The sequence below is a fragment of the Glaciimonas sp. PCH181 genome, assembly GCF_003056055.1.
Taxonomy (GTDB): Bacteria; Pseudomonadota; Gammaproteobacteria; order Burkholderiales; family Burkholderiaceae_D; genus Glaciimonas.
Genome location: NZ_PYFP01000003.1, coordinates 1 through 461,373, shown reverse-complemented (window position 1 = coordinate 461,373; position 461,373 = coordinate 1). Strand labels below are relative to the sequence as shown.

Sequence of the window (461,373 nt, the reverse complement as noted above, 5' to 3'; positions counted from 1 at the left end):
AACCGGCATTGTCCAGTGGTCAGCTGAAATGTATCGGTGCGACTACTTACACAGAGTTTCGTGGCGTGTTCGAGAAAGATCACGCGTTGTCACGGCGTTTTCAGAAGATCGATGTTAACGAGCCGACAGTTGAGCAAACCGTGCAGATTTTACGTGGTTTGAAATCGCGTTTCGAAGAGCATCACGGTGTCAAGTATTCTGCGATTGCGTTGACGACTGCTGCGGAGTTGGCAGCCCGCTTTATCAATGATCGACATCTTCCTGACAAGGCGATCGATGTGATCGACGAGGCTGGGGCTGCGCAACGCGTATTGCCGAAGTCGAAGCAAAAGAAAACAATTGGCAAAACCGAAATTGAAGACATTATTTCGAAAATTGCGCGGATTCCGCCACAAACTGTTAATCAGGACGATCGTAGCAAGTTGAAAACGATCGACCGCGATTTGCGTAATGTCGTATTTGGTCAAGACCCGGCGATTGATGCATTGGCGTCAGCGATCAAGATGGCGCGTGCGGGACTCGGCAAGACTGATCGGCCGATTGGTTCTTTCTTGTTCTCTGGCCCAACTGGGGTTGGTAAAACCGAGGTTGCAAAACAGCTCGCGTTTATTTTGGGTATTGAATTAATTCGCTTCGATATGTCCGAATACATGGAGCGTCATGCTGTCAGTCGCTTAATCGGTGCGCCGCCGGGGTATGTCGGGTTTGACCAAGGTGGATTATTGACTGAGGCCGTGACCAAGAAACCGCATGCAGTGCTGCTGCTGGATGAAATCGAAAAAGCGCATCCGGATATTTTTAATATCCTGTTGCAGGTGATGGATCATGGGACGCTGACAGACAACAATGGACGTAAAGCAGACTTCCGCAATGTGATCATTATCATGACCACAAATGCAGGGGCGGAAAGCTTGCAAAAACGGACCATCGGCTTTACCGAGAAGAAGGAAGCTGGCGATGAAATGGCGGATATCAAACGGATGTTCACGCCGGAGTTCCGTAACCGCATCGACTCGATCATCAGCTTCCGTGCTCTGGATGAAGAAGTCATTCTGCGGGTTGTCGATAAATTCCTGATGCAATTGGAAGAGCAATTGCATGAGAAGAAAGTGGAAGCTGTCTTTTCTGAGAATTTGCGTAAATTCCTGGCCCGAAAAGGCTTTGATCCGTTAATGGGTGCGCGACCGATGTCACGTCTGATTCAAGACATGATTCGGAAGGCGCTGGCTGATGAGTTGTTGTTTGGCAAGCTGGTGGCTGGCGGTCGTGTAACAGTGGATCTGGACGAAAAAGATCAGATCAAACTGGAGTTTCCGGCAAAAAACCCGGCAAAACCTGCCGCGTCGCAAGAAACTGTTGAAGTTGAATAGTCACTAGCAAAGTTTGCGTATCGTCAGTTGCTGATGCTATAAAAAAGCCCGAATCACATAAGTGATTCGGGCTTTTTAACAACCAATGTGCTGTTTGTGATGCAGCGGTAATGAAATCTTACGGTGAATAACTGTATGACTTACCTAAAACTGCATCGGTACTGCTAAAGGATGCTAAGGAATCCACAGATCGTTACCTTCTCTCAATGCTGCCAAGGATTGGCTTGTAGTTACACGAGCCAACCCGATTCCGAAGCAGTTTTGCACACCCTCCAGTAGAATAAGAGCAAACACAACGCACCACACCACATCCAAGTGCGTTGTCAGCAAAAACATTAAGGCGTCAATGCTGATCCAACTGCCTGCTTGGCAGTAATGTCGGCAACCGTTTTCTGGATGATATCCAATCGAGCCGTTGTAGATGGATGAATGGCGGTATAGCCATTTGCTACGGTGACTGGATAGGCTGCTGCCAGACGTTGCCAAAATGCGGCGGCGTTATCAACCTTATAGCCAGCGCGTGCGACCATATACAGCGCAAGTTTGTCCGCTGCGACATCTAATTGCTGCGTATAAGGTTTGACGCCAGCGCCGCCTGATAGTGAAGTAGTATCAGGTCGCAGACGTATCAAGTTGTCGATAATCCCACTCATCGTGGCGGTCATGCGTAGTCGGACGATGTGCATCAATGAGTTATGTGCCATTTCACGTGCGATTACGTAAGCCAGTTCGTCATCAGTTTGGGTAAATTTCACCATGCCGGCGGTAATGAGGACGCGGCGGCCATCGGCAAAACTATTAACGTTATCGGTATTTCCCAGCTCGATACCAAATGCGCAGGCACGCGTTAGCGGCACGTTCAGATTAATGTTCTGACGGTTCCGTGTTAATCCCAAGTTAATCGTCGTGCTTCGACTGACCAATGGTCCAAGCATTAATGCTGCCTGGCGCTCGGCATTTGGGCCGGATGGCACAGGTTTGCCCTGTATCGTCGCCAGTAAATCGCCAGGTTTAACGCCTGCCTCAGCAGCGCCACTTCCGGCCAATACACCCGTGACTTGAAGTTCGTCTGACAGGCCGAGAGAAGCCTGTGCTGCCTCAATGAATTCACTTGAATAAGAATATTTTGTTTTTGCAGTAAAGCCAAGCAGATTGCGCGCATTGTTGCGGCAAAGGTCTGCGTTATTGACCAGCAGTGGTGCTGCTACAGCATATAAGCGGTCTTGTTGCGTCACTAGCGCGCGTAATTCAGCCTCTTGAGGATTTTTCGGCGGTTTTATCGGTGGTAATACTGGTTTGGTTATCGCAACCGCAGGTGGTAACGAGGGTGATACGGGGAGAGGTTCTTGCGTGGCGCAAGCGGTAAGTAGGATCAGGGGTAACGTCACGGCGTAACGCTTTACATCTAGCCATTGTCGATAATTGTTTACCTTCATTGGATTTCCCATCAGTGTTTACCTGTGCTGCCGAAGCCGCCAGTCCCGCGTTCGCTGCTGTCGAATTCGGCAACGACGTTAAAACCGACGCGCATTACCGGCACGATGATTAGCTGCGCCAGCCGTTCCATCGGATTAATAACGAATGTCGTGTCGCCGCGATTCCAGGTGGAGACCATCAGTTGCCCTTGATAGTCGGAGTCAATCAGACCGACCAGATTGCCCAGCACAATACCGTGCTTATGACCCAGACCACTACGCGGCAAAATCATGGCGGCGTAGGCAGGATCGCCGAGATGAATCGCCAGCCCGGTGGGGATCAAATGCGTTTCACCGGGATTGATCGTCAATGGTGCATCGAGGCAGGCCCGTAAATCCAGTCCGGCACTGCCTTCGGTAGCGTACATCGGTAATTGATCTTGCATGCGTGGATCGAGAATTTTTACGTCTATTGTTTTCATGGAATAAATTTATCTATTCAATATCTGGTTAAAAGGTGCGTAAGTTCAGCTACAGAATACGGCTGCAATACGCATCGACCAACTCACCATCGCACAGTTGCATCACGAAGGATCACCACGGATCACCACGGATCACGATAATAGCGACGTCTGCCATGCCATCAGCAAAACTAGGTAAGACGTTTTGCAATTTCCGCAATTAGCTGACGTGCCAGTTGCAGCTTGTCCGCGCGAGGAAAACTGGTATGACCTTCGACGTCGAACAGCACGAGTTGGTTCTCGTCTTTTCCAAATGTATCGTGGCCGATGTTGCCAACCAGCAGGGGAATGTTTTTCTTTTGGCGCTTTGCTTCTGCATATTCCAGCAGATTTTCAGATTCTGCGGCAAAGCCGACACAGTAAGGCCTTTGCGTTAAAGGCAGCGCGGCGACTTCGGCAAGAATATCCGGGTTCTGCGCGAATACTAATTCCGGCGTACTTCCCGAAGCATCTTTTTTAAGTTTCTGGTCGCTGGAGTTGGCGACATGCCAATCAGCTACTGCCGCCACGGCGATAAAAATATCCTGCCCCTTTACGTGTGCCAGCACAGCATCGTGCATTTGGCGCGCACTGAGAACGTTTACACGTTGCACGCCAAATGGCGCCGGTAATGCAGTGGGGCCGGAGATCAGCAAGACTTCAGCGCCAGCTTCTCGGGCCGCGCGTGCCAGTGCATAGCCCATTTTTCCGGAAGAAAGATTGGTGATGCCACGCACCGGATCAATGGCTTCAAACGTTGGCCCGGCGGTCAGTAGCAGGCGTTTGCTTTTTAAGGTTTTAGGCTGAAATGCGGCGATCACTTCTGCTAGCAATTGATCGGCTTCCAGCATGCGCCCCAAACCAACTTCACCGCAGGCTTGTTCACCAGCTGCCGGGCCGAGTAATTGAATGCCGTCTTCTGCTAACTGCCTGGCGTTGCGACGGGTGGCTGGGTTTTGCCACATTTCTACGTTCATCGCAGGTGCTATTAATAGAGGTAATGAGGCTGGTCGCGCCACGCACAGCGTGGACAGTAAATCATCGCAGACGCCATGGGCCAGCTTAGCCATAAAGTCAGCGGAGCAGGGGGCGATGACGATGACATCGGCATCTCGGGTGAGATCGATATGCGGCATGTTGTTGCCGATACGTGCGTCCCATTGATCGGTAAATATCGGTTGTCCTGACAAGCCCTGCATCGTGACTGAAGTGATGAATTGTAGCGCGCCTTTGGTCATGACGACTTGGACCGATGCGCCTGCTTTGATGAAAGCACGTGAAAGTTCTGCCGCTTTATAGCAAGCAATGCCCCCGGTCAGGCCGAGTACAATTTTTTTACCAGCGAGATCCATGATTACTCCTGGAGTAAAACGATCTAAAACAAGGCGACGTCAATCGCCTATTAATTTGCCAATATACGCGTCTATTTACAGACTTATTTATTCACGCGGCGCAGCTCGTCAATGATGAACAATACCGCGCCTATACAAATAGCGCTATCGGCGATATTAAAAGCCGGCCAATGCCAGCGACCGATATAAATATCGACAAAATCGATGACGTGACCATAAGCGATGCGGTCAGTGACGTTGCCAATCGCGCCGCCCAGTATCAAAGCCAGTGCGGTACAAAACATGCGTTGACCGGCATGCCGCTTGAGCAAAAATATAATGAAAATCGCGGCAGCAATGCCGACCGCTGTGAATAAATAACGTTGCCAACCGGAAGCAGAGCCGAGAAAACTAAAGGCGGCACCGGGGTTGTACACCAATACCAGATTGAAAAAAGAGGTTACCGGATGCGATTCACCGTAAGTAAACAGGCGCGTAATGGTGACTTTGGATAACTGATCTAGCAGAATCACGATCCCTGCTATTCCCATCCACGGCAGTAATCCTGCGCTTAATTTGGTGGGGGAGCCGGATCTGGTCGGGGAAGAACGTTTTTTAGTGGCCATAAATGGTTGTTTCAATATGCAAAAAGTTGTACCGGACGCTAAGTAATCGTAATGAATGGTGGTAAAGAGCGACCTGAAATCACCGCAAAGCTGATTTCAGGTCTGCACCGAGACTAAGCTAAGCGAAATGACGATTTTCGCCTTTGCCGAACAGATTGGAAACACAACGGCCGCATAGACCCGTATGTTCAGCATGGCTGCCAACGTCAGCCCGATAATGCCAGCAACGCTCGCATTTTTGTTGTGTCGACGGCGTGACGAGGATCGTTTCTTCCGCCTCTGAGGTGACTTCTGTGGCAGTGGCCGCAGAGGTGATCAGGATAAATTTCAGATCGTCGCCAACGCTGCTCAATAATGCGTATTTGGCAGCCGTCACCTTCAGTTCTACTTCCGCTTGCAACGATGAACCGATCCCGCCAGCAGCACGTACTTCTTCGAGTTGCTTGGTCACTTCGGCCCGCAAAGTACGCAACGCATTGAATTTCTCAATCAATGCCGCGGCATTTTCAATGACTGGTAGCGTGTAGTAGGTTTGCGTGAAAATCGTTTCGTCACTTTCTGCATAGACCTCTTTGCTGGCGAAGAACGACCATGCTTCTTCAGCAGTAAACGACAGCGTTGGGGCGATCAAGCGCAATAGTGCTTGCGTGATATGCCAGATCGCAGTTTGCGCTGAGCGTCGGGCATGCGAGGCGACGCCACCGGTGTACAGGCGATCTTTCAGAATATCGAGGTAGAAGCCACCCAAATCCTCCGAGCAGTACATCTGTAATTTTGAGATGACCGGATGGAATTCGTAGCCTTCGTAGTGTTGCAGAATGTCTGCTTGCAATTGCGTCATGCTAGCGATTGCATAGCGGTCGATTTCCAGTAACTCGCCGATTGGCACCGCATCTGTCAACGGATTGAAATCGGACGTATTGGCTAGCAAGAAGCGCAGCGTGTTGCGGATACGGCGATAGGATTCGGTGACACGTTTCAGGATCTCGTCAGAGATAGTGATCTCGCCCGAATAGTCACTCGACGCAACCCACAACCGCAGGATTTCTGCACCCAGCGTATCGGATACTTTCTGTGGTTCGATACCGTTCTTTAGCGATTTCGACATCTTTTTGCCTTCGCCATCGACGACAAAGCCATGCGTCAACAACGCCTTGTATGGCGCACGGCCATTCAACATCGATGAGGTCAGCAACGAAGAGTGGAACCAACCGCGATGCTGATCCGAGCCTTCCAGATACAGATCGGCCGGAAATTGCGATTGCAAATGATGCGATCCACGCAATACGGTTTGATGTGTCAGCCCGGAATCAAACCAGACATCCAACGTGTCCCGGTTCTTCATGTACAGATCAGCTTCGTCGCCGAGTAGCTCTTTAGGATCAAGTGCTTGCCATGCTTCGATGCCGCTTTTTTCGATGCGCTGCGCGATTTGTTCTAGCAATTCTGCTGTGCGAGGATGCAATTCACCTGTTTCTTTGTGAACGAAAAATGCCATCGGCACGCCCCATTGGCGTTGACGTGACAAGGTCCAGTCGGGACGGTTAGCGATCATTCCGTGCAAACGGGCTTTGCCCCACGCCGGGAAAAAGGAGGTGTCTTCAATCGCTTGAATAGCCGTTTTGCGCAAGCTGTCGCCGCCGTCTTTTGGCGTGTTATCCATGCTGGCAAACCATTGCGAGGTTGCGCGATAGATGATCGGCGTTTTATGCCGCCAGCAATGCATGTAGCTGTGATCAAACATTTCCAGTTTGAACAGCGAGCCGACTTCTTCCAAAGCAGCGCAAATCGGCTTGGATGCTTCCCAGATTGTCAGTCCATTGAACAGCGGTAAAGTAGACGCATAACGGCCATCGCCCATCACTGGACTAAGAATGTCGTCGTCTTTCAGGCCGTGTGCTTTGCAGGAAATAAAGTCTTCGATACCGTACGCTGGCGCCGAGTGAACGATACCGGTGCCGCTATCGGTGGTGACGTAGTCGCCCAAATACACGGGTGACAAACGGTCATAGCCCGGATGTGCGCTGGCTAATGGATGTTTAAAGTTGATGAGTGACAGAGCCTCACCTTTGCAGGTGGCGATGATCTTGCCTTCAAGACCGAAACGTTCGAGCGAGGCGGCGACCAGATCTTGCGCCAACAGCAACAATAGCGGTTCGCCCTTACGCTCGGTTTGCACCAATGCGTAATCGACTTCTGGATGCACATTCAGCGCTTGATTCGACGGGATGGTCCACGGCGTGGTGGTCCAGATAACAACATAGCCTTTCTCAACCGGCAATGTCGCTAGTCCGAATGCTGCAGCCAGTTTTTCTGGTTCTGCAAAGGGAAAGCCAACATCGATCGATGGATCGCGCTTGTCTTGATATTCGACTTCAGCCTCCGCCAGCGCAGAGCCGCAATCGAAACACCAGTTGACCGGCTTCAGGCCGCGATATACATAGCCTTTTTCCAGTATCGTGCCAAGTGCGCGCAGTTCATCGGCTTCGTTGCTGAAGTTCATGGTTTTGTACGGATTGTCCCATTCACCCAGAACGCCTAGACGGATAAAGTCTTTACGTTGCAAATCGATTTGCTCGTTAGCGTAGGCGCGGGCTTTGGCCTGCACTTCTGCTACTGGCAGATTTTTGCCGTATTTCTTTTCGATCTGGATTTCAATCGGCATACCGTGGCAATCCCAACCGGGAACGTATTGCGCATCGAAGCCAGCCATATTGCGGGCTTTGACGATCATGTCTTTCAGGATTTTGTTGACTGCGTGGCCCAGATGAATTTCGCCGTTGGCGTACGGAGGGCCGTCATGCAGAATAAATTTTGGACGTGCTTTGGAGGCTTTCCGAATCCGCTCGTAGACCTTTTTTTCTTGCCATTGTTTGACCCATTGCGGCTCACGTTTAGCGAGATCACCACGCATCGGGAAAGCAGTTTCGGTCATGTTGACCGGATATTTGCTTTGCACTTTAGCCGCTTTTGCGGTCTTGTTATTTTCTGGCTTAGGTGTTTGAGTTGGCTGGTCGGACATAATTTTTCTTCAATGAAATTCAGTGGATGTCTGCGACAAATTGGCACTTGCGGTGAGCAATGCTACGACAGCGGTAACACTACTATAAGTCAGTCAAGATGCGCAGACATAATGCGAACAATGCGATGGGCTGTAACGGGACAGCGTCAAATTCGGTCGGTCGCTGAAATCGCGGCGCTGTCATGCTGACGGAAGTAATCGCGCGTATTTTGAACATCGCGCTCGATTGCCGCAGTTAATGTCGGCAAATCGATGTATTTCTCTTCATCGCGCAGTTTCTGCAGAAACTCAATTTTTACGACTTTACCGTAACAGTCACCGCTGTAATCAAGGATAAAGGCCTCAAGCAAAACATGTCCGCTTTTATCCACTGTGGGGCGGGTGCCGATGCTGGCTACCGCAGGCAGCGGTTGTGGCGTCAAACCATGCACGCGCACCACGAAGATCCCCGAAAGTGCCGGTTGTTTGTGGTGGACACGCAAATTTAGCGTGGGAAAGCCGATTTCACGCCCCAGTTTTTTGCCGTGAACGACGTGTCCGGAGATGGAATAAGCATGACCGAGTAAAGTTCTCGCCGAGGTAAAGTCACCCGTTGCCAGCGCAGCCCGTACCGCAGACGAGGATACGCGGGCACCGTCGTTCATGACGTTCGGCAAAGTAACTACTTGAAAACCGTATTTTTTACCCGCTTCGATCAGGGTGGCGATATTGCCGGCACGACGTGCGCCAAAACAAAAATCTTCACCGACCATCAACCAACGGACGTGTAAGCCTTGAACCAGCACTTTTTCGATAAAGTCTTGTGGTGACAGGGAGGAAAAATGGGCATTGAAATGTTCGACAATCACGCGGTCGATACCGGCCTGCGCCAATGATTGCAGCTTGTCGCGCAAATTGGCAACGCGGGTGGGTAGTGTGACGGGATGATTCGATTGCTGTGCAAAAAATTCGCGCGGATGTGGCTCAAATGTCATCACGGCGGCATCGATGCCTAATTCTGTCGCTGCTTTACGCACATACGCGAGCAAAACCTGATGGCCGCGATGTACGCCGTCAAAGTTGCCGATAGTTAACGCGCAAGGTGCACGCGATTCAGCGTTGGGAAGTCCGCGAAATACCTTCATGGAAATGGCCGGGATAGATGTTGCAAAACGGTAGATTATAAATGCTTTCGTGCCGCAACTTGCGCCTAGTGGCGGAATGGTTGATTGTTCTCTATTAATATTTGCTTTAATAACGTGGAAATCAACTGAAAAATCGCCCAAAAGGGCGATTTTCGTAGAAGATTGCCTCGAAATAGCAGAGGCGCACTAACAAAAAGATAATTAGGCCGGTTTATTGCCTAACAAATTTCCCAACATCCCGGCAAGCTCTCCTAAACCGCCACTGACTTCCTGTGCCTGGCCATTTGGTGTTAATTTATTAATTAATTCCGGTAGGATTTCCGACAAATGACCAGCGGTTTCTTCTTTAGACAGACCGGTAGCTTGCGCTAATTCGTCCAATTGACCACTACTGCCCAATGCCTGCTGCACCTGATCCGGGGAAACCGGCTGATTCTCACCATGACCTACCCAAGAGCTGACCACATCGCCTAACCCTGCATTCTGAAATTGACTTAGCAAACCACCTAAGCCGCCCGAATTTGCACCGCCAGCACCCGATTGATTGGTCAGCATGCTCAGGGCAGCTTGAATCAGCATTGCTTTCGGATCGTTGGTTTGCGCTTGCTGTCCTTGCGCATTGCTGACCGCGCCAAGTAAGCTATCTAATAGTCCCATCATTTTCTCCTGAGTAAAAAGATCGCCAAATTAAGGCGGATGAAAAACGATTTACGCCGCTATTGCATTCCATTGTAATTGGCGGCAACTCAAAAACCAGCCTCTATCCTCGCATAGTTTTATTACATCTCACCCCAAATGGCATTTAACGCTGCCAGCGCTGCAAGGCCGGCGGTTTCAGTACGCAAAATTCTGCTGCCCATAGACAGCATCAAAGCACCTTGCGCGCAGGCGGTATTTTCTTCCGCCTCGGTGAATCCACCTTCTGGCCCAATCAGCAACGCGACCGATTGCGGCGGTTGGTGACGGGCCCAGTTTGATAGCGATTCTTCGCCACGCGGCGATAGGAGGATCCGTTTATGCAAGTCCTGCTGCCCCAGCCAGTCGTTCAGTGATGTTAATGTAGCAAGATTTGGCAAGCGATTGCGACCGCTTTGCTCGGATGCTGCAACAATCACGGCTTGCCAATGCGCTTGTTTTTTCTCAACACGATCTGCCGAAAGTCGCACTACGCAGCGCTGTGCGGAGATCGGTTGGATCGCCGCCGCCCCTAGTTCGACGGCTTTTTCGATAATCCAGTCTAGTTTTGACGCTTCAGGCAATGCTTGCGCCAGCGTCACGGCGTAGGGCAATTCGACTTCTCGCGGTGAAAAAGTTTTAATTTCTACACTTACGCGCTTTTTTTCAATACTAGCGATGGTCGCCGTGAATTCGCCGCCGCCGCCATTAAATAGGGTAATTGGCGTACCCAGCGCCAATCGCAGCACTTGAATATGGTGGGCAACGGAGTCCGGCAACGCCAAAGTGGCGCCGATTTCAAGTTGGGTGGGGATATAAAAACGCGGCATAGGCAAAAAAAGTGCAATAGTATTAACAGGCAGTCGCCGCCCGGCTTGGACCAGATGCCGCAGCATTGGATAGCATCGGGCAGGGCTAAAAGCGGTCAGTATGAAGGAATATGCGCCAATCCGCCATTTCGATCTGGCTGTGATTAGTCCGAATCCGTTCACTCTCCGTGAGGCCCGGCAATCTAAAAAGGGGCGTTTTACTAGCTGCAAATGCCGATCGGTGCGGAAATGCAGCGTTAGGGGCAGCATTTTGGTAAAATATTGCGCTTTGGCGCCTTCTGTGTAAATAACACTCAGCAGCACTAGTAATACTATTTATTTAATATTATTTATCTGCGCCGCTTGCTGCATCCCGCCCAATCATTGCCTAACTGTAAAAACCATGACCTCCACACTCCCGACCTCGAAGATGGCCAACGCGATTCGCGCCTTGGCAATGGATGCAGTACAAAAAGCCAACTCCGGCCATCCAGGCATGCCTATGGGCATGGCGGAAATCGCAGTAGCGCTATGGGCCAAGCACTATCGCCACAATCCTGCTAATCCAAAATGGATTAATCGTGATCGTTTTGTGTTGTCGAATGGTCATGGTTCAATGTTGCAATACGCGTTGTTGCATCTCACCGGCTACGATTTGCCGATGGACGAGCTGCGCAATTTCCGCCAAATGCATTCGAAGACACCAGGCCATCCTGAAGTAGACGTGACGCCCGGTATTGAAACCACGACAGGCCCATTGGGTCAGGGTTTGACAAATGCCGTCGGTATGGCATTGGCAGAGAAATTGTTGGCAGCAGAATTTAATCGGCCAAATTTCCCTGTTGTTGATCACTACACTTACACTTTTGTCGGCGACGGCTGTCTGATGGAAGGCATTTCGCATGAAGCCTGTTCGTTAGCAGGTACGTTGCGTTTGTCGAAATTGATCGTGCTGTATGACGATAACGGCATTTCGATTGACGGGCACGTTGAAGGCTGGTTCAAAGACGACACCCCAAAACGTTTCGAAGCCTATGGCTGGCATGTTATCCGCAGCGTTGACGGACATGACGTGGAAGCGGTTAACGCGGCCATTCATCAAGCCAAGCTGGCTGACAAACCAACTCTGATTTGCTGCAAAACAGTCATCGGCAAAGGCTCGCCAAATCTGGCTGGCACCGATAAAGTCCATGGCGCAGCATTGGGCGATAAAGAAATCGCCGCCGTTCGCGAAGCATTAGGCTGGACCTCTGCACCGTTTGAAATTCCTGAAGATGTTTATGCCGCATGGGATGCAAAAGCCCACGGTCAGCGTTTTGAAGCGCACTGGAACACACTATTTGCCGCCTATAGCGCAGAATTCCCGACTCAAGCCGCTGAGTTGACGCGTCGGATGAAGGGCGAATTGCCGGGCAATTTTGACGAGACGTTAAGCGCTTATGTTGCTACCTGCGTCGAAAAGCAAGAAACGATTGCCACCCGTAAGGCTAGCCAGAACGCGATTCAGGCATTCGCGCCGGTATTGCCAGAGTTTCTTGGTGGTTCCGCCGATTTGACCAGTTCGAATCTGACCAACTGGAAAGAATGCGTCGCGGTCCGGGCAGATCAGGCCGGTAACCATATTAACTATGGCGTGCGTGAGTTTGGTATGAGCGCGATGATGAACGGGATCACGTTGCACGGCGGTTATTTGCCGTTTGGCGCAACCTTTCTGACCTTCTCCGATTACAGCCGGAATGCCTTGCGCATGGCGGCATTGATGAAAATTCGTTCGATTTTCGTCTTTACGCATGACTCTATCGGCCTTGGTGAAGACGGTCCGACCCATCAATCGGTTGAGCATGTCTCCAGCCTGCGCCTGATTCCTAACCTGGATAACTGGCGTCCTTGCGACACGGTTGAATCGGCAGTGGCATGGGGCCACGCGGTCAAGCGTCATGATGGCCCGAGCACATTAATCTTTACCCGTCAGAATTTGCCATATCAACAACGTGACGCCGCCCAAATCGCGAATATCCAACGCGGCGGCTATGTATTGAGAGATGCAAAAGACGCAAAAGGTATCATCATTGCCACCGGTTCCGAAGTCGAACTGGCGATTAAGGCGGCAGATGCATTGGCGGCGGAAGGCATCGCCGTGCGCGTGGTCTCCATGCCAAGCACCGACGTATTTGACCGTCAGGAAGCCTCCTACAAAGCCAGCGTGCTTGAGCGCGGCTTGCCACGGGTTGCGGTCGAAGCTGGCGTGACGTCGACCTGGTATAAATATGTTGGCTTGGAAGGTGCAGTTGTCGGTATCGATACTTTTGGCGAATCGGCACCGGCGAATGTGCTGTTCAAACATTTCGGTTTCACGGTTGAAAATGTCGTTGCCAAAGTCAAGCTGACGTTGGCATGAGCGTAAAAACAGATAAAGCAAAAAATGTGGTTGATGGCGTCACCGATGACATCATAGATGACATCACTGAAGTCACCACTTTCACCAATGTTGTTGGTGATTTCTCCGTACGCCGCGCTACCGTTGCCGATGCAGCGGACATTGCGGTAGTCCGGATCGACAGCTGGCGCGCAACTTATCGCGGCATACTTCCGGTGGACTATCTCGACGCCATGAAAGTTGACGAGAGTACGGCGTTGTGGGCGCGCATAATCGGCGCCGCATCGGATGCTGCATGTGTGTTTGTTGCTGAAATTGGCGGCGAGATTGTCGGGTTTGCTGCCGGGATGACGTTAAGCGAGGCCAAGCTTGGCTTCGACAGTGAATTAACCGCTATTTATTTGCTTCCGTCAGTCCAGCGCGCTGGCATTGGCCGTCGACTGGTGGCGCACGTTGCGGCGACGTTGGCTAGCGCTGGTGCAAATAACATGTTGGTATGGGTGTTGTCGCAGAATGATATTGCGCGGCAGTTTTATACCAAGCTGGGCGCTGAGTTGCTGAAGGAACAGGCATTTAGCTGGGACGAAGGTCTGGATTTGCAAGAGACTGGTTACGGCTGGCGTACCATACGCGTTAAATAATAAACGTGTAAAAGACGGCGACAAAACAGTGGGATTAGTGAAAGTTAAATGATGATGATTGTTCGCAATCATCTGAATTGAATTATTGTTCATACCTTAGGAGAGAAGCATGACTATTCGCGTTGCAATCAATGGCTATGGCCGCATCGGCCGCAACATCCTCCGTGCGCATTACGAAGGCGGTAAAAAGCATGACATCGAAATCGTTGCGATCAATGATCTGGGCGATCCAAAAACGAATGCCCATCTGACCCAATACGATACTGCGCACGGTAAATTTCCAGGCACAGTCACAGTCGATGGCGACGCGATTGTCGTCAACGGCGACCGCATCAAAGTGCTGGCGCAGCGTAATCCAGCTGAACTGCCATGGGGCGAGTTAAAAGTTGACGTCGTACTGGAATGCACCGGCTTCTTCACTACCAAAGAGAAAGCCAGCGCCCATATCCACGGCGGCGCCAAGAAAGTCATTATTTCTGCACCGGGTGGTAAAGATGTCGATGCAACGATTGTGTTTGGCGTCAATCACGATGTCCTGAAAGCCACCGACACTGTCATTTCTAACGCTTCATGCACGACTAACTGTCTGGCACCGCTGGTCAAGCCACTGAACGACACTATCGGCGTGGTTAATGGCTTGATGACAACGATTCACTCGTACACCAACGATCAAGTACTGACGGACGTGTATCACGAAGATTTGCGTCGGGCGCGTTCGGCCACGATGAGCATGATCCCGACTAAAACCGGCGCAGCTGCCGCCGTTGGTCTGGTCTTGCCAGAGCTGAACGGCAAGCTGGATGGTTTCGCGATTCGCGTACCGACCATCAATGTGTCGCTGGTCGATTTATCGTTCGTTGCTGCCCGTGAAACTACCGTTGAAGAAGTCAACGCGATCCTGAAAGAAGCATCGGAAGGTGCATTGCAAGGCGTCCTGACCTACAACGTAGAACCTTTAGTATCGGTCGATTTCAACCACAATCCCGCATCGTCGAATTTCGATGCAACGCTGACTAAAGTGTCGGGCAATCTGGTGAAAGTATCGAGCTGGTATGACAACGAGTGGGGTTTCTCAAACCGCATGTTGGATACCACTGTTGCACTGATGTCGGCTAAGTAAGCTGTAAAAGGTTTGCTACGACAGTAAAATTAAAGCCTCGCGAGTCGGGGCTTTTTTTTGAACAGCAATTCACGTTTTCAAGTTGTTTCTACGTTGCCGGCGTCGCAAATACTGTCGCCAATAATGCCGTTACCGCCGTTACCTCTGATGTCACCCATTCTGGCGATATGCGCGCACGTTCATCGCCTTGCAGGCGGCGTTGATGCTGTAATTTGCGATAGTGGCGATATGCGTTTGCCACCTCGTTGGCAAGCGTTGTGTCGATCAATCCCAGATCGCCACATAATTTTAGCAACGCAATATTGCCGATATCAGCGGTCAGTTCTGGATGTGTTGCAGAGTATCGCAAGATCAAAAACTGCACTAAAAATTCGATATCGATCATGCCCCCGGCATCGTGTTTCAGATCAAACAGCGTGCTGCGATTGCGGTTGGCGTCGCGCATTTTTTGTCGCATATCGCTTACTTCCTGCTGCAACTTTAGCGGATCGCGGACTTGCCGCAATACGTCTACGCGCAAAGCCTCAAAGCGCTCGCCAATCTGACTATCGCCGGAACAGAAGCGGGCGCGAGTTAGTGCCTGATGCTCCCACAGCCACGCTGAATTGCGTTGATATCTTTCGAAGGTGGCAAATGACGATACCAACAAGCCGCTGGCACCATCTGGGCGTAAGGCGATATCGATGTCAAACAAGATCCCGGCGGAAGTATGGCTCGTCATCCAGGTGATAAAACGTTGGGCCAGCTTGGCGTAGAGCGCTGGCGCATCCTGATCGTCATCGTCGTACAGAAAAACGATATCCAGATCGGATGCGTAGCTAAGTTCTTTGCCGCCTAATTTTCCATACGCAATGACGGCGAATTTCGGTACTTCGCGATGGCGATTAGGAAAGGTTTTCCAGACCGACTGGATCGTCGTGTCGACCAAAATATCGGCCAGTAACGACAGATAATCAGCCAGAGTTTCTACGCTTAATTTACCTTCCAGATCTTGCGCCAACAGGCGGAATAACTGAACATGGTGCAGTTCGCGCAGCAGATCGAGTTGGCGCTCGGTATCGCCCGCAACAGCGTCCATCTGGCGTTGACAGTCTTGCGCAAAAACCGGCCAGTCGGGCACCGTGTTGAGATGGCGATTATCCAGCAATTCATCCAGCAGGATAGGGTGACGTGTCAGGAATTTAGCGGCCCAGTCGCTGGCCCCGATCATGCGGATAACGCGGGTCAGCGTATGCGGATATTCAGTCAAAAGCGCCAGATAAGCGGCGCGGCGCGCGATGGTTTCCAGAAAATCCAGCAAGCGGCCTAATGTGTTTAGATGCGAAGTCGATTCGGCGCTATTTTTCGACTCCGGCAGCGCGCCAATGATCGGCAATGCCACGTTAATCAATGCGGTGAAACGATTGCGGCTAATTTCCGGCAAGCTTTGTATGCGCGGCGATTGCCAGATCGATGCCAGACGACGAGCGGCCTCTTCGGCATCGCTAAAACCCAACGACGTGAGTGTGCTGGCGATGGCCTCCGGGCTATCTCTGTCGCTCAAGCCGCATAGTGGGCAGTCGCCATCGCTATCGTTTTTGCCGCCATCGGCATTCGCGGTCTGGCCGTTTTGTTTATCGCTAAAGATGGCGTCAAACTGGGCGGCAACTAACACTCTACGCTTTTCCAATTCGTGCAAAAGGGTGGGCACATCCTCAAATCCCATGGCTTGCGCGATGATCAGACGTTGCTCTTCGCTTGTCGGCAATGTATGGGTCTGGGCATCTTCGAGGTATTGCAGGCGATGTTCCAGATTGCGTAAAAAATCGTAGGCTTCTAATAACTGGTCAACGTCAGTGGCCGTGAGTAAATTCTTTTTAACCAGTGTCCGCAAAGTAGAACGGGTAGAGCGATCGCGCAGATCGAGATCGCGTCCGCCGCGTATCAACTGAAAAACCTGCGCCAGAAACTCAATTTCACGGATGCCGCCGCGTCCCAGCTTGACGTTATTATTCCGATCCGGGTGCAAAGTCTCCTGCCGCCGTACCTCGGCGCGGATTTGTCCGTGCATCAAACGCATCGCATCGATGGTGCCGTAATCCAGATAACGTCGGAACACAAAAGGCCGGGAGATGTTTTCCAGCAGCGCGATATCTTCCGGTTTGCCGGTCATTGCCCGTGCTTTGCACCAGGCATAGCGCTCCCATTCGCGCCCTTGCGTCACCAGATAAGTTTCCACCATATTTAAGCTGGCGACCAATGGACCGGACGCACCATTCGGCCGCAGCGCCATATCCACGCGGAAAGTGAAGCCGTCTTCGGTGATGTCGGCAATCGCAGCTATCAGTTTTTTGCCAAGACGCACAAAGAATTCGTGATTGGAGAGAGTGCGTTGTTCAGGATGTTCGATCAGGGTATCGCCGTCTTCGGCATACACAAAAATCAAATCGATATCCGACGATACATTCAGTTCGCCGCCACCGAGTTTGCCCATGCCCAGAACGATTAACTCTTGCGCCAGGCCTGATTCTTCCCCGATAGGCGTACCGTGCAGCGCGACCATTTCGGTCATGAGGCTGCTCAAATGGGTTTGCACCACAAAATCAGCAAAGTCCGTCATCGTACTGACGACCTCTTCCAAATCGGCCACGCCGCTCAGGTCACGCGCAATTAGCGTACAAATAATCAGGTTACGCAGCCGCCGCATCGCACGCGGCAATGGCATGCCAGCATCCATTTCCTTTTGTAACAGTTGCGCAAAGGGCGCATTGCTTAAGGATAATTGCGCCAGATCGGCAATTTTTTCTGAGCGGCCAGTTTCCGCATTGACCCAGCGGGTATAAAAATGGGAGGCAGAGGCAATGCTAATGAGAGATGTAGTCACAGCTTTTTATCGTGAAATAGATGATGGAGTAGGGCTTTGATAGACGTAGCGCGTTTTGCAGCAACTTATGTGACTATTTGGTGACAGTCCGGTGACGACGCGTTGACTACCAGATGACAGCGCATGAAAGGCGCGGTAAGGATCGATGAAGGCATCGATGAGATGAGTTTGAAAATACGTTTCCCCCGGTTTTAATTGCGATTTATAGGTGTTTTAACGGGTTTTAATATTTATCCCCAACGATCCATGCGAACATAGTGACAAATCCTTGGTCTGATTAATTCGGTAGCGCGCAATAGATTTATTTTACCTTGCGTTATCGGCATTATTCATCGATTTTTCTGCTTTGTTTTCAGTTTTTCCTTAGCTTAATATTAATAAATAAAACATCTTTATATTGATTTAATGTCTCAAGAGCAACAAAAAAACCCTCCTGCCGAGTCGCGTTTTCCACGTCAGCACCTCAGACTTTTGTGGCGTCAAATTGTGGGCGGATACAATCACATCAATCGGATAACCCACCATGTGGCCGGGTTTGTCCTGAAGACCCTGATTGTTGCGTATTTTTTGTTTTGTGGCGTATTTCTGACTTTGCGCTACGTGGTGCTGCCGAACATTAATCTATACAAAAGTAACGTCGAACAGATCGCCAGTAACACTATCGGCAGTCCAATCACCATCGGTGAGATTGCAGCCTCCTGGGATGGATTTCAGCCCAAGCTGACGTTGACTAATCTGCTTGTTCACGACAAGAAAAATGCGCCAGCCTTAAGTTTGCCTGAGGTCGTGGCCACGCTGTCATGGCGCTCCGTATTGCTTGGAAGATTGCGTCTGGATGCGCTTGAGATTAATCGGCCTGATCTACAAATTGCGCGTGACGCGCAGGGCAATCTGTTTGTCGCTGGCATGCCAATTACTAAAACAGAGAATGGCGGCGGCGGTGCCGAATGGGTGCTTGAGCAGCATCAAATTGTGATCCGGCAAGGTAGCATCCGCTGGAACGATAAACAGCGGGCGGCGCCTGAATTGACATTGACAAATGTTAATTTAGTGTTGCGTAATCGCTGGCGTCATCATTTTCTATCGGTACAGGCGACTCCTCCAGCTACTTTCGCTGCACCAATCGACGTGCGCGCCGATTTTGCCCATCCTGCATTTGTCCGAAAAAGGGCCGATATCAGCCGCTGGAAAGGGACGCTGTACGCCAATCTGCGCGACACAGATCTAACCATCTGGAAGGCCTATATCGACTATCCGGTAGAGCTGAATCAAGGCAAAGGATCGGTACGGGCATGGCTGGATCTGGATCAAGCCAAAGTACGCAATTTCACCGCAGATCTTGAGTTGTCAGATTTGTCCGTGCGCTTGCGTAAGGATCTGGCATTGTTGGCATTACGCAAAGTGCACGGCAGGATTTCAGCACGGGAAGAAATTGGACCGACGCCGGTAGATGGCACTCCGACCTTTGGTGCCAATGGGCATCATGTTTCGCTGATCGATTTTTCGTTAGAAAACAGTGACGGTCTGACTTTGCCGCGCACGACTATTAACGAATCTTATCTCCCCGCAAAGGGAAAACTGCTGGAGCGCTACACATTAACGGCTGACCATCTCGATCTGGCAACAGTCGCAGATTTTGCGCAACGTTTGCCGTTGACGACCTCACAGATTCAGATGTTGAGCGATTTCTCGCCGCGTGGTCAGTTGCAGGATTTCTCTGCGCAGTGGCAGGGTGCTTATCCTTCGCTGGTTTCCTATCAAGCGAAAGGGCAGTTTAAGGGCTTGCATCTCAACGCCCAGCTTGCGCATGTGGCCCAGCCTAAAACAGCGTCGATGCCAGCCCAACCTGCCATGCCCGCGATTCCGGGTGTCGATAATCTGACGGGTAGTATCAACGCCAGCGAGGTCGGCGGCACGTTGCAACTGGCATCGGAAAAAATGTCCTTCACGTTGCCTGGCTATTTTGCCCAACCGATCATGCCGTTTGATCTGCTGAATGTGCAGGCGAGCTGGCATTTTCAGAATGCCGCGCCAGAGAAGGCCGCTGCAACTCACGCAAAAATAGATGCAAAAGCGCCGCTTCCCGCGCATGGAAAAAATCTGCTTTTACAAATTGCCAGCATGAATTTTGTGCAGGATGGCTTGGTTGGTTCATTATCCGGCAGTCATTTGTTGCCGCTGGATGATCATCCCGGTGCTGGACTTGGCATGATTGATATGACCGGAAAAATCAGCGAATTTCAAATAAACAAGATCGGTACTTATTTACCGTTGCATACGCCGCAACATCTGCGTGATTGGCTGGTCGGTGCATTAAAGGATGGTAAAGCACGCGATGTCACGATTAAATTGAAAGGCGATCTGGCGCATTTTCCGTTCAACCTGCCAGCGAATGACCCCACCGCGAAAGCGAAGGGCGAGTTCAGTGTTTTTGGCAAAATCGAAAACGGCAAGATGGAATACGATCCCGGCCATTTTGGACAAGACGGCAAGCAGCCGTTGTGGCCGTTGTTAGAGCAAATTAACGGCACCATTGCGGTGGATCGCAGCCGATTGCAGATCAAGGCCGATAGCGCCAAAACGTCGAATGTCGCGCTGACCGAAGTGGTCGCCACCGTACCGGATTTGTTGTCGCATGACAGTATGCTGAATATCGATGGAAAGGGCGCGGGTTTGCTCAACGACTTCCTGTCGTTCACTAACAATAGTCCGGTCGATCACTGGATCGGCAATTTTACGAATGAGTCAGAGGGCAAGGGCAACGCGCAATTGCAACTCGGCTTGAACATTCCGCTAGCGCACGCGATGGATGCCAAAGTGACCGGCGTTTTACAGTTTATGAATAACGATATGGTCTTGCAAAAGATAATTCCCCCACTGCAAAGCGTCAGCGGAAAGCTTGAATTTAATCAAAAAGGATTCAATCTGAACGGCCTAAAAGGAAATTTTCTAGGCGGTCCGGTACAAGCCAGCGGCGGCACGCAAGCTGACGGTATCAGCAAAATCAAAATTGACGGTAATGCCTCACTGGATGGTATCAGAGCCGCTTATCCGATGGCGAATGCGCAAAGTATTTTAAGTCATGCCAACGGTGGCAGCCGTTACAGCGCTACCGTGACGATCCACGATCATCACACCGAACTACTGATCGATTCGAGCTTGCAAGGGGTCGCGCTAAATTTCCCTGCGCCCTTACGCAAAGCGGCTAATGATAGTTTGCCGCTGAAATTTGAATGGGTTGGCATGCCGTCCGACGATGCATTACACCTGCGCGACGAAATCCGTGTAGCGCTGGGAACCGCGATTACGGTGCGTTATCAGCGCCAGAAAACTATTGAAAAAGACGCTGAATGGAAAGTGCTGCGCGGCGGTATCGGCGTGAATACCCCAACGCCGGATCCGGACAGCGGTGTGGTTGTCAATTTGAATACAAAGTCGTTGAATCTGGATGAATGGAGCCGTCTGGCCAATGCCGCCAATGACGCCGTAAGTCCTAAAACTGGCGCAGCGGAGTCCAGTCAGTTCAACGGCATTGCGCAGTATGTTGAGCCGGAAGTGGTGGCGGTACGCGCCAACGAGCTTATCCTGATGGGTAAGAAACTGAATAATGTCGTGGTCGGTGCTTCCCATCAAAAAAATGTCTGGCAAGCAAATATCGACTCGGCGCAGGCGGCGGGTTATGTGACCTGGAATACTGTGGCGGTCGGCCATGGCATCGGCAAGGTGACAGCACGGCTCTCCTCATTAATCATCCCGGAAAATGCGGCGACGGACGTTAAGGAAATATTGGAAAGTAAAGATGCATCGACCCAGATACCAGGCCTCGACATCGTTGCGGAAGATTTTCAATTGTTGGGCAAAAAACTGGGACGATTAGAGTTGGTCGCCAACAATGAGCGCGCCGAGGTCGGCAGCGAATGGCGCATACGGCAATTGTCGATTCGTAACCCTGATGCAGAGCTAAAAGCCGCTGGGAAATGGACCACCATCAATGACAACAATGTCACTAATCTGACCTACGCCTTGGACGTCAATGATGCGGGCAAACTGCTGGAACGCTTCGGTTTTGCGCATGTGCTGCGCGGTGCCAAAGGCCGCATGGACGGTGATATCACCTGGAAGGGCTTGCCATTTTCAATCGATATTCCGTCGTTGTCAGGCCAAATTAATCTGGATATGAAAGAGGGCCAGTTTCTGAAAGTTGATGCCGGTGCAGCCAAATTGCTCGGAGTACTCAGCTTGCAGTCTTTACCGCGCCGCCTGACGTTAGATTTTCGTGATGTATTTTCAGCGGGCTTTGCGTTTGACAGCGTTGTTGCGACGGCTGCCATCGCCCAAGGAAAAGTTACTACGGACGACTTTAAAATGCGCAGCGTTGCCGCGACCGTATTGATGGCTGGCAGTGCCGATATTGCTAAGGAAACGCAGAATTTGCATGTTGCGGTGCTGCCTGAAATCAATGCCGGAGCCGCTTCGTTGGCTGTGCTGGCGATTAATCCGGTGGTCGGTATAGGTACTTTCCTCGCACAGTTATTTTTGCGTGATCCGTTGATGCGCGCTTTTACTTTTGAGTATGATATTACCGGCCCCTGGAGCGATCCCGTGGTGAAAAAGCTCGCACATAAAGATGCGCCAAGCGGCAGCAAGAACAGCAACGCCACGGCTGTCGGTCATGACTGAATTGTGAATGATTGCGTTACCGCATATTGTGAATCATCGCGCTAGCCTGTGAAGTCTGTTGGCGCTGCTGCAACCATTTCAAGAAGACGTAAATACAACTAACCTGACAGTCGGAGTATGAACATCATGAATGAAGCAAAGACATTCAATATCGCAGCCATCCAAATGATATCGACACCCCACGTCGAAGAAAATATCGCCACCGCCCGCAGACTAGTCGCCGAGGCGGTGCAGCAAGGTGCTCAACTAGTATTACTTCCCGAATACTGGCCGATTATGGGACGGCATGATAGCGATAAGGTGGCGATTGCCGAAGCCGTCGGAAAGGGCCCGATTCAACACTTCATGGCCGGTCTGGCAAAAGAACATAAGATTTATTTGATCGGTGGTACGTTGCCGCTGATTTCACCAGAAGCTGGCAAGGTGCTCAACGCTACGCTGGTGTATGGTCCGGATGGTGAGCAAGTCAGCCATTACGACAAAATCCATCTTTTTAACTTTACCAAAGGTGAAGAATCGTACGACGAAGCGCGGACCATTTCTTACGGTAAAGACGTCACCACTTTCGATGCGCCATGCGGCAAAGTCGGTCTGTCAGTTTGCTATGACCTGCGCTTTCCCGAGTTGTATCGCGCCATGGGCAATTGCAGTCTGATCGTGATGCCAGCCGCGTTCACCTATACCACCGGCCAGGCCCATTGGGAAATCCTGCTGCGTGCACGTGCCATAGAAAATCAATGCTACGTTTTGGCCGCCGCCCAAGGTGGCAAACATCCCAACGGTCGTCGTACATGGGGCCACAGTATGTTGATTGATCCTTGGGGTGAAATCAAAGCGGTGCTGCCAGAAGGTGAGGGCGTTATCAGTGGTGCTATCGATCCGGAATTTATGCGCAGCGTGCGGGAGAGTTTGCCAGCGTTACGCCATCGGAAATTGTAGTCGTGCCTGATCACACTAAGTAAGCAATCAACTAGATACGCTGGCGCTAACTGATGAAATCGGCATTTGGCCGCGTTCTTTTATCCGGCTTTGGCGCTGTCGTTAATACCCGAATCTACTGCTCGCTTTATGTTGCTGCATCAGGAACATTCCCGCCTAAGAAAAGTCTGAATAAGGTATTTCTGTAAATTGCTTGCATCGAAAAGGGCAATATTGCCCGTAGTGTTTACTCATCAGGAAACTATATGACTGAAGACGATATCCGCCGTAATGCGTTTGCCATGCCGTTTCATAATCCTGCTTTTCCTCCCGGTCCTTACCGTTTCGTAAACCGCGAATTTTTGATTATTACTTATCGCACCGATCCGGAAGCGCTTAAAAAAATCATTCCCGCCCCGCTGCAATTTGTAGAGCCGATCGTTAAATTTGAATTCATCAGAATGCCGGATTCAACCGGATTTGGTCACTATTGCGAATCAGGCCAAGTGATTCCAGTGAGGCTGAATGGCGTGGCTGGCGGTTATGTCCACAGCATGTATTTAAATGATCAACCGCCAATTGCCGGTGGTCGCGAGTTGTGGGGATTTCCCAAAAAAATGGGCGAGCCGCAACTCAGAGTGCATAAAGATACGATGGTCGGCACGTTATCTTATAGCGACATTCAGATTGCAGTGGGCACGATGGGATATAAGCATAGCCCGCTGGACAACGACACCATCAAAAAATCGCTCGAAGCGCCGACCTTTTTACTCAAAATTATTCCTCACGTTGACGGCACGCCGCGGATTTGTGAGTTGGTGCAGTACAGCTTGACCGACGTTACCGTCAAGGGTGCATGGACTGGCCCCGGAGCGCTTGATCTGCGTCCGCATGCGTTAGCGCCGATAGCGGATTTGCCAGTGCTTGAGGTGTTGTCAGCGGTGCATATTATGTCCGATCTGACTTTGCCGCACGGCACTGTTGCGTATGATTATCTGGCGAATGAAAAATAAAGGAGTGCGCCATTCTGATGCAGAATGGCGCTTTATTCCGGTCAAAAAATGTCGCTAACATGGAGCATTTATCCGGCTAATTTCTACGTCAGGTTACAGAGAACATCATCACCACGACAACGCAGGTTGCCGATGGTGATTTTTTTTTGGCGCGACAAAACGTAATGCCGGATTGTCGAACATGGAAATCACGCGCCCGCGCAGCATGCCGGATGGGCAAAGTTCGTCTTGTGTGTATTGTGTCAGCCGGATAGCGTTCGGTACGTTCGGTGTGCAATTGACGCCAACAAACTCAGGTTCAAGAGTGCTGCCCTTAAATGCGTAGTTTTCTTTGTATTCGTCAGTTGGCTTAAAAACCTTAAAAAGGTCTGCTGGATTTTTGAGGCCATCGTAATTGAAGCTCATCCCTTGTGAGACTAATGACGATATCTGTGCAGGATTAATCCCGACTTTATCGACGCGATAATTGCCGCCAAAACCCGATGCACCGCCGATCAATTGCGATAGATTGCCATAGCTGCCATTGTTGATCACCATCCCGACATGATTGGTTGGCTCCAGTGGATTGAGTTCTTCATAGATACGCTTGATCGCCACGCTTCCCGGGGCGGCCCAAGAATTGGTCACCATGGTCAACGTCCCCAATCTGGTGGTGAGGGTGGTGCCAGTGCTTGTCGCGTTAGCCGGTGGCGCGATCCCAAAGCGTTGTTGCATGAAAGTGGTAATGAAATCACTCAATCCAATCGCGCCATTAACCTGCACTGTTTGATACGGTTGCACGTCCAGCTTCAGACTGGTTAAGGTGTTATGCGTGGGATCGAATCCCATCGGTCCGCCGGGCGTTTTATCGGCGCTGGTGGTGACAGTTAAGGCGCTATTGGCGACGCCGCCGAAGGTTGCGCTGGCAAACGCGTTGGTAAAAAATCGGGCTGCGGTCGTCATCCAGTCAGGATGGTCTTGCAGCAACGCGCTGCTGCTAGCGGTTTGGGACTGGCGTGCGCCGCGTGGGGTTAAGTACGTGCTGCGAAATACTTTGGGCGCCAGATCGGTATCGCTGCTGTATAACGATTGTGGGTCGGCTGCGCCGTTGGTGTTGTAGGCGGTCCGTTCCCAGATCGCAAAGCGTGTTGCTTCAGCATTGAGTTGTTTCAGCTCGCCAAATCGCCAGACCCATTGCATCGCAAATAAAAAAATTATCAGCAGGCTGCACGAAACAAGTGATTCAACCAATGCCTGACCGCTTTGAGGATCAGGGCGTGAAGAAATATGGGAAGTAAGGAATAGTTGCATGGCCGTTAGTCGAGCAGGAAGAACAACGATTTTTCCGGATAGTTCAGACCTTCAAGCCTTGCGTTCCAGTACGGCAGCATCAAATTTGCGTGCGATACCAGCTGCCCGCGTGTAGTCCAGCGCTCCAGCGGCGCGCGGTAATACACCCGCGCTTTGCCAATCGCCTTCAGATAACTTTGTTTGGTCTGGGTGTCATAATCGTTTAACGCAGTGCGACCTAGATTGAATTTATTTTCTGGCCGCAAAGGCAATTTGTCAGCGGTTTCCTGCAATGCCACGACGAACGACGGACCAATATCTTTTAACGCATTGTTTTGAATTTCTTTGCTGGCCAAAAATATATTGCTCTTGTCGGCGTTGGCCTGATCGGCGGCATGCACGCGATAGTTGCCGATATTTGCATCGCGCATTTCCCATAGCCCGAAGCGTTCGGCTGGTAGCCCCATATCGGCCGCGACGGTGCTACCCAGACCGGGCTTTTGAAATAGTGTTTCGGTGCCCCGTGAAGTACGCATCCCCAGAACATCGATCAAATCGCCTAAATCTAATGCATTGAGAAGAAATTTAAGAAAGGCGCTTGGCGCATTCACTGGATCGGTAAAGGACATATTCGGCAGCGTAAAGCCGTTGCCCAGCACATTAGAAATCGCGGTGGAGACATTGCCGCCCTGACCCGACAGATTGGTGAAATTGGCGGCCTGCTGGGCTAATCCGCTAGCCAGTTCGACTTCTGGATCGCCGATGCCGGGCGCTGGGGCGTCCAGTGCTGTACCTGAAGCCGGCAGTCCGGCAGGCGCACCGCCCAACACGCCAGTCAGATTGCCAGCGTTGGCATCAGGCATATTCACGATCGATGCTGCTGAGCCGGTGCCGTTGATGGCGCCGCCGACCGTTTCCAATACTGGCTCTAAGGTCGCCATGGCGGCATTGCTGATCGCCTCGGTCGCGTTGGCGATCTGCGGCTGGCCTTTCATGGCCCGATCCGCAGAGGCACCGGCAATATTCATCACACCGCGTTCATAATATTTTTTGGCCGCACCGGCAGCCAGCGAAGCGCAGGCACCGCCCACCCGCGGCGCATACACGCCGCCGGTGGGTAAGGTGAAATACAGGCAATCGTCAATACTGGTGGATTCGCCCCATGAAGACTCTTTCCATTTTTTATTCGCAGCGACAACATCTACAAATTTTTTCAGATCATCGGGAATTTCCTGATTTTTGTTCAGTCCCTGACGACCGACTTTGGACATGGTGACCGCGCCCGCCATCGGGATATGAATATTGAATAGATGCGGATTGATTTCCATGATGTCGATATTGCTCCACGCATAAGTGCCGTCTTGCATTTGGACCATCCGGGTGCCGCCGGTGCGTTCGTATAAACACATAATCGGGCTGGCGATGATGCCGACGGTATTCATGAACGCTTCGATGACGGGACCGATCACGTCCGCAGCGACATTACCCTTTAATGCCGGAACAATCTGCTCCAATCCATTGACCGAGAGGCCGCTTAATATGCCGTTGATAGCGCTGAGGTTGCAGCCATCGACTGTCCATAAACCGACCGCATTCGGGAACAGGCGGCGGCCGCCTATCCCGCCATTTAATTTGACCATGTCATCCATCATCAGACGATGGACCAGATTGAAATCTACCGACCCTTTATTATTTGGTACGGCAGTTTTCATTTCCGTACTCCCCAAAAACTTGCGCGGCGGCTGATGCAGTTTGATCATGCTGCCGAAATCGACCATGCTCTTGCCGATCTGATACGCGATGGTTTGCGGTATGTATTCAGCTTGTGGCGCGTTCGCTGCCAGCAAGTCCCTTTGCATCGAAATCATGGCCGATGCAGTGGTCGCCAAATGGATTTGCTGCGAGGCGAAAATCGCGTAATTGGTCAGCGAGGTGGTTGCCGTGCCGGTATTCGCCAATACCTGACTGGTCACGCGCACGCCATCGACGATTTTTTCCCAATAGCCGCTAAATGTGCTGACGGCCTTCAAAATACCGGATAAGCCGGTGCCGATGTACGGTATAAATTTAGTCAGCGCAGCGACCGCCTTCATGACGGCGGTGTTATTGCGCCAGTACTCATCGGACATTGTCATGCTGGACCACATCGCCGTCATTTGACCGACTGCCTGATAGTTGGCGATCATCGCGCGATTGGTGTACGAGGTGTAATTCAGACCTTCTGCAGCGACGTTGGCCGTGCTGTAAGCAATCGCATCGGCGGCATTGGTAAGCTGGCGTTTTTCACTGGTGACCTGCGCCAGGTTATAAAGGGAAAACAGGCCGATGCATAACACTGCAAGAAAAAATATCGTTATTGGTAATACCGCGCCGCGCTGAGTGCGCACGGTTGGGTGACCGCTGTGATATCGAGGATTAGCGGATCGGGATTGCTGAAAAAAATGCGAGATAACGTCCGCACTATGCGGGGTGCAAAGCGATGCGTGAAAATCAAAAGGATATAAACAGAATGAAGTAAATGCCAGCGTCAAGGGTTTGACCATACCGGGCACCTTCATGTGAAATTACATTAGTGCGAATGGATGGCGTCTACGATTCCTGAAGCGAAAGGAGTCATCGAAATGAGGCTTGATAGTAGCGGGGGTTTGTTACCTGCTGATGACGTTAGGCCGAATCTTCATAAAAATTTTCGTATAACGGCAGGCGATTTTTGTCGAAATTGGGGACATAAAATCGACATGATTTTTTGATGCAATGCGAGCGTGAAATATCGGCTGATTGGCCTGTTTTTAATCTGCGAAAACTCTCTGATGACAACGCTAAACCGCATCCATTACGAGGTCGATGCGGATCATTTTTCCCGAGTGCGGTTTTGCCAGTTGCGGCAAAGATTGGCCCACCTTTAACTGAAGACGGGCCGCACTACCAGCGCTAAGTTCAAGGCAAGAATATGCTTTCGCTTTCGCTTTCGCCAAGCGCCATGGTTGCACGTGCTCAACGATGCTCGTGATATTGCCAGCAGTGTCGATAAATACGACATCAATGGCAAAGCGCATGAAGTAAGTATGGATGCTATTGCAAGGCACAATCAATAAACCTTGCTGATCGTCTAATGAGCGCCTGCCAAGCAAACCGACAGCGCGCTGCCAAAAAAAACGGGCGACTAGAATATCAATTTGCATGAGATGATGATTATGAGTAGTGGGAGGCGGAAGAAGGTTCGGGCAATCGAACGCGGCAACTGCGCCAGATGAACCGAACAACGCGTGCTGAATGATGGAAAATATTTACAGGTCGAATGGCTTCACTTCAAGAAAACTTGCCATCTCCAGATTGGCACGCGGACTAAAAAGCAGGCGTACAGTCTGTTCAACGCCTTGGTTCAACGCAAAGAATTCCATTTCTGAATTGCCGTGTTTATGCAGCGATGGCTGACATTTTTCGCCGTTGCGCGCAGTCGATTTTTCCCATTGATCACCGAATAGTTTTTCCATGTTGCGGTAACTGACGCGTTCATCCTCGTTACGCAGCCATAGATTGAGACGGCCCTCAACATCACCACCAACCTGATCTTCTTTGCGGCATAGGATCGCGATGCCGTCGTCATCGCGACGACCATCCCAGGACGATTTAACGATGGCACCAAATCGGGTGATTTCAACACGTTTGACGTTTTCTCGATTCTCCCCGACGCGGCTAATCTGCGTACCCCCGGTAACAAGTTTCAAATTTTCGTCAGTATAAAAATCGTCAACCAGCAATAAATTTTTGTTTAGCACGTGCTTGATGTTTTCTAATAAGGAAAGGGTAGTTGTTGGTATTTTTATCATCCTGAATTCCTCCATCCCAACGCCAAAACCAGCTTTTGGGGCGCTAATGTTTATAATTTTTGCCTTCGCGGTAATAATTTTTTGGTGTCCATAAGTAACCATGCGTGCCGGTGAGATGCCATTTATTTGAAAATAAAATAGATGACTACTTTGCGTCGGATTGCTAATGTGCTGCATCCGCCATCAACCAGCTTTTTTTAGACAAATCGCCTTAGCCAGATTAAGTCGTTTTTCCATGTTCGCTTCCAGCGATGGCGACTTGCCGCTTGCTGTCAGCAGATTATATTCAGCCTGAGGCACGCTATCCCAGTAGGTATCCGTAACACAGTTGCAGAACGCCGGCATCTTCGCTTCGTTCTTCGGCGCACCCTGCGCGCTACGCCCCATTTTGATACAAATTTCGGTATTGGCCTTCTTTAGCTCCGGCATGACGGTTGCTCCCCAGGCGGTATTACTGCAAGAGAGTATCAGCGTCAGGATAAGCCCATCGAGATTTTTTTTCATGTTGTAGTCGTTCGAGTTGTGTGTATAAAAATGGTTCATTAGTAATATTAAATAGCAATCAATTATGTAATTCACATGTTAACGGCGCCATGGATTGCTTGAATGATCGACTTATGACAGAAGACGATAACCTGCAGTGTCGCGACTATTTGAAATTCATCAGAATAGTCAGGACGATAGGGAAGGCGATAATAATGAAGGTGATGGGGAAAATGAACATGATCAATGGTGCGATCATTTTCATGGGTGCTTCCATCGCGAGTTTTTCGGCGCGCTGAAAGCGTTCGGTACGTTTTTGTTCAGAGAATTTGCGTAAAGTTGGTCCTAACGGTACACCTAATTTGTCGCATTGCAGAACGATGCCAACGAAGCGTTTGATATCGAGGTTGCCGGTGCGGCTGGCAAATTTTTCTAATGCATCGGCTCGCCCGGCACCGGTTTTCATATCCCGTACGACGCGTTCGATTTCTTGCCGCAAAATGCAGGCTGGTCCGCGTTCGCAAAAATTGATAATAGCGGTATTCAGCGTCAGACCGCATTCGCAGCAGAGTGTCACAATATCGACAAAGGAGGGAAAGTAACGAGAGATTTCCAGATTGCGACGCTTCTTCTGATCTTTGATCCACAGCAGCGGATAGAACCATCCAATCAACGCCAGAACGCTCACTACATATAACACTTTATAGTCGATCCCAAACGCGCCCAGACTGACTAATACGCCAAGAAACAGCGACACCGCCAGCGAAAAGAATTGCACCGCAAAAGTTTCGTTGGGTGTCATGAAATATTCAAGACCAGCGGCGTTTAGCATCTGCTTGCGTCTTAGCAAACGGGCGTCGGATAGATAAGCACCGAAATAGAAATCGAAAAATAATACGCCGCTCCAGACCCTTTTCAATAGAGGGGGTAGAGGGTCCATATTCGGACGAAATTTATTGATCTTCGCGTTCGCCAGCAGTTTAAAGATGTAAAACAAAAATACGCTGAGGCTGCCGAAGGCCAATATGATTGCGCTGTAAAGATACACTGAACTGTTCATATTTCCCCTCCTTTAGTGATATTTAATTGCCTGAATATCGATTGGCCGACTACACATCAATGGCGAGAATTTTTTGAATAACCTTGTGACCGATATAAGCCATGGTTAAGCAAATAAACAATACGATTTTTCCGTAGAAGGTGGTGACCAACTGGCTCATTTCTTCTGGCTGAATGAAATACAGCGCAATCCCCACCAATGCAGGAAGACAGATCATGACCCATCCCTGCATCTTTCCCTGTGCGGTCAATGACTTGATTTTTCCCTCGATAGAAAGCTTTTGCTGAATCGTATTCGACAAGCTCATCAAGGTCTCCGATAGATTGCCGCCGACGGATTTAGAGATGCGGAATGTCATCACCAGTAATTGAAAATCGATCAGATCGATACGCTTGCCGACTTCTTCAATCGCAGTCTCAAAATCGACACCGACTTTCTGTAGACGTATCACGTGCGCAAACTCGTTCGCCAGCGGTGAACTGATTTCTTTAGCGTAGGATTGCAGTGCGATACTCAGTGAAACCCCCGCCGTCAGGCTAGAGGCAATCACGGTTAATGCTGTCGGTAATTCATACTCAATACTGTTGAGACGACGCTTGCGTTTATGATCGCTAATCCACAACGGTGCTTTAAAAATGAAGTAGCCGATCAACAAGATCAGCAAGATATTTCGGACCACGAAATAGATCACTATTGCCAGCACTGCTGTCGCCGCAATCTGGGCGAACAGAACTAAATAGACGCGGCCATCGTTCAGGCCGGTCCATTCTTTTATCCGCTCCAGATAGCGCACATGCATGTCATACGCCGCTTTGAGGAAGTAGCTTTTTGAGTTCAGCAACGACCACGCCACAAATACGACCAGCACAAACACGATGATTGAAAATAGGAAGATCAATCTATTCATTATTCATCCTCTCGATGAACGCGGGCATCATTCCCGAATAGCGGAATTCGCCGCATGTCTTACCATTGCGATCGAGTCCTTCCCGATGAAATTTAAAGATATCCTGAAGCTGTACGGTTTCTGATTCAATCCCCACGACTTCCGTGATTGCGGTGACTTTACGCGCTCCGCAAGAATAACGGGTTAGCTGAATAATCAGGTGTACCGCAGAAGAAATCTGTTCGCGAATCGCACGCACCGGCAGGTTCATCCCTGCCATCAGTACCAGTACTTCCATCCGCGCCAACGCATCACGCGGGGAGTTAGCATGGAGCGTGGTCATCGATCCGTCATGGCCGGTATTCATTGCCTGCAACATATCCAGCGCCTCACCGCCGCGACACTCACCGACGATGATTCGGTCCGGTCGCATCCGCAGCGAATTGCGCACCAGATCGCGAATCGCAACGTGGCCCTTACCTTCGACATTAGGCGGCCGACTTTCCAGAGATACCAAATTGGGTTGTGACAGCTGTAACTCCGCCGCATCTTCGATGGTCACAATTCGCTCATCGTTAGGCACGAAGGCTGACATCATATTTAGAAAAGTTGTTTTGCCCGAGCCAGTCCCGCCGGAGACGACGATGTTAAGGCGTTGTTCTACCGCGCTGCGCAAGATGTGCAGCATATCCTCAGTCATCGATCCGTACTTGATCAGATCCTCAGCAATCATCTTGCGGCGTGAGAATTTACGAATAGTCAGGGTCGGTCCACGCAACGATAGTGGCGACACAATTGCATTCACCCGCGAACCGTCTTTCAGCCGCGCATCGACCATCGGCGAGCTTTCATCGATACGTCGACCCAGCGGCGTGACGATGCGTTCGATGGCGCCCATCACCGCCAGATCGCTGGTAAATGTGGCGGTCGATAGTTCGAGCCGACCACCGCGCTCAACCCAAATTTCATCGAAGCGATTGACCATGATTTCGGTTACGCTTTCATCGGCGATCAACGGCTCCAATGGCCCCAATCCGACCGCTTCATCCAGCACTTCTCTGGTCAGCCGCTCGGTATCGATATTGTCCGGTAACGTGAAAGTGGAGGTTAACAACTCCTTGATCAGTGTCTTGACGTTGGCCTTAAGATCGTCTTCCGACATCTTGTTGGCATCGATCCGGCGTAGATCGATTTCATACAGTACGGCCTCATGCAACGTTTTACGCCAGTGCGAAAATTCATGATCGATCACGCGTGCTTGCACAGCAGGCGCTTGCCTGCCGACGGCGGTGGGACGCGAGGATGGCGCTTTTACAGTCGGTGCGGATTGCTCTGCGGATGCTGTCGGAGTGGAATTGAGAGCAACAGCAGGTGCTAATCTCACCGAAAGCGGCGGCGCGACAAATACCGGTGGGGGCGCAGGTTTAGCCTGTGTTGAAGATTGCTGCGGCGGTGTCGCGCCATTGGTTAAAAATGCCCCGGAAGTGACAGTTTGCGCTGGCGCACGATGCAACGATTCAGACAGTAAAACGTCGTCATCGAAACTGATATCCTCAACCGAAGTTAGCGTTGCAGTCGGCATCGCCCGAGGCGCGGGTGGTGGGATATGAGCAGATGCTGCGATCCGCTCCGGCTCGTTTTCATTGGCGTCTTTCCTTGCTGAGGTTGGCGCACATTCGCTGCCTTGCTTATTCACGTGCAGGGTTAAGGTATAGCTGCCGATTCGCATCTCTGTACCAGCATTCAGCGGGCCAAGGCGATTGATTCGTTCGCCTTCGATCCAGGTGCCGAAAATACTGCCGCTGTCTTCGATAAAAATACTGCCTTCATTGATCAGAAACGTCGCGTGTAGTTTACTGACGCTCCACCCTTTCAGGCGCAGATCGCTGCTTTCCGCCTTGCCAATGACGAAACGATCTTTGGTAATGGCGACTTCATCCAGCGTGTCATAGCCGTCGGATGCCACCGTCAGCAAAAAACTTCCATGGTTTTCAGACATGAGTGGGTCTTTCATACTCTTTTTCCATTATCTTTTTCGCGCCATTTCGAAGAATAAGCATCGTCGAAATGGCGTTCCTTTTTTTGTAGATATTAATGCCCGCTAGTGTCGCTAGGACGAGTCGGAACTGGTGCCGGTGCAGCTGGCACCGGAGCCGGTTCAGCCGGTGCTGGATTTTCCAGATTGCGCATGGATGGCAACTCGGCTTGTTCCGGCATACCGACGGCTTTGCGTGTCGCGTTAATACGATTATTCAGATTGCGTAGCGCGTTCGAGGTTTCAGCATTTTCACCTTCATGCAAATGCGGTATCGCAACCAAAAACACTTCGGTCTGATTCCGCATGGTGCCGGTTGCCTTAAACAGATTGCCGAGTACCGGTACGTCGCCCAATCCCGGTACTTTCTGGATATCGGTGCTGCCGTCCTGGCTGTAAAGACCGGACAAAATAATGGCGTCGCCCGTCTTGACCGAAAAATCGGTTTCGGTACGGCGTGTCGTAAAGCCGGGAATACCGCCAACGCTGACGCTTGGATCGATCTTGCTGACTTCCGCTTTGAGCAGGCCGGTGACATTGCCGAATTGATCGAGCTTTGGTGCGATTTCAATCAAGATGCCGTAGGGCTTAAAGGTGACGTTAGTACCATTTTGGCTGACCGTCGGAATGGGTACTTCGCCACCAGCGACGAACTTGGCCTGACCGCCGTTACGGGTTGCAATACTCGGTGAAGCCAGTACGAAGGCGTTGCCGCTATCAACCGCTAACTGGATAATTGATGGGATCGCAATCGATGCATTGACCGCCGCGCTGACACCGCGCAATTTCTGATCCGGCAACGTGAAGTTGCCGCCAGTGGTACTGGTGTCTTGCGGTAACGGTCGCAGATTGGTGCTGCCGCGTGTGGCTTCGCCAAAAATACCGATATTGAAACCGTTGAAGCTTTTGGCCCAGTTGACGCCCAGATTCTCCAGATAACCCTTTTTAAATTCAACGAAATACAAATCAAAAACCAGCATTTGCGATTCTTGTTTATAGGCGGGGACTGTGTCGATATCCAGCCTGGTGGAGTTGATAAGGTTGGCGTATTGCTCGGTCAATGCGGTGATCTTAGCCAGGTCTTCGCGCGACGAAATATGGCCTTCTACATACAGCCTTTCACCACGCCGCACGACATCGACGCCGGGTAAATCGGCCAGCGTTGCTTTGACATCGCGCTGTTGTTTCAATACATTCAGGGCCGTTACACGCAGCCGTATTTCACGCGAAAAATTCGGTTTTTTCCATAGCAGAATATTGGTCAGGCCGACTTCCTGCGCAATGATCAGCAGCTTGGTTTTTTCAATCACGGCGGTGGAGGCAATCTTGCCATTACCGATGGCGATTCGATTCACTGCCCCGACCTCAATTACCCGCGCTTCACCTGCATACATCAGGATTTCATCGTCGACCGCAGCGCCTTTAGTCGTCCCATTTTTGACACTCGATGTGCGTGGCGCACCAAGTTCGCTAGCGATTTTACTGGCACGTGATGGCTGGCCGTCTTGCCCGTTAGCATTCGTCACCATGCTGCCGTCATGGTCCAGTGCGTTCCCATCCAGATATTCGACCGCGTTCCCGGCGGCAAAAGAGCGGCTGCCGATGAGTACCGACAAAAGTAGGCCGACGCGTAAAGTTTTTTGATTATTCATAAGGGGGCGTGGTCTTTTGGAGAAAGTCATTGTGGGTTACCTACTGTGCCAAGGAAGCGCTTGAGTGCTTCGATTTTTTTTGCCTGATCGTCGCCGCCATCGATATATTCGCCGGTTTTGAAACGGCCACCGATGATGTAGTCAACCTGCGGACCTTGCGGAATTTTGTAACGTGCGCGTGCGCCCGGATCGATGACATCTGATAGGAAGGTTTTTTTCTGTACGCCGTCCTGATCGTCAGGACGTCGTAATACGGCGACAATACGGGCACCGGTCTGGATCAGGATGACTTTTTGCGCATCGGCAGCCGGTACAGAAATAGTCACCGTGCTGTAGGTGGTTCTGCCTGCTTGCCCCTGTTTGTCGCCGAAACCGCTGGCCTTGGCGCGGTCAGCGGCCAGAACCTCACGCTCGGTAGTCTGCCCGGTTGCGCGGATTTCAACATTTTCCAATAACGGCGCCAGCATCGTATCTTCTTGCGCAGGACCGGGCGTTGGCGCTTGCGGCACATCTTGCGGGCGCTTCATCATGTAAAACAAATCGATGTGATCCCCGGCGCGCAACAACCCGGAGAATGAATTAATCTCATCGACCGGAATCGTGATGGCGCGGCTGCCGGCTTCGATGGATTTGGAGAAGGGGACCGATTCATAGAGCAGAAAATACGACTCTAGCAACGGCGTCCCTTTGCGCACCGGTCGAATGATTTTTTTGCCGATAAAGGCATCAATCTGATCGGGATTAATCACATCAAAGTTCATGTATTCCTTGGGTACGGTGCGCGATGCCAATTGGTCCATCGTTAGCACATCACCGGGAACCAGATCGATGCGCGGCACGGTGACCGTGGTGCGCACTTTACTGGCCTCGTCGCTGAGACTTTTTTCGATTTCGCTGGAACGACTTCGTAGATAACTGTTCGCCAGAAAAACCGCCAGCGCTGCGATCAGGACAATAATAATTAGCGGTAGCGCCTTTTTGATTTTGTCAGGATTGATGTAACGTTTTATATTCATAAGGGTCGTGTTGAAGTTATGGTTTGCTATGGTTTCCGTGCGCCGATCCATCTGCTCCCGGCGTTACGATGACCCGGAAAAATCTGCGCTGCTATCCTAATGTGAGCGGTCGTAGCTCTCACCCCACCAATGTTCTTTCACGTCATTCGGTTCGCCTGCCGCCCACGCACCCATATCCAGTGCGCCGAGACAAAAGCCGATCTGTGGTTCTGCCGGGTCAAATTTTCCTTCTAGTCGAGAGACGACGCTATTCCACAACAACACCACAATGTCGAAGGCTTCATAGCCACCGCTGCCACCAGCGGGCGGCGCCATCGTGCCTAAGGGGTAAAACAGGTGCCAGGCCAGCGCATTTTGGGCGCGATAGCTGGCGGATGAGGAGAATGGATAGCGCCCGCGCGATAACGCTTTGGCTTGAAATGCGGCAGTGAGGCCGGAGTCAGGATTTAAGGTGCCCATCATTCTGGTGATGCCGATGATGATGCTGTTGGCAATCGGCACTTTGAGCGGATAACTCCACAAGATCTCGATCGACAGGATGGTGTTGTCCTGAATGCTTTTGCCACTCAGATTGCCTTGCAGATTGGCATTGCCGACGTCATCGCCACCAGGGTCTGCGGTGATCCCAAGCGGCGTGCGAAACCGCATGTAATCGGCGGGAAGTTTCAGTATGCCGTAATCCAGCCCTTGCAATTCGATCGTTCCGGATTCTAAAAATGCTGCTTGCGTCGGATTGTGATACAGGATGCAAGAGTTAAACATGGCATCTTTATACGCCGCGACCTGGGCCTGGACGACGGCAAGTTTGCCTGTGCCATTGCCCATATACATCGGCGTGATACCGTTAATAAAGCCTTGCAAGACAGAACTGTCGCCGTAGCGCATCAGGCCCTGAATGAAGGACCAGACAGCGGGAGTAACCGCGGTTTTGGCTGTTCCCAGAAAGCCTGAGATACCGCCCGGTTTGCTGGCTGCTTCGCCGCTATCGCCGCCCGATGCGCCGACATCGCTGTCAGCGGCAGGACCGTCCATCAGACCGCCAGCCTGACTTGCGCCGCCTAATTCATTGCCGGAGGTAGTGACTGCCGAGACCACATCTTTACCCTCGGCATTGGTGGTATGCACTAGCTTTCCTACCGCTGCATAGCCAAGGTTGCCAAGTTGGGCGGTCAGCGGATCGGTCACGAAGCGGGGCACAACCCGACCATTACTCATCGCACCGATACGGGCGGCTTCCTGCACGGCAAAATTGTGCGCCAACTTGGCGCGGTACATCAACATTAATTGCAGGCAAAGCAGGGCGAAAATCAGCACGACGGGAATCGCGATGACAAATTCGGTGAGACTGGCCCCTCTTAAAAATTTTCGTGTGCGGCTATTTTTTTTCAGCATAGTATGTCGCCTACGATGTAAAACAGAGTGGCTAAATCGGTGTGGAAACCACGCCTAGACCCTGGATGTAACTAAAGTTCAGATGCCGTATCGCATCCAGTAACAAGCTCAGCACCGAAACCCCATCTACGGATACAAACAGGACCAGGGCCACAAACACCAGCAGGATCGAATATTCGACCGCGATCTGGCCTTGCGCCGTGCGCTTGTGTGGGCGGCTTTTCATGACAATGTGATTGCAGAAAAATGGTGCATTGTTAATGTGTCCTCGACGTTTTTGAGGCGTATGGCATCTCATCGCGTAACCCAGTTCACGACAATAAAAGTCTGTCCTGCGCGGCGAGTAAATGTATATGTTGCTTCGTGGTTAGCACCGGAGACGAACTTGACGACGGTGCCACCGTCCTCTTGCGAGACTCTGCGATACGATAATTTCCAAGCTTCGGCGGCGCGATCTTCTTCATAGAAGGCGATGTTTTGCTCGAGATCGAAATTATTCGTCATCGTTGTCAAAATCGATTCGCCAGCTTTATCCACGGTGCGCACCTCATTCAAAATCACTGTGCCGGAAGGCTTGCGTAAATGCTTTGCCAGGACCGGGGCCTTGGTATCGATATCGGCTTTCATGCGCGCCGGAAGATCAGACAGGCTGAGATAGCCTTGCGTCGCTTTGCCACCGTTATCGCTCACACCGCTGCTAAGATTTGCCTGCTTTAACCAGCCATCTCTGACGCCGATAACCTGGACCTCGTGACCGGCTGCTTTTGAAGTGACTTTCCAGCTGTCGCTGGCCCACGCGGTGGCGATTACTACAGCTGCCTCGCGCAATGTTTGTGGCCCCTCGACTTGAAAGATCAGTATCGGCAAACCGTTCACCTCGATTTCGTCGGCTACCCGCGTTGTTCCCCAATTTTTCGGTATCCCTTCTAGCAGCAGCTTTTCGCCGCCTGCCCATTTATCGAATGCATGGGCGCTGGTGACGACGAGAAGACAACACCAGCAGCATGTCAGGATAAAATTTTTCAACCAGCGCTTTCCTTAAAGAGTGACATCGTTAAAGTGCAGATGTTTGTGTTCATGGGACGGCCTAAGGCGAGACAAAACGTAAGGCTGGGTTATCGAACATCGAGATCGTGCGCGCACGCAAAATACCGGCCGGGCAGAGTTCATCTTGCGTGTATTGCGTCAGCCGAATAGCACGGCCAGGGTCAGAGGTGCAGGCAACGGCGACATAATCCGGTTCGAATGGCGGCCCGCCTTTAAACGTAAAATTTTCTTTGTAATCGTCGGTGGGTTTGAAAATCTTGAAAAGGTCGCCCGGATTTTTGAGGCCGTCGTAATTGAAGCTCATCCCTTGTGAGACTAATGACGAAATCTGCGCCGGATTAATCCCGACTTTGTCGACGCGATAATTGCCGCCAAAACCTGATGCACCGCCGATTAATTGCGACAAATTGCCGTAGCTGCCATTGTTAATCACCATGCCGACATGGTTGTTAGGGCCGAGCGGATTGAGTTCGTCAAACATGCGTTTGCTTGCCACAGCGACCGGCGCAGCCCATGAATTGGTGACCATGGTCAGGCTGCCCAGTTTTGTGGCGGTGATGGATCCGGGATTGGTCGGATTGACTGGCGGTGCGATCCCAAAACGCTGCTGCATAAAAGCGGTAATAAAATCACTCAGCCCGATCGATCCATTGACTTGCACCGTTTGGTACGGTTGCACGTCCAGTTTCAGACTGGTCAAGGTGTTGTGCGTGGGATCGAATCCCATCGGTCCGCCGGGTGTTTTATCGGCGCTGGTGGTGACGGTTAAGGCGCTATTGGTGACGCCGCCGAAGGTCGCGCTATCAAATGCGTTGGTGAAAAATCGGGCGGCGGTGGTCATCCAGTCAGGATGGTCTTCCATCAATGCTGTGCCGCCGGTAGTTTGGGACTGGCGTGCGCCGCGTGGGGTTAAGTACGTGCTGCGAAATACTTTGGGCGCTAAATCGGCATCGCTGCTGTATAACGATTGCGGGTCGGCTGTGCCATTGGTGTTGTAGGCGGTCCGTTCCCAGATCGCAAAGCGTGTTGCTTCAGTATTGAGTTGTTTCAGCTCGCCGAAACGCCAGACCCAATGCAACGCGAACAGCAAGACCATAAATACACTACACGCCAAAATCGATTCCACCAACGCCTGACCGAGCTGACGACGTGGCAATAGGCTGGATCGGGCTGGCTTGGTAAGGCGATTTAGGAGTAGACGCATAGTGTTTGGCAGGTTTGGTCGGGTTTAGTCGATCAGGAAGAACAACGATTTTTCCGGATAGTTCAGACCTTCAAGCCTTGCGTTCCAGTACGGCAGCATCAGATTTGCGTGCGATACCACTTGCATGCGTGAAGTCCAGCGTTCCAGTGGCGCGCGGTAATACACGCGGGCTTTGCCAATTGCCTTCAGATAACTTTGATTGGTCTGGGTGTCATAATCGTTTAACGCAGTGCGACCCAGATTGAATTTATTCTCTGGGCGCAAAGGCAATTTGTCAGCGGTTTCCTGCAATGCCACGACGAACGACGGACCAATATCTTTTAACGCATTGTTTTGAATTTCTTTGCTGGCCAAAAATATATTGCTCTTGTCGGCGTTGGCCTGATCGGCAGCATGAACGCGATAGTTGCCAACATTCGCATCGCGCATTTCCCATAGCCCGAAGCGTTCGGCTGGCAGCCCCATGTCAGCCGCGACAACCCCGCCTAAACCGGGCTTCTGAAATAATGTTTCGGTGCCCCGTGAAGTACGCATCCCGAGAACATCGATCAAATCGCCTAAACCTAATGCATTGAGAAGAAATTTAAGAAAGGCGCTTGGCGCATTCACCGGATCGGTAAAGGACATATTCGGCAGCGTAAAGCCGTTGCCCAGCACATTAGAAATCGCTGTGGAGACATTGCCGCCCTGACCGGACAGATTGGTGAAATTGGCGGCCTGCTGGGCTAATCCGCTAGCCAATTCGACTTCTGGATCGCCGCTGCCGGGCGCTGGGGCGTCCAGTGCTGTACCTGAAGCCGGCAGTCCGGCAGGCGCGCCGCCCAACACGCCAGTCAGATTGCCAGCGTTGGCATCAGGCATATTCACGATCGATGCTGCTGAGCCGGTGCCGTTGATGGCGCCGCCGACCGTTTCCAATACTGGCGCTAAGGTGGCCATGGCGGCATTGCTGATCGCCTCGGTTGCGTTGGCGATCTGCGGTTGGCCTTTCATGGCCCGATCCGCAGAGGCACCGGCAATATTCATCACACCGCGTTCATAATATTTTTTGGCCGCACCGGCAGCCAGCGAGGCGCAGGCACCGCCCACCCGCGGCGCATACACGCCGCCGGTGGGTAAGGTGAAATACAGGCAATCATCCAGACCCGTAGCCTCACCCCAATACGATTTCTTCCAGTCTTCGTTGCCATTTACCACGTCCACAAACTTCTTCAGATCATTCGGGATTTCCTGATTTTTGTTCAATCCTTGCCGACCGACTTTAGACATGGTGACCGCGCCTGCCATCGGGATATGAATATTGAATAGATGCGGGTTGATTTCCATGATGTCGATATTGCTCCACGCATAAGTGCCGTCCTGCATCTGAATCATCCGTGTGCCGCCAGTGCGCTCATACAGACACATAATCGGGCTGGCGATGATGCCGACGGTATTCATGAACGCTTCGATGACGGGACCGATCACGTCCGCAGCGACATTGCCTGCTAGCGCAGGGACGATTTGTTCCAGACCGTTGACTGATAAACCGCTCAAAATGCCGTTGATGGCGCTGAGGTTGCAGCCATCGACTGTCCATAAACCGACCGCATTCGGAAACAGGCGGCGGCCAGCCATACCGCTGGTGAAGTTAAACATTTCGTTCATCATCAATCGATGGACCAAATTGAATTCGATGCCCGTACTGTTAGGCATATCGGTTTTCATTTTGGTATCGCCCAAAAATTTCCGCGGCGGCTGATGCAGTTTGATCATGCTGCCGAAATCGACCATGCTCTTGCCGATCTGATACGCGATGGTTTGCGGTATGTATTCAGCTTGCGGCGCGTTCGCTGCCAGCAAGTCCCTTTGCATCGAAATCATGGCCGATGCAGTGGTCGCCAAATGGATTTGCTGCGAGGCGAAAATCGCGTAATTGGTCAGTGAGGTGGTTGCTGTGCCGGTATTCGCCAATACCTGACTGGTCACGCGTACGCCATCGACGATTTTTTCCCAATAGCCGCTAAATGTGCTGACGGCCTTCAAAATACCGGATAAGCCGGTGCCGATGTACGGTATAAATTTAGTCAGCGCAGCGACCGCCTTCATGACGGTGGTGTTATTGCGCCAGTATTCGTCGGACATCGTCATGTTGGACCACATCGCCGTCATTTGACCGACTGCCTGATAGTTGGCGATCATCGCGCGATTGGTGTACGAGGTGTAGTTCAGACCTTCTGCAGCGACGTTGGCCGTACTGTAAGCAATCGCATCGGCAGCATTGGTAAGCTGGCGTTTTTCACTAGTGACCTGCGCCATGTTGTAGACGGAAAAGATACCGACGCATAGCACCGCGGCAAAGAAGATAGCAATAGGAAGTACCGCACCGCGCTGGAATTGGCGGACTGCGCGCGATTGGTGCGGCGCTGCAATTGCGCACCAAACGGGGCTTTGGGTCTTTCCTCGCGCGCGGGCGGTAGCGTGTTTCAAAGTGCCTCCCGTATTTGAACAAAATTTTTCGATGATTGATTTCGTATGGTCAAACACAAACGCGTTCTGCTGGGTTTATTGCGATTTGAAGCCGGTGTCCTTCTTAAATAATGGATTACAAAACTGATGACCCCTCGTGCCGGGGCGCGTTCCGGCACAAGGTTCGACTGTTATGACAGCTACAGCTACAGCAATTGCGAATTAACGGTTAGCGATTGTCGGTGCCATAGTCCTTCATCGTGCGTTGGGTTGCGGCCTTAGTGGAGGCCAGCGTTGCTGAAGTACCCGCTGCGGTGATTTCTGTAGCGCTATCATTTCCGGATAGTTCTGCCGCCATACCTGCAACTTGATGACGGATGGTGCTACCGAAGGCCGCAAATACGCCGATACTCACGACGGCAATCAGCGCCACGATAATGATGTACTCAGACATCCCCTGACCACGTTGACGTAGGGCGGTTTTAGCACGTTGAAATCTCGAGATGGAAAGCGTAGCCATTTGAATTCTCCTAAAAGCGCAGTGTTGTGGGACGATTCCCAATTGCAAGCAAAGCAGTCACAAAAATTTCCCGCGGCGAAACGACCAACATCCAACAACAGATGCGTTTGGTCTTTACATCAAATGCGTTATAACGGAGCGAAGATTATTTTTGAGATTGCTTTGTAGTGCTCATGCCGAACGGCATTAGCAAATTCTATTAATTTTCATTACTGCTGAAGCGCCGGGCGGCATCAATTCAGAAGCGCAGAAACTACGGTTTTATCTCAGAATGATGAAGAACTGTCTTAGGTTTTATTTGGTGTTTGAAAAAATTATACGCGGCGGATTTTTTATATTCTTTAACGCAATTGTTGTGCCAGGGCAAAATAAAACTTAATAATAGCTATGGGATTTGCGTTATTTTTTATAGAAAAAATAAATTAAAAATGGGAATATTTCACGCAAAAAAAACACTATTTTTATAATAAAAGGGGATTATCCCGTTCTATTTTTATGTAAATATTGTTGCGTACGAGCGTTCTTATTTTGATTATATTTTTTGCTGCTGTTTTAATTTGAATTGTCATAAAACGCGATTTTTTTATCCTCCCAAAAGAGCGTTCGACGAAATAGGTGTGCATCATTTTGGCGCGTTCGTTGAGTGAATCTTGTCTATCAGTGTGAAAAACAGGCATTTGTCGTTGCCATTTGAACAGCCGTTGCGGCTTGTCTGCAATGCGGCCTTCCGAGTGTTATCCTCGTTCTGCCAATCCATCATTGGCGACATAAACGATCTCTATTTCCACGATACTTACGAAAATCCTATGCGCCGCTCGCTATTTCTTTTAACGCCTTGTTTACTCTTGGCCTCGATACTGTCCATTGGTTTAGCGCAGGCAGCGCCGACGTATGGTCCTGAGCTTGAAGGATTTACCTATCCTTATCCGCGACAACACTACAATTTCGAATCGCAAAAAACGCAGTTGCAGATGACGTATATGGATGTTGCCGCGCTTGGCAAACCGAATGGACATACCGTCGTATTAATGCACGGAAAAAATTTCTGCGGTGCGACTTGGGAGGCGAGCATCAAGACGTTGAGCGCAGCGGGATATCGCGTCGTGGCACCGGATCAGATTGGCTTTTGCGCATCGTCCAAGCCCGAAAATTACCAGTACAGTTTTCAGCAATTGGCGATTAATACCCACGGCTTGTTAGAGAAATTAGGTATTCAGCAGGCGACTATCATCGGGCATTCCACCGGCGGCATGCTGGCGACGCGGTATGCGCTGTTATATCCCGATCAGGTAGATAAGTTGGTGTTGGTGAACCCAATTGGATTGGAAGACTGGAAGGCACTTGGGGTGCCGTATCGCACGGTAGATCAATGGTACCAACGAGAATTGCAGCTTTCTGCGGAAGGCGTGCGTAAATATGAGCAATCGACCTATTATGCCGGCCACTGGAAGCCGGAATATACGCGTTGGGTAGAGATGCTGGCGGGACTTAATCAGGGACCGGGGAAGAAAAGTGTGGCCTGGAACTCGGCACTGATTTATGACATGATTTTTACGCAGCCGGTTGTCTATGAATTCAAGGACTTAACCATGCCGACGCTATTGATGATCGGCGACGCGGATACTACCGCGATTGGCAGCGATGTTGCGCAGCCTGCGGTGAAGGCCAAAATCGGTCAATATCGGTTACTTGGCAAACAAGTCGCTAAAATGATTCCGCATTCGACGCTGGTTGAGTTTCCGGATTTCGGTCATGCTCCGCAGATGGAAGATCCGGAACAATTTCATAAGATGTTGCTCGAATGGCTTGCAGGGCATTGAGTCTGCATCGCAAATGCGATCTGAAACATATAATGGTGAGATATTTTGGTTTCCATATCATCGATAAAATTTTTTGCCACCTCAAAGTAAAGGAATGCTATGTCTCTTAAAGATAAAGTCGCACTAATTACGGGTTCAGCCAGCGGTATTGGCAAAGAAATTGCTATCGAATACGCGCGCGCCGGGGCAAAAGTCGTGATCGCCGATTTGGCGTTGGACGCTGCCACTGCCACTGCCAATGAAATCAATCAGTCAGGCGGCATCGCAATGGCGGTCGCGATGAATGTTACTGATGAAGCACAGGTTGACAAAGGTATTGCCGATACGGTTGCTGCCTTTGGCAGTATCGACGTGCTGATCAGCAATGCAGGGATTCAGATTATTGCGCCTATCGTCGATTCCACGCTGGATAACTGGAAGAAAATGCTGGCTATTCACCTTGATGGCGCGTATCTGACCACACGGGCAGCGATGCGTGAAATGATCAAGGCTGGCACGGGCGGTTCTATCATTTATATGGGATCGGTTCATTCGCATGAAGCCTCGCCATTAAAAGCGCCGTATGTGACGGCTAAGCATGGCTTGATCGGACTGGCAAAAGTTGTCGCAAAAGAAGGCGCTAAAAACAAAATTCGCGCAAACGTGATTTGTCCGGGTTTTGTCCGCACACCACTGGTGGAAAAGCAAATTCCAGAGCAAGCCAAGGAATTGGGCATCACCGAAGATCAGGTAATCAAGACAGTGATGCTGAAAGACACCGTTGATGGTGAGTTTACGACTGTGCATGACGTCGCTCAAACAGCGATATTTCTCGGCGGTTTTGAGTCAAATGCGTTGACCGGGCAATCGATTGTGGTCAGCCACGGCTGGTTTATGCAATAACGTTTAAGTTCGACAAACACGGAAATTGCAGGGTAATCCTGCGATTTCCGTTTAATAATGCTGGTTTGCAGTCTTCCCAATACCACTTGCTGGTCTCAGTTTTACAGTTTCCTTTGAAATTCATCAGTATTCCGCATTTTTAGGCCGGTAGTGCCGACTTTTCATGCTGCCGGAGTTTGAATAGTTGATGGGATGTCGCCGTTTCGCGCCATTTACTGCATCCCGCAATCGGATGCTCTACAATCCTTCCTAATCAGTCCACTTTGCAAGGTTTCCACGATATGTCTCCATTTGAACCCAACCTCCATGCGCTGGCCGTTGCGCGTGATGTCCTGCTGACTCCCTTTGGACTCGATGAATCCAGCCTTCAGAAAGCATTGGCGACAATGTTTACGCATAAGGTGGATTACGCCGATTTGTATTTCCAATTCACCAAGAGCGAAGGCTGGAGCCTGGAAGAGGGCATCGTTAAGACCGGTAGCTTTTCCATCGATCAGGGCGTTGGCGTGCGGGCGGTGTCAGGCGATAAAACGGCGTTTTCCTACTCCGACGAGATCTCTGAGCAAGCATTGCGCGATGCCGCGATTGCTACTCGCACGATTGCGCGTCAGGGCGCGGGAAAAATCAAAATTGCCAGCGTGATGCAGGAAAAGGGCGGCCGCTCACTGTATCTGCCAAACGATCCGCTGACGTCACTGGATGCGACTGAAAAGGTAAAGCTGCTGGAACGCATTGAACGCATCGCCCGCGCCAAAGATCCGCGCGTGGTGCAAGTCATGGCCGGTCTGGCTGGTGAGTACGACGTTGTGCTAGTCGCCCGTAGCGACGGCGTTATCGCCGCCGATATCCGTCCGTTGGTGCGTTTGTCCGTCACCGTGATCGCAGAAAAAGACGGGCGCCGCGAAATGGGCAGCAGCGGTGGTGGCGGTCGTTATAACTACGCCTATTTCACCGACGAATTGTTAGAGAAATATGCTGCTGAAGCCGTTGCATCGGCATTGGTTAATCTGGATGCACGTCCTGCCCCGGCTGGTCCGATGACTGTGGTGCTGGGTAATGGCTGGCCGGGTATTTTGTTGCACGAAGCGATTGGGCACGGACTTGAAGGCGATTTCAATCGTAAGGGATCGAGCACGTTTTCCGGTCGTATCGGCGAACGGGTCGCAGCCAAAGGCGTGACCGTGGTGGATGACGGCACGCTGGCAGATCGTCGCGGATCGCTGAATATTGATGATGAAGGCAATCCGACACAGTGCACAACGCTGATTGAAGACGGCATTCTGAAAGGCTATATTCAGGACACCATGAATGCGCGGTTGATGAAGATGCCGGTAACCGGCAACGCACGGCGCGAGTCGTTTGCGCATCTGCCTATGCCGCGGATGACGAATACTTATATGCTGGCAGGCGACAAAGATCCGGCTGAAATTTTGGCATCGGTCAAAAATGGCTTGTATGCGGTGAATTTTGGTGGCGGTCAGGTCGATATCACGAACGGAAAATTCGTATTTTCGGCCAGTGAAGCCTACATGATTGAAAACGGCAAAGTGACCTATCCGGTCAAGGGTGCAACGTTGATTGGTAACGGACCTGATGTGCTGCATCGGGTATCGATGATTGGTAACGACATGCGTCTCGATCCGGGCGTGGGGGTTTGTGGCAAAGAAGGTCAAAGCGTGCCGGTCGGTGTAGGGCAGCCGACATTGCGTATTGATGGCGTGACGGTTGGCGGTACTGCTTAAGCGCCGTTTCAAGCAATTGCATTTAACGTATCAGGCAGTGTCGGAACGGTCTTTCGTTGCCCAATAAAAAACGTCGATTTCTATAGAGATCGACGTTTTTTTTGCTTTTGATTACGGCATCCCGGCAGCGGTTCTGAATACTGTTATTCCCGGGATGCACTACAACTTTTTAGCCAGCTTAGCCAAATACCGTTATTTTTCTACGGAACCAGACATTGTCCATGCGCGACTGCTGAGCGCTTTGCCTGGGGCATACGGCGGCGATCCACACAAACTTGGCCGCTTGCATTGAAATAGCAGGCCGTTTTGTAAGACTATGTCGGCCATTGCATACTTGGCCCGATTTTTGTAGTTCGGAATGGATGGCTCAGGCCCCAGTTTTAAAGGTGTCATTTTGGCCCGGCTGCCATAGTAAGACTGATCGTTACAATGTGTTAAACGGGCTGCATGGCGTATTGATGCCCTCCGAAAATACGCGTAAAGAACGCAAAATTACCTATTTTTGTATTACGCGATGAGATTAATTTATAAATGTCAGGGATATGCGTAAGCACTTAGGCTGAGTAGTGTTCGTTAGCGAAGTTGTTGCAAAGGTTGCAGTGATTTTTATAGCATCTAGTTGCGTGCCTATGCCCGACTTAGGAACAATCTATTGCAAAATGTTGAAAAGTACTGCATTATCTCGAACACAGTTTTAAGTAATCACCCAAAAAAATGTCATTTACACACGCTTACTTTTATTTTTACTTTAGCTATTCCAGCCCCACGGCGGTGAAAAGCGGTAAGCGTTCGTAATAACAGAACAAACCCACATTTCAAAAAAACCGCCCACGATGGCGGTTTTTTTTTATCCGATCACTTTTAAGCCAGGAGAAAAACATGCCACGCACCGACGACTTGCGCATACGAGAAATGAAAGAATTAACACCACCATCCCATTTGATCCGTGAATTCGGATGCACTGAAAAAGGTGCTACAACTGCCGCCGATTCACGTATCGCGCTGCATCGTATTTTGCACGGTCAGGACGATCGCTTAATGGTGGTGATCGGACCTTGTTCGATTCACGATACCAAGGCGGCAATGGAATACGCGCATCTGTTGGTCGCAGCACGGGATCGCTTGAAGGGTGAGTTGGAAATCGTCATGCGCGTGTATTTCGAAAAACCACGGACCACGGTTGGCTGGAAAGGTCTGATCAATGACCCGTACATGGATAACAGTTTCCGTATCAACGACGGTCTGCGTATGGCCCGTGAATTGTTGTTGAATATCAATGAGCTGGGTTTGCCTGCCGGTACGGAATTCCTTGATGTTATCAGCCCGCAGTACATTGCTGACCTGATCAGCTGGGGCGCGATTGGTGCACGGACTACGGAATCGCAAGTGCATCGTGAGCTGGCTTCCGGTTTGTCTTGCCCGGTTGGCTTCAAAAACGGCACGGACGGCAACGTCAAAATTGCAGTAGACGCCATGAAGGCAGCATCGCAGCCGCATCACTTTTTGTCGGTCACTAAAGGCGGTCATTCTGCGATTGTGTCGACTAACGGAAATGAAGATTGCCACATCATTCTGCGCGGTGGTAAAGCGCCGAATTATGATGCTGCCAGTGTGGATGCTGCTTGCAAAGACATCTCCGCGAACGGTTTGGCACAACGCCTGATGATTGATGCTTCCCACGCGAATAGCTCTAAGAAGCCAGAAAATCAAATTCCGGTATGCGCTGATATCGCTAGTCAAATCGCTGCTGGCGATGACCGCATCGTCGGCGTGATGATTGAATCCCATTTGGTCGCAGGTCGTCAAGATCTGGTGCCGGGCAAGGAATTAACCTATGGCCAATCGGTCACCGACGGCTGCATTAGCTGGGATCAAAGTATTGCCGTGCTGGATGGCTTGGCCGAAGCAGTGAAGCAACGCCGTATTTTGAAAAGCGTGGCATAGCTGTCGCAATCGGGCGGCATTTTATATCGTCCATTGTCATAAAAAGGGCCTGTTCAGTTATCTGAGCAGGCCCTTTTTTGTGATTTGATATTCGTATCGCGCTGCTGATTTTATCCGTCAATTAGTGCTGAAAAATCTCGCGTTTTGGCTTCGCTTAATAGTTGATAAGAACTGCCGAAGACTTAGCTAAGATTAAGCGTCAAAGATATCAAAAACGTTTGGTTAGCACCATCATGTCGCCTTCGCGCTTCATCTCCGTACGATTCAGAAATGACATGCCTAGCAATATCATTGGCAAGCCAGTTTCCAGTACAGATGCATCGACTTGCGATAATTCGATGTCGCCGACTTTAACCGAATTGAGGCGGACAGTGTAAGCAGTGGTCACACCATTGGCGGTGCTCATACTTGTTTTTTGCCCTTTTTTATAGTCGATGCCGAGCCGGATCGCATCGTCTGCCGGCAATGCAATCACGGTTGCGCCGGTGTCGACCATCATCGTCACTATGCCGCCGTTGATTTGACCTTGCGCGATGAAATGACCTGCGCCATTGACCTTTAACGTTGCACTGGCGTTGGCACTGGGTGCACTGCGGCTGACGAACTCGCCAATACGGATTACCTGGACTTTGCCTTTTACGACCAGGGTTGCAGTCTCATTGGTGGCCCCGGTTAGGCGGACTTCTCCACCGATTTTGTCACCGACGGAATAGGTCTTGGGTTGTGCGCCATCAATGACCAACACCGCTTTGCCGGGAAACAGTCCAACTACGCCGATATCGATGGCGAACGCGGCAGTGGTTGTGCCAAATAATGTCGCGGCGATACAGATAGTCAGAGGGCGTAGGCGCATTGCGGTTAAGGCTTTACAGAAATGGGGTTAGCTAACAAAAATACCTAGAAAAGGAGGGCGCCAAATTTTCCTCCATCAAGAATAGTCAAACTGCGGCTATTTTTTTTACTAGTCGCGAAAGTTATTGAATTCTAGTGGTAAGTCAGCTGCTTCCTTGCGCAGTAGCGCTATTGCATCTTGCAGAATGTCGCGTTTAGCGCCGGTAATGCGCACCGCATCGCCCTGAATGCTGGCCTGGACTTTCATTTTGCTGTCTTTAATGATGCGAACGATTTTTTTTGCATCGTCAGAGTCGATGCCGTTTTTGATTTTAATGACTTGCTTGACCTTGTCGCCGCCAATTTTTTCGATCTTGCCGATGTCCAGAAAGCGGATATCGACATTGCGTTTAACCAATTTATTGGTCAGCACATCGCGCACTTGCGCCAATTGGAAGTCGGAATCGGCAAACGCGGTCAGATCGCGCTCTTTTAGTTCTACGCGGGCGTCGCTGCCTTTGAAGTCGAAGCGTGTGGCAATCTCTTTGCTGGCTTGATCGACAGCATTTTTGACTTCGTTAAGATTGGCTTCTGAGACGGTATCAAATGAGGGCATTTGTGGTATTTCCTTAATGTTTTCGGGCTGAATATTCTTTTTGAGTGCTATCGATTTCAGATGCGGGGCGGGTATTCAACGAGCGCGCCGCACATAGTATCGTGCATTCTATCGAACAAAAATACCAGTGGCTATTTCCTTGGGCATTTCCTTACGTTGTCGCCATTTTTTCATTGATTGCGGGGTTGATTTTGCTGAGTAATGGCGATTTCCGTATAATCCCGAAGCTACGCCCTCAACCATTCAGTTTCCTATTTTGCCAACGGCCAATTTCCCCCTACAAACCGATTTTTCATTGCGCCGACACAACACGTTGGGGATCGATGCGATGGCACGCGCGTATTTGCCGATTTCTTCTTTGGCTGAGCTGAAGGAGATCGGGGCTGATCCGCAGTTATCGCAATGGCCCCGCTTGATTTTAGGGGGAGGGAGCAATCTGGTGCTGACCCAGAATTTCGATGGCCTGGTGTTGCATATTTGCAATCAAGGTATCGAAATCGTCGGTGAGGACGCCGATGCAACTTATGTCCGTGCAGCGGCGGGAGAAAGTTGGCACAGTCTGGTGGCGTGGACATTGGCGCAAGGACTTGGCGGTCTGGAGAATCTGTCACTCATTCCCGGTAATGTCGGTGCTGCCCCGATTCAAAATATCGGTGCCTATGGCGTCGAGATGCAGGATCGCTTTCATGCGCTGACGGCCTTCGATTTTGTTAGCGGTGAGTTGCTGACATTGGGCCATGAAGACTGCGCCTTTGCCTATCGCGACAGCATATTCAAGCATCGTTTGCGTGGCCGTGCAGTGGTGATAGATGTCACGTTCTCGCTACCTAAGCGCTGGCAAGCCAATGTGCGCTATGGCGATATTGCGCAAGAATTGAAGGAGAGGGGCATCGCTGTGCCGAATGCGCTGGACGTCAGCAATGCTGTGATCGCGATTCGAACGCGCAAACTACCCGATCCGGCGGTGATAGGAAATGCAGGTAGTTTCTTTAAAAATCCGATAGTTCCTATCGCACAGCGGGACGCATTACTGACGCAATATCCTGAGTTGGTCAGCTATCCGCAAGGCGATGGGGGTTTTAAATTGGCTGCGGGCTGGTTGATTGATCAATGCGGCTGGAAGGGAAGATCCCTCGGAGCGGTCGGGATGTATCAGAAGCAAGCGTTGGTGCTGGTCAATCTGGGTGGTGCGACAGGACAGGATGTTGTGCGGTTATCGCAAGCGGTACAGGCTGATGTGATGGCGCGTTTTGGGGTGTTATTGGAGCCTGAGCCGATTTTTGTGTGAGCGCTGATGGCATTAATTATAAAAAAGGCATTCAATTTCTTGAATGCCTTTTTTGTTTTTGCAAGAAATTACGCGTAATGACAAACGTAATTCAATGTCTCAATGGTTTCAATGTCGAAACTTGAATTTGCGGGGACAGCAAAACTATCGCCGTCAGTATATGTAGTCCAGGTTTCTTGATCTTTTTGACGCACCTTGCAAACTCCGCTGGTGACATCCATGATTTCTGCGACGCCGGTATTGAATGTCAGGATTGACGGCAAGATCACGCCAAGGGTTTTTTTAACGCCGTTTTCAAGAATGATGGTGTGTGAAACACATTTGCCATCAAAGTAGACGCTGGCTTGTTTCAGGACGGTTACGTGATCGAATTGCGCGCTCATAAAGGAAGCCTTGGAGTGATAAATGCATGGTTGGAAGAATAAAGCCCGCCCAATTATGCCAAATTTCCAGCCCAGTGTGCCTGCTTTTACGGCAGAATTTTTCTGTTAATCCAATAAAAAAGTCCCTAAAAATAGGGACTTTTTATGTTGCTTAATGGCGATCAGGCCACGTCGGTTTTACTGCCCGCGTTGATTACGTGCATTCGCTGCAATCCGCAAACGTAATGCGTTGAGCTTGATGAAACCGCCTGCATCGGCTTGATTGTATGCGCCGCCGTCTTCGTCAAAAGTAGCAATTTTCATGTCGAACAGTGAATCGGTTTTGGAATCGCGTGATACCACGATGACATTGCCTTTGTACAGTTTCAGGCGTACCCAGCCGTTGACGTTGAGTTGGGTTTGGTCGATCAGAGTTTGTAGTGCCAGGCGCTCTGGTGCCCACCAGAAACCGTTATAAATCATCGATGCGTAACGTGGCATCAAATCATCTTTCAGATGCGCGACTTCACGGTCTAGCGTGATCGACTCGATGGCGCGATGTGCGCGCAGCATGATGGTGCCGCCCGGTGTTTCATAGCAGCCACGGGATTTCATGCCGACGAAACGGTTCTCGACCAGATCCAGACGACCGATACCGTGTTTGCCGCCTAGACGGTTCAATTCTGTCAGTACGGCTGCTGGCGACAAACGCGTGCCGTTCAGTGCAACGATATCGCCTTTTTCGTATTCGATATCGAGGTATTCAGCTTGATCCGGCGCAGCTTCAGGGCTGACGGTCCAGCGCCACATGCTTTCTTCGGCTTCAGCACTTGGGTTTTCCAGATGACGGCCTTCAAAGCTGATGTGCAGCAAGTTGGCGTCCATTGAGTACGGTGCGCCGCCGTTTTTGTGTTTCATGTCGATTTCGATACCGGCATCTTGTGCGTATTGCAGCAATTTTTCACGCGACAGCAAATCCCATTCGCGCCATGGAGCGATCACTTTGACGTTTGGCATCAGCGCATAAGCGCCAAGTTCGAAACGGACTTGATCGTTGCCTTTGCCGGTTGCGCCGTGCGAGATAGTATCTGCACCGGTTTCGCGGGCGATCTCGATCAGGCGTTTTGCGATCAATGGACGCGCAATCGATGTGCCCAACAAGTATTCGCCTTCGTACACGGTATTCGCACGGAACATCGGGAAAACGAAGTCGCGCACAAATTCTTCACGGACGTCGTCGATGTAAATATTCTCTGGCTTGATGCCGAATTTCAACGCTTTTTGACGCGCCGGTTCAACTTCTTCGCCTTGGCCTAAATCGGCTGTAAAGGTGACGATTTCACATTGATAGTTATCTTGCAGCCATTTCAAAATGACTGAAGTATCCAGACCGCCGGAGTAGGCGAGAACTACTTTTTTTACGTCGCTCATGATTCGCTTTCTAATATTTCAGTGTTGTTCAGTATGCTTTTTGTATTTTCCCGGCATGACGTTTCGTTTTGCCGGTTGATAAGCCATTAAAGAATCGACTTATCTTTAACGATCTCAAGAATCGAGTTTTCCTACGACCAGGTATTCCAGCAATGCCTTCTGCACATGTAGTCGATTTTCTGCTTCGTCCCACACGACAGATTGCGGTCCATCCATGACCTCGGCGGAAACTTCTTCACCGCGGTGGGCTGGCAGGCAGTGCATGAAAAGGGCATCTGGCTGTGCGCGTGCCATTTTGGCTTGATCGACAATCCAGCCGTCGAATGCTTTCAGGCGTGCGGTGTTTTCATCTTCGTAACCCATGCTGGTCCAGACGTCTGTCGTGACCAAATGCGCGCCTTCGCAAGCGTCTGATGGGTTGGCAAATACCGTGTAATGTTTGCTATCTGCAGTGACCAATGAGTGATCGAGGTCGTAGCCTTTTGGCGTGGATATATTGACGTGAAAGCCAAATACCTGCGCAGCTTGCAACCACGAGTACAACATATTATTAGCGTCGCCGATCCAGGCCACGGTCTTGCCAGCGATGGAGCCGCGCTGTTCAATGAAGGTGAAAACATCGGCCAATACCTGGCATGGATGATATTCGTTCGTCAGACCATTGATAACAGGGACGCGGGAGTTGGCAGCAAAGCGCTCGATCACATCCTGACCGAAGGTGCGGATCATGATGACGTCGCACATGCGGGACATGACCTGTCCGGCGTCTTCTACAGGTTCACCGCGGCCAAGCTGGCTATCGCGTGTATTGAGATAAATCGCTGCGCCGCCGAGCTGATGCATACCGGCTTCGAACGACAATCGGGTACGTGTCGAGTTCTTTTCGAACACCATCACCAGCGTGCGGTCTAGCAGCGGGTGATGTGGCTCATAATTCTTAAATTTGCGTTTGATAATGCGGGTACGTTCAATCACGTACTCGTACTCATCCAGCGTAAAGTCGGAAAACTGCAGGTAGTGTTTGATTGCCATAAATGAAAACGGCGGTCAGTGTTGACCTGCCGCCGAAGTTTCTAACCCGTTCAATTATAAGGGATATTGCCCGGAAAGATACCCCGCAAAGGGGCATAATCCCTACCTTTAGACGTTTTGCTTACGCATTTTTGGCCGTAAACCCGCCGCCATCAGGGTTTACCTGACGCTGCTAATGCCGCCGTGGGGCGACCTAAGCAACAGTTTATTGACGGCTTTTTAATATAATGTTTGCGAAGATTCATGCAAGAGTTGTTTGTAAAGCTGATGGCGCATAGGCGCAATTTTTCCTTCTTGTACCGCCTCAAGAACGGCACAGCTAGGCTCGATCAGATGATGACAGTTGTAAAATTTGCATTTTCCAAGGAACGGTTCAAATTCTCGAAACGCCCGTTCCAGCATGCCTTCACTGAGTTGATACAAGCCAAATTCCTGAAATCCCGGCGAGTCGATGATGTAGGTTTCATCGTCTGTGTTCGGATTGACTTCATACAGTCTGGTGAAAGTCGTGGTGTGTTTGCCGGTATCTAACGCGGCAGAAATTTCCCGTGTGGCAATATCTGCATCCGGCACGATCAAGTTAATCAGCGATGATTTCCCCATCCCCGACTGGCCAATCAGGATGGTCGATTGGCCTTCCAGCAACGGCATCAAGGTGGCGACGGTCTGCTCAGGCAAGCCAATTGCAGATACTTCATGCACCGGATAACCAAGGCTGGCATACGGCAGCAATCGCTCCCGCGTTCTAGGAAGCGAGGCGACGATGTCGGTCTTGTTTAAGATGATATGGGCATGCACGCCAGCCGCTTCAGCTGCCACCAGCGCACGCGAAATCAGATCGTCAGAAAATCCCGGTTCGGTCGCCACCACAATAAACAATTGCGAAACGTTGGCTGCCAGCAACTTTGATTTGTACTGATCCGAGCGATATAACAGGCTACGACGCTCACCGATAGACTCAATTACGGCTTGATTTTGCGAGGTCATATTCAGATTGACCTTGTCGCCGACCGCGACATCGCTCTTCTTGCCACGGGTGACGCAATGCAGTTTTAACGATGCGCCATCGACCGTTGCCTGCACCAGATAATGGCGTCCGTGGGCGGCAATGACGACGCCGATAGCCGTCGCGTGACCGGTTTTTGCTGCTTTGCCCGGCTTCGGTTTGTAATGATCAACCATGTGCTGCGATCAATTTTGTTTCCATTAATCTTTTGATGCGGACTGCGGCGGGCGGATGCGAATCATAAAACGCCGAATGCAACGGGTCCGGGGTCAGCGTCGATGCGTTGTCCTCGTACAATTTCACCAGCGCGGCGACCAAGTCATCGGCATTGGTATATTTCGCTGCAAATGCATCTGCTTCAAATTCATGTTTGCGCGACGTGATAGAGGACAGCGGTGACAACAAAAACGTAAAAATCGGCAGTACCAGCATAAACAGAATGAGCGCCATCGCATTGTTATTCGACAAGTCAGTCAACAGCAGTGGATTAACGCCAAGGCCGGTAAAAAACCATATTTGGTGTTTCAAAAAGCCCAGCACGGCTAAAAACACCAGTGATACTGCGAAAATCACGACAATACGTTTGACGATATGTTTCAGCTTGAAATGGCCCAATTCGTGCGCCAAAACAGCTTCGATTTCATGCGGAGCCAGGCGAGCTAGCAGAGTGTCGAAAAAAACGATGCGTTTGCTGGCACCAAAACCGGAGAAATAAGCATTGCCGTGGGCGCTGCGTTTTGAGCCGTCCATGACGAACAAACCTTTAGAAGCAAAGCCGACGCGCTGCATCAAGCCTTCAATCCGTGCGCGTAAACTGTCATCCGTCAATGGCGTAAATTTATTGAACAGTGGCGCAATAACGGTAGGGAACAGTACCAGCATCAATAATTGAAAACCGCTCCAGACTAGCCACGCGTAAAACCACCATAAGTCGCCTGCTTTATCCATCAGCGTCAGGACTACCCAAACAAGTGGCAGGCCGATCACCGCGCCGATGGCGCTACTTTTTAATAAATCGAGGAAAAACAGTTTCCGGGTCATTTTATTGAAGCCATAACGGGCTTCAAGGACGAACTGTTTATAGTATTCAATTGGCAAGTCGATCGCGCCTGAGATCAGCACAAATGCCAGTAGCAAACTTAATTGATAGATCATGCCGGGGCCAGCCCAGCCAAATAACTTGGCGGAAAGCCATTGCAGGCCGCCCAGTAAAGTAAAGCCGATGAGTACTGCCGCGTTCACAAACAGGCCAAAAAGACTAAATTTAGTCTTGGCAACGGTGTAGTCTGCGGCTTTTTGATGCGCCGATAGCAGGATCTTTTCAGCGAATTCTGCCGGTACTGCGCTACGATGCTGTATTACATGGCGAATCTGACGTGAACTAAGCCAGAAGCGCACGGACAAGCTAATTGCCAAAAAAACTACAAATAATACTGAGAATGCAAGTGAAGACATGTGGGCCCTATGTGAGAAAATACGCGACTGACGACGTGAGTAAGTCGGCATAACTATTTATACGTCTTCGCCCCTCGTACAGTCGATCTGTCTGCGTCGGGGCGTCTAGTCTAAATAGTGATGCGGACTTATTTGTAACCCAAGCGCGTTTCCCAATAAATAGTAAAGAGAACAATTATGTCACAAGCTATCGACGCAACTACGCCATCCTTTACCGCCGCCGCTGTTGAAGCGCCAGTCCGCCCAAATGAGTTCAATTTGATCTGGGTCGATATGGAGATGACCGGCCTGGATCCTGACGCCGAGCGCATCATTGAAGTCGCCGTTGTTGTCACCGACCCGCAATTAAACATTTTAGCTGAGGGGCCGGTTTTTGCCATTCATCAGTCGAATGAATTTTTGGATGGCATGGATGCCTGGAACAAAGGTACGCATGGCCGCTCGGGTTTGATCGAACGCGTAAAAAACTCGACAGTAACCGAAGCCGACGCAGAAGGAGAGCTGATCGCTTTCCTGCGTAAATACGTGCCGAGCGGTAAATCACCGATGTGCGGCAATACGATCTGTCAAGATCGTCGCTTCATGGCACGTGGCATGCCTAAGCTGGAAGCATTCTTCCATTATCGTAATCTGGATGTATCGACGCTGAAAGAATTATGCCGTCGTTGGAAGCCTGAACTGGCCAGCGGTTTCAAGAAGCATCAAAAACATACTGCGTTGGCGGATATTCTGGAATCGATTGAAGAGCTGAAATACTACCGCGAGCATTTTATTAAGGAATAAACGCCGTAATTTCGATGGCCTGAATCTGCGTGCATGAAAAAAGGACGAAGTATTCTTCGTCCTTTTTTACGATATCTCAAAATAAGATGGCCGAAACCCGGCTTGCCCGATTAGTCCTCAGCAGTCCCTGCACCACAACACTTTTTGAATTTCTTACCGCTACCGCAGCCACATAAATCGTTACGACCGACTTTTGGCGTTTCGCGCTGGAGTGTTTTTACCGCAGATTTACGATTTGGCAGCCAGTAGCGATAAATTTCGGGAATCGCCGCTTCAACTTCCACCGTCAATTTGTGGCGCTGCACGGGATCTTCGCGCAACTGCATTTCTTCTTCTTCCAGCTCTTCCGCGCCTAGCAAATAAAGTGGGCGAACTACAGTCGCCAGATTTGACGTCCAGATCGGCTCCCACGCTTTAGCCCGTAGATTAATGCCTTCCCAGAAGCCCCAGGCCCACGCCTCGCCATCCAGCAGCGGCTTTCCTTCGTGCTCGAATTCGCAAAATAGCGGTTCGTATTCTTGCAGCGCGACTTCCATCGTCACGGCGATTTCGTTCATATAACGCGCGATCAGGCCGACAGTCCGCTCAAACTCTTTGTCGGATTTGAACTTCGGCGCATCTTTGAGCGATGGCCCCCACACATGCGGCAACCATTCACCCAATAAAATTTGTTCCGGGCCGACAACCAGCGCGGTCAGATAGCCGTGCAAGGTATCCATCGTCATGCTCTCTTCGCGGCAGCGATCGGAGAGCAAAAAATCGTCTAATTCATCAAATTCTTTATCTGATAGCGGTTCGTCAAGTTCCATTGTGATGCCTATTTAAAGTGTAAATGTACGTTTGAGGAGGCGGATTTTACGTTGAATGCCATCCAGCCCCGAAATAACATTAAAAATAATTGTGACTATGAAATCCTCTGCATGGCGTAAATGCAGCGTTACGCCAGCTATGCTGCGAAATTTAACTCGATACCGTTACCGGCCGGATCGCGAAAGAAAAATTGCGTTTGTCCTGTTAGGGGCACTTGCACAACCCGGTATTGCACCTGATGCGCTGCCAGTCGCGCCGCCATTTCTTCCTGATCGATGCAAGTAAAGGCAACATGATCAAAAGTGGTGGGCGCATTATTTCTGACATCGCCAGCTAATGCTTCGCTCAAATGCAAAATAGGCTGACCGCCTGCGTATAACCAATATCCGACGCTAGTGAAAGCAGGGCGCTCGCCTTGTTCTAGTCCGACAACGTCGCAATAAAAATCCCTGAGATGCCGCATCAAGGCGTGCGGCGCGCGCAGATTGTAGTGATTGAGAGCAGTGACGGGCATGAGGCAACATCCTTGTAAAAAAACAAATAGCGTGCAGCGGCAACTGATTGGTCGTTAGTTTAACGCTTTGGTGGCAAGGTCTTGCTCCGACCAGTAATTTGCATACGTCACCAAGCGCGACGGCGGATTGCGGCGGCGCAGTGTCATTCCATAATTCCATATTCCATTTTTACAGCGCCATAGTTTTAATGAGTGTAGTCCTTTCTTTAACTTCATCAGCCCACGCACCTCGGTATGTTCGTCAAAACTAAGATCGGCGCGACGATATTGCGGCTTACAATAGCTGACATGAACCTACTCACACCTGCATCATTTTCGACCCTGACGCCAGATACGGTACTGGATGCGCTTGACAGCATAGGCTTGCATGGCGATGGCCGTTTGCTGGCATTGAACAGTTATGAAAATCGCGTTTATCAGATTGGGATGGAAGACGGACCGCCGCTGGTCGCCAAGTTTTATCGACCGCAACGCTGGAGTGATGCCGCGATTTTAGAAGAGCATGCCTTTGTAGAAGAGCTGGTTGAGCGCGAAATTCCGGTCGTGTCTGCGTCTGCCAGCGCCGATGGCAGCACTTTGCATCAGTTTAATGGTTTTAGATTCGCGGTTTTCCCGCGCCATGGTGGCCGTTCGCCAGAGCTGGAAGATAGCGCAACACTGGAATGGCTAGGCCGCTTTATGGGGCGGATTCATGCGGTAGGGCAGCTCAAGAATTTTCAGCGTCGACCCACGTTGGATATCATGACTTTCGGCACCGAGCCAAGTAATTATTTGCTCGAAAGCGGCTTCGTACCAGAGGATTTGCTGGCGGCCTATCGCAGTACGGTAACGCAGGCGCTGGAAGGCGTGCGGCGCTGTTTTGATCGCGCTGGCGATGTTCGCGCATTGCGTTTGCATGGCGATTGCCATGGCAGCAACGTGCTCTGGACCGATGCGGGGCCGCATTTTGTGGATTTTGACGATAGCCGCATGGGACCGGCGGTGCAGGATTTATGGATGCTGTTGTCAGGCGAGCGCCAGGATATGGTGCGGCAATTGGCGGACCTGTTGGCTGGCTATGAGGATTTCTGTGATTTCGATCCGCGTGAACTACATCTGATTGAAGCGTTGCGGACTTTGCGCCTGATTCATTATTCTGCCTGGATAGCACGGCGCTGGGATGATCCCGCGTTTTTAGTCGCTTTTCCATGGTTTAACACGCAGCGTTATTGGCAGGATCGGGTGTTGGAATTGCGCGAACAGATTGCGCTGATGGATGAGCCGCCATTGTGGCCGTCTTAAACTGATCTCCTTTTTTGCATCAAGGCACAATATCGAAAGAAAAATAATGACTCAAATAATGCAGAAAACCCATCAATTAACGCCGGAGCTGGCCTCAAGCTTCGCCAATATGGTGCTTGGTCATTTGACGCAAGAGTATCCAAACAAGCTCACGCATTCGCTCAACAGCGCCGCAGATGTGCAAAGCCCGCGTGCGTTATATCCGATTTTTTACGGCAGTTACGACTGGCATTCTTGCGTGCATGGTTATTGGTTGCTGGTGCGCTTGTTGGATCGCTATCCTGATTTGCCAGAAGCAGCGGCGATTCGTGCGGTATTTGATCGCCAGTTGACTGAGGCAAATGTCAAAGGCGAACTAGCCTATCTGGCAGCACCGTCACGCGCTGGCTTTGAACGTCCTTATGGCTGGGGCTGGTTGCTGGCTTTGCAGTCAGCATTGGCAAAATTGGATAGCGCTGATGGTCAACGTTGGGCTAAAACTCTGGCGCCATTGGCCGATGCTTTTGCCGCGCTGTTCGTCAATTTTTTACCGAAAGCGACTTATCCGGTGCGGGTCGGCACGCATTTCAATACCGCCTTTGCGATGACGCTGGCGCTGGAATATGCGCGTACGAATGATGATCCCACTTTGGAGGCATTAATCTGCGCATCGGCGCGACGCTGGCATACGCAGGACGTGGATTGTCAGGCATGGGAACCAAGCGGCGACGAATTTCTATCGCCAGCGTTAATGGTGGCAGAACTGATGCGACAGGTTTTATCTGTGGAGGAATTTAAAGGGTGGTTCACGGCGTTCCTGCCAAGGCTGGCCCAGCGTCAACCCGCTACTTTATTCATCCCGGCGACCGTCACTGACCGCAGTGATGGCAAAATCGCCCACCTGGATGGCCTTAACTTCAGCCGCGCATGGTGCCAGCGTTCAATAGCGCGGGCGTTGCCTGCTGACGACGCCCGCACTGCAATCTTGATGGCCGCTGCCGACGATCATTTTGCCAGCGCCATTGCCCATATTTCGGGCGATTACATGGGCGAACATTGGCTAGGGACATTCGCCTTATTAGCATTAGAAGCTTAAGCCGACGTCACCATTTTTTGCGTCATTAGCTGCCAGACCCCACTGCCAGACCACGGCGCAGGTCTGGCAGTAAAGCGCTGCTAAAGGGCATAGACAAATTATCCTGTTCGACCATCTCAGCCAGTCGGAGGTGTGTTCTCAATGCGCTGACGATTTAGAAAACACATTGAGTACCACCACGCCAGCCACGATCAGTCCGATTCCTATCAGCGCCGGTGTATCCAGTGTTTGCTTGAACACGAACCAGCCTATCAGCGCAATCAGTGCAATCCCAATCCCCGACCACATCGCATACACCACCGCGACCGGCAACGTGCGTAGCGTCAACGACAAAAAGTAAAATGCAATCAGATAACCGATGACAACAAGGATGGAGGGCATCAATCGGGTGAACTCGTTACTCGCTTTTAAGGCGCTGGTAGCGATAACTTCTGCAACGATAGCAATACCTAAATATAACCAATGCATTTTTTTCCTTTTATGCCACTGCTGACATTGTTGGTATAAAACTTTACAAGCATTAAAAATCTTCTCAGCTGACCTCAACAGCATGTCGAGGACAATCATAGGCGATCGATCAGCATCTCCCCTGTAATCGTCGTCAGAGTGCACCATAGCAAAAAAATCAAACATTTGTGTTGCCGTAATGCACTTAATGGCTGAAGCAAAGGAAATTGACAGCGCACAACACAGCAGCGGAAGATAGGTATCGACCATGATGCTATTGGGAATCATTCGTATTTGAGATATAGTTCTTCAATCTCGTCCGCGTCGTTATGTTTAGGCGCGCCTATTTTTGGAGCTGTCTGAAATGCAAATTCAAGCAATTGAAACGATGGGCCTCCATATCGAGGCGGGCTTCCCCCTCCGCGTCCGTGCAGTGGTGCCCGGCATTAATGTCGCTGACCTTTTACCGCAGCTGCACGCGTTAGTAGAGACGCATCTGCTAGAGGCCGGTGCGATTTTATTTACCGGATTCAGCATCGGCGGGGCCGCAGGGTTTAAAGACTTTGCGCGCTCGTTTGGTCATCCTCTGCTGAATTATGAATGTGGTGCCACGCCGCGCAGCAAGGTCGGTGGCGGCATTTATACTTTTACTGAATATCCGGCGCATCAGCCTATCCCGCTGCACAACGCGCAAGCTTATACACGCGAATGGCCAATGAAACTATGGCTGTATTGCGACCTTGCTGCACGCGCTGGCGGTGATGCAGCAATTGCTGATAGCCGTGCCGTGTATCGCGATATTGCCCCTGAAATCCGCCAGCGCTTTATCGAAAAAGGTCTGATGTACGTGCGGAATTACGGCAACGGGCTGGATTTGCCATGGCAGCGCGTATTCAATACCGATAGCCAGGCAGAAGTAGAGGCTTATTGCCAGCAGCAGGGTATTGCGTTTGAGTGGATAGACGATGGTGAATTGCGAACCTGCCAACGCTGCAAAGCAGTCGCACAGCATCCGGTCACAGGCGAAGCAGTCTGGTTTAATCAGGCGCATTTATTTCATCTTTCTACGCTGGATGCGGAGGCACGCGCATTATTACTCGACAGTGTTGGTCAGCAAAATTTGCCGCGCAATGTCTATTACGGCGATGGCAGCCAGATTGCCGATGCGGAACTGGACCATGTCCGCGCCATTCTGGACAAGCACAAAGTAGTGTTGCCGTGGCAGCAGGGTGACGTACTGATGCTCGATAACATGCTAGCCGCGCATGCCCGTGCACCCTTTAAAGGCCCGCGTAAAGTGATTGTGGCGATGGCCGATTCTATGTCGGTGCATGATGGCGGTTCAATCGGCTAAATCGATTTCAGCAAACAATTCCGTCACAAAATCGACAAACACACGGATCTTGGCGGACAACTGATGGCTGTGGTGATACAGCACTGATACCGGTGGCCCGGCCGTACTCCAGTCTGTCAGCACCGGCGTCAGCAAGCCGCTACGAATCGCCGGGTTGAGCGACAGCGACAACAATTGCACAATCCCGGCACCACTACTGGCAGCATGGATCAATGATTCTGCGTGATTGATTGAAATGCTGGTTTGCGGCGTCCATTCAATTTGCTGCTTACCTTTACTGAAAGTCCACGGCACATTTTGACCAGTACTGGGATGGATAAAGGACAGGCACTGAAAGCGCGTCAAATCCTGCGGCGTGGCCGGGATGCCATGACGCCGCAGGAAGTCCGGCGCAGCACAGCAAATATTTTTGGTTTGATATACCCGCCGCGCCACCATGCTGGAATCTTTTAGTTCACCGATACGCATCCAGACATCGCCCCGCCCCTCTACCATATCCACCATCCGATCACTGACATTCACCCGCAATGTCAGGTCAGGATAACGGGCGGTAAAACGCGATAATGCCGGTGCAAGATAAATCCGACTGATCACGGTCGGAACATCAATCCGCAAAACGCCTTGTGGCGTTGCGCGTGAACCCTGCAATGTATCTTCCAATTCAATCATGTCGCCCAGTAACCGCTGCGCCCGTTGATAACAGCGATGGCCGTCATCGGTCAGCGACAATTTACGCGTCGTCCGATTTAAAAGACGGACGCCAAAATGTCTTTCCAAACTAGCGATATGATTGGTAATCGATGCATTCGATAGTTCCAATTGTTCGGCAGCGCGGCTAAAGCTATTCAGCTCAACGACCTGACAAAATACACGTAATGATTCGAGGCGATCCATAGATTGACGCGCTATTCGCTATTATTTAGTAATGTTAAAAAATGATTTTAATTATTATCTATTTTTCTGTAAATGAAAAATGTGCATAATGCGTAAAAGCCATGCGGATGATGCCGCAAAACAACCTACGGTTTTCCTCGAATAACGCATCAGGAGACGAAGAATGTCCGAATCAAAGCCCGCGTCCGCCCAGAACGATCTTGAGCGCTATCAATATCAATCGGGATTTTGCAATGACTTCGCCACTGAAGCGTTGCCCGGTGCGCTGCCAGCTGGCCAGAATTCGCCTCAAAAAGTCGCCTATGGCCTGTATGCCGAGCAACTTTCCGGCACCGCCTTTACCGCGCCGCGCGCCCACAATCGTCGGTCATGGCTATACCGTATACGTCCCGGTGCCATGCATCACGCCTTTCAGCCACTTGCGCATGGCGTGCAGGGCTTATTCCGCAGCGCACCCTTTAATGAAGTTGCCGCTTCGCCTAACCAACTACGCTGGGATCCGTTGCCGTTGCTTGCCTCGGCGCAAGCGACCGATTTTGTCGATGGTTTAACCACCATTGCAGGGAATGGCGACGCGGCAGGGCAGGTCGGCATAGGGATACATTTGTATGTCGCCAATCGCTCGATGCAGGACCGTTTTTTTTATGATGCTGATGGTGAGTTGCTGATTGTGCCGCAGCAAGGGCGCTTGCTGGCGCATACCGAATTCGGCGTACTGGCGGTTAAACCGGGTGAAATTTTAATCATCCCGCGCGGTGTGCGCTTTAGGATGGTGCTGCCGGATGGCGAAGCCCGTGGGTATATCTGCGAAAATTACGGCGCACAATTCGAGTTGCCGGAACTGGGGCCGATTGGCTCCAACGGCCTGGCGAATGCACGTGATTTTTTAGCACCGATCGCTGCTTTTGAGGATCGCGAAGGCGATTTTGAATTGGTAGCAAAGTTTGGCGGTCAGTTATGGTCGGCGGCGATTGGCCATTCACCGCTGGACGTGGTCGCGTGGCATGGTAATTACACGCCTTACAAGTATGATTTAAGTCATTTCAATACGATTAACACGGTCAGTTTCGATCATCCCGATCCGTCCATTTTTACGGTACTGACATCGCCGTCCGGCTTGGCAGGCACCGCCAATGTTGATTTTGTGATTTTTCCGCCGCGCTGGATGGTCGCTGAAAACACCTTCAGACCACCATGGTTTCACCGCAATATCATGAGTGAATACATGGGCCTGATTCATGGTGCGTATGATGCCAAAGCAGAAGGTTTCGCGCCCGGCGGGGGCAGTCTGCATAATTGCATGACAGGTCATGGTCCCGATGCTGCAACTTTTGAAAAAGCCAGCGCTGCAACATTAGCGCCGCACCGCATCGACAATACTTTAGCCTTCATGTTTGAAAGCCGTTACGTGATTCACCCGACGCGTTTTGCGCTCGATACACCACTGCTGCAAAAGGACTATCTGACTTGCTGGCACGGACTAAAAAAGAATTTTACCGGGCAACCGTAAGTGTCACTCAAACGCAAAGCGCATTTATCAAGATAATCATGCAGGCAACACTTTTACCCGATAACGGAGTCCCCCATGCAAGCGAACGATCCTAAGCTGAAGTCTTTTATAGCAACGACGCCAGAATCCCATTTCCCGATTCAAAATCTGCCCTACGGTATCTTCAGCACCGGCGCAGACCCGACGCTGCGGGCAGGGATTGCCATCGGCGATAGCGTCTTGGATTTGGCGATTTTGGCTGATGCTGATTTGCTGCCGGTGCCGTCAGAAATATTCCGGAGTGGCAGTCTGAACCAATTTGTCGCGCTAGGTCACGCGACCTGGCGCGCTACGCGTGATGCGGTCAGCCAATTGCTGCGCGATGATAACCCGGTGTTACGCGATAATCGGGCGCTGCGTGCCAACGCGCTGTTGCCGCAAGATCACGTCACGCTGCATTTGCCAATAGACATCGCGGGTTATACCGATTTTTACTCGTCCAAAGAACACGCCACCAATGTCGGATCAATGTTTCGCGATCCAGAAAACGCATTGCTACCAAACTGGTTGCACATCCCGATAGGCTATAACGGCCGCGCTAGTTCTGTCGTGGTCAGCGGTACCGACTTGCATCGACCAAAAGGGCAGTTAAAATTGCCTGACGCCGACGCGCCCATTTTTGCCTCATCCCGTAAGCTTGATTTCGAGTTGGAAACGGGATTTTTTGTCGGTCAGCCAAATGCGTTGGGTGAGCCGATTGATATTGACGTGGCGGAGCAGCATATTTTTGGCATGGTCCTGCTCAACGATTGGAGTGCACGCGATTTGCAGCAATGGGAATATGTTCCGCTCGGACCATTTAACAGTAAGTCTTTCGGCACATCGATCTCACCTTGGGTCGTAACGATGGAAGCACTGGAACCGTTTCGCGTTGCCAGTCCGGCGCAGCAACCCGCGCCGCTGCCGTACTTGCAGCAGCACACCGATAATGGTTATGACATTGCGCTGGAAGTGACCTTGACCGCGGCTGAAGATAAGTCGGGGTTGCCACAGACAATTTGCAAGACCAATTTCAAGGCGATGTACTGGACCATGGCGCAACAACTCGCCCATCACACCGTCTCTGGCTGTAATACGAAAGTAGGCGATTTGATGGGCTCCGGCACGATCAGCGGCAGCACCCCGGACGCATTTGGCAGCTTGCTAGAGTTGACCAAAAATGGGCAGAAACCCTTAACGCTGGCGGACGGCGTGCAACGTGGCTTTATTCAGGACGGCGATGAAATTGCGATGACAGGCTGGTGTCAGGGCGATGGCTATCGGGTAGGGTTTGGCAGCGTCAGCGGAAAGATTTTGCCATCGCGTTAATGGCCTAAGCCTTTGGCCGGGATGATATAGGGGCAGATGCATGCCCCTATTTTTTTGGTCAGAATGTTAAAGTATGAGGATTGTAAAGTTGAGAAAATGGCGGAAATTTCTTAGCCCAGGATTGTCGGAAGTTGCGGCGATTGTTGCGTGTCCCTTACTTTACTTTTTGATCAAAAGCCGCAGAGCGATTCGCCCATGCCAAAAATAACAGCATCATCAGTTAGTTCGTTTACCTTACGAACTATGCCATTTCCAAAGCACATGCCGAGCAGCACGCTTGCCGACAATTTATATTCAGCTTCCAATGTATCTATCAGTCAAATGTCACCTGCATCGGTTGAAGCCCCCGTCATGCCGTTATCAGAACAGGCAAACTCGTCTCTAAGCATTGCCGATTTACTGCGTCTCCCTCATTCTGTTGGCAAAATACCAATCAAAAATACTGTTTTTGAGGAGCGAACGCCACACTCTAACGTGTTCGCAAGACTCTTGGCAGCGGACAGTTTTTCAACGGAAGAAGCAGATGCGGTAGTAGGACATTTATCAACATGTTTTACAGCATCGGTAATGGGAAATTTTTTTGATTCTTTGGGATATACAACGGACACAGCGGATATTCAGACACGCATTGTGGAAATAGAGACGGCTGCCTGGCAATTTACTTTGCCTGAGAAACTCAAAGCACACAGTCAAATCAGGGCACCTGCGTTGTTGACTTCTTATCAACTGAGGCAACTGGTTACGTTAATGAGGGAAACCATCGAAGCGCCGGACTTTCTCTCCAATATGAGTCCTTATCAAATGTATTTTGGACGTACTAAACAAATGATTAACGACGGTCACAAAGTGATTATCGTCATACTCGCATTGGTGCATTTTGTTTGCAGAGACGATGCTAAGCCTCTCCATTTTTCTATGGCTTTATTATCAAAGCGGACTGGTCAGGGGCGTGATTCGTCAACCCTTAAGCGGCTCTATTTCGACTATCGGCGTAGCAAGCCCAAACTTGAGGCGTTATTGCATGGGCACCAAGATAAATTTGATACGAATGCGGTACGTAACTGGGTAAATTTTATGCAGTCCCATAATCACCAGCAAACGAAAACTGCTAAGCTTATGCGGCATTACGATCAGGAGTTTGACGCCTTAGCAGCCTCACGGGTTTAATAGGTCTATGCCAAAAGTATGCGCGTCATCCGTTATCCCCACTAGCCCAAGATATGCGCCGCTAGAAATACATCGTAGCGCCATTGCAGATAATCTTCATCTTGCCCGTCATGAAAATTTCAATCAACTCGCCAGGCCATCCACGCCGTTCATGTCAATTTCGCCAACTGGATTGGACGCGAATCCATCAACGTTTTGTATAGTTATCTTGACAGTAAGTCGCAACCTGAAGAAAAAATTGCTGAGGGGGACTTCGATTTACCAAAGATACGCGCTTGGGCAAAAATGATAAATAAACAGAATTGCCGTATGGAAGTATCCGCTCTCGGATGGGAGAACTGGAACAACAATTTAAAATCTTAGCGCCTTGGAGCGTGCGCCCACCAACTCAGTACGACGCCTTCACAATCATAGTGGCATCCTTCCCGCCTTTGGTCAAAAAGTCTGATGGGTTTGGATGCCGCTGCTTGCTTACAACCAGATTACCGCCGCAACAACGCCGACGATCAATCCAAATTTAATGACGTAATACAACGGTTTGCTGAATTTTTTCAGCGCTCTGCGGTATTGGCCAGCGGCCCAGACAAAGCGGAATAATTTGTTAATCCCCCCGGTCTGGTCGCCGGTCTCATTCGGCGATGCGGCGGCGCTCATCATATGACGGCCAAGCCAGCGATTCACCGCTTGCGCCCAGCGATAGCGCATCGGACGTTCAATATCGCAGAAAATAATGATGCGATTTATGTCAGTGCCGTTGTGAGCCCAATGCATATAAGTTTCATCAAATACCACGCCCTGACCATCGCGCCAGCTATAGCGCTCGCCATTGACTTCGATGAAACAACGATCATCGTTGGGCGTGATCAGTCCCAAGTGATAACGCATCGATCCGGCAAAAGGATCACGATGCAAATTTAGTTTTCCACCCGGTGCCAGTTCAGCAAACATCGCCGCTTTTACGCTAGGCGTGCGGCGCAAAAGCGCCACCGTTTTCGGACAAAATTGTTCTGCCGATGGATGGCTCGCGTCATACCATTTGAGATAAAAGCGTTTCCAACCGGCTTTGAAAAACGAGTTGAAACCGGCGTCGTCATTCTTTTCAGCGGCTCGGATTTTTTCCATTCCAGTCAGCGCTTGCGCCTCGTCGCGGATGGTCTCCCAATTGTCTTCCAGTATTTTCAAATCGTTGAAAGTGCTGGTCGGCAAATAGGCCGTATTCGTCGGTACTTTGGAAAAGATATACATCAAAATATTCAGCGGCGCCATGATCGACGAATGGTCGAACAACTGGCGGAAAAACGGCATCCGTACTTTGCCGCGAAAGTGCACGTAGATAACTGATAAAAGAAAAATGCAAATCACTGTCCATTTCATGACAATGCGCTCCAATCTAAAAATGTTGCATTAGGATGGTCTGACGTTGCTTGCGCCGGACGGGTGGCGTAACGTCAAATATCTATGGGCAAAAAAACAATGAAAAATAAGCCTGAAATTCGTGCTGCCGCCATTTTAGCTGTTTGTGACGACTTTTCCCTGAATCACCCCATTTGGCGAGTGGTAAATATCGATACCAAGCGCCGAGCAGTGAAATTAGCAAGGATACTGGTGAATAAAAATTATTTTCACGATTGCCAGTCGCAATATTTTAATGCTAATATCGGCGCTTCCTTAGGGGAGTAGCCTTCTTGCAGCCATTCATCAGTTGCAATGAGCGTATGTCAACATACTTGACGCTTATCGTCATGGCATACGCGACCGTCAGGTTTGGCCAGACCTTTGGTACATTGTCTTTACCCGGCCGGGCAAAGATATTGTGCCATTTGTCAGCGCCCGGCCCTCAGGATGTCTCGTTATGTTTAAGCCTTGTTGTTCGCCAGTAATATCCTCCGCTGTATTTCCGCTTGTCTCTTTAACGCAGTCCTTGTTTGTTCGCGCTGTTTGTCGTCCACAGGTGTCGGCATGACATTGACCATCGCATTGCTGTTGGGCTCGGCGATTGTCATTTATCTGTCTTGTGAGTATTTCGTCAACAGTATCGAGTGGGTAGGGCGGCGTCTCGGCGTGGCCCAAAGCGCAGTCGGCACGGTGCTAGCGGCCTTCGGTACGGCGTTGCCGGAAACGGTCGTCACGTTTGTAGCTGTGGTGTTTGGTCGTGATGCTGCGCATAAAGACATCGGCGTCGGCGCCGCGTTGGGCGGCCCTTTGGCGCTCAGCACGATTGCCTACGCGGTAGTTGGTCTGATGTTTATTCTGAATCGCAAAAAACTCGGCAATATTCTGTTATCCGCCGCTGACGGCGCGCGTTTAAGTCGCGATCAGGCATGGTTCATGGGGATTTTTGTCCTCAAAATATCTCTCGGATTGATCGCCTTTGCGTTCAAACCATGGCTAGGACTGGTGTTCTTGCTGGCTTACGGTGTTTATATCTGGGGCGAGATCAGCAAAGAAGATGGTGCCGATGTTGAGGTGCACGATCTTGAACCACTGAAATTCCGTCCGCACGATCCACAACCCGCGCTCGGCTGGGCGGCTTTGCAAACGTTGGTGGCGCTAGTCGTGATTTTTCTCAGCTCACAATTATTTGTGGCGCAACTCGAAGCGATGGCACCGTGGCTAGGCATTTCGCCGCATTTGGTCGCTTTATTGCTCAGCCCGATTGCGACAGAACTGCCGGAAATTCTGAATGCGGTTATCTGGGTACGTCAAGGCAAGCAAACGCTGGCGCTCAGCAACATCAGCGGCGCGATGATGATACAGGCCACAATCCCGACCGCATTGGTACTGATCTTCACGCCTTGGATGTTGGATGGCGCGTTGATTTGGGCCGGCGCAATCACGATGATTTCTATCGCAGGCTTGTATATATTGTTGCGCAAACAGATGCTGACTGGCGGTCGTCTGGCATTGTTCGGGGTGTTGTACCTGGTGTTTGCTGCGGGATTGGCGATGATCGGCATACGTTAAGCTGTATTAGTTAAGCCGAGGTGTGTTGCTGAATGTCCTATTAAAGCGAGGAACCTTAAGCTGTCAGGGTTCCTCGGTTTATCGATCCGTTCGATCCGCTATTTACAAGGAGGTTGAGGCGTTCTCAACCTCTGAGGTGGTAAATTCAATTCCACCGATGCGGGGTGCCACCTTGTTATAGACCCAGGCACCGAACAGCGTAAAGAGGAAGCCGAATACCGCATACATTATCGGCGTCAAGAGAAACCAAATTGAAAATCCTCCGGTGCCGGGCATTGCCAGCATTATCAAGCTCGAAAGAATGATGAACGGTAGCGAGATAGAAAAATACAGAACCGCCAGAACTTTAGTAGTTTGTAGCGGCGCGATACGGGTAATTTGTTTTCTCACTCATACTCCCTGATGGTGAAATAACCGCTGATAAACCCAATAACCAAGCAACAACTAAACAATACTGAATAGATAAAAACGTTATGCCCGCGATCCCATTGCGATGACTGCGGCACCGCTTAATGCCAACCCTGCGCCTAGCAGATCAGTCCAGCGTGGCGTAACGCCATCGACGCTCCATAACCATAGAATCGCCACCGCAATATAGACCGCGCCATACGCAGCATAAACCCGACCACTGGCAAATGGATGCAACGTCAGCAGCCACACAAACGCGGTCAGGCTAAGCGCAGCAGGTAATAGCAGCCAGACCGAGCCTTTACCGCTTAGCCACAACATCGGCAGATAACAACCAAGTATCTCAGCGACCGCCGTCAACAGGAATAATCCAAAGGTTTTTGCAAACGAAAGCCAAAGCATATGGCTGAACTCCTTGAGAGCGATGATAAGTGTTGTCTGTATGTTAGGGGATGTTGATGTCGGATGGCAATTTTTATTCACTTTTTGCCACTTTTTAGCATCAAAATTCAACTATGCTAGTGCGTTATCGGAAAAATCCTGCAAGTAAATGGCGATGACCTTTACGACTATTCCGCCCCTATTTTTAGTTAACTCAAGGAAGCACGATGCTTGAACTCAGACCTACCTGTGAGCACTGCAATAAAGCGCTATTGCCTGCGTCACTGGAAGCTCGTATTTGCTCTTACGAATGCACGTTTTGTGCGACTTGCGTCGATGAAGTCATACAGAATGTCTGCCCCAACTGCGGCGGCGGTTTTACCCCGCGACCAATCAGACCGGCCAAAAATCTGAAGGGCGATAATTATCTGGAAAAAGATCCTGCCAGTACCACTATCAAACACCGGCCAGTTGATCCCGTTGCGCATGCGCTTTTTGCGGCAGCGATTAAGGTCATACCGCCTGAACAACGCTAACCGCTTGCATCCTCCGCAAAAAAGCCGCATCGGCAGGCTGTGCGAAAGCGTTTTTTTATTGATGGCCGAGCATTCATCATTGGCATGACGGATTCGTGGGCACATTCATTACCCTTATGTCATTGGTTCGTCACAAAGCCCCACTACAATTTGCCCGATTATTCTGTGGAATGTCGTCAGGATAGTTTTCTCCGCCATTTTTTTTCCACGATGACCATTTACTGAAAAATATGACTTTTCCTTTGCTCAATCGCGAACTCGGTGTCCTGGCCTTCAATGAGCGGGTACTGGCCCAAGCGGAGGATTCCTCCGTACCGTTGCTAGAGCGCTTGCGCTTTGTCTGCATCACCAGTAGCAATCTGGACGAATTTTCTGAAATTCGGATGTCTGGTTTACAGCAGCAAATGCGCGATTCTATCGATGGCGTCACGCCCGATGGCATGTCGCTGCAACACGCTTACGCGGTCATCAGCGAGCGCGCTCAGCAACTGGTTGCGCGCCAATACGCGCTGTTTAATGAGGTATTGTTGCCAGCATTAAACGCTGAAGGAATTGCCTTCTATAACGAGTCCGATTGGGACGAAAAACAAAGTGCCTGGGCCTACGAATTTTTTAAATCGGAGTTGCTGCCGGTCCTGACGCCGATAGGCTTAGACCCGGCTCATCCGTTTCCTAAAGTACTGAATAAGAGTTTAAATTTTGCCGTCAAGTTAAGCGGAAAAGATGCTTTCGGGCGCGAGCCGGAACTGGCGATCGTGCAAGCGCCACGCGCTTTGCCGCGATTGGTACGGATGCCGGATGAACTGTCGCCGCATCCTTATGGCTTCGTTTTGTTAAGCAGTTTCATGCAGCGCTTTGTTGGTGAGTTGTTTCCGGGATTAGTGATCGGTGGTTGCTATCAATTTCGTGTTACGCGCAACAGCGATTTGTTTGTCGATGAAGATGAAGTCACGGATTTACGATTAGCGTTACAGGGCGAACTACCGACGCGTCAACTCGGCAATGCAGTACGTTTAGAAGTCGCAGAAGACACGCCCGCGTCGCTGGTGTTGCGATTGCTGAAGCAAAATGGTTTGCAGCAAGCCGATTGTTATCGCGTGAATGGATCAGTGAATTTGGTGCGCTTGATGCCGTTGCCGGATTTGGTCGACAGGCCTGATTTGAAGTTTGTGCCGCATACGCCGGTACTGCCAAAGTCGTTTTTTACCGGTTCATCGGTGTTTGATGTAATCGATCAGGATGATGTTTTATTGCATCATCCGTATGAGAGTTTTCAGCCGGTGTTGGAGCTGTTGCAGCAGGCTGCGATTGATCCTGATGTATTGGCGATCAAGCAGACTATTTATCGTACCGGTAATGAGTCGGCGTTGATGAATGCGTTGATGCAGGCTGCTAAAAATGGTAAAGAAGTGACGGTTGTTTTAGAGTTGATGGCGCGCTTTGATGAAGAAACCAATATCGGCTGGGCCGCCAAGCTGGAGGCGGTTGGGGCGCATGTTGTGTATGGCGTGTTCGGTTTTAAAACGCATGCCAAAATGCTGTTGATTGTGCGGCGCAAACGTCATGCTAAACATACCAAGCTGAAGCGTTATGTGCATCTTGGCACGGGTAATTATCATTCCCGCACGGCGCGGTTGTATACCGACTTTGGGTTGATGACGAGCGACGATAAAATTTGTGAAGATGTACATAATGTTTTTCAACAGCTGACCGGATTTGGCAAGCAAGTGCCGCTTAAGCGCTTGTGGCAATCGCCATTTACGTTGCACGCGAATATTCTGAAATCAATTCAGAAGGAAGTTGATGCTGCTAAAGCAGGGCGGCAGGGTTATATCATCGCGAAGATGAATGCGTTGCTGGAGCCGACGGTTATTGCTGCGTTGTATGAGGCATCGCAAGCTGGCGTCAAAATTCAGCTGATTATTCGGGGCGTTTGTGCGTTGCAGGCGGGTGTTGAGGGCTTGTCGGAGAATATTAAAGTACGGTCTGTGATCGGACGTTTTCTTGAGCATCATCGGGTGTTTTATTTTTACGCCGATGGTGAGGAGAATGTGACATTGTCCAGTGCCGATTGGATGGATCGGAATTTATTTAGACGGATTGAGACGGCGTTTCCAATTTTGGATAGTAAATTGAAGCGGCGTGTGATTGAGGAAAGTTTGTTGATTCATTTGCAGGACAATGCATCTGCATGGGATATGACTAGCGACGGGAGTTATGAGCGGGTTAGTCCGGGTGATGCGGAGCCATTGATTAGTCAGGTAGATTTGTTGTCGAGGTTTTAAGTTGTAGTTGAAACGAATTTTTCTCCGTAGAGGCAAGCCGGGGGCGGCCCCCGGCAAGAGGGTGTATTAAGCTTTGTGTAAACGGTCATTTGGCAGGACACTGCCACCATAGAGGAAAAAAATGGCCTACATAAAACGAAGCGAGCGGGTTAAGCCCGATCCTGAACTGGTGAAGCTGGCGGATAGCCTGCTTGCCAATTACAAGAAACCTGAAGACCTGATTGGCGAAAACGGTTTGCTCAAACAGCTCACCAAGATGCTCGTTGAACGTGCTTTGGAAGTCGAAATGACTGATCATCTGGGTCACGACAAAAGTAGTTCAGTCACGAACGACACGTCCAACACCCGTAATGGTCACAGCCTCAAGACGCTCAAAGGCGATTTTGGTGCGCTCTCCCTGGATATTCCCCGGGACCGCCAAGGTGCCTTTGCCCCGCAAATCGTCAGCAAGCATCAGACCCGATGGACTGGCTTTGACGACAAGATCATCTCGCTTTACGCCCGTGGTCTGACGGTCAGAGAGATTCAGAGCCACCTGGAAGAAATTTATGGTGCCGAAGTATCGCCCAGTCTGATCTCGTCAGTGACCGATGCGGTAAGCGAAGAGGTCAAGATCTGGCAGGCCAGACCGCTCGATGCCTTGTATCCGATTCTGTATCTCGACTGTATTCACGTCAAAGTGCGCGACACCGGCACGGTACGTACCAAGGCCGTCTACCTTGCCATCGGCGTGAATAGAGAAGGCAACAAGGAAGTTCTGGGACTGTGGATTGCGCAGACGGAAGGTGCCAAGTTCTGGCTTAGTGTCGTGACGGAACTGAAGAATCGCGGCGTGCAGGATATTTTTATTGCGTGTGTCGATGGATTAAAAGGTTTCCCTGAAGCCATCGAAGTGGTGTATCCAAAGGCGACCGTTCAATTATGCATTGTGCATATGGTGCGCAACAGTTTGAATTTCGTCTCCTGGAAAATGCGCAAGGAAGTCGCTGCCGATCTCAAGCGTATTTACACCGCAGCGACCATCGATGAGGCCGACATCATGCTCACCGAATTTGAATCCAAATGGGATAAGGACTACCAGGCGATCAGTTTGTCATGGCGCCGTAACTGGGCGCGGATTACGCCGTTCTTCGACTACCCACCTGAAATCCGCAAGGTCATTTACACCACCAACGCCATCGAATCGATTAATATGAGTCTGCGCAAAATCATCAAAACCCGCAGTTCATTTCCCACTGATGAGGCCGTCAGCAAACTTTTTTATCTGGCGCTCAACAACATCAGCAAGAAATGGACGATGCCATTACGGGACTGGAAAGGGGCACTCAACCGCTTCACAATCCAGTTTGAAGAACGGATGACACCGATTTAAACAAAATTCCGTTTACACAAAATCCGGCACACCCTCCCCGGCAAGCATCCACGGAGCGCTAACCGTGTTAAATACCCACCTGACTAAACTAACTCACCAGCCTCACCCAAGCACCCTCATAACCACAGAATTAATAACCGCTCCCCCCACAATCAACCACCCAAACAGCACCGCAGCAAACAACAACGGCCGAACACCAGCCTGCCGCAAGGCTGAAAAATGCGTAGTCAATCCTAATGCCGCCATCGCCATCGCCAATAAAACAGAATCAAAATCCGTAATAACCGCCGTAACGTGCATCGGCACCCATGCCATCGAATTCAACCCCACCACCGCAACAAAACCGAACGCAAACCAAGGCACAGCCAAAGCAGCCTTACCGCCGTTGATAGGCGCAGAACCAGACGACTCCTTAGTCGAATCTTTAGCCGCTGCCGTCGGCCGACGCGAAATATACGCCGACAACAACATCAAAAACGGTGCCAACATCATCACCCGCACCATCTTCGCAATCACTGCCGTATTTGCCGCCTCCGGACTAATCGCCCGCGCCGCAGCCACAACCTGCGCCACTTCATGCACAGTCGACCCCGTATAAACCCCAAACGCCAATGCCGAATTCGCCAAAAAGTGATACTGCTCATTTAACCGATACAACATTGGATACAAAAAAATCGCCAACGACCCAAACACCACCACCGTCGCCACCGCCACAGTCACCTGCGCAGGATGCGCCTTCACCACCGGCTCAGTCGCCATCACCGCCGCAGCACCGCAAATAGAACTCCCTGCACCAATCAACAAAACAGTATTTCTATCCAACTTGAAAACCTTCGTTCCCAGCAAAACCGCCATCCCAAATGTCGACGTCAACACCAACGCATCAATCACCACGCCGCTCATGCCAACGTTCCCGATATCCTGAAAAGTCAGTCGGAAACCATACAAAATAATCCCCAACCGCAGCAGGTTTTTTTTAGAAAAATCAACACCCACCGCGCAACCCGGTGCCAACCGTCCATAGACGGTATTCCCGATCACCATCCCCAAAACAATCGCAATCGTCAGCGCACTAAAACCACTATTCTGAAGCCACTGAATCTTCGCAGCCAGCGTCGACACGCCCGCAATCACAATACTCAAAATCAGCCCTAGTACAAGGCTAGATTTGTTTGCTGGCAAGCGCCCGGCACGCGGCGCGGCGCTCGATGTAGCATTCAAAGTAGGTAAATTAGTCGCGCTAGTCACAGATGTTCCAATCCAGAAAAGACCCTTCGATCAGGTATGGCATCACTATATCGAGCGCTGATTTAAAAGAAAAACCGATTATTTTTGTATAATCAACCTGTTTTATAGGTTAATTGCCTATCGCTGATGAAGTGCGTAGTAGAGTAAGCAACGCTCGACAGCGATTTTCTCCACCATACACAGCCACCCCATGCGCCTTACGTTCAGACAATTACAAATATTCCTCGCGGTGGCGCACTCCGGCAGCACGACTGCCGCCTCAGAATTAGTCGCATTGTCCCAATCAGCCACCAGCGCCGCCCTGAACGAACTAGAAAACTTGCTGGATTGCCGCCTGTTTGATCGCGTCGGCAAGCGACTTATCCTGAACGACAATGGCCGCCTGTTATTGCCACAGGCCGCGCAGGTAGTCGACGCCGCCAACACCATCGAGCAACAATTCCTGTCGCCAGAGATGGCGCAGGGCGGCGGCATCCGCATCGGCGCCAGCACTACCATTGGGAGCTATCTGTTGCCAGCGCTGGTCGCCGCCTATCGCCAGCAATACAGCGCGCTGCAAGTACGCGTCACGATTGCCAATACTGCCGACATCGTTGCGGCAGTCGGTAACTACGAGGTCGATGTCGGTCTGATCGAAGGACCGTGCCACGCGGCAGACATGCTGGTAGAACCGTGGCTGCTAGACGACTTGCTCATTGTCTGCGCACCGCATCATCCGATTCTGGAAGGGCGCTCACTGCAAGAGCAAGCCGAGAAAAAAGTCAGCGTAAAAGCCCTGCGTGACGCCGAATGGTTATTGCGTGAGCCGGGTTCCGGCACGCGAGAAGCGGTCGAGCAAGCGCTATTGCCGCATCTGCATCATTTGCGCCAAAATTGTGAATTTGGTAATTCGGAAGCGATAAAACACGCCACAGCCGCCGGGCTTGGCCTGAGTTGTTTATCGCGGGCGGTAGTGAATGATTTTCTGGAAAGCGGACGTTTGGTAGAAATGAATACGACTTTACCAAGACTACATCGTCATTTTTATCTGATCCATAGCCGCCAAAAAATCTTGTCCCTGCGCTTAATGCAATTTCTGGCCTTCTGTCGTGGATGGTCGGGCGAAAGGTAAGCCCAGATCGGGCAAGATAAAGTGCGTTGTCATTTTAGTGGCAAGTATGGCTGCGCATTCAAATAATAATGCTCTGCTTAGTTTGGTCAGCGCCGCAGCTTATATGGTCGAGCTAGCTTTCCGCAGTATTGCCTCTAATTGCCCAAACTGCATCCTCACTCATATCTAAATGAATATCACTTTCGCAAAAAAAGTGATTAGTCAGCACGCCCAACAATTTTTACACTGGAATCGCGTTTCACCGACATTATTCAAATATGATGCGTAGGTGTATTTAAACTACATTTATGATTTGTGTGATTGATACCGAAATGAGTATTAATTTCGCAAAAAAATTCATTTGTTTGATATCAGTAAAATTCGTATTATGGATGTCAAATAGGTGGCAAAAAATACGGTCAGAACGCGGTCAGAGGCAACTTAATCGCTAAAAAGCGACGCAATAAAATAAAAAGAGTACATAAAAAGAGTACGAACACTCGCAGCACCACAAAAACTAAGGAGATAAGTTGTGAAGATGATTAAATCCACGATTCTGGGATTGATGATAGGTCTGATTGGCGTCGCATCACAGGTAAGCGCACAGGAAAAAGGGCTGGTAGGTATTTCAATGCCGACAAAGTCTTCCGCACGCTGGATTGCCGATGGCGACAATATGGTCAAAGTCTTTAAAGAAAAAGGGTACAAAACCGACTTGCAATACGCTGAAGATGACATTCCAAATCAGTTGGCGCAGATTGAAAACATGGTAACCAAGGGCGCAAAAGTACTGGTTATCGCCTCAATTGATGGCACCACGCTGTCCGATGTATTGCAAAAAGCCGCTGACAAAGGCGTGAAGATCATTGCGTATGATCGTTTGATCCGCAATTCAAAAAACGTCAATTACTACGCTACTTTCGATAACTTCCAAGTCGGTGTCCTGCAAGCTGGATACATCGAAAAAGCACTAGGTTTGAAGAGCGGCAAAGGCCCATTCAATATCGAACTTTTTGGCGGTTCGGCAGATGATAACAACGCGTTCTTTTTCTACAATGGTGCGATGTCGGTGTTGAAGCCGTATATCGACAGCGGCAAGCTGGTCGTTCGCAGCAAGCAAATGGGTATGGACAAAGTTTCTACGCTGCGCTGGGATGGTGCTGTGGCACAAGCGCGGATGGATAATTTGTTGAGTGCGTATTACACCAATGCTCGTGTAGATGCGGTTTTGTCGCCATATGATGGTTTGAGTATCGGTATTCTTTCGTCGCTAAAAGGCGTCGGTTACGGCACACCAAAACTGCCAATGCCAGTCGTGACTGGGCAAGATGCTGAAGTCCCATCGGTAAAATCGATTATCCGTGGCGAGCAGCGTTCAACCGTCTTCAAAGACACGCGTGAGTTGGCTAAAGTAACGGTCGGTATGGTCGATGCCGTCTTAAGCAACAAGACTCCTGAAATTAACGATACCAAGACTTATAACAATGGCGTGAAAGTTGTGCCTGCTTATCTGTTGAAACCGGTCATCGTAGATGCATCTAACTGGAAACAAGTGCTAGTCACTGGTAGCGGCTATTACACCGAAGCGCAAATTAAATAATACATGGTGTGAGGCAGCGTGGGCCGCAGGAATCGATTGCCGGATGTTTCATCCGTGCGCGGATTCTGCGGCCCTTCATCCACAATCCACCGGAATCCGTCAGATGGAAATGGTCTAATCGTCCAGACGATCATCGATGGGGAATGTTGGTTAACTAGTCGGTTGAAATTTAATCGTTGATCAAGTCAGGGTGCGCCAATCTGCATCTGACACTTTGATGGCGATAAGGGTTAAAAGATGGAAACTATCCTTGAGATGCGGGGAATCCAGAAAACATTTCCGGGCGTCAAGGCGCTGGATAATGTCAATCTGAAAGTTCGTAGCGGCGAAATCCACGCGCTGGTTGGCGAAAACGGCGCAGGTAAATCAACCTTGATGAAAGTGCTGAGTGGTGTGTTTCCCCACGGTACTTATACCGGCGAAATTCATTTTCAAGGCCAGGAACGCCAATTCAAAGGGATCGCCGATAGCGAAAAAATCGGCATTATCATCATCCATCAAGAATTGGCCTTAGTACCGTTGTTATCCATCACCGAAAATATTTTTCTCGGCAATGAGCAGGCTACAAATGGCGTCATTGACGATGCTTTGTCGTACAACAAAGCCAAAGAATTACTCAAAAAAGTCGGACTGAAAGAATCGCCTGCCACGTTGATCACCAATCTGGGTGTGGGTAAACAACAGTTGATTGAGATCGCCAAGGCGCTCTCCAAGAAAGTGAAATTGCTGATTTTGGATGAGCCGACGGCCAGTCTGAATGAAAGCGATAGCGATGCGCTGCTGGAGTTGCTGCTTGAACTGAAGGCAGAGGGAATTTCTTCTATCCTGATTTCGCACAAACTCAACGAAATTTCCAAAGTCGCCGATTCGATCACGATTCTGCGAGATGGTTCGACCGTGGATACGCTGGATTGCCACAAAGAAGTCATCAGCGAAGATCGCATTATCCAGAATATGGTCGGCCGTGAAATGGCGGATCGTTATCCTAAACGCACCCCCGATATCGGCGAGACCATTTTTGAAGTCAAGCAGTGGCGTGTACATCATCCGCTGCATCCTGATCGCGAAGTGATCAAAGGCGTTAATTTTCATGTAAAAAAAGGCGAAATCGTCGGCATTGCCGGATTGATGGGCGCTGGCCGTACCGAACTGGCGATGAGTATTTTTGGGCGCACTTACGGCAAACGTATCAGCGGACAGGTTTTTTTACGCGGTAAAGAAATTGACGTCGGCACGGTCCAAAAAGCTATTAATCACGGCATCGCCTATGTCACTGAAGACAGAAAGGGCTACGGCCTGATTCTGGACGAAGACATCAAGAAAAATATCACGCTGGCAAATCTCGGCGGTATTTCGAACATGATGGTGATCGATGAAGGCCAGGAATTTAAGGTCGCGGCGGACTATCGCGGCAAGCTGCGTATCCGTTGCGCCAATGTGTTTCAAAAAGTGCTGAATTTGTCAGGCGGCAACCAACAAAAAGTCGTACTCAGTAAATGGCTGTTTTCCAATCCGGACGTACTAATTCTGGATGAACCGACACGCGGTATCGACGTCGGTGCCAAGTACGAAATTTATAACATCATCAGCCAACTGGCGGCTGAGGGCAAATGCATCATCATGATCTCGTCGGAAATGCCGGAATTGCTGGGCATGTGCGATCGTACTTATGTGATGAACGAAGGTAACTTCGTTGGAGAATTTTTGGCCGCAGAAGCCTCACAAGAAAAAATTATGCGTGCGATAGTCAAAAACGCAAAGATTGGAGATAACTAATATGAACCAAAAAATTGCTACCAGCGACACTCAGTTGGACGGACCGATTCCAATAGCCGAATCCAAGGATTACGCCGGTTTTCTGAAAAAGAACATGCGCGAATACGGCATGTTGCTGTCCCTGATCGCAATCATGGCGTTCTTTCAGTACATGACCGATGGCACTTTGATGCGGCCGTTGAACCTGACCAATCTGGTCCTCCAAAACAGCTACATCGTCATCATGGCGCTGGGTATGTTGATGGTGATTGTGGCGGGGCACATCGATTTGTCTGTGGGTTCTGTAGTAGGTTTTGTCGGCGCATTGGCTGCCGTATTGATGGTGAATTTTCATCTGAACTTTATCGTCACGATCATCATTTGCCTGATCGCCGGTGCGCTCATTGGCGCGGCGCAAGGCTATTTTGTCGCGTTTTTCAGAATCCCGTCTTTCATCGTTACCTTGGCAGGCATGCTGGTATTTAAAGGATTGACGCTGGCATTGTTAGACGGTCAATCAGTGGGACCTTTTCCTGATGCTTTTCAACGACTAAGCTCCGGCTTTATTCCGGACCCGATTGGCGGCGTTGATTTACGGATTACATCCTTGGTGGTGGGCATAGTGGTGGCGGTGACGTTGATTGTCGTCAAATGGCGCGGTCGGATTAGTCAAACCAAGCACGGAATGGAAGACGAGCCGTTCACCTTTTTTGTCTTGAAAAATATTGTTTTCGTTGCAATCGTCATATTTTTCAGTTACTTGCTGGCGTCTTATAAAGGTATGCCGAATGTCTTGATCATCATGTTTATGTTGATGGTGGTGTACACCTTTATCGCCAATCGTACGACCATCGGACGTCGCGTTTATGCCGTCGGTGGTAACGAAAAAGCCGCAAAACTTTCCGGTATCAAAACCGCCCGAGTATCGTTTTACACCTTCGTCAATATGGGCATGCTGGCGGCGTTGGCCGGATTGATTTTTGCAGCACGTCTGAATACGGCGACACCTAAAGCGGGTACTGGATTTGAACTGGATGTAATTGCGGCCTGTTTCATCGGCGGCGCTTCGGCATCCGGCGGCGTCGGCAAAGTCATGGGCGCAGTAATCGGTGCGTTTGTGATGGGCGTGATGAATAACGGTATGTCGATCATGGGTATCGGCATCGATTATCAGCAGGTAATTAAAGGGTTGGTGTTATTGGCTGCGGTGTGTGTAGACGTTTATAACAAGAATAAATAAGCACAGCCGCTTTCGTACTTTTTCGCATTTTTTTCTATTCAGTATTTGCAGCACCAATCCGGGATCAATGAACCCGGAGGATGCTGCTCACCTTTCAAAAGAAAGCCAACGATGACAATCGATAAAACACGTCCTTTACGTTCTGCTGAATGGTTTGGCAGCAATGATAAAAACGGTTTCATGTATCGCAGCTGGATGAAAAATCAGGGCATTCCTGATCATGAATTTCACGGTAAGCCGATTATCGGGATTTGCAATACCTGGTCTGAACTGACGCCGTGTAACGCGCACTTTCGCAAAATTGCAGAGCACGTAAAAAACGGCATTCTGGAGGCGGGCGGTTTTCCGGTTGAGTTCCCGGTTTTCTCTAACGGTGAATCAAATCTGCGCCCGACGGCGATGCTGACACGCAATCTCGCCAGTATCGACGTCGAAGAATCCATCCGAGGTAATCCAATGGATGCTGTAGTGCTGCTGGTCGGTTGCGATAAGACCACGCCTGCACTGCTGATGGGCGCTGCCAGTTGCGATATTCCCGCGATTGTCGTTACCGGCGGACCAATGTTGAACGGTAAGCATAACGGCAAAGATATCGGCTCTGGCACTGCGGTTTGGCAACTGAGCGAAGCGGTCAAGGCTGGCAAAATTTCGATGCATGAATTCATGTCGGCTGAAGGCGGAATGTCGCGCTCGGCGGGTACTTGTAATACGATGGGAACCGCCTCTACCATGGCTTGCATGGCTGAAGCGCTGGGTACATCGTTACCGCACAATGCAGCAATTCCCGCAGTCGATTCGCGCCGTTATGTATTGGCGCATATGTCCGGCATGCGGATTGTTGATATGGTGTGGGAAGACTTGCGTCTATCCAAAATTCTGACACGTGAAGCGTTTGAAAACGCGATCCGCGTCAATGCTGCGATTGGCGGCTCGACCAATGCTGTGATCCATCTGAAAGCGATCGCTGGTCGTATCGGCGTCAATCTTGATTTGGAAGACTGGACCACAGTGGGACGCGGTACGCCGACGATCGTTGATCTGCAACCTTCCGGTCGTTTCCTGATGGAAGAGTTCTATTACGCCGGTGGTTTGCCAGGCGTATTGCGTCGTCTGGGAGACGGTAATTTGTTGCCGCACAAAGATGCGCTGACCGTTAACGGCAAGAGTATTTGGGAAAATACCCTGGACGCGCCAGTCTATAACGACGAAGTGATTCGCACACTCGATAATCCGCTCATTGCAGACGGCGGCATTTGTATCTTGCGCGGCAATCTCGCACCACGCGGTGCGGTATTGAAGCCATCCGCCGCCTCGCCGGAATTGATGCAGCATCGCGGTCGCGCAGTGGTATTCGAAGATTTCAGCCATTACAAAATCCGTATCAATGACCCTGAATTAGAAGTCGATGCCAGCTCCGTATTGGTGATGAAAAATTGCGGTCCAAAGGGCTATCCGGGCATGGCAGAAGTCGGCAATATGGGCTTGCCACCTAAGTTGTTAGCGCAAGGCGTCAAGGATATGGTGCGTATTTCCGATGCAAGAATGAGCGGCACTGCCTATGGCACCGTGGTATTACACGTCGCACCGGAAGCCGCTGCCGGCGGACCGCTGGGCATCGTTCAAGATGGCGATTGGATTGAGCTAGATTGTCACGCAGGGCGCTTGCATCTGGATATCAGCGACGCAGAAATGGCGACGCGCCAGACTGCACGCGCGGCTGCCGCAGACACCAATCCGCCAGCTATGAAGGGCGGCTATCAACAACTTTACATCGACCGCGTATTGCAAGCGGACGAAGGTTGCGACTTCGACTTTTTGGTGGGCTGTCGCGGCTCAGCCGTGCCGAAGCATTCGCACTAACGCATTCTAAAATCGGATCTGCCATGTTATTAGTTCAGTTAAAACAACCTGACAACAGCCGCCGTATCGGTGTGTTGGAGAACGACAATCTTTCAATTCGCCTAATCGATGGTTACGCGTCGGTGTACGCGCTGGCACAGGCAGCGATTGCCAATAACGTGTCTTTAAAAGAGTTGGCAAGTGATGCGCTGGGCGCGGACTCTGTGGCATATGCAACGGTGGCTAGCGAAGGGCGATTACTGCCGCCGCTGGATCATGCCGATGATGCGCATTGTTTTGTCACGGGCACCGGCCTGACGCATTTGGGCAGCGCCGATGGGCGCGATGCGATGCATAAAAAAGTCAGCGATATTGATACGCTGACTGACAGCATGAAGATGTTCCGGATGGGGCTGGACGGTGGCAAGCCCGCCGCCGGAGATATCGGCGTTCAGCCAGAATGGTTCTACAAAGGCGATGGTTCTATCGTGCGGGCAAATGGGCAAACGTTGACGATGCCGCATTTTGCGCTGGATGGTGGCGAAGAGCCGGAAATCGCCGCGTTGTATATGATCGGTGCGAATGGTGCGCCGTATCGCCTCGGTTTTGCGATTGGCAATGAATTTTCCGATCACGTCACAGAGCGCCAGAATTACCTGTATCTGGCACATTCCAAGTTGCGTCAATGTTCACTTGGGCCAGCGTTGCTGCTGGGAGAACTGCCTTCGCATGTCGAAGGAATGTCCCGGATTTTGGACACAGCCGGTGTGGTGCGTTGGGAAAAGCCATTTCTCAGCGGTGAGGATAATATGTCGCACACCATTGCCAATCTGGAATATCACCATTTCAAATATCCGTTGTTTTGTCGCCCCGGCGATGTGCACGTGCATTTCTTTGGCACGGCTACACTAAGCTGCGTTGATGGAATTACGGTTGCAGAGGGCGAAACTTTTGAGATTGACGTAGCCGCCTTCGGCCCACCATTACGAAATTGTCTTGCGATAGAAAAATTGCAGCAGCCGGTCATTCACGCGCTCTAAGTGTGGTTTGCCGTTATATTGCCGTACGTTAAAAAATCATTTAAAACGCTGCTCATAGCAGCGAAGGAAAAACATGAATATCACAGGCCAGGCGCTTATCGGCGCGAATAGCATTACCGGCGACGGCGCAATTTTTTCGGCATTTAGTCCTCCTGTCGGCAAAGAAATCGCACCGGTTTTTCATACCGTCAACAGCGCTCAAATAGATCAGGCTTGCCGCCTCGCTCAGCAAGCCTTCGATGCTTATCGCGCTACCGATCCAGAAACACGTGCACGCTTTCTCGAAACTATCGCGCAAAAAATTATTGATCTGGGCGAACCATTGATCATCCGTGCGATGGCCGAAAGTGGTTTGCCACAAGCAAGGTTAGAAGGCGAGCGCGGTCGTACTGTCGGACAATTGAAATTGTTCGCCGAGGTGCTGCGTGAAGGTTCTTGGTTAGATGCCCGCATCGATCCGGCTCTGCCAGAACGCAAGCCAATGGCGCGTGTCGATCTGCGCCTGCGCATGATCGCTCTGGGCCCGGTTGCGGTATTTGGTGCTAGCAATTTTCCGTTGGCATTTTCGGTCGCCGGTGGTGATACGGCATCGGCATTGGCTGCCGGTTGTCCGGTCGTCGTCAAGGCGCATCCTGCTCATCCCGGTACTTCTGAATTAGTAGGCCGTGCGATTCAGCAAGCGGTGGCAGAATGCAATTTGCCAGAAGGCGTATTTTCTCTGCTAACAGGGATCGGCAATGAATTGGGGACAGAGCTGGTGCGTCACCCTGCGATTCAAGCGGTTGGCTTTACCGGCTCGCGTCAGGGCGGACTAGCGCTGATGGCGGTTGCCGCTGCGCGCCCACATCCGATTCCGGTCTATGCAGAAATGAGCAGTATCAATCCCGTATTCATGCTGCCGCACGCGTTGGCAGCACGCTCGGAAACACTGGCAACCGGCTTCGTCGATTCGCTGGTGATGGGCGTGGGTCAATTTTGTACGAATCCGGGCTTGGTACTAGGATTGGCTGGGGCTGATTTTGAGCGCTTTACCAGCCTCGCTACAGAACAACTCACACAACGCGCCGCAGCCACCATGCTCACCGCCGGAATACACGACGCCTATCAAAAAGGCGTCAGCCGTCTGGCCGCCAATGCCAGTGTGCGCCAGCTTAGCCAAGGCGTCGCCGTGGATGGCGCATACAAGGGCACGCCGGCGCTGTTCGCAACGACTGCGGCTGATTTTTTGGCAGATGCACATTTATCGGAAGAGATATTCGGCCCGGCATCCCTGTTGATCGCATGCGCCGATAATGCCGAAATGCAGAAGGTGGCAGAACATCTTGAAGGCCAGTTAACCGCGACGCTACAAATGGATGACGGCGATCACGATGCGGTACGTGCGTTGTTGCCGATACTGGAACGGAAAGTTGGTCGGATTCTGGCGAACGGCTTCCCGACGGGCGTTGAAGTGTCGTATTCCATGGTCCATGGCGGACCGTTCCCATCGACTTCGGATGGGCGCAGCACTTCGGTAGGTAGTGCGGCTATACAGCGGTTTTTGCGGCCAGTGTCGTATCAGAATTTGCCGCAATCATTGTTGCCAGCGGCTGTGCAGGATAGTAATCCGCTGGGAATTTGGCAGCGTGTGGATGGCCAGCTGGTGCGATAAATTTCTATTCGCCGTAATCAGCGTAATACCGCGACTGGCAGAGGATTCGTTCTTTGCGGCAGTCGTTAATTAGCCCTGTCACAACTCTGTAGGTGCTTGCCGAACACTATTGGCAAGCATCCGAAGACGTCATAATTCCGTCAGTTAGCGCCAACTTACCGTTGCCCGCACGCTGATTTAGAACGCAATGATCACCACTGATCCTGCGACTATCAACGACCCGCCGATAGCGATCGGCCACGTCAACTGCTCTCCTGCAAATATCAATCCCAACACAATCGCAAAAGCCACGCTCAGTTTATCGATGGGCGCGACTTTTGATACTGGTCCAATTTGCAGTGCGTGATAATAGCAAAGCCACGAAAGCCCGGTGGCAATGGCGGATAGCACTAAAAATAGCCAATTGGAGCCACCGATCAATGCTGGCTTCTGCCACTCGTCACGCAACGTAACGATCCCGGCAATCACGAACAGAATAACGACAGTACGAATAAAAGTAGCAAAATTCGAATTGATCCCAACCACGCCAAACTTCCCAAATATCGCCGTCAGCCCTGCAAAAAAGGCCGATCCAAGTGCGTACAGTTCCCAACTGGGGCGCAGATTCATTGTTTAATTCTCCGAAATGTCGAAAATTGTGATGAGGAGTACTTTCTCATATTTAGCAATTCTGGTGAAGTTCTAGTAATTCCTTAGACTTTGGAAAGATCGGAACCGCCTACACTATATCTCTGTAAACGAATGCCTATTATTACGATTTAGCGAGGACCACCAGGCAGAGATCGTCGCAGGAATTTACTTTCCGCATGTTTGAATCGATCTTAATCGATCTTAATTGTTCATCGCTGTTCTTGGTTTATCTGAAAGAGGCGCTATCGCTCCGATCATTACCTCAAAAAGCAAAAAATTGGCAGGCTAGCGACAGTAGGGAGGCGGGGGGGCTGTCTGAGTCAGGGTGACGGATTTTTGCTAAGCGCGGCAGTGCGCCATACGCAAAGCCTTATTCTGAAAAAGCTTTTTTAAAAGACTTTGCTTTCATTAAAGTTGATCCTGAAAGCTTGAATAAAAATTTCTTCGGTCATTTGTACCGCTATTAGAGTCAGCATTTATTCTATGACCCGATGTCAATTTACGCCAAGCTAGATATTTCCATCGTCAGTGCGATGGGGGTAAATGACGAGTCTGAGCCAATTGAATCAGGTCTAGCATTGCAAAAGTATTTCTCCATGCATCTCGAGAAAATTTTTTAATTCCTTCTTTATCCCAACGCTAATCAATGCTTCAAACAGCACAAAAGGATTCCTCGAAATCTTTTATACAAGCTTGGCCAAATGGTTTAAAGGCGATTCAGAGGCTTTCAACAATCTCTGAATACGCCATCATATTCAGAAGTTGCAGGTTCATTTTGCAGTCGCAACCGCGTTCGGACTGGCCGAGGTTGCGGCTTTATTTATCGCTTTGCCATCCGGCAGTTCCCCTTGACTCCATCCGCCGCCCAGTGCGGCAATTAATTGCACGCTAGCCGCCATGCGCCGGTTAAGAATACTCAGCGCAGAATTCTCGGCGCTGAGTGCGGTGGCTTGTACCGTCGCCACGCTGGTGTAATTGACTAAACCGGCTTTGTATTGATTCAGAATCAGTGTTACGGCTAAGCGGGCTGATTGGACTGTTTCATCTTGCACTGACGCTTCTTCTTCCAATATTCTGAGCGAGGCCAAATTGTCTTCTACCTCTTGGAAGCTGGTCAACACCGCTTGCTTATAGGCTGCGACCGTGCCGTCATAGGCGGCGATGGCTTGCTCGGTTTGGGCTTTGCGTGCGCCGCCATCGAAAATCGTTTGCGCCAGTGCCGGGCCGAGTGACCATACTCTGCTTGGGAAGGTCAGCCAGTTGGCGAAGCTATTGCTTTCAAAACCGCCTGATGCAGACAAGGTCAACGCAGGAAAATAGGCTGCCTTAGCGACGCCGATCTGGGCGTTCGCTGCTGCGGCTAAGCGTTCTGCGGAACTGATATCGGGACGACGCTCTAGCAGCGTGGACGGAATACCTACCGGGATAGCTGGCACTACGGCAACCAATGGGGCTGGCGCGATGGAAAAAGTCGATGCCGGTTGGCCCACTAATAACGCAATCGCATGCTCGGTTTGTGCGCGTTGTACGCCCAGATCGATCATTTGCGCTTGCGCTGACTTCAACTGCGTTTGTGCCTGTATGACATCAGAGCGGGCAACGATACCGGCGGCGTATTGGTTTTGGGTTAGTTGGAAGGATTTTTGGTAAGCGGCAACGGTGTCCGTCAGCAACGTTTTTTGCGCATCGAGTGTCCGTAGTAACCAATAATCTTGCGCCAAGGCCGACTGCGCACTAAGTCTTGCCGCTTGTAAATCGGCGGCGCTGGCTTGCGCGCTGGCCTGATTCGATTCCACCGTGCGTCGCACGCGGCCCCACAGGTCGGGTTCCCAACTGGCGCTAAGCGCTAGCGAATTTGTTGTGCTGACTGATCCATTGCTGCTGGCTGCCGTATTGCTAGAATTTTTGCTGGCGGAGCCACTGCCAGAGCGGGTCGCCGATACGTTGGCGCCGACCGTCGGAGAATACGCCGCGCGCGCCGATTGCACCAATGCGCTGGCCTGACGATATTTTGCTTCGGCCTGGGCAAGATTTTGGTTGGAGATGTCGATTTGGGTAATCAGCGAATTGAGCAGGGCGTCGTTATAGCTTTCCCACCAATGGTCGCTCAGTTCGTGATCACGCGGCTCGGCGACTTTCCAGTCTTTCGATTCTTTGAAGGCGCTCGGCGTGTCCATTACCGGGCGTACGTAACCAGGCCCTACAGCGCAGGCGCTTAATAAGAGAGTCACTGAGGCGGCTAAAGCCAATACATTGCGATGTTTCATTTCAATTCCATCCACTGATTACTGATAGGCAAATAAGCCCTCAAACACAAGACCGAAAAACGCTGCCAATGACGGTTTACGCAGCTGAGATACAGTTATTTTGCGCGCAAATATCGTCGTTGTATTGTTAGCTATTCGATTGCCATCATCGTTAAACCTTTGCTTCTTCAAGATCGGTATCGTGGTCGCCACGGTTGAATTTTTGTTTCCACCAATGACTAAAACGATCCAGATACAGATACACCACAGGCGTTGTATAGAGCGTTAAGAGTTGACTCACAATCAGTCCGCCGACGATTGAAATACCTAGCGGCGTCCGCAATTCTGCGCCATCGCCGCGACCGAGTGCCAGCGGCACCGCGCCCAGCAGCGCAGCCATCGTGGTCATCAGAATCGGGCGGAAGCGCAGTAAGCAGGCTTCAAAAATAGCGTCGCGTGGGGACATCCCTTTGTTGCGCTCTGCGTCGAGTGCGAAGTCGATCATCATGATCGCGTTTTTCTTGACGATACCAATCAGCAGGATGACGCCGATCAGGGCAATCAGGCTGAAATCGGTTTTAGTCAACAATAACGCCAGCAACGCGCCAACGCCAGCAGAGGGCAGCGTCGATAGAATCGTCAGCGGATGAATATAGCTTTCATACAATATTCCCAGGACGATATATACCGCCAGTAATGCCGTCAAAATCAACATCGGCTGGCTCGATAGCGAGGACTGAAAAACGTTCGCAGTTCCGGCAAAAGTGCCGTGCACCGACGTTGGAACACCTAGACGGCTCATCGCGTTATTGATGGCGATGGTGGCGTCCGACAAAGACTTGTCAGGCGGCAAATTGAACGAAATGGTGGAGGCAATAAACTGGTTTTGATGATTCACCGATAACGCCGTGGTGGTGGCTTCAAAGCGCGCGAACGAGGACAATGGAATTTGTGCTTCAACCGCCGTCGAGAGCGTTTGCGCCAGCGACGAGTTGGATGCCTGCTGGCCATTTGCTGTCAGCGCCGGTGGCGTTCCCAATGCTGACGTGGTGGGCGAAAGGTTGGCATTTTGCGGCGTAATACTGACAAACGTTTTGTTAAGAATTTCCGGACTTTGCCAGTATTCGGGAGCAGCTTCCATCACGACGTGATATTGATTCATGCCGCTATAGATCGTCGATATCTGACGTTGCCCAAATAAATCGCTGAGGGAAGAGTCAATCAACTGTGGTGTTACACCGCTGCGGATTGCGGTTTCGCGGTCGATGACTAGAGAGGTTTGCAGGCCCTTGTCGTTCTGGTCGGTATTGACGTCGGCCAACTCTGGCAATGCGTCCAGCGCGGCGCGTATTTTGGGTTCCCAGAGGCGTAATTGGGTGAGATCATCGGATTGCAAGGTGTATTGATACTGGGCATCGCTGGAGCGACCGCCAACGCGGATATCCTGTACCGATTGCAGAAACAGATTTGCGCCGGGGACATTGCTGAGTTTGCCACGCAGTCGCGCAATCACCAGATCGGCAGATAATTTACGTTCGGATAATGGCTTGAGAGTAATAAACATCGATCCGCTGTTCCGTCGTGCGCCGCCGGTGAAGGCAATCACATTTTCGACAGCAGGATCTTTTTGGACGATGGCGACGAAAGTCTTTAGTTTGGTCTGCATCGCTTGAAACGAGATCGACTGATCACCTTGAATACCGCCGATTAATCGACCTGTATCCTGTTGCGGGAAAAAGCCTTTCGGGATGATCTTATATAGATGGATATTTAACGCCACAGTTGCCACCAGAATCAAGATCATCAGTGGCGAGAAACGCAATGCCCACGTCAGCGAGCGTTTATAGCCGTTCAGCATGCTATCGAAAATGCGTTCGGTGGCGTTAAAGAATCGCCCTTGTTTGCGATGGGGATTGTGCTTCAATAGCCGGGCGCACATCATTGGCGTAGTTGTCAGCGACACGACCAGTGAAACCAGAATCGCCGCCGACAGTGTCACCGCAAATTCACGGAACAAGCGTCCGACAATGCCGCCCATCAACAGAATCGGGATGAAAACCGCGATCAGCGAAATGCTCATCGACAGTACGGTGAAGCCAACTTCACGTGCACCTTTGATGGCGGCGTCGTAGGGTTTCATGCCTTCTTCGACGTGACGCGAGACGTTTTCCAGGACGACAATTGCATCGTCGACGACAAAGCCGGTGGCAATTGTCAGCGCCATTAATGACAAATTATCCAGGCTATAGCCTAGTAAATACATGATCCCAAAGGTGCCGATCAGTGAGATCGGTACGGCGACGGTGGGGATCAGCGCAGCACGGGCATTCCGCAAAAACATGAATACCACCATGATGACCAGCGCAATGGACATCAGCAGCGTGTGTTCGGTATCCCGTAACGAGGCACGAATGGTCGGGGTGCGGTCCAGCGCCACATTCAGATTGATGGCGGCGGGGATTGAGGCTTGCAATTCCGGCAGCAGGGCGCGGACGTTGTCCACCGTCTGAATAATGTTCGCACCCGGTTGCCGACTCAAAATTACCAGAACCGATGGTTTGCCATTGGCGGAACCCGCATTGCGCAAATCGGCGACTGAATCGACGACGGTGGCAACGTCCTGCACGCGGATCGGTGCGCCGTTGCGATACGACACTACCAGCGGCATGTATTCTTTGGCAGTTTTGGCCTGATCGTTGGCATAAATTTGCCAGTTTCTGTCGCCGTCTTCGAGGATTCCTTTAGGACGATTGGCGTTGGTCGCGGCGACCGCTGTGCGCACGTCGGCGCTGCCGATACCGTATTTATTCAGCGCCGTGGGATTTAATTCAATCCGTACCGCCGGTTGCGAACTGCCGCCTACGCTGACGCTACCGATGCCTTCAACCTGCGATAATTTTTGCGCCAGAATCGTGTCAGCAGCATCGTAAATCTGTCCTTGCGTCATGCTGTCCGAGGTCAAGGACAAAATCATCACCGGTGCATCGGCGGGATTGACTTTGCGGTAGGTCGGACTGCTAGGCATGCCGCTGGGCAATAAATTACGGGCTGCATTTAACGCCGCCTGCACATCCCGTGCTGCGCCATCGATATCACGACTTAAATCGAATTGCAGGGTGATGCGGGTTGAATTGAGCGAGCTTGAGGAGGTCATTTCCGTGACCCCCGCGATGGAACCTAAGGCGCGTTCCAGCGGCGTGGCAATGGTGGCCGCCATCGTTTCCGGACTCGCACCGGGCATCGATGCAGAGATTGAAATCGTCGGAAAATCAACTTGCGGTAGTGGCGACACCGGCAGCAGCCGGAACGCCACGATACCCGCCAGCGCGATGCCGATCGTCAGCAGAGTGGTGGCGATTGGGCGCTGAATAAAGGGAAGCGAAATATTCATAAAGTCAGCTCAGATCAAGGCCGCACCGGATCGGTGCTGATGCGGGTGTCATGATCGCCGTCATCTTCATGATCGTCGTCAGTTTTGCCAAAACGCGCTTTGAAACGGCGCGACAAACGGTCGAACGCCAGATAAATAACCGGTGTTGTGAACAGCGTCAATACTTGCGACACCAGCAAACCGCCGACCATCGTGATACCCAGCGGTTGGCGTAATTCTGCACCGACACCGGTACCCAGCATCAACGGTAACGCGCCCAACAGCGCTGCCATCGTCGTCATCAAAATCGGCCGGAAACGCAGCAAGCACGCTTGGAAAATCGCTTCGCGTGGCGCTAAACCTTCATTGCGTTCCGCATCCAACGCAAAGTCGATCATCATAATCGCGTTCTTTTTAACGATACCGATCAGCAAGATGATCCCGATGATCCCAATAATGCCCAGATCGTTGCCGGAAATCATCAACGACAATAACGCGCCAACGCCTGCCGAGGGCAGCGTTGAGAGAATCGTAATCGGATGAATATAGCTTTCATACAAGACGCCCAGCACGATATACATCGTGATGATGGCCGCCAGAATCAGCCACAGTGTATTGCTCAGCGAAGCCTGAAAAGCCAACGCCGCGCCCTGGAAGCGGGTTTGGATGCTGGCAGGTACGCCGATTTCTTGCTCGGCGGCGCGAATAGCATTCACGGCAGCACCCAGCGATGCGCCGGGGGCAAGATTGAATGAAATGGTGGTTGCCGGGAATTGCCCGATATGGTTGACGACCAATGGCGCTGTACGCTCGCTAACAGTGGCAATGCTGGAGAGCGGGACCTGGTTGCCGTTGGAGGCGACTAAATAGATACTGTCGAGCGCTGCCGGACCTTTTTGAAATTCGGGCTGGACTTCCATCACAACGCGATATTGATTCGATTGAGTATAGATCGTGGAAATCAGGCGTTGGCCAAACGCGTTATACAGCGCGTTGTCAATCGCGGCAGTGGTCAGGCCGAGGCGTGAGGCGGCGTTACGGTCAATCTCGATATACGCCTGCAAGCCTTGATTTTGCTGGTTGCTGGCAACGTCAACCAAGTCCGGCAATTGCTGTAGTTTGGCGATCAGTTTAGGCACCCATTTTGCCAGTTCGACGCCATCAGCGTCGCCGATACTGAATTGATATTGGGTACGGCTGACGCTGTCTTCAATCGTCAAATCTTGCACCGGCTGCATGTATAAGGTGATGCCGGGCACGTCTCGCGTTAACTTCGGTTGCAAGCGCCGAATCACGTCGGTGGCGCTGACATCGCGAGTATCGTGGGCTTTCAGATTGATCAGAATGCGGCCGCTGTTAAGTGTGGTGTTGACACCATCGACACCGATGAACGACGACAGGCTTTCGACCGCAGGATCTTCTAATACGACTTTGGCCAGCGCTTGCTGACGCTCCGACATCGCGGCGAAAGAGGTGGATTGCGTGGCTTCTGAAATTCCTTGAATCACGCCGGTATCCTGGATCGGAAAGAAGCCTTTTGGGATGAAGATATAGAGTACGACGGTCAATGCCAGCGTGCCCAGCGCCACCACCAACGTGGCATTTTGATGTTCTAGCACCCATTCCAGCGCTTTGCCGTAACGCGCAATGATATTGTCAAAAAACGCGCCGCTTTTGCGATAGAACCAGCTTTGCTTTTCTTCTGGCGTATGGCGCAACAACTTGGCGCACATCATCGGTGTCAGGGTCAGCGAAATAAAGGCTGAAATCAGAATCGCAACCGCTAACGTAATCGCAAATTCCCGAAACAGCCGACCAACGACATCGCCCATAAACAGCAGTGGGATCAATACTGCAATTAGCGAAAACGTCAGCGAAATAATGGTGAAGCCGATTTGCTCTGCACCCTTTAACGCAGCTTGCAATGGCTTCATGCCTTGCTCGATATAGCGCGAAATATTCTCGATCATCACAATCGCGTCATCGACCACAAAACCGGTCGCGATGGTAAGTGCCATTAACGTCAGATTGTTGATCGAAAATCCGGCCATATACATAATTCCGAAAGTGCCAACCAGCGATAAAGGCACGGCAACACTTGGAATAATGGTGGCGGGAACGTTGCGCAGAAAGATAAAAATGACCATTACGACCAGAATCACCGCGAGGATTAACTCGAACTCAACGTCTCTGACAGAGGCGCGAATGGTAGTGGTGCGGTCGGTCAGAATTTTGACATCAATTGCGCCGGGTAAAGTGTCTTGCAACGACGGCAGGATTTTTTTGATGCTATCAACGACGCCGATCACGTTGGCGCCCGGCTGGCGCTGGATATTGAGGATGACGGCGGGAGCGTGATTGGCCCATGCGGCCAGACGAATATTTTCTGCACCATCGACGACATTGCCGATATCGGAAACCCTGATCGGTGCCCCGTTTTTATAGGCAATGATCAGGTTGCGGTATTCGTCGGCGGATTTTAGCTGGTCGTTGGCATCGATGGTGGAGGCGCGGCTCGGACCATCAAAGCTGCCCTTGGCCTGATTCACGTTGGCGTTGCCGATGGCGGTGCGAATATCATCCAGATTCAGGCTGAGCGCAGCAATGGCACGCGGATTCAATTGCATCCGGACCGCAGGGCGTTGACCGCCGGACAAACTGACTAAACCGACGCCGGGCACTTGCGAGATTTTCTGCGCCAGACGGGTGTCGATCAGATCTTGTACTTTAGGTAACGGTAGCGTTGTGGAAGTGATAGCCAGCGACAAAATCGGGGTGTCAGCCGGATTGACCTTGTTGTAGATCGGTGGCGTCGGCAGGTCTGACGGCAGCAAATTGCCAGCGGCGTTGATCGCAGCCTGTACTTCTTGCTCGGCGATATCCAGACTCAGATCGAGGCTGAACTGCAGTGTGATGACCGATGCGCCGCCTGAACTGGTGGAGGACATTTGATTCAGCCCTGGCATCTGCCCGAACTGACGTTCCAGCGGTGCTGTGACGGATGAGGTCATGACGTCCGGGCTGGCACCCGGATAGAGGGTGACGACTTGAATCGTTGGGTAGTCTACTTCCGGCAAAGCCGATAACGGTAGCTGTTTGTAAGCGACGATACCGGCTAAAAAGATGGCGACCATCATTAAAGTGGTGGCTATCGGCCGGAGAATAAACTGACGTGATGGATTCATGCGCTGGGGGTCGTGTTTATGCGTTCGTTATGGTCGGTACTGTATCGTCGTGAAACGATGGTCTTTAAGCATTTATCTTAAGGCAGTAACTTAATGCGGTATTCGTCAAACGATCACGGCGAAACGTCGCCGTGATCGAGGTTTTATGGGCGACAGGGTCAGGGTTGCGTACCGCTTTGTGTCGGTTGTCCGGATGTGCCGGAACGCTGACGCCTTGGTCGGTCGGCGGCGTCGGCGTCGGCGCTGGAACTGGCGCTGGTGCTACTAGCGCTAGCCGCGGCTGGCGTCGATGTCGCTGCTGCCGATGCCGATGCATCTGCACCGTCTTGACGGCGATGGCGTTTTGGCTTCGTGGTCGGATTGGCTGCATCAGCGAGTGCGCCGCCTGCGCCACGTTTGACCGGCTCTACTTTGGCACCTTCGCGTAACTTATCAACACCGTCAACGACGACGACGTCGCCCGCTGCTATTCCCTTATCGATGGCAGTGTTTTCACCTTCAACCGGACCTGCAGTAATCGGACGAATAGTGACGGTTTTATCTTCCTTGACGACATATACAAACAAACCGTTGCTGCCGCGCTGAATCGCCGCGCTTGGGATGACGATGGCGCCTTGGCGCGTGTCAAGCAACAGGCGGACGTTGACGAACTGGCTGGGGAACAGGGCGTAATCGTTGTTGGGGAATACGGCTTTTAACTTGACGGTGCCGGTGGTGCTGTCGACCTGATTGTCTATCGTAACTAGTTGGCCGGAAGCCAGTTTATTAGCCTGAGCGCGATCCCATGCGTCGGCTGTCAATGTTTTTCCTGCTTGAATTTGCTTCATCACACCCGGAATATTATCTTCAGGAATGCTGAAAATGGCCGTAATCGGTTGCAGTTGCGTAATGATGACCACGCCGGTAGCGTCTGACGCATGCACAATATTACCTAAATCGACCTGCCGCAAACCGAGGCGACCGCTAATCGGTGCCGTGACGCGGGAATAGGCCAGTTGCAAACGGGCATTATCCAGCGTGCCCTGATCTGACTTGACCGTGCCTTCGTATTGTTTGACCAATGCCGCTTGTGTATCCACCAATTGGCTGGCGATAGAATCTTGCGCCAATAGCGTCTGATAACGTTTTAAATCGATTTGCGCTGCTTTGAGCAGGGCGGTGTCATGTGCAGTCTGACCTTCTGCCTGCGTGACTAATACTTGATAAGGGCGTGGATCAAGCTCAGCCAGCAACGCACCGGCTTTCACTGTCTGGCCTTCCTGGAAATGGATCTTCATGAGCTGACCATCGACCCGGCTTTTGACGGTGGCGGTGGCCTCCGGCGTCACGCTGCCCAGTCCTGACAGATAGATATGTACATCGGCAACTTGCGCTGTGGCGACGCCGACTGGCATGGGCATATTTGCGCCACCGCCGGGCATGCCGCCACGACGACCTTTACCACCACTCTGACTGGCAGAAGGCGCACCTTGACCGTCCGCAGGCGGACTATTTCGTCCCCACAGAAAATAGGCTCCCGCGCCTAATACCACCACCACTAATAATACCCAACGCCAGATATGGGATGATCCGGGACGCTTATCTTGCATGTCGGTGTGAGTTGGCGGCAGGGGATTTTGATCGTTCGGTGGGGTTGTGTTCATCGCGGGCCGGAAGTCAGTCAATGTTGTGTGAAGGTGTGAATTGAAGCAGTGTAACGAGTAATTTTTACCCGCGTAATGATTCATGCAAAGTATTACATAGTGATGAAACAAGGCTCGGGTAAATCTACCCTGGCGGCATTACTCTTCTTGCAATTGGTGCTTTGCCGCTGACATGCGTGATGCCCGTCCGTGCGCGACAATTCTCAGAAAAATTTGATCGCGCATTATACGAATCTTCACAACTTACGCTAAGTTGTTTTAGCTTATATGCAATTTACGTTATCTTATTCATGGCGTTTATTGTTTTAAAAGCCCCCAGGTTATATCGCCGGGGGCTTTTGCACTTTTTGGAGTGTTTAATCTGGTTGCCAGAGTATCAAACTTTCGTTTTCCATTGCAACCAAGATAACATTTAAGCGCTATTTCCTAGTTAACTTTTAAGGCCAACCAAAGCGTTCATTTTACATTCCGTGATGACCACCCCAGCCGCCATGACCACGATGTCCACGATGGCCGTGGCTAAAGTGTGCATCGAGGATTTTTTGTTGTGCCGGTGTCAGCGTTGCATAAAACGTTTTCAATGCCGCTGCACGTTCGGTCATGTGCGCTTCCATTTTTTTCATGAATTCGATCCGATGATCCATGCGTTCAGGCGCGGTTTGCTTAGCCCATTCTTCCTTGCTTGGGCGATGCATCGGCATATCGCCGCGTGGTGGCTGCATTTGACTGATATAGGTTTTCCAGGCGCCTTCTTGCGCAGGGGTGATTTTCAGCTCGTCATGCAGCTTAGCCTGACGTTTTGCGATTTTTTCGGCAAATTTGGCGCGTTGCTCAGCGCTTGGCGGTTGATGCATTTGTTTCCCGGCGGTGCCGGCTTGCGCCATAGCAGGTGCGTTGTCGGTAGTTGGCGCGTTTTGGGCATAGGCACTCATCCCCATGGCACTAATGCCAATAGCGGTGACGACTATGGAAAGTTGTTTGCGGAGTTGGAACATGATAAATCCTTTCAGGGAGAGTTGAGCAGTTGACTGCACAGGACCCATTAAACCGCAGCCGTGTATCAACGATCTTTCCTCATGCCATCGGTTTGTAACCCTCTGTGTTGGGTCGCGGCTGCTTTGTATCGCTTTGTATCAAGAGCGCGTCTAGATATGCAAATATACAAAATTAGCTTCGCCATTGTGTTCAACCGTTGCCATAATCGTCCCCATGGATACTACTGCACACATATTGGTGGTCGACGACGACCGCGAAATCCGCACTTTGCTGGCCGAATATCTCGACGCCAACGGGTTGCGCACATTAACGGCTAATAATGGCGCTGAAATGCGTCGGGTATTAGAAGAGGCGCGGGTCGATCTGATCGTGCTGGATCTGACTTTGCCGGGGGAAGACGGCCTGACGCTTTGTCGCACTTTACGCGCGCATCCGGTCCATTTTGGGATTCCCGTGATTATGCTGACGGCACGCGGCGAACCGCTGGATCGTATTTTGGGTCTGGAGATGGGGGCCGACGATTATCTATCCAAGCCATTTGAACCGCGTGAGTTGTTTGCACGTATTCGTAGCGTGTTACGACGTACGCAGGCTTTGCCGCCAAATATGGCGACGCCAGAAGCGCAGCAGATACAGTTTGCCGGTATGACGCTGGATTTAATTGCCCGTCATCTGGTGAATCGCGAGGGTGTAGTGATTGCGCTGTCGGGTGCTGAATACCGGATTTTGAAGGTTTTTCTGGATCATCCGAACCGGATTTTGAACCGCGATCAATTGCTTGAACTGACGCAGGGTCGGGAAGCTGATCCATTTGATCGCTCAGTGGATATTCAAATTAGCCGCCTGCGCCAGAAATTGGGCGACGATGCGCGGACCCCGGTGATTATCAAAACCGTGCGTAACGAGGGTTATGTACTGGCGACTTCGGTCTCGATAGATGGATGAACGTCTATAAAATACTCTGCCGGAGTTATTTTTCTTAGCCATTCCAAAAAGTATCGTCTGTTTCGGCAGACGTAAATCCTCGATGTGAGTATTAAATGTGGCTAAAAATGTGAAGAATTTTTTCGATTCAGTGGCTAATCGGGTATTCCTGATTTTGCTCGCCGGGATACTGGTGGCGGCTGGCACGACTAGCTGGCTGGCTGAGAATGAGCGCCGCAATGCTTTTCGTGAGCTGTACGATTTTCGGGTAGCCGAACGCGTCGAACAAATCGTTCTGTCGCTGGATGAGATCAATACCGACATGCGGCAGGCAGTGCTGCAAGCCAGTGAAAATTTTGGGATGGAAGCAAGTCTGGCAACGGATACAGAAAATGTTGTATCTGAAAACGCTTCTCTTGCAGCCATATTAAAAGCGCGTTTGGGCAATACCCGACAGATCGTGGTCGCGAAGGAAGTGGGTTGCAATTTGCGCTTTGGCAGACCACCCGGTCCGCAAGGCGGTGGTAATTACGGACCACGGCGGAGCGATGAATGTCAGGTGGTGTATGTCAGTCTGAAAGATGGCGCATTGCTGAAGTTGAAACTGAGGATGATGCGCGATCCCGGCGGTTTGCGCGGTCGTCCACCGGGTTTCCCTTCTTTGTCGCCTTATTTTGCCTTGTTTTTAGGCCTGATTGGGGTGCTCGCTTATGTTGTGGCAAGGATGACGGCGAGACCGATTAAGAATTTGGCAGAGGCAGCGTCGGCGTTGGGTCGGGATATCGATCGACCGCCTCTGAAAGAACAGGGGCCGACTGAAATCCGTCAGGCGGCCAGTGCATTCAATGCAATGCAGGCCCGCATCAAGCGCCAGATTCAGCATCGCACGCATATGCTGGCGGCGATTACGCATGATTTGCAAACGCCGCTGACGCGATTGCGGTTGCGTTTTGAGAAGGTCAGCGATCTTGATTTGCGCCATAAGTTGGTGGAGGATTTGGCGGTGATGCAGGGCATGGTGCGTGAGGGGTTGGATTTGGCGCGGAGTATGGATTCGGCCGAGGCCATGCAGCTGATGGATATTGATTCGCTTTTGGATAGTGTGTGCGCGGATGCGGCTGATGCGGGGCAGGATGTGACGTTGAGTGGGCAGACGCGGGCGTCGATTATGGCGCAGCCAAATACGTTGCGGCGGTGTTTGACTAATCTTGTGGATAACGCTGTTAAATATGGTCGTTTTGCGCGCTTGCAGATTGTGCGTGAAGGGATTGGGGATCAGAGTTTTATTGTTATTCGGATACGGGATGGGGGAAGTGGGATTCCTGAGGATCAGTTGACGGCGGTGTTTGAGCCGTTTTTTAGATTGGAGACGTCGCGGTCCCGGGATACTGGTGGGACGGGGCTAGGGCTCACCATTGCGCGCAATATCGCTGAGAATCATCGGGCTACTTTGGTGTTGAGGAATCATCCTGAGGGTGGGTTGGAGGTGGTTTTGCGGTTGCCGGTGAAGGGATAAGGGGGCGGTTTTGTTTTGTTTAATTTAGTTATGGCTGACATGGTTTGAGCTCCGTGGAGGCAAGCCGGGGGCACCTGGCCGAAGCAAGAAAAAGTAACTAGCTGCCGAGCTTTCCCCGACGAACTAACCACGGAGAAAAACCCATTTAAATACAACCAATCCCAAGCCAATCCAAGCTCTTAAAATCCCCCACAAACACCCCAACTCCAAGACCAAAGAGGCCGAAAAAAATCTCCATCCAAATCGCAGAGCCAAAAAAAAACCTGCTTCTGAATCCAGAAACAGGTTTGTACGCAGCGCAGAAAATAACTTAAAACAACTTAACTTAATTTAAATTAATAAGGCACATAGTCCGGCGGCGTATCATAGCCACGCCGTTGCGGTGGATAGTAATCCTGTGGCACAGCTGCCGGCGCATACTGCTGACGACGATTATCATCATAGCCAGCCGGCACAGGAACCCGATTACCCTTGGCATACATACATTGGGTATAAACATTATTATATTGCCGCTGCATCCCGGCACCACTTCGATTAGCATTATTGCTAGCAGCCGAGCTACCAACCAACAGCCCGCCACCCGCACCAATAGCAGCACCAGCACCAGCACGTCCACTTGCAGCACCAATCAGCGCACCAACCGTCGCGCCGATTAAAGTACCGGCAACCGCGGTCCCAGTCGCGTTATCAGCCGTAGCCTGCGCTGCACCTGGCCCAACACGATCCTGCGCATACTGATGACAAGAAGCATCGTCATTTCTAAACTGATCATAACTTTTACCCGCGCCAGGCATCGCCATCACGTTCGGGCCAGTCGGCACACCAACACAACCACCCAACATCACCACCGCCGCAGCAGCGAGAACTTTTAATGGCTTGTTCAAAAATGGATTATTCACAATGACACCCTTATATTTTGCTTTTATAACGCTTAATTATCTTGGTTGAGAGTTGTCTGGTACCACCTTCAGCCACCCTTTAGGGCAACGCGGAACCTGTGGGTAGTAACCTTGTGGATTCGAGCAGTAAAATCTGTAATCCGCCGCAACAGCAGCAGAATCACTACGCTCAATATAAGTTTGACGTTCCGGCTCGATATAAACCGGCTGCGGCGCGTAATATACTGGCGGTGGCGCGTAATAAACCGGTGGTGGTCCGTAATAATAAGGATCGCCTATGCTGATGCCAACACTCGGCCCATAAAAGCCGCCATGTCCGTAATAGCCACCCCGACCCCAAGCATAACTGGCGCTGCTGGCTGCCAATAAGCTCATCGCAGTTAATATTAATAAGATAATTTTTTTCATGATCCGTGTCTCAATATTTGCATGGTAACTTAATCATAATTCGGCTTTTTAACTATTACCAAGCTAAGTTACTTTCGGTTGCAAATCCCGTGGTTGAAGTCAGAAATTGATACAATTTTTCTGGAAGATTCTCGCGCGCTTATCGTTAATTCTGTGACAACGGCGCAACGCCGATGCATAAATCGCAAAAACGGTAAGATGTTACCTCGTTTGCATCTTAAATCACACAGAGTAAGCAAATCGTTCTCGATCCGGCAACCGGGCAACTGCGGCGCCAAAGTCGTTATAAATGAAACAAGGATAACTACTACATGACTTATCACGCCTCCAATACGCGTTACGAACAAATGCAATACCGCTTTTGCGGTCGCAGTGGATTAAAACTCCCTTTGTTGTCGATGGGTTTATGGCATAACTTTGGCGACACCACCTCGTTCGCATTGCAACGTGAAATGGTGCATACCGCTTTTGATTCGGGTATTACACACTTTGATCTGGCGAATAACTACGGCCCACCTTACGGCAGTGCAGAAACTAATTTCGGTCGGATTTTGAAAGAGGATTTAAAGCCCTATCGCGATGAACTGATTATCTCCACCAAAGCGGGCTGGGATATGTGGCCGGGTCCTTACGGGCAGGGCGGCGGTTCGCGTAAATATGTGTTGGCCAGTCTTGATCAGAGTTTGCAGCGTTTAGGGTTGGATTACGTCGATATCTTTTATTCGCACCGTTTCGATCCAGAAACGCCACTGGAAGAAACCATGGGCGCTTTGGCGACGGCTGTGCAGCAGGGCAAGGCGCTGTATGTCGGCGTATCCTCTTACTCGCCAGAGAAAACCCAGGAAGCGGCGCGTTTGCTGCGTGAGTGGAAAGTACCTTGCCTGATTCATCAGCCCTCTTACAATATGTTCAATCGGTGGATTGAAAAGGGATTACTGGACGCGCTGGAAGCCGAGGGCATGGGCTGCATCACTTTTACCGCGCTGGCGCAAGGCTTGTTAACCGACAAGTATCTGAAAGGCATTCCAGATGATGCACGGGTCAATCGGGCGGGTGGAGGATCGCTACAAAAATCCCATTTGAGTCCAGAAAATCTGGCCCGGGTCAAAGCATTAAATGCGATCGCGGAATCACGTGGACAAAGTCTGGCGCAGATGGCGCTGGCCTGGGTTTTGCGCGATCCCCGCGTGACGACCACGTTAATTGGTGCTAGCAGCCCGGCACAGATTATCGAAAATGTCGCTGCATTAAAACGATTGGATTTTACGGCTCAAGAGTTGGTTGCGATAGATGTACAGGCGCAAGAAGGCGGTATTAATTTGTGGGAAAAATCCTCCAACGGATAATCACATTTGTCGTCCAGTAAGTGGAATTAAATGAAAAAGGCCTGCATTATTGCAGGCCTTTTGCTTTTCAAGTCTCCTCTTTTTACATATAGGAGGAGACCTGTTGAAATGCCGGATTTGCAGGCGGCGTCAACATCGGAATCGGCATTGCTGCCTGTTTGCGCCGCTCCGAACTCGGGGCTACATTAAATACTTCGCGATAGGTTTTACTGAAATGGCAAGCCGACTGAAAGCCGCAGGCCATCGTAATACTCAGAATCGACATATCGGTTTGACGTAATAATTCACGCGCTTTGCGCAAGCGCAACGTCAAATAATAATGCGTCGGCGACATGCCCATATGTTCTTTAAACATGCGCTGTAATTGTCGTGGAGAAGAGTTGGATAGTTGTGCTAAATCTTCCAGCGATAACGGCTCTTCAATATTAGCTTCCATCAGCGACACAACTTCCACCATCGCAGGCCGTGCAGAATTCATCCGCACCGTTAGCGGCACGCGCTGCTGATCTTTATCGTCGCGCACGTGCTCCAGAATGAATTGATCGGCGATGGCGGCGATAGTCGTTTTGCCGACTTGCCAGGAAATCAGATTCAGCATCATATCCAGCGGTGCAATGCCGCCCGTGCATGTCAGGCGATCGCGATCGATGACGAACAGATCGCGGGAGAATGAGACCGATGGAAATGACTTGCGCAACGCCGACATGTTTTCCCAATGCGTGGCGCAGGTATAACCATCCAGCAAGCCGGCTTTTGCCAGCGCAAAGGTGCCAGTGCATAAACTGCCCATGGCAATGCCCTGACTGGCAAAGCTATGTATCAATGCCAGCGATTCGGCGTTAATCGCCGTTTCGATGTCTGTGCCGCCACAGACAAAGACCACGTCAGGACAATCTTCTGGGTCCGGGCGGGAGGCGTTTACGGCCAAGCCGTTGCTGGCCGTCACAAGTCCACCTTCCGGGCTGATCACAGACCAGCGATAGAGCTGTTTTCCCTCCAGATAATTGGCCATCCGTAATACTTCAATCGCGTTTGAGAACGCAATCATCGTAAAACTATTCAGAGGAAGAAACGCAAAATGGGAGAAAGAGGAAATCTCATTTTTAGACATGACCGGACTCCGTTGGCAAACATCAGCGACGGACAATGTACCGTCCATCTATGGAAATAAACAAATGCTTTCGGTTGTGCACTGCAATAACCGTGCCATTGTTGTGCTCATAAATTACGCTGTGTACTATGCGCCGTTTGCACGAGCCTGCGAACTTTTTAATGCCACGCCATAGAGCTAGACGCGTCAGTTTTGGCCTGATAAAAGGTAAAAAACTCGGCTATGAATGATGGTTTATTTGCCGTTCTGCGAGGTTGATTTCTGTTGTTATTTTGCGCTATGACAGTGCTTGATGCCCATATTTTGGGCAAGCGAGCCATTTTGGGTCGTTTTAATGGATCTCTGCGGCAATGCCGTGTTGCAGCACAAAAATAATAATATTTTTCTCTTGAATATTCTTAATGCACTGATTGCCCCGCGCTTGCCAAAAAGTGACGGCATTGTCGTAATTTGAAAGGTTCCCGTCCGCTTTAGGAAATAGCGCAGCAAGGCTTAGGACAAGAATGTTGTCAACAGAGAGAGTCAGAAAAATCCGGTTTCATGCCACTGAATTCTCTTTTAAACGTTGCTTAACGATTACCGCGTTTTTTCTTAATTGCTTCTTGGTTACTGCTCACTACGGACCTGCCACATGACCTCTAAAAATGCATTTTTTTCCCAGTCACTTGCTCAGCGCGATGCGCCGGTAATGCAAGCCATTGCGCTTGAACTGGGGCGCCAGCAAGACCAGATTGAAATGATCGCCTCTGAAAATATCGTCTCGCGCGCGGTGCTCGAAGCGCAGGGATCGGTATTGACTAACAAGTATGCCGAGGGCTATCCCGGCAAGCGCTATTATGGCGGTTGCGAATTTGTCGATCAGATTGAAGTACTTGCGCTGGATCGGGTAAAGCAACTGTTCGGTGCCACTTACGCCAACGTGCAGCCGCATTCGGGCGCACAGGCCAACGGCGCAGTCATGCTGGCGCTGGTGAAGCCGGGCGATACGGTGCTCGGGATGTCGCTGGATGCCGGTGGTCATTTAACCCACGGTGCGCGTCCGGCGATGTCGGGAAAATGGTTTAACGCGGTGCAATACGGCGTGCGTCCCGATACATTGCTGATCGATTATGATCAAGTTGAGGCGCTGGCCAAAGAACATCAGCCACGCTTGATTATTGCCGGTTATTCCGCTTATCCACGGCAACTCGACTTTGCCCGTTTCCGTGCCATTGCCGATAGCGTCGGCGCGCTGCTGATGGTGGATATGGCGCATATCGCTGGCTTGGTGGCGACCGGGCATCATCCAAATCCTATTGAACACGCCCACGTCGTCACCTCGACTACGCATAAAACCTTGCGCGGCCCGCGTGGCGGCTTCATCCTCACTAATCACGAAGATATCGCCAAGAAAATCAATTCAGCAGTTTTCCCTGGCCTGCAAGGCGGTCCGCTGATGCATGTCATCGCGGGTAAAGCCGTGGCGTTTGGCGAGGCGCTACAACCTGAGTTTAAAGAATATATCGGCAACGTCGTTGCCAATGCCAGCGCATTGGGCGAAGTGCTGAAAAAAGGTGGCGTCGATCTGGTCACAGGCGGCACCGAAAATCATTTACTGCTAGTCGATTTACGCCCAAAAGGCCTTAAAGGAACCGACGTAGAACACGCGTTGGAACGCGCCGGTATTACCTGCAACAAAAACGGTATTCCATTCGATACCGAAAAACCGACCATTACCTCCGGCATTCGTCTAGGCACGCCAGCGGGCACCGCACGTGGATTTGGCGTCGAAGAATTTCGCACTATCGGCGGCCTGATTGTAGAAGTGCTGGACGGTCTGGCACGCAAGCCAGAAGGCTGCACCGAGACCGAACAGAGCGTGCGGCTGCGGGTTGCTGCGATGTGCAAACTTTTCCCTATTTATTAAAAATTTGCGATTAGTCGATGAATGATTTTTATCCATCAATGGTCGCCCACTTTCTTCGTTTTTCCGGTCATCACGGAGTACGTCATGAATGCATTGCATCAACAAAGTCTGGTCATCGATGGTTTGAATATCTCCAAGTGGGAGCGGCCTGTTTTTGAAGACATGAAAAAGGGTGGCTTAAGCGCCGTCAATTGCACGATTTCGGTCTGGGAAAATTTTCAGGCGACCGTTGGCAATATCGTCGATATGAAAACCCTGATCCGTGATAACGCCGATTTGCTGACTTTGGTGCGGGGCGTCGATGACATACACCGCGCCAAGAAAGAAGGTCGCACCGGCGTCATTCTCGGCTTTCAAAATGCTCACGCATTTGAAGACAATCTGGGTTACATCGAAGTCTTCGCCGAACTGGGCGTGCGCGTGGTGCAGCTCTGCTATAACACTCAAAATCTGGTCGGCACCGGTTGCTATGAAAGAGATGGCGGCCTGTCTGGATTTGGGCGCGAAGTGATCGCTGAAATGAATCGGGTTGGGATCATGGTCGATCTTTCACACGTCGGCGGCAATACCTCGACCGAGGCGATTCTGGCGTCGTCAAAACCGGTCTGCTATTCGCATTGTCTGCCGTCCGGACTGAAGGAGCATCCTCGTAATAAGAGTGATGAACAACTCAAATTCATCGCTGACCATAATGGTTTTATTGGCGTCACCATGTTTCCGCCTTTCCTAAAGCGCGGCAGCAACGCGGACGTAAATGACTATGTTGAAGCGTTCGATTATGTGATCAATCTGGTGGGCGATGATTGCGTCGGCATCGGCACCGACTTTACCCAAGGTTACGGCAAACCTTTCTTCGAATGGTTAACCCACGACAAAGGTCGTCATCGTCGTCTGACCGACTTTGGCACCGTCGCCAATCCGGAAGGCTTCCGCACTATTGGCGATTTTCCCAACCTGACTGCGGCGATGGAGCGCGCAGGCTGGAAAGAAAACCGTATTCGTAAAGTATTAGGTGAAAACTGGATGCGCGTATTTGGTGAAGTCTGGGTTAGCTGATGCTGGGCAGAGCCTGCAAAAACAACCACGCCATGCGCCGCCTGTTTCCGATTTATAAATAAATGAGGAGTACCCGATGAAACCCCAATTGCCTATCGAAGTAGATGCGGATACCGGCGTCTGGACGACTGATAATTTGCCGATGTTGTACGTGCCGCGTCATTTTTTCACCAATAACCATACCGCTGTAGAAGCCGCATTAGGACGTGAAAAATATGCGCAAATTCTATACGAAGCCGGTCATAAGTCGGCCTACTTCTGGTGCGAAAAAGAAGCCGCGCAACATGGCATGAGCGGTTTGGAAGTCTATCAACATTATCTGAATCGTCTGTCCCAGCGCGGTTGGGGTTTGTTTAGCTTTTCTGAGGTGGATGCGCCGGCAGCCACGGCAAAAATCAAGCTGGTGAATTCATCCTTCGTTCTGCAACAAGTGAAAGCGCAAGGCAAACTTTGCTACATGTTTGCAGGCTGGTTTTCGGGCGCAATGGATTGGGTTTCGGACACCACCGGTGAAAAAATAAAAGCTACTTGCGTCGAAACCCAATGCGCAGGCGAAGGCCATACGCATTGCGAATTCACGGTCACGCCTGTAGCAGCCTAATTGATAGTGTGCATTTTTTAGAACTAGAGAACTCACCATGCGTTACCCTCATCTTTTTTCACCGCTGACACTTAATAAAGTAACGCTACGTAATCGCGTTGTCAGTACCGCGCATGCGGAAGTGTATGCCGACGCCGGTGGTTTGCCGGGTGAACGTTATATCCGTTATTACGAAGAAAAAGCCAAGGGCGGTCTGGGTCTGGCGATTTGCGGTGGATCTAGTGTGGTGTCCATCGACAGCCCACAAGGTTGGTGGAAATCGGTCAATCTGACCACCGATAAAGTGATCGAGCCATTGTCGCGGCTGGCAGAAGCGATGCATCGGCACGGCGCAAAAATCATGATTCAGGCGACGCACATGGGCCGTCGTAGTTCATGGCACGGAGAGAATTGGCCGCATTTGCTGACGCCATCAGGGATTCGTGAGCCGGTTCATCGCGGTAACGCCAAAATGATCGAGATTGAGGAAATTCGTCGCGTCATTGCCGACTTTGCCGCTGCCGCCAAACGTGTCAAAGCGGCAGGCATGGACGGTATCGAAATTTCCGCCGCGCATCAGCAATTGATCGATCAGTTCTGGAGTCCACGTGTGAATCATCGCACTGACGAATACGGTGGTAGTCTGGAAAATCGCATGCGTTTCGGCGTAGAAGTATTGACCGCGGTGCGCGCCGCAGTCGGCCCGGATTTTTGCGTCGGCATGCGCATGTGCGGTGACGAATTTCATGAAGACGGCATCGATCACGAAACCGCAAAACAGATAGCCAAAGCCATGTCGGAGACCGGCTTAATCGATTTTCTGAGCGTCGTCGGTTCCGGCGCGGATACCCACAATACGCTGGTCAATTGCATGCCGCCGATGGCATTGCCGCCAGAGCCTTTCGTGCATTTGGCGGCAGGGATTAAAACGGTGTCGAAAGTCCCGGTAATGCACGCCCAAAGCATTCGTGATGCAGGTCAGGCCGAGCGGATTCTGGCGACGGGCATGGTCGATCTGGTCGGGATGACACGGGGTCAGATTGCCGATCCGCATATGGTCATTAAAATTCGTGATGGCCGCGAAGATGAAATCAAACAATGCGTTGGTGCGAATTATTGCATCGACCGCCAATACAACGGTTTAGATGTTTTATGCATTCAGAACGCGGCAACCTCGCGTGAAGAAACCATGCCGCACATCATCGCCAAAAGCCATGGTCCAAAGCGTAAGGTTGTGGTTGTCGGCGCTGGCCCGGCCGGTCTGGAAGCCGCCCGCGTTGCACGGGAGCGTGGGCACGATGTTGTGTTATTTGAGCGCAGCGACGCAGTCGGCGGTCAAATCAATCTGGCCGCGAAGGCCCCGCAACGCGAACAAATGGCAGGGATTGTGCGTTGGTTTGATATGGAAACCAAACGACTTGGCGTAGATCGCCGGCTTGGCGTGGATGCCGATGAAGCCATGATTCTGGCAGAACAACCGGACATCATCGTGCTGGCAACGGGCGGTAGTAATTTCACCAGCCAAGTCCCAGCCTGGGGTGTAGCCGAAGGATTGGCAGTCAGTTCGTGGGATATTTTAAGCGGCCGCGTCGCACCGGGAAAAAACGTTCTTGTCTACGATGGGATTAGTACCCATGCCGGATTTGGCGTCGCAGATTTTCTGGCAAGTCGTGGCAGCCAGGTCGAAATCGTCACCCCCGATGTCAAGATTGCCGACGACACCGGCGGCACGACTTTCCCGATTTTCTATCGCCGCATGTATGCGCAAGGCATTATTCCTACGCCGAATTATTGGCTGGATCGAGTCTATGCCGAAGACGATAAAAAAATCGCCGTTCTGCGCAATGAATATACCGAAATACAGGAAGAGCGCGTAGTCGATCAGGTCGTCATCGAAAACGGCATTATGCCCAACGATAGTTTGTATTGGGCGCTTAAACCGCAATCGGCCAACCACGGGCAGACCGATATCAAAAAACTCTACGCGGCGCAGCCACAACCGGCGCTGGCAGAGCCGTTCGGCAACGGACGTTTTCTGCTATTCCGGGTGGGCGACTGTATCTCGATGCATAACATCCATGCCGCGATTTTTGATTCGCTGCGTTTGTGTAAAGACTTTTAACCATGTCGCTCGCGTACTTTAATTTGAATCCCATCATCACCGCGCTGTTCTGGTTGGCCGTTGTCGGCCTGCTGTCCGGCCTGATGCGGCGCGCCACACTCTGGCGTGCGGGTCGTACCGGAGCGGTGGCGCCGGTGCAATGGATCGCGCTGCTAGCGGTTCCGAAGCGTTATTTTGTCGATTTGCATCACGTCGTCGCACGTGATCCCTACATCGCGCGCACCCATATCGCGACAGCGGGCGGGGCGATTGCGGCGATGGCGCTGGTCGCTATTAATTACGGTTTTATGCTGTATTGGCCAGCACTGAACGCCGCGATTGCCTTGTTTGCGATTGTCATGCTGATTGGCGTCCTGTTCGTCTGGCATCGTCGCCGCACACCGCCTGCACGGTTATCGTTAGGTGCGTGGAATCGCTTGCCGTGGGTGCTAGGCGCATTGGCGCTGGGATTGTTGCTGATGGGCATTTTGCCAGTCGGCGTGTTGTCTGGATTGACGGCTGCGCTCACGGTGCTGCTGCTAGGCTTCGGCGCCTGGAATATGACAATCGGCATCGGTCGCGGCGGCCCGATGAAACATGCTTTAGCCGGGCTGCTACATCTGGCGTTCCATCCACGTCCAGAGCGTTTTAATAAAGCCGGGCCAGTAAAATCAGGTACGCCAACTACAGCACTTAAACCGCTGATATTGGAACAGGGCGAGCTTGGTGTCAGCAAGCCGGTGGAGTTTCGCTGGAACCAATTACTCAGTTTTGACGCCTGCGTGCAATGCGGAAAGTGCGAGGCAGCTTGTCCGGCGTTTGCCGCAGGCCAGCCGTTAAATCCTAAAAAACTGATCCAAGACATGGTGGTCGGCATGGCCGGTGGCAGCGATGCCAATTTTGCCGGTAGCCCTTATCCCGGGATTCCGTTAGGCAAACATCAGGGCGGCCCGCAAAAGGCGATTTTCCCCGGTCTGATCACACCAGATACACTTTGGTCCTGTACTACTTGCCGCGCTTGTGTTGAAGAATGTCCGATGTTGATCGAGCACGTTGATGCGATTGTCGACATGCGCCGCCATCAGACATTGGCGCATGGCGCGGTGCCGGGTAAAGGCCCCGAGGTGCTTGCTAACTTGCGGGAGACTGGGTCCGCCGGCGGTTTCGATTTGAATGTTCGCTACAACTGGTCCATTGATTTGAATGTCCCGCAAGTCGTTCCGGGTAGGTCTGTGGACGTTCTGTTGGTGGTGGGCGAGGGTGGTTTTGATATGCGTTATCAGCGCACGCTTAGAGCATTGGTCAAAGTCTTGCAAGCTGGTAGTGTTGACTTTGCAATATTGGGTGCGCTGGAAAGTGACACTGGCGACGTTGCTCGTCGTCTTGGTGATGAGGCAACTTTCCAGTCCTTAGCCGGGCGCTTGATCGCCACTTTATCGACACTGTCGTTTAACCGCATCGTCACCGCCGATCCGCATGTCATGCATAGTTTGCGCAATGAATATCCGGCGTTTGGCGGTCGTTATGAAGTATTGCATCACACGACGTTTATGGCCGCGTTGGCAAAGCAGGGCAAGATTGTGCCTCGCGTCGCGGTCGATAATGATCAGCGCTTTACGTATCACGATCCTTGCTACTTGGGGCGTTATAACGGTGAGATAGAGGCGCCGCGCGATTTGCTAAAACTGCTCGGTTTGCCATTGCATGAAATGGCGCGTAATGGCATGCGTGGACGTTGTTGTGGTGGTGGCGGCGGTGCGCCGTTAACTGATATTCCCGGTAAGCAGCGCATCCCTGATATCCGGATTCACGATGCCCGTGCTGTGCGTGCCGACACTGTCGTGGTAGGTTGTCCAAATTGCACTGCAATGCTGGAAGGTGTCGTCGGGCCGCGCCCTGATGTGCGTGATATTGCAGAGCTGGTTGCTGCAGCGCTGGAGGCTTAAATGGAGTTGAATATTCATTCAATTAGTGGTGGCGTCCACATAGATAAAAACCGCATCAATCCACGTCGCCCTTTTAGCGTGACTGCCGACGGTATAAAGCGTTTTGTACTAGGCGAAACCGCCATCGGCGAGGCGTCTGAAGTGCACGCGCAAGTAGCAGGGCACAATCATCAGCAAGCAAAACCTTTGCGCACGATACAAGCCACGGTCAAGTCTGTTTTAGCCGTAGCCCACACCGATCGCGGTACGTTGGATGAGCATTCCCGCCAAGTCATCGCAGCGGCGGTTTTGTTGGCCGATGCAGTGACGGAAGTCGTCTTGCTGGTATTCGGCGAATTGAGCGATGACAGTGCTGCGTTGGGCGCTGATCGGGTGGTGGTCTTGCCGCAATACGGCAGCCACGCATTTGCGCCGGAACAAGAATTGGCAGCGTTACGCAATCTGATCGAGGCTTTGCAGCCAGAGCATATTTACATTCCCGACTGCGCCATAGCTGGCGGAGATTTGGGGCGACGTCTGGGAGCCTCTATGGCAGATGTCAGCATCGCCACGCACGTCGTCGAGATCAATGCAGCAGGATTGGCAACCTATCGTCAGCAACGCGCAGTGATGGCACGTCGCAGTTTATCGCGCATCATTTTGCTGGCAGCGGATGTTGTCGACACACGTTTGCCCTTTTTAGGACGCGGCGAAATAGACGAGAAATTGGTCGCCACGGTCAGCGCAGCCGCTGAAGTCGGCGCAGTACATAAAGTCCTCTATCGCGACCTCGGCATCAGCGTTTTAGCCGCGTCGCAAATGGCATTGGATGAGGCAGATTTTATTGTGTCGGCTGGCAATGGTGTCGACAACGTCAGCACTTTCAACGCGCTGGCAAATGCGTTGGAGGCCGCCGTCGGCGCAAGTCGGGTTGCCGTCGATGATGGAAAATTCAGCCGCGATCAGCAAATCGGTGCAACCGGGAAAACCGTCAGCGCCAGTACTTATCTGGCGTTTGGCATTTCTGGCGCGGTCCAGCATTTGCAGGGAATCAAGGATTGTCGTCATGTTATTACCGTCAATCTGGATGCCAGCGCACCGATGATCAAACGCGCCGACCTCAGCATCATTGACGATGCGCACGCAGTGATGGAAGCATTGCTGGTGCAAGTAAAGCAGGCGCGCAATGAGAACGGCACTGATGATGTCGCTACAGTAGGGAGCGCAGCATGAACACACTCTTACAACGCATCGCAGTGCTGGTGTCAGTCGGCCGCCATCCCGTTAGCGGCGTTGCCCGCTATAGCCGAAATGATGCCGCTGCACTCAGCATGGCGGATGCGCTGGCGGCGGCAAGTGTCGGTATCAGTATTGACATCATCCACGCTGGCAATCCCGACAATCCTGCGCTATCGGATTATCTGGCCCTTGGCGCAAAAAACCTTAAAGTCATCAATACCGCAGCCGATCAAGACATCCTTCCCGGCTTGAAACCGCCGCTGGAAAACTACGATCTGGTGCTATGCGGCAGCCGTGCCGAAGGCGGCGAGGAAAGCGGTCTGGTGCCCTATTTATTGGCAAGCCAATTAGGTTGGCCGTTGATTGCCGGGGTGATTGCGGTCACGCCTGAAACGGACGGCGGCGGCAATGGGGTGTTGCTGAAACAATTTTTGCCTAAAGGCCGTCGTCGTGAGATTGCTGTCTCGTTGCCAGCGATTTTGGTGGTGCATCCATTGGCCCCCTCAACGGTACGCTATGCCTACGCCAATTTGCGGGCCGGTACGATTCATCGGCAGGCGGCGCAAAACGCATCGCCTGCGATGGCGCAACAAGACTGGATACTAGCCCCTGCCAAAGCCAGGCCGATCAAGCTCGTGGCGCAAGAAAAGCGTTCCGGCCACGCCCGCATGTTATCGGCAACGGTCACAGAAAGTCGCGGTGGAAAAGTGATTCAGCAAGGCAGTCCGGGTGACAAAGCACAGGCAGTGCTGGCCTATCTGCGCGAACATCGATTGATCGATTATTAGCACGCGAGTTTAAAGCAGCAAGTTCTGAACAGGATGTTGATCAATGCACCACATGGAGAAGAATGTGAAAGTATCCAAACAGATTCAAGACCTGATCGCTAATCGTCTGCAAGGGCATAGTCTGGATGCACCTTTTTATCTGAGTCAGGAAATCTTTGATTTGGATATGCAGGAGATTTTTGGCAAGCACTGGATTCAGGTCGCCATCGATCCGGATATCCCCGAGCCGGGCGATTACGTGACGGTGGAGATTGGCAAGAATTCAATCGTGATTGTGCGCGATGACGACATGTCGGTGCGTGCGCATCACAACGTCTGCCGCCATCGCGGTGCACGGCTATGTTCCGAGCATAAAGGCTCAGTCGGCAATCTGGTCTGTCCTTATCACCAATGGACTTATAACCTGACCGGCGAGCTGCTATTTGCTGAGCACATGGGCGATCAGTTCAAGCACAGTGACCACAATCTGAAATCGGTCCATGTTGAAAATCTGGCCGGTTTGATTTTTATTTGTCTGGCTGAGACGCCGCCGCAAGATTTTTCGGTCATGCGAGATGCGATGACGCCTTATCTTGCCCCGCATTTTTTGCAAGATTGCAAGATCGCTAAACAAGTCGATCTGATTGAAGAAGGCAATTGGAAGCTGACGATGGAGAACAATCGTGAGTGTTATCACTGCGCGACCAATCATCCAGAACTGACCGCATCGTTATTTGAATATGGTTTCGGCTATCAACCATCGCCCAATAATACCGAGCAGGTCGAAGAGTTTACGCGCTTGGCCGCCGAGCGCAGTGCGCAGTGGGAAAGCGCGAACTTGCCATCCAAAGAAATCGACCGCCTAGACGATTTGATCACCGGCTTTCGTACGCAGCGCCTGCCGCTAGACCGGGGCGGCGAATCTCAAACACTGGATGGCTGCGTTGCTTCCGGCAAATTGCTCGGTGAGTTTGATCGTGCAGATCTGGGCGGCTTGTCGTTCTGGACTCAGCCCAATTCCTGGCATCATTTTATGAGCGATCACATTGTCAGTTTTTCAGTACTGCCGATAGCGCCGGGAAAAACCCTGGTCCGCACCAAATGGCTGGTGCATAAAGATGCGCGTGAGGGGATCGATTATCAACTCGATAATCTGACGGCGGTATGGAACGCGACCAATGATCAGGACAAAATGTTGGTCGAGCTGTCGCAACAGGGGGCAAATAGCCCGGCTTATCAGCCGGGTCCTTACTCTCCCTTTACTGAAGGGTTGGTAGAGAAATTTTGCAAATGGTATATCGATCGCTTGAGCGATGCGATTGCATCTTAAAATGTTGCTGGAGCAGACTATGGAAATGTGCGTGGATATGGTGAATAATGTCACGTCTGTGCAGCAAAAACCTCCTGAGGCCGTTGTGCATAAAATCAATCAGGAAAAGTTTTGGGATGCGCTGCCGCCGCTGTGGAATAGCGACATTCAGGAGACGCTGAACTGTGTACAAGTACGGGCCGAGACGCACGATGTAAAAAGTTTTATCTTTGCGACCCCGGATAACCGCAGCTTTACGTTTCAACCGGGTCAGTTTATAACGCTGGAACTGGAGATTAATGGTGAGGCGATCAATCGTTGCTACACGATCTCATCGTCGCCTGCTCGCCCGCATACACTCTCGATTACGGTTAAGCGCGTGCCTGGCGGTCCGGTTTCGAACTGGCTGCACGATAATCTAAAAGCAGGCGATAGCGTGCGCGTATTGGGTGCCGCCGGCGAGTTCACTTGCGCCACTTTTCAGGCTGCCAAATATCTATTTTTGTCGGCGGGTTCTGGTGTCACGCCATTGATGTCTATGACGCGCGCGCATTACGATCTGGCCGATGATCGCGATATTACGTTCATCCACAGCGCCCGCACTCCAGACGATATTATTTTCGAGCGCGAACTGGCGCTGATCGCCAGCAATCAACAACATTTTCGTGCTCGTTTTATCTGTGAACGTTTGGGGGCGCGGCGTGACTGGCATGGCCCGACCGGGATGTTGTCATTACCAGCACTGGTGTTAATGGCGCCCGATTTTATGGAACGCGAAATTTTTGTCTGCGGCCCTGCGCCGTATATGAAGGCGGTGCGCACCATGTTGGATCAGGCCGGATTTGATCGACAGCACTATCACGAAGAAAGTTTTTCTTTCGAGAGTTTGCCCGATGAAGTCCGGGAAGAAGTGCAGGAAGCTGTTACAGTCGCGCATGCTGAAACGGTCGCAGAAACCGCTGCCAGCACACCCGCGATAGCAAGTATCCCTTATGAACCCCTCGCTACGACAGTATTACTTGCCGCTGACAGTTTCAAAGTCATGTTTCAGAAAAGTGCGCGCGAAATTGTGTGTGGTGCGCAGCAGCATGTTTTGGAGGCCGCCCGCGCTACCGGGGTGCGATTGGCGTCATCCTGCGCGCAAGGAATGTGCGGTACGTGCAAAGTCAAATTGATTTCAGGCAAGGTTGCCATGCAGCACAAAGGTGGTATTCGCCAGCGTGAAATCGATCAGGGGATGGTGTTGCTGTGCTGTAGTAAGCCGTTGACCGATTTGGTAGTGGATAAATAAAGGCAAAAGCCGATTGCCATTTTTTTCAGCGTTATTTTTACTGTTATTCAGGTCAGGACCGCTAGTAATTTAGTGATGATTTCAGGATCAGGTGTAGCCGTCGTAATTGTGCCAATTTCAGTCGTAAATGGCGAACTTTCAGCGCTGCTGATAGACGATGATGAAAGCGGTGGAAGGTAAATGTCATTGACTACTTGTTCCTCCATTAAAGCGCCATCCAATACCCCATTAGTCATTTCACATTTAAGAGGTTTTCAATGAAATTGAATCCATATTCTCTGGTCACTAAGTTGTGTTGGCTTAGTCTCGCATTTGGCGTGTCTGCTGCATCGAGTTTAGCGGTTGCAGAAACTAAACCCGGCATCAGCATCGGCTATGTGGAGGGTTGGTCCGACAGCGTCGCTACCACTTACGTTGCCGCGCAGATAATGCGTAAAAATCTTGGTTACGACGTTAAGTTGGTGCCGGTGGCTGCCGGTTTGATGTGGCAAGGCGTGGCGCGTGGCGATCTGGATGCGACGATGTCGGCATGGTTGCCCGCTACGCATGGCGCTTATTACGATAAGTTAAAGGACAAAGTGGTTGATCTGGGCGTGAATTTTCATGGCGCCAAGATCGGGCTGATTGTGCCGGAATACGTTACGGCAAAAACGGTCGGTGATTTGCAGGCGCAAAAGGCCGCATTTGATGGGCGCATCGTGGGTATTGACGCCGGTGCCGGTGTGATGACCAAGACCGAACAGGCTATCAAGGATTATGGTCTGGATTACAAGTTAATGCCAAGTTCAGGAAGCGGCATGACAGCCGAACTGGATCGCTCTATCCGTGCACATAAATCGATCGCCGTCACCGGCTGGATTCCGCATTGGATGTTTGCCAAATACAAGCTGAAATTCCTTGATGATCCAAAGAATGTTTACGGTGATGCCGAACACGTTGACAGCGTTGCCAATCCTGGCCTTGCAGCCAAGGCTAAACCCATCAATGATTTGCTAAAGAATTTTTCCTGGAAACCGGGTGAGATCGATAGCGTGATGCTGGCTGTGCAAAATGGAGAAAAACCGGACGTTGCCGCCGAAAAGTGGGTGAATGCGCATCCTGATCGCGTCAAAGAATGGTTGGCCGTGGCGCAATGACGGTTGGTTGCGACAAGGATCGATGATTATTTGATTTTTACATAAATAAACGGCGCAGATTGCGCCGTTTGTGCATTTTGCTGCGCTGCATGGTGGATCATCGGTTGTCTTAAGACGACAATGAGGCGTCGTTTTCGGCATAAGAATGACGACTCGAAAGTGGCTAATTGCGACAACTTTGGGATGGCCAGTGACCAGAAAAGGGCATTAAAGCGCACGCTAGCCCTATTAGTCATGGCACGACAGTTGCATCGTCGTTTTTGAGTAAGTGGTTGTCGTAAATTTTCATCCGGTATAAAACCTTTCTCGCGACTATGTTACTGGCTTATAAAAATAACGATGGCGGGTAAACGCGGTAAAAATCAAGCGCAAAACGTTCCGCTAAGGCAATACAACGCAACACAACGCAATACCACGCAACCTAATGCACCAACGCAATGCATCACCGCATCAGAAAATAAGTGATGTACTCCACATCTACCGTCGACGGTGATAGCAGCACGGTAACAGCACATGATCGATCAGGAGGCAGTGAATGAAATCGGGAAAAGTGGTCGTTGACCATCTATACAAAGTCTTTGGCGATAGCCCGGAGACAGCTTTGGCAATGCTTAAAAAAGGCGCTTCAAAGGATAAGATTTTTGCTGAAACCGGGCAAATTGTCGGTGTTCAGAATGTGTCATTTGAAGTCCAGGAAGGTGAAATATTTGTGCTGATGGGGTTGTCCGGCTCGGGTAAATCCACGCTGATCCGCCTTATTAATCGTTTGGTTGATCCCAGCGCGGGCAGCGTCTGGGTCGATGGGCAGGACGTTGCCGCGATGACCAGGGCCGAACTGATCAAATTGCGCCGTCGCGATATGAGCATGGTGTTTCAGTCGTTCGCGTTGATGCCGCATCGCACCGTGTTGTCGAATGCCGCGTTTGGGCTGGAAGTCGCGGGCGTCGGTAAAAAAGAACGTGAACGTCAGGCCATGACGGTGTTGGAGCAAGTCGGTCTGGCACCCTTTGCCAACAAATTGCCATGCGAATTGTCGGGCGGGATGCAGCAACGCGTCGGTTTGGCGCGTGCCTTGTCGGTGAATCCCTCGCTGATGATTATGGATGAGGCATTTTCGGCGCTCGATCCGCTCAAGCGTAAAGAAATGCAAGACGTCTTGCTGGAACTGCAAAAAGAACAACGCCGCACGATTATCTTTGTGTCGCACGATCTGGAAGAAGCGCTGCGTATCGGCAGCAGGATTGCGATCATGGAAGGCGGCCGCTTGGTGCAAGTCGGCACGGCGCAAGAAATTATCGATAACCCGGCTGAGGAATATGTTCGGGCCTTCTTTGACGGCGTCGATACCAATCGTTATCTGACCGCCAGCGATTTGATGCAAACCAACTTCGTTCCGCTGCTGACATCCGCCGATGCGCTAAAAGCCAATCCGCAGTTACACGCCGCTAGTCGTTCGGATTACGCCTTTGTGGTCGATGGCGCACGCAAGGTGCAAGGCATCATGCCGACGCGCTGCTTTGCCGATGCCAATGGCGTGGTGCAACCGCTGACCATGCAACAAGTTGAATTGATCCACCATCGCACCACACTGGATGTGGTGATGTGCAAGCTGATTGCCAGCCCGATTCCGCTGCCGGTGGTAGACGCCGACGGCTGTTATTGCGGCGCGATCAGTCAAGCCATGGTGCTGCAAGCATTATCAAAAACCGGAGGCGCACATGTCTGAAATGATTCCGCTCGGACGCTGGGTTGATCAGGGCGTTCACACTTTTCTCGATAAACATGGCAGCAGTTTTGATGCCTTTGGCAGCGCCATCAGCTGGTTTGCCGAAGTCATTGAGCATGGCTTGCAAATCCTGCCGATTTGGGCGTTGGTCGGCTTCTTTATTATCATGGGGGTCTGGCGCGTCGGCTTTAAGTTTGCGTTGTTTACGCTGGTCGCTTTTCTACTGATTCTGGGTACCGGATTTTGGGATCAGACGGTTGTCACGCTGGGGCTGACAATCTCGGCCACGATCATTAGTCTGGCGTTGGGGATTCCGATGGGGATCTGGGCGGCCAAGAGTAAACGGGTCGCGATGATTGTGCGGCCTATTCTGGATTTGATGCAAACCATGCCAGCGTTCGTGTATTTGATTCCTGCCGCGATGATGTTTGGTCTGGGCCGAGTGCCAGGGATTATTTCGACCGTGATTTTTGCGATGCCGCCAGCGGTGCGCCTGACCGCGCTGGGGATACGCCACGTGAATAATGAGATCGTCGAAGCAGGACAGGCGTTTGGCTGCACCTCCTGGCAATTGCTCTACAAAGTACAATTTCCCAACGCGTTGCCGTCCATCATGGCCGGGATAAATCAGACCATTATGATGGCCTTGTCGATGGTGATTATTGCGTCGATGGTCGGCGCAGGTGGGTTGGGAAATGACGTACTTGCCAGCATTCAGCGACTGGATATCGGGCTTGGATTTGAGAGCGGATTAAGCGTAGTATTACTGGCAATTATTCTGGATCGGATTACCGAGAGTTTTGGTACGACGCCAGAAGCTGGCAAGGTGCAGCGCTTCTTCAAATTACGCAAAATGTTTAGCAAGCGCCGGGCAGCATTGGCCACCAGCGGGGCTGCCTGAGTCGCTTGCATTAGTGGATTATTTTAGTGGGTGTGGAATAGCGTAAATGAGTGAGGGGTTTCCCTCATCCATGGATCGGATGCATAGATCGGATGGAGATAGCATGTCGCCACAATCAGTATCCACAATAGCGCACCAACCTGGCACCGCGCAGCCGGACGAAGCTTCACCACTTGGCGTCACCCATTTTGGTTTTCTGACGCTGCCCAACTTCTCAATGATCGCGTTTTCCAGTGCCATCGAAGTGTTGCGCATGGCTAACTATATTAGCCGCCAGACGCTGTATCGCTGGTCTGTCATCAGTCTGGATGGTCAGCCGGTTCCGGCCAGCAATGGTTTGCCGATTTCACCGACGATGACGTTGGAACAGGCCGGGATTCCCGACGTGTTATTCGTCTGCGGCGGTGTGAATATCCGCGAAGCCGTAAGCCCGAAGGTATTCGAATTTTTAGCGAAACTGGCGCGCAGCAATGTCAAATTAGGCGGCATTTGCACCGGCAGTTATGCATTGGTCAAAGCCGGATTGATGAACGGCTATCAATGCGCGATTCATTGGGAAAATCTCTCTGCATTGCGCGAAGAATTTCCCAAAGTCCAGTTTTCTGAAGGTCTGTTCGCCATCGACCGCGATCGCCTGAGTTGTTCCGGCGGGACTGCGCCGATAGACCTGATGTTGCATCTGACCGCTAATCGTTACGGCAGAACTTTATCGGCCGAAATCTCAGAGCAGTTTATTCTGGAACGCATCCGCGATAGTAACTATCAGCAGCATATTCCGATCGCGGCGCGACTGGGATTCAGTCGCAAGGAATTGATCGAAGTAGCGCGACTGATGGAAACCCATATCGAAGAAACCTTATCCTTCGATGAGATCGCCAGACTGGTCGGTTTGTCGCAACGCCAGTTGCAGCGCATGTTTAAATATTATCTGGACGTCACACCCACGCATTACTACTTGCAATTACGTTTGCGGCGCGCCCGCGAATTGCTGCTGCAAACGACGATGTCGATCATGAGCGTGACAGTCGCTTGCGGTTTTCAATCATCCTGTCACTTCAGCAAAGCCTATCGTAATCAGTTTGGCCGATCCCCCAGCAGCGAACGCCATCTGCATCATCCTTTTCTGGCTGCCGGTGGATTATCGCTGTCGGCGATCTCGGTCGAGGAAGTAATTACTGCCGATAGCGCTGCCAATATCACTGCCGACAACGTTGACGCAGACAGACAATAGAACGTCGCAATCTATCCACGTTAGGCCTCTGACCACGTGTAATTTGAGGGTGTAGTTTCAGCTGAATGCAGCCTGGAAACACCCGCTGGATTTTTTCGTTTTTTTCGATTGAATGATGAAATTATCTAGCGGTAAATACACACTCTGATGCACTCAGGAGGAGATCATATGTCAGAAAATCGTGGTGTCGTTTATGTCGGTGACGGCAAAGTCGAAGTACATTCCATTCCTTTTCCCAAGCTGGATAATCCGCAAGGCCAGCGGATTCAGCATGGCGTTATTCTGAAAGTTGTTTCAACTAATATTTGCGGTTCCGATCAGCATATGGTGCGCGGTCGGACCACTGCGCCAACTGGTTTGGTGTTGGGGCATGAAATTACCGGCGAGGTGATTGAGTGCGGTTCGGATGTCGAGACCTTGAAGAAGGGGGATTTGGTATCGGTGCCATTTAATGTTGCCTGCGGTCGTTGCCGTACTTGTAAAGAGCAGCATACCGGCGTGTGCGAAACGGTGAATCCGGCGCGGGCCGGTGGTGCTTATGGTTATGTGGATATGGGCGGATGGATCGGTGGGCAATCAGAATATGTGATGGTGCCGTATGCGGATTTTAATTTGTTGCGGTTTCCGGACAAAGATCAGGCGATGGCGAAGATTCGGGATTTGACGTGTTTGTCGGATATTTTGCCGACTGGCTATCATGGCGCGGTGACGGCGGGTGTTGGTCCGGGGACGACGGTGTATGTGGCTGGCGCGGGGCCGGTTGGGTTGGCGGCGGCTGCGTCGGCCCGGTTACTTGGTGCTGCGGTGGTGATTGTCGGAGATGTGAATCCGTTGCGGTTGGTGCACGCGCGCAAGGTTGGGTTTGAGACGGTTGATTTGTCGTTGGATGCCACGTTGAGTGATCAGATTGAAAAAATTCTGGGCACGCCGGAGGTGGATTGCGCGATTGATTGCGTTGGGTTTGAGGCGCGTGGGCATGGTCATGCGGGGGCGCAGGCTGAGGCGCCAGCGACGGTGTTGAATTCGTTGATGGAGATTACACGGGTGGCGGGGAAGATTGGGATTCCGGGGTTGTATGTGACGGAGGATCCGGGTGCGTCGGATAGTGCGGCCAGAAAAGGTAGTTTGAGTATTCGGTTGGGATTAGGGTGGGCGAAATCGCATAGTTTTCATACTGGGCAGACACCGGTGATGAAATATAACCGTCAGTTGATGCAGGCGATTTTGTGGGATCGGATTCGTATCGCGGATATTGTGGGGGTGGAGGTGATTTCGTTGGATCGTGCGCCGCAGGGGTATGAGGAGTTTGATGCAGGTGTGCCGAAGAAGTTTGTGATTGATCCACATCAGTTGATTGGGCGGGCTGCTTAGTTAGTGAGCTAGCCAGCACTCGCTTGGTTAGGGAGGAGTAATTGATAGCCTGATGACCAATTTGGTGATCAGGCTTTTTGGTCCGCTGATCGGCGCCCCGATGTATCTCCGGCCTGACCTCCTGCAGCCTCAGCTTGATCTGGCGCTGCCAAACTTGTTTGCAAACCGATGTCTATTTCGCAGATTTCCGATCGGTTTATTGGGCTTGTCGGGGATGCGGGCGCGCTGGACACTGCCAGCATGCGGTGTGCGGACGATAGGCGGCATTGGAGTAATCCTCTAGAGTGAGATTGCAAAGGTGCTTTTGCACGATCGCGGTTATTCCGTGGCGAAGCGGTAATGCGCCTAAAGTTGATCGCTCAGCGCGGCATTTTCGTCACGCGTGCGGCGGCAAGCGGACAGAACATTTTTTTGCATGTTCATGGTTGCGACCAGATCAGCCGGATCGGTAATCGCCGCGCTGGTCGCACTCGGCGATTTATAGTTCGCCTCCTTCAATACCCAATCCACGAACGGGACGATTTCGCCACGGCTTTCGCAGGCGTTCTCGCCCTTCAATACCGGTACGTCTAGTAACATTTCTAAACCGATTTGTACGACCAGCCGCATAAAGGATAGCGGCGCAGGGCCGTTTGTCGTTAAATACATGGATGGAGATAGCGTCGGATCGGTGAAATACACGGTGCGGGTCTGCTGATCAACGCGATGACTTGCGACAAAGCGATCGAGGATATCGGGACTTGTTTGACGGTCCACATAGACTAGTCGCCATGGATTGGCCGCTGAAATACTATCGCCGTATTTGGTCATCAGTTGCGCCCACATACCGTTATTCTCAAATAGCTGACTGAAAATTCTGAGAAAGTTGTCGCGGTATTGCTGGTTAATTTCTCCGTCGGCGATGCTAATCGTACTGAATAACGGTTCAGAATACGGTGGCCGTGGCAGTTCTGCCATACGCGCCAGCATGGGCTTGACGGTCATGTTTTGCTCCGCGTTTGATGAAAAAACCGCTAAGCGTAATGACGGCGGCACCAGTTGCGCCAAGACCTTCATCGACACCCGATTTTCCCAGGCTGTTAAACGGGCTTGGTGAAGGCGCACGCGCAGTTCTGGCGGGCTGGTAGGCTGGTGGTGAGACCAGCGTTCATAGGTTAGCAAGCCGACTTGATCCAGAATGATATTTGCTAGCATGACCGTCGGGCCTTGCGTATAGTCGTCTGCATACGCTGGTTCTTTTTGTCGTAAAAATATGTCTAGCCAGAGCTGCAAATAGAGCCGTTCCGGAGAGGGTTTCTGGGGTGCCCCGGTCATATCGAAATCTTGCCGCAGATGCGGAAGTTGATCAATCACGGGCATGCAAAGTAGTTTTGATCTGACCTTCAGATGCGGTGCTTGTCCATAAATGATGGTCCATTTTCCACGATCCATCTTGTCGGCATTTATAATCACTCGATAAGTCCAGCTATTTTCATAGAGGAACGTAAATAGCGCGCGCGGATCGGGGTGCGGTTGCAGGTTGATATCGGTTACGCTGACGTTAAAAGTTTTATCGAAGATTGCGCTGCCATTGTGGTTAGAAAAATCGGTCAGATCATCCTTCATCTTCAACAGCAACGCTAGAGAAGGCGCCGCGCTTATCAGACGCCCGCCGATGGTTAACTTCGCACCCTGTAACCCCTTGGGAAATTTGTTCGAATAGAATGCGCCAGTGAAGCTGTCTCTGGCCAGCAACTGTCCGAAAAGAAAATTCTGGTCAGCTAAAAAATTGTCGTTGTAGTCCGCGCCATGCATTTTATAGGCGGTAGTCACACTGCCTTCGATGGCTATCCGGATAACGTTGAATGAGGCGTTGCCCAGCGTTATGTTGAGATTGCGGAACTTACTGCGCGCTAATACGCCGTCATCTTCCAGCAACCGTTGTTCAGGCCGGTTAAAACGCGCTGTAATGTTTGTGGATGGTGTTGCTGACAATTCCGGTAATGTCGGCATCGCTGTTGCCGATGTGCTCATCCATTCCACCGCGTAATCGCGCACGGCATTAATGTATTTTTGATGCGGCGGCCCGTTGGAGGTGGCTTCCGGGTATACCTGTTTGGCTGCGCGTATTGTCAGCCATACTGCCCAGTCTTGAATGGAGGTGGGTGCAGGCGTATCGCCCAGGTAGCGTTCCAGAAACGTGTGCATTAATGCTGCTATGCTCGCTGGTGAACTTCCGCCCAATACCTGCGTACGTATCTCGCTACGCACTAGCCTTTTTGCAAAACTACGCAGCGTTGGCGATATGGGGGGATGCGCGTCCGCAGCAAGGTTGGATTGGTTCTTGGCAATATCGTACAAACCATTCGAGGCCGCTATCAGGCGGTCGAGTGTTGCCACCGGATATGTTTGCGTCAAATGCTGCATCCACGTCGCCAGTCCCGGAACTGAGAGGCGCTGCGCCAGTAAGCTGTCCCACAGTATTTCCAGTTTTTTCGGGTCTGCTCGGGATACGCCGTTTTCCAATGCAAGCTGCAACGTAATGAGCTGATTAAAAAACGTGTCGACATCGCCGGCATGCGCGGCGGCTATCAAGTCTTTTCCATCTGGAAAAAGGGTCAGCATCTTATCCACGGCAGCTTCTGGCGTACCGATGGGATAATGTTGGGAAAACCCGGTCTGGCTGCGGACTTCTTCTAGCAATGCGTGTTTTTCGCGGTAGCTAAAAACGTTCATGCCGATCACTTGCAGCAGCTCGGGGCGACTGCCGAAGTCCCGTAAATTTAGTCCATATGAACCGGCAAGTGTCATGCCGTTGAACCTTAGTGAGCGCAGCACCGCAGAAACCAGTTTTGGCTTGGCTTGTTCAAAGCCCAGTGCCCGGATTAATGTGTCGCGTTTTTGTACAAGGCTATTTTCAATATCGTAGGTGTTGGGCATTCCGGCATCTTGTTGTTTCAGGTGATCATAGGACCAAGCTACCTGATCGAAACAGCCAGGAAACAGCAGGGTATTTAGTTCGAAATCATGCAAGAAAATAGTTGCCTGTTGGACGGAGTAAGGCAAGAGGCTATTAATGATCGGCGGCGTTAGATGACTAATGGTAGTGTCAACCGCATCCGTGCCATTAAGGTACTGAAAGTTACTGAGGAAGACGCGAATTTTTTCCGGCGAGTTGATCAGCAAAGCTTTTAGTAAGATGGTTGATGGACTTGTGCGCATGATGTGGCGCGTTGCCGTGTCTTGCGTGCGCTCTGCCATCAAATTTTTTTGCAGCTCGTAATAAATACGATCAAAGGTGGCTGGGTCCGGTGGCTGCAGGTAACACTCGTGGGCCAGTTTAAGTCTCTCAGTCGGGGGAATATTCTGACCCTCATCGCGCAGTTTAAATTTTACATCGATCATTTTCCGCGCAGCAACCGACAAATTTTCCCATTCGATTTCGGGCTTATATAAGCTTATTTTTGTGAGCGTCTTGTTGACGGTGCTGTCAAAGTGATCTCTTAGTGCAATGGCACTTTCGAGAGATAAATTAAATACTTTCGCCAAAAGAACACTGCGAGTGCCTTCTATCTTTTCCTCTATGCACCGGGCCTGACAATGAAGGTCGGGCGTTTCAACAATCCTGCCAAAATTGATATCATCATCCGGGGTTTGATTGGTTGCGGGATTAAAGTCGATTTCGGCTGTGGCAATATCATCCGGTATTGAGGACATCGGATTTTGGACTGAACCGGACGTACCATTCGTCGTCATGATTCTTACCCATAAGGCACCGTTGAAACGATTGATGTAGTGCGGCTTTTCCAGATGCATGGGGGGATGTTTTTCATCATAGGTCCACACTGGCGCAGGTTTTGCCATAATGATAAATTGCTCTTCACCTCCTGCAATATGTGCACAACCATCCGCACCCAACTTGAGTGCATCGACAAGGTCGAACGCTTCGATCGCGTTCCGGTCTGCGCCAATAAATTCATTTCTATAGCCGACAACGACGCCTTGATCCAGCTTTACCAACGTATGTTTGAGTTCTTTTTGTTGGCTGATAAGCGCTATTCTGGAACCTCGCGGAAGTTCAATAATTTGTGCCTGACTGCTAATGACGATCGGGGCGGTACCAAGAAAGGCAGAAAAATTCAGCTTGTTTGTATTTGCTGACAATTCGTCAAGTTCCATTTTTGTAATCAGTCCGGCGCGATATTCCAGCCGTCCGACTACATCCCAACTCATCGCCTTATGCATCAGTCTTTTGGCGAGACCTCCCTCGGGTTCTGCTACGGCATTTTGGGCTAGATAAATAAATTTTTCATGGGCTGGCAGGTTCATGAAGTTTTTGTAATTGGTGGCCCATTCTGCCAGAGCGGTCTCTTCAGCCTGTTTTGCGTCAGATGTGGATTTAAACCTGTGGATGATCTTGGCTGCCTGCTTATGGATGATCGTTTTATGTCCTAAAAAGAAGCTCATCCCCACTATTTCAATGGCTAATCCCATAAGAAAATTGCTTCGGTACTCTTCTGCTGCGATAGGGTTATCGGCAACCAGCGCCATTCCTGCATCGGGCAGTGTGACCATTATTCCGGCGATAAACAAGATCAGGGAATTTGCCTGTGGTGCGCCTATCACCAGCATGGCTTTCATTAATGTCTGAGCCATCCCCAGCCCGAGCATTGTCCATTTTTCAGCATTGGAAAGAATCGCCAAATCCATATCGTTGGCGAATTTTTGGACGGCTGCATTCCATATGATATTGACAGCGGTATCTCGTTTGGCGAATGCTAAAGAGGGGGGCCACATGTCTCGTAACGGCGGATTGCTCCAATGTTTGGCAAATAATTGATCGCCTTTCTCAATTACCGTTTTTGTCGGTAACCCCCTTTTGACGGCTTCCCGGATACGCGGGTCATCCAGCCGGAAAGTTGCCTCCTTGACGACGACCGGCATCAGATCGCTATCCATAAAGTAGAGAACGCCGTTGGTATTCTTTTGGGTCGGAGGCGTCATGATCATGCCGGCCACCGTTATTCCCTTGTATTTAACTTCTCTGCAATTGTTGAGAAATTCATTTAGTTGTGTATCGCTATCCGCTGGTACCTTAGAGAAGGTGCGCGAAAATTGCTCTGACAGGCTTGCCTTAATCCCTCTTCTTGCAGCGTCATAAATAGGCCCTGAGGCTAAACGCAGCGTCATAAATTTCGTAAACGTGCGCCACAGCCAACCATTCGTCAGCAAGTTTTGTAGGTGCGGTGGAATATTGTCCGGCCAGTCGTATTTTATATCCGCGTTATGGGCTGTTATATGGCCAGCTTTTTCTGCAATCAAATAAAAGGGTAATCCGGCCGCAATCTCTTTTATGTTCCAGCTATTGGTATATTTAGTCCCGTGTTCTTGCGTGGGGAGCAACTGGGCATAGGGGGCGTTGACGTTGCGCACATCGAAAAATACGCCATGGATCACCTGGTAGATATCTTTCTTTTCCAAGCCCGCATCTTCAAATAAAATTCCCAGCGCCTCATCTATGAATGTTGTGAACGTATCAGAAAATGGATTAAATGTGAAACGGGCATAAAACGCTCTTTCTAATCGATGGCGTTCTATTTCAACTCTTCTTTGTTCCCTTCTGCCATCGATAATTATTTTCCAGGATTTACCCAAAAAGGCAGTATTTTGCGCTGCTTGCACACCCGACATCAGAAAACATCCGCTGGTTTGTTCTTGCTGGATTGTTGGGGCAGCCGGGGCATGCTGCAACATCTGCGTCAAATCCGTGAAGAAGTTTTTTTCCGCTGGTGCCTGATCTTCGCTTGGTAGAAGTTGTTGTTCTGCACAGTGGGTTGCGCTAGGAACGACAATCGGGTTGATCACTTCGGTGGACTTTTGCGGCAGGACTATCGCTGCGCTATGGCGAGATTTATCCACCTGATTGCCTGAGCGCGGCAAGGGTGAATGATGATTTTCCCGGTCTGCTGTATTCATCGATAGTGGCGGCGCAATATTGTGCGCACCATTAAATGTAAGAGCAAGTGCGTGATTGTTTTTTGTCGCCTCCTCCTGTGTGCTCGCCGCGACAGCGCTCAGCAGAAGCAGGGGAAACAACGGCAACAAACTGACATGGTTAGTCGTGCGCCTGTTGTTCCGCATACAAAGGTCGGGTCGGCTCTCTCGAAGCCGGAGTGAACAGGATCGACTGCTTGCATAGTTGTTTGAGAACCGGGCATCTTTCCTGATATCCCCGACTGGTTTACTGAGCGGTTGTGGACGGTAGCTACGGCCAAAATCGGATTTTTGGGAGATACGGTTCATCTTCGTCGTTCCTTAGCTTGGATGCTGATCGTGTAAATCGGTGGAGAGGGGCGACGCCATGATGGGTCAGAGGGCCACGCAGAGATGGCATAGTATGCGAGGGCAGGTAAATTATCTGAGTGATATTTCTGTAAATGATCATTTTTTGAACGTTGCATTTCTTGTTAATTGGCTCCGCATTACATTATTTTTTAGCAATGAATACTGCGCAGAGTCTGTTTGCAGGTTCTTGCTTACTCAAGGCCGCAATCACCGCAAAAGCGACAAGCTGTCGGAAAAATACAAGCGCCCGTCATTTATGGAAAATAGTTGCAGCTCTCTTAGATCAAGAATGAGGTCACGCAGCAGCGCACAGATAAATAGCGGTCATCCTCTATCGGCGCGACGGAAGTCGTGATGCGCGTTCCGGCGTTTTTCTCTTTCTGTAAAGCACACAATGAGCCTCAGTACATTTGATCTTTTTAAAGTAGGTATCGGTCCTTCTAGTTCGCATACGGTCGGTCCGATGATTGCGGCGGCACGTTTTGCGCGCTATTTGCAGGAAGCAGGATTACTGGGCAACGTCCATTCTGTGCGGGCGGAGTTATATGGCTCGTTAGGCGCGACCGGCAAAGGGCATGGCACGGATAAGGCGGTATTGCTGGGATTGGAAGGATATTTGCCAGATCAGATCGATCCCGATTTTGTCGAGCCGAGACTGATGGAAATTCGTCGCAGCAAACAAACATTGCTCAATGGAACTCATGCCGTTGCATTGAACGAAAAAGAACATCTACTATTTTTCCGCAGAGAATCATTGCCGCAGCATCCGAACGGCATGCGTTTTCTGGCGATGGATGCCAACGGTGGATTGCTGGCGCAGAAAGAATATTACTCAGTTGGTGGCGGCTTTGTCGTCAGTCATGAAGGCTTGCGTGTGAATGGCGCACCTGCCCAAGGGCTGACCGACGCGGTTGACGTGCCATATCCATTTCATTGCGGTGACGATTTGTTACGCGTCAGTGCCGATAGCGGTCTGAGCATCGCGCAATTGATGCTGGAAAACGAAAAGCATTGGCGCACTGCCGAAGAAGTCCGGGCAAAGTTGCTGGGTATTTGGGATGTAATGGCGACGACCATCAAACGCGGTTGTGCGACCGACGGCGAATTGCCGGGGCCGATGCGGGTCAAACGCCGCGCCCATGAGCTGACGCAGCAGCTGCGGAATCGCTCTGAAGAATCGCTGAACGATCCGTTGTCGATGCTGGATTGGGTCAATCTGTATGCGATGGCCGTGAACGAAGAAAACGCCGCCGGTGGCCGCATCGTGACCGCACCGACCAATGGCGCTGCGGGTGTGATCCCGGCGGTCTTGCAGTACTACATCAAGTTTGTGCCGGGCGCTAATCTTGACGGCGTGATGACGTTTTTATTGACCGCCGCCGCGATTGGTTTGATCTATAAAGAAAACGCCTCAATTTCCGGTGCGGAAGTTGGCTGTCAGGGCGAGGTTGGCGTGGCTTGTTCAATGGCCGCCGGTGCATTGGCGGCAGTGCAGGGCGGGACCACGGAACAGATCGAAAACGCCGCTGAAATCGGCATGGAACATAACCTTGGGATGACTTGCGATCCGGTCGGCGGCCTGGTGCAAATTCCATGTATCGAACGCAATGCGATGGGGGCGGTAAAGGCGATTAACGCCGCTCGCATGGCGCTGCGTGGGAACGGGAAACATTATGTCTCACTGGATAAAGTGATTAAAACCATGATGCAAACCGGTGCCGATATGAAGACTAAATACAAAGAAACATCGCGTGGTGGTTTAGCTGTGAACGTCATTGAATGTTGATTCGCCGCGGTTGTATTAAAGCACAAAATTCATTACACCCAATGTCATGGCCACCGTTGTGGCTTACCAATATTGCCCGTCCATCTTTAGGAAAATCATGCGCAATTATTCGATATTCAGTCTGATCCGTAATGGACTTTCTTACCATGAAAACTGGCAGCGGGCCTGGAAAAGCCCTGAGCCAAAAACCGAGTACGACATCGTCATTATCGGCGGCGGCGGGCATGGTCTGGCGACCGCCTACTATCTGGCGAAGGTACACGGTTTGCGGAATATTGCTGTGATCGAAAAAGGCTGGATAGGCGGCGGCAATACCGCCCGTAATACGACGATTGTGCGCTCGAATTATCTATGGGATGAGTCTGCTGGTTTGTACGAAAAAGCGATGCAGCTATGGGAAGGATTGTCGGAAGATTTGAATTACAACGTGATGTTTAGTCAGCGCGGCGTGATGAATCTGGCGCATACCTTGCAAGACGTGCGCGACACCGACCGCCGGATTAACGCCAATCGCCTGAATGGCGTCGATGCCGAATGGCTGACCCCGGCGCAGGTGAAAGAGATCGTCCCGATTATCAATTTGAATAGTCATTATCCAGTCTTGGGCGCGTCCTTCCAACGGCGCGGCGGCGTCGCCCGTCATGATGCGGTCGCCTGGGGCTATGCCCGTGGTGCAGATGCGCGTGGCGTGGATATTTTGCAGAATTGTGGTGTCACCGGCATCCGCCGCGAAAATGGTGCCGTAACTGGCGTTGAGACGGTCAAGGGTTTTATCAAGGCTAAAAAAGTAGCGGTCGTCGCGGCTGGCAGTTCCAGCCTGATTGCCAGCATGGCCGGGATTCGGTTGCCGCTGGAAAGTCATCCATTGCAAGCACTGGTGTCTGAGCCGATTAAACCGGTGATTGATACCGTCGTGATGTCTAACGCGGTCCACGCGTATTTAAGTCAATCCGATAAAGGCGATCTGGTGATCGGTGCGGGTGTTGATCAATATACCGGCTATGGCCAACGCGGCAGCTACCAAACTATCGAGGGGACTTTGCAGGCGATTGTGGAAATGTTTCCGGTGCTCAGCCGGGTACGGATGAACCGGCAGTGGGGCGGGATTGTGGATGTGTCGCCGGATGCTTGCCCGATTATTTCGAAGACCGATGTGAAGGGTTTGTACTTTAACTGCGGTTGGGGGACGGGCGGCTTTAAGGCAACGCCGGGCTCGGGCTGGGTCTTTGCGCACACGATCGCGCACGACAGCCCGCATCCGTTGAATGCGCCGTTTTCGCTGGACCGGTTCTATACCGGTCACTTGATTGACGAGCATGGCGCTGCAGCGGTTGCGCACTAATTCGACAATGCTTATCTGATCTCAATTGCAAGACTGATTCCGGAGAAATACCATGTTATTGATTACCTGCCCCTGGTGCGGGCCACGTGCAGAAAGTGAATTTCACTGCGGTGGCGAAGCTGATATCGCGCGCCCGCTAGAGACTGAAAAACTCACCGATGAAGAGTGGGGCGATTACCTGTTCATGCGCAAAAACCCACGCGGCGTGCATCGCGAACAATGGCATCACAATCAAGGTTGCCGCCGCTGGTTTATGGCTGAGCGGGATACGGTCAGCTATGAATTTCTTGGCTATAGCAAGTTTGGTGACGAAAAAGGGAGCACAACATGAGCACAAATTTAAAAGAGTCCCTGCAAAGCCACCGTCTGACAGAGGGCGGCCGGATTAATCGTCACCGACCGCTGACATTTACCTTTAATGGCAAAGTCTATCAAGGCTTTCAAGGCGATACGCTGGCATCGGCGTTGCTGGCAAACGGCGTCCATTTTGTGGCGCGTAGCTGGAAATACCATCGTCCACGTGGCATCGTCACGGCTGGCGTAGAAGAACCGAATGCGTTGGTGCAATTGGAAACCGGCGCGCATACCGTGCCGAATGCACGCGCGACCGAACTAGAGCTGTATCAGGATTTGACCGCCACCAGCGTCAACGCCAAGCCGAATATTGAGAATGACCGGCTCGCGGTCAATCAATTAATTGCACGCTTTATTCCGGCGGGATTTTATTACAAAACCTTCAAATGGCCGCGTAGTTGGTGGGGCAAGTATGAAGAGGTAATCCGTGCCGCCGCCGGTTTAGGCAAAGCGCCAACCGAACTCGACCCTGACCGTTACGAAAAAACCTACGCTCATTGCGACGTATTGATTGCCGGTGGCGGCCCTGCTGGATTGGCTGCAGCGTGGGTGGCGGGCAAGTCCGGCGCCCGCGTGATATTGGTCGATGATCAGGCTGAGTTGGGCGGCAGTTTGTTGTCCGGGCCGGCGATTATCGATGGCAAACCTGCGACCGTCTGGGCAGCGCATATCGCCGCAGAATTACGCAATATGCCAGAGGTCACGATATTGACGCGGAGCACGGTATTTGGCTATCAGGATCACAATTTGTTAACGGTGGCAGAACGGCTGACTGAGCACTTGCCTTTGGTGTCACGCGGAAAATGGCGTGAGCGTCTCTGGAAAGTCCGCGCTAAACACGTCATTCTGGCGACGGGCGCACACGAGCGTCCTATTGTCTTTGGTAACAACGATTTGCCGGGCATTATGCTGGCATCGGCGGTATCGACTTATATCCATCGGTTTGGCGTATTGCCAGGCCGCAACGCGATCATTTTTACGAATAATGATGATGGTTATCAGGCTGCGCTGGATTTGAAAAACGCCGGGGCGCAAGTCATGATCGTCGATCCTCGCGCTGCAAATAATAGTAGTTTGCCAGCGCTGGCAAAACGGCAGGGCATCACTATTGTGAGTAATGCGGTAGTAGTGTCTGCCAAAGGCGGCCGTCATGTTAAATCGGTCGAGGTCGCGTCGCACGTTGATGGCGTTCCCGGTCCGACTATTAATACTTTTTCTTGTGATCTGATCGGCATGTCGGGCGGTTGGAATCCGGTATTACACCTGTTTGCGCAATCCGGCGGTAAAGCACAATGGGATAAAGCAAAGGCTTGTTTTGTGCCGGGTTCAGCAATGCAAAAGGAAACCAGCGTTGGTGCTGCAAATGGCGATTTCAGACTCGGCGGTGCATTGCGCGATGGTGCGCTGGCAGCACAACACGCAGTCAATTCCTTAGGTTTTGTATCGGCTACGGTGCCAGGCTGGAAAGTCGCCGATATCGCCGAAGCCGCGATTTTGCCGCTTTGGTTGGTGGGCGACCGTAAATTGGTCGGTCGCGGGCCGAAGCAATTTGTCGATTATCAAAATGATGTTTCGGCAGCGGATATCTATCTGGCAGCGCGTGAAGGTTATCACTCGGTCGAGCATGTCAAGCGCTACACTGCGCTGGGTTTTGGCACTGATCAGGGCAAGCTGGGCAATATTAACGGCATGGCGATTCTGGCGGAAGTGCTGGGCAAGACGATCCCCGAGACTGGCACCACGACTTTCCGGCCGAACTATACGCCGGTAACATTCGGTACTATCGCAGGCCGTGAGTTAGGCGATTTTCTGACGCCGATACGCAAGACCTGCATCCATACCTGGCACGAAGAAAAGGGCGCGTTGTTTGAAGATGTCGGCAACTGGAAACGCCCGTGGTATTACCCACGCGGTAACGAGGATTTACACGCCGCAGTCGCCCGCGAATGTTTATCGGCGCGCAATAGCGTGGGGATACTCGATGCGTCTACGTTGGGGAAAATCGACGTGCAAGGGCCAGATGCGGTGACGTTGCTGAACTGGATGTATACCAATCCCTGGAACAAGTTAGAAGTGGGTAAATGCCGCTATGGCTTGATGCTGGATGAGAACGGTATGGTGTTCGACGATGGCGTCACAGTGCGTCTGGCCGACGAACATTTTCTGATGAGCACCACCACTGGCGGCGCGGCGCGTGTGCTGGATTGGATGGAGCGCTGGCTGCAAACTGAATGGCCAAACTTAAAAGTTAATTTGACCTCCGTCACCGACCATTTCGCCACCTTCGCCGTGGTGGGACCAAAGGGGCGGCAGGTGCTGCAAAAGGTCTGCAAGGACATTGATTTCTCGAATGCCGCGTTCCCATTTATGTCGTTCCGCGAAGGCACTATTCAGGATGTATTTACCCGGATTATGCGGATCAGCTTTTCGGGCGAATTGTCGTACGAAGTGAACGTTCCTGCGAATATGGGGCGCGCAATTTGGGATGCGATTATCGCGGCCGGTAAGGAGTTCGATATCACGCCCTACGGTACCGAAACCATGCACGTCTTGCGTGCAGAAAAGGGCTACATCATCGTTGGTCAGGATACTGATGGTTCGGTTACACCGTTCGATCTGGGTATGGGCGGCTTGTGTGCAAAGTCCAAGGATTTCCTCGGCAAGCGCTCGTTGACGCGGTCGGATACGGCGAAGGAGGGACGCAAGCAATTGGTCGGTTTATTGACTGATGATCCGACGTTTGTATTGCCGGAAGGCGGCCAGATTCTGGCGGCCCCGAAGCCAGCCGACGAAGCGCTAGCCAAGATGATCGGCCACGTTACATCTAGTTATTTCAGTCCGATTTTGCAGCGCTCGATTGCGTTTGCGCTGGTCAAAGGCGGCTTGAGCAAGATGGGCGAAAGCGTGTCCATTCCCACAGCGTCGGGTGGTTATACCAACGCCAAGATTAATAGTCTGGTTTTTTATGATGTCGAAGGAGTCCGTCAACATGTTGAATGATGCTAAGGTTTTTATGTCGCCATCGACAACCACCAGCCTTTTAGGTGGCGTGATAATGGAATCGCCGCTAGCAAGCGCCGCAGTGGTGATGGCGCCGCTTTCGTCTGGCGCGCATCAGGCATTTCATGTGCGCGAACGGCCTTTTCTGGAAATGATTAATGTTAAGGGCGATGCTGCGTCGGATGTTTTTTTGGCGGCCATCAAGAGCGCAACCGGTGCCGCATTACCGCTTATACCGAATACGGTCTCGGAAAGTGATGATTACGTCATTTACTGGCTGGCGCCGAATGAGTGGCTGATCCAATCGACGCAGCCGCGTGTGCCGGTGGTAGATGCGGCGCTGCGACAATTGCTGACTGGTCAGTTTGTGGCGGTGGTAGATGTCAGCAGCGGCAATACTACGCTGGTGATGTCGGGTCAAAAAGTTCGCGCTGTGCTGAAAAAAGGCTGTCCACTGGATTTTCATCCCAAGGTTTTCACGCCCGGGCAATGTGCGCAAAGTCATTATTTTAAGACCGGCGTGGTATTACGGTCGCTTGCTAATGGCGACGTCGAAGTGATTATCCGCCGCAGTTTTGCCGATTATTTCGGTCGGATTCTGGCCGATGCGGCAGAGGAATATCTGGGGGAGTCAATCCGATGAAAAATGAGCATATTGGCAATAGCGTCGGCAGTGGCGTACGTTGGCAAATTTTCATCGAAGGCCTGACATCGACAACATTTGTGGGCTTGCATCCGCATGAGCATTTGCAGCCGCAGCCGGTGGAACTGGATATCGAGATGTCGTATCGGCCGGGTAAAAATAGCGGGGGACAATTGAATGGTGCAGATGCCGAAGCCGGATCGATCATCGACTATGACAAATATTGCACTTTGCTAACCACGTTCATGCAGCAAAAACCGCATACCCGCTTGCTGGAAACGCTGGCGTTTGAGATCGCCAGCTTATCTTTCCGCGATTATCCGATGCTGGAAGAAATCAAAGTGGCGATTCACAAACCGAAGATCAGAAGCAACGCTGCCCGGCTGGGCGTATCGGCTTGCTGGACGCGCTGGAGTTATGAAACCTCCCTGTTACAGCAGTCGCAAGAAGTTGCTTTAAATCAATAAAATAGAACATTTCAGCGGTCAGCGTGCAGGTGCTTGTTCTGCCCGCAGACGCGCGATATTTTTGTTAATATGCAGCATGTCCACAAGGCATGCTTTTATACAAGGCCTGCAAATTTGCAGGCTTTTTTGTTTTTAGCGGCAGTTTTCTTACCCCGATTATTTACCACTTTATTTTTTACCGCATCCCGCTAACTCTTATCAATCTGACTAATTTGCTTCGTTTTACGCATCAATTACCGCTACCTTTATTGCCGGCGACTGATCGATACTCTCCGCGTAGATTTGCATAGCATTGAGAAACTCATTTAGAAATTCTGGAGACCCATCATGAGCAAAGATAATTTGTCCCCCGCCGAACAAGCATTGCGCGAAGCCGCGCTTGAATACCACCGCAGCCCGACGCGCGGCAAGATTAAAGTTGTACCAACCAAGCCCTTATCCAATCAGCGCGATTTGTCCTTGGCGTATTCGCCCGGTGTTGCTTACGCTTGCCTGGCAATTGAAGAAAACCCTGATTTGGCAGTTGACTTTACCTCCCGCGCAAATCTGGTGGGCGTGATTACCAACGGTACTGCTGTGCTGGGATTGGGCGATATCGGTCCGCTGGCAAGTAAGCCGGTGATGGAAGGTAAAGGCTGCTTGTTCCAGACGTTTGCCGGTATTGACGTATTTGATATCGAGTTGGCCGAACGCGATCCAGATAAATTGGTTGATATGATCGCCGCACTGGAACCGACTTTGGGCGGGATTAATCTGGAAGATATTAAAGCGCCGGAATGTTTTTATATCGAAAAGAAACTACGCGAACGGATGAATATTCCGGTCTTCCATGACGATCAGCACGGTACGGCGATTATTTCGGCTGCGGCATTGTTGAACGGTTTAGAGTTGGTCAAGAAGGCCATTGGTGATATCAAACTAGTTGCTTCCGGTGCTGGCGCGGCTGCCATCGCCTGTCTGGATTTGATGGTTGAGCTGGGCGTAAAACGCGAGAATATGTTCGTCTGCGATTCGCGTGGCGTGATTCACGATGCGCGTGAAGACAAGCTGGATGAATCCAAGCAGCGTTATATTCAAAAAACCGATGCACGTACGTTGGCCGACGCGATCAAAGGCGCTGACGTGTTTCTTGGCTGTTCCGCTGCGGGTGTCTTAACGCCGGAAATGGTCAAGTCGATGGGCACCCAGCCGATCATTTTGGCGCTGGCAAATCCCGAGCCGGAAATCCGTCCTGAACTGGCGCTGGAAGCCCGTCCTGATTGCATTATCGCCACCGGTCGTTCGGATTATCCAAACCAGGTGAACAACGTTTTATGCTTCCCGTATATTTTCCGCGGCGCGTTGGATTGCGGTGCAACCCGGATTACCGAAGCGATGAAAATTGCTTGCGTGCGCGAGATTGCCGATCTGGCAAAAGCCGAAATTAGCGAAGAAGTTGCAACCGCCTACGCCGGGCAGGAACTGCGTTTTGGTCCTGAATATATTATTCCTAAGCCATTTGATTCGCGTTTGATTCTGCGCATCGCGCCAGCGGTAGCGCGCGCTGCGGAAGAGTCGGGCGTAGCCACCCGGCCGATCAAAGACATGGAAGCGTATCGCCAATCATTGACGCGCTTTGTCAGTCATACCGGTATGTTCATGCGGCCTGTATTTGAGGCTGCACGTTCCGATCCACAGCGAATTGTCTATGCCGAAGGCGAAGATGAGCGCGTATTGCGGGCGGTGCAAATTGCGTTGGAAGAAAAGTTGGTCCGGCCTATTTTGATCGGCCGTCCAGCGGTGATTGAGGCGCGGATTGAGCGTGCTGGTTTGCGGTTAAAAGCCGGGCAAGATTTTGAGCTGGTCAATCCTGAGGACGATGCACGCTTCCGCCAATATTGGGAGGCTTATCACGAGATCAAAGCACGTGATGGCGTCACGCCGGAAATGGCAAAGTCGATCTTGCGTCGTTCAAATACGATCATCGCGGCAATGCTGGTGAAATTGGGAGACGCAGACGGTATGTTGTGCGGTCTGGTGGGACGTTTCGATAGTCATCTTGAACATGTCCGTGACGTCATTGGCTTGCGTGAAGGCGCGCAAGGCTTTGCGACTATAAACGGTCTGGTACTGGATCAACACACGCTGTTTATCGCCGATACGTTTGTCAACGATGATCCTGGCGCTGAGCAGTTGGCCGATATTGCGGCGATGGCGGTTGAGGAAGTGCGGCGCTTTGGTGTGCCACCGAAGGTTGCCTTTCTGTCGCATTCGATGTTTGGGTCCAGCACGCGCCCATCGGCTAAAAAAATGCGCGCAGCAAGCGGCTTATTTGCCAAGCGCATGCCGGATGTTGAGTCAGATGGCGAGATGCACGGCGATGCGGCTTTAAGCGCCGATATCCGGGCGCAATACTTGCCAAAATCAACGTTGACCGGTAACGCCAACGTGCTGATTATGCCGAATCTGGATTCTGCGAATATTCTTTTCAATGTCTTGAAGATGACTGGCGGTCAGGGTGTGACTGTCGGCCCGGTATTGCTGGGTGCCGCCGCAGCCGTGCATATTCTGACGCCTTCCGCGACCGTGCGGCGGGTGGTGAATATGACGGCGTTGGTGGTGGCGAATGCTATTTCCAAAAAGCAGGGATCGCTGATTAAGTAAATTCAGGGAAACATCCTGATGTAAAAATGCCGTCCATCGAGACTCGTCGATGGGCGGTTTTTTTTATGACGTTATCCGACTATTTGCTCGATAAGGTCCGACGATGCTCGCCAGGGCTGTTGCCGGTCCATTTTTTAAATGCGCGATGGAAGGCGCTGGGGTCGGCGAAGCCTAGCTGGACAGCAATGTCTTCGATGCTTTTGCGCGAGCCGCTGAGGTGATTGATTGCCAGATCGCGTCGCAGATTATCCTTGATCGATTGATAGGATTGTCCTTCCTGATGCAGCTTACGGCGCAGCGTGGAGGAGGTTGAGTGAAGTTGCCGCGACAACGTATCAAAGTCCGGCCATTCAGTTAATGCGGTGCGGCGTAAGTGGTGACGGATTTTGGCGTTAAGACTATCCCGATTACTATATTTGACCAGTAAATTGGCGGGCGCTTCAGCCAGAAAATTCACCAGCGTGCGTTGGTTCTGAACAATCGGAAGGTCCAGATAGCTAGCATTAAAAGTGATGCAAGTGCTGGCCTGACCAAAACGCGCTTGTTCGCTAAAACGTATTTTATAGTCAGCGCCGCAGCGTGGTTCTTCGCATCGAAAATCGGCCGTCAGTAACGGAATACGCCGACCAATCAGCCAACTGCCCAAGCCGTGCACAATAATCAAAAAAGTCGCATAGGTGAATGCGCGTGAAGGCGCTGGGGATACTTCGTGCAGCGTCATCTGTGCAAACTTGTCGTTAATCGTCAGCGTGCCGTGGATATCGTCGAGCACTAGCCGCATAAACTTTAATACCTGTTTTAGGGCGCTGCCCAAGGTTTCACACTGGATCACACTTTGGCACAGCAACAAAAAGCTGCCAACTCTCATCGGATGGCTATCCATGCCGAAAAATTCATCATCCAGCTGTTTGGCAATCAAGGACCAGAGTTGGCCGTAATTAGCTGCCGAGACCCTTGCTTGCGGTGCTTTCAGCAACATCGGTGAGATTCCTGCTGCATTCAGCAAACTCTCGGCGTCAAAGCCGCGTTCGAGCAGAACTGCTAATGCTTCGTGGACGAAGTCGATGCCGATGGTGTCTTTTTCCCAATCTTTCATGCGATTTTCTTGAGGTGTAGAGGGCTGGAAAAGGTTGCCGAAGCTGCTGCGTATTGCAAATTCAACCGCCCAGCTTGAATGGATATGGCATGGCTAGTCGGCGATGGATATCCTAGACTGAGGCTTGGCGATGATCAGCTATTGTTTAATTGTTATTAAGCAGCGTAAATAGTTTATCTCACCAGCAACATCAGAGAGCAGCTTAAATGCGCCATTTTAGGTTATAGGAGAACAAATATGTCAGCTGACGTGCTAACAGGTGAAATCGCGATTCGGGATGTTGCGCAAGCAACTAGTCAAAATCCGGACTATCAACAATTTTATGCAGATTTCGATGTCGAAAAGATCGCCGCCGTGCTGTCCGGCGACCTAAAAACAGGCATCAACGCTTGCGTCGAATGTTGCGATCGTCATGCGCAACCGGGTCGCGTTGCGCTGTTTTATGAGAATAAAGATGGCAGCAGCACGCAGTACACATTTGAACAGTTGCGTGATCTTTCCGCTAAATTTGCCAATTTGTTGACGCAGCAAGGCGTTCAGCCCGGCGATCGCGTAGCCGGATTGTTGCCAAGAACACCGGAACTGCTTATCACTATTTTAGGCACCTGGCGCGCTGGCGCGGTGTATCAGCCGCTGTTCACCGCCTTCGGATCGAAGTCGATTGAACACCGTGTTATCAGCAGCGAAGCTAAATTGGTCGTGACCGATGCTGACAACCGGCATAAGTTAAACGATATTCCGGGTTGCCCGAACGCGTTGACGATTGCGGACAAGAATGGCCAAGGCGTTATTGCTGGCGATCTGAATTTTTGGGAGCAATTGGATCAGCAATCGACAGACTTTGCGCCAGTGATGCGCTCTGGCGATGATGCTTTCATGATGATGTTTACGTCGGGCACGACAGGACCAGCTAAAGGCGTCGTCGTGCCGCTGCGGGCGATGCTGGCGTTTTATGTCTATGCCCGCTATGCAATGGATATCCGGCCGGAAGACGCGTTCTGGAACATCGCCGATGCGGGTTGGGCTTATGGTTTGTATTATTGCGTCACCGGTCCGTTGTTGTTAGGGCATGCAATTACGTTGTATGACGGGGCGTTCACGGTTGAGAATTGTTATCGGGTTATTGAGAAGTATGGAATCACTAATCTGGCCGGTTCACCGACTGCATATCGGATGTTGATTGCTTCGGGGGAGGCGCTGGCGGGTTCTATTAAAGGTCAGTTACGGGTGGTCAGCAGCGCTGGCGAGCCGTTGAATCCTGAGGTGATTCGCTGGTTTAAAGAATATCTGGATTGTCCGATTTATGACCATTATGGGCAGACCGAAAACGGCATGATGCTGTGCAATCATCATGGTTTGGCGCATTCGTTTCTTCCCGGCTCTGCGGGATTTGCGATGCCGGGGTATCGGTTGGCGGTGTTGAATGAGGAGGGTCTGGAGCTGGGGGTCGGTGAGCCGGGGGTGTTGGCTGCTGACCGGGCGCGGTCGCCTTTGTTTTGGTTTCAGGGGTATTGGCCGCAATCGGGTTCGACGCCGCGGGATAATTATTATCTGACTGGCGATACGGTTGAGAATAATGCTGATGGGAGTATTAGTTTTGTTGGGCGGGATGACGATATTATTACTTCGGCGGGATATCGGATTGGGCCGTTTGATGTTGAGAGTGCGCTGTTGGAGCACGATGCTGTTGCGGAGGCTGCTGTGGTTGGGAAGCCTGATCCTGAGCGGACGGAATTGGTGAAGGCTTTTGTTGTGCTGCGGGCGGGATATGAAGCGTCTGAGTTGTTGGCGGTTGAGTTACAGCAGTATGTTAAGAAGCGCTTGGCGGCGCATTCTTATCCTCGGGAGATTGCGTTTTTGGAGGAGTTACCTAAGACGCCTAGTGGGAAGTTGCAAAGGTTTATTTTGCGGAATCAGGAGATTGCGAAAGGTAAGTTGTAGTGGGGAGGGTTGGCTTTGGTTCGTCGGTATTTAAAACGGTTTGTGTTCCGTTGATGCAAGCCGGGGGTGCCTAGCCGAAGCAAGAAAAAGTGACTAGCTGCCGGGCGACCCCCGGTGGACTCTCCACTGTGAACAAACCGTTTAAATTACCGACTAACGCTATGATCCTCCTGAACAGCAACACAGAATTAGACGCACCGAATAACCAAAATTTCACACCAATAATTAACCACATCCAAAATAGAGGTTCACATGCAAATTAAAGATAAATGTTTTCTGATTAGCGGCGGCGGCTCCGGCCTGGGCGCTGCCACCGCCCGCATGATTATCCAACAGGGCGGCCAGGTCATCCTAGCCGATCTAAATCAGGAAGCCGGTACAGCGCTAGCCAAAGAACTCGGCGACCGCGCACAATTCATCACCACCGACGTCAGCAACGAATCCAGCGCAAAAGCCGCAGTCGATGCAGCTGTAGCGACCTTTGGCGGCCTCCACGGACTAATCAACTGCGCCGGCGTTGCACCAGCCCAAAAAGTCCTCGGCAAAACCGGCCCCCACAACTTCGACGATTTCGCTCGCGTAATCCAAATCAACCTAATCGGCACCTTTAACATGCTGCGGCTGGCAGCAGACGCCATCAGCAAAACCGAGCCGAACGCAGACGGCGAACGCGGCGTCATCATCAACACCGCCTCCGTCGCCGCCTACGATGGACAAATCGGACAAGCCGCCTACTCCGCATCAAAAGGCGGCGTAGTCGCACTAACTCTCCCGGTTGCACGCGAATTAGCACGCTTTGGCATCCGCGTAATGACAATCGCCCCCGGCCTTATGGAAACACCAATGCTGCTAGGCATGCCAGCCGAAGTCCAGGAAGCATTAGGCAAAACCGTCCCATTCCCACCCCGCATGGGCAAGCCAGCTGAGTTCGCATCAATGGTAAAAACAATCATCGAAAACGCCTACCTGAATGGCGAGGTCATCCGTCTCGATGGCGCAATCAGAATGACCGCGAAGTAATAGTGCAAAGCGGCCGCTAGTCGACACTCGCTACCAACATATCCGGACGAATTACTTCTTCTGAAAACTCGTCCGATATTCATTGGGTGCGACTCCCAAGCGCTTATTAAATACAATTCGCATCCGATCAGCGGTGCCAAATCCACAATCATAGGCGATAGCCTTCAACGCCGCATCCGTACTTTCAAGCAGGTTCCGCGCCGTATCGACTCGCGCACGCTCTACAAATTCATGCGGCGTAACGTTCATTAACTGAACAAAAATCCGCGCAAAATTCCGCGTGCTCATGCCCGCAACTTCCGCCAGCTTCTCCACTGTAAAACGTTCACTGATATGTTCCATCACATACGCCTGCACTTTGGCAACCGGTGACGTCGCATCAGTCGGGGTGCTGAGATACGGGCTAAACTGCGATTGACCGCCGCGACGCTGCGCAAAGACAACCAACCGCTTCGCCACCGCAAGTGCGATTTGTGAGCCATGATCTTCCGCCACCAACGCCAGCGATACATCGATCCCTGCGGTTACGCCAGCCGACGTCACCAGAGCGCCATCCCGACTATAAATATGATCCAGCTCAACCTGCGCCCGCGGAAATTGTTGCGCTAATTGCGGCGCATTTTGCCAATGCGTCGTCACGCGGCGATCATCAATCAAGCCCGCGTGGCCGAGTGCAAACGCACCCGTACAGATTGATCCATAACGCTCGCAACGGGAAGCAACGTTAATCAGCCATGCGGTTAAACGTGGATCTGGCGCGCCATCGGGCAGGCCAGGGCCGCCGGCGACCAACGCCGTGTTGTAGTGCTGATTTGTATCGGCAAACGTCCTATCCGCCAACAAGCGCATACCGTTCGAGGCGCGTACTGCATCCTCGGTTGCGCTCACCACTGTAATCTCATAGCCATCGTCAGCCGCGAGGAAATTGTTTGCCTCGGCGAAAACATCGACCGGACCAGCCACATCAAGTGCCTGAACACCCGGAAAAATCGCAATGGCAATTGTGCGCATCGAATTACCTTTAAATGGGCCAACATCGCCGTTACGGAAATTATCGGGATATCGAAGGGTTGACCGTCATGGCCGGATTTGGCGTGCGTCTGGCAGTGTTGAACGCACGCTTTGCATTGTACCCAACAGCGCCAACAATTAAAGTGAACAGGGTTGCAGGCAAGCATAGACCTGCAAGCATCGGCCCCTTAATTCATGAATTTTATCTGGAGAATGACATGAGCAATACGATCGCCGGAATCCGTCTCCCCGACAGCAAATTGGCGCGGGACGCAACCCAACTTGTTCGTGACACGGAATCGGACTTGTTATTTAACCATTCGACGCGCGTGTTTTTGTTTGGCGCACTGACCGGAGAGCGTCAAAAATTGCAGTACGATCCTGAGCTGCTGTATATCGGCGCGATGTTTCATGACATGGGACTGGTCCCGGCATATAGCAGCAAAAATGATCGTTTTGAAGTAGATGGCGCCAATGCGGCGCGCATTTTTTTGACTGGCTATGGGATAGTTGAGAATGAAATCGAGCAGGTGTGGGACGCGATCGCGCTGCACACCACGCCCGGGATTGCGCAGCATAAAAAGCCGGTGGTGGCGTTGGTTACTGCGGGTGTCGAAATGGACGTGTTGGGCTTGGCGTATAGTGACTTTACCGACGAGCAGCGCAATCAAGTCGTGCTGGCACATCCGCGTGAAGCAAATTTTAAAGAAGGTATTATCGACGCGTTTGCACAGGGCACGATGCACAAGCCAGACTCAACTTTTGGCAACGTCAAGGCGGATGTGCTGGCGCTGAAACACCCGGACTATAAACGCGTCAATTTTTGCAGTCTGATTCTAAATTCAGCCTGGACTGATGGTAATCCGGGCGGCGTGCGGTGTGGCAATCCGAATCACAATCATGGCTGAACGACGGCTAATGACAGCTCAATGATAGCCAATTTCCGCGCCTAGTTTGGTGGGCCGTCGATGATCGTCGTCATGGCATCGGCATCGGCGTTAGTGTGCGCAGCGGTGCGGATCTCTAGCGGGTCCAGTGTCGAACGCAGGCGCGGTAATGCTTGTGGATAGTTCTTGGCAATGAAGGCAATCATTTCCTCCCGGATGGCGCAGCGTAACGCAAAGGCGATCCCTGAATCCTGCGCACTGGTCAGCAACCGGATTTGCATGGCGCGGTCGGTTGCGTCGGTGACATGCAAAACGCACACGCGCTTATCCCAAAGCGATGACGCTTTACAGATGCGTTCGAATTCTTCACGCAATGCGGCTACCGGCACAGCGAAATCCAGCCATAGAAAAACTGTTCCCAGAATCGTGGATGAGCTATGTGTCCAGTTTTCAAATGGATTTTCAATGAACCATTGCAGCGGCACGATCATTCTGCGTTCATCCCAAATCCGAACGACGACAAAAGTGCCGGTAATTTCTTCTACGCGGCCCCATTCGCCCTGGACGATCAGAACATCATCAATCCGTATCGGTTGTGAAAATGCAATCTGTAATCCTGCAATAAAATTTCCCAGGACGGGGCGAGCTGCCATACCGGCGACCAGCCCGGCGACGCCTGCTGAGGCCAGCAAACTTGCGCCAAATTGTTTTGCGCCCGGTAAAGTCAGTAGTACAAAACCTAGTCCAAGTAACCCGACAATAAAATGGGCGCTACGTGCAAGTACTCGGGTTTGCGTCAATACCCGACGTGCCTTGAGATTGTCGATCACGTCGGACGGATGGCGGTTGATGACTGTGACGCTGACCGACTCGATACAGCGCATGGCGAGCCAGGTCAGCGCTAGAATCAGCGCGACAGAGGTGATATAAGACAGCGGAATCAGCCAAGGCGTGTTGTCCGGCGCACCCGTCAGCACGACCCGAGTGGCAAATAACACCATGCAGGTTCGACTGGCGCGAAACGCGATAAAGCTGGCATTGGTGGTGAAGGGACGGTTCCGTGCCAGTCGGCGCAATAGCAAAATGCCTACACGATGCAGGATAACGGCGATCAAGCCGAAAATAATGATAGTGAGCAGAACGATGAGGCCCGAGCGCAGCGGTCCCTCATGTAAGGTAGATAAAAAATTGAAATCCATCGGCAGCTACTCCTTTCGATCATCAAGGGTTTAGGATACAGCAATGATCATTTCTGTCGATTTTGGCGTCTGTCCGGGGCTTTGGAAGGAGTGCAATGGGATGCTTAGCAGGGAGCTGCAAAGGCGTTGTTTACCGTGATCGCCGGGCGATCAGGAAAATTGCGTTGCTGCATTAGGGGAAAGTAAGCGGATACTAAAAAGCCGACTCGAAAGTCGGCTTTTGTTTAACTGTGCAACGCTTGCTAAATTTAATTAAGCAAAATTCTCTGCAGCGAAGTCCCAGTTTGCCAATGCCCAGAATGCTTCCAGATATTTAGGACGTGCATTGCGATAATCGATGTAATAAGCGTGTTCCCAAACGTCAACTGTCAGCAGTGGTTTTGCATCAGTTGTCAGTGGCGTTGCTGCGTTAGAAGTCGAGACCAGATCCAAAGTGCCATCGGTCTTTTTTACTAACCAAGCCCAGCCCGAACCGAATGTGCCAACTGCGCATTTAGTCAGTTCTACTTTGAAATTATCGAACGTGCCCCATTTTGCGTTGATCGCATCGGCCAGAGCGCCAGTAGGTGCGCCACCGCCATCTGGTGACAAGCTGTTCCAATAAAACGTGTGGTTCCAGATTTGTGCTGCGTTGTTGAAGACGCCGCCGGATGATTTCTTGACGATCTCTTCCAATGATGCGTTTTCGAATTCTGTGCCCGGAACGAGATTGTTCAGATTGGTCACATAGGTCTGGTGATGTTTACCGTAATGGAATTCCAGTGTCTCTTGCGAGATATGTGGAGCCAATGCATCGATCGCGTACGGGAGGGGAGGAAGTGTATATGCCATGGTGTGTCCTTTCTAAGTTTTATTGGGCTACTAAGAACGTGTATTAACTAGGTAAAACTTTTAAAAATTGTCGTTAATCTGACTTAAAGCCATCCTAAAGCCGCTTGTTACGGCTGATTAATGCAATCCCGGCTGATGCTGTTCCGTATTTGCATACGGCTCCATGTTTCCAGCATCGTGTTGCAGACCGCTATCGACTTAACCATTATTAGGTCGCTTAATGACAGACTAATGACAGGTCTACTGGTATTTAACAGGTTCAAGCGCGTTATTGTAAAGCGCTTATCTATTCCATGCAGCAATCGGACGAATTCAACAGCGCCCGTTGTTAGTCTTTATTAATCTTTGCTTATATCTCAGGCGTGAGTCCGGCACTAATCGAAGGTCGGTTGCACGCTATCAATCCCTACTTTCGCGCTACCTTCAGCTAGTTGTATTGTGACGAGCTGACGTGGCTGGAGTTCCTTTGGCGCTCGTAAGACCGCGCCCTTGGCATTAGTCACGATGGCGTAGCCACGTTCCAGCGTGCGTTGCGGATTGAGTAGTTCCAATTGGGCATTGAGCGCACTGAGCGCCAACCGGCTTTGTTTGTTTTGTAATGTCAGCGCATTGCCCAGACGTCGTGCCCGGTCTGCTACAAGACTGCGTGCAGGGCGCGTATCCGGCAGTTGCGCCGACAAGCGGGTGCGCAGATGCAACATTGCATAGCGCGACTGTCTCAGCGGAATAGTGGTGGCGTGCATCAAACGCGTTTGCAGGCTTTGTAACTTCAGGCGTTCGTGGCTGATCGTCGTCGCTGGGCTGACCAGACGACGCGTGAACCAGTCAAGGGTCTGACTTGCCTCGCCGAATTGTCGCCGCACGGCGCGGGTCATATCCGCTGCGTGGCCTTCTAGTACGGATAGCCAGTCGAGTCGGGGAATCGCGGCTAATTCGGCGGCGGCGGTGGGCGTTGCTGCGCGCATATCGGCGATGAAGTCGGCAATCGTGACATCGGTTTCATGGCCGACACCGGAAATCACTGGCATGGTCGCCGCAGCGATGGCACGGGCAACGCCTTCGTCATTAAACGACCATAAATCCTCAATGCTGCCGCCACCGCGACAGACTAGCAATACATCGCATTCAGCGCGAGCCGAGGCGGTATTGATGGCGCGGGAAATTTTTTCTGCTGCGCCTTCGCCTTGCACGGGCGTTGGATATAACACGACGCGCACGTGCGGCACGCGGCGCGCCAGTGCGGTCAGAATGTCGCGCAGTGCCGCTGCTTGCAAGCTGGTAACGACCCCGATACAGGTAACAAATTGCGGAATAGGGCGCTTGCGGGCAGAGTCGAAAAGGCCCTCTGCCGTTAATTTTTCTTTGAGGCGCAAAAATGCTTCATATAAATTGCCTGCGCCGGCGCGCCGAATCGCCTCCACATTTAGCTGATAGTCGCCACGGGGCGCATAGAGCGTCACTAGCGCCCGTACTTCAACTTTGTCGCCTTCACGAGGGGTAAAGCCAGCGTGTTGGGCACGGCCCTTGAACATTACCGAGCGGACTTGTGCGCCATCATCCTTTAGCGTGAAATACCAATGTCCGGAGGCGGCACGCGTAAAGTTGGATATTTCGCCGGACACCCACGTCAGCGGGAAGCTTCGCTCCAGCATGCGCGCCACGGCCTGATTCAGAGCGGTAACGGAGAGCACTGGCGCTGTGCCAGCGCGGCTGTCGGCAGGAGTGGGAAATAACATCGTGGGCGTCGGGCTTTCTGTGAAGAGACAGGGCAGAGGCTTATTGCAGGCATTGCGCGTTGTTAAGCGGTATTACAGCAGCGGTCTTGCAGCGCCGTATTGTAAATCGTAATGGGAAGAAAGCGTGTTCTCGGGTTGTTTGATTCTTCTATGGAAACATTTTTTTCTTGCTTGGCATTGCTTCATTGCACTGCATGTGTAGAAAGTCGTTCTGAATCAATGGCTTAATTTGTTTCTAATCTATTTGCGCACAAAGTTATCCACAGAAACTGTGGAAAAGTTTTTTTTATCTCATAAATTAACTGTACTTAATCAACTAAATAAGGGTCGCATCTGCGAAATAGCAGTTTTGCGGCACGGCTATACACAAGCTAAAAACTCCTTTTAATCAAGCGCTTAAGTTGATTTCAGCAGTCTTGTACACAAAGTTATCCACAATTTCTGTGGATAAGTAACGGGCGATGATGGCTTTATTTTGGCAACTTCATTGCTAATATTTCTCTTATTTTTGCATTATTTAACTGAGCGATCCGTCAAATATGCAACATTGCTAACGGCTGCATTTGTTTCTAGACTTATTTGTCAGTTCTGCTTGTTTCGTATTCTGAATGGGATGGTTCGTTGCTTTATTTGCCTCACCTCAAGGAGGAGCGATCATGAAAAAAATAGGCCCCTGTTTGTGGTTCGACGGCAAAGCCGAAGAGGCTGCGAATTTTTATGTTTCTATCTTTAAGAACGCAAGTATTGTCGACATGAGTCGTTACCCGGATGCCGCGCCCCAGCCCAAAGGGACGGTGATGACGGTGCAGTTTATTCTTGACGGGCAGGAATTCCTGGCCTTGAATGGCGGTTCGCAATTTACCTTTTCTCCGGCGATTTCGTTTGTTGTGCCTTGTGAGACGCAAGAAGATGTGGATCACTTATGGGAGAGTTTGCTAGAAGGCGGGCAAGCGCAGCAGTGCGGTTGGTTGACGGATAAGTTTGGCGTGTCTTGGCAAATCGTGCCGAATGCATTGATGAGGATGATCAGCAGTACGGATACGGCGGCTGCGCAAAGAGCGTTTAATGCAATGGTGCATATGATTAAACTCGACATTGCGGTGCTGGAGCGGGCTTATAACAACGCTTGATGCATCGGAATTGTGACGTTATTGCCTCAGCCGCGCACAGTAAGGGAAAACCGTTTTGAATCAATGGCTTAACTTCTTTGTTGTGTGCTTACACACAAAGTTATCCACATAAACTGTGGAAAACTTTGATATTGCTGCACATCACTATAAAAAGCGCATCGGTGGAATTTTTGTTGCGGCACTGCTGACTTCTAAAAAAACCATTTAAATCAAGCGTTTAATCTCATCCCAGCATCCTTGTACACAAATTTATCCACAATTTCTGTGGATAAGTTCCCCCTTCGCCTTGGCACTTCTGATCGCGTCAATTGCCGGGATGGGTCGCATCATTGCGTCAGTCAATATTTGCCCCCAGTTGTAGTATCTGTGCACACGAAATGAAAGTGCATTTAAATCAATGACTTAGTATCATTTCAGTCATGATGTGCACAAAGTTATCCACAAAATCTGTGGATAACTGAGATCAATTCCAGGGTTACCTAAGCGTCGCCGGAGAATGAGCGTTCTTTGCCACAATATGGGGATAAATGGGGTGATTGGGCGCGATCTGAACAGTTATAAAAAAGTGAACAAAATCAAGGGCATAGGTTTTCGTAAGGCAAGTTGTTCACAAAGTTGTCCACAAAAACTGTGGAGAACTTTTGGAGGACGCTTGCTGGAAGCAACCATCTGATGCTGCACGTTTTTGATGCAGCATAAAAATCTCGTTTGAAATCAATTGCTTAACTTCATGAGAAGAGACTTATCCACAATCTTGTTCACATAAAATGTGAGGAAGTTTTTTGGCTAGTGGGCCAGGTCGTTTGCAAGTTAAGAGTTTCCCTCGGTTTTCGTATAGCGCGCCGTCTGGATTCGCTGCTGACGCCCTTGCGAATGGGAAGTAATGTGACAATAAACGGCTGAAATCGCCCGGTAATTAGCCCGTATCTGGCATACAAAGCTGTAATCAGCCGCTGAGGTACTTGCTCACATGGCTTCAACAGTTTACATTCTGCAATCCATTAGATAAACCTATCCGCATTTGCCTCAAGGAGGTTTTTTTGTTTGCCATTATTCAAGCTGCAGGCTGGCCGATCTGGTTGTTATTAATTGCCTCGGTGATTGCGACCGCGTTAATCATTGAACGCTTAATGTATTTACGCCGTCCGCGCATTTTGCCGCCGCAGTTATTGCAAGAGGTTATTCGGGTTTATCACAATGGCCGTGCCAAGGCCGAAGTGCTTACTAATCTGGAAAATAATTCACCGCTGGGACGTGTATTGGCGGCTGGCCTGCGTAATGTCGATGCGCCGCGGGACATCATGAAAGAAGCGATCGAAGAAGCCGGTCAGGCAACGGCACATGATTTAGAGCGCTTTCTGACTACACTAGGCACGATTGCTACGCTGGCACCGTTGATGGGTTTGTTTGGCACGGTAGTCGGCATGATTGAGATTTTTGGCGCAACCAATGGCGCGGGTACTGATCCTGCTCAGTTGGGACACGGGATTTCGGTGGCGCTGTACAACACTGGGTTTGGTCTGGCGATTGCGATGCCGGCATTGGTTTTTTATCGCCATTTCCGGGCCACGATAGACAGCTTTATCGTCGATATGGAACAGCAGGCGATCAAGTTTGTGGATATCGTCCACGGCGCGCGAAAATAAGGTTGAATAAGTACTAAATATGGTGCAAGAGGCTCGAATATGAATTTTCGCAAAGGCAGGGCGCGTGAAGCGCCTGAAATTAATTTGATTCCGTTCATTGACGTTTTGTTGGTGATCGTCATTTTTTTGATGGTCACGACGACGTATAGCAAAGTTACCGCGCTGAAGATTACGCTACCGAGTGCCGATGCCGCGAAGGTTGAGGCTGGGCCATTCCCGATTTATGTTGCGGTGACGGCGCAGGGCCAATATGCGGTGAATAAGCTACAGGTATCGTCCAGAAGCGCAGATGATCTGGCGCAGGATTTGAAGACTGCGGCGCAAAGTGACCCGAATAAGTCTAAGGAAACCCCGTTGATCATCATCAACGCGGATGCAATGTCGCCGCATCAAACCGTCATTAATGTGCTGGAGGCTGCGCGTTTGGCGGGTTTTGAAAAGGTTACTTTTGCTGCGCAGGCAAATAGTAAGAAGTAAGTCCTCGTAAAGACTGCGTAATAAAGATTAAGTACGAAAGATTAAGTACGTCCAAATATGTTCGGGGCGATAGTTGATGTCATGCCTACCGTGGCCGCTGATTGGGTTAGCTGCAACGATCTCGACGGTTTTGGTTTACTGGTTTCCTTTAGCAAATGCCTGATGAATGTCTGGTAAGGGCGATTGCAGGTCCCCTTGCTAGCGTTTTCGGCTGAATTTTGATTGATAGGTTGTTCCGTTTGACACGAAAATTTTCCACGACTGAAGCGAGATTCATTGCGGCCTGGCAGCATCGCGGGTTGCTGGCGTGCGTGCTATGGCCTTTATCGCTAGTATTTCGATTGGTCGTCGGTGTGCGTCGTGGCTTGTATTTGGTTGGATGGCGCACGCGGACTCGTTTGCCTGTGCCAGTGATTGTGGTGGGAAACATTTACATAGGCGGGACTGGCAAGACGCCGCTGACCATTTGGCTCGTTCAGGCGTTGCGCCTGGCAGGTTATACTCCCGGCGTTATTTCGCGTGGCTATGGGGCAAATCCAGAATCAACGGCCCGGTTGGTGACCGCAACATCGCTCGCCGCTGATGTTGGCGACGAGCCGCTGCTGATTACGCGGCGGGTTCAATGTCCGCTAGTCGTAGGCCGAAATCGGGTGGCGGCGGGGCAACTATTGTTACAGACGCATCCCGAAGTAGACGTGATTTTGTCGGATGACGGTTTGCAGCACTATCCGCTGCAACGCGATATTGAAATCGTCTTATGCGATAGCCGTGGCAATGGCAATGGCTGGTTGCTGCCTGCGGGGCCTTTGCGCGAACCGGCTACGCGTCGCCGTGATTTTACGGTGGTGAATCTGGGGCCGACAGCGGTCTTGCCAGCGTCGTTACCCCCTGATGCGATGCGTATGAATCTGTTGGGCGAGATTGCCGAGCGTCTTGGGGATCGTACTGAGACACGAGATTTGTTATCATTCATGCATTTTCCGACTGCATCAGAGGATAAATTGGCGCAGCCGACAGCGTTAACACGAGCCGCAGCGCCATCAGTGAGGTTAGCGCCCCGACTATTGGCGGCAGCTGGAATTGGCAATCCGCAGCGATTTTTTACGATGCTGTCTGGTTTGGGCCTGGTATTTGAATCGCTTGCATTGCCCGATCACTATGATTTTTCTGCAAATCCTTTTGCTGCGCTAGACGCAGAGATCATTCTGATCACCGAAAAGGATGCAGTAAAATGCAGTCAAATCGAAACACTTAAAAACGACCCGCGTGTGTGGGTCGTCCCCGTGACAGCGCAGATTGACGGCGCGCTGGCACATCAAATTGTGGAGAAACTCCGTGGACACCCAACTGCTTGATATTTTAGTTTGCCCAATCTGTAAAGGGCCGTTGCAGCATGATAAAAAAGCGCAGGAACTGATTTGTAACGCCGACCGACTTGCTTTTCCGATTCGTGACGGCATTCCGATTATGTGGGCTGATCAAGCGCGGGAGCTGAACGGTGCGGCGGATGTCGCTGACAGCGAGAATATTCCTCCTTCGTCCGTTGCCTGAGGCCGATATTGCCTTTTATCTCTGAGTTTCAATAGTCTATAAAGATCGTCAATGTCCTTTACTGTCATTATTCCTGCGCGACTGGCGTCGACCCGATTGCCCAATAAGCCTTTGGCGGATCTTGGCGGCAAGCCGATGATCGTCCGGGTTGCCGAGCGGGCGGCCTTATCCGGCGCGGCGCAAGTGATCGTGGCGACTGATCATGCTGATATTTTGCGCGCTTGCGAACAACACGGTGTGGCTGTGCGTCTTACCCGCGGCGATCATCCTTCTGGCACTGATCGGATCGCGGAAGTTGCTGCTGTGCTGGGATTGGCCGCAGATGCAGTGGTCGTGAATGTGCAAGGTGATGAACCCTTAATTGACCCTGCATTGATTGCTGCCACCGCAGCGCAAATCGTTGACGGAGTGCCAATGGCGACGGCGGCGCATGCTATCGACAGTGCAGCCGACGCGTTTAATCCGAATGTGGTCAAAGTAGTGGTGAACAAGCTTGGCCGTGCGTTGTATTTTTCGCGCGCGACGATTCCGTGGGATCGCGATGGTTTTATGCAATCGCAACAGCAATTGCCGAACGGTTATGTGCCTTTGCGGCATATCGGGCTGTATGCCTACAGTTATGGCTTTTTACAAACTTATCCTACTCTGGCGGTATCGCCATTGGAACAGATTGAAGCGCTGGAGCAGTTGCGCGTGTTGTGGCATGGCTATCCGATTGCCGTCCATATTGCGCAGGCGGCACCGGCTGCCGGTGTTGACACGCCAGAGGATCTGGAACGCGTCAGACGTTTTTTTACGGCCTAATTTGCCGAATTAGTGTCACTTAAATGTGCTATCGACCAATGCAGTGGTTCGCCATGATGCTGTTTGGTAAAATTGTGTGGTAAGTTTCATGCAAAGTTAGCGTGTTATAAGAATGCATGCATACGCGATGACGCCGCTGCAATTTCCAAAAAAGCCTGAAAAACAGCCTGAGTAGCAAGCTGAGCAGTAATGTTGGGCGTTGGAAATGCAAAAACAGGCGTCGCTACAAAAATTTTCAAACTAACCTTAGGACTTCACAGTATGCGTCTTATCCTTTTAGGAGCGCCCGGTGCCGGAAAGGGCACGCAAGCCACCTTTATTAAAGAAAAATTCAACATTCCGCAAATTTCTACCGGCGACATGTTGCGTGCAGCCGTCAAAGCTGGCACCCCGCTTGGCATCGAAGCAAAGAAAGTAATGGATGCGGGTGGTTTGGTATCGGATGACATCATCATTGGTCTGGTCAAAGATCGTTTGCAGCAAGCAGATTGCGCCAATGGTTATTTGTTCGATGGTTTTCCACGGACAGTGCCGCAAGCTGACGCGATGAAGGATGCTGGCGTAAGTATCGATTACGTACTGGAAATCGATGTGCCGGATGAAGCAATCGTTGAACGCATGAGCGGTCGTCGTGTTCATCCGGCTTCGGGCCGCACCTATCATGTCAAATTCAATCCGCCAAAAGCGGAAGGCATTGATGATGTCACTGGTGAAGAATTGATTTTGCGTGATGACGACAAGGTTGAAACGGTTAAGAAGCGTCTGTTTGTGTATCACGAGCAGACTGAAATTCTTGTCAAGTATTACGGTGACTGGGCTAAGGCAGGTAATCCTGGTGCGCCGAAATATCGCAAAATTGTAGGTGTAGGACCGGTAGAACAAATTCGTGACAGCGCTTTCAAGGCACTGGAAGGATAAAAAGAAAGCGGACACTGGTCCGCTTTTTTTTATTTGTGAAGTATCCTCAATCTGATTAGTATGACAATTATTACTTTGTAATCTGGATGGGCCAGCCCAGGCTACCTCTAAAAAATAAACGGGCAACGAAAAGTCTTTCAGTACACATGGCTTGTAGATTGAAGCGTTCTGTCACATTTTGGCAGGCAGTCATTTACGCAGTGTGGTTGGTTACTTTGGGTGTTGTCATTATAAAAACAGGAGGAGTCAACATGGCATCTGGTCTATGGTTTGCGATTGCTTGCGGCATTATTGCCGTTGTCTATGGGATGGTTTCACGCAGCTGGATTTTGAAATTAGACCCAGGAAATCCGCGTATGCAGGAGATCGCTGCTGCGATTCAGCAAGGTGCTGCGGCCTATCTGGCGCGCCAGTACCGCACCATTGCCATTGTCGGTGTGGTTTTGTTCATCATTATTGCGATAATTCCCGGTCTCGGCCTGATTACGGCGCTCGGCTTTCTAGTCGGTGCTTTGCTTTCTGGCGCGTGTGGTTTTATTGGGATGAATGTTTCGGTGCGTGCCAATGTGCGGACGGCGCAGGCGGCTACCAAAGGGTTGAATCAAGCGCTGGATGTGGCATTTCGCGGCGGCGCGATCACCGGCATGCTGGTCGTCGGCCTTGGTCTGCTTGGGGTAACGATCTTTTATTATCTATTAATGACATTTTTCAGCCGTGCTGACATGTCGTTGCATGACATTCTGAAGCCGCTGATCGGTCTGGCTTTCGGGGCCTCATTGATCTCGATCTTTGCGCGTCTTGGTGGTGGTATTTTCACCAAGGGCGCTGATGTCGGGGCTGATCTGGTGGGCAAAGTCGAGGCAGGCATCCCCGAAGATGATCCGCGTAATCCGGCCGTAATCGCCGATAACGTGGGCGATAACGTTGGCGACTGCGCTGGCATGGCGGCTGATCTGTTTGAAACCTACGTCGTGACCTTGATTGCGACGATGCTGCTTGGGTCATTGTTGATCAAGGGCTTTGAATTACAAGCTGTGCTATATCCGCTGCTGTTGGGCAGTGTCTCGATTTTGGCCTCGATTGTGGGTTGTTCCATGGTGAAGGCCAAGCCCGGCAAGAAAATTATGTCGGCTTTATATACCGGCCTGTGGTGGGCCGCCATTCTCAGTCTGATCGGTTTTGCAATCGTTAGCTGGCTGGTATTGCCGGACTTTATGGTGCTGCCGATGATGGGCTCGGCGCTGATCGGAATCGTTCTGACCGGATTGATGGTCTATATCACTGAGTATTACACTGGCACCGATTTCAAACCGGTGCGGCATATTGCAGAAGCCTCGACCACCGGTCATGGCACTAATATCATTGCTGGTCTTGGTGTGTCGATGAAATCGACTGCTTATCCGGTATTGGCTGTGTGTGTTGCGATTTTGGCCTCGTATTGGTTGGCAGGGTTATACGGGATTGCAATTGCTGCGACGGCGATGTTGTCGATGGCAGGCATTATTGTGGCGCTCGACGCCTATGGGCCAATTACCGATAATGCAGGCGGTATTGCAGAAATGGCGGGTTTGCCCGAATCGGTGCGCGCCATCACCGATCCGCTAGACGCCGTGGGGAACACCACCAAGGCAGTCACCAAAGGTTATGCGATTGGATCGGCCGGACTGGCGGCGTTAGTATTGTTTGCCGATTACACCCACGCGCTTGATTCGGTTGGGAACAGCACTGCGTTTGAGTTGTCGAATCCACTGGTGATCGTGGGTCTTTTCATCGGCGGTCTGATTCCCTATTTGTTTGGGGCGATGGCGATGGAAGCAGTCGGTCGCGCAGCCGGGGCGGTGGTGGTCGAGGTGCGGCGGCAGTTCCGCGATATCAAGGGCATCATGGATGGCACTGGTAAGCCAGAGTACGATAAAGCGGTTGATATGCTGACTTCATCGGCGATCAAGGAAATGATCGTGCCGTCGCTGTTGCCGGTAGTGGTGCCAATTTTGGTTGGTCTATTATTAGGTCCAGCAGCGCTTGGTGGTTTATTGATGGGGACGATTGTGACCGGATTATTTGTCGCTATTTCGATGACGACAGGCGGCGGCGCATGGGATAACGCCAAAAAATATATCGAGGACGGCAATCATGGCGGCAAAGGCTCTGAGGCACATAAAGCGGCGGTGACAGGCGACACCGTCGGCGATCCTTATAAGGACACGGCGGGACCGGCGATTAATCCGCTGATCAAGATCATCAATATCGTGGCCTTATTATTGGTGCCGATTTTGCCAACCGGCAGCGCAAATCTAATGAGTAGCACCAGCCATTTTGGACCGGAAGTCGCGGTAGTGGCGGTCGTGCCGGTGTTGGTCGCGCCCAAGGTGAAGGACGATGTTGTCATTGTAGTGCCTGCTAAATAACGGCCTGGCGTAGCGATGATGCGGAGACGTCGCCGCAACGCCGACAACATTGTGTGATAGCGCCTGCTTTTACGAGGCGCGAGGTGGCGCAGGAATATTCTTAAAAAATGCGACACCCCTGTTAAGATTTACATCATGACGATCAGAAAACAAGTAGGCCTTATTTTGACTGGAGGCGGTGCACGCGCCGCTTATCAGGTTGGTGTTCTCGATGCCGTCGCGGAAATTTTGCGCGGGGAAGGCTGGGCGCCAAAGCGTAATCCCTTCGATATTATTTGCGGCACCTCTGCAGGCGCAATCAATGCCACGGCATTGGCTTGCCGGGCTGATAATTTTGGTGAGGGCGTGCAAAAATTGATGCAGGTCTGGCAGCATTTCACTGTAGAACACGTGTACCGCGCCGATTCACTCGGCATCTTGCGGACCGGGGCACGTTGGCTTTCTTTGTTATCGTTTGGCTGGTTATTGCGTCAATGGCATGCACATCCGCCCAGTTCGCTGCTCGACAATACGCCGCTGGTAACGATGTTGCATCGGTTGCTTGATTTAACCGCTCTGGACGCGGCGTTGTCGAACGGCAGTTTGCAGGCATTGGCGGTGACTGCCTCATCCTATAGCGCCGGGGAGCACATCACGTTCTACCAAAGTGCCCATGAAATTAAGTCGTGGACACGCAGCCAGCGGCGCGCAGTCAAGGATCAAATTGGTGTTGAACACTTGCTGGCATCATCGGCAATTCCTTTTATTTTTCCTGCCATTCCGATTTATTGCGAGGGGCGCCGTGAATATTTTGGCGATGGCTCTATGCGGCAACTTGCTCCGATTTCCCCGGCTATTCATCTCGGCGCAAGCAAAGTGCTGGTGGTCGGCGCGGGCAGAATGATGGCACCGCCGACCGATGTGCCTGCTTTCGATCATTACCCCAGTTTGGCGCAAATTGCCGGTCATGCGTTGTCGAGCATTTTTCTTGATGGTCTGGCGGTGGATATTGAACGGCTGGAGCGCATCAATCACACGTTATCGTTCTTGACTGAGCAACAGCGGCAGGAAACGCCGCTGAAACCGATAGAGATGCTGATTATTTCGCCATCTAAGCAAATTGATGAGATTGCTGGTCAGCATATAAATAGTTTGCCGAAGCCGGTCAGAGCATTACTTGGCGGTTTGGGCGGAACCGAACTACGTGGGGCGGCTTTGGCCTCGTATTTATTGTTTGAATCCGGTTATACCCGTGAGTTGATCGAAATGGGGCAGAGAGATACTTACGCTCGTCGGCAGGATGTGGTGAATTTTTTTGCGGATCAGGGGTCTGAACTGGAACCTGCATTAAATGAGGGCACAGGGGCGCAGGTCAGTCTGGCGGGGTGATTTGATTTTTATCGATCGCATTTCATGGATCTGATCGCTTGCACTTATTTCGTAGCGTCATTGTATTCGTGTCCTTTGTCAAATCTTGTAAAAATGGACAGAACATACACAAACCTGGATTAATTCGTATTGATTCGTTTTCTACAACACGTTACCCTACGGTATCAAATTCTTTCAGATTTGTTAAATACATGGTAAATAAAGCAACGCTAGTCAAGGGGTACGGTCCTTCTTCAAACATTCGTTCTTGGGCCATGCCAGCCTTTTTTCGACAAGGAGCATTGTTATTACTCGGGTTGTTGCTTTCGTTTCAGGTGTTTGCGGGCGCCATCGCAGTATCGCAGCTTCCTGGAGAAGCCCAGCAAACGCTGGCATTGATTAAGCAGGGTGGTCCATTTCCGTATCCCAAAGATGGTGTAGTTTTTGGAAACTATGAACGGCTTTTGCCTGAACAAAGGCGCGGCTATTATCACGAGTTCACTGTCAAAACACCACGTTCCCGCAACCGCGGTGCGCGTCGCATCATTGCAGGTGGCAAGGCGCAATCGTCGGGCGAATACTATTACACCGACGATCATTACGCTTCCTTTAGACGTATACAGGAGTGACTGCGAGTGACCTTTCCAACGATTCCACTATCAGAGCAACCGCCCTCCATCACTGCTTTAGATGAGGAGAAAACGAGTTTGTTTGAAACCGTGCCGCCAAACGTCGTGCAGTCTATACGCGCATTTCGCGTGGCCGACCTGCAGGCAGAGGCCGCTCATCTCGGACAACACTTTCTTTATGCCTATTGCGCAGAGGCAATGACTAAACAGCAAGTATTATCAAAAATTGCTCAGGCATTTTATTTTCCTAAGCATTTTGGTAAGAACTTCGATGCTTTAGCTGATTGCCTGACCGACTTGGCGCTGAAGGCTGGGCCGCAACCGGGATTTATTGTGGTGCTTGAGCAATTGCCGAACACTCAGAAATTCGACAAGGAAGCACGCGAAATTCTGCTGGACGTATTCCGAGATAGTGCAGATTTCTGGGCTGAGAAAAAAGTCCCTTTTCGCGTGTTTTATTCCTTCCAGTGATATAAACCAAATAGTACAAACGTGAGTCGCATCGATTAGTTGCAACAACATTATGTTGTGTTTTAGGTGCGTTCTAACCCCCAATTTATAGATCAACGTGCCCTAAGCTGCCGCGCAGCAGGTACAATGCGCGCCATGAGAAGCATCGTAATCCTTATTTCTGGACGAGGTAGCAACATGGAAGCCATCGTCCGGGCAGCACAAACCGAACAATGGCCTGCCAAAATTGCCGCCGTCATCAGCAATCGCGCCGATGCCGGAGGTTTGTCCTTTGCCGCCGCGCATGGTATTCCAACAGCGGTAGTTTCCAATAAAGACTTTCCAGATCGCGCGCAATTTGATGCTGCTTTGCAACTGGAAATAGACCGTTTTGCACCCGATTTGGTCGTTCTTGCCGGGTTTATGCGAATATTGACCGCGCCGTTTGTTCAGCACTACGCTGGTCGAATGTTAAATATCCATCCATCGTTACTGCCAAGTTTTACTGGACTGGCTACGCACTTGCAGGCGTTGACAATGGGTGTCAAAGTCCATGGCGCTACAGTCCACTTTGTGACTGCCGATCTTGATCATGGTCCGATAGTTTCGCAAGAAGTGGTGGCGGTAACGGATGGTGATACGGTTGAATCGTTACAAGCACGGGTATTGGTAATCGAGCATCAAATGTATCCTTGCGCAGTTCGCTGGTTTGTTGAGGGACGACTGACCATTAAAGATGGTCGCGTCTATAAAGACATCGGCGCGCAATAGGGCGTTGCTATCTCGGCTGAATAACGGCCGCACAGTGAAGCGAACCGCTTCAAACAAAATATAGTGTTTTTAATGAAAGAGTTAACATGAGATTGCCTCCAGCGATCATCGGTCTTACCGAAGAAGTATTGCGCGAAGTTTTACGATTTACCGGCCCTGCAGATGTCACTTTATCGCGATACTTTCGCGATCACCCGAAGCTAGGTTCCCGCGAACGCGGTGTAATTGCCGAAGCAGTATATGGTCTATTGCGCAACAAATTGGTGTATACCAGCTTCGCTGAATCCGGCAACGGACCAACGATGCGCCGTATGACCTTGCTCGGTCTGGCCGACGCGGTTGGTGCCGATTCTTTGGGTGGCTTATCCGAGGAAGAAGCGGAATGGTTAGCACGTGTCGCTGAAATTGACCGCCGCCTTTTGCCAGCCTCCATGCGCGCTAATCTGCCAGCATGGTTGTTTGAAAAACTGGTCGCGCGTGATGGTGAAGAAAATACGCTGCTGTTAGCCGAGGCATTGAACACGCCCGCACCGCTGGATTTGCGCGTTAATTCGCTTAAGGCTGCACGCGAAGAGGTCATTGCGACATTGGCTGAAGCGCCGATTTTATGCGAACCGACGCCATATGCGCCATTAGGTTTGCGTGTCATCAAAAAACCATCGGTCCAAAACTTACCTTTATTTAAGAGCGGTGCGATTGAGGTGCAGGACGAAGGTAGTCAATTACTGGCCCAAATCGTTGGCGCAAAGCGCGGCGAAATGGTAGTCGATTTCTGTGCCGGTGCTGGTGGCAAGACGTTGGCGTTGGGCGCAACCATGCGTAATACAGGTCGTTTGTACGCTTTCGATGTTTCAGAAAAACGTCTGGCAAAACTTAAACCGCGCATGGCTCGTAGTGGTTTATCGAATATTCACCCGGTATTAATTGCGCATGAAAATGATGCCAAAGTAAAACGTCTGGCAGGCAAAATCGACCGCGTTCTGGTGGATGCGCCTTGTAGCGGTTTGGGTACTTTGCGTCGTAATCCCGATGTGAAATGGCGTCAGACGCCAGAAGCTATCGTCGAAATGAACGCTAAGCAAACTGCGATTTTATCGAGCGCAGCCCGTTTGGTAAAGTCTGGCGGACGACTGGTCTATGGTACTTGCAGTCTGTTAGATGAAGAGAACGAAGCGATTGCAACGCAATTTCTGGCCAGCCATGAGGATTTCGCGTTAGTGCCAATGAAGGAAGTATTGGCTGAGCAAAAGATCGCGCTGGAGATGGAAGACTACTTGAAATTGTTGCCTCATTTGCATCACACAGATGGTTTTTTCGCGGTGGTATTCGTCCGTAAATGAAGCTAGGCTCCGCCATATCGGAACGCCTGCGCCGAGGTTTGGTGCTTGCCGGTGTCATTGCAATGATGACGCTTGCGGCAGCGCAGGTTCAGGCTTTCGATTCTGCGCCTGCGCCAGAGGTGGCAAGCGGTACGTTACAAGCGGCGTTTTCGCCTTGGGATGATATCGAAAGTTTGATCACGCACGCCATCGACGGTGCTAAAAGTCAGATATTGGTTCAAGCCTATCTTTTGACGAACGGCAAAATAGCTTCGGCGTTAATTGCCGCAAAACAGCGCGGCATAGATGTGCAAATATTGGTCGATGCGCGGCAACTAAAAACAAATGATGCCTCCAAGGTAGGGGTTTTGGTTAATGCGAATATTCCGGTCTGGGTTGAGACTAAATATCGCAGCGCACACAACAAGGTGATTGTGATCGACGCAGAGGCTACAGCTTCCACAGTGATTACCGGCAGCTTTAACTTTACCTGGAGCGCGCAGCATAAAAATGCTGAGAACGTGCTCATCGTTCGCAATAATCCCACACTGGCAACGCGCTATGCCCTCAATTGGCAGCGCCACCGTCAGGACGCTACCTCTTACCGACAATAATGTTCGATTCGTTCTCTGATATGGCCGACAGCCTTGCGCGCAATTTAGCCGCGCCGGGCTTATTGATGCAGATCGGCGTAACGCTGCTCTGTATCGCGCTCAGCTGGTTCTTTGCGCGCTTGTTACGGCGTATTTTTGTGGTGGACGATCTCACGCAACCAGTGATGCAGATCGGCTTGCGCAGCTTTTCTCAGGTATTGACGCCGCTATTGACCGTATTGTTGCTAGTGCTGGCCAAGTTGGTTGTCGCAAAATGGCATCAACCGATCAGTTTTTTACGGCTGGTGATTCCGTTAATGGTTTCGCTTGGTTTGATGCGATTTGTTTTTTATGTGTTGCGCAGGGTATTTGTACGCGATAGTGGTGTCAGTACTTTTCTACTCCTGTTTGAAAAGATCTTTGGTGCAATGGTATGGATCGGTGTTTTGCTCTACCTGACTGGACTATGGCCTGATTTAGTGGCTTATCTGGAAAGTACGGTACTGCCGATTGGCCGCCATCAGGTCTCCCTTCTTGCCATTTTTCAGGCATTAATTTCGGTCCTTATCACCCTGATCATAGCTTTGTGGGCTGGTGCGACGCTGGAACAGCGCCTGATGCGCTTGAATACCATGCATTCGTCATTACGCACTGTCGTGGCTCGCATGGGCCGCGCTTTTTTGGTGTTGGTGGCGGTATTGCTCAGTCTGTCACTGGTCGGCATCGATTTGACCGTGTTGTCCGTCTTCGGTGGTGCGCTCGGTGTGGCGCTTGGTCTCGGCCTGCAAAAAATAGCCAGCAGCTATGTTTCCGGCTTTGTCATTTTATTGGAGCGCAGTCTTTCCATCGGGGATATGGTGGGGGTGGGCACCTATTATGGCAAAGTGACGCAGATCAACAGCCGTTTTACTATTTTAGAAGGACTGGATGGCGTTGAGTCAATTGTGCCGAATGATGTTTTTATGACCAATTCGGTTCAAAACTATTCATTGCATCATCGTATTTTGCGCTTGTCCACCCAGCTAACGGTGGTTTATCAGGAAGACATTGAGCAGGTCCTCACCTTGTTGGAAGAGGCCGTAAGTGTTGTCGAACGGGTAACGCATGAGATTTTGCCGCAAGCAATTTTGACAAAGATTGGTCGCGACGGATTAGAACTAGAGGTCGGATTCTGGATTCTCGATCCGGAGAACGGTCGGCTTAATGTGTTGTCTGATGTTAACAGGGCCATTTGGCGCGTCCTGCAGGCCCACAATATTAAAGTGGCGCAACCGCGACAGGATTTACGAATGCTCACAGAGGGCGAAGCGGGTGCGGATTCGCAACAAGTTGCGAAGATAGATAGACAGGGAATATTCCCAAATTCTAAAAACGTCCTTTAAAGGTAGTACAATAGCGCGTTAATTTCGGTTAAGTGACTGGTAACTGTCCTTGAACTTACCCTAACTTTAAACGAAAAAAGCGCCAAGTTTTGCTGCTGCGCTGTCATTTACTTCTGGAGGACACATAGTGTTCAATGCAATTATTGATTTTCTGTCGAATGGTTTGACGGGCGCGACTGCATGGCAGGTTGTTATTTTTACGCTCGTCGTCACGCATATTACTATCGCGGGCGTCACCATTTATCTGCATCGCTGTCAGGCCCATCGTGCCCTTGATTTGCATGCTATCCCTAGCCATTTCTTTCGTTTCTGGCTGTGGTTAAGTACCGGTATGGTCACGAAAGAATGGGCGGCTATTCATCGCAAGCATCATGCTAAATGCGAGACCGAAGAAGATCCACATAGCCCAGTAACACGCGGCATTAAAAAAGTTCTGCTAGAAGGCGCTGAGTTGTATCGTGCTGAATCCAAAGTACCTGAAACCATGGAAAAATATGGTCACGGCACGCCGGATGACTGGATCGAACGCAATCTTTACACCAAGCATAGTGCGATGGGTATTGTCTTGATGCTGGTTATCGATCTCGCCTTGTTCGGTGTGATCGGTCTGACGGTCTGGGCTGTACAAATGTTGTGGATTCCGATTACTGCTGCGGGCATCATTAACGGCATCGGCCACTATTGGGGCTACCGTAACTACGATTGTAATGATGCCGCTACCAACATCATCCCATTTGGTATTTTAATTGGCGGTGAAGAACTGCATAACAATCACCATACTTTTGGTACTTCCGCTAAATTGTCGTCGAAGTGGTACGAGTTCGATATTGGCTGGATGTACATCCGTATGTTGGAAATGGTTGGTCTTGCCAAGGTTAAGAAAATTGCGCCAGCACCGAAGTTTAATAGCGCCAAGTTGGTGCCAGATTTGGATACCTTGCAATCTGTGATCGCCAATCGCTACGATGTCATGGCGAAGTATGCCAAGTCATTGAAAAGTACCTGGCACGAAGAGCGTGCGCATCTGGCTGGCAAAGCCGCGCTGGAATCAGGATTTCTGAAATCTGTGAAGAAGTTATTGCAACGTGAACCGACCAAATTGGAAGCGCCGCAAAAGCAACAGCTCACAGAGTTATTCCTGCATAGCAAAGCGCTGCAAACCATGCATGAGATGCGCATTGAGTTGGGTGCTATTTGGGAGCGTTCGCATTTCACGCGCGATCAGTTGTTGCATCAATTGCAAGACTGGTGTGCCCGCGCTGAGGCGTCCAAGATTAAAGCTTTGCAGGAGTTTTCTTTGCGCCTGCGTAGTTACTCATGATGTTTTACCTCTGACGTTTGAATAAATAAATGAAAACGGCCTTTATAAGGCCGTTTTTTTTCGTCTTACCGATCGGGATTGTTGCGGCTGTTAATGTGGGTGATTATTGCCGAACAGCTTAAAGCACCAATATTTAGTGGTCTATGACTTTAGGCCGGGGAATTTTTGTGTTGCGCCAGATTATTTGTGGTGTTCGATAGGCGTGATCTGATTTCGAATAGAATTATTGCGTGCATACTGTGTATCACTCCACATCCTGTTTTTAAGAGAAAAATATGACGCATTCTTTACTCATCAAAAAATTCTGGCCTTCTGTTATTTTGGCAACTGGTGTGATGCTGTGTCATGGTCCGGCTTTTGCACAGACCGTATCCCTAGATTCAGCGTTGACTGCCGCGACTCAGTGGGCGATGTTGGCTGATGCGAATCAAGCCGAGCGAATGTGGACAGCAAGTGGTGCGGTGATGCAGAAAAGTATCACTAAAGAAGACTGGACCAAATACCTCGCCAATCTGCGTAATGATCTGGGGTCTTTGAATGGACGGGAGTGGGCGGAAATCGTGCGCGTGGGTCAGCCGGCGAATTTGCCTAAGGGGGAATATGTCAATGTTGTTTTTTCCTCCCGCTTTGCTAACTCACCCACTGGCGAAGCCGTATCGCTGATGTTGAGTGGTGGTCATTGGGTTCCGGTTGGCTACGTTGTCCGTAAAATTCAACCAGCCGTACCAAATGCGGCAGTGCCAGCAAAATAATTTCGGCTGATATTCGTCGTCGTGAACATCGCGCTCCAGGCATAAGATTCAAGGCACGGCGCATTGTAGCGACAAAATAAAAAAGCCCCGCCAGATATGATCTGGCGGGGCTTTGAGATTCCTAATCAATTATTTGATTTTGGTTTCTTTGTATTCAACGTGCTTACGAACTTTTGGATCAAATTTCATGATTGACATTTTTTCCGGAGTCGTACGTTTGTTTTTTGTAGTCGTGTAGAAATGACCTGTACCTGCAGTCGATTCTAACTTAATTTTGTCGCGGCCTGATTTCGCCATGATGGTTCCTTTATTCTGCTAGTTAGACTTTTTCGCCACGAGCACGCATATCGACTAACACGGCATCAATGCCTAGTTTATCAATAACGCGCAGACCGGCGTTTGAAAGGCGCAGGGAGACCCAGCGGTTTTCTGACTCAACAAAAATACGGCGATTTTGCAGGTTAGGCAAAAAGCGACGTTTAGTTTTGTTGTTTGCATGGGAAACATTGTTGCCGACCATCGGCTTCTTCCCGGTGACTTGGCAGACACGTGCCATGTTTTACTCCTCGATGATTTCCGAAATTGGAAAAAATGAGAGTATATATAAAAAACTGATGTTTTTCAATAACTTGGCGAAAACAAGTGTGTCTTTTTCAATTTAATATATTTAACAATTGGAATGTTAGCCTGTTTTTGCCCACATCGGTTTGCTTTCTATAACTCACCATGTTCCATAAACGAATAAATGTCCTTCCGGGCCACAACGAAGTGATCGAGAGTGCGGATATCGACCAATCCTAATGCCTGTTTCAAGACCGAGGTCAGATGATGGTCGGCCGCGCTTGGCTCAGAGGTCCCTGATGGGTGGTTATGCGCCAGAATGACGCTGGCGGCATTATGCGCGAGTGCTGCCTTCACTACTTCGCGTGGGTAGACGCTGGCATGGGTTAATGTGCCTCTGAATAGTTCGTCAGTTGCAATCAGGCGGTTTCTTACGTCGAGAAAAAGCATGACAAATGATTCATACGGTCTGTTGGACAGTAGCAACTGCAAATAGTGTTTTACTGCCTCGGGCGAGCTAAGGCTACTTTTTTCGCGTAATTCCTCTGCCAGCGACCGGCGTGCCAGTTCCAACACGGCCTGCAATTGGGCGAACTTGGCAGGACCTACACCGTTAATGGCAGAGAAGTCTTTTAATGAGGCTGCAAACAGTTGGTTTAGCGAGCCAAAGTGGCTTTGCATGTCGCGACCGAGATCCACCGCGCTTTTTCCGGCAACGCCTACTCTTAAAAACACCGCCAGCAGTTCGGCATCTGTGAGGGCGGTTGGTCCCAGGCGGATTAAACGTTCGCGTGGTCGCTGGTCACTTGGCCAGTCTGTAATTGCCATATTTTTCTTTTCTCATCTGGGATGTTGTTGATTTATGTCGAGTAAGGTTTCCGAGTTGCGCACTAAAGGGAGGCAAAATCTCCGCAATAGAGACCTTTTTTCCTAACGTGACTTACAATACGAGGTTCCGACGCTTAGCTGTCATTTCGCACTTTCTTTCATGTCTAATTCATCATTACCTCTCGTTACCGAAGCCTCTTATTTGACGTTGCACTATCGGTTGGCTTCTCAGGCTGGCGACGATATCGTCAGTACGTTTAAAGACTCTCCTGCAACTTTGCAGTTTGGTATGGGGCAATTGGCCCCATTTCTGGAAACCTGCTTGTTAGGTTTGCCAGAGGGGACCCATAAGACGTTTGAATTGCCGCCAGAACAGGCTTTCGGTCCACGTAATCCGGATTTAGTGCAACGTGTTTCACGCGCTACGCTCAGACAAAACTCTCAATTGGGGCATGAATATCACATCGGCGATCTAGTTGAGTTTGCAGCGCCAGGCGGTGGACAGTTTGCTGGCGTATTGCGTGAAATAGATGATCAAAGCGCGTTGTTCGACTTCAATCATCCATTAGCCGGTCAAAAAGTACAGTTTGAAGTAAAAATCATCGGTATTTTGTAATTGGCTCCAGATTTAAGCTTTTGGCGCAATATTGTTAAAATTGCATGTGGTTAAAAATAGATGCGGATCAGATGATGGATAAAGAAATTTTGTTGGCGCAACCGCGCGGATTTTGCGCTGGTGTTGATCGGGCGATTGAAATTGTTGAGCGTGCACTCATTCAATTTGGCGCACCGATTTATGTTCGCCATGAAATCGTGCATAACGCTTACGTAGTCGCCGATTTGCGCCAAAAAGGGGCGGTGTTCATCGAAGAATTGGCAGACGTTCCGCCGGGAAATACGGTTATTTTTTCAGCACATGGCGTCTCAAAGGCCGTGCAAGCGGAAGCGGAGCAACGCGGTCTGAAAGTATTCGATGCCACTTGTCCGCTAGTCACCAAGGTGCATATCGAGGTTGCCAAAATGCGTCGGGAAGGCCGCGAAATCATCATGATCGGTCACGATGGTCATCCTGAAGTCGAGGGCACCATGGGGCAGACGGAGCAGGGCATGCATTTGGTTGAGACCGTTGCTGATGTTGAAAAGCTGCAGGTAATTGATCCGGAAATGCTTTCCTACGTTTCCCAGACGACTTTATCAGTGGATGATACCGCCGATGTGATCGCGGCATTGAAGCGTAAATACCCGCTTATTACCGAGCCGAAAAAGGGCGATATCTGTTACGCCACGACTAATCGGCAGCAAGCGGTGAAATTTATGGCACCGCAAGTGGATGTGGTGATCGTGGTGGGAAGTCCCAATAGCTCAAACTCTAATCGCCTGCGTGAGGTGGCAGAAAAAATGGGTACGGTTGCCTACATGATCGACAATGCCTCGCAAATCGATCCTGCATGGTTGGTGGATAAGCCGCGTATTGGTTTAACGGCGGGCGCATCGGCACCTGAAATACTGGTACAGGCGGTAATTGATCGGCTGAAGGAGTATGGCGCTAAAAGCGTGCGGCCTCTCGATGGCGTTGAAGAGAACGTGACTTTCCCGATGCCTAAAGGCCTGGCGCGGGTCTAAATACAATAAATGTCCTAGATATTCAGACGCGGTGCCGATGGTTTGTTTCACAAAAATTTACTAGTTTGACATCAGCTTTTTGGTCCTCGCCATGATAAGACGCGATTCCTCGTGATTTATTCACGAGGTTTTTTTTCGCCCGCGTATTCTGCCTTACTGTGTGGACGAAATTAAATTCAGGTTAGGTGGATGTTTTCCGTGGATAGTTTTTTCTTTTCCTCGTTATTATGACGGCGGTCTAAAGAAGAGCGTTTAGTCATCCAACGGCTATACGAAGATGTGGAAAATACCAAGGTTACGGATGTTTTGAATATCGTTATAATCCGCTCGATTTTGGTAAATAGGCAGTGTTCGGAAGTCATGCTGTTTTAGAGTTTGCTAGAAACGTTTGTTAGTTTTACAGCAAATTGAGACCTAAATTGCACGATCCGGCACATACTACACATGTAAAAAGCGGCGAACTTTGCTGACAGGCTACCGGTTAGCCAAGCGTCGTGCTCATCGTTATAATTTGCACTGTTGCGGTGCTGATTTGTTGCTGGCAGCTCGCAATAGATAACGTGCATAAAGTGGGTAGAGCAAGTAAAAAAAGTCCCTTAAAAAAATGAAATCGGAGACAACTATCATGCGCATTTTTACAATTCCCAACATTCCTGCCATGCAAACTTTCCTTTTGGGTTGCTTTAGTTAATCGCTCCCACGACTTCAACGGCACGCCGATTTTCTGGGTGCCGTTTTTGTATCGGGAATGATTTTTGCTATGCAGCACCCTATATGCCTTCATACCGAGTTCGATGGTATGGGCTGATTTGAACCGAATCACATTAAGAACAAGGAAATCATGGATACCTTTATCCAACAAATTATCAATGGCTTAGTGCTAGGAAGCATGTATGCATTGATCGCGCTGGGTTACACGATGGTGTATGGCGTGTTGAATTTGATCAATTTCGCCCATGGCGATATCTTGATGATAGGCGCGATGGTGGGCCTTTCTATCCTCAAATTAGTGCAAGCGTATGCACCGGATTTGCCGGGCATCGTCAAACTCATGATCGCGATTGCAGGGGCGGTTCCGGTCTGCGTGATCGTCAATCTGGTCATTGAACGGATCGCTTATCGACCGTTGCGCAATGCGCCGCGGCTGGCACCGTTGATCACCGCGATTGGCGTCTCGATCCTGTTGCAAACTTTTGCCATGATGATCTGGGGCCGCAGTCCGTTGCCGGTGCCGCAAGTCATGCCCTCGGAACCGGTGCATATTCTGGGTGCGTTGATTTCACCGACCCAGATCATGTTGCTGATTCTGGCGACTGCCGCGATGGTCGGACTGGTATTGTTGGTTGAAAAAACTAAAATGGGCCGTGCCATGCGTGCCACGGCAGAAAACCCCCGCGTGGCAGGTTTGATGGGCGTCGATTCGAATCGGGTGATTGTGATGACGTTTGCCATCGGGGCCGCACTGGCCGCAGTGGCGGGTGTGATGTGGGGCGCGAACTATTCGTCGGCACAATTTGCAATGGGCTTTGTCCCAGGCCTGAAAGCCTTTTCGGCCGCGGTGCTGGGCGGGATCGGCAATATTTATGGCGCGATGCTGGGCGGCGTGTTGCTGGGGCTGATCGAAAGTCTGGGGGCTGGCTATATCGGTGACCTGACCGGGAATTTCCTGGGGAGTAACTATCAGGATATTTTCGCGTTCATCGTCCTGATCATCGTTCTGACACTGCGCCCGTCCGGCATCATGGGCGAACGAGTGGCCGATCGTGCGTAACCGCGCTTAACCCAGACTGGAGAGACTTATGGCTAACTATTTCGATACGCAAAAAAATCCGACCAAAGCCTATGGCAGTCTGGCCGTTCTGATGATTCTGCTGGTGGCGTTTCCGTTCATCGCCGCCAATTTTGGTAACTCGTGGGTCCGTATCATGGACTTCGCGTTGCTCTACATCATGCTGGCGCTGGGCCTCAATATTGTGGTCGGCTTCGCCGGTCTGCTCGATTTGGGCTATATCGCGTTTTATGCCATTGGCGCTTACATGACCGGCTTGCTGGCCTCGCCGCAATTCGCTTCGGTGCTGGAATCCTTCGTCAATACCTATCCGGTCGTCGGCGATTTTCTGGTGCGGATATGCGGCCCGGACATTCTCCAGAATGGTATTCATTTATCGTTGTGGGTCATCGTACCGCTGGGCGCGGCGCTGGCCGGTCTGTTCGGGGCGATTCTCGGTGCGCCAACACTCAAGCTGCGCGGTGACTATCTGGCCATTGTGACGTTGGGTTTTGGTGAAATCATTCGGATTTTCATGAACAACCTGAATGCGCCGGTGAATATCACCAACGGCCCGCAAGGGATCAACCTGATCGATCCGATTCGTATCTTTGGGGTCTCGCTGGCGGGTGAACGTGGCTCGAATGCGACCGTGTATTTCGGTGGTTTTGGGATGCCTTCGGTCAATGCGTACTACTTTTTATTCCTGGGTTTATGTATTGCGATCATCTTTATTACGGTGCGCTTGCAACATTCGCGTCTGGGCCGTGCCTGGGTGGCGATTCGCGAGGATGAAATTGCGGCTAAGGCGATGGGGATTAATACCCGTAACGTCAAGTTGCTGGCGTTTGCTATGGGGGCTTCGTTTGCCGGCGTGGCCGGCGCGATGTTTGCATCGTTCCAGGGCTTTGTGTCACCGGAGTCTTTCTCTCTGACCGAGTCGATTGCGGTGCTGGCGATGGTGGTGCTGGGCGGGATGGGCCATATTCCTGGCGTGGTACTGGGGGCGGTCTTGCTGGCGGCGTTGCCGGAAGTCCTGCGGCATACGGTCGAGCCGGTGCAGATGGCGATTTTCGGCAAGGTCTTGATCGACGCCGAAGTCTTGCGCCAATTGCTGTACGGTCTGGCCATGGTGGTCATTATGCTGACCCGTCCGTCTGGTTTGTGGCCTGCGCCGAAACACGAAGACCGGCCTGATGCCGATGTCGATAAACCGGCGAAGTCAGTTGACGTCGTCGCAGCTTAAGGAGGCACCATGAGCGCACAAATTATTCTTCAGATCTCCGGCGTCAATAAGCGGTTTGGTGGCTTGCAGGCATTGTCCGAAGTCAGTATCAAGATTTTGAAGGGCCAGATTTATGGCCTGATCGGTCCAAACGGTGCGGGTAAGACGACTTTCTTTAACGTCATTACCGGTTTGTACCAACCGGACACCGGTTCGTTTGAGTTGGCCGGTAAGCCGTATTCACCATCAGCCCCGCATGAAGTGGCCAAGGCTGGGATTGCCCGTACTTTCCAGAATATTCGTCTGTTCGGTGAAATGACCGCGCTGGAGAATGTCATGGTCGGTTGTCATGTCCGTAGTCATCAGGGTGTCTTCGGTGCGGTGTTCCGTCATCCTGCTGCCAAGCGCGAGGAAGCGGGCATCCGTGCCCGTTCGATGGCGCTGCTGGACTTTGTCGGGATTGCCCGTTTTGCGGAGCGTACGGCGCGTCACTTATCGTATGGCGATCAACGCCGTCTGGAAATTGCGCGGGCATTGGCGACGGAGCCGCAGTTGCTGGCACTGGATGAGCCGGCAGCGGGGATGAACGCGACCGAAAAACTCGGTTTGCGCGAATTGCTGGTCAAAATCAAGAATGAAGGAAAAACCATTTTGCTGATTGAACATGACGTCAAATTGATGATGGGCCTGTGTGACCGCATGACGGTATTGGACTATGGCAAACCGATTGCGGAAGGCTTGCCTGCCGAAATCCAGAAGAATCCGGCCGTGATTGAAGCTTACTTGGGAGGTGGCCACTAATGACTGAGCTCAACGCTGAAGTAAGAGCAGAACCAAAAGCCGTCGTGAAGGCGGAGAATGTTCTACGTATCGAAGGCCTGAAAGTTGCCTACGGGGGGATTCAGGCGGTTAAAGGGATTGATCTGGAAGTCAATCAGGGCGAATTGGTGACGTTGATCGGGGCCAATGGCGCGGGTAAAACTACTACGCTCAAGGCGATCACCGGCACATTGCCGAATTGTAAGGTCGAAGGATCGTTGCATTACATGGGCGAGGCGATCAAAGGCAGCCGTTCGTTTGATCTGGTCAAGCAAAATCTGGCGATGGTGCCGGAAGGGCGCGGGGTATTTACCCGTATGAGCATCCATGAGAATTTACTGATGGGCGCGTATATCCGCGACGATAAAGCCGGTGTCGATGCTGATATCGAGAAATGGTTTGGCGTGTTTCCGCGTTTGAAAGAACGTGCGGCGCAGATGGCGGGAACGCTGTCGGGCGGTGAGCAGCAGATGCTGGCGATGGCACGCGCCTTGATGAGTCATCCGAAACTGTTGTTGCTGGATGAGCCATCGATGGGGCTATCCCCGATCATGGTCGAGAAAATCTTTGAAGTGATCCGGACCGTCTCGGCGCAAGGCATCACGATTTTGCTAGTCGAGCAGAACGCGAAACTGGCACTGGAAGCAGCCCATCGCGGTTATGTGATGGATTCAGGTCTGGTGACGATGAGTGGTCATGCCAAGGATATGTTGAATGATCCGAAGGTCAAGGCGGCTTATCTGGGCGAAGGCTAAGCTAGCGTCTTTTACCTTGTTGTGATGCCTGGAACGGGTTGGACCTGATTCAGGCTGATGCAACAAGGGAGTTAGCGGAACAAGATTGGATTAAAGAAGCATAAAAAAAGGAGCCTCAGGCTCCTTTTTTATTACTCATACCGATACGCATCAAAATAGACAGATACACCTCAAAATGTATTCGGTTTTATTTTTAAACGATTTAGATAATAGACAATTGATCAACCGAGGCTGATTGTTGCAGAGGCTGATCTTTCATCCCTATCGCTGCTTCCGCTGGCACTATCGCATCGCTAGGAATAACAGGCGCTTGCGTGGCTACCGGTGTCTGGCGCTGTTTTGGCACGGCAATTGGAGCCATGCTGCCGCCGGATGGTACGTTCTTTCCGGTAGCGACATCTTGCAGGCGGCGATATTCAGCAAGTACACGATTTCCGTAACCGCCATCGGTGGCAAATGCAGCCGCGCCGACATAGCGTTTCAGACCTGCTTCAATCGATCCGCCTTGCGTCACGTAATCTTTCAGGATTTGCGAGCCGACTTTGATGTTAGCAGCTGGATTGAGCGCGGCCTTCACGCCACCAAAATTTTCAAACTTTTCTTGATGAATCTTCGACATTACCTGCATCAGGCCTTGTGCGCCGACCGGGCTTTCGGCAAATGGGTTAAAGCCGGATTCGATTGCCATTACTGCCAAAATAAGCAGCGGGTCGAGTTTGGTTTCTTTCGCAGTTTTATAGGCAGTGCTAACAAACATATTCGTTGCATCGCCTGCTACGCGATAACGCTTCGATAGCCAGTTGGTAACCCATTGCTGTTGATGCGCATCGGCTACTCGCACCGTTTTGAGGCCCGCTTTATCCGTGTGAAGTTGCGTAGACTTATTGATGGCCTCGGCCATTGCGGTCAAATTGTTGGCTTTGCGGGCTTCCATATCGACTGTATCAACGGCTTCACGCGATGCGATAGCATTTGGTGCTGCTGATGCGGTATTGCCATTAGCGTCTTGATGGCCAAATATCGGCAATCCTTTGATCTGTACAGCTAACTCCGGTTTAACGGTCAGGGCGGTGGCACCCATGATGGAAATCAGACTGACAATCAGGACGACCATTCCAGCATTGCTGCTGTTGCTAATGAAATCACCTAAAGTGCCGCGTACAGCCAATAATGCATTTGATGTTGCGTGGGCAGATTGATTGCCGATTTGCTTAAGTGCTTCTAGTGGTGTCTGACTAGGGCCGACTCTGACCCGAGTAGTTCCTACTTTTATTGAACGAGCTAACAAACTGAACCTCCTGATCGTTGCGGTGCATACAGTGGCCTCAGAGAGACACGAAAGCTAAAACAACAGCTATATCCTGCATGCAACGTAATCAATATCGCTTGGCGCTTACTACATTTTTACATTGCGCAAAACGTCGTGATGTTTGCAGTCGACTGGTGGTTCGGAGCCGATGAGTCGTTAATGCGACGGGCTCCTGGAAAATATTCAACATTTAATTAAATGTGCCGACCAGTTGCAAACAAATTTTTTGGGGAGAAGGCTGACGCCTTTTGAAAATCATCCTTAAAATAATGTCATGTGGGACCCCAATCCCGTGGGTGTTGAGAGCCTGGAAAAGGGTTTTTGACCCTTCCAAGGTTCATCAAGGTTGCCGCGCATTGTAGGGGGCGGTTTATATCAAGTCAACACTATAAAAAAGAAATTACATTACTTTTATGTCTAATGATTGTGGCGATAAGAAAGTAAAAGTCAATAAAATCAATGGCTTGGCTCTAATGCTTAAATTGTAGGCTTCACAAATAGAAACATTCAAAACCCATGAAATATACAGATTTACGTGATTTTATTGTCAAATTAGAACAGTTGGGAGAGTTGAAACAGGTGTCTGTGCCTGTTTCGCCAAATTTGGAGATGACAGAAATATGCGATCGGACCCTGCGCGCCGCCGGTCCTGCTTTGTTATTTCAAAAGCCAACGGGCCATACAATACCGGTTCTGGGCAATCTTTTCGGGACCCCAAGACGGGTGGCATTGGGTATGGGAGTCGACGACGTCAGCGAGTTGCGCCGCATCGGCCATGTTTTGGCGCGTTTGAAAGAACCCGAGCCGCCTAAAGACTTCAAAGATTTGCTTGGGCTGGGTTCGTTGGTGAAGTCGCTGTGGGATATGGCACCGAAAGAGCGCCGTTCGGCACCTTGTCAGGAGATCGTCTGGGAAGGCAATGATGTCGATCTGGCCCGTTTGCCGATTCAGCATTGCTGGCCGGGTGATGTCGCGCCATTGATTACCTGGGGTTTAGTGATCACTAAAGGTCCGCACAAAAAGCGTCAGAACCTTGGCATTTACAGGCAGCAGGTGCTGTCTCGCAATAAGGTCATTATGCGCTGGCTGGCGCATCGTGGCGGCGCGCTGGATTTTCGTGAGCATGCAATCGCCACTGGCGGAAAACCTTATCCGGTCGCCGTAGCGCTGGGCGCGGATCCGGCTACTATATTAGGTGCAGTGACGCCGGTGCCGGATAGTTTGTCCGAATATCAATTTGCCGGATTGTTGCGCGGCAGTCGGACCGAGTTGGTGAAGGCAATTGGCAGTGAATTGCGCGTGCCAGCCTCGGCAGAAATTGTGCTGGAAGGGCATATTAATCCTGATCCTAATCATCCTTCCGGCTATGAGATGGCATTAGAAGGTCCCTTTGGCGACCATACTGGCTATTACAACGAGCAAGATTATTTTCCGGTGTTTACCATCGACCGGATTACGATGCGCCCATCGCCGATTTATCACTCTACCTATACCGGGAAACCGCCGGATGAACCGGCTGTTCTTGGTGTGGCGCTGAATGAGGTTTTTATCCCTTTATTGCAAAAGCAGTTTTCAGAAATCATCGATTTCTATTTGCCTCCAGAAGGCTGTAGCTATCGCATGGCCGTCGTGCAAATTAAGAAAGCCTATGCCGGACATGCCAAGCGAGTGATGTTTGGTGTGTGGAGTTTTTTGCGGCAATTTATGTACACCAAATTTATTATCGTGGTGGATGAGGATGTCAATATTCGTGACTGGAATGAAGTCATTTGGGCGATTACGACAAGGGTTGATCCACTGCGTGACACTACGCTGGTTGACAATACGCCGATAGATTATCTGGACTTTGCTTCGCCGGTGAGCGGTCTGGGTAGCAAGATGGGCATCGATGCGACGAATAAATGGCCGGGTGAAACTACGCGGGAATGGGGCACGACCATAAAGATGTCGGATGCGGTCAAAACAAGAGTGGATCAGATTTGGCAGGAATTAGGGTTATAAGCAATTTTTATCGGGGCTTGAGGTCAAGCTCCGATCCATTTCTTCGCCATCTGGCGCTGGCAATACAAAAAAGCGCTGTCAGGCTTGCTTTGATGCGGTACAATTCTGGCTGGCGGGCCCCTGCGCATTGTGGCATGGTGAATCTGGTCAGGTCGGGAACGAAGCAGCCACAGCTATTTCCCGCAAGTGCCGCAGACAAGGCTCGCCTCTTTAATTTCTCTCAGTTTTTCTTTATTCTTCCCCGGTTCTCCATTTAGCGTATAGATGTTGTTCTAGCAGTGCTTGAACTTGCCAGATTATTGCGCGTTTATTAGCAAAAGCCAGGCTTTAAGCTAGCAGAAAAATAATTGTAAAAGCACTGAGAAGTTGTCAATACTCGCTGGTGTACTCCACGCTTCAAATAATAATGTCTATCATTCGGCTGGTTAGGGACAAAAATCTCCTGTCCCGGGAATTTCGCTGCCTGTTTTGCGTTATATTTTGTGTCAACATTTCCGTACGACCTCATGTAAAGCTTCCAGAATTTTTCCTATGCGCGTTTCCTATAAGTATTCTCTTATTTTTGCGGCCCTTGTGATCCTCGGATTGGCCGGTTATTTTGGCTTTGGAGGGAAGTTTGGCAAATCTGCTTCAATCAACGAACAAATCGCCCAAATAGTCAGAACCAGTCGGGCAGAGCAAAAAACTGTTCCGATTACCGTCTCTGCGAATGGCTACGTTACTGCTATTAATACCGTGGATGTGCGCCCACAGATTCAAAACGTGGTGCAGCAGGTGCATGTGCGGGAAGGTCAGGACGTAAAGGCGAATCAACTCTTATTTACGCTTGATGCACGGACAGATAATTCTGGCGTGGATAAGGCGAGGGCGCAGTTGGCAACCGACAAAGCCATGCTGGTCGATGCTGAAATGGCCTTGAAACGGAATCAGGAGTTACTCGCGCAAAAATTTGTTTCGCAAGCCGTGGTGGATAGCGCACAAAACAAGGTCAACTCATTACTTAGTGTCGTCGTAGCCGATCAGGCCGTCGTCCAGTCCAGCAGTATTGCGCTGAGTTTTAATAAAATTAATGCCAGCATTAGTGGTCGTATCGGCGCGATCAGTGTGCACCCAGGCAGTCTGGCGCAGCCAAGCGGGGTGCCAATGGTAACGATATCGCAACTCGATCCGATTGCAGTCAGTTTTTCGCTGCCGGAAAAAGAACTACAGTCGATACGCGCCAGTTATCCAGATGGAAATGCCCCTGTTGCTGTCCAATTGTCGCCTACGCAGCAATTAGTCGGAAAATTGATTTTTATCGACAATACTGCCGATACGCAAAGCGGCACTATTCGTATGAAGGCCCAGTTTGAGAATGACAAACGCGTGATGTGGCCCGGAACGTACGTAAATATCAGCCTGGTTTCCAGAACGCTTAACGATGCGGTGGTGATCCCGGCGCAGTCTATCGTGACCGGTCCTACTAATAAGTTCGTGTATCTGGTGAATCAGGACGAGACCGTGACGATGCAGCCCTTGGTAGTCGTGGAAACGACTAGCGGTCAAGCGGTCGTGACCGGGCTGAAAGTCGGTAGCCGCGTCGTGATTGAGGGAATGCAAAATCTGCGGCCGGGCGCTTCGATAAAAGAGGCCAAGACAAAACCAGCTAACCCTGCCAAGGAAGTTGCCATCTAAGGGCGCTGGCTTGCAATGACTTGCACTGACCTTCATTTCGCCGTGCAGTGGCAATTGCGTATAAACGCGCCACTGCGCAAACTCAGCATGGTGCGTGCAGCCTGACGAGCCTGACCTAATCAGCAGAAAAAATAACGTGAATATTTCCGAACTGTGTATCCGCCGTCCGATCATGACTGTATTGCTATCGGTAGCGATTGTGGTCTTGGGGATTTTCTCCTATTCCAAATTACCTATCGCGGCGCTGCCGAGTTACAACACCCCCGTCATTAACGTTAGTGGATCATTGCCGGGTGCCAGTCCGGAAATCATGGCCGCATCGGTCGCCACGCCGCTAGAAAAGCAGTTTTCAACGATTCCCGGACTGGCAACGATCAGCTCCACCAATACCCTCGGTAGCACCTCAATTACCCTAGAATTTAATTCAGACCGCGATATCGACGCAGCAGCCGTTGATGTGCAAGCCGCGCTATTGCGTGCGCAGCGCAATTTGCCGATCGAAATGACGTCCTTGCCCGCCTATCGCAAAGTTAATCCGGCGGATGCGCCGGTACTCTTGTTAGGACTGACTTCGCCATCCATATCATTAGCTGAGCTGGATGACTATGCCGAGAATTTGATCTCGCCATCGCTGTCGACGATTGCTGGTGTCGCGCAGGTGGCCGTCTACGGTCAGCGTCGTTATGCAGTGCGCGTGAAGGCAAGACCCGATCAATTAGCAGCACGTAATATGACCATGGATGAGTTGGCGGCAGCGATCAAAGCGGCCAATGCGAATAGTCCGGTTGGCGTATTGGATGGGCCGCGTCAAAGTTTGACGATACAGGCGAATAAACAACTCGCTAACGCCGCAGCATTCTCCAATCTGGTGATCAAAAGTCAGGATGGCTCCAGCATGCGCCTGAAGGATGTGGCGGATGTAGAAGATAGCGTCGAAACTACCAAGAGCGGCAGTTGGGTGAATGGCGAGCCTTCTATTATTTTGGCAGTCCAGCGCCAGCCGGATGCGAATACGGTTGCGGTCGTTGATGCGGTAAAAGCGACTTTACCGCAATTTAAGTCGCAAATGCCAGCCTCGATCAACGTGCATGTGTTGAACGACAGATCAGTCTCGATTCGAGATGCAATTGCCGACGTCAAGCACACATTGGTGCTGACGGTGGTGTTGGTGATTATGGTTATCTTTTTGTTTCTCAAGCGTTTATCGGCCACTGCGATACCGGTTTTATCTTTACCTATTTCATTGATTGGCTGTTGCGCATTGATGCTGTGGCTGGGATACAGCCTGGACAATATTTCATTGCTGGCGATTACGATTGCGGTCGGTTTGGTGGTGGATGACGCGATTGTGATGCTGGAAAATATTGTGCGTTACGTCGAGCAGGGTATGGAGCCGATGGCGGCAGCGCTGAAGGGATCGAAGGAAGTTGGCTTCACGATCATGTCGATTTCTATCTCGCTAGTCGCTGTTTTTATTCCGATATTTTTTATGCCGGGCGTGATTGGCTTAATGTTTCATGAGTTCGCCGCAGTCGTTTCGCTGGCGATTATGGTCTCGGCGCTGGTGTCGTTGACGTTGGTGCCTATGCTGTGCAGCCGCTATTTAAAACACGAAAATCATGTGGAAGATGGCTGGCTAAGCCGGAAATTCGAACAAGGTTTTCATGCTGTTTTGAATACATATACGCGCGGTCTTGATTGGTGCCTGGATCATCGGCGCTGGATATTGGCCGGTGCGGCTGCAACATTCATGTTGACGGGCGTGCTATTCGCGACTAGTCCCAAAGGTTTTTTTCCGACCGAAGACATCGGACAAATCAGCGCGACAGTGGAAGGGCCGCAAGATATCTCGTACCCGGCGATGGTTACCATGGTGCGTAACGCTGCTGAAATTGTTGGAAAAGATCCGAATGTCGAGAGCGTTACGTCCCGCGTCAGCGGCAGCAACAGTAATAGCGGCTCGATGTTCATTGGTTTAAAGGCGCGCAAGGACCGCCAGACGATGGATCAGGTACTAGAAGGCTTGCGCGGAAAATTGCGTGGCGTGGCCGGTATGTCGGCTTATCTGACGCCAGTACAAAATTTACGTCTGGGTGGACGCTCAAGCAAAAGTCGCTATCAATACACCTTGCAAAGCGTGCGTGCTGATGAGTTGAACAGTTGGGCGGATCGGATACAAGAAAAAATGCGCGCCGATACGATGTTTCGCGATGTGACCAGCGACTCGCAAATGAATGGATTGCAGGCCAGCATTGATATTGATCGCGATCGCGCCAATGACGCTGGCGTGCAGATTGATGACATCCGCACTGCGCTCTACAGTGCTTATGGTGACCGTCAGGTCTCTACTATTTTTACGAGTAGCAATAGTTATCAGGTCATTTTGCAGAGTAATAATTCCGGTCACCAGGATGAGGAAGACCTAAATAAAATTTACCTCCGCAGTAAAACCGGTGCGCTGGTGCCGTTGCTGAGTGTCGCGACGGTGAAACGTGAACCAACGGCTATCTCGGTGAATCATCAGGGGCAATTGCAGGCGATAACGATTTCGTTCAATCTGGCACCCGACGTGCCGCTTGGTAACGCGAGTCAAAAAATCGATCAGATTAAAGCGGAACTTGATTTACCCGCTAGCATCATTGCGAGTTACGGTGGCGATGCCGCAGTATTTCAATCTTCCCAAAGTAGTCAGGTAGCTTTGCTGGTATTGGCGGTGGCGGTGATTTATATTTTGCTTGGCGTGTTATACGAAAGTTATATTCATCCGTTGACGATTTTGGCGGGCTTGCCATCTGCGGCGATTGGGGCGTTACTGGCGTTACGGATTTTTGGTTTTGAGTTGACATTGATTGCGACGATTGGGATTTTGATGCTGATCGGGATCGTCAAGAAAAACGCGATTATGATGATCGATTTCGCGCTTGATGCGCAGCGTAATCAGGGGATGACACCGGTAGAAGCGATTCGTACTGCGTGTATTTTACGTTTCCGCCCGATCATGATGACTACGCTGGCAGCCTTGATGGGCGCGATTCCGATTGCATTGGGGTTGGGGGCCGGGGCAGAATTGCGGCAGCCGTTGGGTGTGGCAATCGTTGGTGGTTTGCTGGTATCGCAGGTAATAACTTTATTCATTACTCCGGTAATTTATTTGTTATTGGATCGCTATAGTGGTACTGGGCCATTGGTGTTTGCTGGCGATAGTATTCCGGTTGGAGAGTTGGGAATATCGCGGGAAGCGCAGCCGGTAGTATCACAAACACGTTAATTTGGAGAGGCAAATATGTCCGCTACTTTTACTTTAGATCCTACGCGTAGTGCTTTGTTGGTAATGGATTTTCAGACACCGATTTTAGGACTATTGGAGGATGCCGCCCCCCCCCGGCTTGCTTCAACGGGGCACAACCCGTGTCAATTACAACCGAACTGAACTGAACTGAACTGAACTCACGCCACCTTCACACTAAATCCAATAGTAGTCATTCCATCCTCACAAGAAGCAAACACTCCCCCGCCATGCATATTGGCGACTGCTCTCACAATAGCCAATCCCAACCCATACCCATGCTGCAACCCCTGATCGTGGCGCGCAGCATCAACCCGATAAAACCGGTCAAATAATCGATTTAAATGCGCTTCAGGAATCGGCTCGCCGGGATTAGACACCGCAATCTGAATCGCATTTTCCTGCCGCGTAATAGTCACAATAATCTCCGCACCAACACCCGAATGTTGAATCGCATTCTGCAAAAGATTACTGATAGCCCGGCGAAACAACGCAGTTTCGATAGGCGCTTCAACGCCAACATCCCCCCCAATGCTGACAGTCATACCGCCATCATCAAGAATGAACTCAAAAAATTCCACAGTCTTACTGACCTGTAACGCAATTGACGCCACAATCAATCCAGTGGCCGGTTCGCCCTGATCCGCGCGCGCCAGAAACAACATGTCGTTAATGATCGAGCGCACCCGCTCCAGATCCTCAAGATTCGATTGCAGAACCTCCTGAAACTCCCCCGCATTGCGTTCTCGCGATAACGCAACCTGCGTCGTCCCGATGATATTTGCCAACGGCGTGCGCAGTTCGTGCGCCACGTCCGCATTAAATCCTTCGAGTTGTTTGTACGCGTTTTCTATCCGATCCAACGCCCCGTTGAAAGTCGTCGCCAAATCAGACAACTCATCCGGCAGGCGCGCAACTTGCAAACGTTGCGAAAGCGCTTTCGGACTAAATCCCTGTGCCTCAATAGAAAGCTGTTTCAATGGCCGTAAACCAACCCGCGCAATCCAATAACCCAGCAGCATGACCAAGGCAATGCCGACCAACGATAAACTAAGCAACGCAATTACAAACGCGTGCAGCGTATGAAAATACGGCTCCAAATCGATACCGACGATCAATCGTACCGGCGGCCTTTCATCCAGGGCCGCGATAGTTTTCGTCATCGTTCGCAATGGATATTCGCGTTTGCGTAACAGAATAGTTCCCGAGCCATCGGGATCGCGCTCCAGATTATCAATTTCGGCAAGCCCCTGCCCAAACTGAAAGCGTGAATCATCGCTGAGTATCCAGAAGTGTTTACTGCCATCGGTTGGCGTCAAGGCATCCAGTTTTGCTCGCACTCGTGGCCAGCGCTCGGCGCTGCCGTTATGCTGAATCATGTATTGAATATCCTGAAACAGGGTATGCAATTCTTCCTGTTGATGTCGTTCCAGTTCTCTTTGGACAACGCTATACAGCGACATACCGATCATCGAAAAAATCAATAAAGCGGCCGCTGCAAACATCGTCACCAAACGCACTGTGATGGAACGCTTCATTCGGTTTTCTCATCCTTGCGCAGTTCCAACACGTAACCCATACCGCGTATGGTATGCAGTAATTTCGGCGTGAATGGAATATCCATCTTGGTCCGCAACCGTTTAATGGCAACTTCGACGACATTCGTATTACTGTCGAAATTCATATCCCAGACCAACTCGGCAATCGCTGTCTTTGACAGAATTTCACCTTGCCGCCGCGCTAACACCACCAATAAAGAAAATTCTTTGGCTGTCAGATCGATGCGGGTATTGCTGCCATCCTCGCTATTCGTGCGATAAGCCTTGCGGCTGAGCAGATCGATTTGCAGATTGCCGATCCGGAGTTGACTGGGTTCTTGCGTTCTGCCGCGGCGCGCCAATGCTTGCAAGCGTGCCAGAAGTTCGAGAAACGAAAATGGCTTGATCAGATAATCGTCCGCGCCATCATGCAAACCCTTGATGCGATCTTCGATGCTATCGCGGGCGGTCAGCATGATGACCGGTGTGTGTTTAATGGCGCGCAATGCGCGTAATACAGAAAATCCGTCAATCCCGGGCAGCATGACATCGAGCACGATCACATCGTAATCATGCTGCAATCCCAAGTGCTGACCGTCGATACCGTTATGTGCCAGGTCAACTGTGCAGCCTTGCTCAGTCAAGCCTTTATAAAGGTACTCGGCGGTCTTCAATTCATCTTCGACTATCAGGATTTTCATTCTTGGGGCATTCTCCGCTATATCTTATCGGCCAGACATCGGCGCATCTTTGTATCGACGCAACCGAAGTCTTATCGCCAACGATTGCATCATTTTCACTCTAGCACGGGGACTGTTTCCTTCGCAGTTTCCTTGCGTTCTTTGCGCGTTTTTTTGCGACCTTCGTACCAGAAATGGGCGCGATCCAGATACAAATAAACGACCGGGGTGGTGAATAGTGTCAGTATTTGCGACAGAATCAATCCGCCTACCATCGCATAACCTAGCGGTCGGCGCAATTCTGATCCCGCACCGTGGCCCAACATCAATGGCAACCCGCTGAGCAATGCGCACATAGTCGTCATCATGATGGGGCGGAACCGTAACAAGCATGCCTGAAAAATTGCTTCCTCTGGTTTCATGCCCTTTTCACGCTCGGCAGTGAGCGCGAAATCGACCATCATGATGCCATTTTTCTTCACAATCCCGATCAATAATATGATCCCGATCAAGGCAATCACGCTGAGATCATAGCCGCCCAGCATCAGGATCAGCAAGGCCCCGACCCCCGCCGACGGCAACGTAGACAGAATAGTCAATGGATGGATGTAACTCTCGTACAGCAAACCTAGCACGATATATACGGCTACCAACGCCGCTGCGATCAGATATGGCTGTGACGATAACGAATCGCCGAACGCCTTTGCCGCGCCCTGGAAAGCACCGGTTAAGGTATGCGGTACGCCCATTTCATCCTGTGCTTTTTGGATCGCGGTGACCGCATCCCCAAGCGCCACGCCGGGGGCCAGGTTGAATGAGATCGTTACAGCTGGGAACTGACTTTGATGACTGATCGACAAATAACCTGTTTTGGTCGTATCCACTTTGATAAACGTGGAAACAGGGATTTGTTGCCCCGTCAGTGGCGATGTCACATACAACTTGTCAAACAATGCCGGATCGGTTTGCAGCTTTGGCGTTACTTCCAACACGACGTGATAGCTGTTTACTTGCGTGAAGTATTGCGCGACCTGACGCTGACCAATCGCGTCATAAATGGTGGAGTCGATTAGTGCTGGCGAAATACCAAAACTGGATGCACGCGCCCGGTCGATAGTCAGTGTGGCAGTTGCCGCCGCATTTTGTTGATCGGAGGCGAGGTCAGTTAATGCTGGCAATTGTTTGAAGCGCGCTAGTAATTTCGGTGCCCAGACGTCCAGCTCACTCAATGAAGAGTCGGTAATCGTGTATTGATATTGCGTCCGCGCCAGACGGCCGCCGACGTTGATATCTTGTCCGGCTTGCAAGAACAGATTGACGCCCTGAATTTTGGCGACTTGAGTACGCAAACGGGTAATCACTTCATCCGCGGTTGCTGTACGTCCCTCGTCTTTTGGCTTCAGGCTGATAAAGAAGTTACCGGTGTTAAACGTCGCCTGACCGCCGCTCATCCCGAATCCGGTGACATCCGGATCTTGTCGAATCACATCGGCTAGTTTCAACATTCTGTCATTCATCGAAGAAAAGGAAGCGTCCTGCGCCGATTCGGCAAAACCGAAAACGAAGCCAGTGTCTTGCTGCGGGAAAAAGCCTTTGGGAATGATAATAAACAGCACGACGGTTGCCGCCAATGTGCAGAAAAATACGCACAAAGTAATGAATTGATGGCGTAACACGACCATCAATCCACGTTTATAGCCGTTCAGCATTGCATCGAATGCATGTTCAAACCACAGCGCCAGACGGCCATGTTTTTCGTCGTGATGGTTGCGCAGAAAGCGCGAACACAACATCGGCGTCAGGGTTAATGAAATGATCACCGATACGGCGATGGTGAGCGTGACGGTGATCGCAAATTCACGGAAAAGACGTCCGACGATGCCGCCCATCAACAGCAATGGGATGAACACAGCGACTAGCGAAACAGAAATCGAAATAATCGTGAAACCGATTTCGCCTGCGCCCTTGTAGGCGGCTTCCATCGGCGTCATGCCTTCTTCGACATAGCGATAAATATTTTCCAACATCACAATCGCATCATCGACCACAAAACCGACTGCGATCGTGAGTGCCATCAACGACAAATTATCCAGACTAAAACCGACCAGATACATGATCGCGGCGGTTCCCATCAGGGCCAATGGCACGGTAACGCTGGGGATTAATGTCGCTGGAACGTTGCGCAGGAACATAAAAATAACCATCACGACCAAGGCAATTGTCAGCATCAGTGTGAGTTCTACATCCAGTACGGAAGCGCGGATAGTCTGGGTACGGTCGATCAGTGTATTGACGCGCACCGATGGCGGAATCGCAGCCTGAAGGCGCGGCAGGGCGGCCTTAATCCGGTCTACCGTTTCAATCACGTTAGCGCCCGGTTGTTTCGTAATCGCCAGCACGATTGAGCGGCCATTGATCACGGTACTGTCAGCAGGCGCTGCTTTACCGGCATAGGCCCATCCGGCCACTTTGACGTTTTCTGGGGCATCTATGGCTATACCGATATCGCGGACCCGCACCGGGGCACCATTTTTGTACGCCAACACCATGTCATTCCACGGTTTGGCTTTTAGCAACTGGTCATTGGTGTAGACGGTAAAACTTTGCCGGTCGCCATCGATCGTCCCTTTCGGCTGATTGACCGTGGTGCTGGCGATGACGCCGCGGATATCTTCAAGATTCATTCCCAACGCGGAAAGTTTGGTGGGATCAACCTGAATCCGTATCGCAGGCTTTTGCGCACCGCCGATATTTACCAGTCCGACGCCGGTAATCTGTGAAATCTGTTGCGCCAAAATATTATCGGCGTAGTCGTTGACTTCAATCAATGGCAACGTCGACGATTGCACCGCCATCACCAAAATCGGTGAGTCAGCAGGATTGATTTTTCGGAACGTAGGCGGGTTTGGCAAGTTAGCCGGAAGTTGGCCGCTGGATGCGTTAATCGCGGCCTGTACATCCAGCGCAGCGGCATCGATATTCCGGTTCAAATCGAATTGCAGCGTAATTTGAGATGAGCCAAGCGCGCTGGTCGAGGTCATTTGCGACAGACCTGCGATTAACGAAAATTGTCGTTCTAGCGGTTGGGCAACATTCGATGCCATCGTTTCTGGATTAGCACCAGGCAGATTCGCCGATACCTGGATGGTTGGAAAATCGACCTGCGGCAACGGTGCGACTGGCAGCAAAGGCCAGACCGCGATGCCGACTAGCATAATAGCAATTGCGAGAAGCGTGGTCCCGATGGGTCGCTTGATAAAGGCAGCCGAGATACTCAATTGGCCGCTCCTTTTGGCGGTGCGCTGGCAGGCGTATTTTCAATAATTTTCACGCCCGGCTTGAGTTTATATTGGCCGTCGATGACGACCTTTTGACCCGTTTTCAGACCTTTGTCGATAACAGCGATGCCGTCCTGACTTTGTAACACATGAACGGGCTGCGGTTGCGCTACCTCATTGGCGTCGACGGCATAGACGTAAGTACCGGTCTGACCACGTTGCACAGCTGCGGCCGGGATAGTTAATGCTTGCGATAAATCAGCCAGATATAGACGCACATTGATATATTGACCGGGCCACAAGACATGCGTCGGATTATCAAAAGTTGCTTTTAATTGGACGGTGCCAGAAGTGGTATCGATCTGATTATTAAGCAACGTGAGGTGACCGTTGGCTAGCGCTTCATTGCTGTTGCGATCAAAGGCTGACACTTTTAATTGCTGGTGATTTCCTTGTAGCGTTTTATTGATTTGCTGGAAGTTATCCTCAGGCAAAGTGAATATAGTCGTGATCGGATCGATCTGATTAATCACCACCAGCCCATTGGCATCGGCGGCGTGCACAATATTGCCAGCATCGACCAGACGCGCACCGACGCGACCGCTAATCGGCGCGTTGATAGTGGTGTAACTGAGCTGAACTTTGGCGAAGCTGATTTGCGCATCGTCTGTTTTCAATGCGGCGTCAAGTTGGCTCACCAACGCTTTTTGCGTATCCAGCGTTTGCTGCGTCGCGGCGTCTTGCTGGCGCAACACTGTATAGCGTTGCAAATCCAGTTTGGCGTTGCTTAACTGTGCCTGATCTTTGGTTTTTTGTGCTTGCGCTTGTTCAAGTTGCGCTTGCACGGCACGTGGATCAATCTGGGCCAGCAGCTGACCTGCTTTGACATCTTGGCCTTCAGTAAATCCGACTTTGTCGAGTTGCCCGTCAATCCGCGTTCTGACGATGACACTGGCATTGGCGGTGACCGTGCCGACGCCTGTCAGATAGATCGGCACATCTTGCTGCTTAACTAGTGCAGTCGTTGCTTCTACCGGCGGATTTTCTTCTACTGGCGCAGCGGTGTTGGCTTTGTGTCGCTCGCTCCAGATACCGGCAGCAATGACTAGCAACAGTACAGCGCCGATGATATGCGTCGAGCGTCGGCGGAAAAATGGTGTGGACATGTTTTACTCGCGAAAATGAATTGGATTTAATGTGTTTTTGTCTGCGTGGCATTGTTCAATGCAGTCTTTTCGAGTGCATCTTTAGTCAATGCCGTCGCGTCCCAGCCGCCGCCGATGGCTTTGATCAGCCCAACACTGGCAACCAATTGACGGCCACGTATCTGCACCGCCGTACGCGCATTGCTCAGCGCGGTTGTCTGGGCAATCACGACGCTTAAATAGGTAGTAGTGCCAGCGCGGTATTGGCTCAACGCCAGTCTTTCGGCAAGTTCCGATGCCGCGACAGCCTGATCCTGCACCACGCCTTCGCGATCCAGAACGTTCAAGGTGGTCAGATTGTCTTCAACATCCTGAAAACCGTTTAATACCGTTTGTTTGTATTGGGCGACGGCGACGTCATAGGCGGCCACCGCTTGCGCACTGTGAGCCCGACGCAAGCCGCCATCGAAAATGGTTTCTGCCAACGCGGAGCCGAGCGACCAGACACGGCTAGGGGCATTAAACCAATTTGCCAGACTATTCCCATTGAAGCCGCCATTTGCACTGAGTAGTAAGTTGGGGAAGAAGGCGGCTTTGGCGACGCCGATATTTGCGTTTGCCAGTGCAGCGCGACGTTCGGCAGCAGCAATATCGGGACGACGTTCAAGCAGATCGGAGGGCAAGCCGGGCGGAACTAGCGGCAAATGCGCCACCAGCGGCACGGTTGAGGCGGATGTGACCGGTGTCAGCGAAAAGGCGGCGGGCGACTTACCCTGCAAAATCGCAATCGCATGTTCTAACTGGCCGCGTTGTGCATCCAGATCAATTGCTTGCGCCTCGGCGGTTTTTAGTTGCGCTTCGGCTTGCGCTACATCAGAACGCAACGCTACACCGGCGTTGTATTGGCTTTGCGTCAGTTGCAGCGAACGGGCATAGGCTGCGGTGGTGCGCGCATATAAATCCTTGAGTTGATCGGTCACCCGCAACTGTAAATAATCTTGCGCCAGCGTCGTTTGGATACTGAGACGCGCCGCTGCCAGATCGGCGGCGCTGGCTTGCGTACCGGCTTCTCCTGACTCCACTGAACGACGTACCGCGCCCCAGATATCCGGCTCCCAACTAGCGTTGATGGAAGCACTGTATTCATTGCCGGTATTAATCACGCCACTGGTATTCGTGCGTGCCCTGCCTACACCGGTGTTCACGCCCAGCGTTGGCCAAAATCCAGCACGTGCAGCATCGGCGGTAGCGTGTGCCTGTCGATACTGGGCTTCCGCCTGGCGAATATTTTGATTGGCTTGATTGGCTTGGGTTATCAGCGCGTTCAGCGTGCTGTCGCCATAAATTTCCCACCAGTTATGGTTGGCGTCGATGCTCTGCGGCGTCGCCGTTTTCCATGCCGTATTTTCTTTATAGGCACTGGGAGTATCGATTTGCGGGCGCACGTAATCGGGGCCGACGGCGCAGCCACCAAGTAAGGTGGCTAAGGCGGTGACGACTGCCGCTGCAAGTGCAGTGGCGGTCGGGCGCTTGCTGAGGTGGTGCAAAAATGGGATCGGGGTCATGGCCTGCAGTGAGCGGTAGGGCAATCGGATGATATGCCGGTCCGACAATGCAAGTAGCTGCCGGACTGGCATGCTTACCGTTGTACTTTAAGCGCTACTAAGGGACCGCAGGCTGTCGTGAATATGACAAATTTGTCAGTTTGGCGGCGAGTATTTTCCTATGGCAACTACGGCGAGCGGGCAATTACTCGGCGGTGCAGTATGCTCCTCCAACTGCAGCTTATATAAGCTGGCGGACAAAGTGTCGGTCATACCGACTTATGCCGTTTCCATGCCGACTCAGCTTGCTGTTTGTCGCCCATGACGAATCCGCAACGCACTAATCGTTGTCGCCAGCAACGTTGACGCGGCAGCAATCCATAGCGATAAGTGCACGGCGCTGGCATCGATTGATGCGGTATCTGCGGTTGAAGCGAGATGCGTGCCGGTTGCCGCCAGCGCAAAAGCCACCAGCGCTGCGCCTAATGACTGCCCGAACGTGCGGGCGATTGCCAGTACGCCAGAAGCCGCGCCACTGCGCGAGCGTGGGGCATTCGTCATCAGTTCTCGATTATTTGGACTTTGGAAAAATCCAAAACCTAATCCGCAAATAAATGCACGCCATAGAATATCTAGCACTGAAGGATGTTTCCCCAGCAAGGTCAGTAAGACCAGGCCGAGCGTGTACACGGCCAGCCCGCACGTCGATAGCAACGCTGCCGAATAACGATCGGCTAGTCGCCCGGCGATGGGGGCGGTAATCATGATCGCCACCGGCCACGGCGTAAATAATGCGGCTGACATCAGAGGGCTGAAACCGTAAGCACCTTGAAATAGAAAGGGGAGGGCGATAAATGCAATCCCTTGTCCGATAAATGAGCAAACCGAAGTGGCGACCGCCATCGAAAAACGGATCGATGAAAAGATATCCAATGGTAATAAAGGTGCGGCTGCACGTTTTTGGCGAATAATAAACAACACTATCGACAGGATTGCCACCGCGGCGAAAATCAATTCATTGCCGATGCTGTCATGGCGGGATAAACCATCGACCCCAAGAACAATCGCCGCCAAAGCCAGCCCCGATAAAAGTGCACCGGCGACATCAAATTTTCCGCCGCGGCCATGATCGGTCGGCAATACACGTCGCGCCAATATCAATGTGACGATACCGATGGGCACGTTGACGGCAAATAACCAGGGCCAGCTCAGTACCGATAGCATTGCGCCGCCGATAGCCGGGCCCGCTGCCAGCGAAGAGGCAACCACCATTGCGTTAATGCCGAGGGCGGTTCCGAGTAAACGTGTGGGGAAAATATTTCGATAGAGCGCGGGGCCGATGCTCATGGCCGCAGCCGCACCGATGCCCTGTATAAAACGCAATATATTCAGCGACATTAGCGAGTGCGACAAAGCGCAGCCAAGCGAACTAATCGTAAATAACAGAATGCCGCCCATATACAGGCGTCGAAAACCAATCACATCGCCAAGCGAGGCAAACGCCACCATTGTCATGGCCCCGGCCAGAATATAGGCGTTGGCGATCCAGACCGCCGCCGCGGGAAGGACATTCAAATCGCGGGCAATGATCGGTAGTGCCACGTTGACGATGGAGCCATCCAGTACCGTCATGCCGGTAACTAATATCATCACAATAATGGCGACGCGTCGTTGGGCGGCGGGGATGCCATCATCTCCTGCGAGATCGGTAAAAAGTCTGCTCATGGAATTTGGTATTGACGCTTAAGTCGTCGTGGATGTGGCTGATGGCGCTGCGATAAAGTAAAAAGCACGGGCAGTCCAGGTTGGCGGGCAGGTAAGGGAACGCGGGAGTAGCATGTGCTGCGATAGTGCAGAATTATTGCATGACGCACAATTTTTTGCCGACAACCCTCGTTGTGTTGTGATTTTATCGCTATAAACGTGCTTTTTTTAGGCCCATACGGAAAATATGCGCACACGTCAAGACGACAATCGCGTGCTTTTTTCAAGAAGACGAATGGTTGATTGAGGTATAATTCGAATTTCCCGCATGTGCCGTTCGGCACCTTCCGCAATGACCAAGTTTGTATTTGTTACTGGCGGCGTCGTGTCTTCCCTAGGTAAAGGGATTGCCGCCGCTTCCCTCGCCGCGATCCTCGAATCGCGTGGCCTAAAAGTCACCCTCATTAAACTCGATCCGTATATCAACGTTGACCCAGGGACGATGAGTCCGCTCCAACACGGCGAAGTATTTGTTACCGATGATGGGGCAGAAACTGACCTCGATCTCGGCCACTATGAGCGTTTTATTACAACGCGCATGAAGAAGGTGAATAACTTTACGACCGGGCAAGTTTACGAATCCGTGATCCGCAAGGAACGCCGTGGTGAATACCTCGGGAAAACCGTGCAAGTGATTCCGCACATTACCAATGAAATCCAGGATTACATCTATCGCGGCGCCGAAGGGTTTGACGTGGCGTTGGTAGAAATCGGCGGCACAGTTGGTGATATTGAGTCGTTGCCCTTCCTTGAAGCAGCACGTCAATTGAGTTTGCGCGCCGGTCGTAAAGCGGCGGCATTTGTGCATTTGACATTGGTGCCTTACTTACCATCAGCAGGTGAACTAAAAACCAAGCCAACCCAGCATAGCGTACAAAAATTGCGTGAAATCGGTATTTTGCCTGATGCATTGCTGTGCCGCGCCGATCGTCCTATTCCTGACGAAGAGCGGGCGAAGATTTCGCTGTTCTCGAACGTCGAGATGGCTGCCGTCATTTCGGTCTGGGACGTGGATACTATTTATAAAATTCCACAAATGCTGCACGACCAGGGTTTGGACGCAATTATTTGCGAAAAACTCGGCCTGTCGCCGCAGCCAGCCGATTTGACGATGTGGACTAATTTGGTGAGTGCGCTGGAAAATCCAGAGCACGAACTGACGATAGGTATGGTCGGCAAGTACGTCGATCTGACTGAATCGTATAAATCGCTGACTGAGGCTTTGCGTCATGCCGGGATTCATACTGGTTCCCGCGTCAATATTGAATATCTGGATTCAGAAGAAATTGAAGCCAAGGGTACGCAATCGTTATCGAAGTATGACGCGATTCTGGTGCCGGGCGGCTTCGGCAAGCGCGGCGTAGAAGGCAAGATCAACGCTGCACGTTATGCACGGGAAAATAAAATACCTTACCTCGGTATTTGTCTCGGTATGCAAGTCGCCTTGCTTGAATATGCCCGTAACGTTGCTGGTCTGACGTTGGCAAACTCGACTGAATTTGATGAGCAAACCGAACAGCCGGTCGTGGCGCTGATTAACGAATGGCAAAATCACGACGGTAAAGTCGAATTGCGCGATGCTAATTCCGATTTGGGCGGCACCATGCGTTTAGGCGCACAAACCTGCGATATCAAACCGGGCACTCTGGCTTCTGAAATCTACGGCTCGACGGTGACTGAGCGTCATCGTCACCGCTATGAAGCGAACAATCACTATCTGGATCGGATCGAAGCAGCCGGGCTGGTCGTCTCGGCACGCACGCCTACCGAAGAACTATGCGAAGTAATGGAATTGCCGCGCACTGGTGAGCATGCGCATCCCTGGTATGTCGGCGTCCAATATCATCCAGAATTTAAATCGACTCCACGTGATGGACATCCGCTGTTTATCTCGTTTATCTCGGCAGCGTTGGCGCATCAGCAAGCCCTCGCTAAAAATCCTAAGGTATAAGGAAAGAACATGAAACTGTGCGGCTTTGATATTGGCTTGGATCAGCCATTTTTTCTGATTGCAGGTCCTTGCGTGATTGAATCACGTCAAATGGCACTCGATACCGCCGGTCAATTGAAAGAGATCACCAGCGCGCTGGGTATCAACTTCATTTACAAGTCGTCGTTTGACAAGGCTAACCGTTCTTCAGGCACGTCATTTCGTGGTCTGGGAATGGAAAAAGGTCTTGAGATTTTGGCTGATGTAAAGAAACAAATTGGTGTGCCGGTATTGACTGATATACATGAAATTGACGAGATCAAGCCAGTTTCTGCCGTGGTAGACGTATTGCAAACACCGGCGTTTTTATGTCGTCAAACCGACTTCATCAATGCGTGCGCACAGTCGGGAAGACCGGTAAATATTAAAAAAGGCCAATTTCTGGGGCCGCATGATATGACCAATGTGATCGACAAAGCGCGTGCAGCTGCCCGTGAAGCCGGTTTGCCAGAAGATAACTTTATGGCATGCGAACGCGGCGCGTCGTTTGGATATAACAATCTGGTATCCGATATGCGCTCGCTGGCGATCATGCGCGAAACCGGTTGTCCGGTTGTGTTCGATGCGACGCATTCTGTGCAATTGCCGGGTGGACAGGGCAGTACTTCCGGTGGTCAGCGCGAGTTTGTGCCAGTGCTGGCGCGGGCGGCGATTGCCGTTGGGATTTCTGGCATTTTTATGGAAACCCATCCTGATCCGTCTAAAGCGATGTCGGACGGTCCAAACGCGGTGCCATTGGGCCGGATGAAAGAATTGCTGGCGACTTTGATCGAGTTGGATCGTGTCGTTAAAAAGAATGGTTTTCTGGAAACCCATTTCGCTTGAGATTACAATACGCGCCATCATTGATAAATGATGGCGCGTATCTTTTGTTGGCCTACATTATTGGCTTCTAAGCAGTATCGCGTATTAATTAACGTTATTTACGGTTAATTCAGGTATTAATAAGAAGTAATCATTATGGATAGAGGAAATAAATGAGTGCAATTGTTGACATCATCGGCCGCGAAATTATTGATTCACGCGGTAACCCTACAGTCGAGTGCGACGTCCTGCTGGAATCCGGCGTCATGGGCCGTGCATCGGTGCCATCCGGAGCATCGACTGGCTCGCGTGAAGCAATCGAACTGCGCGACGGCGACAAAAGCCGTTACGGCGGCAAGGGTGTTTTAACTGCTTGTGAGCATATTAATACCGAAATTTCCGAAGCCATCATGGGCTTGGACGCCAACGAGCAAGCATTCCTGGATCGCACGCTGATTGATCTGGATGGCACTGAAAACAAAGGGCGTTTAGGCGCGAACGCAATGTTGGCCGTGTCGATGGCGGTGGCTAAAGCTGCTGCTGAAGAAGCTGGCTTGCCGCTTTACCGCTATTTCGGCGGTAGCGGCGCAATGCAAATGCCAGTACCGATGATGAACGTAATCAACGGTGGCGCGCACGCTGACAATAACCTCGATATTCAAGAGTTCATGATTATCCCGGTCGGCGCACCAAGTTTCCGCGAAGCGCTTCGTTACGGCGCTGAAGTATTCCATGCGCTGAAAAAGATCCTGCTAGACAAAGGCCTGGCAACTTCAGTTGGCGATGAAGGTGGTTTTGCACCATCCGTAGCTAACCATGAAGAAGCGCTGAAGCTGATTATTCAAGCGATTGAAGCAGCTGGCTATGAGCCTGGGACACAAATTGCACTGGGTCTGGATTGCGCTGCAAGCGAATTCTACAAAGACGGTAATTACGTCCTTGCCGGTGAAAACATGACGTTGACAGGTGCGCAATTCACCGGATTACTGGCATCGTGGTGTGACAAATATCCGATCATCAGCATCGAAGACGGTATGGCTGAAAACGATTGGGATGGCTGGAAGCTGCTGACCGAAACGCTGGGTAAGAAAATTCAATTGGTTGGTGACGATCTGTTCGTGACCAATACCAAGATTTTGCGTGAAGGTATTGAAAAAAATATCGCTAACTCAATCCTGATCAAGATCAATCAGATTGGTACACTGACCGAAACTTTTGCTGCAATTGAAATGGCAAAACGTGCTGGTTACACCGCTGTGATTTCGCATCGCTCAGGCGAGACAGAAGATTCAACTATTGCGGATATCGCGGTCGGTACAAATGCACTGCAGATCAAGACCGGCTCAATGTCGCGTTCGGATCGTATGGCGAAGTACAACCAACTATTGCGCATTGAAGAAGATTTGGGCGATATCGCTAGTTATCCTGGCCGTTCCGCCTTTTATAACCTGAAGTAATTTGTTATAAATAGCATGTAATGCAATGATCCCGGCCAGCGAGTTAATTTAATCGCTGGCCGGATTTGCATATATTTAATTGGATTGTTAATGCGTTTAATCGCCATTTGTCTGACCGTGTTGTTGCTATTAATCCAGTATCCCCTGTGGCTGGGCAAAGGTGGCTGGCTACGCGTCTGGGATATGGGGCAACAAGTTGTGGCTGCGCATGACAAAGTCGATTATCTGAAGGCGCGCAATGCCAAACTAGATTCAGAAGTACATGATTTGAAAGAAGGTACAGGCGCAGTTGAAGAGCGCGCACGTACTGAGCTGGGAATGATCAAGCAAGACGAGATTTTTGTGCAGATATTGGACCCGAGCAATACTGAAGTGGTCTCGACCCTGAAGGAGGCACAACAATTATCCGATAGCGTTGGCGCTGCGATTCCTTCCAAACCGCCTGCGGCTAAGCCCGGCGAAAAAACACCGGCAACGACCGCCGCTAAGTCGACTAAATTAGGATCAAAAACGGCGGCTAAGCCAACACGGGCACAATCGTTTGAAGCAGCGACCGCGCTCATCAAAGATTGATAGAGCACGGTACTTTGGTGCGAGAAGCAACTATTAGCCTTCACCAATAGTTGATATCCTTGATGCCTGCTATCTAGCCGCACCAGTTTTGCCTAGGGCAAAAATTAATGCTTGATGTTACCCGTTGTCAGTAAAGTCTCGACAGGGGCGCTGGTTGCAAACAGATGGGCGCAATCGACTTTATCAAAAGCATAATGCTGGCCGCAAAAATCACAGTCAACCGACAGTTTTCCCATTTCCGCGATGGCTTCATCGACTTCTTTTTGTCCTAACATTTGCAGCATATTGCCCACTTTTTCGCGTGAGCAGTTGCAGACAAAGCTGGGATGCTGCGGTTCGAAAACCCGTACAGTTTCTTCCCAAAACAGGCGTCGCAATAGTGTTTGAATATCGGTCGACAGCATTTCTGCCGGACGCAAGGTTGCGCCCAACATAGAAATACGATTCCAGTTTTCAAGCGGGTCTTCTATGCTAATTCCAGTGCCGCCATGATTCGGCAATTTTTGCAGTAATAAGCCTCGGGAGACATTAGCATCAGCGGCTAACCATAGCTTGGTATCTAGCTGTTCCGAGCGCAACATATAGTTTTCGATAACTTCGGCGACATTGTTACCATCTAGCGGCACGATTCCTTGATAGGGTTGCTGCCCCGGCATTTTGTCTTGCGGGTCCAAAGTGATGGCAAATCGACCATGGCCATTAACGTTGACTAATTCGGTCAGGGTAGCGCCATCTTCCACTACTGCATCTGGTACCAGCTTTGCCGTAGCGCGCATCTGCAATTTAGCATCGCATTCCACTACTAATAGGCGCACCGGGCCGTCGCCATGTATTTGCATCACAATCACGCCATTAAATTTTAAATTTGCCGTGAGTAGTGCGGCTGCGGCTAGCATTTCGCCTAGCAGCGTCGTCACCGCAGTCGGATAGTTGCGGCGTGCCAATACTTGTTGCCAGGTATGGGAAAGCTCAACCAATTCGCCCCGAACTGCGGCATCTTCGAGCATAAATTTTTGCAGATTGTCGTTACTTATATTCATCGCGTTATTTCTACCTTCGCCGATCATGTCAATTATTGTTTATTCAGTCGATTTTCTTTAGCTGCGTTTTATATTCCTGACCGCGCTCTATATAGTGCTGCGCACCGCCAGCCAGCTTCACGAGATCTTCTGCGGATAAGATACGCGCCACTTTGGCGGGAGAGCCAATGATCAACGCATTATCAGGAAATTCTTTGCCTTCGGTGACCAATGCGCCTGCACCCACTAGGCTATTTTTGCCGATTTTGGCACCGTTTAGCACGACGGCCTGGATGCCGATCAGTGCGCCATCGCCTATCGTGCAACCATGCAACATGACCTGATGACCGATTGTGACGTTCTCACCGATCGTCAGCGGAAAGCCCATATCGGTATGTAAAACCGAATTTTCCTGAACATTGCTGCCACGGCCGATGGTAATGAGTTCGTTATCGCCACGAATGGTGACGCCAAACCAGATACTGGCGTTGGCTTCAACTTTAACTTTACCGATGAGCGTTGCATTTTCGGCGACGTAAGCGGATGGATCAATTTCGGGGATATGTTCACCCAGTTGGTAGATACTCATAATTCTCCGTAGAATGTGCGCTTGTTTGTTACATCCAGCAGCAGGATGGGTAAGAGATTATCTATTTGAGGCAAATACGGGTGTTAATGAAATTGTTTTCCAACTTATGCGCAATTGCGCACGAATACCCTTTTAGGTCGCTATTTTACCGCTGCTAGCATGAAGAGTTTATCTGATCCTATTTTTGTTGTTTCTACGACCGCGCTGCCTGAGTTGCGCAGCGCCGCCTTACGCCAGCTACTGACGTGCGATCCAATCGGTAAAGTAGCAGGCATCGCCCATTTAGTTGCCGATGTTAAGCGTGGCGCATTCACGCTAGATACCTCCGCTATTTTGATTAACGCTGCAGAAGCCAGGGCTATTCCAGGGCGGCCATTGCAGCCAGAACTGGTTTTACCTAAGACGCTGAAACATCGCTCGATGCGTACAGAGGAGGGGCGGGCTGCGTTAATTCACGCGCTTGCACATATCGAATTCAACGCTATGAATCTGGCATTGGATGCAGTTTGCCGTTTTGTGGACATGCCTGATGAGTATTACACCGACTGGCTGAGTGTGGCAGGCGAAGAGGCGCAGCATTTTGACATGCTGTCGCGGCATTTGCAGACTTTAGGTTTTGCGTATGGCGCATTCCCGGCGCACGGCAGCATGTGGGAAATGGCTGAAAAAACGCAGCATGATGTTTTGGCGCGGATGGCGCTCGTACCGCGCACATTGGAAGCGCGGGGACTGGATGCTACTCCGGCAGTGAGGGCCAAAATTGCGCAAGCAGGTGACATGGCCGCAGCGCACATTCTCGACATTATTTTGCGGGAGGAGGTGGGCCATGTTGCGATAGGGAATCATTGGTATAACTGGCTATGCATGGCGCGCGAGTTAGAGCCAATTGCCGCCTTTGCAGACTTGGTACGCGAATATGAGGCACCGGTATTGCGTGGTCCGTTTAATATCGCGGCTCGCCGGGCAGCCGGATTTACCGAAGAAGAGCTAACAGTGTTGCAATCAGGATGGATTGTGCGTCCAACGGCTGATACTGATGTGCCGACCGCTGGTCAATGAGGACGTTGTTCGCGTCCTGCTGATCGCTAAATGACCGTTTTATTGAAAGTGTCTGCTGCAACCAGGCCTTAGTGATACCAACGCCTTTTTCCTTCGGGTTTCGCAATTTCGGCCATATTGATAAGCTTGGTGCCGGCTAAGCGGTCGTGCAAAAACTGACGTTGCGGATCAAGATAGATGGTCATTGACCACAAAACAAAATTGACGACCGGAATGATCGCCAGCATCCAGGTATGCGCGCCCAAAGCCCATGCCACGACTAAACCGGGAAGAAACCATAGCCACGCCAATAAATAGCGTATTAATGCATTTTTGACGGTAATCGCGCTGTCATCCTTATTGACTAACTGTAAGCGCCAGGTCTTCATGGCCAGTGTTTGGCCGCCGTGGCTCCAGCACCAGACAAAATAAGCGGTCAGAACAAGAAATAGCCATGCCTGCTGCCCGTGGCGCAAATATAAGGCATTGCGTTGCTGCAGCAACATCGAAAAGATCAGACCCGATACGAATAGAATGCCAAACAGCAGCATTGCCTCATACATCATGCTGCCAAAGCGTCGTTTTAAAGACGGCGTTGCTGAGCTGGGGGAGACGATCGTATCGATGGAGGGGATGGAGGATATCAAGGATGCGATTGTTTCGTGATGAGGTTTGATGAGCGAAGTAGGGCGTAAATAGACCGCGCAAATTAAACGAGACTGCAAGCGTTAGCTCGCAGTCTCGCGAATGACAATTTAATGGGTAGACGGCTCGCCCGGCAGCACCGGTTGTGGTGCTGGCACCGCCACCGGTGGTGGTAATGGTCGTGGCGGCTGCGGTGTTAACTGAATTGGCTTAGCTGGTTTGGTCTTGGCGGGCGGCGACAGAATTTGTGCAGTAACCCGCTTGCGATTATTTGCTGTAGCCGCTTCTGCGGCAAGTTTTTGTTTTTCTTCTTCCGGCAGTTGCTGGTATTGCGCCCAGCGTTTTGCGCGTTCTTCAGTATCAAGTTTTCTGGTGCGAGCATAGTTTTCGCGTACCTCACGGCGCTGTTCCGGTGTCAGATTACCCCAGTCATGCATGCGTTCCTGCACCCTTGCTTGTTCAGTCGCGCTCATGCTGTTAAAGCGTTTGCTGATCTCAATCCACTTTTTTCTTGTAGATAGCTTTAATTTATCCCAGCCTGTGGCGAGCGGCGCAAGTGTTAGCTTTTGGGCAGCAGTAAGATCGCTCCAGTCGCTTTTATTGTCGATTACTTTACTGGCTTTGCTCGGATTAGCAGGATTAATGGGTTTTGGTTTGACTGCCAGCTCACCGGTCATAGCCGGCGGAGGAATCGACACCCCGGCAGCATGCGAAGAGCGCATGATGATTGAGATCGACACCAGAATGACGCCCAATAGCGCCGCTAAAGTCACCGCAATTGCACGAAAGCGGTTGCCTTGGATAGACCATGCACGACGTGACGATGTGTTATCTGTCCGCGGCTGGCTATTTTTTTTAAATGTCGGTACTAGCGCCATTCTGGGTTGTCGTGCTTGGCAAGATAGGTGTCAAAGCCACGGTCAAGATAGGCTGAGGGCGGTACTTCATCTGCCAATACGGCGGCGTCAATCGCCGCAATTTCGGTGATGTGATGTTGTTGCTCGTACTGATACAGCCCAAAAAATAACACCACGCCAGCCAGAATCGGGGCAGCAACACCAAGCGGCTTCAGCCAGAAAAATGTCTTAGGGAAGAAATGGTTGGCAGTACCAGCCAGCACGTTTTGGTGGGCGATGACCCGTACAGGCGCATCTTTTTTCTTGCGCGATAATGCCATTTGGCGCGCAGCCGCCAGCCGATCAACCGTGGCAACTGGCATGTCATCAATACGCTCATTTAGCGCGTGGCGCACCTTGTACGCAAAATTAATATCTTTGTTACTCATAAAGTAATTCCTTTGGCCCTGAGCGCCTGCGCCAGGGTATGTGTTGCGCGAGAGCAATGTGTTTTTACACTGCCTTCGGAGCAGCCCATTGCGGCGGCAGTCTCGGCAACATCCATGTCCTCCCAATAACGCATCAGGAAGGCTTCTCGTTGACGACCAGGTAGTTTTTGTACCTCTTGATCGATGATATCGAGAATTTGCTCGCGTTCGAGCTGGGATGAGCTGGACTCAGCTGCCTGCGTTCCTTCTTCCGATTCGTAGGTTTCCAGGACGTCGTAATCTTCTTCGTTACTCTTGTCGCGGCCTATGCTGGAAAATAAGCTGACCCAGGTATTGCGTACTTTTTCTCGGCGGAAATAGTCGAGAATCGTGTTTTGCAATATTCGCTGAAACAGCATCGGTAATTCGGCCGACGGCTTATCGCCATATTTTTCCGCAAGCTTAATCATTGCGTCCTGGACGATATCCAGCGCTGATTCGTCTTTACGGACGGCGTAAACCGCTTGCTTGAAGGCGCGTCGCTCTACGTTCTCGAGAAAATCTGAAAGTTCTTTATCAGTTGCCATGCATTGTGGCGCGTCGTGTTATACGCGGCCAGCCATTGAAAGTTGTTCAGAATCCTGCTGCGTCGCTGGCGCATGGGTAAATGCGACAGACTAGTTAATAACGGAACCTATGAAATCAGGATACGTTAATTGGCTTAGCGCTAACTTAGCTAGCTAAAGTTATCTTGATATGTTGTTTTGGATCACGTTAAATGAGGACTTTTCAGGCTGTTCGAATGCTATCAAAAAATACAGGTGTTGTGGGGCATTCGTGCCAAATTATGTTCAAATGTGGTCGTTTTCGTGCGAATTGTGACGAATTTGGCTTGACCTAAATGAAAGTACGCATTATGGTATCACTCCACTTCAGAATCCTGACGTGGATCCATGGTCTTCCCAAAGGCAGCGCAAGATGCTGATCGATGGTAAGACGCGCTTCACATTTGAAAGCTGTTTGTTCTATCCCGTGCCACAAGCGCGAGAAAATGGCTGTGATGCAGCAAGGTAATTGGCTGAACGAGTCGCGCTAAGCGCTATTTTGAATCGTGCCCTACGGGTATGCAACGAAATGACGTGAACGCACAAAAAAGGAATGCCAAAAATCCAGGTTGTGTACCACCGTTATCGTCAGGAAAGAACATCCGATCAATTTCCAATGGACCTTGAAAGGACTAAGTAATATGAATCAAGATACAAATTTGCCCATCAGCGGCGCAGAAATTTTAGTGCGTTGTCTGGCTGAAGAGGGTGTCGAGCACGTTTTCGGTTATCCCGGCGGTTCGGTGTTGTATATCTATGACGCCATCTTCCAGCAAGATAAATTTCAACACATTTTAGTACGTCACGAGCAGGCTGCGATTCACGCGGCAGACGCTTATTCGCGTAGCTCAAACAAAGTCGGTGTAGCAATTGTCACTTCCGGACCTGGCGTTACTAACGCAGTCACTGGTTTGGCAACAGCCTATATGGACTCAATCCCGATGGTGGTCATTTCAGGTCAGGTGCCATCCTATGCAATCGGGGAAGACGCGTTTCAGGAGTGCGATACCGTCGGTATCACCCGCCCTTGCGTGAAGCATAATTTCCTTGTCAAAGACGTTAAGGATTTGGCTGAAACAGTCAAAAAGGCATTTTATATTGCCACTACGGGCCGTCCTGGCCCTGTATTAATCGATATTCCTAAAGACATCACCATGCATCGGCATGTGTTCGCTTATCCAAAAGAAGTGGAGATGCGTTCGTACAAGCCGATCGATAAAGGTCATACCGGACAGATTCGTAAGGCATTGCAATTATTGCTGAACGCCGAACGTCCGATGATTTATACCGGCGGTGGTGTAATTCTGGCAAACGCTTCGCCTGAATTGAATCGTCTGGTGGATCGTCTGGGCTTCCCTTGCACCAATACGCTGATGGGACTAGGTGGCTATAAAGCTTCTAGCGACAAGTTTGTCGGTATGCCGGGTATGCACGGTACTTATGAAGCCAATATGGCGATGCAAAATTGTGACGTGCTGATTGCCATTGGCGCGCGTTTCGATGACCGCGTGATCGGTAATCCTAAGCATTTCGCCAGCAACGCGCGCAAAATTATCCATATTGATATCGATCCTTCATCAATCTCGAAGCGCGTCAAAGTAGATATTCCGATCGTCGGTAACGTCAAGGATGTGCTGCAAGAACTGCTGTCGCAACTGGATGCCGCCGAAACCAAGCCAAATCCGGTTGCTTTAGCTGCCTGGTGGAAGCAAGTCAATCAATGGCGTTCGCGTGATTGCCTGAAATTTGCAGAATCGTCAGAGTTCATCAAACCGCAGTCGGTGGTGGAAAAGGTTTGCCAAATCACGAATGGCGATGCGTTCATTACGTCCGATGTCGGACAGCATCAAATGTGGGCCGCGCAATACTATCGTTTTGATAAACCGCGTCGCTGGATCAATTCCGGTGGGCTGGGTACGATGGGCGTTGGTTTGCCGTATGCGATGGGCGTGCAAATGGCGAATCCGGGCGCGACGGTTGCCTGTATTACAGGTGAAGGATCGATTCAGATGTGTATTCAGGAACTCGCGACCTGCAAACAATATCATCTGACCCCAAAAATCATTCTGCTGAACAACCGTTTTCTGGGAATGGTGCGTCAGTGGCAACAAATCGATTACGGTTCGCGTTATTCCGAATCGTATATGGATTCACTGCCTGACTTTACCAAACTGGTTGAGTCGTACGGTCACGTTGGGATGAAAATTGAAAATCCAGCGGACGTTGACGGCGCATTGAAGGAAGCGTTTGGCATGAAAGACCGTTTGGTATTTATGAATTTCATTACGGATCAAACCGAGAATGTCTGGCCGATGGTGAAGGCGGGTCAGGGATTGACTGAAATGCTGCTCGGCTCGGAGGATCTGTAATGCAACATATTATTTCTGTACTACTTGAAAACGAAGCCGGTGCACTCTCACGGGTAGTGGGTTTATTCTCCGCTCGCGGTTACAACATTGAAACATTAACGGTCGCACCGACCGAAGATCCTACCTTGTCGCGGATGACCATCGTGACGAGGGGTTCTGATGACGTGATCGAACAGATCACCAAGCATTTGAATCGTCTGATTGAAGTTGTAAAAGTGGTCGACCTTACCGAAGGTGCGCACATTGAACGTGAATTGATGTTAATTAAAGTGCGTGCGGTCGGCAAGGAACGTGAAGAGATGAAACGTACTGCGGATATATTCCGGGGTCGCATCATTGATGTCACAGACAAGAGCTACACTATCGAGTTAACGGGGGCCAAAAGTAAATTAGATGCCTTCATTGATTCAATAGATCGGGTGGCAATTCTGGAAACTGTCCGTACCGGTGCTTCTGGCATTGGTCGCGGCGAACGTATCCTGAAGGTTTAACAAAAAAACTAGCTTCCCTGACGGAGCGAAATGAATAACCACATGTGTTAGCAAGTTTCGCTTCGTTTGTTGGCTGACTGAATTTATCGGACGTTACAGATCATCTGAACTGTTCTCTATCAATTATTTATATATAGGATTAAAAATGAAAGTTTTTTACGACAAAGACAGTGACCTTTCCCTGATCAAAGGTAAGAACGTTGCTATCATCGGCTATGGTTCACAAGGCCATGCACACGCACAGAATTTGAATGACTCCGGTGTGAATGTCACCGTTGGTCTGCGCAAAGGCGGCGCTTCCTGGGATAAAGTAGTTAATGCCGGCCTGAAGGTTGCTGAAGTCAATGACGCAGTAAAAGCTGCTGACGTCATCATGATTTTGCTGCCAGATGAAAACATCGCACAAGTTTACACAGAAAACGTTGCACCATATGCTAAGCAAGGCGCAACTCTGGCATTTGCACACGGTTTCAACATTCACTACGGTCAAGTAACACCGCGTGCTGATCTGGACGTCATCATGATCGCTCCAAAAGCGCCAGGTCACACTGTCCGCGCAACGTACACTCAAGGTGGCGGCGTACCTCACCTGATCGCGGTATATCAAGACAAATCCGGCATTGCCCGTGAAATCGCTTTGTCATACGCAACAGCAAACGGCGGCGGTCGTGCCGGTATCATCGAAACTAACTTCCGCGAAGAAACTGAAACAGACTTGTTCGGCGAACAAGCCGTTCTGTGCGGTGGTGCAGTTGAATTGATCAAAGCTGGTTTTGAAACATTGGTTGAAGCTGGTTATGCGCCAGAAATGGCCTACTTTGAATGTCTGCATGAATTGAAACTGATCGTTGATCTGATCTATGAAGGCGGTATCGCCAACATGAATTACTCGATCTCGAACAATGCAGAATACGGCGAATATGTCACTGGCCCACGTATCGTGACCGAAGACACTAAGAACGCTATGCGCGCTATTCTGAAAGACATTCAAACTGGTGAATACGCGAAGAGCTTCATTCTGGAAAATAAAGCTGGCGCGCCAACATTGTTGTCACGTCGTCGTTTGAATGCAGAGCACCAAATCGAAACAGTTGGTGCCCAACTGCGTGGCATGATGCCTTGGATCAAAAAGAACGCAATGGTTGATCAATCGAAAAACTAATCCAGACTAAGTTGATTCAATCGTCAGATTACTAGTATAAATAGCAAGTATCTGGCGCATCAAGAATTAATTTATAGGTGGGTACTAAAAAGGGACGCATTAGCGTCCCTTTTTTACTATAGAGTCGTAATGATTGTAATTGATACTTTTTCCTATAAAACAGCGTTTGTTAAGCGTGTATTTATTAAGCGTGTATTTATCAACGTGAATTCATCAAGTGTGAATTTATTAAGCGTGCATTAATTAAGAGGCTTGGTTAATCGCCAGAATTTTCTTTTGAAAAAAAACACCAGAACCACCCCTCCAAAAGCCCACAATTTCGGCAAACCTGATCAAAGTTGGCGGGCCCGTTTATACACGATTATTTTCGAGGCCGATACGATTGCCGGTCGTCGTTTTGACACCGCGCTATTAATCATTATCGTTCTCAGCGTTGCCACCGTCATAGTCGATAGCATCGGCACCATTCGCGCACGCGACTTTTTGATATTAAACGGCTTGGAATGGTTATTTACCATTCTGTTCACCGTGGAATATATCGTTCGCTTGCTATGCGTCAAGCGACCATTGCGGTACGCCACCAGTTTATTTGGCATCATCGATTTATTGTCGATATTACCCACGTACATCGCTATATTAATGCCGGAATTTCACTTCCTTATCGATGTTCGCTTATTACGGATGCTGCGGGTATTTCGTGTCTTAAAACTGCCGCGTTATTTCGATGAATCGCAGGTGCTATTACAGGCGCTGCGTAATAGTCGACACAAGATCTTTGTATTTCTGGGTGCGGTGCTCATTATGAGCGTGATTCTCGGTACGATTATGTATGTGATCGAAGGACCCGAGAATGGCTTTACTAGTATCCCTGTCGGTATGTATTGGGCAATCGTGACGTTGACCACCACCGGTTATGGCGACATCCACCCTAAAACGCCGTTCGGCCAATTGGTCACGTCAATGGCGATGCTGCTTGGCTACGGCATTATTGCGTTGCCTACCGGGATAGTCGGCGTTGAGCTAGCGATGAGCATGATGCGCCAAACGCCGACGACGCGGACCTGTACCAATTGCTTAACCGAGGGGCATGAGGCTGACTCGTTATTCTGTAAGCATTGCGGGGATGAATTACCGCCGTATCAATACGATGCAGTTGCGGCAGGCGCGCGTGCTGCGGCATCATTCCCCAAATTTCCTGCAAAGTGATGTTCTTCCAGCATTAAGGGAATGTTACGTTGTGTAAAATCAAACATGATTCAGTTGCAATTGAGAACTAAACAAGATTAGCCTCATCAAAACAGCCAACCTGTCATCTTTGTTGTTACAAGTTCTGCGAGGCGTGAAGAACGCCTCTCTTTTTGGAGAATTATTTATGTCGCGATATCGCAATCTGGTGGTTTCCTCAGTCCTGGCGGTAGCTAGCCTTACTGCTTATGCGCAAACCAAAGTGCCGACTACTGGTGTGTTGGTGGTCGTGCCTGCCTATGGCGAAGTCAAGCATGTCAATGATCAGGTACGAATTACCTTCAACATAGAAGAGCAGGATAAGGATAAGGCCGCCGCTGCCTCACGCGTTAATTTGAAGATGAAGCAGGGAACCGACATTTTGAAGCGTCAGGATCCGCAGGCAATTCTGCAAACGCGTGGTTATTACACTTATCCGGTTTATCCTGAAGAAACCCAGCCGCGCGCGAATCCAAACAAACCACGGCTACCGACTGGCTGGCGTGTCGGACAATATCTGGATGCGACTACGACCAATCTCACCAATTTGCCTAAAACCGTCGCTTCAGTGCAAAGCGTATTAGCACTCAATGGGATCAATTTCAGTCTTAGCGACGCCACCAGTAAAAAGTTGGATGATTTGCGCATTGCTGCAACTTATCGGAATCTGGCCGAGCGTATTGGTTCGATTGCCCGAGCGATGGGCCGCAACGAAGGCGACGCCGTATTGGATACGATAGACTTTGAAGGCTCTGGAAATTACGCCCCTGAAGGCGCAATGCCTAAAACAATGATGATGCGCTCAGCAGCCAGCGATTCAGCGCAAGTTGAAGAGCCAAGCTTTGAGCCGGGCGAAACGACCTTGTCCATGCGTGTGGTTGGCAAAGTTCGCTTCAAATGAGGAAATGGGCTGTGACGCTGGTAAGTAGATTTTTGCTTACTACCGGCAAACCGGCCCAGCCCACTTGAGCAGGCAAAGCAGTTGGATCGACAGTTGCAGCAGCAATGGCAAGATCGAATGAAAGCGGTTGATGATCCGCAGAAGTAGTTTTAATTGTTGTAAGTGATAACATCAGTGACGATACGGCCTCTTTGACAGGCCGTATCGTTATTTTCGGACTCAGTTTTCAAGATACTGTCGATTTACTCCCTGATTGCAACGCAAAAGGTTACATTTAATCCTCGCTCGACTAGAATAGCCACGCTATCAAATTTCTATCATTTCTTTAAGACAATCCGGAGCGCTGTTGAATAATTATCCACATCCTATTATCGCCCGCGAAGGTTGGCCGTTTTTAGCCATTGCTTTTGCTGTGGCGTTGCTGGTCTCCTTTGTGTCGGCTGGCTGGTCCATCCCCTTTTGGATTATTGCTTTATTCGTATTGCAATTTTTCCGTGACCCACCGCGGGTTATCCCGCAACAGCCGGGCGCGGTGATTTCGCCAGCCGATGGTCGTATTGTGGTGGTCGAAAAAGCCCATGACCCTTACGCGAACCGTGAAGCCCTCAAAATTAGCGTCTTTATGAATGTCTTCAATGTGCATTCAAATCGTGCGCCAGTGGATGGGAAGATCGAAACAGTCCAATATTTTCCCGGCAAGTTTGTCAATGCCGATCTGGATAAAGCATCGATTGAAAACGAACGTAACGCGTTGGTCATCACTGCGGCAAACGGACAAACCGTGACTTGTGTGCAAGTGGCAGGGTTGATTGCACGACGTATTCTTTGTTACGTTAAAGTTGCAGATGTTTTAACCCGCGGTCAGCGTTATGGTTTCATCCGTTTTGGCTCACGGGTGGATGTGTATCTGCCTTTAACGGCAACACCGAAAGTCGCTGTTGGCGACAAAGTATCCGCTACAGAAACAATTTTGGCCGAATTTTAAGGCCAATTATATTATTCTGAATAGACTCTACTACCTGCTGCACTAGCCAGTCTGTGATTGACGATGCTGGCCCTTTGGGGACAGATCAAGCGCGCTGACAACATCGTCCAATCACGATTCGCACCACCTTCGTTAGTTATTCCCAATAACAGCGAAGGTCTTCGCGGTGCCATAATTTGTTTTTTATTGAAACGGAATGCACATGGCTACTTTCCCCCGCCGTAAGGCGAAGAGTAACGTCACACAGTTCCCTAAGACATTGCGCACAAAAAATGCGTTGCGCACGCCGTATCCGGATGACGAGGACGACGACGAAGGGCCGATTCGGCCTAGTTTAAGACGTCGTGGCGTGTATTTGCTGCCGAATGCATTTACGACCGCCGCGCTTTTTTGCGGGTTTTTTGCTATCGTCATGGCAATGAATCTGAAGTTCGATTACGCCTCCATCGCGATTTTTGCTGCGATGGTGCTCGATAGTCTTGATGGCCGCGTAGCCCGTATGACCAACACCCAAAGCGAATTTGGCGCGCAATATGACAGCCTGTCGGACATGGTGTCTTTCGGCGCTGCTCCGGCGCTGGTGGTGTACGAATGGTCTTTGCGCGGCATGGGCAAACTTGGCTGGCTGGCTGCATTTGTGTATTGCGCTGGCGCGGCGTTGCGATTGGCACGTTTCAATACCAACATTACCGTAGTCGATAAACGCTATTTTCAAGGTTTGCCTAGTCCGGCAGCTGCCGCACTGGTAGCAGGTTTCGTCTGGATTATGGATGACCTCGGCTTTGTTGGTGCCGACTTGAGTTGGGCTGCATGGGCAATAACCTTATACGCTGGCCTGACAATGGTCACCAACGTTCCTTTTTATAGCTTTAAAGATATCAACCTACGCAAGCCGGTGCCATTTATTGCCGCTTTTGTCGTTGTGTTGATATTGGTGGTCATTTCCAGCGCGCCGTCCAAAGTCTTGTTCGGTTTGTTCGTACTGTATGGTTTGTCCGGTCTCGGGGTGTATTTCTGGCGCTTATTCAAGGGTAAGCCAGTCAGCATTTTGCAGACAGAGCATGAACATGAAGAAAAATAAGCACACTATGTGACTATCGGTCTTTATGACGTAGTCACGCGTAAATGCCGCTTAAAGCCACTTGTTTTCGCAGGTGGCTTTTTTACGTTTACACGTCGTCGAAGGTCCCGTCGCGGCATCCGCATTCAAGTCATCCTCTTTCGTAGATTTATTCAAAGGCGTTAAAAGAGTATATTCATAAGGTCCTTCAAAAATTGCCTTCACCAATAATTCAGGAGTACAGCATGTCAGCCAACGCACGCGAAAAACTGATCATTTTTGATACTACATTGCGTGATGGTGAGCAGTCACCCGGCGCGTCCATGACCAAAGACGAAAAAATCCGCATCGCCAAACAATTGGAGCGGATGAAGGTCGATGTGATTGAGGCGGGCTTTGCTGCGGCATCGCCGGGCGATTTCGAGGCGATTAAAGCCATTGCCGGCATCGTCAAGGATGCGACCGTATGTTCATTGTCTCGCGCCAATGACAAAGACATCGCGCGCGCCGCCGAAGCGCTGCAACCAGCGGAGCGCAAACGGATACACACTTTTCTTGCGACCTCGCCATTGCATATGGAAAAGAAGTTGCGCATGACGCCCGATCAGGTATTTGAGCAAGCAAAAATGGCCGTTCGCTATGCCCGCAAATTTACCGACGATGTGGAGTTCAGCCCGGAAGACGGAAGTCGGTCGGAGATCGATTTTCTGTGTCGCGTGCTGGAAGCCGTGATTAATGAAGGCGCAACCACCATCAATTTTGCCGATACCGTCGGATATGGCGTGCCGGAACTCTACGGTCAGATGCTCAGAACCCTGCGTGAGCGGATTCCCAATTCGGATAAAGCCATTTGGTCGGTGCACTGTCATAACGATCTGGGTATGGCGGTTGCCAACTCGCTGGCAGGGGTCATGATCGGCGGAGCGCGCCAAGTCGAATGTACGATTAACGGCCTTGGCGAACGTGCGGGAAACACAGCGCTGGAAGAAATTGTAATGGCCGTCAAAACCCGGCGCGATTACTTCAATCTGGACGTGGGTATCGATACCACGCAGATTCTGCCAGCTTCAAAATTGGTATCGCAAATTACCGGTTTTATCGTACAGCCGAACAAAGCCGTAGTCGGCGCGAATGCTTTTGCGCACGCATCCGGAATTCATCAGGATGGTGTTTTGAAAGCCCGCGATACGTACGAAATTATGCGGGCAGAAGACGTCGGATGGAGCGCGAACAAAATCGTGCTCGGCAAATTATCGGGGCGCAACGCTTTTAAGCAGCGCTTACAAGATCTCGGCATTGATCTGGATTCTGAAACCGAAGTTAACGCAGCGTTTGCGCGCTTTAAAGCATTGGCAGATCAGAAGTCGGATATTTTTGACGAAGATATTATTGCGTTGGTCTCCAGCGAACAGCAATCGCATGAGAATGAATACTATCGCTTTGTGTCGTTATCCCAGCATTCGGAAACCGGTGAAAAGCCCAGCGCCAAAGTCGTGTTTTCAATGGATGGAAAAGAAGTGTCGTGTGAAGGGCAGGGGAACGGCCCGGTAGATGCCATTGTGAATGCCATCGAAACACACGTCGCGAGTGGAGCGGAGTTGCTGCTGTTTTCGGTAAACGCCATTACCACAGGCACCCAATCGCAAGGCGAAGTCACGATGCGCTTGTCCAAGGCGGGGCGTATCGTCAATGGAGTGGGCGCTGATCTGGATATTGTAGTGGCTTCTGCAAAGGCGTATCTGACCGCGCTGAACAAGCTGCATTCGCGCGCAGACAAGTTGAATCCGCAATTGTAAATACGATGCGGATAAAGACAAAAATGACCACGTCTGAGGAATGCCGCTATTAACTGTCTTCGCTCTGCAATTGCGCCCACAAGCGTGCCAGATTGGGATCATTAATCCCCTCTTTGTGCAAACTTTCAAGTGTGTGTTGCAAGTAATCGCGCGCAGGTCCATACAGGCCGCTGGCAACGCGCAGATGTGACAGTACGGCAGTATCCGACAGGCGGCCAGCATAGGAAGCATGGTCACGATCCATGACAAATGCCAGCGCCGGTACTTTTACGTGTTGTTGCGTGTTTTTGTTTGGCACCGCGTCTGCCGCAGCTAAACGTACCGATAACCAGCGCGGCAGGTAAGCGCCCATCAACATTTCGCGTCGCCACAGCATGCGCAATTCGGTTTCAATATCGGCAGCCGTTATCCTAAACGCCACACCGGGGCAGCATCCACCGCGATCTAAACCCAGTACCAGTCCTGGATTTTCCTGCGTGCCACGATTAATTTTGGAATATAAATAAAACCCGCGATGATAGCCGTGCAATGTCGCCAGTCGTCGCTCAGCAAATTGCACCATCGGGTTCCAAATCAGCGAGCCATAACCAAATAGCCAGATATCATTCCCGGCTTCCGGTAGTGACGCCAGCGCAGCGCGCCAGGAAGCTTCCAGTGCTTCTTCTGATAGCAGGGATGCGCCAATCGGCAGACTCGCCAACGTGTTGCGCAAGCTGCCCTGTTCAAGATCTTTACGAGTAATGCTCATGCTGTCAGGATAAGCTGCGCAGCGTGTTTTTAACAAGCGCCGCCTAAGATTTTGTGCAGAAGCGCAGCGCCACCGTTATCAGCTATTGTTTAAAGCCTCTAGCACCGCTGGCCTCATCGGAATCGGCGCTACCGCCCCATAACCCAGCGTGGATAACGCCGCCGTTACATTGGCATAACGTGCCGCCGTAAACGGATCATCGCCAGCGACCAGACGCGCAATAAATGCCCCGCCAAAACAATCGCCTGCGCCGGTAGCATCCAGCGCTGCCACCGAATAGGCTGGCACCAACCGACGTTCGGTCGGCGTAGCGACATAACAACCCTCTGCGCCCAGCTTGAACGCAATTAAACCGATCCCATACGACAGCAATTCATCGACAATCGCATCGCGGTCATCGAGGCCGGTCAGTGCATTCACGTCATCCCAACTCGGCAAACAGATATCGCACAGCCCGAACGCTTGCCGCATGCGGGCACGGGCGCGTTCCAGCGGCCATAGGCGTAGACGTAAATTGGTATCGAGCGAAGTCCGCACGCCATTTTGCCGCGCATGTTGCATCGCCGCCAGACCTGCATCGCAGGCATTCTCACTGATTGCCAGACTGATGCCGGACAGATGAAGTATTTTGGCAGAGGCTATCGCATCCAGTGGCAGCTTGGCCGTCTGGTAACGGCTCGCCGCTGACCCGCTGCGCAGATAGTCAAAATGATGGCCATCTGCATCGTGTGAGACAAAATAGACCCCGGTAGCCGCCGAAGGATCGGTCACTACATGGCTAACGTCAACCTGTTCAGCCTGCCACAGCGCACGTAATTGCTGACCGAACCGATCATCGCCCACTGCGCTGACATAGCCACAGTGCGCACCCTGACGCGCCGCCGCAATGGCGAAGTTAGAAGTGTCGCCACCAAAGCCTTGCAGATACAGCGGCGCTGTTTCAGGTTGATCGGCGTTGCCAATGCGTTGATTAAACTCAACCATCGCTTCACCATACGCCAGGATGTCTATCTTGCCATTTTTCTCGTGCATGTTATTCGGCCGTCAGAAGAAGGTTTGGACAACATCAATAACATCGAATGTAGGCGTCACCACGGCGATCTGGCGCCATTTATCGAAAGTAAGACAAGGATGTGAAATATCGAAAGCAATCATGTCGCCAACCTTGATATCGTCGCCTTCGGCAATGTGCATATAAGCATGCTGATCCATCATGCCGGTCAGTTCCCAATGCGCAGGGGTGGCAACGGGCGCATCCGATCCCGGGCGGTAATATGTTGCAGGCAGCGGCAGTCCGGCATCAAACGCAGCATCGCGTTTGCCCAGCGCAATGATCGCTTTGTCCGATTCAGGCACCGATTGCACGTAAGCCCATAATTGCAACGCTGGCAACAGGCTAGTGCGCATTTTGCGTGCGACCGGATTGCGGGTCTGAATCTGGGCTTGTGAAGCCCGATAGACGCCGACGTCATGCGTCAGATAGCAGCCGGGCCGCAGGATAATGTCGAGTGGCAAGCCGATATCGGCTTTCGAAAATTCTTCCGCCACCACGTCATACCAGGCTGATCCTGCCCCTGTCAGAATAACCGGACGCTGCGTGACACGTTCAGCAAAGTTTCCGGCGAGCGCCAAGTCTTGCGCGCAACGCACTGCACGTTGCAGAAACGCGCGGATATCTGCTTCTTCTTTCAGCACGCCTTCATATAGCTCAATTCCTGCCAGAACAATGTGATCCTTCCAACGTGCAATGGCATCCAGCACCGCAGTTTGCTGCGCTGCGTTGCGAACACCAGTCCGCCCACCTTCAGCACCCAGTTCTAGCAATACATGCAGTTTTTGATTGCGTGACTGGAAGAACGCACCCAGTAAATCGACGCCGTCCGGAGAATCTACCAGACAACAGAATTCAAAAGTCGGATCAGCCAGCAATGTCGAAATCATCGCCATGTTTTGTTTGCCGACCAGCTGATTTGCCATGATCACACGGCGCACGCCATGGGTGTAGGCGACCCGGGTTTGGTGGGCTGTGGCTAATGTAATACCCCAGGCACCGCCAGCTAATTGCCGCGCAAACAATTTGGGCGCCATCGTCGTTTTGCCATGCGGCGCTAGTTTGACGCCGTATTCGGCAACAAATTGTTGCATCCATTCAAGGTTGTGTTGCAGCCGCTCTTCATACAAGACAGCGGTCGGCAGACTGACGTCCTCGCGCAGCAAATTCCAGTGCAAATCTTTGACGGCAGAAGTGGCAAGCGGCGTTTCAAACGCTCCCAGGCCTTTGTTCAGAGGACCCATGCATGGATCGACGATACTATCGTGATAGTTTGTATCATTCACTGATATTTCCTTCAGATAAATCAAATTTTAGTAAAAATTAATCAGAAAATTCTGTATTTTTCATTCACAATAAAAATTTTTATCGCTTATGTTATAAAGTACCACAAAATTTCTCAAGTGCGTGGTAAAGTTAGCGCAAATTATCCTCAAATGCCGTCTGGCAGTTCTCAGGATAGGTCATATTTCAGATAAGGATAGAACCGCGTATGTCGTCCACATTGGCACCCACACCCGCACCGTTCGCCCCTGCGTTCGATATCGTTACGCGGATTTCTGAGCGCAGCGGACAACTCAGATTGGCCGAGCAAAAGGTTGCACAAACGATTTTGGGCGATTTGCCGCAGGCCGCAGCAGCCAGCATCAACACGCTGGCAAAGTTGGCCGGTGTCAGCGAAGCCAGCGTGACGCGTTTTGCAAAAGCAGTGGGATGTCGCGATGTGCGTGATCTGAAAATGAAGTTGGGGCAAGCTGCGGCAATCGGACAACGATTTTTGGATGCAGAAACACCGCCAGAAGAAGGGCGTGTGCCGCAGATTGCAGACATTATTTATGCCGACATTGGCAAGGTGCTTGAAGTCAATCGCGCCATGCTGAATCAAGATAGTTTGCAACGTGCCGCACAATTATTGCTCAGTGCGCGCATGATTTACGCATTCGGCATGGGCGGCGGCTCAACCATGCTATCTGACGAGGCGCGCTATCGCTTGGTGCGATTAGGTCGTCCGGCAGCGACCTATCACGACGCGATGTTGCAGCGTATGGTCGCCGCCACACTCGATAAAAATGATGTGGTGTTGGTGTTATCCACCACTGGCAATGTGCCCGAGTTGCTGGCCAATTGCGCGGTGGCGAAAGAATACGGCGTGCGTCTGGTGGCGATTACCGCATTGGGGTCGCCGCTGGCGGCAATGGCGGATGTGTTATTGCCACTCAAGTCGCTGGAAACGGATTTTATTTTTAAGCCATCGTCGTCACGCTACGCCATGATGATGGTGCTGGATGTCTTGATGGCCGAATTGGCCGTACTACAAAAAGATCACAGTCAGGAATTGCTGCGGCGACTGAAGTTTACGCTCGATGCGCATCGCGGCAGTGGCAATCGTGAACCGCTAGGAGATTAAAATGACAACAGATGCTGACAAATTGAACGCCTCAAACAGTAACAGTTGCGACACCCTGATTCGCAATGTGTCGTTAATCGATGGCAGTGGCGCAGCGCCATTTAACGCCGATGTCGCCATCGCAAACGGTCGCATCGTCAAGATAGCCGCCGTTGGCGAGATAGCGGGCTGGACCGCGACATTTGAATGCGATGGCAGCGGCAAAGTGCTCAGTCCGGGCTTTATCGATGTGCATACGCATGACGACACCAACGTTATCCGTCAGCCGGAAATGCTGCCTAAATTATCGCAAGGCGTCACCACTGTCGTCGTCGGCAATTGCGGTATCAGCGCGTCCCCTGTCAGTCTTCAAGGTGCGCCGCCGGACCCAATGAATTTATTGGGTGAGGCCGAAGACTTCAGTTATCCCACATTTGCCAGCTACGTCGCCGCAGTCAATCTGGCCCGGCCGTCGATCAATGTCGCCGCGCTGGTGGGCCATACAGCATTGCGCAATAACCAGATGGATCGACTGGATCGCGCTGCCACCGACGAAGAAATCGCCGCCATGTGCGCACAGTTAATCGAAGCATTGGCGAATGGCGCATTGGGTCTGAGTACCGGTCTGGCCTACGGCAACGCGATCAGCGCGCCAACTTCCGAAGTGATGGCCTTAGCCGCACCACTGGCAGCTGCCGGTGGACTCTATGCCACCCACTTACGCAGTGAGTTCGCCGATATTCTCATCGCAATGGATGAGGCATTTCGGATCGGCAAACACGCCCGCGTGCCGGTCGTTATTTCGCATTTGAAGTGCGCAGGCGTCGACAACTGGGGCCGTAGTGGCGAGGTACTGGCCGCCCTAGAGCAAGCCCAGCGTTATCAGCCGATCGGTTGCGATTGTTATCCCTATACTGCCAGCTCTTCCACGCTCGATCTAAAACAAGTCACCGATACGTTTGATATTCAGGTCACATGGTCGGAACCGCATCCGGAAATGGGCGGCAAATTATTAGCCGCCATCGCCGCTGAATGGAATCTTGATTTATTTGAGACTGCCAAGCGCCTACAGCCAGCAGGCGCGGTGTATCACGGCATGCATGACGATGACGTTAATCGCATCCTTAGTCATCCGGCGACGGTTGTCGGTTCGGATGGCTTGCCGAATGACCCGTTGCCGCATCCGCGTTTGTGGGGTGCGTTTCCACGGGTGTTGGGCTATTACAGCCGCGAGAAAAAACTTTTCCCTTTAACTGTGGCGATTAACAAAATGACCGGCTTGTCTGCCGAGCGTTTTGGTTTGACAGAACGCGGTCTGGTGCGTGAAGGGTATTGGGCCGATCTGGTGTTGTTCGATGCCGAAACGGTCAGGGATGCAGCGACATTCACCGATCCGATGCAACCGGCGCATGGTATCGAGGCGGTCTGGGTAAATGGCGTGCTGTCGTATCGGGGTGGCGCAGAAAAAGCAGCGACCGGGGATCGTGCCGGACGCTTTTTGGCACGCGGTCGGCCGCTGCCGGTGATGGCTTAACAAGCAATTTAGCAACATATTAAGTACGCATATTTTAGAATTAAGCAGTATTTCATGCATTTTTACAGGAGAAACAAATGACGATCAAACGATACGGCGTAGAAGGCGGTTCTGGAACTGGTGGACAACATTTGCCATTTGCGCGTGCAGTAGAAGCAGACGGCTGGCTATATGTTTCCGGTCAGGTGCCGTTTGTAAACGGCGAGGTGATTGATGGCGGCATCGTAGCGCAATCGCATCAGGCTATTAAAAATGTATTGGCGATCCTGGCCGAGGCTGGCTATGGCCCGGAACATGTGGTGCGTTGCGGCGTATGGCTTGATGACACCCGTGATTTTCAGTCATTCAACCGGGTATTTAAAGAATACTTCGGTGCCAATCCACCAGCCCGTGCTTGTGTGCAGTCGCCGATGGTGGTGGATTGTAAAGTCGAAGTCGATTGCATCGCGTTTAAGCGATAGCGTCCGGCTGGATGTTGTAAGTCCGCCGTATCGACTGCTACAAAAAAGTATAAAAATGACAGCAGATTGATGTGATATAAAGAGCTCCTCAAAGAACTGCAGTCTCTATGGTGAGATTGAGAACCCAAGATGCGCTCGCTGTATTAAGTCATCAGCAAGTCCAGTAAGCCGGTTCTTTGGGGTGCCCAATTTAGGAGAAGGTAATGGAGATGGTTCAGGGAAACATGTTATTGGCGTATGCACTGATCGCAGTGATTTCGCTAATAGTATTGATTGCAAAATTCAAGATGAATCCGTTCATCGTATTGATCGTGGTGTCTGTGATTTTGGGCGCTGCGGTGGGTATGCCGATGGACGGCATCGTTAAGTCGTATGAAAAAGGCGTCGGTGGCGCACTTGGGCATATTGCGCTGGTGGTCGGGTTGGGGACGATGTTCGGCAAAATGATGGCCGAGTCTGGCGGTGCCGAGCGGATTGCGAATACGTTGATTGGTGCTTTTGGCCCAAAGAACGTGCATTGGGCGATGATGGTGGTAGCGTTGATCGTTGGTTTGCCGGTGTTTTTTGAAGTCGGTTTTGTGTTGTTGATTCCGATTGCGTTTAACGTTGCCAAGCGTACTGGTACGTCGATGATTTTGGTCGGGATTCCGATGGTTGCGGGTTTGTCGGTGGTGCATGGTTTGATTCCGCCGCATCCTGCCGCGCTGTATGCAGTGACTGCGTATAACGCTGATATCGGACGCACGATTGTTTATGCGCTGATCGTGGGTCTTCCTACGGCGGTTATTGCTGGTCCATTGTTTGCTAAGTTGATTTCAAAGTTTGTGTTTCCTAATCCGGATAATCCATTGTTGACGCAGTTTGTTGAAACTAACAGAGAACGTGATTTGCCGGGTTTAGGGATTACGTTGGCGACTATTTTGTTGCCGGTGGTGTTGATGTTGTTGGGTAGTTGGGCGGATGTTTTCTTTGCGCCGAAGACTTTCCTTAATGATTTTCTACGTTTGATTGGTAATTCGGTTATTGCGTTGTTGATTGCTGCATTGGTAAGTTTTTATACCTTTGGTAAAGCATGTGGATTTAATCGCGAGGCTATTCTTAAATTTACGACAGATAGTTTGGCACCGATTGCCGGGATCACTTTGATCGTTGGTGCGGGTGCTGGGTTTGGGCAAATTCTGAAAGATAGCGGGATTTCGACATCGATTGTCGGGATTGCTACTAGCGCACATTTGTCGCCGTTGGTGTTGGGGTGGTTTGTGGCTGCTTTGATTCGCGTTGCTACCGGGTCTGCGACGGTTGCGATGATTACGGCTTGCGGGATTGTTGCGCCGATTGTGTCTAGTGTTGCTGGGACACGTCCGGAGTTAATGGTGTTGGCTACAGGGGCTGGGTCGTTGATTTTGTCGCATGTGAATGATGGGGGATTTTGGTTGGTGAAGGAGTATTTCAATATGACTGTTACTGAAACGTTGAAGACATGGACTGTCTGTGAGACGTTGATTTCGGTAATAGCGTTGTTGTTTACTTTGGCTTTGTCGACGGTGATTTAAGTCTTGGTTTGATTTAGGTTTAATTTGTATTTATTGGATTGATAGCTTGTGGGGCTTGGCTCTGCAAGCTATTTTTTTTTAGTTCGGTGTTGGTGATTGATTTCACGGGTTGCGCTCCGTTGACGCAAGCCGAGGGCGGCTCGGCAGCCGGGCCGTCCTCGGCAAGCATCGACGGAGAGCGCCCCGTTTCAATTACCGAATAACCGAATTAAAAAACCAACCTCAACCTATAACTCAATTTTCGTCCCCAGCACTTTCAAAAACTGCGCCAACCAAGCCGGATGCGCAGGCCAAGCTGGTGCCGTCACCAAATTCCCATCCGTATGCGCAGCCGTAACGTCAATCTCCGCATAAGTCCCACCAGCCAATTCAACCTCAGGCGCACAAGCAGGATAAGCCGAACAAGTTTTCCCTTTAAGCACCCCAGCTGCAGCCAACAACTGCGGCCCATGACAAACCGCCGCAATCGGTTTATTAGCCGCATGAAACTGCTGCACAATCTCAATCACCCGTTTATTCAAACGCAAATACTCCGGCGCACGTCCGCCCGGAATCAACAACGCATCATAATGCGCCACATCAACATCACTAAATGAAGCATTCAGCGTGAAATTATGTCCCGGCTTTTCGCTATAAGTCTGATCTCCCTCAAAGTCATGAATTGCCGTCCGAATACGCGCACCAGCGGCTTTATCAGGGCACACCACATCCACCTGATGCCCCACCATCTGCAACGCCTGAAAAGGCACCATTAATTCATAATCCTCGACATAATCACCGGCGAGAAACAGGATTTTTTTTGCGCTCATGATAGTTCCCTCAGAAAAAGTTTTTCGGAAATACAACGTTAGAGATCAGTAAAAGAGACAAGTAAAAAATGACATCAATAGGTGCTACTAAAAAGGGTGCTAAAAAATATTATAACTACTCAATGACCGCGCCATGACAACGTTTAACCAACAGCAAAAGACCACTAAAACATCATCGCGCTGATCCTTGCTTCACGCCATGGCCAGTCACTCGCGCCGCCATCGCCCGCTGCACAACATCTCGCGACAAACGCCAATACAACAATGCAACCACCGCCGACATTAATGCAAATCCGATCATCCCGGCAAACGCATACAGCAATTTATACAACTCAATCCCAATCCCATACATCAACATACTCACCATCCCCATTGCCGCCGCAACGGTGCCTTTTGATATAGCACTTTCAGTCAAGGTAAACCGCACCAATACCGCCACGGATAATCCCTCACCAAAAGAAACCAAACTAATCCCAAGCACCAAAAAGTACGGCGTTTTGAAGATAACGCTACCAACCATCATTACAACAATTCCGGCTGCAATCGGATAAAGCGCATATTTGACGGAGGTGCCAAGCCGCCAGCGATCCGCCTGCGTGGCAAGGATAAGATTACCCGCAATCAGGCATGCAAAAACAGGAATTTGCCACAAACCATAATCAATCACACTCAGATGTCCATCGCTGACCAAAATCAATGGCGACATCGCAATCCAGCCAATCAACGGCACTGCCAGCAATGGAATTGAAAGCGCACCCTTCAAAAAGTAACGATTACAAAATACTTCCCGATAGTCGTGCCAAATCTGCATCAGCGGCAACTTTTCCTTACGTTGCAGCACCGTTTCCGGCATGTGCATGACAAGCCCAATCAACGCTACAGAAGAGACCGCGGCGATGAAGACAAACACCATCCGCCAAGGCCACATTTCAATCATGAACGCACCCGCAACCGGGCCAATTAACGGCGCGATCAATGCCACGTTAGCCATCAAGGCGGTGACTTTAACCGCAGCTTTCTCTTCGAAAGCTTCTTGCACTACTGCATAGCCGACAGAGGAAATAAAACATAACCCGATCCCTTGCACCACGCGCAACACGATAAAACTTTCGATACTGTTAGAAAACAAGGTTGCCAGACAGGCAAGAATAAAAAAGACCGTGCCGCCCAACATCACAGGCCGTCGCCCAATCCGATCTGACAGCGGTCCAAACAGCCATTGAAACAACGCACCACCCAGTAAAAAGGCAGTCATCGCCGATGCCATCCATGTAGCGCTGGCACCGAACTCTTTCGTGACGACGATCATCCCCGGTTGAATCATGTCATTGGCGATATAGACAGAAAATTCAAATAGCACCAGCGCCAGCGGGAACATCAAAGTCGATCGATTAAGGGTGGAAATTTTTTTCATTGTTTAACTAACATTTTGCACATAAATCTGAAGATGGAAGCATTGCACAGAAGCAAGCTGAATGGCGTCGTTCTAAAAAATATACTCTTGGTATAGAAGAATCGATGGCAGCAATATCTCTTTATTGCACCATTTTGAAATGTAAATTTGATGCGGCATTTTTGTGTCGTTTTAACGCCGACATTTTTAATGCCGGAAGGGAAGATAGTTGTAGGAGAAGTGACTTCTAAAACGGTAAACAATTATTTTTTGCTCATCGTTGCGCATTTAAATTTGATACAGGTCAAGAATTAAATAAATAATTCACCGTTAATTGGATGCAAAAAATGTGGTGATTTAGCCCATTTAACAATTGCTTCACGATGGACGCGTAGCGCCATCAGTTTTTATTTATGCTTCGTTATCGGCGCTGCAACCCTCAACCAAGGTCGTCCTTACTCTTATATCTTCCATTCATTTTTAAAAATTTACACCCAAAAGTCCACCTAATCCGTGGTGTACTGCGACTTGTTGTAACACCCTGTTTAACAGTGTTGACATTCTCTTTTCATTCACATATTTCTGCGCAAAAGATTCGTCGTTGTCGAACGTCGCCCACTTGCTTTAATCTTATTGAGCGAGTCGCCGAGCGGGTATATTTTTGCCGAAATTTCGATACGGAAATAAATGGCGACGAGCAAAAAATGAAGAGACAAATTTAATCCGCCTCTATTTCAAAACACCGTTCAATTACATGCAGGACACCAAAGTAATTTTGCGCACGTTAATAAGCGAGGCCAGGAATGCATCATGAACGCGCACATTATTTTCCTTTATCTATCTTCTCGCTTGCCGTCTTAGCGTTGCTTTCCGGTTGCGGTGGCGGTGGTGGCGGCAGTCAAAATCCTGGTAATACGACGCTCATTTCCACCCAGCCCGGCACGTCACCAGCGCCCATATCCAGCGCTTACAATCCCAGCGATCCCAGCAATGTTGCCGCCGCCCACGCACGTGGAATAACCGGGGCTGGGGTGACAGTGGGAATAGTGGATACGGATTTTGATGTAACTGATCCAGAGCTTGCTGGACGCGTCAGCAAAGCCGTTTATACCCCGGCAAGTGGGGGCAGCAGTGGCGGTTTTTTAGGTCAGAACGGCAACGGCAATATGCACGGAACGGATGTCGCTGAAATCTTGGGTGGGAAAAATGTCGGCATTGCACCTGGTGTTCAGATGTTGGGCGTCGCGGCTGGGGAGGGAACGGATGGCGTGGTGTTGAGCGCGGCTATTTACAATTTTCTGTATAACAGCGGCGTCAAAATTTTTAATCAATCTGTCGGGGTCGGCACGATTGCATCTCCCTCCGATAGCGGCACCTACTACAACATTTATCAGCCCTTCGTTGCAAAAGGTGGTTTGTTTGTGTGGGCCACAGGCAACGGTGGCGCGGCGCAACCTTCGCTGACGGCAGGCTTGCCATCGCTTTATCCTGACTTGCAAAAAGGCTGGATTGCGGTGACCGCTGTGAATGCAGTCGGCGGTGCACAGGCTTACTCAAACGCGGATACGGTGCCCGGCAGCATTGCAAGTTACGCCAATCGTTGCGGCGTGGCTGCCAACTGGTGTCTGGCAGCGCCGGGTGATTTCGTGTCGCCCAGTGCTGGTGAGCGCGTGTACGGCACATCCTTTGCGGCCCCGGCAGTGACCGGCGCTGTCGCTTTAGTGCAGCAAGTGTATCCATGGATGAATGCCGATTTGCTTAGGCAAACTATTTTATCCACCGCGACCAGTATGGGCGACACTGCGACTTACGGCTGGGGCTTGCTCAACGCCAGTAAAGCGGTAAATGGTCCTGCGTTATTTGCGCAAAGTCTGGCGCTTGGTCCAAATGTGAACGTTAGTTTCGATACGGTTTCCTCCACGTTTAGTAACGCAATTGCCGGCGATGCCGGATTGGTCAAGAGTGGCACCGGTACGTTAACGTTGTCCGGCGCAAACAGGTACTCTGGCAATAACGAGGTGGCTAACGGCACGCTGAATATCACAGGATCGATTACGTCCGGCGTGCAAATCGACGCCAGTGGCAATTTATCTGGCAATGGTGGCCGCATCGGCGGCAACGTCACCAACAACGGACGCCTGAGTAATACCGGCGCGGGTCTGGCAATTGCCGGTAATTACACGGCATCGGTGAACGCCGTGCTTGCCAACGACATCAACGCGACGCTCATTGTTGGGGGGACGGCGACCTTGGGCGGCTCACATTTGGTGGCAACCGTCCCCGCTGGCAATGCAGATGCTAATGCCTATGTCACGGCGCAGGCAAATAGCACGCCTCAAAAAGTCGTTACCGCAGGGACGGCTGTGCTGAATACTTTCAGCGATGTTGGTTTTCAAAGCGTTGGGACTGCTTTTCCGCCGTTACTGAACGCTCAGTTAACCTACGGCCCCAAAGAAGTGGATTTGACGATCGGGCGCGTCGCCACCACGGTTGCCGCGCAAACCTTTGCTGCAGACCCTACCAGAACCAATACGGCCGCTAATGTCGAGCAGGCAATGACGGCAGCCGACACCATGGTGGCAAACGGGCAAACCGGTGGCAATAACGCGACATTGGTTGCCAGCGCAGCGGCCTTGGAACGTGTCGCCAATGTGGCCGCGTTAGGGGCCGCGCTGGATAGTTTGTCCGGTCAGATTCACGCTTCGGCACAGGCGCTGACTTTCCAGCAATCGCAGGCAGTGAACCGGACTTTGTCGAGTCGGCTATCGCAACTAGGGATGCAAGATACGCAGCTAAAAACTGGTCTCTGGGTCAGCGCGATTGGTGCTTCTGGCAAATTGAATGAAACCGGTTATGCCAGCGCTGATACGTCTACGCTAGGCGGCCAATTTGGGATTGATACGCAACTCAACGATAAGACGATTGTTGGAGCGTCGGTGGCGTATTCGGATAGTCATGCCAGTTTCGACCGTTTCGGTGGCAATTCCAAAAGCCAGAATACCGGTGTATCGCTTTACGGACGTTACGCTTTGAACAAAGAGAATGCCGACAACGCACTCAATGGCGGTGGTTATATCGCCGGTCGGGCCGGTATCGCGACTGTTTCCAGCACGGTGAACCGGACGGCGATTGCCGGGACTGAGATTGAAAATCTACAGGCGGACCATACGGACAATATGTTCTCCGCTTATGCCGAGTATGGCTACGCAACGAAATTATCGCGCTATTCCTTGGTGACGCCGTTTATCGGTGTGGCCTATGACCGACTGAAACGCGGCGGCTTTGCCGAAAGCGGTGGCAGCTTCGGTTTGACTGCGAACAGTCAGTCATATCAGCAAACCGCTGGCATAGCAGGCGTGCGCGGACAAACCACTGTTGATTGGTTCGCAGGCAAAAGTGTTTTGCAAGCGTATGCGGCGTGGCAACATGCATTTTCGAGCGGCAACCTGAATTTTTCCGCAGGCTTCACTGGCGCACCGGGCAGTCAATTTACCGTGGAGGGCATCAGTTTGGCGCGCAACTCTGGATGGGTCGGCGTCGGTCTTTCCACAGCAATCAATCGCCAGTGGAGCTGGTACGCAAATGTCGACGGACAATTTAGCCGTGGTGGCGCGGCGAATAGCGTGTTGTCTTTGGGGGTGCGAATAGGATTTGATTAAGTTTAATTGAGCGCACGGTCAATAACGTTTCAAGAGTATTTTCTGAATGAAAGAAACGATTCAAGCGGATACAATTTTTTGTTTAATTCAAGGGCAATCATGCAGATCACCCGCCATGTATCAGGATACGTTCCACCAAATCGCTCAGAAGGTGCGGATTTTATACGTAAGGAAATACTTGAAAGCAAGACGTACATTCTTGCATTTTTAAAGCTTGCAAGAAACGAAAATACCTTGACTAGGAAAAGTACGCAGGCAGCGAAAAAAATAGAAATTGATATTAAGAAACTTGAAGAAAACCTAACACAGAAGTCAGGCCTCAAAGCAACACTCAAATCAGTAACTAATCTAAATAACTTATTGAAACATACGAAGGCATTTTCGTCACTGAACAGTGGTTCGTTTGGGCAATCCGTAAGACATTTTCAAAGTGAAGTAAGGGGTCTCACTCATAAGGTTTTGCCTCTCCTGTATCAGGAGACTATGAAAGGGCGGTAGTTGAAGTTTGTTTTTAGATACATTTGTACCCCTGTTATACGGCTTTTCTATATTGCTTATACAAACAATAAAGAGGACGGAAATGATGCGGTGCGATATAGTTTGTTTGTCTCCTCCAACACCTCCTAAGGTTTGGATTTACCCGCTCCCGCAAGGTGAGCGGGTTTTTTTTTCGTCTAAGTATTTATAGCGCGATGTTTTATCGGCCATAAAATCAACCACTCGATGATTTATTTGATCGTAGCCAAATCGTTAAAAGAGGGGCGAATGAGGTTTAATTAACAATAGTTATTAACTACTATTGAATAATTTTTAAAAGTAATTTTCTATGATGTTGGTTAGGATTAAATTTTTTGAAAATCCCATGAATATTCAACCAACCTCCTCATCATCCGTACGTCCTCCTGAATTGGCGGCGACACCATCAGGACTTCTGCCGCAGTCTTTAACGGGTGTAAAAAATGTTCTTCAACCTATGTCGTCTCCAAAGAACGACCCCAGCGTTTCGGCAAAGGTCACATCGGGTAGTAGTTTGAAGCGAGACCCTGTTGCCATTAATAGCATGATTACCAAAATTCTCGATGCACCTCAGCTATTACATGCCCTTCTGGGTAAAGAGCCCCGCAATGAACGGATGGCGATCAACACCGTTCACGAAATATTTGGAAATAATAGCCCTACCGATATCGATATCGCGATTCATCAAGCAAAAATAATGGGCGCGAAAAAAGCTGACGCCGTGCCGTACACCCAAAAAGAAATGAAAGGGGCATTACTGATTTACCAGACCAACGCCGGTGCCAGTGCGATCAATGGTCGGGAGAGTAAGCCAAAACCAAAGTTACACGGTGTGGCCAGACGAGAGTTTGCAAAAAATTTAGAAGGAAGTAGTTATGCTTTAAGTCAATTTCGTATTGACGAAATGAGGGCTGCTTCAGTGCATATGGAGACAAATGAGGGCTGCGCTAAATTGATGCACGAGGCATTGAAAACATGTCCTAAGGCGAAAGGCCTATCGTTATATCGTGGGACTAGATTAACCGAAAAAATGGTTTCAGAATTAAATGCGCGCGCTGGCAGCACGCATGGTGTCAGCACTGATTTTTTTATGTCGACTACCCCGGACAAAAAAACAGCGCATCTTTTTGCGGGAACAGACCATCAAACCCGCCCGGATCTTGATCAAACTATACCCGTCTTATATCAAATAACGGCTAATGGTTATGACATCGGCGGACTGCTGGAGCATGAGATAGTTTTGCCTATCGGCACCAAGTTTAACGTCGTAGCTGTGTCTTCATCATTGATTAAGGGTGAGCCTGGAAAAATAATCCAATTAGTCGCCTCAGAAAATGTAAAGGCAATTATCACATTAAATAACTAAATTTCGTTGCTATATGTTTAAGACGAATAAAGATACGTAGCTGTTTGGAGGTTTATCAGCGTGACGCGGTGATATTCCCCAGGAAGGGCTGGATTGAAAAGTTTCTGTTATACGATTTGTCTATATTCGATATATAAACAATGAAGAGGACAATAATGTTGCGGTGCGATATAGTTCATTTGTCTCCTCCAACACCTCCTAAGGTTTGGATTTACCCGCTCCCGTAAGGTGAGCGGGTTTTTTTTGGTCTGAACATGTGAAAACGACTATTTTGAGACCAAAGATCACTTCGATCGATGAGGGCGGCAGCTAAATCGGGGGCAAAACCCCTCTTTTTCCTACTTAAACGCCTAATTACGCAGACCACGCGGAATGGCGTGCAGTAACGAGCGGGTATAGGCATTGGTGGGATTGCGATATAACTCGTCCGAGTTGGCTAATTCCACGACTTCACCCTGATGCATCACCATGACCTGATCTGCAATATATTTAACCACTGCCAGATCATGCGAAATGAAGATATAGCTCATTCCGAACTCTTCCTGCAAATCTTGCAATAAATTCAATACCTGTGCTTGCACTGAAACATCCAGCGCCGATACCGATTCGTCGCAGACTAATACTTCCGGTTTTAGCGTCAGGCAACGGGCAATCGTAATCCGTTGCCGCTGACCGCCAGAAAATTCGTGTGGATAGCGCTGGAAGGCCGCTGACGGCATGCCAACTTTTTGCAACAATTGCAGCGCCATCTCAGTGCGTTCATTGTCATCGCGGCCGATATTGTGAATTCGCATCGGTTCCAGCAAAATTTGCCCGACGGTGAAGCGTGGATTCAGGGAAGCGTAGGGATTTTGAAAAATAATTTGTATGCGGCGTTTGTACGCCATGAAATCGCTACGCGACATCGCTAAAATGTCTTTCCCCTCAAACAACGCCTGTCCGCTTGTGGCTTGATGCAGCCGTAATAAAGTCAGACCGACGGTCGTTTTGCCCGAGCCGGATTCACCAACTACACCCAGAGTTTTACCGCGTGCCAACGTGAACGAAACATCATGCACGGCCTTGAACTCTTTACGTCCGAATAAGCCTTCGCGGGCATAAAAACTTTTCCCCAGATTGCGCACATCCAGCAGGATTTCTTCTTTTCCTGTGAGTCCACGCGGGCGCTGCCGCGTGTTCAGTGAGGGATGATCAATCGCCAGATCGCCGTTCATGTAATCGCTGATGACCGGCAAGCGCCACGGACGGCTATCCATGGATGGGCGGCATAGCAGTAAGGCTTTGGTATAGGCGTCTTGTGGGGCTTCAAAAATCTGTCGGGTAGGGCCTTGTTCGCGGATGTCGCCGTTGCGCATGACGACGACTTGATCGGCGATTTCACCGACCAACGCGAGGTCATGGGTAATGAACAGCACCGACATTTTGTGACGCTCACGTAAGGTAGCGATCAAATCGATAATTTGCTTTTGAATGGTGACGTCTAACGCAGTCGTTGGTTCGTCTGCGATCAGTAATTTCGGTTCGCAAGCAATCGCGATGGCGATCATGACGCGCTGTTGCTGGCCGCCGGAGAGTTCCATCGGATAGGCGTCTATGCGGCTTTCTGGCATCGGGATGCCGACTTCTTTTAATAGCGCGATGGCGCGGGCGCGGGCAGCTTTTGCGTTCATCCCCATGTGCTGACGCAGGACTTCCGCAATCTGAAAGCCCACCGTAAAGACAGGATTCAATGAGGTCATCGGCTCCTGAAAAATCATCGATATATCTTTGCCGCACAATTGTCGACGTTCGGCCGGTGATAGCGCCAATAAGTTACGGCCTTCAAAAAGAACGGTGCTGGTGGTAGCGATGCTGGCGCTATCCGCCGATAGCAAGCCCATGACGGCTAACGCGCTGACGGATTTACCGCTGCCGGATTCGCCCACCAGCGCGACGGTAGTATTGCGAGGAATGTCGAAAGAAATACCTTTAACTGCTTCGACGGTATGTTTTTTATCAGTCCGAAAAGAGACGCGTAAATCCCGTATTTGCAACAACGGCGTCGGTTGTTCAGATACATCGTTCAGATCAGTATGATGCGGCAATGTCATGGCGTTTCCTATTTCAACTTTGGATCGAGCGCATCACGCAGCGCATCGGTGAATAGCGAAAATGCCGTGACCAGAATCGCCATCGCGATGCTGGCAGCAGCCAGTTGCCACCATTTTCCAAGAATCAATTCGTTTTGCGCTTCGTTCAACATGCTGCCCCAGGACACCACGCCCACCGGCACGCCGAAACCTAAAAAGCTCAAAATGACTTCCGACTTGATAAAGCCGACCACCAAAATCGACAGCTGTACCAACGCAACGTGACTAACGTTGGGGAAAATATGCGAAAACATCTTGCGCCAGTGCGAAGCGCCAATCGCGTCTGCTGCCATCACGTATTCGCGCGTTTTATGTTTCAGGTATTCAGCGCGGATTAAGCGGAACGTACCGGTCCAGCCAGTCAGACCTAGTATCAGTACGATGGTCAGAACGCCTTTTTGTTGCAACACCGCCGCCACCGCCAGAATCAACAGCAAATAGGGAACCGACGTGAAGATGCTATAAAACCAGTTGAAAACATCATCAACCCAGCCGCCGAAATAGCCGGATATCGCTGCAAAAACAGTCCCCAGCACGGTTGCCAGCAATGCCGAAATTAAGCCAACTACGATAGAAGTTTCTGCGCCTTTAATGGTTTTTTTGATGATATCGCGACCCCATTTATCTGCGCCGAACGGCAATGTCAGCTTGCGCGCAGTGATCGCTGTGGCACCACCTTGGGCAAGCTTTGCGCGGATAGCGGTCATTTCCTGTTGCAAGGGATCGACGATGCCGTAGTCATTGGCAACGATTGGAACAGTCAGGCTGACGGTATTGCTGGCGCGCAGCTTGCGGAGAATGTCGGCCAATGGATCTAGCGGATTCTCTGGCGGTGGCGCTTCGGTGACGGTGCCAGCGGTGTTGCCCGTGTCTGCCGTTGGTGCGCCGACGAAGCTTGGCGGCGCGTAATTCACGGCCACTTCGTCGCTCCAGTCGCTGGCGATCAAACCGGTGCTGGAGAGCACTAGCACGACTAAATAAATGGCGACGATCCCAAGCGCCACCATTGCGATCCAATCAGCGCGCAAACTGCGCCAGGCCAAGGCCCACAAGCCCGGCGACGGTTCAGTGCGTAGAAAGGCGTTCGCTACCAAGGCAGCCGAAGAGGCATCATTCTGTTGAAAATCTGCATGTGATGACATAGCGATGGGCTTTCTTACTTCAGCTGAACGCGAGGATCAACCGCCTGATACATCAGATCGGTCAAGAGATTGAACAGCATCGTGGCCGCAGCGACATACACCGTGATTGCTTTAATGACCGGAAAATCGCTGCGCTCGACCGCTAAAATTACTTCGCGCCCGATACCGGGAATCGAAAAGAAGCGTTCGATCAGAAAAGCGCCGATCAGCAGCGCGGGCAAATTCGACATCACGTTTGTAATAATCGGAATCGCCGCATTACGGAGTACATGGACCCACAAAATACGTTTTTCGCTGAGCCCTTTGGCGCGCGCGGTACGCACATAATCCTGATTGATTTCGTCCAGCACAAAGGTGCGATATAGGCGCAGGCTGGGAGCGATGCTGACAGCTAATCCAATCAGAATCGGCAACGCTGAGTAGTGGAATAGATTTTCGCTGAAACTGTTGCCCCAGCCTTGCACCGGAAAGATATTGAGTTTGTAGGCGAACCAGTATTGAAACAAAATAATGTACACTAGAATACTGATCGACATCCCGACGGTGCAGGCGATCATCACCATCCGGTCCGTGATCGAGCCGCGTACAAAGGCGATCCCCAGCGCCAGTGCGACGGCGATCAGCGTCTCCAGAATTGTCAGTGGAATCAGCACGGTCAGCGAAGGACCGAGCCGCGTCAGAATCACGTTAGAAACCGCCTCGCCGGTACTCCAGCTGGCACCAAAGTCAAAGGTCGCAATCTGCTTGATAAATATCCATAGTTGCACGACGTAAGGCTGATCGATACCAAGCTGGGCGCGGATATTCGCTATCTGCGCCGGGTTTGACATCTTGCCCGCCAAAATGTACGCCGGATCGCCGCCTACCCAATTGAACAGAAAAAACACCAGCAGGATCACGCCTAACATGGTCGGTGCCATTTGCCATAGTCGGCGCAGGATATAAGCAGTCATGTTGCGTCCTTATTGCAGGCGTTGGCCGGAAATTTCAGCAAAAAAAGCTTTGCTGTTGGGGGCGCGACCCAAAAAGGTCTCGACCATCTCTGCGCCGGATTTTTCGCTGCCGCGTGACAATATCGTCTGGCGATAAAACTGGCCGACTTCAGGATTCATCAGCTTGCCGTGATAGCGCGACAGCATATCCAGTGCCAGCACTTCCGACCACATATAGCCGTAATATCCTGCCGCATAGCCGCCCATCAAATGGCCGAATTGACCGGGAAACTCTGTGCCGGGAACATAACCCAATGGCGTCATACCCTCCATCTGTTGCCAGATCGCCAGCGGTTGTTCGGTCGCGGCTTGGGGATCGTGGATGCGCATGTCAAAGCTGGCATACAACAGTTGACGTGCATAGCGGATACCGCGCCCATAATTGTGTGCCGCCGTCAGGCGTTGCGACAAGGCATCGTCGACAGCCGGGCAGGGCGTTTTGCAAAAGGTGGAGAGCAATGCCAAAGATTCTTTGCGGCGCGCCCACTCCTCATACATTTGCGATGGCGCTTCAACAAAATCCAGCTCCACGCTAGTCCCCGCCTGACTGACATAGGCGGTGTGCGATAACACGCCGTGTAGCACGTGGCCGAATTCATGCACCAGCGTTTCCAGTTCGTCGCTGTTTAAACCACCGCGATCGAAGTTGGTGACTAATACTGAAATCGGCGTGCGCTGGACCAATGTGCTGACGCCGCGCACGCCCCACGCGGCGGCATGGCCGTATTTTCCTTCGCGCGGAAAAAGGTCCAGATAAATCCCGGCGATTCGGGTTTTAGTCTGGTTATCGATGACATCGTAATACTGCACATCGGGGGCCCATACCGGCACTTCGGCGCGTTGCAATGTGATGCCGTACAGCGTGCTCGATACATCCAGAATCCACGCTACAGCCGCATCGGTGGGAAAGTATTGACGTAGCGCTTCCTGATCGATGTTATAGCGTGTTTGTTTGACTTTTTGCTGCCAGTATTCGATATCCCAGCGGGCGAGTTGAGTTTGCGCCAGCGGTGTCTTTTGGGCCTCCGCCTTAAAGGCGCGCAGTTCCGCAATTTCTTTGATTTCCAGCGCCGTTACCGCACCCTTAACGTCGTTCAGAAAGGTATAAACGGTCTTGGATGATTTTGCCATGCGACGGCGCAATACCAGATCGGCATAGCTGGGCAGACTAAACAAACCGGCCATCTCATGACGCAGATCCATCGCTTGCTTTAACAGGACCAGATTTTTTGGCGTGCCGTGATTGACAAACGCCAGTTGATAGCGCCGCCGGGCATCGCTGTTATCGGCAGACTCCATAAAAGGGTTGTAATCGGGATAGTCAAAACCCAACAGATAATTGCCATTCTCATCGCGCTTGGCACGTGCCAGATAGCTGGCGGGCAGCCCTTGCATTTCAGCTGGCGTGAACACCAGTTTTTGCCGATTATCGCGAATGTTACGGGCGAACTCCTGACTCAGTTCATCCAACTTATTCAGAATGAGTTTTAAGCGGGCGCGTTTAGTTGGCGCTAATGCGACGCCGGTATCTTCAAAGCTATAAAGCAGATCCTGTTGTAGTTTTTTTTCTATAGCATTGTCAGGCCGGATCGCTTTGATACGCGCATATTGTTTTTCGTTTTGCAGCAATTCGGTAGAGAATTTATTCAACTCGATCAGGCAGGCTTCAGTCGCGTTACGAACGCTGGCGTCGGGCGAAACATTGTTGAGAATATCCACCGGCCCCTGTGCATCTTCCAACGCAATTTGTAGCGTATTCCAATCGGCCAAAACCGCTTTGGTATCGTTGGCATGTGCCGCAGGAAGATGGTCTGTCACGCTGACTTGCTGCCGCAATGTTGCTAAGGTGCGGGTGCATAACGGCGTGACTTCTTCAGCCTTCAGTATGGGCAGCAATGGGCGCTGGATTTCTTGCGCCGAAACGGGATTCACGGCTAACGTAAAGATTGTCGCTGCCAGGCTCAGCGGCGTAAAAAATGAGATAGTTGTCATACCATTTTTTCCATGAATAGGGCGTCCATTTGGCTAAAATCGTTAGTCGACGGTTGCACGTTATTTGCCCTTTTGAATATCAAAATACATCCACTCGGTCGGCAAAATCGGATGTTTTTTAAATCCGATCACACGCGGTTGCGCCAACATATTCCGATAGCGGGCATAACCGGCACGAATCGGCGCATAGACTTCTAAAAGCCGGGCCATTTTGTGATACAGCAGATCGCGCTCTGGTCCCGCAGGCATTTTTTGCGAGGCGGCATATAGCGTGTCGTATTCAGGAATTTTGGTGCAGCCACTATTATTTTGATGAATATTCGGGCTGTAAAACAATTGCATAAAATTGTCACCATCCGGATAGTCGGCAATCCACGCCGCAGTGCGGGCTTGCAACTGGCATTCTTTCTCGGCTTTCAGAATATCCGGAAACGGCATTGCATCACCGATCATATGAATATGGATCAGATCATAGGTTTTTTTCCACATTTCCAATTGTTGCTGGCCGTTGGAATCCGGGCGGCTAGTGTAACGAATGCTGAGTGGCTTCCCATTGGGAAGGGTGCGCCAGCCATCTTTGCCGATTTTATAGCCGAATGTGTCGAGTAGGGCGTTGGCTGCTTGCGGCTCAAATTGAATGCTGCTTTTGTAGGTCGGATCATAGCCAACGACGCCGGGCGGTATCGGATATTCCAGCGCGATGGCTTCATCGTTCAAGACCACCTTTATTTGCTCGCGAACGTCATGCGCCATCGCGATGGCGCGCCGCAGCGCGATTTTTTCTTTGCTCAATCCTCCTACAACCGGGTCTTGCATATTCCAGTAGTAATAGCTAATTTCAGGATCGACAATGCGCGATAACTGAATCCCTTTTGCGACTAATTCCGGCTTTAGTTTGCCGCCCGAAAGTGCTTGCGGTGCAAGTGCACCTTCTAACTGAAAAAGATCAATCTCATCTTTTTGAAACGCCAGCCAGCGCGATTGATCTTCGACCATGACGTTGATTTCAATTCGGCCGATTTGCGGCATGCGCTTACCTTTCATCTGCGCGACGATACGCTGATCTTCAGGGTCGCTGCCAGCCTTAAAATCCCAAATAAACCCTCGATAGTCAGGATTCGCCGTCAGCACCATGCGTGAGCCGCGGACCCATTGCGTCAGCAAATAAGGCCCGGTGCCGACCGGATTGGCCATTATCTGACCTTGCGCATCGCGATATTTTTCGACCACTTCGCGGGCGACCGCGCCGGTGGGTTGATGCGCCAGAATCATGCCGAGGTTGAAATCCGGTCGTTTCAAATGGATGCGCAGGGTATAGCGATCAAGCAGTTCAAAACCAGGGATGTTGGCATCGTAGTCAAAGTGATGGGTTTGCTTGGCGCTGTCCGCCTGCTCATCCAGTCCAATGACTTTTCCTTCCAGCAGCCAGGCTTGCGGCGATCTGAGTTGAGGATCGAGTAAGCGTTTATAAGAGTACACATAATCAGCCATCGTCAGCTCGCGTTTTTTGCCTTTGAAGGCAGGATCGGCGGCGAAATAGATCCCCTTTTTTAGACGGATGGTGTACGTCAACCCGTCAGCAGAAACCTCCGGTAAGGCTTGCGCTGTCAATGGCACTAGCTTGGCGGGACGCGCCAGATAATCGTACGTAAATAAAGGTTCGAATATCGATTGATTCACCAGTTGCGAATACAGATCGTTCGTGAGCGCCGGATCGAAACCGGTTTCCGCTGCGACAAACACAAAGCGCACCACCTTGGCCGGATCTGCGGATGAGGTTGAGGCGGCAACGGTGTTCTGCAACGGCAGAGCGCTGATCAGGGTGACCGATAAAGAGCTAATCAACAGCCCACGTAACCACGATAAATTCATTCTTCTTTGCTCTCCGGATTAATGTTTTTCGAGGTCCAGATATTGCCAGTCGGCATGCAGAATAGGATGTTTTTTAAAGCCTTTTACCCAAGGCCGGATAACCCAATTGCGAAAACGCGACAAATGCAGGACTTGCGCCGTATCAGCTTCAAGCTGACGCTCCATACGGGTGTACAGAACTTGCCGCTCCGGTCCATCCGGCAGCACGCGCGCCTTTCGAAAAGCATCGTCAAATGCGGCGGAGGAATAGCAGCCAAGATTGCCCTGACCTGCATTTGGGCCATAGAAACTCTCCAGGAAATCCGAGCCATCCGGGATGCTGGCGGTACCGCCCAGCCCCCACATCATTAACTTGCATTCGGACGCGGCTTTGAGGTTATCGGCGAAGTTGCTGACCGGAAATTCTGCCCGCACCCCAATTTGATCCAACGAACGCTTCCATAATTCCATGCGCGCCTGATCTTGCGATGAGGCCGAGGAATAAATTTTAACCGTTAACGGTTTTCCGTCTGGCAGATTGCGATAGCCGTCGGCACCTTTGCGGTACTGGAAGTAATCCAGCAGTTTATTCGCCAGCGGTGGGTCATACGTAATACTGCTGCGGTATTTTGGGTCATAACCGGCGACGCCGGGCGGCACTTCCGATTGTGCTCTGCTGGCTTGACCAAACCGAATCAGTGTAATTTCATCGTCCAGGTTGTACGCCATCGCCAAAGCACGCCGCAGCGCGATTTTCTCGTTTGTATAGCCGCCTACGACAGGATCTTTAAAGTTGAAAATAGTGTGCGTAATTTCAGGACCGACGAAGCGATACAGTGAAACGCCCTGAGCGACGTATTGCGGTTTCAGGACATTTTTATCCAATGCCTTTCCAACCGAAATTCCGGATAGTTCACCGACATCTAGCTGACTGCTTTCAAACGCCAGCCAACGCGGCTGTTCCTCTTCAATGATACTGATTTCAACCCGGCCGATCTGCGGCATGTGCTTGCCCTGCATGTCTTTGACCAGTTGTTTGTCCCAGGCGTCGCCGGAAGGTTGGAAGTTCCAGATAAAACCCCGATAGTCGGGATTGGCTTCCAGCACAATTTTGCTGCGTGGGACGTAATCTTTCAGAAAATATGCGCCAGTACCGATTGGATGGCGGCCCGTGTCTTGCCCGTATTTTTCGATCACTTCCCGGGCCACAGCGCCGGTGGTTGCGTGGGCCAGCAAATAAAGAAACGTCTGGTCGAGTCGGGTTAGCTGGATGCGTAGCGTCGTGCGGTCCGGGGTTTCAAGACCGGCGATGGGCGCGTCGTAATCGAAATGACCGGTTTTTTTTGCGTCTGCGACCAGCGCATCTAAGCCAACAATTTTGCCTTCAAACGAACTGGCTTGCGGCGAGCGATTTTTGGGATCGAGAATACGTTTGATCGAGTACGCATAATCCTGCGCTGTCAGTTCGCGCCGCACGCCTTTGAAGGCTGGGTCGGACGTAAAGAAGATGCCTTTCTTGATGTGCAGCACATACGTCAGCCCATCTTTGCTGACTTCCGGCATCGCCTCGATGGTGTTGGGGACCAGTTTTGCAGGGCGCGCCAGATAGTCGTAGGTCAGCAAGCTGTCATATATTGCCTCGCCGACCCATGACGAATACAGACTGTTGTTAGTACGCACCATATCGAAACCATCATCGGCAGCCTCAAACGCGACATGGATGACTTTTGACGGATCGGCTGGATTTGGTGCCGCAGCGGCAGGGCCGGCCACTAACAATACGCTCATCGCGGCGCTCAGAACAGTCGTTGACCACAGCGTCAGCATATTGTCTGGTCGATATAAAAGCCCCATCTTTTACCTTTTAGCGCATTGAGAAAAACATGATCACGGATGCGAATTTTTAAAGCACTTAATAAACAAGGATTTAAAACGCTTTTGTGAAATGAAGTAAATTAAAAAGCGTTGTTTAATTATTAAAAAAATAAGGATGCAAAAAAGAGCTTACAGCATTGCTAATCGGTAACTAAGAATTTTCTTACATCCATGCAATATTTGCAAAAATGGCCTCCTGCTGGTTAGAATTCTAGCAGTGCGCCATTTTTCTTTGCACGATGCGGGATATTGGTTGCCGCACGGAAATACTCTATACAACTTCCCAATATTTTCTAATGTTGCCGCATAGACATACGTAGTTACTATGCGTAGACTGAGTTTTCATCGCGATGCACCACGCAGCGCGATCGACCCGTTGGTTGGCCTATGCCGACTGCGCAGTGCATTATCGCGGCGGCAATGCAAGCGTATTCAAGCCCGTAAGCTATAAGCCGTCACTCTGCAAGCGACAACGGAAATTGGTGATCTGCTACAGGAACGACAATGCCTGATCTCGACATGCCTAGCAGTGATTCAAATCACTTTAATATTCCGCCAGATATTGGCCTGATTGCAGAGATAAATTTCCCGGTAGATGCGGATCGCTTAGCTACGTTGAGTCTTGTTCCGAGCGAGGTGGCCGTCAACGAACATCACACATTGGTGGCGACCATCAATTTAACTCTGGCGCATATCGCCGCCAGTGCCTCACTTGACCAGACGCTGCTCTGTATCGTCAATGGCGTTGAAGGGCTGCATCCTGATTTAGCGGGGGCGATATTTTTACCAGATGACGAGGGTGTCTATCTGCGGTTGGGTGCGGGACCGCGTTTGCCCTACGATTACATACAAGCGATGGCTGATATCGATACCGACATGGCACTGTGGGCGCAGCAGCTGGCAACCGATGTCACTAATCAAAACGCTACTGAGCAAAACGCTACTGAGAATGTTGATGCGAATTTGATCTGGCGCAGCTTTTGCGTTCTGGCGTTGCAGCACAGCCTGTATGCATGTCTGGCGATTCCGATCCGATCCGCTAGCAATGCGGTGCTAGGCATTTTCGTGGGTTATGCAGACAAGCCTGTGGTCGCCACGGAAGCCTACCAACAAACCATTGCCGGTTTTATCGCTTTGGCGGCCATCGCCATTGAGCGTATTGGCGCCGAATCCAAGATGCACAAGGCTGAAAATACGTTGCGCGAGAGCGAAACCAGAATAGCGCTTGCGGTTGAAGGCAGTGGGACGGGAATTTGGGATAGAAATGTCGTCACTGGCGAGATGCATTACTCCGCCGGTTGGAAGGCAATTTTAGGTTATCCAGATGTAGAGATATGGCATCATATTAGCGATAGTTATACGCGAGTGCATCCGGATGATCTGGCTTTTGTTCAAGCCGCGATGCAGGCACATTTTGATCGGAAGACAGAAATTTATGCGGTAGAACATCGTATTCTTTGCATGGATGGCAGTTATAAATGGATATCGAGCCGCGGTAAAGTTGTGAGTCGCGATGTCGATGGCAACGCGCTGCGGATGTTGGGGACGACGACCGATATTTCCGAAATGCGGGCGCTTTCAGAGAGATTGCAGCAAAGCGTTGATTTGATTACCTGTCTGACCAATGAAGTGCCCGGCCTGGTCTATCAATATCTGCAATTGCCGCATGGCGATGCATGTTTCCGCTATGTCAGCGAGGGTGTCAGCGATATTTATGAGCTGACGCCAAAACAGCTCACCGATGATGTAGCGCTTCTCGATGCCATCATTCATCCCGATGATTTGGAGGGTTATCATGCGTCGCTAGACGTATCGGCGTTGAATTTGCAGCCGTGGTATCTGGAATATCGGGTGACATTGCCGCGTCAGGGATTGCGCTGGCGGCAAGTAAGTGCGCAGCCACGCCGCTTGCTTGACGGCAGCACGTTGTGGCAGGGGTTTATTACCGATGTGACCGAACGTAAACGCGTAGAGACTGAATTACAGGAATTCGCCAAGATAGATTTTTTGACGCAATTACCTAATCGCCGCTATTTTATGATGCGTATGGAAGAAGAGTTGGCGGAGCTTCAGCGTGGGACCGGGACGCGCACCGCGGTGCTAATGTGCGACATTGATTACTTTAAAGTGATCAATGACCGTCACGGTCATACCACGGGCGATTTGGTACTCAAACATTTCGCCAATATTCTGCGCGATGGACTGCGTAAAAGCGATACTGTTGGTCGTGTCGGTGGTGAAGAGTTTGCGTTGTTTTTGTCCGGCGCAAATGTTATGGACGCCAACTTTTTTGCGCAACGTTTGCAGAAACGGATTGCCGCTTCGCCCATGGTGCATGGGGATATCACCATTGCAATCACGGTCAGCATCGGTATCACTGCTATGAATACTACCGATGCTAACGCTACCGCATCCCTTTCTCGTAGCGACGCGGCGCTGTATTTGGCCAAAGATGGCGGACGTAATCGGATCGAGATTGCTGCCGAATAACGTTCATCAAGGTGCATCAGAGCAACGATTTTCATATTGATCTGCAGTGCTCCCAGCGCGCCAAGAATAGCTATGCATCGCTATTCTTGACTTAAAGATCGCGCATCATCACTACCGATGTTTGCTTGAAACCGGTACGCTCAAAAAAATGGTGCGCGCCGTTATTGGCGATGCCGCTTTCAAGAAATATGCGCTGCATTCCATTGGTTTTGGCGCTAGCTGCGACCCAGTCCATAAACTGAAGGCCTACGCCTTTGCCGCGCATGGCAGGCGAAACGATCATGTCATCCAGTACCGCGAATCGATTATGCAAATCGCCCGTGCTAAAACTTACAAAAGCGATCCCGACCAATTGATCGTCCATCCAAGCGCAGGCAATCGCATCAGCGCTGCCATCAGTGGCGGGGTGCTGCAACGTCTGCAACGCTTGTGCATGGATTTTTTTCCACAGATCGGGATGCCATTTTTGCGGCGTCAACGCGCGTCCTCCCTGAAGCTCTGCATGAGAGATGTAGGCGACATCGGCGTGCGCGCAAAAAAATTCGGCAATTTGCGCAGCCAGTGCTGGTTGTTCTGCCCAGCTAATGGATAAGTTGTTTGTCGGGATAGCGATTTGTGTCATGTCATGCCTTCTTCTGAAAGGGGACTGCTGAAATTGGCGGATGCGCGGGGGCCATCATTGCATCGTCATGAAATTTTGTCGACGTATAAAAATACGGCACAAGTAGTCGCAGAGAAATGGATGTTGAACGCGCAATGAAAAACGCATCAAAAAAGTGCATAAAAAAGCAATTTAATTGCTTCACCATCCGCGTGAATTCTGCGTTGACAAATGGTTTTTTGATTCCTAATATTTAATTTCCAGTAGGTGTTCTGATGGTTGTTGGCACTCGCCAAAATTGCGGCTTCGCGCAATTCAAAACCTGCATTTTGACTGATGATGAGGAGATACATCATGGCAGTCGATCAAGAGAAATTGCAACAATTCATGGGACGTATGGTTGGCGAATTCGGCGCGGTTGCATCGGCCGCCTTAATCGTGCTGGGCGACAAGCTTGGCATATATCGGGCGATGGCAGGACAAGGCGCAATGACCTCTGCCGATCTGGCAAAAAGTACCGGTTTGACCGAGCGTTATTTACGTGAATGGCTGGCGGCGCAAGCTGCGGCGGGGTTTGTTGAATACAATCCAGCCAAGCTCACTTACGAACTTCCTGCCGAGCAAGCCCTCTGCTTTGCAGACGATACGAGCCCTGTATTTATTCCAGGTTTCTTCCAGGTATGTGAATCGATGTTCAGGGATTTACCGGTAATCGAAGACGCGTTTCGCAGCGGAAAAGGTGTCGGCTGGCACGAACATAGTCATGCCCTTTTTCATGGCACCGAACGCTTTTTCAGACCCGGTTACGCGGCCAATCTAGTCAACGCATGGATTCCCGCACTTGATGGTGTCGACGAGAAACTGAAAGCGGGTGCATCGGTGGCCGACGTCGGCTGCGGCCATGGCGCATCAACGGTGCTGATGGCGCAAGCTTATCCCAAGTCAACATTTGTTGGATTTGATTACCATGAGCCGTCGATTCGTTTTGCGCGGGCAGCGGCTGAGAAAGCCGGTGTCGCTGATCGCATCAAGTTTGAGGTCGCCGCAGCAAAAGACTATCCGGGTCATGATTACCAGCTCGTCACATTTTTCGATTGTCTGCACGATATGGGCGACCCAATCGGTGCCGCTGCGCATGTGCATCAATCACTGAAACCGGATGGGACCTGGATGATCGTCGAGCCGTTTGCGAATGACTTGACGGAGGATAATCTTAATCCCGTTGGCCGTATTTTTTACGCTGCCTCAACCCTCATTTGCACGCCTGCGTCGTTATCGCAAGATGGGCAAATGGGGTTGGGTGCGCAAGCAGGTGAAGCGCGTTTAAAGGACGTGGTCAGCAAGGGTGGTTTCAGCCATTTTCGCCGTGCCACTGAAACGCCATTTAACCTTGTATTAGAAGCAAGGCCGTAGGCGCAACGCGCACGACAAACGGTCTCGGTGCAGGCTGGCTAGTGCTTTTACACAGCTCGCTGAGATTTTATCTAACGATAAAGGAGAGCATCATGGCACGCAAATATATCGATTGCCGCGAATACCCGAGTGACTCAAATTGTTCAGTGGCGATCGCCGCCGATACCGATGATGAGTTGATGGATGCCGCCGTACAACACGCAGTCAGCGTGCATGGGCATAACGACACACCAGAATTACGCAGCCAATTGAAGCAGATCTTCAAGGAAGGTACGCCGCCGCTAAAACTTTGATTAAGGCGTGATCCTTATCCGGGCCTCGCCCTTTGTTCTTGTTGGGTGTGTCGGTTATCACGGTTTTTTTGGGTAGCCGACAGATAAGCTACCAAAACAATGATTGTCACCAAAAAGAAAGCACTGATACCTACGGTACCGAAGCCTAGTCCGCCGTTTTTTAGGGGTTGAGACAGAAGGTCACCACATGCAGCGCCAAAGGGCCGCGTGAGGACATACGCAATCCAAAAACAGGTGGCAGCATTGGCTTTCAGACCGTAGTGGGCGAGGGCAGTAGCGGCGATCAGCGCACCGAATAATAACGTGGTAGAGGGATAGCCAAGATGCAAGCCTTCAGCTACCCAGTCGCCGGCAGCTGTGCCCAAAGCGAATGTGAACAGAATTGCTGTCCAGTAAAATAATTCACGTTTAACGGTATCGATCGAACGGATCGATAAAGTTTTTTCTTTTCTATACCACGCACCAAACGTCACGCAAAGTGCGATACCGAACACGATTGTTGAGAGGGCCAGCGGCACATGAAGGTTGTCGCTCAGATTGTCGGTAATGAGCGTGCCAAACACGCTGATTAAAACCACTGCGATCCAGTACAGCGAGGGAATGTAACGCTTTGCGCGAATCTGGAAAAATAATGCGATGACAAGCAATGCTCCAGTGACAACGGAGGTGCCGATCAGTCCAAAATGCAGATCTGCGTTGAGATAATCAGCCGCTGTTTCGCCCACCGTGGTGGACATCATTTTGATGATCCAAAAAATTAACGCGATTTCTGGCACTTTGTTTATGCGTTGAGACGTTATTCGTATTGGTACATTACTCATCGTGCACTCCAGAAGGATAGGAAGACAAAGCGCAGTCTGAAGTACGAAACTTAGGCTAGACATAGCCGATTTTCAATTTACCTAGTTATGAGGGGAAGGCGCAGATTCTTGCTATTTGCCTGCATGGGCAATGCTGGCGGGAATGACGCGTGCGCAGAAGAAAATAATATCAATCCGATTACACGTTTAGAAAATCTGGCGTGCATCGTCGGATATGGTTATCTTATTGTTAGCAGATTGCCCACTCTGATCGGACTATCTTCCAAAGCTGCAAAAAAACGTCGATGCGGCGGGAGCGGCTCCGCATCGAACTGAAATTTACTACAGAGAAGATGGACAACAGATCGTCATATGACGAGCAAGTATTGCGATTAAAAACGCGTGCGCATACCCGCTGCTAATTCAGTTTGGTTTTTGAATCCGTTAGTAGAGGCGACACGATAGCCATCGCTGAGCTTCATGTAATCGGCAGCAAGGTACAGTTCAGTCCGCTTGGACAAATGATAGAAAGCGGAGCCGAAGATCGTAGATTTCTTGCCGCTTCCCGTCGCTGTAGAAAAGCTAGCGTTAGAGTAGGCGTTGAGGGTACTTGTACCGGCCACATTGTAAGCAGCATTCTTGGCCTTCATTGCCTGATAGCCGAGTTCATAATCCATCTGACCTTGTGGCGTGAACTTAACCGATACTGTGTACGCGTCGTCTTTACGTTTGCCTAGTGCGCCTTGCTCTGCGGTGTAATGAAAGTAACCGGTGTTCAAACGCACCAGACTATTAAAGAAATAACTACCGCCCAATGAATAGGATTTATGCTGCTCCGTTGATCGGTTGAGTGAGTTGCCGACATCTGCCTCGTTATAAAAACTGGAAACCACAAAATTGCTGCCGTTGTAGCCGAGCGCCACGGACTTGGTGGTGTTATTGGAAAACGCTCCCGCGACTTCGCCAAATTGATAGCCTAAGCCAGCGACCAGACCATTGTTAAATACTTTCTTCCAGACTACGCCATTGTCATAACGCGTGCCAGTAGCGCTGCCGGCGTAAAAAATCATTTGCTTGAAGTTATTATTATTGGTGAAGCCGCCTTCTTCCAGACCAAGTTTATCCGAGCCATACGCGTCGCCGTAGACCTGTGCAAAGTCCCGGGCAAGTGTGTTTTGACGGCCCAGCGTCAGGCGACCAAGATCGTCGCTTTGCATACCGACCCATGCATCACGGTTAAACAAAACGCCCGGCGTATCCATTTCGCCTGTGCCAACGACGAACTCAGCTTCCAGTTTGAACATGGCCTTGAGGCCGCTGCCGAGATCTTCCTGGCCCCGGAATCCGATGCGGTTACCACTGAACCATGCGACCGGTATTTGCGTCAGGCGGTCTCCTTTACTGTCGGCGTTATTCGTCGTGCTAATGGTGGCGTCGATCAAACCGTAGATCGTTACATTAGACTGCGCAAGTGCAGTGCCGGAAGAACCCAATGCGGCTAGCGTCGCTAGCGCGAATACTGTTTTTTTCAAAATCGTCTCCTGATGGCTAAAGTTTTTTTTGCTTGTTTGCACTGAGCGATATGTTCGATCAGCGTGGCCGAGTATAAAAGCGCCAAGCTTTCTTCTAGCTTTCGAAAGTATGGTTTTGTAATGGATTGGTGTAATTACGCAACACTGTTTATTGCGAAGTATGACGAGCGGAAGTGTGGTGGAGGGATAAAAATTCCCTCCAAACCAGATGATAAACAATGATGGCCGGTGGCCAAATATGGCTAAAATACGTCGGATTTTTTTGTAAAAATATTCCGATTTGCAATATTTTTGTGCGGTTGGATTAAATTCCCGTGAATAACGGCGTGTTTTTTAAGTGCTTTTAATTGAGGTTGCCAGCGGCAATTGGACTAGCACCATCAGGCCAATGTTCTGCGGACCGATACCCAGCGTCACTGCGCCTTGCGCTGCAAGGACGATTTCTTTAACAATGGCCAGGCCCAGCCCGGTGCCGTGTTGTCCAGGCGCAGCATGGCGATAAAACCGTTCAAACACGCGGCTGCGTATCTCTGCGGGAATGCCGGGGCCATTATCGGCAACTATGACCTCAACGAACGGCACCTTTAATCCCGTGTTATTTATTGCCGTGTTAGGAGCTGCGTTTACATTGATACTAACGGTGACCTTGCCATTGCGTGGCGTATAGCGAATCGCGTTATCCACCAAATTCATAATCATCGCTGTGAACAGGGCTTCATTGCCGATGACCAACGCCTCGGGCGTCTGACGCTCAATGCCCAGATCAATATTTTTGCGTTGCGCAAGATTCACAATATCTTCCAGTACCGTCGTGACGACTTTCACCAGATCAACCGATTGATGTAAAACCGCGTGACTGTTGGCCACCTCTGCCTGCGACAAGAGTAGCAATTTATCGGTAAGGTCGGCCATGCTGCGGCTGCTTTCCTGCATCGCTTCAAGTACTTCGCTGCGGCGTGTCGGATCGGTTATTTTTCGGGCGAACTGGATTTGCGAATCGATCAATGTCAATGGTGTACGAAGCTGATGCGCGGCATCTGCAATGAAGCGTCTTTGGGCCGCGACTTGCGTGTTAAGGCGCTGAATGTAGTGATTAAACGCATCGACAATGGGGCGTAATTCTCCTTGTAACTGGGCGGCTTTAATCGGTGATAGCGACATGGGGTCGCGTGTCGCGAGATCATCTTTCAGACGTAAAATCGGACGCAGTTCAATCGTCAGACCGATAACGACTAATGCGATAGCCAGAATTAACATGGCGATCTGGCGATGCAAAGACGGTCGCCAAAGATCGGCCAACATCAGATCATGGCCACGCATAGTTTGCGCTACCCGAATCGCGATATTTATGCGGCTTCCAGTATCGTACAAAGAGCGTACCTCAGTGGCGATCCGAATAGTCTGCTGCTCGTATTGTTGGGTAATAAATTTTGGCGTCGTTTGACTAAAATCGATGGTATCGGGTAAGTCCGGGCGACCCGCCATTAACCGACCCTTGCTTGTGATGATCTGGTAATAGACATGATCCTGCTGTGGCGAAGAGAACAGTTCTAGCGCAGCCGGATCGACGCTAACCTGCGGTATGCCATCCAGCCAGGTGATATCGCTGGCGATGACTTGCGCTGATGTGAGCAGGGCACGGTCTTGAATCAGATCGGCGGTCTGCTGCGCACTGCGGTAAGAAAATGCTGCGCTCACGATGATATATATCGCCAGCGGGATCAGCAGCCATAACAGCAGGCGAAAACGCAGGCTAACTATCATCGTTTTTCTTCAGCAAATAGCCAAGTCCACGCAAGGTCATGATGGCGGCTTGAGAGTGCTCCAATTTTTTTCGCAAGCGGTGTACATAGATTTCAATCGCATCCGGACTCGGCTCATCTCCTAAACTGAAAATCCCATTGACCAGTGCATTCTTGGAGACTGTTTTGCCCTGTTTTAACATGAGTATTTCCAACACGTCATGTTCACGAGCGGGCAGCGACAGAATTTTTTCATTCACTGAAAACTGACGCGTATTACTGTTATAGACCAGATCTGCACAATGCATTTCTGTCGCCTTGTCAGGACTCTGACGCCGGATAAGTGCCTTTATCCTGGCGACCAGTTCACGGATTTCAAATGGCTTGACCAAATAGTCATCGGCACCGCTTCCCAGGCAATCCACTTTTTCATCGATAGAACCGCTTGCAGTCAAAATCATCACGGGTACATTGTTATGGCGCTCGCGCAGTCGGCGCAAGACATTTTTGCCGTTCATTTTCGGCAGCATCAGATCGAGTAAAACAGCATCATAGTTTTCGCTTTGCAGCACCTGATCAGCTGCTACGCCATCGATGGCAACATCGACGGTAAATTTTTCTTCCTTCAATATTTTGGTAAGCCACAACGCCAGAGGTGGATTGTCTTCAATCAATAGAAGTTTCATGATCAGGAATCCTATTCTAATTTTTATGGTGCACTGCAAAATAAAAAACGCAAAATTGGTAAGCTAGATGAAAGTTAAAGAAATCTAAAATACATTCGCTTTCATAAAGCAATAAAGGAAGATCATAGCGAATAATAATTCGCTACAGGTCATAATCCCAAAATAATGGAGACTTAATAATGCGTAAGTTTATGCACGGCGCAATGAATTTGACAAAAAAATCGACCGTAATTTTGGCACTATCTGCATGTGCCACGTTTGCTCTGCCGACAGACGTTCTGGCCGTCGATGGCTCAAAAATAATCATCATGGTCGGCGGCATTACCAAAATGATTTATTTGCCTGCCAAACTATCCGAGCAACTTGGCTACTTCAAGGACGAAGGTCTGGATGTTGAGTTGCAATCGCAACCGGCGGGCGTGGATGCTGAAAACGAATTGCTGGCGGGTGCAGTTCAGGCAGTGGTGGGATTCTATGACCATTCGATCGACCTGCAAAGCAAGGGTAAAGAAGTGACCGCGATCGTTGTTTTTGGACAAGTTCCAGGTGAAGTCGAAATGGTTTCTACCAAGGCAGCAGCCACCATCAAAAGCATGGCTGACGTGAAAGGTAAAACGCTGGGCGTTACCGGCCTTGGCTCGTCAACCAATTTTCTGACCCAATATCTTGCCGCAAGACACGGTATCAGTTCCACGCAATATTCTGTGTTGCCCGTCGGCGCTGATAATACTTTCATTGCGGCGATTAAACAGGGCCGGATTGATGCTGGTATGACGACCGAGCCTACCGCTTCACAGTTGTTAAAAACCGGCGAGGCTTCGGTGCTGGTTGATATGCGCACAGTTGATGGCACGGTGAAGGCGCTCGGCGGTCTTTATCCAGCCTCAAGCCTGTATGTTCAACGTTCATGGCTCAATACACACAAGGTAGAAGCTGCCAAACTGGCACGCGCATTTAGCAAGACACTGAAGTTCATCAAGACACACGATGCCGCAGAGATAGCCAGCAAGATGCCGAAGGATTATCAAGGCAAGGACAAGGCCCTGTATCTTCAGGCTTTGCAGAATTCCCTTCCGATGTTTTCTGCGGATGGTCGGATGCCTGCAGGCGGTCCTGAAACTGTATTGCAAGTGCTAGCGGCATTCAATCCGAACGTCAAAGGTAAGCACATCGATTTATCCAAAACCTATACCAACGAATTCATTCCTCAAGGTAAATAAGTTATTCAGCATCTGTAGCTTGTACCAAGCATGTGTTGACGGGTAATACCACCATTTTTGCCCGTCACACCATGCCAGACATACTGCCGGATAACTTAATTTTTGCGTTGAATTGCGAACGGCAAAGCATTGCATTGTCGTGCTAAGTCACGATTGAAGATCGGGGCTGATCGTCCCGCTTTTGATGACGTTACAACCCGCCTTATACGAAAGAAGTGCATGACATTATCCTCAAATACGGCCGCTTCGAGCTTGGCATCTTCTGCTGAGCCGGTCACCAGAGATACCCCGGCGATTGATATTCGTAACGTCTCTTGTCGCTTCATTTCACCGGACGGTAAAGCGACGGTGGCACTGCGCGATTTCACAATGAGTGTTGCTCGCGGTGAATTTTGCGCCATCGTCGGCCCGACGGGGTGCGGCAAGTCCACTACGCTTAGCTTGATTACCGGCCTGCTTAAACCCACCGTCGGCGAAGTTCGCATCATGGGCGAAGTGGTGAATGGTATCGATCCAAGGATCGGCTTTGTGTTTCAGAGCGATGCTGTATTTCCTTGGCGAAGCGTGCTCGACAATGTTGCTGCTGGTCCGCTTTTTCGCGGTAAACCCAAAGAGGCTGCCTATGCATTGGCAGAGGAATGGATACGCAGAGTGGGTCTGAACAAGTTTAGTAACCATTATCCGCACCAACTTTCTGGCGGTATGCGCAAACGTGTCGCGCTGGCGCAAACTTTTATCAACAGCCCGGAAATTTTATTAATGGACGAGCCGTTTAGTGCGCTAGATATGCAGACCAGAACCTTGATGCAGGATGAGTTGCTGCAACTGTGGTCTTCGCAATCCGGGTCGGTAGTGTTTGTTACGCATGATCTGGAGGAGGCCATTGCGTTGGCTGACAAGGTGTACGTATTGACTGCTCGCCCAGCAACATTGAAGAGCGTGTATCAGGTTGATTTGCCTCGTCCCCGCGTGATGTCCGAGGTTCGCTACGAGCAGCGTTTTATTGATATATCCCGCAAGATTTGGTCTGATTTACGGGAAGAAGTCCATATTAGCTGAAGCATTTTTCTATCGTTGTAGGCCGAAGATTTAGCCAGAACCCGCCATTGGCGTTTGCAGGCGACAGGCAACTAACATCACACGATTCCATCGGCGATCACAGATCGTTATCGGTGGAAAATAATTACAAGGTAATGAAATGACGCAAACACACTCACTCGACCAGCTAAGCGCTGCTAGCCTGGCGACGGTTGAACAGGCGGCCCAGCGAAAAATCAAGATGCGCTATTGGCTGGTGATTTTCTTGCGGGTTGCAATATTGGTATTCGTTCTCGGAGGCTGGGAGTTAGGGGCGCGATTACAGTGGATCGATCCATTTTTCTTTTCTCAGCCCTCATTGATTGTGATTCAGATCTATGACTGGATTGTTGAGGGAACGTCGCAAGGGCCTTTGTGGGTTCAGGTAATGGTCACGCTGGAAGAAACAGTACTCGGTTTTTTGATTGGCGCAGTAGCCGGTGTTATTTGTGGGATTTTACTCGGGCGTAACAAACTCTTATCGGATGTATTCAGTATTTATATCCAGATCGCCAACTCCATTCCACGGGTCGTGCTGGGATCGATTTTTGTGATTTCACTGGGACTTGGTATGGCATCCAAGGTTGCTTTGGCTGTTGTAATGGTATTTTTTGTGGTGTTTGCGAATGCCTTCCAGGGAGTACGTGAAGCTGATCGTTACATGATTGCCAACGCACAGATTTTGGGTGCCTCGCCTCGTCAGGTAACGATGTCGGTCGTGATTCCATCGGCACTTAGTTGGATTTTGGCAAGTCTGCACGTCAGTTTTGGTTTTGCGCTGGTGGGAGCGGTGGTGGGCGAATTTCTTGGCTCAAAACAGGGAATCGGTTTGCTGATTTCAACGGCGCAAGGCGCATTTAATGCCAGTGGCGTATTCGCTGCGATGATTGTGCTGGCGGTGGTGGCACTGGCAGCCGATTATTTGCTACTGAGAGTCGAGAAACGTTTGCTGAAATGGCGTCCGGCAGCATTTTAAATTGTAGTGCTTTAAGGTTCGCGGCGCATTTCGATGCGCCGTTTTTTTGCCGTATCATTTTCACCGAAAACGTCTAATACACGCTATTAGACTTAGCTGACCATGCTATTGAGGGAAATCCTTATCCCGTAAAAGCTTGTGTCAGATCTTCAATCAAATCATCAGGATCTTCCAGCCCGATATGCAGGCGGACAATCGCACCTGAATTTGACCAGTCAGTCACGCTACGCGCCGCTTTCATATCGGCTATGGTTGCCAGACTTTCAAAACCTCCCCATGACGCGCCGATACCAAACAGTCCCAGTCGATTAACGAAGCTTGCTGCGACTTGTTGGTCTGCGCGGACGAATTCAAACGAAATTAAACCGTTGGTTCCCTTGCAATCGCGCTGCCAGATGGCATGGTCGGGATGGTCTGGTAATGCCGGACAAAACACGCGTGCGACTTCTGGTCGATCGCGCAGCCAGTGGGCGATTTTAAGTGCGTGCTGCTCGTGCAGCGCTAACCGTGCGGCGAGTGTGCGGATGCCGCGTAAGACCAGATACGCATCGTCTGGGCTGACTGTCATGCCGAACGCGTCGGTCATGATTGCCAACTGTTGCCAAGCTTTTTCGTTAGTAGTGACTGTTCCCATCATCACATCGGAATGACCGCCTAAATATTTAGTAGCAGCCATGATGGACACATCTGCGCCCAAGGCTAGCGGCTGATATTGCAAGCCGGAACCCCAGGTGTTATCCGCCACCAGCAACCAGCCATTCGCAGTGGCAAGCGTCGCCAGACTGCGCATGTCACACAGTTCGTAGACTAGCGAGCCTGGGCATTCGACGTACAGCATTTTGGTATTGGGCCGGGCTTTTTCGGCGATGTCGCTGCCATCGGCGCTAAAGTAGGTAACCTCTATGCCGAACTGTCTCATGAAGGTTTCGGCAAAATGGCGGACCGGCTGATAGACGCAATCCGCGATGAGGACGTGATCGCCGGGTTTCAGGTAAGTGGTGAAGACCATCGCGATGGCAGCTAGTCCTGTCGGGAATAATCTGGTGCGATATCCGCCTTCGATATCTGCAACGGCATCTTCGAGCGCAAATGCCGTTGGATTGCCGCGTGCGCCATAGGTAAAGATGCGCTCGTCATTACGACGTGCGCGCATCGACGCTAATTCTTCGACCGTTTCAAACAGCACTGTGGAAGCGCGCACCACTGGCGGATTGACCGCCTTACCGCCCTGATAAACAGGCGCGGTGCCGCTTTTGAGCAGTCGGGTTTGCGGCCGAAGTTTCTTCAATAAGGGTTTGGACATCTGTATCTCTTTGCAAGTAAGGTTGTAAATAGTCAATCAGCGAACAGTTGGCCTCGGCGTCATTTCGTTGGCCGACATTGCCAGACGATCAATCCAGATCGAAGGCATCCAGTTCGCGTTGATCCAGTTGTGCCAGCAGGCCGGTTTCCCATTGCAGATATTGGCGTGCTGCGGCCTTGTTGCCATCGTGACGGTCGTGGACAAAGAACAGATAATCGAGACATTCTGCATCGACCGGCAACTCTGGCGTGCTCTCGACCGGTAATTGCGCCGTGACCCACGCTGCAAAGCCGCCTTCCAGTCGCATCACTCTGACATCAGGATGATGTTCGGAGGTCGGCTTGCACCATTCGCTTGCTGCCAGCGCGACGACCGCATCTTCGTCGCCAACCAGTACTACATCGCACTTCCCGGCAAATGCTTCCAGCGCGGGAAAGTGTGGCCGTATGCCCCAACTGGCGCCGGGGATATGCGACTTGCGGTACTGCATGCTGCCACGCACATCCATGACACACAGCCGTTTGTCTGCCAGACCGGTTTTTAGTTCAGCTACAGTGATGGCCGGCAGTTGCGATGCGTCGGTCAACGCCACCGCGCCGCGTCCAGAATGCAGAAGGGAAAATTGGCTTTGAAGACCGCCGCGCAATACATAGGCATCGTGCCCTAGTTGTTTCAGCCAGCTGGCAACTACGGGTGCGCGAATACCGTCGTCATCGAACAGCACCAGACGTGCGTTTCTTACGCCGATGTATTGATCGTTGGCTTGAATCAGTTGACCGCCGGGCGTGCTTTGGGCACCGGAAAGACTACCGTTGGCAAACTCGTCGGGGGTGCGCACGTCGCATAAAAATACCGAGGAATCGCCGCCCGCCAGCCATTCTGAAATCGTCGCTGCCTCAACGCTTTGTACATCGAAACGCTGCGCCACGTTTGCGCTAGCTGCGCGGCCGACTACGCGCGCGTTATCCGATACCTGATCGGAATACTTGCGTTTGCTGCCGTGTTCCAGCGGAAAGTCTTCCAGATACCAGCCCTGCGTGCCGTTTTCCAGCGCCATGATCGGATTTTTTAATCCCAGATTGATCAGGGTTTGTGCGCCGATGATGCTGCGGGTGCGGCCTGCGCAATTAACGACGATGGTGGTGTCCGGATTATCGATCATGTCATGGATGCGATAACTTAGTTCACCATTCGGGCAGCAGATCGAACCCGGTATCGTCATCTTGTGATATTCGGAAAGAGGGCGTCCATCCAGCACGACTACGTCTTCACCGCGTTGCAGCATCTCAAACAATGCCGGTGCGGTAACGGATGGCGTATGGTAGTTCTCTTCGACTAGTTCGCCGAAGGTTTTTGAGGGCACATGCACGCCGGAAAAAAGTACGTAGCCCGCTTCCTTCCAGCCGCGCGTGCCGCCTTCCAGAATATGGACATTGGTATAACCGCATGCCGCCAGCCGTGCTGCGGCGCGGACTGCGATGGACTGATCTTCGTCATACACAACCAAACGCACCGATGGCAATGGGGCTAGCCTTTGCACATCCAGTTCGAGCCTGCTATACGGCAGCGGTACGCCGTAAAACAAATGGGATTCACCATACTGGCCTTGTTCGCGGACATCGAAGAGTGCGATTTCGGCACCATCGTGCAGCCAGTTCTTGAGCGTGTGTGGATCGACAAATTTATTCATGAATGTCATTCAATAAGTGAGTTCAGGTTAACGGCGTGTCTGTACGCCGATTCCCATGGTTTTATAGGTGCCAGTATCGAGATCGAAGCCTTTACGCGCGGTCAACGTTTCCAGCGCGCGGCCGTACATGTGCAGGTGACGGATCGCGATTTCACCTTCGATCTTCACTGCATGAATATCGTCGGCCATTAGCGCGATGCCTTTACCCGGGCTGACGACGACGGTATTTTCCAGTTCCAGCGTGCCGACGCCGGGGGTCTGTCCATCATCCGTGCGACGATAGACATAGTTGTATTCAGTACCTTCGACTGCGGCGATGCAAGCCCAGGTAGTGTGGTCGTGCGGGACGATGCGTTTGCCCGGCAGCATGACGTTCAGGTATAGCGCGTAGCTGTGATCGTCATCTTCCTGAATCATGTAACGGGCTTGCAGTTCGCCGTCTTCCGGCGCGGCGAATTTATCGGCATCCCAGAGTGACGTTTGCGCGGAGAGTGTCTCGACTACGGTCAATACTTTTGCCAGCGATTCCCGGTTAGTGCCTTCTTGCTCAATAATCTGCTTGATTTCTGCGATGGCGGTGGCGACGATTTGTTGGCTTTCGTTAGGTTGATGCATGTTGCTTTCCTCAAAGTGTTGGTTAAGTGGCTGTTGTTACCAGCCTAGTGTGTGTCGATCTTGTAGTGTTTGCTTGTTGCTACAAACTGTGTTTATGCTGCGATTGGTGCGTGGACGGCGTCATGCGGACGCACCACGTCTTGTAAAAATTTGCGGGCCCGTGGATGCTGCGGATTGGAAAAAAACTTCTCCGGTGGCGCATCTTCAAGCAACTCGCCGTTGTCCATAAACCATACCCGGCTCGATACTTCGCGAGCGAAGCCCATCTCGTGTGAAACGATAATCATCGTCATGCCATCGCGGGCCAGCGACTGCATGACTTGCAAGACTTCATTCACCATTTCAGGATCAAGCGCGCTAGTTGGCTCATCGAACAACATCAGCGCCGGTTGCATTGCCAATGCGCGGGCGATGGCAACGCGTTGTTGCTGACCGCCGGATAAATTGATTGGCATGGCATCGATTTTGTTTTCCAGTCCCACCTTTATCAGCAGTTCTTTGGCCCGCGCATTTGCTTCATCGCGACTGAGTCCAAGAACTTTGATTGGCCCCAGCGTCAGGTTTTCTCGCACCGACATATTCTGAAATAGATTGAAACTCTGAAACACGAAACCGACCCGCGCCCGGAGTTTGTTGACATCGACTGTGCGTTCGTAGATATCTTTTTCTTCGAACAAAATCCGGCCACCCTGAATCGCTTCCAGTCGGGTGAGGGTACGGATCAAGGTCGATTTTCCTGATCCGGAAGGACCGCAGATGACGACTACTTCACCTTTTTTTACGTTGGCGTTCACCGCCTTCAGAGCGTGATAGTCGCCATACCATTTATCAACATTTTCTAATTTCAACATGGTTATCTCCTTAATCAGACTTAGGCCATTCCTCGTGATTTACTGGCAATACGCTGTTCCAGCAGACCGGCGACACGAGAGATAGAAAAACATAGAACGAAATAAAAGCCCGCCAATACCAGATAAGTTTCCAGCGGCTTGGTCAGCGTCATGGTGTTCACTTGCGCCGCTGAATAAGTCAGCTCGGGAACGCCAATCACATACGCCAGCGAGGTCGCCTTGATGGTCGACACAAATTGATTCACGATCGACGGAATCATATTCACCAGCGCCTGCGGCAGCAGTACAAAGCGCATGCTTTGCATCCAGGTCAGTCCCATCGAACGGGCCGCTTCAGATTGACCCTTGGGCAAGCCTTCCAGCCCGGCGCGCACAACCTGCGCCAGAAATGCGCTTTCATACACGACGATGGCGCAGACCACTGTCGTGAAGCCGGATACCTCAGCACCGACGATCAAAGGTACGCAAAAGTAGGCCCAGAAAATGATCAGCAGCAAAGGTATGCCGCGGATCACGCGGGTCCACCACAGTGCGGTCACACGCACCCATCCGAACGATGAAAGATGCGCCAGCCCGAGCATGATCGCAATCGGAAACGATAGCGTCAGACCCAGCACGGACAGCGTCAACGTCATCGCCAGACCGCCTAGCGGACCATGGGGATAAGCGCCGATGAGAAACAGCGATGCATAGTTTTGTAAAATTTCCAGCATGGTCAAGCCTTTTGAATTTTCTGCTTGCTGACGCGATCCGCCACGAGCATCAGGGAAATCGTACCGATCAGATAGAGGATGGTGGCGACCAGAAATACATCGAAAGTGCGGAAGGTAGCGTTGTCAATCTGCTTGGTCTGGAATAGCAATTCATGCACGCCGATGGCCATCGCAAGACTGCTGTTCTTAAACAGGATCAGGGTTTGATTTAGCAGCGACGGCGTTGCGACCTTGATGGCTTGCGGCAAAATTACATAGCGATAGCGTTGCAGAAAGTTCAGCCCGATGGAGCAGGCCGCTTCTTCCTGAGTACGCGGAATAGCGCGCAAGCCAGAACGGATATCTTCCGAGATGAACGCGGCGGAATTCATTGCCAGGGCAATTGCAGCAAAGATGAACTCGGTATTGCCGCTGTTGATCCAGATTTTGAGGGCCTCTGGCAGCACTTGCGGCATACCAAAATACCAGATCAGAATCTGCACCAGAATTGGTACGTTTCGATGGTATTCAACGAACCCGACGACGATGGCTTTGAATATTTTTAAGCCGGATGAGCGCATGATCACCAGCGTTACGCCGATCACTAGTGCCAACAATCCGGACACCGCAAACAACTGTAACGTGGTCAGGACGCCATTCCAAAACAAACGGATATAGCCGTCCTCAAGTAAAAAGGATAAGTCGAACATCGTTAATATTCCCTGCAAAAATCTGCGTTATCTGGCAGTCTGCGGAGGATGCAAGGTTAACCCCACGTCCTCGGCAGACTGTCGCGCCATCAATTCGGATTGATCGGCTCGACTTTGTAATCGCGCGTCATTTTGTAGACGGAACCGGCACCCAACCATTTATCAAAACTGGTTTGCAGTGCGCCCGATTTTTCATAATCGACCAGGATTTGATTGATCGCGGTCATTAGGGTAGGCTCGTTTTTGTTGATCGCCGCACCCATACGTTCTTCAAATAGCGATCCCGGCAGCAAGCGGTATTGATCGCCACCTTTTTGTGCGGCTTCACGGACAAAGCGTGACAAGATCAGTTGTCCGGCGATCAGTCCATCTACCTTGCCTTGTTGCAGCGCAAGGAAACCTGAAGAAATGTCATGAAACGTCAGCAGGCGGGAAGTCGGCATCTTGCTCGCGCCCAATGCGGCAGAGCTAGACCCTTCGCTGGCGGATATTTTTTTGCCGTCGAGGTCGGCAATGGTCTTGATCGGCGAGCTGTCGCGTACCAGAATCTTGATCGGGGCGACGAAATACTGATCGCTGAAATCGATTTGCTTGGCGCGTGCTGGCATGTAGGCCACCGATGCGGCTAATACATCGACGCGACGGGTTTTTAATTCAGGAATGCGGGCATCAGTTGACAAAGGTTTATGTTGCAGCTTTACTCCCAGTCCTTTTGCCAATGCATTGCAAATGTCTACATCGAAGCCGACAATCTGACGCGTAGTCGGATCGGGAAAAGCGTATGGCTCGCTGGCATTTTGGGTGCCGCAATTGAGGCTGCCGCGCGCCTTGATATCACTCAACTGGTCGGCGTGCGCCGAGGCCGTGACACCGCTCAATATGAGCGCGCATGCTGCGAATGTTACTGATGCTGCTACTTGCTTCTTCATTTCTATTCCTTATCTAGAATTTACGCAAAAAATGGTCTCCGCTGATTGATTTACTCCAGCGAATCGTTAACAACCCGAGCAGCATAGCGCCTTCAATCGACAGAGTCAGGTTATCCAAAAATGTCGGACGGAACAATTTAATACTCAACCTCAACACATTAGCGATGCTAATGGATTATGATCACCTTTGTGGTGCGGGCAGCCTATTTAGGGAGTTATTTGTACCAATTTGTGCACTGCAGCTAATCCATTTCACATTAACGAGAATCTGAAAGTCATGAAAAATCTTGATATGGAGCTATTGCGAACCTTTGTCGCAATTACTGAATTTTCGTCTTTTGCGGCAGCCGCGGACCGCGTACATCGGACCCAGTCGGCAGTGACGCAACAGATGCAACGGCTGGAGTCGCAACTAGGCTTTGCGGTCTTTCAAAAAACCGGGCGCAACAAGCTAGTCACTACGCAGGGCGCCAAACTGCTCGAATATGCGGAACGTATTTTGGCGCTGAATGACGAGGCGATCAGCATGCTGGATATGGACGATGTCATAGGGTCGTTGCGCATCGGTGCGCCGAATGACATTGCAGAAACAATCCTGCCGTCATTGCTGTCGCGCTTCGCAAAAATTTACCCGCAGCTGCGAATGGAAATTCACGTCGGCCGAAGCCCCTTTTTGATGCAAGCGTTGCGGCGCGGAGAAATCGACCTGACCGTCTCGACTCGAAAAAGCGATGCGCATCCCTGTATTATTTTGCGAACTTCACCGACAGTCTGGCTTTGCTCATCGGATTACATCCATAATCCGGCCAATCCGGTCAAATTAGTGGTGGCGGACGAGCCCAGCATGTTTCGGGAAATCGCTTTGCAAGCGCTGGATCAGGCAAAAATTCCCTATCGCATCAGTTATGTTGCGCCGACGTTGGTGGGGATTAAGGCAGCTTTGCGGGCGGGTTTGGGGATTACGGCGCGGAGTATTGAGATGATCAGTCCGGAATTGCGGGTGTTGGGGGAGTCGGACGGTTTTCCGCGCTTACCGGATGTGAATTTTTTCCTGTATTTACGTGACGAGCAGGTTGGGACCATTGCAAAAATGGTATTTGATACGCTCAGTAAAGGCATCCCGGATCATGGGCGGGCGTTGTCTTCGCTTTGATATCGGGAGGAGGAGCCAGCCAGTAAACTTGTGCATCGGGATGGCCGGTTTGCGGTTGGGCTTTTGTCTGAGTTCGCTGATGCTCTGTATCCGTGATGAAGGACTGGCTGGTGTTTGCGGCTGTTATATATATAAGCCAGTGTGCGATGATGCGGAATTCGATGCGGCTTCAAGGCGATTGAAGAACTACAACAATTGCCCCTTATTTACCTAGCAGTGCCAGAGTATGTTCCCACTCGGCAGCCCATTCGAGCAAAAAATCATGCGTATTAAAAGCCCGTTTTAGATGGGACATTGGCACGCGATACACGTCATTTAATCCCAGCGCCAACGTAATAGGATTCCATACGGCTTTGTTTTTTGCCTTCTTGCCGCTACTTTTTACCTTGGCACCCTCATCGCCAAATATGCCGCCGCCGCTCTGCAGAGCCTGTTCCAAATCAATTTTTACCAGACTGGAAAATGCGATTAATACATGCTCTTTATTGATGCCAGCCTGCGATTCTTTTATAGCATCAACTTTGTTTAATTCAGGTTCAGCGGCAGCTTTTGCCTCAGCTTCAGCTTCGCGCTTGAGTTTGCTTGCCAGTCGCTCCACGTCCTTTTTCAGAAAACGGAGTTCATGCAAAGCCCGTCGAAAGCCCGGTGGTTTAAGTTTCGTCACGATCCTATAAACGTCTTTGGTCATCGTGATCAACACATCCTCGCTTCCGGCCGCAAGTCGTTGCGTATCGCCTTCGAAAAAAATCGGCGCTGCGTACCCACCATTGGCGTCGCCGAATAGCGCAGGATAGTCGGCGTCGTAGTCTAGCCACACATAGGGTGTTAAACCCTTCTCTATCATGCGCGCCAACGTCCATGGCGTAGCGGTTTGCTGCGACAGCCAATGGCAAGCTTGCGCGGTTGTTGCCCGAAAAGGTAGCTCGGTGGTTGTCATATTTTCATCTCTTTCGAATGCTTACATCAAATTCCTGATATTGCGTTGCGCGTACAAGGATAAGCGGCGCGAAACATGAGTGTCCAACTTTGGATGTTTGTCCATGCTGGAAACGCTATCCGTTATCAGCTTTACTTCCTGACAGCCTGACTAACAGTTTTCGCTAGTATTGGGCGTCGGGGTATCCGATGCAGTGGTGATCTCAGTTATCTTGGCGGCGGCGGTTCTTCCGGAAACCTGATTACGGCCAGCTTTAGCCTCATAGAGCGCCACGTCGGCTGCATTGATTAACGCCCGCAGCGTCGCGAAACGCCGTTCTGTTGTGCAGGTAACGCCGACACTGACTGTCACGACTTGATGGGTACTGGCCACGTGACTGCGGTTGAGGGCTTGCACCGCCGTACGAATGTGTTCCGCAACCTGTGCTGCGCCTGCCCAGTCGGTATTGGGCAGCAGCACGACGAATTCTTCCCCGCCGTAGCGTGCTGCGCTATCGCCCGGCCGCCGGATAGCCTGGCCGATACATTGAGCGATGGCCGTCAGCGCATCGTCTCCAGCCAGATGTCCATACAGATCGTTGAAACCTTTGAAATGATCGACGTCGATCATCAGCAGCGACAGCGGTAGCTTGCTGCGCTGCGCACGCTGCCATTCTGTCTGCGCTATTTCATCAAAGGCCCGGCGGTTACTCAGTCCTGTCAGCCCATCCGTTCTTGCGAGTGAGCGGAGCTCAGCTTCGATCGTCAAACGATGCCTGAGCTGCTGCGCGAACAGCGCTGCTAGCATGATGATGACAAAGTCGACTGCTGCGACTAGCGATCCGATGATCCATGCGCGGTGATTCCATTCCGCGTAAACGTCCCGGGTAGCAAGGGCGACATCAAGTATTAACGGGTAGTTGCCGATATGCCGGAAAGCGTACCATCGCTTTACCCCGTCAATTGCGGAAGTGCCGAAAAAATCCCCACTGCTAGTTTGGGCGAAGCGCGCGTAGTTGGCGGTACCCATCAGGTTTGGGCCAACAGCCTTCGAATCGTAGGGCATGCGCATCAGCATCGTCCCGTCTGCAAGCATCAGCGCCATCGAACCGTTGGCACCCAGATTCATCCCAGCGAACAGCTTGCGGAAATAGTTCAGACGCATGGTGCCTACTACGGCACCGGCAAAGCTGCCGTCCGGGTGTGACAGCCGCCGACTGAGGGCGATGCTGGCGCCGGTAACATCATCCATGCGTGGCTCAAACGGGCGACTGATATAAAGTCCGATGTCTGGCGAATCGCGATGCACCTTGAAATAATCGCGATCAGCCAGATTGGCGTTGCGCGGCGACTCCGACTTTGAGTCGATTACGACGTTACCGGCCTCGTCGAGAACTAGCAAATAACCCATGTCTTGCGCCGTCGCCGAGTGGTCGAACAACACCATCTGGCGAAGATCAGGCGGTAAGTTGATTACCTCGGGATGCTTAAGTCCTTCAATAACTGCCTGTAGCGATAGGTCATAGACTTCAAGATTGCGGCCGATGTCGCGCTCCACCAGGAGTGCCACATTGAGCGCGGATTCTTGCGCCCGCTCGAGTGCATCGTGCCGCATCTGTAATAGCACCCATACAGCGATACCGAGTATCGCGCAAGCAACGATCACACTGACACCGATCACGGAGTTGGGACGCCGGATCATAGTTTGTTTTCCTTCGCGGCGACAGAATGCTGAAAAATCATCAATACCATTACCGACCTATCGTTTAGCCCTTTATTAGAATCCCGCTGGGACATTTTTTACGATCTCCATTGTATGTAATATAGGTAGTAACTAAGTTCCTTTTTTATATTATCGCTTAAATATCATTTAATAATTACTGCACTTTTCGACGTAATGCAGGGAGCGGCCCTCCTGATTGCCACGATGGGAGATGCGTGGCAGAGTCTGTGCTTTAATTAAGCAATCAAACGGGTGGCGGGGCGATATCAGCCGGAGTATTAAATACTTTGGTGGGGAGAACGGAAATCGATAATGAACATTGCGGATAGGTGTTCGGACAATAAAGCCGAACAGTTGCGCGAACCAGGCTGGAATACGAAGTGATAAGTAAGCTGTTAAACACTTATTTCGTAAAACTAGGGGGAAGGGGAGTTTATTGCATTCGCCGGATGATCTATTTAGCAGCAGCAAAAAGCGCTGTGCCGATAGATCTCCGGACTTAAAAGCAGTTTTACAGCGTTAATATGAATTGCATCACCGCTTGCGCGAACGCGTCCGGCTGCTCGATGGCGCTGATATGCGAAGCATCCGCCAGCATCACGAGGCGCGTTTGCGGGATTTTTTCAGCGAGCGTTTGCGACATGCTCACCGGCGTACCCTGATCCAGCTCTCCTGCAATCACCAGCGTCGCTACGCCGATCTGGGGCAAGCGTGCAGTTGTATCCACGCTCCCAACGGCATGGCAACAACTGATATAGCCGTCAACATCGGTACTGGTCAGGCGTTCGCGAAAGCGCGTCACCGTCGCGCTATGTTCTGCACGAAACTGATCGTGAAAATACCGTCCCATCACGGCATCCGCAATCGCCTCAATACCTTGCGTGCGGACTGTGTTAATTCTTTGCTGCCATGCCTCACGCGCCGCCTCGGGATAGCAAGACGTAGTATTTGCAATGATCAACGCATTTACCAGCGACGGATGACGCAGCGCCAGTTCTTGCCCGACCATCCCGCCCATCGACAGGCCTATCCATAGCACTGGCCCGGAATCCAGTTCACGCAGCAACCGTGCGGCATCATCAGCAAGATCAGCAATCGTATACAGACCGGCTGGCGCAGCAGAACTGCCATGACCTCGGTGATCATAGGTAATCACGCGGCAGTCGGCAGCCAGCAGATTAGCCAGTTGATCCCACATAGTCATGTCGGTCCCCAGCGCATGGCTCAACACAACGGTATGACGCGGCGCTTTGCCACTGCGTGGCGCGCGCACGCTGTAATGCAAGGCTGGTTTGCTTGCGGTAACGGCTTCCTGACCAATGCCCGGATGGCAAGTGTTAGCGGGTAAAAGCGGCGCTAATGTATAACCAATTTGAACACCGACCTCGCGCAGGATTTGTTGCGCATGGGTGAACCCAGTATTGGCCGCCGGTACGCCCGCATAGATCGCCGCCTGCATCAATACTTCTTTCAGTTCGTCCGGCGTCAAGCGCGTGTCGGCATCGCCTAATAACGCGGCCCGTACATGTAGTTCGAACTCTTCCCAGCGACCGAGCGCCATCGTGATGGCAAGCACAATCACGCGACGGGTTTTTTTCTCCAGTCCGGGACGCCCCCAAATTTCGTTCCATGCAAAACGGGTAATCAAATTTTGGAATTCGGCGTTAAATGCCGTCGCATTGGTCACCGAACGGTTGACCCATGCGTCGCCGAGTATGTGGCGACGGTTTTGCATTCCGCGTTCGAAATCATGGTCGATTGGATCGTAGCTCATGGTTTATTCACTTGTAAGAGTTGGTGCATCAATGGGGCGGTGTAGAAACAGCGCTGATCGACTTTAGCGCAGCCGTAAGGTTTGTAATTGTTCACCTGCAAGGGCTGCTGCGGGTGCCGTTGCCGCCACTGGATTAAATAGCGTTTGTAAACCATCAAGATCAATTTTGTCGCTCAGGCGAGGATCTTTTTTGACTGCATCGATCACCACTGCGGCCAGATCGCTGCCATTTGCCACCGCTAATTGCGTCAGTTGTTCCATCAAAGTATGCGCCTGCGGGCGGCCAATAACGCTCGCCAGATAAATCGATACCGCCTCCGCAAATACCAACCCTTGCAGACTGTCGATATTGCGGCGCATCCGTACCGTATCGACTTGCAAGCCCGCCATCGCCTCAGATAGGGCATTCAATGCGCCGTGTGCACTCAAAAACAGACCGGGCCATTCCGCTAACTCGGCCTGCCAATTACCCAAGCCGCGCTCATGCTGCTGGCCCATACTTGCTAGCAATGCCGCTGCGTGTTGAGGGGTGCGTGTTGCCGCTGCTAACGCGATCATCGATGACACCGGATTACGTTTATGCGGCATCGCTGACGAACCGCCCCGACCGTTGCCGGATGGCTCTGCCAGTTCGGCGATTTCGCCTTGCGCCAGCAGACTAAGATCGATCGCGATTTTGCCCAGGCTGCCGACCAGCACCGCGACTTCCAGGCCAAGTCGGATCCATTCATCGCGTTGCGTATGCCATGCCGCATCTGCTACCGCCAGCTTAAGATCGTCGGCTACACGGCGCACCACTGCTGGTCCTTTGGTGCCCATCACTGCCAATGTTCCCACCGCGCCGCCGAGTTGTAATTGCAGCGCTCGCAGCGCCGTGCGGCGCAATTGCTCGCGTGCGCGTATCAGCGGCGCAGCCCATCCGACCAGCTTGAAGCCGAAGCTGGTAACTTGCGCCGGTTGCATCAGCGTGCGCGCCAGTATCGGTGTTGACAGATGCTGTTCTGCCAGTTTCAGCAAGCTCTCTGTCAAGCTCTGTAAGCCGTCATCCAGCAGCGCCAACGCCTCACGCGTGATTAGCACCATGCCGGTGTCGATGACGTCCTGACTGGTACTGCCCCAATGCACAAAAGTCGCGGATTCTGGATTAAACAAGGCGACGGTCTTGGTTAATTCTTTCACCAGCGGAATCGCCAGACTACCGGCACGGCGGCTGGCGTGGATGATCGCGGGGATATCATACAGCTGCGCATTGCAGACGCTGGCGATGGTCACCGCAGCCGTTTCCGGGATGATGCCTTCAGCCGCCTGAGCCCGTGCCAGTGCGGCTTCGAAACTGAACATGGCTTGTGCCACCGCCACATCGTCGAACACGGCAATCATCTCTGGCGTCGTCAGAAAACTATCAAAAATTGAAACACTCATAGCGGCTCCGTTTGGCTAATGTCCATCAGTCGGATGCAATCAAACGTAATCGAAAAATACCGTTTCTTTGTCGGTCTGCATCCAGATATCCCATTGATATTGCGCATCGGCTTGCTTGCGCGCAATCAGGGTATTCCGTCGCTCGGCCGGGACTTGATTGAGTATCTCGGATTGCGCCAATCCGGTGTCATCTTCCAGAAACACCGCAGTAAATTGATGCTTCACCAAGCCACGCGCAAAAATCGTGGCAAATAGCACCGGTTTGCCAGCAGTGGCGGCGGCAGGCAGCGAAACTTGAATACTAAAAGCGCCGTTGTCATCGCTGGGAATACGACGGAAGCCGGGGATTGTTTGTGCAGATTCGGCAGCGACCGCATCCGGCAGCCACGCCTCAATCCAGCCATCGCTGATCGGTGCGCCGTTACCATCGCGGATTACGCCGCTGATGGTAATCGTTGGCGCGCTGCTGACCAGCGTGGCGGTGGCGGCGACGCCCCATTTCCATGCTTCATGGGGAAACGGGCCAATAGTCTGTGAAGTCGTAATGTGAGATGCCATGATTATTTCCTTTTAAAGATCCATCGGCGTGGCGTCACGACCACGTAACACGATATCGAATGTGTAGCCCAACATTTTGTCATCGACCGTTTCTTCCATGCTGAAATGCGCGATCAAACGCTGCCGTGCGGCGAGATCGGGAATGCTCTGAAAGATTGGGTCATAGTCGAACAATGGATCGCTCGGGAAATACATTTGCGTCACCAGACGTTGTGCATAGACGTTGCCAAACAGCGAGAAATGGATATGCGCCGGACGCCAGGCTTTATGGTGATTTCCCCACGGATAAGGACCGGGTTTGATCGTCACAAAACGATAGCGGCCTTCGTCATCGGTCAGCATTTTGCCGGACCCGAAAAAATTTGGATCAAGCGGCGCATCGTGCTGATCACGCTTGTGCCAATAGCGGCCCGCAGCGTTGCATTGCCAGACTTCCAGCAGCGAGTTACGTACCGGTTTGCCATCTTCATCAAAGACGCGGCCGGTAACGACGATCTTCTCGCCTAAAGGCTGGCTCTGACCTTGTATCGTCAGATCGGTATCGTGCGGCAAGATCAAACCAGGCGAGGCGGTGATATTGGTCTGGACCGGATCGGCCGCCTGAATTCGTAACGGTGCTTGCGTCGGGCCGCGTTTCAGGGTCGAGGCGTAAGGGGGATACACCAGAGTGGGGTGAACCCCGCTGTCGATTAACGGAAATTTCACGTCGTTTCTCCTCATATAATTAGTGGCTTGCAAGGTGGTCGATGTCGCAATCGGGGCGGATTATCAAAGCGTCGCCACTAAATGCGCGTTAATCGTGCAGATTCTTGCGTTGGCGGCGAATGAAATGGATCATAGGTGATCAAAAAGTGGGAAACAAGGCGGCAAAGTGCTGTAACGTACGCTGATCGCCCTTATTGTGCGACAATCGCCCAAAAGAGAGGTTTTTATGCCGATTGAGCCGATATCCCAGAAAATCACGCCCGAGGGTGGCGCACCGAACGTCGTGTTGCCTGCCGTTAAGTCAGAGGCTGACGGGCCGTTAAAACGCGATTTAATTGCCGGTTTGGAAAAAGGCTTGCAAGTCATCGAAGCTTTTGATCAGGAGCGGTCGCGGCTGACTATCGGTGAAGTCGCGCAACGCGTTGGGCTGACCCGTGCGGCTGCCAGACGATATTTGATTACGCTGACGCATCTGGGGTATGTTCGACATGAAGAAAAGGTGTTTTCGCTGACGCCAAAAGTGTTGCGGCTGGGGCAGTCGTATTTGCACTCGGCTCGGTTGCCACGGATTGTGCAGCCGTTGTTGTATCGGTTGGCTTATTCGCTGGAAGAAGCCGCATCTGCCGGGGTGCTGGACCATGATGAGTTGGTGTGTGTGGCGGCGGTTAGCGCAGGGCGGTTGGTGTCGGCGACGTTGCAGCCTGGGACGCGGGTACCTGCTTTTTGTACCGCTAACGGGCGGGTTTTGTTGGCTAGTTTGTCGCAATTGCAGATTGAGGCGTTGCTTGAGCGTGTGCAGCTTGAGGCGATTACTGCGCACACTATCGTTAACAAAGATCGGCTTTTATTGGAAATTGCGCGTACTCGGGCGCAGGGTTATGCGGTGGTGGATCAAGAGCTTGAATTGGGGTTGCGGACGATTGCGGTGCCGTTGAAGAATTTTCGGGGGGAGACTGTGGCTGCGGTGAATGTTAGCGTGCATGCGGCGCGGATTGCGGTCGAGGATATTGTGGAGAGGTGTTTGCCTGCTTTGCTTAAAGTACAGGTTGAATTGGCGGCGTTACTATGAGTTGAGCTCCATTCCACGGAGCACAAACCGTGTCAATTACCCCCTAACTCAAACCCACAACATCAAAGTATTAGCCGTAGCCTGCAAAGCCGGCACACACCGCGCCGTGGCCTCAGCCCGCGAACAACTAGCAATCATCATCGACACACTCAACGCCCCAACCAACGTCCCGCGTCGACTCTTGATCGGCACAGAAATCCCCCGAAATCCAATTTCGTACTGGTTTTCAGTCACCGCAAAACCATCTTCCCGAATAGCAACTAATTCTTTAAATAACTGCTCTTTATCCAGCACAGTCAAATGCGTATAAGCAATCAACTCAACCCGATCCAGATAAGCACGCAACTCAACATCCGGCTTAGCCGACAACAACACCCGACCAGCGGTAGAGGTATAAGCCGGCAACCGCGTCCCCGGTTCGAACCCCGTAGTCAGTTGCCGCGGCGCATTAACCCGACTCACATACACCACGTCATCGCCCTCCAACACTGAGTAATTAGTCGACTCCTGCAACTGTAAAGTCAGGCGCTGCAAAAACGGCACAATTGCACGCGGCAACCGCGCCGAATCCAAATACGAGCGCCCCAGATTAAGCACTTTCGGCGTCAGCCAAAAACTCCGCCCATCTGTCGCCGCCAACCCAATATGCACCAACGTCAGCAAATAACGCCGTGCCGCGCTACGGCTAAGCATTACCTTCTCTGCCAACTCACTTGCAGTCAGCCGCGCCGTGTCATCGTTAAACGCCGTGATTACATCGATGCCCTTAATTAAGCCATCGATCAGATCGCGTTTAGCGACGTCTACCTCGAACAATTCCGGTCGTTTTTTCATATGCAAATAAGTGAGTTTTTGTGCGTTAAACGCTCAAATTGCGCGATTAACGCAATATTAGCAGTTTTGGACACTTTTTTCTAAGGTTTGCACTCCTATACTCCGTCCATCACTTCTGCCAAGGACGACCATGACTGCGCAAGAACATAACCCTGAACCGAATAATCCGCTCGGCATCGACGGCATTGAATTTATTGAATATGCCACCGCCCAGCCGTTAGCGCTAGGGGCGCTGCTTGAGCAAATGGGTTTTGTGCCAACCGCGCGTCATCGTTCACGCGAAGTAACGCTTTATCGCCAAGGCACGATGAACGTCATCGTCAACGCCGATCCCCGCGCTTTATCGCAGTCGGACACCGATCCGCAATCCACTGTTATCAGTGCCATCGCATTGCGTGTGCGCGACGCCGATGCTGCCTACCGCCATGCCATCGCGATGGGCGCATGGGCCATCGAGACCCGTGCCGGTGTCATGGAGCTGAATATTCCCGGTGTGCACGGAGTCGGCGATTCGATCCTGTATTTCGTCGATCGCTTCCGCGACTTCTCTATCTATGACGTCGATTTCAAACCGATCATGCACGCCCCGACCAATCCACCCGCGCTGGCAGGGATGCATTTTTTTGGCGTGGTGCAGGCAATCGGCTATGACCGCTCGCCCGAATGGATCGATTTCTATCAACAGTTAATGGATTTTCGTCCGCTGCCGCAAGGAAGTTATTTTGGTGTGCTGCCAAAAGGAACGCTGCTAGAAAGCCCTTGCCACAGTTTTTATCTGCAATTAGTTGAGCCGCCTGACGGCGCTGGTGGCTTGCAGTGGGACGAACAATTAATCCGCATCGGGATCGGTGCGCCGGATGTACTGGCGGCAGTCAAGGAGCTGAAACAACGCGGCATCGTTTTCATCGACCGCGAGCCAGCGCAATCCAGCGAAAAAGGGGCGTTGACCCAACTTTACAAAAGCGGCGTCAGCTTTGAGTTGGTGGTCAGCCATCTGAACATCGCCGGAGAATAATCATGATTGAAATTTCTGGCACAACGCGCATTTTTCCGGTCATTGGCTGGCCGGTCGAGCAAGTTAAAGCGCCCACATTATTTAACGCTTACTTCAAACAACACGACATTGATGCCCGTGTGATTCCGCTAAAAATCGCACCGGAATCTTATATTTCCGCTGTGCGCATGTTGATGGCGATGGAAAACGTCGGTGGCATATTTGTATCGATTCCGCATAAGCCGATGAGCGTGGCGGCAGTTGATCAGCCCACCTCGCGGGCCTTGCTGGCAGGGGCTTGCAACGCTATCTATAAAGGCACCGATGGCAAGACATTGATCGGCGATCTTATCGACGGCGAAGGTTTTGTGCGCGCATTTGATCGTACTTGTCAGAGCACGCCTTTTAACTGGGAAAATGCACGCGCACTAGTCGTCGGCAGTGGCGGCGTCGGCTGTGCGGTCGCCGCATCGCTGGCAACCCGTGGCATCGGTCATATCGGGATTTACGATACCCGTGCACCGCAAGCCGAAGCGCTAAGAGAACGTTTGCAAAACGCGTTTCCCGCAACGGAAGTCGTGATCGGTACACCACAGGCTAAGGGCTACGATCTAGTCGTTAATTCAACCCCATTAGGGATGAGTCCCGACGATCCGCTACCGCTAGATTTGGCTGATATCGCGCCGTCCTGCATCGTCGCCGACTGCGGTATGAAAACGGAAATGACACGATTGCTGATCGAAGCGCAACAGCGCGGTTGTCGGATTCAGAAAGGCCGCGAAATGATGATCGAACAATCGCCTCTTTATCTGGAATTGTTCGGCTGGCCCGGCGTGTCGTCGGATGCTTTCCGCGCGTTGGAGGCGATATGAACTTAAGCAATTTCGGCATGGATAGCATCACGCTGGCGGGGCCATTGGAATCCAAACTAAACGCCTCGAAAGTGGCAGGATTTTCTCAAATCATGCTGTGGGCTAAGGACCTGGCGGGTCATCCCGGCGGCTTGGACGAGGCGGTGCGCGTGGTAAAAGCCTCTGGTGTGCGGGTCACCGGGATTCAGGTCATGCGCGATTTTGAAGGGCTATCGGGCACCTTGCACGAATATAAACTCGATATCGCTAAAAATTTACTGCAAATGTGCAAAGCAGTCGGCGCTCCTTTGCTGATGGTGTGTTCTAGTACCTCCAGCCACGCAACCGGCGACTTGCCCGTGATCGCCTACCATTTGGCGAAACTGGCGACATTGGCGGTGCCGTTGGGCGTGAAGGTCGGTTTTGAAGCTTTATCGTGGGGCCGTCACATCAACCAATACACGCAATCGTGGGAGGCGGTTGAACTTGCCGATCATTCCAATCTTGGCGTAGTAATCGACTCTTTCCATATGCTGGCCAATCAAGCGGACTTCGATGGCCTGGAAGACATCCCTAGCGAGAAGATCGCGCTGGTGCAATTGTCCGATTTTATGTGGCGCGATATTCGCAGTGCAGAAGAGCGGCTGGAAACAGCGCGTCATTTGCGCGTATTTCCGGGCGAAGGGGCGCATTCGAAAGAACTCTCCGATCTGCTGCGCCGACTAGATCGCGGCGGTTATCGCGGCGACTTCAGCTTCGAAGTGTTCAACGATGATTACTTGCAATTGTCGCCGGAAATTGTCGCCCGTCGGGCGCATCGCGCAGCCAAGTGGGTCACCGATCAGGTGCTGCGCCGCAGCCTGCAAGTGCGCCAGCCAACGGCTGAACATCCAAGAATGGCCTGATGTGCGATTAAAAAAATAGCTGCAAATAATAAAAATAACGCAGCTTTCAATCCAATCCTTGAAGGAGACAGCATGACCGCACCACCGAAATCCGTTCTGGTCCTGAATGGCCCAAACCTCAACCTGCTAGGCACCCGCGAGCCGTCGTTCTATGGCGCGCAAACTCTGGCTGACGTTGAAGCCCTTTGCTGCGACGCTTGCGAAACGCATGGCTTTACGCTCGATTTTCGCCAGTCTAATCACGAAGGCGTATTGATCGATTTGATCCATGCAGCAGGCGTGGCGCAGGCCGCCGGAACCCTAGCCGGGGTGGTGTTTAACGCCGGTGCTTACACTCATACTTCGATCGCCCTGCATGATGCCATCAAAGGCGCCAGCGTACATCTGATCGAACTGCATATTTCAAATGTCCATGCACGCGAATCGTTTCGTCACCACTCGTGGATATCACCAGTGGCGCATGGGGTGATGGCGGGCTTCGGTATTCAAGGATATGGGCTCGCGATTGCTGCGCTGGCCTTGCAGCCTGCGACGGCCAGCAGTCAATAAAGCCTGATTGATTCTCGCGCGGCTAATGTCGCTGGCCCTATTTCACTTGCCTTGCTAATGCTCTTCACACGACGTGTGGAGAGTCATTTATTGGTTGATTTACGAAGGCCCTCGCTTCTAAAAATCTTGAGGGAAATCGGCACGTCAGAGGCGCTAGCCTTTCGTGCGTGTTGACGCACACAACAAAAAATAAACACTACGGAGATGTTATGAAGAAAAAATTAGTCGCTTGTTTTAGCCTCGCTGCTTGCTCTACGTTTGCACAGGCACAATCCAATGTGACCATCTATGGCGATGTGGATCAGTACATCGGTTACATCCATAGCAACACTGGCAAGAGCGTCACTGGCCTGAATGATGGCGCGATCCTGCGCAGTCGTCTGGGCTTCAAGGGTGTGGAAGATTTGGGCGATGGTTATCAGGCCAAGTTCACGCTGGAGCAGGGGCTGGGCGCGAATACCGGTGCAGCGGCCGATGCGCCGCGCTTGTTCGATCGTCAGGCATGGGTGGGTATCAATACCCCGGGTGGTGAATTCCGCCTTGGCCGTCAGAACACCATCATTTTCTTCATCGGCGGTGCCATCGATTACACCGAACGGACTACTTTCGGGTCCCTCATTAATACGTTTGGCGTTCCTTCGCGTTACGACAATGACATTTCCTATAAGTCGCCACGGATTGCGAATTTTCAGGTAGATCTGCACTACGCAATGACCGAAACTGCTGGTGAAAGTATCGGTACGCGTGGCGTGTATCAAGCTGGCGTTGATTACACCAACGGGTCGTACCGTGCCGGTTATGCGGGTTTGTGGGCTAAGCCGCTGGCGAACGCTTTGTACGCGAATGCAGTGGTCTACCACAACTTATATGCCGACTACGATTACGGCAAAGGCAAAATCTATTTCGCCTATGTCCGCAGTAACAACGTGACAGGCAATGCGAACGGCAATAACGCCACCGGTATTTTGAGCAATGTCAGTATTCCAACGAACGCATTTGCCGGTAACAACCCAAGCGTATTGCGGATGTATAACATTTATCAGGTATCGGCCGATTATCGGCTCACACCGCAGCTGCGCATCGGTGCGTTGTATGGCGTCATAAAAGATACGTCCAGCGGAAATGCCGGTGCGCAGGGCGGTAACGTCGGGACGTATTACGACCTATCCAAACGCACCACACTGTACGGGTTTGCCAACTACATGAAGAACGATACCAACGCCGGTTTTCGCTTCAGCGGTTCGGCCGGACCGACCGCCAATTTAGCCGGTGCCGATATCAACGGCAAAAGCCTGATCGGTTTGCAGGCTGGCATCCTACACCGGTTTTAAACCCTTCGATTCAAGGATACTGTTATAAGAATACGTTCTCTTAACAGTAAAAATATAACGACAGTTCATGGAGAACGGTATGTCGACATCTACAGTTTCGCAAAAATCTCGGAGACAAGCCGCTGATGGCGCCGAGCAGCAAGCAAGTACAAGTTCACCGCGTAAAGCCGCCTTGGCCAGTTGGATCGGCAGCGCGGTCGAATATTACGATTTCTTTATTTATGGCACCGCAGCGGCGTTAGTGTTCGGCAAGATTTTCTTCCCGGCATTTGATCCTGTCACAGGGACCATTGCAGCGTTTGCCACCTTCGGCGTTGGCTATGTCACAAGACCGATCGGCGCTGTGCTGCTGGGTCACGTAGGTGACAAATACGGTCGCAAAAAAGTGCTTACTTTTACGCTGCTATTAATGGGCATCACCACTTTTCTAGTCGGCTTATTGCCAACTTATGGCCAGATTGGCATAGCTGCGCCAATCATGCTGGTCGTGTTGCGCATGTTGCAGGGATTATCGGCAGCAGGTGAGCAGGCCGGTGCCAACTCAATGACGCTAGAACATGCCCCCGCACATCGACGCGCATTTTTTACCAGCTTCACATTGAGCGGAACACAAGCAGGCCTGATTTTGGCGACGTTGGTATTTTTGCCGATCTCAGCACTCCCAGAAGATCAGTTGCTGGCATGGGGCTGGCGCATTCCGTTTTTTCTGAGCGCCATCGTCGTCGCGGTTGGGATGTGGGTGCGCCGGACGCTGCCTGAAACGCCAGCTTTTAACGAAGAAGAAAAAGCCCATAAGCAAGCCAAACTGCCGGTAGCCGTGCTATTCCGCGACCATAAGGCTAATTTAGTACGCGTCATCTTTGCCGCCCTAATATCTGTAGTCAGCACCATTTTTAGCGTCTTCACGTTGTCCTATGCGGTCAACACAGTCCACATCCCACGGGCAACGATGCTGACCGTGCTGGTATTGGCAAATCTGGTCGCATTAGGCGCGATTCCCCTCTTCGCTGCGTTATCGGATCGCATTGGCCGCAAGCCAGTATTTATGTTCGGTGCGCTCGGCTCAGCCTGCCTGATTTGGCCTTACATGTGGGCGCTAAGTCACGCCAACATTCCTCTCATCTTCGTACTTGGCTTGTTGTTATCAGGCGTCGTGTATAGCGCGGCAAACGGCGTCTGGCCTTCTTTGTACGGTGAAATGTTCAATACCCGTGTGCGTCTGTCGGGCATGGCGATCGGTACGCAGGTAGGCTTTGCATTAGGTGGCTTTGCACCGACCATCAGCGCGGCAATTTTGCAGCCGGGGATTAATGGCTGGGTGCCGGTTGCGATATTTGTCACTATTACATCGGCGATTTCGGCACTCTCGGTTGCGACGGCGCGGGAGACTTATCGTACGCCGATGAGTGAGTTGGGTAAGGGATAGGCATCTTATTTCACCGACTATGCTTGCCTAACTTTTCGGGCAGTCGTTATCAATGCAAAAAGCCGACTTAAAGTCGGCTTTTTGTATGGGAAGCATCTCAGCAAGCGATCAGGCCGACCTACTAACGGGTTCTGTTCAGCGCCATTTGCGCCTCCTTAGCTAACCAAATGGAAGCCAGAAATCAGTGCAATTCATCCGGCATGGCTAACATTGTATTTTCATCGCTTGCACTGGCGGCTTTTATCACATCTTTCAGGACTTCGACAAACAGGTGCACTTGCTGCCTGCTTATGCGATCACGACGCCATATTGCCCCCAGCGGTGCAGGCAGAAGATCGAGAGAAATCGGAAGCACGCTGACATTGCCGGATGTGTGTAAATAGCGCGCAGTACTGGAAGGTATCTGAGGAAGCCGAATACAATAAGCATCAATGGCCGCCTCAGTGATAGCCAATGGCCCATTCGCTGCATTGCCGACGGCCAAGAAACCCGTTTGACCATCCGATTTCCGTAGAACTGCGACATCCACGTTCAGGCACATCTTATGAATTGGTCAGCACCTTTGCTATTCTGTCGTCAGATTCCAACGCTTGAAGTTCAAGACCCTCGATCTCCTGTAGAGACTTGCCCGCGATACCTTGCAAATCGCCATACATGCCGACCGTCGCCCCCATGACGCGCTCAATCTGTTCTTCACGCTTCGCCCATTGCTTCATGATGACCTTGCGTTCTTTGTCCAGGTCTATCTGCATTGAGGAGAATGCCTCGACGATGGCTTCAACACGCTGGCGAAACCGCGGGCCAGTGAGGTATTCGTACACCATTTCGGTTTTGGTTTGCTGTCCTTCTGAAGCTTGCCTTGCCATGTTCACCTGCAGCAGCGAATGACGCAGCACTGTTGCGACGGGTAGTGCGGCACGCGGACTGCTAATCCAGACCCCATCGATCACATCGAAGGCTTCCACGTTTTTGGGCAAGACCTGACTCACAAGGACGGCAATTTCGGCTTTGGCCGTGCGTTGATCTTCGCGCAATCTGCTTAGCCATCCATCGCTCCAGTTCTTGGTGCGCTTGGATTCCCACAGTATCGTGCCGCATGGCTGACCACTCGGGCTGACGACCCGTTGCAGAATGTCGCCGCCAAATTCGCCCTTGCCAACGGGTTCTATCGCGTCAAACGGAAACTTCGCTCGGAGCAGGTTTTCCAGTTCCAATTCCTGTACTTCGCCCTGCAATTGTTGAGAGCCTTGCTCGGCCTTCTGTTTAAGCTCTTCGATTTTTTGCTGCATCGAGGCTATTGTCTGATCCTTCTCCATGACTTTCAGCCTGAGTCCATCTTCGGCTTCGCGCTTGGCTAATGTACGCACTTCGCTCAAACCATCCTGCACGCGCTTTTCGATGGTCAGCTCCAGTTCGCGTTTCTCGTCATCCAGTTCACGTTGCTTCTTGATTAGATCGGCTTGCGCCTTTTGAGCTTCGGCCAGTTTTTCGTTGCGGGTTTTGAGCACTTCTTGCAGTTCGGTTAGTTCCAGTGCTTTGGCATCAAGTTCTGCCGCGCTTGCCAGCTTGGCTTTTTTGGACTCTTCGGCGATTACGCGGGTGCGTTCTGCTTTCAATTGCACAGCGACCTGGTCGGCAACCTGCTCGCCCAAAGTACGCTTGGCTTCCGCGACCTGTTTTTCTTTTTCACGAATATTTTCTTCGCGTTTGACGATCTCGTTGTCTTTCTGCGCGAGTTTTTGCTCGAACTGCTGACGCGTTGCTTCGATCAATGGCGCTGCGAGCGACTCTGTCAGCCGGATCTCGGTCTTGCAGCTAGGGCAGGTAATTGTTGGTTCTGTCATCGCTCGCTCCGTGATAATTAATGGGAATTAAGAAAAAATAATGAAATCGATTATTACGCTACCGCTTGTTCGATCATGACGTCTGCTATTTTTTGTTGTAGCTGATTGGCTTCAGTGATAAAGGATTTTAGCTGGTCGCAGAGTGCCATAAGTTCATCGATTTTCGAAACGATCCGTAGTTGTTCATTTCGCGGAGGCAAAGGAATAATCATCTCATCCACATCACTTAAGCGGAAGCTGTTCTTAATGCCCCGTTGAGGTGCATTAAACTGTAGGGAGGCCATTGGTGATCTTAGGCCTTCTGGAAAGTATCTATTTCGACATTGAGGAATAAATCTCAAAAGGCACGTATGTTGGTTAATGTATGCATCACCAAAGCCATCTGGAATTCTGCCCAAATTTCCTACGTAGCCAGTAATCGAAATTAAAAGATCATTTGCCTCTAACTTAGTCCTTGAGCCCTCTCCATCCTTAGGAGCATTGACATATCGCATATTTTCTAATCGAAGATTGTAGCTACCTCTAGATAGGTTCGCCATTGTTACAAATTTGGCGCCTTCAACTGATAGATGCTGCGCCCAATCTCTTGAACCTGAGGTAATCAATTCAGCGACCTCTGAGAGCCTGATCCATTTCCACCCAATGGGCAGTGAAAAAGGTTTTTCTTTATCGTCGACGGGATACAGTGGCTTGGATTTCTTAATTTTTCCGTCAGCAATTAACTTGGCTTTTCCAGCCTGAATCTGTTTAAGCAGTTCACTAGCCGGTTCATCTTTTGGATCTTGCGGCACGAGCTTTCCCATCACCGCCAATTGCAACAAAGTTTGCTTGAGGGCGTCGATGCTGGTTTCGGTAGTGAACAAGGTATCGAAATGCACAGCGATACGCTGCCAGTTGGCGCTGAAATCTTCGGCGTTTTGCGATAGTGTAAGTGTGCCAAGCAGGTGGCTCACGAGTTTTTCGTGGGCTTCGGCGGCGTTGGTGTGTTGTGCCTCCAACCGGTCGCAGAGCGCCATCAATTCATCAACTTTGGCGACAATGCGGAGTTGTTCGGAAATAGGTGGAATTGGGATAATAAATTGCCCCAACTTTCCTATACTTAATCCTTCCCGAGACACGCCAACCTGAACATCCATTACCGTTTTCTGAACATGTCTTGAAATTAATACCAAGTGGAGAAACAGCAAGATTTCTTTAGATACGGGCCGGACTATTGTCACATGCTGGCTAACATTTCCTGTCTTCAGGCTATCAGGGACAATGGCACATCGTCCAATCGACGCTCCTGTAATATTAAACAGAAGATCACCTGAAAAAACATGTGTACCTAACATTTTTTGATGTGTTTCTAATTTTATGAAAGCGACATCGTCAAGTCTAACTCCTTCGTTCCAGACATTTTGAGAGCGCAGAAAAGGGACGCCGTCGTCAACGTAAACCTGCTTGCCTCCCAAAGGTGTACTACCAGCACCTATTTTGCTTAATAGTTCATTTAACCTGATCCATTCCCAACCCTCTGGCAACTTAAACGGCTTTTCTAGGTCTGTTATCGGTGCGGACGGCTTGTCTTTTTTGATCTTGCCTTCAGCAATCAGCTTGGATTTTTCAGCCCGTATGCGTTTAAGCAATTCACTGGCCGGTTCATCATTAGCATCTTGCGGCACCAACTTCCCACGCACGGCTAGCTCCAGAATTAGCTCGCGCAACTTCCTAATGCCATACACATTCCCAACATTACTCGAAGCGCGGCCACGCCCAGATTTTTTACTACTATCGGCAGCCGTCCAGATATCAATATGCTCGGTCAACATCTGCTGAATACCGCTCAAGACGCCACCCCACGTTGCAGCGCTTCTCCGAGAATAGTTTTCAACTGTCCGCGCAGCGAGGCAATATCCTTCTGCATCGCATCGTACTGCGCTAGCAACAAATCAGGGTCGTGAATTTCCTGTTCACCGATATGTGGATTCTTGCAGTCGAGGTTGTAGTTACGCGCCTTGATGTCATCTATGCTAACTTTCCACGCTTGTTCATTTTCTACGCGGTGTTTAAAGCCATCTTTTGCTTCTCCCCACCATGCCGCCTCTTCATCAAATTCAGCGATCTTCATCGGCTTGGTTTTGCTGTAGCTTTTGACGCCGGGTGGGTACGGGTGTTCATAAAACCAGATGTGTTGCGTAGGCGTGCCTTTGCTAAAAAACAGCAGATTAGTTTTGATGCCGGTGTACGGTGCAAACACGCCATTGGGCAGACGCACGATAGTGTGCAGATTACATTCGGTCAGCAACTTTTCTTTGATGCGGGTTTTGATACCTTCGCCAAACAAAAAACCATCCGGCAAAACCAGCGCGGCACGGCCATTCACTTTCAGCAATTGCATGATCAGTACCAGAAACAGATCGGCCGTTTCACGGGTGCGAAATGCTGCCGGGAAGTTGGTTTCAATTCCATCTTCTTCCATGCCGCCAAAAGGGGGATTGGTAATGACCACATCGACGCGTTGTTTTGGTCCCCAACTGATTAATGGATAGGACAGGGTATTGTCATGGCGAATATTGATCGGCACATCAATGCCGTGCAAGATCATGTTGGTGGTGCATAGCAAATGCGGTAATGGCTTTTTCTCGATGCCTAATATACTGGCTTGCAATTGCACTTCGTCATCGACCGTTTTGACATCCTGGGCGCGGATGTGTTTGATTGAGTAAGATAGAAAGCCACCGGTACCGCAGGCAGGGTCCATCACCTTTTCACCGAGGCGCGGGTTGCTCATGCGCACCATGAATTCAGTCACCGCACGCGGGGTATAAAATTCGCCCGCATTGCCTGCCGCTTGCAAATCGCGCAGCAATTGCTCATACATATCGCCGAATAAATGCCGTTCTTGTCCCTTGTTAAAGTCAATCCCTTCCTCAAGCTTGTTGACTACCTGGCGGATCAATTGTCCGGATTTCATGTAGTTATACGCATCTTCAAATACCGAGCGGATGACAAAGGCGCGCTGATCGCCACCTTTGGCTTCTAACTGCTGCAAAGCTGGGAATAGATCGTTATCCAAAAATTGTTTTAATGCTTCGCCGGTCATGCCTTCGGCATTGGCGGCCCAGTTGCGCCAGCGGTATTGTTCTGGCAAGGGCGACTGGTAATTGTCTTGCAGCAATTCCCATTCACTCTCGCGGTCGTCAAAAATTTTCAGGAATAACATCCAGACGAGTTGGCTCAGGCGCTGGGCGTCGCCGTCGACACCGACGTCTTTGCGCATGATGTCTTGGATGGATTTGATAGTAGAAGAAATACTCATAATGCGGACAACTTTTCGGTGAAGGTAAATGTGAATTTAAATCGTTAAGCGTAGAGATTTTTCTCTAGTTCATACAATGCTGCTATATAAGCTGGCTTGCCGCCAAAGGCTGAGACCAACTCGCTGGCGGTGCCCATATTTTTGAACGGGTCGAGGGTGAGAATTTTGATGTCTTCAATGTTTTCAATGCCGGTATCGGCGTATTTTTCCAGCAGTGTTTCCAGGACTTTGCGGGCTTGATCGCCGTATTTTACAAAATAATTGCGCTTTTTGACATTTTCGGCTCGCTCACGTCGCGTCAAAGGTGGTTGATCAAAGGCTACATGGCAGATCAAATCGAATGCATCAAAATCTTTGCCAACTTCCTCGGCCAGAGGTTGTAGCAACACACCGTGTTCTTCGAGCTCGCGAAGGATGGCGGCCTTGCGCTCGGCTTTGCTCCAGCGCAGTAAAAATTGATCGAGCGAGGAATAGTCCTTGCGCACGGTTTTGCGGGTGTAATCCTTCAGGGATTCGGTAATCAGTTTGCCGTCCGGGCCGTAATATTGCACGCGCTCGGCAACGATATGCACCGTCACATCGGCCAATACATATTTGACGCGACCTGCGCCGGGTGCGTCACCACCAAAAATACCGTCATCCGTCCCAGATAGTGTGACGCCAGTATTTTCTGCGCCCGTTGGCATTGGATTGCCGTTTTCATCAAGAATGACTTCTTGCTCATCGTCATCTGGCGGCACTGGCGATTCATCCACTTTGGGCGCATAAATCATGACTGGCTCGCCGTCAAAGTCCGGGTCCGCAAATAGTTCGGTCGCTTTTTTGAAATCCATGATGGTGAACCAGAACTTGTCGTAATCTTCATTGATACGCGTACCGCGTCCGATGATTTGCTTGAACTCGGTCATGGACTTGATGTGTTGATCTAGTACGATCAGTTTGCAGGTTTGTGCATCGACACCCGTCGTCATCAACTTGGAAGTGGTGGCGATCACCGGATAACGTTCTTCCGGGTTAATGAAGTTATCCAGCTCGGCCTTGCCTTCTATCTCATCGCCGGTAATACGCATCACATATTTGCGGTTTTCTTTGACGCGCTCGGGGTTCAGGTTGACCAAAGCCTGGCGCATGCGTTCGGCGTGATCGATGTCATCACAAAATACGATGGTCTTTGCGTAGGGATCGGTTGCAGTGAGAAAATCAGTGATTTTTCTGGCGACTAGTTCGGTACGCTTTTCTAACACCAACTTGCGATCCATATCGATCTGATTGTACACCCGGTCCTCAATCAGCAGACCATGTTTGTCGGCTTGCCCTTTGTCAGGACGCCATCCTTGCACGTCTTTGTCGATGTCGATGCGCACAACCTTATACGGCGCAAGAAAGCCATCTTCAATGCCCTGTTTGAGGGTGTAGGTGTACACCGGATCGCCAAAGTAATAGATGCTGGAGACTTCTTTGGTTTCTTTCGGCGTAGCCGTTAAGCCTATGTGCGTTGCGGAAGAAAAGTACGCCAGAATGGCGCGCCACGCGGAATCCTCCGCGGCGCTGCCGCGATGACATTCGTCGATCACAATCAAGTCGAAAAAGTCTGGGGAGAACTGCTTGTAGATGTTCTGCTCTTCTTCGTTGCCGGTGACGGCCTGATACAGCGACAAGTAAATTTCGTAACTCTTGTCTATCTGACGCTTGCTGATTTTGGTCATCGCCGCACCAAACGGCTTGAAATCATTGTTTTTGGTCTGATCGACCAGGATGTTACGGTCAGCTAAAAACAGGATGCGTTTTTTTGTTTTGGATTTCCACAAGCGCCAGATGATCTGGAACGCAGTGTAGGTCTTGCCGGTACCGGTGGCCATTACCAGCAAAATCCTCTGCTGCGCTTTTGCGACGGCCTCGATTGTATTGTTGATGGCGTTAGTTTGGTAATAACGCGGAGCGCGGCCTCCACCGTCATCGTAATACGGCATTTCCACAGCGCGACGGGCATCGGCTGTTTCCAGGCCTTTCCACTGACAGTAGCGCTGCCACAGTTCTGCGGGTGAGGGGAAAGCATCCAATGCCAGTTCCTGCTCGGTCCTTTTAGCCAGCCCAGTACGGTCATGCATCAGGAAGGCATCGCCATTGGAGCTAAACACAAACGGTACGCCGAGGGTTTCAGCATAGTTGAGAGCCTGCTGCATGCCAGCTCCGACGCTTTGACCGTTTTCCTTCGCTTCGATGACTGCCAGCGGGATATTCGGCTTGTAATACAAGATGTAATCTGCACGCTTTTGTTCACCACGGGTATGCAGTTTGCCACGCACGATGACGCGTCCCTTGGTAAAGCTCACTTCCTCTCGAATCTGAGTATACAAATCCCAACCAGCAGCGGTAACGGCTGGTGTGATGTACTTGGAGCAGATGTCGCGTTCGGAAAGGCTTTTCTTGTCAACCATAGGGAATGATGTCCTCGTGTGTATCCAGGCCGTTGGTTTGCTTGCAAAAGTAGTGTTATTTAACTATTTGCAACATTTTATCTTACCGGAAGACTAGTTTATTCATGTTTTGAAGCATTATCGAGATACGTATACCTAGAATCTCTCTTTCTGAAACATCTCCATATAGAGAGGATTAATTGTTGACTCCCAACTTCCGATGCGGTCGTGAAAGTGCATACCTGCATCAAGCGTTATCAAAGAAATGGATTTCCCCTAAATTAGTAGCGCTTAATAGTGCCTACTGAGTTAGAGGGAATCCAGCTAACTCACTATTCATGATGCCAATTCATGTGCTTACTTAGCGGAGTTAGGCCAGGATGATCAGTTGCTTGCCTTGGAGGCGCTTTCACCGTGACGAACTAAATAAATTATTTTCATTGAGGTTGCTATATAAATGGTGTTATCGAGAAATTGAAGTACGAATCTGTATCCAAAAAAATTGAAACAGAAGCAGGGCACTATCCGAGCTTTTCTAAAAGGCTTTCTGGTTTGAGGTGTGTGTATCTTTTGAGCATTTGCATACTTTTATGCCCAGTGATGCTGGCCACCTCCATCGGATGTAATCCTTTTTCGAATAGACGCGATGCAGCTTCATGTCTAAGATCATGCCAGCGCAAGTCTTTGATTTGAAGTTTTGCAATGACGCGTTTCCAAATACAAATGACTGCGTTTACGTTGGTATCCAGCACCAGCCCGGAACTGTTCAGCGCAATTTCCCCGTTGTCGTCTTTCGGGCAGATCTCATGTAGGATCTTTCGGGCATGTTTTGAAAATGGTAATACCGCTGGGACACCCTTGTTCGCAATTTCTATAGCGCTGGCTGGAAACCGGATCATGCATGCTGATAAATCGATCCATTCCCACTGAAGCTTAAACAGCATACCTTGCCGTAAGCTGGTTTCAATTGCGAGGTCGGAGGCGCAAGCGGCATATTTATTTTCACTTGCATTCAACTGACCAATGATCAGATCGTATTCTCCGTTTTCCAAGCGACGACTGCGGGCACGACTTCCCGCAGGTTTTAGAATATTTTGCAGAGGATTTGGGAGGCTTTCCATCCCGCATTCTTTGCGTGCAATCTCGAATAAGTGACTGATGAGCTGGAGTTCCAATCGGATTGTATTTTCTGCCCGACCGGCTTCTCTTCTGGTATCCCTATACCGTGCGAAATCGGCACCCTTAAGATTCGCAAGGGTTCGGTAGCACAGGTCATTGAGTAGCCATCTGTTAATGCGGCAGGTTTCTTGATAGGGGTGGCGCTTGGTTGGGACGATTTCCCTGTTCTAGCGCTCTAGGGCTTCGCGTAGAGTAGAGCGTTCCGCTTCGGCCCTGTCAGCGTATAGACCGGAGTCCATTTCTGCCTCAATTCGCCTAGCCCATTGTTGGGCCTGCTTCTGAGTATTGAAGGTACGATATGTCGGTTTATACCCTTTGCGTCGAACTTCAGCGCGCCAATAGGCCCCGCGTTCTTTGATGTATGCCATTCCAGTTTCTCCAATCGTTGATAAAGCGCTTGGTCTGGATTCTTTCATTCCGGCAGAATTCCGGCAAAGGCCAGTTTTTGAATCTGATCGGAAATAGATAGACGAAAAAAAAGCACTCCGATTTCTCGTAAGTGCTTGATTCTCTACTACTAGTGTTCTGGCTCCCCGACCTGGACTCGAACCAGGGACCTGCGGATTAACAGTCCGTCGCTCTACCAACTGAGCTATCAGGGAAAAGAAAGAAGCAGGATTATAGTCTCGAAATATTCAAACTGTCAAATTTTCTATAACTATTTCTGCATTCTATTTTTGGTTGAAAACGCTTTAAAACACATTTCGTCTTCGTCCAAAAGAGCCGCCATTCTAAAGGACTTTTGCGATTGCCGCTACAACATAATCAATATTTTTTGTATTTAATGCAGCAACACAAATACGACCAGTATCGATAGTGTGAATTGAGAACTCATCGCGCAGTTTTTCTACTTGCGCTTTGGTCAAGCCGGTGTATGAAAACATGCCGCGTTGTTTCGTGACGAATTCAAAATCGTGCGCCGGTGCTTGCTCTTTTAGTTTCTTCGCTAGCAGTTGACGCATCTCGCGAATGCGTACGCGCATGCCTGCTAACTCTTCTTCCCACAGAGTGCGCAGCTCTGGCGATGCCAGTGCCGTTGCGACTACTTGGCCGCCGTGAATCGGTGGGTTGGAGTAGTTGGTGCGGATGACGCGTTTGAGTTGTGAGAGGATGCGGCCTGCTTCTTCGGTGCTGGTGGCGACGATGCTCAGTGCGCCTACGCGTTCGCCGTAGAGCGAGAAAGATTTGGAGAATGAGTTGGAAACAAACAACGGGCCACCGGCTTCTGTGAAGCGACGGACGACTTCGCCATCTTCTTCAATGCTGTCGCCAAAGCCTTGATAGGCCATGTCGAGGAAGGGCACCAGGCCACGTTCTACAACTACTTGAATGACTTCTGTCCATTGGTCGCTAGTAAGATCCGCGCCAGTTGGGTTGTGGCAGCAGGCGTGTAGCAAAACGATGGAGCCGCTGCGGATGGATTTTAATGCGGCGAGCATGCCAGCGAAATTTACGCCGCGGGTTGCCGGGTCGTAGTACGGATAGCTGTTGACAGTGAAGCCGGCCGATTCAAATAGTGCAAGGTGGTTTTCCCAGCTTGGATCGCTGATCCACACTTGCGTGTCATCTGCGGAGAAGCGCTTCAGGAAGTCAGCGCCTAGTTTCAATGCGCCCGTGCCGCCGATGGATTGGACAGTAATTGCGCGCTTCTCTTTAATTACGGCGCTATCGGCACCAAATACGAGTTCTTGCACTGCTTTGTCGTACGCCGCCAGGCCGTCGATAGGCAGGTAAGTTCGTGGTGATAGCTTTTCTATCAATTGTGCTTCGGCTTTACGCACGCATTCTAGCAGCGGTACTTTACCATTGTCGTCGTAATAAACCCCAACGCCCAGATTGGTTTTGCTTGGGTTTTGATCGGAATTGAAGCCTTCGGTAACGCCAAGAATTGGATCGCGTGGCGCCATTTCGATGGCGGTGAAAAGGGAGGCAGGAAGAGGAGCGGTCATCGTGATAACATAAAAAGTTGGCTGCTAACCGTAGGTTTGCAGTCGGGTTGAATGCTGTGCCGGATCACTAATTTATCGCAAGTCGGCGCGGATTTACTGCTGCTTATTCTACCAAAGGTCGAGGCTCATGGCTGACATATCACACATTGCTGGCAAGATCGACGATGACAAAATTGTCACTTTCCCCAATTCCCCCTATAAACTTTTCCAGCCCTTTTTACCGGCGGGCGACCAGCCTGCGGCGATAGATAAGCTATCCGAGGGGATCGAAGACGGTCTGTTTTACCAGACTTTGCTTGGCGTTACCGGTTCTGGCAAGACTTACACGATGGCGAATGTGATCGCGCGGATGGGGCGACCAGCAATCATATTTGCGCCAAATAAGACGCTGGCGGCGCAGTTATATAGTGAATTTCGCGAATTTTTTCCACAAAATGCGGTGGAATATTTTGTAAGTTATTACGATTATTACCAGCCGGAAGCATATGTACCGCAACGGGACTTGTTCATCGAGAAAGATTCGTCGATTAATGAGCATATAGAGCAGATGCGCTTGTCGTGCACCAAGTCGTTGATGGAACGGCGCGATGTAGTGATTGTGGCAACGGTCTCCGCGATTTACGGTATCGGTAATCCGAACGAATATCACCAGATGATTTTGACGTTGCGTGCCAAGGATAAAGTGAGCCAGCGGGATGTGATTGCGCGCTTAATTCAGATGCAATATAGCCGCAATGAAATCGATTTCGGGCGGGGTACTTTCCGTGTGCGTGGGGATGCCATCGATGTGTTTCCGGCTGAACATGCTGAGTTGGCGCTGCGGATTGAAACCTTCGATGATGAAATTGAAAGTCTGCAATTATTTGATCCGTTGACGGGTCGGGTAAAACAAAAAATTCCCCGTTTTACGGTTTATCCCGGTTCGCATTATGTGACGCCGCGTGGCACCGTACTGCGCGCTATCGAGACTATTAAAGACGAGTTGCGTGATCGGCTGGAATTTTTCCGTAAAGAAAATAAGTTAATCGAAGAGCAGCGTATCGAACAGCGCACACGCTTTGATTTGGAGATGATGCAGGAGATTGGATTTACCAAAGGTATTGAAAACTACTCGCGACATTTGAGTGGTGCGAAAGCAGGCGAGCCGCCGCCGACATTGGTTGATTATTTGCCGAAAGACGCATTGATGTTTCTCGATGAGTCGCATGTTTTGATCGGCCAGCTTAATGGTATGTATAACGGCGATCGCGCCCGGAAAACCAATCTGGTGGATTACGGCTTTCGCTTACCGTCAGCGCTGGATAATCGGCCGCTGCGGTTCGACGAATTTGAGGGCAAGATGCGGCAAACAGTTTTTGTTTCAGCGACTCCGGCTGACTACGAAAATCAGCATGCCGATCAAGTGGTGGAGCAGGTGGTGCGCCCGACGGGTCTGGTCGATCCGCTGATTGAGGTGCGTCCGGCATTGAGTCAGGTTGATGATCTGATGTCTGAGGCGAATGCCCGGATCAAGAAAAATGAACGCGTATTGGTTACTACGCTGACTAAGCGCATGGCGGAGCAGCTGACGGACTTTCTGAGTGATAACGGGATTAAGGTGCGCTACCTGCATAGCGATATCGAAACGGTCGAGCGCGTCGAAATTATTCGCGATCTGCGGCTCGGCACTTTCGATGTGCTGGTGGGGATTAACTTGTTGCGCGAAGGCTTGGATATTCCTGAGGTGTCGCTGGTGGCGATTTTGGATGCCGATAAAGAGGGCTTTTTGCGTTCTGAAAGAAGCCTCATTCAAACCATAGGCCGCGCCGCCCGTAACCTTAATGGTAAGGCGATTTTGTACGCAGATCGCATGACCGATTCGATGCGGCGTGCAATTGATGAGACCGAGCGTCGTCGCGCTAAACAGATTGCCTTTAATCTTTTAAATGGCATTACGCCTGTTGGTATCCGCAAGGAAATTAGGGAGTTGATCGATGGCGTGTACAGCGCCCAAGGTGCGCGTGAAGAGTTGCATGCCGCGCAAGATCGGGTGAAGTATGAGTCGATGAGCGAAAAGCAGGTTAGCAAGGAAATTAAGCGCCTTGAGAAGCTCATGGGCGATCATGCGAAGAATCTGGAGTTTGAAAAAGCGGCTCAGGTGCGTGATCAAATGCATCAATTGAAGCAGCAATTATTCGGCGCGCCGGGCGTGGATAATGTGGTGCCATAGTTCATAATATTTAATTGAATGATCATTCAAATATAGGGGTGAAGTAATGAATTTTATGGCGTTTAAAATTTATTTTTATAACTCATTTTTTAACTTACTGTTTTAATTTATGACTGATTTACGCACTAAACTTATCCCTATTGAAATTCGTCGCGCTTTAGATGTCGCACATTCTTCCTGGCAGCCAATTTTGCTGGAGGGCTTACATGCAATGGCGGTAGCGCATCAAACTTATTTGCCGGAATTGGTTGCTTCTGACTACTTGCCAACGGAAGGCCGTTTGTTTGCTGCCTTTGCCTTGCCTATCGATGCGGTGAAATATGTGCTGGTCGGTGAGGGGCCTTATCCGCGTGCGGCGAGTGCGACGGGCGTTTGTTTTATGGATGGTGCGGTAGGTGGATTGTGGTCGGCGGCAGGGCTTTCAAAGCAGGTTAATCGAGCAACCTCGCTACGCAATTTCATGAAAATGTTATTGGTCGCAGACGGGCAGTTGGCGATCGAGAAAACCACTGGCGATGCGATGGGGGAGGTCGCGTTACGTGCGCAGGAGGTGGATTCCGCGACGATTCAGACTTTGGCTGATTTGCAGGAAAATCTTACCGCGGAGGGGTTTTTGTTGCTGAACGCAACGCTGGTATTTCGTCCCACAGTAGCGCCAGTAAAAGAGGCGAAGCCGTGGTTACCTTTCTTGCAAGCGGTCTTGTTGGGCTTAATTGCGCACGGCGAGAAAGGCTCTGTTGCGTTGCCTACGTTAGTTCTTTGGGGCAAGATCGCCGAGCAGTTAAATGCTTTGGCGTCCACGGCGCAATTCCCGAAAGTGGTCGCAGAGCATCCTTATAATCTCAGCTTTATCGGCAGTGCCGGAATGCAGGCTTTATTCGCCCCGATGCATTTATTGCGCAAGCGCAGCGGCATAGGTTGAGTTTGAATAATCATTCAAATTAGGCTCATTTGACGCAAGTCAGTCTCGGCGGCGATTTCTGCTTCTTCTATTGCGATTAATTCAGCTTCAGTCAACTTTGGGATTTCTGGAGCGATAACTTTTTTTGTGTTTTTCTTTTTCTCGGGCTTGAAAAGATTTGATTGGCGTAGGTCGTCCTCGGCTTTTTTTGCTGCCTTTTCAGTGATCGGTTTGATGGTTGGTGGCGTTGCCTTTTGTATTGGTTTTGCTTTTGTTGGCTTAGCCTGCACCGTATCGCGGGCCAACCAGTTTTTTAGCATGCTATCAAACATTGCCAGCAGCGCTTGTGGTTGATCTTGGGTGTATGCCTGCCGAATAACCAGGCCATCCCACATGGCTGTCAATAGCAGGGCTACTTGCTGGGCATCAAGCTTTGGATCAATTTGCTTGCGTTTTTGAGCTGTGCGCAACATGTCTGCTAAACCGTCGACCCATTCCGATTCCGCTTTCTTAATGATCGTGCCAACTTTTTTGTTCCGCAAGCCTTCCGCGTAGATTTCAGTCATCAGACCGGCGTCGCTGGTGGCGGCGTAGCGAAGCGCAAAAGCTTGCGTGATGGCGAACAGCGCCTGGGGTAGGTCATCGGTATCGTGATACTCAGCCAGCATCATGCGCGCCTGGCGACGTTCGTCCTCGGCCATGGCGGCGATAATCGCGTCTTTACCGGTGAAATAGCGATATACGGCACCCGGTCCCAAGCCGACTTCCGTGCAGATCTCCTGCATGGACGTTTGATGGAAACCGGTCTTGCGGAAACATTTTCCGGCCGATTTAAGGATATCTGCGCGCTTCTTCTCGGCTCTGTGGGTCGGGGATTGCGGGGTTTTAAATTTGCGGGTGGCCATGCGTCTGTGGTTCTGAAATGATTTATACCTGAAGGGGCAACATTATAGTTTGATCGACCTCCTGCTTGATGGCTTGTTTTTAAGAAATGCTGATCTTTTTTTCTTTCGGGGGCGTTTTGCATGGATTGCGACCCTGCTAAGTCGTACAAGTTCGCTTGACGCTGCAGGAGGATGGCAAAAATGAATTTATTCCACGATGCTTATTGCATTAAATATTCATTAAGTATTTGATTTTATGGTGTATTTTTTCGAGCTGGGCAATACCTGACGGATTCACTCAACTTTGTTATACTAGACAAAATTATTCAGGTATTCCGAATAAAGAAACAACAGATAGCGTTACGACCGGAGATTCCATGCGTTTGACTACGAAAGGCCGATTTGCAGTAACTGCGATGATTGACTTGGCTTTGCGTCAAGGTCGAGGACCGGTGACCTTGTCAGCGATCAGCGAAAGACAAGAAATTTCGTTATCCTATCTGGAGCAATTATTCGGCAAATTGCGTCGTCACCAAATAGTAGAGTCTGTACGTGGACCGGGTGGCGGTTATAACCTTGCGAGACGTCCTGAAGATGTTACTGTCGCCGACATTATTATTGCCGTCGATGAGCCATTGGATGCAACGCAATGCGGCGGCAAAGAAAATTGCCATAGCCCGGATCATGAGGGCGGTAGTCGTTGCATGACCCACGATTTGTGGTCGACGCTAAATGCCAAGATGGTCGAATATCTGGATTCGGTATCGCTGAAAGATTTAGTAGATCAGCAAAATGCACATTTGAAACAGAAGAACCTTGAACAAAATGTGGTGGTAATGCATCGTTCCCACCTTGTTGCTTGATTGGAGCTTGAAAAAGTATGAACGCACCTCTTGAAAAAAGCCTGATAGATACACTGAAGGCACCGCACTTCCCAATTTATATGGACTATTCGGCGACCACGCCAATTGATCCTCGTGTTGCCGATAAAATGATTCCGTACTTGCGTGAGCAATTCGGTAATCCTGCTTCTCGCAGCCACATGTACGGTTGGACTGCAGAAAAAGCTGTCGAAGATGCGCGTGAGCAAGTCGCTGCATTGGTGCATGCCGATTCCCGTGAAATCATTTGGACTTCCGGTGCCACCGAAGGCAATAATCTGGCGCTCAAAGGCGCGGCTAATTTCTATAAAACCAAGGGTAAGCACATCATTACGGTGAAGACTGAGCACAAAGCTGTGCTTGACACCGTGCGCGAACTTGAACGTCAAGGCTTTGAAGCAACATATTTGCAGCCGCAAGATAATGGTCTGATTACCGTTGAGCAGTTAGAGGCGGCAATTCGTCCAGATACGATTTTGATATCGGTAATGCTGGTCAATAATGAAATTGGTGTCATTCAGCCAATTCCTGAAATTGGCGAACTATGCCGCAAAAAAGGCATCATTTTTCATTGCGACGCTGCACAAGCAACGGGCAAGGTTGAAATTGATCTGGAAAAATGGAAAGTCGATCTGATGACTTTTACAGCGCATAAAACCTACGGCCCTAAAGGCATCGGTGCGTTGTATGTTCGCCGCAAGCCGCGTGTCCGTCTTGAAGCACAAATGCATGGTGGTGGCCATGAGCGTGGTTTGCGTTCGGGTACATTGCCGACGCATCAGATCGTGGGTATGGGGGAAGCCTTTCAGCTTGCGCAAGAAGAAATGGCGACTGAACTCGTGCGTATAAGAGCATTGCGCGATCGTTTGGCGACTGGCTTGCAAACCATGGAAGAAGTTTACGTTAACGGCGATATGGATCACCGGGTTCCGCATAACCTGAACGTCAGTTTCAACTACGTTGAAGGTGAATCGCTCGTGATGGCAATCAAAGATATCGCGGTGTCGTCCGGTTCAGCCTGTACTTCCGCTAGCCTTGAGCCATCGTATGTATTGCGCGCTTTAGGCCGCAACGATGAATTGGCGCACAGCTCGATCCGTTTCACTATCGGTCGCTTTACGACAGAAGAAGAAATTGATTTCACAATTGATCTGATCAAAGGAAAAGTGGCGAAGTTACGCGAATTGTCGCCGCTTTGGGATATGTATAAGGACGGGATCGATATTAGTACGATCCAATGGGCAGCGCACTAATAGTCGATTCTAGGGTTTCTCTTGCGGGATAACCGCAAGGCCTCAAACAAGGAGTAACAAAATGTCTTATTCAGAAAAAGTTCTCGACCATTATGAAAACCCGCGCAATGTTGGCGCCTTTGAAAAAGGTGATGACACTGTCGGTACGGGTATGGTTGGCGCGCCAGCATGTGGCGATGTGATGAAATTGCAAATCAAGGTCGGCGCAGATGGCGTGATTTTGGATGCAAAGTTTAAAACCTATGGCTGCGGTTCTGCGATTGCATCGTCATCGCTGGTAACTGAATGGGTCAAGGGAAAAACGCTGGATCAGGCAATGGCGATCAAGAACACGCAAATCGCTGAAGAGTTGGCGCTGCCGCCGGTCAAAATTCACTGCTCGATCCTGGCAGAAGATGCTATCAAGGCAGCGGTTGAAGATTACAAAGCAAAGCACGGCACTATCCAGCAAAAGCAAGCGGCTTAAGTTAGTTCGATGTTGTCCCGGCGCTGTGCGATCTTGATATGTTTCAGGTTGCACCGCTGGGGTAGCGAGTAAAAGTAACGGGAAAGAGACGACGAGTTATGGCAATTACTCTCACTGAAAAAGCAGCAAAGCATATCAATCGCTATATCGAAAGACGTGGCAAAGGTATTGGTTTGCGTTTTGGCGTGCGTACTACGGGATGTTCCGGACTGGCTTACAAACTGGAATATGTCGATGAAAAAACGACAGAAGATGCCGTTTTCGAATCGCATGGCATTCAGGTTTTTGTCGATCCTAAAAGCTTGCCTTACATTGATGGTACGGAGCTTGATTTCGCACGCGAAGGCTTGAACGAAGGTTTCAAGTTTTACAATCCAAACGTCAAAGACGAGTGCGGTTGCGGCGAAAGTTTCACGATTTGATTGACTGGTCAGGCGCGGCCCTGACCAATGTTATTTATTGTTGCGTGCCCATCATGGACCAGTTAAGCCTGTTGCAGTAGAACAGGCTTTTGTTTTAAGTAAATATGCAAAATCACTTCGACCTGTTTCACCTCCCTCAAGATTTTTCGCTTGATCTGTCAGCGTTGGAAGGGGCATATCACGAGGTGCAAAACCAAATTCATCCGGATCGTTTCGCCAATGCTACCGGCGCTGAAAAGCGCGTTGCGATGCAATGGGCGACTCGGGCCAACGAAGCCTACCAAACCCTCAAAAATCCTTTCAAGCGTGCCGCCTATTTATGTGAGTTGAATGGGGTCGATTTGCAAGCTGAATCAAATACTTCCATGCCCGGTAGTTTTTTGATGCAGCAAATGGAGTGGCGCGAGGCGTTAGAAGATGCGCGTGATGCCAAAGACATTGAGGCGCTGGAGCGACTGGATTCTGCATTGCGTTTAGCGCGTACCAAGGACTTGATAGAGATTGCATCAACGCTAGCCGCTAAAGATTTTGAGAAGGCGGCGCAGTACGTGCGGCAATTAATGTTTTTGGAAAAATTTGCAGAAGAAATCGGGAATACCTTTTCGATTCTGGAATCTTAAGGAGTGGCGATCTAAGCTGCTTTGCCCAAATCACCCAAATCACCAAAATCACCCAATAAATAGAGCTAACGGAGAGCTGACATGCCTGAAGTCTGGTTGTTTTTACTTGCTGCGATGGCGTTGACCCTCGCACCCGGTCCTGACAATATTTATGTTCTGACGCGCGGAATTGCGCAGGGCAGAAAAGCTGGCTTGGTTGCCGCACTAGGTTTTAGTTCAGGTCTGTTTTTTCACACGATGCTGGCGGTATTTGGTTTCGCTGCATTGATTAAGGCTTCACCGACTGCCTACGCGCTATTGCGATATGCGGGCGCTGGTTATCTGATTTATCTCGGCATACGTACTTTACGTTCTACAGCTGCGATTCAGATTCCGGGGGCAGGCAAGGACATTCAATTGTCCCGTATTTACTGGCAAAGCGTGATCGCGAATATTTTAAATCCTAAAGTTACCCTATTTTTTATCGCATTTTTACCGCAGTTCGTGAACGCACGAGCTGGTCATATTCCTGCGCAGATGTTGTTGTTGGCAGCGGTGTTTATTTTGCAGGCGCTCGCTATTTTTAGCGTGATTGCCTGTTTCTCTGGAATGGTCGGCGCTTTTTTTCAACGCAAAGCCTCGGCCGCCACTTACCTGAATCGATTGGCTGGCTCAGCGTTTATAGCGCTCGGTATTCGTATTGCTCTCCCGGAATAAAACTATGGCTCTTCTTCAAATCTCTGAACCCGGCATGTCCACCGCCCCTCACCAGCATCGATTAGCGGTGGGGATTGATCTGGGGACGACTAATTCGCTCGTGGCGACGGTTCGTAACAGTATTCCCGAAGTATTGAACGACGCGGAAGGACGGCCATTAATGCCGTCTATTGTGCGTTATTTGCCGAACGGAAATGCGCATATCGGTTATAAAGCGCAAGCCGCACAAACCAGCGATCCGAAGAATACGATATTGTCGGTTAAACGCTTTATGGGGCGCGGCCTGAAAGATATCGCTTACGTAGAAAATTTGCCCTACGACTTTCAGGACACGCCGGGCATGGTGCAACTGAAAACAGTTGCTGGGATAAAAAGTCCCGTTGAAATTTCAGCACAGATTTTGGCAACGTTACGCCAGCAAGCTGAGGACGCGCTTGGCGATGACCTGGTTGGTGCGGTCATTACGGTGCCTGCTTATTTCGACGATGCGCAACGTCAGGCAACCAAAGATGCGGCCCAACTAGCCGGTATTAACGTCTTGCGGCTATTGAACGAACCGACTGCGGCGGCGATTGCGTACGGTCTTGATAATGCCTCAGAAGGTGTTTATGTCGTCTACGATCTGGGCGGCGGGACGTTTGATATATCTATTTTGAAATTGACCAAAGGTGTTTTTGAAGTATTGGCAACGGGCGGCGATTCTGCGCTCGGCGGTGATGATTTTGATCAACGTATTTTTTGCTGGATTAGTCAGGAAGCGCAATTAGCGCCATTATCCGACGGTGATACACGTGTATTAATGGTCAAGGCCCGCGAAGCAAAAGAATTACTCTCATCAAAAACCGAAGTCACTATTGACGCTGCTTTAAGCTCAGGCGAGCAGGTTCATTTGACGTTGACTGCAGGCGTATTTGGCGAGTTGACTGCAAACCTTGTTGCCAAGACGCTATCGCCTACTAAGAAAGCGTTACGCGATGCTGATCTCAGTGCGGATGATATCGATGGCGTTGTACTAGTTGGTGGCGCAACCCGGATGCCGGCAATACGCAAAGCGGTTGGAGAGTTTTTCCACACCACCCCTTTAGCAAACATTGATCCCGATAAAGTGGTGGCGTTGGGTGCTGCGATTCAAGCCAATTTACTGGCGGGAAATCGCGCTGCTGGCGATGACTGGTTGTTGTTGGACGTGATTCCGTTATCGCTTGGTATTGAGACGATGGGCGGTCTGGCTGAAAAAGTCATTCCACGTAATTCGACGATTCCTTGCGCACGCGCACAGGAATTTACGACATTTAAAGATGGGCAAACGGCGCTGGCAGTGCATATCGTGCAGGGCGAGCGCGAACTGGTCAGCGATTGTCGTTCTTTGGCGCGCTTTGAATTGCGTGGTATTCCGCCGATGGCGGCAGGAGCAGCGCGGATTCGCGTGACTTATCAGGTCGATGCAGATGGCTTGTTATCTGTTTCTGCGCGAGAGTTACGCTCAGGCGTAGAAGCGTCGATTAACGTCAAGCCATCATACGGTCTGGCCGATGATGAAGTTGCAAAAATGTTGCAGGACTCATTTACATCTGCAGACATCGACATGCAATTGCGTGCTTTGAGAGAAGAGCAAGTCGAGGCCGAGCGGATCGTACTGGCGACTGAATCAGCGCTGACAAGTGATGCAGCACTTTTATCAGAGCAGGAACGCGCTGCCATTGCCCTTTTAATAGTCGATGTTCGAGCCAAAGCGCAGGGCGACGATCATTTAGCGATAAAGGCCTCAGTGGATGCGTTAGCGCGTGGCACTGAAGATTTCGCGGCACGGCGTATGGATCGTAGCGTTCATGATGCGCTGACTGGCAAGACACTGGATCAGGTGTCGTAATCGGTACGAATAATATTTTAATGTAGTCCATAACACCAATATTGTAGAGGTATTCAAGTGACCCAAATTGTCGTATTGCCCCATCCAACTTACTGCCCTGACGGTGCCGTTTTAGAAACCTCAGCCGGTAAATCGGTATGCGATGTTCTGCTCGAAAATGATATTGATATCGAACACGCTTGCGAAAAATCGTGTGCATGTACAACCTGCCACGTTATCGTGCGTGAAGGCTTCGCTTCACTGAATGAACTGGATGACAAAGAAGAAGACTTGTTAGACATGGCCTGGGGTTTGGAAGCAAATTCGCGTTTGTCTTGTCAGGCGATTGTCGGTGAAGAAGATCTGGTGGTTGAGATACCGAAATACACGATCAATCACGCAAGTGAAAATCATTAAAATGCTGTGTGGAATTAGTTTTGCCAGTGATGGCGACGACATTTTTAGGGATAAGCAAAATGAAATGGATTGATACACTGCATATTGCAGAGGCGCTATACGACAAGTTCCCGGACGTAAATCCAGAAACGATTCGTTTCACCGACTTGCATGCCTGGGTTTGTGAGCTGGATGGTTTTGATGATGATCCAAAGCGCTCTGGTGAAAAAATTCTTGAAGCAATTCAGCTAGCCTGGATTGATGAAGCCAAATAATTTTTTTGGGAAATTTTTACATTAATCGTGGATTTGCAATCGCTTCGGCTGTGAATAGCGGATGCGCAAACCTGACTAATGTATTTGTTGGCGACACCTTAGTTGTATTACTTGAGATGTAAAAAACCGCTGCCCTAATTTTTAGGGTCAGCGGTTTTTTTCTATCAGGGCGAGGCTTTTATGATCAGCCACGTCCTTCCAGATGACCATTCACGACGCGCACTGGATCGCCAACACGCCATTCCTGTGCAGATTGCGGGAAGCTTCGTATTTTGCCATTCTCCATTCTTACCTCGACGCGATAGCTGGTCGTGGTGCGGGTGCGACGTTCGACCTCGTTACCCGCAAAACCACCGCCAACCGCGCCAGCAACAGTCGCTAGCGTATTGCCATTGCCGTGACCGACTTGATGACCTAAAACTCCGCCTAGTAGCGCCCCAGCAGCAATACCCACGCCGCTCGGTTTAACAGCCTGTTGAATGGCCTGAACTGATTCTACGCGACCGCAACTACTGCAAATCGGCGCTGGTGCAGGGCGCTGTTCGTCGGCGTAACTAGGCTGCGTACCCGATGTCGGGCGTTGCCCGGTAGCATAATTCGGTTGAGGCACTGGCGACTGATTGTTGTTTTGACTAGCGATTTGGGGCGGCGCTGGTGGATTATTTTGCGAAGAATCAGGCATTTGGCTACCTGTATTGGGTGCCGACATAGCCGCTACAGGTGCGGGCACTGTGCTCTGAGAGGTCGGAATTAATCCGGTAATAGCGGCGACGCCGACTAAACAAACCAGCGTGACGGCGACAGCAGCGGTGGCGACAAGCGGATGAATACGGGATTTAGTTATGGGATCAGACATTTTTCTCTCCTAAGCATTTTTATCTTTGCGTGAGTCATTATGTACGATTCTTAGAGGCAATTAAAACAGCATAGTGTTTCAGATGTAAAAGCATGTAACACAGTGTACAAATTTATTGCTATAAATGATTGGTTAATATGCGTGAGAAAAAATTGCAAATTAACAAGATTAATGCTGCTACTGCGGGATCTTATTGATCGCAGCAAGGACGGTAATACTTAGGTTCATGTGGGTGCGGCTAGTTTTCCAAGTTTTCAAGTAACACACGTAAACGTAAACTGCCGCCAACGTAAAACGTGGCGGCAGTCCGTTGTCGCAGAGCAGCCTAGTAAAGCTTAGTCTTCACGGCGCAGATGGGGGAACAAAATAACGTCACGGATGTTCGGCGAATCAGTAATTAACATCATCAAACGATCAATGCCAATACCGCAGCCACCGGTCGGAGGCAGGCCATATTCCAGTGCACGGATATAGTCGGCGTCGTAATACATGGCTTCTTCATCGCCCGCATCTTTGGCGGCAACTTGTGCCTGGAAGCGCGCTGCCTGGTCTTCTGCGTCATTCAACTCAGAGAAGCCATTAGCGATTTCGCGTCCGGTCATGAATAGTTCAAAACGTTCCGTAATACCGGGAACTGTATCGGATGCACGAGCCAATGGAGACACTTCGACCGGATAGTCGATGATGTAAGTTGGGTCCCATAATTGCGCTTCGGCGGTTTCTTCAAATAACGCTAATTGCAGTGCGCCAAGTCCGGCAGTGGCGAATGGCTTCACGCCAAATTTTTGCAATTCGGCTTTGATGAAGGCAGCATCATGCAACTGTGCATCTTCGTAATGCGGGGCGTATTTGTTGATGGCACCAACAATCGTCAGACGTTCAAACGGCTTGCTCAAGTCCAGCTCGCGACCTTGATAGGTCAATGTCGCTGTGCCATGCGCATCGATTGCCGCCTGACGGATGACCTGCTCGGTGAATGTCATTAGCCACTGATAGTCAACGTAGGCGGCATAAAATTCCATCATCGTGAATTCCGGATTGTGACGTGGCGATACGCCCTCGTTACGGAAATTACGGTTGACTTCAAATACGCGCTCAAAACCGCCGACAACCAGACGCTTCAGATAAAGCTCGGGTGCGATACGCAAAAACATTTGCATGTCGAGCGCATTGTGATGGGTGATAAATGGTTTGGCTGCAGCGCCGCCGGGAATCGTATGCAACATAGGTGTTTCGACTTCCATGAAGTCGTTTTTTTCCATGAAGCGGCGAATGGATGACAGCGTGGCAGTACGTGCCTTAAACGTGCGACGCGTCTCTTCACTCATGATCAGATCGACGTAGCGCTGGCGGTATTTGGTTTCCTGATTTGACAGGCCATGGAATTTATCCGGCAGCGGACGCAGCGATTTGGTCAGCAGACGCAGCACGCTAATCTTGATCGATAATTCACCGGTTTTAGTTTTGAACAGAATGCCTTCTGCGCCCAGAATATCGCCTAAGTCGTAATGTTTAAAGGCTTCATATTCCGCCTCGCCAGCAAGTTCTTTGGTGATGAACAGTTGAATTCGGCCATCAGCCTTAGGGCCGGATGCATCCTGCAGAGTCGCGAACGACGCTTTGCCCATGACGCGTTTTAACATCATGCGTCCGGCAACCACGACTTTCACTGCGGCAGCATCGAGCGCCTCGTTGTCCAGTTCAGCGTAACGCGCGTGCAAGTCAGCAGCTTTATGCGTTGGTCGGAAATCGTTCGGAAATGCGATGCCTTGGGTCCGTAGCGCAGTCAATTTGGCGCGGCGCTCGGCGATGATTTTATTTTCGTCTTGTGGGACAGGTTGCTGTTGATTGTCTGTCGTCATGTCAGGCTCTTTTTGATTGATGCTGTGAAATAGCAGGTACAGAATTTTTTAGGGATCGGGACCGATTAAGCCAGGTAGTTACTTATCTGGCTTAATCTTTACAGGCTGCGATGCAATGCGGTTTTACACGCCTTGTTTCAATGATGCCGCAATAAAGTCATCCAGATCGCCATCGAGAATCGCTTTGGTATTGCCGCTCTCAAAATTGGTACGCAAATCTTTAATACGCGATTGATCCAGAACATAGGAGCGAATCTGATGGCCCCAACCAACGTCGGTCTTGGAGTCCTCGAGCTTCTGTTGCTCGGTCATCCGATTACGCATTTCCAATTCGAACAGCTTGGCTTTCAGCATGTCCCAGGCTTCGGCGCGGTTACGGTGCTGACTGCGGTCATTCTGACATTGGACAACAATGCCCGACGGGCCATGCGTCAGACGTACCGCCGAATCGGTCTTATTAATATGCTGACCACCGGCACCAGAAGCGCGGTATGTATCCACCCGCACATCCGCTGGATTAACGTCAATTTCAATCGAATCATCGACTTCAGGATAGACGAATAAGCTTGAAAAGGAAGTATGCCGACCATTGGCAGAGTCAAACGGAGATTTGCGCACCAGGCGATGGACGCCTGTTTCGGTGCGTAAAAAGCCGTAGGCATAATCACCCTCAACTTTTAATGTCGCAGTTTTGATACCGGCAACTTCACCGTCGGATTGCTCCATGATTTCAACTTTGAAACCTTTGCGTTCGCAATAGCGCAAATATTGGCGCAGCAACATCGATGCCCAATCTTGCGCTTCGGTTCCGCCAGCGCCTGCCTGAATATCGATAAAGCAGTTATTCGGATCCATCGGGTTGTTGAACATGCGACGGAATTCCATGCCCTCGACCAGCTTTTTCAGCGTGTCGGCATCGGCTTCAACTGCTTCTATCGTGTCTTCGTCCTGCTCATCCCGGGCCATTTGATACAGGTCCGTGGTGTCGCGCAGTTCGGACTCGATCTTCGTCAGTGTGATGACGATAGATTCGAGGGATTTTTTTTCTTTACCCAGCTCTTGGGCGCGTTTCTGGTCGCTCCAGACATCTGGATCTTCCAGTTCGCCATTGACCTGGTCGAGTTTCTCTAACTTCGTATCGAAGTCAAAGATACCTCCGTAATTCAATCTCACGTAATGTGAGGTCAGCGAGGAGGGCTTGCAGGGAATTTAAGCGTTCGGCTTCCATGATCATGTCTCTTGCGATAAACCCTAAATTATACGCGAGCGCATTGCTTATCTGACGCAAGTAATGGAAATCCCCGGCTGAGAACCGTATTACAGGGATTTACGCGTCGCGATTTCGCCATATTGATCGCACTAGTGTGAACTTTTGTGAAATTTTGGCTATCAGAGAGCGGCATGATTACAATCTGCCGACGTTACTTGCACCATTTTTATGGCTCGTCTTTTTCTGATTTCCCCATTGCCTTTATCTAATAATGTTAAAAAAGTCACAAAAACTTCCTTTTTGTACGGTCATGCTTTGCGCTGGTTTAGCATTTTTAGTCGCTGGTTGCGGGATGTTCACGCCCACTCCCGCCCCACATGGCGAAGTGCAAGGCGCATCCACAAGTGCCGGGGAATTGGGGCAATCGGATGTTAATCGCGTGGCAACACTCGCTATGCGCGATAACCTTGATAGCTTGTATCGCTTATTGGATAAGCTATACCGACGCAATCCGGCTGAATGGAAAAAGACTGCTACCAGTCGTGAAGCAGCGGTTAAACGGGTGCGTGTGGCGATAGAAACGCGTCAGCCTTGGCCAGAATTGCAAGGTAAACACGATATTTTGGCTTTATCGCTGGCTCTGGATCAAGGTTTTCAGGGGGATCGCGCCGCCGCGTTTATTTATGCAACAGCCGATATGATCGTCACCGCGCATGGCGGCAAAACCAGTTTTTACTTGATTGATGGTCTGAATGCCCAGTATCTGTATAACGCCGCACGCAACCTAGAAATCGCGACATGGATTCTTGGCTCTCGACGTAATGCTGCGGGCCAATTGTTGCTGTTATCCAACGATATTTCGGAGAGTGAGCACAATTTGAGCTTTGAACGTGAGTTCGGCAAGATCATCGGCCGGATTGATTTGCTGGCGGTAGTTGTGACGGAAAAGTACCGGCGTGCTGGAATAAGCTATGTACAGAATTTGTTAGGCGGGACTTTCTTGCAGTTTTTACCGGTGCGTTAATTTAGAATTGATCCGTTGCTACTGAGTCGGCGGCGCTGGCTGCATTTGGGCTGATGGCGGCTGCTACGCTGATGATGCGCTCGCGTACGACATTAATGGCTTGTTTCAACGCATATACATCACCGAAATATTGCTGCGGAATACGAATTTGATTCGCATTGGCATCGATTTCTTCGATTTCATTACGCCATTGATTAACCTGATCGATGGTCGGATTTTTGGTGGCCCAAATTTCATCTTCCAGCGATTTTATTTCCCGATACCAGACTACCAATCGCTTTTTCATCGTTGCTGCGTACATCTTTGGGATAGCTTGCAACAGGCCAAACAATAGGGCCATGAACGGCAGCAAAATGATGAAGCGGCGCTCAATGAAATTGGCTAGCCAAAACGGTAAATAGCGTTGCAGGAACGGACGGCCTGATTTGAAATAGCGCCGCGTTTCATCGGAGACAGGAAAATCCTCGGCATTTTGATTGGGGAAATATCCGCGTGGCGTAAAGTAATCTTGCCCACCATGAATTTCATTGGCGCTATCCAACAGCAAATACGCTAACGCCGGATGCAAAGTGTCTTTTGAGACCAGCAACGCGGTCGCCGCCAGCAAAGTCACGTCCGTATGCGGTAAATCATCGGCAAGACTGGTTGAAGCGCGCGGAAAGGTCACTTTGGAAAGTGCCGGAAACTGGCGCACCAGGGCATCTGCCTGAACGAAATTCATCAGTTTGAGATCGCTTTTAAGCAGCGTTTGCAGCATTTCCGCATCGGGTCGGCCAATAAAAAATGCCGCATCGAGCGTGCCGTTTTTTAGTGCCTGATAGGCTTTGCGAGAATCCAGTTCTTGTAACTTGGTATTTTGGCGGGTGAGTCCATTTTGCTTCAGCAAATCATTCGCTACAATTTGCAGACCGCTTCCAAGAACCCCTATCGAGACGCGCTTGCCCTGCAATTGAGACAAGCGATCTATCGTGGCGCTAGACTGATAAAACACCCAGATCGGTTCATAGGACACGGCAGCAATGGTTTGTAAATTCGGCGCGCTGGCCGCATCCCCGATACCGGACTGTATGAAACCGACTTCATATTCGCTATTGTCGTCTGTCAAACGCTTAAAATTTTCTACTGCACCGGATGAAGGGCGTATATCCAGCGTAATGCCCTCGCGTTTTAATACCTTTGCATAGCGCTCGGCAAAGCCGCGATAAATGCCGCCATCGGCCCCGGTAGTGATCACGATAGTGTGTTGAACTGCCGGTTTTAGAATGGCAATCATGACCCACACCACGCCAGCCAATAGCAGCGCAACGCCGCAGATAATTATCCGCAAACGCTGGATTGTCATTGGCGGTTTTTGGATACGATGTAACGACGGATGCGATCGGGGCATAGGATGTGAACTGAGCCGTTATCTGTCAAAAAAAGATGTCGCCGGTAGGACTGGCGTCGCGCTAGTTACCAGCTAATTATCAGTTGTAGCTGTATTTGCTGTCGACAAGAAGTTTTTAGGTTAGCGCCTCTGCGTGCTCCACCATCAATTGCACTTTCGTGACGCCGTTGTATTCATTTGCGTCGAGTCGGAACGCCACTTTGGCGCGGCCGCCCAATGCATCGGTGTGGCCGAACCAGATTGCATCATAACGATTGCCATTTCTTTCCAGCAAGAGTTTTAAATGTTTTTCTTTCAGAATACGTTGGCTGATGACTTTGAAATCATCGCAAAATACTGGGGGCGCAAATCCCTGTCCCCAGACTTGCCCTTCCATTTGTTCGATGAATTGTGTGGTGTAATAGGCATCTTCTAATGGACCATCGGTTTCAATGATGCGTTCAAGTTGATGTTGACCTAACCACGCACAGCCGACTTTTTCGAATGCGGCAGAGAATGTTTCAAACGCATCGGTGCGGATCGTCAAGCCGGCGGCCATGGCATGTCCACCAAATTTTTCGATCAGACTTGGGGCGTGCTTTGACACCAGATCTAGCGCATCGCGTAAATGGAAGCCAGGAATCGAGCGGCCAGATCCTTTCATCAGGCCATCGCCACCCGGCGCAAAGGTAAAAGTTGGTCGATAAAATTTATCTTTTAAGCGCGAAGCCACAATCCCAATCACGCCCTGATGCCAGGATGCATCAAAGACGCTGATGGTATTGCTGTCTGCCGGACTAAAATTGTCGAGCAAGGCGAGCGCAGTGTCTTGCATGCCCGCTTCGATATCCCGGCGTTCCTTGTTAATGGTGTCGAGTTGCTGGGCGATGGCCCATGCACGACCTTCATCATCGGTGGTCAGGCATTCGATTCCTAGCGCCATATCCGCCAAACGCCCGGCTGCATTCAGGCGCGGACCCACCGCAAAGCCGAGGTCGAAAGGACTGGCGCGACGCGCTTCTCGTCCCGCGGCACGAAATAGGGCGGCGATGCCGGGATGCATCCGTCCTGCGCGCATCCGTTTTAAACCTTGCGCCACCAGAATTCGATTATTGGCATCTAGTTTGACGACGTCGGCGACGGTTCCTAGTGCGACCAAATCGAGCAGTACATCCAGTTTTGGCTGCGTCTGCGCATCGAATACGCCGCGTTTGCGCATTTCTGCGCGCAATGCCAGCAGCACATAAAACATCACGCCGACGCCTGCCAGATTCTTGCTGGGAAATCCGCATGCAGGTTGATTGGGATTCACGATTACCCGCGCTGCCGGTAACGTGGCGGCGGGTAAGTGATGGTCGGTGACCACGACTTCAATACCACGTCGGTTCGCTTCAGCGACGCCGTCTATGCTTGCGATGCCGTTGTCGACGGTAACAATAATATCCGGCGATTTTTCACGTGCGGTCAGTTCGACGATTTCCGGGGTCAGGCCATAGCCGTATTCGAAGCGGTTCGGTACGATGAAATCGACGTTTGCGCCTAGCAAACGTAAACCGCGCAGACCGACTGCACAGGCCGTTGCGCCATCGCAATCGTAATCGGCCACGATGACCATTTTCTTTTTTGCGGCGATGGCGTCGGCCAGAAAAATGGCCGCTGCGTCGATGTGCAATAACCCACTCGGCGGATGGAGCGCGCTTAATTCACTTTCTAATTCTTTTACGTCCAGCAGCCCACGCGCAGCATAAACGCGCGCGAGTACGGGATGGATACCGCTTTGACGCAGACGTTCTGCGTCGCGAAACGGGTAGGGGCGGGTGGTAATGCGCGTCATTGCGTCGGCTCCCCGGTGTGCTCTGCCGATGCTTTCGTCATTTCTCGCATAGTCGTTGCCAGTGATGGTTTCACCCAGAATTTTTTGAGAGATAACGCGGTCGTCGTTAATTCTGTCATTCGGGTATTGTCAGTAAACGTCAGGGAAAGTTGCTTTAATTTGCCGTTTTCCAATGCTTGTAAAAGGGGCACGAACCAGTCGCGCTCCATTGTCTGTAATTGCTGTATCCATTCGGACCATTCGCCAGTAAGGGCGGGCGCGATCAATCCATCCAGCAATAAAAATCCACGCTCGCCGGGTGTGGCGATAAGCTCTTCGGCAGAGCAATTGAGGATGGCGTTATTGGCCGTCAATTGACCAAAAGCCTTAGCCCAGCCGCGCAAGTTGATAATATGGCTATAAGGGCGATCCGACGCGTTTGAAGAATCAATTGCCGCGTTGCCGCCGCCCCAAAGCCATAGCGCATTGACTGCTTGCATCCCAGATGCGGCGCGGCGCTCGTTCAGGCTATTTTCAAACCATTGCATCTGGACTTCATTTTGCAGTTTGCGCCATGCGCGGTCGCCTTCGCCCTGTGGCATCCAGATATCGACGTTATGGCCGCAGGCGGCATCGGGGGTTGATGTGTGCAAATGTAGCCAGTCATCAGCGCGTATAAACCAGGTGCTGGCATCGCCATACAATAGCGTCCGATTATCTTCATCGAAAAGTGATTTGGCCTCTTCAAAAAGCCAACGAGAATCGGCTTCTGATAGCGTCACCTGCCGGATATCGGTCAACACCAGATGATCGCGCGCGATATGAATGTGCGCCGGATGCAGGACGAACCAGTGACCTTCGTCAACATTCAATCCAAGTGCACGCATCGCAGCGGGAGCGATAGGCGGGCTGGAGTGTTGACTGTCTGCGTTGTTTGATGGATTTCCCAAGCCAAACTTTGTAGCTAGCCATGCTTCGTGCGGCAGCGAACGGGCAAATTCGTCCAAAACTTGCTCTTGTTTGCTGCCGCTTTTGGCACGCGCTACCAGCTTGGCAAGTGCAGGCAGGTTTAATTCACGCAATATGTCGCGCGCTAGTTCAGCTGGGGGTAAGCCGAATGGTAATAGGATGTCGAGATGATTCATGCCCCGAATTGTAGGGCATCTGGCGCATCGGGTGGAAAGCGCTTACGGCTGCTTTATGAGGACTGTCTGATTTGGACTAAAACGGATGTTTGTCGGAGCATTTTTCTTGATTTTTTGAGGACGAATAGCCTGCAAAATTAGCGAAAAAAATCAGGCTCAGGAAGGCTGGCGAATTCGGCGAAATTTCCTATACTGGAATTTTATCAAGGAGGTAAACCATGGAGTCTGAGCACATAATGGCTATGTGGAGTCGTGCAAGTCGTCAGGCGCCGCTTGCTAACTATGACGATTTGCTTGAAATGTTGGCAACAGAAATCGCTAAAATTTCAATGAAGTTATCGGAAGATGAATTGTATCGCATGATCGCGGTGGGGGCGCTGATGTATCAGCAGCGCTATAAAGAATCCGGTGGCGATATCACTGTAGATTTATTGATTAAAACGTTACGGGAAGGTGGACGAGCTTAAATTCCCTTTCATACCGTGAGTTTTTGATTATTGACGCGCAACGCAACTTAGTGGGTGGGGCGCGTTAGTGATGGCTTCAATTCGAGTTATTAACGCGATTCTCGTCAAATTGCTCTTCGGCAGTCTTGAGATGGGCAATTAATAAGTGAGAAATCACGTTGACGCCGACGCCCGCTAGCACCGCGGGCAACAGGTAGAGCATTATCGAAATTTCAGAGGCAAATATATGGCTGTCAATGGCCGCAGAACTTAATGTTGCCAGATGCGCCAATTGCCTTAGTAAAACGACATTGACACCGGCCAGAACAATCAGTGTGAGCGAAAATAAAAAAACGGTGATCCTGGAAATCGCACGTTTTTTCAGCATCAAGGTAAAAATCCCGATTGGCAGGACAATGGAAAAGGCGATAAGTAGAATAAATTCGACTCTGAGAAAGACGCTGTTTTCCATTTTTAGCCTGAAGTAAGTAAAACTGTCATTAATATTTACGCTAGGATTCTTTAGCCGCACTTATTTGCTAATCTTAGTCGCTAATACGTCTCTCCAGCATGACCTCATCCGCAGGTTGTCTAAAAGGCATCGCTTGATTATCAACATTCAACTCGCCATATTTTGAGATTGTGGTGATGCAGCCCTTTAATGGGAAATCAAATTACAAAGACTTTCATATTCGTTGAAGCGTCATCGGCGTTGTTAGCCGGGGTGTAATCGGCGGAATGCTCTGCGCATCATAAAATAACGTTGCCTGATTGAAAGCGATCGTGTTTTAGTTATTTTTTTAGATATCTCCGTTTTTTCGAGAAGTTAATAAAGCGCTCTAAACAGTGATGAAACATGGATTAAGTGTTTGATTTCGTTACAAACCTTATAAGGTCTCTTGAATTATGGCAAACTGCTGGCTGATTTCGGGAGCCTTGCATTGAGCATTTTTAAAAATTTACCGTTTGAGTGGCAAGTCGGCATACGCTACACGCGAGCAGGAAAACGTAGCGGCCGGAATAGCTTCATTTCCTTTATATCGTTGATATCAATGGCCGGGATCGCTCTCGGCGTAGCGGCATTGATTGTGGTGTTATCGGTAATGAATGGTTTCCAAAAAGAGGTACGGGACCGCATGTTGTCGGTATTGGCGCATATCGAAGTATTCGATGGCTCTGGCCAAATGTCGAACTGGGAAGATGTCGCCAAGCAAGCGTTTAAAAATAAAGAAGTGATCGGTGCCGCCCCTTATGTCGAGGCGCAAGCGATGCTGACGCGCGATGGCGAGGTACGCGGCGTGGGTATTCGTGGCGTGCTGCCATCCGAAGAGCCGAAAGTCTCTGACGTCGCCAAGCAGACTAAACAAGGTAATTTCAATGATTTGAAAGCTGGTGAATTCAATATCGTTCTGGGTATTGAGTTAGCGCGTGGGTTGCATGCGGGCTTAGGCGACAAAGTGACCATGTTGGCACCGCAAGGGCAAGTTACTCCCGCCGGTGTGGTCCCGCGATTAAAGCAATTCACGGTGGTCGGCATTTTTGAGGCGGGTCATTTTGAATATGATTCTTCGCTGGCCTTTATTCAAGTCGAAGATGCCGAAAAGATGTTCCGTCTGAGTGCGCCATCTGGCCTGCGTTTAAAAATTACTGATATGTTGCGCGCCCCGGAAGTGACGCAGCAATTGGCGCAGACCATGCCGCCCAATCTCTATTTGCGCGACTGGTCTCAACAAAACAGTAATTGGTTTGCTGCCGTCAAAACTGAAAAGCGCATGATGTTTATTATTCTGACGCTGATCATTGCGGTTGCTGCTTTTAATCTGGTCTCGACATTGGTGATGACGGTGACTGAAAAGCAGGCCGACATTGCGATTCTGCGTACCTTGGGAGCCTCGCCCGGCTCAATTATGAAGATTTTCATGATTCAAGGAGCTTTGGTGGGATTGATTGGCACCGCGCTCGGGGTCGGTTTTGGCGTGCTTGTAGCGCTGAATATCGATGTCATTGTCCCTGCAATAGAACATTTACTGCACGTGCAGTTTTTGCCGAAGAGTGTTTATGTAATCAGCGAATTGCCGTCTGATTTACGTTGGCCTGACGTTGGGACTATTGGTGGCGTGGCCGTGATACTGGCTTTTGTCGCAACGTTGTATCCGAGCTGGTGGGCTGCTCGGGTCAAGCCAGCGGAGGCGCTGCGCTATGAGTAATCCCATAAATGAGAATAACAACGGCAATAGCACCAGCAACAATACAGGTCCAAATATGAACCCAATTATCTTGTCGAGTCGCGGCTTGGGCAAAACATTTACCCAAGGCAGCTACTCCGTCAAGGTATTAAGCGGAATTGATATTGATGTCGTAAAGGGTGAGCAGGTGGCGATTGTCGGTGCTTCGGGTTCCGGTAAATCGACATTGCTGCATTTGTTGGGCGGCCTGGATACGCCTACGACTGGCAATGTGACTCTACAAGGCAAGGATCTGAGTAATTTGGGCGAGAAAGCGCGCGGAGATTTACGTAATAGCGCGCTTGGTTTCGTCTATCAGTTCCATCATTTGTTGCCAGAATTTTCGGCGCTGGATAATGTCGCCATGCCATTAATGATTCGCCGCCTAAAGCGGAGCGACGCACAAGAGCAAGCGCACGCGATATTGTCGCGGGTCGGCCTTTCCAAACGGGTAATCCACGTGCCGGGTGAATTGTCCGGCGGTGAACGTCAGCGAGTAGCTTTGGCGCGGGCTTTAGTCACGCAACCGGCATGTGTACTGGCTGATGAGCCGACCGGTAATTTGGATCGTGCCACCGCGCAAATGACATTTGATTTGATGTTGGAATTGTCGCAAACGTTAGGGACCGCGTTTGTGATTGTTACCCATGATATTGAGCTTGCACGTCGTTGCGGTCGTATTTTGCGCTTGTCCGAAAATGGTTTGGAGCCTTACGTCGATTAACTTAGTCGATTACTTACTCCATCAATTGGAACTGCTTGTTCCCGCGCTGAGTGGATCTTCGTTAGTAATTATGGGCGCGGGTTGATTGTGTAAGCTGCCAAAGCTAAGCGCATATTGACGTGTGAATTGCGCGCCGAAAAAGAAAATCTGGGCCGAGTAGTAAATCCATAATAATAAGGCGACTATCGATCCAGCTGCACCGTAGCTGGAAGCGATGCCGCTATTGCCCAGATATATTCCTATTAAAAATTTGCCTAATATAAACAGAGCGGCTGTACCGATTGCGCCGATGGAGACATCGCGCCAGGGTAGTTTGACTTGCGGCAGTAACCGATAGATAGACGCAAACAAGCTGGCAATCACGGCGAACGAAAATATCGCAGCTATTGGCGTCAAAATAAGGGAAACGTTGTTCCAAAGGCCGCCCCAGTAATTTTGCAGAACTGCCAATACCGCGCTGATCACCAGCGATACTAATAACAAAAATGCCAGTACCAATACCAGCCCAAAAGATAACAGCCGGGTCTGTACCAAATTCATCAAGCCAGACTCACTCGGGCGCTTTACACACCAAATTTCATCAAGGCTGTCTTTAAGCTCAGCAAATACCGTGGTTGCGCCCACGATTAATACTAGTGTGGCGATTGTTGTGGCAAACGTCCCTGAACGACTGTTGTGAACAGCCGCCAGTAATAACTGAATCGCATCCGCGCCAGTGGGGCCGATTAAGCCAGATAACTGACCAAATATTTCACCCTGTGCTGCTTTCGGTCCAAATACTGCGCCAGCGATAGCAATCGCGATGACTAATACCGGCGCCATAGAAAACAGCGTGTAAAACGCCAGTGCAGCGCCTTTGCTGCCGCAACGTTGGTTGAGAAATTCTTGCACTGTATTGACTAGCATGGCGCGAATGCGCTGCAGCGTGGAGGGAGGGGATGTAGGCATTATTTTCCTGGTTTGCATGACGTTTTTGCGGTGAATGCAACGTTATCCATGAAATGCGTTTCCCCTCTTTGTAGAGCGGGGGTAGTGAGTCTTGTTGATGTTTTTTGCGCTATCCTTGCCAAAAAACGATGGCTGCTGATTTATTACGGCCATCGCCTGATTGTTCCGGTACTTAAATTTGCCACATTACAGTCCAAAGCGCGAATGTTCAAAGCGGGGATCCGGACCATTTTCTAGTTTGGCTACAATACCAGACTGATCGAAGTACACCGTCATCAATGAATTCCAGACACCGCTTTCCTTGAAACCATAATTCCAGCCCTCTAGCTTGACGCGATTATAAAAAATGGTATCGATCGGATGGCCAACAGTGCGCAAAACGTCGTTTTTGGTCGATTGGCCAACTTTAATAGTCGCAAATTTGGCCAATGTTAATACTTGCTCGTAAGAAATTAGATTCCCGTCAGCACCGATATGAGCCATGTAGGTTTGCTGTCCGAAAGCGCCACGGCCGTATTCAAGGAGCCGTTCGTTACCGTTTTGATAGGTGGCGTCAGGTTTGCCTAGGCGGCTAAGGACTTGCGGCTCCGGTTCGCCGGGGGTGACAGGTATTGCACAACCAGCAACGCTGATCAATAGACCGATAGCGGCGGCGAGAGTGAGTTTTTTCATGATTGCTCCAATTTGAGAGTTCTCCTGTGGTGATAAATGACCGTCGTCGCGCAATAACGCGTACTGAATCCGGTCTGACACAGTGTTTTAATCCATTTAAATAGTAGCTCTATAATAATGCTTGTCCGATATCGTCGTGCAGACCTGCCCCGAACGCTAAGTATTTGAACCAATGGGCTTTTTGCTATATACTTCGCCTCTGGTCAATTTAGGCCAGTTTTATTTTATGTTCACGGTATATGGGGTTTTGCCACTCTGTACATCGCTTGTGAAAAGGTAAGTACTATGACTATCGAAAAAACAGCTAAGGCCGCCATTGTCGCTGACAATGCTCGCGCCCAAAATGATACTGGTTCGCCAGAAGTGCAAGTCGCTTTGTTGACAGCACGTATCAACGACCTTAACGGTCACTTCAAGGCACACGCTAAGGATCACCATTCCCGTCGCGGTTTGATTATGATGGTTAACCGTCGTAAAAGCCTGTTGTCTTATCTGAAAAGTAAAGACCTGAACCGTTATCGCTCGCTGATCGAAAAACTCGGTTTGCGTAAATAATAGGCTTGTCATCGATTTTCAACATTTTGTTTCGATATTTCGTGACGACGTTGTTGGTCGATCGATAAGTGAAATGCCTGCGTCAGTTTCTGATGCGGGCATTTTTGCTTTTGGCGAATAGACTTTTCTGCATAAGTTCGATTGTAAGAAACGCATCGCATGCATTCGTTAGTTGTTTTTGTAAGGAGACGCGAAGTCACTCGCAGTAAGAAGTGATGCAACCGTCTGTGGTGAGGTGGACGACAGCGCCTGAAAATCTGTCGGCTAATTAGAAAGGAAATACCGTGTTTAATAAAGTTACCAAGACTTTCCAGTATGGCCAGCATCAAGTGACGCTGGAAACTGGCGAAATCGCTCGCCAAGCTTCCGGCGCAGTATTGGTGTCGATTGAAGATACCGTTGTACTGGCTACCGTGGTTGCACGTAAAGATGCCAAACCGGGTCAAGATTTTTTCCCGTTGACCGTTGATTATGTTGAGAAGACTTACGCTGCTGGTCGTATCCCAGGCGGTTTCTTCAAGCGCGAAGGCCGTCCTTCGGAAAAAGAAACACTGACATCGCGTCTGATTGATCGTCCGATCCGTCCGTTGTTCCCAGAAGGTTACATGAACGAAGTACAAGTGATTATTCACGTACTGTCGGTCAATCCTGAAATCGATCCGGATATCGCCGCGATGATCGGTGCATCCGCGGCGCTGTCAGTTTCTGGCGTGCCGTTCTCCGGTCCGGTCGGTGCTGCACGCGTCGGGTATATCGACGGTCAATACGTCCTGAACCCAACCACTACGCAACTGAAAACATCGAAGCTGGATCTGGTTGTTGCCGGTACAGAAGCGGCAGTGCTGATGGTTGAGTCCGAAGCACAGCAATTGTCGGAAGAAGTTATGTTGGGCGCTGTTGTTTACGGCCACGATCAAATGAAAGCAGTTATCAATGCTATTCATGATTTGGTCCGCGACGGTGGCAAGCCAGAAATTCAATGGAGCCCAGCGCCGAAGAACGATGCATTGATTGCACGCGTTGCCCATTTCGCTGAAGCCAAATTGCGCGATGCGTACCAAACTAAAGACAAGCAAGCGCGCACTGTTAAGCTGAAAGATGCGACTAACGAAGTTTTGGCTGCGTTAGCTGCTGAAGCCAGCTCGATCAATGCGCCTGCACCGGACAGCTCGGAAGTCGGTAACATCATATTTGATCTGGAAGCCAAGATCGTTCGTTCGCAGATTCTGGATGGCGAGCCGCGTATCGATGGTCGTGATACACGCACTGTGCGTCCAATCACGATTCGTACTGGCGTTCTGCCGCGCACGCACGGTTCAGCATTGTTCACCCGCGGTGAAACGCAGGCTTTGGTCATTGCTACTCTGGGCACCGCCCGTGACGAGCAAAAGATCGATGCGTTGATGGGTGAATACTCGGATCGTTTCATGCTGCATTACAACATGCCTCCGTTTGCTACCGGCGAAACTGGCCGTGTTGGTACACCTAAGCGTCGCGAAATCGGTCATGGTCGTCTGGCTAAGCGTGCGTTGTTGGCAGCACTGCCAGCACCGGAAGATTTTAGCTATTCAGTGCGTCTGGTATCTGAAATCACCGAGTCAAACGGTTCATCATCGATGGCCTCAGTATGCGGCGGATGTCTGGCATTGATGGACGCCGGTGTGCCTATGCAAGGTCACGTTGCCGGTATCGCAATGGGCTTGATCAAAGACGGCGGCAAATTCGCTGTTTTGACAGACATTCTGGGTGACGAAGATCATCTGGGCGACATGGACTTTAAGGTTGCCGGTACTGCAAACGGTATCACTGCTTTGCAAATGGATATCAAAATCCAGGGCATCACCAAGGAAATCATGCAAGTCGCTTTGGCACAAGCTAAAGTTGGCCGTATCCATATTCTTGGCGAGATGGAAAAAGCAGTTCCTAGCGGGACTAAATCAGAATTGTCAGACTTCGCACCACGTCTGATTACCGTCAAGATCAATCCGGAAAAAATCCGTGACGTGATCGGTAAGGGCGGCGCGGTCATTCGTGCGCTGACAGAAGAAACAGGTACGCAAATCGACATCAGCGATGAAGGTGTTGTTACCATCGCTTCAGTTGATGCCGCTGCCGGTCAGGAAGCAAAACGCCGTATCGAAGAACTGACTGCTTCGGTTGAAGTTGGCAAGATCTACGAAGGTACAGTATTGAAGTTGCTGGACTTCGGCGCGATTGTTCAAGTTCTGCCAGGTAAAGACGGCTTGTTGCACATCAGCCAGATCGCCAATGAGCGCGTTAATGCGGTCGCTGACTATCTGAAAGAAGGCCAGCAAGTTCGCGTCAAGGTTCTGGAAACAGATGACCGTGGCCGTCTGAAATTGTCGATGAAGGCTGCACAAGAAGCTGAAGCAGCACCAGCAGCACCTGCCGCACAATAAGCTGTATTCATTCAGCTGACCTTAAAACCGCCCGTGATGCAATCTGCATCACGGGCGGTTTTTTATTGGGTGACATATTTGCATCAATATCCATCGCAATTTGTGCGTACGATAAATCACTGAGAATTACGGTGAAACTGGCGTAGTTCAAGCAGTTCTTATCGATAGAAATATGCCGCCAATATAAAAACCCCCGCGAAGGCTATGCCTTGGCGGGGGTTTTATAGTTCCGTACGATGTGCTTTGCTGAGCTATGTCAGAAAACTTTTGTCATCAACTGTATTACATCAATCAAACACTGGCGATTCAACACCCAAGATTTTATGCAGCTTAGGTGAAGTCGTGGTGTATTGCATGTGAATCTTCTTGTCAGGGAAAATGTACGGGGCTGCGCCAAATGCAGCCAATGCAGCTTCGTGGAAACCGGACAGAATCAGTTTCTTTTTGCCTGGGTAAGTATTGATGTCACCCACCGCAAAAATGCCGGGAATGTTGGTCTCAAACTTCTCTGTATCGACGACTTTCAACTGCTTGCGTTCGATATCCAGACTCCACTCAGCGATAGGGCCGAGTTTTGGTGACAGGCCAAAGAATACCAATAGCGTGTCTAGCGGCAGACGGCGGGTAACACCATCAGGGCCAGTAACTTTGATTTCTGCCAGTTTGCCGTCTTTGACTTCATGACCTGTGACCTGACCGACCAAGAATTGCATTTCGTATTCTTCGCACAGCTGCTTCATTTTTGCAACCGAGGCAGGCGCTGCGCGGAAGTCTTCGCGACGATGCAGCAGTACGACTGATTCCGCTTTGCCGACCAGATTCAAGGCCCAATCCAGTGCCGAATCGCCGCCGCCGCAAATGACTAAATTTTTGCCATGAAATTGCAGTGGGTCTTTGACGCGGTAGAACAATTGGGAATCGTTGAACTGATCGATGCCATCAATTTTGATCGTGCGCGGCTGGAACGAACCTACGCCAGCAGCGATAAAGATGGTTTTAGTGATAAACCGCGTACCGACAGATGTTTCCACATTGAAGCGGTTATCTTCGCGTCGCTCGACCACGGTGACTTCCTGGCTTAGATGGAAAGTCGGATCAAATGGCGCGATCTGCTTTAACAAATTGTCGGTCAGTTCCTGGCCGGTGCAGACTGGCACCGCAGGGATATCGTAAATTGGCTTGTCTGGGTAGAGTTCGACGCACTGGCCGCCAACTACCGGAAGGGAGTCGATAACGTGCGCTTTGATCTCAAGCAGACCAAGTTCGAATACCTGAAACAGACCAACCGGACCGGCGCCGATGATGACGGCATCCGCCTCTATCGGTGCGTTGCCTGCGTTGTTGATAACGGGTAGGGTAGATGCATCTATCTTGGTGCTGGTTTCCATACGACTATCTGCTTCCTGTTTGGGTTGGGTCCCCCAATACATTGCTGTTTTACAGTAACGATTGGCATTCTAAGATTAGTGGTGCTAGCGTTGTCAGGCTGATTTTTGACGATTTTGCCGCCGTCGCCTATCAAAGCTTCGGGCTACAAACTGCTGTGGAAAACGCTATGTTTGGCACAGGCAGTTTCGGTCAAAAATGTGGCAAAACGCGTATTCTTGCGGCCGTCGGCTAGTAGTCTGCCAGTCTCTAGCGCTGCAGAAGATGCAATTTCTCGGTTACGTCTTTAAAATCGTCAGCTTCTGGCAACGGTGGAATAGTCTTGGTAATCGATGGCCAGAAGCGCGACAGATCTTCATTCAGTTTGATGAATTGCTGTTGATCTGCAGGTACGTCTTCTTCGGCGTAAATCGCATTAACCGGACATTCAGCGACGCAAACGGCGCAATCAATGCACTCATCCGGGTCGATTGATAGAAAATTGGGGCCTTGGCGGAAGCAATCAACCGGGCAAACATCCACGCAATCGGTATAGCGACAGCTGATGCAAGATTCGGTTACAACGTGGGTCATAACAACAGTCCTATCTGTAAGTATTACTTGAAGCGGTCGCGCGCGGTGTTGACGCTGCCGGGATTTTGCCGGACTTCAGCAAAGCATCTCAGCAAATCGTTTGAATAAAATCTCGACACGCTCGTAGTTGCAAAGCACTGTATTTTAAGGTAATTCGCTGCTTCCTACAAACAGCGGTTATATAGAATTCATATAAGCAAATTCAGAATGTGGTTTTAGTCGCTAAAGTCGGGTTTTTTGTGTAATTCCCATGTTCTCAGAAATTTCGAAAATGTGTTTTGTTGTTGGTTTTTCTGTCGATTTGGCTGTTTTTGCCTTTAATGACAATGTTGAAGCCGGTTGCGCAGGCTAATTAAATTGGCTAGTGTGTCAACTTTCACCTCAAACCACTCTAATAAAGAACGGCGGCAGCGCAATCATGGCATCCCACTCGGAAGGTTCTACCAAGGCGATTTTTTATGCCCTTGGCGCAAATGGCGGTATTGCCCTGGCTAAATTTGTTGCTGCGGCATTTACCGGCTCTGGTGCGATGCTGGCAGAAGCGATTCATTCGCTGGCCGATTGCACTAATCAGGTTTTTTTGCTGATTGGACTAAAAGAGGCCACTACCCCCGCGAACGACACGCATCCGATGGGCTATGCCCGGGTGGTATATTTTTGGGCAATGATGGTCGCAATATTGTTGTTTTTCGTCGGCGGCGCTTTTTCGGTGATGGAGGGGATTAAGCATTTACGCAATCCGGAGCCGATCAATAATCCTTGGGTGGCGATTGGGGTTTTAGGGATTTCGGTCGTATTGGAGGCGTTTTCGTTGCGCGGCGCGATGATTGAAATCCGCAAGATCGCGCATGGCAAGTCGTTTTTCAGATGGTTTCGTGAAACGCGTCAATCCGAGCTGATGGTTGTAGCGGGCGAAGACATTGCCGCGCTGGCCGGTTTGGCGCTGGCGTTTGTGGCAGTAGTACTGACGGTCATTACCGGCAATCCGCTATGGGACGCCTGCGGTTCGATAGCGGTTGGTGTTTTACTGATGGTGGTAGCGGTTGTCGTGATGCGTGAGGTCAAGGCCATGGTCACGGGTGAATCAGCCGCCCCAGAGCTGCACGCCGCGATCAAGGCGCATATTGAGGCCAGCCCGGAAATCGATCACGTAATGAATTTGATTTCGCTGCAATGGGGGCATCAGGTGATGATTGCAGTGCAGGCGGAAATGCGGCCGCAACCTTCCGCTGTGGCGATGGTCGATGCTATTAATCAGATTGAGGCCAGCATTCAGTCGCGCTGGCCGCAGATTTATTGGTGTTTTTTTGAGCCAGACCGTAAGAAGCCGCCCAGTGTGGCGACTGAGACCGAACTATCAAGTTATCCATAAAATCGTCGAAAACGGCGCGCTTTAGCGGTATAACGTAGTTGCACGTTCATCCTAGGCTGCAAAAGATTCGCCCGATACTTTGATGACTCCACTCGCCTTAATAAATCCTTAAACAATGATCATTCGCTCTCTTCTTGATACCGATCTCTATAAATTCACCATGATGCAGGTCGTGCTGCATCATTTCCCCGCAGCGCAAGTGGAGTATCGCTATAAGTGTCGCAATAAGGGAATCGATCTGACGCCTTACGTTGATGAAATTCGCGATGAAATTGCCGGGTTGTGCCGCTTGCGGTTTCAAGATGACGAGCTAACTTATTTACGTAGTTTACGGTTCATCAAAAGCGATTTTGTCGATTTTTTAAGCCTGTTTCATCTCCAGCAAAAATACATCACCGTGCAGCCATCTGCGGAAAATAACGGTGAAATAGATATATCCGTGCGCGGCCCCTGGCTGCATACGATTCTGTTTGAAGTACCGGTGTTGGCGATTGTGAACGAAGTATATTTTCGGGCTACGCAAAAGACACCGAATTTTGCGGAAGGGCGTCAGCGACTATACAAAAAAATGTCGCTGATTCGAGATGATCCGGCGATGGCCGGTTGTAAGGTTGCTGATTACGGTACGCGACGCCGTTTTTCCAGAGCCTGGCATCAAGAAGTTGTGCTGACCATGCAACGTGATTTTGCCGACCATCTGGCAGGCACATCCAACGTTTATTTCGCCATGACCTTAGGAATGACGCCATTGGGAACGATGGCGCACGAATATTTACAGGCGTGTCAGGCGCTTGGTCCTCGCCTGCGCGATTCGCAAATTTACGCGTTTGAAATGTGGGCCAAAGAATATCGCGGCGATCTCGGTATCGCCTTGTCGGACGTGTATGGAATGGCCGCTTTTTTGCGTGATTTCGATATGTATTTTTGCAAATTGTTTGATGGTGCGCGTCATGATTCTGGTGATCCGTTTGATTGGGGTGAGCAAATGATTCAACAGTTTCAGGAGAATCGGGTTGATCCTGCGACCAAGACGCTGGTATTTTCTGACAGCCTGGATTTTGGCAAAGTGACGGCTTTATATTCGCGTTTCAAAGATCGCGCCCGTGTCGCTTTCGGTGTGGGTACAAATTTGACGAATGATCTGGGCTATATACCCTTGCAAATCGTGATGAAGATGGTGCGCTGCAATGGTCAGCCGGTGGCGAAACTCTCGGATACGCCATCCAAAAATATGTGTGACGACGAGGCCTACGTAAATTATCTGCAACAAGTATTTGAAATTACCCCAGTGCCTTAAATCCCTTCGTAGTTTTCTCGCATCCTTTTTGTTGCAGCGTGCGCGTCTTTTGAAGTTTGCGCGGTCTCGATCGATTTGTTTCAGCGCGGGCTTGTCACGTCGAAAGGGATCGTCACGCACGATTTCCCGCTGGATGATTGGGAGCAAGCATTCGCGCTTGCCAATTCACTAGATTCGATCAAAGTATTGCTTAAACCAACTGCCGTCTGAGGGTAAGCATGGATTACGTTATTGGTGTCGACATCGGCACGCAAAGTACTAAGGCATTGCTGGTGAATACTAGTGGCACAATCGTGGCCCAGCATGCCAGAAGTTATCTGGTCGATACGCCGAAGCCGCTTTGGGCCGAACAATGGCCATCGGTTTGGTTCGACGCGGTCATCGAATGCATCCAGCAAGTGGTGCAAAAAAGTGGCCTGGCATCCGAGCAGATTAAGGCCGTGTGTGTCAGCAGCCTCTACGGCGGCGCGGGGATTCCTGTCGATGTGCAGATGAAGCCGCTGCATCCTTGCTTGATCTGGATGGATCGCCGGGCGAATGACGAAGTGAACTGGGTCAAGCAAACGGTGGAGTTGGAACGCTTGTTTGATATCACAGGCAATTCGGTCGATAGCTATTACGGCTTCACTAAAATGCTGTGGATCAAGCGCAATCGGCCCGATGTTTGGCAGCGGACCCACTTATTTCTGCCGCCGAATGCGTATGTAAATTACTTGCTATGCGGCGAAGTGGCGGTTGACCACAGTTCAGCGGGCAACATTGGCGGCGTATATGACGTGCGCCAACGTAGCTGGTCCGAAGAAATGCTGGAAAAGCTTGAAATACCCGTGGATATGATGCCCGCGCGTCTGGTCGCATCAAATGACGTGGTAGGAGGACTTCTTCCACAGCAAGCAACGCTTCTGGGACTTCTCGCCGGAACGCCAATTGTGGCTGGCGGGGTGGACGCTGCTGTGGCGACCTTTGCCGCTGGTGTGACGCATGCAGGCAATCATGTTGCCATGATCGGTACTAGCATGTGCTGGGGCTATATTAATCAACAAGTCGATGCGCGCCACGGTTTGATTAGCATGCCGCATGTGCATAATAGCCAAAAAGATCTCTACATCTTTGGCGGTGCTATAACTGCCGGTGCTTCGGTAAGTTGGTTTCTTGAGGGGTTTTGTCAAGCCGAAATCGCGGCGGCGAAGCAGGTCGAACACGGCGATGCATATCAAATCTTAGAAGAAAAAAGCGAAAAAATTCCAACTGGATCGGACGGGGTGATGTTTCTTCCCTACTTGATGGGGGAACGCAGTCCCATCTGGGATGCCAAGGCCAGCGGCGCTTTCGTCGGCCTGAGCCTATTCCACACGCGAGCGCACCTCTATCGGGCGGTATTGGAGGGTGTCAGTTTTGCCCTTAAACATAATATTGAGGCGGGTGCAAAAGGCGCACAGTCACTCGATAATAAGCTGATCGTCGTCGGCGGCGCAGCGCATTCTGACTTATGGATGCAAATCATTGCCGATGTGACCGGCTATCCCGTCTATACCATTGAAGAAAACGTCGAAGCGGCGTTGGGTGCTGCGCTGCTTGCCGCCGTCGGGATTGGATTGGTTGATGACAAAACAGCTGAAAAAGGCTGGGTAACGTTGGTAGCCCGGACTGTGCCAGACCCCGCTGCGAGTGCCGTCTATAGCCACCTATTTGCGCTTTATCGTGATCTTTATCCAGCACTGAAACCGATCATGCATCGGCTTCAGAGCGGATATGCTGCTACTACTTAAAGTGTAATTAGGTGCAATTAGGTGCAATCATTAGTAATACTCTGAGCGCCAGCAAGGTAGTTTTTCTGCCCAAATGCTGGTCGCTGCTAGCGTTTCATTGAAAATCGATGTCTCCGGCTTCGGTCTCTGATACAGTAAATCAGTTGATCTAAAGCAATATTTATTTGATCACTATTTTTAAAGCAATTTAATCCCGCTTAAAATAGTGCACTTTTCTCTGATTCGAAAGATGCAATTGCTTAAAAAGATCCTCCTCACGCTTGCCCTTTTTCTCCCCATTGCCGCGTATGCCGCAGATCTTGACGGCGCTCAATTGTCCGTATGGTGGGGAATTCCATTCATGGGTTTGCTGGTGTCAATAGCAGTAGGACCTTTGTTGATACCCGGATTTTGGCATCATCATTTCGGTAAAATCGCGCTAGGCTGGTCCATCGCGTTTTTGATTCCATGCGCGATCTGGTTTGGTGTGCCGACGGCCGCTGCGGGGGTAGTGCACGCTTTTATGGCCGAATATTTCCCTTTTATTATTTTGCTCACGGCCTTATTCGTAGTCGCTGGCGGCATCTGTTTACGCGGCAATTTGCATGGCACGCCCGCGCTCAATACCGGCTTATTGGCACTGGGCACGGTGCTGGCGAGTTTAATGGGCACCACTGGCGCTTCCATGCTGCTGATTCGGCCGTTGATTCGCGCCAACGATAATCGCAAACACGCGGTGCACATTATTGTATTTTTTATTTTTCTAGTTGCGAACGCGGGCGGTGCATTAACGCCATTAGGTGATCCACCGTTGTTTCTGGGATTTCTGAAGGGCGTCGATTTTTCGTGGACATTTAAAAATATCTTCTTCGAGACGATATTTATGTGGATCGCATTACTGGTGATTTTTTATTTTCTGGATCGGTATTACTACCATCGTCGCGAAGAGCATTTGCCAGTGGCGCAAGATCCTACGCCCGACAACATCAAGCTAAGCCTCGAAGGGAAATTTAATTTCATCCTACTTGGCATCGTTATTGCGCTGGTGTTAATGAGCGGTCTATGGAAATCCGGGATTACTTATAATATTTACGGTACGCCGGTCGAATTACAAAACCTGCTGCGCGATGGTCTGCTGCTGGTTGTTATCGTAGTTTCATTGTGGCTGACGCCGAAAGTCGCTCGGGAAGGTAATAATTTTACCTGGGAGCCGATGCTAGAGGTCGGCAAATTGTTTGCCGCTATTTTCATCACAATTGCTCCTGTCATCGCCATGCTCAAGGTTGGTGTGCATGGCCCATTCGGGGCAATCGTTGAAGCGGTGACGGGTGCCGATGGGCAGCCGAATAATATGATGTACTTTTGGGTGACCGGGATATTGTCATCGTTCCTCGATAATGCGCCAACTTATCTGGTGTTCTTCAATACCGCTTCTGGCGATGCGGTGGAATTGATGGGCAAACTTGGCGCAACGCTGGCGGCGATTTCTTGCGGCGCAGTGTTTATGGGGGCTAACAGTTATATCGGCAATGCACCTAATCTGATGGTCAAGGCGATTGCTGAAGAACGTGGCATTCGTATGCCGTCTTTCTTTGGTTATATGGCGTGGGCATGTGTGGTATTGCTGCCATTATTCGCTATCATGAGCTTTATTTTCTTCCGCGCATAAACGCATACATTAAGGGCATTGGTTACTGTGAACACATCGAATAGCGTAAATAAGCCCAAAATTTTAGTAGCCCGGGCCATTTTCCCAGAAGTGATTAGCTTGCTGGAGCAACATTTTGACGTTGAGTCGAATCAGGCTGACCATATTTTCAGCGCCGCTGAATTGCTTCAGAAGTTGCAGGATAAAGATGGCGTCATTGCCACTTCCAGCGAGGCTATTCCAGCGGCTTTGCTGCAAGCTTGCCCGCGCCTGAAAGCAGTATGCAATCAGGCGGTCGGCTACAACAATATTGACGTTGCAGCGGCTACTAAAGCAGGCATTATGGTCACTAATACACCAGATGTTCTGAATGAAACCACCGCCGATTTCGGTTGGGCTTTGTTAATGGCGACAGCGCGTCGGATTACCGAGTCGGAACACTGGTTACGTGCTGGTCATTGGAAGCAATGGCGTTTCGATAGTTTCCTCGGTGCCGATGTACATGGTGCGACGCTCGGTGTGATTGGTATGGGACGGATTGGGCAAGCGATAGCGCGCCGCTCCATCGGCTTTGATATGCAGGTTATTTATCATAACCGTTCGCGTCTGGCACCAGACCTGGAAGCGCGTGCGAATAATGCGCGCTTTGTCAGCAAAGAAGAATTATTACGTCAGGCCGATCATGTGGTGTTGGTCTTGCCATACTCCAAAGAATCGCACCACACCATCGCCGCGCAGGAGTTGGCAATGATGAAGCCGAGCGCCACTCTAGTGAATCTGGCGCGGGGCGGGATTGTGGACGATGTGGCGCTGATTGCCGCTTTACGCGATCGTAAAATCGCGGCTGCCGGGCTGGATGTTTTTGAGAATGAGCCTGCTTTACATCCTGATTTTCTGGCGTTGTCTAACGTGGTGCTGACGCCCCATATCGCCAGCGCGTCGGAACCTACGCGTCGCGCAATGGCCGCCTGTGCTGCGAATAATTTATTGGCAGCGTTATTGCCGGGAAAAGACGGTGAATTGCCCCCAAATCTGCTCAATCCAGAGGTTAAGGGCTAAGTTTAGGCATGATTTAAGATTTGAAATCATCGTTTTGAACGCCAATATTTGGCGATAGCAATGCGATGGTAGAGGTAAAAAAGAAGGCCGGGGCACTAATTAGTGCCTCGGCCTTCTTTTATTGCCTACGCAGATATATCTGACGACCGAAGGTTTTAGTCCTTCAGGTCGTTGATGAAATCAATATATTGCTGTTTCGCAACATCTTGAGAAGTGCCTTTCAGTGCATTCCAGGCATCCCATTTGGCGCGAGCAACAAAATCGGTCATTCCCGGACGCTCACCGGTGGCGTCACCCAAACTACCTTGTTTGTAGACCGCGTACATTTTCAGCAGCGTCATATTGTCAGGGCGTTCGGTAAGATTTTTGGAGTCGGCCAACGCTTGGTCGAATTCAGTTTGCAGGGTCATAGGTTCTTTCCGGGGAAAAATAGGCAGCAGCGTGATCAGTCAGAGTCGCAGCGTAAATGGCGGTAATTACTTGCTTAATCGACACTATTAAGGTTGGTGGTATCAATCAACAACCGCGCCGACCACCGCACCGCCAGCTTTGACGGTGCCGCTAACAACGGTCGTCGCTACACTGACTGCAGCAGATCCCACCGCGACCGTTGCACCAACGGCGGTGGTGGCGACACTGACCACGGTACAACCGCCCAGCGCAAACAGGCCGATTACCAGAAAGGCGACGACCGCAAAACGTGATTGCGTTGGGTGAAAAAGGTTGGATAACATGATCAATGTATGGTCAATAGCGAGATTGCTTATTTGCGAGACTTAAACGCCTAGCAGTTCAACTTCAAAAATCAATGTTGCATTTGGTGGAATTACACCGCCTGCACCGCGTGCGCCGTAGCCGATTGCCGCTGGAATGACCAGCTTGCGAACGCCGCCGATTTTCATGCCTTGCACGCCTTCGTCCCAACCTTTAATGACATGACCTGCGCCCAGTGGGAACTCAAATGGATCGCCGCGGTCTTTGCTGGAGTCAAATTTCGTACCTGCGCTGCCGTCAGGTTTTTGCAGCCAGCCTGTGTAATGAACGCTAACATTGTCACCGGCTTTGGCTTCTGCGCCTGTGCCGACAGTGGTATCTTCATATTGCAGGCCCGAAACGGTAGTGATCGACATTACATTCCTTTGTGTGTGGTTGATATGGATGGCAGTGTAAACCAAAAACAACCTAAAAACAGCGGGTGGGCATGGAAGCATTCCTCCAGCAAAGGGTTTGTTTTGTAACAGTTTTTTGTAACAGCTTATAAACGCTATTTAAAGCAAAGGTCGCCGCATCGGTGCGACATGCGCGGTAAAATATCCTTTTCGTTCCTCTGAATGTTGCTATGACCGCTTTTGCTCGTCGTTCCATCGTTGCCGCTTGCGGTTTATTGACTGTCCTGATTGCATTGCCTGTATTTGCGGCCACGCCAAATGTGGCGCAGACGCCTGCGCCGGTTGCCGCGGCACCGAATGTTGTCGTGGTTCTCAATTCGCGCGATGCCACCATCACATTGCTGGATCAGAATACTTATAAGGAACTCAGCTCGTTCCCGGTCGGGAAAGAGCCGCATCATCTAATGCCAACGCCGGATAACAAGTCGCTGATCGTCGCAGCTGCAACCGGCAATGAATTATATTTTCTGGATCCGAAGACCGGCAAAATCCAGAGTCAGGTCAAAGATATTGCCGATCCGTATCAAATTGGCTTCTCGCCTAATCAAAAATGGTTTATTTCGAATGGCCTGCGTCTGGATCGGATTGATATTTACGGTTATGACGGCAAAAATCTGAAGCTTGCGAAGCGCTTGCCATTGCCAAAAATGCCTAGCCATATGACTTTTAGTGCGGATAGTTCGCTGGCATTCATTACCTTGCAAGGCACCGATGAAATCGCAGCCGTCGATTTGGCGACGCAAACTGTCAAATGGACCATGCCGATTGGCAAGCAACCGGCAGGCATTTATATGACGCCGGATAACAAGTATTTACTGGTCGGGGTCATGGGCAGTGATTATGTTGCCGTGGTTGATTGGCGCACGCAAAAAATCGTCAAGAAAATCAAAACCGGCGATGGCGCGCATAATTTCCGTCCGTTAGGTGATAAACGCCACGTTTTTGTTTCTAATCGGGTGGCCGGAACGATCAATATTCTTGACTTAAACACGCTTGAGAATATCGGTGTGATCAATGTGCCGGGCGGCCCTGACTGCATGGAAGTCACCGCAGATGGCAAAACCATGTGGGTGACGCAGCGTTGGGTAAAACAGGTATCGGTAGTAGATATTGCTAGCCGCAAAGTGATTAAAACGATACCGGTCGGGCGATCACCGCACGGCATTTATTTTACGAACCGGGCTTCTGAATTGTGATGAACCGTTATTCTTCGCTCACATCGCGCTGGCTGTTAATGGCGGCGGTTGCGGCGACAAGTTGTGCAGCAGTGGCGCAGGCACAGGCACAGGCAGCTACAGCCGCTGTGCCTGCTGCGTGTAAAGGAACGCTGTATCTGACCTTTGATACGGGCAGCCAATCGCAGGCTGAATTTATTGCGCAGACATTGCGTCGTCATCACATCAAAGCCACTTTTTTTATGGCGAATGAAAAAACCATTAATGGCGATTATTCCCTCGATCCATCGTGGGCACCGTTCTGGAAATCGTTGGTGGCGGATGGACATGCATTTGGAAGCCATACCTTTGATCATGTGTATGCAAAGCGTGATCTGGCCGACGGAAAAATTGAAATGAAACCGCAATTTGGCGCTAATGGCGGCAAATTATTGGCGTGGACGCCGCAACAATATTGCGATGAAATCAATCGTGTCGAGCAACGTTTTCATACGCTGACCGGCGCGCATCTTGACCCTTTCTGGCGTGCGCCAGGCGGCCATCTGACGCCGCATACTCTGGCAGCAGGTCAGGCTTGCGGCTATGCGCATGTGGCATGGGCTGACGCTGGATTTTCTGGGGATGAGCTTCCCAGTGATAAATGGCCGAACCAGATGTTGTTGAAGCGTGAATTGGCGAATGTCAGGGATGGCGATATTTTGATAGCGCATCTTGGCATTTGGTCGCGCAAAGACCCATGGGCACCAGCGGTGCTCGAGCCGTTAATCAGCGGACTGGAGAAAAAAGGATTTTGTTTTGCCACGCTAAGAGAACATCCAGCCTATAAAGCCGCTGCCGAAAAGGCAAAAGGTAAAAGTCCCGGCCCGTTTGACCTCGTCTCCACTGGTAGAAAGCAGCCGACATCATGATCGATGGTCTGATTAATGTGTTTTCTGTTGTACAAGCCTGGTTATTTCAGGCAGTGGTGCAGCCGTTGATGTTTCATATCGGGCTGAGTGCCTATATTGAAGATGCTTTCGATGGTGTGGAATGGTTTCTGATCGGGATATGTGAACTGACCGTGCTATTCATCATTTTGCGGCCTTTAGAAGCGATGATTCCGGTGCATGCCTTTACCGATCGCCGCGCTCGCTGGACGGATTTCTTATATACCGTGATTCAGCGTCTTGGCGCATTTTCTATCTTAATATTTTTTCTGATTGATCCCGTGGTCGCAGAGGTAACCGAATGGTTTCATCTGGAGGGCGTCCATCCTTTTAATTTAGAGAACTTATGGCCCGGCGTGACGGACCGGCCATTAATTACTTTCCTTGTGTATCTGGTAGTACTTGATTTTTGCGATTATTGGTATCACCGCGCCCAGCATGGTTTTGGCTGGTTGTGGGGCTTGCATAGTTTGCATCATAGCCAGCAGAACATGAACCTCTGGACCGATGATCGCAATCATTTGCTGGACGAATTAATTCGCGATATTTTCATGGCCCTGATCGCTATCGCGATTGGTGTCGAGCCTTCACAGTACGTGTTGCTGGTTGCCGCATCGCGCATGTTGCAAAGTTTGCAGCATGCCAATGTCCGCATTCATTTCGGCAAAATAGGCGATGCGCTAGTGGTGTCGCCACGCTTTCATCGCTGGCATCATGCGGTGGGGATTGGTCACGAAAGCAAGGGTAAAGGGTCATTAGGCGGTCACAACTATGGTGTCTTATTCTCCTTCTGGGATGTGCTGTTCAGAACGGCTTTTTTTGGACAAACCTTCGAGCACACTGGTATCCGCGATCAGTTACCAGCGCCGGATGGTAAAGCCCGCAACTATGGACGTGGCTTTTGGGAGCAGCAATGGTTGGGCTTGAAGCGCATGGTTGAATTTGCCAGAAAGAGTCGCCGCTGATGCGTCCTGTCATCGTCGCATTTGGCCGGGCTTTGTTATCGCAGCTGCATTTTCGGATGCTATTGCTGACTTTTTTGCCGTTTCTGGTATCGGTAGTGATTTGGGGCCTGGGATTGTGGTTAGGATTGCAGCCCTTGGTTGATTGGTTGCAAAGTTATTTGGTCGGCAGCAGCGGGATGGAAGTGGCGGGCGGCGCGCTCAGTTGGCTAGGTTTAGGGGCATTAAAAGCGGTGATTGTGCCGTGGGTAGCGCTCTGGCTATTGTTGCCGTTGATGATTCTGACGGCGCTGGTATTTGTCGGGATATTCGCCTTACCGGTGGCGGCGCGTCATGTCGGCGGTCGTCATTACGCCGCGTTGGAGCAGCGTAAAGGTGGAACCCTATTCGGCAGTATCTGTATTTCGGCTTCGACGTTTTTATTATTCTGTATTTTGTGGTTGGTAACGTTGCCTTTATGGTTAATCCCGCCATTGGCTTTCGTTATTCCCGCGTTATTGTGGGGCTGGCTGACCTATCGTGTGATTGCTTACGACGCACTTTCAGCCTATGCCGATAAAGATGAGCTGAAGGCTATCCTGAAGATTCATCGTTGGCCGCTGCTGGTGATCGGTATTTTTGCCGGGGCAATGGGCGCCGCGCCGACTTTGCTGTGGTTAGGAGGGGCGCTGTGGTTAATCGTGCTTCCGTTCATGGCTGCGGGATCAATCTGGCTGTATGTGCTGGTGTTTGTGTTTACCGGTTTATGGTTTGAATACTATTGCCTGGAAGCATTGAGTAAATATCGTGCGGCGCAAGCAGCGGTGGATATTCTGGCCGAACGTGGCGCGAACGGCAGCTCTGCGGGAAGTGTAAAGAATATCGACAGCGCAAGCATCGGCTGAGTTTTCGACCCCGAAAGCAAGCGTTTAATGTATTTTAAGTCCCTCATTTTCAATAATCGTTCTATCTCAAACAGCGCAAAGATCTTCTTATGGCAATCGGACTCATCATTATTGGCGACGAAATTCTCTCTGGCCGACGAATCGATAAGCATTTTCCGAAAGTTCTGGAAATGTTGACAGCACGGGGCCTGACATTGAGTTGGGCAGAGTATCTGGGCGATGACCCTGCCCGCATCATTACAACGCTGAAACGGACTTTTTCCAGCGATGACATCGTATTTTGTACCGGTGGTATCGGTGCAACGCCCGATGATCACACTCGCCAATGTGCTGCGGCTGCCCTCAGCGTACCGTTAGTTTTACATCCCCATGCGCGTGAAAAAATCCGCGAACGGATTGCCGATACCGCGCGGGACGCTGCCATAGAACCTGATTACGATACTGCTGACAACCTGCATCGCCTGAAGATGGGCGAGTTTCCGCAAGGCGCAGAAATTATTCCTAATCCCTTTAATAAAATTCCTGGATTTTCATTCAAAAATCCGGCGGATGGAGCGGTTCAGGCAACGGGATGGCATCATTTTGCCCCTGGCTTTCCTGTAATGGCGTGGCCGATGTTTGAATGGGTATTGGATACTTATCACGCCGATTTATTTCACAAAAATCCGCAGTTGGAGCAGTCGGTGTTGGTTTTCGGATCAATGGAGTCTGCTCTTACGCCCTTGATGGAGGCAATTGAACGTGAGTTCCCATCAGTAAAAGTATTCAGTTTGCCGCACGTTGGCGATGCCCAGACCCAGCGCCATATCGATCTCGGCGTAAAGGGTGAGCCAACTCAGAGCGCGGCGGCATTTATTAAACTGTTAGCCGGTTTGGATGCGTTGCAGGTCGCGTATCGATCGGCCTGATCGGCGGACTGGCGGCTGTTGACATCAGAGACGCAGCAGGCATCCGCTATGCGGCGCAATACGTTACACCTAATTCTTAGCGTATTTGCGCCGCTTCATTTACACTGTCGCCCGGGATTCTTTTAGCTATTTAGCGACATTGTTTAAGCGCTTTTTACAGGCTTTTACTGCCTTCTGACCGCCTCATTAGTTTGGTCCGCTCCTATTTGATTGGTATTTATTATGTTTGGTTTTCTTTTCAAGCGGGCAGATCGCTCTGCCGCTGCAGCACAGTCAGAAGCAGCCCAAAAAGCACGCCAGCAAATTGCACAACGTGTTGCCAGCGTGCAAGTCACAGATACCGCGCGTCAACAAGCCATGGCGAGAGCGGATGCACTTACGGAAGAAGGGGCGGCTGTCAGTTTTATCTTGCAGGCGGACTTTGCTGATGCAAGGCTGCGTGCAGCACAATTGGTGCAAAGTGCTGAGGGATTAGAGCAAGTCCTGAAAGCGATGCGCAATGTTGATCGCCGGGTAGCAAAGTTGATGCAATCCAAACTGGATGTGTTGCGCGTTCAACAACAAACTGCCGCGCAAGCGACGCTTTGTTTGCAGCAAGCGCAACGCTTGCTAAACGAGGCGCAGTTACTACCGAATCAGGTCGCGGACCTTGATCGGGCGTGGAAGTTAATTGCCATGCCGGTTGAGACTCAGCAGCAGGAATTTCAACAACTCAGCGCCGCATTAGCGGGCAGGTTAGCGACGCAAGCGGCATTGCAGCGGTCGGTGCTGGGATTGCTGGCCCATCTGCGTCAGCTAAATACCCAAATAATCAATGATCCACAGGCGTTATCGGCTGACGCGATTGCCGCGCAAACTGCGCAAATCTCAGCGGAAATGCAACAGCATGAAAATAGCGTTGAAGCGATCAGTCTGCCAAAAAATCTGGCAACTGAATTTGTCGCTGCGTTAAAAGTGGTGCACCAGCGTCTCGACGTGTTGCAACAGCATCAACAAGCGCTATTCGCTCGTCAGGCATTATTGACAGAGTGGGAAGCAACGCCAGTAGAAACCTTGAGCCCTGCGGTTTTGCGACGTAGCTGGTCAGCATTGGCTGCTTTGCCTGTCGAGTTAAGCGATGAAACGCTTGAGCAGCGATATGCAAGCTTGCTGCAACAAAGTATTGCTGCGGTTAAGCCAAAAATTTCACAGCAGCCAGCCTCAGCCGAACAAGCACCGTCTACCGATAAAATTGCTACACAGAAACAATTTTTAGCGGCATTGGATGGCTTGGAAGCCGCGCTGGAAGAGGGCGCTTTGCAAGCCGGGATGGACCACGATAAAGCCCTGCGTGCGATGGATTTCAAAGCGTTGAAATTGTCATCGTCAGAAAATACCCGATTGACCCAGGCACGTAGTGAGTTGGGCCGGTTGCAAGGGTGGGCGCGTTGGGGCGGAAATGTCTCTCGCGAAGAATTGATGAAAGCAGCGCAGGAATTGCCGGGGCAAGAACTCGTTGTTACCGAGTTGGCTAAGAAAATCGGTAGCTTGCGCGCACGTTGGAAATCGCTGGATAGCTCTGCCGGGTCTGCGCCCAAAGTATTGTGGGATGGTTTTGATGCCGCTTGTACTACTGCTTATATTCCTGTTGCAGCGCATTTTCAACAGCTTGCTGACGAGCGTCAACGCAATCAGATCAAGGCGCTATTACTGATAGAAGAAATACAGCAGTACGCTGCGGTAGCCTTGGGCGACACAGCCGGGCCGGACTGGAAAGCGATTGCGCAGTTTTGCCAACAAAAGCAGCAAGCCTGGCGCACGATGGGGACCATCAATCGCAGTGATAAAAAATTGTTGGATAAATCCTTCGCCAATGCTACTCAGCAGTTATTAGCACCGTTGATGTTGCAGCAGCAGCGTGAAATCACCCAACGTGAAAAGCTTATTACTGAAGCGGCTGAATTGCCGGTCAATCAACGCGACACGACCGACCGTCTGCGTGAATTGCAGCAACGCTGGCAAGAGCACGCAAAGGCTTTGCCGCTATCGCGTCAGGATGAGCAACAATTATGGCAACGTTTTCGTAGCGCTTGCGACACGATTTTTGCACAACGTAAAGAAGCCGCATCCACCGCTGATACAGAGCGTCGTCAGAATTTGCAGCTAAAAGAAGCGTTGTGCGCCAGTCTTGAGACGGCCACTACGCAAGCTAAAGAGACGTTGCCGGCACTATTGCGGCAGGCGCAGCAGGATTGGAACAAGTCCGGTGCGGTTCCGCGTGCTGTCGAAGCTCAAGTTGAAGCGCGTTACAATGCCGCGGTGGAAAGTTTGCAAGCACGGGTTGAGCAGGCCCGCCAAGACGCTGTGCTGATAGAAGCGCATGCGCTATGCGATAAGCTGGCGCTTTGCCAATTGGTTGAGGTCAGTTTGGGGTTGGAGTCTGACGTTATTGCTAGTGATGCAGATGCCGTGGTTGACGATGCTGATACCGACGGCAATCCCGCGACCTGGAATGCTAACTGGCAAGCGCTTCCAGCATTACCGAACGCATTTGAAAAAGCGATGCGAAATCGGTTCGATACAGCGTTGGATTTGCACAACGTTGGAGATCGTCTGGCAATGACTGCCTATCTAGCGACTCTGGAAAATAGTCGGGAAACGCTATTGCAAGAGTTATTGCGGGCGGAAATTATTGCTGGTGTAGATAGCCCGACTTCCCTGACGCGGGAACGTTTACAAGTGCAAGTCGAGGTGCTGCAAGCTGCGTTGAAAGCAGGTTCAGCCGAAGTGAGCAGCAGTGCGCAACTATTGCGAGTCTGTGGTTTACCAGCTTTGATGGACTACGAGACGCGGGGACGTGCTGAACAACTGATTTTGTCTGTCAAAGGGCGGCCAAACTTATAAGTTGGTAGTTGCAGACACATTGGATTTTTCGTATTTTGTAAACTAAAAAGGGACCCAGTATTCTGGGTCCCTTTTTTATTTCTTCCTCTAGCACTCAACGCCAAATTCTTGAGGCGAGAGTACTATTTAGCGCGACTAATTATTTCTTTGCGCTACGGGTAGTTGATTTTGCAACTTCAGATAATTGCTCGACAGCGTTATTTACATTGCTTTCGATGGCTTCCGCTGCTTGCTTGCTGCTTTTGGTAAATTGCTCGTAACCGGCGTTGGCGTTGCCGATGGCGGCATTGACAAAAGCGATCGCGTTTTCGCTACCTGGTGGCGCGCTTTTTGATACTTGCTCAAATAATTCAAGCGCTTTGCGTTTGGTTTCGGCCAGTTGGGCTTCGGACGTTTTGGCCAATTCAGCTTGGGTTACCGCTGCGATTTTTGCAAAGTGGCGGCTATAAGCAATGGCTTTCTCAGCACTAGGTTGTGCTTGCGCCAGGCTCAATGAGAAAAATTCCTGCGGGTCTTTTGCAGCGAACAGAAGTTGGGTTGAAGCGGTTGAGTCTTCGAAAGTAGCTTTGGCGGCGGTCACATTCAGTTCTACCAATTTTTCTACGCCTTCAAATGCTTTAGCAGTGAAATCAGTAAATAGGGCCAGATTGGCTTCAAAATTGGCTTTAGCAGCGGATGAGAATTGTTCGGCGATAGTAGACATAGCTTCTCCAGAGATTCTGTAAAGTGATATTAGGAACTAGTGGATATTGCAAACACCCATAACTACCGAGTAACGCGTGGCTCTGTACGACTAGGTAATATGCATTGTGCGATGCAATATAATTATTTTAAACTTTTCTTTTCAGCTGTCAAGAGATTTTTTGTGCAATGCAGCAAAATGATTTTAGATAGATGAAATAATCATGTAAGCCGAACAACAGCCGGTGCAAGGTGAAATCTTCTCATCATTTCCTGGCGATGCTGATTTGCCGTAACTGGTAGACTCTTTATCCCATCCGTTACTTATATCGTGCAATCTTGAAAGCTTTCTACAGCGACCATTTTGTCCTGCCCTTGCCGGTCGGTCACCGTTTCCCGATGCAAAAATACCGCTTGCTGCACGAAGGTGTTCAGGCCAGTCACGCTGGTATTACGTTGCACGAGGCACCGTCGACCAGTGATGGTGTGTTGGCATTGGCACATCATCCTGCCTATATTGCCGCAGTATCAACTGGCAATCTGTCGCTTCCTGCACAAAAAGAAATTGGTTTCCCATGGTCACTGCAAATGGTCGAGCGTTCGCGTCGGTCGGTCGGGGCCACGATTGCTGCTTGTCGGGCAGCGTTGACTTCGAGCGATCAGATTGCGGTTAATCTGGCAGGCGGAACGCATCATTCCTATGCCGATCATGGTGGCGGGTTTTGTGTCTTCAATGATTCTGCAATCGCTGCGCGCCTGATGCAGGCCGAGCGTTTGGTACAGCGCGTGGCGATTATTGATCTGGATGTGCATCAGGGTAATGGCACCGCGTCCATTTTGGCGCGGGATGAGTCGATTTTTACGCTATCTCTGCATGGCGCCGATAATTATCCGTTTAGCAAAGAATGTAGCGATCTGGATATTGCGCTGCCGGACGGGACTGGTGACGCGGCTTATCTGAGTGCTCTGCAAGCCGCGCTTGCGCAGTTTTTTGATTGTTTCGATCCACAATTGTTGATTTATCTGGCCGGAGCCGATCCGCACGAAGGCGATCGCTTAGGACGTTTGAAGCTCAGTTTTGACGGTTTGGCGCAACGTGATGCGATGGTATTTGCCGCCGCTGGTCAGCGCGCCATTCCGGTAGCGGTAACGATGGCTGGCGGCTACGGCAAAGATATACAAGATACCGTGGCGATCCATTTGAAAACGGTCACGTTGGCCGCATTGCATGCCAGTCGACAAGCAACGTATTTAGCCACCTCTTCAGCCACTTCTGCGGCAATCCAATCTGGCGCAAAGCCATCTCTCACTTTCGGATAGAACAGTTTTTATGCGCTCTCTCAATCATTCTGCGCTCGCGCCGTTGGCAGCAGATCCAATCACCGACGTAGCCAAATCAAGTTGGCTGCTACGTTTGCTGCCTATCATGCCGCTGGTGTTCGTCTTACTATGGAGTACCGGCTTCGTCGTCGCTAAGTTCGGCTTGCCCTATGCGCCGCCGCTGACCTTTCTGCTGCTGCGTTTCGTGGGTGTGCTGATTGTTCTGATGCCGCTGGTCATCTATTTGAAAGCTCCGTGGCCCGTGGGACGAATTCGCCATATGGCAGTAGCGGGAGTTCTGCTCCAGGCGGGTTATCTGGCAGGTGTGTGGTGTGCGATAAAAATGGGTATGCCAGCCGGGTTATCTGCGTTGATTGTCGGTATGCAGCCGATTCTGACTGCCATTTCGGCGCGCTGGATCGGTGAGACGGTCCGGCCGCGTCAATGGATAGGTTTGCTACTGGGGCTGGGGGGTGTTGCTTTAGTCGTTGTGGCAAAAATTAGTTTGGTAGGCTTGTCCTGGGAAAGCATCGCCTTGGCGATGATGGCGCTTGTTTCAATCACCGCCGGAACGCTTTACCAAAAACACCACTGCCCACATTTCGATTTGCGCACCGGTACGATCATTCAATTCACTGCTTCGTTTGTCGTGATCCTGCCGTTTGCCATTTTCTACGAACATCTGACGCCGTCGCTTTCTACGGTGCAGTGGACCACAAGTTTTATCGGGGCTTTACTGTGGTCGATATTCGCGCTATCGATAGGTGCGATTTTCCTGCTCTTTACGTTAATTCGCAGCAGCGCGGCGACGAGCGTCACCAGTCTGTTGTATCTGACGCCGCCAACGACCGCCGTCATGGCATGGCTGATGTTTGGCGAAGTTTTTAATTTGCTGGGGATCATCGGGATGATGGTTGCGATTCTTGGTGTGGCGTTTGTGATGAAAAAATAGCCTTTGCCGCATCGTTTTTAGGCAGGAGCCATACCCGGCGTAATGCGTTGCCGGGTATGGCTTCCCATTTCTAAAATTACCCTCCCGGCAACAACACGACCAACTTTAGTTCGCCCCGATTGGCAACGCGCAAATTCACCTGTTGATAGCAGAGGGGGCCCAATGTCGGATGATGAAAGCGGCGCTCGCCACCTTCTTTTTCGGTCACGTCTTGTAAGCTCCAGGCGTATTTAAAAGCGCTGCTTTCATTACATAGCCGTTCTACAATCGCCAAAATTTTAGGCTCATCCAGATACATTCCGCAATCGGCGCGAAACTCGGCTACCAAGCGCCGTCCGCGTAATTCCCAATCGCTGATGAACGTGATCGCTGCCGGATCGCAAAAGGTATAAAACAATAAATTTTTTTGCTGACTTTTTTGATCCAGCCAGCCGGCAAATAAGGTTTGCGCTGGCCGATTCCAGCTGACAACATTCCAGTAGCGATCCAGCAGATAGGCCGGTGTCTTGATGTTGCGTAATACCGCGATCACTTCCGCAGGAATTTGATCGTCCACAATATCTGGTAATTGCGGGTCTTTTTTCCCGGACAACTTAAATAGATAACTGCGCTTAGCTTGCGGCAATCGTAAAGCATCGGCGATTCTTGCGAGCGCCTGCGGCGAAACGGATACCGTGCGGCCTTGTTCAATCCAGGTGTACCAGGTCACGCTGATTTCACATAATTGCGCGATTTCTTCACGGCGTAAGCCGGGGGTGCGGCGTCGGGTATTTGTCCCGATTCCAAAGCTAAGCGGCGGTATTTGGCTGCGCTGGCTTTTGATAAATTCTCCCAGCGCCTTGCGTTTACTGATGTCATCCATGCTGCATCCAATTTTCCCAAGAGATTATCCTATTGGCAAACATAATAGTATAAGTACTAGTCTTGTAACAGGATAAAGAATAGCTAAACTGATCGATAACTCCACGGGTTATCAATAGTGATGTTGATGTGCCTAATAGACTTATCCATACAGTTACTTTAAAGAAAGCTTCAAATGACAACTACAACTTCTGGCAATATCGCTGCCAGTACGCGTAATCACGATCAAGTGATTACCGAGCAATTCGGCAGTACTGCCGCCGCCTACTTAACCAGTACCACGCATTCTCAGGGTGCTGATTTGCAGGACTTAGCCGCTTATGCCCAACAGTTTTCGCAGCCGGTGATTCTGGACGTTGGATGTGGCGCCGGTCACGCTAGTTTTGCGCTGGCACCGCATGCTGGCAAAGTGATTGGTTACGATCTGTCTTCAGAGATGTTGCGTGTTGTTGCCGATGCTGCCCACGAACGTGGCTTGGATAATCTCGAAGTGCAGCAGGGCAGCGCCGATCAGTTGCCGTTTGCGGATGCGACTTTTGACATGGTGTGCACGCGCTTAAGCGCACATCACTGGAAAAATTTGCCGCAAGCTTTGGCTGAAATGGCGCGGGTGTTAAAACCTGGTGGAAAAGGCATTGTTATCGATACCTCGTCGCCGGAAGATGTGCTGGCCGATACCTATTTACAAGCGATTGAACTGTTGCGTGACAACTCCCATGTGCGCAATCGCAGTCTTTTGGCATGGCGCGCTTTGCTGACTGATGCTGGCTTTAAAGTCGTCCACGATCAAAGCTGGAAGATTATGCTGCAATTCGACACCTGGGTTGCCAGAATGCGCACGCCAGGCGAACGCATCGTCGCAATCAAGTCTTTGTGGGACAGCGCGCCGACAGAAGTGCGGGGTTACTTTCAAGTGCAAGATGATTATTCATTTTCGATCGATTGTGTGCTGATAGCACTTGAAAAATAGCTAATATTGTGTGAAATTGGTTAAAGGCGTGGCGGTATTGATAACTTTTTTTAGGATTTTGGCGACGGTCATTATCCGCACATAGAAAAGTGATTAGATTCGTCCGCTAACTCCTTAATTCTCTTGCGATTTTTGTTCGATTTGCCTACACTTCCACAGGTTATTTGTTTGTGAATCAGGAGCCGCACATGGCCAAATCCGCGCTAGTTATTTTATTGTCATTATTTTTTGCAGTTGCGACAGCATCTGCGGCGCCGGGTAACGCTGCCACCAAAGCGAAGACTGCGGCTTCCGCAAAAAGCGCGAAGGTCAAGTCAGCAACCACAAAAAAATCTGTTGCCAGCAATGCGCATCAGAAAAAAGGTGCTATCGCCAGCGCGCCAAACAAGCGTGAGCATGTCGCCTCCAGCCGAAAATATGGCAAAAAAGCAGGCCGTCAAAATAATCTGGCCTCGCTTGAGCAACGCGAAGGTCTGGTCAAAAAGACCGTATACGTCCGCGGCCATCGCAAGGTCATCTTCCAACGTGCATCAGTTGCCGCAGCCGTTATTTTGCCGCCAGTGTTGACCGCCGGTGAAATCGCCGGACTGAATCTGACGCGTGATCCGCTGGACCTGAAATCGAATGTTGCCCTGGTCATGGATCAGGCAACCGGTCAGGTGCTATTCGATAAAAATTCGCAGGTAGCTTTGCCGATTGCATCATTGACCAAGCTGATGACCAGTATGGTAGTGGTCGAAGCGCGGCAAGACATGAACGAAGTGCTGACGGTGACCGACGACGATATCGATCGCGAAAAGCATAGCAGTTCACGTTTGCGTATCGGTTCACAATTGAGCCGTACCGATATGCTGCACATCGCGTTGATGAGTTCTGAGAATCGTGCTGCATCCGCATTAGGTCGTAACTATCCAGGTGGCTTGCCAGCGTTTGTTGTAGCGATGAATGCTAAGGCAAAATCGCTCGGCATGACAGGCGCGCATTATGTCGACTCAACGGGTTTATCGCATCTGAATGTTGCTACTGCACGCGATCTGGCAAAGTTGGTGATTGCCGCTTATCAGCATCCGCTCATTCGTCAATACTCAACCGATTCCAAGTATTTGGTAGAACCGGGCGGTGCGCCGCTGCAATACAATACGTCGAATCATCTGGTTGAAAATCCTGCATGGCAAATTGGTCTGCAAAAGACCGGCTATATTAACGAAGCAGGGCGTTGCATGGTCATGCAAACGACTATAGACGGTCGTCCAGTGGTGATGGTGTTTCTCGATGGTCGCGGCAAATATTCGCGTCAGGGCGATGCCGACCGGATAAAGAAATGGCTGGCGGAAAATACGTCGACATTACCAACGCTGAATGGCGCGAAACTAGTGGCTGGTCAAAGTTAAATTACAGAATTAAATTAAGTATTTTTAGTAGTGCGCTCTGTTGATAGGGCGCATTTTTTATCAGTTCGTTTTTGTGCCATAAACCGTTTTCGATGCCAGCTGTGATCAGAAAACGTGAGAAGACAATGATTGGTGTTTGCCCTGGCTTAAGGTTGCTTATTCTCATCGCGGATGGTGCGCGGTGGATAAGCGGTAAGCGCGATCCGTGTGGCAAACGCTGTCATGTCCAATCAGTTCAAGTCCATCAGACGTTGCATTTTTCATTTGTTCAGCAATGATGGCAGTATCCCGCACCTTCCTCATTCCCCTTATCGTTGCTTGCGCATTGTTCATGGAAAACATGGATGCGACAGTGATCACGACTTCTCTACCGGTACTTGCTCAGGATCTTGGGCAGCAGCCGATTACCCTCAAGTTAGCCCTGACTGCGTATGTCGTAGGCTTAGGCGTATTTATTCCCATTTGCGGATGGGTCGCAGACCGTTTCGGCGCGCGTACTGTATTTCGGGCTGCTATCGGCGTCTTCATGGCCGGATCATTGTTATGCGCTGTATCTAGTTCGTTGCTGACATTTGTTGCAGCGCGATTTTTGCAGGGCATCGGCGGCGCGATGATGGTGCCAGTAGGGCGGATTGTGATTTTCCGTTCAGTGCCGCGCAATGATTTGGTCAAAGCCATCAGTTATTTGACGATACCGGCACAACTAGGCCCGGTTATAGGACCACCGCTTGGCGGCTTTATTACGACGTACTTTCACTGGCGCTGGATTTTCCTCATTAATATACCCATCAGCTTGCTAGGCATCTATCTTGCTGGCCGCTTTATTGAAAATTTCAAAGAAGAAAATCTACAACCGCTGGACGTCAAAGGCTTCATTTTGTCGGCGATCGGCAGCACTTTATTGATGCTAGGGATGTCGCTGATCGACGGCGAATTGTTATCGGCAAAACTGGCTTTTGCGATGTGCGTAGTCGGTGTCGCTTTCTTACTGCTGTATCTACGCCATGCACGCACCGTGCCGTTTCCACTTCTCGATTTAAGTTTGCTGCGGATTCCCACATTTCGGGCTAGCGTACTTGCCGGATCATTGTTCCGCATTGGCCTCGGGGCCGTACCGTTTCTGTTGCCGTTATCCTTACAGATTGGCTTGGGCATGAGCGCTTTCCACGCCGGGACGATTACCTGTGCATCGGCGTTCGGGGCCATTTTCATGAAAGCGATAGGGACGACCGTTCTGCGGCGTTTCGGTTTCCGTTCGGTGTTGATGTGGAATGCTTTATTAGCCGCGCTGGCGCTGGCCTCTTACGGCTTGTTTACGCCGACCACGCCTTATCTGGTAATGATGGTCGTGGTTTTGTTGGGTGGATTTTTCCCGTCTATGCAATTTACTTGCTTTAACTCAATGGCCTACGCCGATCTGGATGGTGCAGAGGTCAGCCGGGCGACTAGTTTGTCCAGTGTTGTTCAACAGATTTCGCTTGGCCTTGGTGTCACGATAGGTGGTCTGGCGATTATATTCTCCAGCCGGATTCAGGGACATGCCACAGTAGTTGCTGCTGATTTCTGGCCTGCATTTATTGTTATTGCCTTGTTTTCACTGTCATCAATTCCACTAGCGCGCCGCTTGCCGCTGGATGCCGGGGCCGCGCTCACCGGTCATGTCGCACGTAAGTCTTAACTTCTGTTGGCGCATGCGGTTGCCGCCGTCTGAACTTCCCATAGCAAAACTACTCCAAACTGGTCTCTAATTGCATTAATATTCCTTAACATTGGGCGTCAGGTCAATTGACGCACTTTTTTTTCGATAATAACGCCTACCAGAACGCTCAATTCCAACCACGTCAACTAACCAGGAGGTGTCGCCATCGATCAATCTCTCACCTGGTATCTGATCGTCGGCGCATTGTTATTGTCGATGGGGTTGATGGCGTCGCTATTGGAGCGCCTGCCGGTTAGTCCGGCGATGTTCTATTTGCCAGTTGGCTACATCCTCGGCCCTGCTGTGTCTGGCCTGATCAATGTTGCGCCCGCCCAGCACGCCGAATTACTGACCACGATTGCGAAGATGGCATTGCTGCTATCGCTTTTCACTGTTGGGCTGAAATTACGGATGCCGTTTCGCGACAGTATCTGGCGCTTGCCGGTGCGCCTCGGCGTATTGGCGATGCTGGTGACGATTCCGTTGCTTGCGTTGGCTGGGCTATTTCTATTCGATTTGCCATTGGGCGCGGCGATTTTATTGGGCGCAATTCTGGCCCCAACCGATCCGGTATTAGCCTCAGATGTCCAGATAAAAGATGTCAGCGACCGCGACCGGATTCGCTATAGTCTGACCGGCGAGGGCGGCCTGAATGATGGCACCGCCTTCCCTTTTGTGATGCTCGGTCTGGCATTGCTCGGCGTCCCCTCAGCCGCTGCCTATACGAATGTGTATGCGATCTTGCATGTGCTGTGGAGCATCGTCGCTGGCCTTAGCGGTGGCTGGTTATTAGGATGGTTGTTAGGGCGTTCGGTAGTCGGTCTGCGGCGGCGTTTCGGTCTGGCCCTAGGCATGGAAGAATTCCTCGGGATTGGATTAATCGCGCTGGCTTACGCTGCTACCGAGTTAATCGACGGCATCGGATTTTTGGCGGTGTTTGCCGCTGGCCTGGCGATGCGCCGGATTGAATCTACGAATAGTGGGCAGCAGAGTTTTCGTCGCCCACAACCCAAGTCGACTGTCGGAAAAGTGCTGGCCAGCGATAACGCCGAAGTGGCGACCCATCCGGTCAAAGCGTCGGCCTACATGACCGAAACCGTTCTGGATTTTAATCAGCAATTAGAAAATTTTGCTGAGTTTCTAATGGTGATTCTTACCGGCATTCTGTTATCGCATATTGGCTTTTCTTGGTCGGGCGCGTTATTAGGCTTGCTGCTCTTTTTTGTGATTCGCCCTTTATCTGTGGCAATCGCGCTGACCGGGGCCAATGTCACGTCGTTACAGCGACGGCTGATGGCGTGGTTCGGGATTAAAGGCATCGGCTCAGTGTATTACCTGATGTTTGCATTGCAATATCATTGGATTGCGCCGGTCGGATATAAAGCGTCGGCATTGGCACCTCGCATCAGTTCCATGGTTTTAACGATCGTGGCAATGTCCATCGTTATGCATGGGATTTCGTCGACCCCGCTGATGGAAATGTATCAGCGTCGACGGCGTCGCCAAGGTTAATGTTCGCCTTTATCTGCAGTTTGGTAGATTTTCGGTTGAGGCTGCTGCGTGCGATAAGTTATTATGCGGTGAACATAAAGAATTGATATTAAGAAATTATTTCTTAATCGCAACGTTGATATTTATTTAGGTTATAAATTATTCCAACGATGTTTTCCCTCAGTTTTATCAGGCAAATCCAGATCGCTTGCCTTTTACTAAGTTTCAATCGCTTTTCGTTGTTTGCGCGTAGCGCCTCTTTTTATCCCACTGTCATAAGGAAAATATAGCCATGCCTGCAGTAGAGTTGTTCATTCAGGACCTGGCAGTGATCATGCTGATCGCTGGAGTGGTGACGGTGGTATTTAATCGGTTCAAGCAACCGGTAGTACTGGGTTATATCGTCGCCGGTGTCATTATTGGCCCATACACGCCACCATTTCAATTAATCGCCGATGAGCATTCGATTCATATCCTCTCAGAGCTGGGAGTCATTTTTTTACTCTTTTCATTAGGGCTTGAATTCAGTCTCAAAAAACTTAGTAAAGTCGGTGCGACCGCGTTTTTAGCCGCGTTAGCAGAAATTACGGTGATGTTGTGGATCGGTTATCAAATTGGTATGTATTTTGGATGGAAGACCATGGATGCGGTTTTCCTCGGTGCGATGCTGGCCGTCTCTTCCACCACGATCATCGTCAAGGCGCTTAGCGAGCTGGGAATGAAGCAGGAGAAATTTGCTCAGTTGATTTTCGGTATTTTGATCATCGAAGATATTCTGGCAATCGGCATGATTGCCTTGTTATCTGGTATTGCTACGACCGGTTCGGTAAATGCAGTGGATGTCGCCTCTACGGTCGGACGTTTATTGCTGTTTATGATCGTGGCGTTGGTATTGGGTATTTTGATCGTGCCGCGTTTGCTAGCCTATGTTGGCAAATTCAAAAATAAAGAAGTTTTCCTGATTACCGTGTTGGGTCTGTGTTTTGGCTTTTGCTTGTTAGTGATGAAGCTCAATTACAGCGTCGCGCTGGGTGCCTTCATTATTGGCGCAGTGATGGCAGAATCGCGTCACTTGCATCAGATTGAGCGCCTGATCGAACCGATCCGCGACATGTTTAGTGCGATTTTCTTTGTCGCCATCGGCTTGCTGGTCAATCCAACGGTATTGATGAAGTATTGGTTGCCTATTTTGGTGATTACGATTGCCGTGGTATTGGGCAAGCTGCTCAGCTGTGGCCTTGCCACGTTTTTGTCAGGTCACAGCGGTCGGACATCGATGCGGGTTGGCATGGGTTTGGCGCAGATCGGCGAATTCTCGTTCATCATCGCGGCGCTCGGCGTTAGTCTCAAGGTCACGAGTGATTTCCTGTATCCGACAGTGGTTGCTGTATCTGTCATTACGACCTTGTTGACGCCTTATCTGATCAAGCTGGCCGATCCGCTATCAAGCCGTCTGGCGAAGTCGATGCCTGGCAAATTGTCGTCTGTGTTCAGTATGTACTCCACCTGGCTCGAAAGTCTGCAACCGCAAGGGGACCGCGCTCAGTTATCAAAAATCATCCGGCGCATTCTGTTGCAAGTAATGGTGAATGTGGCGATGGTAGCCGCGATTTTTGTGATCGGCGGTTATTTTTCCGATACGCTGGGTAGCGCAATGTCGGGCTGGATTGTCGATGTGCAGATTCAAAAAGCCGTGGTTTGGGGCGGAGCTTTGCTGATTTCCCTGCCATTTTTGATAGCGACTTATCGTAAATTACAGGCGCTTAGTATGCTATTGGCCGAAATGGCAGTGCGGCCCGAGCACGCTGGCTTGCATACTAAAGGCGTGCGGCGCGTGATTTCAGAGGTGATTCCGGTGTTGTCCATCATCGGCATCATATTGTTGATTGTGATTTTGAGCAGCAGCATTTTGCCGCCTATCAATTTACTGATTCTGGTATTGGTGGCTGCAGCGGGATTGGCTTTATTGTTGTGGCAGCGCTTTGTGAAGCTGCATTCGAAATTGCAGATTGCGTTGTTTGAAACACTGGATGAGCTGCCGGACGAAAAACATTAATTCTGCTCCGTCTGATTGATATCAGCTGATACTGATAGCGCCCTTTGGCATCACTTTGGTCCAAAGGGCGTTTTTCATGCGGAGATCGTAGCGGCAATACTTTTCACCGCAACCATCGATCCTGATGGCTTAGCTGACTTCCTGCGGTTGCGCCACATAGCCCAATACCACTGAAATCTGTTGCGCCGTAGTGACCAAATCGTCGACCCATTCTTCCTGCAAACGATCCGCTGGGGCAGAAATTGACAGACCCGCAATCAATTTGCCAGAATCGTCGCGAATGCCCGCAGCCATGCAGCGCACACCTAATTCCAGTTCTTCGTTATCACGCGCATAACCCAGCGCACGGACCAGACTTAACTCGCGTTCCAGCTTACTCAAATCGGTGATGGAATTCTTGTTATGACCCGCCAGCCCAGTGCGGGTGGCGTAAGCGCGGACCATTTTTGGATCGTCAATCGACAAAAAAAGCTTGCCGGTCGAGGTCAGATGCAAGGGTGCACGACCACCGATAGCGCGGACCACCTGCATCCCGGAACGCTCGGAAAATGCGCGGTCGATATACACAATCTCGTCGCTTTGGCGCACTGACAGATTCACGGTTTGATTGGTTTTGCGGTGCAACAAGCGCATGAAGTCCAACGCAGCTTCGCGTACGTTAAGGCGGCTTTTGACCACGTTACCTAGTTCCAGCAGGCGCATGCCTAGTCGATAAGTACCCGGTTCAGAGCGATCTACAAAACGCTTCAGGACCAGATCGTTGAGGATGCGATGTGCGGTGGATGGATGCAAACTGGTGGCGGCCGATAATTCTTTCAAACTTACTGGATCGGGATAGCGGGCAAGCGTGTCCAACAAGGAAATCATGCGTTCTATGACTTGAATCGAGGTCTTGCCGGGGTCGTCGGAGGAAACAGGTTTCATCGGAATGTCTAATTTCTGTCGAGTTTAGCGGTGCATAAGTCGTCATCTTATATCACAATGTGAAATTGAGAAATCCTATTCGACGGATAACGTGCAATTAGCAACATGTCATCGCAATTGAGGCGACATTTACATAAATGCGCTGAAGTAACCTTTTACATAGGCACTATTCGTTCGATGCCCGCAGAATCTGAGAGATGGCCGTATTTCGATCAAGAGAGGCTGTTAAAATCCATCGGCACACAAAGTAAGCTCTACCGTAAGCAATGATGTAAGCAAAAGCCGACCTATCAGTCTCTATCGCAAACTTGATTCAAAGAGAAGTTCAGCATGAGCCAAAAACCGCAAACGCCAACATCACCGCCATCATCATCCTCAGAGACGGCAAAGCCAGAACAGTCGCCGCAAATACCACCAACATCAGAATCGCCGATTCAGCCTCAAACTCAGCCCGAGCCTCAGCCTCAGCCCATCAGTCAATTCAAAAGTACCAGCGGTTTCAAGCGCCTTTTTTCGGCGCTATTTTATTCAATGGATGGTCTGCAATCGGCGTGGAAGAACGAGCACGCGTTTCGGCAAGAATTAATGGTCGTCATTCCCGGCATCATCATTGCGTTTTTCTTACCGGTCTCGCCGCTACAAAAATTGCTGCTCATCGCGGTTCTGGTCTGGATCATTATTATCGAGCTTATTAACTCGGCTATCGAGGCCGTAGTAGACCGGGTGTCGCTGGAGCGCAATCCCTTATCAAAAAATGCCAAGGACTTTGGCAGCGCGGCGGTATTGTTGACCAGCATTCTGGCCGTAGCGACCTGGGGTGTGATTTTGTATCCCTTATTCCACTTTTGATGAGAAACAGCGGTCCCTTATTCATCGCGCTTGTCCATGCTTATCTGTTTTCCGCATAACGAGAGAAGAAAGAATTCGTTCTTTTTTTTTCTCCGTCTGATTATTCTGTCTTCTCCAAAACATAAAACAGAACTTCCGCAAAATCGCCTCAGCCGCGTGATGCATGGTCCAGCGCGCTGCTGAGGCGATTTTGAGGAAGCTCTGATAACGCTCTTAAGGGAAAGCAGATCATGTTGAAACAAGTCGTCCGTTCCGTCCTCACCATTGCACTAGTTGCACAGATTGGCATCGCGCCGATTGCGCGTGCAGCAGATTTTTCGATATTGAATGTATCGTACGATCCGACGCGCGAGCTATATCAGGAATATAACAAGGCCTTTGCCAAATACTGGAAAGATAAGACCGGCGATAACGTTACCATCAAAGCTTCCCACGGTGGTTCAGGCAAACAAGGTCGTTCGGTGATTGATGGTCTGGATGCGGATGTTGTGACACTGGCACTGGCTTACGATATTGATGAAATTGCCGCCAAAGGAAAACTCCTTCCAGCGGATTGGCAAAAGCGTCTGGCGCATAACAGCACGCCTTATACCTCCACAATTGTGCTGCTGGTGCGCAAGGGTAATCCTAAAGGGATTAAAGATTGGGATGACATCGCCAAGCCTGGCGTATCGGTCATCGTTGCCAATCCAAAAACTTCTGGCGGTGCACGTTGGGCTTACTTAGCCGCTTATGGCTATGCTCTCAAAAAGAACAACAACGACGATGCCAAAGCCCGTGACTTTATCAGCCGTGTGTATAAAAACGTTCCTGTGCTGGATTCCGGCGCACGCGGATCAACAGTTACTTTTGCTGAGCGCGGCGTAGGCGACGTATTGCTGTCATGGGAAAACGAAGCCTATCTGGTACAGGCAGAATTTGGTAAAGATAAATTCGATGTTGTATTCCCATCGAGCAGCATTCTGGCAGAACCGCCGGTTGCCGTCGTCGATAAAGTAGTCGACAAACGTGGCACCCGCAAGATCGCTGAAGCTTATCTGCAATATTTATATTCGCCAGAAGGTCAGGAAATCGCTGCCCATAACTTCTATCGCCCGACTGATCCTAAGGTCGCTGCCAAATATGCATCGCGGTTTCCGAAGCTGAATTTATTCAATATCGATACGGTATTCGGCGGCTGGCAAAAGGCGCAAAAAACCCACTTTAGCGACGGCGGTGTTTTTGATCAGATTTACCAACCCGGCGCTAAATAAGCATCAGCATTTTATTGACCTGAATACGGACGCATGCCAATGACGGCGTGCGTCTGAGGTTACAGAACATCATCTAAAAAGAACGATTAATGACTATCCTGTTATTGGCCGGCAGCCCTTCGGCACCGTCCCGCTCTACGCGTGTATTGCATCATATCGGCGAAAGACTGGCCTTATTAGGTCATCGTTATACCAAGCTGGATGTACGTGATTTGCCTGGCGATGCAGTCTTACGGGCCGATTTCGGGAACGCACAGATTCAAACGGCGCTGGCACAAGTCGCTGCCGCAAGCGCAGTTGTTATATCCACGCCGGTATATAAGGCGGCTTATAGCGGTGCATTGAAGGCGTTTTTGGATTTGCTGCCGCAGTTTGGCTTGCAGGATAAATTGGTGTTGCCATTGGCCACCGGCGGCGGTCAGTCACACATGCTGGCGCTGGATTATGCGTTGCGCCCGGTATTGTCATCGCTGGGACCAAAGCATGTATTGCAAAGTATTTATGCCACTGAAGCACAAGTTGTATGGACGGAAGAGGGCGGTCTGGTGCTGGCACCGGAAATTGTCACCCGCATCAATGAAGGCGTTGATCAGTTATCCGCCGGACTAATAGCGTTACAGCAGTTGAATCAAAAGAGTTTTACGGAGATTCCGTTTTCCCAAATTCGATGTAGCGTCTAACGACGTAGCGCCGGGATGCCGGAGTTATATCAGCATTGCCACAGTGTGCTTTACCCCTATTAAAAGTCTTCCCCGACGCATCGAATAGCGATGCAAAAAAAACTGCGAATGATCGTGGCGGGGGAGTGTTTTTCCAAAATGTAGAAACAGGACGATGTCATGACCAAAATCAATCACAAAATCCATACACGTCGCCATGCGCTGGCGATGTTATCTGCCGCCGCTGCCGTCGGCGTGCTGACACCTTTGATTTCGCCGTTGGCGCTGGCGCAAGGCAAGCAGGAATTACGTATCGGTTATCAGAAAGCTGCTAGCACCTTAGTTCTGTTGAAAGCACATGGCACTTTGGAAAAACGTCTGGCCCCACAAGGTATTGAAGTCAAATGGGCTGAGTTTTCCGCTGGTCCGCAATTGCTCGAAGCGTTGAATGTCGGCTCAGTTGATTTTGGCTATGTCGGCGAAGCGCCACCGATTGTTGCACAAGCTGCGGGTGCTGATTTTGTCTATAGCGGCTATGAAATTCCGACACCGTTAGCGGAAAGTTTGCTGGTTCAACATAATTCGCCGATAAAAACCATCGCGGAATTGAAGGGCAAAAAGATCGCCTTTAATAAGGGATCAGATGTCCATTGGCTGGTGATCAGCATATTGAAAAAAGCAGGCATCGCTTACACAGATTTCCAGCCGATATACCTTGCTCCTGTCGATGCGCGTGCAGCATTTGAACGTGGCGCGGTCGATGCGTGGGCTATTTGGGATCCGTTCCAAACCGCCGCCATCAAGCAGCTTAACGCCCGTGTTTTGGCCAGTGGTGTTGGGGTTGTCAATCATCATCAATTCTTTTTAAGCGCACGCAAATACGCAGAAAAAAATCCTGCCATCATTGCCGCGATCCTGGACGAAGTCAGTAAAGAAGGCCAATGGATCCGCGCCAATTTGAAAGAAGCCGCAGCCCAGTTGGCACCGATACAGGGCTTGGATAAAGACATTATTGAAATTGGTTTGAAGAATTACGCGCACATCTATAAGCCTGTCGACAGCAAGGTTTTGGATGAGCAACAAAAAATTGCCGATACCTTTTTCGAACTCAAATTGATTCCGAAAAAAATCTCCACGCGTGATGCGGTGTTGGCTGTGCCAACGCCTAAAGTTTAAGGCGACGCCGCGATGTTTATTTCGTCAGTCCTCAATCCCCTTCGCCGCCGACATTTTCTACGTTCTGCGGCGCTAGGCTTTTTTGGCTTGCTGGCCATTGCAGCGGTACTTCCTTCCGCTGTCGGGCAAGCGCAGGCCGCCGATGATAAAAAAGAGCCGGAGCAAATCCGTATCGGCTTTCAGAAAAGCGCTGTCAATCTCGTCATTTTGAAACAACGCAATACGCTGGAGCAACGTTTTAAGAATAGCAAAATCGTCTGGCTGGAATTTCCTGCCGGTCCGCAATTGCTGGAAGCGTTATCGGTCGGAAGTCTAGATTTTGGATTGACCGGCGATAGCCCGCCAGTGTTTGCACAGGCCGCGAATAAAGACTTGCTGTATGTCGGCGCAGAGCCACCAAAACCGGAGAGCTCGGCGATCCTTGTGCAGGCCGATTCTACGATCAAAACACTTGCCGATTTAAAAGGTAAAAAGGTCGCATTGCAGAAAGGCTCAAGCGCCCATTTTCTTTTGGTGCAGGCAGTCAAGAAAGCCGGTTTGGCATGGACCGATATTCAACCGATTTATCTGGCCCCAGCAGATGCGCGGGCAGCGTTTGAGCGCGGAAGTGTGGATGCTTGGGCGATTTGGGACCCGTATTACGGCGCTGCCGAACTAGCGCTGAAGCCGCGGGTACTGACGACTGGAAAAACGCTGACCAACAATAATTCTTTCTATCTGGCATCACGCAGTTTTACGCAGACTTATCCCAACACAGTGCTGACGCTGTTGGATGAGTTGACCAAAGCCGATCTATACGTCCAGCAAAATCGGAAAGAAGTTGCGCAGTTAATTTCTGATCTTAGCGGTTTGAATCTGGCGACGGTGCATCTGTTTTTAGCGCGGCGTCCCAGTCCTTCGCCGACCACGGTATTGAACGCCACGATGACCACGGATCAACAGCGGGTTGCTGATAGTTTTAAAGAAATCGGTTTGATTCCGAAAGCGGTCAAGGTCGCTGACATCGTCTGGCAGCCAGCAAGAACGGTGCAGGCAAGAAAATAGGTCGCAAATAAGTCGCAACTAAAGCGCAATAAGTCATTTTTTTAATCGCATAGTGCACATAGTGAATACGGACTCTGTAATGAACGTTTTTTGGTTTATCCCCACACATGGCGACAGCCGTTATCTTGGTACCTCGCAAGGCGCACGTCCGGTAAATTACGACTACATGAAACAGGTCGCCGTGGCCGCCGATACACTGGGTTATGACGGTGTGTTGTTACCAACAGGACGCTCTTGCGAAGACGCCTGGGTAGTCGCATCAAGCCTGATCGGCGCAACGCAAAAGCTTAAGTTTCTGGTAGCAATTCGTCCCGGTCTCAGCACACCAGGTTTGGCGGTGCGGATGGCATCGACCTTTGACCGCCTATCGAACGGCCGTCTTTTAATCAACGTCGTAACTGGCGGCGATCAGGGCGAATTACAGGCTGATGGCCTGTTTGCCGAGCATAGCGAACGCTACGAAATTTCGGATGAATTTCTGCGTGTCTGGCGTGCGGAAATGGCCGGTGAGGGCGGCGATGCTGGCTTTGATTTCGAAGGCAAACATATCACCGTAAAAGGCGCAAAAACGTTATATCCGCCGGTCCAAAAACCCTATCCGCCGCTCTATTTCGGCGGTTCGTCGGAGCCTGCGCATGAACTGGCTGCCGAGCAGGTCGATGTCTATCTGACCTGGGGTGAACCACCGGCAGCCGTAGCGGCAAAAATTGCCGATATCCGCGCCCGTGCCGCTAAATTTGGTCGCACCGTGCGTTTTGGCATTCGTCTGCATGTCATCGTGCGCGAGACCAATGAAGCAGCCTGGAAAGCGGCGGAAGAATTGATCAGTTATGTCGACGACGATGTAATTGCCCGCGCGCAAAAAGCATTCTCAAAAATGGATTCCGAAGGTCAGCGGCGGATGGCGGCATTGCACGGCGGCAGTCGCGACAATCTGGAAGTCTCGCCAAACTTATGGGCCGGTGTGGGATTAGTACGCGGCGGTGCCGGTACGGCATTGGTCGGCGATGCGGCTACTGTGGTGGAGCGCATGCGAGAGTACGAAGCGCTTGGCATCGATACTTTTATCCTGTCCGGTTATCCGCATCTGGAAGAATCGTATCGCTTCGCAGAGTTGGTATTTCCGTTACTAGGAAAAGGCCACGCGGCAGATGGTGCACATTCATTGAGCGGTCCATTTGGCGAAATCATGGCAAATAACATTCTGCCTACCGCATCGGTGAACCGATAAAAATAGTTTACGCACCACGGAATAAGCATTACCCAACATTTGTTGGATTGAAGGAATAAATATGACGACTATTGTGAGTCAATCAAGCACGCCAAAGTTAGCCAATGCAGCCGCAGCATCAAAGCTGCGCGGGGTTAGCGTCAGCGCAAATATCACAGCCTGGCGTCAAGGCTTGTTGCCTTGGCTGGTGCCGGTATTGTTAATCGTAGTGTGGGAATTGGCGGCGCGCATAGGTTGGCTTTCCAGCCGCATTTTGCCAGAGCCGTTTGCCGTCGCCCGGGCAGCGTGGACGTTGCTGCTATCGGGTGAGTTGTGGAAGCACGTATCGGTCAGTGCATGGCGTGCCATTTCAGGCTTTGTGGTCGGCGGTGGCTTCGGCTTGTTGCTGGGTTTGTTGACCGGAACGTTCAAGACAGCTGAAACGTTGTTGGATACCACTATTCAGATGGTCCGCAATATTCCTGCGCTGGCCTTGATTCCGTTGGTCATTTTGTGGTTTGGGATTGATGAATCGTCGAAATTATTTCTGGTCTCCATCGGCGTGTTTTTTCCGATTTATCTGAATACTTTTCATGGTATCCGGTCGGTCGATAAAGGCCTGATTGAGATGGCTAAGAGTTATGGTTTGTCGGGATGGCCGTTATATCGCGATGTCATTCTGCCCGGCGCATTGCCATCGATTTTGGTCGGCGTACGGTTTTCTCTGGGCTTGGTGTGGGTGTTGCTGATTGTTGCAGAGACCATTTCTGCGCAGGCTGGGATTGGTTACATGACGATGAATGCGCGTGAATTCTTGCAGACCGATGTCGTGCTGGTGGGAATTCTTTTATACGCATTGTTGGGAAAACTGGCAGACATATTAGCGCGTGGTTTAGAGCGGTATTGGTTGCGCTGGCATCCCGGCTATCAATGATGCACTCAGCAATGTACTCAGTAAAAATGTTAAGCAAGAATAATGGAGTTGAATATGCAAATTGCATCGGTTGAAAATGCGCAAGTTGAAGCTGTCGCGCAACGATCTGTACATGCAGGGCGCGGTATTAGCATCACGATTCAATCCGTGTCCAAATCATATGCTGGACGTGAGGTTTTGAAGTCGTTGGATGTTGACATCGGCGCAGGTGAATTTGTGGCGATTGTCGGACGCAGCGGTTGCGGAAAAAGTACCTTATTGCGATTGATTGCCGGACTAGAAACCGAAACCACTGGCGCGATTCAGTTCGGGCCAGGACATCAACCTGAGCAAGCGCCAGAAATTCGCATCATGTTTCAGGACTCGCGTTTGCTGCCTTGGAAAAAAGTTTTGAATAATGTTGCGTTAGGTTTGCCATCGAAATCTTCGGCGGCTACGGCGGGCAATGCGCTTCGTCAGGTCGGTCTGGAAGATCGGGCCAATGAATGGCCTGCGGTATTGTCTGGCGGTCAGCGTCAGCGGGTGGCCTTGGCGCGTGCGCTAGTGCATGACCCGGAGTTATTGCTGCTGGATGAGCCGCTCGGCGCGCTGGACGCATTGACCCGGATTGAAATGCAGCAATTGATCGAATCGTTATGGCAAGCCAGTGGTTTCACCGCGGTATTGGTCACCCATGACGTGCAGGAAGCGATTGCATTGGCCGACCGCGTGCTGCTGATAGAAGAGGGCGAAATCACACTGGATGAACGCATCGATCTGCCACGCCCACGTGCACGCGGCAATCTCGTCTTCGCGCAATTGGAAGAGAAAATTCTGGCCCGCGTACTGAAACATCCTGCGCCGGAACGGACTGAAGCCATGGGCGATGTCTCGCTGCTGCGCACGGTAAGTCAGGTTAGCTGGGCCATTTAAACCCTAAATTTAGACCACACACACGTAACATTTCACCCGCGCTGTAACCGTCAAGGAGACGAAATGAGTATTCAGGCAATCAATGTTCGCAATCAATTCAGAGGAAAAATCATCAGTATCGTTGAGGATGAAGTCTTATCCGGTCTCGATATCGAAACGCCGATAGGAATTGTGTCATCCGTCATTACTACCCGTTCAGTCCGGGATTTAGGTCTGGTCATCGGTTCTGAAGTCGTGGCGCTGATCAAGGCAACAGAAGTATCGATCGGCAAACTGGCCTAATTAAACACGCTACGCAGCGGGCGCGTTTCGCATCATTTTTAACCATTTTTACTTCTTATTTATTTTCATCCATTCTTACTTTAGGAAACACCATGTCGATTCAAGCCATCAATGTACGTAATCAATTCAAAGGCCGTATCAAAGCCATCATCGAAGGCACAGTCGTGTCCGAAATCGATGTCGAAACGCCTGCCGGTATCGTCACTTCTGTCATTACGACACGTTCGGTCAAGGATTTGGGCCTGGTGATCGGTACTGAAGTCGTCGCGCTGGTAAAAGCGACCGAAGTATCGATCGCCAAGATTTAATTATTAAATAGTTCAGCTTAACTACCTTAGTTATTTTAGATACAGGCAACTCATGTCATTTCCCGCACTGGAGCAATATCTGGCGCGCTTACAACATGCCGCACCGACGTCACTCAAGACGCGTGCGGCAGGTTCATCAAGTTTGTCAGGTTCGCAAAATGAAAGCAGCACTGATGCCGTCAACACAGCACACGATGAAAGTCGGGTCTGGCTGGATGCTGATGGGCGGGCGCAGGGGCGTTATTTCAACACGACACTGACCAGTGTTTTTCAGCCTATCCGTCAAATTGCGGTAGCGGAGGATGTTGGGTTTGTTGCGGTCGAGACGATTGATGCCGTCGATACCGTGACCGCCAAACGCGGTAATCAAATTGTCGGTTACGAAGGTTTTGCGCATAGTTATTCGGCGAACGACAATGGCTTATATTTATGGAAATTGCTCGATCACGCGGCCAGCGATGACGAGTCAATCGAACTAGACCGTTTGTGCCGGATGTTGCATTCGATCAATTTCTATCGTCAGCTGGCAGCGCCTTCAATTGAAGGTAATGCTGACCTCTACCTGAGTGTGCACGCGCGCTTGTTAGCTGCGGTGGATAGCAATCACGGGATGGCGTTCCGTCGAATTTTGAAGTTATTGGAACTGCCGCACGAGCACATTGTGTTGCAGTTGCCGTCCATCACAGCGACCCAAAGCTGGTTGCTGAATTATGTGCTGGATAATTATCGCCGCAATCATTTTCGTCTTGCCATCAATGCAAATTCGGTGGCCGAGGCGCATAGCTTGCTAGAACGCGTGCGGCCGGAGGTGCTGAAGATTGATAGCCGCGGCTTAACCGATGATGCGGAAACCCGGCGTTTGCTAGACATTGCCCATCAGCGCGATATCCGCGTGATTTTTAAACGTCTGGAAAAGTCACGCGACTGTGAGAATGTGCAGAAACTGGCGCAACAGATTTTTGCCGAGAATGGCACCAGAATTTTTGCGCAAGGTTTCTTTTGGGATTTGCCGCAAGCATCGTTAGATACGTTTTCGTCCTCATCCTTGCCCTTTATTCCAGCATGGGATGCGGTTCCATCGGTCGCGGCCACTGACGGCGGAGATCGTTGACATGCGCAAACGCTCTCTATCCGATTTTCGGGTGCTGGTTGTTCCCGGATTAAATAATAGTGGGCCGCAGCATTGGCAATCGCGCTGGCAGCGTCTTTATCCTGGATTTGAAAGGGTGGAGCAAGAGCGGTGGGATGTGCCCGCGCTGGCAGTCTGGTCGCAACGTTTGCGTGAGGTGCTGGAGGTGCCGGTTCCATTGCGCAAGCCGATCTTATTAGTCGCGCACAGTTTTGGCTGTCTTACTAGTGTGCATAGCGCGTTGATAAAGGACGCGCTGCCGGAAGATTTGGTCGCCGGGGCTTTGCTGGTCGCGCCCGCTGATCCGGAAAAATTCGGCGTCAGTACCGAAGTACGGGCTTGTTTGCCATTTCCGTCGATTTTGGTGGGCAGTCTTAACGATCCGTGGATGGCAGTGCATCAGGCCTTGAAGTGGGCTGATGTGTGGGGCGCAGAATTTGTCGATGCCGGAGCGCTGGGACATATTAATGCCGAGTCGCGTCTTGGCGATTGGCTGTACGGACAGTCTTTATTAAAGCGGCTGGTGCAAAAGGTTGATGTCACTTAACCTAAAGTCACTAGACCTGTTTTTTCTTAAAGTTTTTCGTCGATAAGACGGCCTGTTTGCTAACCGTCAATATCAGAATCGCGCGTACTTTTGATGCGACTCCTTTTTAATCCGCATATCCCTTGCCGGAAAATCCAACCATCACGAGCGGCCATTTATCTTTGACGATGACATCAATGCTGTGGGCAGTAATATTCGTCGTTTCCGGCGATGAAAGCTGCGTGATAAACACGGGCGGTGCATTACTTGTCGGCGCTACATTCATTTGAATTTCCTGTGACTGATGGATGAGTTGGTGATTTAACCAAACGTGGGTTAATTCTTCTTGTAGATTTTGCTCATCTCAAAATCACTTGTTTCACGCTATTTTTGACGCTTATAGGAATCAGCTCGCCGGAAATAACAACGCAGACGATGGCATTTAATTAATCAAACTGTGTGCCTATGGCCTTTTCTGTGCAAGAAACTAAGATTTCTCTTATGCAAAAAAAGTCTATCAACATGCAAAAAAGTTCGTTCTCTTTATAACAATCCAGTGCGAATATCGCTGTTCGTTAGGTGTATTTGTAATAAGGGGATGTTTTATGGCTAGTACAGCCGCTTCAGTCGTTGCGCATTCTGTGAAGTCCGCCAACCCATTTCGCGTCAATGGGGTGATGCCCGGTTTCCGTCTGTCGCTGGGCTTCACACTGTTTTATTTAGCGTTAATCGTATTAATCCCGCTGTCGGCGGTATTTTTGAAGACCTTTACGATGACGTGGGCGGATTTTGTGATCGCCGTGACCTCACCTCGTGTAATGGCTTCCTATCGGTTGACGTTCGGGGTATCGCTGCTGGCCGCATTATTAAACGTAGTATTTGGCGGCATTGTCGCCTGGGTGCTGGTGCGCTATAAGTTTCCTGGCAAAAAATTGATCGATGCGCTGGTGGATTTGCCGTTTGCATTGCCCACTGCGGTGGCCGGTATCGCACTCACCGCGTTGTATTCGGCGAATGGCTGGTTTGGCCGCTATCTGGAGCCGCTAGGGATTAAAGTCGCTTTCACGCCGTTGGGGATATTGGTGGCGTTGACGTTTATCGGCTTGCCGTTTGTCGTGCGTACCGTGCAGCCAGTGCTGGAAGATTCTGAACGTGAATTGGAAGAAGCTGCCGCCAGTCTTGGTGCCGGTAATTGGCAAACGTTTACCAAGGTCATTTTTCCGACTGTTTTACCCGCGCTGATGACCGGTTTCGCCTTGGCCTTTGCACGTGCTACTGGTGAGTATGGATCGGTTATTTTCATTGCCGGGAATATGCCGATGGTCTCAGAGATCACGCCTTTATTCATCATCACCAAACTTGAACAGTATGACTATGCAGGCGCGACCGCCATCGCGGTGGTGATGTTGACGGCATCGTTTCTCTTATTGTTGACGATCAATATTCTGCAAGCCTGGACCCGCAAGCGCGGACAGTCGGAAAGAGTTTAAAAGAAGGTTTTATCCGCCATGAGCGCCATTGCACCAAATGTGAGTCCTACTGTGAGTACATCTCCATCCACTACTACAACCCTGCATGCACGCGGGGAGCCGATTCACGTACCGCACGCCACGCTAGAGCCATTTTGGGTGCGGGCATTGCTGATTAGCGTTGCCTTATTATTTTTGACATTCTTTTTAGTTGTGCCGCTGGTGTCGGTTTTTGTCGAGGCCTTCAAGAAGGGATGGGAAGCCTACATCGCCGCGATCATTGAGCCGGATGCGGTCAGCGCCATCAAGCTGACATTGCTGACGGCGGTGATTGCCGTGCCGTTAAATCTGGTGTTTGGCGTGGCAGCGTCATGGGTGATTGCCAAATTTGATTTTCGTGGCAAAAACGTCTTGCTGACATTGATTGATTTACCGTTTTCAGTTTCGCCAGTGATATCGGGTTTGATCTATGTGCTGTTGTTTGGCGCGCAAGGCTGGTTTGGGCCGTGGCTGCGCGAGCATGACATCAAAATTTTGTTCGCGGTGCCTGGCATCGTATTAGCAACGGTGTTCGTTACTTTCCCGTTTGTGGCGCGTGAGTTGATCCCATTGATGCAGGCGCAAGGCAGTGAAGAGGAAGAAGCGGCATTAGTGTTGGGCGCGTCCGGTTGGAAGACGTTCTGGCATGTGACGCTGCCGAATATTAAATGGGGTTTGTTGTACGGCGTGATCTTGTGTAACGCCCGGGCAATGGGCGAGTTTGGCGCAGTCTCCGTGGTATCCGGCCATATCCGTGGCGAGACCAACACGATTCCTCTGCAAGTCGAAATTTTATACAACGAATATAACTTTCAGGCCGCTTTTGCCGTTGCTTCCTTGCTGGCATTTCTGGCATTGGTGACGCTAGCCCTTAAGTCGTTTATTGAATGGCGTTTGCGGGATGAGACCGCAGAGCCGACGTGATCAGAGATCGTTGCAAACAGAACACTGCAATAGCGCATACCAAGCGCTGACACAATTATCAGGAGCATGCCATGGGCATTGAAGTCAATAATATCAATAAGAAATTTGGGCAATTCACGGCGTTGAATAATGTTTCGCTGAAGTTTCCCACCGGTGAACTGACCGCGTTATTAGGACCATCCGGTTGCGGAAAAACCACGTTGCTGCGGATTATCGCGGGGCTTGAAGGGCAAGACTCCGGTCAAGTGTTGCTGGATGGTGAAGACGCGTCATCGCGCCATGTGCGCGAACGTCAGGTCGGCTTTGTATTTCAGCATTACGCATTGTTCAAGCACATGACCGTGTTCGAAAATATTGCTTTTGGCTTGCGCGTCAAGCCGCGTGCAACACGTCCATCCGAAAGCGTCATCCGCGAAAAAGTAAAAAAACTGTTGGAGTTGGTCCAGCTGGATTGGCTGGCGGATCGGTTTCCGCCGCAACTGTCTGGCGGACAGCGGCAGCGGATAGCGCTGGCCCGCGCATTGGCAGTCGAGCCCCGCGTATTGCTGCTGGATGAGCCGTTCGGTGCGCTGGATGCAAAGGTTCGTAAAGAACTGCGACGCTGGTTGCGACGCTTGCATGACGAACTTCACGTGACCAGTATTTTTGTGACCCATGATCAGGAAGAAGCATTAGAAGTAGCCGATCAGATTGTGCTGATGAATAAAGGAAATGTAGAGCAAATCGGTGCCCCGCAAGAGGTGTATGAACATCCGGCATCGCCCTTTGTATATGGCTTTCTGGGTAACGTTAATCTATTCCATGGCCGCGTCCATCGTGGCGTGCTCGATACCGGCGGGATTCGTTTCGATGCGCCCAATCATGCCGAGGCAGAAGATGCTGCCGGAATCGGTTATGTACGTCCGCACGATTTGGATATCGAGCGTTATACCACTGGCGCCGAAGGCATCGTGGTGCAATTGAAGCGCGCCCATGCGATAGGACCGTTGGCGCAACTGGAGTTAGAGCGCGACGACAATGCAGAGCTGATCGAGGCGGTGATTTCGGCCGAGCGCTTTGCACGACTCAATTTAAAGGAGGGCGAAACGCTAGTCGTGCGCCCGCGTCGTTTGCATGTATTCGTTGACAATGCAGTCGACCAAAAGAACCAACATTATCAGGATGCCAGATGAATTTTCAGCAATTAAGATCTATCCGCGAGGCGGCACGCTGCGGCTTTAATTTGACCGAAGTCGCCAATGTCCTGTTCACTTCTCAGCCAGGCGTTAGCCGACAGATTCGCGAACTGGAAGAAGAATTAGGTGTCGATATTTTTGTGCGTAATGGCAAGCGCCTGATCGGCCTGACCGATCCCGGTAAAGGCATTTTGCAGATCGTCGAAAAGCTATTGCAGGAAGCTGAAAATTTGCGTCAGGCCAGCAAGGAATATTCCGGCGAAACCACCGGCACGCTGACCGTCGCAGCGACGCATACGCAAGCGCGTTATGCATTGCCACGGGTAGTGCAGGGATTCCGCGCACGCTTTCCTGATGTACGTATTGCATTGCAGCAGAGTTCGCCGGAACATATCGCCGAATGGGTTATTTCGGGTAAAGCCGATGTCGGCATTGCGACTGAAGGTCTGTCGCAATTTAAAGAGTTGATTTCGTTTCCGTGCTACGAGTGGAGTCACGTGGTGGTAGTGCCGCAGCATCATCCATTGCTGTTGGTAGAGCGCCCGATCAGTCTCAGCGATCTGGCTGCTTATCCATTGATTACCTACGATGTCGGTTTTACCGGACGCGGCCATATTGATGCAGCATTCAGGGCGGCGGGTATTACGCCGGATATCGTTCTGACGGCAATGGATTCCGACGTCATCCAACAATACGTTTCGCTGGAATTAGGGGTTGGGATTGTGGCTGCGATGGCGTCAGAACATACGCGTCAGAGTGGCTTGCAGACGATTGAAGTGGCGCATCTGTTTGCGTCAAACGTTACGCGATTGGCAGTGCGACGTGGCGCTTATTTGCGGTCTTACACGCTAGACTTTATCCTGCAGTTTGCGCCGCAATTGAAGCGCTCGGATATTATTCAGGCATTGCATGCCGAGTCGAACTAAGGCGTACTCGACGACATTGCCGGCTTACTGATTCGTCCGTTCGCTGTTAGCGGTATAAATGGGTCTGTCATTTTCTGGACGCGCTGCGTGTTAAAGAATGTCAGACCCGTTTGCGTTGTCAGCGTTACTTGACCAAGAACTGCATTTACCTTTCGCTGAATAATATTTCCGGCATCCAGCGATTTTCATCAATACGCCGCCCAGAGCCTGAATTAGTGGATGAGATGCTGAATCCGGACATGGACGCAGAGCGGAGTGATGCCAGGCTATTTGCGCGAGTAGTGACTTCCGACCCATCATCGGACGTAAACGATGATAGTGACGAGGAGAGCGACGCGACGCTATTCTGTGGCGTGGCTACTTCTGAGGAAAAGCTATTTCTTCTCATATTGCATTCTGAGTCGACGTCAGAGTGACTTAATGCAACGCTGCGCGCGGGCGGCCCGATACGGTCTGCATACTCAGCGATGATTTTCCTTAACAATTCTCCCTTTACCTCTTTGGCGCGGGACGTTGACGCGTCCAGTTTTTCTTGCATATGCAGGCCGGTCTTTTTAAAGCTATCAAACGCTGATGCAGATATATTTAAGTGCGATGCGCTTACTTGTTTGAGTAAATTTTTTAAAGACTTGGTGGAGGGTCTTCCTTTTTTCTCCGTCTGAAGTGTTAGTTCAGTCATTGTCATCGCGACGGGTGACGTTCTCTGTCCAGTGTTACAAATCGACATTACCATTTTTGTTACCTTTTCAATGTTGATGAAATTGCACTATTCATTATTTAATTATTTAATTATTTAGAAGGGGCAAGGGTAGACTCAGCCGGCATCTAGTAATATCTAATGCTTATGAAGCGGCGTTCGATTTTTCGCTTGGGGTGTGCACCAGATGCAGGCCTCAGACAGCGAATGACGCTTAAAAGTTTCTCAGAAGAAATATTGAGAATTTTGAGCACATGAAATGAATCCAATGACGATCAGCATGGCAATCGATGTAACCGAACCCTCACTCCCGTTTTATGAGGGTATCGCCCTTTCTGACGTGCGCGTGATTGAAACGCAGTCCCACGCGCAAGAGGCGCTGGCCGCGCTGTTGGCGGCGGATGTGATCGGCTTTGATACTGAGTCCAAACCGACCTTTAACAAAGGCGAGCAATCGGAAGGACCGCATTTGATTCAGCTGGCGACCGACGATATCGCTTATTTATTTCCTATCGGACGGTTTTCTTATGCTGAGGTGTTGAAAGCTGTTCTGGAGTCCAGCAAGATTCTGAAAGTCGGATTCGGTCTTGGTGACGATGTTAAACGGCTGAAAACAAAGTGTGGGATCGGTTCGGCACACGTTTTGGATTTATCTGTCGCGTTGCGGCAAGATAGCCGCAACGATGTGGGGGCCAAAACGGCGGTGGCGCGGTTGTTTGGCAGCCATTTGAGAAAATCCAAGAAGACCTCCACCAGTAACTGGGCTAAGTTCCCCCTCACCGAGCGTCAGATTCTTTACGCTGCCAATGACGCCCATGTAGCGTTGCGGATATATCGTTTTTGGCGCAAAAACGCCTAAAACCACAGCATAGCGCGGACCAAAACGCTTCTCCGTGCTATGCTTCCCGGCTTGAAAATACAAATGTCTTTTGTTGTCAATGACCATGACCAGTTCAACTACTAGCAACACCCCTGAAGTGACGCCGGCGATTGCGCCAGCCGTTAAGTCTGCTCCAGCGCAAAATGCACGTATTTTGCTCAAAGAATTGCAAGAAAAATTCCCTGCTTTCGGTGAATACATGCCGCTGGCAATTGGTATCGATAAACAGCTTATCGCACGTTGTCCTGAGTTGAATCGCAAGGTTTTGCGGATGGCGTTGGGTATGCACGTGAATTCGTTGCGCTACCTCAAGGGTATGGAAAAAGCGACGGTCAGATTTGATCTTGATGGCAAAACGACGGATGAAGTTACGGATGTGCATCGCACCCACGCTTCAGAAACGTTGCGCGAACGCTTCAAGAAAAATGCAGAACATCGCAAGCTGCAACGTGTAGCGGAAGAAGCCGCACGTTTAGCCGAAGAAGAAGCACGTCAGCGTACTGAAAAGTTGAATCAATTAACCGCGAAGTTTTCGCGTAAAGGTTAATTGCACAATTTGGGGCGTTGAATGCAAATGGGGCGCCAAGAGGCGCCCCATCGTTTGATCAGTTACCGAATACTGAATTAGTTTCTATCGCAACCATCGCAGCAATGACTTGGCGGTTAGCAATGTCGTCAGTCGCAGTCACTGCGATTCTTTACTTGCAAGTCCGCCGGAAAACGCTAATCAGCGGCTGATTTAGTCACTGATTAGCCACTGATTAAGCCGTTATCATCCCATTTCAGCAATTTTCCGTAATGCCCGTTCAAACTCATCAGCCGGTTGACCGCCCTGAATCAAATGGCGATCATTGATGATCACTGCTGGCACCGAATGAATCCCATTGTCCAGATACAGGTGTTCTTGCTGTTTTACTTCGGTGGCAAATTTGTCGGATGCCAGAAGTTCTCTGGCGCTATCGCCATTCAATCCTACTGACTCGGCCACGGCTATCAATACCTGATGATCGCCGGGATTTTTTCCTTCGGTGAAATAGGCTTCAAACAGCGCGCGCTTCAGCGCCAATTGCTTGCCTTCCGCCTCGGCCCAATGCAGCAAGCGATGGGCATCGAAAGTGTTATAAATCCGGCTACGCTTATCGAAGTTAAAGGTGAAACCGCCTTGTGCGCCGCGCTCGCGGATCATCTCGCTACTTTGCGCACGCTGCTCTGGCGTTGAGCCATACTTTTTCGCCAGATGTTCGCCAATATCCTCGCCCTCGGCTGGCATGTCTGGATTCAGTTCGAATGGCTGAAAATGGATATCCGCCGTGATATCGCCTTCCACTCTGGTGAGCGCTTCTTGCAAAGAATTCAATCCGATCACGCACCATGGGCATGACACATCGGAAACAAAGTCTATCTTCATTTTTTTCGTCATTTTTGCATCCTTATTACGTGTTCTTTTGCGGGCGTCGCACAGCGCGACGTCCTCGCAGTTCGGTGTCAGTCCACTCGTTGGGAGTGCGCCTGCTTATTAAGATGGATCGGATTTTATTGAATGCAATAGCTAGATTGTGGAAAAATCCGTGTAATTAACCGCTATTTTTCAGGGTTAGGTTTCTTTAACCTCAACCACGATACCGTCGGTTTGCATCGTGATTGCGCCCGGTTCAAAGGTTTTTCCCCCTAAGCGTAAATCCTCAGGTTTAAACGTATAAATAGGATAATTGTTTAAAACCTGTTCTGCTACGACAGCACCGATTGCATTCAGTTGTTGTGCATATTGAGCACCGATACCGCCCACGTCGACCCGCTCTACGCGGGGTGCGTCAAGCCGGATAGAGCGCGAAGGAGGATCATACTTAAGGCGACTGCTTAGCGTCAGCGTGCCTGTTATCGGTGCGGCTAGTAACAGATTGCTAACGACTTTCATGTCGACGACTGTCACAACGCGGTTATCCGCGACATTTAACGTTAAGCGCGGATGACTCAATTGCACTTGAAACACTTGGGCGTACTGAAGATTGGCCGGAAAATGCGGTTCGATTCGGGCTTGCAGATCAGCCAGCGGCAATGTGTAGTTGTTTGTCCAGACGTTATAACCGGCGTTTGCCACGCTTGTTGCCGTCAGGCCTGCAACGGCCAGCGTTGCGGTGAGGGCGGTCATTAGCCCGGCTTTGATCAAGTTGCGTCGTTTTACTTGCATGCCAGAGTTGCCTTCAGGGTGATGTTGATCAGGGTATTGTTAGCTGCGAGACGGGGAATAACTGGGAACAACGTGGAATAGACTCATTTTAAGATCGCCGCGTTCCCTGCAGAGTTGTTAAATTAATCAGTTGAGGCAATGTTTGTCTTCTCGCCAGTCTATGCAACTAGTCTATATACTCCGTCCCAAGGCCGTCAGTATCAGGCAATTGGGATGCGCGATACTTACTATTGCGTGAATTGTGTGACTTTGTTGCGGCTTACTTTTTCTCCTTACGCATTTCTTTCACGTTACCGGACTCGCGCACTCATAAATCATGCCAGATTACCCTCGTCACAGATCATCGCTTTACGAAAACGTTGCCTCATGAAGTATCCAGCGGTTTTGCCTTTTACTGAAATCTTGCCGCAACTCAGCACGTTTGACGCCATCATCGACGCCCGCAGTCCTTCTGAATTTGCCGAAGATCATATTCCCGGTGCCATCAATTGTCCGGTGCTGGACGATGCGCAACGGGTTTGTGTTGGTACGATGTACAAACAAATCAATGCTTTTGAGGCTAAGAAGGTCGGCGCAATGATGATCGCCCGCAATATCGCTCAGCATATCGAGACCTTATTTATCGATAAGCCCAAGGATTGGAAACCGTTGATTTATTGCTGGCGTGGCGGCAGCAGAAGCGGTGCAATGTCGCACATATTGGCAAAAATCGGCTGGCCGGTCATTCAACTGGATGGTGGCTACAAAGAATATCGACGCCACGTCAGCGCAACGATTGCAGAGCATGCCGAGCGCTTGACCTACACCGTGGTGTGCGGTCCGACCGGCAGCGGTAAAAGCCGATTGCTGCAAGTCTTGGCGGCGCAAGGTGCGCAGGTGCTCGATTTGGAAAAGCTCGCTGCCCATCGCGGTTCCGTATTAGGCAATTTGCCGACCGCATTGCAGCCGTCACAAAAAGCGTTTGAGAGTAGCATTTGGGAGTTGTTACGCAATTTCGATCCGGCTTTGCCCGTTTTTGTTGAATCTGAAAGCAAAAAAGTCGGCAATTTGCGTGTGCCGGATGCGTTGATGGATAAAATACGCAGTTCGCCGTGTCTTGCCATAACGCTGTCTCAGCCAAACCGCGTTAAATTACTGATGGATGATTACCTGCATTTTGTGAGCGATCCGACCTTGCTGAATACGCAGCTTAGTTGTCTGGTCGCGTTACACGGTCGTGAAACCATCAGTCGCTGGCAAAAAATGGCCGTAGATGGTCACATGGAAGAATTGGTTGAGGCCTTGCTGGTGAAGCACTATGATCCTGCTTATTTGCAGTCGATCAAACGCAATTTTGGCCAATTTTCTGCGGCACAAGTGTTGGATTTAGCGGATATCTCGGACGAAACCTTTTTAAGCGCGGCGCGTGGTTTACATCCAGCGACAAGAACATCATTTACCTAGGATTTGTATGACTGATACCTCGACGCCAAGCAGTAAGCCAGCCATTAAACTGACGTCGTTCTCGCACGGCGGCGGTTGCGGCTGCAAGATTGCGCCCGGCGTGCTGGCGGAAATCCTCAAAAACTCGACCGGCTTTGCAGTGCCGAAAGAACTTATGGTCGGCATTGAAACTGCCGACGATGCCGCCGTCTATAAATTAAACGACGAGCAAGCGCTGATCGCCACCACCGATTTTTTCATGCCTATCGTTGATGATCCTTACGATTTTGGTCGCATCGCTGCCACCAATGCCATTTCGGACGTCTACGCGATGGGTGGCACACCGATCATGGCATTGGCGCTGGTGGGAATGCCGATCGATAAATTACCGATTGAGGTGATCGGCAAGATTCTCAAAGGCGGCGAATCGATTTGCGCCGAGGCGGGCATCCCGATTGCTGGCGGTCATACCATTGATTCGGTTGAGCCGATTTATGGCCTGGTAGTGCTCGGTCTGGTGCATCCGTCCAAAGTGAAGCGCAACGCTGGCGCAAAAGCAGGCGACAAAATCATTTTAGGCAAGCCTATCGGCGTTGGTGTTTTGTCTGCCGCACTTAAAAAAGATGCGTTGGATGCCCAAGGTTATGCCGCCTTGATCGAGAACACCACAAAACTGAATAAGCCGGGCAAACTGTTGTCCGAATTGGATGGCGTGCATGCGCTGACCGATGTTACCGGCTTTGGCTTATTGGGCCATTTGCTGGAACTGGCGCGTGCTGCAAAGCTAAGCGCGGCGTTAAATATGCATCAAATTCCCTTGCTGCCAGATGTGCAGCGTTTAGCGGAGCAGGGTTATATCACTGGCGCATCGGGACGTAATTGGGACGGCTATGGTCGCGAAGTAATCTTGGACGACGCTATTACTAGCGTGCAGAAAGCGTTACTGACCGATCCCCAAACTTCAGGTGGATTGCTGGTTTCATGCGCGCCGGATGCGGTCGATGCAGTGCTAGCGTTGTTTCAGCGAGAAGGTTTTGCCGATGCGGCCGTCGTCGGGGAAATGCAAGCGGGCGCGCCCGGAATTAACGTATTGCCATAAATGTGATCCAGTAAAAAAATATTAACCGTTTGATTCACACTCCTTAAAACTACAAGAGGGCGCCATGATTCGATTTTCTTCCTCATCCACACTCAAATCGCTATTAGCCACCGTGGTTGCAGCGGTTTCTTTGAGCACAACCGGATTGGTCCATGCGCAGCAGGTATTGCGCGTATCGGCGATTCCTGATGAAGCGCCGACCGAACTTCAGCGCAAATTCAAGCCGTTGGGTGCTTATCTGGAGAAAAAACTGGCAATGAAGGTTGAATTCACGCCGGTGACTGACTATGCCGCATCGGTCGAAGGTTTGATCAATAACAAACTCGACATGGTCTGGTTTGGCGGTTTTACGTTTGTGCAGGCCAATGCGCGCAGCGGCGGCAAAGTTATTCCTATCGTGCAGCGTGAAGAAGATCAAAAATTCCAGTCCGTATTTGTGACGACCAATAAGTCGATCAACAAACTGGAAGATTTAAAAGGTAAAAATTTCAGCTTTGGTTCGGAATCTTCGACCTCCGGCCATTTGATGCCACGTTCGTACTTGTTAGCAGCAAAGATCAATCCCGATGTTGACATGAAGCGCATTGCTTTTTCTGGCGCGCATGACGCTACTGTTGCGGCGGTCGCTGGCGGCAAAGTCGATGCCGGTGCGTTGAATATCTCGGTATGGGAAAAGCTGGTGGCAGAAGGCAAGGTTGATCCAAAAGTGGTGCGCGTGTTTTACACTACGCCCGGTTATTACGACTATAACTGGAGCGTGCGTTCGGACATGAATCCGGTTCTGCGCCAAAAATTGACTGACGCATTTTTGGCGTTAAATAAAGACAATCCGCAAGATAAAGAAATACTGGATTTGCAACGCGCTACGCGATTTATTCCTACCAAAGCAGAAAATTATGCAGCGATTGAGGCAGCGGCACGCAATGCGGGTTTGCTGAAGTAAAGCGGATGGCATGATATTTTCTTTCACTAATTTATCTGTTCGTCATCCAAGTGCAACCAATGCCACGCTAGCGTTGCAAGACTTGACGCTGGCAATCGATCAGGGCGAACAGATCGCGCTGATCGGGCCGTCCGGCGCGGGCAAGACCACGTTGCTGCATACCCTGGCTTGCGCATTAAAGCCGGAGCAGGGTAGTTTTACCTTGTTTGGCGAAGATCCATGGCGGCTGAGCAGTGCTGCCCGCCATGCGTTACGTGCGCGTCTTTTTTTGGCACCGCAAACGCCGCCGTTGCCACCACGTCAGCGTGTAGTCAGTGCTGTATTGGCGGGCTTGTTGCCGCAATGGAGCGTATGGCAAGCGATCAGATCGCTCATCAAACCGGCTTATCCAATCGCCGCTTTTAATGCTTTGGCGCGGGTGAATTTGCAAGATAAACTTTACGCACGGGTGGATCGTTTGTCCGGTGGAGAGCGGCAACGCTGCGGCATGGCGCGACTATTAATTAGTCAGGCCGACTTATTTTTAGTCGATGAGCCGTTATCGGCGCTAGACCCTACGCTGGCTTTACAGACCTTGTCGGTATTGCAGCAGGAAGCAAGCACACGCGGCGCAACTCTCATATGCAGTCTGCATCAGGTTGCATTGGCACGTGAATATTTCCCCCGGATCGTTGGGCTGAGAGGCGGCCGCATTGTATTTGATGCTGCGCGGGAAAATGTGACCAATGCCATGATCGATGCGCTGTATCGGAATAGTAGCGAAGCCAGCGGCGAACAAACGCCAGACGGCGAAACGGCGCAACACGATGCGCATTCTTCCATGGTGCAACCAGCGCTGGCATCTGCCGCGCTCACGCCGCGCTGCTAAGTCCGTATCCATGTCTACCCCCAATTCAAATAATGCCTTGCGATTGCAAGACAACTTGCACCGCGATCCGGCATGGCGTGGGCGCGTCATGATGTCTATCGTCGCGCTGGTCTTGCTATGGCCGATGCTGGTGCTTAGCGAATTTAAGCCGTGGACATTACTGGACGCCCAAAGTCTGGGCGCGACAGGTAAATTTCTCGCCAGTTTTGCACCGCCCGCGCATTCGTTGGAATTTTTAAAAATGGTTGCCGGTGCAACTTGGGACACCATCGCAATGGCAACCATCGGCATGACGTTGGCGATGCTGGCAGCGATACCGATGACGATGGTCGTGACGGCGCATTTATCGATTTCTCGCCTTGGCACCGGGCGGATGGGGCGTTTTGCGATGCTGGTACGGGAAGCTGTGCGTTGGTTGCTGGTGCTGCTGCGTAGCGTGCCTGAATTGGTGTGGGCTTTATTGTTGGTGCGTATCGTAGGGTTGGGGCCTACCGCCGGGGTGATCGCGATTGCATTGACGTACTGCGGAATGCTGGGAAAAGTGTATGCGGAAATTCTTGAATCTTCGGATTCGCATGCATCGGATACGTTGCTAAAAAATGGCAGCGGACGTTTGGCTGCGCTGTTATATGGTGCGTTGCCGGAGTCGGCGGCTGAATTGGTGTCGTACACGGTTTATCGTTGGGAATGCGCAATCCGGGGATCGGTTGTGATGGGTTTTGTTGGCGCTGGCGGGCTTGGTCAGCGCATGGATGAGTCCATGAAAATGATGGCCGGTGATGAGTTATCGACGATGTTGTTGATTTTTGTTTTGTTGGTTGCCGCGGCGGATGCCGTTAGCAAGATGTTGCGCGGAAGGCTTGCTTAATGGCTTCTATTAACACTCGCTCAGCGGCAGTTAAGTTACATCCTGCGTTAGCTGTCCTTCCTGAATACGCCACTTTGCCGGAAGCACCGCGCTGGCGCTTGTCGACGGTTGCATTGTTGTTGGGTTTAGTGGCGCTGATCGTCATCAGTTTTATCTCGTTGCCGCTGCAATGGGGTGGATTTTTTACGCAGGAAGCGGTGCGGACGACGGGAGAGTTTTTGCATGGTTTTGCACCGCCAGAGTTGTCTGTGCCGTTCTTGCTTAAAATTGCGATTGGTACAGCGGAGACGTTATCGATGTCGGCATTGGGGACAATATTGGCGGCGATTGCGGGGGTGGTTTTGGGGTTGCCAGCAAGTGGTCGGTTTGGTGGTGTTGCGCGGGCGGCGACGCGTACTTTGTTGAATGTTCTGCGGTCAATTCCTGAATTGGTATGGGCGTCGATATTGTTGATTGCAGCGGGGCTTGGGCCGTTTGCAGGCACGCTGGCATTGGCTGCGCATACTTCTGGCGTGCTGGGGCGGTTGTTTGCGGATGCGTATGAGAATACTTCTTCGCTGCCGGAAAGTACGTTGCGGACTAATGGTGTTGGAGCTGTTCCGGCGTTTTTGTATGCGACATTGCAGCAGACTTTGCCGCAGATGATGTCTTATACTTTGTATCGGTGGGAGAATAATATTCGTGCTGCTGCGATCCTTGGGGTTGTAGGGGCGGGGGGATTGGGGCAGATGCTGAAATACCATTTGTCGTTGTTTCAGATGCAGCAGGCTGCTAATGTTATTTTGGCGATGCTGGTGATGGTGGCGGTGGTGGATTCTGTTAGTTTTATATTGCGTAGCTGGTTGACGAAATAAGTTCGGTTTTGGTGGTGATTAAAACGGGTTTTTCTCCGTAGATTTTGTCGGGGGTAGCCTGACAGCTAGTCACTTTTTTTTTGCTTCGTTAAGTGCCCCTGGTTTGCATCCACGGAGCACAAACCGTGTCAACAACCAGCAACACTGAACTAAACAAATCCAATGTCATCTTCCTGCCGCCTGATCCATAATCCAGGCAATAAATCTCCCCACCTTAGACCGCTTAGCGTGCGCCGCCGGATAAACCAAATGATGTGCATAAACCCGAATCCCACTTTGATCCGGAAACACCGGCACCAACAACCCCCGCTTCAAAAAATCCTCCGACAACCGATTGCTTTCCAAAGCAATCCCCAACCCCTGAACCGCCGCCTCAATCGACATATAAGCACGATCAAAACTCAACCCATATTGGCTAGGGCTAACCGGCAACCCATGCGCAGCAAACCACTGCGGCCACTGCACCAGATTCACCTCAGAAAAAATCAAATTTTGCTGCAACAAATTCTGCGCACCGCGCAAATCCAATTCCGCAGATAAAGCCGGACTAATCACCGGCATAATCTCTTCAGTAAAAATCGTCTCCACATGTAAGTCAGCCCACCGCACCGCCCCATATCGAATATCCAAATCAATATCCCCATGCGAAAACTCGGTGTACATATGCGACGCCGACAACCGCAACCGAATATCCGGATGCGTCTTCATAAAATGTGGCAAACGCGGCATCAACCACAGACTGGCAAAACTGGGCGCACTATGCACCCGCAATATCTCAATCCCATCCTCCCCACGCGCACTTTGCGCAGCATTCGCAATCAACGCCAACGCCCCCGCCAGACTTTGTTGATAACGCTCACCGGCGGGTGTCAGCGTAACGCCCCGAAATGTGCGCTCAAACAATTTCATCCCTATAAAAGCTTCCAGATTAGAGATTTGATGACTGACCGCTGACGGCGTCAGATTTAACTCCTCAGCCGCCTTGCTGATGTTGGTATGACGGGCGACGACTTCAAATGCGATGACCGATTTTAGAGGAGGTAGATGCATTGTTGGCTGTTAGTAGCGAGTGGAATCGATCGGATGAAATGCGCGGGAAAATGTCAGCTATGAAAAAAATTCAAAGCACTTTGAAGGATTGTAGCTTGCTGGCCCCCCGGTCGCATGAAATACTCATTTCGTCATATTAATTATTACAAAGATAACAAAGTTATCAATCTAAGGAGACTCAGGTGCTATTAAAAAATAAAGTTGCCGTGATTACCGGCGCAGCCTCTGCCAGAGGAATCGGCAAGGCCGTCGCCCGTTTGTTCGCCAGCCATGGCGCACTCATCGCCATCCTCGATCTGGATGCAGAAGCCGCCGCCGCTGCCGCAGCCGATATCGGGCCCGCCCACATCGGCCTGGCGTGCGATGTCACCGATAAAGCCGCCTGCCAAAAGGCCGCGCAAGAAGTCCTGCAACGGCTGGGACACGTCGATATTCTAGTCAACAATGCAGGCATCACCCAGCCCCTGAAAATCATGGAAATCGAGGCCGCCAATTACGAGGCCGTCACCGATGTTTCGTTGCGCGGCACGCTCTATATGAGCCAAGCGTTTATCCCCCACATGCGTGGCCGTCACAGCGGTTCAATCGTCTGCCTGTCATCGGTATCCGCACAGCGCGGCGGCGGAATTTTTGGTGGCCCGCATTACTCAGCGGCAAAAGCAGGGGTGCTGGGGCTGGCGCGTGCCATGGCGCGGGAATTGGGGCCGGATAATATCCGCGTCAATTCGTTGACACCGGGTTTGATCCAGACCGACATTACCGCAGGCAAGCTGACCGACCAAATGAAGATTGATATCTTAAAAGGCATTCCGCTGAATCGTCTGGGCGATGCGGCGGACGTGGCGAATAGCTGCTTGTTTCTTGCCAGCGATCTTTCCAGTTATCTGACTGGCGTCACGCTGGATGTGAACGGCGGGATGCTGATTCATTAAAAACTATCATGCTAGAAGTTGTCTTGCAGTAACAGTCGTTAAAACAAAAAAGCCCGGAAATATCCGGGCACATAAAAATAATTAAGTCGCAAAGCTGTTCCTATCCAAAACAGGAGACAAAAAATGAAACACGATGATAGCCTCGGTCAGCAGGGCCACGCCCGCCGCAAAATCCTCGCCTATGGCGCTGTGTTGCCGTTGTCGGCAATGATCGGCAAATACGCTCACGCAGCGGAATTCAATTACAAAATGGCCACCGGGCAAGATCCCACGCATCCGGTCAACAAACGTGCGCAGGATGCGATCAACCGGATCAAGGAGGCCAGTGGCGGCCGTGTCGATATTCGTCTGTTTCCCGCCAATCAGCTTGGTTCCGATACCGATCTTTTGGCGCAAGTACGAAATGGCGGCGTTGAATTTTTCAATCTGGCGTCATCCATTCTCGCCACGCTGGTGCCTGCTTCTGGCATCGTGAATACCGGTTTCGCGTTTAACAGTTATGCGCAAGTCTGGAAAGCGGTCGATGGGCCTTTAGGCAAATATATTCGCAGTGAGATTGAGAAGTTCGGCATCGTCACCGTTTCGCGTAGTTGGGATAACGGCTTCCGCCAACTTACTTCATCGACCCGCGCAATTCATACGCCCGAGGATTTGCGCGGCTTCAAAATGCGGGTGCCTCCAGCACCGATTCTGACGTCGCTATTTCAGGCATTGGGTGCCGGGCCGACACCGATTAATTTCAATGAAGTGTATTCGGCATTGCAGACCAAGCTGGTCGAGGGGCAAGAAAATCCGTTGCCGATCATCGCCACTGCACGTCTCTATGAAGTCCAAAAATATTGCAGCATGACCAGCCACGTCTGGGACGGCTATTGGATACTCGGAAATCGCAGGGCGATGGAAAAATTACCCGCCGATATGCAAGTCATTGTGCGGCGCGAGTTTGATCGTTCCGCGCTCGATCAACGCGCCGATATTGCCAAGCTGAACGATACCTTACGGCAGGACATGACCGGCAAAGGTTTGCAGTTCGTCGATGTCGATAAAAATGCCTTCCGCGATGCGTTGCGCAAGAGTAGCTTTTACAAAGACTGGAAAGCAAAGTTCGGCGAGCAAGGCTGGAACTTATTGCAGCAAGAGGTCGGAGCATTAGCATGATGGCCGCCAGTCATCACAGCGATGCGTCATCGCAGCAACAAATGCATCCGCGAAGCCACGGTATCGGCTTGGCGCAGCTGGAAAAAGCGCTAGGTTGGATTGTTGAAGTGCCAGCCGCGATTGCGGTTGTTGCAGAGGTGCTGATTTTGCTTTCAAGTGTGATCGCAAGATTTGTGTTTCATCAGCCGCTGGTGTGGGCCGATGAGTTGGCATCGACCGTGTTTTTATGGTTGGCGATGTTCGGCGCAGCAGTCGCATTGCGGCGTGGCGAACATATGCGCATGACCGCGCTGGTGAGCAAACTTTCCGGTGAATGGCGGGCGCGGGTGGAGGCGCTGGCGGTCGCCACACCCTGTTTATTTCTAGCATTATTGCTGTGGCCCGCAATTGACTATGCGCAGCAGGAATGGGTGGTGCAATCGCCTGCGCTGGGGCTGCCCGGCACCTTGCGCGAGGCGGCATTGCCGGTCGGTTGCCTATTAATGCTGGCGATTTGCGGCTTGCGGTTGCTGCGATTTCAAACCTACCGTTTGCGTAATCTGGCGTTCGTCGGGGTTACGCTAGCCGTGATTGCGATTGCCCTTTATCTGGGCGCAAGCGCCTTACAAACCATCGGTAACTGGAATTTACTATTTTTCTTTGTGCTGCTAGTCGGCGCTGGCGTATTGGCCGGCGTGCCGATTGCATTCTGTTTTGGCCTCGTGACTGTGGCCTATTTGCTGGTGACGACATCGACGCCGCTAGAGGTGGTGTCGGGCCGGATTAACGAGGGCATGAGTTCTTTGATTTTGCTAGCGGTGCCGCTGTTTATCCTGCTGGGCCAACTGATTGAAATGACGCAGATGGCAAAGGCAATGGTCGGATTTCTGGCGTCGTTACTAGGACATGTGCGCGGCGGTTTGTCTTACGTACTGCTGGGCGCAATGATGTTGGTGTCGGGGATTTCGGGCGCAAAAACAGCGGACATGGCGGCAGTCGCGCCGGTGTTGTTTCCCGAGATGAAAAAGCGCGGTATGGATGAGGGCGAGTTGGTGTCCTTGCTGGCAGCATCGGGTGCCATGGCGGAGACCATTCCACCATCACTAGTGCTGATTACGATTGGATCGGTGACAGGCGTATCGATTGCCGCGTTGTTCACTGGCGGTCTGCTGCCCGGCGTCGTGTTGGCTTTGGTGCTGGCGCTGTTGGCACGCTACCGGATTCCTGAAAAAAATATGGTCGGTATCAAACGCGCACCGGCTGCCGAGGTTTTACGTAGTTTTGTGATCGCATTGCCCGCGCTGGCGATACCTGTATTGATCCGCACCGCAGTGGTAGAGGGCGTAGCAACGGCAACGGAAGTATCGACCATCGGCATCGTCTACACCATTCTGGTTGGCGTACTGGTCTATCGCCGTTTCGATGTGCGCAGGATATTCCCGATGCTGGTGGAGACCGCTTCATTGTCTGGTGCAATTCTGTTCATTATCGGCACGGCAACCTGCATGGCGTGGGCTTTGACGCAGTCCGGTTTTTCGCATGCTTTGGCGGCTGCGATGGCTGCGGTACCGGGTGGCCGCTGGGGATTTCTGTTGATTTCAATTGTCACTTTTATCGTCTTGGGCAGCGTGTTGGAAGGGATTCCGGCGATGGTGTTGTTTGGTCCATTGTTGTTCCCGATTGCCCGTCAGCTTGGCGTGCATGAGGTGCATTACGCGATGGTGGTGATTCTGGCGATGGGAATCGGCTTGTTCGCGCCACCTTTTGGATTGGGCTATTACAGCGCTTGCACGATAGGCCGGGTCAGTCCGGATGCGGGGATGCGGCGCATTTGGCCTTACCTTGGCGCGCTGCTTTTGGCATTGCTAGTGGTGGCAGCGATCCCTTGGATTTCAATTGGTTTTCTCCATTAATGCCTACCGACAAACATGAAAAATTGCAGACTCAAAGGAAATAAAAATGACACTTGAAACGTTAGAAATGCCGTTATCCGAACGGGCCTATCGGATTCGAAAAAATGCCCTGCAAATGGGCGAGGTACAAGGGCAGGGCTATGTCGGACAGGCATTGGGCGTTGCCGACGTACTATCGGTGGCCTATTTTCATGCGCTTAACTTTCGTCCTGAAGACCCGAAATGGGAGCAGCGCGACCGGTTTCTGTTATCGATTGGTCATTACGCCATCGCGCTGTATGCGGTCTTGATCGAAGCGGGCGTTATCCCGCAAGAAGAGTTGGAGACTTATGGCTCGGACGACAGCCGTTTGCCGATGTCGGGCATGGCGACGTACACGCCGGGCATGGAAATTACCGGCGGATCGTTGGGGCATGGCTTGGGGATCGCGGTCGGTATGTGTCTGGGTTTGAAGCAGAAAGGATCGCAGTCATTTGTCTATAACTTGCTGTCCGATGGTGAGCTGAATGAAGGTTCGACTTGGGAGGCCGCACTGTCGGCCAGCCATTGGGGGCTGAACAATTTGATTGCTCTGGTAGATGTGAATGATCAGCAAGCCGACGGCGCATCTTCCAGCGTGCTGGGGGTAGAACCATTGGTGGATAAATGGGCAGCGTTCGGCTGGCATGTGCAACGGGTCAATGGCAACGATTTAAGCGCGCTGGTGGCAGCGTTCGACACGGCGCGTGCGCTGACCGATGCACGTCCGCGCATGATTATTTGCGACACCTTGATGGGCAAGGGCGTGCCATTTCTGGAGACGCGCGAGAAGAACCATTTTATTCGGGTCGATCCGGAAGAGTGGCAACTGGCTTTAAGAGAATTGTATAAAGGGGAAGCCGCATGAACGACGCCATAAAAATTCCGGCCAAGCCGCGCCTGACGACCTCGGCGATGATTGCCTCCCTTGCGACGGAAGGCCAGCGCACCAAGCCTGCGCCGTTCGGTCACGCGTTGGCAGAACTGGCGGAGACGCGCCGGGATATCGTCGGCATGACAGCCGATCTGGGTAAATATACCGATTTGCATATTTTTGCCAAGGCGCATCCTGAACGTTATTTTCAAATGGGGATGGCCGAACAATTGCTGATCATGGCCGCTGCAGGCATGGCAAAAGAAGGTTTTATGCCGTTCGCCACCACGTACGCGGTGTTTGCTGCAAGACGTGCTTACGATTTTCTCTGCCTGGCGGTGGCGGAAGAAAATCTGAACGTGAAAGTTGTTTGCGCGTTGCCCGGCCTGACGACTGGCTATGGTCCTAGTCATCAGGCGACCGACGATCTGGCGATCTTCCGCGCTATGCCCAATCTGACGATTGTAGACCCGTGCGATGCGCTGGATATCGAGCAGGCGGTGCCAGCGATTGCTGCGCATAACGGCCCGGTGTATATGCGCTTGCTACGCGGCAATGTGCCGCTGGTGCTGGACGAATATAACTATAAGTTCGAACTCGGCAAGGCCAAACTGTTGCGTGACGGTGGCGATGCACTGATCATTTCATCCGGCTTCATGACCATGCGAGCATTGGAGACCGCGGATATATTGCGCGCCGACAGCGTTGATGTCGGCGTTTTGCATGTGCCGACGATTAAGCCACTAGATGAAGAAACCATTATCCGGGAAGCCTCACGCAATGGCCGCATGGTCATCGTCGCAGAAAATCATTCGGTCATTGGCGGATTGGGCGAAGCCGTGGCTAGCTTGTTGATGCGCTCTGGCGTGCGGCCTGCGGCGTTTCATCAAATTGCATTGCCGGATGCATTTTTGGATGCTGGCGCATTGCCTACGCTGCATGATCGTTATGGTATTTCTGCGGAAATGATGTCGACTAGGGTCAAATCATGGCTGTAACCCCAGCAATGTCAGCCATGCCAGCTACGCCATCCTACGCAGCGGCGATGCCTTTTGTGCCGCTGTCGATGGTGCAATTGCGTGAAATGGCACGGATCAATCGCGTTGATTGCACCAACATGTATATGGCGGCGGGCAACGGTCATTTCGGCAGCAGTTTTTCCTGCGTGGAAATTCTGACTGCGCTGTATTTTTCGGTGATGCGGGTTGATCCTGCTAATCCGGATTGGGCCGATCGTGATCGACATATATTCTCGAAAGGCCACGCCGCGCCGACGTTGTATTCATCGCTGATCCGACGCGGATTTATGCCAGCCGAATGGATGCACGAATTTGAAACCGAAGTTGGGGTGAAGCTCATGACACATCCTTCCCGACGCTATCAACCGGGTGTCGATGTCTCGACCGGGGCGTTGGGCCATGGCTTGTCGATAGGCGTGGGAATGGCGTTGGCTGGGAAGATGGACCGCAAGGACTATCGCGTATTTGTGTTGCTGGGTGACGGCGAGATTAACGAGGGATCGGTATGGGAGGCGGCAATGAGTGCCGCTAAATATAAACTCGATAATCTGGTCGCGATTGTGGATCGCAATGGCTTGTGTGTTGATGGCAGGGCGGAAGACGTGATGCCGATGGGGCCGCTGAAACAGCGTTGGGAAGCTTTTGGCTGGGAAACTTTTGAGGTGGATGGTCACGATATCCCCGCGTTGCTGCCGCTGCTGGATGTTCTGCGTAATCAGGGAAATGCTAAACCGCGAATGATTATCGCCAACACGATTAAAGGCAAAGGCGTCAGTTTTATGGAAGACGTGCGCGGCTGGCATGCCGATGTGATTACGCCTGCGCAATACGCTTGCGTGGTGGACGAATTGAAGGAGCCGCTGCAATGACCATGACCGCGCTTAAACCTGTGACGACAGTGCCAACGACCGCCGAACAATGTAACGCATGGATTGCAGAGCGACGCGCTAGTTACGCGCTAAAACCTGCGCGTGACCAATTTGGCGAAAGCTTTTTGGCACTGGCTGCGGAGTTCCCGCAATTGGTCGCCGTGACAGCCGATTTGATGAACGCAACGGGACTGGTCGCTTTCGGTGCGGCTTATCCTGAACGGATGATCAATGTCGGGATTGCCGAGCAAAATCTGGTCGGCGTGACTGCCGGATTGGCTTCTTGCGGCAAATTGTCGGTTGCCGTGACGTATGCATCGTTTTTATCGCTGCGTGCGATTGAGCAGGTGAAAGTCGATTGCGCCTATAACGGAATGAAGGTTATTTTGGTCGGTATGGCGGCGGGTCTTTCGTATGGCGTGGGCGGTCCGACCCATCAGACTTATGAGGATGTGGCTGTCATGCGCGCTATCCCTAATATGATCGTGCTGGCCCCTGCCGACGCGGTAGAAATGGATAAAGCATTACGCGCCTGCATTGAGCAGCCCCGCAATACGCCGATTTTTCTGCGTCTTGGTCGCGGGCCGGAATATAGTTTTAACGCGCCCGACACGTCCTTTGAAATTGGCAAGGCGATCACGCTGCGTGATGGCGATGACCTCTGCATTGTTGCCAATGGCGCAATGGTATTTGAGGCGATGCTGGCCGCCGATGCACTCGCGCTGGAAGGTGTGCATGTGCAGGTGCAGGTGCTGAACATGCATACCGTCAAACCGATTGATCGTGAATCGATATTGGATGCGGCGCGGCGTGTGCGCGGGATCTTGGTGGTTGAGGAGCATAGCGTCCATGGCGGATTGGGTTCGGCGGTGCTGGAAGTGTTGGATCAGGGGCATAACATTCCGGTGCAGCGGATTGGGATTCAGGATGCTTATCCGCCGATAGGACCGACTTTTGCGTTGCGGGCCTCGCTTGGTTTATGCGCTGAAAATATAGTGGTGCAGGCCAAGGTGATGCTAAATCGCGTGACGCTATAAGCGTTGCTTTATCGCTTTTGTAGGTTGCATATTGATGGAGACTGCATTGAAAATAACAAAAATCGGCTTTATCGGACTGGGATCGATGGGACTGCCGATGGCAAAGAATTTGCTGGCGAGCGGCTTTGTCGTCAGCGGTTTCGATATTAAGCCCACCGCGATGGCGGCGTTTACGGCCGCAGGCGGACTTGCTGCCAAATCCGCAGTCCAGGCGTTCACCGACGTTGACGCTGTCATTTTGATGGTGATCAATGCTGCGCAGGCCGAGGCTATTTTGTTCGCCGATGGCGGATTGGCGGCGTTGCCGGATCACGCAGTCGTCGTATTGTCGGCGACTTGCCCACCAAGCGCGGTGGAGGCAATCGCCGCAAGGGTTGTGGTTGCGGGCAAGCGCTTTGTCGATGCGCCGGTATCCGGCGGCGTGGTTGGTGCGGCTGCGGCAACGTTGACGATTATGGCGGCCGCAGACGCTGCTACGCTGGCGGCGGTAGCGCCGGTTTTTGCGGCGATCAGCGATAAAGTATTTCACGTCGGCACGCGTCCCGGTCAGGGTGCGATGGCGAAGACCGTGAACCAGCTATTGTGCGGCGTTCATCTGGCGGCAACGGCAGAGGCTATTTCACTGGCGGACAGGGCGGGCATCGATCTCAATGTGATGCTGAAAATTTTGGGCGGTTCGGCGGCATCAAGCTGGATGTTGAAAGATCGGGGGCAGCGGATGTTGGAGGTTGAGCCGGTTGTCACCAGTGCAGTGGATATTTTCGTCAAAGATCTGGGTATCGTGCTGGTCGCAGGCAACGACAGCAAAGCCGCGATACCGCTGGCGACACTGGCCTATCAATTGTTTGCGGATGTGTCCCAGAGTGGGGCGGGTGCCAGCGACGATAGTCAGGTTATTCGCGCTTACCACGCCCTTAATCAGGGGATTTGGCGAGAATTGCAGAAAAAATAGGTAAAAATGGGGAAAAAGTAACCTCTACTTACTCTTGATAACCCGCTTTCCTGACCAATTGGGCGCATCTGCTATTTAGCGGGAGCGCCCTTTGTACGTTAAAATAGCGGCCTTAGCGGTTTGCTCAAAGATAATTGAGACAAAAAGCAACTTCCCTCCAAGCCGAGGCTCTGCGCTTTTTTCACTGGTGATACTCAGAATACCCAGTCTTGAAAACGAGCCAGCATTAAAAAATTATCGATCAATAGCATCAATGAACATCGGTTAACACCCATTAATACCCATCGGCAGCCTTTTAGCCGTATTTATCAACCTGTCAGCTTTCATTTTCAGCCATCTTGCGAGAAGCACCGTGACCTACAGCATCAAAGAAATTTTTTATACACTTCAGGGCGAAGGCACGCATGCCGGACGCCCAGCGGTATTTTGTCGCTTTAGCGGGTGCAATTTATGGACTGGACGGGAAGAAGATCGCAGCAAAGCGATTTGTCAGTTTTGCGATACCGATTTTGTGGGTACAGATGGCGAAGGCGGCGGCAAGTTTAAGACTGCCGATGCGCTGGCCGAGACCATTAACGCGCTATGGCCGACTACTTATACGGACAGCAAATTTGTGGTGTTCACAGGTGGCGAACCATTATTGCAACTGGATACGGCATTGATCGCCAGCATGCACGCGGCAGGATTTGAGATTGCGATTGAAACCAATGGCACGATAGAGGTGCCGGCAGGCGTGGATTGGATCTGCGTTAGTCCCAAAATGGGTTCGGTCCTGAAAGTGTTCAAGGGCAATGAGTTAAAGGTCGTGATCCCGCAACTGGGCCAATCGCTGGCAACATATGAAACGCTTGATTTCGATCATTTCTATTTGCAGGCGATGGATGGGCCGCTATTGGCCGATAATCTGGCGCGCGCGATTGAAACCTGTAAGCGCAATCCAAAGTGGAAATTAAGTTTGCAGACGCATAAACTGCTCCAAATACCTTAAGTTTCTTCGTTCTGTTTCATCACCTCTGAGAACAGTTGCGAATGCCGTCTTTTGGATGCGCTATTTGCAACGGACCGCTAAGAGGTGTCCTCGATTATTTATGTAGACCTGATTATGTTAACCATTACCCGCAAACTTGAATTCGATGCAGGACACCGCATCCCCGATCACAAAAGCCAGTGCCGCAATTTGCATGGACATCGTTATACGCTGGAAATTACATTAGTCGGTGCCATCATCGAGGTTGAGGGCAGCTCTGATAATGGCATGATCATGGATTTTTCGGATATCAAGACGCTGGCTAAACAGCATTTGGTAGACGTCTGGGATCACGCTTTTATCGTGTATGAAAAAGATACCGCCGTGCGAGAGTTTCTGGCGACTTTGCCAGACCATAAAACCGTCGTGATCGACCGTATTCCTACCGTTGAAAATCTTGCCCGCGCTGCTTACGATATTCTCAAAGCCGCCTATAAAGATCATTACGGCACCGGCTTGCATTTGCAAAAACTGGTATTGCATGAAACCCCGAATTGTTGGGCCGAGATTTCCGAAGATCGTTGATAAGCAGAGCCGCAGCGATAAGGTAGCGCATTACGCGCCGACGCCTTTTGCGTAATGCGGCATTTAACACCGGTGGTTAAACTAAAATTTTTTATGTATGCATAATTCAGGCGATCCCCTCGATACCAGCGCGCGTGACATCCTCTTCATGCAGCAAGCGCTTTCGCAGGCACACAACGCCTGGGCGCTGGGCGAGGTGCCGGTAGGTGCGCTGGTGGTAAAAGATGGCGTGGTCATCGCGACTGGCTTTAATCAGCCGATAGGCCAGCATGATCCTACCGCCCACGCCGAAATTATGGCCTTGCGTGCCGCTGCTACGCTGCTCGGCAATTATCGGCTTCCCGGTTGCGAACTGTATGTCACGCTGGAACCTTGTGTGATGTGCGCAGGGGCGATGATGCATGCCCGTCTGGCACGGGTGGTGTACGGTGCCAGCGATCCTAAAACCGGTGCTTGTGGCTCTGTCTTGAATCTGTTTGAGCAAGAAAAACTCAATCATCATACGGTGCTTAGCGGTGGGGTATTGGCTGAAGAATGTGGCACACTATTGAAGCAATTTTTCGCAGAGCGTCGGTTGGCGCTGGCGCAACAAAAAAGTGTTTGATGTGGTGCGATTGGTGTAGCGCTCATCCTTATTTATTGCTCATTATCATGACCTGAGGCGTTTCAGTGGATCAAGAAAATTCGAACGTACAAACTGACGTGCAGACGCCGTCCCCGGCAACCAAGATTGGCGTCGCTTTAATTGCGCCCGGCGGCTATGCGCTGGATGAGCAAGTCTTGGCGCGGGGTATTCTGGCGCTGCAAAAGCAGGATTGCGTGGTCTATAACTACTACGACGCGGCAGAGAAATATCAACGGTTTGGTGGCACCGATGCGGCGCGGGTAGCGCAGATTTATGATGCGGTTGCCAATCCGCAGGTGCAGATTGTGATGGCGCTACGTGGCAGTTATGGCATGTCGCGGCTGTTGCCGTTGTTGGATTTCAGACGCATCGCCTCCAGCAAAAAAATGTTTGTCGGACATAGCGATTTCACCGCTTTCCATTTGGCATTGCTGACACAAACCGGCTTGCAAAGCTTTGCGGGGCCAATGTTATGCAGCGACTTTGGCGATCTGGAATTAAGCGAATTTACGATGTCGCATTTCTGGCAAACGCTGCGTCAGTCTGAGCAAACCTTACAAGTAACATCCAGCGGCAATCCGGATGTCAATGTTAGCGGCACACTGTGGGGCGGCAATCTGGCGATGATCAATCATTTGATCGGAACGCCGTATTTGCCACATATCGAAGACGGTATTTTGTTTCTGGAAGACATCGGCGAGCATCCTTACCGTATCGAACGGATGCTGCTACAGCTGCAATACGCCGGGATTTTGGGACGTCAGCAGGCAATTGTGCTGGGAGATTTCTCACAGTATCGGCTGGCGGAGCATGACAATGGCTATGATTTCGATGCCATGTTGACCTATCTGCGAGCGCATATTGCCGTGCCGATTCTGACGGGTCTGCCGTTTGGGCATATTCGCGACAAAGTCACACTTCCTGTCGGTAGTCAGGCAAAGTTGGTTTCCGGTTCGACCGGTTTTCAACTCAGTATTAGTAGCGGACTTACATTGAGCTGACCTTAAAACTGGTATGCATTGCAAGGGTTTGTCCCCGCGAAAGCGTGACCAGACCCGGCTTGCCCGGCATATGAAACGCATTGATCGGATGCGTAATCGGCTCAAAACAAAAATAATCCAGACCCGGTGGTCGATACATCAGACTGTAGCCATTGCAGTTATCCATCGTCATCGTCAATTGCAGCCCGTGATCAGGGTAGCTGACCACCGCTTTTCCATCCCATCCCGTAAAGCAGTTATCAATCAACGGCCCATCCAGCGCAGCTGCTTGATTGTAATTCCACGTCTGCGGAAAAGCGCTGGTGTGCGCGGTAGGAATAGGATCTTTACCTGATAACCAGACGCCGTCGGCGCGGGCCTGAAAACGAGTAGTGGCGTTGCAGGGGAAGTAAGGATGCAGCCCAAGTCCATAAGGCAAAGATGCAGTTCCCAAGTGAGTCACGGCCAAGGCAATGGATAGCCCATCGTCTAATAAAGTCAGTTTCTGCGTGCAGCGATAAATATATGGATTGCCTTCGAACTGATCGGCTTTCAGCGTCAATTCAACGCTGTTGGCAGTCTGATTAGTAACGCGCCATTTCTGCAGCCATCCGTCGCCATGAATGGGATACGGCTCACCGACGCGATTTTCAAGGATCGGAAAATGTTGTCCCTGATGCGTAAAGCCGTCTTCCGTAATCCGATTTGACCACGGTACTAACGGAAAACAGCCTGTTGTATAGCAATCCTTTGAATGTCCATCCCACGGTCTGAAAAGCGGCCGCCATTGCTGCGCGCTTTTCCATTCCCATGCTGCGATGCTCGCCCCTAATGTCGGTAATATTTGCAGCCGTTGGGTAGCTGATTCCAGTGCAATAATCGGCATTGGCGGCGCATCTTGCAGTCTCTTGATTGTCATTTTTTTTGATCGGTGATTACCGCGTACTGACTCGCGCTTATGCGAGTTTGTTTAATGATGTTAACACTGGCTTATACAGGGGATGATGAATAATTTCGATGAAGCAATATCAAAATCGGAACGAGTAATATTTATTTACTAACTTGCTCATTGTTTAATATCAAAATGCGTATCGAAAACTCTAAATAATTCATTGGATAGTTATTAGTCTTTCTTCTACGATAAGAATTGGCAATCAGAAAGCCTATTGTTTCAGAACGACGAATTGCGGAATAACGACAACTATAGTGCGGTGATTCTATTCACCGCAGGTCCGTAATAAGTATGTTAATCAGCTCCAAGGAGAAGACAAATGAAATTAGCTAGTAAAAAAATCATCGCGTCCGCATTATTTGCAGGTCTGGGTTTGGGATTAGCATCCAGCGCATTTGCGGATAAACCGTTGGTAATGGGTTTTGCGCAGGTGGGCGCTGAAAGTGAATGGCGCACTGCCAATACTGCTTCCATCAAAGACGCTGCAAGCAAAGCTGGTGTGACGTTGAAATTTTCCGATGCACAGCAAAAACAAGAAAATCAGATCAAGGCCATTCGCTCTTATATTGCGCAAAAAGTTGATGTTATCGCCTTCTCACCGGTGGTTGAATCCGGCTGGGATACGGTATTGAAAGAAGCTAAAAGCGCTAAAATTCCCGTTATTCTGACGGATCGCGCAGTCAACGTTACCGATAAATCCCTGTATGTGACGTTTATCGGATCAGATTTTGTGGAAGAAGGTCATCGCGCCGGACGTTGGTTGTTAGAGCGAGCCAAGACTATGCCCGCTGGCGATATTAATATCGTGGAGTTGCAGGGGACAGTCGGTTCGGCCCCCGCGATTGATCGTAAGGCCGGTTTCGAGAAAGAAATCGCCAGCAATCCACGTTTGAAAATTATTCGTTCGCAGACCGGTGATTTCACCCGTGCTAAAGGCAAAGAAGTTATGGAGGCTTTTTTAAAGGCCGAAGGCAAAAAAATCAATGTTTTGTATGCACATAATGACGATATGGCGATTGGTGCGATTCAGGCAATTGAAGAAGCTGGCCTGAAACCGGGTAAAGATATTCTGGTTATTTCGGTGGATGGCGTTAAGGGGGCTTTTGAAGCGATGATGGCTGGCAAATTGAATGTCACCGTTGAATGCAGCCCTCTGCTAGGACCGCAATTGATGCAGGTTGCCAAGGATATTGTTGCCGGTAAAACAGTTCCAAAGCGTATTACGACTGAAGAGGGCGTATTCCCGGCAGAAGTGGCTGCTAAGGAATTCCCGAATCGCAAGTATTGAACTATAACTATTGCAGTATTGCGTGATTAATTATTGCGCCTGAATAGCAGCGTTGCGCATTAATACGGCGATCCGTTATCTTAATAACGCCTGAAATAATTCTTATGGATCGGATCGCTATTCTCATGCCGCAGAGCGTCCAGCGACGCAATATTTCAACGCGGCATAAGAAATTTTTCGGGAAATCTGGCAATGGTGACATCAACTACAACGCCGGTAGCCACCCCGGCGTCTTCATCCGGCCGCAGTTCCAGGCCTGTGCTGGAACTTACTGGCATCACTAAAATATTCCCCGGCGTCAAAGCGCTGACCGATGTTGGCCTGCAATTGTTTGCGGGCGAAGTACATACATTGATGGGACAAAACGGTGCAGGAAAATCAACCTTGATCAAAATCCTGACGGGCGTCTATAAGCCCGACAGCGGACGCATTTTGTTGAACGGTCGTCAAATCCAGCCAGGATCAACGCTGGAAGCACAGAATCTGGGTATCAGTACCGTCTATCAGGAGGTGAATTTATGTCTCAATCTGACCGTGGCGGAGAACATTTTTATTGGTCGCTATCCGATGCGCCACGGTTTTATCGACTGGGCCACGATGCAGCGCAAGGCGCAGCAGTTACTGGCTGACCTGCAGGTAGAGATCGATGTCAGCGCGCCGTTGTCGCGGTATTCGCTGGCAATTCAGCAAATGGTGGCGATTTCGCGCGCGCTGAGTATTTCGGCCAAAGTCTTGATTCTGGACGAGCCGACTTCCAGTCTCGACGACAACGAAGTACAGATGCTGTTCGGCGTGTTGCGTCGCCTGCGTGAGCAGGGAATGGCGATTTTATTTGTGACCCATTTTTTGGATCAGACATTCGAGATTTCTGATCGCATTACCGTACTGCGCAACGGCATCCGCGAGGGTGAATACGCCGCCAGTGCTTTGACGCGTTACGACTTGGTAAACAAAATGGTCGGCGTCAGCGCTGAAGAAGCTGCGGCGGCGACCACGGCGCGAGAAGATCAACTGCAATTGTTACCATTGATTGATCTGGGTCAGTCAGTTGCCGCCGCAACGACCGACTATTTGCAGGCATCAGGCATCGGCCGCAAGGGCGCGTTAGCGCCATTGGATCTGGTTTGCCGCAGCGGCGAGGTGCTGGGTTTGTGCGGCTTACTGGGCTCCGGTCGAACCGAGGCTGCGCGATTATTGTTTGGCGCCGATAAAGTCGACAGCGGCACCATTGCAGTCAAAGGCAAGGTGCATAAATTTACTTCGCCCCGCGATGCGATTGCTGCGGGAATTGGTTTCTGTTCCGAGAATCGCAAGGAAGAGGGCGCAATTCTGGAGTTGAGTGTGCGTGAAAATATTATTCTGGCATTGCAGGCTCGGGCCGGATTGATGCATGTGATTGGCCGTAAGCGCCAGCAAGAAATCGCCAATAACTACATTAAATGGCTCGGCATTAAAACGCCAAATGCAGAAACGCCGATAGGCAAACTATCGGGCGGCAATCAACAAAAAGCGTTGCTGGCCCGCTGGCTGGCAACGAATCCTGAAATGTTGATTCTGGATGAACCGACACGCGGCGTCGACGTGCGCGCCAAGCAGGAAATTATGGATTACGTGATATCGCTGTGCCGCAAGGGTATGGCGATTTTGTTTATCTCGTCGGAAATAGATGAAGTTTTGCGCTGTAGCGATCGGATACTCGTGTTGCGGGATCGCAAGGCTTGCGGTGAGTATTTGCGCGGCGAACTCGACGATGCATCGGTGCTGCAAGTCATCGCCGGGGAGGCCGCATGAGCGCTGATCAACATGGTGCAGCAGAGACTGGTAATGCAACCATGATGCCGCCTGCGCAAACAACATCCAGCCGTAATTCCTGGATGCAGCACGGGCTGTTTTGGCCGAGCGCCGCATTGGTTATTCTGCTGCTGATCGACCTATTCATGATCCCCGGATTTTTCCGGCTGGAAATCAAGGATGGTCATTTATATGGCAGTGTGATCGACATCATTAATCGTGCCGCGCCATTGATGTTGGTGGCGCTGGGTATGACGCTGGTGATTGCTACCCGAGGCATTGATATTTCGGTCGGCGCGGTGGTGGCGATTTCGGGTGCGGTCGCCGCCGGACTGATTGGCGGCGAGATGGTCGTGGTGAACGGTATGCCCGAATATGTCAGCAAGATGCCGATGATATTGGCATTGTGCATCGCCATGGGGGCGGCGGTGCTATGCGGTGTCTGGAATGGTTTGCTGGTGTCGACGTTGGGATTGCAGCCCATCATTGCCACGCTGATTTTGATGGTGGCGGGGCGCGGGCTGGCGCAATTGTTGACGGACGGGCAGATCGTCACAGTCTATTACAAACCTTTCTTTTTCATCGGCAGCGGTTACTTTCTGGGGCTGCCATTTTCGCTATTTATTGTGCTGGCGGTGGGCGGTTTGCTGCTGTTGCTGATGCGTAAAACCGCGCTGGGATTGTTTATTCAGGCGGTCGGGATTAATCCGGTGGCGTCGCGTCTGGCAGGCATTAAAACTTCTGCGCTGATCTTTTTTGTGTACATGTTTTGTAGCGCGTGTGCCGGTATGGCGGGGCTGATGATCAGCGCCAATATTAAAAGTGCCGACGCTAATAATGCCGGATTGCTGATGGAACTCGATGCGATTCTGGCGGTGACTTTGGGCGGTACTGCACTGACCGGCGGCAAGTTCAGTTTGGTTGGCAGCGTCATCGGCGCATTGATTATTCAGACGCTGACTTACACGATTTATTCGATAGGCGTCCCGCCCGAAGTCAATATGGTCGTTAAATCGATCGTGGTATTCATCGTCTGCTTATCGCAGTCCCCCCAATTTCGCTGGCACTTTTCCCGGGCAGGAATGCGCCGGTTTAGCGAATTTTATGCGGCGAGTAAAAAATGATGCATCTTCCTTCTGCGGGCCTGCGCCCAATGCTGAATTCGCCGTATTTTACCTCGGTGATTACGGTCGTCTTATTTGTCATTATGTTTGGCCTTGGCGCGTTTGCTTATACCGGCTTTTTCTCGTTGCAAGTAATGCTGAATCTGCTGATCGATAACGCCTATTTGTTAGTCATCGGCATCGGTATGACCTTTGTCATTCTTTCTGGCGGGATTGATTTATCGGTCGGTTCGGTACTGGCGCTAACCACGATGATTTCAGCTTATTTGTTGCAAAGTCTACACTGGCCGCCGTTGTTCGTCATGCTGTGCGTACTGCTGATCGGTACGGCGTTTGGCGCGGTGATGGGCGCGTTAATTCATTTCTTTAAATTGCAGGCGTTTATCGTGACGCTGGCAGGGATGTTTTTTGCGCGCGGTCTTTGCTATCTGATCAGCATCAATTCGATCACGATTGATAATCCGCTATACGTCTCGTTATCGCAGGCGCGCTTGACCTTCTTTGGCGCGTTCATTTCGCCGAGTGTGGTGATTGCGCTAGTAATGCTGGCGGTGGCAATTTATCTGGCGCACTACACGCGCTTTGGTCGGGCTGTGTACGCCATCGGCGGTAACGAAGAGTCCGCGTTGCTGATGGGCTTGCCAGTAGGACGTACAAAAGTATTGATTTATGCGTTTAGCGGTTTTTGCGCCGCGCTTGCCGGTGTCCTTTTCTCGTTGTATATGCTGTCCGGCTATGGTTTGCATGCGCAGGGTGCGGAGCTGGATGCGATTGCAGCGGTGGTAATCGGCGGGACTTTATTAAGCGGCGGCTATGGTTATGTCGCCGGAACGTTATCGGGCGTGTTGATTTTGGGCGTCATCCAGACGCTGATTTCGTTTGACGGGACCTTAAGCTCGTGGTGGACCAAGATTGTGATTGGCGCTCTATTGTTTATATTTTGTCTTGCACAACGCTTATTGGCGATCGGTGGCAAAGCGCAGGGAAAAGTGCAAACCGCATAGAAATATGTTGCAAAAACGCGTGCAAAGCCTTCTTTTTAGACGAAATATCGCTGAGAAAACGATCATCTCAGACGCTGAAGCATCCGGGTTTAATGCGGTCTGGTAAAATACGCGGTTATTCCACATTGTTTTAAAGGCTTTTTTCCGTGTTATCCACCGCAAATATTACGATGCAGTTCGGCGCCAAGCCGTTGTTTGAAAACATTTCAGTTAAATTTGGCGATGGCAACCGTTATGGCTTGATTGGCGCCAATGGTTGCGGTAAGTCAACTTTCATGAAGATTTTGGGCAGCGATCTGGACCCGTCGGCTGGCAATGTGATGCTAGACCCGCATGAGCGTTTGGGTAAATTGCGTCAGGATCAGTTCGCGTTTGAAGAAATGCGCGTGCTCGATGTCGTAATGATGGGCCACACCGAGATGTGGGCAGCGATGGCTGAGCGCGATGCGATTTATGCTAATCCCGAAGCCACCGACGATGACTACATGAAGGCCGCCGAACTAGAGGCAAAATTCGCAGAATACGACGGTTACACCGCCGAATCGCGTGCCGGGGAGTTGTTGTTAGGGGTTGGCGTTGCCATGGATCAACATAAAGGTCCAATGAGCAATGTCGCACCGGGCTGGAAGTTGCGCGTATTGCTGGCACAGGCGCTGTTCTCTAATCCAGATATTTTGCTGCTGGATGAGCCAACCAATAACTTGGATATCAACACCATTCGCTGGTTAGAAGACGTGCTGAATCAGCGCAATTCGACCATGATCATCATTTCCCATGATCGTCACTTCTTGAATCAGGTTTGTACCCACATGGCCGATATGGATTACGGCACATTGAAGGTATATCCGGGTAATTACGATGACTATATGTTGGCGTCGACGCAAGCGCGGGCCCAGCAATTATCCGTAAATGCCAAAGCCAAGGACAAGGTCGCAGAATTGCAGGACTTTGTACGTCGTTTTGCGGCGAATAAATCTAAGGCGCGTCAGGCGACTTCGCGTGCCAAGCAAATCGAAAAAATCAAGGTCGAAGATCTGAAACCTTCCAGCCGTGCTAATCCCTTTATCCGTTTCGATGGCGAGAAAAAACTCCATCGTCTGGCGGTGGATGTGCAAAGCATTGGCAAGAGCTATGACCGCACTCTATTTAAAAACTTTAGCATCATGGTCGAGGCTGGCGAGCGTATTGCGATCATCGGCGCCAACGGTGCCGGTAAAACAACATTGTTGCGCAGTATCGGCGGGCCGGATGTTTGCGCGTTAGAGCCGGATACTGGCTTGGTAAAGTGGGCGGAAAACGCCAACGTTGGTTATATGCCGCAAGATCCTACCGAAAACTTTGCTGTCGATATCACGCTGACTGACTGGATGGGCGCGTGGACGCAAGAAGGCGATGACGATCAGGCGGTTCGCTCGATTCTGGGACGGTTGTTGTTCAGTGGCGACGATGTCAAAAAATCAGTAAAAGTGTTGTCCGGTGGTGAAAAAGGTCGGATGACCTACGGCAAGCTGATGTTGGGTCGTCATAACATTTTGTTGATGGATGAGCCAACGAACCATATGGACATGGAATCGATCGAATCGCTGAATATTGCGCTCGATAAATACGCTGGCACGCTGATTTTCGTATCGCATGACCGTGAATTTGTATCCTCGCTGGCGACGCGCATTCTGGAAGTGAAAGAGAATGAAGTCATTGATTTCCGTGGCAATTATGAGGATTACCTCAGCAGTCAGGGTATTGAATAACTGATTGAAAACGATAACAAAGAGCGCACCAGTCATCCTGTGGTGCGCTTTTTTATTGCTTGCAATTTGTCTTTGGCTGCGCGTGTTGACGTTCGATGTTCGCAGATGTGCGATTTATGTTGTCTATCGGGACGGGACGTAGACATTCTGACTGGCAATAAATCAATATCGCAGCAACGATGCAACATTGGCAGTAAAATTACTCCCCCGTCAGTCGTCTAAGATGACGTTTTACAATCTCGTTTGTTTTTATTTTGGCCTCTCACCAGATATCAGGTTCATTATCGTCATGCCATCCCAACTTATCAAAGCCGTAGAATTCGAGCGACCGCAAATGGCCCAGGGCAGCAGTTGTACTGCGCAAGCCTGGGCGCGTGTCGCAGCCATCCCTTCGCCGCAGGAAAAAGATGCCCTTAAAGCGCGGATTAAACGCCTGCTGATTGAGAAACAAGCGGTATTGGTCGCCCATTATTATGTCGACGCCGACTTGCAGGACTTAGCCGAAGAAACCGGCGGTTGCGTTTCGGATTCGCTGGAAATGGCCCGCTTCGGGCGCGATCATCCGGCGCAAACGCTGGTGGTTGCAGGTGTTAAGTTTATGGGAGAAACCTCCAAAATCCTTAGTCCGCACAAGCGTGTGTTGATGCCCGATCTGGATGCTACGTGTTCGTTGGATTTGGGCTGTCCAGCCGATGAATTTAGTGCTTTTTGCGATGCACATCCGGATCGCACCGTGGTGGTGTATGCCAATACCAGTGCCGCTGTAAAGGCTCGTGCCGACTGGATGGTAACTTCCTCAATTGGATTGGATATCGTCGCGCATCTGCATGCGCAAGGTAAGAAGATACTCTGGGCGCCAGATAAGCATTTGGGTGGTTACATTCAGAAAAAAAACCGGCGCGGATATGCTGCTATGGCAGGGGTCTTGTCTGGTGCATGATGAGTTTAAAGGCGTTGAGCTAGAGATATTGCGGCGTGAGCATCCCAACGCAAAAGTGTTGGTTCACCCGGAGTCACCGCAAGATGTAGTGGATCAGGCCGATGTTGTCGGCTCTACTTCACAATTGATCGCCGCCGCCCAGACTTTGGACGCCGATGAGTTCATCGTCGCCACCGATAATGGTATTTTGCATAAAATGCGCATGGCTGCGCCCGGCAAGCGGTTTATCGATGCGCCGACTGCTGGCAATAGCGCCACTTGCAAGAGTTGTGCGCAGTGTCCGTGGATGGCGATGAATGGCTTACAGAATCTGGCCGATGTGCTGGAATCCGGCAGCAATGAAATACACGTCGATACCGAGATCAGCCGCAAGGCTGTGGTCAGCATCGATCGCATGCTGGATTTTGCCGCAGCGCGTAAAGCCAACACCCGTCCGTCCAGCGATCTGGCGCAAGAGCAAACATTATTTTCAGGAATCGGCCCCGCATGAGTTCGCCTATCAATAGCAGCACATTAACGAATCGTTTTGCACCGTTTGATCAAGCATTGCAGACCGCCTTTGAAAACAATATCAATGCGGCGATTGCCGAAGATGTTGGGATTGGGGATTTCACCGGTATGTTGGTGCCTGCCGATGATATGGTGAAAGCACGTGTGATCGTGCGTGAGGAAGCAGTTTTGTGCGGCGCGCCTTGGTTTGAGGCGGTAATGCAGCGGCTGGACAGCCGGATTCGGATTGAGTGGCATTATGCCGAGGGCGATGTGATGGCGGCTGATAGCCCCGTTTGTGATATTTCTGCCCCAGCCCGCAGCTTACTGACTGCCGAGCGCGGTTCGCTTAATTTCTTGCAATTGTTATCGGGCGTGGCGACTGCTACGCGCAAGTATGTTGATCTGATTGCGGATACTAAAGCGCAGATTCTGGATACGCGTAAGACCTTGCCGGGTTTGCGTTTGGCGCAGAAATATGCGGTGCGTGTTGGTGGTGGGCATAATCAGCGATTGGCGTTGTATGACGGGATTTTGATTAAAGAAAATCATATTGCTGCGGCTGGTGGGATTAGTGCGGCGATGCTTGCCGCGCAAAACCTGAATGCTGGTGTGACGATTCAGGTTGAGGTGGAAAGTCTGGTGCAGCTGGATGAGGCTTTGGCAGCTGGCGCTACGTCTGTTTTGCTGGATAATTTTAGTCTGGATGCGATGCGGGATGCAGTTCGTGTGACTGCCGGTCGGGCGTTGTTGGAGGCTTCTGGTGGGATCAATATGGAGACTGTTCGGGCTATCGCCGAGATCGGGGTTGACCGGATTTCTATTGGAAGTTTGACTAAGGATATTCGGGCTGCTGATTATTCCTTGAGGATAGTGGAGTAGGTTGATCGTTCGGTTTCGGCTTGTTGGTTGCTGAAACGGTTAGCGCTCGGTGGAGGCTTTGCCGGGCCGCCCCCGGCTTGACTCCACGGAGAAAAACCCGTTTCAATTACCTCCAACCGAAACCGTCCCCAAACTCACCGCCGTTCAGGCGTCAAAACCGTAGGCAAAGCCTTAGCTAAAGTCTCAGGATAATCCTGACTATAATGCAACCCCCGACTCTCACGTCGTGACAACGCACTCTCAACAATCAACGAAGCCACCTGCACTAAATTACGCAACTCCAGCAAATCCCGGCTAATCCGAAAATGCGCGTAATACTCGTCGATTTCTTCCTTCAACAATCGAATCCGATGTTGCGCCCGTTCCAAACGTTTATTCGTCCGGACAATCCCAACATAATTCCACATAAACCGCCGCAGCTCATCCCAGTTATGCGCGATAACTACTTCTTCATCAGCGTCAGTAACACGGCTTTCATCCCAAGCCGGAAGCGGATGTGCTTTAGGCTTCGGTTGCTGCTCGATATATTTCGCAGTCGCGCGCCCAATAACAACGCACTCTAACAGTGAATTGCTAGCCAACCGATTAGCCCCATGCAAGCCTGTATAAGCAGTCTCGCCAACTGCATACAAGCCCGGCAAGTCAGTCCTACCATTCAAATCCGTCACCACACCCCCGCAGGTAAAATGCACCGCAGGCACAACCGGAATCGGTTGCTTAGTAATATCAATCCCCAATTCCAAACAACGCGCATAAATCGTCGGAAAATGTTCTTGCAAAAATTCCGGCGATTTATGGCTGATATCCAGATCAACATGATCTAAACCACGTTTTTTCATCTCAAAGTCAATCGCCCGCGCCACGATATCGCGTGGCGCCAGTTCTTCGCGCTCATCATGATCCGGCATAAAACGTCGGCCTGCATCTTCGCCCTCAGTGTCCGGCAATTTCAACAAACCACCTTCACCACGGATTGCCTCCGTGATCAAAAACGACTTAGCATACGGATGGTACAAACAAGTTGGATGAAACTGAATGAATTCCATGTTGGCAACACGGCAGCCCGCCCGCCATGCCATCGCAATCCCGTCGCCAGTGGCAGTGTCAGGATTGGTCGTGTACAAATAGACTTTGCCAGCACCGCCAGTAGCCATCACCGTATGATCGGCGCTGATTGTCAGTACTTTGCCGGTCTTGACGTTTTTGGCATACAACCCGAGGCAATGCGGCGTCGTCCCTTTGGCATCAATCTTGGTCGAGGTGATCAGATCAATCGCATAATGATCCTCAAGTAACGTAATGTTTGGATGCGCGCGGACTTTTTGTTCCAGCGTGACTTGCACCGCGTGCCCTGTAGCATCGGCCGCATGAATAATCCGGCGCTGGCTGTGGCCGCCTTCACGGGTGAGATGGAAACCCATCTCCGCGCTGGCATCCGGCGTGAACGGCACACCTTGCGCAATCAGCCATTCAATTGCCTCGCGGCCATGTTCCACGATGTAACGCGTCGCGCCTTCATCGCACAAACCGCCGCCCGCCACCAGCGTGTCAGAAATGTGCTCTTCATAACTATCTCCAGAATCGAGCACCGCAGCGATACCGCCTTGCGCCCAATTGCTGGCACCGTCTAGAAGTGCGCGTTTGGAAATGACCACCACCTTACTTTTTTCTGCAAGGTGGAGAGCAACAGAGAGACCGGCCAGGCCGCTACCGATAATGGCGACATCGAATTTCATAGTGAATAGATGAATGTAGAAAAGCGGATTGCTCTCATTACAAGAGGAAAAGGTGGATTAGTGTAGCGCAAGCCGCTCCGTCGCGCTGCGGAGCGGTCTTGTGTGAGTCTCAATTTATTTTATTAGCTATTTACGCTTATTGCGCCATCGCCATTTACCGCAGATATAGCTAACTTCCGATGACTGGCTTTACTTTAGCAGCCGCCTGTTTGGCCCGTACCCGTGCGCTTTCAACGTCGTTTGCCGTCGCCAGTGCCACGCCCATCCGACGGCGGGCAAAAGATTCCGGTTTGCCAAATAAGCGGATATCGACACCAGGCTCACGTAATGCATCGGCCACACCTTCAAACGCGATCCCCTTGGCATCGTGCTTGCCATAAATGACCGCCGAGGCAGCAGGGCTGTTGAGTGCGACATTCACCGGCAGACCCAGAATCGCTTTGGCGTGTAGTTCAAACTCGCTTTGAAGTTGGCTCGCCATAGTAACCATGCCGGTATCGTGTGGTCGCGGACTGACTTCGGAGAACCAGACCATATCGTTTTTGACGAATAATTCGACCCCGAAAACACCCAGTCCACCCAGGTTGTCTGTGACTTTCTTGGCGATATCGCGTGCACGCACTAACGCTGCGGGATGCATCGGATGCGGCTGCCAGGATTCGACGTAATCGCCGAGGACCTGAACGTGCCCGATTGGCTCACAAAAGTGGGTCTTGATGCTGCCGTCTGCTTCTAAAGCACGTACTGTCAATAATGTGATTTCGTAATCAAAGTCGATGAAGCCTTCAACAATCACACGACCCGCATCAACGCGTCCGCCAGCAGCGGCATGCGCCCAGGCTGTTTCCACATCGTTAGCGCTATCGATCTTGGATTGACCTTTGCCAGAGGACGACATCACCGGTTTGATCACGCAAGGAAAGCCTATAGCATCGCAAGCAGTTTTCAGTTCGTCGAGATTGTTGGCAAAGCGATAAGGTGAGGTTGCCAGGCCGAGTGTTTCGCCTGCCAGACGGCGGATGCCTTCGCGATTCATCGTTAGCCAGACTGCGCGGGCGGTTGGGATTACGGTAATTTTGCCAGCCGCTTCCATCGCTACTAGCGTTTCGGTCGCAATTGCTTCAATTTCAGGCACTACCAAATCCGGTTTTTCTAATGCAATCAGGGCTTCCAGCGCTGCGCCATCGGTCATATTGATCACATGCGAGCGATGCGCGACCTGATGGCCGGGCGCATTCGGATATCTGTCTACAGCGATAACTTCAACCCCAAGGCGTTGCAACGAAATAATGACTTCTTTACCAAGTTCGCCGGAACCTAACAGCATGACTTTAGTGGCGGAAGGGGAAAGTGGTGTACCGATTCTGACAGGTGGCTTCATATTTTCAGGATTGGGGAATGGTTAATGACGATAGCAAATCCTGACAGTTTTGGACAGTCATAAATGCCAATTTGTATAGAGAGGGATGCGTGAATCAGGGCAAGTAACCGGACTAAGAAGCGATGGTGCTTAACCGAGCTTGTTTTGGGCAAATTTTATGGGGGGAAATGACCGTTACCTTAGCTGTGCTGGGGGATTGAAAATACTCGCCGCAAAAACAAAAAAGCCGAGCAGGTCCGGTAACCTGTTCGGCTCAAATCTCTGAAGGAATTGGCAAAAAATGTTGTTGCTGTAACGATGCTTTGTCACAGCGACTTCTCGATTGCCTGTTGGATCTAGTGGTGGACCCTGCTGGCTTGGCAGAGATAAATCGTGTTTCCCTCCCCGTCGATTTTATCCCGCTTTGCCAACTCAGCTAACTACTAGCTTTATTCCGCGTAAATGTCGTTATGGACGGTTTCTTTAACAAACAGCATACCGATCACAACAGTGGCAAGTGCAATCACGATTGGATACCACAGGCCATAATAAATATCGCCTTTATAGGCCACCAGTGCAAAGGCTGTCGTTGGCAACAGGCCACCAAACCAACCGTTACCGATGTGATATGGCAGTGACATCGATGTGTAACGGATACGGGTTGGGAACATTTCCACCAGCATCGCTGCAATCGGGCCGTACACCATCGTCACGTAGATGACCAAGATGAACAACAGTAACAATACCATTGGTTTGTTAATCTGCGCAGGATCAGCTTTGCTTGGATATCCAGCGCCTTTGATGTCGCTCGACAATTCGGTAGAGAATGCTTTGTCCTTGGCTGCGGCATCTTCTTTCGATAGACCGTTAGCGTCATATGAAGTCAGTGTTTTGTCACCAATTTTCACTGTTGCTAATGAACCTGGTGCGCCAGCAACGTTTTCATAGTTAACCGACATGGCGGAAAGCTTAGCCTTGGCGATATCGCATGATGACGTGAACTTCTTGGTGCCGGTCGGGTTGAACTGGAACTGGCAAGTAGCCGGGTCCGCAGTGACGACGACTGGCGCGCTCTTCAATGCGGCTTCCAGTGCTGGATTAGCATAGTGGGTGAGGCCGGAGAAGATCGGAAAATAGGTCAGTGCTGCAATCAGGCAACCAGCCAGAATAATTGGTTTGCGGCCGATTTTGTCTGACAGCGTACCGAAAATCAGGAAGAAAGGCGTCGCCAGCAGCAGGGAAACAGCGATCAGAATGTTGGCAGTTGCACCGTCAACTTTCAAAGTTTGAGTCAGGAAGAACAACGAATAGAACTGACCTGTGTACCAAACAACGGCTTGACCAGCGGTTAAACCAAACAACGCCAGAATGACCAGTTTCATATTTTTCCATTGGCCGAATGCTTCTGTCAACGGTGCTTTTGAGACTTTTCCTTCTGCTTTCATTTTGACAAAGGCTGGCGATTCGCTCATTGATAAGCGGATCCAGACAGAAATGCCTAGCAAAACGATGGATACCAGAAACGGAATACGCCAGCCCCAGTCAGCAAATGCTTCTTCGCCGATCGAAGTACGTACGCCCAAAATGACTAGCAGAGACAAGAATAAACCCACGGTTGCAGTGGTTTGAATCCAGGCGGTAAAAGCACCGCGTTTATCATTCGGCGCATGTTCGGCGACATACGTGGCAGCGCCACCGTATTCACCACCTAAGGCCAGACCTTGCAGGATACGCAAGGCCACCAGAATAATCGGGGCCGCGATACCGATTGAGTTGTAATTCGGCAAAATACCCACAATAAAAGTGGATGCGCCCATGATCAAAATGGTGACTAAAAATGTGTATTTTCGGCCAATCATGTCGCCTAGGCGACCAAAGACCAATGCGCCGAAAGGTCGCACGATAAAACCGGCAGCAAATGCCAGCAAGGCAAAGATGAAGGCGGTGTTAGGGTCGGTTCCTGAAAAAAACTGTTTAGCGATAATTGCCGCCAGCGAGCCGTATAAGTAAAAGTCATACCATTCGAATACTGTGCCGAGGGACGATGCAAAAATGACCTTCCGTTCCTCTGCCGTAATGCCGCGTGAAGGAATACTCCCTGTCGCAATACTGGTCGCCATACTTGTCTCCTTGATTATTAATTTTGTTTGGGCCAACCCTATGCTTTATACCCGACGCCTCTGCGCGCCATGTTTGATGTAAAAAATAGAATTCGCATCCGTTTTTTATATGTCTGGACGGATGGAGTGTGCGACTACAACCTTACGCAAATCTTGCTTGAAACTTACAGAACCTTACAGGGAGGCGAAAAGTGCAAAGATGTCTTGCATCCGGGGCCGTTTGAAGCGCCAAACGAGGGATACGATGATGGTCATCAGGTCATAGCGGAGTGGCGAAAAGGCGCTGTTAAAAGCGATTTTCGTCAAATTATTGCCTGGGAGTTGCGCGCTGGTAAGACTTTCGAGCTAAGAACAACAAATTGAATAATAAATTGATGTTTCTGAAAAGATAACTTGGACAAATTTTTTTTTTTTGTTCTAATTCGTATGTCTTTTCATGCAGAACAAGGCGATTGATCTTCTATCCCTTTTTCCGTGGAATACAAAAATTACATTTCAGAAACCATTCAGTCTATGATAAATCCGTCTGGATATATCTTGCACCTACTGCCTGAAACACATCCTTAACCTGCTTGATTCAAGGGTTTGAGACCATTGGCCTGCTAATTTTCTTTTCTTAAGCTCCAGTCTTGCTATGCATCGACTAATTACGTTTTTGAAAATTGAATCCACCTGGCATTGGATTAAAGTAATCTGGCCGTTGCTGGCGACTGCTGCGCTGCTTATCGGCTTAGGGGCGTTTAGCCTGGATATCCTGTCGTCCGTTCGCAGTTTTGTGACCGGCGAAAGTGTGTATTCGAAGGCGCAAAAGGATGCGGTCGCGCACTTACTAGAGTATTCCAATACCCGGGATCAGGCGCAATACCAGGCTTACCTAAAGGAAATTGCCATCCCACTTGGTGGCCGCGATGCGCGCCTGGAGCTGGAGAAAACAAACCCTGATCTAAACCTTGCGCGCCTGGCTCTTCTGCGCGGACAAAGCCATCCCGATGACATACCGGGCATGATCAGTTTGTTTCGAAATTTTCGAAATATTTCTTTCATGGAGGGGGTGATTGCGATTTGGGCTGAGGCCGATGGCCATATAGAAAGTCTGAATGCCGAGGCTAGCCAACTGCATAACGCGATTATTTCCGGCAGATATGACGAATCGTCAACCGGTGCTACGCGTGAACGCATCAAGGCAATCAATTTACCGTTGAATCAGCTGGAGGCCGATTTTTCGTACAGCCTCGGTGAGGCTTCGCGCGAAGTACAACGCCTGCTATTGATAGGCACGCTGGCGATTGGTGCGGTGTTGATTGCTGTGGGCAGTCTCATTTCCCAAGCGATTCTGAATAAAACAGAACGCGTACAAAGTGCGCTGCGGATTAGTGAAGAACGTTTGCATCTGGCGATGCAAAGTACCGGGGACGGCTTGTGGGATTGGGATATCGTCGCAAATAGTATTTATTGCTCGCCCCGTCTGACAGAGTTGCTGGAATATGTCGATGATGGCAGCCCGCGTGAGGTCGCAGATTTCCTGCAATTTATTCACCCACAAGATCGTAATCTGGTGCGCGCTTCAGCCCAAAAACATCTATACGATAACGCGCCATATGACAGTGAGTTTCGCATTCTGACGCCATCCGGTAAGGTTAGTTGGGTGCGTTTATATGCGCACTCTGCCGTGGATGCAAACGGTAAAGCGATACGGATGACTGGCGCGGTAACTGATGTGACCGAGAGTCGCAAAGCTGCGTTGGAATTAATTCGTACCAATCGTGCGTTACAAATGCTCAGTCGTTGTAGCGAAGCAGTGGTTCGGGCAGAAAACGAGCAGGAATTAGTGCAACAGGTATGCAATCTCGCCGTCGATATCGGCGGTTATCGTATGGCGTGGGTTGGCTATGCACAGAACGACGCGCAGCGCTCCGTCTCGGTTGAGTCCTATGCAGGCAATCTCGATGATGTCACTTTTCTTAACGGGCTTCATATCAATTGGTCGGGAGACGGCCCAGCAGGTCGCGGCCCGGTAGGGCGCGCCATTCGTAGCGGTCATTCGATAGTCGTTGAAGATGTCATGCAGGAGGCCAGCTTATCGCCGTGGCTGGCAGCGGTGCAGCGGCATGGTTTTCGGGGCGGCATTTATCTGCCGTTAATTGGAAAAGACGGCACGCTCGGCGTGCTGACGTTATATTCGGAAGAAATTATTGCGGTGTCACTCGACGAAATGACTCTGCTGAAAGAGTTGGCAGCTGATCTCGGATTCGGGATCAGCAGTATCCGCTCTCAAACGCAAGAGCGCCAAATTCAATCGGCAGTGCTGAAAATTGCAGCGGGGGTGTCTGCCAGCACGGGTACGGTGTTTTTTGAAAATGTCGCTCGGAACATGGCAGAGGCATTGGGAGCAAGCGCAGGTTTTGTGACCCGTTTACTGCCTGGAAAACCACTTACAACACATGTGTTAGCCGCTGTGATTGACGGGAAGGTCGTGGATAATTTTGATAGCGTTATTACCGCAGACTGGTCAGAGGAATTACTTGGCCCGGATAATTTTCTTATGCCGGAAAATATCGCGACCGAATTTTCACATGCTCCGGCGTTAAAAGGATTAGGCACGCAGGCGGCTGTGGCATGGCGTCTCGATAATCCTGCCGGACAGCCGGTTGGCCTCTTATTTATTCTATTCCGAGAGCCGCTGAAAAAACTCGATTTCATTACTTCTACGCTGCAGATATTTGGCGCTCGGGTCGCCGCTGAAATGGATCGGCAAGAAACCGATGTCCGTATTCGCGATCAGGCTTCGTTACTGGATAAGGCAAGGGACGCCATCATTGTGCGCGGAATGGATCATCGTATTCAGTTCTGGAATAAGAGCGCCGAACGTCTGTATGGCTGGACTCAGGAAGAGGTGTTAGGGAGGTCTATAGAAGATTTGTTTTTCGAGTCGTCTATCGTCTTCGAAGATGCGAATAAGAAACTGCTCAACACTGGCGAATGGAGCGGCGAGATCGCCAAACGGTGTAAGAGCAGCGCGATGTTGACCGTGGAAAGCCGTTGGACGCTTGTGAGAGATGATGATGGTCTGCCGCAATCGATTCTGGCAATCGATACGGATATCACCCAGCGTAAGAGCGCAGAAGAAGAAATTCAGCATCTTGCTTTCTATGATCCTCTGACGTTGCTACCTAATCGCTTGCTGCTAATTAATCGGCTTCAACAGGCGTTAGTCGTGACGATTCACAGTCAGCAGCATTCCGGCGCGCTATTGTTTATCGATCTGGATAACTTTAAAACCATTAACGATACGCTGGGGCATGACAAAGGCGATTTGCTACTACAACAAGCTGCCTTGCGGCTGTCGCGCTGCGTCAGCGTCAGCGATACCGTGGCCCGTTTGGGTGGCGATGAATTTGTGGTGTTGTTGCTGGGGTTGGATGTGGTTCCGGAGCAGGCTGCGTTACAGGCAAAGGCCGTTGGTGAAAAGATTTTAAAGATTCTCAGCAAGCCTTATCAGATTGCCGGAATTGAAAATCACGGTACCGCCAGTATCGGCATTACTCAGTTCAGCGATCAGCAAGGTTCGGTCGGAGAACTATTAAAGCAGGCGGATCTGGCGATGTATCAGGCCAAGGCTGCAGGCCGCAATGCGCTGCGGTTTTTCGATGTCGAAATGCAGGCTGCTGTCACCACGCGTGCTGTCATGGAAGTCGATTTGCGGCAAGCGTTGTTGCATCAGGAATTTGTCTTGTATTACCAACCGCAGATGGCTGGCGATGGTTCGGTGACCGGGGCGGAGGGCTTGTTACGTTGGAAGCATCCGCGTCATGGGGTTGTGCTCCCGGGGGAGTTCATTTTGCTGGCGGAAGACACCGGTATGATCCTGCCGTTGGGCCAATGGGTATTGGAAACCGCTTGCGCGCAATTGGCAAAGTGGGCTGCGCATCCTGAAACGGCGCAATTGATCATCGCGGTCAATGTCAGTGTCAAGCAGTTCCGGCATGCTGATTTTGTGGAAATGGTATTGAAAGTACTGGATCGCAGCGGGGCCAATCCACAGCGGCTTAAGTTGGAAATTACAGAGAGTCTGATGGTCGATAATATGGAAGCGACTATCGCAAAAATGACCGCTCTGAAAGATCGCGGCGTGCACTTTTCGCTGGATGATTTTGGTACGGGTTATTCGTCTTTGTATTATTTAAAGCGACTTCCTCTGGATCAGTTAAAAATTGATCAGTCCTTCGTCAGAGACATCCTGACCGATCCGAACGATGCGGCGATTGCGCGGACCATCGTTGCGCTGGCGGAAAGTTTGGGATTGACAGTTATGGCCGAGGGCGTTGAAACGGAATCCCAGAGAAACTTCCTGGCCTATCATGGCTGTCATGCTTATCAGGGTTATTTTTTCAGTGAGCCGTTGACGATTGAACTGTACGAGGCATTCTTGCGTAAGCACGCCCAGCCCAAAAAATACGGCAATGTGAAACTCAGTCGAATCTGAGGGCTATGGGAAGTCGTTATTGTTGCGCGCGCATGATATTCCCAAGTTGGACATAAGCCTGCTTTACTTCCTCCGAAAAAGGCATGCCGCAATTCAGGCGGATGAAATGATCGAAGCGATGTGAGTTGGAAAACAGCAATCCCGGAGAAATCAGAATTTCTTGCGCAAGCGCGGCCTCAAATATTTTTTTGGAAGAGAAACCCGCTGGCAACTCTACCCATACGGATACGCCGCCGTTCGGCAAACTGCAACGCGTACCTACCGGAAAATGTCTGACAATTGCCTCGGCCGTTAAGTCGCGCTGTATGCGCAGTGCGCCACGTATTTTGTGCAGATGTCTGTCAAACGCTGGCGATGCCATGAATTTTCCGGCAATGGTTTGCGACCACTCATCGTTATACCGCGTCTGCGCATATTTCAGCATATTCACGCGTGCATGCCATCGTCCAGCTATCATCCATCCCAGGCGCAATCCTGGCGCCAAAATCTTGTGCAGGGATGCGCAGTGAATCACATTGCCTGAAGTGTCGTGGGCTTTTAGCGATGTCAGCGGCGGCCCATCATGCACCAGCGCGCTATAGGAATCATCCTCAATCAGCGCAATATCTGCTGTTTCACAAAGCTGCACTAATCGTTTTTTGTGAGCCTCGGGCATGATGCTGCCGAGTGGATTTTGCAGATGCGGCACCACTACCACGGCTTTAATATTGTCGTAGGTTTGCAGCGCTAATTCTAGTGCTTCCAGCGAGATGCCCGTTTGCGCGCTGGTGGGAATTTCAAGGGCGCGCATGCCCAGACTTTCCATCACTTGCAGCAGCCCGTAAAAGGTAGGCGACTCAACCGCAATGACGTCGCCGGGTTGTGCCACTGCGCGTAACGCCAGATTTAGCGCTTCTATACACCCGTGCGTGACCAGGATTTCGTCGGGATTGATCGTCATGCCACTAGATAACGCACGTTTAGCCAGCACGCTTTTGAAGGCGGCGTTTCCGGTCGGATAACTTTGTCGCGAAAATAAATCCGGTTTCTCGCGCAATGCGCGGGCGGCAAGCGCGTTAAGTTGCTTTTCCGGATACAGTTCAGGCGCGCCCGCCGCACGTCCCAGATTGACACGCACTTTGCGCTGTCCCATGGAGATGATTTCTGAAACATTTTGATGAATACCGACGAACTGCGCAGCGTCATGCGGCTTGGACATATCCGGCTCGGTAACGGCTAGCACGCCGGGCAGTTTTTGCGATCTGACGAAATAGCCGGAGCGAGGTCGCGCTTCCAACCAGCCTTCGCTCTCCAGAAGACGGCAAGCCTGTAACGCGGTCGCAAGACTCAGCGTGTGTTGACGCGCCAATACGCGTACTGATGGCATGCGATCGCCGGGATGCAATACGCTGGCCTGAATCGCATCGAGATAGTGGTTGGCGAGTTGGCGGTAAAGGGGCTGCTGAAACGTTTTGCTATCCATGCGCCATGATCCGATAAGCGTGCATTGTTGAACAGATACAGAGATCGTCAAAAGAGGGCATAACAGATGCCTAAATTGCGCATTGATGCACTACAGATTGTGCCGGTCTGTGCATGTCGCGGCTTGTGCTGGCGGTTTATTCTGGCGTTACTCCCTCCACTTCAACTGCGCCACTATCATGCACACTTCCGAACTGATGACAGGACAGACATTATACTTTTACGCCGGATCGGGTACGCGCCTGATATTGCAAGCGGGCCAATTGTCGGTCACGCTGAATAATATGCAGATGGATGGCCATGGCTGGAAGGATGCAATGAAACTGACGGGTGGTGGGGAGTGGGTTTTGCCACGTTCCGGCTGGCTGCGGATTGATGCTGTTACGCGCGCCTTGCTTGTCATTACCGAACCGCAACCATTGATGCCGCGTTTGTGGGCAAATCTTACGCGGGCTTTGCGATTGAGAATAATTGCCAGAAAACCGCTTATCCGACACTAAATGGCAAAAAAGAAGCCCGAAAAATCGGGCTTCTTTGCTGATGCAGCGATACGGATGCCGTTTTCTGCTAACTGGCGATATCTTCCAGACTAAAGATTTCTCTTTTATCATCGTACGAGAAAATCTCGGCATAACGTCCCCAGCGAATAATCGCGTCAATTGTTTCTTCGGCGGCCTCATCGCTCAAATAATCTTCCAGTTCCTGCTGAAAGCGTGCACGCGGTGCGCGCTGGCCTTTGCGTTCTTGCAAAATCGATTTGATCCGTGCGGCTAAAGGAACCTGGCGCAGAAGTTGTTGGGCAAACACCTGTTTGCGCTGCTGGACGCCATATTCTGCAAACTCCATACCTAACGTCGTAAGGGTGATATCACCTTCGGTCATCTCGGCAAAGCCAAGATAATGCAAGATCTCTGCGACAGGAAACAGATCATCGATTTCCAGATGCAGATGCGCAGAAATCTCGGGCATATCGGCGCGGCCGCAGTAGGGCGCGGCGGCCAACGTTTCTAGCAGACCCGCCATCAAGTTGGTCGATACCGGATTGAGACGACTTCCCAGATCCAGACTAGGGCCGCTAGGATTGGTCACGAGTTGCAATCTGGCCGTCATCTTGGCATAAATGTCATCGACTAATTGGCGGAATGCCGGGTCTAGCCGATTACGTGGATGCGCAAATGGGACTTTAATCTCAGCAATAACACGGCCCGGGTTAGACGACAGCACCAGAATCCGATCACACATGAAGACGGCTTCTTCAATGTTATGGGTCACAATCAGGATCGATTTGATTGGCAAACGACCATCGTTCCACAGATCTAGCAGGTCGGTGCGCAATGTCTCGGCGGTAAGTACGTCTAGCGCCGAAAATGGCTCATCCATCAATAACAAGGTCGGATCGACGACCAGCGCTCTGGCAAAGCCGACCCGTTGCCGCATCCCGCCAGATAATTCGCGTGGATAGGCATTTTCAAAGCCATCGAGACCGATCAGGTCAATTGCTGCCAGCGCACGTTTGCGGCGTTCGGCAGGCGGCGTGCCCAATGCTTCCAGGCCGGCTTCGACATTGTCGAGAACCGTTAGCCAAGGAAATAGGGCGAAAGTCTGAAACACCATGGCGACGCCATCGGCAGGGCCATTGACCGGTTGACCGCGATAGGTCACGTCGCCGCCTGTGGGATGAATCAAGCCAGCAATAATGCGTAATAAAGATGATTTTCCACAACCTGAACGCCCTAGAAGGCCGACGATTTCGCCCTCATGCAGTGTCATGCTGACATCATCGAGTACCAACAATTCGCCCTGCGATTTGGCAAAGCCGCGGCGGACATGGTTAACGTTTAGTATTTGATTTTCAGTTATTTTTGGCATCGTAATCCTTGATTTTGTGCTGAATCGGCGGGCAATTCGCGATTAATGCGCGTTCAATTTGTTGTCCGCGTAGTGATACATCGGTCGCCATAGCAGGCGGTTAAACAGCACCACAAACAATGACATGACGGCGATCCCCAAAATAATGCGGGGGAAGTCGCCAGCGGCAGTGTATTGCGCGATGTAAGAACCCAGTCCATGCGCATTGAGTTTGGTATCGCCCCAAGACACGGATTCCGACACGATACTGGCATTCCATGCACCGCCAGAGGCTGTGATTGCGCCGGTCACATAGTAAGGAAAAATCCCTGGCAGCATGGCTTTGCGCCACCATTGCCAACCGCGAATCTTGAAATTTGCGGAAACTTCACGATAGTCGTTGGGATAGGCCATCGCGCCAGCGATTACATTAAAAAGAATGTACCACTGCGTTCCCAGTACGATCAGGGGGCTAAGCCAGATATCAGGATTGCCATTAAAACGGACAATCAAAATGACAAAGACGGGAAATAATAGATTGGCCGGAAACGCTGCAAGAAATTGTGCCAATGGCTGAATTTTTTCTGCCAGACGTGGCCGCAGTCCAATTAATACACCCAACGGTACCCATATTAATGAGGCGATGGCTATTAACAGCATCACACGCAACAGCGTATAGACGCCTAATAGCAAGACGGATCCGACTTCGCTGATGCTGACCTCTGCACCTACGAAAGCGATGACTTGCCAGAGGACCCAGCAACCGATCACCAACAGCCCGCCGTTCCATGCAAAGTCCACTAACGGACTAGGCGGTGGTGCAATTTTTTGACTACCGATCTTGCCTGAGCCCAAACGTAAAGGCGCTGTGATTACGCGGCGGAATAACAGGCCGAATGGCGCCAATATCGCCTGAATCAAACGCGTGCGCTGGATCATATTTAACAGCCATGAAGAGGGTGAGAATTGCGCTGAAGTATTTTCCATGCGAAATTTATCTGCCCACGCCACCAATGGTCTGAACAGCAATTGGTCATAGCAGATGATGACGATAGTCATCACCACAATCACCCATCCGACCGCACCCAGATTGTGTTCGCTGATCGCCAGCGCCAGATAAGAGCCTACCCCGGGTAAGGTAATGCTTTTGTCGCCCACGGTGATCGCTTCTGCAGCGACGACAAAAAACCAGCCGCCGGACATACTCATCATCATGTTCCAGATCAGGCCTGGTATGGCAAATGGCACTTCCAATTTCCAGAAGCGCTGCCACCCGGATAGATGAAAACTCCGCGATACTTCTTTTAAGTCATCTGGAACGGTGGTTAATGATTGGTAAAAGCTAAACGTCATGTTCCAGGCTTGACTGGTAAAGATAGCAAAAATGGCTGCCAGCTCGGCCCCAATCACGCGCCCAGGAAAAAGGGCGATGAAAAACGTGACGGTAAACGAAATATAACCAAGTACTGGCACCGACTGCAGCACGTCTAATGCGGGAATCAGGATTTTTTCGGCACGCTTGCTTTTTGCGGCAAGAGTCGCATAAATCAACGTAAACAGGAGAGAGGCCGCCATTGCCGCCAGCATCCGCAAAGTTGTGCGAACGGCGTATTCAGGGAGATTGTGCGGGTCCAGCGTAACCACGTTTGTGGCCAGACTCGACAGCGGCGCCAGCGTTTCTTTGACGCCGATTCCGCTGAAGGCAACAATGCCGATAACTAGCGGAAAAACTAAAAAATCCCAACGATTTGGAGTAAGTCTTTTTGACAAAGGTAATGCTTGGACATTTAAAGTCATACCTGGAATTCCTGATTACCTAAGTTATAAATGTATGTGATCGACTCGGCATCAGAGCGGGATCGTTTAATGCAATGTGTGCTGCGATAAAGGTTTGATTGGTGGTTTTGGCGGTCGCATGTTGCGAATCGTAATGTGAGGTTGTTGTCTTTTTGAAAATTTATTGCGTATAAATATGCCGATCACTAAATTGACCGGCATATTCAGGAAAGTCTGCTGCATACCGGATGCATTTTACTTTTGCCATACGGTCATTACCTTTCAGCCCAACATAATATATTTTTTTACACGTCCGAGCACCTTACCAACTGAATATTGCATTCTGATGACAAGGTTTGTGCAAATTGAAAAAAGATGTAACAAATATCTAATAGCGTCGTTTTTCACTGCTAAAACGTGTTGGCATAGAAGTCACAGAAACAATTAATGCGCGTATTTTTGACGCTTGAATGACGGGCGGGGCGGGTGCGCGCTGGTTGATAGCGTCTGACTGTCTTTGATGCGGAAGGATCGAACTTAATGCGCCTTAGTAATCTGGCGCGGTAGATTAGCAGGCGATAACCCGATTTCGTCCCTCTACCTTGGCTCGGTACAGACGTTCATCGGCTACTTTGAGGCAAGCCTCTAGCGTGTTGCCATCCCTCCCGAATTCGGCCACGCCTATACACATACTGACCTTGGCGCCAGGCTCTTGTACGATCTTGACGTTATCTTCAAATTGGCTACGGCAGCGCTCGCCGATGATGATCGCCTCATCGCGCGTGGTGCTGGGCAAAGCAATAATAAATTCATCGCCGCCGAAACGGCCGATCATGTCGCTGGGACGCAGTATTATTTTCATTTGCACCACTAACATGGTCAGAATGGTGTCTCCGGCCTGATGCCCGAAGCGGTCGTTGGTGTGCTTGAAGTGGTCCAAGTCAAGGGCCAGGAATGACAACGGGTCACCGGTACGGATGGAACGGGCAATTTCGATCTCGATTCTGCTTAAAAATTCACGTCGATTGGCGGCACCGGTTAACGGATCGGTTGCGGCTTGATGCGCCAGCGCCTGATGGGCATCGCGTAATTCCATAAGAGCGTTTTCGGCGCGTGCGTTGGTGGTTCTGAGTTGATTTACCAACTCTTCCTGTCGCAATACCGTGGAGAAAGCGCGGGTTGTAAAAAAAGCAGTAACAACGCCGTAACTCAATACCAAAAATCCACCCGCAAATATGCCATGGGCAAGCCACCATTCATGATTCCAGGGTTTTGCCAGAACGAAGGCAAGTGAAGATTGGGCGAAGTAGACCAGAGATAGAGTGAAGAAAATGGTCATTAAGGGCGAATGAATACGGCGTGCAAAAACCAAAATAGCGCCCAGCAAAGAAATACCCAAAGCGCCTATTTCCATCGATAATCTAACCCATGGATGGCTGCCGAGTGGCGATAACGCGATCAGGGCAATGACAACATCCATCAGAATGAAAATACCGACCCAGTTCCACCAATATCTTGCGGATGCGCGGCGGTCGATGAGTTCGGCCGGTTGCCCATAGGAAAGCAGGCCGGCAAAGAAAAAAGTCGCCATCAGAATGCGCGAAGCAGGGCCGTATAATAAAAATAACCATATGTGATGATGCGCCATCCCGGTAAATAGACCGTGCGGCAGGTAAGTCAGCGTGAATCCGAGAAATCCTAAGGTCAGCCAGCGCAGAAAAGGTTCGCCAGAATATTGATAGCAGCGCCAAGTGACATACGATACAAACGCGCCTTCGAGTGTTGCTATGCCTATAGCGAACTTATGGAAGCTGTGATCTTCAAAAAGTAATAACGGGTCCTGGAATGCCTGTACATAGATAATCAGTGAAAGTGGCAATAAGCCAAACAGGACTAACAGAAGCATTGAATATGCTCTGGTGATAAAACCCACCAATATCTGAGCACGGTTGGTGTCCGCCTGCGGCCCCAACGCTGCTATTTCCGGGTATTGAAGATCATCGGGTCGCATGGAATATCCTAAAAAGGACAATACGCCAACATAATCGGGCAACAGTGTGTGAAGTTGCTTTATGGAATAGTAGCTTACGAGGACGGTCGGATTTTGTCCACTTTATAAGCTGCCTTTGATAGGCAAAGTGGCGCTTTAGGAACAATCTGAGCGTGCTTTTTTATCTTGTTATGAAGCCGTAGAGCACGCAAACTGTCATAGGTATTTGGCGCAATTTGATTTAATTATTTTGCGATTGTCGCATGTTATTTAATATTATTATTCGTATTTTTTAAAATTCTAGCTGGCGCATAAATGCGTGTAAAACAGTTGTTCCATCATGACGAGGAAAAAAATGAAAGCTATCTGGAATGACACGGTGATTGCCGAATCTGACGATACCGTGGTTGTCGAGGGAAACCACTATTTCCCGCTCGCTGCAATTAATCCGGCAATTCTGAAACCAAGTGAAACAACTTCCGTATGCCCCTGGAAAGGCACCGCAAATTACTACACGCTGGACGTTAATGGCAAAAGTAATCCTGATGCTGTGTGGTATTACGCCGAGCCGAAGGATGCCGCAAAGGAAATCCGGGGGCGTGTAGCTTTTTGGAAGGGCGTAAAAATCACGCCGTGAAGCATTGCGCTGGATGCCCGCTAGTCAGCTAGTCATTCTGTGGGACTGGCAGAGCAAATGATGTTTCCAACCGTGATTGCCACTAAATTTAGCCATTTGTTCATATATTCACCCTGGCGAGCGCTGCCTGATCGATTGGCAGTGCCGCTTTTTAGCCTTTTCTGGCATCTCAATCCAACGTAAATCGAAGGGCAAAGACCTGATTTTGGGCTTCGCTCAGCAAACTTTTTTTATATATCGTAATATTACGATCTTAAATTCTACTAATTCCAATATTTGCTTCTATTAAAGACGAAACAAATATCCAATAAAAGCTATGAACTTCGATCTCATCCATAAAGCGCTCGCTAATCCGGTCAGGCGGCAAATACTGCAATGGCTTAAAACACCCGCCGAATATTTTGGTGAGCAGGATTACCCACTTGATTTGGGCGTCTGTTGCGGCTTGATTGACAAGCGCACGGGATTGTCGCAGTCCACGGTTTCAGCGCATTTAGCCACTTTGCAGCGTGCCGACCTGGTGCTCATCAAGCGCGTGGGGCAATGGATTTTTTATCGCCGCAATGAAGAGACGATTCAAGCGTTTCTGGCGCACCTCAGCGATGACCTATAGCGGTACAAACCTGCTCCAACTGCATTATTTGTGGTGCAACCCTTCACACGTTATTTTTTCTAAAGATTTGTTATGCCATTAGCTCTTCTCGTGTTGGCGCTTAGCGCCTTTGCCATCGGTACTACCGAGTTTGTCATCATGGGTTTGCTACCAGATGTCGCCCGTAGCCTGGCAGTGTCGCTTCCCAGCGCTGGCTGGTTGATCAGCGGTTACGCCTTAGGCGTTGCGATTGGTGCGCCGATCATGGCTATCGCGACTGCTGCATTGCCACGCAAACGTGCTTTGCTGATTCTGATGGGATTGTTTATCGTCGGTAATCTGATGTGTGCGGTAGCCGCAGATTATGGCTTTTTGATGTTTGCACGCGTGGTTACTGCGCTTTGTCACGGCGCTTTCTTTGGGATTGGCTCCGTGGTCGCGGCTGGATTGGTGCCTGAAAATCGTAAAGCATCGGCCGTAGCATTGATGTTTACCGGTTTAACGCTAGCGAATGTTCTTGGCGTGCCGCTGGGAACGGCGCTCGGCCAGTTTGCCGGTTGGCGCGTGCCATTCTGGGCAGTGGCGGTACTGGGCGTATTGTCGTTTATCGGATTAGCCCGCGTATTACCGTCTGCAAAAGATGAGAAAAAAGCCGATTTGCGGAGCGAATTCAAACAATTGCGCAGCGCAGGGATTTGGGCGGCGCTGGCGACTACGACCTTTTTTTCCGCGGCGATGTTTGCGTTGTTCTCCTATGTCGCACCGCTATTAGAGCAAGTCACGCAGGTAACACCGCGTGGCGTTACCTGGACTTTGTTTTTAATCGGTCTGGGCCTGACCGCCGGAAATTATGTTGGTGGCCGTTTAGCCGATTGGCGTTTGGGCACTGCGTTGACCGCCATTTTTGTCGTGATGGCAATCGTGACGGCAACACTGAGATGGACCAGCCCGGCACTTATCCCGGCAGAAGTTAATTTATTCATCTGGGCGATGGTGGCTTTTGCGGCGGTACCCGGCCTGCAAATAAATGTCATGATTTTTGGTAAGACTGCGCCGAATTTGGTGGCGACGCTCAACATCGGTGCGTTCAATGTCGGCAATGCGCTTGGTGCCTGGATTGGCGGTCTGGTGATCGGTCAGGGCCTGGGTCTTGAGGCGGTGCCGCTGGCGGCTGGTGCACTGGCTTTGGTGGCGGTGCTGGCCATGCAGTTATCGCTGTATTTCGCACGGGCTGCGAAAAGAAGTATTCGTGACACAACTATTTTAACGGTTTCTTCGGCGATGGGCTGATCCCATTTTGTACCCCCTTAATTACTTAACTCCTACACTTATCATGACTACACTATTTAATCCTATTAAAGTTGGCGATCTGGAACTGCCTAATCGCATCATCATGTCGCCATTGACACGCTCCCGCGCTATCGGCAATGGTCGCGTACCGAACGATCTGATGACGAAATATTATGTTCAGCGCGTTTCCGCTGGTTTGATCATCTCCGAGGCAACGGCCGTTACGCCACAGGGCGTCGGTTACGCCGACACGCCTGGCATCTGGTCCGATGAACAAGTCGCTGGCTGGAAGAAAGTTACGACTGCGGTGCACGCTGCCGGTGGTCGTATCTTTTTGCAACTGTGGCACGTCGGCCGCATCTCAGACCCCAGTTTTCTGAATGGCGAATTGCCGGTCGCGCCAAGTGCCATCGCAGCACAAGGACACGTCAGCCTGATACGTCCGCAACGCGCATACGTTACACCACGTGCGTTGGATCTGGCGGAGATTCCAGGCATTGTTGCGGCTTACCGCAAAGGTGCTGAGAATGCCAAAGTCGCTGGTTTTGACGGTGTAGAAGTGCACGGGGCGAATGGTTATCTGTTGGATCAATTCCTGCAAACCAGCACCAATCAACGCACTGATATCTACGGCGGATCGCTGGAAAATCGTGCGCGCCTGCTGCTGGAAGTAACCGATGTCTGTATCGAGGTATGGGGAGCGGGTCGGGTTGGGATGCATTTGGCACCGGCATGCGATGCGCATTCGATGGGCGATGCTAACCCGTTGGAAACGTTCAGCTATATTGCCCGCGAACTTGGCAAGCGTGGCATTGCGTTTATCTGCGCCCGTGAAGGTCAGACGTCAACGCGTATCGGCCCACAATTGAAAGAAGCATTCGGTGGCGTCTACATTGCTAACCAGCAATTAACAAAAGCGGCGTCAGAAGAGTTGTTGACCAAAGGCGAAGCGGACGCCGTTGCGTTTGGTCAGTTGTTCATCGCTAATCCAGATTTGCCGCGCCGATTGAAGCTGGATGCGCCGTTGAATACACCGAAGCCAGAAACTTTTTATGCGCCAACGCCAGAAGGCTATATCGATTACCCTGCGTTGGCCGCTTAAGGTCTGAAGCTAAACCTTTTAGCTAAGTTTTCCGCAGTCGCTTGACTGTTTTCTCCTGTCGTGAACAGATAATCTTAATCTGTTCACGATTTTTTTTGCCCACATGACAATAGCGATTCGCATTATTCGTTAGTTACCGGCCTTAGTCACTTTTTAGTCAGCTCGTTCAGCAAACTTCGTACCGCTGGAATTAATTCTCCTGCCGTCATGCCGATGGGGCCAAAGCCCTGTGACACCAACATATCCGCAGCGCATCCATGCAGCCAGACTGCGCCCAGCGCCGCATGCCAATCGGACCAACCCTGCGCTAATAACGCACCGCAAATGCCGGACAATACGTCGCCACTGCCGCCAGTCGCGAGGGCGGGATTGCCAGTCGGATTGACCACGGCGTAACCATCCGGACGCGCAATGATGCTGCCTGCACCTTTTAAGACGATGACCGCATTAAAGCGTTGCGCCAAGCTGCGGGCGGCCGCCAGGCGGTCGGATTGAATTTCTGTGGTGCTGATGCCCAGCAGACGTGCTGCTTCCAGCGGGTGCGGCGTCATCACGGTCAGTCGTTTGGGATAAACCGATAGGCTGCGTTGGGCGACTAGTTGTTGCAACCCCGGTTCGACAGCAATCAGATTCAATGCGTCGGCATCGAGCAGCAAATGGCTCTGCGCTTGTAGCGCTTTTACCAAGATTGCATGGGCTGGCGGCGAAGTACCTAAGCCGGTACCGACGACCAGTGTTGCTGTCGCCAGATCGATATCATCTGCGTGGCGACACATTAATTCTGGCTGCGCGCTGTCATAACTGGGGGCCGCGTCAAGAAAGCCGATAAAGACTTTGCCTGCGCCGGATTTAGCCGCAGCGCGCCCGGCAAGAATCGCCGCGCCTGCCATCCCTCCTGCGCCGCCGATGACCGCCACGCTGCCAAAGCTGCCTTTATGTGAATTTCGCGCTCTTGGTTGCAAGTTGCTGCTAAACAATTCGGGTGCGTTGAGTGCGGATTGCGATGGCAATAATTGACGACTTGCGATATCTAACCCTGCGACGGTGACTTTGCCAGCATATTCGGGGCCGTCGCCGCTATGTAAACCGATTTTGTCGCCGATGAAAGTGACGGTGGCGTCCGCAATGATGCTAATGCCGTCAGGGCCGACCACCATGCCGGTCTCGGCATCCAAACCGGTGGGTATATCCAACGCCAGCAGCGGGGAAGTGAAGGTGTTGACGGTTGCGACCAGACTGCGCAAAGCGCCATCCAGCGGACGCTTCAGGCCGATTCCTAACAAGCCATCAATGACCAGCGACCATTTGATGCCATCAATAGTAGTGAATTGTTCAGGTGGCATAAAGTGCACACCGGCTCTGGCAGCGCGACTGAGGGCGTTTGCGGCGTCAGGCGGCTGGCTGGTCATGTCGACTGGCAACAGCGCGACAACTTCCGCACCCGATTCGGTCAGTATCGCAGCCGCTTCCAGAGCGTCGCCACCATTATTACCGGGGCCGACTAACACTAAAATACGTGCCTTATGCGCACTGCCGGGCAGCAGACTTATGGCAGCCTCAGCTGCGGCTTTACCCGCGCGTTGCATCAGCGTGTACGGCGGCAGTTGCGATAAAGCCGCCTGTTCCATTCTGCGAATTTCTGCGCTTGAGTAGAGTGCGGTCATGATGGTTTCCTGGGATATGCCTTGATGGGCCGTGAGAAAGTGACGAAACGGGGGTTTCTGTTATTTCCGCTAATGTCGGCAAAGCACCGTCAACATTACCCTAAACCTATCAACGTCGATAGCGTGCCAGCGTCAGGCCATCGATATCAATCTCAGGCGACCGTCCTGAAATTTGATCGGCGACGATTTTGGCTGCACCCAATGCCATGCTCCAGCCGCTGCCGCCATGACCAATGTTGATGTAAACATTACTGCTGGCGGTCGCACCGACTAAGGGGACTTCATCGGCCAGCATCGGGATATGGCCAGTCCACATTTGGGCATTATGATAATTGGCCGCATCCGGATACCAGTCTTGCGTCACTTTTAATAAGGTGCGCAAGGCCTTGTCGTCTATCGTCGTATCGGTCGCGCCCAGTTCGGCAACCCCGGCAATCCGGATTCTTTCACCGAAGCGCGCCATGGTGACTTTGTACGCATTGTCTTGCAGTGCCAGTTTAGGTGCGACGTCATGGTTTTTGACAGCGGCCGTGGCGGTGTAGGTTTTTACTGCCTGCAACGGCACTTTCACGCCGAGATTTTTGAGCAAACGGGCGCTGCCTGTTCCGGCCGCAACGACCACAGCATCCGCATGCAATATATCGCCGCCAATTTTCAGAGCAACGCGGCCATCTTGCGGCTCAACGGCATCTACCCGCAGATCGAAGTGAAATTGTACGCCGCTGGCTTGTGCCAAAGATTTCAATTGTTTTGTGAACAGAGTGCAATTGCCGGATGCCAATTCTGGAAAATACAAACCGCCAGCAACGCTGCGGGCAGTCGCCAAAGCCGGTTCCAATGCTTGCGCCGCAGCACCATCCAACAGGCTGTAAGCGACATTGCGCTCGCTCAACATGGCCTGTAATGGCGCTGTAGCGGCGAGTTCTTTTTCTGACCGAAACAGCTGCAACAGGCCATGGCTTTGTTCGTATTCAAGCTGGCATTGTTGTTGCAGTTGCAGCAATATGTGTTGGCTATAGGACGCCAGTCGCTGCATCCGTTCGCAGTGCAATTGATAGCGTTGCAATTCCGGGGTAGAAGTCCAGCGTAACAACCAACGCCACAACGACGGACTCAGGCGGGCATTCAGGATCGTCCCGGCTTCCTGACTGAACAGTCCGGATAAAATGCGTTTGCGCATGCCATTGATCGCCCACGGCGTAGTCGACGCGGCTGCCAGCATCCCCGAGTTTCCCAAAGTCGCTACCTCTGCGACGTTACGACGCTGCTCGATCAGGGCCACCTGATGACCGGCTTCGGCTAGAAAATAGGCCGTGGACATGCCAATCACACCACCACCAATGACAACAATTTGTCTTTGTGCCGGTTTCAGTAATTCTTGATCTATCACTATTTCGCTCAATTAAATCGGATTGCTTTCAACAACGATCAACCACAATAACGCCCAATCTGGCACGCAACGCAGCCCGCTCACATCGCCAGGGGAGGCGAGCAGAATCATACCTTGAATTGGCAAGGCTCTTGCCATGCCGCGTCAAGATTCGATGAGATTAATCGTGAGGTCGCGCCAAACAAAATGCGATAGGGTGGAGAAAAACGTTAAACATCTTGGGTCGAGGAAGCATAATATGATCTTCCCGGCATATTTTGGAAGCCGGATGACTATACCAACTCGGTAACAGAGTGACGTTTTAAATGGGCAACACCATGCGTACAAAAAATAGTCAGCCAGACGGCACCACTACGTATGGTGCTGTCGATTTATCGTCGCCGCAGGACAGCGAATCGCCATTGGAAAAGGCCGCTAGCACAGAGGCTAATCCTGACAGTCTGGAGAGCGCCGAAAATCCTCTTTTAGCAGCTCCGTCAGTCCCGGGACGTCCCGCTTTTCCTAATCGGATCCATGTAGATGCGCGTGGTGCAGGCGTGGCGATTATCGCCACTGTCGCATTTATTTTTGCCTTGCAATGGGCGCAAAAATTTTTAGTCCCGGTGGTGTTCGGTATTTTTATCGCCTATACGCTCAATCCCGTCGTGGTCTGGCTTCAGCGACTGAAATTGCCACGGGTTGTTGCCAGCAGTATTGTGCTGTTAGCAATTCTGGCTGGGGGTGCGTTGGTGACCAATGCACTACGCGGAGAGTTTCAGTCGATTATGGAGCAGTTGCCGGTGGCCTCGCATAAATTGTCCAAAGGTCTGGCGAAGTTGCGTGATGGTCAGCCGACAACGATTCAACAAATGCAGGCAGCGGCCAATGAAATTGCAAAAGCCACAGGAGGACAACCGGCAGCACGTGAGGCAACTCCTGCTTCCAGACTCAGTGATTGGTTGCTGGCCGGATCGCTCGGGGCGATAGGGTTTCTGGGGCAGGCGCTGGTGGTGTTGTTTTTAGTGTTTTTCTTATTACAATCCGGCGATACCTTTAAGCGCAAACTGGTGAAGTTGACGGGGCCGTCGTTAAGTCGAAAAAAAGTGACCGTACATATTCTGGATCAAATCAATACTTCGATTCAAAATTACATGTTTATGTTGCTGGTGACAAATATTCTGCTGGCGCTGCTAATGTGGGTGGCGTTTCGTCTAATCGGATTGGAAAACGCCGGGGCCTGGGCGGTAGCGGGCGGGGTTTTGCATATCATTCCGTATTTCGGTTCGCTATTCATCGCGGTGGCAACCAGTCTTGCCGCGTTCATGCAGTTCGGGACCTTTTCAATGATGTTGTTGTTGGCGGGAATTTCGCTCGGCATTGCAGCGATAGTCGGGACCTTCGTGACCACGTGGATGACCGGGAAGATTGCCAAAATGAATCCATCGGCTGTATTTGTCGCGTTGCTATTTTGGGGCTGGCTATGGGGCATCGCCGGCCTATTGGTGGGGATTCCGATTGTGGTTATTATTAAGGTAATTGCCGAGCATGTCGAAGGTATGTCGCCGATTGCTGAACTGTTGGGCGAGTAATAAGGTGGGATTTTTGAATATTTCTAGTTGCCATTATTTACGATAAAGGAAACGTTAACATGACCAGTCCAGCAATCAGAATTCTAGGTATCTCCGGTAGTTTGCGAAGTGGGTCTTTCAATACTTCAGCGTTACGCGCCGCAATTGAATTGGCACCCGAAGGCGTCACTATCATTGAGGCCGATATCTCTGAGATACCCTTGTATAACGAAGACCTCAAAGCAAAAGGTTGGCCGCCATCGGTCGAACTTTTCCGCCAGCAAATCCGGGAGGCGGACGCGATTCTTTTCGTCACGCCCGAATATAACTATTCGGTCCCCGGCGTGTTGAAAAATGCCATCGACTGGGCCTCGCGTCCGCCGGAACAACCATTTGCAGGCAAACCGGCAGCGATTATGGGGGCCAGCCCCGGCGTGATCGGTACTGCACGTGCGCAATATCATCTACGTCAGATCGCTGTATTTCTCGATCTGAAGGTCTTGAATAAACCGGAAGTCATGATTGGCGGCGCAGCGGATCGCTTCGACAGCGCTGGTAAATTGACGCATGAACCAACCCGCGACTTTGTCAAATCAATGTTGGTGGCGTTGCAGGACTGGACGTTAAAACTGAAATAAGCGATAGCTGCGTTGTAGTAAGCAAGAATATTTGCTCTGTATAAAAAATGCGTCATCACCAACTAATGGTGTGACGCATTTTGCTTTCTAAGCCTTCGTGACGCTGTTTTTTTGATGCTGTCTTTTTGACGCTGTCTCAGGCATTCCGCTCGCTGGGAACGCCCAAAGCATAAAATTTTTCGCGTAGAAATAACAGTAATGCACGTACTACCGGTGAGGCGCTGCTGCGGTCCGGGTAGACCATATTCAGTGGCGTTTCTTCGCCGACGTACTGATCCATCAAGGTTACCAATCTGCCGTCAGCCAGATCTTGCCTGACGTCCAGCCACGATTTATAGGCGATTCCGAGCCCGCTGATTGCCCACTCCCGGGCGATAGCAGCGTCGTCCGTCATGCGATCACCGCGGACCTTGATAACAATCGGATTTTTGCCAGAATGAAAGCGCCAGTTATTAAACAGGCCGCGTTCTAAATAAAACAGCAAGCAGTTATGGTCGGCCAAGTCTTTGGGAGTAATCGGCGTGCCATGTTGCGCGAGGTAGGCGGGGGAGGCGACAACGACGCGCCGACTAGCGGCCAGTGGCTGGGAAATCAAAGAGGAGTCCTCCAGTTTTCCATAACGAAACGCCACATCCACCGGGGCGCTAAACAGATCGATGATCCGATCTGAAAATTGCAGCCCGAGTGTCACTTGTGGATAGGCTTTTTGAAACGCATTCAACCACGGCAGCAAGACATTTCTTCCTACATCGGACGGCATTGAGAGCCGCAAATGCCCTTTGGCGACGCCATCGCTGCGCAATAGCGCCTCGCCTTGTGTCAATAACGTCAGCGCCTGACGGCTATAGTCTAAAAATAGCGTGCCCTCTGGTGTTAACCGCAGACTGCGTGTGGAGCGGACGAATAAGCGCGTATTTAGATGCAATTCAAGACGTTTCAGGCTGGCGCTGGCGGTCGCAGGGACCAAATCGAGTTGGCGCGCCGCTTTGGAGAGGCTGCCCAAGTCGGCGGTGAGCACAAAAAGCTGGATGTCGTTGGTGGAGTACATTTACAAAAATTTTTTGAAAGTAAATCAAATAATAGGCTATTTATAAAATAATGCAAACGCGCATACTGAGGTCATGACATTGAAGATCGATATCGCAGCCCGTCATTGCTAAGCGATGCATTGATGTTGCGGATCGCGGCAAGGTCGCTGCCATGCATTTTTTACACGTACCCCTATTTAGGAAAGCTCATGAAAGCTATCGCATTAACCCAGTATTTGCCCATTGATCATCCAGAATCCCTCATGGACGTGGTACTCCCTAAGCCAACGCCGGATGGTCGTGATTTATTAGTTGAAATCAAGGCAATCGCCGTCAATCCTGTCGACACCAAAGTACGCGCACCGAAAGACAAAATTGAGCCAGCGCCGCGCGTGTTGGGTTGGGACGCAGCGGGCGTTGTGACGGCAGTTGGGCCGGACGTTACGCGTTTTAAGGTCGGTGACAAAGTATTTTATGCCGGCGACATTACGCGTCCCGGGACGAACAGTGAATATCAATTGGTGGACGAACGTATCGTCGGCAGCATGCCAGCGTCGCTCGCGTTTGAGCAGGCCGCAGCGCTGCCGTTGACTGCCATCACCGCATGGGAAGCGTTGTTTGATCGGCTGCACGTGCCATCAAAGCCAGCCGCCGATAAGCCTACGCAAACGATCCTGATCATTGGCGGCGCAGGCGGGGTCGGTTCGATTGCGATTCAATTAGCTGCTAAAGTTGCGGGTTTGACAGTGATTGCTACCGCATCGCGTCCAGAGTCCGAAAAATGGGTGCGTGAACTTGGCGCGCAGCATGTGGTGAATCATTTCGGCGATATTCCAGCGCAATTGAAGGATCTGGGGATTGCTAATGTTGATTATGTCTTGATCCTGAATGATACCGATCAACATTTTCCGACAGCAGCAGCGGTCGTCGCACCACAAGGCACTATTTGCAGCATCGTTGAAAATGCAGCGCCGTTGCAGATTGATTTATTAAAAGCAAAAAGCGCCGGTTTCGTCTGGGAATTCATGTTTACGCGCTCTATGTTTCAAACGCCAGACATGGCGGAGCAGGGCAGTTTGCTGGATAGTGTCGCACGTTTGATTGATAGTAAAGTCCTTGTCACCACGATGGGGCAGGTCTTATCCCCGATTAATGCTGCAAATCTGCGACTGGCGCATGCAACGCTTGAGGCTGGTCATGTCATTGGCAAAATTGTACTAAAAGATTTTTAAGTTTGAGCGATGATGCTTTGTGTATATGTTGTGCAATTCGCTTTGCATGACACATTAAAAATGGCGCATTTAAGCGCCATTTTTAATGTGGTTGTTTAAACTGCAATGGTTTTAACGCTGGGGCGGTCCTATGTGTCTCATAATAAATAAACTTAATCGATGGCAAAAGTTGTAACGCTTCGATAGACACGATGATGTTGTTATCCGACTTTATTGTTTCGATGGCGGCAGCGGCAGCTTCTGGCGGACTTTTAACGATAGGCGAATGCGCTTGCGATTGGAGGGGGATTCTTTTTGATGATTCTCGACGGTGTTCATTGCTTGTTGCGGCTTTTACGTTGGATGGCATAGCGACATTTCGGTCGTATTATGTGCATCCGCCAAGCCGGTAGCGACTGTCGAGGTATTGCCGGGTAACGCGGTATCGTGTGATCTGTGGGTTACGGGAATATAGGGGATTGATTGGGGAAGTGTTCATGGAGGTTATCCTTGTCGAAAGAGGGGGAGCGCGTTTTTCTTGCGGGACTCTACAAATGTCGCAATACAACCTCTTTCATTAAATGTCCGCAGGCGTTAGCGCACACTCCCGGTGGCGTGGCGCACACGATTTACCGGGCGGGTGCTGACGCTGTATAATGCGGCTTCTGATTTAACCCGCAGCTTCTGGCTGCACCACCCCCTCCATATCGCCATGTTGATTTTGCCGGGTTCTAATGCCCTTCCTGCTTTTCGCTCCCAACGTCTGTTATCTCAACTGCATGCAATTGACAGTAATATCACCGGCGTTACCGGTCGTTACGATCATTTTGTTGATGCATCCACCGCATTGGGTCAGGATGATCTAGATCGCTTGCGTGCTTTGCTGACGTATGGCGACCCATTTGAAGGCGTGGACGGCGGCGAAGAATTTATCGTCATTCCACGTTTTGGCACGATTTCTCCTTGGGCCAGCAAGGCCACCGACATCGCTCGAAATTGCGGAATGGCGCACATCAAGCGTATTGAGCGCGGAATTGCCTATCAGGTCCATCTGAAATCCGGTCTGCTCGGTGGCGTTAAAAAACTCAGCGAAGCCAGTATTCAGGCTATTTCAGCACTGCTGCACGACCGCATGACCGAGTCCGTATTGCGCAGCGCCGAAGCGGCTAGCGATCTGTTCCGTGAGTTGGAAGCTGCGCCGCTGGCCTCGATTGATCTGTTGGCAGGCGGTAAAGCTGCGCTGGAAAATGCGAATACAGAACTCGGATTAGCGCTATCCGACGACGAAATCGATTATCTGATGGCAGCTTTTACCCGTGCCGAGCGTAATCCGACCGATGTCGAACTAATGATGTTTGCGCAGGCCAACAGCGAACATTGCCGTCACAAGATTTTCAATGCGGATTGGACCATCGATGGTCAAACGCAAGACAAATCCTTGTTTGCAATGATCAAAAATACCCATGAATTGCATCCGCAAGGCACCGTTGTTGCCTATAGCGATAATTCATCGATCATCGAAGGCGCGACCGTTTCGCGTTTTTATGCCCGTGGCGCAGCCGAAGGTAATGTTTATGCGGCTTCGGATGAGTTGACGCACATTTTGATGAAGGTCGAAACCCATAACCATCCAACCGCCATTTCGCCGTTCCCCGGCGCATCGACGGGTGCCGGTGGTGAAATTCGTGATGAAGGCGCAACTGGCCGTGGTGCTAAGCCAAAAGCGGGGCTGACCGGCTTTACAGTCTCCAATCTGCTGCTGCCAGATGCGCATCAGGCTTGGGAAAACACAGGCGATGTCACGCTTGCCGCCGCAGAAAGTACCGCTATTTACGGCAAGCCAGACCGCATTGCTTCGCCGTTGCAAATCATGATTGATGGTCCTTTAGGCGGTGCAGCGTTTAACAACGAATTCGGCCGTCCTATATTAGGCGGCTATTTCCGTACTTACGAACAAAACGTCGCTGGCAACGTGCACGGCTATCACAAGCCGATCATGATTGCTGGCGGTATCGGCAGTATCTCTGATAAACACACTTTCAAAAACGCCTTGCCAGTCGGCAGCTTGCTGATTCAATTGGGTGGTCCCGGCATGCGTATCGGGATGGGCGGCAGCGCGGCGTCATCGATGGCGACCGGCACTAATACGGCGGATCTGGACTTTGATTCGGTTCAGCGTGGTAATCCAGAAATGGAGCGCCGGGCGCAAGAAGTGATCAACGCTTGCTGGTCGTTGGGCGACAACAACCCGATTTTGTCGATTCATGATGTGGGCGCAGGCGGTTTGTCGAATGCCTTCCCTGAAATCACCAACGACGCCAAGCGCGGCGCGATTTTCGATTTGCGTAAAGTGCCGTTGGAAGAGAGCGGCATGGCACCGAAAGAAATCTGGAGTAACGAATCGCAAGAACGCTACGTTATGGCGATTGCCCCAGAAAGTCTGCCGCTGTTTGAGTACTTCTGCCAGCGTGAGCGTTGCTTGTTTGCCGTAGTCGGCACTGCAACGGAAGAGCGCCAATTGAAGGTGATTGATCCTCAGCACAATAATAATCCTGTCGATATGCCGATGGATGTGTTGCTGGGCAAGCCGCCAAAAATGCACCGCGAAGTACAGCGTATCGCAGCCAATTTACCCGCAGTCGATCTGACTGGCATGGATCTGTTAGAAGTATCGCAGCGCGTATTGAAGTTGCCGACAGTCGCTGATAAATCGTTTCTGATTACTATTGGCGATCGTACCGTTGGCGCGACTTCCGTGCGCGATCAAATGGTTGGTCCATGGCAAATCCCGGTCGCAGATTGTGCCGTGACGACGATGAGTTTTGAAGGTTATCTGGGCGAAGCGATGTCTATGGGCGAGCGTACGCCGCTGGCTGTCATTAATGCTGCTGCATCCGGTCGGATGGCCGTTGGTGAAGCGCTGACCAATATCGCCGCCGCACCGATCGCATCACTGTCCGATATCAAATTGTCAGCCAACTGGATGGCGGCTTGCGGTCAGCCCGGTCAGGATGCCGCATTGTTTGATACCGTCAAAGCAGTTGGGATGGAGCTATGCCCTGCGCTGGGTATCAGCATTCCGGTGGGCAAGGATTCGTTGTCTATGCGCACGACGTGGAAAGATGATGCAGAAAGCAAGGCAGTTACGTCGCCGGTATCGCTGATTGTTTCCGCCTTCGCGCCAGTGACCGATGTACGTCGCACGCTGACACCGCAATTGCGCACCGATGCAGGTGATACTGCGCTGATTTTGATTGATCTCGGACGTGGCAAAAGCCGTATGGGCGCATCCGCGTTGACGCAAGTCATGCAGCAGATCGGTAACGAAACGCCGGATGTCGATAGCGCAGAAGACCTGAAAGGCTTCTTCAACGCGATTCAGCAACTCAATACCGAAGACAAATTATTGGCTTACCACGACCGTTCGGATGGTGGCCTGTTCACGACTTTGTGTGAAATGGCGTTTGCCGGTCACGTGGGTTTCTCGGTCAATCTAGACATTCTGACGATGGAAAGCGAACACGCCGCAGATTGGGGCGATTCGAAAAACTGGGCCGGTCAAATATCGGAACGTCGTAATGAAATGACATTGCGCGCCTTGTTTAACGAAGAGTTGGGCGCAGTCATTCAGGTTCGGGCCGCGCAAAAGTCGGAAGTCATGAACGTCTTGCGTACCTATAACCTAGGCGCGTGCAGCCATATCATTGGCAAACCCGATGCCCGTGACGTGATTGAATTTACGCGCGATGCCAAAGCCATTTACAACCAGTCGCGGATTTCGCTGCAACGGTTGTGGAGCGAAACCAGCTGGCGTATCGCCCGTCTGCGTGACAATCCAGCCAGCGCCGATGCCGAATACGACCGTATTCTGGATACGCTTGATCCCGGTATTACACCAAAAATTACGTTCGATTTGCAGCAAGACATTGGTGCGCCTTTCATCAATGTCGGAGCGCGTCCTCGCGTGGCGATTTTGCGTGAACAAGGCGTCAATTCGCATGTTGAAACCGCCTATGTGATGCATAAATCCGGTTTCACTGCCGTCGATGTGCATATGAGCGATTTGATTGCCGGACGTGCGCAACTGGATGATTTCAAAGCCTTTATCGCGGTGGGCGGTTTTTCTTACGGCGATGTGCTGGGTGCGGGCGAAGGCTGGGCCAAGACAATTTTGTTTAACGCCGCATTGGCTGAACAGTTCTCGACATTCTTCAATCGCAACGATACGTTTGCATTGGGAATTTGTAACGGCTGCCAGATGATTGCCAATTTAAAGGGCATCATTCCCGGCGCGCAAGCCTGGCCTAAGTTCACGCGCAATAAATCGGAAAAATTCGAAGGCCGCTTCTCGATGGTGCAAATTGAAGAATCGCCATCGATTTTCTTGCAAGGCATGGCCGGCACACAAACGCCGATTGCTGTTGCGCATGGTGAAGGTTTTGCAGACTTCTCGCAAACCGGCGACATCAATCAAGCATTGGTCGGGATGCGCTTTGTCGATAACAAAGGGCAGGTCAGCGAAGCTTATCCGTACAACCCGAACGGTTCGCCGCAAGGAATTACGGCGGTCACCACCGCAGACGGTCGATTCAACGCCATCATGCCGCACGCTGAGCGAGTATTCCGCAGCGTGCAGCAATCATGGCATCCTGAAGGTTGGGGTGAAGATTCGCCATGGATGCGCATGTTCCGCAATGCGCGGACGTGGGTCGGCTAAGCCAGACTAAACGCGGTGTGGGTGTCGTTGGCAATGCATGCCATCAAATACCTGCTATAAATATGCATACAGTAGGGCGGAAGGCAGCTTGCTTTTCCGCCCTATTTAGTTCCACACGAAATACATTGGAGTAACGCCATGACGATGACCTATGAAGAATATCTGGACGAAGTTACCACGCTGTTGACTGAAAAATATGACCTGACGGATGCCGCAGCGATCAAGCACGTTATGCGTGCCCAGGCAGCGGATTTCTTTACGCTGCACGATGATCATCCTGAACTGCGCACGCAAGAAAATGCCGTACTGGATGCCAAGAAAATTTTCGAAGAAAAAAATAAATCTCGGCCGGAAGCATTTCATGGCCGTGCTAAGACGCCTAACAAGTAAGCCGATAGTTAGTTAGCAATTTTAGTAATTTACGTAAGCCATCAGTGAGTTCATACGCACTTCAGCGCCGCCGTTCGCGCCTCTCCATTTTTATATCGTTGCCATGACAGAATCCGTTCGCCTTGCCAAATATCTCGCTGAGCTAGTCCCTTGCTCCCGCACGGAGGCCGAGCAATACATCCAGGGCGGTTGGGTCACGGTGGATGAGGTTGTCGTCGAGGAAGCCGGTTTTCGCGTTTCTCCGCAACAGCGTGTTGCGTTACTGCCGGATGCTGTTTTGCAACCGGTAGAGCCAGTCACTATTTTGCTGCATTTGCCTACCGGAATTGAATTGGCAGCCGATGCTTCGGATGCAGCGACTGCGCTGAATGCGTCTGTCATTGCCAAGTTGCTAAGCCCGGATAATCTATCGCCAGATGATCGATCCGGCTTGCGTTTTCTGAAGCATCATCTGGTCGGTTTGAATCTTGTGAATCCGCTTGAACCGAAGGCCAGCGGTCTGGTAGTGCTGACGCAAGATTGGAAAATCACCCGAAAATTGGTGGATGATGCCGCTAAAATCGAACAGGAATACATCGTTGAAGTTCGCGGCGACATTATTCCTGATGGTTTGCAGCTACTGAATCACGGTTTGAAATTCAGTGGCAAGCCGTTGCCGCCGGTTAAGATTAGTTGGCAAAATGAAACCCGCTTACGTTTTCCTTTGAAAGCACCACCACGCGGCTTGATCGCTCATATGTGCGAAAAAGTTGGGTTGGAAGTGGTTGGAATGAAACGCATCCGTCTGGGGCGCGTGCCGATGGCAGGTTTGCCGGTGGGGCAGTGGCGCTATTTATTGGGCTACGAACGGTTTTGATGAAGCGTTTTCAGGCTAAGCGCCGGGCCTCTTGCTGCTAGCACTGCTGTTGAGTATTTCATTAATGTTGCTGTTTGGCATCGATTGCGTTGCGTTTCTCAAAGCGTTATTAAAGCTTTATGTTTTACCGTTATTTTCTTTATTAAGGCAGCATTCATGCGCTCTCCAGCGTTCGCACACTTAATGTGCTTCTCCCAACAGTTTCTTCGCGTGCAGCAGGTTTCTGTATGAGCCAGCCTTTGATGATTAACTGGACCGAAGACGACCAGCCGCGCTCCATACGCTGGCATTCAGAAAGCGGCGCACCAGCGCCCAAGCGCGTAGTGATAGCGGATGACCGGATGACTGCCGATGCTGCTTTTCGACTGGCGTCGGAGGGTACAGCGATGTTGTGGCGTGGCGACTTTCAAAATGCACGCCAACTTTTGCAGGCGTTAGCACGTCGGACTGACCGAAAACCTCCTAAAGCTGCTACCACGCCGACTGATGTATTCAATTTTCATCGTCAGGCACAATCGCAGCGTGCGCGTACATTGGCGATGGTGTTGTTGCCTTTTGATGATAATTTCACGATTCCGCTGCGCCGTGCGCCGGATGTTAAGCAAGCCTGCCTGGAGGCTTATGGCCTCGCCGACGGCCCTTTTGTGGCTTCGCTAAGGGAGTTGCTGGGTTTGGTAGGGGCGCATGAATGGCGTAAAAAAGGCGTCGACATTCCGACGCTTGGGGATCGCATTCATCCGCATTACGGTGTGTTTTCGCCGGTGCGGGGTGAGTACATTGGTTTGGTGGCGGAAGCGCCGTTGCCGACGACTGATCTTGCGTTTGATATCGGTACAGGTACGGGGGTGTTGGCTGCGGTGTTGGCGCGTAGGGGAATTGCGCGAGTGGTGGCGACCGATCAGGACCCGCGTGCGTTAACCTGCGCTAGAGAAAATCTGGCGCGGTTGGGGTTAGATCAGCAAGTGACGTTGTTGCAGGCGGATTTGTTTCCGCCGGGACGTGCAGCGTTGATCGTTTGTAATCCGCCGTGGCTTCCAGCGCGGCCTAGTTCGCCTATTGAGTATGCTGTTTATGATCCGGAAAGCCGGATGTTGCGGGGATTTTTGCGTGGCGTGGCGGAACATCTTGCGCCGGGCGGTGAGGCTTGGTTGATTCTTTCTGATCTGGCTGAGCATTTAGCTTTGCGGTCGCGAGATGTTTTGTTGACGTGGATTGCTGAAGCTGGGTTGAAGGTGCTTGGGCGTATTGATGTTAAGCCGCATCATCCGAAGGTTGCTGACGATACGGATGCGTTGCATGTTGCACGTGCGGCGGAAGTGACTTCGCTTTGGCGTCTTGCGGTGAATTGATTTAATTAATTGAGGTAAAACTATGGCTAATAAACCTGCGCGTACACTTACTTTTAAGTGTGAGAAATGTACTAAACCGGTTCAGGTGTTTTTGCAGAAAGTGTCGGCTTGTTCGCATATTCAGCCTTATCAGGGAATTTGTAAATGTGGGGAGTTGAAGCGGCATGCTACTGGACAGAAGGATGCTGTTGAGGGGTATTTGGCGTCTGCTGATGGAGAATGGGCGCATCATCATCATTGATGTTGGTTTGGTTCGGTTATTTGGTAATTGAAACGGTTAATGCTCCGTTGATGCAAGCCGGTGGCGGCGCGGCTTGCATCAACGGAGCATTAACCGTTTCAACAACCAGCGAACCGAACTTTATCCCCAATTCCCACTCTCTCTCTCTCTCTCTCAATAATCCATCATCAAAAAAGATACCAAACATTCCCCAAGAATTCCAGGCCGATAGCGCTGCATATTTACACCCGCGTTGGTATGATGATGACCTTTAACCCGCAGTACAGCCCTAGATCACAAAAAGAAGAGGACGCAGTGTCGGAGAAGTCAGAGCACCCACAACAAGCAGACCAAAACGCCGATCAACAGTTTGATCAAGAAGCGTCACCCCAGTCCGCACCCAACATCACGATCACGGCCCAAATTGACGCCACGGTGAACTACGCGTCGTATCAAAATAACGTCCCTTTAATCCGCACATTATCGATCCAGAATCAAAGCGAAGAACCACTTCGAGACATCGAAATAGTCATCAAATGTGAGCCATCATTCGCCGACATCATGCGATTGAGGTTCGCCCACCTTGAGGCCTACGAAACTCGCCGTATCGACCCCATCGATTTAAAAATAGCACACCGTTATCTAGCCGAGTTAAACGAAGCCGAACGCGGCCGAGTGATCATTGAAGTCATAGCGAATAACACAGTAATAGCGACCGCCGAGCATCCGGTAGACGTCCTAGCTTACGACCAATGGGCAGGCACCCGCGCATTGCCCGAGTTACTAGCCGCATTCTCATTACCAAACAATCCCGTCATAGACCGCTTGATGTCCCAATGCAGCGAACTGCTGCACAAAACCGGCACCGGGCAGCACCTAAACGGCTATCAATCTAAAAATCGCGAAGATGCCTGGGCGCAGATTTCAGCGATTTATAGCGTCATCGCAGCGCTGCAACTGAACTACATCGAACCCGCCGCCTCGTTCGGCAACGACGGCCAAAAGATCCGTACCCCCGACCGCATTCTCAGCGGCGGTATGGTTACCTGCCTCGACTCTTCGATGCTGCTGGTGTCATGCATGGAACAAGCCGGACTCAATCCTTTAGTGATAGTCAAAAAAGGCCATGCTTTCGTCGGATGTTGGTTGATAAATACTACTTTGCCCAGCGCCGTATTTGACGATTGTCAGGCAGTCCGCAAACGTGTCGCCAGCGGCGAGTTACTTGTATTTGAAACCACCATGCTGACCCATCGACCGGCAGCGACATTACGTCTGGCCTGCGAAAACGGCCAGGAACAACTGCTGGCCGAAGACGAATTCCTATTCGCAATCGATATCAAACGTGCACGAATGGAGCAAATCAGGCCGCTGCCATCGCGCTCTTCGGTAACGGCGATGGACGATACGCCATCAGTAACGGTCGAGCCGCGCATTGAGCCGCCTCCCGCATTGCCGCCGCTGGATAGCGTCGCGATTGTGATTGATGAAGACGCGCCAGCTGAAACTGCGGACGGTCGTCTGGCGCGCTGGAAATCCAAATTATTGGATTTGACCCTGCGTAACCGGCTGATCAATTTCAAGCCTACCAAAGTCATGCTGCCGTTGCGCGTGCCAAATCCTAGTCATTTGGAAGATGAATTATCGGATGGCAAAGAATGGAAGTTCCGACATTTGCCGCTGATCATGGATGCGGTGAATCCCGCAGACCCTCGCGCAACTGCCATCGCGATACGCCGTAACGGTGAGGATCCCGTTGAAGCCGCCGCGCTGGAAGCCATGCAGATGCACGAACTGCTGGCAACTCTCGATGCCAAAAAACTTGATGCCCATTTATACGAGATTTATAGCGCCGCCCGTTTAGGTCTGGAGGAGGGCGGTGCGAATACGCTGTATCTGGCGCTAGGCTTTCTGCGTTGGACCGAAGATGAGCGCGCTGAGAAAACACTGCTAGCCCCGATATTGCTGGTGCCAGTCACGTTGACGCGGCAATCGGTGCGGTCCGGTTACGCCATTAAGCGCCATGACGATGAAACCATCATCAATCCGACGCTGATCCAGTTGTTGCGCGAAAAATTTCAACTCTCGATCAAAGGATTAGATCCTTTGCCAGTGGATGGTAACGGCGTCGATGTCGCAAAAATCTGGCAAATTATCCGTCTGGCAATTAATGACATACCACGCTGGGAAGTGCGTGAAGATGTCTATTTGGGAATATTTTCATTCACCAAATACCTGATGTGGAAAGATTTGCAGGATCGCAGCGAGCAGCTTAAACAGAATCGTGTAGTCAATCATTTGATTGAGCGCCCGCTAACCTCAATGGGCAGCGGCGTTGATATCGGCAGGCGCGAGGATATGGATCGGCGCCATGCACCCGATAGTTTGTTGACGCCTTTGTTGGCAGATTCTTCGCAATTAAATGCGATCAGTCGGGCTGGCGCCGGGCACGATTTTGCGCTGGAAGGGCCGCCGGGCACGGGGAAATCACAAACCATTACTAATCTAATCGCGCACTTTCTGGGGCAAGGAAAAACTGTCCTGTTCGTCTCAGAAAAAATGGCGGCGCTGGACGTGGTGCAGCGTCGTTTGAACGCGATTGGCCTGGGTCCGTTTTGCTTGCAATTGCATTCAGCCAAGGCAAAAAAATCTGAAGTATTAGAGCAGCTTCGTACCGCGATGAACGTCGCCCAGCATTTCACTAAAGATGACTGGAAACGTGAGGCCGATCGTTTAGGTATTTTACGGGCCGATCTGAATACTTTGGTGCAAGCGCTGCATCGCACTTATCCGCATGGCTTGACCGTGCGGGGCGCGACCGATAGCGCGATCTTGCATCATAAAAGTTGGGCAGCGGCGGTCATGCCGTGGATGAATCCAGATACGCACGACCGCGCCGGTCTGGAGGCGCTACGTGAGCTGGTGCGAACCATACAAGTTGTGGTGGAAGAACTGGGGCCGCTTCAACAACATCCGCTGCGGTTGGTGCGTCACACTGAATGGTCAAACGCGTGGGAAGAGCAGTTTCTTAAAACAACCGCCGAACTGGATGCCGCCTCTGCGCAATTGCAGTTTGCTGCTGCGGCGCTGGAATCCGTCTTCGGGCTAAGTTTGAGCGCGCCATCGCAAGCGGTGCTGGAAGCAATCGATGTGCTGATTGACGTTTTGTTGCAGGTGCCGCAGATACCCATCGGGATTGCTGCCAGCGGCGACGATGCGTCTACTCGCAGCGCGCTACAAAAATTACGTCAGAATGGTGAGCGCCGTGCGGCGTTTGCGCAAACATTGTCTTCTTTGGGCTTTACGCCCGAAATCGCGCGCGCTAATGGTATGCAGTTGGCAGAAGCCTGGAATCTCGCCCTACAAACATGGTGGCCAAAAAACTGGATTGCCACGCGCAGTGTTAAGACCCGTTTAGCGCTTTACACCAGCAATCAACAGCCACCAACGACGGCAGCCATACCCGTCGCGCTGAAGGCATTACGCGGTTTGAATGATGAAGATCAGGCGCTGAGTCTGATCGAAGCACAGGCCACGATTTGGTTGGGCAATGACTATCAGGGACCGCAAACCGATTGGACTGCGATTGCCCGCTACGAAGAGTGGGGACAGCAATTTGAGCTTGCCATCGCGCGCTTTGCTGCGACCGGCGACAGCGCTGCGGCCTCCGCTTTGGCAAATCGTTTACGTCAATTGGTCAGCCAGCAACGCGCTGCGCTAGGACCGCATGGCGCTTTGTCGACGCTGTTAGTTAACTTCAAAAATACGTTCCGCGAATTTACCTTGAAACTGGCGCAAGCGACCGAGTATGCCGGTGCCGGGCCTGAGTTTGCTGGCCCTGTGCATGCTGCGGGTCTGCCAACACGGGTGCGTGGCGTGGTTGCCGGATGGCAGGCGCAGCGTCGCTGGTTACGCAGTTGGTGTAAATGGCGTGGGCTGCGCAAGCAGGCGGTCGATGCCGGTATCTCTAGCGTGGTGCAGGCGATTGAGCAGGATCGGATTGCGCTGAAAGATCTGGCCCATTACGTTGAGTATTCTTATCAGGTCTGGTGGCTGAAAATGATTACCGATCAGGAGCCTGTGCTGCGGAATTTTTCTAGCGCCGATCATGATCGCAAAATTCGTGAATTCCGCACCTCGGATGCGCGTTTTCAGCAACTGACTGAGCAATATTTACATGCGGTGTTGGCAGGAAAAGTACCACGCGTAGAAGCCGGTCAGAAGCCGGATGCCGAGATGGGCTTAGTCTTGCGTGAACTTGCCAAGCAAAAAGCCCATTTGCCGGTGCGTAAGCTAGTGCGCGGAATTCCGACTTTGTTGCCGAAGTTAAAGCCCTGTTTGTTGATGTCGCCGTTGTCCGTCGCACAATATCTGGACGCCGCCCATTCCAGTTTTGATCTGGTCGTTTTTGATGAAGCGTCGCAAATTTTGGTGTGGGATGCGGTTGGTGCGATTGCGCGTGGGAAACAGTTGGTGGTGGTGGGCGATCCAAAACAATTGCCGCCGACCAGCTTTTTTGCCCGTGCCGACGACGATGATCAGTCTGATGCCGATGGTGAAGATGCCAGCGTCAGCGATCTGGAAAGTATCCTCGACGAATGTCTGGGTGCCGGCTTGCCGACTTTGCGGCTGGAGTGGCACTATCGCAGTCGCCACGAGAGCCTGATTACGTTCTCTAACCACCGTTATTACGATTCGCGACTGATTACTTTTCCGTCGCCGGTGACGCTGGATCAGGCGGTGCGCTTGCAGATGGTGGCGGGCGTCTATGATCGCGGTGGCAGTCGGACTAATCGTGCAGAAGCCGACGCTATTGTCACTACGATTGTTGCTCACTTTGGTGATGACAGTCGTCGCCATTTGACGATGGGCGTGGTGACGTTTAACCAGCCGCAGCAACGCTTGATAGAAACACTGCTAGACGAAGAGTTGCGCAAAGCGCCTGAACTGGAACAGCGGATTGCAGAGCATGGCCCGGAAAAATTGTTTATCAAGAATCTTGAAAATGTTCAGGGTGATGAGCGCGATGTGATTTTGTTTTCGATAGCCTACGGTAAAGATGCCGCCGGTCGGATGCCGATGAATTTTGGGCCATTGAATAAAGAGGGCGGACAACGCCGCCTTAACGTCGCGATTACACGGGCGCGGGTGGGCGTAACGATCATCAGTTCGATACGGCCTGAAGATATCGATATTTCACGGACCCGTGCCACCGGTGTGATCGATCTCAAAAACTATCTGGAATTTGCACAAAAAGGCGCGCGTGCTTTAGTCGAACAATCGATTCCTACCGGACGCGAACCGGACAGCCCGTTTGAGGTAGAGGTTATTCGTGCTTTGCGGAATCGGGGCTGGGTTGTGCATCCGCAAGTCGGTTGTTCCGGCTATCGACTCGATATCGGCGTCGTGCATCCAGATCATCCCGGCACGTTTTTGCTGGGCGTTGAGTGCGACGGCGCGACGTATCATTCGCTGCCGACTGCCAGAGATCGTGATCGCCTGCGGCAATTGGTACTGGAGGGATTGGGCTGGGCGTTGCACCGTATCTGGTCAACCGACTGGTGGACCGATTCTGAACGGGAAATGGCGAAGCTGGAAAAAGTGCTGCTTCAAAAGCTGGCTGAGTCGACCCCTGTTGTTGCAGAAATCACACCAGAACGGATCGAAGAGAATGTTTTCCTGGTGGAAAAATTTTAAGTCGATACGAGCTACATTTTGAGCTGCATTTTGAGTATCTTGTATCGGTGTTATTTCTGTTTTTCTGTGTGCAATCGTACAACCAGTGATGGATAGATGCAGTAAGATTGGCTTTAACAGAAGTTGAGCGCAATTCACCAGAAAGATATTCATTATGTCCATTCTTGAACATTTACGTTGGGCGCGAATATGAAATTCAAAGATTATTACAGCGCCCTTGGCGTCGAGCGCGATGCCACTGCTGCTGAAATAAAGCAGGCTTATCGCAAGTTGGCGCATAAATATCATCCCGATGTCTCCAAAGACCCGGAAGGTGAAGAAAAATTTAAAGAAGTCGCGGAAGCCTATGCGACGTTAAAAGATCAGGAAAAACGGGATGCTTACAACCAGCTAGGACGTCATCAGCCTGGTGAAAATGTGCAACCGCCACAAGACTGGCAGCAAACATTTAATGAATCTGGTGCAAGTTTTGTTGATGTCGATATGGCCGATATTTTGGCGGCTTTTGCAGCGTCGCGCCATGCTGGCGGTCAGCCGCATCAGCGGCGGCCTTCGCACGGGCAGGATTACGAAGTAAAAGCGCCGATTACGCTGGAGCAGATTTATGCCGGTGGCGAAATCGACGTTAATTTGAATTTGCCTGAATACGATCAGCAAGGTCTGCAACATCGGGTGCCCAGAACCTTTAGGGTAAAGGTGCCGAAAGGTGCCGAAGACGGTCAGCGTTTGCGTTTGCCGGGTAAAGGCGGGCAGGGCAGTAATGGTGGGCGAAATGGTGATCTGTACGTGATTATGGTGCTGATCCCGCATCCCTTGTATCGGGTTAGCGGCAAAGATCTTTACATTGATTTGCCGTTGACGCCGTGGGAGGCCGTGCTGGGCGCCAGCGTTCAGGTGCCTACTTTGGGCGGCAAAGTCGAGTTGACGATTCCTGCTGCGACCGCTGCAAATCGCCAGTTTCGTCTGGCCAAGCGTGGTCTGCCATCGACTAGCGGCGAAAACGGCAATTTGTTCGCCGTCGTCAGGATCGAGGTGCCAAAACCCGTGACACCACGCGAACAGGCATTATTCGGACAACTTGCGGCCGAGTCGACTTTTAACCCGCGCGCGCACTTCAATACAGGAGGTTAGCAATGCGTACCCATATTGTAGAGGCGATTTGGCTCAACGATGCAGGGCTTTGTTCCTTGGAGCAATTGGCAGAATACTCAGGCTTGACGCGGGCAGAACTACAGGATCTGGTGGAAATGGGCGAAATTGCGCCGACCAGCGTAGATGCTGAAAATGATTTGTACCAGACGCATTACATCGTTATCGCCCGAACCGCCCGTCGGTTAAGGGATGATTTTGAGCTTGATCGGCATGGTTTGGCGGTGGCGCTGAATTTGTTAAGGCGGATTCGCGATCTGGAGGCAGAGCTGAGTACCGCACAGGCCAAGCTGCCGCAGTGAGTGTGCTGACCAGATTTAGCACAATAAGGCCCGCATCACGTCGTAGTGCGCCAGCCATCATCAGAAACCGAGATCGCGATGGAAATCGAACTAAAATTACTCATTTCGCCTGACGCCGTTAGCGCGTTTCGGCGTCATCCCTTACTCAAAAAGCTGGCAATCGCCAAGCCGTATAAACAACAACTCATCAGTACTTATTTTGATACGCCGGATTGCATCTTGATGCGGCATCGGGCCGGGTTACGTGTCCGCCAGGTTGGCAATAAATTGATTCAGACGCTAAAAGCTGGTGGGCAGGTTGATAGCGGTTTGCATCAACGCAACGAGTGGGAGTCTGAAGTAAGCGCGCTCGCGCCCGATTTGCTTGCCTTGCGGGAAATGCTAAAACCGAAATCGGCGTGGGATAAGTTGTTATCTAAGCCAGCAATGGTGGCGCAATTAACACCGCTATTCACTACACAGTTTCAACGTAATGTCTGGTTATTACGCTTGCCGCAAGGCGATGAAGTTGAGTTGGTGCTGGATGAGGGCCAGATTCAATATGGTGCGGATGCCAATGTCGTTGCGGACATGGTTACGCCGATTTCTGAAATTGAACTAGAGTTGAAGTCGGGAGAGGCTGCGAATTTATTTGCCTTCGCGCTAGAACTGCAAAAAACGATACCGTTACGCCTCAGCAATATCAGCAAGGCCGAACGCGGTTATCGCTTATATCGATTGCAAACAGACGATATAACAGAGGTAATTCCTGTTGAAATAGCGCGTGCAGCGCCGCTGGATATCCTGGACAAAAAGACCGTAGCGCAAGGATTTCAGGCAATTATTGCGAATTGCGTGGCCCAAATACAGGGTAACGAAGCGGGACTTTTATCCGGGACCGATCCGGAAAACGTCCATCAAATGCGGGTTGGCGTACGTCGGTTACGTTCCGCGCTTGCCATTTTTAGCGATGCTATTCCATTCCCGCCATTTTTAGAGGAAGAATGTGAATGGTTAGGTCAGCATTTGGGCGCTGTGCGGGATTGGGATGTATTTGCCGGGACGACGCTAGATGCAGAGGCGCTGGGCTCGCCAGATATGCCGGAGTTTCAGATGTTGCGGCAAGAGGCGCTAAAGATTGCGCAAAATAACAGAGCAAAAGCGATTGAGGTGGTTAATTCTGACCGCTATGCGCGATTGTTATTGACGTTGGGCGCGTGTGCTCATGGTGTTGAAATCAATTTGACAGAAGATGCGCCGATGCCGATCAAGGTTGGTGCCTCATTGCAACATTTCGCATCGGAGCAATTGGCGCACTATCAGAAAAAATTGCATAAGCGCGGCAAGGGATTACGCCGGATCGACGCGGCGCAGCGCCACAGATTGAGAATCGCGGCAAAAAAATTGCGTTATGCCTTAGATTTTTTTGAATCGCTTTATCCACCCAAAAAAATCGCCATTTTTATTGCGGGATTGCATAGTTTGCAAGATGCGTTGGGTGCGTTGAATGATGCCAGCGTCGCCGGTCGACTATTGCAGCAGTGCTTACATACGCGCCCTGAGCTTGCCGAAGTTTGTGGCTATGTGCGCGGTTATTCTGCGGCGGGAAACAAGAAAACGCTTGGCGAGCTAAATAAGCTATGGAAAAAATTCAAGCAGATAGCGCCGCCGTTTGAGAAATAGTGCGATATTTTTATCTGGATTATTTGCCTTCTACCAAAGCGTGTAAGGCGGGAAGGTTCAATAATTCGATTTCGCGATTATTGGCTTTTACCCACGCTGTTTTCTTAAATTGCGCCAACAAGCGACTTATTGTCTCGTTGGTCAGCCCTAGGAAATTGGCGATTTCCTCACGCGACATGCGTAACTGGAAGTTGGTGGCTGAATATCCCCGCGTTTTATAACAGTTCGATAAATTAAGCAAAAACGCGGCGAATCGTTGCTCTGCGCGCAGATTGCCTAATTGCAGCATCGCTGTGTGATCTTGGGCAATTTCCCGACTCATCATGCGATGAAAGTGACGCAGCATAATCGGTACGTCGCGTAATAACCCTTCGAGTTCAGCAAAGGGGATTTCACATACCTCACTGTCTTCCAGTGCAACGGCATCGCATTGATGGCGATTTGCGCTGATGGCCTCCATTCCGAGTATCTCGCCAGTCATCTGAAAGCCGGAAATGTGATGCGCACCATTGGCATTGACTTGATAAGTTTTGAAATGGCCTACGCGGATAGCATAGAGATTGATAAATGGGTCATTCATCCGATACAGCGCTGTGTCGCGGGCGATGCGCCGACGATGCCTGACAATTTTATCTAACCGATCCATTTCAAGCTCGGTCAGCCCCATCGGCAGACATAGCTCCCGCAAGTTGCAGCTTCCACAACGCACTTTTACATTCAGCAGCACGAGTGGTGAATGCGGCGTTAATGACGTCGTTGTTGTTGTGACCATCTTGACTAGTCCAATTTAAAAATAAAAAAGACAAAGACAGGGATGAAATTTTAAGGTCAGCTGTGAGGAAAAGCACTTACTGTGTTTGTGCGCCTTCCGCAATATTGTCTGGCGGTATCAAGCTGCCTTAGGGTGTAGTTTTAACGAGGCAGTGTCAGCATAAATATACAGAAGACTATTTTTATTTGATTTAAAAATTGATGCAGATCAGTAAAAATGTTGTCTTTATTGTTACGATTGTAATCGGAATTGGCTGTTCTGCAAGCTGATTTTCATCGTTGCCGGAACCAGATGTACAGAGGATTTCTGTGTGGAAATCATTGCGCGATGTGGGATAGATAACGTGCGAAAAAAAGCCACCATGATGTGCGGTTTATTCATCTAGCATCAAGCGGGCAGGTCTTGCTAGTGCAACAAATTTTCTTGAAAGCAGGGAGAAATTGAATACGCTAATAGAGCAGGATGGTCTTGTTATAGGGCGAAATGGGGGATAAAAATGAAGCGCATTAAATTAATCAAAGCAGGCAAAACAAGCCTCGCCATTTTAGGGTTATGCGGCTTAGTGCCATTGTGCGTTTGCCAAAATGCGCTAGCGCAATTGCCGCCGCACAGCAGTGAAGCGAAGAGTCCGGCAGCGTCGGATTCACACCAAAAAATGATGGGATTTGAGGCGCAACGCGATGTATATTTAAAAGATGCGCATCAGCAATTGGCCGAACTGAAAAATAGGATTGAAGTATTAAACATTAAGGCGAAGAAATCAGGGACGGCAGCGAGGGCGCGATTGGAAGTGGCGGCTCAAAACTTTCAGCGCGAATGGAATGATCTGGAGCAAGCGTGGGGAGAGTTGAAGAGCAGCGGTGAGAGTAAATGGGAGCAGGCCAGAAATGATCTGGATGCCTCCATAAGGAAATTGCGTGCGGAGATAGAAGGTACTTCGAAGCCATAATCCCCTATGTCCTGCTTTAGATGTCAGAACGCGTGAATATAGTCAGCTCTACAATAGTTGGATTGTGAACTGTTACACTATCGCCACATTAGCGGTGAAAAATTCCAGAATCTAAAAATAATTGTGCAAAAAAATTAATGACAAGTCACGCTGAGATAGTTGAGTTATCTATAACGCCGTCCCTGATTACAGCATTACGCAAAGATTATTTTTTCTGGATTTTGTTGATCCTGCTGCTGCTATTAACCGTTGTTTCCCCTACGCATATTACCGAATATCCTGACCTGGTTGATTGGCCGACGATCGCCACCTTGGCGGGATTACTTGCGCTGACAAAAGGGGTGGAGTTAAGTGGTTACTTATCGCGATTGGCGGGACATTTAACGGCCTTGATGCCGACTGAGCGGGCATTGGCTGTTTTTCTGGTACTGACTACCGCATTGTTATCGATGTTATTGACCAATGATGTCGGATTGTTTGTTATGGTGCCGTTGACGCTTAGTTTGCGTACGACCGTTAAATTGCCGATAACCCGTTTGATTATCTTTGAAGCATTGGCGGCGAATGCTGGATCGGCGCTGACGCCCATCGGTAATCCCCAGAATCTTTTTCTTTGGCAGCTTTCCCATTTATCTTTTCATCACTTCGTCGTCGCGATGTTGCCCATGGTGTGTATTTTGCTGATTCCATTGGTGTTATTAACGTTGGTCGCCTTTCCTGGACTGAAACTGTCGGTGGAAGAGAATACCGCTGCCGCGCTAATTAATCGCAAGTTACTATTCTTATCGCTGGCAATGTACGTGCCGTTTTTAATCCTGACCGATCTGCACTACGCGATACCAGCAGTGATAGCGGTAGGCGTGATCTTTGCCGTAGCGCAGCGAAATGTATTAGCCCGCATTGATTGGGCATTACTGCTGGTATTCATCTTAATGTTTATCGATTTGCGTTTGGTGGCGCAATTGCCGATGGTGCATACGTGGATAGAAAGTGTGGGTTTGGGACAGCCGCAACGACTTTATGTTGCCGGAATCGTGGCATCGCAGTTCATTAGCAATGTCCCTGCCGCGATATTGTTGGCGGAATATACCAAGGACTGGCGATTAATTGCCTTTGCGGTCAATGTTGGTGGTTTTGGTTTTATGCTCGGCTCGCTGGCAAATATCATCGCGTTGCGTATGACGCCGGACAAAAAAGCCTGGATTACCTTTCACGCATATTCAATACCGTTTTTGTTGGTCGTCGCGGGGATGGTGTATGTCTGGCTATTTATTGTGTAATGCGAACATTATGGATTTCAATATTCCTTGATCGCCTCGACAACGATATGAAGTGTCACTGCATCGCTGACGAAAGGGACGAAGCGTCCTAAATGATAGTCGCTGCGAAGAATTTCAACAAAACCATTCGCTCCGCATGCGCGTTTGCCATATAGCAGCATAAAGCGACAATTAAAATTGGTAATCTCCAATGTCACCGTGCGGGTAATATCTTTAATGGTGAGGTCACCTTCGATTTGCTTCAGGTTTTCGCCATCGAATATTAAGTGGTTAGAGGTAAATCGAATTTTCGGATATTTTTCCACATCAAAAAATTGGCTTCCCCGCAAAGTTTTGTTGAATAACTCGGTGCCGGTGTTAATCGAACCGGCATCGATCTCGATCATGACCTGTCCTGTGCCTGCGGTTTGATCCAGTTCGATAAACCCGCTAGTGGTATCGAAGCGATTCCGTTGCGTTGATAAGCCCCAATGGTTATATTCAAAAGAAGAAAAGGTGTGATCGGGATCAATTTGATAGCGCTCGGCGGCAGAACATACTGCGCTAAAAGACAAGGTTAGCATTAGAAGTAACCAACCGGCCCAGTCACATTTCATTATCGATCTGCGCATCAAGGAATCTCTTGGTGGTAGCTAAAATAAACCGCGCCTGTTATATCGCAGTATTGGATTGTGCGGCATGCCTGAGTTGCGATAAATTTTACCAATATAATAGGCCAAATGTTTCCTCCTAATGATCAAAATTTGCTGCGTATTGACGCGGGTCTTGCCATTCCTCTTTCCGAGATTGAGATGACGGGCGTGCGGGCGCAAGGACCGGGCGGCCAGAATGTGAATAAGGTCTCTTCGGCGATTCATCTGCGTTTTGATATTAATGCTTCATCGCTGCCAGACATTTACAAAGAAAAACTGTTGGCGTTGAATGATCAGCGGATTACCAAGGATGGTGTCGTCATTCTGAAGGCGCAACAATCACGTAGTCAGGAGCAAAATAAACTGGATGCTTTGCAACGGTTACAGGCGCTACTGTTGGCGGTCACTGTCGTACCGAAACGACGCCGTCCGACTAAACCCAGCTTTTCGTCTCAGTTGAAGCGGGTTGAAAGGAAAACCCGGCGGGGTCATGATAAAGCGATGCGTGGGAAAGTGGTGGTGTAGTTCGTAGTGTAGTTTTTAAATTGGCGCGGACTGATGCCGCGCCAAGCCGTAATGCGGGATAAGTTCGTGATTATCCCGCCTGAATTTCACTTCGCTTAACGACGTTCAGGCGCTGCCGGACAACCGCGCCAGCTAGTGCCTGCGGGGATATGTTCGCCCTTCATCACTAATGTCAGCGCGCCCAATTTGGCGTTGTCGCCGACAATCGCGCTATATAGCACGGCACTACGCGGCCCCATATACACCCGGCTGCCGATAGTGACGTGATCAACTTTCATTACCCGGTCTTCAAACAAGTGTGTTTGCGGGCAAGCGAAGGCATTCAGTTCACTGTGATCTCCGATGGAGACGCAATCGAACTCGGTAATGTCGGTGGTGTTCAGATAGACGCCGCGTCCAATCTTGGATCCCAACATTCTGAAAGCGATCGGTAGCCAAGGTGTGCCGCGCAGATAATTTAGCAGATTCGGGACGGCAATTCCCTCGTATAGATTGGTGACGCCCTCGGATAGCCAAACGAATGGTGTCCACATCGGCACGCTGCATTTGCGGTAACGTTTTAGCAGCAGCCACTTTATACATACGATCCAAATGAAAGTGCCGACGCCGTACATCAGTCCCGATAAAGTCAGTAACCAGATGACTTCGCCCCATAATCCAGCGCCTGCCAGCGGCATTAGATTTAAGACTAAGGTATAGCCGACTGCAATCACAATCGCGTGCGGCGAGACGATGCGGAACGCTTCCACCAGGCCACGTCCAAGACGGCGGCGTTTGGATGGCCGGAACGTTAAATGTTCAGGGAAGCCGCTGACTTCTTCGCGTGCAGGGAGATTGATTGGGGGCGAACCTAGCCAAGTGTCGCCGTTACGCATTTTGTCGTTCGCGGGTGCGCGGGTGTGCACGCCAATCAGGACGTTTTCCGGCAACGTGGTGCCATCTGGAATGTAGGCGCCATTGCCCACAAAACTGCGGCGCGAGATGACAGTCGGCTGCATACGCATCCAGCCGCCATCGATTTGTTCGTCACCCAACAGGACTGCGTCTGCGATAAAGGTTTCTTCGCCTAGCGTTAACATATCCGGCACCACGCCTAGCGCAGTCGAAATTTCAGCGCCGCGACCGACTTTTGCGCCCAGTAAGCGATACCAGAGCGGCGCATAAACAGTGGCGTAGACGCCATGCAATACGCTTAGGCTAGATTCTTGAATCTGATTGACCAGCCATTTGCTGCAATATTTATTGCTGCGCACTGGCCAGCTACCGGCTTTAAGCCGAGGCAAAATACTCCAGCGGATTCCTGCTGAAAGTAGGGCGGTGCAAATGATTAAAACGGCCGTTGCCGGAAATGCCATGACAAAATATTTGGTTAATTGGAATGTCAGCCGGTTACTTTGCAGCCAAGGGAAACGATCGTAATTATCCAGCCAGTCGATCAGAATAAAGCTCGGAAACACCGGCATAAAGAACAGCGTGGTAATCAGTAAGCCGCCTAACAGGAAGAAGACTGATTCGCCGACTTGACGTTTGCGTGTCACAGGCGGGCGCGGTGGGTTGGCGCGTCGGTCAAAAGCACCCATGTCGCGCGCTGGTGAGCCGCCCCAAATACGTTCGGCCGGTACGGACTGACCATCGCTCAGTGCAGACTGGCCATCGAGATGACCGTATTCGCCAATGTTGGTATTGCCTTCCAGCACGGCGTAAGAGCCGACGCAGGCTTCACGGCCAATGACGATTCGCCCCAGACGCAATTCGCCATGCTCAACCCGCGCGTTTTCAAAATTAACGGCGTTACCGACGGTCGCGCCGTCTTCAATGACCAGCAAATCGTGGCTGCGTAAGGTGATCGAGCCAATCAGAACTTCTGAGCCGATTCGCGCACCCAGTGCACGTAGCCACCAGGTGTAAATCGACGATCCGCTCAGTAAATAAGTGGGGGCTGCTTCAATCAGGCGGTCGGTAAGCCACCAGCGATAGTAGGTCAAGCCCCATAGTGGATAACGTCCAGGTTTGACACGACCGAGAATGAGCCACTTGGCGGCGATGGCGATGGCGAACTCAAAAAATGTTGCTAGCACAAAGACGCCGACCGAGAAGGCAATGGCGCGCAGGATGGAGTCGTCAGGATCGCCGGTAAAAAAGTGATAAGTAAAAAAGGGCGCGAGCCATTGCATCATGCGCATTGCTACCAGCCAAGGTACGGCCGCTGCTTGCGCCGCGCCGCAGACCCAACGTTTTACAACCGAGGGCGGGATCCAGCGGGTATCGACGGCGGCAGCAATTTCATGTTCTTCCGATAATACGGCAGCGATTTTGCCGACCACTCGATTCATATAGATATCGCGCACAGTGACGTGCGCAAAGCGCGGATCGGTGCGTAAAGCTGAAGCTAGCCGGGCCGCAAACAACGAATGGCCGCCAAGATCTGTAAAGAAATCAGCATCGCGGCGAATTGCCTGACCGGGGAAAAGTTTGGTTAGCGCAGCAAACAGCGCTTCTTCTGCCGGGGTTTCTGCAGTGTCGGAACCAGCACTCGTTTGACTGCCACTTACGACGGTTAAGGGACGAACTTTAAGCGCTTTTCTATCAATTTTTCCTGAAGTGAGTCGCGGCATTTCGCGCATCATTTCAAAAAAGCCGGGCACCATGTAAGGAGGGAGAAGTTTGCCTAAACTGTTGCGGAGGACGCTGGCGGCAATCTCGACGCCGTTTTCCGGCACGATGAAGGCGATTAGTTGATCGATACCGTCATCATTACGCAGAATGACCGCAGCAGTTCCAACGCCGGGTTGGCGCGCTAATACTTCTTCGATTTCTCCCAATTCGACCCGAAAGCCGCGAATCTTGACTTGATCATCCGTGCGGCCTAAACATTGCACGCGTCCATCGTCATCGATTCGGGCCAGATCGCCAGTGCGATACAAGCGGCTGTCGTAGTCGCCACAGGCCCATGGATTGCTTAAGAATTTTTCTGCCGTCAGATCGGGGCGCCCCAGATAGCCAGCGGCGACGCCAGGTCCTGTAATGCAGAGTTCGCCGACCTCGCCACGTGGCAATAGCGTCAAACCATGTTCGATCGCGGGATTGATAATCAGCATGCCGTAGTTTGGCAATGGCACGCCGATTGTCACCGGTTCATTGGCGCGCAATGCGGCCAGACTGGCAGATACAGTGATTTCAGTCGGACCGTAAGTATTGAAAATTTGTCGACCGGGCTTGGACCAGCGATTTACCAGCGCCTCCGGACACATTTCTCCACCCAGATTGATCAGGCGCAGACTTGGGATATCTTGATTGAATAGCGCTAGTAAAGTTGGCACGGCGTGCAGCACGGTAACATTGTTTGCAGCGAGTGCAAGCGGTAGCGCTTCAGGATCGGAGGCCAGTTCTTTTGGCGCGATCCATAGCGTTGCGCCGACCAGATAGCTGATCCAGATTTCTTCGAAAGACATATCGAACGCGACTGAAAATCCTTGGTACACGCGGTCTGTACCTCGCACGCCGAGCACCGCATTTTCACTGCGTAAAAAATGGCAGATGCTGGCTTGCGTGATTTCGATGCCCTTTGGTTTGCCAGTGGAGCCAGAGGTATAAATGACGTAGGCGGGATGTGTTCCTATCACGCCAGCACGTTTTTGCATCGGAGCAGACGACTCGGCAAGGAGATTTTCTGCCGTCCAAATGTTGTGCCCGAAGTTTTCTAATCGTGCAGAAAAAGACGCACAGGTGACGATCCCCGGCGCTTGTGCATCTTCGAGGCAAACCGCGATCCGTTCGACCGGCGTGTCTGCATCCAGCGGCAACCATGCTGCGCCTGCTTTGGCGATTGCCGCTTGCATGATCAGTAAATCAATCCCGCGTGGCAGCCATAATCCGACGATTTGCCCCGCATGAACGCCAGCTTCAATCAGTTTTGAGGCAGCGGTGTCGGCGGCGTGATTGAGCTCTTGATAAGTGATACGGCGGTCGCCGAAAATACACGCGATTTGTTGCGGCACACGCTTAGCGGTAGCCTCAAGAATGCCGGCGAGGATTTCATCGCGGATGAGTTCTGGTTGAAGAGGTCCTAGCAGAATGCCGGGATTAACAACGGCTGCGAGTGTATCGATACGGGCTAGCGTGGATTCGGTCATGAAGAGGTGCGGCGGGACAAAGCGCGATGTTAACATGGCAGCAATGACCCAGCATGTTCGATGAGACAATATCGTCGTGTTTTCATCAAATCCGCAACAATGCTGCAAAGATTGCGGGACCTCGTGAAAATGCCACCATTTTTCTGGTGGCATTTTCATTTTCTTTGGCAGAAATAATGTTGCTTATTTGCACTCTGGATTGCTAAATTAGCTATACGATATTACCAATTTTAGCCGCCACCGCCTCGCGTACCGAACCGCTCACCACAAACGACTGCGCCATCAAAATGTCATCATGAAACCAGCGATCGCCATCCAGACACGCCGGAATCTGGCGACGAATTTCATCGTAGGCGGCTTGCGTTCCTTGACCCAGCACGAACTCTGGCAATAATGCTTCGGTCATCGTCAATGCTTGCGCTGCCAGCAACATTTCTACGCCGATAATGTACTGGGTATTCGCCACCACCGTCGCTGCCTTGCGCGCACACCAGGTCGAGTTGGAGACGTGATCTTCGCTGTTGCCCTTGGCTGGAATGCTATCGACGCTGCCCGGCATGCACAATGTGCGGTTTTCCATCACCAGCGAACTCAGCGAACACTGCACCACCGGATAACCGGTATTGACGCCGCGCACGCCGCTCATCAAATTGCGCGGCAAGCCCCATGAGAGGGTCGGATCGATCAAACGCGCCACGCGACGTTCGCAAATGCTGCCCAGGTCGGTGATCGCCATCGCCATCAAATCCATCGCCTGTGCCAGATATTGGCCGTGGAAATTGCCGCCGGAAATGATCTCGAAACCACCGCCATCCTTGCCAAAAATCAACGGATTATCGGTCGCCGAATTGATCTCTTTATCGACGATATTGTCGATGTAATCGAGCGCGTCGAAGACCGGGCCATACACCTGCGGCGCGCAACGCAACGAATACACATCCTGAATCCGGGGGCTGTAAGGAATATCGGTACGACGTGATTCTTCCGGAAACTGCACTGCACGGGCGGCATGCGTGGTACGGGTCGAGCCTTTGAGTAATTTGCGGACGACCGCCGCCGTTTTGATCTGACCGGCGTGCGGACGGGCTTGCTGAATCCGCGGATCAAAGGCCGCCATCTCGGCCCGCATCGCTTCCAGCGTCAGGCCCAGCGACAAACACGCATCGGTCAGCAAATTGCGGGCGTCGTGCGCGACCAGCACCGCAACCGCCAGCGAGGCCGTGCAACCATTGATCAGCGCCGATGCATCTTTGGCCTGCAAATCGAATTTCACCGGACTGATCCCCGCCTTCGTAATCGCGGCGGGCGCGTGCATGCGCTGGCCCTGATACATGACTTCGGCCTCATCAAACCCGGCGATCGCGGCGGCCAGATACGACAATGGCGCAAGGTCACCGGAGGCACCGACCGAACCTTTTTGCGGCATGATCGGATGAATCCCGGCGTTCAGAAACGCCAGCAACCGGTCCACCACTTCAACCCGTGGCGCGGAGTAATTACTGGCAAACGCATTGGCGCGCAGCAACATTGTGGCGCGGCTGACTTCTTCTGAAAATGGCTCGCCAATACCGGCGCAATGGGCTTTGATCAATTGCGTCTGAAACAGCGCAATGTGTTCGACCTTGATCCGCGTATCTTTGAGCAAACCGACGCCGGTATTAAAACTGTACATCATCGGCGCATCGTCATGCATCCAGGTCGACTCAATATAATCGCGGCTTTCTTTCAATGCAGCGCGGGAAGAATCTGCCAGCGTGACGCTGACATGCGGCGCACGGGCGACGCTCATAACCTGCGCTGCGGTGAGAGTAAAGCCATCAATGGTGAGAGTTGTATTGGTCATTTTTCTTTCCGATTCTGAGATTGCGTTGCTAATAGTTAGTGAGAGAGGTTTAATTAGTTGCGGTATTTCCGATGGCGCTATTTCGCAAAGTGTTCGACAAAATAGCTAAACGCCTGTGAGGCGAGGGCGGCGTCCTCTGTGGTCATGATTTCGTCGGGATGGTGGCTAATACCACCGTTACCGCAACGGACAAATAGCATTGCAACATCGGTGATTGCCGCCATTGCCATCGCATCATGACCGGCACCTGAAGGAAGGTAGCGCACGGGGATTTCGGAGGATGCGATGGCCGATGCCAATTGCTGCTGTAACCAAGGGGCGCACGGCACGCTAACGGCATCATGGGTTTGTCTGGCGCGGATAACGACGTTACGGCGTTGACCTATTTTGTTCATTTCAGCTAGGACATCTGTCACTGCCGCCAGCCGCACAGCGTCATCGCCAGCCCGGATATCAATAGAAAAAATCGCTTTGCCTGGAACCACGTTGGCAGCACCGTTAGGCACAGTAAACTGCCCCACCGTCCCCACTAATCCTGCTGTGCCATGGCACCGTCTTTCTATACATAGACCGATTTCTGCCCCGGCCATGGCTGCATCGCGCCGCATTTCCATCGGCACTGTTCCTGCATGTCCGGCGAGGCCATCGATTTCGACCATGAAACGGGATGCGCCGGAAATCGCGGTGACGATGCCTAGCGGTAATTGTTCATTGAGCAGAACCGGGCCTTGTTCAATGTGTACCTCTACAAAAGCGAGTACTGATTCCGGTGCATACGCTGCCTTGGCAAGGCCGACCGCATGGAATCCGGAAGCGGCCATCACTTCGCGCATGCTGAGTCCGGCATCATCCAGATTGTCGAGCACACCCATGTCAAAAGTGCCTGCCGCGGCCCGACTGCCTAATAAGGTTGCTTTAAAGCGCACCCCTTCTTCCTCAGCGAAGCCGATCACTTCGAGCGCAAAAGGGAAGCGCTTGCCGATGGCGTGCCACTGTTTAATACAGGCAATCGGTAGCAGGATGCCAAGGTTGCCGTCATATTTTCCACCGTTGCGGACCGAGTCGAAATGCGAGCCGGTGATCAGCGCGGGGGCGTTTGGTGTAATTGCTTCATAGCGGCCGATCACGTTGCCGGCCATATCGCGTCTAACCTGCATCCCCGCCTCACACATCCATTCGGCCAGTTGCGCCGCCGCTGCGTGGTGGGCAGGGGTCAAATATGTGCGAGTAAGCATGCCTGCTACTTCGGTGTGTTGCGCCAAATCCTCAGACCATTGCATGATTTGCGCGCCGCTATCCATGTGCTTAGCTTGTTGGGAAGTCATTGTCGTCTCCTTTTGTCTTTTTTGGATATTACTCTTGAATTCAGTTATTGCATACAAAAAATGAATGCACTATATTGTATCCAAGGCAGCCACTTTTAAAGGCAATATCGTGGCGAGATCTTGTTGGTATAAATTTAATAATTAAATCGAGTAGCCAGGAGACAAACATGCAGCGCCGCTTATCCACATTTTTTAAATCGCTTTTTGGTCAAGTCGTTATCGGCTTGGTGTTAGGGATCGTTGTTGGGGTGCTATATCCCAAGTTTGGCGAGAGTATGAAACCGCTAGGTGACGGTTTCATCAAGCTGGTCAAAATGATCATCCCCATGATTGTATTTTGTGTAGTTGTGCAGGGAATTTACGGTGCAGGCGAGCTAAAGAAAGTGGGGCGAGTTGGCCTGAAGGCATTGATTTATTTTGAGGTTGTCACTGCAGTTGCCTTGGCGCTGGGCTTGTTGCTGGCGTTTGTTTTTCATCCTGGAGCCGGGATGAATATTGATGTCGGTGCACTCGATGCGAGTTCGCTGACGAATTATGTAGATACGGCTAACAAGGTTAAGGGCACTGGTTTCGCTGATTTTGTGATGAAAATCATCCCTAACACCGTGGTGAGTGCATTTACATCGGGCGATGTGCTGCAAGTGCTGTTGTTTTCCGTCATTTTTGGCTGTGCGTTGTCACTGATCGGTGAGAAAGCAGCGCCGATAGTCAGCATCGTCGGCAGCATGTCGGCGGCATTTTTCAAATGTATGTCATTCATTATCAAACTTGCGCCGCTGGGTGTGTTTGGTGCGATTGCCTTTACGGTCGGGAAATATGGCGTGGGTTCGTTGCAGCAATTAGGCTTTTTAGTCGCCTTGTTTTATCTGTCGGTGATCGTTTTTGTGTTTGCCATTTTGGGGACCATTCTAAGGCTCACAGGATTCAGTATTTTCAAACTGATTAAATATTTGCGCGAAGAATTGATGGTGGTGCTGGCGACGGCGTCATCGGATGCAGTATTGCCGCAAATTATGAAAAAACTCGAATATATGGGAATCAAAAATTCGACCGTGGGATTAGTGATTCCGACAGGTTATTCGTTCAATCTGGATGCTTTTTCAATTTACCTGACACTTGCTGCCGTATTTATTGCTCAGGCAACGAATACGCCGCTGGCAACGACTGATTTGCTGGCAATTTTGGCGGTTGCGTTGATTACTTCAAAAGGCGCGCATGGCGTGCCCGGCTCAGCCATTGTGATTTTGGCTGCGACCTTGTCGGCGATTCCGGCGATTCCGGTAGTTGGTCTGGTATTGGTTTTATCGGTTGATTGGTTTATGGGGATCGCGCGTGCCTTGGGTAACTTACTGGGTAATTGTGTCGCGACTGTGGTGGTGGCGGTGTGGGAAAAAGATATCGATCGGAAGCGCGCCCATGCTGTTTTGAACGGTGATCTTGCCGCTATCGAAGAGTACGATGCGCAAAAAAGACTTGAGAACGGCGTCGAAAATGGTAAGCCAGACAGTCATTTGCATCTGCATACGGCGCATTAATCCCGGCGCTGAATAGAGGGCCTCTGGCGAATGGATCGCCAGAGGCGCAGCGATAATCCTCAGGAATAGCATTTGCAAGTACAATTTCTGCCTTTAAATAACGTTATTGCGTTTAAGGTCAGCGACACTATGAACATGCCTTCAAGTCCAATCGTTGCCGACAGTTCGGATAGTATTGCCGCGGACATTACGATGGCGATTGCGGAGCAACGCCTGCCGCCAGGTACTAAGTTGCGCGAGGAGGCGCTTGCGCGTCTGTATTCGGTAAGCCGGACTAAGATCCGGGCAGCATTGGTCATGCTGGCCAAAGATAAATTAATTGATTTGGTGCCTGACAAAGGTGCTTTTGTTAGTCAGCCTACCGAAGAAGAAGCGCGTGAGATATTTTTTGTGCGGCGTATTCTGGAAGAGGCGCTAGTCAGAGAGTTCGTAGCGAAGGCTAAACCTGAAGACTATTTAATAATTGATCGCCATCTGGTGCAGGAACGCGATGCGCTATCGAAAGAGAATCCACAAACACGCTCTAAATTATTGAGCGATTTTCATATTCTGCTGGCAGAGACAGTGGGGAATCAGGTCCTTACCGATGTGCTGGTAAAACTTGCGGGCCGCAGTTCGCTGATTACGATGCTGTATCAATCGACACGTGATGCCGTCTGTTCATCGGATGAACATCTGGCTTTTATTGCGGCGGCTAAAGTCGGTGACGTTGAAAATGCGGTGCAACTTATGATGCATCACCTGCATCACGTCGAATCTGCGTTACAGTTCGAAAGAAAACCGGAAAGCGATAAGAAGGATTTCGTTAAGGCCTTGCTAGCGTGAGATTGTTTGACGTTACTTAAGATGGTTCAGGCGCTTTGTTTGAAGCGCCGTTGTTCAACTTCAGGATGCTACAACGCGTCGGTGTTGTCTGAAAAAATCCCATAGCATTTTGGTGGCGTCTGGGCCCGCGCAGGCGTTGTAACGTATTGCGCAATCGCCGCCACTCCAGGCATGTCCTAGCTGAGAAATTTCGCATACCTTTACTAGCAATTTTTTCTCGTCGTAATAATCGTGAATTTTATAGGCGTGATGAGGGTGGCGGCTATTCGCCGTGCTGGCGGCTTTAATGATAACGGTGGCTTCGGCTTGGGCGGTGACGCCGTTTAATGTTCTGAATTGTTGCGTTAATTGCAGAATATTTACTGGGCGCACGACGGTATCCTCCAGACCATGAATCAGGATGGCAGGCATCTTTGGAAATGCAATATGCTTTTTTTCGATATTGCTGATCGACTCGGACAGATATTTCGCAGTGCCCCGTTGCATTACGCCATAAGCACCGACAAGGGAGTGTCCCGCGCCGAAAACAGTACCAGAATGTATCCCCACAGCAGTGATCAAATGCGGATAATTCAGCGCCACAATCGAGGCCATCGAAGCCCCTGCCGACAGCCCAGCGATGTAAATGCGTGTTTTGTCGATGGGATATTTGTCAGACGCAATGCCGATGATGGCTGCTATTCGCTTGGCATCGCCGCCGCCTTCCTGAGTTTCACGGTTGTACCAATTCCAGCACCGTTTCATGTGGCCGGTATAGGATTGCTGCGGATATAGAACGGCAAAGCCTTGCCTTTCGGCAAGCTGATTCATGCGTGTACCGCGCGCGAAATCATCCACACTTTGATTGCAGCCGTGCAGCATGACCACTAACGGAAGCGCGGTTGCCGGTGCGTTGGCAGGTAAATACAACCAATATTGCATGCGCCGCCGTGTTGTTGCTGCCCCTTCCGACGGAGATGTGTAATAAAACGATAGCCATTGGCCAGGTAACGCAGGCGCGGCAATTGTTTTACTGACTGGCGCGGATTTAAGTGATTTTGTCGCAGAGACTTTTTTTGCCGGCGATTTAACAGGTTTGCGTTTTGCTTTCGCTGGCTTCGCAAGAAACGTTTTGGCTAATTTCTTACCTTGGGTTTGCTGCGCTTTGCTAATAGTTTTAACGCCGCGCCACCATAATCGACTGAGAGCTTTTAGCATAATGAGCGCTTCACCTAAATGGACTGACTTTAGTGTAATAGGGTTTGCCAAGCTTCAGCAATGCAGTGACGCTGGATAATTTGATATAAGCATTGCGGTGTTGCAATGCGTTATTTAATTATCTTGATCTGCCCTTTGTATGGGATAAAGCCTTTCTTGTCAGGTTAGCTACTATCCTGCGCCTAAAGCTGTATCTACAATCGTTTGGGCTTCTTTGATGATTTGCTGTAAATGCGCATCGCCACGGAAGCTTTCAGCATAAATTTTATAAATTTCTTCAGTGCCCGATGGACGCGCTGCAAACCAGCCATTTTCTGTGCTAACTTTCAGGCCGCCGATGGCAGCGTCATTGCCCGGCGCCTTAGTCAAAATGCTGATAATTTTTTCGTCAGCTAGCGCGGTGGAAGGTATTTGCTGCGGGGAAAGCGCGGCCAAAGCTGCTTTTTGCGTTGGCGTGGCAGGTGCTTCTACGCGATCAGCCACGGCTACACCCAATTCCTGCTCAAGTTTTTGATAGGCTTGCGCAGGATCGTTACCAGTGCGCGCGGTCATCTCGGCTGCTAACAATGCTGGTGTCATGCCATCTTTATCTGTCGTCCAGACCGTGCCATCCAGTCTTAGAAATGCGGCACCGGCGCTTTCTTCGCCACCAAAGCCGAGCGAACCATCGAAAAGACCATCGACAAACCACTTGAAACCGACCGGTACTTCATATAACCGTCTGCCTAATTTGGTGCAAACGCGATCGATTATCTGACTACTGACGACGGTTTTGCCGATACCGGCATTTTGACGCCATTGAGGGCGATTTTGAAACAGGTAATCGATAGCGACCGCGAGATAATGATTCGGCGGCATCAATCCGCCGCTGCCGGTAACGATGCCGTGACGGTCGTGATCCGTATCGCAGGCGAAGGCGACGTCGAAGCGATCTTTGAGATCAATTAAGCGCTGCATGGCGTAGGGCGATGATGGGTCCATGCGAATCTTGCCGTCCCAATCGAGGGTCATAAAACGAAAGGTTGGATCGACGATCTCGCTGACTACGGTCAGGTTGATTTTGTAGCGTTCTGCAATACGCGCCCAATAATGGACGCCTGCGCCGCCGAGAGGATCGACACCCAAGCGAACGTTAGCGCTTCGTATGACTTCCATATCGATGACATTGCCGAGGTCATTAACATAGTTGTTTAAATAGTCGTAACGGTGGGTCGTGGGCGCAAGTAAGGCTTTTTCAAAAGGCATGCGATGCACGCCTTGCAATCCAGTTTTTAGAAAGTCATTGGCGGTAGCCTGGATCCAGTCAGTGATATCGGTATCTGCCGGTCCACCATTTGGTGGATTGTATTTGAAGCCGCCATTGTCGGGCGGATTGTGGGAAGGCGTGACAACAATCCCATCGGCTAATCCGGTTGTACGGCCACGGTTGTAGGTCAATATCGCGTGTGAAATGACGGGAGTAGGTGTGTACTCATCATTTTCGGCAAGCATCACGTCTACGCCATTTGCCGCCAGTACTTCAAGTGCGCTGGCCGCCGCTGGTTCCGATAGCGCGTGCGTATCAATCCCAAGAAATAATGGACCAGTAATGTTCTGTTGTTTGCGGTACTGGCAAATGGCTTGCGTGATCGCTAATACGTGCCATTCGTTAAACGTGTTTTGAAAGGATGAGCCACGGTGACCTGATGTGCCAAAGGCGACATGTTGCGCGACTAGAGCGGGGTCTGGTCGATTGCTGTAATAAGCCGTGATAAGTTTAGGGATGTTTACCAAGACATCAGTTGGCGCGGGTTTGCCTGCCAGGGGATTTATATTCACGTTGCTATCCTTTATGTGGGTTATTTACTTTGGCTCGATGGCGAGAAGTAATCAACAGCTGTAAGGCGCGCATGTACTGATTGCGACGCCTGTATATAAGGGTAGGGCTGTGTGGTAACTAGTAACTAGATAGACTGCGCACTGATTGCGGTAGTTCATCTTACAAAGATTTTTGACTTATCTGGGGAGACTTTAGGTCAGAAAAGTACGGATTTTACCTATCGTTAAAAATGTTTAAAAATTATGACAAAACTGCTTGCCAGTGTGTGGATGTGTTGCTATAGTTCGGCCTCTGTTGAAAACGACGCGCAATAAACGACACGGTGCAAGCGGTGTTGGGGGCGAAGTTGGGGATGGAACGGGGTTGTAAATGTGGGTGATTTTAAGTAGTCATAAAGTAGTTGGATCGGATTTAAATTGTTGTTAAAACGGTTTAAAAAAGAGTTGACGAAAAGCTTGAAGCGCCCCATAATCTCATCTCTCTGCTGCTGACAAACAAAACGATTTGTTGGTGCTGCGAACACTGCGGTGTGACGCAAAACAGAGGACAGTTCTTTAACAATTAACAGCCGATAAGTGTGGGCGTTTAATGAAAGTGCAGCGTAAATTACTTCGGTAGTTTGCGTATAACTTAAAACATTAAATGTTCACAAAAGAAGAAAATAGGATATTTCGCAAGGTCAAACTTGGGGAGTAGCCTGTCAGTATTTTGAGTGAGCGATAGCAGCGATGCTAGGCAGCAATGCCACAAAACAGAGATTAAACTGAAGAGTTTGATCCTGGCTCAGATTGAACGCTGGCGGCATGCCTTACACATGCAAGTCGAACGGTAACAGGGAGCTTGCTCCGCTGACGAGTGGCGAACGGGTGAGTAATATATCGGAACGTGCCTTTGAGTGGGGGATAACTAGTCGAAAGATTAGCTAATACCGCATACGATCTACGGATGAAAGTGGGGGATTCGTAAGAACCTCATGCTCAAAGAGCGGCCGATATCTGATTAGCTAGTTGGTGAGGTAAAGGCTCACCAAGGCTTCGATCAGTAGCTGGTCTGAGAGGACGACCAGCCACACTGGGACTGAGACACGGCCCAGACTCCTACGGGAGGCAGCAGTGGGGAATTTTGGACAATGGGCGCAAGCCTGATCCAGCAATGCCGCGTGAGTGAAGAAGGCCTTCGGGTTGTAAAGCTCTTTTGTCAGGGAAGAAACGGTCTTGGATAATACCTGGGGCTAATGACGGTACCTGAAGAATAAGCACCGGCTAACTACGTGCCAGCAGCCGCGGTAATACGTAGGGTGCAAGCGTTAATCGGAATTACTGGGCGTAAAGCGTGCGCAGGCGGTTGTGTAAGACAGGTGTGAAATCCCCGGGCTTAACCTGGGAATGGCATTTGTGACTGCACGGCTAGAGTGTGTCAGAGGGGGGTAGAATTCCACGTGTAGCAGTGAAATGCGTAGAGATGTGGAGGAATACCGATGGCGAAGGCAGCCCCCTGGGATAACACTGACGCTCATGCACGAAAGCGTGGGGAGCAAACAGGATTAGATACCCTGGTAGTCCACGCCCTAAACGATGTCTACTAGTTGTCGGGTCTTAATTGACTTGGTAACGCAGCTAACGCGTGAAGTAGACCGCCTGGGGAGTACGGTCGCAAGATTAAAACTCAAAGGAATTGACGGGGACCCGCACAAGCGGTGGATGATGTGGATTAATTCGATGCAACGCGAAAAACCTTACCTACCCTTGACATGTACGGAACGCCTGAGAGATTAGGTGGTGCTCGAAAGAGAACCGTAACACAGGTGCTGCATGGCTGTCGTCAGCTCGTGTCGTGAGATGTTGGGTTAAGTCCCGCAACGAGCGCAACCCTTGTCATTAGTTGCTACGAAAGGGCACTCTAATGAGACTGCCGGTGACAAACCGGAGGAAGGTGGGGATGACGTCAAGTCCTCATGGCCCTTATGGGTAGGGCTTCACACGTCATACAATGGTACATACAGAGGGCCGCCAACCCGCGAGGGGGAGCTAATCCCAGAAAGTGTATCGTAGTCCGGATTGTAGTCTGCAACTCGACTACATGAAGTTGGAATCGCTAGTAATCGCGGATCAGCATGTCGCGGTGAATACGTTCCCGGGTCTTGTACACACCGCCCGTCACACCATGGGAGCGGGTTTCACCAGAAGTAGGTAGCCTAACCGTAAGGAGGGCGCTTACCACGGTGGGATTCGTGACTGGGGTGAAGTCGTAACAAGGTAGCCGTATCGGAAGGTGCGGCTGGATCACCTCCTTTCTAGAGTTTGTACGGACATTAAGCGTCCACACTTATCGGTGTGTTAGTTAAAAGAAGAACAGTTATAGGTAGAGCGCGGTGCGCGTGCGATAGAGGGTTTATCGTTGACTACTGAAGTACTGATCCAAAGCGGGTCTGTAGCTCAGTTGGTTAGAGCACCGTGTTGATAACGCGGGGGTCGTTGGTTCGAGCCCAACCAGACCCACCACAAGTTTATGGGGGCTTAGCTCAGCTGGGAGAGCACCTGCTTTGCAAGCAGGGGGTCATCGGTTCGATCCCGTTAGCCTCCACCATATTGTTTGATTCCCAGAGCGGGGGTTGAGCGTGGTGAAATATCAAACCTAAGTCAGGTATTACGCAGGGTAAGACAGCGTGATGCGGCGCGATTTAGGTTTGATCTTTTTAAGATCATTGGCTGTTTGTTCTTTAACAATTTAGAAGAAGTAAAGATTCGTCCGCAGTGCGACAGCATTGTGGATGGGTATGATTGTATCAAATCAAAAAGTATTAAAAGAGTTCTCAAAAGAGCATACGAGAGTATGCAACTGCGAAAACACTTTGGATACGGCAAACGCTAAAGTAATACTCATAAGTAATATCCTATAACCGGTTTTTAGACGTGAACGCGTCTAGAGGCTAACGTTATAGGGACAAGTGAATAAGTGCACATGGTGGATGCCTTGGCGATTACAGGCGATGAAGGACGTAGTAGCTTGCGATAAGCTGCGGGGAGCGAGCAAACACGCTTTGATCCGCAGATTTCCGAATGGGGAAACCCACCCTTTTAGGGTATTGCATACTGAATACATAGGTATGCAAGGCGAACGTGGCGAACTGAAACATCTAAGTAGCTACAGGAAAAGAAATCAACCGAGATTCCCAAAGTAGTGGCGAGCGAAATGGGAACAGCCTGCACGATTTAGCATCAGCGATAATGGAACACTCTGGAAATAGTGGCCATAGAGGGTGATAGCCCCTTACATGAAATCGGTGGTGTGGAACTAAGTGTGCGACAAGTAGGGCGGGACACGTGTAATCCTGTCTGAACATGGGGGGACCATCCTCCAAGGCTAAATACTCGTAATCGACCGATAGTGAACCAGTACCGTGAGGGAAAGGCGAAAAGAACCCCGGAAGGGGAGTGAAATAGATCCTGAAACCGTGTGCATACAAACAGTAGGAGCGGACTTGTTCCGTGACTGCGTACCTTTTGTATAATGGGTCAGCGACTTACATTCAGTGGCAAGCTTAACCGTATAGGGAAGGCGTAGAGAAATCGAGTCCGAATAGGGCGTTCAGTCGCTGGGTGTAGACCCGAAACCAAGTGATCTACTCATGGCCAGGATGAAGGTGCGGTAACACGCACTGGAGGTCCGAACCCACTAATGTTGAAAAATTAGGGGATGAGCTGTGGGTAGGGGTGAAAGGCTAAACAAACTTGGAAATAGCTGGTTCTCTCCGAAAACTATTTAGGTAGTGCCTCAAGTATCACCATCGGGGGTAGAGCACTGTTATGGCTAGGGGGTCATTGCGACTTACCAACCCATTGCAAACTCCGAATACCGATGAGTGCGAGCTTGGGAGACAGACGCCGGGTGCTAACGTCCGACGTCAAGAGGGAAACAACCCAGACCGCCAGCTAAGGTCCCAAAGATTGGCTAAGTGGCAAACGAAGTGGGAAGGCTAAAACAGTCAGGAGGTTGGCTTAGAAGCAGCCATCCTTTAAAGAAAGCGTAATAGCTCACTGATCGAGTCGTCCTGCGCGGAAGATGTAACGGGGCTAAGCCAGTCACCGAAGCTGCGGATATCAATTTATTGATATGGTAGGAGAGCGTTCTGTAAGCCTGCGAAGGTGTCTTGTAAAGGATGCTGGAGGTATCAGAAGTGCGAATGCTGACATGAGTAGCGATAATGGGGGTGAAAAGCCTCCACGCCGTAAGCCCAAGGTTTCCTGTTCAACGTTCATCGGAGCAGGGTGAGTCGGCCCCTAAGGCGAGGCAGAGATGCGTAGCTGATGGGAAGCAGGTTAATATTCCTGCACCGTCGTGTGATGCGATGGGGGGACGGATCGCGGAAGGTTGTCCGACTGTTGGAATAGTCGGTTTTTGGCTCAGAGAAGGCTGTTAGGCAAATCCGGCAGCGTAATTCAAGGGGTTGAGACGAGTGAATTTATTCACGAAGCAATCGGAAGTGGTTCCAAGAAAAGCCTCTAAGCTTCAGTCACACGAGACCGTACCGCAAACCGACACAGGTGGGCGAGATGAGTATTCTAAGGCGCTTGAGAGAACTCGGGAGAAGGAACTCGGCAAATTTGTACCGTAACTTCGGGATAAGGTACGCCCCGGTAGCTTGACTGGCTTGCGCCAGAAGGGTGAAAGGGCTGCAATAAAAAGGTGGCTGCGACTGTTTAATAAAAACACAGCACTATGCAAACACGAAAGTGGACGTATATGGTGTGACTCCTGCCCGGTGCTGGAAGATTAAATGATGGGGTGCAAGCTCTTGATTGAAGTCCCAGTAAACGGCGGCCGTAACTATAACGGTCCTAAGGTAGCGAAATTCCTTGTCGGGTAAGTTCCGACCTGCACGAATGGAGTAACGATGGCCACACTGTCTCCTCCCGAGACTCAGCGAAGTTGAAATGTTTGTGATGATGCAATCTACCCGCGGCTAGACGGAAAGACCCCATGAACCTTTACTGTAGCTTTGCATTGAATTTTGAACCAATCTGTGTAGGATAGGTGGGAGGCTTTGAAGCGTGAACGCTAGTTTGCGTGGAGCCAACCTTGAAATACCACCCTGGTTTGTTTGAGATTCTAACCTTGGTCCGTTATCCGGATCGGGGACAGTGCATGGTAGGCAGTTTGACTGGGGCGGTCTCCTCCCAAAGTGTAACGGAGGAGTTCGAAGGTACGCTAGGTACGGTCGGACATCGTGCTGGTAGTGCAATGGCATAAGCGTGCTTAACTGCGAGACTGACAAGTCGAGCAGGTACGAAAGTAGGACATAGTGATCCGGTGGTTCTGTATGGAAGGGCCATCGCTCAACGGATAAAAGGTACTCTGGGGATAACAGGCTGATTCCTCCCAAGAGTTCATATCGACGGGGGAGTTTGGCACCTCGATGTCGGCTCATCACATCCTGGGGCTGTAGCCGGTCCCAAGGGTATGGCTGTTCGCCATTTAAAGTGGTACGTGAGCTGGGTTTAAAACGTCGTGAGACAGTTTGGTCCCTATCTGCCGTGGGCGTTGGAAATTTGAAGGGGGCTGCTCCTAGTACGAGAGGACCGGAGTGGACGAACCTCTGGTGTACCGGTTGTCACGCCAGTGGCATTGCCGGGTAGCTAAGTTCGGAAGAGATAACCGCTGAAAGCATCTAAGCGGGAAACTTGCCTTGAGATGATATTTCCCGGGAACTAGATTCCCCTAAAGGGTCGTTCGAGACCAGGACGTTGATAGGCTGGGTGTGGAAGCGTAGTAATACGTTAAGCTAACCAGTACTAATTGCCCGTGCGGCTTGTCCCTATAACCTTAGCAGGTTATATATAAGCTAATGAGATATGTGTTTGCCTGAAAAGTGCAATCATACCCAGTGTTGGGGTAACGAAACCCTCGTTACCCCAACACATGAAACAAAACTTTACTTCTTCTAGATTGCGTTGTGTGTTGCCCGATTGGGAACATATGACACTACAGTTTATGCCTGATGACCATAGCGAGTTGGTACCACCCCTTCCCATCCCGAACAGGACCGTGAAACGACTTTGCGCCGATGATAGTGCTGCAACCAGTGTGAAAGTAGGTCATCGTCAGGCTTTTATTAGAAAACCCTCCCAGAGAAATCTGGGAGGGTTTTTGCTTTGGGCAATCGAAATCGAATCGAAATCGGATCGATAGTCCCGGTACCACCATTCTTCATATGTAAGCGTCGTTCAAAGGCCGTATTGACAGCCCCGCATTTCAGCGGCTATTGCTTTGGCGCAGATATGATCGCCAGCCTAGATGCCAGATTCCAAGGCAGGAAGTCATCAATTTGATTGACGGGATGATCGGCAATATGCGTCAGGACGTAGCGCAACCATGCTGCCGGATCGACGCCATTGAGTTTAGCCGTCCCAATGAGCGAGTAGATAGCGGCGGCACGTTCGCCGCCATTGTCGGAGCCTGCAAACAGATAATTACGTCGTCCAATGGCGATACCGCGCAATGCGCGTTCGGCGGCCGAATTATCGATCTCGATGCTGCCATCGTCGCAATAGCGGGTTAATGCTGGCCATAAATTGAGGGCGTACAGGATCGCGCCGCAGTAGTATCGGATTTGCGCGACAGCGTCAACAAACTTGCCCGCAGCCAGCTTTCCAACGCATCAATGAGCGGGCGCGACTGCGCCTGGCGCACTGCCTGTCTTACCTGTGGCGGTTTGCCACGTATGCTTGCTTCGATCTCATACAATGCGCCGATGCGGCGCAAGGCTTCAGTGGTGATTGGCGAGGCCCGTGCTGCATGCAAGTCGAAGAATTTGCGTCGCGCGTGCGCCCAGCACGCAGCCTCCTGTACACGACCGGTTGCATAAATCGCGTTGAATCCGGCATACGCATCGGCCTGCAGAACGCCGGCGCGCCAGATGGGTCTGAGGATGGATACCTTTGCGGTCGGCGTGTAAGCGAACCAGACTGCCGGGGCATCGGTTGATCCCGATGGCCGGTCGTCGCGGACATACGTCCACAGTCTGGCTGTTTGGTCTTGCCATTGCCGGGTGCCAGTACCGGGATCGGGGTGTCGTCGGCATGTAATTTGGTCGTTGCCATCACATGACGGCGTACCGCATCGACCAGCGGTCGCAGCAGGCTGCTGGCAGCACCGACCCAGTCTGCCAATAATCCCCGATCCAGTTCCACACCTTCCCGGGCATAGATGACCGATTGCCGGTAGAGCGGAAGATGATCAGCGAACTTGCTCACCAGAATATGGGCGAGTAATCCGGGCCCCGCCAGACCGCGTGCAATCGGACGGCTGGGTGCCGGCGCCTGGACGATGCAGTCGCAGCAGGTGCAAGCGAGTTTGGGACGCACATGCCGGATGACCCGAAAGCTGGCCGGGACGAA

375 protein-coding genes, 3 tRNA genes, 3 rRNA genes, 1 other RNA gene, 4 pseudogenes and 1 riboswitch (1 of these 387 only partly in view) are annotated in these 461,373 nt (G+C 50.9%); of the genes and pseudogenes, 229 read left to right on the top strand and 157 right to left on the bottom strand.

Annotated elements, in window-relative coordinates; all coding sequences use genetic code 11:
• Nucleotides 1-1,370, top strand: the 3' portion of a protein-coding gene (gene clpA / locus C7W93_RS22670) for an ATP-dependent Clp protease ATP-binding subunit ClpA (RefSeq protein WP_108442592.1). It extends 931 nt beyond the left edge of the window; the window shows 1,370 of its 2,301 coding nt (coding positions 932-2,301); its start codon lies beyond the left edge, outside the window; it ends in the stop codon at nt 1,368-1,370.
• Between the two features lie 335 nt (nt 1,371-1,705).
• On the opposite strand, the gene C7W93_RS22665 is transcribed toward clpA, so the two are convergent.
• The 8 genes from C7W93_RS22665 to C7W93_RS22630 form a co-directional block, all read right to left on the bottom strand.
• Nucleotides 1,706-2,806: a M48 family metallopeptidase gene (locus C7W93_RS22665; protein ID WP_225870006.1), complete on the bottom strand. Its 1,101-nt coding sequence runs from the start codon at nt 2,804-2,806 to the stop codon at nt 1,706-1,708.
• 11 nt (nt 2,807-2,817) lie between these two features.
• Entirely contained in the window at nt 2,818-3,267 is a 450-nt protein-coding gene (gene dut, locus C7W93_RS22660) for a dUTP diphosphatase (RefSeq protein ID WP_108442590.1), read from the bottom strand.
• Between the two features lie 170 nt (nt 3,268-3,437).
• A complete protein-coding gene (gene coaBC / locus C7W93_RS22655) occupies nt 3,438-4,637 on the bottom strand; it encodes a bifunctional phosphopantothenoylcysteine decarboxylase/phosphopantothenate--cysteine ligase CoaBC (protein WP_201747336.1) in 1,200 nt (399 codons plus the stop codon).
• An 83-nt stretch (nt 4,638-4,720) separates the two neighbouring features.
• Nucleotides 4,721-5,242, bottom strand: a complete 522-nt coding sequence (gene lspA / locus C7W93_RS22650) for a signal peptidase II (protein WP_108442588.1) — start codon at nt 5,240-5,242, stop codon at nt 4,721-4,723.
• A gap of 118 nt (nt 5,243-5,360) precedes the next feature.
• On the bottom strand, nt 5,361-8,264 hold the full coding sequence (ileS, locus tag C7W93_RS22645) for an isoleucine--tRNA ligase (RefSeq protein WP_108442587.1): 2,904 nt from the start codon (nt 8,262-8,264) through the stop codon (nt 5,361-5,363).
• 146 nt (nt 8,265-8,410) lie between these two features.
• Nucleotides 8,411-9,388, bottom strand: coding sequence for a bifunctional riboflavin kinase/FAD synthetase (locus tag C7W93_RS22640; protein ID WP_108442698.1), 978 nt, complete (start codon nt 9,386-9,388; stop codon nt 8,411-8,413).
• Nucleotides 9,389-9,589: 201 nt separating this feature from the next.
• A complete protein-coding gene (locus tag C7W93_RS22635; protein WP_225870005.1) occupies nt 9,590-10,048 on the bottom strand; it encodes a YidB family protein in 459 nt (152 codons plus the stop codon).
• Nucleotides 10,049-10,167: 119 nt separating this feature from the next.
• A complete protein-coding gene (locus C7W93_RS22630) occupies nt 10,168-10,893 on the bottom strand; it encodes a 16S rRNA (uracil(1498)-N(3))-methyltransferase (RefSeq protein ID WP_108442697.1) in 726 nt (241 codons plus the stop codon).
• 382 nt (nt 10,894-11,275) lie between these two features.
• Here C7W93_RS22630 and tkt point away from each other — a divergent pair, with 382 nt between their 5' ends.
• From tkt to gap, 3 genes are all read left to right on the top strand, one after another.
• A complete protein-coding gene (gene tkt / locus C7W93_RS22625) occupies nt 11,276-13,270 on the top strand; it encodes a transketolase (protein ID WP_108442585.1) in 1,995 nt (664 codons plus the stop codon).
• Nucleotides 13,267-13,890, top strand: coding sequence for a GNAT family N-acetyltransferase (locus C7W93_RS22620; RefSeq protein WP_108442584.1), 624 nt, complete (start codon nt 13,267-13,269; stop codon nt 13,888-13,890). Before tkt ends, C7W93_RS22620 begins: the two co-directional genes overlap by 4 nt.
• Before the next feature lie 109 nt (nt 13,891-13,999).
• A complete protein-coding gene (gap, locus tag C7W93_RS22615; protein WP_108442583.1) occupies nt 14,000-15,010 on the top strand; it encodes a type I glyceraldehyde-3-phosphate dehydrogenase in 1,011 nt (336 codons plus the stop codon).
• A gap of 88 nt (nt 15,011-15,098) precedes the next feature.
• Here the strand turns inward: gap and glnE are convergent, their stop codons facing one another.
• Nucleotides 15,099-17,873 (bottom strand): bifunctional [glutamate--ammonia ligase]-adenylyl-L-tyrosine phosphorylase/[glutamate--ammonia-ligase] adenylyltransferase, encoded by a 2,775-nt coding sequence (gene glnE, locus C7W93_RS22610; RefSeq protein WP_108442582.1) that lies wholly within the window; start codon nt 17,871-17,873, stop codon nt 15,099-15,101.
• A gap of 486 nt (nt 17,874-18,359) precedes the next feature.
• Here glnE and C7W93_RS22605 point away from each other — a divergent pair, with 486 nt between their 5' ends.
• The 3 genes from C7W93_RS22605 (at nt 18,360) to C7W93_RS22595 (ending at nt 24,484) form a co-directional block, all read left to right on the top strand.
• Nucleotides 18,360-22,553 carry a YhdP family protein gene (locus C7W93_RS22605; RefSeq protein ID WP_225870004.1) on the top strand — a complete coding sequence of 1,398 codons (4,194 nt, stop codon included), beginning with the start codon at nt 18,360-18,362 and terminating at the stop codon, nt 22,551-22,553.
• 126 nt (nt 22,554-22,679) lie between these two features.
• Entirely contained in the window at nt 22,680-23,492 is an 813-nt protein-coding gene (locus C7W93_RS22600) for a carbon-nitrogen hydrolase family protein (RefSeq protein WP_108442580.1), read from the top strand.
• 245 nt (nt 23,493-23,737) lie between these two features.
• The gene (locus tag C7W93_RS22595; protein WP_108442579.1) at nt 23,738-24,484 is read left to right on the top strand and encodes an acetoacetate decarboxylase; all 747 of its coding nucleotides are present in this window, start codon (nt 23,738-23,740) and stop codon (nt 24,482-24,484) included.
• Between the two features lie 108 nt (nt 24,485-24,592).
• Here C7W93_RS22595 and C7W93_RS22590 read toward each other — a convergent pair whose 3' ends face one another.
• The 16 genes from C7W93_RS22590 to C7W93_RS22515 form a co-directional block, all read right to left on the bottom strand.
• Nucleotides 24,593-25,774, bottom strand: coding sequence for a hypothetical protein (locus tag C7W93_RS22590; RefSeq protein ID WP_108442578.1), 1,182 nt, complete (start codon nt 25,772-25,774; stop codon nt 24,593-24,595).
• A 5-nt stretch (nt 25,775-25,779) separates the two neighbouring features.
• On the bottom strand, nt 25,780-28,296 hold the full coding sequence (locus C7W93_RS22585; RefSeq protein WP_108442577.1) for a pilus assembly protein TadG-related protein: 2,517 nt from the start codon (nt 28,294-28,296) through the stop codon (nt 25,780-25,782).
• Between the two features lie 276 nt (nt 28,297-28,572).
• Nucleotides 28,573-28,935 (bottom strand): DUF192 domain-containing protein, encoded by a 363-nt coding sequence (locus C7W93_RS22580; protein WP_108442576.1) that lies wholly within the window; start codon nt 28,933-28,935, stop codon nt 28,573-28,575.
• Between the two features lie 105 nt (nt 28,936-29,040).
• Complete coding sequence (locus C7W93_RS22575; RefSeq protein WP_146177600.1) at nt 29,041-29,583, bottom strand: hypothetical protein; 543 nt, start codon at nt 29,581-29,583, stop codon at nt 29,041-29,043.
• 183 nt (nt 29,584-29,766) lie between these two features.
• The gene (locus C7W93_RS22570) at nt 29,767-30,087 is read right to left on the bottom strand and encodes a hypothetical protein (protein ID WP_108442574.1); all 321 of its coding nucleotides are present in this window, start codon (nt 30,085-30,087) and stop codon (nt 29,767-29,769) included.
• 145 nt (nt 30,088-30,232) lie between these two features.
• Nucleotides 30,233-31,126, bottom strand: a complete 894-nt coding sequence (locus tag C7W93_RS22565) for a type II secretion system F family protein (RefSeq protein WP_108442573.1) — start codon at nt 31,124-31,126, stop codon at nt 30,233-30,235.
• Between the two features lie 49 nt (nt 31,127-31,175).
• Complete coding sequence (locus C7W93_RS22560; RefSeq protein ID WP_108442572.1) at nt 31,176-32,033, bottom strand: type II secretion system F family protein; 858 nt, start codon at nt 32,031-32,033, stop codon at nt 31,176-31,178.
• Nucleotides 32,026-34,026, bottom strand: coding sequence for an ATPase, T2SS/T4P/T4SS family (locus C7W93_RS22555; protein ID WP_108442571.1), 2,001 nt, complete (start codon nt 34,024-34,026; stop codon nt 32,026-32,028). Before C7W93_RS22555 ends, C7W93_RS22560 begins: the two co-directional genes overlap by 8 nt.
• Before the next feature lie 77 nt (nt 34,027-34,103).
• Nucleotides 34,104-35,699, bottom strand: a complete 1,596-nt coding sequence (locus C7W93_RS22550) for a type II and III secretion system protein family protein (protein ID WP_161539974.1) — start codon at nt 35,697-35,699, stop codon at nt 34,104-34,106.
• Between the two features lie 26 nt (nt 35,700-35,725).
• Entirely contained in the window at nt 35,726-36,715 is a 990-nt protein-coding gene (cpaB, locus tag C7W93_RS22545) for a Flp pilus assembly protein CpaB (protein ID WP_161539973.1), read from the bottom strand.
• 96 nt (nt 36,716-36,811) lie between these two features.
• Nucleotides 36,812-38,107 (bottom strand): TadE/TadG family type IV pilus assembly protein, encoded by a 1,296-nt coding sequence (locus C7W93_RS22540; RefSeq protein ID WP_108442568.1) that lies wholly within the window; start codon nt 38,105-38,107, stop codon nt 36,812-36,814.
• Between the two features lie 31 nt (nt 38,108-38,138).
• A complete protein-coding gene (locus C7W93_RS22535; protein ID WP_108442567.1) occupies nt 38,139-38,333 on the bottom strand; it encodes a hypothetical protein in 195 nt (64 codons plus the stop codon).
• A 68-nt stretch (nt 38,334-38,401) separates the two neighbouring features.
• Nucleotides 38,402-39,133, bottom strand: a complete 732-nt coding sequence (locus C7W93_RS22530) for a hypothetical protein (RefSeq protein ID WP_108442566.1) — start codon at nt 39,131-39,133, stop codon at nt 38,402-38,404.
• A gap of 61 nt (nt 39,134-39,194) precedes the next feature.
• Nucleotides 39,195-40,358 (bottom strand): hypothetical protein, encoded by a 1,164-nt coding sequence (locus C7W93_RS22525; RefSeq protein ID WP_108442565.1) that lies wholly within the window; start codon nt 40,356-40,358, stop codon nt 39,195-39,197.
• Nucleotides 40,359-40,382: 24 nt separating this feature from the next.
• Nucleotides 40,383-42,827 carry a pilus assembly protein TadG-related protein gene (locus tag C7W93_RS22520; RefSeq protein ID WP_225870003.1) on the bottom strand — a complete coding sequence of 815 codons (2,445 nt, stop codon included), beginning with the start codon at nt 42,825-42,827 and terminating at the stop codon, nt 40,383-40,385.
• Nucleotides 42,828-43,035: 208 nt separating this feature from the next.
• The gene (locus C7W93_RS22515) at nt 43,036-43,326 is read right to left on the bottom strand and encodes a Flp family type IVb pilin (RefSeq protein ID WP_108442563.1); all 291 of its coding nucleotides are present in this window, start codon (nt 43,324-43,326) and stop codon (nt 43,036-43,038) included.
• Between the two features lie 806 nt (nt 43,327-44,132).
• Between C7W93_RS22515 and C7W93_RS22505 the strand changes: the two genes are divergently transcribed.
• The 4 genes from C7W93_RS22505 to aroG all read left to right on the top strand — a co-directional run bounded on the left by C7W93_RS22505 (nt 44,133) and on the right by aroG (nt 49,714).
• A complete protein-coding gene (locus tag C7W93_RS22505) occupies nt 44,133-45,146 on the top strand; it encodes an alpha/beta fold hydrolase (protein ID WP_108442696.1) in 1,014 nt (337 codons plus the stop codon).
• Nucleotides 45,147-45,245: 99 nt separating this feature from the next.
• A complete protein-coding gene (locus tag C7W93_RS22500) occupies nt 45,246-46,028 on the top strand; it encodes a 3-hydroxybutyrate dehydrogenase (protein ID WP_108442561.1) in 783 nt (260 codons plus the stop codon).
• Nucleotides 46,029-46,309: 281 nt separating this feature from the next.
• Entirely contained in the window at nt 46,310-47,770 is a 1,461-nt protein-coding gene (gene tldD / locus C7W93_RS22495; protein WP_108442560.1) for a metalloprotease TldD, read from the top strand.
• 879 nt (nt 47,771-48,649) lie between these two features.
• Nucleotides 48,650-49,714 carry a 3-deoxy-7-phosphoheptulonate synthase AroG gene (gene aroG / locus C7W93_RS22490; protein ID WP_108442559.1) on the top strand — a complete coding sequence of 355 codons (1,065 nt, stop codon included), beginning with the start codon at nt 48,650-48,652 and terminating at the stop codon, nt 49,712-49,714.
• Nucleotides 49,715-49,922: 208 nt separating this feature from the next.
• On the opposite strand, the gene C7W93_RS22485 is transcribed toward aroG, so the two are convergent.
• Both C7W93_RS22485 and C7W93_RS22480 read right to left on the bottom strand, forming a co-directional pair.
• Entirely contained in the window at nt 49,923-50,567 is a 645-nt protein-coding gene (locus C7W93_RS22485) for a TIGR02281 family clan AA aspartic protease (protein WP_108442558.1), read from the bottom strand.
• Between the two features lie 108 nt (nt 50,568-50,675).
• Nucleotides 50,676-51,161, bottom strand: coding sequence for a YajQ family cyclic di-GMP-binding protein (locus C7W93_RS22480; RefSeq protein WP_108442557.1), 486 nt, complete (start codon nt 51,159-51,161; stop codon nt 50,676-50,678).
• Between the two features lie 256 nt (nt 51,162-51,417).
• Between C7W93_RS22480 and murB the strand changes: the two genes are divergently transcribed.
• Nucleotides 51,418-52,449 (top strand): UDP-N-acetylmuramate dehydrogenase, encoded by a 1,032-nt coding sequence (gene murB, locus C7W93_RS22475; RefSeq protein ID WP_108442556.1) that lies wholly within the window; start codon nt 51,418-51,420, stop codon nt 52,447-52,449.
• A gap of 68 nt (nt 52,450-52,517) precedes the next feature.
• Here murB and C7W93_RS22470 read toward each other — a convergent pair whose 3' ends face one another.
• The 5 genes from C7W93_RS22470 to C7W93_RS22450 all read right to left on the bottom strand — a co-directional run bounded on the left by C7W93_RS22470 (nt 52,518) and on the right by C7W93_RS22450 (nt 57,735).
• Nucleotides 52,518-52,832, bottom strand: a complete 315-nt coding sequence (locus tag C7W93_RS22470) for a pyrimidine/purine nucleoside phosphorylase (RefSeq protein WP_108442555.1) — start codon at nt 52,830-52,832, stop codon at nt 52,518-52,520.
• Nucleotides 52,833-53,009: 177 nt separating this feature from the next.
• Nucleotides 53,010-54,242, bottom strand: coding sequence for an argininosuccinate synthase (locus C7W93_RS22465; RefSeq protein ID WP_108442554.1), 1,233 nt, complete (start codon nt 54,240-54,242; stop codon nt 53,010-53,012).
• A 114-nt stretch (nt 54,243-54,356) separates the two neighbouring features.
• On the bottom strand, nt 54,357-55,274 hold the full coding sequence (gene argF, locus C7W93_RS22460) for an ornithine carbamoyltransferase (RefSeq protein WP_108442553.1): 918 nt from the start codon (nt 55,272-55,274) through the stop codon (nt 54,357-54,359).
• 219 nt (nt 55,275-55,493) lie between these two features.
• Nucleotides 55,494-56,456 carry a ribosome small subunit-dependent GTPase A gene (gene rsgA / locus C7W93_RS22455; RefSeq protein WP_108442552.1) on the bottom strand — a complete coding sequence of 321 codons (963 nt, stop codon included), beginning with the start codon at nt 56,454-56,456 and terminating at the stop codon, nt 55,494-55,496.
• On the bottom strand, nt 56,449-57,735 hold the full coding sequence (locus C7W93_RS22450; RefSeq protein WP_108442551.1) for a M48 family metallopeptidase: 1,287 nt from the start codon (nt 57,733-57,735) through the stop codon (nt 56,449-56,451). Before C7W93_RS22450 ends, rsgA begins: the two co-directional genes overlap by 8 nt.
• A 177-nt stretch (nt 57,736-57,912) precedes the next feature.
• On the opposite strand from C7W93_RS22450, the gene orn reads away from it, so the two are divergent.
• A complete protein-coding gene (gene orn, locus C7W93_RS22445) occupies nt 57,913-58,518 on the top strand; it encodes an oligoribonuclease (protein ID WP_108442550.1) in 606 nt (201 codons plus the stop codon).
• A 110-nt stretch (nt 58,519-58,628) separates the two neighbouring features.
• Here the strand turns inward: orn and C7W93_RS22440 are convergent, their stop codons facing one another.
• The gene (locus C7W93_RS22440; protein ID WP_108442549.1) at nt 58,629-59,327 is read right to left on the bottom strand and encodes a UPF0149 family protein; all 699 of its coding nucleotides are present in this window, start codon (nt 59,325-59,327) and stop codon (nt 58,629-58,631) included.
• Nucleotides 59,328-59,464: 137 nt separating this feature from the next.
• On the bottom strand, nt 59,465-59,842 hold the full coding sequence (locus tag C7W93_RS22435; RefSeq protein WP_108442548.1) for a VOC family protein: 378 nt from the start codon (nt 59,840-59,842) through the stop codon (nt 59,465-59,467).
• Between the two features lie 288 nt (nt 59,843-60,130).
• Here C7W93_RS22435 and C7W93_RS22430 point away from each other — a divergent pair, with 288 nt between their 5' ends.
• Together C7W93_RS22430 and C7W93_RS22425 are read left to right on the top strand one after the other, a co-directional pair.
• Nucleotides 60,131-61,123: a serine/threonine protein kinase gene (locus tag C7W93_RS22430; RefSeq protein WP_108442695.1), complete on the top strand. Its 993-nt coding sequence runs from the start codon at nt 60,131-60,133 to the stop codon at nt 61,121-61,123.
• A 46-nt stretch (nt 61,124-61,169) separates the two neighbouring features.
• A complete protein-coding gene (locus tag C7W93_RS22425) occupies nt 61,170-62,198 on the top strand; it encodes a DUF2891 domain-containing protein (protein ID WP_108442547.1) in 1,029 nt (342 codons plus the stop codon).
• A gap of 138 nt (nt 62,199-62,336) precedes the next feature.
• Here C7W93_RS22425 and C7W93_RS22420 read toward each other — a convergent pair whose 3' ends face one another.
• Entirely contained in the window at nt 62,337-62,666 is a 330-nt protein-coding gene (locus tag C7W93_RS22420) for a multidrug efflux SMR transporter (RefSeq protein WP_108442694.1), read from the bottom strand.
• A gap of 343 nt (nt 62,667-63,009) precedes the next feature.
• On the opposite strand from C7W93_RS22420, the gene C7W93_RS22415 reads away from it, so the two are divergent.
• Nucleotides 63,010-63,999 carry a TauD/TfdA family dioxygenase gene (locus tag C7W93_RS22415; RefSeq protein ID WP_108442546.1) on the top strand — a complete coding sequence of 330 codons (990 nt, stop codon included), beginning with the start codon at nt 63,010-63,012 and terminating at the stop codon, nt 63,997-63,999.
• On the opposite strand, the gene C7W93_RS22410 is transcribed toward C7W93_RS22415, so the two are convergent.
• Nucleotides 63,988-64,893 carry a LysR family transcriptional regulator gene (locus C7W93_RS22410; protein ID WP_108442545.1) on the bottom strand — a complete coding sequence of 302 codons (906 nt, stop codon included), beginning with the start codon at nt 64,891-64,893 and terminating at the stop codon, nt 63,988-63,990. The genes C7W93_RS22415 and C7W93_RS22410 overlap by 12 nt on opposite strands.
• 163 nt (nt 64,894-65,056) lie before the next feature.
• Between C7W93_RS22410 and hmgA the strand changes: the two genes are divergently transcribed.
• The 3 genes from hmgA (at nt 65,057) to C7W93_RS24525 (ending at nt 68,917) form a co-directional block, all read left to right on the top strand.
• Nucleotides 65,057-66,403: a homogentisate 1,2-dioxygenase gene (gene hmgA, locus C7W93_RS22405; protein ID WP_108442544.1), complete on the top strand. Its 1,347-nt coding sequence runs from the start codon at nt 65,057-65,059 to the stop codon at nt 66,401-66,403.
• Between the two features lie 75 nt (nt 66,404-66,478).
• On the top strand, nt 66,479-67,750 hold the full coding sequence (fahA, locus tag C7W93_RS22400; protein WP_108442543.1) for a fumarylacetoacetase: 1,272 nt from the start codon (nt 66,479-66,481) through the stop codon (nt 67,748-67,750).
• A 147-nt stretch (nt 67,751-67,897) separates the two neighbouring features.
• Nucleotides 67,898-68,917, top strand: a complete 1,020-nt coding sequence (locus C7W93_RS24525) for a hypothetical protein (protein ID WP_146177599.1) — start codon at nt 67,898-67,900, stop codon at nt 68,915-68,917.
• Between the two features lie 471 nt (nt 68,918-69,388).
• On the opposite strand, the gene lpxO is transcribed toward C7W93_RS24525, so the two are convergent.
• On the bottom strand, nt 69,389-70,291 hold the full coding sequence (lpxO, locus tag C7W93_RS22390) for a lipid A hydroxylase LpxO (protein ID WP_108442541.1): 903 nt from the start codon (nt 70,289-70,291) through the stop codon (nt 69,389-69,391).
• An 84-nt stretch (nt 70,292-70,375) separates the two neighbouring features.
• Here lpxO and C7W93_RS22385 point away from each other — a divergent pair, with 84 nt between their 5' ends.
• On the top strand, nt 70,376-70,597 hold the full coding sequence (locus tag C7W93_RS22385; RefSeq protein ID WP_108442540.1) for a hypothetical protein: 222 nt from the start codon (nt 70,376-70,378) through the stop codon (nt 70,595-70,597).
• Nucleotides 70,584-70,794: riboswitch (yybP-ykoY riboswitch) on the top strand. It overlaps the preceding gene by 14 nt.
• An 82-nt stretch (nt 70,795-70,876) precedes the next feature.
• Nucleotides 70,877-71,881, top strand: coding sequence for a sodium:calcium antiporter (locus tag C7W93_RS22380; protein ID WP_108442539.1), 1,005 nt, complete (start codon nt 70,877-70,879; stop codon nt 71,879-71,881).
• Between the two features lie 102 nt (nt 71,882-71,983).
• Here the strand turns inward: C7W93_RS22380 and C7W93_RS22375 are convergent, their stop codons facing one another.
• The gene (locus C7W93_RS22375; protein WP_108442538.1) at nt 71,984-72,271 is read right to left on the bottom strand and encodes a hypothetical protein; all 288 of its coding nucleotides are present in this window, start codon (nt 72,269-72,271) and stop codon (nt 71,984-71,986) included.
• Between the two features lie 81 nt (nt 72,272-72,352).
• Complete coding sequence (locus tag C7W93_RS22370) at nt 72,353-72,691, bottom strand: YnfA family protein (RefSeq protein ID WP_108442537.1); 339 nt, start codon at nt 72,689-72,691, stop codon at nt 72,353-72,355.
• 206 nt (nt 72,692-72,897) lie between these two features.
• On the opposite strand from C7W93_RS22370, the gene C7W93_RS22365 reads away from it, so the two are divergent.
• The 3 genes from C7W93_RS22365 (at nt 72,898) to C7W93_RS22355 (ending at nt 76,863) form a co-directional block, all read left to right on the top strand.
• The gene (locus tag C7W93_RS22365; RefSeq protein ID WP_108442536.1) at nt 72,898-73,206 is read left to right on the top strand and encodes a DUF1272 domain-containing protein; all 309 of its coding nucleotides are present in this window, start codon (nt 72,898-72,900) and stop codon (nt 73,204-73,206) included.
• 230 nt (nt 73,207-73,436) lie between these two features.
• Nucleotides 73,437-75,491, top strand: coding sequence for a polyphosphate kinase 1 (gene ppk1, locus C7W93_RS22360; RefSeq protein WP_108442535.1), 2,055 nt, complete (start codon nt 73,437-73,439; stop codon nt 75,489-75,491).
• A 121-nt stretch (nt 75,492-75,612) separates the two neighbouring features.
• Nucleotides 75,613-76,863, top strand: a complete 1,251-nt coding sequence (locus C7W93_RS22355) for an IS256 family transposase (RefSeq protein WP_108438557.1) — start codon at nt 75,613-75,615, stop codon at nt 76,861-76,863.
• Between the two features lie 102 nt (nt 76,864-76,965).
• Here the strand turns inward: C7W93_RS22355 and C7W93_RS22350 are convergent, their stop codons facing one another.
• The gene (locus C7W93_RS22350; protein ID WP_370446519.1) at nt 76,966-78,111 is read right to left on the bottom strand and encodes a YeiH family protein; all 1,146 of its coding nucleotides are present in this window, start codon (nt 78,109-78,111) and stop codon (nt 76,966-76,968) included.
• A gap of 190 nt (nt 78,112-78,301) precedes the next feature.
• On the opposite strand from C7W93_RS22350, the gene C7W93_RS22345 reads away from it, so the two are divergent.
• From C7W93_RS22345 to C7W93_RS22315, 7 genes are all read left to right on the top strand, one after another.
• Nucleotides 78,302-79,222 (top strand): LysR family transcriptional regulator, encoded by a 921-nt coding sequence (locus tag C7W93_RS22345; RefSeq protein WP_108442534.1) that lies wholly within the window; start codon nt 78,302-78,304, stop codon nt 79,220-79,222.
• Between the two features lie 544 nt (nt 79,223-79,766).
• Nucleotides 79,767-80,801 (top strand): multiple monosaccharide ABC transporter substrate-binding protein, encoded by a 1,035-nt coding sequence (gene chvE, locus C7W93_RS22340; protein ID WP_225870013.1) that lies wholly within the window; start codon nt 79,767-79,769, stop codon nt 80,799-80,801.
• Between the two features lie 237 nt (nt 80,802-81,038).
• The gene (gene mmsA / locus C7W93_RS22335; protein WP_108442532.1) at nt 81,039-82,577 is read left to right on the top strand and encodes a multiple monosaccharide ABC transporter ATP-binding protein; all 1,539 of its coding nucleotides are present in this window, start codon (nt 81,039-81,041) and stop codon (nt 82,575-82,577) included.
• A 1-nt stretch (nt 82,578) separates the two neighbouring features.
• The gene (mmsB, locus tag C7W93_RS22330) at nt 82,579-83,796 is read left to right on the top strand and encodes a multiple monosaccharide ABC transporter permease (RefSeq protein ID WP_108442531.1); all 1,218 of its coding nucleotides are present in this window, start codon (nt 82,579-82,581) and stop codon (nt 83,794-83,796) included.
• 111 nt (nt 83,797-83,907) lie between these two features.
• Nucleotides 83,908-85,656: an IlvD/Edd family dehydratase gene (locus C7W93_RS22325; protein ID WP_108442530.1), complete on the top strand. Its 1,749-nt coding sequence runs from the start codon at nt 83,908-83,910 to the stop codon at nt 85,654-85,656.
• Nucleotides 85,657-85,679: 23 nt separating this feature from the next.
• Nucleotides 85,680-86,675 (top strand): AraD1 family protein, encoded by a 996-nt coding sequence (araD1, locus tag C7W93_RS22320; RefSeq protein ID WP_108442529.1) that lies wholly within the window; start codon nt 85,680-85,682, stop codon nt 86,673-86,675.
• A 73-nt stretch (nt 86,676-86,748) separates the two neighbouring features.
• Complete coding sequence (locus C7W93_RS22315) at nt 86,749-88,326, top strand: aldehyde dehydrogenase (NADP(+)) (RefSeq protein ID WP_108442528.1); 1,578 nt, start codon at nt 86,749-86,751, stop codon at nt 88,324-88,326.
• A 177-nt stretch (nt 88,327-88,503) separates the two neighbouring features.
• On the opposite strand, the gene C7W93_RS22310 is transcribed toward C7W93_RS22315, so the two are convergent.
• From C7W93_RS22310 to C7W93_RS22285, 6 genes are all read right to left on the bottom strand, one after another.
• Nucleotides 88,504-88,935, bottom strand: coding sequence for an EamA family transporter (locus tag C7W93_RS22310; protein WP_108442527.1), 432 nt, complete (start codon nt 88,933-88,935; stop codon nt 88,504-88,506).
• Between the two features lie 791 nt (nt 88,936-89,726).
• Nucleotides 89,727-91,223 (bottom strand): efflux transporter outer membrane subunit, encoded by a 1,497-nt coding sequence (locus tag C7W93_RS22305; protein ID WP_108442526.1) that lies wholly within the window; start codon nt 91,221-91,223, stop codon nt 89,727-89,729.
• Nucleotides 91,224-91,374: 151 nt separating this feature from the next.
• On the bottom strand, nt 91,375-94,593 hold the full coding sequence (locus C7W93_RS22300) for an efflux RND transporter permease subunit (protein WP_108442525.1): 3,219 nt from the start codon (nt 94,591-94,593) through the stop codon (nt 91,375-91,377).
• A gap of 14 nt (nt 94,594-94,607) precedes the next feature.
• Nucleotides 94,608-97,757, bottom strand: a complete 3,150-nt coding sequence (locus C7W93_RS22295) for an MdtB/MuxB family multidrug efflux RND transporter permease subunit (RefSeq protein WP_108442524.1) — start codon at nt 97,755-97,757, stop codon at nt 94,608-94,610.
• A gap of 158 nt (nt 97,758-97,915) precedes the next feature.
• Complete coding sequence (locus C7W93_RS22290; protein WP_225870002.1) at nt 97,916-99,400, bottom strand: MdtA/MuxA family multidrug efflux RND transporter periplasmic adaptor subunit; 1,485 nt, start codon at nt 99,398-99,400, stop codon at nt 97,916-97,918.
• Nucleotides 99,401-99,861: 461 nt separating this feature from the next.
• Nucleotides 99,862-100,395 carry a Spy/CpxP family protein refolding chaperone gene (locus tag C7W93_RS22285; RefSeq protein ID WP_161539972.1) on the bottom strand — a complete coding sequence of 178 codons (534 nt, stop codon included), beginning with the start codon at nt 100,393-100,395 and terminating at the stop codon, nt 99,862-99,864.
• A 214-nt stretch (nt 100,396-100,609) separates the two neighbouring features.
• Here C7W93_RS22285 and C7W93_RS22280 point away from each other — a divergent pair, with 214 nt between their 5' ends.
• Both C7W93_RS22280 and C7W93_RS22275 read left to right on the top strand, forming a co-directional pair.
• Nucleotides 100,610-101,341: a response regulator gene (locus C7W93_RS22280; protein ID WP_201747335.1), complete on the top strand. Its 732-nt coding sequence runs from the start codon at nt 100,610-100,612 to the stop codon at nt 101,339-101,341.
• 109 nt (nt 101,342-101,450) lie between these two features.
• Nucleotides 101,451-102,836 carry an ATP-binding protein gene (locus tag C7W93_RS22275; RefSeq protein ID WP_108442521.1) on the top strand — a complete coding sequence of 462 codons (1,386 nt, stop codon included), beginning with the start codon at nt 101,451-101,453 and terminating at the stop codon, nt 102,834-102,836.
• Between the two features lie 335 nt (nt 102,837-103,171).
• On the opposite strand, the gene C7W93_RS22270 is transcribed toward C7W93_RS22275, so the two are convergent.
• Entirely contained in the window at nt 103,172-103,735 is a 564-nt protein-coding gene (locus C7W93_RS22270) for a glycine zipper family protein (protein WP_370446518.1), read from the bottom strand.
• 36 nt (nt 103,736-103,771) lie between these two features.
• Nucleotides 103,772-104,143, bottom strand: a complete 372-nt coding sequence (locus tag C7W93_RS22265) for a hypothetical protein (RefSeq protein ID WP_108442520.1) — start codon at nt 104,141-104,143, stop codon at nt 103,772-103,774.
• A 311-nt stretch (nt 104,144-104,454) separates the two neighbouring features.
• Between C7W93_RS22265 and mgrA the strand changes: the two genes are divergently transcribed.
• Nucleotides 104,455-105,489: an L-glyceraldehyde 3-phosphate reductase gene (mgrA, locus tag C7W93_RS22260; protein ID WP_108442519.1), complete on the top strand. Its 1,035-nt coding sequence runs from the start codon at nt 104,455-104,457 to the stop codon at nt 105,487-105,489.
• 82 nt (nt 105,490-105,571) lie between these two features.
• Here mgrA and C7W93_RS22255 read toward each other — a convergent pair whose 3' ends face one another.
• The gene (locus C7W93_RS22255) at nt 105,572-106,600 is read right to left on the bottom strand and encodes a GlxA family transcriptional regulator (protein ID WP_108442518.1); all 1,029 of its coding nucleotides are present in this window, start codon (nt 106,598-106,600) and stop codon (nt 105,572-105,574) included.
• A 631-nt stretch (nt 106,601-107,231) separates the two neighbouring features.
• On the opposite strand from C7W93_RS22255, the gene C7W93_RS22250 reads away from it, so the two are divergent.
• The 9 genes from C7W93_RS22250 to C7W93_RS22210 all read left to right on the top strand — a co-directional run bounded on the left by C7W93_RS22250 (nt 107,232) and on the right by C7W93_RS22210 (nt 118,774).
• On the top strand, nt 107,232-108,506 hold the full coding sequence (locus C7W93_RS22250) for a serine hydroxymethyltransferase (protein ID WP_108442517.1): 1,275 nt from the start codon (nt 107,232-107,234) through the stop codon (nt 108,504-108,506).
• Between the two features lie 84 nt (nt 108,507-108,590).
• A complete protein-coding gene (locus C7W93_RS22245) occupies nt 108,591-109,562 on the top strand; it encodes a dipeptidase (RefSeq protein WP_108442516.1) in 972 nt (323 codons plus the stop codon).
• A gap of 76 nt (nt 109,563-109,638) precedes the next feature.
• Entirely contained in the window at nt 109,639-110,163 is a 525-nt protein-coding gene (locus tag C7W93_RS22240) for a DUF5943 domain-containing protein (protein WP_108442515.1), read from the top strand.
• 37 nt (nt 110,164-110,200) lie between these two features.
• Complete coding sequence (locus tag C7W93_RS22235) at nt 110,201-112,264, top strand: NADH:flavin oxidoreductase (RefSeq protein WP_108442514.1); 2,064 nt, start codon at nt 110,201-110,203, stop codon at nt 112,262-112,264.
• A 23-nt stretch (nt 112,265-112,287) separates the two neighbouring features.
• Entirely contained in the window at nt 112,288-114,189 is a 1,902-nt protein-coding gene (locus C7W93_RS22230) for a (Fe-S)-binding protein (RefSeq protein ID WP_201747343.1), read from the top strand.
• Nucleotides 114,190-115,401, top strand: coding sequence for an electron transfer flavoprotein subunit alpha/FixB family protein (locus C7W93_RS22225; protein ID WP_108442512.1), 1,212 nt, complete (start codon nt 114,190-114,192; stop codon nt 115,399-115,401).
• Entirely contained in the window at nt 115,398-116,195 is a 798-nt protein-coding gene (locus C7W93_RS22220) for a drug:proton antiporter (RefSeq protein WP_108442511.1), read from the top strand. The genes C7W93_RS22225 and C7W93_RS22220 overlap by 4 nt, the downstream gene beginning before the upstream one ends.
• A gap of 43 nt (nt 116,196-116,238) precedes the next feature.
• Nucleotides 116,239-117,504, top strand: coding sequence for an SRPBCC family protein (locus C7W93_RS22215; protein ID WP_201747334.1), 1,266 nt, complete (start codon nt 116,239-116,241; stop codon nt 117,502-117,504).
• 19 nt (nt 117,505-117,523) lie between these two features.
• Entirely contained in the window at nt 117,524-118,774 is a 1,251-nt protein-coding gene (locus C7W93_RS22210; RefSeq protein ID WP_370446517.1) for an FAD-binding oxidoreductase, read from the top strand.
• Between the two features lie 47 nt (nt 118,775-118,821).
• On the opposite strand, the gene C7W93_RS24705 is transcribed toward C7W93_RS22210, so the two are convergent.
• The gene (locus C7W93_RS24705; protein ID WP_161539971.1) at nt 118,822-118,980 is read right to left on the bottom strand and encodes a hypothetical protein; all 159 of its coding nucleotides are present in this window, start codon (nt 118,978-118,980) and stop codon (nt 118,822-118,824) included.
• 51 nt (nt 118,981-119,031) lie between these two features.
• Here C7W93_RS24705 and C7W93_RS22200 point away from each other — a divergent pair, with 51 nt between their 5' ends.
• The 5 genes from C7W93_RS22200 (at nt 119,032) to fdhA (ending at nt 125,139) form a co-directional block, all read left to right on the top strand.
• Nucleotides 119,032-119,910 (top strand): glycine betaine ABC transporter substrate-binding protein, encoded by an 879-nt coding sequence (locus C7W93_RS22200; RefSeq protein ID WP_108442508.1) that lies wholly within the window; start codon nt 119,032-119,034, stop codon nt 119,908-119,910.
• Between the two features lie 535 nt (nt 119,911-120,445).
• Nucleotides 120,446-121,636 (top strand): glycine betaine/L-proline ABC transporter ATP-binding protein, encoded by a 1,191-nt coding sequence (locus C7W93_RS22195; RefSeq protein ID WP_108442507.1) that lies wholly within the window; start codon nt 120,446-120,448, stop codon nt 121,634-121,636.
• The gene (locus C7W93_RS22190) at nt 121,629-122,537 is read left to right on the top strand and encodes a proline/glycine betaine ABC transporter permease (protein WP_108442506.1); all 909 of its coding nucleotides are present in this window, start codon (nt 121,629-121,631) and stop codon (nt 122,535-122,537) included. The genes C7W93_RS22195 and C7W93_RS22190 overlap by 8 nt, the downstream gene beginning before the upstream one ends.
• Nucleotides 122,538-122,640: 103 nt before the next feature.
• A complete protein-coding gene (locus tag C7W93_RS22185) occupies nt 122,641-123,768 on the top strand; it encodes a GlxA family transcriptional regulator (protein WP_108442505.1) in 1,128 nt (375 codons plus the stop codon).
• 168 nt (nt 123,769-123,936) lie between these two features.
• The gene (fdhA, locus tag C7W93_RS22180) at nt 123,937-125,139 is read left to right on the top strand and encodes a formaldehyde dehydrogenase, glutathione-independent (RefSeq protein ID WP_108442504.1); all 1,203 of its coding nucleotides are present in this window, start codon (nt 123,937-123,939) and stop codon (nt 125,137-125,139) included.
• A gap of 345 nt (nt 125,140-125,484) precedes the next feature.
• On the opposite strand, the gene C7W93_RS24700 is transcribed toward fdhA, so the two are convergent.
• A complete protein-coding gene (locus C7W93_RS24700) occupies nt 125,485-131,094 on the bottom strand; it encodes a hypothetical protein (protein WP_161539970.1) in 5,610 nt (1,869 codons plus the stop codon).
• 763 nt (nt 131,095-131,857) lie between these two features.
• Here C7W93_RS24700 and C7W93_RS22165 point away from each other — a divergent pair.
• The 7 genes from C7W93_RS22165 to C7W93_RS22135 all read left to right on the top strand — a co-directional run bounded on the left by C7W93_RS22165 (nt 131,858) and on the right by C7W93_RS22135 (nt 141,698).
• On the top strand, nt 131,858-133,249 hold the full coding sequence (locus tag C7W93_RS22165; RefSeq protein ID WP_108442502.1) for an L-serine ammonia-lyase: 1,392 nt from the start codon (nt 131,858-131,860) through the stop codon (nt 133,247-133,249).
• 97 nt (nt 133,250-133,346) lie between these two features.
• Nucleotides 133,347-134,591: a sarcosine oxidase subunit beta family protein gene (locus C7W93_RS22160; protein WP_108442501.1), complete on the top strand. Its 1,245-nt coding sequence runs from the start codon at nt 133,347-133,349 to the stop codon at nt 134,589-134,591.
• Between the two features lie 52 nt (nt 134,592-134,643).
• A complete protein-coding gene (locus C7W93_RS22155) occupies nt 134,644-134,922 on the top strand; it encodes a sarcosine oxidase subunit delta (protein ID WP_108442500.1) in 279 nt (92 codons plus the stop codon).
• Nucleotides 134,919-137,945, top strand: a complete 3,027-nt coding sequence (locus tag C7W93_RS22150; RefSeq protein WP_108442499.1) for a sarcosine oxidase subunit alpha family protein — start codon at nt 134,919-134,921, stop codon at nt 137,943-137,945. Before C7W93_RS22155 ends, C7W93_RS22150 begins: the two co-directional genes overlap by 4 nt.
• Nucleotides 137,935-138,588 carry a sarcosine oxidase subunit gamma gene (locus tag C7W93_RS22145; protein WP_225870001.1) on the top strand — a complete coding sequence of 218 codons (654 nt, stop codon included), beginning with the start codon at nt 137,935-137,937 and terminating at the stop codon, nt 138,586-138,588. Before C7W93_RS22150 ends, C7W93_RS22145 begins: the two co-directional genes overlap by 11 nt.
• A complete protein-coding gene (locus C7W93_RS22140) occupies nt 138,585-139,055 on the top strand; it encodes a dihydroneopterin aldolase (protein WP_108442497.1) in 471 nt (156 codons plus the stop codon). The genes C7W93_RS22145 and C7W93_RS22140 overlap by 4 nt, the downstream gene beginning before the upstream one ends.
• A 327-nt stretch (nt 139,056-139,382) precedes the next feature.
• Nucleotides 139,383-141,698 carry an NADP-dependent malic enzyme gene (locus tag C7W93_RS22135; protein WP_108442496.1) on the top strand — a complete coding sequence of 772 codons (2,316 nt, stop codon included), beginning with the start codon at nt 139,383-139,385 and terminating at the stop codon, nt 141,696-141,698.
• Between the two features lie 79 nt (nt 141,699-141,777).
• Here the strand turns inward: C7W93_RS22135 and C7W93_RS22130 are convergent, their stop codons facing one another.
• A complete protein-coding gene (locus C7W93_RS22130; RefSeq protein WP_108442495.1) occupies nt 141,778-142,794 on the bottom strand; it encodes an AraC family transcriptional regulator in 1,017 nt (338 codons plus the stop codon).
• 237 nt (nt 142,795-143,031) lie between these two features.
• Between C7W93_RS22130 and C7W93_RS22125 the strand changes: the two genes are divergently transcribed.
• Together C7W93_RS22125 and C7W93_RS22120 are read left to right on the top strand one after the other, a co-directional pair.
• A complete protein-coding gene (locus tag C7W93_RS22125) occupies nt 143,032-144,735 on the top strand; it encodes an AMP-binding protein (protein WP_108442494.1) in 1,704 nt (567 codons plus the stop codon).
• Between the two features lie 252 nt (nt 144,736-144,987).
• The gene (locus C7W93_RS22120; protein WP_108442493.1) at nt 144,988-145,755 is read left to right on the top strand and encodes an SDR family NAD(P)-dependent oxidoreductase; all 768 of its coding nucleotides are present in this window, start codon (nt 144,988-144,990) and stop codon (nt 145,753-145,755) included.
• 51 nt (nt 145,756-145,806) lie between these two features.
• On the opposite strand, the gene C7W93_RS22115 is transcribed toward C7W93_RS22120, so the two are convergent.
• On the bottom strand, nt 145,807-146,766 hold the full coding sequence (locus C7W93_RS22115) for a GlxA family transcriptional regulator (RefSeq protein WP_108442492.1): 960 nt from the start codon (nt 146,764-146,766) through the stop codon (nt 145,807-145,809).
• A 218-nt stretch (nt 146,767-146,984) separates the two neighbouring features.
• Here C7W93_RS22115 and C7W93_RS22110 point away from each other — a divergent pair, with 218 nt between their 5' ends.
• Nucleotides 146,985-147,674, top strand: a complete 690-nt coding sequence (locus tag C7W93_RS22110; protein ID WP_108442689.1) for an HD domain-containing protein — start codon at nt 146,985-146,987, stop codon at nt 147,672-147,674.
• A 41-nt stretch (nt 147,675-147,715) separates the two neighbouring features.
• On the opposite strand, the gene C7W93_RS22105 is transcribed toward C7W93_RS22110, so the two are convergent.
• The 3 genes from C7W93_RS22105 to xseA all read right to left on the bottom strand — a co-directional run bounded on the left by C7W93_RS22105 (nt 147,716) and on the right by xseA (nt 151,419).
• Nucleotides 147,716-148,852 (bottom strand): mechanosensitive ion channel family protein, encoded by a 1,137-nt coding sequence (locus C7W93_RS22105; RefSeq protein WP_201747333.1) that lies wholly within the window; start codon nt 148,850-148,852, stop codon nt 147,716-147,718.
• Nucleotides 148,853-149,104: 252 nt separating this feature from the next.
• Nucleotides 149,105-149,683 (bottom strand): superoxide dismutase [Fe], encoded by a 579-nt coding sequence (sodB, locus tag C7W93_RS22100; RefSeq protein WP_108442490.1) that lies wholly within the window; start codon nt 149,681-149,683, stop codon nt 149,105-149,107.
• Nucleotides 149,684-150,057: 374 nt separating this feature from the next.
• Nucleotides 150,058-151,419 carry an exodeoxyribonuclease VII large subunit gene (gene xseA / locus C7W93_RS22095; RefSeq protein ID WP_108442489.1) on the bottom strand — a complete coding sequence of 454 codons (1,362 nt, stop codon included), beginning with the start codon at nt 151,417-151,419 and terminating at the stop codon, nt 150,058-150,060.
• Between the two features lie 656 nt (nt 151,420-152,075).
• On the opposite strand from xseA, the gene C7W93_RS22090 reads away from it, so the two are divergent.
• From C7W93_RS22090 to C7W93_RS22010, 17 genes are all read left to right on the top strand, one after another.
• Nucleotides 152,076-152,549 (top strand): VOC family protein, encoded by a 474-nt coding sequence (locus C7W93_RS22090; protein ID WP_108442488.1) that lies wholly within the window; start codon nt 152,076-152,078, stop codon nt 152,547-152,549.
• A gap of 1,040 nt (nt 152,550-153,589) precedes the next feature.
• Nucleotides 153,590-154,195, top strand: a complete 606-nt coding sequence (locus C7W93_RS22085; RefSeq protein ID WP_108442487.1) for a MotA/TolQ/ExbB proton channel family protein — start codon at nt 153,590-153,592, stop codon at nt 154,193-154,195.
• Between the two features lie 39 nt (nt 154,196-154,234).
• The gene (locus C7W93_RS22080; RefSeq protein WP_108442486.1) at nt 154,235-154,672 is read left to right on the top strand and encodes a biopolymer transporter ExbD; all 438 of its coding nucleotides are present in this window, start codon (nt 154,235-154,237) and stop codon (nt 154,670-154,672) included.
• A gap of 239 nt (nt 154,673-154,911) precedes the next feature.
• Nucleotides 154,912-156,027: a tetraacyldisaccharide 4'-kinase gene (gene lpxK, locus C7W93_RS22075; protein ID WP_108442688.1), complete on the top strand. Its 1,116-nt coding sequence runs from the start codon at nt 154,912-154,914 to the stop codon at nt 156,025-156,027.
• Nucleotides 156,008-156,223, top strand: a complete 216-nt coding sequence (locus C7W93_RS22070; RefSeq protein WP_108442485.1) for a Trm112 family protein — start codon at nt 156,008-156,010, stop codon at nt 156,221-156,223. The genes lpxK and C7W93_RS22070 overlap by 20 nt, the downstream gene beginning before the upstream one ends.
• A 51-nt stretch (nt 156,224-156,274) precedes the next feature.
• Nucleotides 156,275-157,027, top strand: coding sequence for a 3-deoxy-manno-octulosonate cytidylyltransferase (kdsB, locus tag C7W93_RS22065; protein WP_108442484.1), 753 nt, complete (start codon nt 156,275-156,277; stop codon nt 157,025-157,027).
• 261 nt (nt 157,028-157,288) lie between these two features.
• Nucleotides 157,289-157,945 carry an adenylate kinase gene (gene adk / locus C7W93_RS22060; RefSeq protein WP_108442687.1) on the top strand — a complete coding sequence of 219 codons (657 nt, stop codon included), beginning with the start codon at nt 157,289-157,291 and terminating at the stop codon, nt 157,943-157,945.
• Nucleotides 157,946-158,196: 251 nt separating this feature from the next.
• Complete coding sequence (locus C7W93_RS22055) at nt 158,197-160,353, top strand: sodium-translocating pyrophosphatase (protein ID WP_225870000.1); 2,157 nt, start codon at nt 158,197-158,199, stop codon at nt 160,351-160,353.
• A gap of 135 nt (nt 160,354-160,488) precedes the next feature.
• Nucleotides 160,489-161,721 (top strand): patatin-like phospholipase family protein, encoded by a 1,233-nt coding sequence (locus C7W93_RS22050; RefSeq protein ID WP_108442483.1) that lies wholly within the window; start codon nt 160,489-160,491, stop codon nt 161,719-161,721.
• A 191-nt stretch (nt 161,722-161,912) separates the two neighbouring features.
• The gene (locus C7W93_RS22045; RefSeq protein ID WP_225869999.1) at nt 161,913-162,329 is read left to right on the top strand and encodes a ribonuclease; all 417 of its coding nucleotides are present in this window, start codon (nt 161,913-161,915) and stop codon (nt 162,327-162,329) included.
• Between the two features lie 6 nt (nt 162,330-162,335).
• On the top strand, nt 162,336-162,800 hold the full coding sequence (locus C7W93_RS22040; RefSeq protein WP_225869998.1) for a barstar family protein: 465 nt from the start codon (nt 162,336-162,338) through the stop codon (nt 162,798-162,800).
• Nucleotides 162,801-162,935: 135 nt separating this feature from the next.
• Entirely contained in the window at nt 162,936-163,550 is a 615-nt protein-coding gene (purN, locus tag C7W93_RS22035; RefSeq protein ID WP_108442685.1) for a phosphoribosylglycinamide formyltransferase, read from the top strand.
• Nucleotides 163,551-163,636: 86 nt separating this feature from the next.
• Nucleotides 163,637-164,890 (top strand): RsmB/NOP family class I SAM-dependent RNA methyltransferase, encoded by a 1,254-nt coding sequence (locus tag C7W93_RS22030; RefSeq protein ID WP_108442481.1) that lies wholly within the window; start codon nt 163,637-163,639, stop codon nt 164,888-164,890.
• Nucleotides 164,887-165,483: a phospholipase D family protein gene (locus C7W93_RS22025; protein ID WP_108442480.1), complete on the top strand. Its 597-nt coding sequence runs from the start codon at nt 164,887-164,889 to the stop codon at nt 165,481-165,483. The genes C7W93_RS22030 and C7W93_RS22025 overlap by 4 nt, the downstream gene beginning before the upstream one ends.
• Nucleotides 165,483-166,844: a mechanosensitive ion channel family protein gene (locus C7W93_RS22020; protein ID WP_108442479.1), complete on the top strand. Its 1,362-nt coding sequence runs from the start codon at nt 165,483-165,485 to the stop codon at nt 166,842-166,844. The genes C7W93_RS22025 and C7W93_RS22020 overlap by 1 nt, the downstream gene beginning before the upstream one ends.
• 127 nt (nt 166,845-166,971) lie before the next feature.
• Nucleotides 166,972-168,165, top strand: a complete 1,194-nt coding sequence (locus C7W93_RS22015; RefSeq protein WP_370446515.1) for a fatty acid desaturase — start codon at nt 166,972-166,974, stop codon at nt 168,163-168,165.
• A 275-nt stretch (nt 168,166-168,440) separates the two neighbouring features.
• Nucleotides 168,441-168,917, top strand: a complete 477-nt coding sequence (locus C7W93_RS22010) for a DUF4019 domain-containing protein (protein WP_108442477.1) — start codon at nt 168,441-168,443, stop codon at nt 168,915-168,917.
• A 129-nt stretch (nt 168,918-169,046) separates the two neighbouring features.
• On the opposite strand, the gene rpmG is transcribed toward C7W93_RS22010, so the two are convergent.
• The 3 genes from rpmG to radC all read right to left on the bottom strand — a co-directional run bounded on the left by rpmG (nt 169,047) and on the right by radC (nt 170,306).
• Nucleotides 169,047-169,214 (bottom strand): 50S ribosomal protein L33, encoded by a 168-nt coding sequence (gene rpmG / locus C7W93_RS22005; RefSeq protein ID WP_009667251.1) that lies wholly within the window; start codon nt 169,212-169,214, stop codon nt 169,047-169,049.
• 22 nt (nt 169,215-169,236) lie between these two features.
• Nucleotides 169,237-169,473 carry a 50S ribosomal protein L28 gene (gene rpmB, locus C7W93_RS22000; protein ID WP_108442476.1) on the bottom strand — a complete coding sequence of 79 codons (237 nt, stop codon included), beginning with the start codon at nt 169,471-169,473 and terminating at the stop codon, nt 169,237-169,239.
• Between the two features lie 158 nt (nt 169,474-169,631).
• Nucleotides 169,632-170,306 carry a DNA repair protein RadC gene (gene radC, locus C7W93_RS21995; protein WP_108442475.1) on the bottom strand — a complete coding sequence of 225 codons (675 nt, stop codon included), beginning with the start codon at nt 170,304-170,306 and terminating at the stop codon, nt 169,632-169,634.
• 160 nt (nt 170,307-170,466) lie between these two features.
• Between radC and C7W93_RS21990 the strand changes: the two genes are divergently transcribed.
• The 6 genes from C7W93_RS21990 (at nt 170,467) to C7W93_RS21965 (ending at nt 176,496) form a co-directional block, all read left to right on the top strand.
• Nucleotides 170,467-170,922, top strand: coding sequence for a peptidylprolyl isomerase (locus C7W93_RS21990; RefSeq protein WP_108442474.1), 456 nt, complete (start codon nt 170,467-170,469; stop codon nt 170,920-170,922).
• 74 nt (nt 170,923-170,996) lie between these two features.
• Nucleotides 170,997-171,929 carry a 4-hydroxy-3-methylbut-2-enyl diphosphate reductase gene (gene ispH / locus C7W93_RS21985; protein ID WP_201747341.1) on the top strand — a complete coding sequence of 311 codons (933 nt, stop codon included), beginning with the start codon at nt 170,997-170,999 and terminating at the stop codon, nt 171,927-171,929.
• 841 nt (nt 171,930-172,770) lie between these two features.
• Nucleotides 172,771-173,700: a branched-chain amino acid ABC transporter permease gene (locus C7W93_RS21980; RefSeq protein ID WP_108442473.1), complete on the top strand. Its 930-nt coding sequence runs from the start codon at nt 172,771-172,773 to the stop codon at nt 173,698-173,700.
• A gap of 28 nt (nt 173,701-173,728) precedes the next feature.
• Complete coding sequence (locus C7W93_RS21975) at nt 173,729-174,943, top strand: ABC transporter ATP-binding protein (protein WP_108442472.1); 1,215 nt, start codon at nt 173,729-173,731, stop codon at nt 174,941-174,943.
• Nucleotides 174,944-174,952: 9 nt separating this feature from the next.
• On the top strand, nt 174,953-175,723 hold the full coding sequence (locus C7W93_RS21970) for an ABC transporter ATP-binding protein (protein ID WP_108442471.1): 771 nt from the start codon (nt 174,953-174,955) through the stop codon (nt 175,721-175,723).
• Nucleotides 175,723-176,496, top strand: a complete 774-nt coding sequence (locus tag C7W93_RS21965) for an ABC transporter ATP-binding protein (RefSeq protein WP_108442470.1) — start codon at nt 175,723-175,725, stop codon at nt 176,494-176,496. Before C7W93_RS21970 ends, C7W93_RS21965 begins: the two co-directional genes overlap by 1 nt.
• Before the next feature lie 202 nt (nt 176,497-176,698).
• Here C7W93_RS21965 and C7W93_RS21960 read toward each other — a convergent pair whose 3' ends face one another.
• The gene (locus tag C7W93_RS21960; RefSeq protein WP_225869997.1) at nt 176,699-177,784 is read right to left on the bottom strand and encodes a transglycosylase SLT domain-containing protein; all 1,086 of its coding nucleotides are present in this window, start codon (nt 177,782-177,784) and stop codon (nt 176,699-176,701) included.
• A gap of 537 nt (nt 177,785-178,321) precedes the next feature.
• Between C7W93_RS21960 and ubiD the strand changes: the two genes are divergently transcribed.
• The 4 genes from ubiD to C7W93_RS21940 all read left to right on the top strand — a co-directional run bounded on the left by ubiD (nt 178,322) and on the right by C7W93_RS21940 (nt 184,748).
• Entirely contained in the window at nt 178,322-179,806 is a 1,485-nt protein-coding gene (gene ubiD, locus C7W93_RS21955; RefSeq protein ID WP_108442469.1) for a 4-hydroxy-3-polyprenylbenzoate decarboxylase, read from the top strand.
• A 111-nt stretch (nt 179,807-179,917) separates the two neighbouring features.
• An RNA gene (gene ffs, locus C7W93_RS21950) (signal recognition particle sRNA small type) lies at nt 179,918-180,016 on the top strand.
• A gap of 321 nt (nt 180,017-180,337) precedes the next feature.
• Entirely contained in the window at nt 180,338-181,480 is a 1,143-nt protein-coding gene (locus C7W93_RS21945; protein ID WP_108442468.1) for an efflux RND transporter periplasmic adaptor subunit, read from the top strand.
• Between the two features lie 136 nt (nt 181,481-181,616).
• Entirely contained in the window at nt 181,617-184,748 is a 3,132-nt protein-coding gene (locus C7W93_RS21940; RefSeq protein ID WP_108442467.1) for an efflux RND transporter permease subunit, read from the top strand.
• Between the two features lie 179 nt (nt 184,749-184,927).
• Here the strand turns inward: C7W93_RS21940 and C7W93_RS21935 are convergent, their stop codons facing one another.
• The 6 genes from C7W93_RS21935 to C7W93_RS21910 form a co-directional block, all read right to left on the bottom strand.
• Nucleotides 184,928-186,304, bottom strand: a complete 1,377-nt coding sequence (locus tag C7W93_RS21935; protein ID WP_108442466.1) for a heavy metal sensor histidine kinase — start codon at nt 186,302-186,304, stop codon at nt 184,928-184,930.
• Nucleotides 186,301-187,005 (bottom strand): heavy metal response regulator transcription factor, encoded by a 705-nt coding sequence (locus tag C7W93_RS21930; RefSeq protein ID WP_108442465.1) that lies wholly within the window; start codon nt 187,003-187,005, stop codon nt 186,301-186,303. Before C7W93_RS21930 ends, C7W93_RS21935 begins: the two co-directional genes overlap by 4 nt.
• Nucleotides 187,006-187,100: 95 nt before the next feature.
• Complete coding sequence (locus C7W93_RS21925) at nt 187,101-190,262, bottom strand: efflux RND transporter permease subunit (protein WP_108442464.1); 3,162 nt, start codon at nt 190,260-190,262, stop codon at nt 187,101-187,103.
• Nucleotides 190,259-191,428 carry an efflux RND transporter periplasmic adaptor subunit gene (locus C7W93_RS21920; RefSeq protein ID WP_108442463.1) on the bottom strand — a complete coding sequence of 390 codons (1,170 nt, stop codon included), beginning with the start codon at nt 191,426-191,428 and terminating at the stop codon, nt 190,259-190,261. The genes C7W93_RS21925 and C7W93_RS21920 overlap by 4 nt, the downstream gene beginning before the upstream one ends.
• A gap of 26 nt (nt 191,429-191,454) precedes the next feature.
• On the bottom strand, nt 191,455-192,972 hold the full coding sequence (locus tag C7W93_RS21915) for an efflux transporter outer membrane subunit (protein ID WP_108442462.1): 1,518 nt from the start codon (nt 192,970-192,972) through the stop codon (nt 191,455-191,457).
• 279 nt (nt 192,973-193,251) lie between these two features.
• A complete protein-coding gene (locus tag C7W93_RS21910) occupies nt 193,252-194,676 on the bottom strand; it encodes an MFS transporter (RefSeq protein WP_108442461.1) in 1,425 nt (474 codons plus the stop codon).
• A 331-nt stretch (nt 194,677-195,007) separates the two neighbouring features.
• On the opposite strand from C7W93_RS21910, the gene C7W93_RS21905 reads away from it, so the two are divergent.
• The 4 genes and pseudogenes from C7W93_RS21905 to ftsB form a co-directional block, all read left to right on the top strand.
• Nucleotides 195,008-196,666 carry a CTP synthase gene (locus tag C7W93_RS21905; RefSeq protein WP_108442460.1) on the top strand — a complete coding sequence of 553 codons (1,659 nt, stop codon included), beginning with the start codon at nt 195,008-195,010 and terminating at the stop codon, nt 196,664-196,666.
• A gap of 9 nt (nt 196,667-196,675) precedes the next feature.
• The gene (kdsA, locus tag C7W93_RS21900) at nt 196,676-197,530 is read left to right on the top strand and encodes a 3-deoxy-8-phosphooctulonate synthase (RefSeq protein WP_108442459.1); all 855 of its coding nucleotides are present in this window, start codon (nt 196,676-196,678) and stop codon (nt 197,528-197,530) included.
• Nucleotides 197,531-197,682: 152 nt separating this feature from the next.
• Nucleotides 197,683-198,966, top strand: coding sequence for a phosphopyruvate hydratase (gene eno, locus C7W93_RS21895; protein ID WP_108442458.1), 1,284 nt, complete (start codon nt 197,683-197,685; stop codon nt 198,964-198,966).
• Between the two features lie 90 nt (nt 198,967-199,056).
• Nucleotides 199,057-199,329 (top strand): annotated as a pseudogene (gene ftsB, locus C7W93_RS25530) (cell division protein FtsB); the annotation flags it as partial.
• 314 nt (nt 199,330-199,643) lie between these two features.
• Here the strand turns inward: ftsB and hslO are convergent.
• Together hslO and C7W93_RS21880 are read right to left on the bottom strand one after the other, a co-directional pair.
• Nucleotides 199,644-200,579 carry an Hsp33 family molecular chaperone HslO gene (hslO, locus tag C7W93_RS21885; RefSeq protein ID WP_108442682.1) on the bottom strand — a complete coding sequence of 312 codons (936 nt, stop codon included), beginning with the start codon at nt 200,577-200,579 and terminating at the stop codon, nt 199,644-199,646.
• Nucleotides 200,580-200,622: 43 nt separating this feature from the next.
• On the bottom strand, nt 200,623-201,147 hold the full coding sequence (locus tag C7W93_RS21880) for a gamma carbonic anhydrase family protein (protein WP_108442456.1): 525 nt from the start codon (nt 201,145-201,147) through the stop codon (nt 200,623-200,625).
• A 159-nt stretch (nt 201,148-201,306) separates the two neighbouring features.
• Here C7W93_RS21880 and C7W93_RS21875 point away from each other — a divergent pair, with 159 nt between their 5' ends.
• Entirely contained in the window at nt 201,307-202,206 is a 900-nt protein-coding gene (locus tag C7W93_RS21875; protein WP_108442681.1) for a ferritin-like domain-containing protein, read from the top strand.
• 68 nt (nt 202,207-202,274) lie between these two features.
• On the opposite strand, the gene C7W93_RS21870 is transcribed toward C7W93_RS21875, so the two are convergent.
• The 4 genes from C7W93_RS21870 to C7W93_RS21855 all read right to left on the bottom strand — a co-directional run bounded on the left by C7W93_RS21870 (nt 202,275) and on the right by C7W93_RS21855 (nt 204,681).
• Nucleotides 202,275-202,832, bottom strand: a complete 558-nt coding sequence (locus C7W93_RS21870) for an RDD family protein (protein WP_225869996.1) — start codon at nt 202,830-202,832, stop codon at nt 202,275-202,277.
• 108 nt (nt 202,833-202,940) lie between these two features.
• Complete coding sequence (locus C7W93_RS21865; protein ID WP_108442455.1) at nt 202,941-203,708, bottom strand: DUF3106 domain-containing protein; 768 nt, start codon at nt 203,706-203,708, stop codon at nt 202,941-202,943.
• Nucleotides 203,699-204,115 (bottom strand): DUF3619 family protein, encoded by a 417-nt coding sequence (locus tag C7W93_RS21860; RefSeq protein WP_108442454.1) that lies wholly within the window; start codon nt 204,113-204,115, stop codon nt 203,699-203,701. The genes C7W93_RS21865 and C7W93_RS21860 overlap by 10 nt, the downstream gene beginning before the upstream one ends.
• On the bottom strand, nt 204,112-204,681 hold the full coding sequence (locus C7W93_RS21855) for an RNA polymerase sigma factor (RefSeq protein WP_108442453.1): 570 nt from the start codon (nt 204,679-204,681) through the stop codon (nt 204,112-204,114). Before C7W93_RS21855 ends, C7W93_RS21860 begins: the two co-directional genes overlap by 4 nt.
• Nucleotides 204,682-205,340: 659 nt before the next feature.
• Between C7W93_RS21855 and C7W93_RS21850 the strand changes: the two genes are divergently transcribed.
• The 5 genes from C7W93_RS21850 to C7W93_RS21830 all read left to right on the top strand — a co-directional run bounded on the left by C7W93_RS21850 (nt 205,341) and on the right by C7W93_RS21830 (nt 210,846).
• Nucleotides 205,341-207,068 carry an acetolactate synthase 3 catalytic subunit gene (locus C7W93_RS21850; protein ID WP_108442452.1) on the top strand — a complete coding sequence of 576 codons (1,728 nt, stop codon included), beginning with the start codon at nt 205,341-205,343 and terminating at the stop codon, nt 207,066-207,068.
• Nucleotides 207,068-207,559, top strand: coding sequence for an acetolactate synthase small subunit (ilvN, locus tag C7W93_RS21845; RefSeq protein WP_108442451.1), 492 nt, complete (start codon nt 207,068-207,070; stop codon nt 207,557-207,559). The genes C7W93_RS21850 and ilvN overlap by 1 nt, the downstream gene beginning before the upstream one ends.
• A gap of 145 nt (nt 207,560-207,704) precedes the next feature.
• Complete coding sequence (gene ilvC, locus C7W93_RS21840) at nt 207,705-208,721, top strand: ketol-acid reductoisomerase (protein WP_108442450.1); 1,017 nt, start codon at nt 207,705-207,707, stop codon at nt 208,719-208,721.
• Between the two features lie 276 nt (nt 208,722-208,997).
• Nucleotides 208,998-209,927 (top strand): ion transporter, encoded by a 930-nt coding sequence (locus C7W93_RS21835; protein WP_108442449.1) that lies wholly within the window; start codon nt 208,998-209,000, stop codon nt 209,925-209,927.
• 166 nt (nt 209,928-210,093) lie between these two features.
• Entirely contained in the window at nt 210,094-210,846 is a 753-nt protein-coding gene (locus C7W93_RS21830) for an SIMPL domain-containing protein (RefSeq protein WP_108442448.1), read from the top strand.
• Here the strand turns inward: C7W93_RS21830 and C7W93_RS24695 are convergent.
• Nucleotides 210,839-211,018, bottom strand: a complete 180-nt coding sequence (locus tag C7W93_RS24695; RefSeq protein ID WP_108442447.1) for a hypothetical protein — start codon at nt 211,016-211,018, stop codon at nt 210,839-210,841. The genes C7W93_RS21830 and C7W93_RS24695 overlap by 8 nt on opposite strands.
• 171 nt (nt 211,019-211,189) lie before the next feature.
• Between C7W93_RS24695 and C7W93_RS21820 the strand changes: the two genes are divergently transcribed.
• The 3 genes from C7W93_RS21820 to C7W93_RS21810 all read left to right on the top strand — a co-directional run bounded on the left by C7W93_RS21820 (nt 211,190) and on the right by C7W93_RS21810 (nt 214,687).
• Entirely contained in the window at nt 211,190-211,831 is a 642-nt protein-coding gene (locus tag C7W93_RS21820) for a phosphatidylserine decarboxylase (RefSeq protein WP_108442446.1), read from the top strand.
• 202 nt (nt 211,832-212,033) lie between these two features.
• Complete coding sequence (gene pssA / locus C7W93_RS21815) at nt 212,034-212,912, top strand: CDP-diacylglycerol--serine O-phosphatidyltransferase (RefSeq protein ID WP_108442445.1); 879 nt, start codon at nt 212,034-212,036, stop codon at nt 212,910-212,912.
• A 224-nt stretch (nt 212,913-213,136) separates the two neighbouring features.
• Entirely contained in the window at nt 213,137-214,687 is a 1,551-nt protein-coding gene (locus C7W93_RS21810; RefSeq protein WP_108442444.1) for a 2-isopropylmalate synthase, read from the top strand.
• 49 nt (nt 214,688-214,736) lie between these two features.
• Here the strand turns inward: C7W93_RS21810 and C7W93_RS21805 are convergent, their stop codons facing one another.
• The 3 genes from C7W93_RS21805 to C7W93_RS21795 form a co-directional block, all read right to left on the bottom strand.
• The gene (locus tag C7W93_RS21805; protein ID WP_108442679.1) at nt 214,737-215,435 is read right to left on the bottom strand and encodes a gamma-glutamylcyclotransferase; all 699 of its coding nucleotides are present in this window, start codon (nt 215,433-215,435) and stop codon (nt 214,737-214,739) included.
• Between the two features lie 78 nt (nt 215,436-215,513).
• Nucleotides 215,514-216,467: a sugar kinase gene (locus C7W93_RS21800; RefSeq protein ID WP_108442443.1), complete on the bottom strand. Its 954-nt coding sequence runs from the start codon at nt 216,465-216,467 to the stop codon at nt 215,514-215,516.
• Nucleotides 216,468-216,479: 12 nt separating this feature from the next.
• Nucleotides 216,480-217,772 (bottom strand): amino acid deaminase, encoded by a 1,293-nt coding sequence (locus C7W93_RS21795; protein WP_108442442.1) that lies wholly within the window; start codon nt 217,770-217,772, stop codon nt 216,480-216,482.
• 206 nt (nt 217,773-217,978) lie between these two features.
• Between C7W93_RS21795 and C7W93_RS21790 the strand changes: the two genes are divergently transcribed.
• The 4 genes from C7W93_RS21790 (at nt 217,979) to C7W93_RS21775 (ending at nt 222,420) form a co-directional block, all read left to right on the top strand.
• Nucleotides 217,979-218,893, top strand: coding sequence for a MurR/RpiR family transcriptional regulator (locus tag C7W93_RS21790; protein ID WP_108442441.1), 915 nt, complete (start codon nt 217,979-217,981; stop codon nt 218,891-218,893).
• A gap of 1 nt (nt 218,894) precedes the next feature.
• Nucleotides 218,895-220,406: an amidohydrolase family protein gene (locus C7W93_RS21785; protein WP_108442440.1), complete on the top strand. Its 1,512-nt coding sequence runs from the start codon at nt 218,895-218,897 to the stop codon at nt 220,404-220,406.
• A 77-nt stretch (nt 220,407-220,483) separates the two neighbouring features.
• Nucleotides 220,484-220,867 (top strand): RidA family protein, encoded by a 384-nt coding sequence (locus C7W93_RS21780; protein WP_108442439.1) that lies wholly within the window; start codon nt 220,484-220,486, stop codon nt 220,865-220,867.
• Between the two features lie 203 nt (nt 220,868-221,070).
• Nucleotides 221,071-222,420: a GntP family permease gene (locus C7W93_RS21775; RefSeq protein WP_108442438.1), complete on the top strand. Its 1,350-nt coding sequence runs from the start codon at nt 221,071-221,073 to the stop codon at nt 222,418-222,420.
• Nucleotides 222,421-222,647: 227 nt separating this feature from the next.
• On the opposite strand, the gene C7W93_RS21770 is transcribed toward C7W93_RS21775, so the two are convergent.
• Entirely contained in the window at nt 222,648-223,229 is a 582-nt protein-coding gene (locus C7W93_RS21770; RefSeq protein WP_108442437.1) for a DJ-1/PfpI family protein, read from the bottom strand.
• A 172-nt stretch (nt 223,230-223,401) separates the two neighbouring features.
• Entirely contained in the window at nt 223,402-224,643 is a 1,242-nt protein-coding gene (locus C7W93_RS21765) for an MFS transporter (protein WP_108442436.1), read from the bottom strand.
• Nucleotides 224,644-225,425: 782 nt separating this feature from the next.
• Here C7W93_RS21765 and C7W93_RS21760 point away from each other — a divergent pair.
• The 3 genes from C7W93_RS21760 (at nt 225,426) to C7W93_RS21750 (ending at nt 230,163) form a co-directional block, all read left to right on the top strand.
• The gene (locus C7W93_RS21760; RefSeq protein WP_108442435.1) at nt 225,426-228,281 is read left to right on the top strand and encodes an autotransporter serine protease; all 2,856 of its coding nucleotides are present in this window, start codon (nt 225,426-225,428) and stop codon (nt 228,279-228,281) included.
• A gap of 99 nt (nt 228,282-228,380) precedes the next feature.
• Nucleotides 228,381-228,779 (top strand): hypothetical protein, encoded by a 399-nt coding sequence (locus C7W93_RS21755; protein ID WP_108442434.1) that lies wholly within the window; start codon nt 228,381-228,383, stop codon nt 228,777-228,779.
• A 364-nt stretch (nt 228,780-229,143) separates the two neighbouring features.
• A complete protein-coding gene (locus tag C7W93_RS21750; protein ID WP_146177597.1) occupies nt 229,144-230,163 on the top strand; it encodes a hypothetical protein in 1,020 nt (339 codons plus the stop codon).
• A gap of 350 nt (nt 230,164-230,513) precedes the next feature.
• On the opposite strand, the gene C7W93_RS21745 is transcribed toward C7W93_RS21750, so the two are convergent.
• Genes C7W93_RS21745 through C7W93_RS21720 form a run of 6 tightly spaced genes read right to left on the bottom strand, consistent with a single transcriptional unit; the run spans nt 230,514 to nt 240,123 of the window.
• Nucleotides 230,514-232,253, bottom strand: coding sequence for an ABC transporter ATP-binding protein (locus C7W93_RS21745; protein WP_108442432.1), 1,740 nt, complete (start codon nt 232,251-232,253; stop codon nt 230,514-230,516).
• A gap of 8 nt (nt 232,254-232,261) precedes the next feature.
• Entirely contained in the window at nt 232,262-233,434 is a 1,173-nt protein-coding gene (locus tag C7W93_RS21740; protein WP_108442431.1) for an ABC transporter permease, read from the bottom strand.
• Nucleotides 233,435-233,448: 14 nt separating this feature from the next.
• Entirely contained in the window at nt 233,449-234,387 is a 939-nt protein-coding gene (locus tag C7W93_RS21735; RefSeq protein WP_108442430.1) for an ABC transporter permease, read from the bottom strand.
• 9 nt (nt 234,388-234,396) lie between these two features.
• Nucleotides 234,397-236,418 carry a M3 family metallopeptidase gene (locus tag C7W93_RS21730; RefSeq protein WP_108442429.1) on the bottom strand — a complete coding sequence of 674 codons (2,022 nt, stop codon included), beginning with the start codon at nt 236,416-236,418 and terminating at the stop codon, nt 234,397-234,399.
• A 60-nt stretch (nt 236,419-236,478) separates the two neighbouring features.
• Nucleotides 236,479-238,290, bottom strand: a complete 1,812-nt coding sequence (locus C7W93_RS21725; protein ID WP_108442428.1) for an ABC transporter substrate-binding protein — start codon at nt 238,288-238,290, stop codon at nt 236,479-236,481.
• Between the two features lie 18 nt (nt 238,291-238,308).
• Nucleotides 238,309-240,123 carry an ABC transporter substrate-binding protein gene (locus C7W93_RS21720; RefSeq protein ID WP_225869995.1) on the bottom strand — a complete coding sequence of 605 codons (1,815 nt, stop codon included), beginning with the start codon at nt 240,121-240,123 and terminating at the stop codon, nt 238,309-238,311.
• Nucleotides 240,124-240,648: 525 nt separating this feature from the next.
• On the opposite strand from C7W93_RS21720, the gene C7W93_RS21715 reads away from it, so the two are divergent.
• The gene (locus C7W93_RS21715; RefSeq protein ID WP_225869994.1) at nt 240,649-242,634 is read left to right on the top strand and encodes a diguanylate cyclase; all 1,986 of its coding nucleotides are present in this window, start codon (nt 240,649-240,651) and stop codon (nt 242,632-242,634) included.
• Between the two features lie 91 nt (nt 242,635-242,725).
• On the opposite strand, the gene C7W93_RS21710 is transcribed toward C7W93_RS21715, so the two are convergent.
• Nucleotides 242,726-243,256 carry a GNAT family N-acetyltransferase gene (locus C7W93_RS21710; protein ID WP_108442426.1) on the bottom strand — a complete coding sequence of 177 codons (531 nt, stop codon included), beginning with the start codon at nt 243,254-243,256 and terminating at the stop codon, nt 242,726-242,728.
• A gap of 3 nt (nt 243,257-243,259) precedes the next feature.
• On the opposite strand from C7W93_RS21710, the gene C7W93_RS25340 reads away from it, so the two are divergent.
• The gene (locus C7W93_RS25340; RefSeq protein WP_255419213.1) at nt 243,260-243,394 is read left to right on the top strand and encodes a hypothetical protein; all 135 of its coding nucleotides are present in this window, start codon (nt 243,260-243,262) and stop codon (nt 243,392-243,394) included.
• An 8-nt stretch (nt 243,395-243,402) separates the two neighbouring features.
• Here the strand turns inward: C7W93_RS25340 and C7W93_RS21705 are convergent, their stop codons facing one another.
• Complete coding sequence (locus tag C7W93_RS21705; RefSeq protein ID WP_146177596.1) at nt 243,403-243,591, bottom strand: hypothetical protein; 189 nt, start codon at nt 243,589-243,591, stop codon at nt 243,403-243,405.
• On the opposite strand from C7W93_RS21705, the gene C7W93_RS21700 reads away from it, so the two are divergent.
• Nucleotides 243,590-244,648 (top strand): class I SAM-dependent methyltransferase, encoded by a 1,059-nt coding sequence (locus tag C7W93_RS21700; protein ID WP_108442424.1) that lies wholly within the window; start codon nt 243,590-243,592, stop codon nt 244,646-244,648. The two genes, C7W93_RS21705 and C7W93_RS21700, sit on opposite strands and share 2 nt — an antisense overlap.
• 92 nt (nt 244,649-244,740) lie before the next feature.
• Complete coding sequence (locus C7W93_RS21695; RefSeq protein ID WP_108442423.1) at nt 244,741-244,941, top strand: DUF1059 domain-containing protein; 201 nt, start codon at nt 244,741-244,743, stop codon at nt 244,939-244,941.
• A gap of 14 nt (nt 244,942-244,955) precedes the next feature.
• Here C7W93_RS21695 and C7W93_RS21690 read toward each other — a convergent pair whose 3' ends face one another.
• The 4 genes from C7W93_RS21690 to C7W93_RS21670 all read right to left on the bottom strand — a co-directional run bounded on the left by C7W93_RS21690 (nt 244,956) and on the right by C7W93_RS21670 (nt 249,701).
• Nucleotides 244,956-245,762, bottom strand: coding sequence for a hypothetical protein (locus tag C7W93_RS21690; protein ID WP_108442422.1), 807 nt, complete (start codon nt 245,760-245,762; stop codon nt 244,956-244,958).
• 371 nt (nt 245,763-246,133) lie between these two features.
• Nucleotides 246,134-247,273 (bottom strand): porin, encoded by a 1,140-nt coding sequence (locus C7W93_RS21680; protein WP_108442420.1) that lies wholly within the window; start codon nt 247,271-247,273, stop codon nt 246,134-246,136.
• Nucleotides 247,274-247,606: 333 nt separating this feature from the next.
• Nucleotides 247,607-249,037 (bottom strand): sensor histidine kinase, encoded by a 1,431-nt coding sequence (locus C7W93_RS21675; RefSeq protein ID WP_108442419.1) that lies wholly within the window; start codon nt 249,035-249,037, stop codon nt 247,607-247,609.
• Nucleotides 249,027-249,701: a response regulator gene (locus C7W93_RS21670; RefSeq protein WP_108442418.1), complete on the bottom strand. Its 675-nt coding sequence runs from the start codon at nt 249,699-249,701 to the stop codon at nt 249,027-249,029. Before C7W93_RS21670 ends, C7W93_RS21675 begins: the two co-directional genes overlap by 11 nt.
• Nucleotides 249,702-249,880: 179 nt before the next feature.
• Here C7W93_RS21670 and C7W93_RS21665 point away from each other — a divergent pair, with 179 nt between their 5' ends.
• From C7W93_RS21665 to C7W93_RS21655, 3 genes are all read left to right on the top strand, one after another.
• Nucleotides 249,881-250,921: an ABC transporter substrate-binding protein gene (locus tag C7W93_RS21665; RefSeq protein WP_225869993.1), complete on the top strand. Its 1,041-nt coding sequence runs from the start codon at nt 249,881-249,883 to the stop codon at nt 250,919-250,921.
• A gap of 219 nt (nt 250,922-251,140) precedes the next feature.
• Nucleotides 251,141-251,980 (top strand): ABC transporter ATP-binding protein, encoded by an 840-nt coding sequence (locus tag C7W93_RS21660; RefSeq protein WP_108442417.1) that lies wholly within the window; start codon nt 251,141-251,143, stop codon nt 251,978-251,980.
• Nucleotides 251,981-252,119: 139 nt separating this feature from the next.
• Nucleotides 252,120-252,974: an ABC transporter permease gene (locus C7W93_RS21655; protein WP_108442416.1), complete on the top strand. Its 855-nt coding sequence runs from the start codon at nt 252,120-252,122 to the stop codon at nt 252,972-252,974.
• Between the two features lie 121 nt (nt 252,975-253,095).
• On the opposite strand, the gene metC is transcribed toward C7W93_RS21655, so the two are convergent.
• The 7 genes from metC to C7W93_RS21620 all read right to left on the bottom strand — a co-directional run bounded on the left by metC (nt 253,096) and on the right by C7W93_RS21620 (nt 259,764).
• Nucleotides 253,096-254,277, bottom strand: a complete 1,182-nt coding sequence (gene metC, locus C7W93_RS21650; protein WP_108442415.1) for a cystathionine beta-lyase — start codon at nt 254,275-254,277, stop codon at nt 253,096-253,098.
• A gap of 88 nt (nt 254,278-254,365) precedes the next feature.
• Complete coding sequence (locus C7W93_RS21645; RefSeq protein ID WP_108442414.1) at nt 254,366-255,967, bottom strand: rhodanese-like domain-containing protein; 1,602 nt, start codon at nt 255,965-255,967, stop codon at nt 254,366-254,368.
• Nucleotides 255,968-255,994: 27 nt separating this feature from the next.
• Nucleotides 255,995-256,582 (bottom strand): hypothetical protein, encoded by a 588-nt coding sequence (locus C7W93_RS21640; protein WP_108442413.1) that lies wholly within the window; start codon nt 256,580-256,582, stop codon nt 255,995-255,997.
• 92 nt (nt 256,583-256,674) lie between these two features.
• Complete coding sequence (locus tag C7W93_RS21635; RefSeq protein WP_108442412.1) at nt 256,675-257,433, bottom strand: amino acid ABC transporter ATP-binding protein; 759 nt, start codon at nt 257,431-257,433, stop codon at nt 256,675-256,677.
• 20 nt (nt 257,434-257,453) lie between these two features.
• A complete protein-coding gene (locus C7W93_RS21630) occupies nt 257,454-258,146 on the bottom strand; it encodes an amino acid ABC transporter permease (RefSeq protein ID WP_108442411.1) in 693 nt (230 codons plus the stop codon).
• A gap of 2 nt (nt 258,147-258,148) precedes the next feature.
• Nucleotides 258,149-258,835 carry an amino acid ABC transporter permease gene (locus tag C7W93_RS21625; RefSeq protein WP_108442410.1) on the bottom strand — a complete coding sequence of 229 codons (687 nt, stop codon included), beginning with the start codon at nt 258,833-258,835 and terminating at the stop codon, nt 258,149-258,151.
• An 89-nt stretch (nt 258,836-258,924) separates the two neighbouring features.
• A complete protein-coding gene (locus C7W93_RS21620; RefSeq protein ID WP_108442409.1) occupies nt 258,925-259,764 on the bottom strand; it encodes a transporter substrate-binding domain-containing protein in 840 nt (279 codons plus the stop codon).
• 277 nt (nt 259,765-260,041) lie between these two features.
• Here C7W93_RS21620 and C7W93_RS21615 point away from each other — a divergent pair, with 277 nt between their 5' ends.
• Nucleotides 260,042-260,917: a LysR substrate-binding domain-containing protein gene (locus C7W93_RS21615; protein WP_108442408.1), complete on the top strand. Its 876-nt coding sequence runs from the start codon at nt 260,042-260,044 to the stop codon at nt 260,915-260,917.
• 202 nt (nt 260,918-261,119) lie between these two features.
• Here the strand turns inward: C7W93_RS21615 and C7W93_RS21610 are convergent, their stop codons facing one another.
• The 6 genes from C7W93_RS21610 to pcaH all read right to left on the bottom strand — a co-directional run bounded on the left by C7W93_RS21610 (nt 261,120) and on the right by pcaH (nt 268,029).
• Nucleotides 261,120-261,854, bottom strand: coding sequence for a hypothetical protein (locus tag C7W93_RS21610; RefSeq protein ID WP_108442407.1), 735 nt, complete (start codon nt 261,852-261,854; stop codon nt 261,120-261,122).
• Between the two features lie 150 nt (nt 261,855-262,004).
• Complete coding sequence (locus C7W93_RS21605) at nt 262,005-263,534, bottom strand: sensor domain-containing diguanylate cyclase (protein ID WP_108442406.1); 1,530 nt, start codon at nt 263,532-263,534, stop codon at nt 262,005-262,007.
• A 532-nt stretch (nt 263,535-264,066) separates the two neighbouring features.
• Nucleotides 264,067-265,329 (bottom strand): alpha/beta fold hydrolase, encoded by a 1,263-nt coding sequence (locus tag C7W93_RS21600; RefSeq protein ID WP_108442405.1) that lies wholly within the window; start codon nt 265,327-265,329, stop codon nt 264,067-264,069.
• Nucleotides 265,330-265,392: 63 nt separating this feature from the next.
• Nucleotides 265,393-266,751, bottom strand: coding sequence for a lyase family protein (locus C7W93_RS21595; protein ID WP_108442404.1), 1,359 nt, complete (start codon nt 266,749-266,751; stop codon nt 265,393-265,395).
• Nucleotides 266,752-266,790: 39 nt separating this feature from the next.
• Nucleotides 266,791-267,309 (bottom strand): protocatechuate 3,4-dioxygenase, encoded by a 519-nt coding sequence (locus C7W93_RS21590; RefSeq protein ID WP_108442403.1) that lies wholly within the window; start codon nt 267,307-267,309, stop codon nt 266,791-266,793.
• Nucleotides 267,310-267,321: 12 nt separating this feature from the next.
• The gene (gene pcaH, locus C7W93_RS21585; protein ID WP_201747331.1) at nt 267,322-268,029 is read right to left on the bottom strand and encodes a protocatechuate 3,4-dioxygenase subunit beta; all 708 of its coding nucleotides are present in this window, start codon (nt 268,027-268,029) and stop codon (nt 267,322-267,324) included.
• A 211-nt stretch (nt 268,030-268,240) separates the two neighbouring features.
• Here pcaH and C7W93_RS21580 point away from each other — a divergent pair, with 211 nt between their 5' ends.
• Nucleotides 268,241-269,083, top strand: coding sequence for an IclR family transcriptional regulator C-terminal domain-containing protein (locus tag C7W93_RS21580; RefSeq protein WP_225869992.1), 843 nt, complete (start codon nt 268,241-268,243; stop codon nt 269,081-269,083).
• A gap of 48 nt (nt 269,084-269,131) precedes the next feature.
• Here the strand turns inward: C7W93_RS21580 and C7W93_RS21575 are convergent, their stop codons facing one another.
• Nucleotides 269,132-269,917 carry an IclR family transcriptional regulator C-terminal domain-containing protein gene (locus C7W93_RS21575; RefSeq protein WP_108442401.1) on the bottom strand — a complete coding sequence of 262 codons (786 nt, stop codon included), beginning with the start codon at nt 269,915-269,917 and terminating at the stop codon, nt 269,132-269,134.
• Between the two features lie 130 nt (nt 269,918-270,047).
• Between C7W93_RS21575 and C7W93_RS21570 the strand changes: the two genes are divergently transcribed.
• From C7W93_RS21570 to C7W93_RS21545, 6 genes are all read left to right on the top strand, one after another.
• Complete coding sequence (locus tag C7W93_RS21570) at nt 270,048-270,932, top strand: 4-hydroxyphenylpyruvate dioxygenase (protein ID WP_108442400.1); 885 nt, start codon at nt 270,048-270,050, stop codon at nt 270,930-270,932.
• Nucleotides 270,933-270,934: 2 nt separating this feature from the next.
• On the top strand, nt 270,935-271,783 hold the full coding sequence (locus C7W93_RS21565; protein WP_108442399.1) for a shikimate dehydrogenase: 849 nt from the start codon (nt 270,935-270,937) through the stop codon (nt 271,781-271,783).
• A complete protein-coding gene (locus C7W93_RS21560) occupies nt 271,780-272,667 on the top strand; it encodes a sugar phosphate isomerase/epimerase (RefSeq protein WP_108442398.1) in 888 nt (295 codons plus the stop codon). The genes C7W93_RS21565 and C7W93_RS21560 overlap by 4 nt, the downstream gene beginning before the upstream one ends.
• Before the next feature lie 72 nt (nt 272,668-272,739).
• Nucleotides 272,740-273,216, top strand: coding sequence for a type II 3-dehydroquinate dehydratase (aroQ, locus tag C7W93_RS21555; protein ID WP_108442397.1), 477 nt, complete (start codon nt 272,740-272,742; stop codon nt 273,214-273,216).
• A gap of 209 nt (nt 273,217-273,425) precedes the next feature.
• Complete coding sequence (locus tag C7W93_RS21550) at nt 273,426-274,547, top strand: porin (RefSeq protein WP_108442396.1); 1,122 nt, start codon at nt 273,426-273,428, stop codon at nt 274,545-274,547.
• A 79-nt stretch (nt 274,548-274,626) separates the two neighbouring features.
• Nucleotides 274,627-275,973, top strand: coding sequence for an MFS transporter (locus tag C7W93_RS21545; protein ID WP_108442395.1), 1,347 nt, complete (start codon nt 274,627-274,629; stop codon nt 275,971-275,973).
• A gap of 181 nt (nt 275,974-276,154) precedes the next feature.
• On the opposite strand, the gene C7W93_RS21540 is transcribed toward C7W93_RS21545, so the two are convergent.
• The 9 genes from C7W93_RS21540 to C7W93_RS21505 all read right to left on the bottom strand — a co-directional run bounded on the left by C7W93_RS21540 (nt 276,155) and on the right by C7W93_RS21505 (nt 286,663).
• Complete coding sequence (locus C7W93_RS21540; protein ID WP_146177595.1) at nt 276,155-276,502, bottom strand: hypothetical protein; 348 nt, start codon at nt 276,500-276,502, stop codon at nt 276,155-276,157.
• 13 nt (nt 276,503-276,515) lie between these two features.
• Nucleotides 276,516-277,817, bottom strand: a complete 1,302-nt coding sequence (locus C7W93_RS21535) for a DUF2130 domain-containing protein (protein ID WP_108442393.1) — start codon at nt 277,815-277,817, stop codon at nt 276,516-276,518.
• 53 nt (nt 277,818-277,870) lie between these two features.
• The gene (locus tag C7W93_RS21530; RefSeq protein ID WP_201747330.1) at nt 277,871-279,646 is read right to left on the bottom strand and encodes a restriction endonuclease subunit S; all 1,776 of its coding nucleotides are present in this window, start codon (nt 279,644-279,646) and stop codon (nt 277,871-277,873) included.
• Nucleotides 279,643-281,118, bottom strand: coding sequence for a class I SAM-dependent DNA methyltransferase (locus C7W93_RS21525; protein WP_108442392.1), 1,476 nt, complete (start codon nt 281,116-281,118; stop codon nt 279,643-279,645). The genes C7W93_RS21530 and C7W93_RS21525 overlap by 4 nt, the downstream gene beginning before the upstream one ends.
• A gap of 44 nt (nt 281,119-281,162) precedes the next feature.
• On the bottom strand, nt 281,163-283,556 hold the full coding sequence (hsdR, locus tag C7W93_RS21520; RefSeq protein WP_108442391.1) for an EcoAI/FtnUII family type I restriction enzme subunit R: 2,394 nt from the start codon (nt 283,554-283,556) through the stop codon (nt 281,163-281,165).
• 500 nt (nt 283,557-284,056) lie between these two features.
• The gene (locus C7W93_RS25200) at nt 284,057-284,656 is read right to left on the bottom strand and encodes a site-specific integrase (protein WP_225869991.1); all 600 of its coding nucleotides are present in this window, start codon (nt 284,654-284,656) and stop codon (nt 284,057-284,059) included.
• Between the two features lie 225 nt (nt 284,657-284,881).
• Nucleotides 284,882-285,082: an Arm DNA-binding domain-containing protein gene (locus C7W93_RS25195; protein ID WP_225869990.1), complete on the bottom strand. Its 201-nt coding sequence runs from the start codon at nt 285,080-285,082 to the stop codon at nt 284,882-284,884.
• 158 nt (nt 285,083-285,240) lie between these two features.
• Nucleotides 285,241-285,316 (bottom strand) — tRNA-Asn (locus tag C7W93_RS21510).
• 129 nt (nt 285,317-285,445) lie between these two features.
• Nucleotides 285,446-286,663: an amino acid aminotransferase gene (locus C7W93_RS21505; RefSeq protein ID WP_108442390.1), complete on the bottom strand. Its 1,218-nt coding sequence runs from the start codon at nt 286,661-286,663 to the stop codon at nt 285,446-285,448.
• A 127-nt stretch (nt 286,664-286,790) separates the two neighbouring features.
• Here C7W93_RS21505 and uvrB point away from each other — a divergent pair, with 127 nt between their 5' ends.
• Complete coding sequence (gene uvrB / locus C7W93_RS21500; protein WP_108442389.1) at nt 286,791-288,872, top strand: excinuclease ABC subunit UvrB; 2,082 nt, start codon at nt 286,791-286,793, stop codon at nt 288,870-288,872.
• 109 nt (nt 288,873-288,981) lie between these two features.
• Entirely contained in the window at nt 288,982-289,794 is an 813-nt protein-coding gene (locus C7W93_RS21495) for a uracil-DNA glycosylase (protein WP_108442388.1), read from the top strand.
• Nucleotides 289,795-289,808: 14 nt separating this feature from the next.
• Here the strand turns inward: C7W93_RS21495 and C7W93_RS21490 are convergent, their stop codons facing one another.
• A complete protein-coding gene (locus C7W93_RS21490) occupies nt 289,809-290,678 on the bottom strand; it encodes a TetR/AcrR family transcriptional regulator (protein ID WP_108442387.1) in 870 nt (289 codons plus the stop codon).
• 356 nt (nt 290,679-291,034) lie between these two features.
• Here C7W93_RS21490 and iscR point away from each other — a divergent pair, with 356 nt between their 5' ends.
• The 9 genes from iscR to iscX all read left to right on the top strand — a co-directional run bounded on the left by iscR (nt 291,035) and on the right by iscX (nt 297,515).
• A complete protein-coding gene (iscR, locus tag C7W93_RS21485; protein WP_108442386.1) occupies nt 291,035-291,520 on the top strand; it encodes a Fe-S cluster assembly transcriptional regulator IscR in 486 nt (161 codons plus the stop codon).
• A 17-nt stretch (nt 291,521-291,537) separates the two neighbouring features.
• Nucleotides 291,538-292,791, top strand: a complete 1,254-nt coding sequence (locus C7W93_RS21480; protein WP_108442385.1) for an IscS subfamily cysteine desulfurase — start codon at nt 291,538-291,540, stop codon at nt 292,789-292,791.
• A 61-nt stretch (nt 292,792-292,852) separates the two neighbouring features.
• Entirely contained in the window at nt 292,853-293,257 is a 405-nt protein-coding gene (gene iscU, locus C7W93_RS21475) for a Fe-S cluster assembly scaffold IscU (protein ID WP_108442384.1), read from the top strand.
• A 98-nt stretch (nt 293,258-293,355) separates the two neighbouring features.
• Nucleotides 293,356-293,679, top strand: a complete 324-nt coding sequence (gene iscA, locus C7W93_RS21470) for an iron-sulfur cluster assembly protein IscA (protein ID WP_108442383.1) — start codon at nt 293,356-293,358, stop codon at nt 293,677-293,679.
• A gap of 104 nt (nt 293,680-293,783) precedes the next feature.
• Nucleotides 293,784-294,299 (top strand): Fe-S protein assembly co-chaperone HscB, encoded by a 516-nt coding sequence (gene hscB, locus C7W93_RS21465; RefSeq protein ID WP_108442382.1) that lies wholly within the window; start codon nt 293,784-293,786, stop codon nt 294,297-294,299.
• A gap of 81 nt (nt 294,300-294,380) precedes the next feature.
• A complete protein-coding gene (locus C7W93_RS21460; RefSeq protein WP_108442381.1) occupies nt 294,381-294,995 on the top strand; it encodes a LysE family translocator in 615 nt (204 codons plus the stop codon).
• Nucleotides 294,996-294,999: 4 nt separating this feature from the next.
• On the top strand, nt 295,000-296,865 hold the full coding sequence (hscA, locus tag C7W93_RS21455) for a Fe-S protein assembly chaperone HscA (RefSeq protein ID WP_108442380.1): 1,866 nt from the start codon (nt 295,000-295,002) through the stop codon (nt 296,863-296,865).
• Between the two features lie 57 nt (nt 296,866-296,922).
• The gene (gene fdx / locus C7W93_RS21450) at nt 296,923-297,261 is read left to right on the top strand and encodes an ISC system 2Fe-2S type ferredoxin (RefSeq protein WP_108442379.1); all 339 of its coding nucleotides are present in this window, start codon (nt 296,923-296,925) and stop codon (nt 297,259-297,261) included.
• A 59-nt stretch (nt 297,262-297,320) separates the two neighbouring features.
• Complete coding sequence (gene iscX, locus C7W93_RS21445) at nt 297,321-297,515, top strand: Fe-S cluster assembly protein IscX (protein WP_108442674.1); 195 nt, start codon at nt 297,321-297,323, stop codon at nt 297,513-297,515.
• Nucleotides 297,516-297,699: 184 nt separating this feature from the next.
• Here the strand turns inward: iscX and C7W93_RS21440 are convergent, their stop codons facing one another.
• The 3 genes from C7W93_RS21440 to prfB form a co-directional block, all read right to left on the bottom strand.
• On the bottom strand, nt 297,700-298,371 hold the full coding sequence (locus C7W93_RS21440; RefSeq protein WP_108442378.1) for a glycine zipper 2TM domain-containing protein: 672 nt from the start codon (nt 298,369-298,371) through the stop codon (nt 297,700-297,702).
• Between the two features lie 335 nt (nt 298,372-298,706).
• Complete coding sequence (lysS, locus tag C7W93_RS21435; RefSeq protein ID WP_108442377.1) at nt 298,707-300,233, bottom strand: lysine--tRNA ligase; 1,527 nt, start codon at nt 300,231-300,233, stop codon at nt 298,707-298,709.
• Between the two features lie 123 nt (nt 300,234-300,356).
• Nucleotides 300,357-301,461 (bottom strand): peptide chain release factor 2 gene (gene prfB, locus C7W93_RS21430; RefSeq protein ID WP_146177594.1). Its coding sequence is split into 2 segments (ribosomal slippage): nt 300,357-301,379 and nt 301,381-301,461, totalling 1,104 coding nucleotides; the frame shifts between segments, so codons are not numbered across the junction.
• Nucleotides 301,462-301,795: 334 nt separating this feature from the next.
• Between prfB and C7W93_RS21425 the strand changes: the two genes are divergently transcribed.
• On the top strand, nt 301,796-302,467 hold the full coding sequence (locus tag C7W93_RS21425; RefSeq protein WP_225869989.1) for a hypothetical protein: 672 nt from the start codon (nt 301,796-301,798) through the stop codon (nt 302,465-302,467).
• A gap of 1 nt (nt 302,468) precedes the next feature.
• Here the strand turns inward: C7W93_RS21425 and C7W93_RS21420 are convergent, their stop codons facing one another.
• The 3 genes from C7W93_RS21420 to C7W93_RS21410 form a co-directional block, all read right to left on the bottom strand.
• Nucleotides 302,469-303,809, bottom strand: coding sequence for a TAXI family TRAP transporter solute-binding subunit (locus C7W93_RS21420; protein ID WP_201747329.1), 1,341 nt, complete (start codon nt 303,807-303,809; stop codon nt 302,469-302,471).
• A 160-nt stretch (nt 303,810-303,969) separates the two neighbouring features.
• Entirely contained in the window at nt 303,970-305,667 is a 1,698-nt protein-coding gene (gene recJ, locus C7W93_RS21415; protein WP_108442373.1) for a single-stranded-DNA-specific exonuclease RecJ, read from the bottom strand.
• A complete protein-coding gene (locus C7W93_RS21410) occupies nt 305,664-306,791 on the bottom strand; it encodes a hypothetical protein (RefSeq protein WP_108442372.1) in 1,128 nt (375 codons plus the stop codon). Before C7W93_RS21410 ends, recJ begins: the two co-directional genes overlap by 4 nt.
• 218 nt (nt 306,792-307,009) lie before the next feature.
• Between C7W93_RS21410 and C7W93_RS21405 the strand changes: the two genes are divergently transcribed.
• Nucleotides 307,010-307,258: a hypothetical protein gene (locus C7W93_RS21405; RefSeq protein WP_108442371.1), complete on the top strand. Its 249-nt coding sequence runs from the start codon at nt 307,010-307,012 to the stop codon at nt 307,256-307,258.
• Between the two features lie 76 nt (nt 307,259-307,334).
• Here the strand turns inward: C7W93_RS21405 and C7W93_RS21400 are convergent, their stop codons facing one another.
• Entirely contained in the window at nt 307,335-307,709 is a 375-nt protein-coding gene (locus C7W93_RS21400) for a hypothetical protein (protein WP_108442370.1), read from the bottom strand.
• Nucleotides 307,710-308,178: 469 nt separating this feature from the next.
• On the opposite strand from C7W93_RS21400, the gene C7W93_RS21395 reads away from it, so the two are divergent.
• Together C7W93_RS21395 and lolD are read left to right on the top strand one after the other, a co-directional pair.
• Entirely contained in the window at nt 308,179-309,444 is a 1,266-nt protein-coding gene (locus tag C7W93_RS21395) for a lipoprotein-releasing ABC transporter permease subunit (RefSeq protein WP_108442673.1), read from the top strand.
• Nucleotides 309,445-309,499: 55 nt separating this feature from the next.
• Entirely contained in the window at nt 309,500-310,186 is a 687-nt protein-coding gene (lolD, locus tag C7W93_RS21390; protein WP_108442672.1) for a lipoprotein-releasing ABC transporter ATP-binding protein LolD, read from the top strand.
• Nucleotides 310,187-310,207: 21 nt separating this feature from the next.
• Here lolD and C7W93_RS21385 read toward each other — a convergent pair whose 3' ends face one another.
• Complete coding sequence (locus tag C7W93_RS21385; protein WP_225869988.1) at nt 310,208-311,134, bottom strand: YihY/virulence factor BrkB family protein; 927 nt, start codon at nt 311,132-311,134, stop codon at nt 310,208-310,210.
• 186 nt (nt 311,135-311,320) lie between these two features.
• The gene (locus tag C7W93_RS21380) at nt 311,321-311,806 is read right to left on the bottom strand and encodes a hypothetical protein (protein ID WP_108442369.1); all 486 of its coding nucleotides are present in this window, start codon (nt 311,804-311,806) and stop codon (nt 311,321-311,323) included.
• Between the two features lie 285 nt (nt 311,807-312,091).
• Between C7W93_RS21380 and rpsO the strand changes: the two genes are divergently transcribed.
• Nucleotides 312,092-312,361: a 30S ribosomal protein S15 gene (gene rpsO, locus C7W93_RS21375; RefSeq protein WP_108442368.1), complete on the top strand. Its 270-nt coding sequence runs from the start codon at nt 312,092-312,094 to the stop codon at nt 312,359-312,361.
• 284 nt (nt 312,362-312,645) lie between these two features.
• Nucleotides 312,646-314,781, top strand: coding sequence for a polyribonucleotide nucleotidyltransferase (pnp, locus tag C7W93_RS21370; RefSeq protein WP_108442367.1), 2,136 nt, complete (start codon nt 312,646-312,648; stop codon nt 314,779-314,781).
• 287 nt (nt 314,782-315,068) lie between these two features.
• Here pnp and C7W93_RS21365 read toward each other — a convergent pair whose 3' ends face one another.
• A complete protein-coding gene (locus C7W93_RS21365) occupies nt 315,069-316,169 on the bottom strand; it encodes an NAD(P)/FAD-dependent oxidoreductase (RefSeq protein WP_108442366.1) in 1,101 nt (366 codons plus the stop codon).
• Between the two features lie 247 nt (nt 316,170-316,416).
• Nucleotides 316,417-316,740 (bottom strand): ferredoxin FdxA, encoded by a 324-nt coding sequence (gene fdxA / locus C7W93_RS21355; protein ID WP_108442364.1) that lies wholly within the window; start codon nt 316,738-316,740, stop codon nt 316,417-316,419.
• Nucleotides 316,741-317,158: 418 nt separating this feature from the next.
• Here fdxA and C7W93_RS21350 point away from each other — a divergent pair, with 418 nt between their 5' ends.
• The 6 genes and pseudogenes from C7W93_RS21350 to C7W93_RS21325 all read left to right on the top strand — a co-directional run bounded on the left by C7W93_RS21350 (nt 317,159) and on the right by C7W93_RS21325 (nt 323,864).
• Nucleotides 317,159-318,112 (top strand): cation diffusion facilitator family transporter, encoded by a 954-nt coding sequence (locus C7W93_RS21350; protein ID WP_108442363.1) that lies wholly within the window; start codon nt 317,159-317,161, stop codon nt 318,110-318,112.
• A 115-nt stretch (nt 318,113-318,227) separates the two neighbouring features.
• Nucleotides 318,228-319,409, top strand: coding sequence for a nicotinate phosphoribosyltransferase (gene pncB, locus C7W93_RS21345; protein ID WP_108442362.1), 1,182 nt, complete (start codon nt 318,228-318,230; stop codon nt 319,407-319,409).
• A gap of 63 nt (nt 319,410-319,472) precedes the next feature.
• Nucleotides 319,473-319,619, top strand: a pseudogene (locus tag C7W93_RS25190) (erythritol/L-threitol dehydrogenase); the annotation flags it as partial.
• A gap of 8 nt (nt 319,620-319,627) precedes the next feature.
• Nucleotides 319,628-321,178: an FGGY-family carbohydrate kinase gene (locus C7W93_RS21335; protein WP_108442361.1), complete on the top strand. Its 1,551-nt coding sequence runs from the start codon at nt 319,628-319,630 to the stop codon at nt 321,176-321,178.
• 229 nt (nt 321,179-321,407) lie between these two features.
• Entirely contained in the window at nt 321,408-322,826 is a 1,419-nt protein-coding gene (locus C7W93_RS21330) for a sodium:proton antiporter (protein ID WP_108442360.1), read from the top strand.
• A 27-nt stretch (nt 322,827-322,853) separates the two neighbouring features.
• Nucleotides 322,854-323,864 carry a D-glycerate dehydrogenase gene (locus C7W93_RS21325; protein WP_108442359.1) on the top strand — a complete coding sequence of 337 codons (1,011 nt, stop codon included), beginning with the start codon at nt 322,854-322,856 and terminating at the stop codon, nt 323,862-323,864.
• Nucleotides 323,865-324,019: 155 nt separating this feature from the next.
• Here the strand turns inward: C7W93_RS21325 and C7W93_RS21320 are convergent, their stop codons facing one another.
• The 3 genes from C7W93_RS21320 to C7W93_RS21310 form a co-directional block, all read right to left on the bottom strand.
• A complete protein-coding gene (locus tag C7W93_RS21320) occupies nt 324,020-324,274 on the bottom strand; it encodes an acyl-CoA-binding protein (protein WP_108442358.1) in 255 nt (84 codons plus the stop codon).
• Nucleotides 324,275-324,376: 102 nt separating this feature from the next.
• Complete coding sequence (locus tag C7W93_RS21315; protein ID WP_108442357.1) at nt 324,377-324,598, bottom strand: hypothetical protein; 222 nt, start codon at nt 324,596-324,598, stop codon at nt 324,377-324,379.
• Between the two features lie 42 nt (nt 324,599-324,640).
• Nucleotides 324,641-324,994: an FKBP-type peptidyl-prolyl cis-trans isomerase gene (locus C7W93_RS21310; RefSeq protein ID WP_108442356.1), complete on the bottom strand. Its 354-nt coding sequence runs from the start codon at nt 324,992-324,994 to the stop codon at nt 324,641-324,643.
• Between the two features lie 209 nt (nt 324,995-325,203).
• On the opposite strand from C7W93_RS21310, the gene C7W93_RS21305 reads away from it, so the two are divergent.
• The 6 genes from C7W93_RS21305 to C7W93_RS21280 all read left to right on the top strand — a co-directional run bounded on the left by C7W93_RS21305 (nt 325,204) and on the right by C7W93_RS21280 (nt 332,771).
• Nucleotides 325,204-326,229, top strand: a complete 1,026-nt coding sequence (locus C7W93_RS21305; protein ID WP_108442355.1) for a cytochrome D1 domain-containing protein — start codon at nt 325,204-325,206, stop codon at nt 326,227-326,229.
• 38 nt (nt 326,230-326,267) lie between these two features.
• Entirely contained in the window at nt 326,268-327,116 is an 849-nt protein-coding gene (locus C7W93_RS21300; protein ID WP_225870012.1) for a polysaccharide deacetylase family protein, read from the top strand.
• On the top strand, nt 327,113-328,099 hold the full coding sequence (locus tag C7W93_RS21295) for a sterol desaturase family protein (RefSeq protein ID WP_108442353.1): 987 nt from the start codon (nt 327,113-327,115) through the stop codon (nt 328,097-328,099). The genes C7W93_RS21300 and C7W93_RS21295 overlap by 4 nt, the downstream gene beginning before the upstream one ends.
• Nucleotides 328,099-328,980, top strand: a complete 882-nt coding sequence (locus C7W93_RS21290; protein ID WP_108442352.1) for an EI24 domain-containing protein — start codon at nt 328,099-328,101, stop codon at nt 328,978-328,980. The genes C7W93_RS21295 and C7W93_RS21290 overlap by 1 nt, the downstream gene beginning before the upstream one ends.
• 89 nt (nt 328,981-329,069) lie before the next feature.
• Entirely contained in the window at nt 329,070-329,888 is an 819-nt protein-coding gene (locus C7W93_RS21285; RefSeq protein ID WP_108442351.1) for a molybdopterin-binding protein, read from the top strand.
• Between the two features lie 222 nt (nt 329,889-330,110).
• Nucleotides 330,111-332,771, top strand: a complete 2,661-nt coding sequence (locus C7W93_RS21280) for a DUF349 domain-containing protein (protein WP_108442350.1) — start codon at nt 330,111-330,113, stop codon at nt 332,769-332,771.
• Between the two features lie 139 nt (nt 332,772-332,910).
• Here the strand turns inward: C7W93_RS21280 and C7W93_RS21275 are convergent, their stop codons facing one another.
• The gene (locus C7W93_RS21275) at nt 332,911-333,474 is read right to left on the bottom strand and encodes a phasin family protein (RefSeq protein WP_108442349.1); all 564 of its coding nucleotides are present in this window, start codon (nt 333,472-333,474) and stop codon (nt 332,911-332,913) included.
• A 317-nt stretch (nt 333,475-333,791) separates the two neighbouring features.
• Between C7W93_RS21275 and C7W93_RS21270 the strand changes: the two genes are divergently transcribed.
• Complete coding sequence (locus tag C7W93_RS21270) at nt 333,792-334,772, top strand: histone deacetylase (protein WP_108442348.1); 981 nt, start codon at nt 333,792-333,794, stop codon at nt 334,770-334,772.
• 106 nt (nt 334,773-334,878) lie between these two features.
• A complete protein-coding gene (locus tag C7W93_RS21265) occupies nt 334,879-335,724 on the top strand; it encodes a DMT family transporter (RefSeq protein WP_225870011.1) in 846 nt (281 codons plus the stop codon).
• Nucleotides 335,725-335,800: 76 nt separating this feature from the next.
• Here C7W93_RS21265 and C7W93_RS21260 read toward each other — a convergent pair whose 3' ends face one another.
• On the bottom strand, nt 335,801-336,586 hold the full coding sequence (locus C7W93_RS21260) for a helix-turn-helix transcriptional regulator (RefSeq protein WP_108442346.1): 786 nt from the start codon (nt 336,584-336,586) through the stop codon (nt 335,801-335,803).
• 174 nt (nt 336,587-336,760) lie between these two features.
• Between C7W93_RS21260 and C7W93_RS21255 the strand changes: the two genes are divergently transcribed.
• From C7W93_RS21255 to C7W93_RS21235, 5 genes are all read left to right on the top strand, one after another.
• The gene (locus C7W93_RS21255; RefSeq protein WP_108442345.1) at nt 336,761-337,555 is read left to right on the top strand and encodes a class I SAM-dependent methyltransferase; all 795 of its coding nucleotides are present in this window, start codon (nt 336,761-336,763) and stop codon (nt 337,553-337,555) included.
• A gap of 188 nt (nt 337,556-337,743) precedes the next feature.
• On the top strand, nt 337,744-338,946 hold the full coding sequence (gene pbpG, locus C7W93_RS21250; protein WP_108442344.1) for a D-alanyl-D-alanine endopeptidase: 1,203 nt from the start codon (nt 337,744-337,746) through the stop codon (nt 338,944-338,946).
• A gap of 274 nt (nt 338,947-339,220) precedes the next feature.
• Entirely contained in the window at nt 339,221-340,624 is a 1,404-nt protein-coding gene (locus C7W93_RS21245; RefSeq protein ID WP_108442343.1) for an MFS transporter, read from the top strand.
• Between the two features lie 225 nt (nt 340,625-340,849).
• The gene (locus C7W93_RS21240) at nt 340,850-342,157 is read left to right on the top strand and encodes a sodium:proton antiporter (RefSeq protein ID WP_108442342.1); all 1,308 of its coding nucleotides are present in this window, start codon (nt 340,850-340,852) and stop codon (nt 342,155-342,157) included.
• 271 nt (nt 342,158-342,428) lie between these two features.
• Nucleotides 342,429-344,192 carry a cation:proton antiporter gene (locus tag C7W93_RS21235; RefSeq protein ID WP_108442341.1) on the top strand — a complete coding sequence of 588 codons (1,764 nt, stop codon included), beginning with the start codon at nt 342,429-342,431 and terminating at the stop codon, nt 344,190-344,192.
• A 129-nt stretch (nt 344,193-344,321) separates the two neighbouring features.
• Here C7W93_RS21235 and C7W93_RS21230 read toward each other — a convergent pair whose 3' ends face one another.
• Nucleotides 344,322-345,116, bottom strand: a complete 795-nt coding sequence (locus C7W93_RS21230) for an IclR family transcriptional regulator (RefSeq protein WP_108442340.1) — start codon at nt 345,114-345,116, stop codon at nt 344,322-344,324.
• Nucleotides 345,117-345,548: 432 nt separating this feature from the next.
• Between C7W93_RS21230 and C7W93_RS21225 the strand changes: the two genes are divergently transcribed.
• From C7W93_RS21225 to C7W93_RS21170, 12 genes are all read left to right on the top strand, one after another.
• Nucleotides 345,549-345,965, top strand: a complete 417-nt coding sequence (locus C7W93_RS21225) for a diacylglycerol kinase (protein WP_225870010.1) — start codon at nt 345,549-345,551, stop codon at nt 345,963-345,965.
• A gap of 230 nt (nt 345,966-346,195) precedes the next feature.
• A complete protein-coding gene (locus C7W93_RS21220; RefSeq protein ID WP_108442338.1) occupies nt 346,196-347,218 on the top strand; it encodes a sulfate ABC transporter substrate-binding protein in 1,023 nt (340 codons plus the stop codon).
• An 89-nt stretch (nt 347,219-347,307) separates the two neighbouring features.
• The gene (gene ssuE / locus C7W93_RS21215) at nt 347,308-347,898 is read left to right on the top strand and encodes an NADPH-dependent FMN reductase (RefSeq protein WP_108442337.1); all 591 of its coding nucleotides are present in this window, start codon (nt 347,308-347,310) and stop codon (nt 347,896-347,898) included.
• A 159-nt stretch (nt 347,899-348,057) separates the two neighbouring features.
• A complete protein-coding gene (locus C7W93_RS21210; RefSeq protein ID WP_108442336.1) occupies nt 348,058-349,053 on the top strand; it encodes a sulfonate ABC transporter substrate-binding protein in 996 nt (331 codons plus the stop codon).
• A 12-nt stretch (nt 349,054-349,065) separates the two neighbouring features.
• A complete protein-coding gene (locus tag C7W93_RS21205; RefSeq protein WP_108442335.1) occupies nt 349,066-350,097 on the top strand; it encodes an aliphatic sulfonate ABC transporter substrate-binding protein in 1,032 nt (343 codons plus the stop codon).
• 79 nt (nt 350,098-350,176) lie between these two features.
• A complete protein-coding gene (gene ssuD, locus C7W93_RS21200) occupies nt 350,177-351,328 on the top strand; it encodes an FMNH2-dependent alkanesulfonate monooxygenase (RefSeq protein WP_108442334.1) in 1,152 nt (383 codons plus the stop codon).
• Between the two features lie 61 nt (nt 351,329-351,389).
• Nucleotides 351,390-352,241 carry an aliphatic sulfonate ABC transporter permease SsuC gene (gene ssuC / locus C7W93_RS21195; protein WP_108442333.1) on the top strand — a complete coding sequence of 284 codons (852 nt, stop codon included), beginning with the start codon at nt 351,390-351,392 and terminating at the stop codon, nt 352,239-352,241.
• 54 nt (nt 352,242-352,295) lie between these two features.
• Nucleotides 352,296-353,153: an ATP-binding cassette domain-containing protein gene (locus tag C7W93_RS21190; protein WP_108442332.1), complete on the top strand. Its 858-nt coding sequence runs from the start codon at nt 352,296-352,298 to the stop codon at nt 353,151-353,153.
• A 63-nt stretch (nt 353,154-353,216) separates the two neighbouring features.
• Nucleotides 353,217-353,435, top strand: coding sequence for a molybdopterin-binding protein (locus C7W93_RS21185; protein ID WP_108442331.1), 219 nt, complete (start codon nt 353,217-353,219; stop codon nt 353,433-353,435).
• Nucleotides 353,436-353,527: 92 nt separating this feature from the next.
• Nucleotides 353,528-353,743, top strand: a complete 216-nt coding sequence (locus C7W93_RS21180) for a molybdopterin-binding protein (RefSeq protein ID WP_108442330.1) — start codon at nt 353,528-353,530, stop codon at nt 353,741-353,743.
• Between the two features lie 52 nt (nt 353,744-353,795).
• Entirely contained in the window at nt 353,796-354,854 is a 1,059-nt protein-coding gene (locus tag C7W93_RS21175; RefSeq protein ID WP_108442329.1) for an EAL domain-containing protein, read from the top strand.
• A gap of 1 nt (nt 354,855) precedes the next feature.
• Nucleotides 354,856-355,419: an alpha/beta hydrolase gene (locus C7W93_RS21170; protein ID WP_108442328.1), complete on the top strand. Its 564-nt coding sequence runs from the start codon at nt 354,856-354,858 to the stop codon at nt 355,417-355,419.
• 106 nt (nt 355,420-355,525) lie between these two features.
• Here C7W93_RS21170 and C7W93_RS24690 read toward each other — a convergent pair whose 3' ends face one another.
• Nucleotides 355,526-355,684 (bottom strand): hypothetical protein, encoded by a 159-nt coding sequence (locus C7W93_RS24690; RefSeq protein WP_161539969.1) that lies wholly within the window; start codon nt 355,682-355,684, stop codon nt 355,526-355,528.
• 319 nt (nt 355,685-356,003) lie between these two features.
• Between C7W93_RS24690 and cysT the strand changes: the two genes are divergently transcribed.
• From cysT to C7W93_RS21150, 4 genes are all read left to right on the top strand, one after another.
• On the top strand, nt 356,004-356,888 hold the full coding sequence (gene cysT, locus C7W93_RS21165) for a sulfate ABC transporter permease subunit CysT (RefSeq protein ID WP_108442327.1): 885 nt from the start codon (nt 356,004-356,006) through the stop codon (nt 356,886-356,888).
• Nucleotides 356,889-356,906: 18 nt separating this feature from the next.
• The gene (gene cysW, locus C7W93_RS21160) at nt 356,907-357,830 is read left to right on the top strand and encodes a sulfate ABC transporter permease subunit CysW (RefSeq protein ID WP_108442326.1); all 924 of its coding nucleotides are present in this window, start codon (nt 356,907-356,909) and stop codon (nt 357,828-357,830) included.
• Between the two features lie 71 nt (nt 357,831-357,901).
• Complete coding sequence (locus C7W93_RS21155) at nt 357,902-359,002, top strand: sulfate/molybdate ABC transporter ATP-binding protein (RefSeq protein ID WP_108442325.1); 1,101 nt, start codon at nt 357,902-357,904, stop codon at nt 359,000-359,002.
• Entirely contained in the window at nt 358,999-359,931 is a 933-nt protein-coding gene (locus C7W93_RS21150; protein WP_108442324.1) for a CysB family HTH-type transcriptional regulator, read from the top strand. The genes C7W93_RS21155 and C7W93_RS21150 overlap by 4 nt, the downstream gene beginning before the upstream one ends.
• A gap of 145 nt (nt 359,932-360,076) precedes the next feature.
• On the opposite strand, the gene C7W93_RS24520 is transcribed toward C7W93_RS21150, so the two are convergent.
• Nucleotides 360,077-360,610, bottom strand: coding sequence for a hypothetical protein (locus C7W93_RS24520; RefSeq protein ID WP_146177593.1), 534 nt, complete (start codon nt 360,608-360,610; stop codon nt 360,077-360,079).
• A 277-nt stretch (nt 360,611-360,887) separates the two neighbouring features.
• Between C7W93_RS24520 and C7W93_RS21145 the strand changes: the two genes are divergently transcribed.
• Nucleotides 360,888-361,487: a 3'-5' exonuclease gene (locus tag C7W93_RS21145; RefSeq protein ID WP_370446511.1), complete on the top strand. Its 600-nt coding sequence runs from the start codon at nt 360,888-360,890 to the stop codon at nt 361,485-361,487.
• Nucleotides 361,488-361,572: 85 nt separating this feature from the next.
• Nucleotides 361,573-362,055, top strand: a complete 483-nt coding sequence (locus tag C7W93_RS21140) for a ProQ/FINO family protein (protein WP_108442669.1) — start codon at nt 361,573-361,575, stop codon at nt 362,053-362,055.
• Between the two features lie 225 nt (nt 362,056-362,280).
• On the opposite strand, the gene C7W93_RS21135 is transcribed toward C7W93_RS21140, so the two are convergent.
• The gene (locus tag C7W93_RS21135) at nt 362,281-362,928 is read right to left on the bottom strand and encodes a DsbA family oxidoreductase (protein WP_108442323.1); all 648 of its coding nucleotides are present in this window, start codon (nt 362,926-362,928) and stop codon (nt 362,281-362,283) included.
• Nucleotides 362,929-363,102: 174 nt separating this feature from the next.
• Nucleotides 363,103-363,696, bottom strand: a complete 594-nt coding sequence (locus C7W93_RS21130; RefSeq protein WP_108442322.1) for a DUF1439 domain-containing protein — start codon at nt 363,694-363,696, stop codon at nt 363,103-363,105.
• 366 nt (nt 363,697-364,062) lie between these two features.
• Between C7W93_RS21130 and mnmH the strand changes: the two genes are divergently transcribed.
• From mnmH to phnE, 6 genes are all read left to right on the top strand, one after another.
• Complete coding sequence (gene mnmH, locus C7W93_RS21125; RefSeq protein ID WP_108442321.1) at nt 364,063-365,139, top strand: tRNA 2-selenouridine(34) synthase MnmH; 1,077 nt, start codon at nt 364,063-364,065, stop codon at nt 365,137-365,139.
• Nucleotides 365,140-365,146: 7 nt separating this feature from the next.
• Nucleotides 365,147-366,217 carry a selenide, water dikinase SelD gene (gene selD, locus C7W93_RS21120; RefSeq protein WP_108442320.1) on the top strand — a complete coding sequence of 357 codons (1,071 nt, stop codon included), beginning with the start codon at nt 365,147-365,149 and terminating at the stop codon, nt 366,215-366,217.
• Nucleotides 366,218-366,281: 64 nt separating this feature from the next.
• Nucleotides 366,282-367,160: a putative selenate ABC transporter substrate-binding protein gene (locus C7W93_RS21115; protein WP_108442319.1), complete on the top strand. Its 879-nt coding sequence runs from the start codon at nt 366,282-366,284 to the stop codon at nt 367,158-367,160.
• Between the two features lie 10 nt (nt 367,161-367,170).
• Entirely contained in the window at nt 367,171-368,028 is an 858-nt protein-coding gene (locus tag C7W93_RS21110; protein ID WP_108442318.1) for a phosphonate ABC transporter ATP-binding protein, read from the top strand.
• Between the two features lie 10 nt (nt 368,029-368,038).
• Nucleotides 368,039-368,896 carry an ABC transporter permease gene (locus C7W93_RS21105; RefSeq protein ID WP_108442317.1) on the top strand — a complete coding sequence of 286 codons (858 nt, stop codon included), beginning with the start codon at nt 368,039-368,041 and terminating at the stop codon, nt 368,894-368,896.
• Entirely contained in the window at nt 368,896-369,750 is an 855-nt protein-coding gene (gene phnE, locus C7W93_RS21100) for a phosphonate ABC transporter, permease protein PhnE (RefSeq protein ID WP_108442316.1), read from the top strand. Before C7W93_RS21105 ends, phnE begins: the two co-directional genes overlap by 1 nt.
• Before the next feature lie 165 nt (nt 369,751-369,915).
• Here phnE and C7W93_RS21095 read toward each other — a convergent pair whose 3' ends face one another.
• Nucleotides 369,916-370,800: a LysR substrate-binding domain-containing protein gene (locus C7W93_RS21095; protein ID WP_108442315.1), complete on the bottom strand. Its 885-nt coding sequence runs from the start codon at nt 370,798-370,800 to the stop codon at nt 369,916-369,918.
• 182 nt (nt 370,801-370,982) lie between these two features.
• On the opposite strand from C7W93_RS21095, the gene C7W93_RS21090 reads away from it, so the two are divergent.
• From C7W93_RS21090 to ldcA, 12 genes are all read left to right on the top strand, one after another.
• Nucleotides 370,983-371,732 carry an SDR family NAD(P)-dependent oxidoreductase gene (locus C7W93_RS21090; protein ID WP_108442314.1) on the top strand — a complete coding sequence of 250 codons (750 nt, stop codon included), beginning with the start codon at nt 370,983-370,985 and terminating at the stop codon, nt 371,730-371,732.
• A 123-nt stretch (nt 371,733-371,855) separates the two neighbouring features.
• Nucleotides 371,856-372,890, top strand: coding sequence for a TRAP transporter substrate-binding protein (locus C7W93_RS21085; RefSeq protein WP_108442313.1), 1,035 nt, complete (start codon nt 371,856-371,858; stop codon nt 372,888-372,890).
• A gap of 41 nt (nt 372,891-372,931) precedes the next feature.
• Nucleotides 372,932-374,782 (top strand): TRAP transporter large permease subunit, encoded by a 1,851-nt coding sequence (locus tag C7W93_RS21080; RefSeq protein ID WP_201747338.1) that lies wholly within the window; start codon nt 372,932-372,934, stop codon nt 374,780-374,782.
• A 46-nt stretch (nt 374,783-374,828) separates the two neighbouring features.
• A complete protein-coding gene (locus C7W93_RS21075; protein ID WP_108442312.1) occupies nt 374,829-375,668 on the top strand; it encodes a transketolase in 840 nt (279 codons plus the stop codon).
• Nucleotides 375,665-376,672, top strand: coding sequence for a transketolase family protein (locus tag C7W93_RS21070; RefSeq protein WP_108442311.1), 1,008 nt, complete (start codon nt 375,665-375,667; stop codon nt 376,670-376,672). The genes C7W93_RS21075 and C7W93_RS21070 overlap by 4 nt, the downstream gene beginning before the upstream one ends.
• On the top strand, nt 376,663-377,562 hold the full coding sequence (locus tag C7W93_RS21065) for a transketolase (protein WP_201747328.1): 900 nt from the start codon (nt 376,663-376,665) through the stop codon (nt 377,560-377,562). The genes C7W93_RS21070 and C7W93_RS21065 overlap by 10 nt, the downstream gene beginning before the upstream one ends.
• Complete coding sequence (locus C7W93_RS21060; RefSeq protein ID WP_108442310.1) at nt 377,559-378,599, top strand: transketolase family protein; 1,041 nt, start codon at nt 377,559-377,561, stop codon at nt 378,597-378,599. The genes C7W93_RS21065 and C7W93_RS21060 overlap by 4 nt, the downstream gene beginning before the upstream one ends.
• A 46-nt stretch (nt 378,600-378,645) precedes the next feature.
• Complete coding sequence (locus C7W93_RS21055; RefSeq protein WP_108442666.1) at nt 378,646-379,551, top strand: NAD(P)-dependent oxidoreductase; 906 nt, start codon at nt 378,646-378,648, stop codon at nt 379,549-379,551.
• Nucleotides 379,552-379,903: 352 nt separating this feature from the next.
• The gene (queE, locus tag C7W93_RS21050) at nt 379,904-380,539 is read left to right on the top strand and encodes a 7-carboxy-7-deazaguanine synthase (protein ID WP_108442309.1); all 636 of its coding nucleotides are present in this window, start codon (nt 379,904-379,906) and stop codon (nt 380,537-380,539) included.
• Between the two features lie 114 nt (nt 380,540-380,653).
• Entirely contained in the window at nt 380,654-381,103 is a 450-nt protein-coding gene (queD, locus tag C7W93_RS21045) for a 6-carboxytetrahydropterin synthase QueD (protein ID WP_108442308.1), read from the top strand.
• Between the two features lie 97 nt (nt 381,104-381,200).
• Nucleotides 381,201-381,707 (top strand): tRNA adenosine(34) deaminase TadA, encoded by a 507-nt coding sequence (gene tadA / locus C7W93_RS21040; protein ID WP_108442307.1) that lies wholly within the window; start codon nt 381,201-381,203, stop codon nt 381,705-381,707.
• 65 nt (nt 381,708-381,772) lie between these two features.
• Nucleotides 381,773-382,729 carry a muramoyltetrapeptide carboxypeptidase gene (gene ldcA / locus C7W93_RS21035; protein WP_225869987.1) on the top strand — a complete coding sequence of 319 codons (957 nt, stop codon included), beginning with the start codon at nt 381,773-381,775 and terminating at the stop codon, nt 382,727-382,729.
• On the opposite strand, the gene C7W93_RS21030 is transcribed toward ldcA, so the two are convergent.
• Nucleotides 382,716-383,627, bottom strand: coding sequence for an aldose 1-epimerase (locus C7W93_RS21030; RefSeq protein ID WP_108442306.1), 912 nt, complete (start codon nt 383,625-383,627; stop codon nt 382,716-382,718). The genes ldcA and C7W93_RS21030 overlap by 14 nt on opposite strands.
• 352 nt (nt 383,628-383,979) lie before the next feature.
• On the opposite strand from C7W93_RS21030, the gene C7W93_RS21025 reads away from it, so the two are divergent.
• The 7 genes and pseudogenes from C7W93_RS21025 to nadC all read left to right on the top strand — a co-directional run bounded on the left by C7W93_RS21025 (nt 383,980) and on the right by nadC (nt 392,926).
• Entirely contained in the window at nt 383,980-384,948 is a 969-nt protein-coding gene (locus C7W93_RS21025; protein ID WP_108442305.1) for an ABC transporter substrate-binding protein, read from the top strand.
• 192 nt (nt 384,949-385,140) lie between these two features.
• Complete coding sequence (locus tag C7W93_RS21020; RefSeq protein ID WP_108442304.1) at nt 385,141-386,739, top strand: sugar ABC transporter ATP-binding protein; 1,599 nt, start codon at nt 385,141-385,143, stop codon at nt 386,737-386,739.
• 44 nt (nt 386,740-386,783) lie between these two features.
• Entirely contained in the window at nt 386,784-387,863 is a 1,080-nt protein-coding gene (locus tag C7W93_RS21015; RefSeq protein WP_370446524.1) for an ABC transporter permease, read from the top strand.
• Complete coding sequence (yjfF, locus tag C7W93_RS21010) at nt 387,860-388,867, top strand: galactofuranose ABC transporter, permease protein YjfF (RefSeq protein ID WP_370446510.1); 1,008 nt, start codon at nt 387,860-387,862, stop codon at nt 388,865-388,867. Before C7W93_RS21015 ends, yjfF begins: the two co-directional genes overlap by 4 nt.
• Nucleotides 388,868-389,013: 146 nt before the next feature.
• Nucleotides 389,014-390,615, top strand: coding sequence for an ABC-F family ATPase (locus C7W93_RS21005; protein ID WP_108442303.1), 1,602 nt, complete (start codon nt 389,014-389,016; stop codon nt 390,613-390,615).
• Between the two features lie 289 nt (nt 390,616-390,904).
• Nucleotides 390,905-392,045, top strand: a pseudogene (gene nadA, locus C7W93_RS21000) (quinolinate synthase NadA).
• The gene (gene nadC / locus C7W93_RS20995; protein ID WP_108442302.1) at nt 392,042-392,926 is read left to right on the top strand and encodes a carboxylating nicotinate-nucleotide diphosphorylase; all 885 of its coding nucleotides are present in this window, start codon (nt 392,042-392,044) and stop codon (nt 392,924-392,926) included. Before nadA ends, nadC begins: the two are co-directional and overlap by 4 nt.
• 134 nt (nt 392,927-393,060) lie before the next feature.
• On the opposite strand, the gene nadB is transcribed toward nadC, so the two are convergent.
• From nadB to C7W93_RS20980, 3 genes are all read right to left on the bottom strand, one after another.
• On the bottom strand, nt 393,061-394,662 hold the full coding sequence (gene nadB, locus C7W93_RS20990) for an L-aspartate oxidase (RefSeq protein WP_108442301.1): 1,602 nt from the start codon (nt 394,660-394,662) through the stop codon (nt 393,061-393,063).
• Nucleotides 394,663-394,831: 169 nt separating this feature from the next.
• Nucleotides 394,832-396,043, bottom strand: coding sequence for a formate-dependent phosphoribosylglycinamide formyltransferase (gene purT / locus C7W93_RS20985; protein WP_108442300.1), 1,212 nt, complete (start codon nt 396,041-396,043; stop codon nt 394,832-394,834).
• A 428-nt stretch (nt 396,044-396,471) separates the two neighbouring features.
• The gene (locus C7W93_RS20980; protein WP_108442299.1) at nt 396,472-398,142 is read right to left on the bottom strand and encodes an MFS transporter; all 1,671 of its coding nucleotides are present in this window, start codon (nt 398,140-398,142) and stop codon (nt 396,472-396,474) included.
• Nucleotides 398,143-398,211: 69 nt separating this feature from the next.
• Here C7W93_RS20980 and C7W93_RS20975 point away from each other — a divergent pair, with 69 nt between their 5' ends.
• The gene (locus C7W93_RS20975; protein ID WP_108442298.1) at nt 398,212-398,505 is read left to right on the top strand and encodes a hypothetical protein; all 294 of its coding nucleotides are present in this window, start codon (nt 398,212-398,214) and stop codon (nt 398,503-398,505) included.
• A 271-nt stretch (nt 398,506-398,776) separates the two neighbouring features.
• Nucleotides 398,777-402,625: an EAL domain-containing protein gene (locus C7W93_RS20970; protein ID WP_108442297.1), complete on the top strand. Its 3,849-nt coding sequence runs from the start codon at nt 398,777-398,779 to the stop codon at nt 402,623-402,625.
• Nucleotides 402,626-402,641: 16 nt separating this feature from the next.
• Here the strand turns inward: C7W93_RS20970 and C7W93_RS20965 are convergent, their stop codons facing one another.
• Nucleotides 402,642-404,087 (bottom strand): PLP-dependent aminotransferase family protein, encoded by a 1,446-nt coding sequence (locus C7W93_RS20965; protein ID WP_108442296.1) that lies wholly within the window; start codon nt 404,085-404,087, stop codon nt 402,642-402,644.
• Between the two features lie 178 nt (nt 404,088-404,265).
• Between C7W93_RS20965 and C7W93_RS20960 the strand changes: the two genes are divergently transcribed.
• Nucleotides 404,266-404,586, top strand: a complete 321-nt coding sequence (locus C7W93_RS20960; protein WP_108442295.1) for a hypothetical protein — start codon at nt 404,266-404,268, stop codon at nt 404,584-404,586.
• Nucleotides 404,587-404,653: 67 nt separating this feature from the next.
• Here C7W93_RS20960 and C7W93_RS20955 read toward each other — a convergent pair whose 3' ends face one another.
• From C7W93_RS20955 to C7W93_RS20945, 3 genes are all read right to left on the bottom strand, one after another.
• Entirely contained in the window at nt 404,654-405,955 is a 1,302-nt protein-coding gene (locus C7W93_RS20955; RefSeq protein ID WP_108442294.1) for an AAA-associated domain-containing protein, read from the bottom strand.
• Nucleotides 405,956-405,997: 42 nt separating this feature from the next.
• A complete protein-coding gene (locus C7W93_RS20950; protein WP_108442293.1) occupies nt 405,998-407,731 on the bottom strand; it encodes an ABC transporter permease subunit in 1,734 nt (577 codons plus the stop codon).
• 547 nt (nt 407,732-408,278) lie between these two features.
• A complete protein-coding gene (locus C7W93_RS20945; RefSeq protein ID WP_108442292.1) occupies nt 408,279-409,721 on the bottom strand; it encodes a diguanylate cyclase in 1,443 nt (480 codons plus the stop codon).
• Between the two features lie 334 nt (nt 409,722-410,055).
• Between C7W93_RS20945 and C7W93_RS20940 the strand changes: the two genes are divergently transcribed.
• The 4 genes from C7W93_RS20940 (at nt 410,056) to C7W93_RS20925 (ending at nt 413,321) form a co-directional block, all read left to right on the top strand.
• Nucleotides 410,056-410,337 carry a DUF427 domain-containing protein gene (locus C7W93_RS20940; RefSeq protein WP_108442291.1) on the top strand — a complete coding sequence of 94 codons (282 nt, stop codon included), beginning with the start codon at nt 410,056-410,058 and terminating at the stop codon, nt 410,335-410,337.
• Nucleotides 410,338-410,653: 316 nt separating this feature from the next.
• Nucleotides 410,654-410,950, top strand: a complete 297-nt coding sequence (locus C7W93_RS20935; protein ID WP_108442290.1) for a helix-turn-helix transcriptional regulator — start codon at nt 410,654-410,656, stop codon at nt 410,948-410,950.
• A 72-nt stretch (nt 410,951-411,022) separates the two neighbouring features.
• Nucleotides 411,023-412,219 (top strand): MFS transporter, encoded by a 1,197-nt coding sequence (locus C7W93_RS20930; protein WP_108442289.1) that lies wholly within the window; start codon nt 411,023-411,025, stop codon nt 412,217-412,219.
• 43 nt (nt 412,220-412,262) lie between these two features.
• Nucleotides 412,263-413,321, top strand: coding sequence for an alkene reductase (locus tag C7W93_RS20925; RefSeq protein ID WP_108442288.1), 1,059 nt, complete (start codon nt 412,263-412,265; stop codon nt 413,319-413,321).
• Between the two features lie 146 nt (nt 413,322-413,467).
• Here the strand turns inward: C7W93_RS20925 and C7W93_RS20920 are convergent, their stop codons facing one another.
• Together C7W93_RS20920 and C7W93_RS20915 are read right to left on the bottom strand one after the other, a co-directional pair.
• Nucleotides 413,468-414,985: an NAD(P)H-hydrate dehydratase gene (locus C7W93_RS20920; RefSeq protein WP_108442287.1), complete on the bottom strand. Its 1,518-nt coding sequence runs from the start codon at nt 414,983-414,985 to the stop codon at nt 413,468-413,470.
• Nucleotides 414,986-415,094: 109 nt separating this feature from the next.
• Entirely contained in the window at nt 415,095-416,387 is a 1,293-nt protein-coding gene (locus C7W93_RS20915; protein WP_225869986.1) for a D-amino acid dehydrogenase, read from the bottom strand.
• 305 nt (nt 416,388-416,692) lie between these two features.
• On the opposite strand from C7W93_RS20915, the gene C7W93_RS20910 reads away from it, so the two are divergent.
• Together C7W93_RS20910 and C7W93_RS20905 are read left to right on the top strand one after the other, a co-directional pair.
• Nucleotides 416,693-417,943, top strand: a complete 1,251-nt coding sequence (locus C7W93_RS20910; protein WP_108442661.1) for an AI-2E family transporter — start codon at nt 416,693-416,695, stop codon at nt 417,941-417,943.
• A 59-nt stretch (nt 417,944-418,002) separates the two neighbouring features.
• Nucleotides 418,003-418,560, top strand: coding sequence for an NADPH-dependent FMN reductase (locus C7W93_RS20905; protein WP_108442286.1), 558 nt, complete (start codon nt 418,003-418,005; stop codon nt 418,558-418,560).
• Between the two features lie 136 nt (nt 418,561-418,696).
• Here C7W93_RS20905 and C7W93_RS20900 read toward each other — a convergent pair whose 3' ends face one another.
• Nucleotides 418,697-419,608, bottom strand: coding sequence for a LysR family transcriptional regulator (locus C7W93_RS20900; protein ID WP_108442285.1), 912 nt, complete (start codon nt 419,606-419,608; stop codon nt 418,697-418,699).
• Between the two features lie 189 nt (nt 419,609-419,797).
• On the opposite strand from C7W93_RS20900, the gene C7W93_RS20895 reads away from it, so the two are divergent.
• The gene (locus C7W93_RS20895; RefSeq protein WP_108442284.1) at nt 419,798-420,820 is read left to right on the top strand and encodes a zinc-binding alcohol dehydrogenase family protein; all 1,023 of its coding nucleotides are present in this window, start codon (nt 419,798-419,800) and stop codon (nt 420,818-420,820) included.
• An 82-nt stretch (nt 420,821-420,902) separates the two neighbouring features.
• Here the strand turns inward: C7W93_RS20895 and C7W93_RS24515 are convergent, their stop codons facing one another.
• Nucleotides 420,903-421,169, bottom strand: coding sequence for a hypothetical protein (locus C7W93_RS24515; RefSeq protein ID WP_146177592.1), 267 nt, complete (start codon nt 421,167-421,169; stop codon nt 420,903-420,905).
• Between the two features lie 342 nt (nt 421,170-421,511).
• On the opposite strand from C7W93_RS24515, the gene purL reads away from it, so the two are divergent.
• The 10 genes from purL to C7W93_RS20850 all read left to right on the top strand — a co-directional run bounded on the left by purL (nt 421,512) and on the right by C7W93_RS20850 (nt 437,141).
• Complete coding sequence (gene purL, locus C7W93_RS20890; protein WP_108442660.1) at nt 421,512-425,516, top strand: phosphoribosylformylglycinamidine synthase; 4,005 nt, start codon at nt 421,512-421,514, stop codon at nt 425,514-425,516.
• Nucleotides 425,517-425,660: 144 nt separating this feature from the next.
• Nucleotides 425,661-425,906 carry a hypothetical protein gene (locus tag C7W93_RS20885; protein WP_108442659.1) on the top strand — a complete coding sequence of 82 codons (246 nt, stop codon included), beginning with the start codon at nt 425,661-425,663 and terminating at the stop codon, nt 425,904-425,906.
• Nucleotides 425,907-426,009: 103 nt separating this feature from the next.
• Entirely contained in the window at nt 426,010-426,762 is a 753-nt protein-coding gene (locus C7W93_RS20880; RefSeq protein WP_108442283.1) for a S4 domain-containing protein, read from the top strand.
• Between the two features lie 227 nt (nt 426,763-426,989).
• Nucleotides 426,990-428,111: a class I SAM-dependent methyltransferase gene (locus C7W93_RS20875; RefSeq protein ID WP_108442282.1), complete on the top strand. Its 1,122-nt coding sequence runs from the start codon at nt 426,990-426,992 to the stop codon at nt 428,109-428,111.
• A 22-nt stretch (nt 428,112-428,133) separates the two neighbouring features.
• The gene (locus C7W93_RS25185) at nt 428,134-428,352 is read left to right on the top strand and encodes a hypothetical protein (protein WP_108442281.1); all 219 of its coding nucleotides are present in this window, start codon (nt 428,134-428,136) and stop codon (nt 428,350-428,352) included.
• On the top strand, nt 428,331-428,606 hold the full coding sequence (locus C7W93_RS24510) for a hypothetical protein (RefSeq protein ID WP_146177591.1): 276 nt from the start codon (nt 428,331-428,333) through the stop codon (nt 428,604-428,606). The genes C7W93_RS25185 and C7W93_RS24510 overlap by 22 nt, the downstream gene beginning before the upstream one ends.
• 40 nt (nt 428,607-428,646) lie before the next feature.
• Nucleotides 428,647-434,028 carry a DUF4011 domain-containing protein gene (locus C7W93_RS20865; protein ID WP_161539968.1) on the top strand — a complete coding sequence of 1,794 codons (5,382 nt, stop codon included), beginning with the start codon at nt 428,647-428,649 and terminating at the stop codon, nt 434,026-434,028.
• Between the two features lie 189 nt (nt 434,029-434,217).
• Nucleotides 434,218-435,159: a DnaJ C-terminal domain-containing protein gene (locus tag C7W93_RS20860; RefSeq protein ID WP_108442279.1), complete on the top strand. Its 942-nt coding sequence runs from the start codon at nt 434,218-434,220 to the stop codon at nt 435,157-435,159.
• Nucleotides 435,160-435,161: 2 nt separating this feature from the next.
• Complete coding sequence (locus C7W93_RS20855) at nt 435,162-435,479, top strand: chaperone modulator CbpM (protein WP_108442278.1); 318 nt, start codon at nt 435,162-435,164, stop codon at nt 435,477-435,479.
• Nucleotides 435,480-435,557: 78 nt separating this feature from the next.
• Nucleotides 435,558-437,141 carry a CYTH and CHAD domain-containing protein gene (locus C7W93_RS20850; protein ID WP_108442277.1) on the top strand — a complete coding sequence of 528 codons (1,584 nt, stop codon included), beginning with the start codon at nt 435,558-435,560 and terminating at the stop codon, nt 437,139-437,141.
• Between the two features lie 19 nt (nt 437,142-437,160).
• On the opposite strand, the gene C7W93_RS20845 is transcribed toward C7W93_RS20850, so the two are convergent.
• The gene (locus C7W93_RS20845) at nt 437,161-437,913 is read right to left on the bottom strand and encodes a helix-turn-helix domain-containing protein (protein ID WP_108442276.1); all 753 of its coding nucleotides are present in this window, start codon (nt 437,911-437,913) and stop codon (nt 437,161-437,163) included.
• 496 nt (nt 437,914-438,409) lie between these two features.
• Between C7W93_RS20845 and C7W93_RS20840 the strand changes: the two genes are divergently transcribed.
• Together C7W93_RS20840 and C7W93_RS20835 are read left to right on the top strand one after the other, a co-directional pair.
• Entirely contained in the window at nt 438,410-438,862 is a 453-nt protein-coding gene (locus C7W93_RS20840; RefSeq protein WP_108442275.1) for a hypothetical protein, read from the top strand.
• Between the two features lie 137 nt (nt 438,863-438,999).
• Complete coding sequence (locus C7W93_RS20835; protein WP_108442274.1) at nt 439,000-440,142, top strand: SLC13 family permease; 1,143 nt, start codon at nt 439,000-439,002, stop codon at nt 440,140-440,142.
• Nucleotides 440,143-440,159: 17 nt separating this feature from the next.
• Here C7W93_RS20835 and C7W93_RS20830 read toward each other — a convergent pair whose 3' ends face one another.
• The gene (locus tag C7W93_RS20830) at nt 440,160-440,738 is read right to left on the bottom strand and encodes a YceI family protein (RefSeq protein ID WP_201747326.1); all 579 of its coding nucleotides are present in this window, start codon (nt 440,736-440,738) and stop codon (nt 440,160-440,162) included.
• A gap of 123 nt (nt 440,739-440,861) precedes the next feature.
• Between C7W93_RS20830 and arfB the strand changes: the two genes are divergently transcribed.
• A complete protein-coding gene (gene arfB, locus C7W93_RS20825) occupies nt 440,862-441,299 on the top strand; it encodes an alternative ribosome rescue aminoacyl-tRNA hydrolase ArfB (RefSeq protein WP_108442273.1) in 438 nt (145 codons plus the stop codon).
• A 95-nt stretch (nt 441,300-441,394) separates the two neighbouring features.
• On the opposite strand, the gene C7W93_RS20820 is transcribed toward arfB, so the two are convergent.
• From C7W93_RS20820 to C7W93_RS20810, 3 genes are all read right to left on the bottom strand, one after another.
• A complete protein-coding gene (locus C7W93_RS20820; protein WP_108442657.1) occupies nt 441,395-445,432 on the bottom strand; it encodes a Pls/PosA family non-ribosomal peptide synthetase in 4,038 nt (1,345 codons plus the stop codon).
• 211 nt (nt 445,433-445,643) lie between these two features.
• Nucleotides 445,644-447,275, bottom strand: a complete 1,632-nt coding sequence (gene hutH / locus C7W93_RS20815) for a histidine ammonia-lyase (RefSeq protein ID WP_108442272.1) — start codon at nt 447,273-447,275, stop codon at nt 445,644-445,646.
• A gap of 77 nt (nt 447,276-447,352) precedes the next feature.
• Nucleotides 447,353-448,600: an allantoate amidohydrolase gene (locus tag C7W93_RS20810; protein WP_108442271.1), complete on the bottom strand. Its 1,248-nt coding sequence runs from the start codon at nt 448,598-448,600 to the stop codon at nt 447,353-447,355.
• Nucleotides 448,601-448,767: 167 nt separating this feature from the next.
• Here C7W93_RS20810 and C7W93_RS20805 point away from each other — a divergent pair, with 167 nt between their 5' ends.
• Both C7W93_RS20805 and C7W93_RS20800 read left to right on the top strand, forming a co-directional pair.
• Nucleotides 448,768-450,135 carry a C4-dicarboxylate transporter DctA gene (locus C7W93_RS20805; protein ID WP_108442270.1) on the top strand — a complete coding sequence of 456 codons (1,368 nt, stop codon included), beginning with the start codon at nt 448,768-448,770 and terminating at the stop codon, nt 450,133-450,135.
• A 135-nt stretch (nt 450,136-450,270) separates the two neighbouring features.
• On the top strand, nt 450,271-450,960 hold the full coding sequence (locus tag C7W93_RS20800; RefSeq protein WP_370446523.1) for a GntR family transcriptional regulator: 690 nt from the start codon (nt 450,271-450,273) through the stop codon (nt 450,958-450,960).
• A gap of 60 nt (nt 450,961-451,020) precedes the next feature.
• Here the strand turns inward: C7W93_RS20800 and C7W93_RS20795 are convergent, their stop codons facing one another.
• Both C7W93_RS20795 and pgm read right to left on the bottom strand, forming a co-directional pair.
• Complete coding sequence (locus tag C7W93_RS20795; protein ID WP_225869985.1) at nt 451,021-452,157, bottom strand: PHB depolymerase family esterase; 1,137 nt, start codon at nt 452,155-452,157, stop codon at nt 451,021-451,023.
• A gap of 171 nt (nt 452,158-452,328) precedes the next feature.
• Nucleotides 452,329-453,975 carry a phosphoglucomutase (alpha-D-glucose-1,6-bisphosphate-dependent) gene (gene pgm, locus C7W93_RS20790; RefSeq protein WP_108442269.1) on the bottom strand — a complete coding sequence of 549 codons (1,647 nt, stop codon included), beginning with the start codon at nt 453,973-453,975 and terminating at the stop codon, nt 452,329-452,331.
• Nucleotides 453,976-454,736: 761 nt separating this feature from the next.
• On the opposite strand from pgm, the gene C7W93_RS20785 reads away from it, so the two are divergent.
• From C7W93_RS20785 to rrf, 5 genes are all read left to right on the top strand, one after another.
• A 16S ribosomal RNA gene (locus C7W93_RS20785) occupies nt 454,737-456,269 on the top strand.
• Nucleotides 456,270-456,400: 131 nt separating this feature from the next.
• Nucleotides 456,401-456,477, top strand: a tRNA-Ile gene (locus C7W93_RS20780).
• Nucleotides 456,478-456,486: 9 nt separating this feature from the next.
• Nucleotides 456,487-456,562 (top strand) — tRNA-Ala (locus C7W93_RS20775).
• A 355-nt stretch (nt 456,563-456,917) separates the two neighbouring features.
• Nucleotides 456,918-459,793, top strand: a 23S ribosomal RNA gene (locus C7W93_RS20770).
• 177 nt (nt 459,794-459,970) lie between these two features.
• Nucleotides 459,971-460,083: ribosomal RNA gene (gene rrf, locus C7W93_RS20765) — 5S ribosomal RNA — on the top strand.
• The 16S, 23S and 5S rRNA genes sit together here with 2 tRNA genes alongside, the layout of an rRNA operon.
• A gap of 152 nt (nt 460,084-460,235) precedes the next feature.
• On the opposite strand, the gene C7W93_RS25525 is transcribed toward rrf, so the two are convergent.
• Together C7W93_RS25525 and C7W93_RS20760 are read right to left on the bottom strand one after the other, a co-directional pair.
• Complete coding sequence (locus tag C7W93_RS25525; protein WP_370446522.1) at nt 460,236-460,562, bottom strand: transposase domain-containing protein; 327 nt, start codon at nt 460,560-460,562, stop codon at nt 460,236-460,238.
• Nucleotides 460,532-461,349: pseudogene (locus C7W93_RS20760) on the bottom strand (IS66 family transposase). Before C7W93_RS20760 ends, C7W93_RS25525 begins: the two are co-directional and overlap by 31 nt.
• Nucleotides 461,350-461,373 lie beyond the last annotated feature (24 nt).

What these genes read in the sequence shown, in the direction of transcription:
- C7W93_RS22665 (WP_225870006.1), bottom strand. Translation starts at nt 2,806, where the DNA reads ATGAAGGTAAACAATTATCGACAATGGCTAGATGTAAAGCGTTACGCC.
- dut (WP_108442590.1), bottom strand. Translation starts at nt 3,267, where the DNA reads ATGAAAACAATAGACGTAAAAATTCTCGATCCACGCATGCAAGATCAA.
- coaBC (WP_201747336.1), bottom strand. Translation starts at nt 4,637, where the DNA reads ATGGATCTCGCTGGTAAAAAAATTGTACTCGGCCTGACCGGGGGCATT.
- lspA (WP_108442588.1), bottom strand. Translation starts at nt 5,242, where the DNA reads ATGGCCACTAAAAAACGTTCTTCCCCGACCAGATCCGGCTCCCCCACC.
- ileS (WP_108442587.1), bottom strand. Translation starts at nt 8,264, where the DNA reads ATGTCCGACCAGCCAACTCAAACACCTAAGCCAGAAAATAACAAGACC.
- C7W93_RS22640 (WP_108442698.1), bottom strand. Translation starts at nt 9,388, where the DNA reads ATGAAGGTATTTCGCGGACTTCCCAACGCTGAATCGCGTGCACCTTGC.
- C7W93_RS22635 (WP_225870005.1), bottom strand. Translation starts at nt 10,048, where the DNA reads ATGATGGGACTATTAGATAGCTTACTTGGCGCGGTCAGCAATGCGCAA.
- C7W93_RS22630 (WP_108442697.1), bottom strand. Translation starts at nt 10,893, where the DNA reads ATGCCGCGTTTTTATATCCCCACCCAACTTGAAATCGGCGCCACTTTG.
- tkt (WP_108442585.1), top strand. Translation starts at nt 11,276, where the DNA reads ATGACCTCCACACTCCCGACCTCGAAGATGGCCAACGCGATTCGCGCC.
- C7W93_RS22620 (WP_108442584.1), top strand. Translation starts at nt 13,267, where the DNA reads ATGAGCGTAAAAACAGATAAAGCAAAAAATGTGGTTGATGGCGTCACC.
- gap (WP_108442583.1), top strand. Translation starts at nt 14,000, where the DNA reads ATGACTATTCGCGTTGCAATCAATGGCTATGGCCGCATCGGCCGCAAC.
- C7W93_RS22600 (WP_108442580.1), top strand. Translation starts at nt 22,680, where the DNA reads ATGAATGAAGCAAAGACATTCAATATCGCAGCCATCCAAATGATATCG.
- C7W93_RS22595 (WP_108442579.1), top strand. Translation starts at nt 23,738, where the DNA reads ATGACTGAAGACGATATCCGCCGTAATGCGTTTGCCATGCCGTTTCAT.
- C7W93_RS22590 (WP_108442578.1), bottom strand. Translation starts at nt 25,774, where the DNA reads ATGCAACTATTCCTTACTTCCCATATTTCTTCACGCCCTGATCCTCAA.
- C7W93_RS22585 (WP_108442577.1), bottom strand. Translation starts at nt 28,296, where the DNA reads ATGGTCAAACCCTTGACGCTGGCATTTACTTCATTCTGTTTATATCCT.
- C7W93_RS22580 (WP_108442576.1), bottom strand. Translation starts at nt 28,935, where the DNA reads ATGCAAATTGATATTCTAGTCGCCCGTTTTTTTTGGCAGCGCGCTGTC.
- C7W93_RS22575 (WP_146177600.1), bottom strand. Translation starts at nt 29,583, where the DNA reads ATGATAAAAATACCAACAACTACCCTTTCCTTATTAGAAAACATCAAG.
- C7W93_RS22570 (WP_108442574.1), bottom strand. Translation starts at nt 30,087, where the DNA reads ATGAAAAAAAATCTCGATGGGCTTATCCTGACGCTGATACTCTCTTGC.
- C7W93_RS22565 (WP_108442573.1), bottom strand. Translation starts at nt 31,126, where the DNA reads ATGAACAGTTCAGTGTATCTTTACAGCGCAATCATATTGGCCTTCGGC.
- C7W93_RS22560 (WP_108442572.1), bottom strand. Translation starts at nt 32,033, where the DNA reads ATGAATAGATTGATCTTCCTATTTTCAATCATCGTGTTTGTGCTGGTC.
- C7W93_RS22555 (WP_108442571.1), bottom strand. Translation starts at nt 34,026, where the DNA reads ATGAAAGACCCACTCATGTCTGAAAACCATGGAAGTTTTTTGCTGACG.
- C7W93_RS22550 (WP_161539974.1), bottom strand. Translation starts at nt 35,699, where the DNA reads ATGAATAATCAAAAAACTTTACGCGTCGGCCTACTTTTGTCGGTACTC.
- cpaB (WP_161539973.1), bottom strand. Translation starts at nt 36,715, where the DNA reads ATGAATATAAAACGTTACATCAATCCTGACAAAATCAAAAAGGCGCTA.
- C7W93_RS22540 (WP_108442568.1), bottom strand. Translation starts at nt 38,107, where the DNA reads ATGCTGAAAAAAAATAGCCGCACACGAAAATTTTTAAGAGGGGCCAGT.
- C7W93_RS22535 (WP_108442567.1), bottom strand. Translation starts at nt 38,333, where the DNA reads ATGAAAAGCCGCCCACACAAGCGCACGGCGCAAGGCCAGATCGCGGTC.
- C7W93_RS22525 (WP_108442565.1), bottom strand. Translation starts at nt 40,358, where the DNA reads ATGCGTCTACTCCTAAATCGCCTTACCAAGCCAGCCCGATCCAGCCTA.
- C7W93_RS22515 (WP_108442563.1), bottom strand. Translation starts at nt 43,326, where the DNA reads ATGGCTACGCTTTCCATCTCGAGATTTCAACGTGCTAAAACCGCCCTA.
- C7W93_RS22505 (WP_108442696.1), top strand. Translation starts at nt 44,133, where the DNA reads ATGCGCCGCTCGCTATTTCTTTTAACGCCTTGTTTACTCTTGGCCTCG.
- C7W93_RS22500 (WP_108442561.1), top strand. Translation starts at nt 45,246, where the DNA reads ATGTCTCTTAAAGATAAAGTCGCACTAATTACGGGTTCAGCCAGCGGT.
- tldD (WP_108442560.1), top strand. Translation starts at nt 46,310, where the DNA reads ATGTCTCCATTTGAACCCAACCTCCATGCGCTGGCCGTTGCGCGTGAT.
- aroG (WP_108442559.1), top strand. Translation starts at nt 48,650, where the DNA reads ATGCCACGCACCGACGACTTGCGCATACGAGAAATGAAAGAATTAACA.
- C7W93_RS22485 (WP_108442558.1), bottom strand. Translation starts at nt 50,567, where the DNA reads ATGCGCCTACGCCCTCTGACTATCTGTATCGCCGCGACATTATTTGGC.
- C7W93_RS22480 (WP_108442557.1), bottom strand. Translation starts at nt 51,161, where the DNA reads ATGCCCTCATTTGATACCGTCTCAGAAGCCAATCTTAACGAAGTCAAA.
- C7W93_RS22470 (WP_108442555.1), bottom strand. Translation starts at nt 52,832, where the DNA reads ATGAGCGCGCAATTCGATCACGTAACCGTCCTGAAACAAGCCAGCGTC.
- C7W93_RS22465 (WP_108442554.1), bottom strand. Translation starts at nt 54,242, where the DNA reads ATGAGCGACGTAAAAAAAGTAGTTCTCGCCTACTCCGGCGGTCTGGAT.
- argF (WP_108442553.1), bottom strand. Translation starts at nt 55,274, where the DNA reads ATGGCAATCAAACACTACCTGCAGTTTTCCGACTTTACGCTGGATGAG.
- rsgA (WP_108442552.1), bottom strand. Translation starts at nt 56,456, where the DNA reads ATGGTTGATCATTACAAACCGAAGCCGGGCAAAGCAGCAAAAACCGGT.
- C7W93_RS22450 (WP_108442551.1), bottom strand. Translation starts at nt 57,735, where the DNA reads ATGTCTTCACTTGCATTCTCAGTATTATTTGTAGTTTTTTTGGCAATT.
- orn (WP_108442550.1), top strand. Translation starts at nt 57,913, where the DNA reads ATGTCACAAGCTATCGACGCAACTACGCCATCCTTTACCGCCGCCGCT.
- C7W93_RS22440 (WP_108442549.1), bottom strand. Translation starts at nt 59,327, where the DNA reads ATGGAACTTGACGAACCGCTATCAGATAAAGAATTTGATGAATTAGAC.
- C7W93_RS22435 (WP_108442548.1), bottom strand. Translation starts at nt 59,842, where the DNA reads ATGCCCGTCACTGCTCTCAATCACTACAATCTGCGCGCGCCGCACGCC.
- C7W93_RS22430 (WP_108442695.1), top strand. Translation starts at nt 60,131, where the DNA reads ATGAACCTACTCACACCTGCATCATTTTCGACCCTGACGCCAGATACG.
- C7W93_RS22425 (WP_108442547.1), top strand. Translation starts at nt 61,170, where the DNA reads ATGACTCAAATAATGCAGAAAACCCATCAATTAACGCCGGAGCTGGCC.
- C7W93_RS22420 (WP_108442694.1), bottom strand. Translation starts at nt 62,666, where the DNA reads ATGCATTGGTTATATTTAGGTATTGCTATCGTTGCAGAAGTTATCGCT.
- C7W93_RS22415 (WP_108442546.1), top strand. Translation starts at nt 63,010, where the DNA reads ATGCAAATTCAAGCAATTGAAACGATGGGCCTCCATATCGAGGCGGGC.
- C7W93_RS22410 (WP_108442545.1), bottom strand. Translation starts at nt 64,893, where the DNA reads ATGGATCGCCTCGAATCATTACGTGTATTTTGTCAGGTCGTTGAGCTG.
- hmgA (WP_108442544.1), top strand. Translation starts at nt 65,057, where the DNA reads ATGTCCGAATCAAAGCCCGCGTCCGCCCAGAACGATCTTGAGCGCTAT.
- fahA (WP_108442543.1), top strand. Translation starts at nt 66,479, where the DNA reads ATGCAAGCGAACGATCCTAAGCTGAAGTCTTTTATAGCAACGACGCCA.
- lpxO (WP_108442541.1), bottom strand. Translation starts at nt 70,291, where the DNA reads ATGAAATGGACAGTGATTTGCATTTTTCTTTTATCAGTTATCTACGTG.
- C7W93_RS22385 (WP_108442540.1), top strand. Translation starts at nt 70,376, where the DNA reads ATGGGCAAAAAAACAATGAAAAATAAGCCTGAAATTCGTGCTGCCGCC.
- C7W93_RS22380 (WP_108442539.1), top strand. Translation starts at nt 70,877, where the DNA reads ATGACATTGACCATCGCATTGCTGTTGGGCTCGGCGATTGTCATTTAT.
- C7W93_RS22370 (WP_108442537.1), bottom strand. Translation starts at nt 72,691, where the DNA reads ATGCTTTGGCTTTCGTTTGCAAAAACCTTTGGATTATTCCTGTTGACG.
- C7W93_RS22365 (WP_108442536.1), top strand. Translation starts at nt 72,898, where the DNA reads ATGCTTGAACTCAGACCTACCTGTGAGCACTGCAATAAAGCGCTATTG.
- ppk1 (WP_108442535.1), top strand. Translation starts at nt 73,437, where the DNA reads ATGACTTTTCCTTTGCTCAATCGCGAACTCGGTGTCCTGGCCTTCAAT.
- C7W93_RS22355 (WP_108438557.1), top strand. Translation starts at nt 75,613, where the DNA reads ATGGCCTACATAAAACGAAGCGAGCGGGTTAAGCCCGATCCTGAACTG.
- C7W93_RS22345 (WP_108442534.1), top strand. Translation starts at nt 78,302, where the DNA reads ATGCGCCTTACGTTCAGACAATTACAAATATTCCTCGCGGTGGCGCAC.
- chvE (WP_225870013.1), top strand. Translation starts at nt 79,767, where the DNA reads ATGATAGGTCTGATTGGCGTCGCATCACAGGTAAGCGCACAGGAAAAA.
- mmsA (WP_108442532.1), top strand. Translation starts at nt 81,039, where the DNA reads ATGGAAACTATCCTTGAGATGCGGGGAATCCAGAAAACATTTCCGGGC.
- mmsB (WP_108442531.1), top strand. Translation starts at nt 82,579, where the DNA reads ATGAACCAAAAAATTGCTACCAGCGACACTCAGTTGGACGGACCGATT.
- C7W93_RS22325 (WP_108442530.1), top strand. Translation starts at nt 83,908, where the DNA reads ATGACAATCGATAAAACACGTCCTTTACGTTCTGCTGAATGGTTTGGC.
- araD1 (WP_108442529.1), top strand. Translation starts at nt 85,680, where the DNA reads ATGTTATTAGTTCAGTTAAAACAACCTGACAACAGCCGCCGTATCGGT.
- C7W93_RS22315 (WP_108442528.1), top strand. Translation starts at nt 86,749, where the DNA reads ATGAATATCACAGGCCAGGCGCTTATCGGCGCGAATAGCATTACCGGC.
- C7W93_RS22310 (WP_108442527.1), bottom strand. Translation starts at nt 88,935, where the DNA reads ATGAATCTGCGCCCCAGTTGGGAACTGTACGCACTTGGATCGGCCTTT.
- C7W93_RS22305 (WP_108442526.1), bottom strand. Translation starts at nt 91,223, where the DNA reads ATGAAACATCGCAATGTATTGGCTTTAGCCGCCTCAGTGACTCTCTTA.
- C7W93_RS22300 (WP_108442525.1), bottom strand. Translation starts at nt 94,593, where the DNA reads ATGAATATTTCGCTTCCCTTTATTCAGCGCCCAATCGCCACCACTCTG.
- C7W93_RS22295 (WP_108442524.1), bottom strand. Translation starts at nt 97,757, where the DNA reads ATGAATCCATCACGTCAGTTTATTCTCCGGCCGATAGCCACCACTTTA.
- C7W93_RS22290 (WP_225870002.1), bottom strand. Translation starts at nt 99,400, where the DNA reads ATGAACACAACCCCACCGAACGATCAAAATCCCCTGCCGCCAACTCAC.
- C7W93_RS22285 (WP_161539972.1), bottom strand. Translation starts at nt 100,395, where the DNA reads ATGTTCCAACTCCGCAAACAACTTTCCATAGTCGTCACCGCTATTGGC.
- C7W93_RS22280 (WP_201747335.1), top strand. Translation starts at nt 100,610, where the DNA reads ATGGATACTACTGCACACATATTGGTGGTCGACGACGACCGCGAAATC.
- C7W93_RS22265 (WP_108442520.1), bottom strand. Translation starts at nt 104,143, where the DNA reads ATGAAAAAAATTATCTTATTAATATTAACTGCGATGAGCTTATTGGCA.
- mgrA (WP_108442519.1), top strand. Translation starts at nt 104,455, where the DNA reads ATGACTTATCACGCCTCCAATACGCGTTACGAACAAATGCAATACCGC.
- C7W93_RS22255 (WP_108442518.1), bottom strand. Translation starts at nt 106,600, where the DNA reads ATGTCTAAAAATGAGATTTCCTCTTTCTCCCATTTTGCGTTTCTTCCT.
- C7W93_RS22250 (WP_108442517.1), top strand. Translation starts at nt 107,232, where the DNA reads ATGACCTCTAAAAATGCATTTTTTTCCCAGTCACTTGCTCAGCGCGAT.
- C7W93_RS22245 (WP_108442516.1), top strand. Translation starts at nt 108,591, where the DNA reads ATGAATGCATTGCATCAACAAAGTCTGGTCATCGATGGTTTGAATATC.
- C7W93_RS22240 (WP_108442515.1), top strand. Translation starts at nt 109,639, where the DNA reads ATGAAACCCCAATTGCCTATCGAAGTAGATGCGGATACCGGCGTCTGG.
- C7W93_RS22235 (WP_108442514.1), top strand. Translation starts at nt 110,201, where the DNA reads ATGCGTTACCCTCATCTTTTTTCACCGCTGACACTTAATAAAGTAACG.
- C7W93_RS22225 (WP_108442512.1), top strand. Translation starts at nt 114,190, where the DNA reads ATGGAGTTGAATATTCATTCAATTAGTGGTGGCGTCCACATAGATAAA.
- C7W93_RS22220 (WP_108442511.1), top strand. Translation starts at nt 115,398, where the DNA reads ATGAACACACTCTTACAACGCATCGCAGTGCTGGTGTCAGTCGGCCGC.
- C7W93_RS22215 (WP_201747334.1), top strand. Translation starts at nt 116,239, where the DNA reads ATGCACCACATGGAGAAGAATGTGAAAGTATCCAAACAGATTCAAGAC.
- C7W93_RS22210 (WP_370446517.1), top strand. Translation starts at nt 117,524, where the DNA reads ATGGAAATGTGCGTGGATATGGTGAATAATGTCACGTCTGTGCAGCAA.
- C7W93_RS24705 (WP_161539971.1), bottom strand. Translation starts at nt 118,980, where the DNA reads ATGGAGGAACAAGTAGTCAATGACATTTACCTTCCACCGCTTTCATCA.
- C7W93_RS22200 (WP_108442508.1), top strand. Translation starts at nt 119,032, where the DNA reads ATGAAATTGAATCCATATTCTCTGGTCACTAAGTTGTGTTGGCTTAGT.
- C7W93_RS22195 (WP_108442507.1), top strand. Translation starts at nt 120,446, where the DNA reads ATGAAATCGGGAAAAGTGGTCGTTGACCATCTATACAAAGTCTTTGGC.
- C7W93_RS22190 (WP_108442506.1), top strand. Translation starts at nt 121,629, where the DNA reads ATGTCTGAAATGATTCCGCTCGGACGCTGGGTTGATCAGGGCGTTCAC.
- C7W93_RS22185 (WP_108442505.1), top strand. Translation starts at nt 122,641, where the DNA reads ATGTCGCCACAATCAGTATCCACAATAGCGCACCAACCTGGCACCGCG.
- fdhA (WP_108442504.1), top strand. Translation starts at nt 123,937, where the DNA reads ATGTCAGAAAATCGTGGTGTCGTTTATGTCGGTGACGGCAAAGTCGAA.
- C7W93_RS24700 (WP_161539970.1), bottom strand. Translation starts at nt 131,094, where the DNA reads ATGAATACAGCAGACCGGGAAAATCATCATTCACCCTTGCCGCGCTCA.
- C7W93_RS22165 (WP_108442502.1), top strand. Translation starts at nt 131,858, where the DNA reads ATGAGCCTCAGTACATTTGATCTTTTTAAAGTAGGTATCGGTCCTTCT.
- C7W93_RS22160 (WP_108442501.1), top strand. Translation starts at nt 133,347, where the DNA reads ATGCGCAATTATTCGATATTCAGTCTGATCCGTAATGGACTTTCTTAC.
- C7W93_RS22155 (WP_108442500.1), top strand. Translation starts at nt 134,644, where the DNA reads ATGTTATTGATTACCTGCCCCTGGTGCGGGCCACGTGCAGAAAGTGAA.
- C7W93_RS22150 (WP_108442499.1), top strand. Translation starts at nt 134,919, where the DNA reads ATGAGCACAAATTTAAAAGAGTCCCTGCAAAGCCACCGTCTGACAGAG.
- C7W93_RS22145 (WP_225870001.1), top strand. Translation starts at nt 137,935, where the DNA reads ATGTTGAATGATGCTAAGGTTTTTATGTCGCCATCGACAACCACCAGC.
- C7W93_RS22140 (WP_108442497.1), top strand. Translation starts at nt 138,585, where the DNA reads ATGAAAAATGAGCATATTGGCAATAGCGTCGGCAGTGGCGTACGTTGG.
- C7W93_RS22135 (WP_108442496.1), top strand. Translation starts at nt 139,383, where the DNA reads ATGAGCAAAGATAATTTGTCCCCCGCCGAACAAGCATTGCGCGAAGCC.
- C7W93_RS22130 (WP_108442495.1), bottom strand. Translation starts at nt 142,794, where the DNA reads ATGAAAGATTGGGAAAAAGACACCATCGGCATCGACTTCGTCCACGAA.
- C7W93_RS22125 (WP_108442494.1), top strand. Translation starts at nt 143,032, where the DNA reads ATGTCAGCTGACGTGCTAACAGGTGAAATCGCGATTCGGGATGTTGCG.
- C7W93_RS22120 (WP_108442493.1), top strand. Translation starts at nt 144,988, where the DNA reads ATGCAAATTAAAGATAAATGTTTTCTGATTAGCGGCGGCGGCTCCGGC.
- C7W93_RS22115 (WP_108442492.1), bottom strand. Translation starts at nt 146,766, where the DNA reads ATGCGCACAATTGCCATTGCGATTTTTCCGGGTGTTCAGGCACTTGAT.
- C7W93_RS22110 (WP_108442689.1), top strand. Translation starts at nt 146,985, where the DNA reads ATGAGCAATACGATCGCCGGAATCCGTCTCCCCGACAGCAAATTGGCG.
- C7W93_RS22105 (WP_201747333.1), bottom strand. Translation starts at nt 148,852, where the DNA reads ATGGATTTCAATTTTTTATCTACCTTACATGAGGGACCGCTGCGCTCG.
- sodB (WP_108442490.1), bottom strand. Translation starts at nt 149,683, where the DNA reads ATGGCATATACACTTCCTCCCCTCCCGTACGCGATCGATGCATTGGCT.
- xseA (WP_108442489.1), bottom strand. Translation starts at nt 151,419, where the DNA reads ATGTTATTTCCCACTCCTGCCGACAGCCGCGCTGGCACAGCGCCAGTG.
- C7W93_RS22090 (WP_108442488.1), top strand. Translation starts at nt 152,076, where the DNA reads ATGAAAAAAATAGGCCCCTGTTTGTGGTTCGACGGCAAAGCCGAAGAG.
- C7W93_RS22080 (WP_108442486.1), top strand. Translation starts at nt 154,235, where the DNA reads ATGAATTTTCGCAAAGGCAGGGCGCGTGAAGCGCCTGAAATTAATTTG.
- kdsB (WP_108442484.1), top strand. Translation starts at nt 156,275, where the DNA reads ATGTCCTTTACTGTCATTATTCCTGCGCGACTGGCGTCGACCCGATTG.
- adk (WP_108442687.1), top strand. Translation starts at nt 157,289, where the DNA reads ATGCGTCTTATCCTTTTAGGAGCGCCCGGTGCCGGAAAGGGCACGCAA.
- C7W93_RS22055 (WP_225870000.1), top strand. Translation starts at nt 158,197, where the DNA reads ATGGCATCTGGTCTATGGTTTGCGATTGCTTGCGGCATTATTGCCGTT.
- C7W93_RS22050 (WP_108442483.1), top strand. Translation starts at nt 160,489, where the DNA reads ATGACGATCAGAAAACAAGTAGGCCTTATTTTGACTGGAGGCGGTGCA.
- C7W93_RS22045 (WP_225869999.1), top strand. Translation starts at nt 161,913, where the DNA reads ATGGTAAATAAAGCAACGCTAGTCAAGGGGTACGGTCCTTCTTCAAAC.
- purN (WP_108442685.1), top strand. Translation starts at nt 162,936, where the DNA reads ATGAGAAGCATCGTAATCCTTATTTCTGGACGAGGTAGCAACATGGAA.
- C7W93_RS22030 (WP_108442481.1), top strand. Translation starts at nt 163,637, where the DNA reads ATGAGATTGCCTCCAGCGATCATCGGTCTTACCGAAGAAGTATTGCGC.
- C7W93_RS22025 (WP_108442480.1), top strand. Translation starts at nt 164,887, where the DNA reads ATGAAGCTAGGCTCCGCCATATCGGAACGCCTGCGCCGAGGTTTGGTG.
- C7W93_RS22020 (WP_108442479.1), top strand. Translation starts at nt 165,483, where the DNA reads ATGTTCGATTCGTTCTCTGATATGGCCGACAGCCTTGCGCGCAATTTA.
- C7W93_RS22010 (WP_108442477.1), top strand. Translation starts at nt 168,441, where the DNA reads ATGACGCATTCTTTACTCATCAAAAAATTCTGGCCTTCTGTTATTTTG.
- rpmG (WP_009667251.1), bottom strand. Translation starts at nt 169,214, where the DNA reads ATGGCGAAATCAGGCCGCGACAAAATTAAGTTAGAATCGACTGCAGGT.
- rpmB (WP_108442476.1), bottom strand. Translation starts at nt 169,473, where the DNA reads ATGGCACGTGTCTGCCAAGTCACCGGGAAGAAGCCGATGGTCGGCAAC.
- radC (WP_108442475.1), bottom strand. Translation starts at nt 170,306, where the DNA reads ATGGCAATTACAGACTGGCCAAGTGACCAGCGACCACGCGAACGTTTA.
- C7W93_RS21990 (WP_108442474.1), top strand. Translation starts at nt 170,467, where the DNA reads ATGTCTAATTCATCATTACCTCTCGTTACCGAAGCCTCTTATTTGACG.
- ispH (WP_201747341.1), top strand. Translation starts at nt 170,997, where the DNA reads ATGGATAAAGAAATTTTGTTGGCGCAACCGCGCGGATTTTGCGCTGGT.
- C7W93_RS21980 (WP_108442473.1), top strand. Translation starts at nt 172,771, where the DNA reads ATGGATACCTTTATCCAACAAATTATCAATGGCTTAGTGCTAGGAAGC.
- C7W93_RS21975 (WP_108442472.1), top strand. Translation starts at nt 173,729, where the DNA reads ATGGCTAACTATTTCGATACGCAAAAAAATCCGACCAAAGCCTATGGC.
- C7W93_RS21970 (WP_108442471.1), top strand. Translation starts at nt 174,953, where the DNA reads ATGAGCGCACAAATTATTCTTCAGATCTCCGGCGTCAATAAGCGGTTT.
- C7W93_RS21965 (WP_108442470.1), top strand. Translation starts at nt 175,723, where the DNA reads ATGACTGAGCTCAACGCTGAAGTAAGAGCAGAACCAAAAGCCGTCGTG.
- ubiD (WP_108442469.1), top strand. Translation starts at nt 178,322, where the DNA reads ATGAAATATACAGATTTACGTGATTTTATTGTCAAATTAGAACAGTTG.
- C7W93_RS21945 (WP_108442468.1), top strand. Translation starts at nt 180,338, where the DNA reads ATGCGCGTTTCCTATAAGTATTCTCTTATTTTTGCGGCCCTTGTGATC.
- C7W93_RS21935 (WP_108442466.1), bottom strand. Translation starts at nt 186,304, where the DNA reads ATGAAGCGTTCCATCACAGTGCGTTTGGTGACGATGTTTGCAGCGGCC.
- C7W93_RS21930 (WP_108442465.1), bottom strand. Translation starts at nt 187,005, where the DNA reads ATGAAAATCCTGATAGTCGAAGATGAATTGAAGACCGCCGAGTACCTT.
- C7W93_RS21920 (WP_108442463.1), bottom strand. Translation starts at nt 191,428, where the DNA reads ATGTCCACACCATTTTTCCGCCGACGCTCGACGCATATCATCGGCGCT.
- C7W93_RS21915 (WP_108442462.1), bottom strand. Translation starts at nt 192,972, where the DNA reads ATGACCCCGATCCCATTTTTGCACCACCTCAGCAAGCGCCCGACCGCC.
- C7W93_RS21910 (WP_108442461.1), bottom strand. Translation starts at nt 194,676, where the DNA reads ATGAGCAGACTTTTTACCGATCTCGCAGGAGATGATGGCATCCCCGCC.
- C7W93_RS21905 (WP_108442460.1), top strand. Translation starts at nt 195,008, where the DNA reads ATGACCAAGTTTGTATTTGTTACTGGCGGCGTCGTGTCTTCCCTAGGT.
- kdsA (WP_108442459.1), top strand. Translation starts at nt 196,676, where the DNA reads ATGAAACTGTGCGGCTTTGATATTGGCTTGGATCAGCCATTTTTTCTG.
- eno (WP_108442458.1), top strand. Translation starts at nt 197,683, where the DNA reads ATGAGTGCAATTGTTGACATCATCGGCCGCGAAATTATTGATTCACGC.
- hslO (WP_108442682.1), bottom strand. Translation starts at nt 200,579, where the DNA reads ATGAATATAAGTAACGACAATCTGCAAAAATTTATGCTCGAAGATGCC.
- C7W93_RS21880 (WP_108442456.1), bottom strand. Translation starts at nt 201,147, where the DNA reads ATGAGTATCTACCAACTGGGTGAACATATCCCCGAAATTGATCCATCC.
- C7W93_RS21875 (WP_108442681.1), top strand. Translation starts at nt 201,307, where the DNA reads ATGAAGAGTTTATCTGATCCTATTTTTGTTGTTTCTACGACCGCGCTG.
- C7W93_RS21865 (WP_108442455.1), bottom strand. Translation starts at nt 203,708, where the DNA reads ATGGCGCTAGTACCGACATTTAAAAAAAATAGCCAGCCGCGGACAGAT.
- C7W93_RS21860 (WP_108442454.1), bottom strand. Translation starts at nt 204,115, where the DNA reads ATGAGTAACAAAGATATTAATTTTGCGTACAAGGTGCGCCACGCGCTA.
- C7W93_RS21855 (WP_108442453.1), bottom strand. Translation starts at nt 204,681, where the DNA reads ATGGCAACTGATAAAGAACTTTCAGATTTTCTCGAGAACGTAGAGCGA.
- C7W93_RS21850 (WP_108442452.1), top strand. Translation starts at nt 205,341, where the DNA reads ATGAATCAAGATACAAATTTGCCCATCAGCGGCGCAGAAATTTTAGTG.
- ilvN (WP_108442451.1), top strand. Translation starts at nt 207,068, where the DNA reads ATGCAACATATTATTTCTGTACTACTTGAAAACGAAGCCGGTGCACTC.
- ilvC (WP_108442450.1), top strand. Translation starts at nt 207,705, where the DNA reads ATGAAAGTTTTTTACGACAAAGACAGTGACCTTTCCCTGATCAAAGGT.
- C7W93_RS21830 (WP_108442448.1), top strand. Translation starts at nt 210,094, where the DNA reads ATGTCGCGATATCGCAATCTGGTGGTTTCCTCAGTCCTGGCGGTAGCT.
- C7W93_RS24695 (WP_108442447.1), bottom strand. Translation starts at nt 211,018, where the DNA reads ATGTTATCACTTACAACAATTAAAACTACTTCTGCGGATCATCAACCG.
- pssA (WP_108442445.1), top strand. Translation starts at nt 212,034, where the DNA reads ATGGCTACTTTCCCCCGCCGTAAGGCGAAGAGTAACGTCACACAGTTC.
- C7W93_RS21810 (WP_108442444.1), top strand. Translation starts at nt 213,137, where the DNA reads ATGTCAGCCAACGCACGCGAAAAACTGATCATTTTTGATACTACATTG.
- C7W93_RS21805 (WP_108442679.1), bottom strand. Translation starts at nt 215,435, where the DNA reads ATGAGCATTACTCGTAAAGATCTTGAACAGGGCAGCTTGCGCAACACG.
- C7W93_RS21800 (WP_108442443.1), bottom strand. Translation starts at nt 216,467, where the DNA reads ATGCACGAGAAAAATGGCAAGATAGACATCCTGGCGTATGGTGAAGCG.
- C7W93_RS21790 (WP_108442441.1), top strand. Translation starts at nt 217,979, where the DNA reads ATGTCGTCCACATTGGCACCCACACCCGCACCGTTCGCCCCTGCGTTC.
- C7W93_RS21785 (WP_108442440.1), top strand. Translation starts at nt 218,895, where the DNA reads ATGACAACAGATGCTGACAAATTGAACGCCTCAAACAGTAACAGTTGC.
- C7W93_RS21780 (WP_108442439.1), top strand. Translation starts at nt 220,484, where the DNA reads ATGACGATCAAACGATACGGCGTAGAAGGCGGTTCTGGAACTGGTGGA.
- C7W93_RS21775 (WP_108442438.1), top strand. Translation starts at nt 221,071, where the DNA reads ATGGAGATGGTTCAGGGAAACATGTTATTGGCGTATGCACTGATCGCA.
- C7W93_RS21770 (WP_108442437.1), bottom strand. Translation starts at nt 223,229, where the DNA reads ATGAGCGCAAAAAAAATCCTGTTTCTCGCCGGTGATTATGTCGAGGAT.
- C7W93_RS21765 (WP_108442436.1), bottom strand. Translation starts at nt 224,643, where the DNA reads ATGAAAAAAATTTCCACCCTTAATCGATCGACTTTGATGTTCCCGCTG.
- C7W93_RS21760 (WP_108442435.1), top strand. Translation starts at nt 225,426, where the DNA reads ATGCATCATGAACGCGCACATTATTTTCCTTTATCTATCTTCTCGCTT.
- C7W93_RS21755 (WP_108442434.1), top strand. Translation starts at nt 228,381, where the DNA reads ATGCAGATCACCCGCCATGTATCAGGATACGTTCCACCAAATCGCTCA.
- C7W93_RS21750 (WP_146177597.1), top strand. Translation starts at nt 229,144, where the DNA reads ATGAATATTCAACCAACCTCCTCATCATCCGTACGTCCTCCTGAATTG.
- C7W93_RS21745 (WP_108442432.1), bottom strand. Translation starts at nt 232,253, where the DNA reads ATGACATTGCCGCATCATACTGATCTGAACGATGTATCTGAACAACCG.
- C7W93_RS21740 (WP_108442431.1), bottom strand. Translation starts at nt 233,434, where the DNA reads ATGTCATCACATGCAGATTTTCAACAGAATGATGCCTCTTCGGCTGCC.
- C7W93_RS21735 (WP_108442430.1), bottom strand. Translation starts at nt 234,387, where the DNA reads ATGACTGCTTATATCCTGCGCCGACTATGGCAAATGGCACCGACCATG.
- C7W93_RS21730 (WP_108442429.1), bottom strand. Translation starts at nt 236,418, where the DNA reads ATGACAACTATCTCATTTTTTACGCCGCTGAGCCTGGCAGCGACAATC.
- C7W93_RS21725 (WP_108442428.1), bottom strand. Translation starts at nt 238,290, where the DNA reads ATGAATTTATCGTGGTTACGTGGGCTGTTGATTAGCTCTTTATCGGTC.
- C7W93_RS21720 (WP_225869995.1), bottom strand. Translation starts at nt 240,123, where the DNA reads ATGGGGCTTTTATATCGACCAGACAATATGCTGACGCTGTGGTCAACG.
- C7W93_RS21715 (WP_225869994.1), top strand. Translation starts at nt 240,649, where the DNA reads ATGCCTGATCTCGACATGCCTAGCAGTGATTCAAATCACTTTAATATT.
- C7W93_RS21710 (WP_108442426.1), bottom strand. Translation starts at nt 243,256, where the DNA reads ATGACACAAATCGCTATCCCGACAAACAACTTATCCATTAGCTGGGCA.
- C7W93_RS25340 (WP_255419213.1), top strand. Translation starts at nt 243,260, where the DNA reads ATGCCTTCTTCTGAAAGGGGACTGCTGAAATTGGCGGATGCGCGGGGG.
- C7W93_RS21700 (WP_108442424.1), top strand. Translation starts at nt 243,590, where the DNA reads ATGGCAGTCGATCAAGAGAAATTGCAACAATTCATGGGACGTATGGTT.
- C7W93_RS21705 (WP_146177596.1), bottom strand. Translation starts at nt 243,591, where the DNA reads ATGATGTATCTCCTCATCATCAGTCAAAATGCAGGTTTTGAATTGCGC.
- C7W93_RS21695 (WP_108442423.1), top strand. Translation starts at nt 244,741, where the DNA reads ATGGCACGCAAATATATCGATTGCCGCGAATACCCGAGTGACTCAAAT.
- C7W93_RS21690 (WP_108442422.1), bottom strand. Translation starts at nt 245,762, where the DNA reads ATGAGTAATGTACCAATACGAATAACGTCTCAACGCATAAACAAAGTG.
- C7W93_RS21675 (WP_108442419.1), bottom strand. Translation starts at nt 249,037, where the DNA reads ATGATAGTTAGCCTGCGTTTTCGCCTGCTGTTATGGCTGCTGATCCCG.
- C7W93_RS21670 (WP_108442418.1), bottom strand. Translation starts at nt 249,701, where the DNA reads ATGAAACTTCTATTGATTGAAGACAATCCACCTCTGGCGTTGTGGCTT.
- C7W93_RS21665 (WP_225869993.1), top strand. Translation starts at nt 249,881, where the DNA reads ATGCGTAAGTTTATGCACGGCGCAATGAATTTGACAAAAAAATCGACC.
- C7W93_RS21660 (WP_108442417.1), top strand. Translation starts at nt 251,141, where the DNA reads ATGACATTATCCTCAAATACGGCCGCTTCGAGCTTGGCATCTTCTGCT.
- C7W93_RS21655 (WP_108442416.1), top strand. Translation starts at nt 252,120, where the DNA reads ATGACGCAAACACACTCACTCGACCAGCTAAGCGCTGCTAGCCTGGCG.
- metC (WP_108442415.1), bottom strand. Translation starts at nt 254,277, where the DNA reads ATGTCCAAACCCTTATTGAAGAAACTTCGGCCGCAAACCCGACTGCTC.
- C7W93_RS21645 (WP_108442414.1), bottom strand. Translation starts at nt 255,967, where the DNA reads ATGAATAAATTTGTCGATCCACACACGCTCAAGAACTGGCTGCACGAT.
- C7W93_RS21640 (WP_108442413.1), bottom strand. Translation starts at nt 256,582, where the DNA reads ATGCATCAACCTAACGAAAGCCAACAAATCGTCGCCACCGCCATCGCA.
- C7W93_RS21635 (WP_108442412.1), bottom strand. Translation starts at nt 257,433, where the DNA reads ATGTTGAAATTAGAAAATGTTGATAAATGGTATGGCGACTATCACGCT.
- C7W93_RS21630 (WP_108442411.1), bottom strand. Translation starts at nt 258,146, where the DNA reads ATGCTGGAAATTTTACAAAACTATGCATCGCTGTTTCTCATCGGCGCT.
- C7W93_RS21625 (WP_108442410.1), bottom strand. Translation starts at nt 258,835, where the DNA reads ATGTTCGACTTATCCTTTTTACTTGAGGACGGCTATATCCGTTTGTTT.
- C7W93_RS21620 (WP_108442409.1), bottom strand. Translation starts at nt 259,764, where the DNA reads ATGAAGAAGCAAGTAGCAGCATCAGTAACATTCGCAGCATGCGCGCTC.
- C7W93_RS21615 (WP_108442408.1), top strand. Translation starts at nt 260,042, where the DNA reads ATGAAAAATCTTGATATGGAGCTATTGCGAACCTTTGTCGCAATTACT.
- C7W93_RS21610 (WP_108442407.1), bottom strand. Translation starts at nt 261,854, where the DNA reads ATGACAACCACCGAGCTACCTTTTCGGGCAACAACCGCGCAAGCTTGC.
- C7W93_RS21605 (WP_108442406.1), bottom strand. Translation starts at nt 263,534, where the DNA reads ATGATCCGGCGTCCCAACTCCGTGATCGGTGTCAGTGTGATCGTTGCT.
- C7W93_RS21600 (WP_108442405.1), bottom strand. Translation starts at nt 265,329, where the DNA reads ATGAGCTACGATCCAATCGACCATGATTTCGAACGCGGAATGCAAAAC.
- C7W93_RS21595 (WP_108442404.1), bottom strand. Translation starts at nt 266,751, where the DNA reads ATGAGTGTTTCAATTTTTGATAGTTTTCTGACGACGCCAGAGATGATT.
- C7W93_RS21590 (WP_108442403.1), bottom strand. Translation starts at nt 267,309, where the DNA reads ATGGCATCTCACATTACGACTTCACAGACTATTGGCCCGTTTCCCCAT.
- pcaH (WP_201747331.1), bottom strand. Translation starts at nt 268,029, where the DNA reads ATGAGGAGAAACGACGTGAAATTTCCGTTAATCGACAGCGGGGTTCAC.
- C7W93_RS21580 (WP_225869992.1), top strand. Translation starts at nt 268,241, where the DNA reads ATGCCGATTGAGCCGATATCCCAGAAAATCACGCCCGAGGGTGGCGCA.
- C7W93_RS21575 (WP_108442401.1), bottom strand. Translation starts at nt 269,917, where the DNA reads ATGAAAAAACGACCGGAATTGTTCGAGGTAGACGTCGCTAAACGCGAT.
- C7W93_RS21570 (WP_108442400.1), top strand. Translation starts at nt 270,048, where the DNA reads ATGACTGCGCAAGAACATAACCCTGAACCGAATAATCCGCTCGGCATC.
- C7W93_RS21565 (WP_108442399.1), top strand. Translation starts at nt 270,935, where the DNA reads ATGATTGAAATTTCTGGCACAACGCGCATTTTTCCGGTCATTGGCTGG.
- C7W93_RS21560 (WP_108442398.1), top strand. Translation starts at nt 271,780, where the DNA reads ATGAACTTAAGCAATTTCGGCATGGATAGCATCACGCTGGCGGGGCCA.
- aroQ (WP_108442397.1), top strand. Translation starts at nt 272,740, where the DNA reads ATGACCGCACCACCGAAATCCGTTCTGGTCCTGAATGGCCCAAACCTC.
- C7W93_RS21550 (WP_108442396.1), top strand. Translation starts at nt 273,426, where the DNA reads ATGAAGAAAAAATTAGTCGCTTGTTTTAGCCTCGCTGCTTGCTCTACG.
- C7W93_RS21545 (WP_108442395.1), top strand. Translation starts at nt 274,627, where the DNA reads ATGTCGACATCTACAGTTTCGCAAAAATCTCGGAGACAAGCCGCTGAT.
- C7W93_RS21535 (WP_108442393.1), bottom strand. Translation starts at nt 277,817, where the DNA reads ATGACAGAACCAACAATTACCTGCCCTAGCTGCAAGACCGAGATCCGG.
- C7W93_RS21525 (WP_108442392.1), bottom strand. Translation starts at nt 281,118, where the DNA reads ATGAGTATTTCTTCTACTATCAAATCCATCCAAGACATCATGCGCAAA.
- hsdR (WP_108442391.1), bottom strand. Translation starts at nt 283,556, where the DNA reads ATGGTTGACAAGAAAAGCCTTTCCGAACGCGACATCTGCTCCAAGTAC.
- C7W93_RS25200 (WP_225869991.1), bottom strand. Translation starts at nt 284,656, where the DNA reads ATGGAAAGCCTCCCAAATCCTCTGCAAAATATTCTAAAACCTGCGGGA.
- C7W93_RS25195 (WP_225869990.1), bottom strand. Translation starts at nt 285,082, where the DNA reads ATGGCATACATCAAAGAACGCGGGGCCTATTGGCGCGCTGAAGTTCGA.
- C7W93_RS21505 (WP_108442390.1), bottom strand. Translation starts at nt 286,663, where the DNA reads ATGACCGCTCCTCTTCCTGCCTCCCTTTTCACCGCCATCGAAATGGCG.
- uvrB (WP_108442389.1), top strand. Translation starts at nt 286,791, where the DNA reads ATGGCTGACATATCACACATTGCTGGCAAGATCGACGATGACAAAATT.
- C7W93_RS21495 (WP_108442388.1), top strand. Translation starts at nt 288,982, where the DNA reads ATGACTGATTTACGCACTAAACTTATCCCTATTGAAATTCGTCGCGCT.
- C7W93_RS21490 (WP_108442387.1), bottom strand. Translation starts at nt 290,678, where the DNA reads ATGGCCACCCGCAAATTTAAAACCCCGCAATCCCCGACCCACAGAGCC.
- iscR (WP_108442386.1), top strand. Translation starts at nt 291,035, where the DNA reads ATGCGTTTGACTACGAAAGGCCGATTTGCAGTAACTGCGATGATTGAC.
- C7W93_RS21480 (WP_108442385.1), top strand. Translation starts at nt 291,538, where the DNA reads ATGAACGCACCTCTTGAAAAAAGCCTGATAGATACACTGAAGGCACCG.
- iscU (WP_108442384.1), top strand. Translation starts at nt 292,853, where the DNA reads ATGTCTTATTCAGAAAAAGTTCTCGACCATTATGAAAACCCGCGCAAT.
- iscA (WP_108442383.1), top strand. Translation starts at nt 293,356, where the DNA reads ATGGCAATTACTCTCACTGAAAAAGCAGCAAAGCATATCAATCGCTAT.
- hscB (WP_108442382.1), top strand. Translation starts at nt 293,784, where the DNA reads ATGCAAAATCACTTCGACCTGTTTCACCTCCCTCAAGATTTTTCGCTT.
- C7W93_RS21460 (WP_108442381.1), top strand. Translation starts at nt 294,381, where the DNA reads ATGCCTGAAGTCTGGTTGTTTTTACTTGCTGCGATGGCGTTGACCCTC.
- hscA (WP_108442380.1), top strand. Translation starts at nt 295,000, where the DNA reads ATGGCTCTTCTTCAAATCTCTGAACCCGGCATGTCCACCGCCCCTCAC.
- iscX (WP_108442674.1), top strand. Translation starts at nt 297,321, where the DNA reads ATGAAATGGATTGATACACTGCATATTGCAGAGGCGCTATACGACAAG.
- C7W93_RS21440 (WP_108442378.1), bottom strand. Translation starts at nt 298,371, where the DNA reads ATGTCTGATCCCATAACTAAATCCCGTATTCATCCGCTTGTCGCCACC.
- lysS (WP_108442377.1), bottom strand. Translation starts at nt 300,233, where the DNA reads ATGACGACAGACAATCAACAGCAACCTGTCCCACAAGACGAAAATAAA.
- C7W93_RS21425 (WP_225869989.1), top strand. Translation starts at nt 301,796, where the DNA reads ATGTTCACGCCCACTCCCGCCCCACATGGCGAAGTGCAAGGCGCATCC.
- C7W93_RS21420 (WP_201747329.1), bottom strand. Translation starts at nt 303,809, where the DNA reads ATGACAATCCAGCGTTTGCGGATAATTATCTGCGGCGTTGCGCTGCTA.
- recJ (WP_108442373.1), bottom strand. Translation starts at nt 305,667, where the DNA reads ATGACGCGCATTACCACCCGCCCCTACCCGTTTCGCGACGCAGAACGT.
- C7W93_RS21410 (WP_108442372.1), bottom strand. Translation starts at nt 306,791, where the DNA reads ATGAATCATCTCGACATCCTATTACCATTCGGCTTACCCCCAGCTGAA.
- C7W93_RS21405 (WP_108442371.1), top strand. Translation starts at nt 307,010, where the DNA reads ATGGAGTCTGAGCACATAATGGCTATGTGGAGTCGTGCAAGTCGTCAG.
- C7W93_RS21400 (WP_108442370.1), bottom strand. Translation starts at nt 307,709, where the DNA reads ATGGAAAACAGCGTCTTTCTCAGAGTCGAATTTATTCTACTTATCGCC.
- lolD (WP_108442672.1), top strand. Translation starts at nt 309,500, where the DNA reads ATGAACCCAATTATCTTGTCGAGTCGCGGCTTGGGCAAAACATTTACC.
- C7W93_RS21385 (WP_225869988.1), bottom strand. Translation starts at nt 311,134, where the DNA reads ATGCCTACATCCCCTCCCTCCACGCTGCAGCGCATTCGCGCCATGCTA.
- C7W93_RS21380 (WP_108442369.1), bottom strand. Translation starts at nt 311,806, where the DNA reads ATGAAAAAACTCACTCTCGCCGCCGCTATCGGTCTATTGATCAGCGTT.
- rpsO (WP_108442368.1), top strand. Translation starts at nt 312,092, where the DNA reads ATGACTATCGAAAAAACAGCTAAGGCCGCCATTGTCGCTGACAATGCT.
- C7W93_RS21365 (WP_108442366.1), bottom strand. Translation starts at nt 316,169, where the DNA reads ATGGAAACCAGCACCAAGATAGATGCATCTACCCTACCCGTTATCAAC.
- fdxA (WP_108442364.1), bottom strand. Translation starts at nt 316,740, where the DNA reads ATGACCCACGTTGTAACCGAATCTTGCATCAGCTGTCGCTATACCGAT.
- C7W93_RS21350 (WP_108442363.1), top strand. Translation starts at nt 317,159, where the DNA reads ATGGCATCCCACTCGGAAGGTTCTACCAAGGCGATTTTTTATGCCCTT.
- pncB (WP_108442362.1), top strand. Translation starts at nt 318,228, where the DNA reads ATGATCATTCGCTCTCTTCTTGATACCGATCTCTATAAATTCACCATG.
- C7W93_RS21335 (WP_108442361.1), top strand. Translation starts at nt 319,628, where the DNA reads ATGGATTACGTTATTGGTGTCGACATCGGCACGCAAAGTACTAAGGCA.
- C7W93_RS21330 (WP_108442360.1), top strand. Translation starts at nt 321,408, where the DNA reads ATGCAATTGCTTAAAAAGATCCTCCTCACGCTTGCCCTTTTTCTCCCC.
- C7W93_RS21320 (WP_108442358.1), bottom strand. Translation starts at nt 324,274, where the DNA reads ATGACCCTGCAAACTGAATTCGACCAAGCGTTGGCCGACTCCAAAAAT.
- C7W93_RS21315 (WP_108442357.1), bottom strand. Translation starts at nt 324,598, where the DNA reads ATGTTATCCAACCTTTTTCACCCAACGCAATCACGTTTTGCGGTCGTC.
- C7W93_RS21310 (WP_108442356.1), bottom strand. Translation starts at nt 324,994, where the DNA reads ATGTCGATCACTACCGTTTCGGGCCTGCAATATGAAGATACCACTGTC.
- C7W93_RS21305 (WP_108442355.1), top strand. Translation starts at nt 325,204, where the DNA reads ATGACCGCTTTTGCTCGTCGTTCCATCGTTGCCGCTTGCGGTTTATTG.
- C7W93_RS21300 (WP_225870012.1), top strand. Translation starts at nt 326,268, where the DNA reads ATGGCGGCGGTTGCGGCGACAAGTTGTGCAGCAGTGGCGCAGGCACAG.
- C7W93_RS21295 (WP_108442353.1), top strand. Translation starts at nt 327,113, where the DNA reads ATGATCGATGGTCTGATTAATGTGTTTTCTGTTGTACAAGCCTGGTTA.
- C7W93_RS21290 (WP_108442352.1), top strand. Translation starts at nt 328,099, where the DNA reads ATGCGTCCTGTCATCGTCGCATTTGGCCGGGCTTTGTTATCGCAGCTG.
- C7W93_RS21285 (WP_108442351.1), top strand. Translation starts at nt 329,070, where the DNA reads ATGGCAATCGGACTCATCATTATTGGCGACGAAATTCTCTCTGGCCGA.
- C7W93_RS21280 (WP_108442350.1), top strand. Translation starts at nt 330,111, where the DNA reads ATGTTTGGTTTTCTTTTCAAGCGGGCAGATCGCTCTGCCGCTGCAGCA.
- C7W93_RS21275 (WP_108442349.1), bottom strand. Translation starts at nt 333,474, where the DNA reads ATGTCTACTATCGCCGAACAATTCTCATCCGCTGCTAAAGCCAATTTT.
- C7W93_RS21265 (WP_225870011.1), top strand. Translation starts at nt 334,879, where the DNA reads ATGCCGCTGGTGTTCGTCTTACTATGGAGTACCGGCTTCGTCGTCGCT.
- C7W93_RS21260 (WP_108442346.1), bottom strand. Translation starts at nt 336,586, where the DNA reads ATGGATGACATCAGTAAACGCAAGGCGCTGGGAGAATTTATCAAAAGC.
- C7W93_RS21255 (WP_108442345.1), top strand. Translation starts at nt 336,761, where the DNA reads ATGACAACTACAACTTCTGGCAATATCGCTGCCAGTACGCGTAATCAC.
- pbpG (WP_108442344.1), top strand. Translation starts at nt 337,744, where the DNA reads ATGGCCAAATCCGCGCTAGTTATTTTATTGTCATTATTTTTTGCAGTT.
- C7W93_RS21245 (WP_108442343.1), top strand. Translation starts at nt 339,221, where the DNA reads ATGATGGCAGTATCCCGCACCTTCCTCATTCCCCTTATCGTTGCTTGC.
- C7W93_RS21235 (WP_108442341.1), top strand. Translation starts at nt 342,429, where the DNA reads ATGCCTGCAGTAGAGTTGTTCATTCAGGACCTGGCAGTGATCATGCTG.
- C7W93_RS21230 (WP_108442340.1), bottom strand. Translation starts at nt 345,116, where the DNA reads ATGAAACCTGTTTCCTCCGACGACCCCGGCAAGACCTCGATTCAAGTC.
- C7W93_RS21220 (WP_108442338.1), top strand. Translation starts at nt 346,196, where the DNA reads ATGTTGAAACAAGTCGTCCGTTCCGTCCTCACCATTGCACTAGTTGCA.
- ssuE (WP_108442337.1), top strand. Translation starts at nt 347,308, where the DNA reads ATGACTATCCTGTTATTGGCCGGCAGCCCTTCGGCACCGTCCCGCTCT.
- C7W93_RS21210 (WP_108442336.1), top strand. Translation starts at nt 348,058, where the DNA reads ATGACCAAAATCAATCACAAAATCCATACACGTCGCCATGCGCTGGCG.
- C7W93_RS21205 (WP_108442335.1), top strand. Translation starts at nt 349,066, where the DNA reads ATGTTTATTTCGTCAGTCCTCAATCCCCTTCGCCGCCGACATTTTCTA.
- ssuD (WP_108442334.1), top strand. Translation starts at nt 350,177, where the DNA reads ATGAACGTTTTTTGGTTTATCCCCACACATGGCGACAGCCGTTATCTT.
- ssuC (WP_108442333.1), top strand. Translation starts at nt 351,390, where the DNA reads ATGACGACTATTGTGAGTCAATCAAGCACGCCAAAGTTAGCCAATGCA.
- C7W93_RS21190 (WP_108442332.1), top strand. Translation starts at nt 352,296, where the DNA reads ATGCAAATTGCATCGGTTGAAAATGCGCAAGTTGAAGCTGTCGCGCAA.
- C7W93_RS21185 (WP_108442331.1), top strand. Translation starts at nt 353,217, where the DNA reads ATGAGTATTCAGGCAATCAATGTTCGCAATCAATTCAGAGGAAAAATC.
- C7W93_RS21180 (WP_108442330.1), top strand. Translation starts at nt 353,528, where the DNA reads ATGTCGATTCAAGCCATCAATGTACGTAATCAATTCAAAGGCCGTATC.
- C7W93_RS21175 (WP_108442329.1), top strand. Translation starts at nt 353,796, where the DNA reads ATGTCATTTCCCGCACTGGAGCAATATCTGGCGCGCTTACAACATGCC.
- C7W93_RS21170 (WP_108442328.1), top strand. Translation starts at nt 354,856, where the DNA reads ATGCGCAAACGCTCTCTATCCGATTTTCGGGTGCTGGTTGTTCCCGGA.
- C7W93_RS24690 (WP_161539969.1), bottom strand. Translation starts at nt 355,684, where the DNA reads ATGAATGTAGCGCCGACAAGTAATGCACCGCCCGTGTTTATCACGCAG.
- cysT (WP_108442327.1), top strand. Translation starts at nt 356,004, where the DNA reads ATGGCTAGTACAGCCGCTTCAGTCGTTGCGCATTCTGTGAAGTCCGCC.
- cysW (WP_108442326.1), top strand. Translation starts at nt 356,907, where the DNA reads ATGAGCGCCATTGCACCAAATGTGAGTCCTACTGTGAGTACATCTCCA.
- C7W93_RS21155 (WP_108442325.1), top strand. Translation starts at nt 357,902, where the DNA reads ATGGGCATTGAAGTCAATAATATCAATAAGAAATTTGGGCAATTCACG.
- C7W93_RS21150 (WP_108442324.1), top strand. Translation starts at nt 358,999, where the DNA reads ATGAATTTTCAGCAATTAAGATCTATCCGCGAGGCGGCACGCTGCGGC.
- C7W93_RS24520 (WP_146177593.1), bottom strand. Translation starts at nt 360,610, where the DNA reads ATGACTGAACTAACACTTCAGACGGAGAAAAAAGGAAGACCCTCCACC.
- C7W93_RS21145 (WP_370446511.1), top strand. Translation starts at nt 360,888, where the DNA reads ATGAATCCAATGACGATCAGCATGGCAATCGATGTAACCGAACCCTCA.
- C7W93_RS21140 (WP_108442669.1), top strand. Translation starts at nt 361,573, where the DNA reads ATGACCAGTTCAACTACTAGCAACACCCCTGAAGTGACGCCGGCGATT.
- C7W93_RS21135 (WP_108442323.1), bottom strand. Translation starts at nt 362,928, where the DNA reads ATGACGAAAAAAATGAAGATAGACTTTGTTTCCGATGTGTCATGCCCA.
- C7W93_RS21130 (WP_108442322.1), bottom strand. Translation starts at nt 363,696, where the DNA reads ATGCAAGTAAAACGACGCAACTTGATCAAAGCCGGGCTAATGACCGCC.
- mnmH (WP_108442321.1), top strand. Translation starts at nt 364,063, where the DNA reads ATGAAGTATCCAGCGGTTTTGCCTTTTACTGAAATCTTGCCGCAACTC.
- selD (WP_108442320.1), top strand. Translation starts at nt 365,147, where the DNA reads ATGACTGATACCTCGACGCCAAGCAGTAAGCCAGCCATTAAACTGACG.
- C7W93_RS21115 (WP_108442319.1), top strand. Translation starts at nt 366,282, where the DNA reads ATGATTCGATTTTCTTCCTCATCCACACTCAAATCGCTATTAGCCACC.
- C7W93_RS21110 (WP_108442318.1), top strand. Translation starts at nt 367,171, where the DNA reads ATGATATTTTCTTTCACTAATTTATCTGTTCGTCATCCAAGTGCAACC.
- C7W93_RS21105 (WP_108442317.1), top strand. Translation starts at nt 368,039, where the DNA reads ATGTCTACCCCCAATTCAAATAATGCCTTGCGATTGCAAGACAACTTG.
- phnE (WP_108442316.1), top strand. Translation starts at nt 368,896, where the DNA reads ATGGCTTCTATTAACACTCGCTCAGCGGCAGTTAAGTTACATCCTGCG.
- C7W93_RS21095 (WP_108442315.1), bottom strand. Translation starts at nt 370,800, where the DNA reads ATGCATCTACCTCCTCTAAAATCGGTCATCGCATTTGAAGTCGTCGCC.
- C7W93_RS21085 (WP_108442313.1), top strand. Translation starts at nt 371,856, where the DNA reads ATGAAACACGATGATAGCCTCGGTCAGCAGGGCCACGCCCGCCGCAAA.
- C7W93_RS21080 (WP_201747338.1), top strand. Translation starts at nt 372,932, where the DNA reads ATGCATCCGCGAAGCCACGGTATCGGCTTGGCGCAGCTGGAAAAAGCG.
- C7W93_RS21075 (WP_108442312.1), top strand. Translation starts at nt 374,829, where the DNA reads ATGACACTTGAAACGTTAGAAATGCCGTTATCCGAACGGGCCTATCGG.
- C7W93_RS21070 (WP_108442311.1), top strand. Translation starts at nt 375,665, where the DNA reads ATGAACGACGCCATAAAAATTCCGGCCAAGCCGCGCCTGACGACCTCG.
- C7W93_RS21065 (WP_201747328.1), top strand. Translation starts at nt 376,663, where the DNA reads ATGGCTGTAACCCCAGCAATGTCAGCCATGCCAGCTACGCCATCCTAC.
- C7W93_RS21060 (WP_108442310.1), top strand. Translation starts at nt 377,559, where the DNA reads ATGACCATGACCGCGCTTAAACCTGTGACGACAGTGCCAACGACCGCC.
- queD (WP_108442308.1), top strand. Translation starts at nt 380,654, where the DNA reads ATGTTAACCATTACCCGCAAACTTGAATTCGATGCAGGACACCGCATC.
- tadA (WP_108442307.1), top strand. Translation starts at nt 381,201, where the DNA reads ATGCATAATTCAGGCGATCCCCTCGATACCAGCGCGCGTGACATCCTC.
- C7W93_RS21030 (WP_108442306.1), bottom strand. Translation starts at nt 383,627, where the DNA reads ATGACAATCAAGAGACTGCAAGATGCGCCGCCAATGCCGATTATTGCA.
- C7W93_RS21025 (WP_108442305.1), top strand. Translation starts at nt 383,980, where the DNA reads ATGAAATTAGCTAGTAAAAAAATCATCGCGTCCGCATTATTTGCAGGT.
- C7W93_RS21020 (WP_108442304.1), top strand. Translation starts at nt 385,141, where the DNA reads ATGGTGACATCAACTACAACGCCGGTAGCCACCCCGGCGTCTTCATCC.
- C7W93_RS21015 (WP_370446524.1), top strand. Translation starts at nt 386,784, where the DNA reads ATGCCGCCTGCGCAAACAACATCCAGCCGTAATTCCTGGATGCAGCAC.
- yjfF (WP_370446510.1), top strand. Translation starts at nt 387,860, where the DNA reads ATGATGCATCTTCCTTCTGCGGGCCTGCGCCCAATGCTGAATTCGCCG.
- nadC (WP_108442302.1), top strand. Translation starts at nt 392,042, where the DNA reads ATGAGTTCGCCTATCAATAGCAGCACATTAACGAATCGTTTTGCACCG.
- nadB (WP_108442301.1), bottom strand. Translation starts at nt 394,662, where the DNA reads ATGAAATTCGATGTCGCCATTATCGGTAGCGGCCTGGCCGGTCTCTCT.
- purT (WP_108442300.1), bottom strand. Translation starts at nt 396,043, where the DNA reads ATGAAGCCACCTGTCAGAATCGGTACACCACTTTCCCCTTCCGCCACT.
- C7W93_RS20980 (WP_108442299.1), bottom strand. Translation starts at nt 398,142, where the DNA reads ATGGCGACCAGTATTGCGACAGGGAGTATTCCTTCACGCGGCATTACG.
- C7W93_RS20975 (WP_108442298.1), top strand. Translation starts at nt 398,212, where the DNA reads ATGTTTGATGTAAAAAATAGAATTCGCATCCGTTTTTTATATGTCTGG.
- C7W93_RS20970 (WP_108442297.1), top strand. Translation starts at nt 398,777, where the DNA reads ATGCATCGACTAATTACGTTTTTGAAAATTGAATCCACCTGGCATTGG.
- C7W93_RS20965 (WP_108442296.1), bottom strand. Translation starts at nt 404,087, where the DNA reads ATGGATAGCAAAACGTTTCAGCAGCCCCTTTACCGCCAACTCGCCAAC.
- C7W93_RS20960 (WP_108442295.1), top strand. Translation starts at nt 404,266, where the DNA reads ATGCACACTTCCGAACTGATGACAGGACAGACATTATACTTTTACGCC.
- C7W93_RS20955 (WP_108442294.1), bottom strand. Translation starts at nt 405,955, where the DNA reads ATGCCAAAAATAACTGAAAATCAAATACTAAACGTTAACCATGTCCGC.
- C7W93_RS20950 (WP_108442293.1), bottom strand. Translation starts at nt 407,731, where the DNA reads ATGACTTTAAATGTCCAAGCATTACCTTTGTCAAAAAGACTTACTCCA.
- C7W93_RS20945 (WP_108442292.1), bottom strand. Translation starts at nt 409,721, where the DNA reads ATGCGACCCGATGATCTTCAATACCCGGAAATAGCAGCGTTGGGGCCG.
- C7W93_RS20940 (WP_108442291.1), top strand. Translation starts at nt 410,056, where the DNA reads ATGAAAGCTATCTGGAATGACACGGTGATTGCCGAATCTGACGATACC.
- C7W93_RS20935 (WP_108442290.1), top strand. Translation starts at nt 410,654, where the DNA reads ATGAACTTCGATCTCATCCATAAAGCGCTCGCTAATCCGGTCAGGCGG.
- C7W93_RS20930 (WP_108442289.1), top strand. Translation starts at nt 411,023, where the DNA reads ATGCCATTAGCTCTTCTCGTGTTGGCGCTTAGCGCCTTTGCCATCGGT.
- C7W93_RS20925 (WP_108442288.1), top strand. Translation starts at nt 412,263, where the DNA reads ATGACTACACTATTTAATCCTATTAAAGTTGGCGATCTGGAACTGCCT.
- C7W93_RS20920 (WP_108442287.1), bottom strand. Translation starts at nt 414,985, where the DNA reads ATGACCGCACTCTACTCAAGCGCAGAAATTCGCAGAATGGAACAGGCG.
- C7W93_RS20910 (WP_108442661.1), top strand. Translation starts at nt 416,693, where the DNA reads ATGCGTACAAAAAATAGTCAGCCAGACGGCACCACTACGTATGGTGCT.
- C7W93_RS20905 (WP_108442286.1), top strand. Translation starts at nt 418,003, where the DNA reads ATGACCAGTCCAGCAATCAGAATTCTAGGTATCTCCGGTAGTTTGCGA.
- C7W93_RS20900 (WP_108442285.1), bottom strand. Translation starts at nt 419,608, where the DNA reads ATGTACTCCACCAACGACATCCAGCTTTTTGTGCTCACCGCCGACTTG.
- C7W93_RS20895 (WP_108442284.1), top strand. Translation starts at nt 419,798, where the DNA reads ATGAAAGCTATCGCATTAACCCAGTATTTGCCCATTGATCATCCAGAA.
- C7W93_RS24515 (WP_146177592.1), bottom strand. Translation starts at nt 421,169, where the DNA reads ATGCCATCCAACGTAAAAGCCGCAACAAGCAATGAACACCGTCGAGAA.
- purL (WP_108442660.1), top strand. Translation starts at nt 421,512, where the DNA reads ATGTTGATTTTGCCGGGTTCTAATGCCCTTCCTGCTTTTCGCTCCCAA.
- C7W93_RS20885 (WP_108442659.1), top strand. Translation starts at nt 425,661, where the DNA reads ATGACCTATGAAGAATATCTGGACGAAGTTACCACGCTGTTGACTGAA.
- C7W93_RS20880 (WP_108442283.1), top strand. Translation starts at nt 426,010, where the DNA reads ATGACAGAATCCGTTCGCCTTGCCAAATATCTCGCTGAGCTAGTCCCT.
- C7W93_RS20875 (WP_108442282.1), top strand. Translation starts at nt 426,990, where the DNA reads ATGAGCCAGCCTTTGATGATTAACTGGACCGAAGACGACCAGCCGCGC.
- C7W93_RS25185 (WP_108442281.1), top strand. Translation starts at nt 428,134, where the DNA reads ATGGCTAATAAACCTGCGCGTACACTTACTTTTAAGTGTGAGAAATGT.
- C7W93_RS24510 (WP_146177591.1), top strand. Translation starts at nt 428,331, where the DNA reads ATGGGCGCATCATCATCATTGATGTTGGTTTGGTTCGGTTATTTGGTA.
- C7W93_RS20860 (WP_108442279.1), top strand. Translation starts at nt 434,218, where the DNA reads ATGAAATTCAAAGATTATTACAGCGCCCTTGGCGTCGAGCGCGATGCC.
- C7W93_RS20855 (WP_108442278.1), top strand. Translation starts at nt 435,162, where the DNA reads ATGCGTACCCATATTGTAGAGGCGATTTGGCTCAACGATGCAGGGCTT.
- C7W93_RS20850 (WP_108442277.1), top strand. Translation starts at nt 435,558, where the DNA reads ATGGAAATCGAACTAAAATTACTCATTTCGCCTGACGCCGTTAGCGCG.
- C7W93_RS20845 (WP_108442276.1), bottom strand. Translation starts at nt 437,913, where the DNA reads ATGGTCACAACAACAACGACGTCATTAACGCCGCATTCACCACTCGTG.
- C7W93_RS20840 (WP_108442275.1), top strand. Translation starts at nt 438,410, where the DNA reads ATGAAGCGCATTAAATTAATCAAAGCAGGCAAAACAAGCCTCGCCATT.
- C7W93_RS20835 (WP_108442274.1), top strand. Translation starts at nt 439,000, where the DNA reads ATGACAAGTCACGCTGAGATAGTTGAGTTATCTATAACGCCGTCCCTG.
- C7W93_RS20830 (WP_201747326.1), bottom strand. Translation starts at nt 440,738, where the DNA reads ATGAAATGTGACTGGGCCGGTTGGTTACTTCTAATGCTAACCTTGTCT.
- arfB (WP_108442273.1), top strand. Translation starts at nt 440,862, where the DNA reads ATGTTTCCTCCTAATGATCAAAATTTGCTGCGTATTGACGCGGGTCTT.
- C7W93_RS20820 (WP_108442657.1), bottom strand. Translation starts at nt 445,432, where the DNA reads ATGACCGAATCCACGCTAGCCCGTATCGATACACTCGCAGCCGTTGTT.
- hutH (WP_108442272.1), bottom strand. Translation starts at nt 447,275, where the DNA reads ATGACCAATACAACTCTCACCATTGATGGCTTTACTCTCACCGCAGCG.
- C7W93_RS20810 (WP_108442271.1), bottom strand. Translation starts at nt 448,600, where the DNA reads ATGACTTCCCAACAAGCTAAGCACATGGATAGCGGCGCGCAAATCATG.
- C7W93_RS20805 (WP_108442270.1), top strand. Translation starts at nt 448,768, where the DNA reads ATGCAGCGCCGCTTATCCACATTTTTTAAATCGCTTTTTGGTCAAGTC.
- C7W93_RS20800 (WP_370446523.1), top strand. Translation starts at nt 450,271, where the DNA reads ATGCCTTCAAGTCCAATCGTTGCCGACAGTTCGGATAGTATTGCCGCG.
- C7W93_RS20795 (WP_225869985.1), bottom strand. Translation starts at nt 452,157, where the DNA reads ATGCTAAAAGCTCTCAGTCGATTATGGTGGCGCGGCGTTAAAACTATT.